The sequence below is a fragment of the Vibrio sp. R78045 genome, from assembly GCF_042466085.1.
Classification (GTDB): Bacteria; Pseudomonadota; Gammaproteobacteria; order Enterobacterales; family Vibrionaceae; genus Vibrio; species Vibrio cyclitrophicus.
In genome coordinates, this window is the sequence record NZ_JAXHBS010000013.1 from 922,742 (window position 1) to 1,384,114 (window position 461,373).

Annotated in this window: 389 protein-coding genes and 5 pseudogenes (2 of these 394 only partly in view); 197 read left to right on the forward strand and 197 right to left on the reverse strand. The window is 43.6% G+C overall.

What is annotated here, in order from left to right:
- On the reverse strand, positions 1–791 hold the start of the coding sequence (locus tag SJY39_RS14675) for an alkaline phosphatase family protein (protein ID WP_016793159.1). Its footprint begins 2,125 nt before the window's first position; 791 of the gene's 2,916 nt are visible here — the first part of the coding sequence; it begins with the start codon at positions 789–791; its stop codon lies beyond the left edge, outside the window.
- 142 nt (positions 792–933) lie between these two features.
- Positions 934–1,272, reverse strand: coding sequence for a DUF1840 domain-containing protein (locus tag SJY39_RS14680; protein ID WP_016766915.1), 339 nt, complete (start codon positions 1,270–1,272; stop codon positions 934–936).
- Between the two features lie 332 nt (positions 1,273–1,604).
- Here SJY39_RS14680 and SJY39_RS14685 point away from each other — a divergent pair, with 332 nt between their 5' ends.
- Positions 1,605–2,795 (forward strand): GGDEF domain-containing protein, encoded by a 1,191-nt coding sequence (locus SJY39_RS14685; protein WP_010432541.1) that lies wholly within the window; start codon positions 1,605–1,607, stop codon positions 2,793–2,795.
- Positions 2,796–2,823: 28 nt separating this feature from the next.
- On the opposite strand, the gene SJY39_RS14690 is transcribed toward SJY39_RS14685, so the two are convergent.
- Positions 2,824–3,105: a hypothetical protein gene (locus SJY39_RS14690; protein ID WP_010432539.1), complete on the reverse strand. Its 282-nt coding sequence runs from the start codon at positions 3,103–3,105 to the stop codon at positions 2,824–2,826.
- 156 nt (positions 3,106–3,261) lie between these two features.
- Between SJY39_RS14690 and SJY39_RS14695 the strand changes: the two genes are divergently transcribed.
- Positions 3,262–4,128: a pirin family protein gene (locus SJY39_RS14695; protein ID WP_016793158.1), complete on the forward strand. Its 867-nt coding sequence runs from the start codon at positions 3,262–3,264 to the stop codon at positions 4,126–4,128.
- Positions 4,129–4,371: 243 nt separating this feature from the next.
- Here the strand turns inward: SJY39_RS14695 and SJY39_RS14700 are convergent, their stop codons facing one another.
- Positions 4,372–4,653, reverse strand: a complete 282-nt coding sequence (locus tag SJY39_RS14700; protein WP_010432533.1) for a pyrimidine/purine nucleoside phosphorylase — start codon at positions 4,651–4,653, stop codon at positions 4,372–4,374.
- Between the two features lie 295 nt (positions 4,654–4,948).
- On the opposite strand from SJY39_RS14700, the gene SJY39_RS14705 reads away from it, so the two are divergent.
- The gene (locus SJY39_RS14705) at positions 4,949–5,413 is read left to right on the forward strand and encodes a DUF2850 domain-containing protein (RefSeq protein ID WP_016766913.1); all 465 of its coding nucleotides are present in this window, start codon (positions 4,949–4,951) and stop codon (positions 5,411–5,413) included.
- Between the two features lie 443 nt (positions 5,414–5,856).
- Entirely contained in the window at positions 5,857–8,397 is a 2,541-nt protein-coding gene (locus SJY39_RS14710) for a glycosyl hydrolase family 18 protein (RefSeq protein WP_016793157.1), read from the forward strand.
- A 154-nt stretch (positions 8,398–8,551) separates the two neighbouring features.
- On the opposite strand, the gene SJY39_RS14715 is transcribed toward SJY39_RS14710, so the two are convergent.
- Both SJY39_RS14715 and SJY39_RS14720 read right to left on the reverse strand, forming a co-directional pair.
- A complete protein-coding gene (locus SJY39_RS14715; RefSeq protein ID WP_016790015.1) occupies positions 8,552–9,400 on the reverse strand; it encodes an alpha/beta hydrolase in 849 nt (282 codons plus the stop codon).
- 202 nt (positions 9,401–9,602) lie between these two features.
- Positions 9,603–10,196, reverse strand: coding sequence for a TetR/AcrR family transcriptional regulator (locus SJY39_RS14720; protein WP_010432517.1), 594 nt, complete (start codon positions 10,194–10,196; stop codon positions 9,603–9,605).
- A 253-nt stretch (positions 10,197–10,449) separates the two neighbouring features.
- On the opposite strand from SJY39_RS14720, the gene SJY39_RS14725 reads away from it, so the two are divergent.
- Together SJY39_RS14725 and SJY39_RS14730 are read left to right on the forward strand one after the other, a co-directional pair.
- Positions 10,450–11,406, forward strand: a complete 957-nt coding sequence (locus SJY39_RS14725; RefSeq protein WP_016790014.1) for an AEC family transporter — start codon at positions 10,450–10,452, stop codon at positions 11,404–11,406.
- A gap of 122 nt (positions 11,407–11,528) precedes the next feature.
- Positions 11,529–12,569, forward strand: a complete 1,041-nt coding sequence (locus SJY39_RS14730) for an acyltransferase (RefSeq protein ID WP_016790013.1) — start codon at positions 11,529–11,531, stop codon at positions 12,567–12,569.
- 203 nt (positions 12,570–12,772) lie between these two features.
- On the opposite strand, the gene SJY39_RS14735 is transcribed toward SJY39_RS14730, so the two are convergent.
- Complete coding sequence (locus tag SJY39_RS14735; protein WP_016787513.1) at positions 12,773–13,597, reverse strand: AraC family transcriptional regulator; 825 nt, start codon at positions 13,595–13,597, stop codon at positions 12,773–12,775.
- A gap of 109 nt (positions 13,598–13,706) precedes the next feature.
- Between SJY39_RS14735 and SJY39_RS14740 the strand changes: the two genes are divergently transcribed.
- Positions 13,707–14,183 (forward strand): YHS domain-containing (seleno)protein, encoded by a 477-nt coding sequence (locus tag SJY39_RS14740; RefSeq protein WP_010432507.1) that lies wholly within the window; start codon positions 13,707–13,709, stop codon positions 14,181–14,183.
- Between the two features lie 282 nt (positions 14,184–14,465).
- Positions 14,466–15,101, forward strand: a complete 636-nt coding sequence (locus tag SJY39_RS14745) for an START domain-containing protein (protein WP_010432500.1) — start codon at positions 14,466–14,468, stop codon at positions 15,099–15,101.
- Between the two features lie 32 nt (positions 15,102–15,133).
- Here the strand turns inward: SJY39_RS14745 and SJY39_RS14750 are convergent, their stop codons facing one another.
- The 3 genes and pseudogenes from SJY39_RS14750 to SJY39_RS14760 form a co-directional block, all read right to left on the reverse strand.
- A complete protein-coding gene (locus SJY39_RS14750; protein ID WP_016787512.1) occupies positions 15,134–15,664 on the reverse strand; it encodes a hypothetical protein in 531 nt (176 codons plus the stop codon).
- A gap of 8 nt (positions 15,665–15,672) precedes the next feature.
- Positions 15,673–16,059: an MAPEG family protein gene (locus SJY39_RS14755; RefSeq protein WP_010432496.1), complete on the reverse strand. Its 387-nt coding sequence runs from the start codon at positions 16,057–16,059 to the stop codon at positions 15,673–15,675.
- A gap of 778 nt (positions 16,060–16,837) precedes the next feature.
- Positions 16,838–17,064, reverse strand: a pseudogene (locus SJY39_RS14760) (YjiH family protein); the annotation flags it as partial.
- A 109-nt stretch (positions 17,065–17,173) separates the two neighbouring features.
- Here SJY39_RS14760 and nhaD point away from each other — a divergent pair.
- The gene (gene nhaD / locus SJY39_RS14765; protein ID WP_010432493.1) at positions 17,174–18,613 is read left to right on the forward strand and encodes a sodium:proton antiporter NhaD; all 1,440 of its coding nucleotides are present in this window, start codon (positions 17,174–17,176) and stop codon (positions 18,611–18,613) included.
- Here the strand turns inward: nhaD and SJY39_RS14770 are convergent.
- The 3 genes from SJY39_RS14770 to SJY39_RS14780 all read right to left on the reverse strand — a co-directional run bounded on the left by SJY39_RS14770 (position 18,610) and on the right by SJY39_RS14780 (position 21,220).
- Positions 18,610–18,996, reverse strand: coding sequence for a hypothetical protein (locus SJY39_RS14770; protein ID WP_016793156.1), 387 nt, complete (start codon positions 18,994–18,996; stop codon positions 18,610–18,612). The two genes, nhaD and SJY39_RS14770, sit on opposite strands and share 4 nt — an antisense overlap.
- 228 nt (positions 18,997–19,224) lie before the next feature.
- Positions 19,225–19,707 carry a methylated-DNA--[protein]-cysteine S-methyltransferase gene (locus SJY39_RS14775; RefSeq protein WP_016785485.1) on the reverse strand — a complete coding sequence of 161 codons (483 nt, stop codon included), beginning with the start codon at positions 19,705–19,707 and terminating at the stop codon, positions 19,225–19,227.
- A gap of 64 nt (positions 19,708–19,771) precedes the next feature.
- A complete protein-coding gene (locus SJY39_RS14780; protein WP_016790012.1) occupies positions 19,772–21,220 on the reverse strand; it encodes a DNA-3-methyladenine glycosylase 2 family protein in 1,449 nt (482 codons plus the stop codon).
- A 234-nt stretch (positions 21,221–21,454) separates the two neighbouring features.
- Here SJY39_RS14780 and SJY39_RS14785 point away from each other — a divergent pair, with 234 nt between their 5' ends.
- Entirely contained in the window at positions 21,455–21,658 is a 204-nt protein-coding gene (locus SJY39_RS14785) for a hypothetical protein (protein WP_010432480.1), read from the forward strand.
- A gap of 219 nt (positions 21,659–21,877) precedes the next feature.
- Here SJY39_RS14785 and SJY39_RS14790 read toward each other — a convergent pair whose 3' ends face one another.
- The gene (locus SJY39_RS14790) at positions 21,878–22,771 is read right to left on the reverse strand and encodes a LysR family transcriptional regulator (RefSeq protein ID WP_010432478.1); all 894 of its coding nucleotides are present in this window, start codon (positions 22,769–22,771) and stop codon (positions 21,878–21,880) included.
- A 154-nt stretch (positions 22,772–22,925) separates the two neighbouring features.
- Here SJY39_RS14790 and SJY39_RS14795 point away from each other — a divergent pair, with 154 nt between their 5' ends.
- Both SJY39_RS14795 and nagB read left to right on the forward strand, forming a co-directional pair.
- Positions 22,926–23,279, forward strand: a complete 354-nt coding sequence (locus SJY39_RS14795) for a DUF413 domain-containing protein (protein ID WP_010432477.1) — start codon at positions 22,926–22,928, stop codon at positions 23,277–23,279.
- Between the two features lie 549 nt (positions 23,280–23,828).
- Entirely contained in the window at positions 23,829–24,629 is an 801-nt protein-coding gene (gene nagB / locus SJY39_RS14800) for a glucosamine-6-phosphate deaminase (protein ID WP_010432474.1), read from the forward strand.
- Positions 24,630–24,927: 298 nt separating this feature from the next.
- Here the strand turns inward: nagB and SJY39_RS14805 are convergent, their stop codons facing one another.
- The 3 genes from SJY39_RS14805 to SJY39_RS14815 all read right to left on the reverse strand — a co-directional run bounded on the left by SJY39_RS14805 (position 24,928) and on the right by SJY39_RS14815 (position 28,746).
- Entirely contained in the window at positions 24,928–25,464 is a 537-nt protein-coding gene (locus tag SJY39_RS14805) for an MltR family transcriptional regulator (RefSeq protein ID WP_022571110.1), read from the reverse strand.
- 50 nt (positions 25,465–25,514) lie between these two features.
- Positions 25,515–26,663 carry a mannitol-1-phosphate 5-dehydrogenase gene (locus tag SJY39_RS14810; protein ID WP_010432469.1) on the reverse strand — a complete coding sequence of 383 codons (1,149 nt, stop codon included), beginning with the start codon at positions 26,661–26,663 and terminating at the stop codon, positions 25,515–25,517.
- A 193-nt stretch (positions 26,664–26,856) separates the two neighbouring features.
- Entirely contained in the window at positions 26,857–28,746 is a 1,890-nt protein-coding gene (locus tag SJY39_RS14815) for a PTS mannitol transporter subunit IICBA (protein ID WP_010432466.1), read from the reverse strand.
- Between the two features lie 572 nt (positions 28,747–29,318).
- Here SJY39_RS14815 and SJY39_RS14820 point away from each other — a divergent pair.
- The 4 genes from SJY39_RS14820 to norW all read left to right on the forward strand — a co-directional run bounded on the left by SJY39_RS14820 (position 29,319) and on the right by norW (position 34,279).
- Entirely contained in the window at positions 29,319–30,185 is an 867-nt protein-coding gene (locus tag SJY39_RS14820; protein WP_010432464.1) for a hypothetical protein, read from the forward strand.
- Between the two features lie 289 nt (positions 30,186–30,474).
- Complete coding sequence (locus tag SJY39_RS14825; protein ID WP_010432463.1) at positions 30,475–31,131, forward strand: nitroreductase family protein; 657 nt, start codon at positions 30,475–30,477, stop codon at positions 31,129–31,131.
- 435 nt (positions 31,132–31,566) lie between these two features.
- On the forward strand, positions 31,567–33,129 hold the full coding sequence (norV, locus tag SJY39_RS14830; protein WP_029189219.1) for an anaerobic nitric oxide reductase flavorubredoxin: 1,563 nt from the start codon (positions 31,567–31,569) through the stop codon (positions 33,127–33,129).
- Position 33,130: 1 nt separating this feature from the next.
- Complete coding sequence (norW, locus tag SJY39_RS14835) at positions 33,131–34,279, forward strand: NADH:flavorubredoxin reductase NorW (protein WP_016766900.1); 1,149 nt, start codon at positions 33,131–33,133, stop codon at positions 34,277–34,279.
- Positions 34,280–34,393: 114 nt separating this feature from the next.
- Here the strand turns inward: norW and gltS are convergent, their stop codons facing one another.
- Together gltS and SJY39_RS14845 are read right to left on the reverse strand one after the other, a co-directional pair.
- Entirely contained in the window at positions 34,394–35,620 is a 1,227-nt protein-coding gene (gltS, locus tag SJY39_RS14840) for a sodium/glutamate symporter (protein WP_010432457.1), read from the reverse strand.
- Between the two features lie 314 nt (positions 35,621–35,934).
- Positions 35,935–36,291 carry a YibL family ribosome-associated protein gene (locus SJY39_RS14845; protein ID WP_010432454.1) on the reverse strand — a complete coding sequence of 119 codons (357 nt, stop codon included), beginning with the start codon at positions 36,289–36,291 and terminating at the stop codon, positions 35,935–35,937.
- 244 nt (positions 36,292–36,535) lie between these two features.
- On the opposite strand from SJY39_RS14845, the gene SJY39_RS14850 reads away from it, so the two are divergent.
- Positions 36,536–37,357 (forward strand): DUF4344 domain-containing metallopeptidase, encoded by an 822-nt coding sequence (locus SJY39_RS14850; protein WP_010432449.1) that lies wholly within the window; start codon positions 36,536–36,538, stop codon positions 37,355–37,357.
- Between the two features lie 104 nt (positions 37,358–37,461).
- Here the strand turns inward: SJY39_RS14850 and SJY39_RS14855 are convergent, their stop codons facing one another.
- On the reverse strand, positions 37,462–37,848 hold the full coding sequence (locus SJY39_RS14855; protein WP_010432446.1) for a tautomerase family protein: 387 nt from the start codon (positions 37,846–37,848) through the stop codon (positions 37,462–37,464).
- Between the two features lie 323 nt (positions 37,849–38,171).
- Here SJY39_RS14855 and SJY39_RS14860 point away from each other — a divergent pair, with 323 nt between their 5' ends.
- The 16 genes from SJY39_RS14860 (at position 38,172) to SJY39_RS14935 (ending at position 50,890) form a co-directional block, all read left to right on the forward strand.
- The gene (locus tag SJY39_RS14860) at positions 38,172–38,792 is read left to right on the forward strand and encodes an LON peptidase substrate-binding domain-containing protein (RefSeq protein WP_010432444.1); all 621 of its coding nucleotides are present in this window, start codon (positions 38,172–38,174) and stop codon (positions 38,790–38,792) included.
- A 110-nt stretch (positions 38,793–38,902) separates the two neighbouring features.
- Complete coding sequence (locus SJY39_RS14865) at positions 38,903–39,550, forward strand: sigma-70 family RNA polymerase sigma factor (RefSeq protein WP_010432441.1); 648 nt, start codon at positions 38,903–38,905, stop codon at positions 39,548–39,550.
- The gene (locus SJY39_RS14870) at positions 39,543–40,265 is read left to right on the forward strand and encodes a ChrR family anti-sigma-E factor (protein ID WP_010432438.1); all 723 of its coding nucleotides are present in this window, start codon (positions 39,543–39,545) and stop codon (positions 40,263–40,265) included. The genes SJY39_RS14865 and SJY39_RS14870 overlap by 8 nt, the downstream gene beginning before the upstream one ends.
- 175 nt (positions 40,266–40,440) lie before the next feature.
- Positions 40,441–41,388 carry a DUF523 and DUF1722 domain-containing protein gene (locus SJY39_RS14875; protein WP_010432435.1) on the forward strand — a complete coding sequence of 316 codons (948 nt, stop codon included), beginning with the start codon at positions 40,441–40,443 and terminating at the stop codon, positions 41,386–41,388.
- The gene (gene phrB / locus SJY39_RS14880; RefSeq protein ID WP_390242122.1) at positions 41,385–42,815 is read left to right on the forward strand and encodes a deoxyribodipyrimidine photo-lyase; all 1,431 of its coding nucleotides are present in this window, start codon (positions 41,385–41,387) and stop codon (positions 42,813–42,815) included. Before SJY39_RS14875 ends, phrB begins: the two co-directional genes overlap by 4 nt.
- A 14-nt stretch (positions 42,816–42,829) precedes the next feature.
- Positions 42,830–43,261 carry a nuclear transport factor 2 family protein gene (locus SJY39_RS14885; protein WP_016766898.1) on the forward strand — a complete coding sequence of 144 codons (432 nt, stop codon included), beginning with the start codon at positions 42,830–42,832 and terminating at the stop codon, positions 43,259–43,261.
- Complete coding sequence (locus SJY39_RS14890; RefSeq protein WP_010432430.1) at positions 43,261–43,992, forward strand: SDR family NAD(P)-dependent oxidoreductase; 732 nt, start codon at positions 43,261–43,263, stop codon at positions 43,990–43,992. Before SJY39_RS14885 ends, SJY39_RS14890 begins: the two co-directional genes overlap by 1 nt.
- Positions 43,993–43,994: 2 nt before the next feature.
- Entirely contained in the window at positions 43,995–45,266 is a 1,272-nt protein-coding gene (locus SJY39_RS14895; protein ID WP_102421497.1) for an NAD(P)/FAD-dependent oxidoreductase, read from the forward strand.
- Positions 45,263–46,069 carry a DUF1365 domain-containing protein gene (locus tag SJY39_RS14900; RefSeq protein ID WP_016766895.1) on the forward strand — a complete coding sequence of 269 codons (807 nt, stop codon included), beginning with the start codon at positions 45,263–45,265 and terminating at the stop codon, positions 46,067–46,069. The genes SJY39_RS14895 and SJY39_RS14900 overlap by 4 nt, the downstream gene beginning before the upstream one ends.
- 118 nt (positions 46,070–46,187) lie before the next feature.
- A complete protein-coding gene (locus SJY39_RS14905; protein ID WP_010432426.1) occupies positions 46,188–47,468 on the forward strand; it encodes a cyclopropane-fatty-acyl-phospholipid synthase family protein in 1,281 nt (426 codons plus the stop codon).
- Positions 47,446–47,967, forward strand: a complete 522-nt coding sequence (locus SJY39_RS14910; RefSeq protein ID WP_016790498.1) for a DUF2878 domain-containing protein — start codon at positions 47,446–47,448, stop codon at positions 47,965–47,967. The genes SJY39_RS14905 and SJY39_RS14910 overlap by 23 nt, the downstream gene beginning before the upstream one ends.
- A 3-nt stretch (positions 47,968–47,970) precedes the next feature.
- Positions 47,971–48,582 (forward strand): chalcone isomerase family protein, encoded by a 612-nt coding sequence (locus tag SJY39_RS14915; protein WP_102385051.1) that lies wholly within the window; start codon positions 47,971–47,973, stop codon positions 48,580–48,582.
- The gene (locus tag SJY39_RS14920) at positions 48,579–49,121 is read left to right on the forward strand and encodes a DUF3833 domain-containing protein (RefSeq protein ID WP_016766892.1); all 543 of its coding nucleotides are present in this window, start codon (positions 48,579–48,581) and stop codon (positions 49,119–49,121) included. Before SJY39_RS14915 ends, SJY39_RS14920 begins: the two co-directional genes overlap by 4 nt.
- Positions 49,122–49,385: 264 nt before the next feature.
- Positions 49,386–49,649, forward strand: coding sequence for a hypothetical protein (locus SJY39_RS14925; RefSeq protein ID WP_010432418.1), 264 nt, complete (start codon positions 49,386–49,388; stop codon positions 49,647–49,649).
- A gap of 214 nt (positions 49,650–49,863) precedes the next feature.
- On the forward strand, positions 49,864–50,538 hold the full coding sequence (locus SJY39_RS14930) for an SDR family NAD(P)-dependent oxidoreductase (RefSeq protein ID WP_016790500.1): 675 nt from the start codon (positions 49,864–49,866) through the stop codon (positions 50,536–50,538).
- A gap of 112 nt (positions 50,539–50,650) precedes the next feature.
- Positions 50,651–50,890, forward strand: coding sequence for an RNA-binding protein (locus SJY39_RS14935; protein ID WP_010432413.1), 240 nt, complete (start codon positions 50,651–50,653; stop codon positions 50,888–50,890).
- A 139-nt stretch (positions 50,891–51,029) separates the two neighbouring features.
- Here the strand turns inward: SJY39_RS14935 and SJY39_RS14940 are convergent, their stop codons facing one another.
- The 5 genes from SJY39_RS14940 to SJY39_RS14960 all read right to left on the reverse strand — a co-directional run bounded on the left by SJY39_RS14940 (position 51,030) and on the right by SJY39_RS14960 (position 54,834).
- Positions 51,030–51,374, reverse strand: coding sequence for a ribosome recycling factor family protein (locus SJY39_RS14940; protein ID WP_016787125.1), 345 nt, complete (start codon positions 51,372–51,374; stop codon positions 51,030–51,032).
- 173 nt (positions 51,375–51,547) lie between these two features.
- The gene (locus SJY39_RS14945; RefSeq protein ID WP_046209018.1) at positions 51,548–52,780 is read right to left on the reverse strand and encodes a MalY/PatB family protein; all 1,233 of its coding nucleotides are present in this window, start codon (positions 52,778–52,780) and stop codon (positions 51,548–51,550) included.
- 129 nt (positions 52,781–52,909) lie between these two features.
- A complete protein-coding gene (locus SJY39_RS14950) occupies positions 52,910–53,371 on the reverse strand; it encodes an OsmC family protein (protein ID WP_016785476.1) in 462 nt (153 codons plus the stop codon).
- A gap of 26 nt (positions 53,372–53,397) precedes the next feature.
- Positions 53,398–53,790: a GFA family protein gene (locus tag SJY39_RS14955; RefSeq protein WP_010432401.1), complete on the reverse strand. Its 393-nt coding sequence runs from the start codon at positions 53,788–53,790 to the stop codon at positions 53,398–53,400.
- A gap of 108 nt (positions 53,791–53,898) precedes the next feature.
- Positions 53,899–54,834: a LysR family transcriptional regulator gene (locus SJY39_RS14960; RefSeq protein ID WP_016790503.1), complete on the reverse strand. Its 936-nt coding sequence runs from the start codon at positions 54,832–54,834 to the stop codon at positions 53,899–53,901.
- 125 nt (positions 54,835–54,959) lie between these two features.
- On the opposite strand from SJY39_RS14960, the gene SJY39_RS14965 reads away from it, so the two are divergent.
- The 3 genes from SJY39_RS14965 (at position 54,960) to SJY39_RS14975 (ending at position 58,101) form a co-directional block, all read left to right on the forward strand.
- Positions 54,960–55,643 carry an SDR family oxidoreductase gene (locus tag SJY39_RS14965; RefSeq protein ID WP_016793146.1) on the forward strand — a complete coding sequence of 228 codons (684 nt, stop codon included), beginning with the start codon at positions 54,960–54,962 and terminating at the stop codon, positions 55,641–55,643.
- A 75-nt stretch (positions 55,644–55,718) separates the two neighbouring features.
- Positions 55,719–56,927, forward strand: coding sequence for an MFS transporter (locus SJY39_RS14970; protein WP_372042766.1), 1,209 nt, complete (start codon positions 55,719–55,721; stop codon positions 56,925–56,927).
- An 85-nt stretch (positions 56,928–57,012) separates the two neighbouring features.
- The gene (locus tag SJY39_RS14975) at positions 57,013–58,101 is read left to right on the forward strand and encodes an alkene reductase (protein WP_372042767.1); all 1,089 of its coding nucleotides are present in this window, start codon (positions 57,013–57,015) and stop codon (positions 58,099–58,101) included.
- Between the two features lie 307 nt (positions 58,102–58,408).
- On the opposite strand, the gene rlmJ is transcribed toward SJY39_RS14975, so the two are convergent.
- The 12 genes from rlmJ to SJY39_RS15035 form a co-directional block, all read right to left on the reverse strand.
- Positions 58,409–59,275: a 23S rRNA (adenine(2030)-N(6))-methyltransferase RlmJ gene (gene rlmJ, locus SJY39_RS14980; protein WP_016795790.1), complete on the reverse strand. Its 867-nt coding sequence runs from the start codon at positions 59,273–59,275 to the stop codon at positions 58,409–58,411.
- A 236-nt stretch (positions 59,276–59,511) separates the two neighbouring features.
- Entirely contained in the window at positions 59,512–60,450 is a 939-nt protein-coding gene (secF, locus tag SJY39_RS14985) for a protein translocase subunit SecF (RefSeq protein ID WP_016785471.1), read from the reverse strand.
- 2 nt (positions 60,451–60,452) lie between these two features.
- The gene (gene secD / locus SJY39_RS14990; RefSeq protein ID WP_102282473.1) at positions 60,453–62,252 is read right to left on the reverse strand and encodes a protein translocase subunit SecD; all 1,800 of its coding nucleotides are present in this window, start codon (positions 62,250–62,252) and stop codon (positions 60,453–60,455) included.
- A 271-nt stretch (positions 62,253–62,523) separates the two neighbouring features.
- Entirely contained in the window at positions 62,524–62,988 is a 465-nt protein-coding gene (locus tag SJY39_RS14995) for a hypothetical protein (RefSeq protein WP_010432361.1), read from the reverse strand.
- 293 nt (positions 62,989–63,281) lie between these two features.
- A complete protein-coding gene (locus SJY39_RS15000; protein WP_372264074.1) occupies positions 63,282–66,062 on the reverse strand; it encodes a M16 family metallopeptidase in 2,781 nt (926 codons plus the stop codon).
- A 215-nt stretch (positions 66,063–66,277) separates the two neighbouring features.
- Positions 66,278–67,126 carry a LytTR family DNA-binding domain-containing protein gene (locus SJY39_RS15005; RefSeq protein ID WP_016793140.1) on the reverse strand — a complete coding sequence of 283 codons (849 nt, stop codon included), beginning with the start codon at positions 67,124–67,126 and terminating at the stop codon, positions 66,278–66,280.
- Positions 67,127–67,177: 51 nt separating this feature from the next.
- Positions 67,178–68,236, reverse strand: coding sequence for a sensor histidine kinase (locus SJY39_RS15010; RefSeq protein ID WP_372264075.1), 1,059 nt, complete (start codon positions 68,234–68,236; stop codon positions 67,178–67,180).
- Complete coding sequence (locus tag SJY39_RS15015; protein ID WP_016766877.1) at positions 68,236–69,528, reverse strand: hypothetical protein; 1,293 nt, start codon at positions 69,526–69,528, stop codon at positions 68,236–68,238. Before SJY39_RS15015 ends, SJY39_RS15010 begins: the two co-directional genes overlap by 1 nt.
- 9 nt (positions 69,529–69,537) lie before the next feature.
- Positions 69,538–70,332, reverse strand: a complete 795-nt coding sequence (locus SJY39_RS15020; protein ID WP_016795440.1) for an outer membrane lipoprotein-sorting protein — start codon at positions 70,330–70,332, stop codon at positions 69,538–69,540.
- Entirely contained in the window at positions 70,325–71,623 is a 1,299-nt protein-coding gene (locus SJY39_RS15025; RefSeq protein WP_372264078.1) for an ABC transporter permease, read from the reverse strand. Before SJY39_RS15025 ends, SJY39_RS15020 begins: the two co-directional genes overlap by 8 nt.
- Complete coding sequence (locus SJY39_RS15030; RefSeq protein ID WP_016795438.1) at positions 71,611–72,309, reverse strand: ABC transporter ATP-binding protein; 699 nt, start codon at positions 72,307–72,309, stop codon at positions 71,611–71,613. The genes SJY39_RS15025 and SJY39_RS15030 overlap by 13 nt, the downstream gene beginning before the upstream one ends.
- Before the next feature lie 47 nt (positions 72,310–72,356).
- On the reverse strand, positions 72,357–73,037 hold the full coding sequence (locus SJY39_RS15035) for a hypothetical protein (protein WP_016792761.1): 681 nt from the start codon (positions 73,035–73,037) through the stop codon (positions 72,357–72,359).
- A 345-nt stretch (positions 73,038–73,382) separates the two neighbouring features.
- Between SJY39_RS15035 and SJY39_RS15040 the strand changes: the two genes are divergently transcribed.
- The 5 genes from SJY39_RS15040 to SJY39_RS15060 all read left to right on the forward strand — a co-directional run bounded on the left by SJY39_RS15040 (position 73,383) and on the right by SJY39_RS15060 (position 82,164).
- Complete coding sequence (locus SJY39_RS15040; protein ID WP_102332562.1) at positions 73,383–77,942, forward strand: AAA family ATPase; 4,560 nt, start codon at positions 73,383–73,385, stop codon at positions 77,940–77,942.
- A gap of 76 nt (positions 77,943–78,018) precedes the next feature.
- Positions 78,019–78,537 carry a hypothetical protein gene (locus SJY39_RS15045; RefSeq protein ID WP_102332563.1) on the forward strand — a complete coding sequence of 173 codons (519 nt, stop codon included), beginning with the start codon at positions 78,019–78,021 and terminating at the stop codon, positions 78,535–78,537.
- A 122-nt stretch (positions 78,538–78,659) separates the two neighbouring features.
- A complete protein-coding gene (locus tag SJY39_RS15050) occupies positions 78,660–79,568 on the forward strand; it encodes a hypothetical protein (protein ID WP_102332564.1) in 909 nt (302 codons plus the stop codon).
- Between the two features lie 92 nt (positions 79,569–79,660).
- On the forward strand, positions 79,661–80,707 hold the full coding sequence (locus tag SJY39_RS15055) for a hypothetical protein (protein WP_102332565.1): 1,047 nt from the start codon (positions 79,661–79,663) through the stop codon (positions 80,705–80,707).
- Positions 80,708–81,306: 599 nt separating this feature from the next.
- A complete protein-coding gene (locus tag SJY39_RS15060) occupies positions 81,307–82,164 on the forward strand; it encodes a LysR family transcriptional regulator (RefSeq protein WP_372042769.1) in 858 nt (285 codons plus the stop codon).
- Here SJY39_RS15060 and SJY39_RS15065 read toward each other — a convergent pair.
- Positions 82,161–82,628 carry a hypothetical protein gene (locus tag SJY39_RS15065; RefSeq protein WP_372042770.1) on the reverse strand — a complete coding sequence of 156 codons (468 nt, stop codon included), beginning with the start codon at positions 82,626–82,628 and terminating at the stop codon, positions 82,161–82,163. The genes SJY39_RS15060 and SJY39_RS15065 overlap by 4 nt on opposite strands.
- Positions 82,629–82,732: 104 nt before the next feature.
- Entirely contained in the window at positions 82,733–84,481 is a 1,749-nt protein-coding gene (locus SJY39_RS15070; protein ID WP_372042771.1) for an alkyl sulfatase dimerization domain-containing protein, read from the reverse strand.
- A gap of 485 nt (positions 84,482–84,966) precedes the next feature.
- Between SJY39_RS15070 and SJY39_RS15075 the strand changes: the two genes are divergently transcribed.
- Positions 84,967–85,449, forward strand: coding sequence for a MepB family protein (locus SJY39_RS15075; protein ID WP_010432344.1), 483 nt, complete (start codon positions 84,967–84,969; stop codon positions 85,447–85,449).
- 284 nt (positions 85,450–85,733) lie between these two features.
- On the opposite strand, the gene SJY39_RS15080 is transcribed toward SJY39_RS15075, so the two are convergent.
- Complete coding sequence (locus SJY39_RS15080; RefSeq protein ID WP_016766873.1) at positions 85,734–86,633, reverse strand: LysR family transcriptional regulator; 900 nt, start codon at positions 86,631–86,633, stop codon at positions 85,734–85,736.
- A 326-nt stretch (positions 86,634–86,959) separates the two neighbouring features.
- Here SJY39_RS15080 and SJY39_RS15085 point away from each other — a divergent pair, with 326 nt between their 5' ends.
- Complete coding sequence (locus SJY39_RS15085; protein WP_010432340.1) at positions 86,960–87,712, forward strand: hypothetical protein; 753 nt, start codon at positions 86,960–86,962, stop codon at positions 87,710–87,712.
- A 775-nt stretch (positions 87,713–88,487) separates the two neighbouring features.
- Here SJY39_RS15085 and SJY39_RS15090 read toward each other — a convergent pair.
- From SJY39_RS15090 to SJY39_RS15110, 5 genes are all read right to left on the reverse strand, one after another.
- A complete protein-coding gene (locus SJY39_RS15090; protein ID WP_010432338.1) occupies positions 88,488–89,771 on the reverse strand; it encodes a serine hydrolase in 1,284 nt (427 codons plus the stop codon).
- A gap of 254 nt (positions 89,772–90,025) precedes the next feature.
- Positions 90,026–90,634, reverse strand: coding sequence for a DUF3299 domain-containing protein (locus SJY39_RS15095; RefSeq protein ID WP_016767959.1), 609 nt, complete (start codon positions 90,632–90,634; stop codon positions 90,026–90,028).
- Positions 90,635–90,728: 94 nt separating this feature from the next.
- Positions 90,729–92,249, reverse strand: a complete 1,521-nt coding sequence (locus SJY39_RS15100) for a M20 family peptidase (RefSeq protein ID WP_010432334.1) — start codon at positions 92,247–92,249, stop codon at positions 90,729–90,731.
- Between the two features lie 342 nt (positions 92,250–92,591).
- Positions 92,592–93,470 (reverse strand): NAD(P)-dependent oxidoreductase, encoded by an 879-nt coding sequence (locus SJY39_RS15105; protein ID WP_372042772.1) that lies wholly within the window; start codon positions 93,468–93,470, stop codon positions 92,592–92,594.
- 17 nt (positions 93,471–93,487) lie between these two features.
- Entirely contained in the window at positions 93,488–94,387 is a 900-nt protein-coding gene (locus SJY39_RS15110; protein ID WP_016793267.1) for a LysR family transcriptional regulator, read from the reverse strand.
- A gap of 85 nt (positions 94,388–94,472) precedes the next feature.
- Between SJY39_RS15110 and SJY39_RS15115 the strand changes: the two genes are divergently transcribed.
- Complete coding sequence (locus SJY39_RS15115) at positions 94,473–94,751, forward strand: DUF2798 domain-containing protein (RefSeq protein ID WP_016790512.1); 279 nt, start codon at positions 94,473–94,475, stop codon at positions 94,749–94,751.
- Between the two features lie 242 nt (positions 94,752–94,993).
- Here the strand turns inward: SJY39_RS15115 and SJY39_RS15120 are convergent, their stop codons facing one another.
- The 4 genes from SJY39_RS15120 to phhA form a co-directional block, all read right to left on the reverse strand.
- Positions 94,994–95,710, reverse strand: a complete 717-nt coding sequence (locus SJY39_RS15120) for a YebC/PmpR family DNA-binding transcriptional regulator (protein WP_010432326.1) — start codon at positions 95,708–95,710, stop codon at positions 94,994–94,996.
- Positions 95,711–95,806: 96 nt separating this feature from the next.
- Positions 95,807–96,016 (reverse strand): DUF3283 family protein, encoded by a 210-nt coding sequence (locus SJY39_RS15125; RefSeq protein WP_010432323.1) that lies wholly within the window; start codon positions 96,014–96,016, stop codon positions 95,807–95,809.
- A gap of 283 nt (positions 96,017–96,299) precedes the next feature.
- Entirely contained in the window at positions 96,300–96,638 is a 339-nt protein-coding gene (locus SJY39_RS15130; protein WP_010432321.1) for a 4a-hydroxytetrahydrobiopterin dehydratase, read from the reverse strand.
- Complete coding sequence (gene phhA / locus SJY39_RS15135; protein ID WP_016787479.1) at positions 96,628–97,422, reverse strand: phenylalanine 4-monooxygenase; 795 nt, start codon at positions 97,420–97,422, stop codon at positions 96,628–96,630. Before phhA ends, SJY39_RS15130 begins: the two co-directional genes overlap by 11 nt.
- A gap of 199 nt (positions 97,423–97,621) precedes the next feature.
- Here phhA and SJY39_RS15140 point away from each other — a divergent pair, with 199 nt between their 5' ends.
- Positions 97,622–99,658 carry an acetoacetate--CoA ligase gene (locus SJY39_RS15140; protein ID WP_102270649.1) on the forward strand — a complete coding sequence of 679 codons (2,037 nt, stop codon included), beginning with the start codon at positions 97,622–97,624 and terminating at the stop codon, positions 99,656–99,658.
- 201 nt (positions 99,659–99,859) lie between these two features.
- On the opposite strand, the gene SJY39_RS15145 is transcribed toward SJY39_RS15140, so the two are convergent.
- Positions 99,860–101,554: an FAD-binding oxidoreductase gene (locus SJY39_RS15145; protein ID WP_016792768.1), complete on the reverse strand. Its 1,695-nt coding sequence runs from the start codon at positions 101,552–101,554 to the stop codon at positions 99,860–99,862.
- 315 nt (positions 101,555–101,869) lie between these two features.
- Complete coding sequence (locus tag SJY39_RS15150; protein WP_016794881.1) at positions 101,870–102,490, reverse strand: glutathione S-transferase family protein; 621 nt, start codon at positions 102,488–102,490, stop codon at positions 101,870–101,872.
- 144 nt (positions 102,491–102,634) lie between these two features.
- Here SJY39_RS15150 and SJY39_RS15155 point away from each other — a divergent pair, with 144 nt between their 5' ends.
- Positions 102,635–103,519, forward strand: a complete 885-nt coding sequence (locus SJY39_RS15155) for a LysR family transcriptional regulator (RefSeq protein ID WP_010432310.1) — start codon at positions 102,635–102,637, stop codon at positions 103,517–103,519.
- A 125-nt stretch (positions 103,520–103,644) separates the two neighbouring features.
- On the opposite strand, the gene SJY39_RS15160 is transcribed toward SJY39_RS15155, so the two are convergent.
- Positions 103,645–104,562 carry a LysR family transcriptional regulator gene (locus tag SJY39_RS15160; RefSeq protein ID WP_016767953.1) on the reverse strand — a complete coding sequence of 306 codons (918 nt, stop codon included), beginning with the start codon at positions 104,560–104,562 and terminating at the stop codon, positions 103,645–103,647.
- Positions 104,563–104,679: 117 nt separating this feature from the next.
- Between SJY39_RS15160 and SJY39_RS15165 the strand changes: the two genes are divergently transcribed.
- The 3 genes from SJY39_RS15165 to SJY39_RS15175 are packed head-to-tail and all read left to right on the forward strand — an operon-like array spanning position 104,680 to position 106,623.
- The gene (locus tag SJY39_RS15165; protein WP_372042773.1) at positions 104,680–105,621 is read left to right on the forward strand and encodes an NADP-dependent oxidoreductase; all 942 of its coding nucleotides are present in this window, start codon (positions 104,680–104,682) and stop codon (positions 105,619–105,621) included.
- Between the two features lie 51 nt (positions 105,622–105,672).
- On the forward strand, positions 105,673–106,299 hold the full coding sequence (locus tag SJY39_RS15170; protein WP_010432303.1) for a putative quinol monooxygenase: 627 nt from the start codon (positions 105,673–105,675) through the stop codon (positions 106,297–106,299).
- A gap of 12 nt (positions 106,300–106,311) precedes the next feature.
- Positions 106,312–106,623: a DUF1330 domain-containing protein gene (locus SJY39_RS15175; RefSeq protein ID WP_016794880.1), complete on the forward strand. Its 312-nt coding sequence runs from the start codon at positions 106,312–106,314 to the stop codon at positions 106,621–106,623.
- Positions 106,624–106,888: 265 nt separating this feature from the next.
- On the opposite strand, the gene SJY39_RS15180 is transcribed toward SJY39_RS15175, so the two are convergent.
- The 6 genes from SJY39_RS15180 to SJY39_RS15205 form a co-directional block, all read right to left on the reverse strand.
- On the reverse strand, positions 106,889–107,575 hold the full coding sequence (locus tag SJY39_RS15180) for an SGNH/GDSL hydrolase family protein (protein ID WP_016787475.1): 687 nt from the start codon (positions 107,573–107,575) through the stop codon (positions 106,889–106,891).
- An 84-nt stretch (positions 107,576–107,659) separates the two neighbouring features.
- Positions 107,660–108,364, reverse strand: a complete 705-nt coding sequence (maiA, locus tag SJY39_RS15185) for a maleylacetoacetate isomerase (RefSeq protein ID WP_010432297.1) — start codon at positions 108,362–108,364, stop codon at positions 107,660–107,662.
- 21 nt (positions 108,365–108,385) lie between these two features.
- Positions 108,386–109,423: a fumarylacetoacetate hydrolase family protein gene (locus SJY39_RS15190; protein ID WP_372042774.1), complete on the reverse strand. Its 1,038-nt coding sequence runs from the start codon at positions 109,421–109,423 to the stop codon at positions 108,386–108,388.
- A 12-nt stretch (positions 109,424–109,435) separates the two neighbouring features.
- Positions 109,436–110,566 (reverse strand): homogentisate 1,2-dioxygenase, encoded by a 1,131-nt coding sequence (locus SJY39_RS15195; protein ID WP_372015093.1) that lies wholly within the window; start codon positions 110,564–110,566, stop codon positions 109,436–109,438.
- The gene (gene hppD / locus SJY39_RS15200; protein WP_372042775.1) at positions 110,559–111,632 is read right to left on the reverse strand and encodes a 4-hydroxyphenylpyruvate dioxygenase; all 1,074 of its coding nucleotides are present in this window, start codon (positions 111,630–111,632) and stop codon (positions 110,559–110,561) included. The genes SJY39_RS15195 and hppD overlap by 8 nt, the downstream gene beginning before the upstream one ends.
- A 338-nt stretch (positions 111,633–111,970) precedes the next feature.
- On the reverse strand, positions 111,971–114,010 hold the full coding sequence (locus tag SJY39_RS15205; RefSeq protein ID WP_016785452.1) for a DUF3466 family protein: 2,040 nt from the start codon (positions 114,008–114,010) through the stop codon (positions 111,971–111,973).
- A gap of 301 nt (positions 114,011–114,311) precedes the next feature.
- Between SJY39_RS15205 and SJY39_RS15210 the strand changes: the two genes are divergently transcribed.
- The 3 genes from SJY39_RS15210 (at position 114,312) to SJY39_RS15220 (ending at position 116,876) form a co-directional block, all read left to right on the forward strand.
- Complete coding sequence (locus SJY39_RS15210) at positions 114,312–114,557, forward strand: hypothetical protein (RefSeq protein ID WP_010432281.1); 246 nt, start codon at positions 114,312–114,314, stop codon at positions 114,555–114,557.
- A 286-nt stretch (positions 114,558–114,843) separates the two neighbouring features.
- Positions 114,844–116,214 carry an ATP-binding protein gene (locus SJY39_RS15215; protein WP_016767944.1) on the forward strand — a complete coding sequence of 457 codons (1,371 nt, stop codon included), beginning with the start codon at positions 114,844–114,846 and terminating at the stop codon, positions 116,212–116,214.
- Complete coding sequence (locus tag SJY39_RS15220) at positions 116,211–116,876, forward strand: response regulator (protein ID WP_010432275.1); 666 nt, start codon at positions 116,211–116,213, stop codon at positions 116,874–116,876. Before SJY39_RS15215 ends, SJY39_RS15220 begins: the two co-directional genes overlap by 4 nt.
- A gap of 74 nt (positions 116,877–116,950) precedes the next feature.
- Here SJY39_RS15220 and SJY39_RS15225 read toward each other — a convergent pair whose 3' ends face one another.
- The 6 genes from SJY39_RS15225 to SJY39_RS15250 form a co-directional block, all read right to left on the reverse strand.
- Complete coding sequence (locus SJY39_RS15225) at positions 116,951–117,610, reverse strand: HAD family phosphatase (RefSeq protein WP_016785450.1); 660 nt, start codon at positions 117,608–117,610, stop codon at positions 116,951–116,953.
- 1 nt (position 117,611) lies between these two features.
- Complete coding sequence (locus tag SJY39_RS15230) at positions 117,612–118,631, reverse strand: ABC transporter ATP-binding protein (protein WP_016793257.1); 1,020 nt, start codon at positions 118,629–118,631, stop codon at positions 117,612–117,614.
- Positions 118,631–119,416: an ABC transporter permease gene (locus SJY39_RS15235; protein ID WP_004732591.1), complete on the reverse strand. Its 786-nt coding sequence runs from the start codon at positions 119,414–119,416 to the stop codon at positions 118,631–118,633. The genes SJY39_RS15230 and SJY39_RS15235 overlap by 1 nt, the downstream gene beginning before the upstream one ends.
- Positions 119,416–120,309, reverse strand: a complete 894-nt coding sequence (locus SJY39_RS15240) for an ABC transporter permease subunit (RefSeq protein WP_016793256.1) — start codon at positions 120,307–120,309, stop codon at positions 119,416–119,418. Before SJY39_RS15240 ends, SJY39_RS15235 begins: the two co-directional genes overlap by 1 nt.
- A complete protein-coding gene (locus SJY39_RS15245; protein ID WP_010432256.1) occupies positions 120,306–121,193 on the reverse strand; it encodes an alkaline phosphatase family protein in 888 nt (295 codons plus the stop codon). The genes SJY39_RS15240 and SJY39_RS15245 overlap by 4 nt, the downstream gene beginning before the upstream one ends.
- A gap of 61 nt (positions 121,194–121,254) precedes the next feature.
- Complete coding sequence (locus SJY39_RS15250; protein ID WP_016792201.1) at positions 121,255–122,337, reverse strand: ABC transporter substrate-binding protein; 1,083 nt, start codon at positions 122,335–122,337, stop codon at positions 121,255–121,257.
- Positions 122,338–122,548: 211 nt separating this feature from the next.
- On the opposite strand from SJY39_RS15250, the gene SJY39_RS15255 reads away from it, so the two are divergent.
- Entirely contained in the window at positions 122,549–123,277 is a 729-nt protein-coding gene (locus tag SJY39_RS15255) for a UTRA domain-containing protein (protein WP_010432250.1), read from the forward strand.
- Positions 123,278–123,385: 108 nt separating this feature from the next.
- On the opposite strand, the gene SJY39_RS15260 is transcribed toward SJY39_RS15255, so the two are convergent.
- The 4 genes from SJY39_RS15260 to SJY39_RS15275 form a co-directional block, all read right to left on the reverse strand.
- Positions 123,386–124,240, reverse strand: a complete 855-nt coding sequence (locus tag SJY39_RS15260) for an amino acid ABC transporter ATP-binding protein (RefSeq protein WP_010432249.1) — start codon at positions 124,238–124,240, stop codon at positions 123,386–123,388.
- The gene (locus tag SJY39_RS15265; RefSeq protein WP_016787468.1) at positions 124,233–124,898 is read right to left on the reverse strand and encodes an amino acid ABC transporter permease; all 666 of its coding nucleotides are present in this window, start codon (positions 124,896–124,898) and stop codon (positions 124,233–124,235) included. Before SJY39_RS15265 ends, SJY39_RS15260 begins: the two co-directional genes overlap by 8 nt.
- A gap of 119 nt (positions 124,899–125,017) precedes the next feature.
- On the reverse strand, positions 125,018–125,659 hold the full coding sequence (locus SJY39_RS15270; protein ID WP_010432242.1) for an amino acid ABC transporter permease: 642 nt from the start codon (positions 125,657–125,659) through the stop codon (positions 125,018–125,020).
- 132 nt (positions 125,660–125,791) lie between these two features.
- Positions 125,792–126,658: a transporter substrate-binding domain-containing protein gene (locus tag SJY39_RS15275; RefSeq protein ID WP_032544965.1), complete on the reverse strand. Its 867-nt coding sequence runs from the start codon at positions 126,656–126,658 to the stop codon at positions 125,792–125,794.
- Positions 126,659–126,897: 239 nt separating this feature from the next.
- Between SJY39_RS15275 and SJY39_RS15280 the strand changes: the two genes are divergently transcribed.
- A complete protein-coding gene (locus tag SJY39_RS15280) occupies positions 126,898–128,412 on the forward strand; it encodes a PLP-dependent aminotransferase family protein (RefSeq protein ID WP_016767933.1) in 1,515 nt (504 codons plus the stop codon).
- A 187-nt stretch (positions 128,413–128,599) separates the two neighbouring features.
- Here SJY39_RS15280 and SJY39_RS15285 read toward each other — a convergent pair whose 3' ends face one another.
- Positions 128,600–129,916, reverse strand: coding sequence for an aspartate aminotransferase family protein (locus SJY39_RS15285; RefSeq protein ID WP_010432218.1), 1,317 nt, complete (start codon positions 129,914–129,916; stop codon positions 128,600–128,602).
- A gap of 361 nt (positions 129,917–130,277) precedes the next feature.
- On the opposite strand from SJY39_RS15285, the gene SJY39_RS15290 reads away from it, so the two are divergent.
- Positions 130,278–130,973: a sulfite exporter TauE/SafE family protein gene (locus SJY39_RS15290; protein WP_046209028.1), complete on the forward strand. Its 696-nt coding sequence runs from the start codon at positions 130,278–130,280 to the stop codon at positions 130,971–130,973.
- A gap of 12 nt (positions 130,974–130,985) precedes the next feature.
- Positions 130,986–131,738 (forward strand): SDR family NAD(P)-dependent oxidoreductase, encoded by a 753-nt coding sequence (locus tag SJY39_RS15295; RefSeq protein ID WP_016787464.1) that lies wholly within the window; start codon positions 130,986–130,988, stop codon positions 131,736–131,738.
- Between the two features lie 91 nt (positions 131,739–131,829).
- On the opposite strand, the gene SJY39_RS15300 is transcribed toward SJY39_RS15295, so the two are convergent.
- The gene (locus SJY39_RS15300; protein ID WP_010432213.1) at positions 131,830–134,205 is read right to left on the reverse strand and encodes a response regulator; all 2,376 of its coding nucleotides are present in this window, start codon (positions 134,203–134,205) and stop codon (positions 131,830–131,832) included.
- Between the two features lie 88 nt (positions 134,206–134,293).
- On the opposite strand from SJY39_RS15300, the gene SJY39_RS15305 reads away from it, so the two are divergent.
- Positions 134,294–135,052 carry an ABC transporter substrate-binding protein gene (locus SJY39_RS15305; protein ID WP_010432210.1) on the forward strand — a complete coding sequence of 253 codons (759 nt, stop codon included), beginning with the start codon at positions 134,294–134,296 and terminating at the stop codon, positions 135,050–135,052.
- A 232-nt stretch (positions 135,053–135,284) separates the two neighbouring features.
- On the opposite strand, the gene SJY39_RS15310 is transcribed toward SJY39_RS15305, so the two are convergent.
- Positions 135,285–135,773 (reverse strand): NADAR family protein, encoded by a 489-nt coding sequence (locus SJY39_RS15310; protein WP_010432208.1) that lies wholly within the window; start codon positions 135,771–135,773, stop codon positions 135,285–135,287.
- Between the two features lie 263 nt (positions 135,774–136,036).
- Positions 136,037–136,231: a PA3496 family putative envelope integrity protein gene (locus SJY39_RS15315; RefSeq protein ID WP_004736928.1), complete on the reverse strand. Its 195-nt coding sequence runs from the start codon at positions 136,229–136,231 to the stop codon at positions 136,037–136,039.
- Between the two features lie 361 nt (positions 136,232–136,592).
- Here SJY39_RS15315 and SJY39_RS15320 point away from each other — a divergent pair.
- The 3 genes and pseudogenes from SJY39_RS15320 to SJY39_RS15330 form a co-directional block, all read left to right on the forward strand.
- Positions 136,593–136,976, forward strand: a pseudogene (locus SJY39_RS15320) (ATP-binding cassette domain-containing protein); the annotation flags it as partial.
- Positions 136,968–137,212: pseudogene (locus SJY39_RS15325) on the forward strand (ABC transporter ATP-binding protein); the annotation flags it as partial. The pseudogenes SJY39_RS15320 and SJY39_RS15325, both read left to right, overlap by 9 nt.
- Positions 137,209–137,754, forward strand: a complete 546-nt coding sequence (locus SJY39_RS15330) for a hypothetical protein (protein WP_016785443.1) — start codon at positions 137,209–137,211, stop codon at positions 137,752–137,754. The pseudogene SJY39_RS15325 and the gene SJY39_RS15330, both read left to right, overlap by 4 nt.
- Positions 137,755–138,141: 387 nt before the next feature.
- On the opposite strand, the gene SJY39_RS15335 is transcribed toward SJY39_RS15330, so the two are convergent.
- Entirely contained in the window at positions 138,142–140,121 is a 1,980-nt protein-coding gene (locus SJY39_RS15335) for a replication initiator protein RctB domain-containing protein (protein WP_010432193.1), read from the reverse strand.
- 1,260 nt (positions 140,122–141,381) lie between these two features.
- On the opposite strand from SJY39_RS15335, the gene SJY39_RS15340 reads away from it, so the two are divergent.
- The 4 genes from SJY39_RS15340 (at position 141,382) to SJY39_RS15355 (ending at position 147,888) form a co-directional block, all read left to right on the forward strand.
- Positions 141,382–142,599, forward strand: a complete 1,218-nt coding sequence (locus SJY39_RS15340; protein ID WP_010432190.1) for a ParA family protein — start codon at positions 141,382–141,384, stop codon at positions 142,597–142,599.
- A gap of 5 nt (positions 142,600–142,604) precedes the next feature.
- Entirely contained in the window at positions 142,605–143,579 is a 975-nt protein-coding gene (locus SJY39_RS15345; protein WP_016767931.1) for a ParB/RepB/Spo0J family partition protein, read from the forward strand.
- A 93-nt stretch (positions 143,580–143,672) separates the two neighbouring features.
- Complete coding sequence (locus SJY39_RS15350) at positions 143,673–145,811, forward strand: GNAT family N-acetyltransferase (protein ID WP_372042776.1); 2,139 nt, start codon at positions 143,673–143,675, stop codon at positions 145,809–145,811.
- Between the two features lie 406 nt (positions 145,812–146,217).
- The gene (locus SJY39_RS15355) at positions 146,218–147,888 is read left to right on the forward strand and encodes a DUF342 domain-containing protein (RefSeq protein ID WP_010432183.1); all 1,671 of its coding nucleotides are present in this window, start codon (positions 146,218–146,220) and stop codon (positions 147,886–147,888) included.
- Positions 147,889–148,049: 161 nt separating this feature from the next.
- Here the strand turns inward: SJY39_RS15355 and SJY39_RS15360 are convergent, their stop codons facing one another.
- The 6 genes from SJY39_RS15360 to SJY39_RS15385 form a co-directional block, all read right to left on the reverse strand.
- Complete coding sequence (locus SJY39_RS15360; RefSeq protein WP_010432180.1) at positions 148,050–150,164, reverse strand: type I secretion system permease/ATPase; 2,115 nt, start codon at positions 150,162–150,164, stop codon at positions 148,050–148,052.
- Positions 150,165–150,182: 18 nt separating this feature from the next.
- Positions 150,183–152,093 (reverse strand): LapD/MoxY N-terminal periplasmic domain-containing protein, encoded by a 1,911-nt coding sequence (locus tag SJY39_RS15365; RefSeq protein ID WP_010432174.1) that lies wholly within the window; start codon positions 152,091–152,093, stop codon positions 150,183–150,185.
- Between the two features lie 5 nt (positions 152,094–152,098).
- On the reverse strand, positions 152,099–152,767 hold the full coding sequence (locus SJY39_RS15370) for a transglutaminase-like cysteine peptidase (RefSeq protein WP_010432171.1): 669 nt from the start codon (positions 152,765–152,767) through the stop codon (positions 152,099–152,101).
- A gap of 59 nt (positions 152,768–152,826) precedes the next feature.
- Entirely contained in the window at positions 152,827–154,218 is a 1,392-nt protein-coding gene (locus tag SJY39_RS15375; protein ID WP_010432168.1) for an HlyD family type I secretion periplasmic adaptor subunit, read from the reverse strand.
- Positions 154,219–154,330: 112 nt separating this feature from the next.
- A complete protein-coding gene (locus tag SJY39_RS15380; RefSeq protein ID WP_010432165.1) occupies positions 154,331–155,629 on the reverse strand; it encodes a sigma-54 dependent transcriptional regulator in 1,299 nt (432 codons plus the stop codon).
- Positions 155,630–155,699: 70 nt separating this feature from the next.
- The gene (locus SJY39_RS15385; RefSeq protein ID WP_016767928.1) at positions 155,700–157,655 is read right to left on the reverse strand and encodes an ATP-binding protein; all 1,956 of its coding nucleotides are present in this window, start codon (positions 157,653–157,655) and stop codon (positions 155,700–155,702) included.
- Positions 157,656–157,822: 167 nt separating this feature from the next.
- Here SJY39_RS15385 and pdxH point away from each other — a divergent pair, with 167 nt between their 5' ends.
- Positions 157,823–158,458: a pyridoxamine 5'-phosphate oxidase gene (gene pdxH / locus SJY39_RS15390; protein WP_016767927.1), complete on the forward strand. Its 636-nt coding sequence runs from the start codon at positions 157,823–157,825 to the stop codon at positions 158,456–158,458.
- A gap of 100 nt (positions 158,459–158,558) precedes the next feature.
- On the opposite strand, the gene SJY39_RS15395 is transcribed toward pdxH, so the two are convergent.
- The 3 genes from SJY39_RS15395 to SJY39_RS15405 form a co-directional block, all read right to left on the reverse strand.
- A complete protein-coding gene (locus SJY39_RS15395; RefSeq protein WP_010432139.1) occupies positions 158,559–159,278 on the reverse strand; it encodes a PAS domain-containing protein in 720 nt (239 codons plus the stop codon).
- Positions 159,279–159,715: 437 nt separating this feature from the next.
- Positions 159,716–161,545, reverse strand: coding sequence for a formylglycine-generating enzyme family protein (locus SJY39_RS15400; protein ID WP_102265496.1), 1,830 nt, complete (start codon positions 161,543–161,545; stop codon positions 159,716–159,718).
- Positions 161,546–161,712: 167 nt separating this feature from the next.
- Complete coding sequence (locus SJY39_RS15405; RefSeq protein WP_102265495.1) at positions 161,713–162,816, reverse strand: PEGA domain-containing protein; 1,104 nt, start codon at positions 162,814–162,816, stop codon at positions 161,713–161,715.
- Positions 162,817–163,300: 484 nt separating this feature from the next.
- On the opposite strand from SJY39_RS15405, the gene SJY39_RS15410 reads away from it, so the two are divergent.
- From SJY39_RS15410 to SJY39_RS15430, 5 genes are all read left to right on the forward strand, one after another.
- Complete coding sequence (locus tag SJY39_RS15410) at positions 163,301–164,125, forward strand: AraC family transcriptional regulator (protein WP_016786666.1); 825 nt, start codon at positions 163,301–163,303, stop codon at positions 164,123–164,125.
- A gap of 181 nt (positions 164,126–164,306) precedes the next feature.
- The gene (putA, locus tag SJY39_RS15415) at positions 164,307–167,444 is read left to right on the forward strand and encodes a bifunctional proline dehydrogenase/L-glutamate gamma-semialdehyde dehydrogenase PutA (RefSeq protein WP_102265494.1); all 3,138 of its coding nucleotides are present in this window, start codon (positions 164,307–164,309) and stop codon (positions 167,442–167,444) included.
- Between the two features lie 11 nt (positions 167,445–167,455).
- Positions 167,456–168,160, forward strand: coding sequence for a 1-pyrroline-5-carboxylate dehydrogenase (locus SJY39_RS15420; protein WP_016785434.1), 705 nt, complete (start codon positions 167,456–167,458; stop codon positions 168,158–168,160).
- A 118-nt stretch (positions 168,161–168,278) separates the two neighbouring features.
- The gene (putP, locus tag SJY39_RS15425; protein WP_016767920.1) at positions 168,279–169,805 is read left to right on the forward strand and encodes a sodium/proline symporter PutP; all 1,527 of its coding nucleotides are present in this window, start codon (positions 168,279–168,281) and stop codon (positions 169,803–169,805) included.
- 547 nt (positions 169,806–170,352) lie between these two features.
- Positions 170,353–170,577 carry a hypothetical protein gene (locus SJY39_RS15430; protein ID WP_065099303.1) on the forward strand — a complete coding sequence of 75 codons (225 nt, stop codon included), beginning with the start codon at positions 170,353–170,355 and terminating at the stop codon, positions 170,575–170,577.
- A gap of 61 nt (positions 170,578–170,638) precedes the next feature.
- On the opposite strand, the gene SJY39_RS15435 is transcribed toward SJY39_RS15430, so the two are convergent.
- Positions 170,639–170,809 (reverse strand): hypothetical protein, encoded by a 171-nt coding sequence (locus tag SJY39_RS15435; protein WP_372042778.1) that lies wholly within the window; start codon positions 170,807–170,809, stop codon positions 170,639–170,641.
- A gap of 279 nt (positions 170,810–171,088) precedes the next feature.
- On the opposite strand from SJY39_RS15435, the gene SJY39_RS15440 reads away from it, so the two are divergent.
- Positions 171,089–171,577 (forward strand): Lrp/AsnC family transcriptional regulator, encoded by a 489-nt coding sequence (locus tag SJY39_RS15440; RefSeq protein ID WP_010432115.1) that lies wholly within the window; start codon positions 171,089–171,091, stop codon positions 171,575–171,577.
- A gap of 143 nt (positions 171,578–171,720) precedes the next feature.
- On the opposite strand, the gene SJY39_RS15445 is transcribed toward SJY39_RS15440, so the two are convergent.
- Both SJY39_RS15445 and SJY39_RS15450 read right to left on the reverse strand, forming a co-directional pair.
- Positions 171,721–172,425, reverse strand: a complete 705-nt coding sequence (locus tag SJY39_RS15445) for a DUF445 family protein (protein WP_016767099.1) — start codon at positions 172,423–172,425, stop codon at positions 171,721–171,723.
- A gap of 304 nt (positions 172,426–172,729) precedes the next feature.
- Positions 172,730–174,580 carry an ABC transporter ATP-binding protein gene (locus tag SJY39_RS15450; protein ID WP_016767100.1) on the reverse strand — a complete coding sequence of 617 codons (1,851 nt, stop codon included), beginning with the start codon at positions 174,578–174,580 and terminating at the stop codon, positions 172,730–172,732.
- Between the two features lie 529 nt (positions 174,581–175,109).
- Between SJY39_RS15450 and SJY39_RS15455 the strand changes: the two genes are divergently transcribed.
- Positions 175,110–176,084, forward strand: coding sequence for an arginine deiminase-related protein (locus SJY39_RS15455; protein ID WP_010432107.1), 975 nt, complete (start codon positions 175,110–175,112; stop codon positions 176,082–176,084).
- A 139-nt stretch (positions 176,085–176,223) separates the two neighbouring features.
- Here SJY39_RS15455 and SJY39_RS15460 read toward each other — a convergent pair whose 3' ends face one another.
- The 6 genes from SJY39_RS15460 to SJY39_RS15485 form a co-directional block, all read right to left on the reverse strand.
- A complete protein-coding gene (locus tag SJY39_RS15460; protein ID WP_010432104.1) occupies positions 176,224–176,853 on the reverse strand; it encodes a triacylglycerol lipase in 630 nt (209 codons plus the stop codon).
- Positions 176,854–177,185: 332 nt separating this feature from the next.
- Positions 177,186–177,761 carry a mechanosensitive ion channel family protein gene (locus SJY39_RS15465; RefSeq protein WP_010432101.1) on the reverse strand — a complete coding sequence of 192 codons (576 nt, stop codon included), beginning with the start codon at positions 177,759–177,761 and terminating at the stop codon, positions 177,186–177,188.
- A complete protein-coding gene (locus SJY39_RS15470) occupies positions 177,761–178,696 on the reverse strand; it encodes a CorA family divalent cation transporter (protein ID WP_010432098.1) in 936 nt (311 codons plus the stop codon). The genes SJY39_RS15465 and SJY39_RS15470 overlap by 1 nt, the downstream gene beginning before the upstream one ends.
- A 328-nt stretch (positions 178,697–179,024) precedes the next feature.
- Positions 179,025–180,647, reverse strand: a complete 1,623-nt coding sequence (locus SJY39_RS15475) for a phosphoethanolamine transferase (RefSeq protein ID WP_016785431.1) — start codon at positions 180,645–180,647, stop codon at positions 179,025–179,027.
- 232 nt (positions 180,648–180,879) lie between these two features.
- Positions 180,880–181,449 carry a porin family protein gene (locus tag SJY39_RS15480; RefSeq protein WP_016767103.1) on the reverse strand — a complete coding sequence of 190 codons (570 nt, stop codon included), beginning with the start codon at positions 181,447–181,449 and terminating at the stop codon, positions 180,880–180,882.
- Between the two features lie 250 nt (positions 181,450–181,699).
- The gene (locus SJY39_RS15485; RefSeq protein WP_010432088.1) at positions 181,700–182,278 is read right to left on the reverse strand and encodes a porin family protein; all 579 of its coding nucleotides are present in this window, start codon (positions 182,276–182,278) and stop codon (positions 181,700–181,702) included.
- A 350-nt stretch (positions 182,279–182,628) separates the two neighbouring features.
- Here SJY39_RS15485 and SJY39_RS15490 point away from each other — a divergent pair, with 350 nt between their 5' ends.
- Together SJY39_RS15490 and SJY39_RS15495 are read left to right on the forward strand one after the other, a co-directional pair.
- Positions 182,629–183,168, forward strand: coding sequence for an isochorismatase family protein (locus tag SJY39_RS15490; protein ID WP_010432085.1), 540 nt, complete (start codon positions 182,629–182,631; stop codon positions 183,166–183,168).
- 53 nt (positions 183,169–183,221) lie between these two features.
- Positions 183,222–183,755, forward strand: a complete 534-nt coding sequence (locus SJY39_RS15495; protein WP_016787456.1) for an AAA family ATPase — start codon at positions 183,222–183,224, stop codon at positions 183,753–183,755.
- A 20-nt stretch (positions 183,756–183,775) separates the two neighbouring features.
- Here SJY39_RS15495 and SJY39_RS15500 read toward each other — a convergent pair whose 3' ends face one another.
- Together SJY39_RS15500 and SJY39_RS15505 are read right to left on the reverse strand one after the other, a co-directional pair.
- Positions 183,776–183,940 (reverse strand): hypothetical protein, encoded by a 165-nt coding sequence (locus tag SJY39_RS15500; RefSeq protein WP_010432080.1) that lies wholly within the window; start codon positions 183,938–183,940, stop codon positions 183,776–183,778.
- A gap of 112 nt (positions 183,941–184,052) precedes the next feature.
- Positions 184,053–186,116, reverse strand: coding sequence for an ATP-binding protein (locus tag SJY39_RS15505; protein ID WP_010432077.1), 2,064 nt, complete (start codon positions 186,114–186,116; stop codon positions 184,053–184,055).
- 208 nt (positions 186,117–186,324) lie between these two features.
- Here SJY39_RS15505 and SJY39_RS15510 point away from each other — a divergent pair, with 208 nt between their 5' ends.
- The 4 genes from SJY39_RS15510 to lhgO all read left to right on the forward strand — a co-directional run bounded on the left by SJY39_RS15510 (position 186,325) and on the right by lhgO (position 192,631).
- Positions 186,325–187,668: a sigma-54 dependent transcriptional regulator gene (locus SJY39_RS15510; protein WP_010432074.1), complete on the forward strand. Its 1,344-nt coding sequence runs from the start codon at positions 186,325–186,327 to the stop codon at positions 187,666–187,668.
- 318 nt (positions 187,669–187,986) lie between these two features.
- Positions 187,987–189,000 carry a TAXI family TRAP transporter solute-binding subunit gene (locus tag SJY39_RS15515; protein WP_010432072.1) on the forward strand — a complete coding sequence of 338 codons (1,014 nt, stop codon included), beginning with the start codon at positions 187,987–187,989 and terminating at the stop codon, positions 188,998–189,000.
- A gap of 213 nt (positions 189,001–189,213) precedes the next feature.
- Complete coding sequence (locus tag SJY39_RS15520; protein WP_016767107.1) at positions 189,214–191,391, forward strand: TRAP transporter permease; 2,178 nt, start codon at positions 189,214–189,216, stop codon at positions 191,389–191,391.
- Between the two features lie 25 nt (positions 191,392–191,416).
- On the forward strand, positions 191,417–192,631 hold the full coding sequence (gene lhgO / locus SJY39_RS15525) for an L-2-hydroxyglutarate oxidase (RefSeq protein ID WP_010432057.1): 1,215 nt from the start codon (positions 191,417–191,419) through the stop codon (positions 192,629–192,631).
- Between the two features lie 171 nt (positions 192,632–192,802).
- Here the strand turns inward: lhgO and SJY39_RS15530 are convergent, their stop codons facing one another.
- From SJY39_RS15530 to SJY39_RS15550, 5 genes are all read right to left on the reverse strand, one after another.
- On the reverse strand, positions 192,803–194,353 hold the full coding sequence (locus tag SJY39_RS15530) for a M28 family metallopeptidase (RefSeq protein ID WP_016793247.1): 1,551 nt from the start codon (positions 194,351–194,353) through the stop codon (positions 192,803–192,805).
- Between the two features lie 143 nt (positions 194,354–194,496).
- Entirely contained in the window at positions 194,497–196,851 is a 2,355-nt protein-coding gene (locus SJY39_RS15535) for a M4 family metallopeptidase (protein WP_016793246.1), read from the reverse strand.
- Positions 196,852–197,412: 561 nt separating this feature from the next.
- The gene (locus SJY39_RS15540; protein WP_010432049.1) at positions 197,413–197,688 is read right to left on the reverse strand and encodes a hypothetical protein; all 276 of its coding nucleotides are present in this window, start codon (positions 197,686–197,688) and stop codon (positions 197,413–197,415) included.
- 250 nt (positions 197,689–197,938) lie between these two features.
- Positions 197,939–199,246, reverse strand: a complete 1,308-nt coding sequence (locus SJY39_RS15545; RefSeq protein WP_010432046.1) for a cell wall metabolism sensor histidine kinase WalK — start codon at positions 199,244–199,246, stop codon at positions 197,939–197,941.
- A 36-nt stretch (positions 199,247–199,282) separates the two neighbouring features.
- The gene (locus SJY39_RS15550; RefSeq protein WP_010432042.1) at positions 199,283–199,987 is read right to left on the reverse strand and encodes a response regulator; all 705 of its coding nucleotides are present in this window, start codon (positions 199,985–199,987) and stop codon (positions 199,283–199,285) included.
- Between the two features lie 279 nt (positions 199,988–200,266).
- Here SJY39_RS15550 and SJY39_RS15555 point away from each other — a divergent pair, with 279 nt between their 5' ends.
- From SJY39_RS15555 to SJY39_RS15620, 14 genes are all read left to right on the forward strand, one after another.
- Complete coding sequence (locus SJY39_RS15555) at positions 200,267–201,364, forward strand: hypothetical protein (RefSeq protein WP_010432039.1); 1,098 nt, start codon at positions 200,267–200,269, stop codon at positions 201,362–201,364.
- 395 nt (positions 201,365–201,759) lie between these two features.
- Positions 201,760–202,362: a transcriptional regulator BetI gene (betI, locus tag SJY39_RS15560; RefSeq protein ID WP_010432037.1), complete on the forward strand. Its 603-nt coding sequence runs from the start codon at positions 201,760–201,762 to the stop codon at positions 202,360–202,362.
- Between the two features lie 96 nt (positions 202,363–202,458).
- Positions 202,459–203,919, forward strand: a complete 1,461-nt coding sequence (betB, locus tag SJY39_RS15565) for a betaine-aldehyde dehydrogenase (protein ID WP_016789971.1) — start codon at positions 202,459–202,461, stop codon at positions 203,917–203,919.
- Positions 203,920–203,991: 72 nt separating this feature from the next.
- Positions 203,992–205,704 (forward strand): choline dehydrogenase, encoded by a 1,713-nt coding sequence (gene betA / locus SJY39_RS15570; RefSeq protein WP_016793245.1) that lies wholly within the window; start codon positions 203,992–203,994, stop codon positions 205,702–205,704.
- 136 nt (positions 205,705–205,840) lie between these two features.
- Entirely contained in the window at positions 205,841–206,818 is a 978-nt protein-coding gene (locus SJY39_RS15575) for a choline ABC transporter substrate-binding protein (protein WP_016768995.1), read from the forward strand.
- 71 nt (positions 206,819–206,889) lie between these two features.
- Positions 206,890–207,732 (forward strand): choline ABC transporter permease subunit, encoded by an 843-nt coding sequence (gene choW / locus SJY39_RS15580; protein WP_010432025.1) that lies wholly within the window; start codon positions 206,890–206,892, stop codon positions 207,730–207,732.
- 2 nt (positions 207,733–207,734) lie between these two features.
- Entirely contained in the window at positions 207,735–209,006 is a 1,272-nt protein-coding gene (choV, locus tag SJY39_RS15585) for a choline ABC transporter ATP-binding protein (RefSeq protein ID WP_016787449.1), read from the forward strand.
- 360 nt (positions 209,007–209,366) lie between these two features.
- The gene (locus tag SJY39_RS15590; RefSeq protein WP_010432019.1) at positions 209,367–209,849 is read left to right on the forward strand and encodes a MarR family winged helix-turn-helix transcriptional regulator; all 483 of its coding nucleotides are present in this window, start codon (positions 209,367–209,369) and stop codon (positions 209,847–209,849) included.
- A 275-nt stretch (positions 209,850–210,124) separates the two neighbouring features.
- On the forward strand, positions 210,125–211,540 hold the full coding sequence (locus SJY39_RS15595; protein ID WP_016768999.1) for a coniferyl aldehyde dehydrogenase: 1,416 nt from the start codon (positions 210,125–210,127) through the stop codon (positions 211,538–211,540).
- Between the two features lie 54 nt (positions 211,541–211,594).
- Positions 211,595–212,038 (forward strand): hypothetical protein, encoded by a 444-nt coding sequence (locus SJY39_RS15600; RefSeq protein WP_010432014.1) that lies wholly within the window; start codon positions 211,595–211,597, stop codon positions 212,036–212,038.
- Between the two features lie 223 nt (positions 212,039–212,261).
- On the forward strand, positions 212,262–213,467 hold the full coding sequence (locus SJY39_RS15605) for an iron-containing alcohol dehydrogenase (RefSeq protein WP_016769000.1): 1,206 nt from the start codon (positions 212,262–212,264) through the stop codon (positions 213,465–213,467).
- A 195-nt stretch (positions 213,468–213,662) separates the two neighbouring features.
- On the forward strand, positions 213,663–214,094 hold the full coding sequence (locus SJY39_RS15610; RefSeq protein ID WP_010431998.1) for a tetratricopeptide repeat protein: 432 nt from the start codon (positions 213,663–213,665) through the stop codon (positions 214,092–214,094).
- A gap of 76 nt (positions 214,095–214,170) precedes the next feature.
- On the forward strand, positions 214,171–215,916 hold the full coding sequence (locus SJY39_RS15615) for an arylsulfatase (RefSeq protein WP_010431995.1): 1,746 nt from the start codon (positions 214,171–214,173) through the stop codon (positions 215,914–215,916).
- 118 nt (positions 215,917–216,034) lie between these two features.
- Positions 216,035–217,282, forward strand: coding sequence for an anaerobic sulfatase maturase (locus SJY39_RS15620; RefSeq protein ID WP_016769001.1), 1,248 nt, complete (start codon positions 216,035–216,037; stop codon positions 217,280–217,282).
- Between the two features lie 105 nt (positions 217,283–217,387).
- Here SJY39_RS15620 and SJY39_RS15625 read toward each other — a convergent pair whose 3' ends face one another.
- Entirely contained in the window at positions 217,388–217,966 is a 579-nt protein-coding gene (locus tag SJY39_RS15625) for a TetR/AcrR family transcriptional regulator (protein ID WP_010431988.1), read from the reverse strand.
- A 320-nt stretch (positions 217,967–218,286) separates the two neighbouring features.
- Between SJY39_RS15625 and SJY39_RS15630 the strand changes: the two genes are divergently transcribed.
- On the forward strand, positions 218,287–218,943 hold the full coding sequence (locus SJY39_RS15630; protein ID WP_372264151.1) for a Qnr family pentapeptide repeat protein: 657 nt from the start codon (positions 218,287–218,289) through the stop codon (positions 218,941–218,943).
- Between the two features lie 285 nt (positions 218,944–219,228).
- Here SJY39_RS15630 and SJY39_RS15635 read toward each other — a convergent pair whose 3' ends face one another.
- Positions 219,229–219,444, reverse strand: coding sequence for a hypothetical protein (locus tag SJY39_RS15635; protein WP_010431981.1), 216 nt, complete (start codon positions 219,442–219,444; stop codon positions 219,229–219,231).
- A gap of 440 nt (positions 219,445–219,884) precedes the next feature.
- Between SJY39_RS15635 and SJY39_RS15640 the strand changes: the two genes are divergently transcribed.
- From SJY39_RS15640 to SJY39_RS15660, 5 genes are all read left to right on the forward strand, one after another.
- Positions 219,885–220,145, forward strand: a complete 261-nt coding sequence (locus SJY39_RS15640) for a DUF5062 family protein (protein WP_010431978.1) — start codon at positions 219,885–219,887, stop codon at positions 220,143–220,145.
- A 466-nt stretch (positions 220,146–220,611) separates the two neighbouring features.
- A complete protein-coding gene (gene ectA / locus SJY39_RS15645; RefSeq protein ID WP_010431975.1) occupies positions 220,612–221,145 on the forward strand; it encodes a diaminobutyrate acetyltransferase in 534 nt (177 codons plus the stop codon).
- A 35-nt stretch (positions 221,146–221,180) separates the two neighbouring features.
- Positions 221,181–222,446, forward strand: coding sequence for a diaminobutyrate--2-oxoglutarate transaminase (gene ectB, locus SJY39_RS15650; protein ID WP_010431972.1), 1,266 nt, complete (start codon positions 221,181–221,183; stop codon positions 222,444–222,446).
- Positions 222,447–222,459: 13 nt separating this feature from the next.
- Complete coding sequence (locus SJY39_RS15655; RefSeq protein WP_010431969.1) at positions 222,460–222,846, forward strand: ectoine synthase; 387 nt, start codon at positions 222,460–222,462, stop codon at positions 222,844–222,846.
- 78 nt (positions 222,847–222,924) lie between these two features.
- Positions 222,925–224,349, forward strand: a complete 1,425-nt coding sequence (locus SJY39_RS15660) for an aspartate kinase (RefSeq protein ID WP_016793244.1) — start codon at positions 222,925–222,927, stop codon at positions 224,347–224,349.
- A gap of 123 nt (positions 224,350–224,472) precedes the next feature.
- Here SJY39_RS15660 and SJY39_RS15665 read toward each other — a convergent pair whose 3' ends face one another.
- Complete coding sequence (locus SJY39_RS15665; RefSeq protein WP_010431963.1) at positions 224,473–225,813, reverse strand: sigma-54-dependent Fis family transcriptional regulator; 1,341 nt, start codon at positions 225,811–225,813, stop codon at positions 224,473–224,475.
- 335 nt (positions 225,814–226,148) lie between these two features.
- Between SJY39_RS15665 and SJY39_RS15670 the strand changes: the two genes are divergently transcribed.
- From SJY39_RS15670 to SJY39_RS15695, 6 genes are all read left to right on the forward strand, one after another.
- On the forward strand, positions 226,149–226,694 hold the full coding sequence (locus SJY39_RS15670) for a BON domain-containing protein (protein ID WP_010431961.1): 546 nt from the start codon (positions 226,149–226,151) through the stop codon (positions 226,692–226,694).
- 42 nt (positions 226,695–226,736) lie between these two features.
- Complete coding sequence (locus SJY39_RS15675) at positions 226,737–226,907, forward strand: DUF1328 domain-containing protein (protein ID WP_010431958.1); 171 nt, start codon at positions 226,737–226,739, stop codon at positions 226,905–226,907.
- Positions 226,908–226,915: 8 nt separating this feature from the next.
- Positions 226,916–227,113: a hypothetical protein gene (locus SJY39_RS15680; RefSeq protein ID WP_016793243.1), complete on the forward strand. Its 198-nt coding sequence runs from the start codon at positions 226,916–226,918 to the stop codon at positions 227,111–227,113.
- Between the two features lie 70 nt (positions 227,114–227,183).
- Positions 227,184–227,612 carry a hemerythrin domain-containing protein gene (locus tag SJY39_RS15685; protein ID WP_016767331.1) on the forward strand — a complete coding sequence of 143 codons (429 nt, stop codon included), beginning with the start codon at positions 227,184–227,186 and terminating at the stop codon, positions 227,610–227,612.
- 150 nt (positions 227,613–227,762) lie between these two features.
- Positions 227,763–229,376, forward strand: coding sequence for a diacylglycerol kinase family protein (locus SJY39_RS15690; protein ID WP_010431949.1), 1,614 nt, complete (start codon positions 227,763–227,765; stop codon positions 229,374–229,376).
- Positions 229,377–229,417: 41 nt separating this feature from the next.
- Positions 229,418–230,335, forward strand: a complete 918-nt coding sequence (locus SJY39_RS15695; RefSeq protein ID WP_372275195.1) for a mechanosensitive ion channel family protein — start codon at positions 229,418–229,420, stop codon at positions 230,333–230,335.
- A gap of 188 nt (positions 230,336–230,523) precedes the next feature.
- Here SJY39_RS15695 and SJY39_RS15700 read toward each other — a convergent pair whose 3' ends face one another.
- Positions 230,524–230,934: a hypothetical protein gene (locus SJY39_RS15700; RefSeq protein ID WP_010431943.1), complete on the reverse strand. Its 411-nt coding sequence runs from the start codon at positions 230,932–230,934 to the stop codon at positions 230,524–230,526.
- A gap of 107 nt (positions 230,935–231,041) precedes the next feature.
- Positions 231,042–231,470, reverse strand: coding sequence for a hypothetical protein (locus SJY39_RS15705; RefSeq protein WP_016793242.1), 429 nt, complete (start codon positions 231,468–231,470; stop codon positions 231,042–231,044).
- A 305-nt stretch (positions 231,471–231,775) separates the two neighbouring features.
- Here SJY39_RS15705 and SJY39_RS15710 point away from each other — a divergent pair, with 305 nt between their 5' ends.
- The 4 genes from SJY39_RS15710 (at position 231,776) to SJY39_RS15725 (ending at position 233,903) form a co-directional block, all read left to right on the forward strand.
- On the forward strand, positions 231,776–232,024 hold the full coding sequence (locus SJY39_RS15710; RefSeq protein WP_010431939.1) for a hypothetical protein: 249 nt from the start codon (positions 231,776–231,778) through the stop codon (positions 232,022–232,024).
- Between the two features lie 35 nt (positions 232,025–232,059).
- A complete protein-coding gene (locus SJY39_RS15715) occupies positions 232,060–232,548 on the forward strand; it encodes a hypothetical protein (RefSeq protein WP_010431936.1) in 489 nt (162 codons plus the stop codon).
- Positions 232,535–232,747 carry a hypothetical protein gene (locus tag SJY39_RS15720; protein ID WP_010431934.1) on the forward strand — a complete coding sequence of 71 codons (213 nt, stop codon included), beginning with the start codon at positions 232,535–232,537 and terminating at the stop codon, positions 232,745–232,747. The genes SJY39_RS15715 and SJY39_RS15720 overlap by 14 nt, the downstream gene beginning before the upstream one ends.
- 100 nt (positions 232,748–232,847) lie before the next feature.
- Positions 232,848–233,903, forward strand: coding sequence for an AI-2E family transporter (locus SJY39_RS15725; RefSeq protein WP_010431932.1), 1,056 nt, complete (start codon positions 232,848–232,850; stop codon positions 233,901–233,903).
- Here SJY39_RS15725 and SJY39_RS15730 read toward each other — a convergent pair.
- The 3 genes from SJY39_RS15730 to add form a co-directional block, all read right to left on the reverse strand.
- Complete coding sequence (locus SJY39_RS15730) at positions 233,897–236,146, reverse strand: hypothetical protein (protein ID WP_010431929.1); 2,250 nt, start codon at positions 236,144–236,146, stop codon at positions 233,897–233,899. The genes SJY39_RS15725 and SJY39_RS15730 overlap by 7 nt on opposite strands.
- Before the next feature lie 188 nt (positions 236,147–236,334).
- Positions 236,335–236,898: a sugar O-acetyltransferase gene (locus SJY39_RS15735; RefSeq protein WP_016793241.1), complete on the reverse strand. Its 564-nt coding sequence runs from the start codon at positions 236,896–236,898 to the stop codon at positions 236,335–236,337.
- A gap of 153 nt (positions 236,899–237,051) precedes the next feature.
- On the reverse strand, positions 237,052–238,050 hold the full coding sequence (gene add, locus SJY39_RS15740) for an adenosine deaminase (RefSeq protein WP_010431924.1): 999 nt from the start codon (positions 238,048–238,050) through the stop codon (positions 237,052–237,054).
- A gap of 120 nt (positions 238,051–238,170) precedes the next feature.
- Between add and SJY39_RS15745 the strand changes: the two genes are divergently transcribed.
- The 5 genes from SJY39_RS15745 to SJY39_RS15765 all read left to right on the forward strand — a co-directional run bounded on the left by SJY39_RS15745 (position 238,171) and on the right by SJY39_RS15765 (position 243,822).
- Positions 238,171–239,118: a LysR substrate-binding domain-containing protein gene (locus SJY39_RS15745; protein WP_010431921.1), complete on the forward strand. Its 948-nt coding sequence runs from the start codon at positions 238,171–238,173 to the stop codon at positions 239,116–239,118.
- A gap of 122 nt (positions 239,119–239,240) precedes the next feature.
- Positions 239,241–240,695, forward strand: coding sequence for a glutathione synthase (locus SJY39_RS15750; RefSeq protein WP_372275213.1), 1,455 nt, complete (start codon positions 239,241–239,243; stop codon positions 240,693–240,695).
- A gap of 199 nt (positions 240,696–240,894) precedes the next feature.
- Positions 240,895–241,413: a TetR/AcrR family transcriptional regulator gene (locus tag SJY39_RS15755; RefSeq protein ID WP_010431914.1), complete on the forward strand. Its 519-nt coding sequence runs from the start codon at positions 240,895–240,897 to the stop codon at positions 241,411–241,413.
- Positions 241,410–242,465 (forward strand): alcohol dehydrogenase family protein, encoded by a 1,056-nt coding sequence (locus tag SJY39_RS15760; protein WP_016793240.1) that lies wholly within the window; start codon positions 241,410–241,412, stop codon positions 242,463–242,465. Before SJY39_RS15755 ends, SJY39_RS15760 begins: the two co-directional genes overlap by 4 nt.
- 241 nt (positions 242,466–242,706) lie before the next feature.
- The gene (locus tag SJY39_RS15765) at positions 242,707–243,822 is read left to right on the forward strand and encodes an HDOD domain-containing protein (protein ID WP_016787429.1); all 1,116 of its coding nucleotides are present in this window, start codon (positions 242,707–242,709) and stop codon (positions 243,820–243,822) included.
- Positions 243,823–243,932: 110 nt separating this feature from the next.
- Here SJY39_RS15765 and SJY39_RS15770 read toward each other — a convergent pair whose 3' ends face one another.
- The 4 genes from SJY39_RS15770 to SJY39_RS15785 all read right to left on the reverse strand — a co-directional run bounded on the left by SJY39_RS15770 (position 243,933) and on the right by SJY39_RS15785 (position 248,075).
- Positions 243,933–244,331: a DUF1090 domain-containing protein gene (locus SJY39_RS15770; protein ID WP_016793239.1), complete on the reverse strand. Its 399-nt coding sequence runs from the start codon at positions 244,329–244,331 to the stop codon at positions 243,933–243,935.
- Positions 244,332–244,518: 187 nt separating this feature from the next.
- A complete protein-coding gene (locus tag SJY39_RS15775) occupies positions 244,519–246,039 on the reverse strand; it encodes an SgrR family transcriptional regulator (protein WP_016793238.1) in 1,521 nt (506 codons plus the stop codon).
- A gap of 10 nt (positions 246,040–246,049) precedes the next feature.
- Positions 246,050–247,060, reverse strand: coding sequence for a Gfo/Idh/MocA family protein (locus tag SJY39_RS15780; protein WP_016793237.1), 1,011 nt, complete (start codon positions 247,058–247,060; stop codon positions 246,050–246,052).
- A 115-nt stretch (positions 247,061–247,175) separates the two neighbouring features.
- Positions 247,176–248,075: a homocysteine S-methyltransferase family protein gene (locus SJY39_RS15785; protein ID WP_016793236.1), complete on the reverse strand. Its 900-nt coding sequence runs from the start codon at positions 248,073–248,075 to the stop codon at positions 247,176–247,178.
- Between the two features lie 242 nt (positions 248,076–248,317).
- On the opposite strand from SJY39_RS15785, the gene SJY39_RS15790 reads away from it, so the two are divergent.
- Positions 248,318–249,019, forward strand: coding sequence for a lipoate--protein ligase A (locus tag SJY39_RS15790; RefSeq protein ID WP_016793235.1), 702 nt, complete (start codon positions 248,318–248,320; stop codon positions 249,017–249,019).
- A 148-nt stretch (positions 249,020–249,167) separates the two neighbouring features.
- On the opposite strand, the gene SJY39_RS15795 is transcribed toward SJY39_RS15790, so the two are convergent.
- Entirely contained in the window at positions 249,168–249,986 is an 819-nt protein-coding gene (locus SJY39_RS15795) for an SDR family NAD(P)-dependent oxidoreductase (protein ID WP_010431869.1), read from the reverse strand.
- A 324-nt stretch (positions 249,987–250,310) separates the two neighbouring features.
- Positions 250,311–252,383: an alkyl/aryl-sulfatase gene (locus SJY39_RS15800; RefSeq protein WP_016793234.1), complete on the reverse strand. Its 2,073-nt coding sequence runs from the start codon at positions 252,381–252,383 to the stop codon at positions 250,311–250,313.
- A 197-nt stretch (positions 252,384–252,580) separates the two neighbouring features.
- Here SJY39_RS15800 and SJY39_RS15805 point away from each other — a divergent pair, with 197 nt between their 5' ends.
- Positions 252,581–253,483 (forward strand): LysR family transcriptional regulator, encoded by a 903-nt coding sequence (locus SJY39_RS15805; RefSeq protein ID WP_010431866.1) that lies wholly within the window; start codon positions 252,581–252,583, stop codon positions 253,481–253,483.
- 86 nt (positions 253,484–253,569) lie between these two features.
- On the opposite strand, the gene SJY39_RS15810 is transcribed toward SJY39_RS15805, so the two are convergent.
- The gene (locus SJY39_RS15810; protein WP_080572704.1) at positions 253,570–254,469 is read right to left on the reverse strand and encodes a DMT family transporter; all 900 of its coding nucleotides are present in this window, start codon (positions 254,467–254,469) and stop codon (positions 253,570–253,572) included.
- A 197-nt stretch (positions 254,470–254,666) separates the two neighbouring features.
- Here SJY39_RS15810 and SJY39_RS15815 point away from each other — a divergent pair, with 197 nt between their 5' ends.
- The 5 genes from SJY39_RS15815 to SJY39_RS15835 all read left to right on the forward strand — a co-directional run bounded on the left by SJY39_RS15815 (position 254,667) and on the right by SJY39_RS15835 (position 259,113).
- Positions 254,667–255,056: a VOC family protein gene (locus tag SJY39_RS15815; RefSeq protein ID WP_010431863.1), complete on the forward strand. Its 390-nt coding sequence runs from the start codon at positions 254,667–254,669 to the stop codon at positions 255,054–255,056.
- Between the two features lie 51 nt (positions 255,057–255,107).
- The gene (locus tag SJY39_RS15820; protein ID WP_016784369.1) at positions 255,108–255,632 is read left to right on the forward strand and encodes a hypothetical protein; all 525 of its coding nucleotides are present in this window, start codon (positions 255,108–255,110) and stop codon (positions 255,630–255,632) included.
- A 171-nt stretch (positions 255,633–255,803) separates the two neighbouring features.
- Complete coding sequence (locus SJY39_RS15825) at positions 255,804–257,243, forward strand: 6-phospho-beta-glucosidase (RefSeq protein ID WP_010431861.1); 1,440 nt, start codon at positions 255,804–255,806, stop codon at positions 257,241–257,243.
- 107 nt (positions 257,244–257,350) lie between these two features.
- Positions 257,351–258,349 (forward strand): LacI family DNA-binding transcriptional regulator, encoded by a 999-nt coding sequence (locus tag SJY39_RS15830; protein ID WP_010431860.1) that lies wholly within the window; start codon positions 257,351–257,353, stop codon positions 258,347–258,349.
- A gap of 203 nt (positions 258,350–258,552) precedes the next feature.
- Entirely contained in the window at positions 258,553–259,113 is a 561-nt protein-coding gene (locus SJY39_RS15835; RefSeq protein WP_016787417.1) for a sugar O-acetyltransferase, read from the forward strand.
- Between the two features lie 157 nt (positions 259,114–259,270).
- On the opposite strand, the gene SJY39_RS15840 is transcribed toward SJY39_RS15835, so the two are convergent.
- From SJY39_RS15840 to SJY39_RS15875, 8 genes are all read right to left on the reverse strand, one after another.
- A complete protein-coding gene (locus SJY39_RS15840) occupies positions 259,271–260,629 on the reverse strand; it encodes a diguanylate cyclase (protein ID WP_016793232.1) in 1,359 nt (452 codons plus the stop codon).
- Positions 260,630–260,665: 36 nt separating this feature from the next.
- Positions 260,666–261,535 (reverse strand): hypothetical protein, encoded by an 870-nt coding sequence (locus SJY39_RS15845; RefSeq protein ID WP_010431851.1) that lies wholly within the window; start codon positions 261,533–261,535, stop codon positions 260,666–260,668.
- On the reverse strand, positions 261,504–263,942 hold the full coding sequence (locus SJY39_RS15850; protein ID WP_010431850.1) for a pilus assembly porin PapC: 2,439 nt from the start codon (positions 263,940–263,942) through the stop codon (positions 261,504–261,506). The genes SJY39_RS15845 and SJY39_RS15850 overlap by 32 nt, the downstream gene beginning before the upstream one ends.
- 43 nt (positions 263,943–263,985) lie before the next feature.
- On the reverse strand, positions 263,986–264,660 hold the full coding sequence (locus SJY39_RS15855) for a fimbria/pilus periplasmic chaperone (RefSeq protein WP_010431845.1): 675 nt from the start codon (positions 264,658–264,660) through the stop codon (positions 263,986–263,988).
- Between the two features lie 52 nt (positions 264,661–264,712).
- The gene (locus SJY39_RS15860; RefSeq protein WP_010431836.1) at positions 264,713–265,384 is read right to left on the reverse strand and encodes a hypothetical protein; all 672 of its coding nucleotides are present in this window, start codon (positions 265,382–265,384) and stop codon (positions 264,713–264,715) included.
- Between the two features lie 122 nt (positions 265,385–265,506).
- Complete coding sequence (locus SJY39_RS15865) at positions 265,507–266,151, reverse strand: response regulator transcription factor (protein WP_010431833.1); 645 nt, start codon at positions 266,149–266,151, stop codon at positions 265,507–265,509.
- A 31-nt stretch (positions 266,152–266,182) separates the two neighbouring features.
- On the reverse strand, positions 266,183–266,941 hold the full coding sequence (locus SJY39_RS15870) for a helix-turn-helix transcriptional regulator (RefSeq protein ID WP_016767355.1): 759 nt from the start codon (positions 266,939–266,941) through the stop codon (positions 266,183–266,185).
- A gap of 387 nt (positions 266,942–267,328) precedes the next feature.
- On the reverse strand, positions 267,329–268,513 hold the full coding sequence (locus SJY39_RS15875; protein ID WP_010431827.1) for an MFS transporter: 1,185 nt from the start codon (positions 268,511–268,513) through the stop codon (positions 267,329–267,331).
- Positions 268,514–268,794: 281 nt separating this feature from the next.
- On the opposite strand from SJY39_RS15875, the gene SJY39_RS15880 reads away from it, so the two are divergent.
- The gene (locus SJY39_RS15880; RefSeq protein WP_010431824.1) at positions 268,795–269,676 is read left to right on the forward strand and encodes a LysR family transcriptional regulator; all 882 of its coding nucleotides are present in this window, start codon (positions 268,795–268,797) and stop codon (positions 269,674–269,676) included.
- A gap of 126 nt (positions 269,677–269,802) precedes the next feature.
- On the opposite strand, the gene SJY39_RS15885 is transcribed toward SJY39_RS15880, so the two are convergent.
- Positions 269,803–270,093 carry a putative quinol monooxygenase gene (locus SJY39_RS15885; RefSeq protein ID WP_016767356.1) on the reverse strand — a complete coding sequence of 97 codons (291 nt, stop codon included), beginning with the start codon at positions 270,091–270,093 and terminating at the stop codon, positions 269,803–269,805.
- 207 nt (positions 270,094–270,300) lie between these two features.
- On the reverse strand, positions 270,301–270,798 hold the full coding sequence (locus SJY39_RS15890; RefSeq protein ID WP_016767357.1) for a hypothetical protein: 498 nt from the start codon (positions 270,796–270,798) through the stop codon (positions 270,301–270,303).
- Between the two features lie 93 nt (positions 270,799–270,891).
- On the opposite strand from SJY39_RS15890, the gene SJY39_RS15895 reads away from it, so the two are divergent.
- Both SJY39_RS15895 and SJY39_RS15900 read left to right on the forward strand, forming a co-directional pair.
- The gene (locus tag SJY39_RS15895) at positions 270,892–271,170 is read left to right on the forward strand and encodes a hypothetical protein (RefSeq protein WP_010431815.1); all 279 of its coding nucleotides are present in this window, start codon (positions 270,892–270,894) and stop codon (positions 271,168–271,170) included.
- Positions 271,171–271,307: 137 nt separating this feature from the next.
- Positions 271,308–272,840, forward strand: a complete 1,533-nt coding sequence (locus tag SJY39_RS15900; RefSeq protein WP_010431804.1) for a phospholipase D family protein — start codon at positions 271,308–271,310, stop codon at positions 272,838–272,840.
- Between the two features lie 89 nt (positions 272,841–272,929).
- On the opposite strand, the gene nfsA is transcribed toward SJY39_RS15900, so the two are convergent.
- A complete protein-coding gene (gene nfsA / locus SJY39_RS15905; protein ID WP_010431802.1) occupies positions 272,930–273,652 on the reverse strand; it encodes an oxygen-insensitive NADPH nitroreductase in 723 nt (240 codons plus the stop codon).
- Between the two features lie 241 nt (positions 273,653–273,893).
- On the opposite strand from nfsA, the gene SJY39_RS15910 reads away from it, so the two are divergent.
- The 4 genes from SJY39_RS15910 (at position 273,894) to SJY39_RS15925 (ending at position 277,697) form a co-directional block, all read left to right on the forward strand.
- Positions 273,894–274,877: an HAD family phosphatase gene (locus SJY39_RS15910; RefSeq protein ID WP_032545022.1), complete on the forward strand. Its 984-nt coding sequence runs from the start codon at positions 273,894–273,896 to the stop codon at positions 274,875–274,877.
- A gap of 223 nt (positions 274,878–275,100) precedes the next feature.
- Positions 275,101–275,796 carry an aspartate/glutamate racemase family protein gene (locus SJY39_RS15915; RefSeq protein ID WP_016767360.1) on the forward strand — a complete coding sequence of 232 codons (696 nt, stop codon included), beginning with the start codon at positions 275,101–275,103 and terminating at the stop codon, positions 275,794–275,796.
- A gap of 596 nt (positions 275,797–276,392) precedes the next feature.
- Positions 276,393–276,629, forward strand: a complete 237-nt coding sequence (locus SJY39_RS15920; protein WP_010431796.1) for a YdcH family protein — start codon at positions 276,393–276,395, stop codon at positions 276,627–276,629.
- Between the two features lie 171 nt (positions 276,630–276,800).
- Positions 276,801–277,697, forward strand: coding sequence for a LysR family transcriptional regulator (locus SJY39_RS15925; protein ID WP_010431794.1), 897 nt, complete (start codon positions 276,801–276,803; stop codon positions 277,695–277,697).
- A gap of 103 nt (positions 277,698–277,800) precedes the next feature.
- Here the strand turns inward: SJY39_RS15925 and SJY39_RS15930 are convergent, their stop codons facing one another.
- The 6 genes from SJY39_RS15930 to SJY39_RS15955 form a co-directional block, all read right to left on the reverse strand.
- Positions 277,801–278,610, reverse strand: coding sequence for an SDR family NAD(P)-dependent oxidoreductase (locus tag SJY39_RS15930; protein ID WP_010431792.1), 810 nt, complete (start codon positions 278,608–278,610; stop codon positions 277,801–277,803).
- A gap of 303 nt (positions 278,611–278,913) precedes the next feature.
- On the reverse strand, positions 278,914–280,473 hold the full coding sequence (gene glpD, locus SJY39_RS15935; RefSeq protein WP_016786363.1) for a glycerol-3-phosphate dehydrogenase: 1,560 nt from the start codon (positions 280,471–280,473) through the stop codon (positions 278,914–278,916).
- 269 nt (positions 280,474–280,742) lie between these two features.
- Positions 280,743–281,528, reverse strand: coding sequence for a DeoR/GlpR family transcriptional regulator (locus SJY39_RS15940; protein ID WP_010431787.1), 786 nt, complete (start codon positions 281,526–281,528; stop codon positions 280,743–280,745).
- A gap of 276 nt (positions 281,529–281,804) precedes the next feature.
- Complete coding sequence (gene glpK / locus SJY39_RS15945; RefSeq protein WP_016767362.1) at positions 281,805–283,331, reverse strand: glycerol kinase GlpK; 1,527 nt, start codon at positions 283,329–283,331, stop codon at positions 281,805–281,807.
- A gap of 59 nt (positions 283,332–283,390) precedes the next feature.
- Positions 283,391–284,242 (reverse strand): MIP/aquaporin family protein, encoded by an 852-nt coding sequence (locus SJY39_RS15950; RefSeq protein ID WP_010431784.1) that lies wholly within the window; start codon positions 284,240–284,242, stop codon positions 283,391–283,393.
- A 511-nt stretch (positions 284,243–284,753) separates the two neighbouring features.
- Positions 284,754–285,185 (reverse strand): PACE efflux transporter, encoded by a 432-nt coding sequence (locus SJY39_RS15955; RefSeq protein WP_010431783.1) that lies wholly within the window; start codon positions 285,183–285,185, stop codon positions 284,754–284,756.
- A gap of 126 nt (positions 285,186–285,311) precedes the next feature.
- On the opposite strand from SJY39_RS15955, the gene SJY39_RS15960 reads away from it, so the two are divergent.
- Positions 285,312–286,199 (forward strand): LysR family transcriptional regulator, encoded by an 888-nt coding sequence (locus SJY39_RS15960; RefSeq protein WP_010431782.1) that lies wholly within the window; start codon positions 285,312–285,314, stop codon positions 286,197–286,199.
- Between the two features lie 97 nt (positions 286,200–286,296).
- Here the strand turns inward: SJY39_RS15960 and arsB are convergent, their stop codons facing one another.
- The 3 genes from arsB to SJY39_RS15975 form a co-directional block, all read right to left on the reverse strand.
- Positions 286,297–287,352, reverse strand: coding sequence for an ACR3 family arsenite efflux transporter (arsB, locus tag SJY39_RS15965; RefSeq protein ID WP_016767363.1), 1,056 nt, complete (start codon positions 287,350–287,352; stop codon positions 286,297–286,299).
- 105 nt (positions 287,353–287,457) lie between these two features.
- Positions 287,458–287,799 (reverse strand): helix-turn-helix transcriptional regulator, encoded by a 342-nt coding sequence (locus SJY39_RS15970; RefSeq protein WP_016767364.1) that lies wholly within the window; start codon positions 287,797–287,799, stop codon positions 287,458–287,460.
- 134 nt (positions 287,800–287,933) lie between these two features.
- Positions 287,934–288,458, reverse strand: coding sequence for an HPP family protein (locus SJY39_RS15975; protein WP_016767365.1), 525 nt, complete (start codon positions 288,456–288,458; stop codon positions 287,934–287,936).
- Between the two features lie 140 nt (positions 288,459–288,598).
- Here SJY39_RS15975 and SJY39_RS15980 point away from each other — a divergent pair, with 140 nt between their 5' ends.
- Entirely contained in the window at positions 288,599–289,171 is a 573-nt protein-coding gene (locus SJY39_RS15980; protein WP_016767366.1) for a TetR/AcrR family transcriptional regulator, read from the forward strand.
- 78 nt (positions 289,172–289,249) lie between these two features.
- A complete protein-coding gene (locus SJY39_RS15985; RefSeq protein ID WP_010431776.1) occupies positions 289,250–290,047 on the forward strand; it encodes a Cof-type HAD-IIB family hydrolase in 798 nt (265 codons plus the stop codon).
- 90 nt (positions 290,048–290,137) lie between these two features.
- Here SJY39_RS15985 and SJY39_RS15990 read toward each other — a convergent pair whose 3' ends face one another.
- Positions 290,138–291,337: an MFS transporter gene (locus SJY39_RS15990; protein WP_010431768.1), complete on the reverse strand. Its 1,200-nt coding sequence runs from the start codon at positions 291,335–291,337 to the stop codon at positions 290,138–290,140.
- Positions 291,338–291,539: 202 nt separating this feature from the next.
- Between SJY39_RS15990 and SJY39_RS15995 the strand changes: the two genes are divergently transcribed.
- Positions 291,540–292,187 (forward strand): DsbA family oxidoreductase, encoded by a 648-nt coding sequence (locus SJY39_RS15995; protein ID WP_010431765.1) that lies wholly within the window; start codon positions 291,540–291,542, stop codon positions 292,185–292,187.
- Positions 292,188–292,221: 34 nt separating this feature from the next.
- Complete coding sequence (locus SJY39_RS16000) at positions 292,222–293,430, forward strand: winged helix-turn-helix domain-containing protein (protein WP_016767367.1); 1,209 nt, start codon at positions 292,222–292,224, stop codon at positions 293,428–293,430.
- A 63-nt stretch (positions 293,431–293,493) separates the two neighbouring features.
- On the opposite strand, the gene SJY39_RS16005 is transcribed toward SJY39_RS16000, so the two are convergent.
- On the reverse strand, positions 293,494–294,432 hold the full coding sequence (locus SJY39_RS16005; RefSeq protein ID WP_016767368.1) for a LysR substrate-binding domain-containing protein: 939 nt from the start codon (positions 294,430–294,432) through the stop codon (positions 293,494–293,496).
- Between the two features lie 106 nt (positions 294,433–294,538).
- On the opposite strand from SJY39_RS16005, the gene SJY39_RS16010 reads away from it, so the two are divergent.
- The 3 genes from SJY39_RS16010 to SJY39_RS16020 all read left to right on the forward strand — a co-directional run bounded on the left by SJY39_RS16010 (position 294,539) and on the right by SJY39_RS16020 (position 296,377).
- Complete coding sequence (locus tag SJY39_RS16010; protein ID WP_016793231.1) at positions 294,539–294,862, forward strand: putative quinol monooxygenase; 324 nt, start codon at positions 294,539–294,541, stop codon at positions 294,860–294,862.
- Between the two features lie 3 nt (positions 294,863–294,865).
- Positions 294,866–295,840 (forward strand): Gfo/Idh/MocA family protein, encoded by a 975-nt coding sequence (locus tag SJY39_RS16015; protein ID WP_016793230.1) that lies wholly within the window; start codon positions 294,866–294,868, stop codon positions 295,838–295,840.
- A gap of 198 nt (positions 295,841–296,038) precedes the next feature.
- Positions 296,039–296,377, forward strand: a complete 339-nt coding sequence (locus SJY39_RS16020) for a hypothetical protein (protein ID WP_010431750.1) — start codon at positions 296,039–296,041, stop codon at positions 296,375–296,377.
- A gap of 327 nt (positions 296,378–296,704) precedes the next feature.
- On the opposite strand, the gene SJY39_RS16025 is transcribed toward SJY39_RS16020, so the two are convergent.
- Positions 296,705–296,920, reverse strand: a complete 216-nt coding sequence (locus tag SJY39_RS16025) for a hypothetical protein (protein ID WP_016767370.1) — start codon at positions 296,918–296,920, stop codon at positions 296,705–296,707.
- A gap of 179 nt (positions 296,921–297,099) precedes the next feature.
- On the reverse strand, positions 297,100–297,858 hold the full coding sequence (locus SJY39_RS16030; protein WP_016793229.1) for a DeoR/GlpR family DNA-binding transcription regulator: 759 nt from the start codon (positions 297,856–297,858) through the stop codon (positions 297,100–297,102).
- Between the two features lie 280 nt (positions 297,859–298,138).
- Between SJY39_RS16030 and ltnD the strand changes: the two genes are divergently transcribed.
- The 8 genes from ltnD to SJY39_RS16070 all read left to right on the forward strand — a co-directional run bounded on the left by ltnD (position 298,139) and on the right by SJY39_RS16070 (position 307,490).
- On the forward strand, positions 298,139–299,053 hold the full coding sequence (ltnD, locus tag SJY39_RS16035; protein WP_010431740.1) for an L-threonate dehydrogenase: 915 nt from the start codon (positions 298,139–298,141) through the stop codon (positions 299,051–299,053).
- A gap of 2 nt (positions 299,054–299,055) precedes the next feature.
- Positions 299,056–300,312 carry a 3-oxo-tetronate kinase gene (gene otnK, locus SJY39_RS16040; RefSeq protein WP_016767372.1) on the forward strand — a complete coding sequence of 419 codons (1,257 nt, stop codon included), beginning with the start codon at positions 299,056–299,058 and terminating at the stop codon, positions 300,310–300,312.
- 11 nt (positions 300,313–300,323) lie between these two features.
- Entirely contained in the window at positions 300,324–300,971 is a 648-nt protein-coding gene (locus SJY39_RS16045) for an aldolase (protein WP_016767373.1), read from the forward strand.
- Positions 300,971–301,747 (forward strand): 2-oxo-tetronate isomerase, encoded by a 777-nt coding sequence (gene otnI / locus SJY39_RS16050; RefSeq protein ID WP_016767374.1) that lies wholly within the window; start codon positions 300,971–300,973, stop codon positions 301,745–301,747. The genes SJY39_RS16045 and otnI overlap by 1 nt, the downstream gene beginning before the upstream one ends.
- Before the next feature lie 178 nt (positions 301,748–301,925).
- Positions 301,926–303,380, forward strand: coding sequence for a GntP family permease (locus SJY39_RS16055; RefSeq protein ID WP_010431730.1), 1,455 nt, complete (start codon positions 301,926–301,928; stop codon positions 303,378–303,380).
- Positions 303,381–303,493: 113 nt separating this feature from the next.
- Positions 303,494–304,696 carry a glycerate kinase gene (locus tag SJY39_RS16060; RefSeq protein ID WP_016793228.1) on the forward strand — a complete coding sequence of 401 codons (1,203 nt, stop codon included), beginning with the start codon at positions 303,494–303,496 and terminating at the stop codon, positions 304,694–304,696.
- Between the two features lie 287 nt (positions 304,697–304,983).
- Positions 304,984–306,435: a catalase gene (locus SJY39_RS16065; protein ID WP_010431722.1), complete on the forward strand. Its 1,452-nt coding sequence runs from the start codon at positions 304,984–304,986 to the stop codon at positions 306,433–306,435.
- Positions 306,436–306,617: 182 nt separating this feature from the next.
- Positions 306,618–307,490 (forward strand): patatin family protein, encoded by an 873-nt coding sequence (locus SJY39_RS16070; RefSeq protein ID WP_010431719.1) that lies wholly within the window; start codon positions 306,618–306,620, stop codon positions 307,488–307,490.
- A gap of 132 nt (positions 307,491–307,622) precedes the next feature.
- Here SJY39_RS16070 and SJY39_RS16075 read toward each other — a convergent pair whose 3' ends face one another.
- The 3 genes from SJY39_RS16075 to SJY39_RS16085 all read right to left on the reverse strand — a co-directional run bounded on the left by SJY39_RS16075 (position 307,623) and on the right by SJY39_RS16085 (position 310,061).
- A complete protein-coding gene (locus tag SJY39_RS16075; RefSeq protein ID WP_010431715.1) occupies positions 307,623–308,618 on the reverse strand; it encodes a 2-hydroxyacid dehydrogenase in 996 nt (331 codons plus the stop codon).
- 221 nt (positions 308,619–308,839) lie between these two features.
- A complete protein-coding gene (locus tag SJY39_RS16080; protein ID WP_010431713.1) occupies positions 308,840–309,172 on the reverse strand; it encodes a DUF1971 domain-containing protein in 333 nt (110 codons plus the stop codon).
- A gap of 79 nt (positions 309,173–309,251) precedes the next feature.
- Complete coding sequence (locus SJY39_RS16085) at positions 309,252–310,061, reverse strand: ferredoxin--NADP reductase (RefSeq protein WP_010431711.1); 810 nt, start codon at positions 310,059–310,061, stop codon at positions 309,252–309,254.
- Positions 310,062–310,393: 332 nt separating this feature from the next.
- Between SJY39_RS16085 and SJY39_RS16090 the strand changes: the two are divergent.
- Positions 310,394–311,337 (forward strand): annotated as a pseudogene (locus SJY39_RS16090) (acyltransferase).
- Between the two features lie 110 nt (positions 311,338–311,447).
- Here SJY39_RS16090 and SJY39_RS16095 read toward each other — a convergent pair.
- The 3 genes from SJY39_RS16095 to glgX all read right to left on the reverse strand — a co-directional run bounded on the left by SJY39_RS16095 (position 311,448) and on the right by glgX (position 316,280).
- Positions 311,448–312,170 carry a tRNA (adenine(22)-N(1))-methyltransferase TrmK gene (locus SJY39_RS16095; protein WP_010431701.1) on the reverse strand — a complete coding sequence of 241 codons (723 nt, stop codon included), beginning with the start codon at positions 312,168–312,170 and terminating at the stop codon, positions 311,448–311,450.
- Positions 312,171–312,312: 142 nt separating this feature from the next.
- Complete coding sequence (locus SJY39_RS16100) at positions 312,313–314,055, reverse strand: diguanylate cyclase domain-containing protein (protein WP_010431693.1); 1,743 nt, start codon at positions 314,053–314,055, stop codon at positions 312,313–312,315.
- Positions 314,056–314,285: 230 nt separating this feature from the next.
- On the reverse strand, positions 314,286–316,280 hold the full coding sequence (gene glgX, locus SJY39_RS16105) for a glycogen debranching protein GlgX (RefSeq protein WP_016793227.1): 1,995 nt from the start codon (positions 316,278–316,280) through the stop codon (positions 314,286–314,288).
- Positions 316,281–316,714: 434 nt separating this feature from the next.
- On the opposite strand from glgX, the gene lamB reads away from it, so the two are divergent.
- Together lamB and SJY39_RS16115 are read left to right on the forward strand one after the other, a co-directional pair.
- Positions 316,715–317,923 (forward strand): maltoporin LamB, encoded by a 1,209-nt coding sequence (gene lamB / locus SJY39_RS16110; protein ID WP_010431678.1) that lies wholly within the window; start codon positions 316,715–316,717, stop codon positions 317,921–317,923.
- Between the two features lie 162 nt (positions 317,924–318,085).
- Positions 318,086–318,913: a MalM family protein gene (locus SJY39_RS16115; protein ID WP_010431676.1), complete on the forward strand. Its 828-nt coding sequence runs from the start codon at positions 318,086–318,088 to the stop codon at positions 318,911–318,913.
- 583 nt (positions 318,914–319,496) lie between these two features.
- Here the strand turns inward: SJY39_RS16115 and pulA are convergent.
- Positions 319,497–323,144 carry a pullulanase-type alpha-1,6-glucosidase gene (pulA, locus tag SJY39_RS16120; protein ID WP_016793225.1) on the reverse strand — a complete coding sequence of 1,216 codons (3,648 nt, stop codon included), beginning with the start codon at positions 323,142–323,144 and terminating at the stop codon, positions 319,497–319,499.
- A 403-nt stretch (positions 323,145–323,547) separates the two neighbouring features.
- A complete protein-coding gene (locus SJY39_RS16125; RefSeq protein WP_016767379.1) occupies positions 323,548–325,320 on the reverse strand; it encodes an alpha-amylase family protein in 1,773 nt (590 codons plus the stop codon).
- Positions 325,321–325,500: 180 nt separating this feature from the next.
- Here SJY39_RS16125 and SJY39_RS16130 point away from each other — a divergent pair, with 180 nt between their 5' ends.
- The gene (locus tag SJY39_RS16130) at positions 325,501–325,890 is read left to right on the forward strand and encodes a DUF1294 domain-containing protein (protein WP_010431668.1); all 390 of its coding nucleotides are present in this window, start codon (positions 325,501–325,503) and stop codon (positions 325,888–325,890) included.
- A gap of 56 nt (positions 325,891–325,946) precedes the next feature.
- Here the strand turns inward: SJY39_RS16130 and SJY39_RS16135 are convergent, their stop codons facing one another.
- On the reverse strand, positions 325,947–326,531 hold the full coding sequence (locus SJY39_RS16135; protein ID WP_010431665.1) for a LysE family translocator: 585 nt from the start codon (positions 326,529–326,531) through the stop codon (positions 325,947–325,949).
- A 141-nt stretch (positions 326,532–326,672) separates the two neighbouring features.
- On the opposite strand from SJY39_RS16135, the gene SJY39_RS16140 reads away from it, so the two are divergent.
- Positions 326,673–327,113 (forward strand): Lrp/AsnC family transcriptional regulator, encoded by a 441-nt coding sequence (locus SJY39_RS16140; RefSeq protein WP_010431662.1) that lies wholly within the window; start codon positions 326,673–326,675, stop codon positions 327,111–327,113.
- Between the two features lie 26 nt (positions 327,114–327,139).
- Entirely contained in the window at positions 327,140–328,069 is a 930-nt protein-coding gene (locus SJY39_RS16145) for a LysR family transcriptional regulator (RefSeq protein ID WP_016767381.1), read from the forward strand.
- 185 nt (positions 328,070–328,254) lie between these two features.
- Here SJY39_RS16145 and SJY39_RS16150 read toward each other — a convergent pair whose 3' ends face one another.
- From SJY39_RS16150 to dsrO, 5 genes are all read right to left on the reverse strand, one after another.
- The gene (locus tag SJY39_RS16150) at positions 328,255–329,316 is read right to left on the reverse strand and encodes a c-type cytochrome (protein ID WP_016767382.1); all 1,062 of its coding nucleotides are present in this window, start codon (positions 329,314–329,316) and stop codon (positions 328,255–328,257) included.
- A 9-nt stretch (positions 329,317–329,325) separates the two neighbouring features.
- On the reverse strand, positions 329,326–329,967 hold the full coding sequence (locus tag SJY39_RS16155) for a c-type cytochrome (RefSeq protein WP_010431654.1): 642 nt from the start codon (positions 329,965–329,967) through the stop codon (positions 329,326–329,328).
- A gap of 412 nt (positions 329,968–330,379) precedes the next feature.
- A complete protein-coding gene (locus SJY39_RS16160; protein WP_016793223.1) occupies positions 330,380–333,472 on the reverse strand; it encodes a tetrathionate reductase subunit A in 3,093 nt (1,030 codons plus the stop codon).
- 14 nt (positions 333,473–333,486) lie between these two features.
- Positions 333,487–334,635 carry an NrfD/PsrC family molybdoenzyme membrane anchor subunit gene (nrfD, locus tag SJY39_RS16165; RefSeq protein WP_171341992.1) on the reverse strand — a complete coding sequence of 383 codons (1,149 nt, stop codon included), beginning with the start codon at positions 334,633–334,635 and terminating at the stop codon, positions 333,487–333,489.
- Positions 334,632–335,468, reverse strand: coding sequence for a sulfate reduction electron transfer complex DsrMKJOP subunit DsrO (gene dsrO / locus SJY39_RS16170; RefSeq protein WP_390242237.1), 837 nt, complete (start codon positions 335,466–335,468; stop codon positions 334,632–334,634). The genes nrfD and dsrO overlap by 4 nt, the downstream gene beginning before the upstream one ends.
- Positions 335,469–335,689: 221 nt before the next feature.
- Between dsrO and SJY39_RS16175 the strand changes: the two genes are divergently transcribed.
- The 3 genes from SJY39_RS16175 to SJY39_RS16185 all read left to right on the forward strand — a co-directional run bounded on the left by SJY39_RS16175 (position 335,690) and on the right by SJY39_RS16185 (position 339,745).
- Positions 335,690–337,561, forward strand: coding sequence for a sensor histidine kinase (locus SJY39_RS16175; RefSeq protein ID WP_016787346.1), 1,872 nt, complete (start codon positions 335,690–335,692; stop codon positions 337,559–337,561).
- A gap of 11 nt (positions 337,562–337,572) precedes the next feature.
- Positions 337,573–338,175 (forward strand): response regulator transcription factor, encoded by a 603-nt coding sequence (locus SJY39_RS16180; protein WP_016784329.1) that lies wholly within the window; start codon positions 337,573–337,575, stop codon positions 338,173–338,175.
- Positions 338,176–338,494: 319 nt separating this feature from the next.
- Positions 338,495–339,745: a tetratricopeptide repeat protein gene (locus SJY39_RS16185; RefSeq protein WP_016784328.1), complete on the forward strand. Its 1,251-nt coding sequence runs from the start codon at positions 338,495–338,497 to the stop codon at positions 339,743–339,745.
- A gap of 226 nt (positions 339,746–339,971) precedes the next feature.
- Here the strand turns inward: SJY39_RS16185 and sstT are convergent, their stop codons facing one another.
- The 7 genes and pseudogenes from sstT to malT all read right to left on the reverse strand — a co-directional run bounded on the left by sstT (position 339,972) and on the right by malT (position 347,760).
- Positions 339,972–341,186: a serine/threonine transporter SstT gene (gene sstT / locus SJY39_RS16190; protein WP_010431627.1), complete on the reverse strand. Its 1,215-nt coding sequence runs from the start codon at positions 341,184–341,186 to the stop codon at positions 339,972–339,974.
- A 381-nt stretch (positions 341,187–341,567) separates the two neighbouring features.
- Positions 341,568–341,692, reverse strand: a pseudogene (locus tag SJY39_RS16195) (GTPase RsgA); the annotation flags it as partial.
- A 101-nt stretch (positions 341,693–341,793) separates the two neighbouring features.
- The gene (locus SJY39_RS16200) at positions 341,794–342,252 is read right to left on the reverse strand and encodes a copper chaperone PCu(A)C (protein WP_010431625.1); all 459 of its coding nucleotides are present in this window, start codon (positions 342,250–342,252) and stop codon (positions 341,794–341,796) included.
- Between the two features lie 87 nt (positions 342,253–342,339).
- Entirely contained in the window at positions 342,340–342,936 is a 597-nt protein-coding gene (locus SJY39_RS16205; protein WP_010431623.1) for an SCO family protein, read from the reverse strand.
- A complete protein-coding gene (locus SJY39_RS16210) occupies positions 342,933–343,373 on the reverse strand; it encodes a hypothetical protein (protein ID WP_010431620.1) in 441 nt (146 codons plus the stop codon). Before SJY39_RS16210 ends, SJY39_RS16205 begins: the two co-directional genes overlap by 4 nt.
- 204 nt (positions 343,374–343,577) lie before the next feature.
- Positions 343,578–344,498: a DUF368 domain-containing protein gene (locus SJY39_RS16215; protein WP_010431618.1), complete on the reverse strand. Its 921-nt coding sequence runs from the start codon at positions 344,496–344,498 to the stop codon at positions 343,578–343,580.
- 553 nt (positions 344,499–345,051) lie between these two features.
- Positions 345,052–347,760 (reverse strand): HTH-type transcriptional regulator MalT, encoded by a 2,709-nt coding sequence (malT, locus tag SJY39_RS16220; RefSeq protein WP_016785598.1) that lies wholly within the window; start codon positions 347,758–347,760, stop codon positions 345,052–345,054.
- A 569-nt stretch (positions 347,761–348,329) separates the two neighbouring features.
- Here malT and SJY39_RS16225 point away from each other — a divergent pair.
- The 3 genes from SJY39_RS16225 to glgB all read left to right on the forward strand — a co-directional run bounded on the left by SJY39_RS16225 (position 348,330) and on the right by glgB (position 355,492).
- Complete coding sequence (locus SJY39_RS16225; RefSeq protein ID WP_016793220.1) at positions 348,330–350,783, forward strand: glycogen/starch/alpha-glucan phosphorylase; 2,454 nt, start codon at positions 348,330–348,332, stop codon at positions 350,781–350,783.
- 172 nt (positions 350,784–350,955) lie between these two features.
- Complete coding sequence (malQ, locus tag SJY39_RS16230) at positions 350,956–353,136, forward strand: 4-alpha-glucanotransferase (RefSeq protein ID WP_016793219.1); 2,181 nt, start codon at positions 350,956–350,958, stop codon at positions 353,134–353,136.
- Positions 353,137–353,311: 175 nt separating this feature from the next.
- Complete coding sequence (gene glgB, locus SJY39_RS16235) at positions 353,312–355,492, forward strand: 1,4-alpha-glucan branching protein GlgB (protein ID WP_016793218.1); 2,181 nt, start codon at positions 353,312–353,314, stop codon at positions 355,490–355,492.
- A 57-nt stretch (positions 355,493–355,549) separates the two neighbouring features.
- Here the strand turns inward: glgB and SJY39_RS16240 are convergent, their stop codons facing one another.
- The 6 genes from SJY39_RS16240 to SJY39_RS16265 form a co-directional block, all read right to left on the reverse strand.
- Positions 355,550–356,026: a TetR/AcrR family transcriptional regulator gene (locus tag SJY39_RS16240; RefSeq protein ID WP_010431603.1), complete on the reverse strand. Its 477-nt coding sequence runs from the start codon at positions 356,024–356,026 to the stop codon at positions 355,550–355,552.
- Positions 356,027–356,243: 217 nt separating this feature from the next.
- Positions 356,244–357,083: an energy-coupling factor transporter transmembrane protein EcfT gene (locus SJY39_RS16245; protein ID WP_016793217.1), complete on the reverse strand. Its 840-nt coding sequence runs from the start codon at positions 357,081–357,083 to the stop codon at positions 356,244–356,246.
- The gene (locus tag SJY39_RS16250; RefSeq protein WP_010431598.1) at positions 357,080–358,774 is read right to left on the reverse strand and encodes an ABC transporter ATP-binding protein; all 1,695 of its coding nucleotides are present in this window, start codon (positions 358,772–358,774) and stop codon (positions 357,080–357,082) included. The genes SJY39_RS16245 and SJY39_RS16250 overlap by 4 nt, the downstream gene beginning before the upstream one ends.
- 6 nt (positions 358,775–358,780) lie before the next feature.
- Positions 358,781–359,329: an ECF-type riboflavin transporter substrate-binding protein gene (locus SJY39_RS16255; protein ID WP_010431596.1), complete on the reverse strand. Its 549-nt coding sequence runs from the start codon at positions 359,327–359,329 to the stop codon at positions 358,781–358,783.
- 302 nt (positions 359,330–359,631) lie between these two features.
- Positions 359,632–360,762 (reverse strand): HlyD family secretion protein, encoded by a 1,131-nt coding sequence (locus tag SJY39_RS16260; RefSeq protein ID WP_016767392.1) that lies wholly within the window; start codon positions 360,760–360,762, stop codon positions 359,632–359,634.
- Positions 360,762–361,157, reverse strand: coding sequence for a DUF3302 domain-containing protein (locus SJY39_RS16265; RefSeq protein ID WP_010431581.1), 396 nt, complete (start codon positions 361,155–361,157; stop codon positions 360,762–360,764). The genes SJY39_RS16260 and SJY39_RS16265 overlap by 1 nt, the downstream gene beginning before the upstream one ends.
- A gap of 313 nt (positions 361,158–361,470) precedes the next feature.
- Here SJY39_RS16265 and SJY39_RS16270 point away from each other — a divergent pair, with 313 nt between their 5' ends.
- Entirely contained in the window at positions 361,471–362,379 is a 909-nt protein-coding gene (locus tag SJY39_RS16270; protein ID WP_010431578.1) for a DMT family transporter, read from the forward strand.
- A gap of 11 nt (positions 362,380–362,390) precedes the next feature.
- Here SJY39_RS16270 and SJY39_RS16275 read toward each other — a convergent pair whose 3' ends face one another.
- The 4 genes from SJY39_RS16275 to deoD all read right to left on the reverse strand — a co-directional run bounded on the left by SJY39_RS16275 (position 362,391) and on the right by deoD (position 367,924).
- The gene (locus SJY39_RS16275; RefSeq protein ID WP_010431576.1) at positions 362,391–363,971 is read right to left on the reverse strand and encodes a GGDEF domain-containing protein; all 1,581 of its coding nucleotides are present in this window, start codon (positions 363,969–363,971) and stop codon (positions 362,391–362,393) included.
- On the reverse strand, positions 363,971–365,440 hold the full coding sequence (locus tag SJY39_RS16280) for a hypothetical protein (protein ID WP_016767394.1): 1,470 nt from the start codon (positions 365,438–365,440) through the stop codon (positions 363,971–363,973). Before SJY39_RS16280 ends, SJY39_RS16275 begins: the two co-directional genes overlap by 1 nt.
- Positions 365,441–365,626: 186 nt before the next feature.
- A complete protein-coding gene (locus tag SJY39_RS16285) occupies positions 365,627–367,096 on the reverse strand; it encodes a lactate dehydrogenase (protein WP_390242248.1) in 1,470 nt (489 codons plus the stop codon).
- A gap of 117 nt (positions 367,097–367,213) precedes the next feature.
- Positions 367,214–367,924 carry a purine-nucleoside phosphorylase gene (deoD, locus tag SJY39_RS16290; protein ID WP_010431568.1) on the reverse strand — a complete coding sequence of 237 codons (711 nt, stop codon included), beginning with the start codon at positions 367,922–367,924 and terminating at the stop codon, positions 367,214–367,216.
- Between the two features lie 347 nt (positions 367,925–368,271).
- Here deoD and SJY39_RS16295 point away from each other — a divergent pair, with 347 nt between their 5' ends.
- Positions 368,272–369,243 carry a L,D-transpeptidase family protein gene (locus SJY39_RS16295; protein ID WP_016789924.1) on the forward strand — a complete coding sequence of 324 codons (972 nt, stop codon included), beginning with the start codon at positions 368,272–368,274 and terminating at the stop codon, positions 369,241–369,243.
- Between the two features lie 182 nt (positions 369,244–369,425).
- Here the strand turns inward: SJY39_RS16295 and SJY39_RS16300 are convergent, their stop codons facing one another.
- A complete protein-coding gene (locus SJY39_RS16300) occupies positions 369,426–369,692 on the reverse strand; it encodes an Lpp/OprI family alanine-zipper lipoprotein (protein ID WP_016767397.1) in 267 nt (88 codons plus the stop codon).
- Positions 369,693–370,053: 361 nt separating this feature from the next.
- Between SJY39_RS16300 and SJY39_RS16305 the strand changes: the two genes are divergently transcribed.
- Positions 370,054–371,385, forward strand: coding sequence for a DEAD/DEAH box helicase (locus SJY39_RS16305; RefSeq protein WP_010431556.1), 1,332 nt, complete (start codon positions 370,054–370,056; stop codon positions 371,383–371,385).
- A 153-nt stretch (positions 371,386–371,538) separates the two neighbouring features.
- Here SJY39_RS16305 and SJY39_RS16310 read toward each other — a convergent pair whose 3' ends face one another.
- Positions 371,539–372,789: an SGNH/GDSL hydrolase family protein gene (locus tag SJY39_RS16310; RefSeq protein ID WP_010431553.1), complete on the reverse strand. Its 1,251-nt coding sequence runs from the start codon at positions 372,787–372,789 to the stop codon at positions 371,539–371,541.
- A 523-nt stretch (positions 372,790–373,312) separates the two neighbouring features.
- Here SJY39_RS16310 and SJY39_RS16315 point away from each other — a divergent pair.
- The 7 genes from SJY39_RS16315 to SJY39_RS16345 all read left to right on the forward strand — a co-directional run bounded on the left by SJY39_RS16315 (position 373,313) and on the right by SJY39_RS16345 (position 384,071).
- Positions 373,313–374,254: a triacylglycerol lipase gene (locus SJY39_RS16315; protein ID WP_010431550.1), complete on the forward strand. Its 942-nt coding sequence runs from the start codon at positions 373,313–373,315 to the stop codon at positions 374,252–374,254.
- Between the two features lie 38 nt (positions 374,255–374,292).
- Positions 374,293–375,180 carry a lipase secretion chaperone gene (locus SJY39_RS16320; protein ID WP_010431547.1) on the forward strand — a complete coding sequence of 296 codons (888 nt, stop codon included), beginning with the start codon at positions 374,293–374,295 and terminating at the stop codon, positions 375,178–375,180.
- 341 nt (positions 375,181–375,521) lie between these two features.
- Positions 375,522–377,543: a prolyl oligopeptidase family serine peptidase gene (locus tag SJY39_RS16325; RefSeq protein WP_016784318.1), complete on the forward strand. Its 2,022-nt coding sequence runs from the start codon at positions 375,522–375,524 to the stop codon at positions 377,541–377,543.
- Positions 377,544–379,685 (forward strand): TonB-dependent hemoglobin/transferrin/lactoferrin family receptor, encoded by a 2,142-nt coding sequence (locus SJY39_RS16330; protein WP_010431534.1) that lies wholly within the window; start codon positions 377,544–377,546, stop codon positions 379,683–379,685. It begins immediately after the preceding gene.
- 9 nt (positions 379,686–379,694) lie between these two features.
- Entirely contained in the window at positions 379,695–382,022 is a 2,328-nt protein-coding gene (locus SJY39_RS16335; protein ID WP_016793214.1) for a proprotein convertase P-domain-containing protein, read from the forward strand.
- A 4-nt stretch (positions 382,023–382,026) separates the two neighbouring features.
- Entirely contained in the window at positions 382,027–383,511 is a 1,485-nt protein-coding gene (locus SJY39_RS16340) for a DUF1566 domain-containing protein (RefSeq protein WP_016793213.1), read from the forward strand.
- A gap of 2 nt (positions 383,512–383,513) precedes the next feature.
- Positions 383,514–384,071 carry a DUF1566 domain-containing protein gene (locus SJY39_RS16345; protein WP_010431524.1) on the forward strand — a complete coding sequence of 186 codons (558 nt, stop codon included), beginning with the start codon at positions 383,514–383,516 and terminating at the stop codon, positions 384,069–384,071.
- Positions 384,072–384,172: 101 nt separating this feature from the next.
- Here the strand turns inward: SJY39_RS16345 and SJY39_RS16350 are convergent, their stop codons facing one another.
- Entirely contained in the window at positions 384,173–385,816 is a 1,644-nt protein-coding gene (locus SJY39_RS16350; protein WP_016793212.1) for a methyl-accepting chemotaxis protein, read from the reverse strand.
- A gap of 483 nt (positions 385,817–386,299) precedes the next feature.
- Between SJY39_RS16350 and SJY39_RS16355 the strand changes: the two genes are divergently transcribed.
- The 5 genes from SJY39_RS16355 (at position 386,300) to SJY39_RS16375 (ending at position 392,418) form a co-directional block, all read left to right on the forward strand.
- The gene (locus SJY39_RS16355; RefSeq protein WP_010431515.1) at positions 386,300–387,121 is read left to right on the forward strand and encodes a phosphate ABC transporter substrate-binding protein; all 822 of its coding nucleotides are present in this window, start codon (positions 386,300–386,302) and stop codon (positions 387,119–387,121) included.
- Positions 387,122–387,243: 122 nt separating this feature from the next.
- Positions 387,244–388,173, forward strand: a complete 930-nt coding sequence (pstC, locus tag SJY39_RS16360; RefSeq protein ID WP_010431512.1) for a phosphate ABC transporter permease subunit PstC — start codon at positions 387,244–387,246, stop codon at positions 388,171–388,173.
- Between the two features lie 65 nt (positions 388,174–388,238).
- Complete coding sequence (gene pstA / locus SJY39_RS16365) at positions 388,239–389,102, forward strand: phosphate ABC transporter permease PstA (RefSeq protein WP_010431509.1); 864 nt, start codon at positions 388,239–388,241, stop codon at positions 389,100–389,102.
- A gap of 75 nt (positions 389,103–389,177) precedes the next feature.
- Positions 389,178–389,927 carry a phosphate ABC transporter ATP-binding protein PstB gene (pstB, locus tag SJY39_RS16370; protein ID WP_016793211.1) on the forward strand — a complete coding sequence of 250 codons (750 nt, stop codon included), beginning with the start codon at positions 389,178–389,180 and terminating at the stop codon, positions 389,925–389,927.
- A 346-nt stretch (positions 389,928–390,273) separates the two neighbouring features.
- Complete coding sequence (locus SJY39_RS16375; RefSeq protein WP_010431504.1) at positions 390,274–392,418, forward strand: GGDEF domain-containing protein; 2,145 nt, start codon at positions 390,274–390,276, stop codon at positions 392,416–392,418.
- A gap of 174 nt (positions 392,419–392,592) precedes the next feature.
- Here SJY39_RS16375 and SJY39_RS16380 read toward each other — a convergent pair whose 3' ends face one another.
- From SJY39_RS16380 to SJY39_RS16405, 6 genes are read right to left on the reverse strand one after another with little or no spacing between them, the layout of a single operon-like run.
- Positions 392,593–394,275, reverse strand: coding sequence for a BatD family protein (locus SJY39_RS16380; RefSeq protein WP_016793210.1), 1,683 nt, complete (start codon positions 394,273–394,275; stop codon positions 392,593–392,595).
- A 2-nt stretch (positions 394,276–394,277) separates the two neighbouring features.
- Complete coding sequence (locus tag SJY39_RS16385) at positions 394,278–396,245, reverse strand: VWA domain-containing protein (protein WP_390242261.1); 1,968 nt, start codon at positions 396,243–396,245, stop codon at positions 394,278–394,280.
- Positions 396,238–397,245 (reverse strand): VWA domain-containing protein, encoded by a 1,008-nt coding sequence (locus SJY39_RS16390; protein ID WP_016791067.1) that lies wholly within the window; start codon positions 397,243–397,245, stop codon positions 396,238–396,240. Before SJY39_RS16390 ends, SJY39_RS16385 begins: the two co-directional genes overlap by 8 nt.
- The gene (locus SJY39_RS16395; protein ID WP_016767409.1) at positions 397,238–397,723 is read right to left on the reverse strand and encodes a DUF4381 domain-containing protein; all 486 of its coding nucleotides are present in this window, start codon (positions 397,721–397,723) and stop codon (positions 397,238–397,240) included. The genes SJY39_RS16390 and SJY39_RS16395 overlap by 8 nt, the downstream gene beginning before the upstream one ends.
- A complete protein-coding gene (locus tag SJY39_RS16400; RefSeq protein WP_016787329.1) occupies positions 397,720–398,646 on the reverse strand; it encodes a DUF58 domain-containing protein in 927 nt (308 codons plus the stop codon). Before SJY39_RS16400 ends, SJY39_RS16395 begins: the two co-directional genes overlap by 4 nt.
- 10 nt (positions 398,647–398,656) lie before the next feature.
- Positions 398,657–399,613, reverse strand: a complete 957-nt coding sequence (locus tag SJY39_RS16405) for a MoxR family ATPase (RefSeq protein WP_016767410.1) — start codon at positions 399,611–399,613, stop codon at positions 398,657–398,659.
- A gap of 455 nt (positions 399,614–400,068) precedes the next feature.
- Here SJY39_RS16405 and SJY39_RS16410 point away from each other — a divergent pair, with 455 nt between their 5' ends.
- Both SJY39_RS16410 and SJY39_RS16415 read left to right on the forward strand, forming a co-directional pair.
- A complete protein-coding gene (locus SJY39_RS16410) occupies positions 400,069–401,985 on the forward strand; it encodes a methyl-accepting chemotaxis protein (protein ID WP_010431461.1) in 1,917 nt (638 codons plus the stop codon).
- Between the two features lie 195 nt (positions 401,986–402,180).
- Positions 402,181–402,381, forward strand: coding sequence for a hypothetical protein (locus tag SJY39_RS16415; RefSeq protein WP_010431457.1), 201 nt, complete (start codon positions 402,181–402,183; stop codon positions 402,379–402,381).
- Positions 402,382–402,630: 249 nt separating this feature from the next.
- On the opposite strand, the gene malK is transcribed toward SJY39_RS16415, so the two are convergent.
- On the reverse strand, positions 402,631–403,743 hold the full coding sequence (gene malK / locus SJY39_RS16420; protein WP_010431455.1) for a maltose/maltodextrin ABC transporter ATP-binding protein MalK: 1,113 nt from the start codon (positions 403,741–403,743) through the stop codon (positions 402,631–402,633).
- Positions 403,744–404,409: 666 nt separating this feature from the next.
- Between malK and malE the strand changes: the two genes are divergently transcribed.
- The 3 genes from malE to malG all read left to right on the forward strand — a co-directional run bounded on the left by malE (position 404,410) and on the right by malG (position 408,149).
- Positions 404,410–405,594 (forward strand): maltose/maltodextrin ABC transporter substrate-binding protein MalE, encoded by a 1,185-nt coding sequence (gene malE, locus SJY39_RS16425; RefSeq protein WP_010431451.1) that lies wholly within the window; start codon positions 404,410–404,412, stop codon positions 405,592–405,594.
- A gap of 81 nt (positions 405,595–405,675) precedes the next feature.
- Positions 405,676–407,247: a maltose ABC transporter permease MalF gene (gene malF, locus SJY39_RS16430; protein ID WP_010431449.1), complete on the forward strand. Its 1,572-nt coding sequence runs from the start codon at positions 405,676–405,678 to the stop codon at positions 407,245–407,247.
- A gap of 11 nt (positions 407,248–407,258) precedes the next feature.
- Complete coding sequence (gene malG, locus SJY39_RS16435; RefSeq protein WP_010431447.1) at positions 407,259–408,149, forward strand: maltose ABC transporter permease MalG; 891 nt, start codon at positions 407,259–407,261, stop codon at positions 408,147–408,149.
- Positions 408,150–408,681: 532 nt separating this feature from the next.
- Here the strand turns inward: malG and SJY39_RS16440 are convergent.
- From SJY39_RS16440 to SJY39_RS16450, 3 genes are all read right to left on the reverse strand, one after another.
- The gene (locus SJY39_RS16440) at positions 408,682–408,927 is read right to left on the reverse strand and encodes a hypothetical protein (RefSeq protein WP_016767859.1); all 246 of its coding nucleotides are present in this window, start codon (positions 408,925–408,927) and stop codon (positions 408,682–408,684) included.
- A 305-nt stretch (positions 408,928–409,232) separates the two neighbouring features.
- Entirely contained in the window at positions 409,233–409,736 is a 504-nt protein-coding gene (locus tag SJY39_RS16445; protein WP_010431444.1) for an acyl-CoA thioesterase, read from the reverse strand.
- An 886-nt stretch (positions 409,737–410,622) separates the two neighbouring features.
- Entirely contained in the window at positions 410,623–411,516 is an 894-nt protein-coding gene (locus SJY39_RS16450; RefSeq protein ID WP_010431441.1) for a DMT family transporter, read from the reverse strand.
- A gap of 98 nt (positions 411,517–411,614) precedes the next feature.
- Here SJY39_RS16450 and SJY39_RS16455 point away from each other — a divergent pair, with 98 nt between their 5' ends.
- The 3 genes from SJY39_RS16455 (at position 411,615) to SJY39_RS16465 (ending at position 414,719) form a co-directional block, all read left to right on the forward strand.
- Positions 411,615–412,403 carry a helix-turn-helix domain-containing protein gene (locus SJY39_RS16455; RefSeq protein ID WP_010431438.1) on the forward strand — a complete coding sequence of 263 codons (789 nt, stop codon included), beginning with the start codon at positions 411,615–411,617 and terminating at the stop codon, positions 412,401–412,403.
- Between the two features lie 109 nt (positions 412,404–412,512).
- Positions 412,513–413,421: a LysR family transcriptional regulator gene (locus SJY39_RS16460; RefSeq protein ID WP_010431433.1), complete on the forward strand. Its 909-nt coding sequence runs from the start codon at positions 412,513–412,515 to the stop codon at positions 413,419–413,421.
- 128 nt (positions 413,422–413,549) lie between these two features.
- Positions 413,550–414,719, forward strand: a complete 1,170-nt coding sequence (locus tag SJY39_RS16465) for an MFS transporter (RefSeq protein WP_016793207.1) — start codon at positions 413,550–413,552, stop codon at positions 414,717–414,719.
- Positions 414,720–414,964: 245 nt separating this feature from the next.
- Here the strand turns inward: SJY39_RS16465 and SJY39_RS16470 are convergent, their stop codons facing one another.
- From SJY39_RS16470 to SJY39_RS16485, 4 genes are all read right to left on the reverse strand, one after another.
- The gene (locus tag SJY39_RS16470) at positions 414,965–415,525 is read right to left on the reverse strand and encodes a ricin-type beta-trefoil lectin domain protein (protein ID WP_010431427.1); all 561 of its coding nucleotides are present in this window, start codon (positions 415,523–415,525) and stop codon (positions 414,965–414,967) included.
- Positions 415,526–415,571: 46 nt separating this feature from the next.
- Positions 415,572–416,312 carry a DUF1499 domain-containing protein gene (locus SJY39_RS16475; protein ID WP_016787327.1) on the reverse strand — a complete coding sequence of 247 codons (741 nt, stop codon included), beginning with the start codon at positions 416,310–416,312 and terminating at the stop codon, positions 415,572–415,574.
- Between the two features lie 108 nt (positions 416,313–416,420).
- Complete coding sequence (locus SJY39_RS16480; RefSeq protein ID WP_016793206.1) at positions 416,421–419,558, reverse strand: efflux RND transporter permease subunit; 3,138 nt, start codon at positions 419,556–419,558, stop codon at positions 416,421–416,423.
- A gap of 3 nt (positions 419,559–419,561) precedes the next feature.
- Positions 419,562–420,725, reverse strand: a complete 1,164-nt coding sequence (locus SJY39_RS16485; RefSeq protein ID WP_016767863.1) for an efflux RND transporter periplasmic adaptor subunit — start codon at positions 420,723–420,725, stop codon at positions 419,562–419,564.
- A 330-nt stretch (positions 420,726–421,055) separates the two neighbouring features.
- On the opposite strand from SJY39_RS16485, the gene SJY39_RS16490 reads away from it, so the two are divergent.
- From SJY39_RS16490 to SJY39_RS16505, 4 genes are read left to right on the forward strand one after another with little or no spacing between them, the layout of a single operon-like run.
- Positions 421,056–422,297 (forward strand): efflux RND transporter periplasmic adaptor subunit, encoded by a 1,242-nt coding sequence (locus SJY39_RS16490; RefSeq protein WP_016784304.1) that lies wholly within the window; start codon positions 421,056–421,058, stop codon positions 422,295–422,297.
- A 2-nt stretch (positions 422,298–422,299) separates the two neighbouring features.
- Positions 422,300–424,276 carry a MacB family efflux pump subunit gene (locus SJY39_RS16495; RefSeq protein WP_016793205.1) on the forward strand — a complete coding sequence of 659 codons (1,977 nt, stop codon included), beginning with the start codon at positions 422,300–422,302 and terminating at the stop codon, positions 424,274–424,276.
- Between the two features lie 10 nt (positions 424,277–424,286).
- Positions 424,287–425,720, forward strand: coding sequence for an ATP-binding protein (locus tag SJY39_RS16500; RefSeq protein ID WP_016784302.1), 1,434 nt, complete (start codon positions 424,287–424,289; stop codon positions 425,718–425,720).
- Positions 425,721–425,743: 23 nt separating this feature from the next.
- Positions 425,744–426,454 carry a response regulator gene (locus SJY39_RS16505; RefSeq protein ID WP_016792238.1) on the forward strand — a complete coding sequence of 237 codons (711 nt, stop codon included), beginning with the start codon at positions 425,744–425,746 and terminating at the stop codon, positions 426,452–426,454.
- A 15-nt stretch (positions 426,455–426,469) separates the two neighbouring features.
- Here SJY39_RS16505 and SJY39_RS16510 read toward each other — a convergent pair whose 3' ends face one another.
- The 3 genes from SJY39_RS16510 to SJY39_RS16520 are packed head-to-tail and all read right to left on the reverse strand — an operon-like array spanning position 426,470 to position 430,840.
- Positions 426,470–427,594: a lipocalin-like domain-containing protein gene (locus SJY39_RS16510; RefSeq protein ID WP_016792239.1), complete on the reverse strand. Its 1,125-nt coding sequence runs from the start codon at positions 427,592–427,594 to the stop codon at positions 426,470–426,472.
- Complete coding sequence (locus SJY39_RS16515; protein ID WP_016793204.1) at positions 427,594–430,131, reverse strand: ABC transporter permease; 2,538 nt, start codon at positions 430,129–430,131, stop codon at positions 427,594–427,596. The genes SJY39_RS16510 and SJY39_RS16515 overlap by 1 nt, the downstream gene beginning before the upstream one ends.
- Positions 430,118–430,840 (reverse strand): ABC transporter ATP-binding protein, encoded by a 723-nt coding sequence (locus SJY39_RS16520; RefSeq protein ID WP_390242276.1) that lies wholly within the window; start codon positions 430,838–430,840, stop codon positions 430,118–430,120. The genes SJY39_RS16515 and SJY39_RS16520 overlap by 14 nt, the downstream gene beginning before the upstream one ends.
- 638 nt (positions 430,841–431,478) lie before the next feature.
- On the opposite strand from SJY39_RS16520, the gene SJY39_RS16525 reads away from it, so the two are divergent.
- Positions 431,479–431,742 (forward strand): YrhK family protein, encoded by a 264-nt coding sequence (locus SJY39_RS16525; protein WP_010431397.1) that lies wholly within the window; start codon positions 431,479–431,481, stop codon positions 431,740–431,742.
- Between the two features lie 424 nt (positions 431,743–432,166).
- Here SJY39_RS16525 and SJY39_RS16530 read toward each other — a convergent pair whose 3' ends face one another.
- Positions 432,167–434,260, reverse strand: coding sequence for a TonB-dependent siderophore receptor (locus SJY39_RS16530; protein ID WP_016793203.1), 2,094 nt, complete (start codon positions 434,258–434,260; stop codon positions 432,167–432,169).
- 717 nt (positions 434,261–434,977) lie between these two features.
- Here SJY39_RS16530 and rpiB point away from each other — a divergent pair.
- The 3 genes from rpiB to SJY39_RS16545 all read left to right on the forward strand — a co-directional run bounded on the left by rpiB (position 434,978) and on the right by SJY39_RS16545 (position 437,176).
- Positions 434,978–435,439 (forward strand): ribose 5-phosphate isomerase B, encoded by a 462-nt coding sequence (gene rpiB, locus SJY39_RS16535; RefSeq protein ID WP_010431394.1) that lies wholly within the window; start codon positions 434,978–434,980, stop codon positions 435,437–435,439.
- Positions 435,440–435,794: 355 nt separating this feature from the next.
- Positions 435,795–436,658 carry a DMT family transporter gene (locus SJY39_RS16540; RefSeq protein WP_016784300.1) on the forward strand — a complete coding sequence of 288 codons (864 nt, stop codon included), beginning with the start codon at positions 435,795–435,797 and terminating at the stop codon, positions 436,656–436,658.
- On the forward strand, positions 436,652–437,176 hold the full coding sequence (locus tag SJY39_RS16545) for a MerR family transcriptional regulator (protein ID WP_010431390.1): 525 nt from the start codon (positions 436,652–436,654) through the stop codon (positions 437,174–437,176). Before SJY39_RS16540 ends, SJY39_RS16545 begins: the two co-directional genes overlap by 7 nt.
- A 96-nt stretch (positions 437,177–437,272) precedes the next feature.
- On the opposite strand, the gene SJY39_RS16550 is transcribed toward SJY39_RS16545, so the two are convergent.
- The 4 genes from SJY39_RS16550 to kdgR all read right to left on the reverse strand — a co-directional run bounded on the left by SJY39_RS16550 (position 437,273) and on the right by kdgR (position 441,601).
- A complete protein-coding gene (locus SJY39_RS16550) occupies positions 437,273–438,058 on the reverse strand; it encodes a phytanoyl-CoA dioxygenase family protein (RefSeq protein WP_016767874.1) in 786 nt (261 codons plus the stop codon).
- Between the two features lie 128 nt (positions 438,059–438,186).
- Complete coding sequence (locus tag SJY39_RS16555; protein WP_010431385.1) at positions 438,187–439,068, reverse strand: DMT family transporter; 882 nt, start codon at positions 439,066–439,068, stop codon at positions 438,187–438,189.
- 123 nt (positions 439,069–439,191) lie between these two features.
- Positions 439,192–440,523 (reverse strand): MFS transporter, encoded by a 1,332-nt coding sequence (locus SJY39_RS16560; RefSeq protein WP_032546037.1) that lies wholly within the window; start codon positions 440,521–440,523, stop codon positions 439,192–439,194.
- Positions 440,524–440,815: 292 nt separating this feature from the next.
- Complete coding sequence (kdgR, locus tag SJY39_RS16565) at positions 440,816–441,601, reverse strand: DNA-binding transcriptional regulator KdgR (protein WP_010431377.1); 786 nt, start codon at positions 441,599–441,601, stop codon at positions 440,816–440,818.
- 246 nt (positions 441,602–441,847) lie between these two features.
- Between kdgR and kduD the strand changes: the two genes are divergently transcribed.
- From kduD to SJY39_RS16600, 7 genes are all read left to right on the forward strand, one after another.
- On the forward strand, positions 441,848–442,609 hold the full coding sequence (gene kduD, locus SJY39_RS16570; protein WP_010431375.1) for a 2-dehydro-3-deoxy-D-gluconate 5-dehydrogenase KduD: 762 nt from the start codon (positions 441,848–441,850) through the stop codon (positions 442,607–442,609).
- An 18-nt stretch (positions 442,610–442,627) separates the two neighbouring features.
- Positions 442,628–443,152, forward strand: a complete 525-nt coding sequence (locus SJY39_RS16575; protein WP_016793201.1) for a YgjV family protein — start codon at positions 442,628–442,630, stop codon at positions 443,150–443,152.
- Positions 443,153–443,159: 7 nt separating this feature from the next.
- Positions 443,160–443,480, forward strand: coding sequence for a cupin domain-containing protein (locus SJY39_RS16580; protein ID WP_010431369.1), 321 nt, complete (start codon positions 443,160–443,162; stop codon positions 443,478–443,480).
- 72 nt (positions 443,481–443,552) lie between these two features.
- Positions 443,553–444,191 (forward strand): RpiB/LacA/LacB family sugar-phosphate isomerase, encoded by a 639-nt coding sequence (locus tag SJY39_RS16585; RefSeq protein WP_010431365.1) that lies wholly within the window; start codon positions 443,553–443,555, stop codon positions 444,189–444,191.
- Positions 444,192–444,596: 405 nt separating this feature from the next.
- A complete protein-coding gene (locus SJY39_RS16590; protein WP_010431362.1) occupies positions 444,597–446,363 on the forward strand; it encodes a sodium:solute symporter family protein in 1,767 nt (588 codons plus the stop codon).
- 159 nt (positions 446,364–446,522) lie between these two features.
- Entirely contained in the window at positions 446,523–447,947 is a 1,425-nt protein-coding gene (gene uxaC / locus SJY39_RS16595; protein WP_016784293.1) for a glucuronate isomerase, read from the forward strand.
- A 9-nt stretch (positions 447,948–447,956) separates the two neighbouring features.
- The gene (locus tag SJY39_RS16600; protein WP_016793200.1) at positions 447,957–449,963 is read left to right on the forward strand and encodes a heparinase II/III family protein; all 2,007 of its coding nucleotides are present in this window, start codon (positions 447,957–447,959) and stop codon (positions 449,961–449,963) included.
- A gap of 180 nt (positions 449,964–450,143) precedes the next feature.
- Here SJY39_RS16600 and SJY39_RS16605 read toward each other — a convergent pair whose 3' ends face one another.
- Positions 450,144–451,655, reverse strand: coding sequence for a DUF1214 domain-containing protein (locus SJY39_RS16605; RefSeq protein WP_010431355.1), 1,512 nt, complete (start codon positions 451,653–451,655; stop codon positions 450,144–450,146).
- A gap of 111 nt (positions 451,656–451,766) precedes the next feature.
- Positions 451,767–452,555 carry a hypothetical protein gene (locus SJY39_RS16610; protein WP_010431353.1) on the reverse strand — a complete coding sequence of 263 codons (789 nt, stop codon included), beginning with the start codon at positions 452,553–452,555 and terminating at the stop codon, positions 451,767–451,769.
- A gap of 129 nt (positions 452,556–452,684) precedes the next feature.
- On the opposite strand from SJY39_RS16610, the gene SJY39_RS16615 reads away from it, so the two are divergent.
- Together SJY39_RS16615 and SJY39_RS16620 are read left to right on the forward strand one after the other, a co-directional pair.
- Entirely contained in the window at positions 452,685–453,611 is a 927-nt protein-coding gene (locus SJY39_RS16615; RefSeq protein ID WP_010431350.1) for a LysR family transcriptional regulator, read from the forward strand.
- Between the two features lie 274 nt (positions 453,612–453,885).
- Positions 453,886–454,161 (forward strand): hypothetical protein, encoded by a 276-nt coding sequence (locus tag SJY39_RS16620; protein WP_010431347.1) that lies wholly within the window; start codon positions 453,886–453,888, stop codon positions 454,159–454,161.
- A 112-nt stretch (positions 454,162–454,273) separates the two neighbouring features.
- On the opposite strand, the gene SJY39_RS16625 is transcribed toward SJY39_RS16620, so the two are convergent.
- Both SJY39_RS16625 and SJY39_RS16630 read right to left on the reverse strand, forming a co-directional pair.
- The gene (locus SJY39_RS16625; RefSeq protein ID WP_010431345.1) at positions 454,274–456,883 is read right to left on the reverse strand and encodes a hybrid sensor histidine kinase/response regulator; all 2,610 of its coding nucleotides are present in this window, start codon (positions 456,881–456,883) and stop codon (positions 454,274–454,276) included.
- Complete coding sequence (locus tag SJY39_RS16630; protein ID WP_016767888.1) at positions 456,876–458,111, reverse strand: acyl-homoserine-lactone synthase; 1,236 nt, start codon at positions 458,109–458,111, stop codon at positions 456,876–456,878. The genes SJY39_RS16625 and SJY39_RS16630 overlap by 8 nt, the downstream gene beginning before the upstream one ends.
- Before the next feature lie 439 nt (positions 458,112–458,550).
- On the opposite strand from SJY39_RS16630, the gene SJY39_RS16635 reads away from it, so the two are divergent.
- Together SJY39_RS16635 and SJY39_RS16640 are read left to right on the forward strand one after the other, a co-directional pair.
- Positions 458,551–460,992, forward strand: a complete 2,442-nt coding sequence (locus tag SJY39_RS16635; RefSeq protein WP_016792246.1) for a M9 family metallopeptidase — start codon at positions 458,551–458,553, stop codon at positions 460,990–460,992.
- A 297-nt stretch (positions 460,993–461,289) separates the two neighbouring features.
- Positions 461,290–461,373, forward strand: partial view of a cystatin domain-containing protein gene (locus SJY39_RS16640; protein WP_010431338.1) — the 5' end (the start) only. It continues 291 nt past the right edge of the window; the window shows 84 of its 375 coding nt (coding positions 1–84); the start codon lies at positions 461,290–461,292; its stop codon lies beyond the right edge, outside the window.

Below are 461,373 nucleotides of genomic sequence, written 5' to 3' on the forward strand. Positions count from 1 at the left end.
TGTGCTTTGTTATTCGGCTTATCAGCGTTTTCTGGTTTACCATCTTCTGCAATCGCCAACATTGCAGACTTCATATCGCCGTCATCCATTCCCAATGCCGCTTTATCGATCAAATCAACGATGATCGGTTGAATCTGAGCAATGATCGCTAGATCTTCAGAGCTATTGGTTAAGTAGATGTAATTCGCAGGGAGCGTGTCCATATCCTGCCAAACACCAATTTCGAATAACGCATCGTAGATAACCACCATGTTGGCAATGAACTGTTCATCGATACGAATACCTTCATGATGCCCCGTTGCTTCAGTCGAGGTATCTGCCTCATGATCCTCTGAGGTTGGCTTATCTCCAACATGATAGAGGCTATGTTCAAAGCCCTTTAATGCCTGCTCATCATAAACCGTCGACAAGTAAGATTTGAATACATCTTCACTGCCCAAGCCTGAATAGCGGTCGTAATAACTATAGAGAAAATAACCCAAAGGAATTGAGTACGTCGGGTTAGATAACTGAGCAACGACTCTGGCTTTTGTTTTGACATCTAAAGGGAGAGCGAGAATATACGCATCTAATGTAACGCCACCAATCGTGAAAAGAGCCGCATCACGAGTGAGTTTGGCAGAGTAACTTAGGCTTGAAAGCACCTGATTTTTTAGCACTTCACTGGAGCTAAACACACCACCAATGACGGGCGTTGTTGATATATCAGCCATACTCGGCGCTGAAACAACGGCCAACGAAAGAGAGCCAACTAAACTAGTGTAGCTACGTGCTCGGAAATAGAAGCCCATCAAATACCCTTCAGTTCAAGATGCGTTTATAAATATAACTTATTGTTTCAGTTTACTTTCATTAGTCAACCTATGTTCAACTATGCAATATAAATTAAAACTTCAATGATATTAAACTCTACCTTTTCAGTATTAAATCATCCTACAAAAGCTTACCGCTGCCGTCTTCCCACATCACTTCGCACTCTTCTTTGATTGCAGCTTTCAATAGTTCGACCAACGGAAAAGCTCGACTGCCGATATTGACAGGAGCTTCAACAATCTCTTCTTCATTGTCGTCATCAGTATTATCTTGCTCTACCGGCTTACTTTGCTCTTCGGCGATAGCAATACGTAAATTATTCAATGCTTGAGGGACTTCTGAAGCCTCAATAGCACCAGGTATCGTGCCACTGTGTCCAAGCATGTTAATGAACTGAAGGCCTACCTCCCCAAACATCGTGACGCTAGCATGAGCCTTGCAACTAAAGGTAATTAACATAATGATCCTCTATCAAATTTAGGGTTATATAAACATTTAGCTATCTATAAACTATGTTGAGTAAAGCATTAGAAAGCAAGCACGTAATAATCCAGTGCAACCACCAGCTTGCTCTTTGAATGGTTCTCGACAAGGTTATTCTGCACCGTTAGTGATATACATCACTTTTTATATTGGCTTGATTCACTTTTAAGATAAAACCTTGATAGTAGTCACATTAAATAGACTTCCTAAGCTCCGCCAAGCCTATTATTTAACCTAGTATTAGTACCATCATCAAAATTCGTGGCACAAATCACATGAACAGGCCAGTCGGAAGACACCTAGAAGAAATGGCGGACATACGATCCACCCGCAAACAAAAAATTGTCCATTCATTTTCACTGACTGCTGCGTCTCTATTCATCTTTTATACTTGGGCTTATTTCCAAGGTCAGCATTACGTACTGTCGATTTTCGAACTGTGTTTTGCTTTTATCGCTGTATCAAACGCCATTTATGTAAGAAAGATTAACAATCCTCAATATTCAGAGTTGATATTGAGCTGTGTACTGTTGGTTCAAGGCATTATCTTATTCTTGTACAGCAATGCCATCCCTGATCGAATTCTTTGGTTGTACCCTATTTTGGCTGCCGTGATTTTTATTAATGATTTCAGAATTGGCATCATATTCAGCACCTCATTTTGCGTGTTTATTAGCACTTTAATTACCGCCTTGCCGGGCAATTTTTCTTTGCCATTTAATAGCACTCATCGCTTTATTCTTAGCTTATTTACCATGAGTTTGGTTTGCCATACTTCCGCTTATTACTACACACAAGCGGTAAACTACATTCAGCGCTTATACAAAGAAGGGATAGAGGACTTAGCCTACAGAGATCAACTCACGGGCTTAGCCAACCGTTGGAGTTTTGAACGTTGGGCAAGTGAAAAGCTTGCGACTATTGATAGTAAACATTCACTTACCGCCTTGGTTTTTCTCGATATTGATGATTTTAAAGGCATCAACGATAACTATGGGCATGATGTTGGTGACAGTGTCCTGCAGCATTTTGCGAATCGTTTGAGCAACAACCTACGCACTCGAGATAGAAAGAATCATGAATACGATTATTCCATCGCTCGGTTTGCTGGCGATGAGTTTGTTTTGATGCTCTATGATATTCCAACTCGAAAAGATCTTGATGGCATTCTAGAGCGGATATGCGGACTGTTTGAGAGCGGTTGCCAAACCAATGAGAGAATCAAAGAACTCACTCTTAGCGTAGGCGTTTCTTTATACCCTCAAGATGCTACCGATTTACATGAATTAACTCGATGTGCGGATAAGGCGATGTACGTTGCTAAACACTCAGGGAAAAACCGATATGCTTATTATCACGACAACCCGGTTTCAAACTTGATAGAAGAATTCTCGACGAAATTAGTCTGCTCAGAATCTGATGAATCCAAGCTTGAAGACTGTCTTGAAGCGAAGGTGGAAGGGAACAACGTTACTCTGCTAAAAACGCATCAACATTAACCGTTAATATCGCATACTGCTAAATGTATTAGCCTGCCATATACATAAGCCAAAGGCTCACTAATCCAATCACAATGATCCATACGACTTGTCGAGTTCGGTTCGGGTTATTACCTCTGGGCCTCACTACCGATTTAAAGGCAGCTTGCTTGGCCGACTGCATAAACGGCGCTTCAATCTCGCGTTTTTTCACACGACGTTTAAACGCACTGTTTGCGACAGCTGTAAAGCGGTGGCTCTGCTCTGTTGTAAAATCATTTTCAAAGTCCATCCGACCTTGCCTATCGCCATGCTTTGGTTGTATTGCCATAGCGGCCTCCTTGGCGGTCTACCCTATTCAAGTATAGACATAATTTCACCTTCTTACCTGTTCAAAATTTTCGAATAAGTCACTCAACGCTATGCCATCTTCTTTTTCAATCAGATTACATAAACTACAGCTATTCAAGTTTATGAGGGTATCAAAATGACGAGTGTAAGAGTAGTAGACCATGTCATTTCAGCACATGCGACTTCAGATGGAGATGGTGTCAAAATCCAAAGACTCGCTGGTTTTAATAACACACGTTTCTCTCCATTTTTGATGATTGATGAACTTAAATCGGATGAAAGCAAAGACTACGTTGGCGGCTTTCCTCCACATCCTCACCGTGGTATAGAAACGCTCACTTATATGCTTCAAGGTCATTTCCAACACAAAGACCACCTGGGTAATGTCGGTGAGCTTCGCAGCGGTGGCGCACAATGGATGGCCGCGGGTCGTGGTGTGATTCACAGTGAAATGCCAATGATGGAAGAAGGCGCGTTGCACGGTTTTCAGATTTGGATAAACCAACCAGCAACACACAAAATGCAGCCAGCGCAATACCATGACTTTCAAAGTGACAGCATTGCAGAATATCAAAACGAACAAATCGGCTTACTGAGAGTTATTTCCGGTGGGTTTAAACTGCATGACCCAGCTGACGCAGAAACTATACAAACACAAGGTCCATTACAAACGACAGGCGTGCCATTAAGCGTTGTGGATTGGCGAGCGCATTCAGGACAAAAAGTGACGTTAAGGACGGATGTTAACCATAATGCCATGACATACGTGTACCGAGGCAGTATTAAGATCGATAACAAAGTCGTCAACCAAGGCCAACTTGCACTGCTCACCAAAGCTGAATTGCTGCCTTTGGATAGCTTAGAAGATTCTGGTGTCCTGATTTTTTCTGGTGAACCGATTAATGAGCCGGTTGTGCATTATGGCCCATTTGTCATGAACTCGATGGAAGAGATTGAACAGACAATTCAGGACTACAACAACGGCGTATTTGAGACTTACTGATTTTGAGCTTTGAGCTTTGAGCTTTGAGCTTTGAGCTTTGAGCTTTGAGCTTTGAGCTTTGAGAAAGATGTTGAAGAGGTTTTGCAACAAACAACGAATTTTGGTCGTCCATTTGATGACTGCGAAACAAGTGACACTATCCACTGCCGGTTACTATCACTTATTTAACCACGCTCTTAGAGCGTGGTTTTTTCTGTCCAAGCAGAAACAAATGATACCCTGATTGAACGAATTTAGACCTAGTTACAAGTATTCACACAAGTAAGCTGTCGCTTCTTTTACCTGAAGGTCGAAGGAAGAGTTGCCAGCAACGTCAAAAGACTCACCAGACTGGTATGTCGTCCAATCATCATCACCAACACGCTTAACAATCAATGCACCTTTAACAACGGTCATCTTTTCTGGAGCCGCTGTACCAAACGTGTATTCACCAACAGCCATCACTCCAACACTAACGTCCGCACCAGATTGGTTAAACGCTAACGACTTAACGCCGCCGTCAAAATATGTGTTTTCTTTAATCATCGTACTTCCTTGTTATCTTCAAATTGCATGCATTGGGCTCAAAAAATAAGCCTATACGTAAGTTATGTGGTAATTGTTTTAACCAATTCATGACTTTCGCACAAGAAATAAATACGCATAGCTTAAGCTTTTTTGAGAACCATTTTCATTGATGACGTAAATATGCCAAAAATAGCGAACGCAACCAAATTTACTAGAACATTCGATCCTGCTTCTAACTATCATAAGAATCTTTGCAAACTAAGATTTTAGTTTATAAACTGACCGACGGTGCGTGAAGATCAATGAAGAGATAATGGCAAAAAATCCCACGAAAAGCAGAGATATATTTGCCAAATTATTGTTCTACGGCTTTCTATTAGCCGGCTTGATGGTTGCCCTCACGGCAGGGTATTTTGCTTATCAAACTCACCAACAGTCAGTCAGCCCAAGCAATGTCCATGGCACTTGGATAGAGATCGGGGCTCCACCCTACAATACCGATATCCTTACGCTTTCCGATAATGGCGTCACGATGAACCATCGCCTCATTACTACCTCATTTGATTTTGATGGCAAAGTTGTCACCATCAACACAGGATCTGGGCCAACAATTTACACCATCAGTGGTACTTATGATTCGCCTCGATTAAAGCGACTGTTTCCCAGTGTGCCATCTCAACAATTCATTAAAGAAGGCTACGAAGATACAGCAGCAGGTGACACCCATAGTGTGATGCAACAACGACGCGCTTCATTAGCTGAGCAATTCAAAAGATAACTTCTACAACGGTATCCTCTAAGGTAATGCATTCTTAGTGATACTACCCTTAGCAACACTCTTTGCATTCCCAAGTATTAGCACTATCTTCCACGTATCAGCCTCACACCCAACACGTTTCGTTCTGTGATGCCGCTTCAATTCACGATATTTTCCCATAGTTTGTCGCATATTTTCATAACTTCATGTTGTGTATTTTCACTTGTGAGATTTTCATACTGAACATTGTTTTGTTTTATAAAACATGGACTCAGCCTCTCACTCATTAAGCAACAGAATTGTAACGAGATACTATTTTTTAGTTGTCCATCGAAAACGGATTTATTTTCAGTTATAAAATTAAAACTCTCTCGAATACTGACTGGGAAGCTCCTTCAAAACTGACTGGAGCCGTTTATGGGGCCATTTGGTTCTCGTAACCTTCAAGGAATGAGAGAAAAAGTATGATTCGTATAAATACCTGTGCTGCGAGCATTGCTCTAGCGCTATCTGGTACAGCATTAGCCGCTCCAACAGCACCTAGCATCGACATGTACGGTTCCAACAACCTTCAGTTTTCTAAAATTGAACTCGCGATGGAAACGACTTCTGGTTATAACCAGATGGTTAAATATCACGACAAAGCAAAGGTCGACGTTAAATTTAACCAATGGAGCGGAACGTCAGGAAACACTTACAACATCTACTTTGATGGCGTTAAAGTGGCCACTGGCCCTATAACTGGCAGCCAAACAACAGCTTCATTCGAATACGGCCAAGGCGGCTTATTTCAGATGGAAATCGAAGCGTGTGACGAAACAGGCTGTGCCAAGAGTGCACCCGCTCAGCTCACAATCGCAGATACCGATGGCTCACACTTAGCGCCACTTTCGATGAATGTGGACCCGAACAACAAGTCATACAACACAGATCCAAACACGGTAGTAGGTACTTACTTTGTTGAGTGGGGCATCTATGGCCGTGATTATACAGTCGATAACCTACCCGCTGATAACTTGACCCACATCCTTTATGGCTTCATCCCAATTTGTGGTCCTAATGAATCAGTGAAATCAGTAGGCGGTAACAGCTACAACGCACTCATGACAGCCTGTCAGGGCGTTAACGATTACGAAGTGGTGATTCATGACCCTTGGGCGGCTTTCCAGAAGAGTTTCCCTCAAGCAGGGCACGAATACAGCTCACCTATCAAGGGTAACTACGCAATGATGATGGCGCTAAAACAGCGCAATCCAGACTTAAAAATCATTCCATCGATTGGTGGTTGGACGCTATCTGACCCGTTCTTCGATTTCACAACCAAAGCGAACCGAGACACGTTCGTCGCATCGGTTAAAACATTCCTCAACACATGGAAATTCTATGACGGTGTGGATATCGATTGGGAATTCCCCGGTGGAGGCGGTGCTGCGCCCGATCTCGGTGACCCTGTAAATGATGGCCCGGCTTATATTGCATTGATGGCAGAGCTGCGCGCTATGCTAGATGAGCTAGAAGCTGAAAACGATCGTACTTACGAACTAACATCAGCGATCGGTGTTGGTCACGACAAGATTGAAGACGTGAACTACGGCGATGCTATCCAATACATGGATTACATCTTCGCGATGACTTACGACTTCTACGGCGGTTGGAACAACGTGTTAGGTCACCAAACAGCACTCAACTGCGGTAACTTCATGCGCCCTGGGCAATGTGATGGCACAGGCCTTGATGAAAATGGCGAACAGTACACGGGCCCTGCTTACACCACAGACAACGGCATCCAATTGCTGCTTGAGCAAGGTGTTCCAGCGAACAAACTTGTGGTTGGTACAGCGATGTACGGTCGTGGTTGGGAAGGCGTATTACCATCATCACTTTCAGATCCAAGCGACCCAATGACTGGCGTAGGTAATGGTAAACTGACCGGCAGCTCTGCTCAGGGTGTATGGGAAGATGGCGTTATCGATTACAAAGGCATTAAAGCGAACATGCTTGGTGCAAACAACCAAGGCATCAACGGCTTTGAATATGGCTACGACGAAATGGCAGAAGCGCCTTACGTTTGGAACCGTACTTCAGGTCAGCTAATCACATTTGATGATGATCGCTCAGTAAAAGCAAAAGGCGCATACGTTCGTAGCCTTGGCCTTGCGGGTCTATTCTCTTGGGAAATTGATGCGGATAACGGCGATATCCTGAACGCGATGCATGAAGGTCTTGCAGGTGGAACTACTGATCCTGTAAACCGTAAACCAACCGCAGCAGCGGGCGCAGATCTATCGGTTGAAGGCCCGACTTCTGTTTCTCTAGACGGTAGCGCTTCAAAAGACAGCGACGGCACGATTGCAAGCTACGCTTGGTCACAAGTAAGCGGAACAGCCGTAACTCTGGCCAACGCGAATGCTGCAGTTGCAAGCTTCGATGTGGTTGAAGTCGCTCAACAAGAAGTACTCACGTTCAGCCTAACGGTAACTGATAACGAAGGTGCGACTGCAACTGACACCATTGTTGTAACAGTAACCCCTAAGGACACAGGTCCAGTTAATACAGCACCAGTTGCGATTGTTTCAGCTCCAGCTGAAGTTAATGCGGGTGACGTAGTGGTGGTTGATGCTTCGGCTTCGAGCGATGCTGACCAAGATACATTGACCTTCACGTGGGATGTGCCTGCTGGTATTGATGCTACGGTTCAAGGTTCTTCAGTGAGCTTTGTCGCGGCGGAATACACGCAAGATACGACGCTGAACTTATCTGTAACGGTCAGCGATGGCACTGAGACATCGGTAGCGGCTACTTCAGTGAACGTTCTTAAGAAAACCACAGGCGGCGGTACGTGTACTAACGCTTGGGATTCAAGTGCGGTCTACACTGGCGGCGACCAAGTGACTCAAGCTGGTAAGGTTTGGGAAGCGAAATGGTGGACAACCGGTGAAGATCCAACAACGACAGGCCAATGGGGCGTCTGGAAAGAGATCGGCCCTGCGAGCTGTGCTAACTAAAATGGGATTTAGCTCAACACGAGCTAAGCACCCACTAACCCCCTAAAAGCAAAGGCCAATCAAAGAATGTCTGATTGGCCTTTTTATTTATATTTTCTTAGCCTTGAGCTAACGATCTTTATACTGATGACCTTTTTAAGTATGCTCGATGAGTTTAGCCTATTAAGTTATCAAAGCTCCCAAATACTTGCGGGCACTTCATCACTCGTCCGTGACCTTGGCCTCGAGTGGCAATCAAGGTGACGCGATCCATTTCATTGGCAGCACGTTGAGAGACATCAAACTTAGTGAACTTGTCTTTCTCATCATGAACAATGATCGTCTGCGATTCGCGAAGCGCTAATTTCCCATAAGGATCCACTGATTGAATTGGGTAGTTAAACTGCTCTTCCACTTCACCTACAACCGCCTCAAACAGCTTCATTGAGTAACCAGAACGTGCCACACTGCCAAATAGGTTTTCTAGGTAATCCAACACAGGCGCGATCAGCAACATTGGCTTGTTTTCCAATTTAACGTGCTTGCACTCCAACGCAGAAGCAGTGCCCATGCTGTGGCCAACCAAACCTGCCACTTCACCAACCGAATCTAGAATGGCCTCTAAACCGTTCACAAACGCTGGAATATGACCATGTACACCATCACTGCCACCATGAGCAGGGTGATCGTAAGCCAAAGCCGTAAAGCCTTTGGCTGCGATGTGTTCCATGAGAGGGAAAAACTGACTCGCTGTCCCCGACCAACCATGAGTAAGCACCCAAACCGGTCCAGTACCCAGAGAGTATGTCTTCAATACACCGTCACGACCTTTGATCTCACTTTTAATCAAACCTTTTGGATCGGCATTCTTTTGCTCGGTGCGCATTGGAGTCAGCAGCAATTTACGTGCTGTTTTCTTCGCATGGCTAGGCGCTAGAATATAGTGAAGGTTTGTCGTGGCACCAATTAAGCTGCGCTTAAAACTGAATTTGTTCGATGTATTAAAATAGATTTTGTCACTCATGACCTGTCCTTGTTTCGCCATACAACTTGGCGGATAGAGCTCGGCCCCAAAAATCGAACGACCGTGCTATTTGTTTATCTAAAAAATGACGGTAATTTATTATCACTTACCGCCACTTCTATAAAATTGTGGTCAGCCTTACTAAAGCAAAACTTACGTTCTTTACGAATAAAATGATTTTCGAGTAAAACTTGTCAGCAATCTAAACCGCTTTCCAACTCTCTACTAAACGTTCTACGCCACTCCAGAAATGAGTGTGACTCGCTTGCTGACCTCGTAAGGAGTAAAACAAGTTAGCACTCAAATAAAGCCCATATAACTCAAAAGTTGCCTGTTTAGGTTCTAAATCAACTCTAAACTGCTTGCTCTCGATCGCTTTAGCGACCTGAATGGTCAAGTAATCAATCCACACTGAAATGGTTTTCTGCAGTGCCTTCTGAATCACAGACGTTTCGCTGCCTGCATCTTTCCATGCATCAATAAACATGCAGCTACCTTGAAACGAGTGATTCCAACCCAGCCAATTATCGAGCAGCTGTTTCAATTTCGCTTCAATGTCACCATCTCCCAACTCTCTTGCAGGCGTGATGACTCTTTCAGTGAATATGGCGTTGGAATACTCGAGCACAGAGAGTTGTAGGTTCTCTTTAGAGTTGAAGTGCGCGAACAATCCACTCTTAGACATACCACACTGCTTGGCTAATTCGCCAATCGTTAAACTCTCGAGACCATTTTCACTCGCAAGCGCGAATGCATGGCTCAAAATATACTCTTTGGTTATCTTTCCTTTGCTCATTATTCACCAATGATAAATCTGATGATTATTTTTAGCACGTTCGTACTTTTTTTCAAAGTTTTTTGCTTAACCGCAGGGATTTAATTTCTCTTATCAAAGAATTGTGGAAAAATGCGACAGTATTCAAAGGATATTGAGCGAAGCAGCGCCAAGTTAAGCCGTTATTCAGTTATTCGGTTATTCGGTTATTCAGTTATTCAGTTATTCAGTTATTCAAAAAGTAACGACTCAATTAAACAACAAAGGAAAAATAATGAACACACTTTGGGAACAGTTTGCGTTTTCGGCGTCAGTAACAGGCCCCATCTGTCTAATGCTGTTTCTTGGTGTGATGCTCAAGCGAATCGGCTTGATCAATGATAACTTCATCGATGTCGCATCAAAGGTCGTCTTTCAGGTCACTCTACCAGCAATGCTATTTTTGAGTATTGTTCAGTCTAACCACGATTTTTCGGCTAGCGGCAAGCTCGTTATTTTTGGCTTGGGGGCGAACCTTGTGTTCTTCATATTTACCACGGTAAGCACGAAAATAGCCTTTAAAAAACCAGAAGACCAAGGCGTAATAGTGCAAGGTGGCTTTCGAGCTAATACCGCCATTATTGGACTCGCCTATGTTGCAAACATCTACGGCAACGACGGCGTTGCGCTCGCAGCTCTTTATGTCGCATCACTGACCGTTCTCTACAACATTCAGGCGGTTATCGCACTCACTCCGAAGGGTCAAGAGTCTGGTGATAAAGCCGTTCAAGTGATTGTTAAAACACTGACCAAAAACCCTCTGATTATCTCTATCGCAATGGGAGTCTTGTTTTACTTACTGTCGATTCCAGTGCCGAAAATGGTGTCGGATGCAGGACAATATTTTGCCAATATGACCTTACCACTGGCTCTTTTATGCACTGGAGGGTCGCTTGACATACGATCTCTGAAAAAAGATAAGGGCCCCACCTGGTTCTCTACGGGATACAAGCTGGTCTTGGCTCCGCTGCTAATTACTTCAGTTGCTATATTCTTCGATTTTAGAGGATTAGATCTTGGTCTTATTTTCTTGATGAGCGCCGCGCCAACCGCTGCCGCAAGTTACGTAATGGCGCGAGCGATGGGGGGAAACTCTACCTTAGCCGCCAATATTATCGCTCTAACGACTGTCGTTTCTCTTATCACTTGCACGCTTGGTATATTCGCACTCACTGCAATGAATTTAATATAGCTGCGACAGGCTTCAAATAATCAACACAAGCCTTAAAACTAAGGCCGCAAGCCTTGATTTAGGACTAACGTATTCGCCATAAAGACTGTTAGATTTTACGAAATTTTTCTTAGAGATCTGATATGTCTTCCGTTCAACACACGCCTGCACAACGCATTGCCAGTATCGAGTTGGGCCGAGTGATTGCTATATTGGCGGTCATTGGTTTACATGGCCAAATGGCACTGACTTATTGGCAAATCAATGAAGTGCCATGGATTGGTTATGTTCTTAACCAAGCCGCGCGCTTCGCCGTGCCGCTATTCTTTCTTATTTCCGGCTATCTGATCCAACCTAAACTCACAGCGTCGCCTTGGACAACCTTCATCAACTACTCCAAACCACTACTCAAAGTTTGGTTGGTATGGAGCATCATCTGTCTGGTCATGCCATTCAACCTCTCTAAGGTTGAAGAATTGGGTTACTTAGGCGAACGCCAAGGTTACTGGGGCTTCCTAATGAACACCCCGCTCAACTCTTTCTTAGAGGGCGGACTAGTTCACTTATGGTTCCTTCCTGCTCTAATGTTCGCTGTTTTGATCATCGCCTTAATGGTTGAGATGAAACTCGACAAACTGCTATTACCAACGGCTATTCTACTTTACGTATATGGTGTGTTGGCAGGCAGTTACACAAGCTTAACCGACCTCAGTGCGCCGTTCTTCACTCGTAACGGCCCATTCTTTAGCACACTGATGGTGACTTTAGGCTTCCTGATTCGCCAACATCAATGGAAGGTGTCGTCAACAAAGGCCTTGGGGTTCTTAGCGATAGGCATGTTCATCCACTTTGCCGAAGCTGCATGGCTAACCAACTTTGATGTCGGGTTTAACATGAATGATTTCTTGTTTGGAACCACATTATGGGGCGTAGGTGTATTTATGTGGCTTCTGGCCAATCCAAATATCGGCAACTACGCATGGGTTCGTTCTATTTCAAACCGAATGTTGGGCATCTACGTCAGCCATTTGTTAGTTATTATCGTGCTGTTCAATGTTTGTGGAATATTAGGTATCACAGAGATCGGTAAAGATATCACTGTATTCTTCGGCACCTTTATCCTGAGCTTTATGTTGGTTTCGGGTATCGAAAAGACACCTCTGCAACGCTGGTTGCTTCGCTAACAGCCATCTCACCGGAAACGTTAAACTCTCTTCCCAATATTTATCTGCCAGTGAAAACACTAACCCATGGTCACTGGCAGTTTTTACTTAACTCAAGTATCGACATCCATCTAAATATCTACACAATCATAAGTATTTACACAAACCTCAATATTTACACAAACCTAAGATAAATATCGACAACCTTCATTTGATACTCACCGTTATCCCTCGATCTCTTTTAGCCATTGACGTGGTGATATACCAGAGACATGTTGAAACGCACGAGAGAAGCCAGAGTAACTGCTGTAACCAACCTCATCAGACACCCAATTAATTGGCTTACTTTGTAACAGTAAAGACTGAGCCACTGAGATACGCCACTTTTGTACGTAATCTCCGGGCGTTTCACCGACCTCTCTCTTAAATGCCTCGATAAATTGAGTGCGAGACATCGCAGCCAATGAAGCCATTTCCGCAACCGACAAATGACGAGCAGGCAATCTGTGGATAGCGTTCATTACAGGAGCGAGTCGAGTATGGGCAAGAGCTGAAAATAGCCCTTTATCAATTTTCTGTTGTTCAATGAGATGACGGAAAATTAAAGCCATCAATGCATCACTAAATTTATCCATTAAGTATTGTTGGCCTGACGATTCTTGGCTCGACTCCCGAAACAACACTTCGATCACTGGAATTAAGTTAGGTGCTTCATCAAACGGAATCACTATCACATCAGGAAGAGCAGACAACAAAGGATTCATCTGCCCTGCTCGATATTCCACATTCGCGCACACCAACTCTGCCCCCTCCCCCACCCCTTCAATCGCATGTGGCGTGCTGTTAGGCAAATACACCATGCAAGGCTGTGAAAGTTGCTTACTTTCCTTGTGAGCACGAGATAAGGTCAGATTCCCCGCGCTCAACACATGAAGATGCCCTTCCTTACCCTGTCGTGGCTTGAATGACGATACACCACACAGATTTCCAGAGTAAAAAACACCAGTACGTATCGAGAAATGTTCCATTAGTTGTGACAGCAGATCCATGCATCCTCCGAACGATTCGCTTACTTTTTAGTTCTTTTGTCCCTCTATAGACCGGACTAGTGGGCTAATTTATTCAAACAAGATAACCAAAGAAGACAAGGAAATTGTTATGTCATACATCAAACCAGCCAATAAAAAACTCACTCTAATGGTAGCGTTACTAGGTACCAGCTTCTCGCTAATGGCAGCAGATATCGACATGAGCGTTGATAGCAATGACATAGCGATCAAAGGCTATGACCCAGTAGCTTACTTTACTGATTCGGGCGCCGTTCAAGGCTCATCAAAATTCACAGCAACTTATAAGAACGCTATTTATCAGTTCGCAAGCAGTGAAAACCGAGATCAGTTTCGTACTAACCCTGAAGCTTATGCGCCTCAATACGGTGGCTATTGTGCCTTTGGTGTAGCTATGGGCAAGAAGTTTGAGACCGACCCTAATGCATGGAAAGTCGAAGATGGAAAGCTATATCTGAACTTGGACAAATCTGTACAAAAACGATGGTTGGAAGATACACAAGAATTTATCCAAGATGCCAACAGTAACTGGACGACGATCAAAACTGTCGAAGCTTATAAACTCTAGTCGATAAGCTCTAGTCGACAAGTTTTAGCCTATAAATTTGTCCACTACTCATTTTAGCCTTCAACGTTTATCCATTGCCCATTAATAAAAACGGAAGCGACCGAACGCTTCCGTTTTCATGTCGACGATTTAACTATGGATAAGTAGTCAACTAATGGTGACACCACAACAAACAACGATGTGACACTCAAATCAGAGAAAAGCATAAAGCCCTCAGCACGAATCAAATTCATTTTTACTCTATACTTCTGACAAATAAGCTTTTCTTTTTCAGGAAGAATAATGATATTAGCTAGGATTGTTGCACTCGGGCTTTGCACTCTATCAACACTCACCTATGCCGCCCCATGGCAATTTGTGAAAAGCGAAGATGGAATCGTCATTGATAAGAGGCCACATAGTGAAGGCTTGGTAGAAATACGAGCGAAAATGCAAACACCGACCAGTTATTCTGGTTTTTTGTTATTGCTGGAAGATAGCGACAATGTGCCGAACTGGATAGACAATGTATCTGAAAGCCAAGTGTTAATGCAAATTTCTGAAACTGAAAACATCGTCTACACCCAGTTTAAAGCACCTTGGCCTGCTAGAAATCGAGATATGGTGACCTACTCCCAGTACAGCGTCGAAGATGGACAGTTTGTTTTATCGATTAAGGATGCTTCGAACTATTTGGCAAAAGAATCAGGGTATATTCGAATCTACGATGTGGACGCACTTTGGACATTGCAACCACTTACCAATGGCAATACCTACATTACCTATACTGCGTATGCGAACGCGGGTGGGATATTACCAAATTGGTTGATGAACAAGTTATCGATCGGCAGCGCACTGAGTACGTTTAAAGGGTTGAAAGAGCAGCTACCAAAATACCAAGGCCAGCAACACCCTCACCTGCCAAGCGAGTCTCGCTAGCTATATAACTGCCAATAGTGGAAAGCAAACCACTAAGGCCTTCTTGCCAGATCTCGAGCTAAGATCAGTGCTAAACCAAATACCTGAAGAAAAAGCGCGATATTCTTGTAGAAAGCCATTTTCTCATCGAGCCTTTGTATTAACTCAACCAAGGTTAGGTTATCCAAATAGTAATCGTCGATTCGTGTTCGTTGTGCTTCTTGAGCACTATTTATCAACACCATAATCTCGGGTAAATTAGCCAACGAAATCGTTGGCACTTCATCACTCACCCAGCGCCTGAGCTGGCCGCGCAACGCTTCATTGAGAACTGTCGCAGGTTGAGCCACTTCTGTTGGTCGTTTATCAAGGTGAATTAGAATGGCTTCACGCTTGCGTTCTAGGGTTTCGATCGTATTCCAGGCTAGTTGTATCGAATATACGTTGCCGTATTTGCGATCGTTGTATTCCGCTTTTTCCGCTTCAAGTTTATCTAACACCAAGCTCGACATAACAATCGCCATGATGTTGAGTATCAGACCTGCAAGGACAATTGCCCAAGCAGGAGGAAGGCGTAATACCATAATGCTCCCTAGAACATTTTATCAAAAGGTAGGTAAGCTAAGTTTAGGACAATCAAAGAGATCATGCAGATAAGCGTTAACACCATACCCACTTTTCGACCCTTAAAATTTTCCGCTAGAATTCCTTTAGCATGAATCACACGTCCCAAAAGAAAAGCCACGCCCAGTACATGAATAAACCAAACATTGGCTCCGTTCATCTCTAAGAACCCCATCAAGATAATTGTAATGGGGATATAATCCATTGCGTTGCTTTGTGCCGAGCGTGCTATCTGCAACGACTCAACACCGCCATCGGCGTAAGCGACCAGGTTCGCTCGCCTCTGCTTAATAACTTCGATCGCTAACCAGATCATGACGACCGTCAGCAAGGCTGCGTAAAGTGCTGTAACCATTATGTTTCCCTATCACTTGGTGTTAATTCGTCATACATTACCCATCAATTCATTGGTGTAGTCAATGCAAAATGATATTTGAGCCCGAAAATATGTAAGAGATCTCTTACATGTAACGTAAGAGATCACAATTAAGCTTCGCAGAAAACACCTAAAAAACAAACCCAACCCTTTGTTTTGTATGAATCTACGCATATTTATTTCAGTTAGCGTATTCATTTATTTCTTACCATCAATTGCGAGCAAAGCCTCCAAAGTGTTTAATACACAGGTCGACAGGGAGTTGGCAGGAACAGGAAAAAGCCTAACGGATTAGGTATCTTCAGGACGAAGATTTGATGACTTAGGATGAGTGATCAGCATGGAAGTTTTCCTCTAGGATAGAGCCACTCGCCAGGATGACGAGTTAGCAAGGACACCGCCAGGAAGGCGACGAATTGGATAGGTTAAAGGATTTAGCCACGTCAAGGAATGATGCAGGGAGCACCAGTTACCTATTGAAAAATTAGTAACGCGCAGTAGCAGGATGGCTACAAAAAGAATAAACCCCGTTTGGTGAAAGCCAAACGGGGTTTCCTTTTTTTAGCGTTTGAAAAGTCTCATTGGCAATTCATTTACCATAAACCCTAAAAAGTTTCGAAAACTGTCATTCTACAAAAGTTATAGAATAATATTCATCAAGAACATCGCACCAAACGCATTCAATACTGAAATCGCGATCATCACTGGAATATAGCGACCTTCAATACCAATTGGTCCCATGATACGTCCCATGTATTGCACCAACAAACTTGAAGATAAACATCACAGCAACCGCTAGGCCAATTGACGAAGTTACCGCCAAATAACCATCCATAACTGGAAGGGTGAACAGTACTGTACCTGAAGAGAAGAAGTTAACGATCGCCCCGCGCCAGCATCAGTACTTTGAAGCGACGCAATCAATGCTAAGCCTGAGTTGCCAGGAGTATCCATCAAAGCTAATACTTTCGCCACCGTCTTTCTTTTTCACTATAATCTATTGAATTATTAAGATATCTATCACACCCCACATGCTTATTTAGGTCTACGCTTTTACCCGTGTTAATAACTTATTAACTTCGGAGCGTAATCCATGCTAGGTATCCAGCTTTCAGCTGTTCTCTCTCTATTCTTCTTTTCAACGGTAGCAGCTGCTTCCACTTCTCAGCTAGGGGAATCGCTCAGTCTAACCAACTCGTTTGCTGGCTACCTGTCGCTGACCATTTTCGTTGTCGCCTACATAGTGGTGATGATGGAAGAATACCTAAAGCTCAGAAAGTCAAAGCCCGTGTTACTGGCAGCTGGCTTAATCTGGATTATCATTGGTTTCACTTACCAAGAACACAACCTTGTCGAAGTGGCCAAACAAGCCCTTGAACATAACTTACTAGAATACGCTGAACTACTGCTGTTCCTACTCGTGGCCATGACGTACATCAGTGCCATGGAAGAGAGGAGGTTATTTGATGCATTGCAAGCGTGGATGGTAGGCAAAGGGTTCAATTTCCGGTCTCTATTTTGGTTAACAGGTATTCTTGCATTCTTCATTTCCCCCATTGCCGATAACCTCACCACGGCTCTATTGATGTGTGCTGTGGTTCTTAAGGTCGCAGGCTCTAATCCAAAATTCGTTAACCTCGCGTGTGTGAATATTGTGATAGCTGCCAATGCCGGCGGCGCATTCAGTCCGTTTGGGGATATCACGACACTAATGGTTTGGCAGGCTGGACATGTCAGTTTTACCGAATTCATTCCGTTATTTATTCCTTCAGTGATGAACTACTTGGTTCCAGCACTGATCATGTCTTACTTTGTTCCAACCACTCAGCCCGATACTGTGCACCAACACATCGAGTTAAAACGTGGCGCAAGGCGAATCGTCTTCTTGTTCATCATGACAATCGGTACCGCGGTCGCTTTCCACGCCGTGCTTCACTTCCCTCCTGTAATGGGCATGATGATGGGGCTCGCCTACCTCCAGTTCTTTGGGTATTACCTACGCCAGACCTTGCCCAATTCGCTCGCTAAGAAAAAAGCGGTGGCGATTGCTAACAAAGACGAAGGCGCGCTTAAGAGATTAGGTTCAGTCGTGCCATTTGATGTATTTCGTAGGGTATCTCATGCCGAGTGGGACACGTTATTGTTCTTCTACGGTGTCGTAATGTGCGTGGGCGGCTTGAGTTTGTTAGGTTACTTAGAGCTTGCCTCTGGTGTGATGTACAACCAATGGGACCCAATTTGGGCCAACATCATGGTCGGGATCTTGTCTGCTATTGTCGATAACATTCCGGTGATGTTTGCGGTGCTGTCCATGGAGCCACAGATGTCAATAGGTAACTGGCTATTGATTACCTTAACTGCAGGTGTTGGGGGCAGCTTGTTGTCTATTGGTAGTGCAGCAGGCGTGGCGTTGATGGGGGCAGCGCATGGGAAATACACCTTCTTTGGGCACTTAAAATGGATGCCAGTGATCATGATAGGTTATGCCGTCAGTATCGTCGCTCACTTATGGCTTAACAGCGCTCTTTTCTAATTAGACAACTCGCCCAAAGGCTTCTCAACCCTTGTCCAGACATTGCTTAGTTGCATCGCTGGGCAGCGGTTGCAGGTGAGTACCGCACCTTGATGTTGAATCCGCATTACCAATCCAGGGTCAACTCGACTATTTGCGGAATTTAATTTAATGTTGATCAAATCATCTTCGACACGATACGTGCGGGTAACGGTATTACCCATAGTTTGATAAGTCACTTGCCCCGATTCGAACACTAAATAGCTGCCATTCTCAGCGTTCTCATACATGCCTTTGAACAAAACAAGCTGTGGTACTTCGAAGGGGCGATTCGTGTCGGTTAAGCAGCCAGTTAGCAATAATGCGCTACTGCAGCAGAATATAAGTGAATAACGGCTATTCATTTGAGCATCCTTGCTTGGAGAATATAGTTAAATAGTATGCAACTAAACTAGTATTTTCCAGAAAGCGCCAATTTTATTGTAAAGTCACTCTTTACGTCCCTAGCCCATGAGTTTTTAACCATAAATCGATACATCAATGAATGGCATTAGTACTCAATATCAATTTGTGCACCATGAAAAGCAATGCACTCTCGATAAAGCCCAATCAACATTCTCTACAGAACCTATCTACTCCTGTTCCCTTCCTTCAATAACCAATAAGCGTTGCTTTCGTTCGACACCACCTGCATACCCGGTCAGCTTGCCATTTTTACCAATCACACGGTGACACGGCACAATCACTGACACCGGATTTTTGCCATTCGCTAGACCAACAGCACGCACCGCTTTCGGATTGCCAATCGCATCAGCCAATTGTGCATAGCTCCAGGTTTCACCGTATGGAATCGTCGTGAGAGCTTGCCACACCGACTGCTGAAACGGTGTACCCTTGGCTGAGATCGGCACAGTAAATTGAATGGCTTCGCCAGAAAAATATCGATTGAGCTGGTCGGCAACCAATTCAAAGATCGGAAAGTCATCATCTCGAACGCCTAACTGATCTGGCTTGGTTGTGTATGTTTCAAACCAAAGACCGAGCAGCCCTTCATCGTTCCCCTGTAAAGTCACGGTTCCCAGTGGGCTCTCATAATAAGTAAAACGGTTAGCCATAATATCTCCTAGCCTAGTACTACAGATGTTTGTGTATTGTAGATATTTGTGAGCACTCTTTATTTTAAGACTGATTCCAGCAGTGGAACGTGGCGTAGCTTCCCCAAGGCGAAACACTCTCTGTATTAATCGTAGAGCGATGCTCAATGAACTTCTTCACCACCAAATCGCTAATCAACAGGTGGTTAGGCTCACTTAGCCCTCTGAGCAGCGCGTACTGAATCGTCCAAGGCCCAATGCCCTTTAGGTCAATCCACTTAGAAGGGTGTTCGGCTTCGTTGTCGACCATGTATTCGGCAAAACGCTTTAAAGTTTCCTTACGACTTCCCGGCATTCTTAAAAAGCTCACATCAGCATCAGCTATTTGTTTAGGTGTTGGGAAATACGCTTTCTCAGATGCATAAGCAATTTGTTGTAATTCAGAGCACTCTTGGGAATTAGCCAACTCTTGTAAAACAGAAGCTTGATGCGTACCAGAAATCTCTCGCACCAGTAAGTTGAGTTGGCCGATCGCTGCTGTTACTGAGACTTGCTGCCCTAGAATCGCTCTTACACCAGCCTCCCAAGCACTCCAAACGCCAGGAATACGGATACCACTCTTGGCAACCAAGTTAGGATCAATGGTCATAAAAAAAGCCTCAACCTTGGCAATATCGACATCAAGGTCGAACATACGTCGAATGTTAGCAATCAAACTTCTTAATTGGCTTATATCGTCCAACTCAAATTCAATATCTAAGCGGTTTTCTTTTACTAAGGTGGCCTTGAACCAGCCTTTAGAACCATTCACATTCACCGTGCGTTGATAATAGTTTTCACCGATGCCCTCCAGACCTTCAATCATTCTTCGTCGATAAAAACCCAACAGGTGCTCCCAATCTAAAGGGCCATGAAAAGAAAGTTGGATATGGTTACTCAGGTAGTTGCTGGGTTTAGAGCGTCGGATTTGGCTTGGTGAGAGCTTCAGCTCTTTTAAAAAGGCATCATTGAAACGGCGTATACTGTTAAAGCCGCTCGCAAAACCGACATCAGTAATGCTCATGCTACTGGTGTGCAGTAACTGCTTCGCAAACATTAACTGGCTATATAGGCTGTATTGCTTTGGTGACACACCGATGTAATTGTCGAATAAGGTTCGTAAATAGCGGTCTGAGATACCCAAACGAGCCGCAAGTTCTACGATTGAGCCTGAATTCAAAGCACCGTTATCGATCAATTGTAAAGCACGCAAAAACGTTGTTTCGACGCCTTTCCACGCGGGTGAGAATGGTGCGCTATCAGGGCGACATCGTAAACAAGGACGATAACCCGCTTTCAAAGCCTGAGCTTGATGAGAAAAGTATTCGACATTTTCTTCTTTGGGCGGGCTTGCCGGGCAAATAGGTCGACAAAAGATACCTGTCGTTTTTACTGCGGTAAAAAACATGCCGTCAAACCGAGCATCTCGAGAGTAGCGAGCCAAACTACACTGCTCAGTCGTTAAGACACTGTTGTTATTGATATTTTTTAACATGTCATACTCTTCTAATTAACGGCTGCTCTTTTTCCAATAACTAAAAGTCTACCGCGAACCGCCATTGCCGCTAGCCACTTTCGGAAGTGAAGGTTAAATAAATCACAAAAACAGTTTTATTTTCACTCAATTCAGCTATTTTTAATAGGTAGAAGGGATACTTCTAACAACGTCAACAACTGGTACTTAGCACATTAAGATGCAGAGACCTATTGGATAAAAAGGAAAAAGGCTATGGATCTTCATACGTGTCGAATTGTGTTATCAAACCAACAAATTCTCACCAGTCAATCAGTCGAGCAATCTCTCAGTTACCTTGAGGATCAAGCCGACATCGGAATTTCTATGATCGAAATTGATGCTACCGATGGAAATCAAATCCATTCGTACATGTCTCGCTCTCTTGAAGAGTCAATCGAGAATCTAATGAACTTATAGTTCCGCCAAATAAGGCACATTGACCAGGCTTAACTTCTTTTATGTGGGTTAGAACTGACTTTAGATTTGGTTTAGAGCTTATCTTTGATTTAGAAAATATTTATGTTTTAAAGAATGGGATGATCTCGGATTTAAAAATAAAGTTCTCGCTGGTTTAAAAACAAAAATGGCTCCTTTAACAAGGAGCCATTTTTTTATGAAAACATCGTGAAATTAAAACTAAGCGTTTGGAGCTTGCTCAGCTGCTTGTTGAAGCGTATACGCCGTTGATGGGTCAATCTCATTAACCAATTGCTCAACCTGCATGATAGCGTCAACTGAAGTACTGCTTTTACGATAGCTCAAGTAAATAGGGCGATACCAGTCTTCAACCCCTTTAACCTTGTGTAACTGACCCGAAGCAATAAAAGGTTCAACCAGAGATACAGGTAGGTAGGCACTCCCCCCTTTCTCCAAAATGAAGTCAAGGGCAATACGAGCCGTAGAGGTACGTAGATACGGCGCGGGCACTTTTGGGTGACGCTCGGCGTGTTCAGAACCAAAACGCGTTCCCCAGTCGACATAAACATATTTATGTTGGAATACAGATTCCAGATCATCTTGTTGCGTTGATACCAACACCAAAACCAAATCAGCGACTTTTTTACAGTTCAACTCTTCCGCTTTGATCTGATCGAAAGCGAAAGCCATATCTAAGGTGCGTTCAAGTAAATTTCGGTTGAGTTGCTCACGCCCCATCACCTCGGCCATAAAGCCATAACCACCAAAAGAATCGGTTACTACACTCAAACAATTTTGCAGATACGCATCCCAAATATTCGGTGTACCACCCAGTGTTAACTGCAAAGCTTTACCACTCTCCAACGACAGCTCAAATTTAGCTTGTTGTAAGGTAGACACCATCACTTCCGCATAACCAATCAAACGCTCACCGGAAGAGGTGAGCTTGATGTTATTGCGATCACGAATGAAGAGCTGAGTATCAAAATAGCCTTCTAGCTGTTTGATACGCGCACTCACCGCCGCCTGTGTCAGATACAAATTTTCTGCTGCACGCCCAAAATGGCGCACCCTTGCAACCTCAAGAAAGGTTCTAAATACTTTCACATCCATCAAATACATCTCTGTAATAAATCTGCTAACTAGCCGATCTAGGATTGTTTATCGTAAAGGCAAAAACGTTTTGTTTTCTATTTTTGCCTTTTAACAATATTTTCGCGTGAACAATAAACACTAATTTCTATCTAACCACATTACTGAGGCTGATATGTCTGAGACCGAATTCCGACACGGAAAAAAACGTTTTTATGACACCATTAAATTCCCACGAGGGTTCGCTAAGTCAGGTGATTTTACTCTTTCAGAAGAGGAAATCCTAACCTTGTTTGGTGACACTATGCTTGCACTTGAAACTGGTGAACTCACACCAACCAATGCTGAAGAAAAACACTTCATTAAAGTGCTATCTCACCCTCATAAGGCTAAGTCCAAGTTAGAGCGTGTTTGGTTGAAGTACATTCAACTAGCTCGTGGACGCCGTCGCTTTCATACCCTAAACGGCTGCAAACGCGGTGAAGTGCCTAGGGAAGAATACGAAAGTGAGTTAGTGTTAGAAGATTAGTAAAATAGCTCAAAGTGATACCTCATCACTTTGGGCTTTTTTTTGCCTTCAACACACTTTACCTTCGCAACAGTTAAGTTTAGCTAACCCGGCTGGTTTTACCAATATATATAAATAATTCATAACGATAGCACCGAGACACCTCGACTCAGGCATAATCTCAACGGTACTTGCATCACTGTAGAATTTACGTTTCTCTCCTTCCCCCCTTCTTTAATCAATATCACTCTACATTACCCCCCTTATTTTTCTGCCTGAACTCTATTCTAGCGGCCTGTTAATGCATCGAAGTACACAAACAAATCAAGCTTATCGACCCTTTCAGACGCTGAATTGAATCAATATTATGCTATATGACAAACGTATTAATCTTGTTTAACGCCACCAAATATCCATACAATAATTATGCAATTCTGAGAGATCTAGTCACAAATACAATGAAAAAAGTAAAATATTGACCTAAAACAATAGCAGAACACGACAACTTATTTTATAATGCGAATTAATGTTTCAGAACACTATAAAATTTAATTTCTAGGGGCAAAATCAATGAGACTTATTCCATTAAGCAACAAAGCAAAAGTAGGTAAATGGGCTGCTCGTCATATCGCAGATTCTATCAACAAATTCGCTCCGACTGCCGAGCGTCCATTTGTACTAGGCCTTCCTACTGGTAGCACACCTCTAACTACTTACGCTGCGCTAATTGAACTTTACAAAGCTGGTGAAGTAAGCTTTAAGCACGTTGTAACATTCAATATGGATGAGTACGTTGGCATCGACCCTAACCACCCAGAGTCTTACCGCACATTCATGCACGAGAACTTCTTCAACCACGTTGATATCCAAGCTGAAAACATCAACCTTCTTGATGGCAAAGCTGACGACATAGATGCACACTGTGCAGCGTACGAAGAGAAAATCCGCTCATACGGTAAAATCAACCTATTCATGGGCGGCGTAGGCATCGACGGTCACATCGCATTCAATGAGCCAGGTTCTTCTCTGTCTTCACGCACGCGTATCAAAACGCTAACTGAAGACACTCGTATCGCGAACTCTCGTTTCTTCGATGGCGACATTAACCAAGTGCCTAAATACGCACTAACTATCGGTGTTGCGACTCTTCTAGATGCTGAAGAAGTAATGATCCTTTCTCTAGGACACAACAAAGCGCAAGCACTTCAAATGGCTATAGAAGGTTCTGTAAACCACATGTGGACTGTTACCGCTCTACAGATGCACCGTAAAGCTATCATCGTTGCTGATGAGCCAGCTCAACAAGAGCTAAAAGTTAAGACTCTACGCTACTTCCAAGAGCTAGAAGCTGAAAACATCCAAGACCTATAATCGATTGTCTTGAATAAAAAGGCGTTTTTAATAGAAAGAGCGTCTTGAATAGAGAAAGCCACAGAATGTGGCTTTTTTTGTATCTGCAATTTGAGGAGGTGAGTAACAGGATCGATAATAGAGCAACAAGCTCGTTTAAACAGGCTGCAGAAACAAAAAAGCGATTTCTCAAACAAGAGAAACCGCAATGACGGTATATTCTAAGATGGATAAAACGAATTAAAGCTAGATAAGCTAAATAAACACTTTAGGTGTAAGCTCAAGCGAAAGCTTCAAGCTATGAACTCAATAGCAAAAACTAAGAACTCAGCGCGTTATCTCGGCACAAGGTGTTAATGATGTCTGTAATAGCCAAAACGATCGTGGATTTCACTTTCTGGTTATGTCGACCCAAGAACATTTCTAACATTGGACCAGACATGGTTTTCACCATCTCAGGGTCGTATTCAATAGGCATAATACGCTGAATAGCATGTACTTTGTTTAGCTCAAAGATGATATCCACTTCAGTAAAACTGGTGTCATCACCCTGTATTTTCGCCCATTCTTTTAAGGTCACGAAAATCTCTAAGTCGTCATAAAGCTCTTTACTGATCACGCCAAGCCCCAGAAGCAACTTTCCGCGTATCATTATTTCCCCTAGCGGCCCGCCACTATTGAGAAGAGGTTCTACAACGAACTTAATCGCAGTATCGTCTTTCTTGAAAATATTTTTTAAAACCGAATCTACCGTATCATCCAATGCATCATAAGCGGCCATCAGGCAAGCGCCAGCACTCTCAGCCTCGGAAAGTGCTTCGAGTAATTCTGTTTCATGATTAGTTTGTATTGGCATAACGGCTCGGCAATAAGAAAGTGCCACAGGAGTGGCACTTTGGTGGTTTATCATTTCAATGCTAGATAAGCTTGTTCCGCTAGTTTAACAACTTCTGAGTCACTATTCAGCTCAGAATAATATGCTAATGTCTCTGCAAAGCCTTTTTCTGCAAACATTGCCTGAAGTTCAACCGCTTGAGGGTCATCTTCGTTCTTATAATGGAACGCTGCCGCAATCGCTTTTACTAGGTGAGCGTTTGGAAGGCCGTATTCTAATGTGCCGTTCAGTGGCTTAACCAAGCGATCTTGTGGGCTCAGCTTACGAATTGGTTGACGACCAACACGATCTACTTCATCACGTAGGAATGGGTTTGCAAAACGACCAAGGATTTTTTGGATGTATGCAGCGTGAGCTTCAGGATCAAAACCGTAACGCTTAATAAGTACAGCACCACTCTCTTCCATTGTTGCTGTTACTTCAGCACGGATTACGTCGTCTTCAATAGAGTCTTTGATTGTCTCATGACCCGCAAGAACGCCAAGGTATGCCGTTACTAGGTGACCAGTGTTAAGAGTAAACAGTTTACGCTCAACGAAAGCCATTAAGTTATCAGTGCATTCCATTCCTGGGATGTTTGGGATATCACCCTTAAATTGTGTTTGATCTACAATCCATTCGCTGAACGTTTCAACCGTTACTGCTAGAGGGTCTGTCTCGCCAGCTTCTGCCGGTGGAACAATACGGTCAACCGCTGAATCAACGAAACCAATGTGCTCTTCAGTGAAGGCTTTCATTTCATCAGAAAGGTGCTCTAATACTGCAGCTTTAAGTTGGCTAGTACCACGAACCATGTTCTCTGCCGCGATTACGTTCATTGGTGCAGTGTTACCAGCAGCAGCACGTTTTTCAATGCCTTGCGCGATAGATTTAGAGATAATCTTGAGAACCGTTGGGCCTACCGCTGTTGTAATAAGATCCGATTCAGCAATGCAATCCACCACAGCGCTTGTCGCTGAGTTCACTGCTGTTACGTTTTTAACGATCTCAACAACACACTCTTCTCCAACAATCTTTACTGGGTATTCTTTACGCTCAATTAACGCATTAACAACCGTTTCATTTACGTCTGCAAACGTAACCTTCATACCAGCATCAGAAAGAAGCTTACCAATGAAACCACGACCGATATTACCTGCACCAAAATGTAACGCTTTCATAATTTTAGACCTTATAAATATTTGAATCTAGATAGCTAACTACTCAACAACATGCCCTTTCCAATTAGGTTCTAGGCATTAAACAGTAAGCTATACAGACTGAATCTTTATTAAACCGATAAAGAGTAAGACCGAAAATGAGGCCAGTGGGGGGACACCGGCCTCCTTCACTCAGGAGCTTGACTAGAGCGTATTAATTTCCGTTTAGAATACGTAGAACATCATCTGGGTTAGTTGTGTTCTGTAAGCATTCCACTGCTTCTTCGTCATCAAGTGAATTGGTAATAGCCATCAACACCATGTTGTGTTCATCGCCTTGTGCTGCAATACCGATAACCATCTTCGCAATATCATCTTCATCTTCACCCCACTGAATGCCTTCAGGGTATTGACAGAAAACGATGCCGGTTTTTTGTACGTACTGTTTCGCTTCGATTGTGCCGTGTGGTACCGCGATAGACTCGCCTAAGTAAGTAGACACAAGCTCTTCACGAGCAAACATACCTTCTACGTATTCAGGTGACACATTGCCAAGTTTTACTAATTGGTCACCAGCAAACTTAATCGCGTCTTTTTTCTGAGTCGCTTTTAGACCAAGGAAGATGCTGTCGTTAGTCAGAGCAAGTTTGTTGCCTTCTTGTGCTGGAGCCGCTGCCGCAGGTGCTGCTACTTTCGCTTCACCGCTTTGTGCTTCTACAAGGTCTACAACCAACTGGTCATATACAGCGCCATCTAGGAAATTGTTAAGAGACATGTGCATTGCACCTGGTACGGTTTTACGTGCACGGTCTGTTAGGTCTTTGTGTGTAATAACAATTTGCGAATCAGCTGGTAGGTTGTTGATTGCATAGTTAGTTACCACAATGTTCAGGCCAGCTGTTTCTACTTTTTTACGTAGTAGACCAGCACCCATTGCGCTTGAACCCATACCCGCATCACACGCTACGTACACAGCTTCTACATTAGCTAGGTTCACGTTTGCACCTGATACAGCACCTTTAGAAGACGCTTTCATGTCTTTCATTTGTGCTGATGCTTTTTCTAGTGAATCTTCGTCGTCACCTTGAGCTGAAGTCTTAAGTAGGATTGAAGCTACGATGAAAGACACAGCGGTTGAAGCGATTACTGAAAGTACAACACCTAGGTAAGAACCTTTTGGCGTCATCAGTAAAACTGCGAAGATAGAACCTGGAGATGCTGGAGAGATAAGACCAGAATCAAACATTACGTTAGTGAATACACCCGTCATACCACCTGCGATTACAGCAAGAATTAGACGTGGGTTCATCAGTACGTACGGGAAGTAAATCTCGTGGATACCACCTAGGAAGTGGATGATAGATGCACCAGCAGCAGACTGTTTCGCGCTACCTTTACCAAATACCATGTAAGCAAGTAGAAGACCAAAACCAGGACCTGGGTTAGCTTCAATTAGGAAGAAGATTGAACGACCAATCTCTTCAGATTGCTGGATACCTAGTGGAGAGAAGATACCGTGGTTAATTGCGTTGTTTAGGAAAAGAATTTTCGCAGGTTCAACAAAGATAGAAGCTAGAGGAAGAGCACCTGCTTCAACCATTGCGTTAACACCGGCCGCAAGACCACCAGATAGAATCTTAACTGCAGGACCAATCACGACAAACGCGATGATTGCGCAGATCATACCGATGATACCAGCAGAGAAGTTGTTCACTAGCATTTCGAAACCGCTCTTCACCTTACCGTGAACAGCTTCATCGAATTTCTTAATTGCGATACCACCTAGTGGACCAACAATCATTGCACCCATGAACATAGGGATATCTGTACCAACGATGACACCCATCGTTGTAATTGCACCAACAACCGCTCCACGGTCGCCGCCAACCATTTTACCACCGGTGTAACCGATCAATAGCGGTAGTAGGTATGTGATCATAGGACCAACCATTGATGCTAACGTTTCGTTAGGCCACCAACCTGTTGGAATAAATAGTGCAGTAATGAAACCCCACGCAATAAATGCGCCGATGTTTGGCATTACCATATTGGATAAGAAACGACCAAAGTTTTGAACCTTAATCTTTGCTTCTGGTGATAACATAGGTAGAACCCCGTAGTGTATTGGTTGGTCAAATGACCGAAAGTGTTTATTCAAAAGTCGATTAAAATGTATCACAACATTTCGAAAATGCACCTTGAGGCAATTTTAGTGACAGTGGTCACACACAAAAAACACTTTCGGGTTATCGATAGCCACTTAGATCACAAAAATGGTATGAATTTAAATTACAAAGCAATGTAAATGGGAATAACACTCATTATCGAGTGATATTGATCACATTTTGTTTTGTAATACTTAAAAATAAATAGTGATCAATATCACACTTAATAAAATAGGGTATCTAAAATCTATAATTAGTGAGCAAAATAACAGCGTATCATGCTCAATACATATGCATCAGTACGAACCAAAAACTTGACTTTGTAATTTAATTACAAAAACAAAACCTAAGCTTCAAATGAAATGAGACATAGCGCACTATTAAAACTACAGGCCAGAGCGCTGCAGTGAACACTAGATGGATGTGATATGGTATTTAGCTACTCAAATGCTATTTATTTAATTCCCCTTCAACACCAACCAGCAGGTTGCTCTGCTATTTGAGAAAAACTATGCCAGAAAAAATCTCCACATCAGCACTCGCCAAACACAAAGGGGTGGAACCTAAAACTCTCTTCAGTGATCTAAAAAGTGCTGGCTATATAGTGCGATCGCAAGAACGTTGGGTGCTCACTGAGCGCGGTGAAAGTTTTGGAGGGGAATATGTAGAGCACAAAAAATTTGGTATCTTTATTGTATGGCCGGAGAATCTGCTCATCGACTTAGATTCATTCTCTGGTAAAACGCTAACCGCGACTCAGTTGGGCAACGCTTTTCAACTCAGCGCGAAGAAAATTAACCTGCTACTCAATGAGCTTGGTTGGATAACCAAAGAAGAAGATGGCTGGCATGTGACTTCTACGGGTTTAAAAGCCGGTGGTGAACAGAGAGAAGATAAAGCAACAAAAAACTTGTTTGTGGTGTGGCACGACTCTTTGGTGCGTAATAAGCGCTTAAAGCAATCTGTTGTCGAATTTTTAGGTCACGACGCCGAAAGCCATTCTACTGACGCTTCGTTTTCTAGCTTTCGTCAGAAGTTCGAAGCAAAACACCGAAGCTTGGACGGACACTATGTTAGGTCGAAAGGCGAGCTGATCATAGATAACTGGCTCTATATGGCAGGAGTAGTCCACGCCTACGAACGTCCACTCCCAATCGCAAAAGAAGTCATGAGCGATTTCTACCTGCCAACTGGCAAGGTGTACATTCAGTTCTGGGGAACGGATTATGGGTCAATAGATCAAGACCAGCGCATTGCCACTAAGAAAATTTACGAGGAGCATGGTTTTGGTTTAATCGAAATCTGCCCAGAAGATATTCCCAATCTCGACAAGGTATTACCGCCATTATTGCGTGAATATGGAATAAAGGCGTATTAAGTCACTGAAACTCGCACACTATAGCTAATCAAGATCACATTAATTCGCTTATTATGGACTTTAACTACCATAGTGATTTGATATGTTCGCTATTTTTCTCAAGCGACTCTTCTATTATCTTACCCCCATCGACTCGAGTTACTATAGTAATTCGGTATTTGGGGCATGTTCGATAGCCATTTAAACGACTTTATAAAAGGTTTCGATTTAACTGAGCTGTCCGTTTATTGTTGACGTCACTGAACATTAAACCCTACAACATTTATTCTTATAGATATTAGGAGCCAACATGACTCATCCAATCATCACAGATTTGAACACTCGCTACACTGCTAAAAAATACGATGCCGACAAACGTGTATCAGCAGAAGATATGGAAGTAATCAAAGAAGCTCTTCGCTTGTCAGCTTCTTCTATCAACTCTCAGCCTTGGAAGTTCATCATCATTGAGAGTGACGAAGCAAAACAGCGCTTCCACAATACTTTCGAAAACATGTTCCAGTTTAACCAACCACATGCGAAAGAAGCGTCACACACGATCTTGTTTGCTCACGACCCTAAGTACACTAAAGAAAAATTCGCAAAACGTGCTGACACAGAAGTCAGTTCTGGTCACCTACCCGCTGAAATGTACGAGCAGTTCTTAGGTGCTTACGCATTCGCTGAAATGAACACAGACGAAGAAGGCTTTAACGGCAATTGGACTAAATCTCAAGTTTACATCGCACTTGGTAATACACTGCACACGCTAGCTCGTCTTGGCATCGCTTCAACACCGATGGAAGGTGTAGACGCAAAAATGATTAGTGAAGAATTTGCCGATGAGTTAGATGGTCATGTTGTTGATGTTGCATTGGCGATTGGTTACCACAAAGATGGCGAAGATTATAACTACGGTAAACCAAAAGCGCGTCTAGCGGTTGATCAAGTTGTAACAACTCTCTAGTTGATACGAACAACCTTGCTAAATGAACCATTCATTTAGTTTAGTGTGAAAACCAATTTTAGCTTTAAAACCAATATTAGTTATAACGCCAATTTTAGTTATGACTACATTTAATATGCTTAAACGTACTGCCTTATATTTTGGCCAGACACTTGTCTGGCCTTTTTTGTATCTGCTACTGATTTTCCCAATCAACTAGTCATATTTATAGAGGCTCAGTTTCATCTATCTTTATCCATAAGCATGCCAATACCTAGAACAATTTCGCGCGAGTTAAAATGACACTGAAGGATTATTAAGACAACAAATATAAAAAAGTCATAATGACACAAATCCTTGCCAGGGTTAAATTAACCTAATTAAAAACAATCATTTAAAAACATGGCACACCAAATGCAATGATGAGATCAGATATTTAAATAAGGTATTATCATTATGACTATTCACGTTAAATCAAATGTTCATTGGGTCGGCGTCCACGATTGGGAAACCGAGCACTTCCACGGTAAGGAATACCACATGAACAAAGGTACGAGCTATAACTCATACCTGATCCGTGAAGAGAAGGCGGTGCTTGTCGATACTGTCGATCATCGCTTTACTGAACAATTCCTTGCAAACCTAGAGATGGAAATCGATATCAACGAGATCGACTACATCATTTGTCAGCATGCAGAAGAAGATCACTCAGGCGCCCTCTCTGCGCTACTGGCTAAAATTCCGAACACACCCGTCTACTGCACAGAAGCTGGTGTTAACTCTATTGTTGGCCATCACCACCAGCCTGACTGGAACTTCCGAACCGTTAAAACAGGCGACACGCTCGATGTCGGTAACGGTAAGCAACTCATCTTTGTTGAGATGAAAATGCTGCACTGGCCAGACTCAATGGCGACATACCTAACCGGTGATGAAATCCTGTTTAGTAACGATGCTTTCGGGCAACACTACTGCGACGAGAACCTATTCAATGACCAACTAGACCAAGTAGAGCTGCATGACCAATGTCTGCGTTACTTCTCAAACATCCTCACGCCTTTCGCGCCTTTGGTGAAAGCGAAGATAGAAGAAGTCTTGAGTTTAGGCGTGCCAATCGATGTTATTGCTACTTCTCATGGCTGTATTTGGCGTGACAACGCGACTCAAATCGTTGAGCAATATTACGAGTGGTCAAAAGCCTACAAAGAAGATCGTATCACCATTGTCTACGACACCATGTCCAATAACACTCGCATGATGGCAGATGCGATCGCAAAGGGTATTCGTAAAGGCAGCCCAGAAACAGCCATCAAAGTCTTCAATATCTCTAAGCACGATAAGAATGACATCCTTGCCAATATCTTCCGTTCAAAGGGCGTGCTTGTTGGATCATCGACCATGAACAATGTGATGATGCCGCAAATCGCCGCACTACTTGAAGAAGTACACGGCCTGCGCTTTGCAGAAAAAAGAGCCGCAGCATTTGGCTCTTCAGGGTGGACTGGCGGCGCAGTAAAACGCATCGATGCTCGCTTACGTGAAGCCAACTTCGAAGTGAGCGCACCTCAGCATATCCACTGGAAACCAGATACAGACGCACTTCGTCAATGTATTGATTATGGTATGACACTGGCCGAGGTTTGGCGTGTGAATCCAGACGAAGTCAGCGCACCAAAGCAAGTATCACGTAATGTGACACCGCTTGAAACCGCGCCTTCGCCAACGAGCACTCCAGTCGCACTCGATGACACAGACGAGCTGCAACTCGATCAGCAGCAATTCGATCAGCAACAACTCGTCGAAAAACAACTTGAGAAACAGCCCGAGCAAGTTCAAGGCCAGCCAAACCACAGCGCAGATTGCACTTGCTGGCGCTGCACTGTCTGTGAATGGGTGTACGACCCACAATTGGGCGAACCCTACCAAGGCGTTGAACCAGGAACACCTTGGGCACAAGTGCCGGATGACTTCCTTTGCCCAGAATGCCATTTAGGCAAAGAAGTGTTTGTGGAGAAGTAATATGGACAACATTGTTCTTGTGGGCGCTGGTTTCGCTGCTTTACAAACCATAAAGATGATCCGTAAAACTGACCCAAATATCGCTATTACAATAGTCACTGCTGATGCGGGTATTGAATACAGTAAGCCGAATCTTTCGCATGTATTCAGTCAAGCTCAAACACCTCAGCAACTTGCGATCAATACTGCTCAACAATTAGCTGAGCTGCATAACGTTGTCATTAAAACCAACGTTTGGGTAAACGAGATTAACACCGAGCAACAGTTTATTGTCGCTGGCGATGATATCATCCCATACTCAAAACTAGTGCTGGCAACCGGGGCAGCGCCTTTCATACCTGCTGCTGAGGGGTTGAGTGCTCAGGCAACGATTACTCTCAATAGCTTGGAAGAGTTCGAAAAACACAAAGCTCAGATCGACGCTGCGCAACGAATCACCGTTATCGGTGGCGGGCTCATTGGCGTCGAGTTAGCTTTCGACCTTCAAACTGCGGGGAAAAGTGTCACGGTCATTGAACCAGCAAGTTATCTATTAGGTAGTTTGGTACCACCTTTTATCTCCCTAGAACTGGAACGAGAGCTTCGTAAAGCCGGTGTGACAGTTGAGACGGATGCAATGGTAAGCCATGCCACCTATCTCGCTGACGGAGTAAGGTTACAAACGACCTCTTCTCGATTAATCAAAACCGATGTGGTCATCGCTGCAGCTGGGTTAATGCCAAATACAGCACTCGCGCAACAGACAGGAATGGCAGTGAACAGAGGTATCATCGTTGATGAAGCAATGAGAACTAACATCAAAAATGTCTATGCCATTGGGGATTGTGCTGAAATTCAAGGACGAGTAATGGCTTACCTGCAACCCGCGATATTAGCGGCCAACGTATTGGCGAAACAACTCACTACGGGTGAAGGAAAGCTAAGCTTGCCGCATATTATGACTAAAGTGAAAACGCCTAGTTATCCGATTCAGCTGGCAGGCCGTGATATTCAAACTGCTCAGAGTTGGGAGACTCGGTTTGATCCAAAAGGGATTGTCGCCAAAGGTTTTAATGAGGCAAACCAACTCGTCGGATTCATTGTCACAGGGGAACACACTAAAGCAGCATTTCCTCTGCTTAAAGAACTACAGACCAGTTCACCGACATAAGATAAAATCTATAAGCTCGGTATATGCTAGACAATAAAAAAGCCAGTCAATCGACTGGCTTTCTTGTATTCATCTTGGTGCGATTAGCTCATCGCATTTAAGCAAGGACGAACATTAACCGATAAACGAGATGTAACCTTGAAGGATGATCAGGTTAACGATATCGATAAAGAAGGCACCAACGATTGGCACAACCATGAAGGCTTGTGGCGACGGACCGAATCGGTTCACCAAAGAACCCATGTTCATTACCGCTGTTGGTGTTGCACCTAGGCCGAAACCACAGTGACCACCCGCCATAACCGCTGCGTCGTAGTTAGAACCCATTACTTTGAACGTCACAAAGTAAGAGAAGATACCCAACACCACAGCCTGAACCGCAAGGATAACCAAGAACGGAATCGCAAGGTCAAAGATGTTCCAAAGCTTAAGGCTCATTAGCGCCATAGCTAAGAACAGTGATAATGACACCGTGCCCAGAATATCGACCGTTTCGCTATCGGTTTTATGCAGCTTAGTGACTTCAAAAACATTTGTAATGAATACACCAATAAACAACGCATAAACGAAGTCAGGGATCATCAACCAAGAAATTTCAAAGGTCGCTACCCACTGCTCTAGGTATTTCGCGCCCGTGATACAGATAAGAAGAATGAACAATACTTCGATCACCTTCTTCGCGGTCACTTTGTCTTCTTCGTACTCATTGTAAGTAACGAGTTCAGGGAAGCGTTCGTGCGTTTGCGTGCCAGTACCGTATTCAGATTCAAGTTGGTTCTTATCAATCAACTTTTGGGCCACAGGGCTACCGATGATGCCGCCAATAATCAAACCAAAGGTGGCTGAAGCCATCGCAATTTCTAGAGTATTGGCAATACCGAATGTGTCTGAAAACGTCTGTGACCAAGCTGCACCGGTACCATGACCGCCAGATAGCGTAATAGAGCCTGCAATCAAGCCCATCAAAGGTTCAAGACCAAGGGCTGTGGCTAATGTCACACCTACACCATTTTGGATAATGATGTAAATCGAAGCGACCCCTAAGAACAGAAACACCTTTGCACCACCTTTCATCAACTGGGTGTAGTTAGCAGCAAGGCCAACAGTCGCAAAGAACATCAACATGAAGGTGTTCTGCAATGGCAAAGAGAACTCTAGGTCAACGCCGTTGAAGTGTAGGGCAGTAATAGCAAAAGCGACGATCAAACCGCCGACGATGGGCTCAGGGATATTGTACTTTTTGAGAACCGGTAGCTTTGCATTTACAAAATGACCTAGAAACAAAACGCTAATTGCGATTAGGAAAGATTCTAGTGGCCCTATTGAAATTAATTGATTCATATAACCTCTATTGTTTTGCGTGCTCATCTTCCCTAATGAGTCTGGTTTTGTCTGTAATTATGTGTGCTGCTCTACCTGTGCTATGAGAATGGGTAAGAAATTGTGGATGAGAAAACCAGCGCATTGCTGCGTTCACTCCGTACCATGTTAGTAGTACGTTAACTTTTAAGCAGAGAGCGACGGTTTTGTGATAACAATCAATCTCCAAAAGTATAAATCGACAGCAATGATACTGCTGCTCAATCTCTTTTTGAATACCTAAAAAAGCAAAAAGGAGCCATTGCTAGCTCCTTTTTTATTACCATTGCTGGTAATTAGAATTTTTTCGGGGCATACCCTGTCATAACCTCAATGCGAAGCTCTTTACCAATCTTCGTCATTGGGTGAACAATCACTAATCCTTTTACAGACTTTTTCAATTTGCCCATATCCGCTTGCTCAGCTTTTGTAATTTCACGGCTAAATGGCATATCAATCAGCGACTTACGCTCTTGATTCACATCGAAGCTTTCTTTGTGTTTAAGCTGGGCAATTTTCTTAGTTAGCTTCTTAATCTCATCTTCAAATTGACGAACAACAGGACGGTCATTACGAGTTTTAGCAGCCGCTAACTTGTTGCGACACTTGTCTAGACGGTTGTTAATTTGTTGAAGTTCGTTTTTAACACTCATAATAATTTCCTAAGATTAAACAAGCCAATTCGGATTGGGGCGCGGAGTATAGCACAAGGCTTTACCTGAACCGAAATTTATCTGACAAATAGCCAATCGAATCAAAGATAACCTAAACTGATTACCACTCGATAATCATTCTAGAATAGATTAACCCTCGATAAGTGATGTTTCACTCGTCTGTGCCACTCACCAAAAATCCAACGGCAAAAAGAACTTAGTGCCAACCACATAAGGATCTACGATGACATTCATTAAACTCGTGCAGAAACGAGCACTAACCTACAGCCTAGCCATTGGCTCTGTGTTCGCCACAACTTATGTGTCTAGTGAAACATCCCGTGTCAATACGCTACCTGATAACCTTATTGTTGAGTACTCGACACCTAAGACTGAGGCAGAACAACAGATCAAAAAAGAGATTCAACTTAGTGGCGTCAACGACACCGTGATTGACCTATCCAATCAGCTCTTCATGTTTAATAACCCATTAACCATTCAATATGGCAACGAAGACGGTCCACTCTACGATCCACAAACGCATCAAGTGCTCATCCCTTATAGCTTTTATGCTGAATCGTTAACTTACTTTGAAAAGAATCAGTACGAAAAAGAGTACGGGAAAACGGCACAAACTGGAGCTATCGATACCTTACTTCACACCCTACTGCACGAAGCTGGGCATGCTTACATAGAAGATCAAAAAATTGCTATTTTGGGGAAGGAAGAGGACGCCGTTGATAACCTCGCTACCATCATGTTGCTCAACTATGTAGAACACGGCGGAGATGCCGCAATTAGTGCCGCTGACATGTTTGCTTTCGAGTCAGAAGACCGTCCTGAATATTACGATTTAGGTGAATACATTGATGAACACAGCTTTGATCTCCAACGTTACTTCTCTACTCTGTGTTTAGTATATGGAAGCGACCCTGAAGCTTATAAAAACTTACTCGATGACGTGGAAAATGACTACCTAAAAAATAGAAAAGAGTTCTGCGTGGAGCACTTCGATGTGATTAACGCGAATTGGCATCAATATTTGAAAGAGAGTAGTGAGGGTTAGTTAAAGACCTAAAGAGACAAAAAGCCGAAAGTTCTACAAAAGAGTTAGAGTTAAGCGAGCGGCCTAGAAACCAATTCTGAAGCCGCTATCAAACAGGGTTAAATCTAGACTTTTACTTTATACTTAAGGTCTTGAGCCTCATCACCGGTCATTCCTCGGAATCCCCAACAGTGCGATGGCTGCTCTTTAATGGTGATTTCGATATCAATAGGAGAGATAGAGAGTTGCTTTTCTATTTCGGAGAATATTTTCTTAATCAGACGCTTTTTAGTATTTACCGCCCGACCTTCCATCATGTTGATTTCGATAACCGTGTATGCGTCGGTTCTACCCTCTGGGTAAAAGAAGTCATCCCTTTCCAACGGCACAAACCGATGGGCTCGCTTGTCATCGGGCAACCCCATCTCACTGTTTAAGCATTGCTGCAACACGTTAGATAGCTGCAACTTAATTGGATTTAAGCACTCTTTGATACCATAAATAACAATCATGACCATTCCTTTGATGTGATGTTAGGTAAAGAAGAACGTTAGATAGAAGGACCGCTTGGCTGCTATCCACTCGCTTACTATTTGTTCATATATTACCTAATGACGTCAATGAAAGAAGGTTAAATCAATGAATTTATGAACAGGTGCAACAAAAAACATAGGGTTCGATTTTTCACTCAGTCACTCCTCCGTGAGATATCGATCAGACCTCAGTAAAGTAGCTATTCTAGAAACGCTCAGAGGTACTCATTACAACAAATTGATCGAACACCAGAAATACCCCGTATATCTGTTCACATTAAATTTGAACTAAGGAGTACTATGTGCCGAACTCACTCAACAAGACCACACAGACAAAAGACGAATTAGAAACACCTGTAAAGTCTTCTCCAGAACTCGCCGTGTTTCCTCTCCCCATCTTTCTTTTGCCTGGAGGCCGACAAAGATTACGCATTTTTGAGCCTAAGTACCTTGCCATGGTCGCTCAAGCGGCACAGGGGGATGGTTTTATTCTCGCCACTCAAGACAATTCAAATTCAGAACACCATAGTTACTGGGGAACAAAAGTTTCTATTGTCGATTTCAATATGTCTGATGATCAAATTTTAGAAATCGATGTCGAGGGACAAGAGCTTGTCCAGCTTCATTCGTCTTTTCGTTCTCAAGACGGTTTAATTAAGAGTAGATTTAGTTCAATGCCTCACTGGCCTGAGCTTGAGTACAAAGTCCCTAATGTGGTAACAGCGTTCTTGGTGCAACTGTTTCGCGACCACGACTCAATCAGAAACCTCTACCCGACCCCTGATTTTGAGAGCTCACAATGGATATGCGCTCGGTTGCTTGAGATAATGCCTATCCCTATAGAAAAGAAAACAAAATTCACTGAGCCAACCAGCTTTCCATCACTAGTTCCTTTTTTGAATCAAATCATTACGGGGCAATAAACACTTTTATTCACTATAATTTTGTATAGTAGAAATTATTTTAATTAAAAGTGATCCCTCTCCTCTTTAACCACGTAATGCCAATCAAATTCGAACAGCGGTAATTTGCTATGCAAGTGGAAAGCAGAAGTTTAGGGATAGGCAAGGAGCAAGTCATTATTCCCGACAATAACTCACCTACCAACAACAAAGTACCTACAGAGCTCTCAAGCTGGCTAATTTTGGTTGGTACAGACCGAGACAAGCAGGCTTTTACCTGTTTGTTCAAATTCTTCGCTCCGAAGATAAAACGTTTTGGCATTAACAAGTTAGGTAGCGAAGCCGCGGCTAACGAGCTAGTTCAAGACACTATGACCAATGTGTGGAAGAAAGCACATCTTTACAACCAAGAGAAAGGTGCAGCGACCACTTGGGTTTACACCGTGATGCGAAATGCTGCCTTCGACATGTTGAGAAAGGTCAAAGCAAAAGCAGAACAAACGATCGCCGACGACATTTGGCCAATTGATGCGATGGTGGCCGAGTCTCAGAATGAAGAATTGCCTTTTGGTGATCATTTGATGAGTCGTCACGTAATGACTCAAATTGAGAAGCTGCCTCTAGCTCAAAAAACGATTGTCAAAGGTGTGTATTTTCAGGAGCTATCTCAAGAACAGCTCGCACAACAACTCGGCGTTCCACTCGGAACAGTGAAATCGCGACTAAGACTCGCTTTAGCCAAACTCAAGGTTCACATGGGGGACCAAAGTCATGATTAAACATCATCCAAACGCAGCAATGTTGAAAGACTTTGTCGATGGCACTCTAGCCGATTCAGTTTCCTTGATCGTATCCAGCCACGTTGAACTGTGTGAACACTGCCAGCAACAAGTAAATCAATTGACCGCAGAAGCGGCAAATAATGTTTTTGATGCAGAAGAATCGGGTCAACGCGTGTTGTCAGAAGATCAATCATTCTCTAACGAAGAAATAGATTTGGATATAGAAAAATTCCTGTCCGAAAATAGTGATTTTGATTTCGAAGCTATAGCGCAGATAACATCCGATCCATCTCAATCAGTTGAGGTGACACCTGAACTGCAGAAAGTAACCATCGCCGACACCACGTTCACTATTCCAAGAGCATTGAGTTCGGTGACAAGAAAAGATTGGATGAATTTAGGAAAAATTTCGCGAGCGAGATTGGATTTTGATGACGAGGCACACCACACGAGTTTGTTACACATCGACAAAGATGGAAAGGTACCTTGCCACACTCATAAGGGCTTCGAGATCACACTACTTTTAGAAGGTAGCTTCGAAGATGAAATGGGCGTCTACAACAAAGGTGATTTCATCTGGTTGGACGGTAATCATACTCATCAACCAGCGACCAAAGAAGGTTGTGTTTGTTTGACTGTTTCGAGTGATGCGCTTTACTTCACAAAAGGTGTAAGCCAGTTATTCAATCCACTCGGCAGGTATATCTATTAATCCAGTTGCACGCTATAAATATACAGGATGGCATTAAGCCATCCTGTAAATCGTTAATATCACTGGATTAAAACATCGACAATATTGAGACTTGAAAACAACTTGGCTCAGTAAGTACGATTAGCAATGTTGAAATATAATAAATAGCTCAGAGCAAGAGCAAAGGAGTTGGCCAATGGAAAAGAAAATTAAAATAGGTATCAGCGCATGTGTTGCAGGACACAAAGTACGCTTCGATACTGGTCATAAACGCTCTCGTTTTTGTACAGATGATCTTGCAGATTATGTTGAGTTAGAACCTGTATGCCCAGAAATGGCAATCGGCCTTCCAACGCCTCGTCCTACTATTCGCCAAACAAGAATGTTAGATGACGTCATCCATGTTTCTCGTCCTGATGGTTCAGGCGATGTGACCAACGAACTTATCGAGTTCGGACAAAACTACTCGAAGGCCAATCAGCACATTGCTGGTTTCATTGTTTGCCAAAAAAGTCCTACCTGCGGTATGGAGCGAGTAAAGATTTATCACCACCACGGTCGCGGTTCTGAATCGACAGGTGTCGGCATGTTCACCCAACAAATCATGGATGGTAACCCTTTACTTCCTGTTGAAGAGAATGGCCGCCTCAACGACCCAATTCTACGTGAAAACTTCATGACACGAGTTTTCACTTATCAAAAGTGGCTGGATCTTGTCGACGAGGGCGTTACCAAACACAAATTGATTCAATTCCACAGTGCGCACAAGTATTTGGTGATGTGTCACCACGTTGAAGGGTACAAGAGCCTTGGCAAATTGCTAGCTGGCAATGAACTTGAAATTGATGAATTAGCAAACCAATACATTGAAGGGTTGATGACCGCATTATCTCATCACGCGAATCGCGGTAGCCACGCTAATACTTTGCATCACTTGCAAGGTTACTTTAAAAAACAGCTGAGCAGCGCTCACAAACAAGAACTCACCAATCAAATTTCATCATTCAGAGAAGGGCTAGTTCCTCTGTTAGTCCCATTAACCTTGATTAACCACTACTTGATGGAATACCCAAACGAGTACTTAGAATCACAGGTTTACCTGAACCCTCATCCACAAGAACTTAAACTGAGATACGGATATTGAGCGACATTCTATGGATAAGACGAGATCTGCGGATTCACGATAACCCAGCGCTCGTCGCGGCGGTTGAAAACGGTGTAACTAACGCCGTTTTCATCTCAACCCCGCAACAATGGCAACAACATGATCTCGCACCAATAAAAGCTGATTTTATTTATCGCCATCTCAAGCAACTTGAATTGCAGCTTGCTGAATTTGGGATAACTTTGCTGCATCTGAAAGCGACCGACTTTGACGACCAAGCCGCACAACTCACTCGTTTATACAATGAGCTCGATGCCAAGTGTGTTTACACTAACTCTGAGCCTGAAGTAGACGAGCAGTTACGTGACAAACGTTTAATCGCTAGCGGTATCAAACTGAAAATGACCGACTGCGACACCATTCTTCCCTTGGGCAGTGTTTTGAATAAACAAGGCGAGATGTTCAAAGTTTTCACGCCATTCAAAAACGCCTGGTTAAAAGAAGTGCAAGTCAAAGGGATCCAGTGTAGCCCAGCTCCAATCATACAAGCAGAGCCTACACAGACCGAGCGTCTTAACACCCAGTTGTCTGGCGATCTTACTCCTCATAAGCTTTCTGATGAGTACGACTTTGACTTTCCGCGTGTTGATTCAGATCGTTGGCCACTAAGCCAAGATGTACTAAATAGCGTGATCCCAAACTTCTTAGCCAACAAAGTTAACGACTATGGCAAATTTAGAGACATTCCTTCGATCAAAGGAACCTCTGGCCTGTCGCCATACTTAACGATTGGTGCGGTCAGTCCGCGCTGGCTAGCGATTCAGCTGATTCAACAACAGCCCGATTTGTTGTTTGATACTCAACTGCCCGCTTTTTCTTGGCTCAATGAATTGATTTGGCGAGATTTTTACAAGCATTTAATGTTCCACCATCCTAGACTGGTTAAAGGTGCTAACTTTCAACAGAAATATAATGGCTTAGATTGGTATCAAGATCACCCAAGTTTCAAAGCTTGGTGTGAAGGTAAAACTGGCTATCCATTGGTTGATGCGGCAATGCGTCAATTGGTTGAGACAGGTTGGATGCACAACAGATTGAGAATGGTGGTGGCGAGCTTCCTTACCAAACACCTGTTGATTGACTGGCGCTGGGGAGAGAGATTTTTTATGTCGCACCTTATCGATGGCGATTTTAGTGCGAACAACGGTGGCTGGCAGTGGGCTTCGAGCACTGGTTGTGATGCTCAACCTTACTTTCGAATTTTCAATCCAATCACGCAAAGCGAAAAGTTTGATCCAAAAGGAATTTTTATTCGTAAGTACATACCAGAGATGCAAAAAATTCCGGATAAGCATGTGCACTTCCCGCATGACTACATCAAGAAAAACGGAATAAACAGTGAATACTGGCAACCCATCGTTGAACACAAAGAAGCACGATTGAGAGCCTTAGCCTTTTTCAAATAATTAGAGTGTAGATTATGGATAACTCTCTCTGGCTTAATAACTTTCTCAACATGTATCAAGAACTCGGAACAGACAGTTTCGACATACTAAGAACGGTTTATCACTCTGATGTCGAATTCCAAGATCCGCTGCATCACGTCAGCGGAATTGATGAACTAACCCATTATTTTGAGAACATTTATACACAAGTGACAAGCTGTAACTTTCATATCGAGCACGCCTTTGAGGCAAATAATGAAGCGTCAGTATATTGGACCATGCAGTTTTCTCACAAACAGCTGAACGGTCAAAAACCAATCGAAGTGCAAGGGCACAGCCACCTGAAAATGCTCGACGATCAAGTGGTCTATCACAGAGACTATCTCGACGTTGGCGCTATGCTATATGAACATATCCCAGTGTTAGGCTGCGCGATCAAATCCATCAAGAAAAGAGCGAGCCGCTAATGCGTATTATGATTACTGGCGCGACCTCAGGTATCGGCCAATCACTGTCCAAGGACTATGCCCAGCAAGGACATCAAGTCATCGCTTGCGGACGTAGCGCGGAAAAGTTACAGGCTCTCGTTGATTCTCACGAGACAGACCTGTCCCATCCGTCAATTACGCCACTCTGTTTTGATTTAACTGATTACCATAATTTCCCAGAACTCAACCAAAATGAACCTCTCGACCTGTTGATTTTGAACGCCGGAGATTGTGAATACATTGATGACCCAATTAACTTTGATGCCGAGCTATTCGAACGTGTTATCAATATTAATCTGATATCAATCGGTTATGCGCTTAAGTCGTGGTTAAAAAACATTAAGCCTGGTGGTCGCTTGGTACTAGTCAGCTCAAGCGCCAGTTTTCTCCCTCTACCCAGAGCAGAAGCTTATGGCGCTTCAAAGGCGGCACTGACGTATTTAGGAAGAACCCTGTCAGTTGACCTAGCAAAACACAATATTCATGTCTCAATTGTGCATCCAGGCTTTGTTGAGACACCACTTACCGAGCGAAACTCTTTCTCTATGCCTATGATTATTAGTAGCGAAGCTGCAACTCAGAGAATTGTAAAAGGTATTGCTCAAGGAAAGAGTGAAATTGATTTCCCAAGACGATTCATTATGTTGATGAAGCTACTCAGAATGCTTCCAACTTCAGTTTGGCAAAAACTCGCTTCAAGGATGGTATAACAATGAAGAAAATCGCCATTATAGGTTCAGGTATTTCTGGACTGACTTGCGCACACATATTAGATAAACACCACGACGTAACGGTATTCGAAAAAAATGACTACGTCGGTGGTCACACCGCCACGGTTGATATTGAACATCAAGGCACGGCGTTTTCAATAGATACTGGTTTCATCGTTTTTAACGACAGAACCTATCCAAACTTTAACCAACTGCTTAAGCAGTTAGGCATAGAAAGACAACCAACCGAGATGAGCTTTAGCGTCCATAACACGACGACTAAGTTTGAATACAACGGCCACAGCATTAATTCGTTATTCGCTCAAAGAAGCAACATTTTCAAACCTCAGTTCTGGTCTTTAGTCTCCGACATTCTAAAGTTCAACAAGCTGTGTAAAGCTCAGTTCGAAAGTAACAAATTCACGCCTGATGTAACCCTTGGCACTTTCCTACGCGATAACCAGTTTTCAGATTTTTTCAGCCAGCACTATATTCTTCCAATGGGTGCCGCTATTTGGTCCACAAGCTTAAAAGAGATGGAAGAATTTGAGCTTAAGTTCTTCATTCAATTTTTCTATAACCACGGACTATTAGATATCGCGAATCGCCCTCAGTGGTATGTGATTCCTAAGGGTTCTCGCTCTTATGTGGAAATTATCCTTTCACGCTTGAGCAAACCCGTCGCTTTGAACACATCGATTAAGCAAGTGACTCGCCAAGAAACAGGTATAACGATTGAATTCGAAGATGGCGGCACTCAAAATTTCGACGAAGTGATATTTGCATGTCACTCAGATCAAGCGCTACATTTACTCGGCGATGCGACAGAGCAAGAACAACAGGTTCTAGGGGAGATCCCATACAGCCGTAACGAAGTAGTTCTGCACACAGATACTCGCTTATTGCCAGACAGAAAACTGGCTTGGGCAAGTTGGAACTACATGTTGGATGGCGACAGTAAAAGGCCAGCCTGTGTCACTTACAACATGAACATTCTGCAAGGTATCGAAAGTCAAGACACCTTCTGTGTCACCTTGAATCAAAGCGAAGCCATCGACCCAGAAAAAATCATTCGCAGCTTTGTTTATCATCACCCGGTACTGAACTCGAACACGGTAGAAGCTCAGCACAAGCGCGAACAGATCTGTGGCAAAAACCAGACTCACTTCGCCGGCGCGTACTGGTATAACGGGTTCCACGAAGATGGTGTCCACAGTGCTCTCGATGTAACCAAACGCTTTGGCTTAGATTTGAGCACGAGTTCAACACTATGAACACTCACACCTTAACACCCGAAATGGGCATCGCATCCGAAAAGAGTGAAGAGCTCAGCGGTATCTATTGGGGTAATGTCAGACATCGCCGTTTTGGTGATATCACACACGAGTTTAGCTACCAGCTTTACATGATGGGGTTAGATCTTGACGAATTGCCCCAAACCACAGCGCGCAGTCCGCTGTTTGGGACTCAGTGGTACAACCTGATTCGCTTTGTCGAATCGGATTATCTCGCTGAAAAAAAAGAAAATCTCACGAATGATGAACCAAAATCACTCAAGCAACGTATAGCCTCCAAAGTACAACAACTTGGTGGAGTTTGGTCAGATTCAAACCGTGTAACGATGTTAGCCCAGTGCCGTTGTCTAGGTATCTATTTCAGTCCAATCAACTGTTTTTTCTGTTATGACGATACTGGCGATTGCAAATACATGTTGGCCGAAGTGAGTAATACACCATGGCGACAACGACATTATTACCTCATCGACATGCATCAAGAATTAAAAGTTAAGAAAGAGTTTCACGTTTCGCCGTTCATGGATTTAGACATGACTTACTTTTGGAAAATTAAGCCACCCGCGAAACGGACATTAGTACATATCGAAAGCCGCCGAGACGATAAGCTTTTCGATGCAACACTAGCACTGACGAAACAGTCAGTAACGAAGAAAAATATTAGACGGACGTTATTAAAAGTTCCGGCAATGACGATAAAGATCGTGATGGGAATTTATTATCAGGCTCTCAAACTATTCCTGAAAAAGGTACCGTTTATAGCGCACCCAGATTCAACATCTTAAGCGCTTAAAAAGCAATTAAATGACAACAAGGCAATTAGAACTGAGTTATCTCAAACCGACGAGCAATACTCAATTTTAGTTGGCCGAAAAATTAGAATGAGTTCTCAGCGAGGTTGACATGGAACAGCTTGCAAAACAAAACAACAATATTGAACATCAAGCTAAAGCCGTTGCTGTTTCGAGCAACTGTAAATATCGTGCTTTAATATTCAAAGTTCTTGAGCGTCTGCAATTTGCGACTCTTGAAGTGATTGAGCGTGACCAACATTCAGTGTTCGGCGACAGAGAAGCAGACCTCAAAGGTCAAATCGTCATTCATGATGCTACTTTTTTTAGAGACGTTGTCATCAACGGTAGTATCGGCGCTTCAGAAGCCTATATTGACGGTAAATGGACAAGCCCTGACCTCACACACGTTATTCAGATCATGGCTCGAAACCAAGCGCAGCTTGACGAACTAGACGACAAAACTCAGTGGATCTCTCGAATCAAAAACCTGTTGTTGCGTCGTAAGAATGTGAACACTGAACAAGGCTCTAAAAGAAACATACTTGCACATTACGATATCGGCAACGAACTCTATGAACGCTTCTTAGACAGTTCAATGCAATACTCTTCGGCTATCTACAGCAAGGAAGCGGAGACCTTATCTAAAGCTCAGCAGAACAAAATGAAGACCATTTGTGAACGGTTAGAGTTATCGGAATCCGACAGTGTCGTTGAGATTGGTACGGGCTGGGGTGGCTTAGCTATTTTTATGGCTCAACATTACGGATGCCATGTCACTACAACCACCATATCAGATGCGCAACATGAGCTCGCGGAGCGGAGAGTAAAAGCGCTCGGTTTAACGGACAAAATCACCCTACTTAAAGAGGATTACCGCAACCTCTCTGGCGAATACGACAAACTCGTATCGATTGAAATGATCGAAGCCGTTGGTCATGAATACCTGCAAACTTTCTTTGAAAAGTGTTCTTCGCTGCTAAAGCCTTCGGGAAAAATGTTAATTCAAGCGATTACCATCGCCGACAGTCGTTATGAAAAATATCGCAAAGGCGTCGACTTTATTCAGAAATACATATTCCCTGGCGGTTGCTTACCCTCTGTTTCAGTCATGACTCAGCATCTTGCCACCAGCACTGATCTTGTGGTTCAAGAGATCGATGATATTGGCTTGCACTACGCTCGAACGCTAAGCGATTGGAACATCGCCTTTGAAAACAGCTGGGACGAACTTGAATCTCTCGGATATTCAGAAGAGTTCAAGCGCTTGTGGATCTTCTATTTCTGCTACTGTGAAGGTGCATTCAAAGAGCGAGTAATCAGCACTCACCATTTAGTGGCAAGAAAACCTCGTTACTTTGGAGCGAAAGATGAAACGGTTTTGGATTATTAATCTCGTTCTGTTTCAAGCGACCTGGGTTTGTAGTGCGTTTTTTACCGCGCAAGCCCCGTTCGTGACCCCATTGATCGTGGTGGTTCACTTCCTTCTTTCTCCAACCCGCAGAAGCGACCTCAAAATACTCGCTTTATTACCGTTAGGGCTGTTGCTTGATAGCTTCTTACTTCATTTCGGCGTGTTTGCAGTCGACTCAGAGATTGCTAATCAATCTTGGTTTCCTGTGTGGCTTGTTTGCCTGTGGATCATGTTTTTAATCAGTTTCAATCACAGCCTAAATTGGCTTTTAAAATGCTCGAAAGTGATCTTGTTTGTCATAGGGTTCGTAGCAGGTACTAGTAGTTATTGGGGAGGTATCAAAGCAGGTGCCCTCATTACTACTTGGCCAGATGCTTGGGTGCTTGCCGCCCTTGCAATAAGTTGGGGGATTTTGTTGCCCTTACTGGTGGCCGCCTACTCCAACTTGGTCCAACCTAAAATGGCAACAACGAGGTGATTTATGGCTTATTCACGCAAACCGACGCAAGCGTTCAGACCAGAGAGCGATAGCAGTCGCGTTCGTATTCATTCAGGCTCGTTTGCTCAAACCAGCTCAAACCCGCAAACTAACAATAAACTGCTCAGCTTAATCGCCTTAGCGTTAGTTTGCGCTGCACTCCTTTTTACCGGAAATTCGAAAGCTTCTGCCGTCGATGATTTGAATAAGCGTGGTCAAGGCGAGATGAGTTACCTGTTTTGGACACTTTACTCGGCCGAGTTCTACACCACACCCTCTAATTCGGAGCGAGCGTTAAAAATTGAGTACTATCGATCTATTGATAGTCAAGACTTAGTAAATGCAACCAAAGATCAGTGGAGTAAACTTGGTTACTCTAGCAGTAACATTCAGCGTTGGTTGAAACCGTTATACGCAATGTGGCCGAACGTTGAAGAAGGAAGCACCCTAACCATCCGTGTCGCTGAAGATAATGTGAGCCGTTTTTATTTCGATGAACAACCTATCGGCACCATACAAGACAAACAATTTGGTGAGGCCTTTCTGGCGATTTGGCTCTCTGAAAACACATCCGAGCCGCTTCTACGCAAGCAACTTTTAGGTTTGAATAAATGAATCCAAAGACAAAAATATTAAAATTCACCCTAGCTATTTTGTCACTCACTTGGCTAGTCGGCTGCGGTTCGGCGAGTTTAGATAATCACGCAAACACCACTCCAGAGCTCAAGCTTGAAACCTTTTTCAACGGTGAACTTAAGGCCTATGGCATGGTTCTCGACCGTTCGGGCGATTTATTGCGACGCTTTGATGTCAAACTCATCGCCACTTGGGAGGGTAATAACGGAGTAATCAAAGAGTGGTTTTTTTTCGCTGATGGCGAGCGTTCAACTCGAGTATGGAACCTAATCAAGACCGGAGAAAACACGTATACCGGAACGGCCAATGACGTAGTTGGTACCGCTTATGGTGAAACTCAAGGTTCAGCTCTATATTGGAAATATGATTTAGAAATTGAAGTAGACGGCAGCACTTATGAAGTAGTCTTGGATGACTGGATGTTCTTAATGGACGAAAAACGCTTATTTAACAAAACTGAAATGTCCAAATTCGGTTTCAAAGTTGGTGAAGTGATCTTATACATTGAGAAGATTTGATTAACCCAATTTTAGGTTCAACAGAGTTTATCTGACATTCCTATAAGCCAACAAGCGCCATTCAGTCCTTACAAAAACCACAGCCTACAACATTAAATTGTAGGCTGTTTTGTTTAATCCCTCGAATAGCGTATCTGCAACATCAAGTCTCTGTGCTAAGATGCGCCACCAGCACACAAATAGGCTAGACTCACACACAGCAGTTCCTATTTGTTTCGCTAAGTGTAGATTCCCTACCATGATTAATTGAAAAGGCTTTAAAGCATGAGCAAGTTGACCTCAGCGGAGCGTAAAGCTCGCGACAATGAACGTTTCTCACAACGCGTAAACGACCGCAGAGAAAAAGGCGAAGACGTAGTTGCTTACGCATTGACCAACAAAAAAGCTGTAAAATTCCTGACTAAGTCAGAGAAAAAACGTTTCAACGAAACGAGAGCAACGCTTCAAGAAGAGAAGCGAGTTAAAGAACAAGAAGAACTAAACCGAATCGAAGACGCATTCACGATCAAACAGTTCGACGAAGAATAATCACGGCTGATTACTCAAAAGCGCTGGCTCAATGCCGGCGTTTTTACTTTCTAGCTCTGCTTCATCATTCTGCTCCTCCACTTTCACTATTCTGTAATCTCGATCTATCGTAAAGACTATCAACTAAGCTATCCGTCAACTTTGGCCATAGATCTCAGAAAAACTCAGCCTAGCCCCTTACTATCTCGAATCAACTCTACAAATTTAAGACAGTATGATTTTAATTACCGGATCAAGCAGCGGATTAGGTGCAGCTCTAGCGAAACAATATGCGAGCTCTACAACAGACGCTCAACGCGTAGCCATTACAGGTCGTAACGCGCAACGTTTAGCTGAAGTGGCGAAAATTCTGCCAGCGAATACCATTAGCCAAACCTGTAACTTATGTGACCCGCAATCAGTAAGCGATTTGTTGGATGCGTTACCTGAAACACCCAAACTGGTCATTCACAGCGCAGGCAGTGGATACTTCGGTAAGATAGAGCAGCAAGACCCAACCACAATCAGCGATATGCTTAAAAACAATATCGAGTCTTCAATCTTTCTGATTCGAGAAATGGTTAAACGCTACAAAGAGCAACCTGTCACCATCGCTGTAATAATGTCGACCGCAGCGCAAGGAGCAAAAGCGGAAGAATCAACTTACTGCGCGGCCAAATGGGCAGTAAAAGGCTTTATCGAATCGGTTAGGTTGGAACTAAAAGGTCACCCGATGAAAATCGTTGCCGTTTATCCTGGAGGAATGGCGACCGAGTTTTGGGGAACGAGTGGCAAAGCGATGGATACCTCAAGCTTTATGACAGCTACAGAAGCCGCTCAGATGCTGCAACAGGCGTTAACCAGCACTGAGCATGGGTATATTTCAGATGTCACAATAAACCGCGGCTAACACGTAAACAGAGAAGCGAATAGCTAAAGAGTTACATTCGAGTAATTATTTGTGAGGGTGAGCATGAAAGTGTGCGACAATGCTCGGCGTAAATTCATATTCAAGGTTTATTATGAAACTTCTAGTTCGTAACCTATCACGCTCTACTGCTGAGCAAGACATCCGTGTTCTATTTTCTGAGTTTGGCTCAGTAAAAGAGTGCAGCCTAGTTTTAGACCAAGAAACTGGTGAATCTAAAGGCTTTGCTTTTGTTGAAATGCCAGAGCACGAAGAAGCTAAAGCAGCACTAAACAAGCTGAACATGTCAAAGCTTGGCAAAAACACGATTCGTGTAAAAGTGGCTAACTCTTAATCGAGTAGACGCTTTGTAAGCCCTACGGCTTAACTGCAACACAAATGATAAAGCCTGTAACGATATTGCGTTGAAAAACGTAATATCGTTACAGGCTTTTTGCTGACCGCAAATCTCTTTTCATACGATTCGAATATGCCTACAGTCCTTCATGTTCATCAATAGCACGTCTTGCCTCTGCCATTGAACATCCAGATTCCATAATCAACTGAGCCACAGTCATTGAGGGTGTCGCGACCAACAGAGATGCCAAACATACCACTGGTTTAGGCAGTACTTTGTCGATTGCGATCGCTATCCAACCGTCTTTTTCGTGGGTTAACATCGTTTTAAACTCAACGAGCTGACGCTCTTGAGCGACCAACATCCAATTACGCGAACGACGAACGCGTTTTAACTGACATCCACACTCTGCAGCATTGGCCATCAATTGGCTCTTATCACTCACACGATGTACAAAACTATTCAATGGGACGCTAAACATAACTCTCTGATAACCAATCCATTCCTACCATTCAAAAGCTCTCTACCTATCTCTCCGAACTTTTTAACTGTTACTCAATAAACCGCACGTAGGATTACACAGACACAAAAAAACCGCCAGTGGTGCACTAAGCAGCCTGGCGATTTTTCGTTTTTTAGGCCTAACGATCGATATCAGCAGCAGCTTTTTGAAGCACCGCTATCACAACAAATTGAACGAGTATGACTTCCTCGCTCAAAGCCATCAATCGCGTCCGCTAAAACATTAAATGATTGCTCGATATTGTCGCGTGACGTCGCAATATTCATTCGCATAAAGTTAGGACTTTCAGCACCAAACCAATCACCTGGAGTTAAACCCATTTTAGCCTGCTCAAACACCACATTTTTTAGCTCTTCTCCCGAAAAGCCTAAGCCTGAGAAATCAAACCACATTTGGTAGGTGCCTTGCGGCTGAAAGACTTTTAATTGAGGAATACGTTGCTCTATAAACTCGGTAATCCACTTAACCGTGTCTTGCAGGTACACCAACATGCCATCTAACCACTCTTCACCCTTTTCGAAGGCCGCCACGGTTGCAAACGTGCTGAATGCATTCCCGTGATCAAGATACATCGCGACCACATTGGTTTTGAACGCTTCAAATAGCTCATCATTGTTGGTGTACACATAGCCGTTTGAGATGCTGTGCATACCAAATGTTTTTGCCGGAGATCCAATTAAGGTGATGACCTTGTCGTAATCAAAGTTGGTTAAACTCGTAAAAGCGTGACCTTCAAAGATAATGTCTGAATGGACCTCATCACTGATGATCAATACATCATGACGCTTAGCAATCTCGATGACTTGTTCAATGTCTTGAGATGTCCACACGCGCCCAGTCGGGTTATGTGGATTACAGAAAATCATCGCCTTCACTTTTTGCTCGATGATTTGTTGTTCCATACCAGCGAAATCAATTTGGTAACCCTGTTTATCACTGCACAACGGGCTTTGCACGACCTGACGGTTTGCTTTATTCACCAAGTTAGAAAACTGATGATATGCCGGAGTGTGGATAAGCACGCCATCGTCTTCGTTGGTAAATTGACGCAATAACAGTGCAATACCTGATAGCACTCCCGGGACCTGAACAAATTTATCAGCCGAAAGGCTCACACCGTGACGCTTTGAATACCACTGAGACAAAGCTTCAAACACCTCTTGCTCACTAAATTCGTAAGAGTACACACCACGTTCAACCAATCGGTTCAGCTCTTGAGTGATAGGTTCTGCAACCTGAAAGTCCATATCAGCAATCCAATATGGGAATACATCTGTGGTGTTATAAATATTCTGTAGCATCTGCGGTTTGTTTTTTATAAACGCATTTTCACCATAGTTAGATGTGCTGTTAAACGCTGTCATGGAGGTGCCCTCAAATAGTATATTCGGTCTTTTTACAATCAACTGAATTGCATCAATACCCTTAAGACGATGGTGAAGCCAGAAAGACGAAACTTTGTAGAAAATAAGATGATGTGATAAAAATTAAACTCACACTTCTACCTTTATCTCTGTTTTGACAGAGTTCGCGATAAAGCAGTTTTTATGGGCTAGGTGATGAAGTTTTTTGAGTTGTTTGGCGGTTGGTTGTTTAGAGCCTAGAAACACAATTTGAGGTCGTAGAGTCACCGTGGTAACCGATGAGCGGCCTGATTCATCTTCTTCAAGCACACCAATTGCAGCATCGACATAAGAGTCGACCACGTACTTCTGCTTTGCGGCAATGCCCAAAAACGTCAACATATGACAGCTAGAAAGTGCCGCGATAAAGGCTTCTTCTGGGTCAACATTCTCTTCTACCGAAAACGGCAGTGGTACCACATGGGGAGAAGACGAAGCTGGCACAGTAACACCGCCATCAAATTCCCACGTATGACCGCGGCTGTATTGATTATCGTTAAAGACTTCATCTTCCGCTTTTTGCCAACGAATGAGCGCACCGTATTCAGACATAGAACTGTTCCTTTTTAATGTTTATCTTATCGATCAGCAGGGTGATTGACACCATCGTTGGTCACTACATCGTCAATATCAAAAGGGTTTACCCCTTCCAAACAACCAATGTTAAACCCGTATTCATTTGGGCTAGAACGGCGTTGATGATGCGTATATATACCGCAGTTCGAGCAGAAGTAGTGCTTAGCCGTATTAGTATTAAATTGATAAAGCTTGAGATGCTCAGCACCTTTCAGAACCTTAATCCCATCAAGCGCCACAGAGCCAACTATCGCGCCTTTACGACGACAGATAGAGCAATCGCAGCGACGCGGCTTTTCGATCCCGTTAGGTAGGCTGAGTTCTAATTCCACCGCACCGCAGTGGCAGGTGGCTTTGTGAAAAGGTTGGATAACCGTGTTACCGACGACTTTCATTTCTCTCTCCAATCACGTCCTTATGTTGCAGGTATCATAACCAGAACGATGATCTCTGTCCGTAAGCTGACGCTGAGTTCGAGAGATCCGTCATACGTAGGTAAGCGTCTACTCTTTACCTGATCTTTCGACCAAACCACTGAAGTTCTCAAGAAGATAATCTAAGAAGAGTCGGATACGTTTCGGCTGATATTTCTTGCTGATGTACACCACATTCAAATCGGTACTGGACACAGACATCGCGGTATTGAAGTTCTTCATGTAGCCGTTAAGTAACGTCACAAGATGCTGATTATTGATGTCATCTTGCACATCCAGAATGGATTTCAGTGCAATCCCCTCTCCTTGTAGCGCCCAATAACGGATCACTTCGCCATCATCCGAAAATCGCTTGGGAACCACCGTCACAGCCTTCTTCATGTCATGATCTTGGAAGTGCCAGGTTTTGAGTTCTTCGTTGCTGCGAAGCATCGCCAGACACGCATGATCAACCAAATCTTGTGGCTTGATCGGCGTGCCGTGTTTAGCGAGATATTCTGGTGAAGCACATAGCACTCGTCGGCTTGGTGATAAGCGTCTAGAGATCAAACTACTGTCAACCAATTCACCGTAGCGGATCACGATGTCCATGCCTGATTCAGCGATATTCGATAAGTTATCGTTCAAATACAAGTAGGGAACAACGTCTGGATACTGCTGACAAAACTCAGTCAAAATAGGAAGAATGTACTGTTTCCCGATGTCTTTTGGCGCAGCAATCTTTAACGGACCTTTAACTTCTTTGACGCCATTTTGAATCAGGTTTTCGGCCTCACTGACGTTGTCTAAAATCTCCAAACACGCCTTGTGATACAGCTCTCCAGAGTCGGTCAAAGACACATGGCGCGTACTTCGATTCAACAACTTCACACCATATCGTTCTTCAAGTGCTTGAAGCCTTGCTGTCATGGTCGCGGGTGATAAACCCAGTTCACGTCCCGCAGCAGCCAAACCTTGATGTTTCACGATACTGACGAACATCGCCATGTCTGAAAACTTATCCATGCTATTCGTGCTCTCGCCCTATTGTTCATTTAAACCGAATAATGAATTTATATTTTAGCCAATTATCAAATTTAGTCGAACAAATATAATGACAACCATCAGCAGAACACGCAGGAATTCAGACCATGAGCAACACACTAGCGAACCAAGAAAAGAGCACTTTTGTCATCATTGGTGGCACATCTGGTATCGGCAAAGCATTAGCAATGCAATTGAGAAACGAAGAAAACACGGTACACATTGCCAGTCGACACACAGGCCTCGATATCAGAGATGAAAAGTCAATTTGTGCTTACTTTGAGTCAATTGGTGCCTTTGATCATTTGGTAATAACCGCAGGCTCATACGCTCCGGGCGGAAAAGTGACAGACGTTGCTATCACAGACGCAAAAGCAGCATTTGATACAAAGTTTTGGGGAAGCTTAAACGTAGCCAAGCACGCCGCACGTTACATGACTCCAAACGGCTCAATCACACTCACAACCGGCATGCTGTCACGCAAAGTGGTTGCTGGTACTTACGTAAAAACCGCGATTAATGCCGCACTAGAGAGCGTGACTAAAGTACTGGCGAAAGAGCTATCACCGATTAGAGTCAACGCCGTCAGCCCCGGCCTTACCATGACTGAAGCCTACAAAAATATGGATGACTCAGCTCGTTCAACAATGTACGACAACGCGAAAAACAACCTACCAGCAGGCAAAGTCGGAGAGGCTAAAGATATCGCAATGGGCTATTTATTCGCGATTAACAACCCATATGTAACGGGGTCAATCATCGACATCGATGGCGGTGCTCTACTCGGTTAACACTCCGCAAAGAACAATCGTTAGGGCGTGTATGTAAACGTCCTAACAAACAAGAATTAACACAGGTACTTCACTATGAAACCAGAAGCGATCCATAAAGAAAAGATCCCATTCCAAGTTTGGATACTGACACTCGCGGCGTTCGCTATTGGTACGGCTGAATTTGTTATCGCAGGCATCCTTCCACAAATTGCCACATCCCTTTCGATCACCGAAGGTCAAGCCGGATACCTAATCAGTGCTTACGCGCTTGCTATCGTTATCGGAGGGCCAATCTTAACCATCTACCTTGCTCGCTTTAACAAGAAGATGGTGCTGATTGGCTTAATGGCACTGTTCATCATCGGTAATGTCTTATCAGCCCTTGCTCCTAGCTACCCACTTCTACTTGCAAGCCGTGTTATCGCAGGCTTAGTGCAAGGTCCTTTCTATGGCATAGGGGCAGTTGTCGCGACCAATTTAGTGTCTGAGAAAATGGCAGGTCGTGCCGTTGGCCAAATGTTCGCAGGCTTAACGCTCGCTAACGTTCTTGGGGTTCCCGCAGGAACTTGGGTGAGCTTGCAATTCGGTTGGCACACCACTTTCTTTACCGTGGCAGCACTTGGCACCATCGCGATGCTTGCCATTCTGACTTCGATTAAGTCGACCGGTCACAGTGAAGCGAAAGACATCAAAACTCAGCTGTTGGCTTTCAAAAACCCAATGCTTCTCATCAGCTTGGCGATCACCGCTTTTGCTTGGTCTGGCTTCATGACGCTTTACGGCTACCTTGCACCTATCGCCATGCACATCACGGGTTACGGTCAAGAATCAGTCACTTGGATCTTAGTAATTGTTGGTGTCGGCTTAATCATCGGTAACACCTTGGGCGGACGCTCTTCTGACAAAGATTTAGGCAAAGCATCAATGTTTTGGGCTATCGCAATGATCGTTTCATTGGTAGTGGTTGGCCTTGTTGTCGACAACAAAATCCTATTCGTTGCAGCTGCATTTGTCTTTGGTATTGCATCATTTGCGAACGTTCCTGCTATGCAGCTTAGAGTAATGAACCACGGTGGCGAAGGCCAAGAACTAGCAGCAACCGCGAATATCTCAGCCTTTAACTTGGCCAATGCTTTCGGTGGTTTCCTAGGCGGCATGGTACTCGACAGCCAACTAGGCGCAGGCATGATTCCATTCACTGCCGTTGTCGTTCCTTTCATCGGCTTGTTCTTGATTGCTAAAGCTAACCGAAACGGAAAACCACAAAGCAACTCAATATTCGCACCAACAGAAGCTAAGTAATTTAAGAACTCAGAAACTTCAAAATGCCAATTCATTCTCAAACTGGCATTGGCACAGCAGCTAAAAATTCACAAAGGTAGAGACCATGAACAAATTATTCGAAACATCAGAACTAAAAGGCCTAGAACTGCAAAGCCGCGTGGTTATGGCACCTATGACGCGCGCTCGTACTAGCCAACCTGGAAACGTGCCAAACGACATGATGGCAACCTATTACCAACAACGCGCAAGTGCTGGGCTTATCATCACTGAAGCCACGCAAATCTCAGATGATTCTCAAGGTTACTCATTCACACCCGGCGTTTATACCGATGCACAAATCGAAGGTTGGAAATCAGTAACCACAGCCGCAAAAGAGCAAGGTGCCGCGATATTCTGCCAATTATGGCATGTGGGCCGCGTGTCTCATCCAACCTTCCAAAAAGGTGAACTGCCAATCGCGCCTTCGGCACTGGCTCCGGTAGAAACTCAGGTTTGGATCTCTGATGAGAATGGTAATGGCAACATGGTCGATTGCATCCAACCAAGAGAAATGACCCAAGCCGATATTGATCGTGTGGTTCAAGATTTTGCTAAGTCAGCGAAGAAAGCGGTCGAGGCAGGATTCAACGGCGTCGAGATCCACGGTGGCAATGGCTACCTCATCGATCAATTTCTACGCACCAATTCAAACAAGCGCACCGACAACTATGGTGGCAGCCGCGAGAACCGACTTCGCTTCCTAATCGAAGTGGTCGATGCTGTGATTGAAGCGATCGGCGCCGATAAAGTTGGTGTGCGTTTAGCTCCTTTCATCACCTTCAAAGACATGAACTGCCCAGACATCGTGCCAACGATTCTAGAGACATCAAAGGCGCTGCAAGCGCGTGACATCGCTTACTTGCACCTATCAGAAGCCGATTGGGATGACGCGCCTGTGATACCTGAAAGCTTCCGTGTCGAGCTAAGAGAACTATTCTCTAACACAATCATCGTCGCTGGCAGCTACACACCAGAACGCGCCGAAGAAGTGTTAAGCAAAGGCTACGCTGACCTTGTCGCATTTGGTCGCCCATTCGTAGCTAACCCAGATCTCGTATCACGCCTACAAAACGGCAACGAACTATCCGATCTCGACGGCGCCACTCTGTTCGGCGGCAACGAAAAAGGCTATACCGATTACCCAGCATTGTAGTGAATTTGGAGGAGATGATGGTTTCTAACCACTAGAAACATTTCCTTCGGGCAAAAGAAAGGCTCGCGTGACTAGTGCGAGCCTTATGCAGTTTAGGGGGTAAACCACAATCTGATATTAATCTTAGACTAATTATTTAACTTATGAGCCTTTATGCACTTGCGCGCATTGATATTCTATTTTTAAATGATTCACTGCAATTAATCAATCGATAAAAGTTAGCGTTTGGTCAATTTAAACCACACAAAAATTAGCGATTTAGTGAGACACATCTCGAAAGTAATCATAAACCCCATATAAATCAGAGCTATAGACTTCTGATTTGCCAATACCCTTCACCATTGGTCGCGAGTTGGCTGTGTAAATAATCGAGCGTATCTGCAACTGTCCCAGCAATGCCTTGTGGTGGATTGAACAACAGTAAACCACTACCGATCAGGCGATCATCACCCTTAGGATCTCGAAGGCGAAGCTCCGATTTAATCGGACTTGGCAGTAAACCATCTTTCACTGCGGTCACACAGTGGTTCAAAATCAGTGAGCTCTTGTCATCCGTGTAGAGCGGGTACCAAATTAGTGCAGATACTTTCTCCGACTGCTGATATGCCTTAACTAAGGCATCAATCACCGCGAGATATTCTGAATCGGTTTCATAGGGTGGGTCGATAACAATCAGATGATGATTGTCATGTTTAGCTACGTCATCAGGTAACGCTTTAAGCCCATCACCTGCGCTAATCGTAAGCTTGCTTGAAACACCCAAGTTACGCTGTAACTTATCGATATTAGTTTGCAGTAAATCAGCTTCATCTTGCTGAATGTCTGAAAAATAGAAGCTATCTTGGCTGCGACCTTGTTGGTAAGTGATGGCGGCAGAACCCGGATACAAAGAGATAAGTTGATTCGGATTGTAGTATTCCAGTACCGACATAAAAGAAGCGAATGCCGGAGGAAGATAAGCCTTATTGCGCCACAAGTACCCGACCCCTTCAGCAAACTCACCTGCATGATTACTTGGTGCGGTGGTGAGGTCATAACACCCTGTACCTGAGTGCGTGTCGATAACATTGAGGCGTGAATGCTGCTGCATTAATGACTGAACAAGTGCACTCAATACTGGATGCTTCAGTGCATCACCATGGTCGCCTACATGACATTGATGTCGATATTCCATTCCCTTGCCTCATTTCTACGAACGTCATCTAAACATACTTCATATCATGAGGGCTTGCCTGATCAATCCATCGTTTTTTGAAATAGGCTCACTTTTCTCTAACCAGTTGACTCTTATATAAAAAATAAAGCCCCTGAACTTACTTAGGGGGCTAAGTAAGTTCAAGGGCTTCATTATTGGGTTCAGTTAATAGCGTAAGTAAATCGGCCTACCGTGCATAAGCTAGCTTAGCTTGACTAAGGGTACTCACCCTCAACTTCCACTGGCGCTTTCACTTGGTAGTGACAAGGCTGTAGGCCAAATAACTTAGGCAGTGTGATGCCGACAGACACTGAAGACCACGTACCGCTGACAATGCCGACAACCAATGCGATTGCAAAGCCTTGCAGCGCAGAACCGCCAAGTAGCCAAAGTGCCGATACGGTGATTAGCGTTGTACCTGAAGTCACCATGGTGCGTGAGAAGGTCGCTTTAACCGATTCGTTAAGCAGGTTATCAGTATCACCGTTTGGATTGCCGCGCAGCATTTCACGTACACGGTCGGCGATGATGATCGAGTCATTGAGTGAGTAACCGAGAATCGCTAGCACGGCCGCCAATACCGTCAGGTTGAACTCAAACTGAGTAAAAGCGAACAGACCCAAGATGAGCGTCACGTCATAGATGATCGCGGCAAGCGCACCAAGTGCCAAACGCCACTCAAATCGTACACTCAAGTACAGCATGATCATGAGGAAACACACCAATACCGCCAAGCCACCTTGGTCAACCATGTCTTGGCCTACTTGAGGGCCAACCACGCTGCTGTTGAGCACTTTCACTTGGTCGCTAACCGTTGTCAATGCATCCACTAAGTTTGGCTGTGGAGTATCTGTCAGTTGGCTGTAACGAATCGTCCAACGATCCTGTTCTGCCATACCAACCACTTGAACGTCTTGTTGGAAAGCCGTGTCGAGTTTTGTTTTTAAGGCGTCTTTAGTCACTTGTTCAGAGAGCTGCACCTCGGCAACTACACCGCCTGTAAAGTCCAAACCCCAGTTAAAACCTTTTACTGCCACCAGCATCACAGAGCTCATGAACAGCACAATAGAGATCATAGACATCACCTTACGAAGGCGAGTCATATTGCTGTTTGAAAAATAGCGGTCTGAAATAGTCATTTTTGAAATACTCATGCTTAAATCCTTACATCGTGGCGTTGGTCACGCCCCCAAACCAAATTGATGATCGCTCGTGAAGCAAAAATGCCCGTAAACATACTGGTTAGAAGACCTAAGCCCAGTGTCAGAGCGAAGCCCTGAATCGGTCCATTACCAATGGTGTATAGGGCTACAGCAACAATCATGGTGGTGACGTTGGCATCGAAAATAGAAGAGAACGCACTGTCAAAGCCACTATCGATAGAACTCGCAAAGCTGCGCCCTTCTTTCATCTTGTCTCGAATACGCTCGAAGATAAGCACGTTGGTATCTACCGCCATACCGACAGTCAATACCAAGCCCGCAATGCCCGGCAGGGTTAATACCGCACCTGGTAGCAAGGCAATCAAGCCAAACAATGTGGTCATGTTCACCACCAATGCACAGTTCGCGACCCAACCTAAGCGGCGATACCATAGCGCCATAAACGTCAGAGTAAGACCCAAGCCAAGCGCCAGAGCAGCAAAGCCGTTGGTTACGTTTTCTGCACCCAGAGATGGGCCAATAGTACGTTCTTCAATGATGGTAACGGGCGCGGTTAATGACCCCGCACGCAACAGTAACGCAAGCTCTTGTGCGTCTGCCAAGCTGCCTGCGCCAGTGATTCTGAAGCGGCTACCCAGTTGAGATTGGATGTTTGCTACACTAATCACTTCACTGTCTTGCTTGCTGTTGCCTGCTCTATCACGGCTGTATTCGCTGTAAACAGTCGCCATTGGCTTACCAATATTATGGCGAGAAAATTCAGACATTTTTTTGCCGCCAGAAGAATCCAGTGTGATGTTTACTTCTGCGCTGCCCATCTCACCAATGCCACTACGAGCATCGATAATGTGTTCGCCACTCAACACAGCCTTGCGGTCGACTACCACGCGGTTGCCGTCTGTGTCCTTCAGCGTTTGAGTGCTGCGCGTTGGGTTGTCGTACACAGAATAGAAAGCAAGTGATGCGGTTGCACCAATCACATCTTTCGCTGCTGCAGGGTCTTGTACGCCCGGCAGTTCAATACGAATACGGCTTTCACCTTGGCGTTGAATTGATGCTTCTGTGATGCCTAACTCTTCAATACGGCTGCGCATGATTTGCAGGTTTTGTTGAACCGTTAGGTTACGTAGCGTTCTTTGCTCTTCTTCAGATTGGGTTAACGTTAGCGATTTATCTGAACGATCACGTTGCCATTGTGGGAACTCTTCACGAATCAGCTTTTGAGCTTGTTCAAAATCAGCATCAGTGCGGAAATTAAACTTAACTTGGTTGTTCACCACTTCACCACGGGCATAACGCACTTCGCTAGTGATCTCGTCGACCACCGCTTGAGCTTGCGCGTGATAAACCGGTGCCATATCCACTTCTAGCAAGAACTGCACGCCACCGCGTAAATCAAGACCTAGTTGAATCGGCGCAAAACCCATATCAGTTAGCCATTTAGGTGCAGCTGGCTCCATCGCTAGAGCAACGGTTGCGCTGTCGAGGAAGCGCTCATTAAGCACTTCTTTGGCTTTCGCTTGCTGCTCTGCATCTTCTAAGATCACAACTAAGCGTTTATCTTTTTGAAAGGCTGATGTCGCTTGAATGCCTTCGCTAGCAAGGTATTGCGTCACTTGAGTGGCGTCGATCGTCTGCTCAGAACGGTTACTGATTTGAACCGAGGCGTCCTCACCAAACCAAGAAGGTAAGGCACTTAGAATCATGATAATGATGGTGGCGATAAGCACCACGTATTTCCACTTTGAGTAGTGGTTAATTTGTTTTCTTGGAATGCGTTTTTTCACAGTCAAGATCTCTTCTTTGTACCAATCACCGTAAATACGAGCTCAAAAATAGAGCCGAAAAAAAGCAGTGTTCGAGCATTTTAACCAGCTTGGGTGACCAGTCATTTACTACGATTGGTATAACTGATGTTTTGCGAACACGAGCGATAGCCGAAACCAGAACAAGCTGATTGAACGGTAATGATGCTAAAGCTGATGTCGCTATGTTTGTCTTGGTTAACTGGCGAGCTCAACGGGCACAAGTGACCATCGAGACGACCAATTTAGGGTCAAACGATTAGCTAAGAAGTTCTCGGAAATGCGAGTATTGGATGTTGCCCTCTTTCCACCCCGAAAGCCGGGAGGACGGAGAACTCACAATGCTGGTCCAATGCTGCTTAGTATCCAACATCGGCGTGTTGAAGAGCAGAGAAGCCAGTAGTGATGGGGGAGAGAAGTCGATCAATAGATGATAAGCAGGCTCAAGGTCGGCCACGCTTTCTTGCTCGTTGCTGAGCATACGTCTAAAGGTTACCGCTTGGAGACTCGATTCAGTGTCGTGATAATTGGAACTATCACCTAAAGACGCAGTGTCAAACTGAACCTGATCACATTCCATGTAGCTCGACGGATTATCCGCAGCAGCTTGTTTACAAAGATTATTCTGCGAAGGCTGCTCTTGAGCGGAGTGGATTTGGAATGGCTTAGAAGGGAACGAATAGCCGTTAGAATTCACTAAGCCAAAGCTCAGTAAAAACAACATTAAGACTAATCGGGTACCTAATTTAAGCAATCTAATATCCAAACAACATTCTCGTAGATCGCCAATTTACAATACAAATGAAACGCTGTCTTGATTTAAAACATTTTTTTAGAAAATGATACGAAGCAACCGATTAAGCGCTCTCGCATTTAGAACTACATGCCTTTAAATGCGGCCAACAACACCTAATACATTGATGTTATGAATAATGTAAAAAAACAAAAAACCAAGCAGTGCATCAGTGCATGCTTGGCTTTGAGTTAAGTCTTTCTGTTTGCTTATAGCTTTAGGCTTTAGGCTTTAGGACGCATGATATTTTTAACCTTACGGCTGTTTTCACCAAATATACGCTGCACAAGTTGATTCATGTCTTCACGAGAAATTGAGCGAATCGTCGCTTTTACGTTAAACAAAGCTGCTACGCCATAGTCGTGCAAAAGATAACGAGACACGAACCATGCTTGGTCAACAGTGCTAGCATCTAAAGGCGTAAAATCCGCTTCTAATTGCTTGCCCGCCGCTCTAACCTCATCTTGTGAGACCCCCTTCAAAAGGTCTGCAACCACTTTATCAATCGCCACTTCTATCTGTTCAGTATTTTCAGGGGCGATCATCGCACCAATAAACCAATCATGACTTGTTTCTCCATCTTGAGATACATAGTAAGAATAAGGTGAATAATCTAGGCTTAAATCTTCACGAATGTACGCATCTAAACGAGTAGAAAGCACGCGTTGTAGCAGATCTTCCATAAAGATATCTTTCGCCGTTTGCCCTCTTACCATTCCAGTATTAACGGAAGGCTCCGCAATCACTCTTAGCATGTACTCAGTACTGTTGGCACTGTTAACCGCCAAATCAATACGCGCTTTGGAAGGGTGCTTGTACGCGACGTTAAAGTCAGGTGCAGCGGTTTTCTCCAACGGAATAGAAGCCAAGTACTGGCGAACCAAAGGTTTCAGTTCACTAGGATCAATATCGCCCACCATAACCAGTTGGTTACTTCGCAATTGCCCGAATAACTGCTGATGCACATTCTTTACATCCTCAACGGAAACCGCTTCAACACTTTTTCCGTCTAACAACACATGATCGCTGTTTGCTTGATAAGTATTTTTGTTCATTGCATAGGCGAACTGACCAGCTGGGCTTGCTAGGTAGGATTCTCGGTTTTGAATGAACTCTTGCTTAACCGCCGCTAGTTGCTCTGGTGATACTTTCACTGATGTCACGATCGCGTTGAGTGCGGCAAAAGTTTCCGCTAAACCACTCTTTTTGATCTTAAACTCGACGCCGTGGCGAGTCGGTTCGATGAACGGATAAACTTTAATATCTTCACGATCAAGATGCGCATCAAGCTCCGTTCCTGTAAAACTGCCAACACCACTTCGACCAATAGCCGCAAGAGCCAACTCGGTCGCTGGATATAAGCTTGAGTCTAAAACGGCCTTGCCCCCTAAGCTTGTGTAGTACATACCCACTTCATTACCAGCAAGAGAATCACGCAGATACCACATATCGATACCATTACTGAGCGTCCACTTTTGAACATATGGGTCAATATACATCTGTTCGACCAACACAATATCACCTTGAGAACTCGGTACGGCAAAAGCACTGCTGGTCACTGCAAGCACAGGTTTGGCGCCCGCTTCGCTATAGGTTGCTTTTAAGCTATCGATAGCTTGGGTAACCGCAACTTTATCTTCGCTTTCACTCATCCCTACCACTAAAAAATAGTCACTAGAAAGCAAGGCATTGATACTGGCATTAATCCCTTCAAGATCGAGATTCGCGACAAACTCTTCAAGGCTCGCTTCATAGTCTCTTTGTGATTGCACGGTTTGCTCGTTCACTAAAGCCAACGTTTTCTGATTAGCGTGTTGAGCACTGTCCATGTTGTCCCAGTCGACCTCAACATTATCGAGCAAGTCTTGATAATAGTTCTGCTCGCTGATGATCTCACTTTCAGAGACACCATAATCACGTAGAGATGCCAATGTCGCGATAAGCTCTTGTTGAGTCACCTCACGCGCACCAACAGGGAAACCAACACTGATCGATGAATAGCGCTGATATTCCATTGAGTAATGTTCAGCCACCACCCATTGAGTCGCTAAGGCCGCGTCATTGAACTTGGTGTTGAGTCGTTGTCGAATCAGTTGTTGTGCAGTTTCATCGAGCCAAAGTTGATGCTGTTGTTCGCGAGTCTTTATCTCGCTTGAACCTCGGTTGATCATCAAAGAAATACTTGGGGTTTCCCCTTCTGCATACTCGATATAATCACCGTCATTGAACTTTATGATTCTTTGTTTTCCTGGCTTTGGTGTTTCACCACGTTCCCAGCTAGAAAACTTCGCTTCAATGAGTGGAATAGCCGTTTTTTTGTCAATGTCACCCGAGACAATCACCTCGACAATTTGGGGCTGATACCAAGTCTGATAAAAGCTATTTATCCCTTGAGAAGTCGCGTTGAGCACAGCTCCTTTGGAACCCAATGCATCTTGGTCTTCATACTGGCTGCCCTCTATAAAGTGATCGAAGAACTGCTCTGCGAATGGTTTATCATCTAAGCGTGCATAACGAAATTCACCAATAATAACGCCTTTCTCTTTTTCTACTTCCGTATCGGCGATTTCAAGGCCATCACCGACATCACGCAGCCAGGTTAAAGCCTGCTCTAATTGTGTATTATCTGGTAAATCTAATTCGTATACGGTTTCTTGGTAAGAGGTATAAGCATTAATATCAGCACCAAAGCTAGCGCCGGCATCTTCAAATAAGCGAATCACGTCATTTTGAGAGAAATTCTTGCTGCCATTGAATGCCATGTGCTCCAAGAAATGAGCATAACCTTCTTGTTGGTCAGTTTCTTGGAACGAACCCGCGTGCACGACGAACCGAACAGATACGGATTCTTCATGATCTGGATAAACATGGTAGGTAAGACCATTTTCTAGCTGGCCTGATGTCCATGCCGGATCCGGCTGGATTAAGGTTTCGGTGATATTTGATGTTGAACTACAGCCAACTAAGGTAAGGCATAGTGCCGTCGCTAAATAATATATTTTCATAACAACCTCTTAATGTCATTCATCAACAATATACAGATTGAATTAATGATTATTATTTAATATTTAACCCGATGAATATCTTTGTGATCTGCATCCTCATTTTATAAACCATCACGCGCTATAAAAAATCGACAGTATTCGTTTAAAATGGCGTTTTGATAAGAACTTATTACGTCCCTTTAAAATCAATGGCTACATCCCTTTAAGCTAGTTCTCTACATACCCTTAAACAAAGCTTGCGACGCTCGACTAATAGGTAGCTTCTCGCCTGATACATACGCCGACATTTGACCTGAGAGCCCTTTCTTCACCTTATCAATGGCCGAGACTTTCACCACGACAGAACGATGGATCTGCCAAAACTCATCAGGATTAAGCTGGGCGATCAGCTCTTTTAGTGATACGCGAAGAATAAACTCCTCTAACGAACCGCCTTGGCCTTTTTTGAATATCGAGACGTACTTGTCTTCCGCTTTGAAGTAAGCCACATCATCAACGGCGATAAGGTGGATGTCTTCCCCAACGCTGGCTTTGAGCCAAGTGAGATGCTTTTTCTGAGATTGAGAAGGAGACAGCATTTGCTGTGACGTCGATTGTGATAACTGTTGAAGCTGAGCCATTAACGCCGTGATATTCGGTTGTTCTGGCGTAATACCTGATTGCGCTTGGTTACTCGACAGACGCGCTTGCACCTTCTTACAGGTAGCGAGTAAGCGCTCTTCATTGATCGGTTTAAGCAGGTAATCCATCGCATTGTGCTCAAAGGCTTTAACTGCGTATTCATCATAAGCGGTAATGAAAACCACCAAGGGCGGCGAATCTAGCTTGTTCAATTGTTTCGCCAACGAGATACCATCCAGCTCCGGCATACGAATATCAAGAAAGACCACATCAGGCTCAAACTGCTGAATACTCTGCATCGCCTCCAATCCATTTGTTGCCTTGCTGACAATCTCTAGCTCAGGCCAAACCTCAGCAAGGCTCTTGTCTAGGTGATGCCTTAACAGTGCTTCATCGTCTGCGATAATTGCCGTTACGTTCGGCTTTACTGCTGGGTTAGTCATTATTATTCCTTTAAATTCACACTGTAAATCGTCTGTTTTTAGTTGCTGTTCTTAGAGTTTCGGCTCATCGCTCTCGGAGCCAGTTTCGCTTATGAGCGGTAATAAGATCGTCGATACCACCCCACCCTCAGCTTGCTTAGTGATCGTCAGGCTAGCTTTCTCACCGTAAAGAGTTTCTATTCGCTGACGAATATTGCTCAACCCAACACCGTGCCCCGTATTCGCAGAAGGCGTTTTTAGCCCAGCGCCATTGTCTGAAACTTCGATTTTTAGCAGCTGTGCTTGTTGAGTAATGCAGATATTCACTTTACCACCTGCGGCTTTGGGCTCGATGCCGTGCGTGAGTGCATTTTCGACTAAAGGTTGAATCAAGAACGGGGGAATCACCTGCAAATAGCTAATCTCGTGTGTTTCAATAGAAAACGCTAAACGCTCACCCAAACGTATCTTTTGGATATTAAGATATGCGTCTAACAAGTCGACCTCTTGTGCGATGGTCGATTGCTCAGTACGGCTGTTTTTCAAAGTCACACGCAACAAGTTAGTCAGTTTTTCGAGCATCAACTTGGCTTTCGAGCTGTCACTCTCAATCAATACATTGATGGTCGCAAGTGTGTTGAACAAGAAGTGCGGTTCAATTTGGCTTTGCAATTGCTTAAGCTGGCTTAGCACCACCACCTTTTCTTGATCGGCCTGACGACGTTTGGCTACTTCCAATTCGTTGTCGGCACGTAACTGTTGCTCTCGGGTGTAGAAATAGTAATAGCAAACCGAACAGAAAATCACACCGAGCAACACCACAGATTTAAGGTCCGAGATATTGGCCCCGAAATATCCGTTCAACCAGTAGTGCGCATTCAAGGTACCAACCGTCATCGCGAACATCATTGAGATCCCCACTTCAAGCGTTCGGGATGTTCTCTTGAACAACTTAACCAACATGAAAGAAGAACCCACCGCGCTGTAGCCAAAGCCAAAACTGATTGCCAGGTTAACCGTTAATCCACCGCCCCAAATCGTATGGGTTGTAATCGCAATAAGAACACAAAATAGCGTGGTGAACGCGAAGCTTTTAATCCATGAAAACCGACTGTTTGAAGAAGTGTTCATTAAAATCGTCCTTTGATATTTAAGAGAATCATATGACTATCAGGTAAGTTGGCGTAAGCAGAATCACTTTTACCTTCTAGAAAGCGTGCAGCAAGTTCCAAATCCAACGATGAATTACCATTATCTAAAGCCTGATAGTTGAGCCACTGCGTTGCAATAAAGCCGCCGTCTTGTGGAGATAACATGACGTCGAATGTCGGCGTGATATCTTCAAGCCAGCCATGTGTCGAATCCATAGACCAGTGAAACATGATGTTGTGTTGAACTAAATTGGCGTGCTGATAGCCTTGCGCATAAGAACCTGCCAACGAAGCTGTCATCGGATTAACCGACAAAGACACTGCACTTTCTATCGCACTTTGCCATTCAGAGTTACTCCAAGCTCGGCTATCAAACCAATATTCCAGAACCACATTGTGCCCCGAGTCATTGGCCCATGTTAGTCCTGCCAACGCTTGATAAGCCTCGCCCTGCTCTTCTAGATAAACCGGTTTAAGCATTGAGCTCGGCTGACTGTAGCCTAGGCTTTGTCGCTGATAAACCACAGAACCGTGAAACTCCCACGCGAGGTTTAATACCGAAACCAAACTAGCCCCGAGCAAGCCGTGGCGTACATCATCGTAATAAGCGACCCATTGATATTCGTGATCGCCCACTAAGTTATAACGACGTATCCCAAGCCCTTGTTGCTGATTCTGCTTTTCGAATTCATTTACATCTTGGGAAGTCCATGACGAATCACTGTAAAGCAATGTCCACTCGCCCGTCATATCGAACAGTGACGCCGAGGCGACTCCCGCCCCTTCTTCAGCCACAATACCCACAGGATTTTGGCGATAAGGTTTGATGATGTCTAAAGGCCGATAGCCATAACCCACCCCCCAATCCAAACGAACCTTACCAAGCGTCACATCAAGATAGTGGTCACCGATTACTGAATTCGACATCTCAACACCACCTTGCCAAAACAACTCACGCACAATGAATTCAGACTCAAAGCTCGCGTCTTGTTGTTGAGGGTTGTTGCTTAGAATATCGTTGGCTTTCACGGCAAACAGGCCAAGCCAATTGCCATAGCCAACCTCTAGATCCAGCAAACCATTGAGTGACTGACGATTATCTGATGCTAAAGGACTGAATGGCGATTCTCGCGATTCAACCGACTCAGCGCTCAGTTGCCAATCCCAGGCCAAGCTCAGATCGTCTGCTTGAATCGTGTTACTCACACAAGACAAAGCAAGCAAAGTAGTGATTGAAGACTTTATGTGGAATCGGCGATTGGGCGCTTTCATGACGTCCACCTACAGACCAGAAACACTGTTACGCGATAAATAAGCAGGGTTGTAATATTTGTCTTCCAAGCTTTGTTCAATCACTTTGCGGTACTCAATCACGGTTTTCTTGCTTGGTTGAATCTTATCGAGCAAGGTCATCGACACCACTGTGGGTAAACCATCACGCACGCCCTCAGTAAACCAAGCTTGTTTTGCCAGCTTTCCTGAACGCAGATACAGATCCGCTTTAACTGGAAACGCTCGGTCTGCCGTTAACCACAGATCAATCGATTGATAGCTGGCACCCTTAGTTTTCGCCGCGAGCTTTAGGTGATGGGTATCGAGCTGTTCACCATTGGGCATCTCAACCTGCTGATCGGCAACCCACTCGCCTTGGTAATCTTCGCTCCAAGTCAGCGTCGAGATATCGCCAACCGACGCTTCACCTAATAGCTTTTGCATTGGTGTGATACGAATTGGGCGGCGCGATTTCGGCATCAGTAACCAATAATTATCTTCAATCATCAGCATCTTTTGACCTGCCTCAACAGCTGATTTAAAGACGACTAATGACTCTCGATTTGGCCTTGTGTAGACATTGTATTCTCGCGTTTTATCCAATTGCTCGTCTTGATATAGCGCCACCAAAGACACTACCTTAGACGCCTGTTCGCTGTTCAAGCGATAGCTATCCGCTTTGGCAATCATCTCAGTGACTTGTTGTGAATCGACAGCCCAGCTTGGTGTCGATGCTAGAACCAGAGCCAAAACAGAGCCCAACGCGCAAGCCAAGATATTGAATGAACGAGTTAATTTACACATAAACGAGTGCCTCCGTGATTGGCTTATTCACGCCTTTGCGAGCAGAGAAATAAGCAGCCAGCAAACATATCGTCAGCACACCTAAAGTGGCGTAACCAACCAGTTCCAATGAGAAGTAAATGTTGAGTGGATAACCTTCGGTTCGACCCGGAGGTGGTGGCATTTGTATATCAACCACCAGCAATAACACCGACACTAAACCACTCACTAGCGCGCCAATCATGCTACCAATCACCGCCAGTAGTCCCGCCTCTTTTAAGAAACCCGCCACGATTTCAGAAGGGTAACTGCCGAGTGCTGACAAGGTGCCAATTTCACGAGTGCGTTCGGTCACCGACATGGTCATGGTGTTAAACAACGACACAAACACTACCAACGCCATCACTGCACCCATGATGCCGAAGATCCGGTCGTAAAGATCTTTAACCTTGGTATAGAAAAACGCGCGATCTTGCCATAGAGTGATCTCGATCTCTGATCCTTGTTCGCTTTGGCTAGCGCTATTTCGATCTAAAGCAGTTTGGATACGTTGTTGAACGGTCGAGGTCTTGCTTGTTTCAAATAGGAACACCGATAAGGTACTGACTTTGTCTGAGGCCAAAAGCTCTTGAGCGGCAGTGATATGAACATACAGCTGACGCTTATCCAACTCTGGCACGCCTGTCGAGTAGATGCCCTGCACCTTAAAATCAAAAGCGTTCAAAGCACCGTCACTTGTTGTAGCGAGCAGAGTCACCCAATCTCCTACCGCAACTTTAAGATTACGAGCCAAGTCAGTACCCAGCATCACTTGTGGCTCTTGGCTATCGTATCTTGGGGATTTCACATCCGACAGGGTTTGCCCGCTGCACACATCAAGGAAAGGGCCTTTCATGTCGAACTCACGCTCATTGACACCCGTTCCCATAAAGATGGTCGACTTACTGCCGTTAGACACCAAACCACTGAAATAGACTCGCGGCTGCACACCACGCACGTCACTATCACCGATAATGCTCTTGGTTAGCGTTTGTACGTTATCCAGACCATTGCTCAGCGGCATGTCTTCATCTTGTTCAAAATAACCTGGCGTACTCAAAGTAAGGTGGCCAGTATCACGCGCAGTCGATTCTCTCAGTGACTCATAGGTGTAAAGCCCATAACCACCAGCACTGGTCAGTGCAAATACCGCAATGGCGATGATCAACACCGACAACAAACTACGTCGACCATTTCTTAATAGATTAAGCCACGCCAAACGCACCGAAGTTGGAAGTAAAAACGTGCTCATTCTTTGTGTTAACTTGCCCATGAGATCGTCTCTGTTGCTGTGGCTTGTGGAGCCAATTGTCCGTCGATAAGTTCAATCACTCGGTCACAACGCTGCGCCATTCTTGGGTCGTGCGTTGCGACGATAAAAGTCGTACTCATTTCGTGACCAAGCTCTTTCATAATGTCGATCACAAGGTTCGCAGTGTGGCTATCTAAGCTCGCGGTCGGCTCATCGGCAATCACTAAGCTTGGGTTGTGGATCAGTGCTCTGGCAATCGCGACACGTTGTTGCTGACCTCCAGACAAATTGTCTGGACGATGATTAACGTAATCCCCTAGCCCAACACGCTCTAACATGTCTTGCGCTCTGCTCTGCTGTTCTTGCTTAGAGCATTGGTTCAACATCAATGGGTAAGCGACATTCTCAAGCGCAGTCATCACAGGAACCAGATTGAATCGCTGAAACACAAAACCCAGCGACTGACGACGAAAACGTGCAGCGGCGATTTGCTCTGTCGGATACGGTTGGTCATCAATATTAATCTGCCCTCGATAATCCATATCCAATAAACCAAGAATATTCAAAAGTGTGCTTTTTCCTGAACCCGACGGCCCACATAGCGCCACCATTTCACCGCGTTGGATCTGACCATCAACGCCCTTGAGTGCATCTACGCTTTGACCACCAGTCACATACGCTTTGCCGATACTGTTAAATTCGATCATTTCATTGTCCTCTGAAGACCAGCTCGTTAATGAGATTTAGTAAACCGTTATTTAGCATTTGCAATGAGCGCCTTCGCAGTCATAGTTTCGATATTGCCAGCATCAGCAGTTTCCATTTTTTCAAGCCACACTTGTGCTTGTTTGAAGTCTTCAGCACGAAGCGATGCGGTAATGGCGTAACGGTAAATCCAGGATGTCGCTGCGAAATGTTGTTGCTGGAAATCATCTTCCGCGAGTAACGAGAGGAACAGGTCATAACCACGGTCAAAGTGGTTAAACATGTCTGGCAGAGAGGTGTAAGTCACCGCAGCCATGGCGCGAGTTAAGTAAGAATCCGGCAACCCTTGAACAAGAGGTTGCTCATGAATCGGTTGGTCTTCGTCTTTAAGCAGCACCAGTGATTTATCAATGGTTGATAAGCCCTTCTCCACATACTTCATCTTGTTCCATGGTAAAAACGCATCACGCCCCATCAGGGTTTCTGTGCTGCCTAGGTAAACCAAGGTCAGTGGCGTAGCACCATCTTGTTGTAGCGTGTCGTTCAGGCGTTCGTAAGCCACTTCCACCAAGTCTTCATTGCCTTGCGCGGCTTGGTTATAGATATCGAGCACGTCTGAACTTGGGTTGGCCTGCGCCAAAGTAGGTGCCAATGAAACAAGTGCAATCAAAAATGAACGCTTAAGCAAAGAAGTGGTAGAGCTTGAATTAAATGAGTGTGAAGTAGTCATGATTTCTAATCCCTTTCAAATGTTGACGTTGAAAGGTTAACTAGAATTTGTCATGCAGTTTTATCAATGCGACGAATGGTCATTACGAGGAGCGAATGGTTGAGCTGGGGCGTGAGTGGAAAATTCAAAAAAGAAAGAGTAGCGAAAGAATAAAATGGATGGATCAAAACATAATCTGATATTGCCCATTTCAGGCCTTAATCAGAGCTAACTCATTTCTGCCCCTTTCCCGTTTAGAGTTGTTGCTCGTAACAATTCTGCTGTTTCTTATTTGACTAAATTTTCCTAATGATTGTATTGTGCATCTATATGTCTATTAAGTTGGTTACTATCCAGAGTAAATAAATGAGCAAAGCAGGAATTCAGTCAAATCGCGGGGATGGTTACCAGACATTGGTAGCTTTTGATTGGGCTTTAACAGTTCTTTCAGACTCAGACTATCAGTGGCTTGAAATTGACTCTGTAATCTGGTCGGTGGACGACGTTGTTATTGGTAAAGCCGACGGCACCAAAATATGCTGTCAGTGTAAAAAGAACCAGTCACAACATAAAGCTTGGTCTTTTTCTGATCTCGAAGATGAACTGCGAAAAGCAGTCAATGTGTTGATAAACGATCCCCAAACACTAGTTCGCTTTTATTCGCGTAGCGCCTTTGGTGATCTCGCTACACTGAAAGAATTCAGTTCCAACTATCCTGATGAAGCAACCTACCGAGCAGACTTAGGTAAAGCCAATCGAGAAACAGATTCCAAACTAGTTAGTCTGCTCTCCGAGCAAGGCTCAAATCTTTCTACTTATGATTTTTTGCAACGCACGAAATTTGAAATAAGCCCTGAACTGGATCGAATGGATATACTGCTGCAAGAAAGATTACGTAATATTGTAAGTAACTATTCAGCAGCGTACAGCTCTTTATGGACTCGTCTTGGTCAACTCAGTATGCGAGAGAACAGCGGTGGTCAGAATACAGCGACACAGCATAGATTGACAAAAGGCGATCTGAAATTCTTATTGAGTGATGCGGGATCATTACTTACTCCCCCCATGGATATCAGGGAGATCCGTACGTCATTCAATAACACTTCAGCCATTGGTCGCTCATGGCGTAGAGATATTGGTAACGAACATATTGCAAACTCTGCTGCTAAGAAACTTATAGAAGGCATTAAAGCAAAGTATCGTTCAATTTTGCTTACTGGAGCGCCAGGTTCAGGTAAGACTTGTGTGATGCTAGCTGTACAGGAGGAGCTAGAACAAGTAGCCCAAAATTGTACTAACTTACTACCGTTATTTATTCAATCGCGAGAATTTGCTGACATTGACACAGAGCAAGAACGTCAGGCACAAGGATTGCCTGCACAGTGGGTAGAAAGGGCGGCTCGCTTGGCAGAAGATGCACATGTGGTTGTAATGATAGACTCGTTGGATGTACTTTCTATTGCTAGAGAGCACAGTGTATTGACGTATTTTCTCGCCCAAATAGATCGTTTACTTTTGGTTCCCAACATTACCGTTGTCACTGCCTGCCGAGAGTTTGATAGTAATTATGATAGACGCATTGCCCAACGAAGTTGGGAAGAGAAGATTATTTGCGAACCATTAGACTGGCATAGTGAAATTGAACCAATCCTCGTCAAAATCGGTATAGACGCATCGAACACCGATTCAACAACTCGCGAACTGATACGAAACCCTCGTGAGCTAGCTTTATTTGTTGAATTGGCGCAACAAGAAGGCAGCTTCAATGTTGTAACCAGCCAAGCTTTAGCTCAGCGATACCTAGCAACTACTATAGAAGCTAACAGGTTTCTTGGAGACACTGCTATGCAAGCCATAGAATCCATCGCCTCCAATATGCTGAAATCACGCAGCCTTGTTGTGCCACATCAGCGATTTGTAGCGTCCCAAGAAGTTCAAAGAATACTCCTTAGTACTGGCGTATTACATAAAACACAGGATGGGAACTTGACATTTGGCCACCAAACTTTGTTAGATGTCTTAGTAATTAGCGGAGCTATCAGGCAATCAGTAACTCTAAACGAATTCATTCAAAATTTATCACCAGTACCTTTTGTTCGCCCCAGCATTAGAAGCTTTGTTGAACAATTAGCAGTAGGTGAACGACGCAAGTTTAGAGCGCAATTACGTACTGTTTTAACAGGTAATAGTGCTTTCCATATCCGACGGCTCGTAGCAGAAACATTTGCAGAGCAAGTTCCTCAAGATGATGACTGGATGCTACTACGCGATCTGCGTAACCAACATCGAGAGGTGTTTCTGGTTATCTATAATAGGGCTCGACGAGTGGAGTGGCACCACCTCTGGATGAAGCATTTAGTACCTATACTAAAAGACACCTGCAATATTGAAGGGCTCACAGCTCATGTACACCGTATATCGTTATGGAAAAATGAAGATCCAGCAGGGGTTTCCACATACTGGACAGAAATGTTGTCACTGGAATTGGAAAATAAAATCCAGTTAGTCGATTCAATGGCACACGAATTAGCGCAAATACGTGCAGATAATTTGAACTTTTATGTACCTTTACTCCTCCAGTTACTCAATTTACCAAGGCATGACCACAGTTTTCTTGGCCATTCGCTTGCTCTCTTCTTAAAAAGCGGCCTAGTGGACGATACCGTTTTATGGAGCTATATCGCAGGCGAGGTAAGCGAGGAAGATGCACTTTCCTATGGCTTTAGCAACAAATTGAATTGTCAACCATATGAGTTTGGTGATCGCAATGATAAATTTCTAGCAGAAAGAATGCGGAACTCCACTATTTTGCTCGATTTGGCTGTTGCTTCAATTGAACAATGGAGCCAAACCAAAAGCTCACATCGTGGATATCATTGTAGTTTCTTGAACAAAACGTCTTATGAAGATACGCATACACAGAGCAACCATAGACATATAGATGGTGAGCGCTTCTTGATGGATTCTATTGAAGCCGCTATTAAACATCACGCTAACTCACAAACATCATGGTGGCAAAACAACCTTGAACGCCTTTGCTTCAACACCGAAGACTCATTACGATACTTTTCTATCCTTGCGTTGACCGAAAAGCCGATCTCAAATATAGATGTAATTGGGCGTATGCTGTGTGAGCAAGCAATATTAGCATCTGATTTATCATATGAACTGGGGGAATTGATATACAAAGCGTATATATTTCTAGCCCCGTCAATACAAGTTTCAATACAAGAAAACATTCTAACTATCGACCAAGAAGACGCTACTGACCCACAAACAAGATCTTGGATGATAAAAAAGCAAGCCCTGTTAATCACCGCTATTCCGTGCCATTTACGTTCAACGAATTCACAAGCCGTATTGAATGAATGTGAAAAACTAGTATGGCCGTTGATTCGACAACCATATATCTACTCGCGAGGAGGAATTGTCAGCGCTCCGTTCTCTTTTGAGGTATTTCTGAATTTAAGTAATAACGGAGTGCTATGCCTGCTTGAACACTACAATGGGTATGATAGAGATTCATTTACTGACTTTCTGGAGGGGGGAGAAAGAGAGGTTGGCAGGCAGCTAAGTGAAGCAGCCTCTCGTCAATCTTCACGTTTCATGGCTTTTCTGACAGATAACTGGGAGCAGATCCCTGAACGTTTTCGAGATGATCTCTTGGAGGGAGTTACTACATATCTAGCGCATCGATACGGAAGCCTACAGCCTAGTAATAATTGGTTATATATAGAGGAACCCGACGCAGAAAAGTTAGCCCTGAATATTCTCGAGAATTTGGAACAACATCAAGATCACTGGCACCACAACCGCGCAGCATCCAAAGCGATAGAAAACTGTGCACATATCATCAAAAAAACTCAAGATGCAGCTCGGTTAATATATTTAGCAATGAGTTTTGCGTCATTAATGGAAGAAAGCACAATCTCGGGCGACTCGCTTGATCTACTTACTTCTGGCATCAATATGAGACGAGGAAACACAGCAGAAGCACTGATAATTTTAGCCAACCAGCTTGAGGCGAGTGGTGTACAGTGGCCTGACTCACTACCAGCTGCATTACGCCTATATGCTGGTGACAAGCACCCTGCAATTCGTGCAGTTATGCTTAGGCGGATGCCTTACTTACAGGCTCGTTTTCCTGAACTTGGCTGGGAACTATTTGATCTTGCGTTAAAAGAAAGTGCAGACGGACTTTGGGCTATAGCTGAACCATGCTTATATTACGCATACCATCAAAAGTTCAAAATCATTGCACCTAGATTAGCTCAGATTTATCGTGAAGGTTGCGGCAAAGATTATAAGGCTTGGGGGCGTATTTCTGCGCTAGCAGCTTTTTTGAAACACATAGACTTTTCTACTTTTATTGAGGAACTCAACGCGGTAGAAACAGCGGAAGCATGGAGTGGTGCAGCGAGTGTATGGACACACCACAACAATATTCAAAGACACAAAGAGCATTGTTTTTCGGGACTGGAAGCTGGATTAAGTGCAGGAAATCCGCATGCTATTATCATCGCGCATGAGTTTCATAACCTCTTCCGTGAATCTACACCATTGTTTACTGTACCAACTGAGCTAATTCAGCGTTATTTCAGCCTGCTTGAATCAGAAACAGATTCTAAACGAAATGATATCTTTGGTTTTGATACATGGTTGAACGCGATTTCTGTTCACGAGCCAATGTATGCATTGGAAGCTGTTGAAATTTACTTAGATTTCGTACGTCGAACTAAAGCCTATGTTCATGATTATAAGAATAGCCTAACGCAACTACTGACCCGTTTATTCGCACAGGCTGAAGAGCTGGAAGAGTCTGACAGTGGAGCTATGTTGCAGCGTGTGGTCATACTGCAAGATACACTGTTAGCTATTGGGATTAGTGGAGTGAATGATTGGCTCAAGGCTGCTGAACGGCCATAAATAAAAAGGTTTACCTAAATTTGCATAATCCGAGCAACACAAGTTAGAGCGTTAGCCAACAAGGAAATAATTGCCAATGTTAGATGAATTGAATTTTCTTTGGGCTCGATATTCGACTGAACCATATCTTGAAATTAAAAGTACTGAACTGCGTTTGGCTTCGCGGCGTTTTCAAGCAAAATATTTTGTGACTCCTCCAGTTCAACCAACAGGTGAAGTGCGCATGTTATCGAACATTGAAATTCATTATGGATGGCAGTGTCAGGTCAATGCTGATTGGGTACGAGAGCTAGATTTCACTTTAAAACCACTATCACTGCGTCAACTACAGCTTGAAGCTTTGAGAGAAACTCTTTGTGGCGCAGATTTTCCTTACTTATGGTGGTTCCATAAGTCAAAGAACCCCAAAATTAGAACTGTGTATGAAGATAACCTTGGAGTGAGCTTTATAAAGCTAGATGGTGTATGGCAAGTTGTTTATAGCTGTAAAAAACTAGGCTCACTTGTAGGATCTCAGGGGAGTACGAATTATGAATCTATCCCTGCCAACGCATATTTTGTAGTGGTTGAAAATGAGTCAGTAGTTCACTGCTAGTAAGTTGGCTAACAAACGCCAACCTGTGGCATTTTTGCTTCGGGCTGGCTTCTGTGATTACGGTGGTCTGCTTGAGTTCGTTGCAGTTGGCAGCAAGTTAAGCGGGCGTTGAAAGGTAAGATATGAAGATTGGTGAACAAGATATAAATAAGGTGTTCGTAGTCGAGTGCTTACGTGAAAATGACTTGAGTACAGGTACGAAGATCAAGGAACATATCTTAACTCAAGAACCAAATGCGGATGTAAGATATTTAAACTGTATCGCCAAGTCATACTTTTTACAGCATCTCAACGAAATACTAAATGCTGCGACTAGCGATGATGGGTTTCTACTGTTTATTGAAGTGCACGGCTCTGTCGCAGGAATTGAACTTGGAGGGGAGCTTGTCCCATGGGCGGAACTAACGACAATGCTGCAAGCCATAAACGAAAGATTGCATATGGGGCTAGTGGTAGTTTTTTCATGTTGCTTTGGTGTTCACTTTTACAGACAGACGTCGATTTTGGGACGAAGTCCTTATTATGTAATGTTTGGAGTTGATAACAGCATTTATGCTGATCGCTTGCTTAAAATGAATCAAGCGCTAGTGGATGGTTTCTATTGCAATGATAGCCTTATGGAGGTTGAAACTCGTGCGAATACTCAATTAAACATACATGATATAAATTTAACTCATTTGGAAGCTGGTGCGCTCTTGGTAGGTGCATTTACTAATTACTTTACCAAGCAGTTAGCAATTGACCCCCTATTAAATAGATTTGAAGAAACCTACCAAGTGTATCGACGACTTACGCCCGAAAACGCAATGACTCATTCTCAGTATAAGAAGCACTATTTTGACTTTATCTTTAAGCGCGAAACATTGATGAATGGCTTCAATGATATTCGGGACAAATTTCTTATGACTGATCTTGATGGAACGTTGTATGAAAGGTTTCACGTGGACTTCGATGAGGTTTATAGCAGGCTAAATGTAGAAGCTAGAATAAAACAGGTCTATGGCGAAATTTTCGCCATACAAAGCATTTAAGAGTGATTCGCAACCCTTGGCGCTTTCGCTTCGCTCAAGTATAGCCAAGCGCTGCTCACACCTTAACACGGCTAGAAATCAATGGAGTTTAAATGACAGCTATAAATATTCAGGCAAAAACGATAGGCCTACTTAATGATTTTATCAATCATTACGAAAGTAATGACTTTTATAAAAATCATGAAGAGAACTTCTCTGAACTATCAAGTTTAGTTACAAACAAGTCGAAAAAGTTATCTCCCCCGTTGAATGTTTTGTCGGTGAGGCTCTACAACATTGCGGAACATACTTCTTTCTGTATCGGTTTATATGACTACAAATTTTATTTGTTAGCTAAATCAGTCATAGCAGCTATAAATGAAAATAACCCATTGTCACTTGCAAATAATACTAGGTCACTTGTCGAACAGCTTGCTGCGATTTCTTACTTGATGGATGCAATTGAGAAAATGATTTCAAATCTAAAGGATCAGGGTGGACTAAAGAAGATTGATGAAATATTCAAAAGAGCTGAAAAAGCAATTAACCGAGTTTATCTAGGTGAAGGAAAAGTGAAGGAAAACTCCGAGCATAAAGCTGTACATATAAATGACTCATTAGGGGTGCTTGAGAAAGAAGTGTCGAATATAAACGATTTGTATTCGGTTCTTTGTGAGTATGTGCATCCAAATTTTGGTAACAATAAATTAGTATCAAGCGGTAAGTTAGGTAAGGGTAAATTTGAAAGTGTAGACATTAATTCAGAATCAGTTACCGAAATTCTAGAATGCAGCGCTTTAGTGTTCGAACTTCTTGATACGAAAAAAATATACCATCCATCTGTTTCCATGCGAACGTACAATCTTGTTGAATATTTCTTTGTAAAAGGAGCTAAGATAACCACTGTTTTTTCTCAAAGTTCCTCTAAAACAACGGGAGATGGAAAATCTCAAGAAACTGCTTTGTTTTTCAGTAAGGCTAGAAATGCACCTGAAGCTATTACCTTGGCGAAAGCCTATTTTGATAAACACAACATTAAAGTTAATGGGCGTCATAATGGAGGGATAAGTAACGGGTATATATATGATGTTTTTGAAACATCCGATGGAGCTTTTTGGGTTAAAGTCCCTGTCTATCAGAGTCTAATTGCTGATTTCTAATCAATCTGTTTAAGAGCGATTCGCAACGCATGGCATTTTTGCTATGCGTTGCGTTTAGTGTTTAAAGTGGCATGCGTGGGCTTCGGTATTGCGTTGCTCACCTTAACAGGGAGTGAGATCTTCTGGCCTGCCATATGGGTATTTTCGATACCAAAAGTAATCCTTAATTTACTAATTTAGTAAAGCCTATAACACATTTATGTCCAAAAGTTTCTCAGGTAGAATTTTTACCTGTGGCACTTTGTAACTCGAAAGTGCCCCAAAGTGTGCCAAAATCAATTGAGCATATTCTAGGTTGGTTTGTCTCATGACTTAGTTTTACGAATACGTGTAGTACGGCTAATAAAAGGCGTTTTCTTTCTGAGCTACGCAGCTTGCGGGAAGTTATCAATGCTGTTTGAGGCCAAGAATCTTAAATATAAAACCGATTGCGAGTTCAAGGAAGCATTTATGAGGCACCTGCTGACCGCCAGCTATATCTGATATCAATGTAAGTTAGATAGCTAATTTGGTCATGGTCATGCTCATAAGGTTTTTCTAGATATAGATGTTTATTCGGGCTATGTTAGATGTATTCAATCCACTTTTATTGGCTGGTTATGGATTTAAAGCTTATTCATATATTTCTAATGGTGCATAAACACCAGTCTTTTACAGAAGCGGCAGAAGTATTGGGAGTCAGTCAGTCAGCTGTCAGTCAGTCCATCAAAAAGCTTGAGACATCACTTGAAAAAAAGTTGTTTGTTAAATCTGGTCGGACGATGAGTTGTACGCGAGCTGCAGATCAGTTGGCCGTAGAATGTAGTCGCGGAATGGATATTATTCACAATGCCATTTCAACAACACAACATTTTATTGCTTATTGTCCAGAAGACCTTATGCAAATAACTCGAGAGCTCCCCAAAACCACTTTCAAGCTACCGCCCACCCTACATGAAAAGCTACTAACAGATCTTCGCTTGCAGAAGGTTGACTTGGCAATCGATTTTACTAATCAATATGATCGTTCTTTTATTAGCGAGCCAGTCTGTACCGAAAAGTTTAAAGTCATTTGTAGAAAAGGACACCCAAGACTTTCGGGTAGCACCATTTCTAGAGCCGAGTTTTCTGCAGAGTCCCATATCGGATACAAGAGAAAATTCAATGGATTGTCGATCTTTCAAAACCAAGCTAAGACCCAAGATGGTATAGATTTGGAAAGGGATGTCGTTATGGAGGTGTCTTCGTCACACTCTATTTGTATGATAGTTGCTCAAACTGATTATGTAGGGTTAGTTAGGGAATCTGTTACTAAACGCTGGGCAGACAAATTGGGGCTACTGGTGATGAATCTCCCTTCTGGTGCTGAGTTAGAATTTCCTTTAAATATTCTTTACCATCAGAGATTTAAGCATCACTCTGATCATGCTGAAATGCGTGAGATGGTAAAAGCTAAACTCATTAAAATATGTTCTTAGTGAAGGTGCTGTAAGCCGGAAAACACCAGTCGAGCCTCCTTGGCCTCGTTAAAGCTAATTTTTCCTGACAAGATATTTGATAACGCGATTTGCGTAATAACTAGGTAGGTAAAATCTCCCTTTGGGTTTACTTCAATAGACATCTTGGTAGTGCCAGATGGATTGTAGTAGGACCACATACCAACATCAGCAAGATAGATATACGTCTGTGAAATCCCCTGATTTTCTAGCTCTTGAGACAACAACTTTAGCCACCATGTAGCGCGTTGGAACCCAGCGCTTCCTTCTAGCTTTGCAATCGACTCCAGCTGTTGTTTCTGTTCTTGCTCCATTGCTCTCAAGACGGTCCAGTCCGAACCTGATGGAATATTGGTATTAAGATCCGATGGCTTTGCATGAAAAAGACAAGCAAAAACAGAACTTGAAGTTAGTAATAAAATTCCAGCGAAGATGTGCTTAAACATGATTACCTCAACTAAAAATATGAGCAGATGTGGTGAATTCGTGTTGCAACTAGATAAAAAAGAGGGCAATACCTTACCCTCTGATAAATGGTTAATTAATTAGATTATTGTAGGTGAGTAAAACTACGTGGGTACATAGTTACAGGCTTGTACTCATCAAAGTGGCTAAGAAGCTCTAGAGCCTTCCCAGAAGCAATATCAGAAGAAGCAATAGTGCCGTCGTAGTACTGACCAAGTTTTTCACCAGAGATCTTGATTACTTCAGCATCATCAGCAATGGTTGTAGCGAACTCTGCGACACGGTTACGTATCTCAAGCTGCATCTCTTTACCATCGACGATAAAGCCTAGTTTTCCATTAATGTTCGCCGCTTTTGCTGGATTCAATCGCGTACGTAGGTAATCAATTGCTGTTTCCGGATCGCTTGCTACCCAAGAAGCCGATGGTGAAGCCATTAAGCTGACATCAGAATCACTTGTCTCAAGAGACTTAACTCCTGCCATGTAGAAATTACGAGCGATTAGGCCTTCTGATTCTTGACCTAACTTTCGCAAAGAATCAGCATGTGCTTGTCTAGCTACGTCGTTATCGGGCGCATTATAGTAAAGCATTGTTGATAGCTCTTTAGCCCAAATGGTTTCACCCTTTTGTATCGCGGTTTGCCAAGCTTCATAAACTTTATCTACGCCCCCGGATAGTTTGATTAGGCGCTGCGCCTTTTCTACTTTTTCCATGGTGTGAAGATCATCAGGGTGACCAGAGAAATTACCGTGGTTTCGCACTGGGAATGCAGCAAAGAATGTATCAAATTGACCATACATATTGTTCACATATGGGTGCTCGTTAAATGTCGTTGGCATCTCTACATGGTGATGGATCTGATTAGGAGCAACACCTAAGTTAGTTAGGCGAATAGATTGATCATAAACATAGCTTTGAGAATCAAGCACAGCATTAATGGTTTGCTGTATGTTCTCTTTACCAACTAAAGCTTTTGCTCCGCCGCCAACATTGAGTACGATTTCTGGCTCAAGATCACGGATGTCACGAAGACCACCTAACCAAGTGTGAGGCGCGCGATAAGCATCGCCCCGAAGTGTGTACATGTTATGGAAAGGCCAAACGACGTTATCAACAATCAACTCGTATTCTGGGATCCAGAAGGTCAAAGTATCTTTTGTGTCGGTATCATGAATAAATGCTTGGATCTCGAGACCTTCAATAGTTACGCTTTCACCATGACCAAGGATTTGAGTTGGTTCTAAGTAGCCGTTCTCAGCACCAAATTTGATGTTGCTTGGTACAATAGATGCGTCAGATCCAGACTTATCTGCGTGGTTTCCGTAATGTATAGAAGCGCGTGCAAGAAGGTGTGGAGCCATTTCTGGGATCTCAGTATTTGATTGACTATCACCAGTTCGTGCAGAAATTATCTTATGTAGATCAGGGTGAGCGTAGATTTCAGCGTTATCCCCATCAAGCAGGGTTTGCGTCCCTTTGGTGTAATGGTTATGGTCATAGAACACTGCGATGATAGGTTTATCACTGATGTTCGCACGAATATATTGACGATATTGAGCACCTTCATCCGCATCATCACCAGTACTGAAAACAATCAGCCCCTTATCCAGTTCTATAACCACTGGTGCATACGGCGCACCAGAGAGCAGATGCACGTTGCTCAATGGGCTTTCATGCTCAAGGCCATACCCCATACGAAGAACTGGCTGGACTTTCATTACTGAAGTAACGTTACCTACTTGGCCAGTTGGTAACTCAGCAACCTGAGCAGCTGCAGAAAAAGAGCTAAGCGATAAAGCGGTGATTGTTAGTGATACAAGAGTATTCTTCATTTTCTAACCTTTAAGTACGAATCGATTGATTAGAAGAATAATCATCATTGAGGCTTATAACAATTAGGTGTGATTATCTTAATTATTAGAACGACTAATAATAAGGTTTGAATTAAATGAAAGGGATTTGAAGCCTTCTGAAGGGATTTGTGATTGTGTACGAAGAGAAGAGCGTGATAAAAGCGGCTGAACAGTTGTTTTTATTATGTGGTAAAGACTTTCGAATTGTTATTGATACTTCACATAATCCGTTAAATGCTAATTTAGCAAAACCACTGGCTTGTTTCTGTCCAGAACCTTCATTTGTGCTGATTCTTTTACTTGTGTGGCTTTCTTCATTAGATAACGGCTCATTAACGTGTACTATGTTGGATCGAATTTTTTGAAGGGGGAGCATTTTGTCTCAGTATAAGTATCTTAATCAGGTAAGTGTGTTTATACGTCATAACTTCATATCTAAAGGATGCGAGTTAACCAGTCCCGTCGTGTTAGATCGATATCCTCAAAATAGTAAGTATGAAGCTCTTGAGTTCTCAATAGATGGAAAAAAAATACTTTATAGAAAGGGAAATGTTACACCAGATAGACCAGGTAATTTTCTATCAATATGGAAGAGACCTGATGAAAATAGTACCGATCCGAGAAGAACGATGCCTTACGAAGAACATGATTTAGATTATCTTTTTGTTGAGGTTAGTGATTGCGACATATCGAAGAGAGGTATTTATATCTTCCCGTTAACTGTTTTGGTTAATAAGGGAGTTGTAACCTCAAACAAAGCTAAAGGGAAAATGGCTTTCAGAGTTTTTCCGCCGTGGACTTCAAGCCGTGGAGAGTTAAAATCTAAAGTTTTTTCCGATTCAGCAAAGAAAACTCAGAGGTGGCAGAGTAATTTCTTTTTATGGATTGAAGATAATGAGATTGTTGACTTAGACAAATTCAATAATATTTTCATTAATTTAAATTAGGTTTACTCAATCCTCTTAGACCAAACCTTTTTACTGGTGTGACGCGATTTTATTCATCATACTAGCTTTCCAAAACCCCGTTTTTTCCCCCATACAAAAAGTGATTGGTCAATTGCTAACTTAGGAAATTTACTGGCTCATTTATGTCCAGAACTTGGATAGTCCAATATTTAACTCTTGGCGCTTTATGACTCAAAGTGCCCTAAACGAGTTCATAATAGATAGCTCATCAAGCTCAATACTTCTATAGCCTGATGAACTCATCCCAATACAGTGTCCGTTTTTTAGTACGCTGATTTATTTATATAATAATCAGCGACCTTGATGATCGATTTTTTTACCTGAGCAATTTGTTTTGAATGTGGACACCAAAGGGATATAGGAACCATTATTTCTTGTTTGATCTCGTCACATTTTATCTCTACCAAATTTTCAGTCACATATTCAGACTCAATTATCGACTTTGGTAAAAGAGCCCAACCAAAATCATCTTGGACAAGCTTAATAATGACCGCTAATTGATCAACATATTCATGTTTTGAAGAAACGACAACCTTCTCCGTCATTTTATCATCGACCATAGATTTGAGTACAAACTGGCGTAAAGATTTCATCGTTGAGAGCGTTTCGTTTGAAGGCTTAGCCGATAATTCACTTCCTGCATGAGCAAATGGAACAAAAGGCATATTCCCCAAGAAAGTAAAATCAATACTATTAATCACTTTGCTTTCGTATATGTTCACAATCCCAAAATGGATGCTTCCGTCTTCAATCCCTGCTTTTATTTCTGGTTTCGTTCTGACCAAAAAATTAACGCGCATAGATGGGAAGTCTTCATAAAGCTGTCGACGAATTTTAGAAACAACGTGATGAGGTAAAAAGCTCGCATAGGCTATCGTCACCGATTCTAGCCCGCCAAATGAAAGACTTAATGCAAATCTATCAAGAGTTTTAGCCTGCTCTAGAATTTGCTTTGCGTAATGATAAAGGAGAACTGCATCTTCAGTGGGTTCAACACTGCGGCTCAACCTATCGAATAGAGTAATCGCTAACTGGTCTTCTAAACTCGTGATGACTTGTGCAACCGTTGTTCGGTGCTTATTTAATTTTATCGCAGCTTTACTAAAAGCCTGCTGTTCATATACCGCAACGAAAGTATTTAGTTGCTCAAGACTAAAATTCATATCATGCCCTGCGAGTCTTCATATTCGATAATAAATCTTACCACCAGAGTCTACATTAACCAATACAGCGTCTGTTTCTCTTATCAAATAACACATTTCTATCATCACGCTCTAATTTCAATTCAAAATATCTTCCCAAATACACTTTAAACAGGCGAATAGATATATTTTTCACCACGAGAAACCGAGCTCACCCCCTTTCCTGACGCTGCTTGGATGGCAGCGATGGTTCGAGCCCATCGCTAGAGAGTTAATGAGTCTAAAAACCTTATGTAAAGTTGCGTCATTGCTTCGGCAACTTAACTTAAATAACTCAGGAACGTACCATGAACACTCTAAAAATGACCGCTTTGTCTACTGCTTTACTTGCTACCATTTCTATTTCTGCATTTGCTGGCGATGATACTCAAAAAGTCGATCCATCCGATATGACTCGTGCCAGCTCTAATATGTATGTTGCAACCAATAACAAAGGTGACCTAAAACTATCAGGAGCACTATCATACGCTTATGACAACGGACAGATGTCTATGTTCACATTGGAAGGTTCGATGGATAATGAAGGTAAATATAAAGACAGCCGAGCTCAATATTTCCATGTGTTCAACATAAATAATGCTATTACACCTCGCGTAGCCGCATCATTAGATATCATTGATAATGCAAGCTTTACTACTGCTGCAGTAGGTGGTGTCGCTATTTTCAGAACTCCAATCGACTCTCTGACCTTTTTTGGCCGTGCAGCAGTAATGGGCGGTGAATATTCAGATAGCACAACAAATGCCTTTGGTGTTACAGACAATAGTATCGTAGGTGGTATGGCTGCTGCTTATGCAGTTTGGAAGCCAGGCGCCGATGGTACTTATTTTGCAGCCTACCCAGAATTTACGTACATGGATGGTGATATTGAAACGAGTACTGTTAAAACCACCCTACTGGCAGCAACTCCTTTTTCGGCAGACAAAACACGTTGGGGACAAGTCAAGGTTGAAAATACTTATGGAAGCATGGAATCAACCAATCAAAAACTAGACATTGACGACACCGTGGTTTGGTTCCAATACAAAGTATTCTTCTAAAACGATCAAAAACCATCATACGTTAAAAGGCGAATCGAGAGATTCGCCTTTTTTAAATTTTGTTTCTCTTACATCCTCTCACTTTTCTCTATTAAAATAGCCACGATTTACTATTCAGTTCGGCCTTACCTTGAACTGACTCTCTATCTCTATCTCTATCTCTATCTCTATCTCTATCTCTATCTCTATCTCTATCTCTATCTCTATCTCTATCTCTATCTCTATCTCTATCAAGTTACATCTACATCCCGTATTGATTCAACACTCAAAACCTTATTCCAGCGAGCGAATTCGATGCTTCTATTGATTGATATCTAACTGTTTACGTTTGCTAGTGCATACCTAAACCCATCAAGATAAGTGAATTCAAACGAAGCCTCTCTTGAACTTACACTGCATCCTAACCCTGCGTGTATTGCCAATGAGTATAGGGTAAGAGGAGCGAATGTATCGTCTGAATGCAATGAGTAACGGGAAGAAGCTCAAACAAGTCGTATCTATATGATGACGTAAACTTATTTAGGCTCTGACATCGGTGTTTAACCACGAGCCTAAAACGCATAACAGTGTTACTACAGCGATAATGGATAGTGCTGTAGATAAATAACCTAAAGGTTTCGTGATGCTTAATCACCCGCTCGCAAGGAATCAATAACCAAACTCAGCAAACAAAAAAACGCCAGTCAGGCGACTGGCGTTACAAAAAAGATAAAACTTATTCAATGTTCAAATCTATCAATGATTGGTCACATTAGGTGGTAATCATCGTGCATAATTAGCGGCTAAAATATTTCGCAATCTCACGAGCATAAGTTTCTTCTTGGTTTTTACCGTTACTGGTTGAAAAGAAAGATATAACTAAGTCTTTTTCTGGTGAAATATACACACCTTGACCGCCAACACCTGCCTTGAATAAGTCGCCATCCTCAAAGATTGCATCAAATTGATAACCATTCTTGATGTTTGTGTCGTTGTAGAAAGAGTTTTCCATCATCTTGCCAACATAACCACCACCGTAAGCTTCTGAGTTACCAGAGTCTTGAATTAACGTAATGACTTCTTTGCTAACTCCACCATTACCCAACTTTATGGCGGACGGAGTAAGTAACATGCCGAATTTAGTCATATCTTCAATTGTGGTATTCATTGAGAAAAACATTAAAGGGTATCCCCCTTGTGGAGAAACGACAGTATAAGCGTCATTATTAGCCCCCATCTTCTGCCACATATCACGGCTGACAATCTCATTCATGGGTAAGTTACGAACGTTCTCAATAAGCCGAGCTAGAACAAACGTATTAATTGAATTGTATTCGAATGTTTTTCCGCCCGGTGCTCTTCGCTTCATTTCAGCAAGTACTTCAAGTGGGCTTTGGTTGCCTTGACCTTCAAACACGCCAATGGAAACCGCCCATTTAAACCAAGGTTGTTCTGGGTTTATACGTGAGTCTGCCTCTGGCTCATCATGCTCTGTTGCGTTCAAGCCTGTCGCCATATTTGCAGTATCAGAAACGGATACCATGTCCCAGTCAGATCCCTTTAATTCAGGAATGTATTTAGAAATAGGGTCTCCTGGGTTAACTTGCCCCTCGTTGACCAATTTAGCCAGCTCGATACCTACTGTAATTTTCGAGTTTGAAAACCAATTATGCTTGTCTGTTTTTCGCATCGTGTTGTAACGCTCAAAGACAACCTCTCCGTTCTTAACAACAAGAAAAGCATCGACAGGATAGGAATTGAGATGTTCGTTTAGAGTCTTGCTCTCACCGTGTACAGTCGCTGATATTTCGCCAATATTTTGGTCAATTTGATATGGGAATTGATAGACAGGCCCATCCCGTTCTATTTGAGCGGTAGGGTAGAAACGACTTAGGTTCTGCCAAGCAAACTTGGATTGCTCGATAGGAAACTGAAGTTTAACTCGATTGCCTTTTTTCAAAAAAAAGTCATGAGTGTTGTAAACATCTACATTTGTGGATGATTCATTAACGATCTCATTAGCACACGCTGAGCCTGCCGACAGAGCCGTTACTATGGATATAGCGATTAAGCTTTTCATATTGGTTTTCCTATTGGTATATAAGTGCTGTAGGGCGGACTGCATGCAAAAGCTGCGAGCCAGTCGCCTTTGTTAATACAGATACGGTATAAGGAAAACGGAATAACACCTCATCGCCTCCGATGGATTGCCCCCATCAAAGATCGAAGTGGGGAGCATGAAGATAAGTGAGTTAGACGGTACATAGTGAGCCGATTGAACCTAACGATTCCCCCGTTAGTCACCATTTTATATTCTAAATTCGTTGAACAGATTTAGTGGTAAAGCTCAATATCCGACGCATCAATGACGTATCCAGTTTGAATATCTTGATTGCCATCAGAAAGTGCAACCGACGTATCTACCGCCCCTGTTTTAATATTCCCTGTCACCCATACTGGTGTGTATAAACTTTGTAATTCATGGCCTTCTGGAAATTCGACTAAAATCGTTTGGTTTACAGGTGGGGGAGGTGTGTGAATGCAAGCCCCTGCGGTAGGCACCAATATAAACTGCTTTCCTATTAAACCTTCCATTTCGAGCGGTACTAAAAATCCGGCTAATTTCATATCGTTAATACTAAGGTCGGGAACAATATCGTTCGTTTGTTGTGTTCTTTGTACAAGCAGCTCACGTACGTTTAAGCCAAATTGTTCAGCCAATACCACACGTTGATTGTATCCATCTTTTTCCATTGGACTTAACTGACGAGTTTTTTGAACAGCCTCGTAGGCGTAAATCTCAGAAAGTAGCGCCTTATTCCCAGGAGAAAGAACCTGATACTGATTCTGCACAGGTCTTAATGACTCCCAAGATATCGTTTCAGCAGCTTGTGTGAACAAACTAAAACAGCAAGCCATAACCATTAATAATGTATTTTTCATGTCAATATTTTCTTATTAGAACAAGGGCTAATGAAAAAATGGCTAAGAAAATCTTAGCCATCGTCTCGTTTTATATGAGTCAATAATATTTAAATTACAAACTTTCGAGGTTATCCATTAGTTGGTAGAAGAACCCAATAGAGCGACCGTATTCTTCAACTAAGATACGTTCGTTCACGCCGTGGAAGCCTTCGAATTCTTTTACGCTTTCTAATTGTATCGCCGTCATTGTATATACATCAGGGGCAAAATCTCGCGCTTGGAAGTGTTTAGAGTCTGAACCACCAATAACAAAGAACGGTGAAACAATCAGATCATTACCCCAAGTTTGGCGAATCGTTTTCTCTAACATGGCATAACCGGGACCACTAGGATCCGCAACATTGGTTGCAGGCGTTGATGCTGAGATATCACGAATGGTCATTCTTTCATCGCCGATCGCTTTCTTCACATGTTCGATAATCACCTCAGGAGTGTCACCCGGCATCGGTCTAAAGTTTACAACTGCAGTAGCTGCTGGCGGTAATACGTTGTCTTTAATACCAGCATTAAACATAGTAACCGCCGTTGTAGTATGAAGCATGGCGCGAGTAACCTCATTTTTAGACATCACATCAATAAATTTTTTCTCTAAGTCCGTCACCGTGTCGTTTTCGCCATAGGCTACGGCTTTGTACAGTGGTTGCTGCGCTTCTGGGAGTTCCGGCCCCATGTATCGATATTGGTATCTCACCGCATCATGAATTTTGTAAGGGAATTGCGCTGCTTCAACTTTCTCAACTGCTTTTGCTAACGCGACAATATTCGATTCTTCTCCCGGTTGTGATGAGTGACCACCAACACCATTAATAGCAATCTCTAGACTAACGAACCCTTTTTGAGCAATGCCGATTAATGCCGTGTTTTCACGGATGCCAGGAAATATACCTGGGACAAGAGGAGCAGATTCATCCATAACAAACGCAATTTTCTCATAACGTTGCTCAATGATATCAGCCGCGTGCTTGGCACCTTCTGGCCCACCCACTTCTTCGTCGTGGCCGAATACAAACAAAATGGTACGTTCAGGCTGGAAACCTTCTTTTAGCTTCATCTCAGTAGCTTCTAACAGCGCCTGAAGTTGGTTTTTGTCATCTAATGAGCCACGACCCCAGATATAACCGTCCTTAATCGCGCCTGAAAACGGCTCTTCTTTCCACTCATCACGAGACTCTTCTGCAATTGGTACTACATCTTGGTGCGCCATAAAAATAGCGGGAGCAAGTGATGGATCTTTACCTTCCCACGTGTAAATCAAGCTGAAAGGGCGCGGGTCACCGACTTCTTCTCGCTTGAGTGTTTTGTGCACTAATGGGTACGATTCTTCAAGAAATTGATGATAGTCACGAAAAGCCTGCTCATCAAAATCACTGCGATCTTGGTTAGAGATAGTTTGAAACTGAACCGCTTGCGATAAGCGTTGCGCAGCACCTTCTATATCAACTTGAATATCCACTTTTTCGACGCCTTGCATTTGCATCGAACTAAAATCTTGCTCATCAGCCCATACTGAAACACTAGCGGTCAATGCCAAAGCAGAAGCGATACTGGTAAAGAGTTTTGATGGTTTTGTCATGATTTGAAGCCTTAATTAGGTAGAAAGTAAATCTGTGTTTTGGTTTATGCGGTAATTATTAACGAACAATACAGGCCAAACCAATCTCTAGCGATGGACTCCACCCATCAGAAGGCGTCGGGAACAATTTTTAGGGGGATAAGTAAAATTAGACATGACTTTGTAGGGGGAAAAGTTTTTACATTCTCGGAAATGCTCCGAGCTCACCTTAAGATATGAGATTTGTGACAAGGTTTTGTTCGATGGTGAGTTTCAGAACCAACGCTTTCACTGCATTCCTAAGTTCACACAAACAAAAATAGCCGCTAATCAGCGGCTATTTTTGTTATCTAAGCAAAGTTTTTACGACTTTTTCGTCTCTTCAACCACGGCTTTCATCAATACTGATGTATCCATGCGGCCCTGTCCTTCGGCAGACAGCGCCTTGTAAGCGTTGTTGGTCTTTTCCGTCAATGGCAATTGGATACCTTGACGCTCTGCTTCATCTAGGCAGAAACCTAAGTCTTTGGTCATCCAATCAATGGCGAAACCGAAATCGAACTTGTCTTGCGCCATTGTGGTTGCTCGGTTTTCCATCTGCCATGAACCAGCTGCGCCGTTTTTAAGGCAATCAACCAATGTTGGGACATCCAAACCTGATTTCTCTGCAAGTACCAAGCCCTCAGATAGGCCGTTCAATACACCTGCAATGCAAATCTGATTGACCATTTTCGCGCGTTGGCCTTGGCCGACTTTGCCCATTAGAACTGACGACTTACCGTAAGCTTCAAATACAGGTTGAAGGTCGTTGAATAGCTCTTGTTCGCCACCACACATGATGGTTAATACGCCGTTTTCTGCGCCCGCTTGGCCACCAGACACTGGTGCATCCATAAAGCGAACACCCGCTTTCTTCGCTGCCACTTCAAGCTCTTCAGACAGAACCGCAGACGTTGTGGTGTGATCAACAAGAATCGCGTTTGGCTTCATTGCGGCCAGAGCGCCTGTTTCACTGGTCGTCATGCTGCGCACATCGTCGTCGTTGCCGACACAAACCAATACTACGTCAGCTTCGGCTACACATTCAGCCACGCTCTCAGCAGCTTTACCTTGGTGTTTATCAGCCCAGTCTAATGCTTTGCTGTGAGTGCGGTTAAATACCGTCACTTCAAAACCGGCTTTGACTAGGTGGCCTGCCATTGGGAACCCCATTACGCCTAGCCCGATAAAACTTACTTTCATTTCTTACTCCTTTTTATTTAACTCAGCTCATCGTGATGGAATGACTGAACGCTCTCAATCAAGGTTTCGATAAGCAAGGTCAAAGCCTTCGGCTGATATTTTCTTTCTTTGTACACTAAATACGCTTGGCGATCACCCCGATGATACTCAGGGAGCACTTGAATCAGATTCATTTCTGGAGAAACATGGCGAAAAGGCAGTGAGGCGATACCCAGCCCCTTTTGCGCTGCGGCCGCAACGGCATAAATATCATTAACGATGAACTTGGGTTTAATCGTCACCATCTGCTCTAAGCGATCGGATTTGTAGAGCGGTATATCAAACACATCATCGACATTAATCCACTCTTGATGCTCGAGATCGTCTGGATTTTTAATCTCTTCACGAGAATCTAAATATTCTTGGCTCGCAAAAAAGCCATGCTTGGCCTTAAACAGTGGTCGAGCAATCATGCCGTCCATGTCGGAAATTTTAAACGTGATCAACAAGTCACGATCGGTTTCAGGCACTACTTGCTGCTGACTCAAAATGAGATTGAGCTGCACGTTCGGATACTGAGTGAGGTATTGCTCAACCGTTGGCCGAAGAAAACCACTATAGAAGTTATGAGGCACCGCGAGCTTTATCTTGCCTTGAATCGCATCGCGCTCTTCAAGCAGGCAACTAAACCCTTGATGCAAAGATTCCATACCACTGCTCAGCGCTGCAAAGGCCGCCTCACCGTCTTTGGTGGCCACCAGCTCTCGTCCTTTCTTTTCCAGAAGGCGGATGCTCAAGCGCTCTTCCAAGGCGGTTAACCGACGCGACATGGTCGACACAGGCAATTGCAGACGTTTCGATGCTGAAAGCAAAGAACCCTCTTCAACCACTGCGCAGAATAAAAACAGATCATCAATGTTTCCAAATATGGAATTCATACTTCTATACGTGCCTATTTTTCTCATTAATGGATATATGTAACCTTATCTCATCAACAACAGAAAATCACGGGAGAAACATACCATGAACAATAAACAATTTTGGGTCACCGCCCTTTTGTCTTCCCTGACCATGGCAACGATTATGTCTGGAGTTATCTCAGGTTATAAAATGGGATTCAGCCACGAATGGCCGTCGATTTGGCTGCAAAGCTTCTTTATTGCTTGGCCTTGCGCATTAACGCTCAACCTAACCGTACTGCCATTGATTCGAAAATTCGCAGCATGGATTTGCAAGCCAAAAGCTAAAACGATGCCGACCCCATTGCCTGAAACTTCAACTTCATCGGAAATGATGAACTAAATGGGTTACTCAACTAGGTCGATCATGTCGCCAATATGGAACGATGATCAAGGGAAATTCGTCCGGTAGTTTCGAACAAATACGGGAAATGAAAACAACGATCAATCTCGGCCTGCAAGCAAAAACAAAGAAAACAGCCAACACCCAGAGTCACACTTTTAAGTTCTTCTATCTCTGAATAAACGGCATAAAAAAACCGAGCACTAGGCTCGGTTTTTTAATAACTGTTGTTACTGTAAAGATTACAGCTCAGCGTTGTGGTAAACCTGCTGAACGTCATCACAGTCGTCAAGCATGTCTAAGAACTTCTGGAACTTCTCAGAATCTTCTTCAGCAACTGGTGTAGTCGTTTGAGGAACGAAAGTGATTTCCTCAACGTCTAGAGTTAGCTCTGGGAACGCAGTGTTTAGTGCAGTCTTCGTTTTGAAGAACTCAGTCGTTGGAGCGAATACAGTGATAACACCGTCTTCTAGCTCAACGTCAGTCACGTCTACGTCTTCCATCATTAGCGTTTCTAGAATGATCTCGTCATCTTCGCCTTTAAACTGGAATACAGCTTGGTGAGCGAACATGTGAGAAACAGTACCTTCAACACCGATTTTCGCGCCAGTCTTAACGAAACATTGGCGAACGTCTTGGAAAGTACGGTTGCCATTGTCTGTTAGACAGTCAACGATTACGCTTGTGCCACCTGGGCCAAAACCTTCGTAACGAGCTGGTTGGAAGTCTTCACCGCCGCCGCCGTTAGCTTTGTCGATCGCTTTTTCGATAACGTGAGCTGGTACTTGGTCTTTTTTCGCTTTAGCAATCAGGTGCTTAAGAGGTAGGTTCATGTCTGGGTCAGAGCTACCGTTCTTAGCCAGTACGTAAATCTCTTTACCGTATTTAGAATAAACTTTAATTTTTGCGCCTGCAGTTTTCGCCATTGAGGCCTTGCGCACTTCAAAACTTCTTCCCATCGGGATCTTCTCTCTGATTCAGTTAACGGAGCAAATTCTAGCAAATTACTGTGTCATTTCAATTCTACAGCTTTGCTGGGTAAGGTTTGTCTGCGTTTATGCGACACCCATTACCCGTTTGTATTTTTCTACAGACTGTTCAAACCAAGCCTTTTCTTCTGGATCACCTAGCTTCATTGCTTCTTCAACAATGGCTTCAGGGCCACATTTCGCTTGCTTCAGTTTCCATACAAGAAACGATGCCTGCTTATCCAGTTCGATTTTATTTTTCTCGCTGGGTGGAAGGAGTGAAAGGTTGATAGACATTATTAGCCTTCGTCTGTAATACACTTGGCCGAGAAATATATCATAGAGCAGCCTCATAAAACCAATACTATGAGCAATAGTGGGGGTTGTAGGACGAGAAAGCGGCAAGTCACTGATGCAGGTCAAGCTAGTTTGGGAGAAGTTACACCCTATGATACGAAAGTATCGCTTATTCAACTCATACCATGAGTTGATTAAGGTGATTATTCAGCTCACCTTATGAGCCGAATAATGAGGTAATAACACCACATAAGGTTGCAAGAGTAACCCCTAACCCAAAATACTATTCACTCACAGCAAGCACATCACAGCGTGAGGCGCAGATGAAATCATTCTTGTGCAGGCCTTTGATTGAGTGGCTCCACCAAGTAACCGTGACTTTGCCCCACTCCAATAAGATCGAAGGGTGATGGAATTCTTCTTCTGCCAACTCCGACACTTTATTGCTGAATGCCCATGCTTGTTTGTAGTTCTTAAACTTGAACACCTTCTCAAGCTGTGGGGTACCGTCTCTTTCGATGATCTGCCAATCAGACAACTCCAACAGTAAAGACTTTTGTTCGTCTTTACTTAGGGCAATCGCGTCGATACTGCAGGCTTCGCATTTTTGTTCATTCAACATGTGTTGGTTCCTTAGGTTCAAAAAGTGGTGGTAATAATCCCTCATCTATCGCTAGATCAGCTTGCTGCAATAGGTTTTCCTGGCTGATTTTGAAGAGTTCAGACAGCTTATCAATCACATAATATTTCGGTTGTATAATATCGATACGATAAGGTGTTCTTAATACGGTTTGCAGATCAAACCGCTCACGAACGGCCAAATCCGCTCCCAGCGCATACATGGTTTCCGCCGGAGACGAAAGAATGCCGCCGCCATAGATTTTCAGCCTATCGCCTTCTTTTACTAAACCGAACTCGACCGTAAACCAATACAAACGGGCAAGATAGGCGCGCTGTTTAGGTGTTGCTGCTTGGCCTAGTTTTCCGTAATGCTCAGTGAATGTCGCAAAATCGATATTGGTGAGCATGGCACAGTGTCCGAAAATTTCATGGAAGAAATCGGGCTCTTGTAAGTAATCGAACTCGTCTCGCGTTCTCAGAAATGTCGCGACTGGGAATTTCTTATTGGCGAGCAAATCAAAGAAACGGTCGAAATCGATCAACGCAGGCACAGGCTGAACCTGCCAACCTGTTGTTTTAATTAGAACTTTATTTATTTCTGGAAGCTGGGGAACTCTGTCTAATGGCAGATCCAGCAGGGTCAAGCCATGCAAATAAGCATCGCATGCACAGTCATTAATGACGTCCAGTTGCCTTTTTACCAAGTCGTGCCAAATAGCGTCTTCTTCGAGGCTCCACTCAACCCATCCCTCTTGGCTCACGGGCTTAGAATGATATTGAGTCATTACACACCTCCTTTCGAATGTCTCACTTTAAGCCTATCTCCACTCGTTATATCCGCCAATTTGCGCGACTTTTCGAAACAGGCGATCGTGTAACATTTTATTTACACAATTCCGACAGCCCCTTATTTTGCTGATCTTTTGACTTTGTAAAACCTAAATACCAGACTGAAAACGTTAACTTTTTGTTAAAGGTAAAGGAATGCACGAAAGCAATAAGCCAGTTTGGCAACCTAGCGAGCAGCGCATCGCAGACGCCAACTTAACCCAATTCATGGATAGCCTTGCTCAGCAGGGCGTACTCGGACGGGAATTACAAAACTACACGGATTTCCATCAATGGTCCGTGGAACATCCCGAGTCGTTTTGGCAGAACGTTTGGCAGTTTTGTGGAATGGTGGGCTCGCAGAACAGTATTGATAACGCACAAAGAGAGCTCATCAAAACTCAAGGAGAGAGCCGCTGGCTGCAGCCTAAATCGAATCGCGATGCAGTTTGGTTTCCGAATGCGCAAGTAAACTACGCCGAAAATTTGCTGCGCTTGGCGCATGAGATACCGGATGAACGTGCTATTTGGTTTGAGAATGAGCGTGGCGAACAACAGAGTTATACATGGCAAACCCTAAGTGAAGGCGTCTCTAGCGTTCAACAATGGCTTGTTGATAACGGAGTTCAACAAGGTGATGTGGTTGCTGCTTATACGCCTTATCTACCGCAAACCGTGATAGCGATGTTGGCGACCACCAGCTTAGGGGCGATTTGGACATCGACCTCTCCCGACTTTGGCGTAGAGAGTGTGATTGAACGATTTGGCCAAGTGAAACCTAAGGTGCTATTCACCTGTGATGGCTACACCTTCAATGGCAAAACGTTCGATATGACGGACAAGAACCATGAAATCATCGAACACTTAACCGAGCTAAAGCAGGTGTGTCAGATCGGTTATTTAAAGCCAAGTGATGATTTAGAGAAGAGCAATTTGGAGAAGAACAAAGTTAAACATGGTGTGTCAATCCAAAGTTGGATAAACATCATTAGTCACTATCAACCAAAGCCTCTTCGATTTACTCGTGTGAACTTTAATGAACCACTGTTTGTACTCTACTCTTCTGGCACAACGGGCAAACCCAAGTGTATTGTGCATTCTGTCGGTGGCACCACCATCAATCACCTAAAAGAGCATCAACTTCACTGCGATGTTAAGCCACACGATCGCATGTTCTACTACACCACTTGTGGTTGGATGATGTGGAACTGGCACGTCTCTGCGCTCGCCAGCGGGGCTTGTTTGGTGATCTTTGATGGTAGCCCGGTTTATCCGCAAACCAATGTACTTTGGGACTTGGCACAGCGCGCGAATGTATCGTTGTTTGGCACCTCAGCCAAGTATTTAGAGGCGATTGAGAAAGCCGAATTCTCGCCAATAGACAGTCACTCGCTTCCTCATTTGAGAACACTGTGCTCGACGGGATCCGTGCTTTACCCAGAGCAGTTTGATTACGTTTACAAACACATCAAACAAGACCTGCATTTAGCCTCAATTTCTGGCGGCACGGATATTTGTGGCTGCTTTGTATTGGGTAACCCGATCTCGCCTGTGTATCGCGGTGAGTGCCAACAGGCAGGGCTTGGAATCGATATCAAGGTGTTCAACTCTTCTGGTGACAAGGTCAATCACGAACGTGGCGAACTCGTGTGTACAAACTCCCTACCCAACTTCCCTGTTGGTTTTTGGAATGACACAGGGGGGCGCTACCACAGCACTTACTGGGACAGGTTTGATAATGTGTGGCATCACGGTGATGAAGTCGCACAGAGCATGCATGGTGGCTACCTGTTCTACGGGCGAGGCGACACCACTCTCAACCCTTGTGGCGTGCGAATTGGTACTGCCGAGATCTACCAGCAAGTGAATACCATTGAGGGCATTGTTGATTCGATAGCAGTCGGCAAAGACATCGACCGCAATGAGCAAATATGGCTGTTCGTTCAACTGCAGCAAGGTGTGAGCTTAGATGATAACTTACTGACAGCCATCAAAAGTAAACTCAAATCCTCTTGCTCACCGAGGCATGTACCAAGCCAGATTTTTGCGATCAGCGACGTGCCAAAAACACGCTCTGGTAAATTGGTGGAGTTGGCAGTGAAGCAGGTCGTGAATGGCAAAGATGTAGAAAACCTCGGAGCAATCGCTAACGCCGAGGTTCTAGAAGAGATAAAGCGTGCTGTTTCGCTGTAGCGCTGAGACCTAGAAGAACATGATTTAGAAATAAAAAGTCCTCCGTGGAATTTAACGCCGCGGAGTTTTTTTGATCTTCGTATTCGATTTATCTAAGTGGGCTAATCAGCACGAGCCTGTCATTATCAATCAAGGTTTGAGCTGTTCCAATCGGTTGTCCAACCATCTGTGCCTCAAACCTCGAATAGCTAAACTCAAAACTCAAAACTCAAAACTTTCAGTATAAATTTGTGCTGCTGGGACGCCTATTGAAACTAGGTACTCAGTCATATCCCTCATAAATTGAGTCGGCCCACATATATAGGCTTGCTGGCTAGCCGCATTCGGCACCACCTTTTCCAGTGCATCTTCTGTCAACCGCCCCTGACGACTACTAATGATATTTATGTAATTGAAACTAGGGTAATTCATTGCTCGGCGTAATAATTCTGATTGGCTAATGAGGTGCTTTTCATCTCTTTCTATGTGGATCATAGTAATATTGGTTTGGTCTTGTAGTGAAAATGCGCCGATACCACGAACCATCGCCAGATTAGGCGTAATACCAATGCCAGCACTCAGTAACAGCAAATGTTTAGGAACGACCGGTTTTTGCGTTTCTATGTCCAATCGAATTGCAGTCATTTCGCCTTGAACACCCAGCAATTTAACTTGCATGCCGAGCTCCGCATGGTCGTGTAACCAGTTCGTTAGCAACCCATTTGGGACACGCTTCACCGTAATATCTAATGTATTGTCGCCATTAATACTGTTAGGAGTTTCCGATAGAGTCCAAGTACGTACCTCAAGCGGTTCACCATCGGGAATATTGGAAAATTCAAAAGTAGCATATTGACCAGGCAGAAAAGCAATACGACGCGGTATCACAAAGCGGAAAGTCTTAACATGCTCGCTTTCGTCCACAATTTTCGCCAACGTTGCCACTTGCGGATATTCAGTTTCAGAATCTAAGATTTCTGCACCCGCTACCACAGGGTTATAAGGAGAGTAATCTAAGCGTTGCCAACGATGGCTGGTAACATTGTCTGTTCGGATAAGACTTGTTATGTGAAAGACTATTTTCCTTGAAGCACCTTCATAACTCCCATCGTGTGCCCAATCTACAGTTGCTCGGCCTGTCATTTGAATCATGCTACCTGATTCAAAATTTACTAAAGTAACTCCAGCTCTATCACAAGATTCCAAATTACCCGAGGTAAAAAACATGCCATTACCACGATACTCAGGCCACTCTATGATAGATGGTGATATTACTCGTATAAAACCTGGTTGCCCGCCTCTATGATTGCAATCAGCACCGACATTAGGTGCGTAACTGCCGATCCACAAAGTATCGATTGTCCGAACAAACGCTTGATCATCAGGAGTTAACTGAGTGCGGATTACTGCCTTTGCATCTTTGTTTAAGGCAGACGCTTCATTTGATGCATGGATGATTTGTCTACGATTAATGTATTTAGGGCAGTTGGGGCTATATTCCTCAACTTGTAAATTCAATCCACGGCTCTCTTGATTCATTGAAGTTAGCGAAGTGCCGCTAATGCGATGTCTTATTCTTCTATTTAAATCAATTCCTAATAATGAAAGAGGCGTGCCAGGCTCAATAAATTTAAGTATTTCAGAGTTTGGGATGCAACTTGCGGAGATTGAAATTTCGTGTTCTGAGGTAGCCGTTAAATCACCAGCTTTGCCGAACAAAGGGGTTACCCACACAGACTGACTCTTTATATCAACACTTGCTAAAGCGGCAAATGATTGAGCTGCCAAAAATGCATCATGACTAGAAGAAAAGCTAAGGGCACTGCGCTTACCGGCAGCGAGTTCAGCGGCTGCGCCTCTTGTTCCCGCTTTGTCTTGGGCTGCTAATTCCCCCGGATGATAAGATAAAAAAGACATAGTATCCCTTATTTTTTCGTTGTTAATTTGCTTGCTTCAGAGCTTTAAAACCATCGAGGCTTTCTACCGAAAAAAGCCATGTTTATAGCTGAATCCGTGCTAGTCATGGATGGTGATTAATTAAAAAACTGACGGTGCTGTCCAGCATGTGCGGGCAAACAGCCTGTCGATAGAAATGAACGATGATCTATCACGTCCCTACTCGTACCAGCATATTAGCTCTCCCTTATAAAAGGGAGAGATGTCACTTTTCAGATCGTGTAATCGTCTATTTATGAGCGTGCCTCGTAACGCTTCTCACGCGAAATAGCCGTGTTAGGCATAGAGCCCTACAGCTGTGCGAGGCATCGCTTTGAAGCCATCAAGATTCTCAATGTTGCTTAGCAGACGGAGTACATTCGGGTACTTGTCTAGCGACACGTTACCTTCGGGTGCATGAGCCACATATGAGTAGACGGCAATATCCGCAATGGTTGGTCGACCACCAACCAAGAAGTCTTTGTTAACCAATAAAGTATCGAGTTTGGTAAGTGCCTTTTCAGCAACAATTTGACAAAACTGAGCATCGAATGGCGCGTCAAAAACAGTAATTAGACGGGCAGCAGCTGGACCAAAAGCTATTTCACCAGCGGCCAGTGTTAAGAACTTTTGCACTTCAGCTTCTAGCATAGGATCCGAAGGAAGAAAGTCTGGAGCATATCGGCGCGCCAAGTAAACGAGGATGGCATTTGAATCGCTGATGACAATGTCATTGTCTTCAATGACCGGTACCTGTCCCAAAGGGTTTAATGTTAGGAACGGTTCTTTTTTGTGCTCTCCTGATGGAAGATCAACATAAACAATTTCGTGTTTAATATTGGCAATGCTTACAAAAAGTTCCACACGGTGTGCATGGCCTGATAATGGAAAACTGTAGATTCGAATACCATGTGACATTGTAGCCTCCTAAACGGACTGGTTTGATTGTGTATGCTAGGAGTATATAAGGTGTTTAATAGGTTATAATCTACCCATATATACAATAATAATGTACATTTTGTAGATAATTATAATTCTGAGGTCAGCAGAGAAAGGGAGTTTATGGACACTATTGAAGCGATGCGGGTTTTTGTTAATGTGGCACGTCAAAAATCCTTTACTCAAGGAGCAAAGCAATCAGATCTGAGTACGAAGCTAGCAAGTAAGTATGTTCGTCAACTTGAAGCGAGATTGGATGCTCAACTTTTTTATCGAACTACACGCAGCGTGACATTAACCGAAACGGGACGAGCTTACTATAAGCGTTGTCAACCGATACTAGAGCAGTTTGATGAGCTCGAAGACTTGGTACAAGACCGTCAAAAAGAACTTTCAGGGACTATCCGGTTAACAGCATCCACAGGCTTTGGAAGCAAAGAGTTGATAGAACCACTGCTAAGCTACCAAAAGCAGCATCCCGAAGTAAAAGTCGATCTTCGCCTGTCAGACAACCATATTGCGGTCGTGGAAGAGGGCGTCGATATTGCAATAAGATTTGGTAAGCTGCAAGATTCAAATTTAATGGCACGAAAGCTAAAAGATATGCGAGTGGTATTTTTTGCTTCCCCAGACTATCTAAGTCTCAATGGCTTACCTACTCATCCTGAAGAACTTGTCGATCATAACTGCCTGCTTTTTCGTAGCTCTACTGATTCGAAAAACTGGCATTTTAACCTCAATGGCCAAATCGTCTCTTGCCCAGTGTCTGGGACTTTCAATGCAGACTCACCAAGGGCAATTACCAATATGTCGCGTGGTGGTTTAGGTATCGGAATTGGGCCGTATTACGCCGTCGAAAACCATGTCAAATCAGGTGAGCTAACGTTGCTTTTCGAAGAGATGGAAGTAGAGCCAATGGGGTTATACGCCGTATATCCCGAGAACCGACATTTAACCGCAAGAATCAGAGCTTTAATCGATCATCTTGTTGCTTGGTTTAACGACTAAGCGCTAACCAGTATTAGGAATTTAGGTGCCTCGCTTATATCTAGTTCTGGGCGAATTCTGACCGGCTCATTTACATTCTAATGAGTCTCAGAAATAGTCTTAGTGTGCTCTAGGTAAGAGCCAAACTACATCAGTAAATCCCCGTATCTCACTTTATTGGTATCTACGATTTTTTTCTCAATAAAGTCTAAGAATACTTTAACTCTAACGGGTAAAACTCTGCCAGGTGGCCGTACCGCCCAAATTTTTGTGTCGTTCACAAGCTTATAATCCGGAAGGATTTGAATCACTCGACCAGATTTTAACGAAGGCCCTGCATGCCAGTAAGAGGCCATACCAATCCCCATACCAGACTCAACAAGATCACTGACCGCATCCCCTAAGTTTAAGGAGATCGGATTTGCTACAGATACCTTGTGTACTTTCCCGTCAGCACTCATAAACGCCCAATCGACAGCATGACCCAAGGGCAAACATCGATGCTTGAGTAAATCTTCTGGGCTTTCAGGCGCACCATATTTTTCAATATAGTCTGGTGAAGCAACTAGCATAATTGGATTGTCAGCCAGTCGCCTCGCTAACAGGTTACTTGAAGACAAGTTACCAATACGGAAGGCTAAGTCGTAGCCATGCTCAATTAAATCCTCGGTTTTATCGTTAAAGTCAATTTCCAATTCAAGATTAGGATACAGCTCGAGTAACTCAGGGATAAAGGGAACAATGTAATGTCGACCATATGAAGCTGATACAGCCACTTTTAATCGCCCTTGAACATTGCTTTCGCTACCTTTGAAGACATTTGCCACCTCTTCAACATCGTCAACAATGCGTCTGGCATGAGGTAGAAACATTTCACCATCATGAGTCAATGTGATGGTTCTTGTTGAGCGATGGAACAGTTTTACGCCCAGCTCCGCTTCTAATTGTTGGACTCTTTGGCTGGCATTAGTCGTTGAAAGCCCAAAGTCTTCGCCAGCACGTCCAATTTTTCCTATTTCTACAACTCGTAAGAATAACGCTAAGGTTTTTAGATCAAAGTTCACTTCATCCGCCTCTCTATTAATCCCGAATTTAAGGATAGTCTTTCCTTAATCTGCTAGATGATACCAAATAGTGGCATATATATAATCATTTACGAATTCACCAACGGAGACAAACCAATGAAAGCAATTATTACTCATCAAGCAGGCGGCATTGAAAACCTACAGTTGCACGACGCAGAAAAGCCAACAATTAGAGCCAATGAAGTACTAGTAGAAACTCGAGCCATCAGCATTAATCCTGCGGATACCAAAGTGAAGTATGCAGAAGAAGCGTTACTTGATTTGTATGGCGAAGAGCGTCCTATCATTTTGGGGTGGGACATTGCAGGCACAGTGATTGAAGCTGGTGCAAACGTCACCAATTTCAAAGTGGGTGATAACGTCTTTGGTATGGTGAATTTTCCAGGAAATGGTAAAGCGTATGCGGAGTATGTTGCCTCTCCAGAATCACATATCGCATTAATACCTGAGGGCGTTAATTTTATCGATGCAGCAGCAACCACACTTGCTGCCATGACAGCCTATCAGGCATTAAACGGTCGGGTAAACCAAGGTGATAAAGTTCTAATTCATGCGGGATCTGGCGGCGTGGGCCACTTTGCCGTTCAAATAGCCAAACAGATGGGCGCTTATGTTTATTCGACAAGTTCGGTTCGAAATAAGGATTTTGTGATGTCACTTGGTGCAGATGAGCACATCGATTACCGTGAGCAAGACTTTGAAAAAGTACTTCATGATATTGATTTAGCGTTCGACACGGTGAGTCCAGAAAACGCTGAAAAGTCGCTACAAGTGCTGCGTTCTGGTGGTCAACTCGTTTCAATTACTATTCGAGAGCCTTCAGATAACATGCAAAAAACTGCGTTTGAATCAAATTTAAAGATTACTCCGCTTCTTGTTCAATCTAACGGTGAAGACGCTTCAAAAATTTCTGAAATGCTCGCCAACAACTCGATCAAACCACACGTATCTCAAATTTTCGAGTTTAAAGATTTAGCTCTGGCGCACACTGCTGTCGAAACTGGCCGAACCGTAGGTAAAGTTATCGTAACGGTTTAGTTCCCATAAGTCATTGAAGTTAAAATTAAAAATCTAGCAAGGTGTAGAGTAATGATTAACCAAATTGTAAAGTTCACAGTAAAGCCAGAATACGAAGACGAATTTCAACAACAGCTATTGGAGCACCAACTAGCGAGTAGCCAAGAAACTGGCAATGTGGAGATGCGAATCTATGTTGATAACCAAGATTCGAATCTATTTTTTGCCTACGACCGTTGGGTTAATCAGGAGGCTTTGGATTCACACTTACAGCAGGCACACACTCAAAAACTCATCAAACTGACAGAAACTGCTTTGGTTGAGCCTGCGATGGTTTTGAACCTTAGTGAAACAACCCCTGCGCCTGTGGCCTTAAAGCAAGCAGATAAAGAGGATGAGAAATTTAATATTTTCTTCATTTTCAAACTAAAAATGGAACATCGTGAAGCGCTAATCGCCCAGTTCGAGGAGCATATTCAACACACTCGCACCGAGGCAGGTAATTTGTTGTTTGATTTGTTTACCATTAATGGCAATGACGACACGTTAGCCGTGTATGAACACTGGAGAAAAGAATCGGATGTTTGGGATATCCACTTTAATCAACCTTATTCGAAAGTGACTGGGGCATTAATGGAGAAAGCCGTGGTAGGTGATATGAACCAGTACATGAACTTTGTCACTCAAATAGCGGGTTGATTGGAGATAATAATGACGGCTTATTATGTAGTTAATTATGATATTGCGGATGAAGAACTTTATGCGCAATACAACCCTGGGTTAAATCATGTCACTGCTAACACGGTTGCAAAGCATGGTGGTGAGATTTTGGTCGCAACAAGTGAAGGTCAAACACTGTCGGGGCAATGTTTACAAATGAAAATAATCATTCAGTTCCCAAGTAGAGAAGCTGCATTAGCATGGGATAATGACATTGAATATCGTGACGCAAAACTCATACGCCTTGCTGCCACTACCAATATAGATTGCTACATTGTAGACAAATTGGTTGTTCCGTCTTAATACCAAGAATCTTATTTAAGTACAGGTAGTGGAAGGCGTAGCGGATGAGTAAAGTTGATCGTTACTTTTAGGTGATTCGAATACTTTGTAGAAGCAGAGATTATTCGCATCACCTTAGTTTTATTGGCTTCTTAACAAGCTTTTGTCCCGCGGCGTTCAATCTAACCCTCACCATAGTTTGCCAGGACGAAAAATATCAAAGCAAAAGGATGACTAGAAATACCAACATAAGGCTTTCTAACCTCGGAAAAGCCTGCAGCTATAACTAAACAGCGGTTTCCAAGATGGTGGGGATTCGCTTTGCTAGTATCTCAGCAAACTTTTCATGCTGAGATGCTTGCCAATGTATACCTTCTTTTGGGCAAGGTTGGATTTCGGTTGCAGCATCAAAGAAATGACAACCCAGTTCTTGGGAGCGAAGTTTAAAATAGTGTCCTAGCTGCTTTGATTTAGCTTCAGCGTTCGTAAAACCCTCTTTTAATGGATTCACTTCAAGGACATGAGTAGGTGACACTAGCAAGACTTCAGCAGGCTTAGTCATAAAACCGTGTTGATAGTTTTGTATCAGTTGAACGAGTCTTGCAGCCCCTTTAGATATATCACTGGCAGTCAAATTGAAACGAGATTTGAGGTCATTGGTTCCAAGCATCAGTATAACAAGATCGGGGTGATGGCTTTCTATGCACGGTAAAAGGTAATCTAGCCCTTTTTTTCCTGCTTCATAAGGGTCATCTAAAACGGTTGTTCTGCTGTTTAAACCCTCTTCAATCACGACATAATTAGGGAGTTTTGATTGAAGTAACATCGTCCAGCGCTCTGCACGGTTATATCTACGCGGTAAGTCTGGGGAACATCCCCAAGTGTTGGAATCGCCAAAACATAGAACTGATTTCATAGCCATTTTATTCGTTGATTTAAAGATATTTAATTGTATTACAAATAAAATAAACATTGTTAGCACTACGTCAGACACACCTTAGATGTTTGTGGTCTATCGTATTGCAGTCGAAATTAGCCGTAAAGTGTTGCTATACGTTTACGTAAGTACATTCGCATCCGCTTGGTTCTCTGGTATCGCCTCAATAAAAGCGGGTAACTGGTTACACGCTTCGACAATCGAGTTAATCAATGGATACGGTGACATATCAACGCCAAAGCGCAGTGCGTTATACACCTGTGGCACCAAGCAGATATCGACAATGCATGGTGAATCGGTGATGCTATACACCGAATCACCGTGTGTTTGACGATGCTTAGAAAGCTTCTCTTCTAAAGCACAGAAACCTTGGCTCATCCAATAATGAAGCCAGTCTATTTTTGCCTCTTGCTCGCAAGACAATTCTCGCTCCAAATACTGCAACACGCGCAGGTTGTTCAGAGGGTGAATTTCTATCGCAATATCCTGAGCCATAGCCAACGCTTGATAACGCAGCGGTGTTTGCTCTGGAATTAGCGAGGAGTCAGGGCTGCTCTCACACAAATAGTGTTCATCGAGATATTGAAGAATAGCCAGTGACTGATTGAGTTGAACTTCACCATCCACCAGCACGGGCACTAATTCACTGGCGTTGAGCTCACGATATTGTGGGTCATGCTGCTCGCCGCCATTACGCACCAAGTGCACCGATTTAGACTCGTAGTTGAGTTGCTTCAGGTTTAATCCAATACGCACTCGATAGGCTGCGGACGAGCGCCAGTAACCGTAAAGTATAATGTTCTTGTTCACGATGCTCTCGCTCATACAGAAATCCTATTACGTGGATTATACCGCTCGATACTGGCTCACTTTTTGGTCAATCGCACCAAAAATGGAGTCACCCGCTGCATCAAACATCTCAAGCTTGATCGAATCGCCAAACGACATGAATTTAGTCGACGGTTTACCATCACGAATCGTCTCAATCATTCGCACTTCGGCAATACATGAATAACCCACACCGCCTTCGGCAATTGAGGTGCCGTGGTCAGTCCCTTGCTTATTAGAAACCGTGCCCGAGCCTATGATTGTGCCTGCCGACAATGGGCGAGTCTTCGCGGCATGTACCACTAGCTCGGCAAAGTTGAAGGTCATATCCACGCCTGCATTCGGACAACCAAAAGGTTGGTTGTTGTAGGTCGATATCAGCGGTAAATGCACCTTGCTGCCTTTCCATTGTTCGCCAAGCTCATCAGGTGTTACCGCAACTGGAGAAAACGCTGAAGAGGGCTTAGACTGGAAGAAACCAAAGCCCTTGGCGAGCTCAGCAGGAATCAAACCGCGCAGCGACACATCATTCACTAACATCAACAGACGAATTGAATCATGCGCTTGTTTGGCACTAGCGCCCATTGGCACATCTCCAGTAACAACCGCGACTTCACCCTCGAAATCGATACCCCATTCGTCACTGGCAAACTCAATATTGTCACGCGGACCAATAAAGGTATCCGAGCCGCCTTGATACATAAGCGGGTCGACCCAAAAGCTTTCTGGCATTTCAGCACCACGAGCCTTACGCACCAGCCCAACGTGGTTTACATACGCGCTGCCATCTGCCCATTGATAAGCGCGTGGCAGAGGCGATTCACAATATTGAGGCGCAAAGACTTCACTGCCTATCACATGCCCAGTATTAAGCGAGGTGTATAATTCTTCTAACTGAGGCGCAACACTGTCCCAGTTATCCAAAGCTACCTGCATGGTTGGCGCCAAATGCATCGCGTGAAAAATCTCCGTCGCTGGCACACACTGTTTAAGATCTCTACTCACGACCATCAACAGACCATCGCGAGTACCATTTTTCTTGGTTGCTAATTTCATCCTTGTTGCCCCTTACTTCTCTTTCCAACTGTAGACATATTCTTTGTTCTCAACGCTATCGAGTTCATCAGAGAACTGCAGCGCGTGGCGAGTATCGATCATCACCGCCACTTCATCGGTAAACTTCTTCTTGTGCGCTTGCCCTGCCTTAAAGGCTTTAGGGTGAGGCCCATGCGTAAACCCAGCCGGATGGAAGGTCACCATGCCCGCCTCAATGTTATCGCGACTGAAGAAGTCACCTGCGTGATAGAACAGCACTTCGTCGTAATCATCGTTGTTGTGGTAGAACGGCACTTTTAACGCCCCAGGATCGCTCTCAATCGGGCGTGGCACAAAGGTGCACACCACAAAGCCTGCGCCAACAAACGTTGTATGCGCAGAGGGTGGCAAGTGGTAGCGATGTGACATCAGCGGTCTGATATCGCGCCAATTTACTTTCACCACAGCTAGGTCGCCATGCCAACCAATTGCATCCAATGGATTGAACGGATAAGTAATAACGCTGACTTTGTCGTGGCGTTTTACCTGAACCTGAGTTTGATTTTCTGAGTACTGAACGCGGAATTGATCATTGATAGAAGGGATGTCGAGCACAGCAGGATCAAACACCGCGTGATTACCGACCATGCCTTTCTCTGGCAAGGAGTAAGCCGCGTCTGTGTTCTCAATCATCAAGATAAACATCGGCTCGCTTGGCTCTAAACGCCAGTTGGTCGAGCGCGGGATCATCACGTAATCCCCTTCACTCACCTCTAGATGACCATAGTCACAATAGAGATCGGCGCTGCCTTGATGAATGAACAGCAGCTCATCACCGTCGGAATTACGCACCAAGAAATCCATCTTCTCGTCCATGCGCCACACACGAATTTTGCAGTCCGCATTGTGCAAAAGATGAGGCACAGCCCAAGGCGTTATCTGGCTGGCTTTTTCCACCAGCGTGAAATCAAAAGCGCGAGGGCGCAGATCACCCTCCCACTCCGACCAACCTGTTGGGGCATGTTGATGATGAAAGTGAGCCGCTGGGCCGAAGAACCCACTTCGGCCCGCCTCTCGCTCATAAATTGCCTCTTCGGGAAAATCGGCGTGCGCTTGTTTAGAGCACACACCCTCCCGATGAGGAAACGAGATCCATTTATGCATCGTCTAATACTCCTCGACGAATCTGGTCCTCTTCAATCGATTCAAACAGCGCTTTGAAGTTACCTTCGCCAAAGCCTTCATTACCTTTACGCTGAATGATTTCCAAGAACACAGGCCCGATTACCGTCTGTGTGAAAATTTGCAGCAAGATGCCGTCTTTGGTCGGCGCACCATCAATCAGAACGCGTAGGTCACGCAACAGATCGGTATCTTCCCGGTGGCCTTTTACACGATCGTCAACTTTCTCATAGTAGGTATCTGGGGTTGGCATAAAGTCCATGCCGCGATCACGCAGGGTTTTCACCGTTTTGTAGATGTCATCCGTAGCAAGCGCGATGTGTTGGATACCTTCGCCGTTGTATTCACGAATGAACTCTTCAATTTGTGATTTGTCATCTGAAGACTCATTGATTGGAATACGGATCTTGCCACATGGTGAGGTCATGGCACGGCTCACAAGGCCTGTCAGCTTACCTTCAATGTCGAAGTAGCGAATCTCACGAAAGTTACCGATACGCTCATAAAAACCAGACCACAGATCCATATTGCCTTGTTTCACGTTGTGCGTGAGGTGATCGATCTCATAAAGGCCTACGTCGGCTTTCGCCATGCGCTCTTGCGCGTCATCATAGAATCGGAAATCAACGTCGTAGATGCTCTGCTTGCCGTAGCGATCCACAAAATAGAGCAGGCTTTCACCGATGCCGTAAATGGCAGGAATGCTAAGCTCCATCGGCCCTATTTCTGTCTTGTACTCTTCACCGCCACCCTTAAACGCTTGCTCCATTGCAGCTGTTGCTTCGTTGACACGAAACGCCATGCCACACACCGATGGGCCGTGAACTTTAGCGAACGCTTCCGCTTGGCTGTGAGGCTGTTCATTGACGATAAAGTTGATGTCACCTTGTCGATACAGCCAAGCCTCTTTTGAACGGTGCTTGGCGATCTCAGCAAAACCAAGTGACACAAACAGCGCTTTAAGTTGCTCTATTCCCTTGTGGTCAACGGCCGTGTATTCAACAAACTCGAATCCATCTGTGCCAAGCGGGTTGTATGACTCCACCATGAACTTTCTCCTTGTACCTACTGGTTTTGTGTTAAGTGATTTTTGTCCTTGATTAAATTTGGCCCACAAGCGGAAAGATTGGAATGGATGGAAGGAAATGGGCAGTAACGTTGAAAACTCGTCAAGTTGTAAAATATTTGTTACACACAAAACCTCACAACAGGAAAATGAGTGCTATCAAGGGATTGAAAGAGGGTGGTTTGATTTACAGGCGAGCAAGAAATGTTATTGAATTGTTACATGTGGACTTTTAAGCGAAAGGGATAACATCGACTTAGTGCCGCCTTCGATGTTATCGGAAAAAGAAGGCGACTTTTGAACTTCATCAATTTAAAAAGTTACAGACGAGATACTCTTGAACGCATAGAAAGCACGGACATCAAACTGATAAGCACCAATAACCCGGTACCGGCACCACTACGTTCAACATCTTCAGCGCTATCATCACTTCTTTCAGCAATGTCTTCACTTGTTGCTCCAGATATCGGGATAAGTTTCACAGCCACCACCCTCTCGTCACCTACTCCATCATTACAATATGCAAAGTGCGCGGTTGAATCATAAGCCATAGAAGAGGAGCTACTTTCACTCGCAAAACATTGTATTGCCGTCCCTGAGATAACACCCGCATCATTAATGTCGGTTGCGTCCAATATTCTAAAGTGGTTGTTGGCATCACTGTAGTCACCACCGTTAGTTAGGTCGTCTAACCACCAAGCTTGATCATTATATCTTGCACGTCTATCAGCATCGGTACCAATGTCGTTGTAAGGGAAAATGAAGCCGCGATGCCTCCTTTCATGGCCGTCTACTTCAGAGTGAGTTTCTGCGTCAACATAGCCAACAATTTCATTGTAATTATTGATCTCACTTGCTTTTCCTTCTGCACTATCAAAGAAAATGTCTTCACCTAAACTTGCGAAGAATGTAGCTGTTGGCGTTGTGTCATTCGCATCAGCGACAAACATACGATTGTCAGACACACGATCCGACGGATAATCACCATCTCGTTTTGCATAACCAATAACCATCATGTTTTCATTAATATCTGTCGCGACAGAATTACTGTGGATGTATGAATCACTCACTTCTACCGTCGCATTAGCGATAAATGTCGTCGTCCAAGCATTTTCCGAAACGCTGAAATTTGACGTACTGCTTGGCCTAAACACAGCAGCCTGCATAAGAAAGTTATCAGAATCATCTAGCTCTGTATTGTAACCAACTAAAACAGGATAAGAGCTATATGTCCCTCTAGATGAAATCGTTGCAGCCCTCACACTCGCCTGTGCTGAAGCTTCATCATCGTTGTAAGAGTAATAGGTCGAACTGGTTTCCCAATCAGATACTGAGAAACGGTTTCCATCATCATTGGGGCCATTCGCATCGGTTATATTCCAGACAAAAGCTCGATTAGCAAAAGCAAAGTTCTGACACTCTGGATATAAAGCTGGCTCAATATCTTCATCGATACAATTATCTAGATCCTCTGCATCACTGTCGGATGTGTACGGAGAATCATAATCTTTATACTCATCACTGTAATAAAAAGTCGCAACGGACGCACTTCCGACCACATAGCTTTCTCCTCCATAACTGAAAGAATCAAAAGCCATCGTTCTTCCCATTTGGGAGATTATATTCGCTTCGCCGTCAGCATCGCTGATCGTAATGCTGGTATCGGCTTCAGGTTGGAGAACCGTAAATTCAGTGCCTGTATCGTAGTAACCACGCTGCCTATACAACTGAATATATTGGTTGTTATAGCTGTAATAACCACTGCTGGTGTTACCAAGAACAAAACCATTCTCGTCAACTTTAGTGATCACCTTCTCCTCTGTTCCATCAACAAAGGAATAACTATAACTGCTCACATCAGGTGGATTACTGCCAACATCAGGGATATCACTTAACGAATAAGAGTCATAGAAAGCCGTGGAATTCGTCTGATAGCTCAGCTCGTAATATGCATCACGCTCATTTCTCAAGCCTCCAATGCCTGCATCCTCATCGCCATACCACAACAAAGAACTCCAAGCTTCACAAGTCGCGTAGCCAAGTTCACTTGTGCAGTAGCTATAGATATCGTCATAATCCAAATAGTAGAACGTGTTATCGATACCAAAAGGGACCTCCTCTTTAAAGGAAAAACCTGGTTCTGCATTTTGAGCTTCCCCTGCGAATGCGTAATCGGTGTCACCACAACTGGTACTAAAGCAATCCGTTGTACCAAGCTCTGGTTCAACTGCAACCCCATACACCGATTCCGTTTCTACTGGTGATTCCTCCAAAACCACCCTATAAAGAGCAGCGTTACTATAAGAAGCAACCAACAACGTAGAAGAGACAACGACTGATTTTTTTACCATTGCCTTCATTCTACGGCTCCTAAAAAATAATCCATTTCAATACCAACGATAGCTTTCTGCCTTTATTGCTAAAGGCATTAAATTCATGAGTTCAATAATGGACTAGGATAAAAATAGAAAATGTGGAAACTATGTAGAAACAATGGAGGTTTAAACAACCTGACTTGATGGGCTGATGAACTGATGCCCTATTAAAGTTAAACGCTAACTTTCATCTCCTAGATTTATCCATTTTCTCTGCTAATTTGATCGCTAACCTATTTGCGTCAAAGAAATACACTTATATTTGGTTACGAATAGGAATTAAATTATGAAAAAAATCACGACAGCATTACTTTTACTGACATCGACATTCGCGCTTCAAGCGTGTGCTGAAAGCCGTGAAGGTCCAAGAGAAATGCCAAGTTTTGAAGAAATGGATGCAAACGGTGATGGCGAGTTACAATTAGAAGAGCTCAGAGGTCCACTCGCCGATGACTTTGACAAACTAGACGCAGATGGAAGCGGTGGTCTATCGGAAGAGGAAGTTCCGCCGCCACCACCAAGACGTCAATAATTGTTAGAGGGTTATCCAAAAATAGTGATAATTCAATGCGAGCTGATGGGGTATAGCACCCTGTCAGCTCGCTATTCGTTTCTAACAAAAAGATGCTTATACATGGCCTAAGATGAATAAAGAAATCAATGTCCACATTTCCCACACGATTGGTGACTAATATTGGTTTAACTCACTTTTGTCTTAATTCATTTTACTGTCCTAATTCACTTTAACTTCTGGAGAGAACGTGCGCATATCAATTTTCACTAAACTGTTTGTTTCAATACTAATGGTATGCGTGACCATGCTCTTTGTACTGACCTATTTTATTAACTCCAGTTTTCAAAGAGGGCTCCAAGATTTCACAAATAATAATGAGATTGCCCTAGCTCAAGAACTCGCCAATAACTTAAAGCAATATTACTCACCTTCCGAAAAGTGGAGGCGGCTAGAACGTGAACCACATTTAATCGCCAGTAGCATTGGTGGCCCCTCACGACCACATGCTCGTGACAGACACCCATCGCCACCACCATTAAGAGAGCCGGAAGCGCCAGATCTTCAACCTATTTGGCAACGACTCAACATTTTAGATCAAAACGGGCGAGCTATAATTGGACCTCCTGAAAACCTACATCACCTTGAAGATGGTCAGCATCAAGCACTAGTCGAAATAACACGGGATGATCAAGTGATTGGGTATATCTCCATCGTCCAGATGGATGAAATATCAGGGCCTTTGGCAGAAAGCTTTTTCAAACAACAAACGACGCATGTAAGCACTATCGCTTCGATTACCGTGTTGCTTTCATTCCTTATCGCTTTATTTCTTGTTAGGCGATTTTTGAAACCATTGCGTGCTTTGTCGAAAGGTGCCAAATCTATCGAAAATGGCGATCTCGATTTCTACATTGAAAAAAGCGGCAATGATGAATTGTCCGATCTCATCGGAATATTCAACGGTGTAGTCGAAACACTAAGAAAACAAAAAACACTTAGAGAACAGTGGTTATCGGATATTTCACATGAACTTAGAACGCCTATCACCGTGCTAAGAAGTGAACTAGAAGCGCTACAAGACGGTATCCGATCTCCTGAGCCAAAATATATCGACTCGTTACATCAACAAATCATCACACTGGGTCAACTCGTTGAGGATCTTCATCAACTCTCCCTGTATGACATCGGATTTAACCTCAATGTTAAAAACAACGTTGATATACATAAACTGATTGATTCTGTAATCGTTCAAAACTCGATCCGTTTAGAACAGAAAAGAATCACATTAACAAAGCACTATGACCATTCAGCCCCACTGTTTACCTCGTGTGATGAGAGATTACTGACACAACTGTTTGTGAATCTGTTGGAAAATAGCGCACGATACACTAGCGATAATGGGCATGTATCGATAGATGTTACCGACATTAGTGATAGTATTATTATCAACGTTGAAGACAGTGATCCAGGTGTACCTGATGCATCACTTCCGCGTTTGTTTGAGAGGCTTTACCGCGTTGATAAATCGCGCAGTCGCTCAAGTGGCGGTTCTGGGCTTGGCTTATCTATCTGTAAAAATATCGTTGAAGCGCACCAAGGACACATTACTGCCGACCACTCAGAATTGGGTGGACTACGAATCATCATAGCGTTACCAAAGGAAATAAAATCGTGATCTTAGTCGTCGAAGATGAGCCTGCATTAGCAAGTGTACTGTGTGAGTACTTAGAGCACTCTGGCCTTGAAAGTCATCATATTATCGATGGTAATCTTGTCATTGACTGGGTAAAACAAGCATCGCCTAAACTCATTATTCTCGACCTAATGCTACCCAATCGAGACGGGTTGGATATTTATCGAGAGCTGAGAACGTTCAGTGACATCCCTGTGGTTATGGCGACAGCCAAGGTCGAAGAGATCGATCGACTCGTTGGGCTTGAATTGGGTGCAGATGATTATATATGTAAGCCGTACAGCCCGAGAGAAGTAGTCGTGAGGGTGAAAAATATTTTGCGCCGTTCCAACAAGCCCCAAGCCACGTCAGCAACGAACGCCATTGATATTGATGAATTGAGTATGACCGCCGTCCTATGTGGTATTAAGCTAAGTTTAACGCCAGCTGAGTTTCGGCTTTTGCACCTTCTTTATCAAAATGTTGGCCGCATTTATAGTCGCGATCAATTGATTGATAAAATCTACGACGATAGAAGAGTGGTCAGTGATCGCACTATCGATAGCCATATTAAAAACTTACGTAAAAAAATGGTCTCGATAAATGAAAAATGTGACTACATTAAATCCATTTACGGGATAGGTTACAAACTAGAAATAGAATAATACGAACGAAAAAGCCGCTTTCATCAGCGGCTTTTTCGTTCTAAAGCGAACATAATTCAAAGATGGGATCAGCGTTAATCCCAGTTGAGAATCGACCAATTCGGTTGATCAGCCAGTGATTTCAAACGAGGGCATGGATTCACCAAGTAAGCAAAGTCCGCGTGTTCGCATAAAGGTAAGTCGTTGATTGAATCGGTATAAAAGTGGATATCTGAGTAGTTGGTTTCTTGATTGTCTAACCACTCTTTCAAACGCGTTACTTTGCCTTCACGGTAGCTTGGTACGCCAAAGATCTGAGACGTGAAACGGCCTTGGTTTTCGACCAAATCGATACCGAGTGCGTTCTCGATACCAATCTTGCGACCGACCTCTTCTACTAGGAAAGTGACGCTAGCCGAGATGATCAACATGTCGATGTCATCATTCTCTAGCTGCTCAATCAAAGGTTTCGACTGCTTGAACTGTTTAGGCAAAATATAGTGCTCAACACACTCTTCGACCAATGCTGTGACTTGCTCTGTTGGCATATCGGCTAAAGGTTGCATGGAAAACGTGAGGTAATCTTCCATGTTCAGTTTGCCTTCCGAATACAGACCCATTAAGCGCTTATCTTCTTCAATAAAGTTGGGCGCTGTGGCAATACCCTTTTCAACCAAGAACTCATTCCAAAGCATCGCTGCGTCAGCATTGATCAGCGTTTCATCCATATCAAATACATACAAAGGTTTGAACATCTTAGGCTCTCACAGGTTGAATTTCGTTAAGGTTAAACAGGAGTTCAAGTTGGCTGCCGTTTGCCAACAGTCGTTCAGAGGAGCGGTTAAGTAGGTCGACCGTTAATTCACACTCATCAACGTCCACTTGATATCGAATCACGTTACCCAAGAGCTGGTGGTTGCGAATGGTACCGGCTTTTGGCGCAGAGATATGTTCGCCATATTGTCGACCCTGCTCTTTAACGTAGATAGATTCAGGTCGAATCGCCACCTTCCATTCGGTTTCAATATCGAACAATTGCTTGGCTTTGTTCGCTTGTACCAAGTTGTAGTGCCCCATGAAACCCGCTACGAACTCATTGGCTGGTTGAGTGTAGATCTCTTCAGGTGTGCCGGCTTGCACGATCTCACCTTTATTCATCAAGAAGATACGGTCAGACATGATCATCGCTTCTTCTTGATCGTGAGTAACGAAGATCGTGGTCAGGTTCATCTCTTTTTGAATATCTCGGATCTGCTGGCGCAGGTGTTTACGGATCTTCGCATCCAGCGCTGAAAGCGGCTCATCCAACAACAAGATACGTGGTTTAACTACCAAGGCTCTTGCCAAAGCGACACGCTGACGTTGACCGCCTGATAGCTGATGCGGGTAGAATTTCTCTTTGCCCGTTAAGTCCACCAGCCCAATCACTTTGGCGACTTCGCGCTTAATCTCGTCAGCAGCAAGCTTTTTCATCTTGAGGCCAAACGCAATGTTGCCCTCAACCGTCATGTTCGGGAACAACGCATAAGATTGAAACACCATGCCAATACCACGCTGTTGTGGCACTTGGTGAGTAATCTCTTCACCGTTGACCCAGATCTCGCCACCATCAACAGGATTCAGGCCTGCCAAGCTGCGCAGCAGCGTTGATTTACCGCAGCCACTCGGGCCAAGCAGAGTAATAAATTCGCCCTTCTCGATAGAAAATTCAATGTCTTCAAACACTGTGTTGTCACCAAAGCTCTTGGTGAGGTTTTTCGCATTTACATAGCTCATTATTTTGTTCCCTGGCTGAAACGACTTGCCAACCAAGTCAGTAAGAAAATAAACAGGAAGTACGTCATCACAAGGGCTGACGTGAAGTGACCACTGGTTTGACGCATGTTGTATAGGTAAATTTGCAGTGTCTCGTAGCGTGTACCGACCAAGATATTGGCGAACACGAACTCGCCCAATAGGAACGAGAACGACAAGAACAGCGACGCCATTAAGCCTTTTTTAAGGTTTGGCAGAATAATCAATAAGAACGCCTTGGTGGTGCTTGCACCGAGCAGGTGTGCTGCGTCCATCAAGTCGTGCAGGTTAATTGCTTCAAAGCTGTTAGCAATCGCGCGGTACATGAATGGCAATGCGATGGTGAAGTAGGTACCAATCAGAATCCACGGCGTGCCTATCAGTGAGATTTCACTGTCTGCATACAATTGAAGTAAACCCACCGATGACACCACAGGAGGCACAGCGAACGGCAATAAGATCAGGATATTCATCACCTTGTCGAGTTTCGGGAAATAGTAAAACACCACGAAAATCGCAGGCAGAACCAACACCACACTCAATGACAGTGCCGCCACGCAGATAAACAGTGAACGACCAAAGGCTTGCAAGAAGCGAGGATCCGTCAGCAGGTTGATATACCAATCTAACGTGAAGCCATCCGGCAGGATCGTTGCGCCCCATCGAGAAGAGATCGAGTAGATAAAGGTCGCTAAGATCGGGATCATCATGATGCCGACAATCGAATAGACAACCGTTTTATGAAAGCGAGTATTTACGGTGTTCATTACTTTCTCTTCCCTACGTAGCTTTTGCTGATCAGCCATTGGTTAATCACGGTGATGAAGGCCAGCATCGCCATCAGAATTACGGAAATTGCGGCAGCTAGGTTGGGTTCTAGGAACAAGTCGCCCGATACTAAGCTCGCGATTCGAATCGTAATCACGTTGTAGTTGCCCGAGGTCAACGCATACACGCTCGCATACGCACCAATCGCATTGGCAATCAAGATGATAAAGGTGCCAAACAAGGCAGGAGATAGCACAGGCAGCGCAATTTTAGTCCAGTATTGCCAAGTTTTCGCACCAAGCAGTGCTGAGGCAGCTTGCCAGTCGTCACTCAGAGCATCAAACGCTGGATAGAGTAACAACACCGCCAATGGGATCTGGAAGTAGATATAAATCGCCAGCAAGCCCCACTTGCCATACAGGTCGAAATCACCCAATAGCCCGTACTGCTTAAGCAGCAAGGTGATAGCACCGTTGGTGCCAAGGATGATGATGAAGGCGAACGACAGAGGCACGCCTGAGAAGTTACTGCTCATGTTGGTAAACGCAATCACCGCATCGCGGATTTTAGAATCAACGCGGCGCAGTGAAGAAACGAGCAGAGTCGCAATCGCCAAGCCAACAATGCTCGACCAAATCGACAACCATAAACTGTTGCCAAAAGCCTGCATCATAAAGGCAGAGTCGAACACTTCAGCGTAATTTTCGAGAGAGAGTTCGTCGTCATAGAAAAAGCTGTTGATCAGCACCCAAACCATAGGTGCCAGTTGGAACAGATAGAAAAATAGGGCGAAAGGCGCAAGCCACAAAGCGGGCTTGAAGCGTTTGAACCAAGATTTGGTTTTGAGTTGAAGCGCAGAGCCATCGCTCTGCGTGATTACAGAACTGCTCATAGGGCCAACAATTCCTGAGTGTAAGACTTATCGTGTTCAAGGTTGAGTAGCTGACACACGCTGCCGCAGATGTCGGTCTGTTTCACTGAACATTCTTGGTGTGTGAACTTATCGCCAATCACAAAGAATGGCACTTCACGCTCTTCGGGCAGAATGCCACCGTGAGACAAGTCATTGTTCATGCCGTGGTCACTGGTGATGATCACTTGATAACCATCATCTACCCATTTCTCAAGGTAATTCGACAGGTAGATATCCGCGCCACGTGCACTGTTGCGGTATTGGCGAGAATCCAGCCCGTGCTTGTGCCCTATGTCGTCAATGTTCATTGGGTGAATCAGTAAGAAATCAGGTTGATGAGTAACGCGCAGATGCTCTGCATCCAAGAACAAGGCTTCATCTGGGTAGTGATCCCAGTGATAGAAACAGCCATGTTGAATGTTCATGGTCTCATCGTTTGTAAAGCGGTCACGCACAGCATCAAATGGCGCTCGGTTATACAGCTCACTCACCCAATGATAGGCCGCTGCAGCCGTCACTTTACCTTGCGATTTAGCCAAGCTAAAGATCGACTCATGATTCGATAAACGCACGATTTGGTTGTTAACGATGCCGCTCTCGACAGGGCGGACTCCCGTTAAAATGCACTCATACAGTGGGCGTGACATGGACGGCAATTCACATTGCACAGGGTAAAGAGTGGCGCGCAGTTTGTTTTTTTGCGTGCTCATGATTTGCGAAGTGCCCTGTTGATTTTGGGAAACGCTGTGATTACTGTTTTTCGAGTCACTAAGTTCTAGAAGGCCGTTCAGGTAGCCCATGCAATCACGGGCTACCTGATAATTCAGTCCATCTAAAACAACAAGGATAACCTTATTGCTCATGGTCTATTCTCTATTGCTTGTTACTATAAGCCACCCATTACAGGTGGCGTGTTAAGCGGGGTTATTGCTGGTGAATCAATACGCTTTCTTGCCATTGACGTGGCAAGCGACGTGCTGATTTTTCCCATGCTGAGAAATCAGTCACTGGGTGAACGTTGCTGTATTCATCGTTTGAGATCAGCTTGTCTTGTACTGATTTAGGCAGCGTAATGTTGCTACGGATTGGACGTGCGTAACCTTCTGCTAGGTTGATTTGGCCTTGGTCGCTAAAGATATATTCACGAGCCAACTTCGCCGCATTCGGGTTTTGCGCGTATTTGTTGATGATGGTGGTGTAACCAGAGATCACCGAACCATCTTGTGGAATACTCACCGTGAAACGCTCACGGTCAATCGTGTCGCGGTAGTTCAGTGCATTGAAGTCCCACATGATTGCCACTTCCACTTCACCTTTTTCAAGGTTCGCGATGCTTGGGTCTGTGTAAGACAGACGGCCTTGCTTCGCTAGCTCGCCAAAGAATTTAATCGCTGGCTTTAGATTTGACTCGTCACCACCGTTAGCAAACGCAGCCGCTAGAATCGCGTTGTTTGCTTGCGCTGCTACACCGACATCGCCGACTGTGACTTTGTAGTCACCTTCTAGTAGGTCGCTCCAAGTTTTCGGCGCATCTTCAACAAGGTTGTTGTTGGAAATGAAAGAGATAGTGCCGGTGTAAGCCAGAGCCCAGTGACCATCTTTGTCTTTCGCCCAGTCTGGAATGTCATTCCAAGTGGTTGGTTTGTATGGCTGAGTGACGTTTTTCTTCACTGCCACACGTGCAAATGCAAAACCCACATCACCAATATCAGCGGTTGCGTTTTTCTTCTCTGCTTCAAATTTCGAGATCTCTTGAGCCGAGCTCATATCGGTATCCTGATGCTTCAAACCGTAGTTTGCTTTCAGGTCTGTCCATGTGCCTTTCCAGTTTGCCCAACTGTCTGGCATACCCACACTGTACACCGCACCCTCTTTTTGAGCAGCTTCAATCAGTGACTCAAGATCAGCATCCTTCGCCATCGCTGGCATTGAAAGTGTTGCCGTTATTAGCGTTGCGCCAATCAGTTTAGCTGGCGATACAGTTGAACGGCTAAGCAAAGTTTTCATTGTCTCTATCCCTCTGGACTAGGTCAGTAAGTTCGTTTTGTATGCTATCGCCGGAGTGTGACGCTTTCGCGCAACTTATTTGACAGTTCAGATGCATTTCTGTGGCAGTTATATTTCACTCATATGACAGTAAGCCTTTGTTTACTGTCACATTCCTGTTAACTCCGTGGTTTACCTTATTGAGCACACGAACCTATGGACTAGATCAGTAATGAGAACATTGGCAACAGGGCAATCAGGGACACAGCTAGGCAGAATTAAGGCGAGCATCAGAGAGCAGATTCAATCAGGCATCTTCACCGAGGGGCAAAAACTGCCATCGGAAAGAGAGCTCAGCGAGCTGTTTTCCACCACACGAATCACGCTCAAAGATGCATTGGTGTCATTAGAAACCGAAGGTCTGATATACCGAGAAGAGCGCCGTGGCTGGTATGTATCACCCGAACGAATTCGCTACAACCCATTGTCTCGTTCTCATTTTCACCAAATGATTCGCGAACAACATCGTATTGCAGAAACAAGGCTGCTGAGCACCCGCACAGAGATGGCCGCGGGCGATTACGCCAAAGCATTAGAGATAGAACAGATAACGCCGATACACGTGATTGAGCGACTACGCTTTATTGATGGCCGAGCGGTGCTGTTCGTTGAAAACGTCTTGAAAGCGGCACTGTTTGAAAAGGTGTTGTCAGAAAACCTCACTATGTCGCTGACAGGTATCTACCGAGAAAAATACGGCTACGAGACCCAACGCTCTCGCTTTGACGTGGTCCCTACCTCTGCCCCTGCCCATGTCGCCAAGGCATTGAATTTGGCTGAGGGCCAGCCTGTTCTTAAGATCTGCCGAGTGAACTACAAACAAGATGGCGAGTTAATGGACTGCGAGCTGGAATATTGGCGACCCGATTCTGTGGTGCTCCATATTGATAGCATTGGGTAATGCTGTGCCTGCTTGAGAGAAGAACCCCACACATACAAAAACTCCGACTGATTCAGTCGGAGTTTAGGATTTAGCGGTCAAACATTAAGGTGATGTGAATCATCTAGTTCATGAATCAAGCTTGAGGAACTGTCTAACCCTTGGTGAATCTGGGTTAGTGAAGAACTTCTCTGGGTTGGATTTCTCAATCAATATCCCCTTCTCAAGGAATACTACTTGATCCGACACCTGACGCGCGAATTCCATCTCATGAGTCACCACTACCATGGTGTAACCCTCTTGCGATAGCTTCTTCATTACCAGTAACACCTCTTCGACCAATTCAGGGTCGAGCGCCGAAGTTGGCTCATCAAACAACAATACATCTGGCTCCATCGCGAGCGCCCTAGCAATCGCGACACGTTGCTTTTGTCCACCCGATAACATACTTGGATAACTCTCTAGCTTGTGAGACATGCCAACCTTATCAAGTTGCTTACGAGCCATCTCCTCTGCGTCAGATTTCGCTATCTTCTTAACATGAACCAGCGCTTCCATCACGTTTTGCAACACGGTGAGATGCGGCCATAAGTTGAAGCTTTGAAATACCATGCCAAGGCGCTCTCTGAGTTTCGCTAACTCTTTGTATTTGAGTGGTTTACCCGTTTCAGAGTTGATCCCAATGCGTTCATCACCCATAAAAATCGTGCCGCGCTCTGGCTGCTCTAGCCAATTCATGCAGCGCAATAGTGTTGACTTACCCGAACCTGACGAGCCGAGAATACTCACCACATCGCCTTTTTTTATAGTCAGGTTGATGTCTCGCAGTACTTCGATTCCATCAAACTGCTTCGACAAGTTTTCAACGCTGATGATCGTCTCTCGTTCTTCCAATAGTGGCTCACACTCAATCACTTCCAAACTCACTCCCAAAGAGGGGTTAATCGGTGCTTCTGTTTCAATAATCTCTGATTGTTTAAGCATGGCTAAGCCCTCTAAGTTCAACTTTGGTTTGGATTCGTTTGGTGATGGTTTCAAGTGCAATACTCACAGCCCAGTAGAGCGCGATAGCAATGATGAACGCATTCAATGGGATAAAATATGTGGATTGAATACTGTTAGCCGCCGCAGTAATTTCAGCGACCGTAATAATGCTGAGAAATGCAGTGTCTTTTAAGCAGATAATGAGTTGGTTAGTGATCAGAGGAACCGACTTAAATAACACGTTGGGCGTGATGACTCGGGTGAAGGTTTTCAGCTTAGAAAAGCCATAAGCGTGCGCTGCTTCGATGTAACCAGGCTCTAACCCTTTACGCACACCGCGGAAAATCTCACAGAAATACGTACCATGATAGAGACTGAGCGCTATGATTCCCGCTGTCACTGCGTCCAATCGAATACCAACCTGAGGTAAACCGTAATAGAGCAGGTAGGCTAAGATCAGAAACGGTAAGGTACGCATAATGCCGATCAAACTGTTGATGGTGTACTTAACACCGAGTCTCGAGTTTTCGAGACAGTACAACAAACCAATACCTATGACGAAACTCAAGATTGAAGACGAGACAAAAAGATAAAACGTGGTCACAAAACCAGAAGCAAACAGCTCTTTTTGTTGCCAGATAATATTCCATTCTTCCATATTTACTCCTTATATTTACCCACGAGATAGCACTTCAATACGCAGATAAATCGTGTTTCTGACCAAGTAATCATAACGGCTAAACTGCGACTACTGCTGCTGTTAACAGATGTATGCACTTATTGCTGTAGATAAGTAGCTCGGTTTTCAGCCACAGCTTGCAATTTCACCAACACGCCAATAATCAACATGTATATGGCACCCGCACACAGAATTGGCCCAAGTGGCTCATAGGTAACCGCTGCAATTCGGTTGGTGACACGGGTTAAATCAACAATACCAATCACCGCGATGGCAGGGCTGCCTTTGATTAAGAACGACATTTCATTGACCAATGCAGGTAGGCTCATGATCACCATTTGTGGGAACATGATTCGGCGAAAATAAGTCAGCCGCCTCATACCAATAGCCTCGGCTGCTTCCATTTGCCCTTTTGAAAAGTTGAGAAAGGCATTGCGCCAAATTTCCGCATTAAATGCCGAGGTGTTGAGTGTAAGCGCTAAAATGGCAGAAACGTGTTTGTCTAAATTGATGCCAAATGAGGGAAACGAAAGAAAGATAAACAGAGCCAGAGTCACCAGAGGTGTTGCTCTTGCCCAACTGACATAGATGCCCAGCATTTGATCGACAAATGGGATTTTCATCATTCGAATTAAGGCAATCGCTAGCCCAATCACCACACCCAATACAATCGAGACTGCCGATATCCATGCTGTAGCCCACGCGCCCTGTAGCAACTGTTCCCAAGCGTAATAATCCATAAACGACCTCTTTAAAAAGCGACTTCTTGCAATAGGCTTTTGCGCGAATGACAAATGGGTAAAATCGCTCTAGCCCTTTTGTCATCGGCACAAACAGCGGTTAACTGTTTGTGCCAGCGCGTGCTTACTGATCTACTGGACCGCTGTTAGCTTGTGATACTGCTCTACTGAAGTGATGGCTTCCGAAGGAAGATGCTCGAACGATTCACCGAACCACTTCTTCTGCAACTCTGCCATTTTTCCTGTTTGCTCTAGGTGAATGAAAAACTCAGTGAGGTAAGCCAATAGCTCAGGGCTCTCTTTTGGAACAGGCCAGCTTACGAAACCAGGGCCAGATACCGCCTCACCTTTTTTAAAGACGTTAGACTTAGATTTCACTACCTCGTTAACCGAGACCACACTGTTGATGACGTAGTCGATTCGACCAATAGCTAAATCTGAATACGCTTCTGGGTACGATTGGTACTGAACGACCTTACCTAAAGATTTACCTTGTGCTTCGAGCATTTCTTCGAGCTCTGGCAGTCGCTCTAACAAAGCACTACCCGCTTGTAATCCCACCGTTTTGCCGTCTAGATCCGACACCGTATTGATGTCGTCAGCATCCGCTCTGGTTAAGAAATAATGCTGTGCTGAGGCAATAGGCGGCGTAAAATCAAACACCTTCAATCGAGCGTCTGTCACGATAGCGCCCGTTAGCGCCACATCGTATTGACCCGCAGATACTGAGGCGAGCAACCCTGTCCAAGGTAAGATCTCTTGTTCAATATCGAACTTTGAATATTCACGCAGCTCATCAAGCAAATCTTTATTGATCCCCGCAGGCTTGCCTCGGTCAATGTAGTTGAATGGTGAGTAGTTATCTTCTGTCGCCACTTTCATAAAGCCTTGCTTTTCAATGGCTGAAAGTTCTGATGCTTGTGCAACACCAAAACAACCCAGCACAACGGTTGCTGCCGCCGTTGAAACCCATGCCTTCATCGTCATTCCCTGTCTCATGTGCTTTCCTTATCGAGATTATTTGCCTGCCTTTACTTTATGAACGGAATGCATCTAAGACGTAGAGCCAATTTAATTTTCAGGTTGGGACAGAGCCATTTTCATATAAAAGACAGATCAACTTTCGGGTTCGAGACAGAGTAAAAAATCACCGTTGAGAATTGATATGAACTCTGGCTCATTTCTTGCTCTTTTATACAAATTGGACTGAGGTTCACTGAGAATAAGGACTGTATCTCATGGCGATAAATCACAATTGTTTCATCGAGTTTGATTCCAAAAGAAGCCTGCAAGAACAAGTACGTAGCTATTTGGTGACGGCGATATTGAATGGTATTTTTCCGGCTGAACAAGCGCTCCCATCTTGTCGTAAGCTCTCTAGCCAATTAGGTGTTTCACGCAATACTGTGTCCTTGGTGTACGACAGTTTGCTCGACGATGGCTACCTGATAAGTAAACCTCGCAGTGGTTATTACTTATCAGAAAAGTATCAAAATCCGAGCGATGAAATTGACTCTAGCTTGGATCATTTTGAATCAACAGACAGCAACAATGCACCGGATTGGAGCAAACGAGTGAAGCTGCAATTAAGTCAATACCCACGAATAGTCAAACCGTCGCACTGGAGTTGCTATCAATACCCATTTATTTTTGGCCAGCCTTCAATCAATGACTTTCCATTGGCTCAATGGCGAGAAGCGACAAGAAAAGTGACCTCAGATCCTCATGACCACCGCTGGCTGTGTGACAAAGTTGATAAAGACGTCGATATGCTGGTGGAACAAATACGCACACGGGTGCTACCACAACGAGGCATCCACGCTCAAAGTGATGAAATCCTAATTACAATGGGCTCGCAGAATGCGCTCTATCTGCTTTCGACTTTACTGATGAATGCTCAAAGCCGAGTCGGCGTCGAAAACCCCGGCTATAAAGAAGCAAACCATATTTTTAATCTCTCAGGTGCGCAGTTACACCCTCATCAAGTAGATGAGCAAGGGTTAAAGCTCAATGAGCACTCATCGCTGTGTGACCACTTCTACGTCACTCCGAGCCATCAAGCGCCAACTGGGGTTACCATGAGTGACGAACGTCGAACTCAGTTGCTTGAGATGGCAAAGGCCAATGATGCCATCATTATCGAAGATGACTACGATGCCGAGTGCAACGTTGAGTGGAATCCAAAACCGGCACTTAAAGCCAATGATAAAGATGGCCGAGTCATTTACGTCAGCAGCTTTTCCAAACTATTGGCACCCGGCTTGAGATTAGGCTACATCGTGGCACCCGAAGAGCTGATTTATGACTTAAGAATCTTGCGCCGGTTAATGTATCGACATGCACCAAGTCGTATTCAAATGGAAGTCGCACATTTTATTGAACAAGGCTATTACGACAGCTTTGTGAGGCGCTTCAGAGAAAACACGCGTCAGCGTTGGAAGCTGCTCAATGATGCCGTCTTAAAGTATTTACCTGATTGCAAACGACTCGCACAAAGCGAGCAAGCCAACTCATTATGGCTACAAACACCGAGCCACATTAATAGCCAGCGACTGGCTTCACGAGCCGCACAGAAAGGGATACTGATTGAAACCGGGTATTCACACTTTATGACTAATACCGAAACGGTATCGGGTTATGAATCATTGTCAGAATATGATCCCAACTCTTATTTTCGATTAGGGTTTCACGCCATCGATAAAGATCTGATCGCTCCCGGCATCAAAGAGCTGTCTGAAGTAATGAAGATTTAGCATCACTTAGGGCTGTTTACCGACACTCTCCATGAGCATGAATTAAAAAGAGAATGACGTAAAAAAGAGCATCAATTGATGCTCTTTTTAGGATCGACATAACAATCTAAAAGCCAGACACTTAAACAAGAATGGGGAGTCCTTATCAAAGTGCCTTGGTTTCGTTACTGGTTATCCGATTGAAAAATTAAGATGCAAGCTCACACAAAACGTCGTCAATGATCTTAACGCCTTTCTTTATCTCGCTTGGTTGAATAACCAAAGGAGGGGCTACATGAATACGATTATTAACAATAAAGGTTAGCAGGCCTCGTTTCGTTAGCTCCGCTTTCAATTGACCCATTTTCTCATTGCTCAATGGCGTTTTACTTTCTCGATCTTCGACCAATTCAACCGCCCAGAACATCCCTTTACCGCGCACATCACCAATCATAGGATGCAGCTCTTGAAGACTAAGCAGAAGCGGTCCAAGAACGCTATTCCCGACATTATCAGCATGCGTAACAATGCCCTCTTGCTCCATCACATCGAGCGTTGCAACGATCGAAGCCATCGCTAGAGGGTGACCAGAATACGTTAAGCCACCCATAAAGAAGTTCGACTTAAAGTACTCAACGATCGGTTCGCTGACCACCACACCACCAGCCGGAACATAACCAGAGTTAACCCCTTTAGCGAAAGTAATAAGATCCGGCACGACATTAAAGTGCTCAAACGCAAACCACTTACCCGTTCGACCAAAACCGACCATGACTTCATCAAAGATCAATTGAATACCGTATTTAGTTGCAAGCTCACGCACGCCAATAAGGTAGCCTTTCGGTGGAATTAGGAAGCCCGCCGTTCCCGGAATGGTCTCTAGAATAATCGCCGCAATCGCTGTGGGTCCTTCGCATTCAATCACTCGCTCTAAATGCTGTAGGGCACGCTCACTCTCTTCTGCCTCAGTCGCCGCGTTGAATTCGCTTCGATAGAGAAATGGATTGAAGAAGTGAACGTGCCCACGGCTATACTCATTTGGAATACGGCGAAAATCGCCCGTCGCCGCAATCGCTGTACCGGTATTTCCGTGGTAAGAGCGATAAGCAGAAAGCACTTTATCGCGTCCTGTGAACTGTCTTGCCATACGAATTGCATTTTCGTTGGCATCTGCGCCTGCGTTGGTAAAGAACACCTTCTTAAACTTGCTTGGTGCTTTAGACAAAATACGTTTAGCGGCCAAACCACGAGTGAGGTTTGCTGTCGCAGGGGCAACGGTCACCAATGAATCAGCCTGATCTTTAATGGCTTTAATCACTTGTGGATGCTGATGACCAATGTTGGTGTTAACCAGTTGGCTACTAAAATCAAGGTACTCCTTACCTTCGTAGTCCCACATTTTGCATCCTTGCCCACCAGCGATAGCGATAGGTTCTGCTGCTTCTTGAATCGACCAAGAATGAAATACGCTCTTGTCGAGGTCGATAATATCTTGGTTTACAAGCTGTTCTGTTGATACTTCCATTTCATCGTCTCCATAAACAAAACTAGATTCACAACCCTCTCCTTCAGTCTTTCTCGTCTATCAAAGTGCGAAATACGAGATTGAAAAGGCTGCGCTATCGGATGGAATAATCTTCGTCCCAAACAGGGCCCAACTCATAGTGTCAGTTTCAACAAAATCTTGGGCCAGTGAATCAGCTCAAACCTCGTCCCCGATCCAACCAACAGCCTGACCCAATCCAATCGTCGATCTGGCTCTATTCAAAATTCTTAGGTGTGAATAGATTGAAAGGCAGACGAGACAAGTCTCATCGGACGCTAATTAACACAGCAGCAAAATATCAAAAGCAAAGAGGTGAGCAAGAGTGGAAATAGGATTGGCGATGATATTGATTCTGTTTGCAGGTGTGGTTCGAGGCTATTCAGGATTTGGGTTTGCGATCATTGCAGCACTATCTCTCAGCTTTATAGTTCCACCATTACAAGCGGTAACCATCTCTATCCTGTTGGATTTTTTAAGTACCTTTCCTCTACTCAAGCGAAGTAAAACCACCATCAATATCCGGCTTATTGCGCCGCTGTGTATAGGCATGTTGGTTGCGGTGCCTTTCTCGCTGTATTTCATTAGCGCGATATCGGAATCAGGCTTGAAGACCTTTATCGCGATGATGTCTTTAGTGGCTGGTGCACTGATTATTTTGGATTTTCGCCTGACATGGTTACACCATCGGCACGCATTTTGGGCAGGAGCTATATCCGGTTTCAGTATGACCGCGGCCTCTTCTGGCGGGCCTCCGTTAGTGACGTATTTAATGAATATCACTATTGAAGCCAAAGAGCAGAGAGCAACCGCCATTGTATTTTTCTTGTTGAGTTCTGCTGTTTCATTAAGCGGATTTATTTGGATCGGTGCATTCAACCAAAACACGTTTACCACAGGCTTATGGTTACTTCCGACGGCTGTGATTGGCAATTTATTAGGGCAGAAACTGTATATCTCAGTACCTAACTTGCCTGCAAAAACAACGACCGCGCCGATTTTGATCGGCATGGCACTACTTATGTTAATTTCAAATTAGAAGGATTTACTTATGGATAAGATAGCGTTCATTACAGGGGCGACCTCTGGCTTCGGCAAAGCGGCAGCAAAGCGTTTTGCAGAAGATAACTGGTCGTTAGTGTTGTCTGGCCGTCGAATCGAAAGGTTACTCGACCTAAAGGAAGAATTGACGGTGCCTGTACATGTGATTCAACTCGACGTTCGAGACGCAGACGCCGTAAAAAAAGCAGTTGATTCGCTACCCTCTGAGTTTTCATCAATTACAGCGCTGGTTAACAATGCAGGCTTAGCCTTGGCACCGGAAGGCGCACCTGATGTGGACTTAAAAGATTGGCACACTATGATCGACACCAATGTCACTGGATTAGTCAATGTCACGCATGCTCTGCTTCCGAAGTTAATTGAAAGCGGTGCGGGCAGCTCAATCATCAACGTAGGCTCAATTGCTGGGCAATGGCCGTATCCAGGAAGCCATGTGTATGGCGCAAGCAAAGCGTTTGTAAAGCAGTTCAGTTACAACCTACGCTGCGACCTTCAAGGTACTGGCGTGCGCGTGACTGACCTATCCCCTGGCATCGCAGAAACAGAATTTACTCTAGTGAGAACTAAGGGTAACCAAATGGCATCAGATAACCTTTACCAAGGCACCACACCACTTTCGGCAGAAGACATCGCAGAGCAGATGTTCTATATAGCAACGCTGCCTGATCACATCAACATCAACCGCGTTGAAGTGATGCCGACTCGCCAAGCATGGTCGCCATTCGCCATCGACAGAGACTAGTTTCAAACACTCTGAATCAAAAAAGGTGGTCTATTCGACCACCTTTTTTATTACCTTTTAACCCAATACTCAGTCTTCAAAGGCATTTAACCTAAACAATCTTCTGCTCATTTTTACTCGTCGATTCACTATCTTTAGATAAGAACCCTTCGACAATTTCTCTCAGTTTGCCTTGATTTACCGGCTTGGGTAAAAACTCATCCATACCGACATCAAAACATAAATGCTTGTCTCTCTGCACAACGTTGGCCGTCAGCGCAACGATTGGAATATGCTTTGAAGAATCTTCTTCGAGTACTCGGATCTGCTTAGTCGCTTCGAAGCCATCGAGAACTGGCATCTGGCAATCCATAAAGATCATCTCATACTCATTAGCCTTAAATTTCTCTACCCCAATTTCACCGTTGTCTGCAATATCAACCTCGAACCCTAGCTTTTTGAGCATCATCTTGGCCACTTGTTGATTCACTCTAGAATCTTCAACGACCAATACTTTACCGCTAAACAAGGCTTTGGCCGCTTCTGGCTGTAGATCTTCTTTAACAACAACTTCAGGTTTAGTCGATGGAACAGGCTCATTGTCCTTGAACGCAACCTCACCTCTGTTTGAGTAAGTAAATATTTCAGTATCGGCCGCTCTTGCGAGGACTTCACTCAGCGTCCATTTAAGCTGGTTATCTTGATAAGGGCGAGCAATGTAGGCAACAAAGCCCACTTGTTTGGCACGCACTTCATCTTGTTTTCGTGGGTCAGCCGATATCATGACCAATTTAGGGCACGCTTTACCGAAGCGCTCGATCAAGCTTCTGGCAAGCTGAAAACCATCAACGTTTGGCATCACTTTATCAATCAGCACCAGATCATAAGGCAATGACTTCACCACAGACTCTGAAACCAGCTCTATTGCTTGACCTGCTGTCTCACAACACTCTGAGGTAACGCCGAACGACTGCAGTTGTGTCGACGTGATACGCATGTTCAGTTGGCTGTCATCCACCAATAACACCGAGACCTTATTGAAATCAATATTACTTTCATCAACATCCAGGCACGGATCAAAGTCAGCCGTAAAGTAAAATGTACTCCCCTTGCCTTCGACACTGGTCAGCTCAAGTTTACTGCCCATCAAGGTCACAATCTTATCGCATATCGTTAGACCTAGCCCTGTGCCTCCGTAAATACGGGTAGTACTGCCGTCGGCTTGTTGGAATTTATCGAAGACTGATTTTTGTTTGTCTTCCGCAATACCGATGCCACTATCAGTAACCTCAAATCTCATCCTTAGTTTTTGCTCAGGTTCTATCACTTGCTCTAAATGGATGGATAGCGTGACATAGCCATGTTCGGTGAATTTGATCGCGTTACCCACTAAATTATTGAGCACTTGTCTTAATTGAGTACCGTCACCAATGACCATGGTTGGAATCTTGGGATCTATCGCCAACTGGAACCTCAGTCCTTTTTGCTCTGCTTTGACTCTGAAGGTCGATTCAACATCAGCAGCGATACCCATCATTTTCATCGGTTCTTGTTGCAGTTCTAATCGACCCGCTTCAATTTTCGAATAATCGAGAATGTCGTTGATTAGATCAAGGAGAGTAAGCGAAGAGGTGTTGAGCATATCGACATACTCTTTTTGCTCTTTCGACATGTCCATTTCAGAGAGCAATGATGACAACCCAATAATCCCATTCATTGGGGTGCGGATCTCGTGACTCATGTTGGCAAGGAATTCACTCTTGTTGCGGTTAGCGATTTCAGCGGTGTTTTTAGCTTTTTCCAATTCTTGATATTGCTGACGAATTCGTTCAATAGATTGGTTGTAGCTAGACTCTAGTGTCGAGATCTCATCTTGATAGGCAGATTCTGTAGGGGTAAGAAAACGTGGCTTATTGTCTTCAACCTGCTGTTCATTGATCTGAGAAGACATAGTCATTAGTCGTTTCACGACCAGGCGATAAACAATGGTTAAACACACCACAGACAGCAAGAAAATTTTAACCGCTTCGAAGGCAAGCAATAAGAGAACTCTCTCCTCGAAATCATTGAGGATCATGCTTAAATCAGACTGCACAGTGAGCGTCGCCAATGGGAAGTCAATGCCGCCCATTTGGTGCACCATTTCCCAAGATTGGGAATAAGATTGACCAGAGGTCTGTTGCCCTAATTCTACGATTTTTTCATCGGGGCTCTCAATCAACAAGTAGCTCACAGAGGGGAGACGGGAAATGCCTTCAGCTTGTACAAGTAATTGGTCGCGATCTTCCACCCACAAGCTAGCAGTTAAGCCAGAAAGGTATCCTGCTTTAACCTGTTCGATCTGAGAGCTGATAAAAGAAACTCGATTTTGGTACTCCACATACAAACCCAGACCTGTCACTATGACTGTAAATAGGGTGCTGATTGCAATGATTGACCCGATCAATTGTCGAGAGAGTCCAATATAGCGTTTTCCTTTTTTCACCATACAAAATTTACCATTATTGTTATCCTAGCAAACTACAATTACTCAACTAGTATAATAGTAGTCATTCATCAAATAACTAGGGAAGGTTATGAAAAAACATCTTATCGTTGCATCCATAGTCAGTTTGTTTTCAAGCAGTTATGCTTTTGCAAGCGAACCTCTTCACTACTACATTATTGCGAGCCAAGCGCAACCTTTTCAAATCGAATCTGACGGGTCATCTCACAGAGGAATGGTTTCAGATATTGTTGAAGCGGTATTCGACGACAGCCAATACGAGATCAACTACCACACTTACCCTTTCAATCGAATGATCGACAAGCTCGATGCTAGAGAAAACCCAAACTGGGTAACCTACGGCAGCCCTAGTTGGGGAAACATCCAGTCGGTTAATCTGTCTGAAGAGCCAATTTACAATGTAAAACATGTATTACTCAGCAGCGGCAAGGAGCCATTTGAGTTTAATACTATTGACGATCTAAACGGAAAAGCCGTTGTGTTGCTTGTAGGTTTCGAGTATCCGAACCTAGAACCTTATATCCAGCAAGGTAAGCTCAACGAAATTCGAGTAAAAGATTATACAGCAGCGTTTCGTGTACTAAATCGTGCGCCAGGCGATACCGTGTTTGTTGAAATGGAATCGAGAATTAAATACAACCTAAATCAGCAAAAGTTAAGTATCGATGACTATCAAATGCAAGAATTTGGTTCCGTGATCAATAACTACCCTATCCATTTGGCATTTGACCCTGAGATGGATCCTAAACTGCAAACGTTCATTAACCAGCGTCTCGATCAAATGAAAGACGATGGCCAGCTCGAAGACATCGTACAAAGCTATCTATAGCTTCAGTTGGTTATATTAGTTTTATATCAAGTTACAGGACCTCACTAGCCCTGTGGCACTTATTTATCTTTGCAACGCCAGTATGACGCGGTAACGCGTTTTTGTACTTTTACTCACACTGAGTCAACTTCCCAAGAAAAAGGCCGCCCTGTTCGCTGAGCGGCCTTTAAAATTCAGTTTTGGTGACGACAAGTCGTTTAGTTAAAATCCAGAATAGGTTAATGCTAAGCGGTCAGATACAGTAATCGGTCAAATGTGATGGCTGAGTACGCAGCTGTTGTCGCACCGCCATCAATATCTCGCCCAAACGGTTCTCGCCAGTTCCATCGCCCCCATCCCCCCAAAAACTATCTTTGTGAGAATGTTCTTTAATCACTGAATCACCCGTATTAGTAAGAAACAAAGCAAACTGCGGATTCTGTCTGAACTTCTCGGCTACGATGAACTCCATCACTTCAACACGAATGTCGTACCAATCCTCACGTACTTGGTCTTCATAATCACGACTTAAGGAAAAGGCTTCTGCGGGCGTTCTGGCTTCGAGAATGATATTGCGTAACGCTTGAGAGGAGAACTTCATCGCTTGGTAATAATGTTCGCTGGTAGCCCAAATTTGGTCACCAACCTCGATAGGACAAGCTGCAAAGTTTGAAAGGTATCCGTTTGGATCTTCAGGTTCATAAAACAGCACCTCTTTCGCGTGAGCCACAGAATTAGACATAGCTTTCTCCTTACCAACGACATCGCATATTTTTGCGTTAACTTTAAAATTAGTGGCGTTGAATATTGCTGTCAAACCACTTAGTTCAAGAGTATGTCTTGAGCGTATATTTAGTTAGAAAGAAGGCATATTAAAAAGACGAGGCAGGTTTCAAAGGCAGGAATAAAATCATCCATATTAGGGGTTGGACATAGAAAAATCATAAAAACACTTATAAATCAAAGGGTGGCATTGCACCACCCTCTTAAATGCAATGGGAATGATTAGTGAATCAGACCTAACTCCCTCGCCTCTTCCAGACTCAAACCGCTTTCTCTAATTTCTCTTAGAGCCTCGATACGGCGACGAGCTTCAGCAGATTTCATTTTCTTCTCTGGTTTGAAAGATACTTCTTCTTCAGCATCCCACTTATTTGCAATATTTGTCATTTCATCATGGTTGATAGAATTAATGGACATGTTTTCCTCCGAAAAGCACCATGTAATGGACAGGTAATCTGTAGCAAATGCTATTTCGGTTGTTAAGAAGTTCTGTACTGAAATGTGATGATTCCGACGCTTCACAAAGCTAATTAATAAATGCCTCATTTAAACTTTGCCAAAGCCATTTTCTGCAATTACATTTAAAAGATTCCCCATAAGAAATGTGGTTTGATCCAACTCTCATTTTCCCCTCTTTCAATGCTTCTCTTCTGCTGGAAATTCGTGAAATAACCCAGATAAATTTCGAGGCACTTCATCCTTTTCGTGCTCGTCGCTTCCACTAAATCCAACACATATTAATGATAATGGTTATCAATATCATAACTAAGTATCAATCATGTCTATGGAAAATTCAGATACACCTCTTCTTGAAGTAAAAAATCGATGTGTCGACTACATCACCGATGACGGTGATTTCAATGCGGTCAAATCCGTTAGCTTTAGCATAGGCCAAGGCGAAATTTTCGGCTTAGCCGGAGAATCAAGTTGTTGCAAAAGCACTATCGCATTTGCCATTAACCGCCTGCAAAGCCGCCGGCTTTCATGTCAGGGGGAAAGATACTGTTTAAAGGGCAAGACCTATTGAGCTTGTCGGATAACCGCTTGAATACATCGCGTTGGAGTGAGATTGCGATGGTATTCCAGAGTGCAATGAACTCTGGAATACCCTGTATTAACCATCGAAGAACAATTTGCCGATGTACTACGTCATCACAAAGGGCAGATCGTCGAATGGGGATCAACTCAGTCGATCTTGACCAATCCACAACACCCTTACACTAGTTGTTGATCTCTGCAGTTCCCGATCCCAATCTACCATTTGGCGAACTCGTCAAAAATGAGCCAAACTATTCAATAGACGCTGATCGTATTCGAGATCAGAGCAGCGAAATACAGCATAAAATCAAACAAGTTGCCAATAATCACTTTGTAAAACAATGGGATAAAATTGCATGAATGAACTAGACACTTGGTTAGAGCGGATCGGAGATTGGTACAAAAACCGAAAGCATGATCAAGTGGACCGGTTAGAACCTTTGATCTTAACGCCTCCAGATGCACTCTGGGGGCCATTGATCACGAACGAGCAGAGCAAAGGCATCGCATGTTGGCTAGACGGATGCCTGAGAATCTTTACGTTTTATCGACATAAAGACGTAACGCTGACGACATCAACAAAGTTTGCAGCACCAAGCGTATCATCGCTCTCAAACGAGGCTGGTGGTTCGCACAATCAAGAAAAGGCCTATCAATACCTGATGTTTGCCTATAGCAAGCTGCAGGCCGTGTCATGCGACCCAAAATCAGAGCCTGACTTGCAAGAGTGGTGTACGCAGCGGCTCCAGCATTTATGTGTACTGGCTTTGGAATTTACTAACCAACAACAAGAACCGCGCTGGAAAGAAGAGTCAGAAAAACTGATCGAATCGCATGTGCGTTTTATGGCAAATCAGCACCAGAACGATGATCAAGGTAGTATTCAAAGTCACCTCCACTGATCAAGCCCTTCACGATCAAACATCAAATCAGAATCTCATCAGAGTTAGATCCGCAGAAAGAATGATCTAACCTTGATCATGCTTCGGCATCTAATTCTTTAAGCTATTGAATTTTAATGATTAGCTGAATTTCAGGCAAAAAAAAGCGAGTCCCTCAGGAACTCGCGAAAATCTATTCAGTATGATGTAACAAAATATGAGCCAATCTATTAATCATAAGAAAGGACAAAGGTTGTCTATTCGGGATAAATAATAATCAACTGGATGCGTTACATTGTCATCAATTTGTCAGCATTAGGTGCGATTTTAATCAACACCCAATGTGTTCAACCTATCCATTCATCGACCATCAATACGGGCTTACTGCTTGCGGGAAACGGATAATGGCTAATGGCCGATCGCCATTTCATCGAGCGCTAGGAATACATTCTCGTCCAAATGGCCTTCGTGAACTTGTTTACATACTTTGCGACGCACAGCCAAACCTGAGATCAAACGTTCAATCGACAAGTGTCGGTTGCTGGTGCTATCACGGTCGTTATACAACTCAATCAATCGACTCAACGTTTCGTATGGGATGACCTCATCTCCTACTCTCAGCCAATCAAGCTTCTCAATAAGCTCAGAGCACTCTTCTTTGATTGAGGCATGTGAATGCCCTGTCATTGCAGATAAAGCCGTTATACTGCGCTCCAGGGCCTCTGCAGAGGTATATTTAGAGAGAGTTATCATGATCTCGTCGGCATTTATCTCAACAGAGTGTTTACGCTGTTTAACTCGACGTCCCAATTTACCTCTTGGTGACGGTGCTTTACGTTGGATAGGTTCAAACTCACCATCAATAATCTCAGACAGCTCTTCTAACTTCTGCTTAGATACCATCTCATTACGAAGTGGATTCGGTAACGTTGGTGCCATATTGCGCTTACCGGCGTTAGTGGTTCGTGCTCTTGAGTAACGTAATACCTCTTCCACGTTACACTTGATATCCACTTGGTAATCGGTCGTTTTTCCTTTTTCGATCAGCGAGGTGATCGTCAAGTGGTAACCCCACAAGTTCACTAAGAAGGTGTCTTCTTGATCCCCGACTTCACCTAACTTTCTGAGTTCACGTACCAGATCCATCGAGAAGCGACGCCAATCGATGTTACGAGCTAGTTTCTGATTGAGTTCGCTCAACAACATACAGTCCGTATGCCGACGTGCCATGCGGCTTCTGAAGTAAGAATACATTTGGAAAACCAAGGTATGCTGCTTCAGGATTTCTGGCGGGAATAGGAAGAAATAATCACGGGTTAGAAGCTCTTCATAGAACGAAGGTTCCCAGACTAGGATATATAGGTTCGGTTTAATGCGAATTTCGCCGTCAGAGCCTTCTGTAGGCGCTTCTTCCGACGCGGTAATGGTTCTCGCTAGGAATCGGAAACGATCACTCTTAAAGCCTTCTGGCATGTTCTCACTAAGCCAGCGGCCAGTAAGTTCATGAAGTTGGAAATCGGTAAACTCGATACGATCAATACTATCGCGGATAGAGTCACGAGCTGGACCACTGTCCTTCTTGCCTCGTAATGACAAAATATCCGTAATGTAGAGCGGTGTTTTGTTCGGGGTATGTTTTGCGTCTAGATGGTAGTCATCTTGGTGATGATCATGATACTGAACAGTAAGTGTGAATAACGCAAATAACGTCATCAGATCATCAACCGTCATAATATTTTTAGAAGATCGTGTCTCGATCACAGCTCGAGTGCCAGAGATCGAAACCATCGATTTTTGGTAGCTCTTGCGCGTTCTTGGTGGCGCTAACGCTTGATCAATAATCCCTGCCCAATTGGTTGGCGAAACAATGAATTGATCCGCTTCGTCTTTCATCGTTGGCGGGGTATTGAGTCCGTGTTCATTCAATAAACGTTTGTTTACTTTGGTTTGCGCCAGCGCTTTAGAACGTTTTTGTTTTTCATTTTGCTTAACGCTTTCCGTTACTAAGCTAGTAGCACCTAATACCGATATTAATTGGTTTGGATTAACAAAGCGATGCAACATAGTTTTACCTGCAAGACCTTCTTCAAAGCGAACTGGAAGTTGCTTGAAAAGACCGATATTTACAGCGGCTCTAAGCCTTTGTTGCAAAGCAGCTCGAGTTACTTGACCATCGGTTGATTCGATAATCTCAGTGGTAGAAACATATCCGTCTTTGCTACTAAACCCGCGTAGTGAAATTAGGTTAAGAAGCTCAACTATGCTTTTAGTGACACCTTTGAAGTGTTGATATTGTTCTATCCATTCAACGGCTGTTTCAGATACCTCAAATAAATGACCATCTTTGTGGCTTCGTGCCTTAATTAACAATTTCTCTTCTGGTTTCATTTTTGATCCGTATCACACTAACCGTAATTTCACTATAGTTCCAAAATGATAAAGAAAGAATGATCATAAAGAAAGAGAATTTATTGGTTTTTAAATAACTGATCTTTTTGATTAATATGATCTTAAATGATTAAGTGATCTAATGATCTGTGTGAAAATTCTAATTTAAGTGTTTGAATTTAAATAATTAAAAAAAAACCACTTGGAAAGCATGATCATAAAGAGCACGAAACTATGATCATTAAACTTAAGAAAGCATGATCACAGAACTTCAGAACTATGATCATTAAGTGATTGTAAGCATGATCATTATTGATTCGAAAGCATGATCATTGTGCTTGTACAGCTTATCCACAGTCCACAATTCTTCAAGCACCTCTTCATCACTTCTAAGTCGCCAATGTGGATATTTTTGACAGCCAATTCATCGGAACAATGATCAAGTAATGGGGCTTTTATATCATTGCTCCCCTTTTATGTTTAAAAATTGGTCGAGATTGGTCACACCGTCAGTGGTTGGGCACTTTTAGCTCGCAACATAATAAATCAGGAAGCATGATCATGAAATTGTCATGTTTCTGCATTTTCATTCTGTGTCGATTGAATTTCTAACCAATCAGGCCTTATAGAGCTTGAATCCCCATTGCAAAAGCATTTGTCCGTAAGTTAGCTATAAATTTATATGCTTCCGGAACGATATTTACTTGATCATTTTTCCGGAGGTTGATCATTTCGAACGGACATTCATACGGATCAATATTGATGAGTTTACACCTTGATCATGCTTCATAATATGGACTTATCAATTTTCTGACGTGTTATATATACCATGATCATTCTTCCGGTTGAGGCTCAATTCTCTTTTGTTTAGTGACGTCTCATCTTCGCTTTGTTTTCTATTAACCAAGCTCTTTTTTAGGTTTTACTCTTTGTTGGTTGAAAATCTGTCAATTTCTAATGCAAATCACACAAACCGTAATCTACGGCTGTATTTCAATCGTTCCGAAGTTTTTTCTTTGAAATTCCATTTACATTGTAAATAAGTGATGCTGTAACATTTAAAATGTAAGGTAGAAATAACACTGTTATCGGTGACAAAAATGGATGTTTTTGTGTTCATCTAAGACTAAGTTTCATCAAATTGTAAAAACTCAGTCTATTTTATGTGATTTTACTCATAAATGTATGTTCACGTTTTTGTTGTGTTTGTTGTTAATCGCTGTACAATTTGTACTTGGTTAATCATTACGGAAACTGGCAATGAAAAGAGAACAAACGATTGATAAGCTCTATCAGCTAGCCGAACAAACTCAACAAGTTCAGGCTGACCGAATTGAGATTATTTTGGAAGAGCGAAGTGATGAACATTTCCCTCCAATGTCTAAAGCTATGATGGAGACTCGTTCTGGCTTAACTCGTCGAAAATTGGATGAGGCTATTACTAAGCTTGAAGCGGACGGTCATCAATTTACCAAGAACAACGCCAATCATTACTCGATTTCATTGACCGAAGCTCATATGCTGATGGACGCGGCTGAGGTGCCAAAGTTCCATCAACGCAAGCAGCATGTTGACAATAAACCGTGGATTATCAACGTACAAAACCAAAAGGGTGGTACGGGTAAATCAATGACAGCGGTTCATTTAGCGGCGTGTTTGTCTCTGAATTTAGATAAGCGTTACCGTATTTGTCTAATCGACTTAGACCCACAAGGTTCTTTGCGCCTGTTCTTAAACCCACAAATTAGTGGTGCAGAACACGACAGTATCTATTCTGCAGTCGACATCATGTTGGACAATGTGCCTGAAGGCCAAGATGTTGACCTAGAATTTCTGCGCAAGAATGTACTATTGCCAACTCAATATCCAAACCTAAAGACCATTTCTGCGTTCCCAGAAGATGCGATGTTTAATGCTGAAGCGTGGCAAAGCCTGTCGCAAGACCAGTCACTTGATATCGTTCGCCTTCTAAAAGAGAAACTGATCGACAAAATCGCCGATGATTTTGATGTGATCATGATTGATACCGGTCCGCACGTAGATCCTCTAGTTTGGAATGCCATGTACGCATCAAACGCACTTTTGATTCCATGTGCTGCAAAGCGTTTGGACTGGGCTTCAACCGTTAACTTCTTTCAGCACTTACCAACCGTGTACGAGATGTTCCCGGAAGATTGGAAAGGGCTTGAGTTTGTTCGTCTAATGCCAACCATGTTTGAAGATGACAACAAGAAGCAGGTCTCTGTTTTAACTGAAATGAATTACCTGTTGAATGACCAAGTAATGATGGCAACCATTCCAAGAAGCCGTGCATTTGAAACCTGTGCAGATACCTACAGTACGGTTTTCGATCTTACGGTGAGCGATTTTGAGGGCGGTAAGAAAACGCTAGCTGTCGCTCAAGACGCCGTGCAAAAAAGTGCTCTAGAATTAGAGCGTGTATTACATAGCAACTGGCCTTCACTTAATCAGGGATAACAACAATGGCAATTAAAACATCTGACTTAAATGCGAAGCTATTTGGTAAAGCAAACAAACGTCGCGTAGCAACGCCGCAAGAAGCGCAAACTGCTGCTAAAGAACAGGCTCAAGTCATCGAGCTTTCTGTTGCAGGCGAAGATTTGGTTTCATTTGAATTAGTTCGAATTCCAGCAGCTGAAGTTGCGACTCGAACAGTTGTTTTTGAAGAGAATGCACGTGAGCAATCTTTCTTAAATGAACATGCGCTTTCTGACGTTCTTACAACGTTAAAAGAGCGTGGTCAGCAATATCCAGCGGTTGGTCGTAAGAACAAAGACGGTAAGATTGAAGTTCTTGACGGTAGCCGTCGTCGTATGTCATGTATTTTGGCCGACAAAGAATTCCTAATTTATGTTGCTGAAAACATTAATGGCGAACACGCTAAGTTCTTATCAGACGTTGCTAATGCTCATAAACCACTTTCTCTGTATGAGAAAGGTAAAGAGATGCAAGCTAAGCTGGATAAAGGTGAAGCTGAAGACCAGAAAGCACTAGCGAAAATGTTCCAGTGCAGCGAGGCTTTGGTGAGTGGTGCGTTGAAAGCGGCTGCTTTACCGCTTGAATTGCTACAAGCTTACCCAAATGTGAGCGACCTTGGTCGTCCTACAATTGTTAAACTACACAAACAATTTGGTGGTTTGACTAGCGAACAGCAGCAAGCATTACTGGCGAAGTGTGATGCTTCAGAAGGCTTTGTATGGCAGCGTAGCGAAGCTCAAGGGGTCACTCGTTTAACGAAAGACGTGACAGAAACTTTGGAAGGTTGGATTCTTGAATTGGCTCCGGCTCCTGCGAAGAAAGCATCTCCAAAAGTTGAGCTTATTAAAGGTCGTGCATCATACAGCCGTAAGGGGTTGAACTTAGCACTAAACCTTAAGAAAGTGGATGATGCAACAATGGAAGAGATTCTAGCGTTCGTTCAAGCTAAACTCGATTAAGTCGACTGCTTTCCATCACTACTCTAGAGCCGCTTTATGCGGCTTTTTATTTGGCTGTGATAAACTGTGTTCAGACGAATCTGGACGCTAACTATGACAAACCCAACCAATACTTTTCTCCATACTCTTGCCGATATTGCCCAACATAATGATCACCGTTACGGCGTTGTTTTTGATGGTGACTTCAATTGGCAAAACATGGCTATTTCCGCCTTTCTTGAAAACGCCAAATCTCAAACTACTTTTCAGCTTGGTGGCGTTCCGCTTAACGACGTGACTCATGCTCCAGTAAAAAAAGGTCAGAAGCTACTTGGTCGCGAATGCCAAGTTCTTGTTTGTGATTTTAGAGAACAGTTTGACGCGAATGGTTTCAGTGCTGCATTGGGGTCGTTAATGGGGGGCGGTTTATTATTGGTGATGCCGCCAAGTGTTGGTAAATCTGAAACTGGGTTGGATTCAGATTTAGGCAAACGTTGGTTGAAAATGCATTTTGACCGATTATTTTCAGTTTCGCAGAGCAATGAATCCGTAGATGTGATTCAAGCGGGTAACTCACTTCCAGAAAAGAGAAAAACCGAAAAAGAAGTAGACCGATTTGAACAGCAAAACACGGCTGTAGATTTAGTTAAAAAAGTAGTCTTTGGACACCGTAAGCGTCCCTTAATTCTTACTGCCGATAGAGGTCGTGGAAAAAGCTCAACATTGGGTATCGCCGCAGCGCAACTTTTGCTTGAGCGTCCTGGTCTAAACATTATTGTTACCGCGCCTTCGATGAAAGCGATTGAGCAAGTTTTTTCTCACGCAAGCCAACGACTCGATTCTTGCGAAGCTATTAATGCGGCCTATATTTGCTATCAAGGTGGAAGCCTAAGGTTTGTAGCGCCAGACGAGTTACTTAAATCTAATCCAGATTGTGACTTACTTTTGGTGGATGAGGCTGCGGCTATTCCTGTTCCGATGCTTAAATCTATGGTCGATATTTATCACCGCATAGTTTTTTCGACCACTGTTCATGGATATGAGGGAAGTGGGAGAGGTTTTGGACTTAAGTTTGAAGCTTGGCTTTCTGAGTATCGCCCAGGCTGGAAAGGCTACAAACTTGAACAACCTATTCGTTGGAATAACAATGACCCGTTAGAACGTTGGCTGTTTGATTGCTTCCTATTGAATAGTGACTTATCAACTAATGACTCAGCTTTTAACGAGCTAGCTAGTTTTGCAGAAAATGGAATAAATCATCTTAACTTGGTTGAGTTGTCCAAAGAAGATGGTCTTGCTTACCCTGAAAAACTTCAACAATGTTTCGCACTGTTGGTCGATGCTCATTATCAGACGTCTCCAAATGACTTAATGCAGTTCCTTAACAACCCATCTATTCACTTATACGCGGCTTGGCAGAAAGATAACTGTTTAGGCTGTGTGTTAGTGACGGAAGAGGGCGGTTTGGGTGATGAATTAATTCTTCAAATCCAAACTGGGAAACGAAGACCACAAGGTCATCTCGCTCCGGTTTTGTTGGCAAATCAACTTGGCTGTGCACAAGCGGCAACGAATCGTTGCGTTCGAGTGATGAGAATTGCTGTTTCATCCCGACATCAAGGTTTGGGCATCGGCAGTTGGATGCTGGCTAAGTTGTCTGAGCAAATGGAACAAACCGATTATCTGGCGACGAGCTTTGGTGCGACTAGTGAGTTGATTTCTTTTTGGCGAGATAATGAATTTTTACCTGTCCATATTGGCCACCAGCGAGATCAGGCAAGTGGATGTCACTCTGTGTTAATGGTTAAGCCACTTAACAAGATAGCTCAACACTGGATCAGTAAGCTAAAACATCACTTCGAAAGTAGCTTCTGTTTTTTGGTGTCCGGCTCTTTGGTCTCGCTTGAAACTGAAATGGTGCGAGCGTTACTCCCCAATATTTCTAATCCGATTTCTGAGTTCGAAATCCAACTTCTCAAGAACTATGTCGACGGTGGCAATAGCTACGACAGCATTGGTTTTAGTGTGTTGAAGCTGGTTTTGCTGAGTAATGCTTGTCAAATTCAGACAACTAAATCAGAGCTTGTGGGCAATGCTAGTTTCGTTGTCTCTGACTTAGTTATCGCGAAAGTGGTCCAACAGAAAGAGTGGGGGACATGTGTTGAACAATTTAGCCTTGTTGGACGTAAGCGAGCAGAGCTTCAATTTAGACAAGATGTCGGTGTCCTATTATCCAATTTACAGTGTAAATAGCGTAGCTGGTTTTTGAATTGGATTTACAGTGTAAATTAGAATGACGAATTTACACTGTAAACTGAACTTCAATATTGATGCCCAACCTTTCCCATTATCCCCAGACTCATTCATATCATTGATTTTCAATTTTCTCCTGCTATCACTAAATCATACTTTGGCTAAACTAGTTTGAATTTAGCTGATTCACTATTCATTGCGTTTAACTTTAAATGGCGAAAAACATCCCACTCAACCTTTGTAAATACGAATTTGAAGATAAAATGGGTAAGTCTTATTTATGAGTCAGCTTTGCAAGATCGAAAGTAAGTGATGTGACGCTGATTATTCAAATGCGGAGATTCTAAGGTCTGAACGAATTATATAGACTGAATATCAACTGAGTCATTAGGGATACTCAATTCGAATGTGGGATAACATCGTTACATTGTCAGAAGACAAGCAACAAGTAGTTGCTCGTCTACCATCGGGAGTTGTGGTCGACGCAAGCTTCGACAACAAGCCACTACCATCAGTTTTGGAAACGTTAGGCGCGTCTAACTATTTTCTTTTTGAAGAAGAGGTGTTGCGCTTTGTGACTCTTGCTAAAGAAGGAAAAGGTGAAGCGTACGACGGTATGTTGATTGCTGAGGTGCGTGATGCAAGTGTTGCTGTCGAACTGTCTGATGATGAGATGCTCGCGAGTCTTGTGGTTACTGGGCCGTATAATGGTAAACCACTGCTTGGTAGTGACATCATTCACTGCTTAGCTCTGGCACACATAACAAAAGGGATTAATAAGTTAGCGCTCAGAAAAGTATTGATGATGAGTAGCAAGCTGAAACCGGGTGAAAAGTTTATTCAGCCTGTTGCTAAAGGTACACAACCGGTAAAGGGTAAAGACGCTAAGTTTGCCGCGTTAGTTGAAGATATCACGCGACAAGTATTGAAGCCACGTAGTAAAGACGAAGGCAAAATTGATATGCGAGACTTAGGGCAAACCATTACTGTTGGTCAAAATGATCACTTAATGAAGCGCACTCCTGCCACCAAAGGTATCGCTGGTTTTACGGTCCAAGGTCGAGTTATCCCGCCTCTTCCCGGACAAGACAGTTTGATTAAGCCCGGAAAAGGCACTTATATTTCCCCTGATGATCCCAATTTACTCCTCGCTTCATACCCCGGATTACCCATCATTAAAGATCGAACCATTGAAGTGGATGACGCCTTGTGTGTTAGCAACGTCGATGTATCCACCGGCCACGTTAAATTTAAAGGCAATGTGTTTGTCTCTGGAAACATAGAACCGGGAATGATAGTTAAGGCGACGGGGAGTATTACAGTTGGTGGTTTTATCGAGTCGGCCGAAGTTCAGGCTCAAGGTGACATTAAAGTCGCTAAAGGCATTATCGGCCACACCACAAAAGAGGGTGAGCCAAAAAGTTGTAAGGTATTTACGAAAGGATCTATAACAGCAAGCTATGCGCAGAATGCAGAGCTGCAAAGTGCGAATGACATCCGACTTGGCGTACACAGTATGAGTAACGACATTCGCTGTGGCAACAACCTTATTGTCATGGATTCTTTGAAGAAACACGGAACGCTCAGTGGGGGCGAAGCTAAAGTTGGCGGCAAAGTGGAATGTGTGTTCTTAGGCGTTGAGGGAGACACCGCGACCAAGGTCCATGGATTTGCACGTTACGATGGATATAGACAAAAGATTGTTGAACTAAAGGAAACTTATAAGCACGCTCAAGAGCAAACCATGGAAGTGATTCGTCAAGAGCTTGAATTTAAGAAACGCTCAAAAGCCGAGAGAACTGAGGCTGAAGCACTAGAAATAGAGCAGCAACGAGAAAAGAATAACCTCGCGATTGAGAATACCAAATCACACTTGGACACACTCGAAGCCGAGTTTGAAACCAACCTTGCTGAATGCACTGTTGAGGCTCATGAAAAGGTATATACCCGAGTTACGATTCAGTTTGGTGATGAGACAGTCACAACCAAGCGAACCCACGGCGGCAGCGTGTTCTCATTTAACCAATATGAGATCCAGTGTTCGTTTAAAATGGAACAAGAAGACCTCGCTCTGTAACCAAGAGATTTGGCGTTAATTAGTTAATTAGTTAATTAGTTGATTGGTTGATTGGTTGGTTTTGTTGAGTGGCTAATTAGGTGTGCGGCAAATATAAGAAAGGGGAGCTAATGCTCCCCTTTCTATTTCTACTCGCGTTTAAATTCGTTTCATTTTTCCAATTAGCTAGCAGCTCTTACTTTGCCTTGCTTGAGGTCTGATAGAACTTGTGCTTTTGGACCGTCGGCGATAATGCTGCCTTTTTCCATCACAATTACTCTGTCTACAATATCCAACATCGAAGTCTTGTGCGTAATAAGGATTAGGGTCTCACTTGGTTGCAATTGACTCAGCTGATGCTTGATGTGCATCTCTGAGCGATTATCCATGGCGCTGGTTGGCTCATCTAATAAAAGTACTGGCGGGCGACCTAGGAATGCTCTGGCAATGGCGATCGATTGACGCTGGCCACCAGAGAGCAAAGCACCGCCTTCACCGACTTGACGTTCTAAACCTGCAGGATCTTGCTGAGTAAAGGCGGTAACACCGGCACGGTTGGCTGCATCCATCACATCACGATCGTCGACTAGAGGGCGGCCTAATGTAATGTTGTCTCTCACTGAACCATAGAATAGGTTACTGTCTTGAGGAACACAGCCTATGTTGCGTCGTACGTCGACATGGTGCAGTTGTTCCATATCGGTGTCATCAATGCGTACATGGCCTTCTGTGGGCTTATACAGGCCCATAATCAGGCGTTCCAGCGTTGTCTTACCCGAGCCAATACGACCAATAATGGCAACTTTCTCACCCGGAGAAATGTTTAGGGTGAGATCTCTGATAGAAGCAACTGGAGAATCAGGATAATGAAACGTTACTTTATCTAGCGCAATATGGCCTTGGATAATAGGACGGTGGATGTAGCGTTTACCTTCTTCTTGCTCGTCTGGCATCGACATCACTTGTTCAATCAAAGTCATTGATGATTTCGCTTGGTTATAGCGGGTCGAAAGCAGCGACAACTGAACAAGAGGGCCAATGGCACGGCCGCTCAACATGGTTGCGGCAATTAAACCACCCATAGTGAGTTCACCTTCCGCAATGAGATACACCCCGAAAATGATCATCCCAACGTTGGTACTTTGTTGAACGAAGCCAGCAGTGTTTTGGATGCTGTCGGTGATACGTCGACTTTTAATGTTCCAGTTTGCCATATGAGCAACGGCTTCTTCCCAGCGGAACTGAAATTGGCTTTGCGCGCTGAACAGTTTAACCGTCTCTAACCCAGCCAAACTTTCAATTAAGTTCGCGTATTTTTGAGAAGCAAGACGTGACCCTTCTTCAATCGTACGACGCAGTGGTCCTTGGATTAACAGTGCGTAGATAATCAGGACTACTACACCAGCAACAGGAACAAACACGAGGTTCCCTGCCATTAACCAAATTAAAGCAAGGAACATCAACGCGAATGGTAAATCGATTAATGAACCAATAGTTGCAGAGGTAAAGAACTCACGAATAGACTCGAACTCTTGCAGGTTTTTTGCGAAAGCGCCAACTGAAGCGGGCTTGGCTTCCATGCGAATCCCTAACACTTTGCTGAAAAGCTTAGAGGAAATAAGGATATCGGATTTCTTACCCGCGACATCAATAAAGTAACTTCGCATTAATTTTAAAAGCAGGTCGAAAAGGAAGACGACAAAAATACCACTCGCCAATACCCATAGGGTTTCAAATGCGAGGTTAGGTACTACTTTGTCGTATACCAAACGAGTAAACATTGGCGCAGCAATCGCGAATATATTGATCAGAATAGAGGCAATCAACACATCTCGATAGATGTTTTTAGATTCCCAGATCGTACTCCAAAACCAGTGACCCTTACGTGTTTTTAGGACTTCTGGTGAGCGCTCATCATAACGGAACTGTTTTTTTACTAGGAAGTAACGACCGATGAATTGCTCTTTCAGCTCGTCTAGTGGAATGATGATCGGCACCATTCCACTCTCTGCTGTGATGATCTCTGCTTCTTGTTTTTCTGAATCAATACTATTCAGAACGCATGCCTCGCCCTGCTTGAGAAGTAAAATAGCAGGTAGAATAAGGTGAGGAATACTTTCTAAGTCGCAACGATTTTCTTTCGCCACTAACCCTGCTCGTTCAGCTGAACGAGGGAATAGGAAAGGGGTTAGCTTCCCATCAGATAGTGGTAGCCCATTGATCAACGCTTCGGGCGAGTTAGCTAACCCGTAATACCGGCTAACGTAGATCAATGAGTTCAATAGTGGATCTTGCATGTGATATAACCCTTACAACTATTTATCAACAATGAAGCCTTGGAACACTTCTACGTAGTTATCAGACAAAATGTCTAATTGAGTCTGAGTTTCGATTCGAGACGCAATAGTTGTCACGCCTAGGTTGTGAGCGGTTCTAGAGATTGATGTTAAGGTGAATTTCTGTTTTTCGTCATCAAGGTTATGTGTGAACAAGTAATCGAGCTTCACATAGCTTGGACGGTATTCGTTGATGTAATCGAGCGATTGGAAATTACGGCCGTAGTTATCGACACCAAACACCGCATCTGCGTTACGAATGGTGTTACACAATAGCGCCGTGTAGTGTGGAACATTGATGAAGCAACTTTCTGGAATCTCAAAGTGAAGCAAGTGTGCGATAGAAGCGTTTTGATCCAGAGTATTTCCAATCCAACGGATAAAGCTTGGTTGAGAAATACTGCTCGGTGAGATGTTGATAGCAATTGGGCTGGTCACCTCTTTTGCATTCAGTTTCTCAATCATCTTCTCGATAACGTATTGGTCGAGAATGTGGCTCATTTCAAGTTGTTCTAGTGCGTATAGATACTGGTTAGCCCCGTAACGAACACCCTCTTTCTCAATCGCAGAGAACACCTCTTGGTGATACGTTTTGCCAAAAGCGTTATTCGCCGCTTGCAGACGGAAAGTCATTAGGTCGTTGATGATCGCTTCTTCAACCAGCATGCGCCATTGTTGTTTGCCCATCACTGCACCGTGGTCATCAGCTGTTACGTAGCCGTAAGCTAGCTCGCGGTTTGCTTTCGCATTTGATAATGCGTTATCCACCAGCGACATAATTTCGGTACTGGTTTTTCTCTTGTTACTGTAGGTAACACCAAGTGCAATGTGTGGATTCGCCATACCGGTTGGATCTGAACCTAGGTTTTGAATGCAGTTTACGATACTGCTCGCGACGAGTTTAAGTTCGCTCTCGTCGATGTTTGGCATAATAAAGCCAAATTCGTCACTAGAAATTCGAGCTATAGTTATATCTGGCGATGAAATCGAAGCTTGCAGCAGATCGGCAAGTTGGTGTACCAATGCATCGCCTTCTTGATAACCTTTTTCATCGTACTCTTCACTAATAAACTCGGCTTTTAGTACCGCTAAACCACCTAAACTTGACTCTTCTAACCACTGAGTTAACTGAGACATGTAGTAAGCGCGGTTACCTAGTTGAGATACAGGGTCGATATAAGCGCGTTCACGTAGCTTCTGCGCTTCTTTCGCTTGGTTCTTAAAGGCCTGTTCAACTTGTGTCGACATGTGGTTAATTCCATCAACCACTAAGATCAAATCTTTTGTTTTCGGACGAACCAATGGTTCACCAAACTGATTCTTGGCGATTTGATCCATTTTGGTAATGATCAATGAAAGAGGACGCAGTGCTCGTTTAAGGATCCAAGAGATAGAGACCAAACCCAGCAAGAAGATGGCTCCAAATATGGTCACTAAGCGCGTAAATGCTTGCCAAAGTTGATCGTAGGCTGGGCCTGGATGGCTTACAATCTCGACTTCTGCCAGTTGCATCCAACCACTGGTAATTACGCGACGGTCATGAACCGGTTCAAACAGGTTAAGGTTGGTAAACCACTCTGGTACGCCTGTTGGTTTTACTGGGTATGAGCGAAGAATGTCGTCACCGCTGTCGAGAAAAATCAATCGTACGACAGAGTAAGAGCTGCCATCAAACAGGGCGTTGATAACAGACTCTACAGCCACCTTGTCCTTTTCTTCTAGGTAAGGGGCGAGAGCCAGTCCAACAGTATTAATGGTATTACTTACCTCAGAGCGTTGCTGCTCTTCTAAGTATCCACGGGTGGTGTTGAATTCGATCATAAAAACTGACGTCATCAGCAATATGAACACTGCAACCATCCCGACCACAAGCTGTTTATATAAAGTCATTGTACCTACTCATCGTAATTGATAATGGGTTTGTTTAATTTAAGAGAGCGCTCACGAGAACGTAAGTCGTTCCATAAGCTCAATCGTGAAGATTTCCCTGCTAGCTTTCCGCTGCCTGCTGCCGACTTGATCAACCAAAGGTTTTTACCGTTGAAACTGTATATCGGTCGCAGGTCTCTGCGTTTGGAGCCGCGTTTTATTTCAGGGTTTAAGTTGTCTAAAATTAGTGGTTCGGCACTGGGTGTTGAGTAGTATGCCAACACCATATGGAATTGGTTTAGCTCAAGTGCTTTTACATACACTAATCGTAATTTTTTATCTGAGACGCCCAGTTCAAGTAAAGAGAAGTACTTTGCGATAGTGAAATCTTCGCAGTCACCGGCGTTGCTTCCCAAAAATTCCAGTGGTGTCGCCCAATAGTCGTTCTTTCCCCAAAGTATGCTGTCGTCGACAAAGTACATTTGGTTAAAGAACTGGTTAACAGACTCGAGTTTCTCTTTTTCACTCAATCCATCGTATGACGTCATATTTGAACGCCATGTTGCGACTCGCTTTCCGGCTCTTTCCCCATAGGTTTCAGAGACGGCATCTATCCATCGTTGGTCGCTCTTGTTCAGCGCCCCAGAGGTAAAAGAGGTAAGGACTAACAACAAGAGCGAAAATTGAGACTTCATAGCCTCTGCTCTTGTCTGTTTTCCGAGTGTTTAAAGACGTTGTAAACCATCAAGCGTCCTTACTCTTTTAGTGCGTTATTTTGAGCGCTGAGGATCGGTTTCAACATGTACTCAAGCACAGTTCTCTTGCCGGTTATGATATCGACTGAAGCCGTCATACCCGGAATAATAGGTAGCTCTTCATTGTGGCCAAAGCTGTATTTCTCGGTACGTACACGCACGATGTAATAGCTATTGCCCTCTTCATCTTGGGTAGTATCGGCACTGATGTGTTCTAACACGCCCTCTAGACCACCATATTTAGTGAAGTCATAAGCGCTAAATTTAACAATGGCGGGCAGCTCAGGGCGTAGGAATGCGATGTCTTGTGGGGCGATTTTGGCCTCGACTAATAGAGAATCTTCAGTCGGTACAATCTCTACGATGTCCATACCCGGTTGGATAACACCGCCCACGGTATTAATACCAAGCGTTTTAACGGTGCCAGTTACAGGAGAAACCACCACTGTCCGATTTACTCTGTCTTCAAGCCCAACCGAAGATTCTGTCATTGCTGAGAGTTTGTCTTGCGCTTGGTTGAGCTTTTCCTGTTGTTCTGAGCGGAAGCTCAATGCGGCATCGATACGGCTTAGCATCGCTTCTTTAATCGCTGAGCGTAGGAGAGGGATTTTGAGCTCGCTAGAGGTCAATTCTCGACGAGTATCATTCACTTGTCTTTGAAGCTTGAGTAGCTCAATTCTTGGTACTACCCCTTCATCTGCAAGTGGTTTGGTGATGTCTAGTTCTTGGCGAGCAAACTTATAACTCTGTCTCAAGTTATCGACACGTGCTTTTATCTCAATTAAATCTTGTTGTTTCTGTTCAACTTGTTGATCAAAAACGGAAAGTTGGTTTTTTAGGTTGTTCAAATCTTGGCGGTATTCTGCTTTTTGGCGATTGACCAATTTAGGCTGAAGCTCGTAAAGTGCGGGTGGGAAGGCAAGTTTACCGTAGTCTAGAAGGACACTTTTTTTCCAGTTCTCGACCGAGAACTCTTCATTGATCACGACACTGTTAAAGGAAGCGGAAAGCATTAAAACGTTGGCGGTTAAGTTGGCGACTTGTTGTTCGCGTTCTCGGAAGTCAGAACGAAATCGAGTATCATCGATCAAGAGCAACTGTTGACCTTTTTGAACTTGTTGACCTTCTCGAACTAATATCTCTTTTACCAAGCCGCCCTCAAGGTTTTGCACCACTTGAATCTGGGAGGAGGGGATGACTTTGCCTTGGCCAACGGTGACTTTGTCGATTTCGGCCCATGCAGACCACCCAATAGCAGCAATAAAAAACAGAACGATCACCCATAGCATAATACGCGCACTGGTTGGCGTATTGAGGAGCAGCGCCGCTGTCTTATCATCGACGTACTCAAGTTCGGTTTCGTTCAATTTGCTGAAATTCTTCTGACTCATAACAGTCCTTGTTCGCTAAATAAAAGTGCAAGCCTATTGAGTGTATTCTTACTTTTGATAAATGTTAAGATTTTGCTCCTTTAAATCTTTGAATTTATATATTTTTTAATTCTTATCGATTTTTGAAATCCGTTTTATCAAGTTGGTGCTTTCTTAGCTTGTCATACAGTGTCTTTCTCGATACTTGCAGCTCTTGCTGTACCTCTTTTAATCGTCCTTGGTGGCGATGTAGTGCTTCGATCAAGATGATTTGTTCAAAGCTATCAGTCCGCTGACTTAGTGACTGCTGTTGTTCTTCTATGCTGACATCAAGCTTATTCTCACCAACTTGCTCATCATCTTCATTACTGTCGAGCGGTGGCTGCTTGATTTGCGTTAGTACTCTGAGCTCGGCATGTTGACGAAGTTGTCGAATGTTTTCACTCCAATGAGTGGCAATTAACCGTTGAATCTCTTTTTCAGTAATAACAGGCGGTGGTAACTGATATCGACTTGCCGCACCGCGAGCAAAATGTTTGAACAAAGAGCCAATGTCTTCTGTTCTTTGCGCCAAAGGTAGTAAATTAAATCGACGTAGTTCATTGGTAATTGTAGTAGGAACTATTGTGGTTGCGATAATGATACAAGTTGCATTGGTCTTGCATGAGTTTTCACGAAGTAGAATGGGTTTTAGACGTGCCAACCACAGCCACTGTTCTTGAGTTAGTGCTTGTGTTTCATGAATATAGATCGTTCCACCTTGATATTTGTGGAACAGTTGTAAAACAAACTGCTGAAATGTCGCTTCATCGCTGCGTGGTAAATTGAAGGCGGCGATTGGACAAAGCTCTGCTGTGTGATGACTGTGTAAATCATGGGTGTATTGCGCTGTAACTCTTTTTCCTGTTCCTATGTCTCCAACAAACAGCAGTAGTGGGGTTTCTTTACAGTTCAGAGTGATTAACTCACGGCGTAAGGCCTGCATCGCTGGTGATTGACCGATCAGTTTTGGCCCTACTTGATTTTGCATTGCCAATTCTTTTCTTAATAGGTTGTTCTCTTCAACTAATGCGAGTTTATCTGCTGCTTTTTTTACTGCTGTCAGCAGATCGTCGACCACAAAAGGTTTCTCTAAAAAGTCATAAGCGCCGGATTTCATCGCAGATACCGCTGTTTGGACGTCACCATGTCCTGTGAGCACGATGATTTGAAAGTTGGGGTTATGGCTCAAAAGCTTGTGGGTGAATTGAATGCCATCCATTACTGGCATGTGAATATCTGTTATCACGATTCCTGCTTGCGCGACGTCGATCTGCCTCAATGCCTCAATGGCATTGGGGAAACAGACGATAGTGATGCCTTCTATGAGCATGGCTTGTTCTACAGAGTCCCTAATCGCGGGTTCGTCATCGACAAAATAGAGTTTGGGCATAGAGTGCAAAAGCCGAGTCCTTAACAATGGTGTGAAATTGGCATAATCGTGAGTAAACAAAACAAGGGAACTAACCCTGATTCTTATAGAGTGGAATATTTAACGAGAATACCATGCCTGACGGCTCTAACTGTGCTGCGTTAATCGTGCCGTGATACGCTTCAATGATTCGCTTCGAGATCGATAGACCAAGCCCTAAGCCTTCTGGTTTGGTGGTGAAAAATGGGTCGAAGAGCTGTTCAAGCTTATCTTTAGAGATACCTATGCCGTTGTCCCATATGATCAGCTGGCAGGTGTCATTCTTGCGCTGCCATTCCACTCCAATTTGTGGGATCGTTTGTATGTCTAAAGCTTCTAGCTTGGAGCTTTGCTCTTCTAAGATGCTTTGCCCCGAGGTTTTTAGTCTTGGAGTTGACTGTTCCATAGCCTGCTGCTGAAGTGCTTGAGTCGCGTTGTGAATCAGGTTAACCAACACTTGTTCTAGCTCAGTTGGGTGAATGGCTAGATTTATGTCATCCGGCATTGTACTTAACCTCAGTGTAATGCCTTGCTTAATCATCAGCGCACTGAGAATACTGGTGGCGTTATTGACCGCTTGATGCAAGTTTGCCACGTGATGCTCTTGCTTGGTGACTTTGCGGGTGAAGACCTTGAGGCGCGCGATGATCTCAGTAATTGATGTATTTAAAGCAATCATTTTATCTAGGTTGCTTTTGACTAAATCTGTTCGTTTCATTTCAAGCAGCTTCAAGCTGTTCTCGCTGTAAGTTCTCAGCGCTGCAAGTGGTTGGTTGATTTCGTGATTAATGCTAGCCGACAATTCGCCCAATACCGCTAACTTAGCCGTCTGAGTTAACTCTTGTTCGGTCTGCTTTAATTTCAGTTGTGACTCTTGGTATTGAAAGATGGTTTGTTGGAGCTGTTGGTTAGATTGCTTTAAATAATGAGTTCGTTTATCAACGGTCTGTTCTAGGTTCTCATTGAGTCGAGTTAACGCGACCTTCGCAATGTAGGTTTGACGCCACGACCAAGCAATCAGCATCACCAAGCTATAGATGATAATAAAGATGACGTCGATCTGTAGCACTTTAAGCAGCTCGGCTTTTGTCTCTTTTAGCGCAACGACTTGATACTGATTATTGCTAATAGGGGCAGGATATAGGTTGAAAGCACCAAGTTGAAACAGCTGATTGGAGACGAGTTCTTTTTGAATCTGATTTGGTTGAAGATCGTTAGGTTGGATTGTGTCGTTAGCTTTTTGTTGAAGCTTTGCCGATCGAAAGTCTTCGATGATCGAAATTTCACTTTGGCCGTATTGCCGCTGAGTCGCTATCTCTGTTTGTTGTTGTTCACTTAATGGCAACAGTGAATGATACAACCACGAAGTTTGGTTCGACAGAAAGACCACTTGGTTGGAATCGAGTACTACGATCTCAAAATCATCGCTGGTTAGGATGTTTTCGAGATTCTCTAAGCTTACTTTTACTGTGATAACGCCGACTATTTCTTTATCGGTGTACAGTGGCGAGGATAAGAAATAGCCTCGTACATTCGAGCGAGCACCGAGCGCCACGTATTGTGTGTTGTTGCCCTTTATTGCAGAGGCAAAGTAAGGGCGAAACGAGAAGTTTTCTCCAACAAATGTGCGGGGTTGTTGATAATTACTGGAAGCGACCACTGTGCCGCTTCGGTCATGAATATAAATGGTGTCAGCCTGGCTTTGGTTCGACCATTCAAACAACAATTTATTAAGCTGTGTTACGGTTATCTTGTCGGTTTGTGGTGATGAGGTGAAATAAGAGATCAGGCGTGGGTCATGACTGAGTAAATCGGGGATCTGTTTGAACTTATCCAGCTCGGAGTCGATTTGCAGATTCGCTTTGTTGGCTGCTTCGTTGAGTTGCTGAGTAACGATCTTCTCTTGGAATTGTACGGCAAGAAAGTGAGTTGCAGTCAGCCCTGCAGCTCCCAATATTAGTGAGAATAAAACAAAAGGTGTGATTAGGTTGGGCGATTTTTTAGTCACTATAAACTCAGGTTACAATCAGTTTACATATAGACTATCAATATGACGGTTAGCGTACCGAGATCTCGTTAACACAGAGCACCTTCTGTAAGACAAAACCAAGGCTTAGACTTGTGTTTCAAAGGATTACGGCGCAAAATCACAAAAAAATCAAAAGGAGCAACCAAATGGAACTGACAGACATTCGTCGTGAATACGCTCAGGGTGGATTGAGACGCAAAGACTTGGCCGCAGACCCAATTGACCAATTCAATCAATGGCTAGAACAAGCCATTGAAGCTAAGTTGACGGATCCTACTGCAATGACAGTAGCGACAGTTGACGAAAATGGTCAGCCATTCCAACGAATTGTGTTGCTGAAAAATGTTGATAAAGATGGCTTCGTTTTCTATACCAATCTAGGTAGCCGTAAAGCACACCAACTTGAGCACAATAGCAAAATTAGTTTGCATTTCCCTTGGCATCCTCTAGAGCGACAGGTTCATGTCACAGGTACAGCTGAAAAGCTGACCGCGTTGGAGAACATGAAATATTTCACATCTCGCCCGAAAGAAAGCCAATTGGCTGCCATTGCAAGTAAGCAAAGTAGCCGAATCTCAGCTCGCGGAATACTGGAAGGTAAGTATTTAGAGCTTAAGCAGAAGTTCGAGAAAGGAGAGATTCCAGTGCCTTCATTTTGGGGTGGTTTCCGAGTACGCGTTGATAGTATTGAGTTTTGGCAAGGTGGCGAACACCGTTTACACGACCGTTTCTTGTTTTCACGTCAAGATAACAGCTGGGACATTGACCGCCTAGCGCCATAATCTGTTTTATAGATTTGCTAACGGATTAACTGCTTTAAAAATACCGTTGATTTGGTGACTAAACACATCAAACAACGGTATTTTTTTGTCTGACTCTCGCTCATTCGCTGTGCAGAACCACGGAAATCTGCTTTTTGAGCAGGGTTTCGGGGATCACTGAGCCCAACCCCGAGTCCAATGCATACTCAATCAATTGGCTTTTGCTGCTCGCATCAAATTTTTGCTTCAATCTGGCGACATGGCCTTCGACAGTCTTAATTGAAATATTTAACGTTAATGCAATGTATTGCGGTTTCTTGCCGAACAGCAGCAAAAATAGCACTTCTGATTCTCGCGAAGTCAGTCGTTTTTTGAGTTTAGATGTGCGTGGCGTTGAACCTGCAATGGATGTCTGACCATCTTTGGCACCTGTCGCCTGGCAAACCCAATGACCAACCTCTAAAATTGCGGTGTCAGTGAGTTCTTGACCGTAGAAGATCGTGCCTTGTACGTTGTTGTTTGCATCAAGCCAAGGGGTTTTGGTAAAAATATGCGCGTGCCAGCGTCCGTCTGGGTAGGGGTGAATATCAAGAATCTTCAGGGTAGTGCGTGTTTCCATCACATGCTTATCTTGAGCCCTGAAATCTTGCGCACACTCAGTGGTTTGACTCGGCATATCGAAATCGGTCAAGCCAGTGCAACTCTCGTTGGGTTTTAAGCCAATCAATTGGTTGTAGGCGAGGTTCGCGTAAACGAAAACCGACTCAGTATCTTTGCAGCCCCAGCAGCCTGGGAGTTGTTCAAATAAAGAACGATGTATGGCATTGAGTGACTCTGGCAAGGTTTTATCTCGTAAGCAGAAGTATGTTAATGATATCAGTTTCTTATAGCGCTGCAATGGCAATTAGAGGCTGAATCCTGAGAGATAAATAGAGCTTGAATCATAGTTAAACGAATTGTTGGTTTACTGTATATATCAAGAGTGATTGGTGATCGAAGTGACTGGTTAATAGCCGAAAAAAAGCCAGCCTGAAGAAGGGCTGGCTAAAGACAAGATATGTCTTGTCGACATGTAGAAGATTTCAGATTAATTCACGAGGGTCATGTAAATTAACCTAAGGTATCAGCTAGATACCTAGAGTAACTTACTACTCTATCGATAAATTTACTCCTAGGAATGCTTGTGCATAAGGGGGGAATTCCCCCATAAATACAACTCAATGCGATATTTGAGAGCCTAGCGTAAATATTAGAAACTATTGAGTTGGTTATTGAGTGCTACAGTTCGCGCAATACTCTGAAACCTAAGTAGTTTGCTGCCGTTGACGTTGGCACGTACAGTTCGTTAAACACTTTTGCTTCTTCTGGTGAAAAACTCCACGCACCACCTTTAGCCAAGCCTTTCTGAACGGTTGTCCATTCCCAAACGTTGCCAATCATATCGTAGAAGCCTGTAGGTGTTGGTAAGAATGACTTAACTGGAGAGGTGCTGATGTTTGACCACGGTGTGCCAGCCCAACCGGTATTGGCTTTACCCGAAAGGAATTCATTGCCCCACCAGAAGTTAGTATCTTGGCCTGCTCTTGCTGCGGCTTCCCATTCTTGTGGTGTTGGTAAACGGTAGGCATAGCCTGTATTTTTAGATAACCAGCGAGTATACGCTTTGGCATCACTTTGACTAACACAAACTACCGGTGAGTTATCAGCTTGCTTAAAGCCAGGGTTCAGCCAGTCATTGTCTGAAACCGTTGTGATCTCGGCATTAACGAAGGTATCGCAGGTGTTCATCAGTTCTGCGTCTGTCTGGTAGCCAGTGCTTTCAACAAACGCTTTAAAATCTTGAACGCGAGTTGGTGTCGCTGCTAATGCAAATGGCTGTTTGATCGTCACTTGTTTAGCGTTGTTTTCACCCAATAAATAACGGCCTGAACCCACCACAATCATTTCTGGACTTGGAGTGTCATTTCCCATTGGGTCGGCAAATTTGGTACCGACATTCAGCGAGTTTTGTTTGGCTTGTAATACCGCTCGTAGGTTGTGATCACGGGCGATTTTCAGTTCTTGATGGAAAGAGAGGTAGCCTTCTTTCTCAATTGTGACCATGTGTTGGCCTGTTGGTAGCATTACTTCAACCGGTGTGCTGCCATAGTCCACGCCGTTAATCGATACCTTGTCATTATATTGGTTTGAACGAACCATTAAGTTAACCCAAGCGACTTCTTTTTGCTGGTCATTGGCTTGTTGATCGCTCTGTGTGAAACAGTTTGATGACTGGATACCAAGCAAGCGACAAGGTGTGTTTTTGTCTGGGCGAGTCTCTAAGTTCGCTGCAATCACTGCTCGGTAACGGCTATCTTCAGAGAAACCAGAAGATTTCACTTTGTGTTGTAGAACGTGAATGTTTAGCGAAGCAGACGATAGGTGCTCTTTCACTGTTTTTGATTCAGTCGCGTTGTCTACCAAGCTATGCTGGAATTGCTTAACGGCTTTTTGAAGTGCCAAGGTCACCGTTTGGTCTGCACATTGCGCGAGTGTCATGTCACTGCTACAACGGTTGGTAAAGCTGACCGTTTGCTCTTTGGTTTGAGTGATCTCGTTTCTTAGTCGTTCAGCTCTTGCTCTGAGTTTATCTTGATTGAGGTTTGCGATTGAAGCTTCAGCAGCCGCTTTTTCTGCTTGGATGGCTTCTAGTTCCATCACCAAGCCTTGTTGCTTCTGTTCTGAGTCTGAAATAGCAAGCTTGCTCTCTTTTACAGTTTTCCAAGCGTTTTGGAAACTGTTTTGAGCCGGCGAGATGTCGAAGTCAGGCTCGTCAATCATGCGGGTGTAATCTTGTTCTAGACTAGCTTTCGCTGCTGCGAGTTTTTGCTCAGCTTGAGTGGATAACTTGGCTAGATTTGCCGTTTGCTTTGCTTGGTTATCGACTTGGTTTTGTTTGTCCGTCAGCTTCTTCTCGACAGCCGTTAAAGTGGTATACTTTTCGAAGAGTGAGCTTTCAATGTCGGTGACAGATGTTGTGATTGCTGGTGGTGTTATTTCAGCGAAAACAGCAGGTGTCATTAAGCAAGGGGCAAGTGCAAATAATAGAGTGGGAAAACCTTGGCGCATGTTGGGCTACTTCAATCGTAAATTAGGTTAATCGAATATTCTAAACGAACACGCCATTTCGTCTGCAGCTACTTTTTATAACTATCAACAAAATGGCGAGTATTCATTCAGCTTTGTGAAATAGGCACGGCTATCTTAATTAGAGCGCTGAGCTATTCATACTGGACTTAGCTTTCCTTGCTAGGAAGAAGCTTAACCCAAATAGTGTCGCTACCGTTGATGGTAACTGTGCGGTTGTAAGACTCGTAACCTTGTTTTGAAATAGTCACTTGGTGACGACCGCTTGGTAGTGCAACCTCAATCGGTGTGCTGCCGTACTTAATGCCGTTGATCGTCACTGAATCATTGTACTGATCAGAACGTACCATCACGTTTGCCCACTGTTTATCACTCTTTTTAGCCACGGCAACATCACTGCCCTTTAAACAGTAGCGTGTTGAAACGTTCAATAAATTACACGCTGCTACCGCTTCCGGTTTTGCTTGAAGCTGAGCCTGCATTTGCACGAAGTAAGCGTTGTTACCAGAGAAACCACTCTTGATTGCTTGGCTGTCTTGAACATGGATATTCAGCTGAACACCTTGTAAGTTTTGCTTCGCTAGCGCGCTTTCTGTGAGCTGCTCAAGTAATTGGCTTTTGAACGTTTGCACGGCTTTTTGATTGGTCAAGTACTTGCCTTGAGCAGTACACTCTCCCAGTGTCATTGTTGATGCACATGTCGTGGTGTAGCTGGTCTCAAGAACGGCACTTTCACGGAGTTCTGTTGCAATACGTTTTACGCGAGCTTCAACTTTTGATTCTCTTAAGTTAGCCAGCTCATTGTTCAGGCGAGCTTGCTTTTGCTTGATTTGAGAAAGGTGAATTTCACTCTCGTTCACCGCTTGTTGGTTGTCTAACTGAGACGATTGGTTCTCTTTAACGGCCGCCCAAGCATCTTGGTAGCTTTTCTGAAAAGAGACCAAATCAGTTTCTGGATCTTCCAGTAAGCGACTGTACTGTTTGTCGAGTACAGACTTGGCTCTGTTACGTTTTGCCTTGAGTTCTTCACCTTCGCGCAACAACTTACTGTTTTGGTTCTGTAGTTGTTTTAGGTTTTCAGTCGCTGATACCTGGGTTGCTGAAATACGCTCAATATCTGAGTTTTTCTCTGTTAGCTTTGCATCGATAGCTGAAACGGGATCGACTTGATTCAGTTCTTCAGCGGATACCGATGCAGATACCCAAAGTGGGGATAGCGCAAGTAAAAGCGCTGAAATTCGAAAGTTAGTCATAGGTCCCTGCAACTTATAGATTGAAATTGGCTCGTTAATAAAGTGTCTACTTCCTAGTTGTGAGTCACTAGTTATTAGCAATTAACACAGTACCCGTCTTTATACCGTTTTATCGTCACCCAATCTACTCAAAAGCCGAGTTTCGCTACTTCGGATACACTTTTTACAAGTTAAAGCTAAATTATTTGAGCTATATAAGAAAATTATTTCTATATGTGGTGGTGAAAATACATCTATTTTAGACATGCATTGCACCTTATTGCACTTGCTCGCTTTTAAGTACTGAAGCCGCCGGAACGATTGGTTTTACAATGACCGTAGTTTGTACACTCTTGATCATCTTTCCGGAGGCATGATCAAGACGATCTCCGACAATGATCTTTTATTTAAGGCGAGGAAATGACTCTCATGATCATTTACAAATTCATCTTATGCAGATTTCAGAGTATTATTCTTACTATGTCGACCTGAGTATTTTGATGTTATGCCAAAACCTTTACCCTTTCCAAACCTAGACCTGTCCCCGCTAGGTCTTACGGGCCCTCGCCCGGCTGAGATCATCACTTTGCCATCGCATATGGATTGCCACGATCATCATTATTCGCAGGTGGTGATTGGCTTAAAAGGTCAGGCGGAGTTTGAAGTCAGAGGTAAAGGGAATTTGGTTGGTCCCGGTCAAGGTTGTGTGGTAACGGCGAGCTCTGATCATGCTTTCGGTGGCGTGGTTGGTCAGTCGGATATTCTCGTACTCAATATGCCTGTGCCAACCGATGATGACCCTCTAATGTTAGAGAAGATTAACCAGCTAGAGTCATCGAACGTATACTTTCAATTAGACGCGCAAATTCAAAAGCTTATCCATATGTTGGTGCAAGAAATGCAGTCGAGCCCTGATGATTTGTTACTGAGTCGAGCATGCAATGACACGGTGATCGCGTTGATGCAAAGGCATATATCCGCATTCGAAACTCCGATTAAAGACTCGCGTTTTGATCTTGAAGCATTGGATCGTTACATCGAGCAACACCTTGCGAACAAGATCTCTGTGGCCCAACTTGCAGGCAGTGTGTTCCTGGGTGAAAGCCAGTTCCACATGCTATTCAAAGATCAAATGGGAATCACCCCACATCAGTATGTGTTAGGTAAGCGTATAGACCGATCTCGTCGTTTAATCGAACAAGGTAACCTTAGCCTTGGTCAGGTCGCTGAACTGGCTGGTTTCTCCGGTCAATCTTCCTTTACTCATACCTTTTCACGCCTTCAAGGCATGTCACCATCTCAGTACAAAAAGAAAATTTCTGTTAAATAGTGAAACAAAACGGCATATTATTTTAAAGTTTCATATGTGACGTTGTGTTTGTTTTGTTAATAAAGCGAGTTTTTAGCAAAAAACTCGGAGTTTTTGACAAGTAATCCTTATATACTCTACATACACTGCAGCCATTGTAGAGATCCCGGGCTAATTCCGGGTGTGAGATTAAGGAAAACGCATGTTTACAGCTACTGATGTGTTAAAGCCAGAATTCAATGAGCAGTCGCTTACTGATCTATGGTCGCTTATCTCACCATTATATATGGTGGATGAAACCCAATGGCTAGAGCAACTTCTGCCGCTAGCTACCCCTTCTGAGTCTGAAAAGCAGCAAATTACAGAGAAAACGACCTCATTGATCGAAGCTATCCGTGCGGATAAGACTTCTATCCAGATGATCGATGCACTGTTGCTTGAATACAGCTTAGATACTCAAGAGGGCATCTTGCTGATGTGTCTGGCGGAAGCCTTAATGCGTATTCCTGATTCAGCTACGGCTGATGCGCTTATTCGCGACAAACTAAGCGTTGCGGATTGGAAGTCTCACCTTAAGAATTCTGATTCAGTGTTTGTTAACGCATCTACTTGGGGCCTAATGCTAACGGGTAAGGTGGTTGGACTTTCATCTAAAGAGCAGAGTGCTGGTCAAGCGGTTAACCGTTTAGTGAATAAGCTTTCTGAGCCGGTAATTCGTAAAGCGATGCACCAAGCAATGAAGGTGATGGGTCACCAATTCGTTCTTGGCCGCAGCATTGCTGAAGCGCAAAAGAACGGTAAGTCTATGCGTGACAAAGGTTTTACCTACTCATACGACATGCTAGGTGAAGCAGCACTGACTACTGCAGACGCAAACAAATACTTCAAAGATTACCTAATGGCGATTGAAGCCGTAGGTCGAGACACTTATGTCTCTTCAAAATCGAGCCCAGCACCGTCTGTTTCTATCAAGCTTTCTGCACTTCACCCACGTTATGAAGTGGCGAACGAAGACCGTGTTCTAAATGAACTGTGCGACACGTTAGAGCAACTACTGCGTCGCGCTGTCGAGCTTGATGTTGCGATTACGATTGATGCTGAAGAAGCGGATCGCCTAGAGCTATCTCTTAAATTATTCGAAAAACTGTACCGCACTGACCTTGTGAAAGGTTGGGGTAAATTTGGTCTGGTTATTCAAGCTTACTCAAAACGTGCGCTTCCGGTTCTAGTATGGCTAAACCGCCTAGCGAAAGAGCAGGGTGATTTGATCCCGCTTCGCTTGGTGAAAGGCGCGTACTGGGATAGCGAGATCAAATGGTCACAACAGGCTGGTTTCACTGACTATCCAGTTTACACACGTAAAGAAGCGACAGACGTAGCTTACCTTGCTTGTGCGCGTTACCTATTGAGCCCAAGTGTTCGTGGCAATATCTTCCCGCAGTTTGCGAGCCACAATGCTCATACGGTTTCTGCAATTGCAGTGATGACTGAACATAAAGATTTTGAATTCCAACGCTTACACGGCATGGGTGATTCTCTTTATAACCATGCGATGGAAGCTTACCAACAGTCGGTACGTATCTACGCACCGGTTGGCAGCCACAAAGATCTACTGCCATACCTAGTACGTCGTTTGCTAGAAAACGGCGCAAACAGCTCGTTTGTACACCGTCTAGTTGATGCGCGTTGCCCTGTAGTAGAGCTGACTCAACATCCTGTCGATATGCTTCTTGCGTTCGATACACTGCACAACACTAAGATTCCTCTGCCTCCAGCGGTATTCCCTGAGCGTAAGAACTCTTACGGTGTGAACATTGATATCGAGAGTGAAGCGCATCAGTTTGAAGCACAGGTTAAAACATTCCTTAACAATCAATGGACTGCTGGCCCTGTGATCAATGGTGAGTCTCTAGCCGAAAGCATGATCAAGGCTGATCAGAACGTCGAGCAAGTAACCTCACCTTACGATCGTCGTATTAATGTGGGTCAGGTGGCTTTCGCTAACCTTGATCATGTTTCCGCAGCGATCACCGGCGCAGACGCAGCATTCGCTGATTGGAACGCAACTTCGGTTGAAACCAAAGCGGCTGCGCTTGAGAAGCTGGCTGACCTGATGGAAGACAACCTTGCTGAGTTGGTGGCGATTTGTCATCAAGAAGCGGGTAAGACGATTCACGATAGCGTTGATGAAGTACGTGAAGCAGTCGACTTCTGTCGTTACTACGCAAAACAAGCTGACAACCTACAAGGTTTCGAACTAAAAGGTTTTGACGGCCAAACACGAATCGCTTCACGACAAGGTCGTGGTGTGTTCGTTTGTATCAGCCCTTGGAACTTTCCTCTCGCTATCTTCCTTGGCCAAATTACAGCGGCACTAGTCGCGGGTAACACTGTTGTGGCGAAACCTGCTGAGCAAACAAGCTTGATTGCAGCTCGCGCCGTTGAACTGATGAACGAAGCGGGTTTCCCTGCCGGCACCATTCAGTTACTTCCAGGTCGTGGTGCTGAGATTGGCAGCGCGCTAACTAGCCATGATGCAATTGCGGGTGTTGCTTTTACGGGTTCAACCCCAACTGCACAACGTATCAATGTGTCATTGGCAAGCCGTAACGCTAAACCTGTTCCATTTATCGCAGAAACTGGCGGCCAGAACGCGATGATCGTCGACAGTACCGCACTGCCTGAACAGGTGGTTCGTGATGTGATTCGTTCGGCATTTGCTTCAGCAGGTCAGCGTTGTTCGGCATTGCGTGTGCTTTACATTCAGGAAGACATCGCAGACCGCGTGGTTGGATTGATTCACGGTGCAATGGACGAACTGAGTGTTGGTATTCCATACCTTCATAAAACGGATGTTGGTCCGGTTATCGATCAAACAGCGAAGCAAAAGCTGTTAGCTCACTTGAAAAATATGACCCAGACACAGAAGAAAGTCGCTCAACTTACATTGGGTTCTGATTGTGAACATGGTGACTTTGTTCCACCAAGTGCGTTTGAAATCGATGACATCAGTTGCTTGAAAGAAGAACAGTTTGGCCCTGTACTGCACATCGTTCGCTTCAAGGCGAGTGAGTTAGCGCAAGTGGTAGACCAAATTAACCAAACCGGTTTTGGCCTAACTATGGGTATTCACAGCCGTAACGAGACAACTTACCGTTGGATCGAAAAACACGTGCGCGTGGGTAACTGCTACATAAACCGTGACCAAGTAGGTGCTGTTGTTGGTGTTCAACCATTTGGCGGTCAAGGTTTGTCAGGTACAGGCCCTAAAGCAGGTGGTCCTCACTACCTATATCGCTTTACTGATGTTCATTTTTCGCAATCACAAGACAAGGCATAAGGAGCAATATCATGGTTCATCAAGTGACAGGTTTTTCTGATGCATTGCTTGCGTGGGAACAATGGAATCTGACCGATTTTGATTATAAGAGTGCTCAGGTACTTGCATTGAAATCAGAGATTGAAAGTCAATCTGCGCCTTTGGCTGCAGTGGCGACTTATCATCTAGAACAAGCGTCAGCACTACTTGCGGAGCATCACCTTATGGCAGGCCCAACGGGCGAAACCAATGAGTTGTATGCTGCAGGTCGTGGTGTGGCTTTGGTAATTGTTGATGATTGCCAAGACAAACTGCCAGCACTACAAACGGCAATGGCTCTGATTACTGCTGCACTATTAGCAGGTAACAGCGTTCAATTGTGTAGTGATGATGTGCAGTTTAATACCTTAGTTGCCGATGCAGCTAAGTCGGCTAATTTGCCAACTAACTTGGTGCAGGTTGCCTCGTATGACGCTTCTCAACAGTTGTTGTCTTGCGATGTACGAAGTGTGGGTTATGTCGGTAACTCACAAACGGCACAAGCTATTAATTTACAGCTTGCTAAGCGTGACGGTGCCATCGTCGGTTTAGTCGCTGAAACGGATCTGAATGCAATGAATGTTGCTAACGATCCACACCTATCGCTGCGCTTCATTACCGAGCGTACGCGAACTATAAATATAACAGCTGTGGGCGGTAACGCGACCTTGCTCGAACTTGGAAGCGAAGCTCACTAACCTTCAGTAAAATTGGCTCTAAGGACTTTTGGTTTTCTCCATGAGTGCTTTGGAGCCTCAATACCTAACTCAATGCACTCGCTCGCCTTTACGGTGAGTGTCTTGCATTGAATTAGGCATGGAAGGCTTTCTACAAAATGAGGACTATCAAATGATAGAAAACAGTTTTGCAATAACGACGACGTTCATTGCGTATCTAATTATGATGCTAGCGATCGGTGTTATTGCTTACAAACGTACATCTAACTCTACTGACTACTTCCTAGGTGGTCGTTCGTTAGGCCCATGGCCTGCTGCACTTTCTGCGGGTGCATCAGACATGAGTGGTTGGTTGCTACTTGGCTTGCCTGGTTACGCTTATGCTGCTGGTTTTGAAGCGTTTTGGCTTGCTGGTGGCCTACTTGTGGGTACTTGGGCAAACTGGTTAATCAGTGCTAAACGTCTACGCACTTACAGTATTACAACAGAGTCGCTGACGTTGCCTGAGTTTTTATCTCGCCGCTTCAACGATAACTCTAAGCTGATTCAAACAATCTCTGCTTTCTTTATCCTTTTATTCTTCCTTTTCTACACAAGTTCAGGCTTGGTAGCAGGTGGTAAATTATTTGAAACGGTATTCGGCCTAGATTACACAACAGCGGTAATTATCGGCACGGTATGTGTGGTTTCGTACACCCTGTTTGGTGGCTTCCTAGCGGTATCTTGGACTGACCTAGTTCAAGGCTTGCTAATGTCTGCTGCACTATTGATTGTACCCATCGCAGCAATGAATGGCGGCCTTGGTCAGTTATCTAGCGACCTACACAACATCAACCCAGAGCTACTCACGTTATGGAATGATGCGAAGGGCGAGCCTCTTTCTGCAATCGCGATCATCTCGCTAGCGGCATGGGGTCTAGGTTACTTCGGTCAGCCACACATCCTTGCTCGTTTCAAAGCAACACGTAGCAATAAAGATCTAACAACAGCGCGTCGCATTGCGGTTATCTGGACTGCGCTGTCTATGGTTGGTGCAATGCTTGTGGGTCTTGTTGGTCTGATCTATGTGACTAACTCTGGCGCACCTAAGCTAGACGATGGCGAGAAGATCTTCATGCTTCTTGTAAATGCGATGTTCCACCCAGTAATCGCAGGTATCCTACTGGCTGCAATATTAGCGGCAATCATGAGTACTGCTGATTCACAACTTCTTGTTTCTTCATCTGCAATGGCAGAAGATCTGTACAAGCAAGTTCTGAAGAAAGATGCTACGTCAGAAGAGATTGTTCGTGTAGGCCGTTTCGCGGTTATCCTGATCTCTCTTATTGCACTTGTGCTAGCGATGACGCCAGACAGTTCAGTACTTGGCCTTGTGTCTTACGCATGGGCTGGTTTTGGTGCAGCATTTGGCCCAGCTATCGTATTGAGCCTGTACTGGTCTCGCATGAACCGTAACGGCGCTCTAGCGGGTATCGTGGTTGGTGGTGTGACTATCGTACTTTGGAAACAGTTCACGGGCGGTTGGTTCGATGTGTACGAAATCGTACCAGGAATCATCCTATCGACTCTTTCTATCGTTATCGTGAGCCTAATTACGGGTGAGCCAGAAGACGAAGTGAAGAAGCAACACGCTGAGTTCGAGAAGAATCTGGTAGAACTAGACTAATTTACATTGTAAAACAGATGTGAATTAGCAAAGAACATGAGCTAAAAATAATAGAGTCACTTCGGTGGCTCTATTTTTTTGCCTATTTCCCTAATGCTTTCGACCTCTTTCTGGTCTATATGTCCAAACACTAAAACCCTATGCGAGCGGTCAGATCCATCGCCTCACACGGCTTATGCCAGATCTGAATGAACATTGACTCTGTCCGATATGTTTTTTATTCGTACTTTCTATCATTGTACTTGTGCTGAAATGGAGTACTAAGCCAGAGGATATTGCTGAGCTGTAATTTATAAAATTATGTGTTAATTCGACTAAAGTGCAACGTAGTTTTGAGGTTTACAATGTAAATTGAAACTAGGTTTTAGTGGGTGATAAATGAAAGAGGAAATATCTTTACGACGTTTGATGTCAAAAAATAGAAGAGAAAAATGGCTATTTTTTGAACTTGGCGCTCACTTTTGTTATTAGCTCGGTGAATTGTGGAACCGAATTGGACATGATATGTCAATTGTCAGTAACCACTAAAGACCTATAGGACAAAGGTATGCCTGATCTCTATTGCAAAGGATGTAAAAAAACAACACTACATAAGTCTATAATGAAACGTTGTGAATCAGAGCCCGAGACAGCTTCTGGCCGTATGATGCAATGGACGTCAAAGCTATTTAGTGGAAACCTGTATTACGATATGGAAACTCAGCACTTCTGTCGAACGTGCAACTGTCGTTGCGAAACGGCAAGTTCTGTTCCCCAAGTTGGTTTGGCTTAACATATAGTAAGTGCTTACTAACTTAGATCAAAAAACCTCCGTATAGGAGGTTTTTGCGTTTCTATGCGGCTTTGAGTGTCAGCTTTGTTTCAATGGCACAGCCATCAACCTTCACTTCCCACCCATAGTTTGAGTACTCATTTGCGAGTGCTTGAGCAACATCTTTAGAAACGGTAACGTGTGTCCATGGGCCAATACCGTATGGCTTGTATGCGAGTTCTTGTGTTTTCATAATAGAGTCATCCTTTCTCTTTGATAGTCATATTATTCACTTTGACCTATATCCTTTCTTTCGTTTCTAGCTCAACTTATTTGTTCTTAAGGTCATTTCTATAATAATTTGTTAATGGTCAACGACTGATTTATAAGGCTTGTTATTGGTGTTTGTTGATTTATATTTAATGTGAATAACGCAAGTGTATTTAGTTTTTTAAATGTGTGAGCGGGGTTTTGTCTGATAGCCCTCACTATAGAATATACTGAGCCGAATTTAGAATGTTTAAGGAATATTATGTCTCAGCATCAACTCGACCGTATCGATAAAGAGATACTAAGAATTCTGCATATGAAAGGGCGCTTGCCCGTGGTCGAGCTGGCAAAGCAGGTCAATCTAACCACTTCCCCTTGCTCTGATAGACTCAAGCGATTGGAAAAAGAGGGGTACATAACGGGTTATCACGCTGAGTTATGTTCTGAAAAGTTGGGGCTGGATGTCCAAGTTTTTATCCATATTCGACTCGATCAAACCAGCTTTTCGATTTTTGATAAATTTGCTCAGGCCGTTGAATTGATGCCTGAAGTTGAAGAGTGCTATTCGTTGTCTGGTGATTTTGACACCATGATCAAGGTGCGGGTAAAAGACATGAAAGCGTACCAGGCGTTTATGGCTACTAAATTGGGGACATTACCTGGAGTGATTCAGACACGCAGTGAAGTGGTGATTGAAGAACATAAAAAGGGTTTTGGAGTGAATCCGGAGCTATTATCAACCTTAAAGTAGGGGCTTTCTAGTTAATTCTCGGCAGTTTCTCGTTGCTGTAGCGAATGTTATTCAGATATAAAAATGGAAGCTATTGTGAGCTTCCATTTTTTATTGAGTGCGGATATATCGGCTAAACGATCGAGTTAGCACTGATAGACAGTTTACAGCGTGATGGCCGCAGAGATTAAGCCAATCACACCACCGAATACACCGCCCCAAACCACTAGCCAGCCAAGGTGCTTCTTGATCATGGTTTGAACCATCTCTTTCACGAGTTTTGGTGTTAGTTCATTCAAACGCTGGTCGATGATCGCTTCAATGTTCTCTTTGATTTCATCCATCATTGCAGGCGATTCAAGTTCATCCTTGATGGCATTTTTTACAGAGTCACTCTTGCTGATTTCAATTACTGACTCTTGCATCTTCTCTACAAATGGCGCTTTCATCGGCTGCAGGGCTTCTGTGCCGCCAACCATCGCCAACATGCCACCAAACTGTGAGTTCTCGATAACATGAACCAGTGAATCGAATGCAGGGTTAAAGTCGATCTTCTTAATCACGGGTTCTAGATTCAGCGACTTTCCGGTCATCTCACTGCTTAGGAAGCGGTCGATGTTACTTTCGGTAAAAAATTGTTCCATCATCAGTTGTTTAATGGCCGCCTTGAACTCTTCAAAGCGCGCTGGAATAACGCCAGAACCGTATAAACCGGGCACTTTCTCGAACAACATGTGAATTGCAAGCCAGTTGGTGATGGCACCAGAAAAGGCAAATAGGCCTGCATAAAGTAAGTATTGGTTGGTCGTCGCATAGCCGCTAGCAAGTAGCAATAACGCTATTACGTTAGTTAAGACACTTTTGTTCATGGTTGATCTCTCGAAAGAATATTGCGTATTGCGCGCATTTTAAGAAAAAAACGCCAAGAAAAAAACAAAAGGATCGACGAAGTTTATCGTGCAGACAGAATAGATGAGAAAGGGCCGAAGCTGAACAGGTATAAAAAAGGCTAGCCTCCCCCCGAAGTCTAGCCTTATTCCAGAACGCGCAAGCGAAGCGTCTTGTCCCGTTAATGTCATTATATAATTACGACATAACATTCTGCTATGTGTAATTTACCAGTAATTGACAAATTGGTGTGAAACACGCCGCACTTTTAAAGTAGCACATAAATTAAACGTTGGTCGCTTGCTCAAGATCATCTGCGATGAAGCCACCCGTTTGATGATTCCACAATTGAGCATAGATGCCATTTTGTTGAATCAACTGTTGGTGCGTGCCTTCTTCTACGATATTACCTGCATCGAGTACGATCAAACGATCCATTGCTGCAATCGTTGATAAACGGTGTGCAATCGCGATGACCGTTTTGCCTTCCATTAGCTCAATCAAACTTTCCTGAATGGCGGCTTCCACCTCTGAATCGAGTGCTGAAGTTGCTTCATCTAGAACAAGCAGTGGAGCATTCTTTAGTAGGACGCGAGAGATAGCGACACGTTGACGCTGACCACCAGAAAGCTTAACACCACGCTCACCTACTTGTGCATCGTAACCAACGTTACCAAATGGGTCGGTGAGCGTTTCTATGAACTCATGCGCGTGCGCTTGCTTCGTGGCTGCATACACTTCTTCATCCGATGCTTCAGGTCGACCGTAAAGAATGTTGTCTTTGATTGAGCGGTGAAGCAATGAAGTATCTTGAGTCACCATACCGATGTTACTACGTAGCGAATCCTGGGTAACGCTCGAGATCTCTTGGTCATCAATTAGGATGCGGCCGCTTTCTACATCGTGGAAACGTAGCAGTAAGTTAACTAGAGTTGACTTACCCGCACCTGAACGGCCAACCAAACCGACTTTTTCGCCTGGTTTGATGTTGAGGTTTAGGTTGTTGATCACCCCCTTATTCTCACCGTAGTTAAAGCTCACGTTATCGAAGTGGATGCCGCCTTGTGGAACTTTAAGTGGTTCAGCGTCTTTTTTATCTTCGATAGCGATAGGTTTAGATAGCGTTTTAATACCATCAATCACAGTACCTAGGTTTTCAAACAGACCACCGATCTCCCACATGATCCACTTAGACATCCCGTTAATACGTAAAGCCAAGCTGACAGCAATGGCAATCGCACCGACCGTGATTGCGTTATCTAGCCATAGGTAGATAGAGATACCAGCAATGCTGAACACCAATAGGTAGTTAGCGAATTCAACGCAGATGTTAAAGCCGGTAACTAAGCGCATCTGACGATGCACAGTATCAAGGAAGCCTTCCATGCCTTCTTCGGCGTATTCGGTTTCTCTTTTACTATGCGAGAACAGTTTCACCGTCGCGATGTTGGTGTAGCTATCGACGATACGACCTGTCATCAGTGAACGAGCATCGGCTTGTTCGGAAGAAACATCTTTTAACTTAGGGACAAAGTGCAGTTGGATACCGACGTAAATGAATAGCCAAATTAGCATTGGAGCCATTAAGCGCCAGTCTGACTCCGCGAGCATGAATAACATCGCCGTAAAGTAAACCGTCACATAGACGAACACATCGACCATTTTAGTCACGGTTTCACGCACCGCGAGCGATGTTTGCATCACTTTTGTCGCAACACGCCCGGCAAAATCATCTTGATAAAATGACAAGCTTTGCTTTAGAAGGTAGCGGTGTGCTAGCCAACGAATCGACATTGGGTAGTTGCCCAGTAAAGTTTGGTGAAGCAATAGCGAGTAAACACTGATTAATATTGGCATCACAATCAACAGCAAAACACCAAGACCCATCAGAGTGGATCTATTGTCGGCCAAAAAGGTGTCTGGGTTGCTTGTTGATAGCCAGTCCACCAGTTGCCCCATATAACCAAACAGTGCAACTTCGATGATCGCGATGGTCATACTCATTAATCCGAGCACGATTAATGGTTTTTCAAAGCCTCGAGTGTAGTGGCGACAAAACGCCAGTATTCCTGTGGGAGGTTGTATCGGCTCTCCCTTTGGAAAGGCTTCGGTAAAGCCTTCAAATTTCTTGTACATAGATTTCCCTTTATAACTAATGCATCTATTAGCAACTGCATCGTCGTGAAGCTTGTTTTTATAAATTTGGTTTGAAATTTTATAAGTGCTAATGAGTTCTTATCAGTATGACCTCATTAGATAGATTTTCGTTGTTAGTTCTTTTTAAGTGACGCAGGAAAGGTTCAAAGAGTGTCTTTCACGACGCTTATTTTAGATTGATACGGACTGGAAAAGTTAGGCTTATTTCAAACGTAATTGATTGTTATGCAACGGTGATAATCCTAACGTTAAATGAATTAAATTGTAACCTAAACTCGAGCCAAGCTAGAGAATGACGTTGGGATATTTATTCATCAGTTTCTCTAACTAATATGCAAACAGTTGGTTCTTTCTGATGTGCTGTTATCTTGCAGTAAAAATTGCGGAATAAACTGATTTTTGCAGTAATTGTTTGGGATAAATATTCAAATCATTATTATTTTCAGTGAATCTTGTCGTAACAAGTTGTTTACAATTCTGAGGTAGATAAAAGATAGGGACGGTTGAGATGTTAAACCTACACAAAAAGTCACTTCACATTAGTAGTGTTCAAAACGCCAATTGCGTTGTTATGGTGCCACCAAAAGAGTTTCGTTTTAACGAAGAAACTGCGCGTGATAATGAGTTTCAGAACAGAGTGAATCTGACTGAAGCCGAGGTGAAGCTAGAAACGATGGCCGAATTTAAGGCTATGGTGGTTTCGTTGCGTAAAGAAGGTGTGCAAGTTGTAGAGTTTGATTACCCTGAATTGGGTGTAGAAACCCCTGATGCGGTTTTTCCCAATAACTGGTTTAGCACTTGCAGTGACGGTAGTTTATTCACCTTTCCTATGGCGTGTGAGAACCGCCAGCATGAAGTTAAGCCACATGCTCTTATTGAAGCGTTAGAAGCCTCTGGCCGTATTGTTAATCACAATGAGTCTCTAGAGTCGTATATTGACCAAGGTTCCTATCTAGAGAGCACTGGTGTGATGGTGATCGATCATATTAATAAGACGATCTATGCAGCGCTTTCTCAGCGTTGCGATCGTGAAGTATTAGAAGATTATGCGAAGCGTATTGGTTATTCGCGCGTAGTTTCCTTCCAAACGGCATTGCCGTCTGGTCAGCCTATTTACCACACCAATGTGATGATGGCGATTGGTGATAACTTCTGCGTGATCTGTGATGAAGTGATTCCTGAATTTGAGCGTCGTTTTGTGGTGAAATCTCTTGCTAAAGACAAGCAGGTTGTCTCTATTTCAATTGACCAGATGAACCGATTCTGTGGCAATATTTTGCAACTCGAAACGGTGAATGGCGATAAGGTGATTGCAATGTCTCAATCTGCTTATGATGCATTCTCTCCAGCGCAGTTAGCCCAGCTTTCGACACACGGAAAACTGCTGCCATTCAATGTAAAAACGATTGAAGACATTGGTGGTGGTTCGGTTAGATGCATGTTGGGTGAAGTGTTTTTGCCAACACGAGTGAATCTTTTGTAGCTGGCTGCTTATTTCTAGTAATGAATCTTTTAATACCACTCTATCTGTAGAGTGGTATTTTTGTTTTAGAAGGGAGTGTATTTAGTTTTTGGCTTTTAGCTATAAAAGCCTAGAACCCAAGAAAGCGAAAAACAGCTAATCAGGCAGCTTTGAAAGCTCGGTGCTCTATGAACTGGGCAGAGAGAGTGACCACTTCTTTCGAATATACGAGCGCTGTGTGGTTGAGCTTGAGAGCACAGGTGTCTGTAGCGCCTCTTAGGTTCGCATCTTCGAGTGTGACCGTGCCATCGCCTGGATTCTTGCCTAACACAATTCTTCCTACACCAGCGTCGTAGGTGCCAGTGATCACACCTATCGGCACGTCGATATCATAGTCACCTAAGCCATCACTTAAGATCATTTTGCTCGAACCAAATATAAACCCGAGGCCATGATTAGACAGTGTTTTAGCGATGGTTGCCCCATTGTGAGGTGTACCTGCGGTAATAATGCAGGTGTCTGCAAAGTTGGGTTGGTAGAATTTAAAGTAGTGGCGAATCAGTAAGCCACCGAGTGAATGGCCAAAGAAGTAGACTTCATCATGCTCATCAAACCGCGCATTTATAAAGCGATTAAGGCGCTTTGCAGCAGAAGGAAAACGCAGAGAGTTGTAGGCGAACTTGTGCGTTGTAAAGCCACGTTTTTTGAAGTTCCTATCCAGATATTGCATGATCAACGCAGGCATATATAGACCATGAATTAAAACTATATGTTTGTTTTTATTATTCATTTTTATCCTCCGTATGATGGTGTCTCCAGTATATTTAGTCGCAAATCTAAACTCAATAAAACTTGCGGCTAATGGGACACAAAAGACAGAGGTGTACGTTATAGACAGAGTGCTCGTTATAGATAAAGAGTGGTTACTCCGATCTCACTCCACCATAAACATCAATGGTTAAGCCACCGTTTAGCGTAAGTATCGGGTGTCAGACTTTTTACCTTATTGAAGCTTCTCTCTAATGTTTTTTATTAGCAAGTCACTTGTCACTAAACTCTGCAATCGGTTTTGAACTAAGCACTGTTAATACCTTACGGGTCGGTTCGTTGAGTCTATAAATCTTACGATTTTGAATTTTCAGCTTTGATGAGTTTTGTATCGACAGTTTCACTCTTTAACTCAGGCTCAACTAGTACCTTTATCACGCCTTTTTGTAGGATCAGGTTATTAGGGTAGGTGATGATGTTGCCCGAACTGTGTCGAAGAATAACGTGGAACATGGTGATATCGATGATCACGCCACTGATATCTTCGTCTTTCTCTGCGACTCTTACTCTGTCGCCAATGCGATAAGGGAAGACGAAAAATATTAGTACGCTGGCTGTGAGGTTACTTAGAATCGACCATTGCGCGAATAAAGCGACACCCAGCACCGCAAATATGGATGACAAGAACAGCGAAATATCACCAAAACCCAAGTTAAGAACAATCGTAAACACTGCGATGAAGAGCAGAAATAGTAAGATATTGAAACACTTAATCACGAACTGCTTTCGCTTCAATTCGACGCGCTTATTTTCCGCTAATGTTTCTATCCAATTTTTCCCCAAGCGTTTTATCACCCAATACACAGTGATAAGAAGTAAACCTAAACCCACTTGTTTAAGCCACATATTGGATTGCAAAAACTCAACCATTAAATAAACCTTAATTTTTTCAAAATAACGACTTCAATCGCAACGACCATCAACAGTCCAATACAAAACAGCGGGAATGCCACAGGGTTGTCTGTTCCTGGGATTCCAGCAATATTGACGCCCAATAAACCGGTGAAAAATCCGGCAGGGAGGAAAATACCCGCAATGATAGAAAATAGGTATGTATTTCTATTCATTTTTTCAGCTTGTTGCTGACTTCTACTCGCCAAAAACACATTAATCTGGTCGATATAGAACTCAACGGATTCGTTAATCCTCAAAATGGTATCAAGACTGTTTTTGATATGACTGTTGTGCTTACTCAGCGGGGCTGGTAAGTCATTCATTAAATCCTCGAAAACGTATTTCTGTGGCTTCAAATAGCGTCTTAGTCTGAGTAGCCTAGAATGCAGAGCATTGATGGACTTAATATCGTGATGAGATTCAGACTCTAGCTCATCAATCAGTTGTTCAACGGGAGTCAAGAAGCTTGATATGTAATGGTTGATTCCTCGGATCATGCCTAGTAATACATCAGGTAACGATGTCGGGCCTTGGCTTTGTTTGAGATCAGATATTAGGTTGCTAACCGCTTTTGAAGGGACCTTGCGTGTCGATATTAAAGTGCCTTTGTACCATAAGATACGTAGGCTAAGCATGTCGTCAGGGTTGGCACCTTCGTTTAGATTAATGCCTCGCAGAATCATTAAAAAGCAGTCGTGCCCAAATTGTTCAAATCGAGGACGAGTGTCATCGGTAAGTAGTGAATCGATGATGGCGTTTGGAACCGTATTACTGTGGAGCCATTCTCTCAAACCGTCAGCATCTCTTTGGCAATGATACCAAGTTGATTGCTCGAATTGGGCTGGGCTGGTGGTGTGCTCATGTGCCACACCTTCTGAAAATTGCCAGCTTGAAATTATGAAAGCGTCCATTCGCTGTCCTTAATGATATGACGAAACCATCGATATTAGAGCACGATTTAAGTGCCTATATTAGCTCTATTTTCTTAGAGAACGAGAGCCGAGATAACAAGTGCTGGTAGAACGTTTGGTTAGAGAAGTTACTCTTATGAGTTCTCGGATTTATAAGTACCGTTCCCTAATAAATGTAGCTCATTGTTTCGTCGTTATAAATTAGCACTCTGGTCCCATGTTAGCGACGAAAAAAAAGAAAAGACCGAGGTCTTTTCTTTTGAGAGAGAGTTGAGGAGAGCTTGCTCAGGCAACTCGAGTTTTCCGATGGTTTACATAAGCAAAAGCGCTAACGACACGGTGCGAAGATATCTTGTTCCTCTCTATACTCTTTGGTTTGTACATCCATCAGGCCAAGCAATGAATCGAACAAATTGTCGTGAGAAAAGCTCTGTTCCTTTCCTTCTTTACGCAAGCAAGTGTCACTGAGCCCTTTCTCTGTAGCAAAGTCATCAGACATCCATAGAATCATCGGAACATGGGTTTGTTCTTTCGGTGCTAATGAATAAGGCATGCCGTGTAAGTAGACGCCATTTTCTCCCAATGACTCTCCATGATCGGAAATGTACATCAGCGCGACATTGTACTTATCGGTGAGTTTTTCTAGCTTCTTAATAGCCTGTGAGAGAAAGAAATCTGTGTACAAAATAGTGTTGTCGTAGGTGTTGAGGACTTGCTCTTTGGTACAGTTTTCGATGTCAGAACGTGGACAATCTGGCATAAATTTCCTATGTTCTTCAGGATAACGCTCATAGTAAGTTGGGCCGTGAGAACCGGAAATATGATAGAAAATGATACTATCTTGCTTAAGATCTTGGGTATCTTGCTCAAAGCTCTCTAACATCGCTGTGTCGTAACACACATCGTTGTTACATAGCGGGTCGCTGTCTTTGGCGACGAGAGTCATCTCTTTGATTCGGTGCGCAACGGCTTTGTCTCCACCATCATGTTCTCTCCAAATAGAGTGAATCCCTGCGCGGTTCATGATGTCGACTACGTTGTCTTGGTTGTAGGCTTTGTCGCGATCATAGTTGCTGCGATTCATGTTAGAAAACATACACGGAACAGAAACTGCAGTGGCCGTTCCACACGACTGAACATCAGAGAAAAATATCGGATTGTAGGGCTTGGTATGAGCATTGGTTTCTTTCTCATAGCCATAATATTGATAGTTGTATACACGTGCTGTTTCACCAAGAACAAACACCAATAAGGTTGGTTTTTCTGCTTGTTTAGTTTCTGGTTTTAGCTGTGCGTCTAAGCCTATTTCTTGGTACGGGATTGGCTCTTTGATATAAGTATTATTGATGTACTTAACGGTTGATGCCACGTACTCCGTTGGAATGATCATCTTCTTGAGATGAGAATTATTTCGGCCAATCGATACGTAATCTTTGTAAAATAGCCCTGCAATAATGGCAATGACGATTAACGAACTCAATAATCCTATCGATTTCCAAATAGCAAAATCTTTCCAAGACTCTCTTTCAAGGTTCGTCAATAAAAGTACTAGTGATGGTATACCACCCATCAAAACAAACCAGAAAATAGAATATAGGCTTAAATAACTGGCGGCTTCTCCACTGTTGGTTTCAAAAACGTTTTCTATCATTCCATAGTCAACAAAAATGCCATAGCTGAACATGCTGTAGCTGACCAGAGAGGAAGTAAGCAGTAACAAGATGAAAAAGGCCTTGGCGAATATCGGCCAGTTAAAAACTTGAAAGATAAAGTTGAATGCAGCGAGAAAGAAGAAGGGAATTGAGATTATGAACCCAATACTTTCCGCTTTTGAGGCACTAAGAATATTGAATAACTCGCGCGAGATCGGCAGGTTGATGACAAGTAAATAATACAATGCCAAAACGAAAGGGAGTTTGTTTATCGACATATTTAAGCGCGGTAGATTCATTGTCTTGTTTTCCTGCGTCTCTTGTCCCTTTATTTTAGTCTCGCTACCAAGAAAGCTCTAATATCAATGCATAAAGCTCAGGAAGTGATGGAGAGCGATAAACCGGCTAAAGTGAAATGACGCGATAGGGCGTGTAGAAACAAAAAATTCACTTTACTGAGTGACCTTCATGACAAGGTGGAACAGCAAAGTGAATTAGTATATTTAGCTTATTCTATGTAATTCAATCACATTAGAAGTTGTATGAACCACCGAAGCTAATGCTGTTGAAGGCAAGTGTTTTGTCTTCTTTCTTAAAGCCGTAGTCGTTCTCAACACTCACCGCATCTGCTTGTGAAATTAGGCGAAGTGTTAGGTGTTCGATTGGCGTGTATTCAACACCGACACCAAAGTGGAAACCAGTACCACTGTCGTCATCATAACCAGCACTCTGGTTTGCATTTAGGTCAACAGAACTTAAACCAGCCAATACGAATGGACGGATAGTATTGTCGAACGTGTAACCGATGTTTGCAGATGCTGAAATAGATGTTGGCGACAGTTTTGCTGCCCCCTTTTTGTAGTCTGCGTAATCGTTGTAGCCAAGCTCAACACCAATGATGCGATTGAATTGGTAACCGCCGTATAGGTTGTAGCCCATGCCATTTGAATCTAAATTACCTTGACCATCTGTATCAGAATCTTGGTAGATACTAAGTCCGCCACCAATGTAAGCACCGCCGTCAGTTCCTGCTGCTAAAGCTGGAAGAGAAACTGCGCCAATTAAACCTAGTGCTAATGCTGATTTCGCTATCTTGTTCATCTTTGTTACTCACTCTGTCATGTCTTCAAATGTGATTGTCAGTCACTATCGATTGTTAATCGTTTTTAGTTTGTGGCCTCTAGACCGTTGTTGACAATTATCCCTGAGTTTTTTACTCATTACTGTATGGCTTTGTAAGTTGAATCGTTACATAGAAACAAAAATTCACTTTACTGTGCTGTCTTATTACAGGGCAGAGCAGCAAAGTGAATTTTGGTTATTTACTTACTATGTAATCACTGGGAGCACATCAGAAGTTGTATGAACCACCGAAGCTAACACTATTGAACGCAAGTGTGTGATCATCACTTTTGAATGAGCCGTTACTTCCGAAGGAATAGTTGTCTTCCACATTTACCGCATCCGCTTGAGAAATCAGGCGAAGTGTTAAGTGCTCAATTGGTGTGTATTCAACACCGACACCAAAGTGGAAGCCAGTGCCACTGTCGTCATCATAGTTTGCTGCGCTATTTGCATGAAGGTCGACCGAGCTTAAACCTGCAAGTACAAATGGACGAATGGTGTTGTCGAACGTATAACCGAGGTTAGCTGATACAGAAATAGACGTTGGTGAAAGTTTGTCTGTGCTGTTCTTGTAGTCTGCATAATCGTTGTAGCCAAGTTCCACGCCAACGATACGGTTGAATTGATAACCGCCGTATAGGTTGTAGCCCATTCCGTCTGAATCTAGGCTTGGCGCACCGTCTGTGTCTGAGCCTTGATAGACACTAAGCCCACCACCGAGATAGGCACCTCCATCAGTGCCTGCTGCTAAAGTTGGAAGTGAAACTAAACCAATTAAACCGAGTGCTAATGCTGATTTTTTCATGATAATACCTTGTTTACTTATCCTGTGATGGAAGTCACGGTATCGCTGATTTTTGATCTGTAAAACCCTCAGAAATGAAACCTATCTTCTCATTCATCGTGCGATTATATGCGGCTCTAGAGTTTTCAATAGTTAACGAGATTTTGCGCGGTTATATTGTATATAAATAAAATTCATATATTGACAAATGGTTAAATTTGCTAAATAAAACGATGTTTTTAATTTTTCCTTGATTGGTTTTTTATACTAAACTATTGAAATAAAAATATTTTTTAATGGCTCACTAGCGCTGTAGGTGATTTTTTTTGATAAACCCAAGCGTTTGATTCATCCATAACAAGGAAAAAGTAATGCTAATCAAAGAAAAGACAGGCTTGGTTGTTGTGGATGTTCAAGGCAAGTTAGCGTACCTCGTCGATGAGAGCGATACGCTAATTTCTAACTGTAGAAAGTTGATTAAGGGCGTGCAGGTTTTGGGGCTGCCAATTGTTAGCTTGGAGCAGAATTCTGAGAAGTTAGGTGCTACGGTCGACGAACTTAATGACCTATTGAGTGATGCTAAGCCGATACAAAAATTTACGTTCAACGCGTGTAACGAGCCCAAGTTTGTTGAGGCAGTGCAAGCCAAAGATGTGGATACGTGGTTGGTTTGTGGTATTGAAGCTCACATTTGTGTCTATCAAACCGCAGTGGGTTTGTTGGAACTTGGGTTCAAGGTTCAAGTGGTTAGTGATTGTATTAGCTCGCGAACCGCACTCAACAAGGGGCTGGCAATCCGTCGACTAACCGATGCTGGTATCCAAATCACAGGATTGGAAATGAGCTTATACGAGCTAGTGAAAGATTGTCGTGCACCAGAATTTAAGTTCATTCTATCCTTAATTCGTTAACTTGGGTTTCGTTTAGGTCCGATTCGTTAACTTTCCATTTTGAAGAGGTTTATTTGAACAATCTAATCGTATTTACCGGAGGGCCGGGATCTGGAAAAACCTCAGTCATCGATGCTTTGAAAAGTCTGGGCTATCGCTGCGCACCAGAAGTTGGACGTAAAGTGATTCAGCAACAAGTCGAGCAACAAGGTAGAGCCTTGCCGTGGTTAGATAAAGTGGCTTTTCGTGACGAAATGGTGCGAGAGGAGTTAGCGAATTACCAAGCGTTTGAGGAAAGTGAGCAACTCGTTTTCTTTGATAGAAGCATCGTAGATTCATACGGTTACAGCTTGTTAGAAACGTTGCCTATTTCAGAGCCTTTGATGAATAACTGTAATGAACTGGAATACAACAGCAAGGTATTTATCTTCCCGCCATGGGATTCGATTTTCATCAATGACCAAGAGCGCAAGCAAGATTTTGATGAAGCGATCGCCACCTATGAAAAGATGGTGACAGCCTATAATCAGTTTGGTTATCAGCTGGTGGAAGTGCCTAAGCTATCTGTTGAGGTACGAGTCGAGTTTATCTTAGCCTCGGTTGGTTAGATTAATCGAAACAGTCGGTGTTACGGCTCTTGAGAGGCGATTGTCGAACCGCCACCTATACCGACAGCAATGATTTGTCTGGTGCTATGCAGCCAGCTGGCTGCGGTTTCAACGTCTTGCCCTTTGAACAGAGTGCGGTTGATGTCTAGGTTCTTGCTTGATTGTTTCGTTGATACTTTAGTCACTGTTTGCTCAACCGATTCATGCGTCAGACACGAATACCTACCAAGATGTACTCTCTTAATAAGCTAAAATATATACGAGTCAATTATCGTAATTTTTGAGTCATATTAGTAACTACGCACTATCACTATTCTGTAGCGTTAACGTGAATGTCATGCCTTGGTCTGGGTTGTTTTTCGCTATCAAGGTACCTTGCATATCCCGAACATTGTTTGCTGTTATAGCCAGCCCGAGTCCTAAGCCTTCGCCCATCTTTTTGTTGGTATGGAAGGGTTCGAAAATGGTTTCGAGTTGGTCTTCTGATACGCCACAGCCATTATCTTGCACTTTGATGATCACGCGTTGTTGATCGGTATGTGCGCTGATAACAATGGTCGCGGGTGTTTGATTTTGAGTGGCGTCTATTGCGTTTCGAATCAGGTTTCCAAGAACTTGGCTTAGCCTGGCTTCTTCACCCATCACCATAGAAATATTGGAGGCGATTCGTACTCGAATATCGACGTTTTCGAGATCGGCTTGGTGAATGCGTAGGGTTTCTTGCAGTGCGTCTGTCAGTGACACTGGGTATGGCTTTTCAAGTCTTTTAAAGGCGAATGACTTCAATTGGCTGGTCATGTTTGCCATTCGGTCGATAAGACTCATCACGAGATCCATGTTCGCTTTCAACATCTTGGTCTCGCCTCGTTCCATCAGTAATTGATTACTTGAAAGCAGAGTTTTTAGTCCTGTCAGTGGCTGGTTAAGTTCATGAGTGATCGCACTCGACATCCGCCCTAGTGCGGCAAGTTTGCTTGATTCAACCAGTTCTTGTTGTGCGTCTTTCAGGTCTTGTGTTCGCTCTTCTACACGTAGTTGAAGCGTTTTATTAGCATTTTGCACTGCAATTTCTGCTTTTTTACGCTTACTAATATCGATCACGGTACACAGATAATAAGTGGTCGCATGCCAAGGAAAGGCGCTTATAGAGAACAGTACCGGAAAGTAGCTACCATCGCTGCGCCTTGCCATAGTTTCGACGCTGGTTATTTCGGCCAGTTCTTGGTGTTGCTCTAGGTTCTGAAGCAATTGCAAGGTGGTTGAATTTGGATTGCCTGCCTCAAATAACTGCCAAGCTTTGATGTTACTGATCATTGAATCGGATAGTGAGAAGTAGTTCTTGGCCATGAGATTAATATCATGGATATGACCATGTTTGTCGATCAGCACTAGCCCAACGTGCGTTTTATTGATCATCCCAGACAGACGCTTTTCCGACTCTTCGATGAGTTTTTGTATTCGTAAATTGCTGAGCTTTTTCTGACGTCTTTGATAAAGAATAACCAGCAATAACAGAATGAACAGACAACCTACTGCGACGCTCCAACTTATCCAACTTGTGGTTTGGTTTAGGCTGGTTAACGGCGTTAGGTAGGTTAAGCGCCAATTCAGGTCGTCTAACTTTATGGATTGAATAAGGTAATCTTTATCTTTCAGTCGCCATACGCGAATGTGGGTTTGGTCATATAGCTCACGCTTTGTAGCGAGCGGTTGTGAAGTGAAATTTTCATTGAACCAATCTGCATTCAATCGGTGATCACTCGATAGAAAAAACTGATCGCGAGGGTTTTGAAACAAGATGGCTTCACCATCGGCAAACCATTGGTCGATCAGTAATGATAAATCAATTTGTACTGCAACAATGCCTACCACATCGGATGCTCGATAAACGGGTGCAGCAATAAAATAATCGGGTGTGACGCCTTTATTTTTGGTTACTAGGGAGATCGCACCGCCTTGCTGGTGGATCTTAGCGACAATAGTGCTGGCGCTTTTTTTACTGAGTTTGTTCCTTTCTACGCTAGAAACAAGCAAATCACCGTTTGCAGAGAGTAGATACCATCCTTTGGTGTTAGCCGCTTTGTCTAACTGAATCAGCTGTTTTTTAATGTGTTTTTGGAGGCGAATGTCACCATCAATAAAACGCACGCTGGTTTCATCGTTCGTCACGAGATAAGGCAAATAGTAAAAACGTTTGAGCGTGCGTCTTGCTTCGGCAATGTATCCAAGGAAGCGCTGTTCTGCGTAACGCTGAGCTTGTTCTAGCTTCCATTGGCTTATGCCACTTTTGGTAGTTACCTGAACTAAACCAATCAATAAACAGGCAAACAGGAACAACCAATATCGATTTTTGTTAACCATTCTTGATTAAATCCTTTTTAAATTATTGAGTTGAAAAGCTGCGTTTTATTACCACATGGAAGGTTGAATCTGGAACAAATTGAAGCTAGCAAACATTATAAAACTGTTAAAGGAGTGTTATTCAAAGTGGGAGCTAGCTCCTTTTAGTCTGCGGCTTTTTTACATACCGTGGTCGATATTATTTAGGTGTAAGCGATGGGAAGAGATCATGCAACGTATTGCTTTGATTGAAGATGATGCAATTGTACGTCAAGCAACCAGCCAATGGTTGCAGTTGGCAGGCTTCGATGTCACCGCATTTGAGGTTGGACAAGACGCGTTAGATGCGGTCGTGGAAGGTGATTTTCAGACCATCATTAGCGATGTGCGCTTACCTGATATTGATGGTGTTGAACTGTTAAGTCGCTTTAAAGATTTGGTGCCAGAAGTACCTGTTATCTTGATCACCGGACATGGTGATGTCGATATGGCCGTTAAGGCATTACAGCAAGGCGCGTATGATTTTATAGAAAAGCCGTTCGATCCAGAGCGTTTGTCTCAAACGGTATCGGAAGCGGTAGATAAACATCAAAGTGGTCAAGATAGGATAAATCGTCAAAGCTATTTGGATAACCTGAAGGGCATTGAACAAGTTCTGATTGGCCGCAGCAGAGTGATGTGTGCATTACGAGAACAAATACAAAAGGTCGCTTCAATTGATACCAACGTGATCATTTATGGTGAAACTGGCTGTGGGAAAGAGCTCGTTGCCTCTTGTTTACATAAATTTAGTCAGCGTAAACCTCATCCTTTTGTGCCACTAAACTGTGGTGCGATTCCAGAGAATCTATTTGAAAGCGAGCTGTTTGGTCATGAAGCCGGGGCATTTACTGGTGCTGCTAAACGACGCATTGGTAAGCTTGAATTTGCCGACAAAGGTACGGTCTTTCTTGACGAAATAGAAAGTATGCCGTTGTCGATGCAAGTAAAAGTGCTACGTACTTTACAAGACAATGTTGTTGAACGTGTCGGTGGTAATCAACAGCAACATGTTGATTTAAGAATAGTTTCAGCTTCGAAATGCGACCTTTTAAATCATCCTGACTTTCGCCAAGATCTTTTCTATCGTTTGAACGTTGCTCAACTGCATTTACCTCCCCTTAGTGAACGAGAAGACGATGCTCTTATCCTTTTTGAACACTTCACTCAAGAAGCGAACAGCGAAACCCGAGCGGCCAGTGAAGCCGATCGCTATGCCTTGTTGTCGTATGCATGGCCGGGCAATGTGCGTGAACTGCGTAATGTTGCGATTCGTTTTGCGCTGGATGAAAGCCTGACCGTTGGTGATATTTTGGCGTGTCGTCCTAATTCTGTCACAGAGTCCACAACGGCAGGCATCCCGTTGGCGGTTCAAGTGCAGAGCTTTGAACGGAAAGTGATTCATGATGCGCTAGTGCGTTATCAGGGACGCATCAATGATGTTATGCAAGACTTGGATTTACCTCGTCGAACATTGAACCAAAAGATGGTGCGTTATGGGTTGAATCGAAGTGACTACGTCGATTCTCAATGATCGGTTTGACAGTCGTGTTTATTGGATATTGATGAGCAATAAATGGCTCATCGTATATTTATCACTTTACAAACATTGATCACATAAATATAACATGATGTGACCTGGCCACCTTTAAGGGGATGTTAACTGCGGCTTTGGATAAGCAAAAAATAGCTTACTCATTAGTAGTGAAATAAGCAGAAAATGGCTTACTTTAGGTGGCTTTTAAAATAAATCATAATAAAAACAGTAGTTTAAAAATTGGCATTGTGCTTGCTATCTAGTGATTGTTGTTAACAAAAATATAACGTGAATAACCCTACATGGAGAGTAACAATGAAATACAACAAGCTAGTTAAAACTTTAGCGATAGCAATGGCTTCTCTTGGCCTTATCAGTAATGCGTCAGCTGAAGAAGATCGCAGCTATATTTTAGCGACGGCCTCAACGGGTGGTACTTACTATCCGGTAGGTGTGGCCTTAGCGACATTGAGTAAAGTTAAGCTTGCGCCTAAGCAGCACTTTTCTTTAGCGGCTATCAGCTCTGCGGGCTCGGGTGAGAACGTAAAGTTGTTGAATGAGAACGAAGCTCAGTTCGCCATTCTACAAGGTTTGTATGGTGCTTGGGCTTGGCAGGGTTTGGGGCCATATGAGAAATCTGGCAGACAAACTCAACTGCGTTCAGTTTCCATGTTATGGCAAAACGTAGAACACTTTATTGTGCGTTCAGATCTAGCAAAAACAGGTACAGTAAGCGATCTAGAGAACCTAAACGGTAAGAAATTCTCTATCGGTAAGAAGAACTCTGGGACTGAAAACTCAGGTCGTCAAATCATGCAAGGCCTATCCGTGGACCCAGAACAATTTAAACTCGCCTTTATGGGTTACGGTGGCAGTGCGAGCGCATTACAAAATGGCACAATTGATGGTATGAACACGCCTGCTGGTGTTCCTGTTGGTGCGGTGACGCAAGCCTTTGCAGCACTGGGTGAAGATATTCAAATCTTGTCGTTTACCGATGCACAAATCAAACAAGCGAATGGTGATTACAATATTTGGACCAAGTATGAGATCCCAGCAAACACTTATCCAGGTGTCGATAAACCAATTACTACGATTGCCCAACCTAACTTCCTAGCGGTTCGTGAAGACATTTCTGAAGAAGATGTGTATCAACTGACCAAAGCTATCTATGAAAACCTACCTTTCCTACAAGGTATCCACAAAGCAACCAAAGCAATGGCACTTGAGAAAGGGATCGCAGGCCTTCCTGTTCCGCTTCACCCAGGTGCTGCTCGTTACTATAAAGAAGTGGGTATAGAAATCCCTTCTGAGTTGATCGTCGACTAACCCTTTGTCTTCGATTAGCCATTTATCTTTAACTCGCTATTTGGCGTGAACGGAATATTCGCGTTAATTAATTGCTTGGTGCGTTTTCATCTGTTTCGGCTACTTTGTTTGATTTGACCGTCTCCGGCTCGTTCGATTATTTGAAGTGAAAACGCACCACCTTACTTTATGGATTTTCTCTGCGCGTTTGGCTGTGGAGAGCAGGAGTTTTCTATGAGCGATTCGCTGCAGCAGGAACTGAAAAAATTCGAATTGCCTACCCGAACAGATTTCCCTTGGGTAGGCAAAGCAATAACGACAATGGGAGTGATACTCTCCCTCCTACATATTTGGTTTAATACCTTATCTACCTTGCCAGAGCTTTGGATTTCGGCGACGCATTTCGCTGGTTTCGCAATCATTTGCGCACTTTGGTATCCCGCCCATGTCTCGCTTAAAAAAAGCAAAATAGCATTAGCTATCGATATTGGGATTGCCTTGGCTGCTTTAGCTTGCCTTATCTACATTCCCTTTGCCGAAGATGCGTTGTATGACCGAGGCGTAAAATTTATCGCCAGTGATTGGTTTTTCTCTATCTTGGCGATTGCCATCGTCATTGAGCTGATTAGACGCACTATGGGCTGGTTCATTCCAGTGCTTATCTTAGTGTGCTTAAGTTATGTAGTGCTTTGGGGACAATGGACCAGCGGTATTTTTCATTTTCCGGGTTTAAGCCTTGAGACGTTACTTTATCGAAGCTTTTACTCATCAGAAGGGATGTTTGGTTCGATCTCAAGAATCAGTTGGACCTTCGTGTTCATGTTCATCTTATTTGGCGCATTTTTAGTTCGATCTGGTGTCGGCGACTACATTATTGATGTATCCCGTGCCGCGGCGGGCAAAGTGATTGGTGGCCCTGGTTTCATTGCCGTTATTGGCTCCGGCTTGATGGGCTCTGTCTCCGGGTCGAGCGTAGCAAACACAGTATCGACGGGCGTGATCAGTATTCCCTTGATGCAAAAGGCAGGTTTCCCTTCGCGTTTCGCGGCAGGTGTTGAAGCGGCTGCATCCACTGGCGGGCAGTTGATGCCACCTGTGATGGGGGCGGGCGCGTTCATCATGGCCTCTTACACGCAGATCCCTTATGTCGATATTATTGCGGTTTCCTTTGTTCCTGCGCTTATCTACTTTTTGTCAGTGGCCTTTTTCGTGCGTATTGAAGCGAAGCGTAGTGGTGTACAAAAGGTGACCTCTGGCTGTGAACCTTTGTTAAAGGTATTGCTATCGGGCTGGCACAACCTGATCCCATTGGCCGTGTTAGTGACTTTGCTCGTTCAAGGCTTTACGCCGACTTACGCTGCGGGTATTTCGATTCTTTCTGTGGTGGTGGCATCATGGTTCTCTAAAAATCACAAAATGGGACCGAAAGCGATCATTGAAGCTTTGTCTCAAGGCGCAAAAAACATGGCGACAACGGCTGTGTTACTAGTTGGTATTGGTCTAGTTGTTAATGTCATTAGCACTACGGGAATTGGTAACACCTTCTCTTTGATGATCAACAGCTGGGCGAATGGCGAGTTACTGGTGATGATTGCGTTGATCGCACTGGCGTCTTTGATTCTGGGTATGGGGTTACCAGTAACGGCGGCTTATATTGTGTTGGGAACATTGTCTGCTCCTGCCTTGTATAAATTGATTGCTGAAAGTCAACTGCTCGACTTGTTGGTGTCAGGGCAGCTTCCTGAGCAAGCTAAAGCCATCTTTATGTTGGCTGCGCCAGATAAGCTTGATCTATTGAACGCACCGATGGCGTTGGAAACGGCGAAAGAGATGATTGCGTTAGTTCCTGCTGATTTTGTGGAAACTCTGCTTGAACAGAGCCTTGGCTTAGAAGCTATCAGCCTTGCACTGCTTTCGGCTCACTTAATTATTTTCTGGTTATCGCAAGACAGCAACGTGACTCCGCCTGTTTGTTTAACTGCATTTGCGGCTGCAACCATTGCTAAAACACCCCCGATGAGAACGGGCTTAATGGCATGGAAGATCGCCAAAGGCTTGTATTTAGTACCATTGTTGATTGCCTACACTAACTTGGTAAGTTGGGATGTGGCCTCCGTGTTAGTCACGGGTGGCTTTGCTGTTATTGGTACTTACGCGTTTATCGCGGCGATTGAAGGTTATTTAGAGAGCGAAGTTAATATTATTACTCGAGTAGTGTTGGTTGCGATAGGTGTAGCTCTAGTATGGCCTGATGTTTCAGTCGTGATCCGTTTGGTATGTGTTGCCATTTTTGTTGGTATCTTCATCTACAGCGGTCGTAAATACGATGCAAATCAAGTGAAAAAGGAATCAGAAAGTGAGGAAAAAAAGTTACCTCAAACCGGATCTAACACTGTCGCGTCTTCCCTATAATTAAAGGATTGAATGTAGGAATATTATGAACTCAACATACGACTATATTATCGTTGGTGGTGGCATTGTTGGTGTGTCGACGGCATGGCAATTACAGCAAGCTCACCCTGATCAAAGTATCCTTTTAGTCGAAAAGGAGCGTGGCTTCGCGCAGCACCAAACTGGCCATAACAGTGGTGTGATTCACGCTGGCGTTTACTACGCTCCAGGCAGTTTAAAGGCGGATTTCTGTAGGCGTGGCGTCGAGCGAACTATCGCCTTTTGCAGCCAACACGATATCCCTGTCGAAAACTGCGGTAAGTTGTTGGTCGCAACCAATGAGCAGGAAGTCGAGCGCATGAATGCGCTCTATCAACGTTGTTATGATAACGACATTGATGTCGATTTGTTGGACCAAGCGCAACTGAAACTTGCCGAGCCTAACATCACGGGCTTGGGCGCGATTTATGTCAAAACCACCAGTATCGTCGACTACAAAAAAGTGACCGAAGTAATGGCTCAAGAGTTTGTTGAGGCGGGTGGCAAGCTCAGCCTAGGCACAGAAGTGATCATGGCGGATGAACTGGAAGATGAAGTACAGTTAACGTGCAAAGTAGATGGTCAAACTCTACAACTGAACAGCCGATTCTTGATCACTTGTTCTGGTTTGATGGCCGACAGAATGACTAGCATGCTTGGCATTGAAACCGACTTTCAAATCGTGCCTTATCGTGGTGAGTATTATCAGTTGGACGCGAAACACAACCAGGTGGTGAATCACCTTATCTATCCGATCCCTGACCCAGAACTGCCTTTCTTGGGGGTGCACTTAACACGTATGATTGATGGTTCCGTAACAGTAGGGCCAAATGCAGTTCAAGGTTGGAAGAGAGAAGGCTATGGCAAGCTGAACTTTAGTTTTAAGGACACTTGGCAGATGTTGAGATTTGCGGGCTTTTGGAAAGTGACTGCGAATAATCTGAAAACCGGTTTGGTCGAGCTTAAGAACTCGTGGTGGAAGCCGGGCTATCTAAAATTGGTCAACAAATATTGCCCGAGCATTACGGTGTCAGATTTCAAACCTTACCCAGCAGGCATACGCGCTCAAGCGGTGCTCAAAGATGGTACCTTGGTTCATGATTTCCTGTTTGCCGAAAGCCCAAGAAGCCTGCATGTGTGTAATGCGCCATCGCCAGCAGCGACCTCTGCAATGCCGATTGGTGAATACATTTGTGGCAAGGTGATCAAAAAAACGTCTTAACTGTGAATTAAACTAATGGCTTGTTTGTTCGAACAGGGCTGTTCATAGCAAGTGAAGAGCGTAGATGATAAAAAATCCGCCAGCTCCATTCTATTTAGGATCGAACTTGCGGATTTTTGGTTTTAGCCGTGTTTGCTCGGGTTAGTGGTTAGCAAGCAACTAAACTTAAAGCTAATCAGGAACAAAGTTAGCGACGATGGTGACATCGTTAAAGTTACGGTAGCCGCGCACTATGATGTTGAATTCACCCGCTGGCTTGTTCAATACACACTGCTCGTTGCTACTGTTCTGGTATGGGCGGCAATCGTAGCTTGTTTTCGATACTGTACCATTGTGTTTCACATATAAATCCGCATCACCACTACGAGAGCCTGTTAATGTCACCGTTAACTGACCTGCACTTTCCGTTGTAAATGTGAAGAACTGCTCTTCACCATATCCTGCAGTAAGCCCTTCAACAGGCACGTCATTTTGCAGCTCTTTAGAGCCTGCAACGGGCGAATCAAGGCTGGTTTCGACAAGGTAAGCAATGGCCAGTTTGGCGAACTTGGTCGCATGTGTCGCTGTTGGATCGGAGTTCTCAAGCGTGTCGTGCTGAGTATGAATGTTTGGGTTGTAATCATTGAACATGCTCTCGAATGGCATGGCGGCTGGGTAGCCAACATTGTGCCAAGAGGCGTGGTCAGAACAGGCATAGCCACAATCATCGAAACCGTAACTGATGTTGCTGGCATAGGTGTCGATCAGCTCGCTTAAGTAGGTGGTTAAGTTACTGTCGGTATAGTCTGTGATGAAGGTGATATCGTGCGCCGAACCGTTGTAGTTGGTCATGTCTAATTGCAACACCGACACAACGTTTGCTTGTTCGTCTCTTAATGCATTGGCGACATCTTGTGAACCACGTAGCCCTACTTCTTCTGCAGCATAACCATAGAACTTAATGGTTTTGTCTGGCTGAATGCCACTGGCGATCATCAGGCGAAGCGACTCTGTTACCGTTGCAATACCAGACGCATCATCATCGGCTCCCGGTGAGATGGTGCCTTCGCTTGTCCAAGATCCAACGGTCGAATCAAGGTGTCCACCAACCACGACGATCTCTTCAGGATATTTAGCACCAAGCAGTGTCACTTCAACGGATTTCTGTGGGTATTCGGCATGCGTGATCTGGCGTGCAGACGCATACGGCACATCCTTAATTTCTGTTTCCCAACGCTCTAAAATCCAATCTGAAGCAGCAACACCAGTAGAAGTAGTATAAAAACGGTTGGTGAAGTTGGTTAGATTTTCAATGGTCGTGACCATGTTGTTCGGCTCGATCTGAGCGAGTAGGTCGTTCACTGTGTCTTGATGGCTGATTACCGGCTTTTCGAAGGTGCTCATTGTTAGTGGCATCGCTGCGGCTTTGAGTGCGCTTGCTTTGTCTTCGTGTACCATGTAGCCACCACAACGGTGGGTTTCTTCGTGCATGTGGCTGGATAGTTTAGCGAGCTCTTTCTGGTTGATTTTCGCGACGATGGAATGCTTGTTTCCCGTCACGCTTGGGTAAACTGTTGCGCCATGTTGAGTCATTATATGCTGTGCGTCAGCATCGGTGGTGATCCAAACTTCTTCGTTCGCTGGTGGTGTGATTCCTAGGGATGCGTAAGCCGAAGTACTGTTGATTAAGGCTAGAGAGCCTCCGAGTACAGCTAAAGCTAGCATGCTTTTTTGAATAGCCATTTGTCGTCCTTTTTATGGTGAGTATTGTTATCTTGATGGGTGTGATTTTTGTGTAATGCGTGGATGTTTTTGTGTAGATGTTTCATGCGCTAAACAGACAATAGAGAAAAGGGCCCCTTGCGGAGCCCTGAATTTGCTATCGATTACTGTGCTTTAATGAAACGGTAGTGCTTGGTTTCTGAACAGATATCGCTTGAGGTACACACTTGGTACTCCACATCTACTGTGCCGTTGTGACGGAACTTGTCTACGTATGAGTTGAAGTCTGTCGCACCAACATTCTTGCCGTTACGCTTAATCACGAAGTAGTCGTTGGTGTCGTAATCCCACGCCAGCTTAACGCGAGCTTTGCCGTTCGGGTTTTTGTTACCAAACTTCAGTTTTAGTGGGAAGCCTTCCGCTGAGTTACCTTCAATCGTAATAGATTTGCTTGTTGATGTTGCAACGCCTGCATCGTCAGTCACGGTTAGGGTAACCACGTAGTCGCCAGCTTCAGCATAGGTATAACGAGTCACTTCACCTGTTTGCGTGTTGCCATCGCCTAGGTTCCATTGGTAAGAAACGATCTGACCGTCGCTATCCGAACTTGTGCTGCGCAGTTCTACTTCTTTGCCTACAACCGTGTGTTCGAAAGAAGAAACTGGCGGTACGTTAGCATTGCCAGATTCGTACGATGCTGTTAGGTTTGCACCTGCGTAATCTGAGTAACCTAGAACGTTAACCGTGTAACGACCTGCGGTTGGGTTTTCAATCACACACACTTCGTCTGTCACGGTTTCACTCTTACAAATATTTTCTTGAGAGCTTGGCGCATAATCTAGACCGACATACATATCCGGGTCACCAGTAGACACAGCAAGATCAATCGTCAGCTTGTCTTGGCCTTCTGGTACTTCGATATCGAAGTAAGTTTTCGAACCCGTTTCACCAGCGACTGCGGCTTCAACACTATTCTCAAGACGTTGATATTCCGGTTCTGGTGGAAGTGGCGGTTCGCCACAAGGTGATACACCGACTAAGTTGAACGCAGAAACCACATCTTCGGCACTGTAACCAAGGTCAGTTGCTGAGTTTTTCACACCACAAGCTCCTTGCCAAAAATCGGTGTTTTCAGACCAGTAGATTTGGTTGGCTAACACGAACAGTTCGAAGGCTTTCTTGGTGTCCCAACCTTGTGTGGTTGCTAGGTGGTAGAACGCTTTGTTGAACACGCCTGAGCTGTAATGCACGTTCAAGCCATCGTAGTATTCGGATGCGTTGTTGATAGAAGAACCATCGCGTGATGGATCGTCCATGTAACGCAGCGCGCCTTCGCCTTTGAAGATATTTCGGCCGACCATCCAGTCATTGGTGCCCTTCATGTAGTATTCAGCCGCTTCACCCGCCATATCAGAGAAAGCTTCGTTCATACCCCCGGATTGATTCGCGTAAACCAAACCTGAGTTTTGCTCAGTGAAACCGTGGCTCACTTCGTGTGCTGACACGTCTAGGCTAACAAGTGGATAGAAGAAGTTTTCACCATCGCCAAAGGTCATTGCCTTGCCATCCCAAAATGCATTCTCGTAGTTGTTACCGTAGTGAACACGCATCATGAGTTTGAAAGAGAGTGGCGCTGTGTCGAACCAGTTCTTATACATGTCGAACACGATGTTACCGAAGTAGTGTGCATCGTTGAGCGGAGAGAAGGCTCCATTCACTTCTTTATGTTCGTTACGAGGACATTCATAGCTATACGTGGTATCGCCATCGGTCGCACCATTTAGGTCAACGGTGACAACATTTTCCGATTCCATCACACACTCTGTGCCATTTTCTACCACATCAAGGTAGTGGTAGTCGGTACCGTATTCGTAAATGCCCGTTTTTTCGTTACCACCGGGGCCTGTTCCGATCTGTGCGTGAGCAATACCTTCCCAACGGTCGATAACTTCGCCTGTATGTGCATCAAGCATGGTGAATGGTCGAGTCGGCTGTTCTCTGCCTTCAACGAGATAAGAGACAACGTAGACTAGGCGTGTTTTGTCATGTCCTTGTTTTCCTGAACTTTGATAAATAAACAGTTCATGTTGGACGTTGTCTAAAGATTTGCTGGTTAAGCCCTGAACCTTGAGATCTTTACTCGCAAACTCAACCGCTTGAGAGCTGTTGATCGATGGCTTAACAAAAGATCGCTCTAGGGTCGACGTTTTAAGGTAGTTGCCTTGAACAGACTTGAGTGCGCCACCTTGGACACTTTGGGTGGCATTTAGGTAGTGCCCCCAAACAGGTGTTCCCCAGATGTTCTGTTGGATCTTAACTTTGTAGATACCACGCTTTTTGAGGCTCACCTCTTTTACCATCTCAAAGCTAGAGGCATTACTGACACCTAATTGAGCATTTAACCCAGAAAAGTTAGTAAAATTGATCGGTTGATTGATTTGAATGGATTCACTTGCGTGCACAGACAAAGACATAGCGCTGGCTATAGCAACGGCAACTAAACGTTTCTTTATTTTCATTGTTATTTTCTCTTTCCATGTAAAAACAAAGACGAAAGTAACAAACTCATTACAAATAATTTACATCATTCGATCTGATTAATTAGTAGCATGGCAATGATCGCTTTTATTCATGAAACTTATATCTTGCACATTTACAGCTAGTAATCATTTCTGTTTATTTTTGAACCAATTCACCTTTTTTGTTTATAAAATGATGACACTTTTATTAAGTGTTTATTTTTCAAGAGAATTAAGTTTTTTGCGAAAATTGAACTGTGCCGCAATTTACGTGCGATGGGTTGATAGAAGGATCAACGATTTGGGGAGTTCAGTTTGAACGAAAGACTATTAAGCCGAATTTAAAGGAAATTTTGATAAGGAATTGACGACTTTTGGTCTTATTTTCTGAATTGTTAGTTACAAGAGAGTTAGCCAAGTGGAGCTTTATCTAGCACAGAGCACAAAATAAGTGGTATGAAAAAGCCAGCGACGGATAGTCACTGGCTTAGATTGTTTCAGCTTTCTAAAGCTAGCGTTTAAAGGTACGCAAGCTTTAGCAAGTTGCTGTTTTTTTGGGAATTATTGCTTTTTACCGCCCACTTGAACGTAGTCGATGCCGATAATACGGTTGATGATACCCATAACAGAGCTTGTATCAGAGTTTGTTGAGCGAATTGTTTCAACCGTTGCACCTTCTGGCACTAATTCCATTGCACGATCTTGAGTGTTACCAGGAACTTGGAAACCCACAATATTGAAGCTTTCAGCGTGTGCAGTGTAAACTTCATCGTTGTGACTAATACCTGAACAACCTGCTAGAGAGATAACGCCTAAAACACACAATAACTTTTTCATAAAAATACCTTAAGAATGATTGGGAATTTAGATAGTAAGCCCATGGCTTCAACTGCTAACAAAGTGCGAGTTAACGAGTAACGGTTTACTTTGCTACTACTTAGCAGTGCTGTAATGACAAGCCATAAACGACAGTGTCATGATTATCTAGACTCAATAAGTTTCATTGGGAGATAGCATCTCCCGACCGATGTTGAACATTATTCCAGAGGTGTTTTGTAGTTACTGTATGGGTTTGTCAGCTGAATCGTTACATAGCCGAATTATTACATATCTGAATGGTAATGGTGAATACGGCTCCCTTTAAAGTTTGGCTCTGGCCAACTTCCACGGTTGCGTTATGTTGAGCACAGATCTTATCGACGATAGAAAGCCCCAAACCATGGCCGCTCTTGGCTTTGTTACGCGCTTTGTCGCCAACGTAAAAAGGTTCAAACAGGCGAGCTTGGTGTTCTTGTGCCACGCCATCACCATCGTCATGTACCGCAATCTGTAGTTGATCTTGATGCACGCTAGCCTCAATCGATACCTGTGAACGCGCGAACTTCATTGCGTTACGTACTAGGTTATCTAAGGCTCGGTTAAGCAGCGTTTCATCTGCTAGTATCGAGCTAGGTTGTTCTGGCAGTGATAAGCTGATGTTGAGTTCTGTATCTTTGTTCCAGCGTGTCATCGCATGTTCAAGAAAGTCTCTTATCTCTAATGGCTGTTGTAGGTTTTCGAGGCCAATGCTATCAAGTTTGGCGTAGCACAACAGTTCGTCGACCATCTTTTCCATCTCTTCGGTATCTTCGACAATACTTTCAACGGTGTGTTGTTGCGATTCATTGAGCGGCGTGTCTTTGAGCATTTCAGCTTGCCACTGGATACGAAATATTGGCGTGCGTAGCTCGTGAGCAACGGCATTAGTAAGTGAGCGGTTACTCTCAATTAAGCGATGAATACGGTCAGCCATTAGGTTGAAGGATTTATTGAGTGAGCCAATGGCTATGCCGCTTGAAGTCTCTGCTCGTGAAGAGAGATCCCCTTCCGCAAAGCGTAGGGTGGCGTATTCAAGTTTTTTGACCCGTCGGAAAATAATAACTAGGTGGCATAAGCCGTATAAGATAAAGCTTGCTAGGAAAAACAACCAAATGAGATCATCTTCAAGCTCGATTTTTTGCCGAACGAACGCTTCATTATCAGGTAAGTAATGGTAGGTATTATCACTGCCTGTGAGGCGAAACCATAGATCTCGTTCATCATCGTGAAAGATAAAGGTATTCGGGTTAGTACTGAAGAACTCTGAAACGGGGGTTGGTATTTCATCTTTTGGACTGAACATGACCAGTTTATTTCGTGTGGTTTCGACAAACTGATTTATCGCTTGTTGAGCTGCTTCAAGACCTTGATTTTTAGCGATGTTTTCTATCAGTTGTTGGTGGGCCGTCGCTTCGTAATCTTCCATTACATATTCGTAGTCGGTATTGAGCTGGTAGACAGAAATTTCGTAGGCAACAAGGCCGGTCATAAAGCAAACTAACAGCCCAAGCAGGGACTCCAAATAGATACGTCGCATAATCGCTCTCTTTCATTACGCTCGTATTGAGCGAGGTTAATGCCAGGCGGTCGAAACAAATAAGTAACCTTTCCCGCGAATGGTCTGAATTTTCTCTGCTGGTGTGTGATCGTCACCGAGTATCTTTCTTAGACGCACAACCTTGTTATCAATTGTCCTATCGATCCCGTCATACTCAATCCCGCGCAGTGTTTGGGTTAAATAGTCCCGTGATAACGGTGTATCTGGGTTGCTTGCCAACAACCAAAGTAGATCAAACTCGCTGTCTGTGAGTGACAAAACAGCACCTGCAAGTTCACACTTCTTGTATGTGTTTTTCAGTACGAGTTGATCAAATTGAAGGTTATCAGAGTCATCAATTGAATGAGCCACCGTTTCTTGACGGCGTAATAGTGAACGGACCCTTGCCAGCAAAACTCTTGGTTTGATTGGCTTGGTGACATAGTCATCAGCTCCTGTCTCTAAACCAGCGACATGATCAAAGTCGTCATCGCTAGCGGTGAGCATCAAGATTTTACCTTTATAGTGCGTACGCGTCTGTCGGCAGATTGTCAGCCCATCGGTTACAGGAAGCATTAAATCCAGCAATACGATGTCAGGTTGTTCGGCAAGAATGGTTTGCGCGGCATTACTGCCATCGTCCAGAACCAATACATCAAAATCTTGCGCGACAAAGTAGTCTTGCAACATTTTCTGAAGTTTCAAATCGTCTTCCACGATGATCATTTTAGGTTTTGTCATTCCATTCCCAGCCTTATCGTGTGTTTAGCTTATACGAGATTACGTGAGTGAACCTTGTTTAGTAATTAATCGCTATTGCATATTGAGTCTAATTGCTTCGCGAAAAATACCTGAGATGAATGATTAAACACTTTTTAAGCTAGTTCAATGCTGATATGAAATTAATAGGAAAATAAAAAACAATGTTCAAAAAGAACATACATACTCTTACATTCTCAAGACAGATAATTCGAGAGCTAAATAATAGAATTTCCCTATCAAATATTTTGGGAAAACGGCATGAACCACTATCAAAAGATTTTACTAGCATTACCTTTGATTCTCTTAGCGGGCTGTAATTCAAGCTCTAACTCGGGTAAAGCGGCAAACAAAGTGCAAATGAAACCTAAGGCCGATTATGTATTTTCATCGGCTAAATTGGGTGAGTTATATCAAGAGAGGCAAGATCTCCAAGAATCCATGAAACTCACCTACGATGGTGTGCTGTATGAAAATATTCAGTTTGCTGAAGACATCAGTGATAAGCAAAAAGTGGTAAGGCTAGCAAGTCGCCTAGGTCAGAGCGTTGATCTGTATCTTCCTGATGCAGGAGTCGATGACTGTGCGATTTACAGTGAGGGTAATTTTTATGACTCCTTTGATTGCGGTACTGCGCTGCGCTCTGTTTCTAATGAAACTACGTTAATTCAAACGAGCGCGACCAGTAAAAAAGCGGTTGAGCTTGAGTATCACAATGAGATGTCGCAATACGTGACGAGTCTTGGCTCTACGATTCTGAGCAAAACTAAAAATGGTAACAAAGTCACTATCATTACTTCATTTGCCTTTAACGCATTTTACCGTGATGTACTTCAGAACACTGGTGCTGTTGAGCGAATTACTTCTACTCTTGGGGTTACAACCTATTCGCAGCTTTTCGATATCGTTAAGCTATACCCAGGCAGTGAAATGATCTTGAAATTTAATAACCATATTGGTGGCAGTGCTGATGATGATATCAACATGTACACCGGTCGCATGATCAATAGCAACAATATGACCACAATCGTTACTCCAACGGGTTCGGTGTTCTCTGGCGGCACGGATCTGTTCGCGGCGGGTAACCCACGAGTTTTACAACGAGCAGATACCACCAAAGCCATTGAGCTTAATAAGCAAGTGGGCGTTCATAGCTGGGCTGAGGGTGATAAAACAGCTAAAGAATTCCCATACACCAACGAAAGCCATCGCAAGCAAGCGACCTACTTTAAAAAGGTCATGGGAGACAAAGGGATCGACTTCTACATCTTCACTTTAGATTCTGCCCCTGCTTCGGGTGAACACTGGATGACAAAGGCCGATTCTGACAAGTATGGGTTCATTACACGTATTGAGTGAGCCTAGGTAGATTCATCGCTTTAGATTCAAAGCTCCGTAAAGGTTGATAATGGTTTGGTCATTATCAACCTTTTTTTATGCACTTTTTCACTTTATATCCTTCCTGCATCAAACACTACTTTAAGGTTTTTACTCGAGGTTCTAAATATCGTTAACCTGATTGATTTTTACTCTTTTTCGCTAAAAACTTTCGACCAATAACCATCACACCTCAAATCTTTAATTAATTTCATTAGTGGTCTAAATGATATTTAAGTATATGTTTTAATGGGTATTTAATCGTTTTGAATGCTGTGTTGTTACGGGTTTGTTTTAAATAATCATTTGAACCCTAACTAAATTTCTGTCATTTTATATTTAACTGAACGTTCAATATAAAATAAAAGGACTGAGAAATGCCGAAGGTTGGGATGCCTGACATACGTAAACCACAGCTTGTTCAAGCCACCATGACGGTGATTGACCGAGTGGGTTTACACGCCGCGAGTATTGCGTTGATCAGCAAAGAAGCGGGCGTGTCTACAGGTATCATTAATCACTATTTTGGTGGGAAACACGGTCTGCTCGAAGAGACGATGCGTGAAATCCTTCGCCAATTATCCAACACCATCACGACTTCACTAAAAGCGCTTCCTGTTGATGCTCACCAACAGAGAATAAACGCGATCATCGATGGTAACTTCGAAGGTTACCAAGCCGAAAATAAAGTCGCGAAGGCATGGTTGGCATTTTGGTCCTATTCAATGCATGACCAACAATTGAAGAGACTACAGCGTGTAAATGAAAAACGTTTGATTTCACATCTGCGTCTCGAGTTGAAAGGTATTTTGAGTCATGAACAGGCGGATCTCGTTGCTCACGGGATTGCTTCTCTGATTGATGGGTTATGGCTGAGAGGCACGTTAAACCCTGAAGGTATCGATGCTCAAAAGGCTCGTGCCATCATCAATGATTATCTTGATAAACAACTGACGTTTTACTCGTGTAACACCGCATAGAACGTGGTCGTCGCATTGCAATCATAGTACTTGAACGATAAATACTCACACATAGACCAGCAGAGTCTAATAACAATAATTAAGTCAGAATCTCAAATGGAAATGAACTCGTTATACATCGATGGCGCAGCGGTTAAAGCTACGTCTGGTGAAACCTTTGATAGTATCAACCCGGCAAACGGCGAACCTATCGCAACGCTAGGCCAAGCCTCTTCAGCGGACGTGGATAGCGCTATTGAATCTGCGAAACGTGGATTTGCGGTATGGTCAGCAATGACGGCCATGGAACGCAGTCGTATTCTTTTGAAAGCGGTAGCGATACTTAGATCTCGAAATGATGACCTTGCAAACCTTGAGGTTGTTGACACGGGTAAGCCACTGCAAGAAGCGATTGAAGTAGATGTAGCGTCTGGTGCCGATGTGATTGAATACTTCGCAGGCCTCGCTCCTACACTTCAAGGCGATCAACAACCCCTTAGTGAATCTCAATTTTTCTACACTCGTCGTGAACCGCTTGGCATCTGTGCCGGTATTGGCGCGTGGAACTACCCAATTCAAATCGCGATGTGGAAATCGGCTCCGGCATTGGCTGCGGGTAATGCGATGATTTTCAAACCTTCCGAAGAAACCCCGCTAACGGCACTTAAGCTTGCTGAGATATTTACCGAAGCAGGCCTTCCAGATGGTGTATTTAACGTGGTTCAGGGTGACTACCGTGTCGGCCAAATGCTAACGGCTCATCCAGACATCTCTAAAGTGTCTTTCACAGGTGAAACCGGCACTGGTAAGGCTGTGATGGCGGATAGCGCTAAGACGCTTAAATCGGTGACCATGGAACTTGGTGGCAAATCGCCAATGATCGTGTTTGATGATGCGAAATTGGATGATGCGGTTTCCGCTTCTATGGTCGCAAACTTTTACACCCAAGGTGAAGTGTGTACCAATGGTACTCGTGTTTATGTACACGAAAACATCTACAACGATTTTATCGACCAACTTAAGACACGCACTGAAAAACTGATCATTGGTGATCCAATGGACATGGAGACTCAAATTGGTGCGTTGATTTCTAAAGAGCACCTTTCAAAAGTTCTTGAAGCGATTGAGCTAGCAAAACAGTCTGGCGCAACATTGCTGACTGGCGGTTATCAAGTGACTGACAACGGGCTAGCGAACGGCAACTTTGTTGTCCCAACCGTGTTTGTGGACTGCGAAGACAACATGCCACACGTCCAACAAGAGATCTTTGGCCCTGTAATGTCGGTGTTGAAGTTCACTGATGAAGACGATGTGATTCGTCGTGCTAACGATACTAAGTACGGCCTGGCTGCTGGCGTGTTCACGCAAAACCTTTCTCGTGCTCACCGTGTTATTCATCAAATGCAGGCAGGTATTTGTTGGGTTAATACGTGGGGTGACTCACCTGCAGAAATGCCTGTTGGTGGCTACAAGCTTTCGGGTGTTGGTCGTGAAAATGGCCCAGAAACTCTACTCCACTATACGCAAACGAAGAGCATTCTTATTGAGCTAGGCGATTACGCCAGCCCTTATGCCTAACGCGTAAAACTTAATTCAACAGGCTAGCTTAAAAGAGCTAGCCTCACTGACTCATCTCAGGGAACTTAAAATATGGAACAACGCTACGATTATATTATCGTCGGCGCGGGTTCGGCCGGCTGTGTGTTAGCGGATAGGCTAACGGAAAGCGGTGAACATAGCGTTTTATTACTGGAAGCGGGTGGTACGGATAAGAGCATTTTTATCCAAATGCCAACGGCGCTTTCCTACCCGATGAATACTGAAAAATATGCATGGCAGTTTGATACTCAACAAGAGCCAGGCCTTGATGGACGTGAACTGCACTGCCCACGCGGCAAAGTGTTAGGTGGTAGCTCATCAATCAATGGCATGGTTTACGTGCGTGGTCATGCTTGTGACTTCGACCAGTGGGAAGAAGAGGGTGCTGCCGGTTGGAATTACCAAGCGTGTTTGCCTTATTTTCGCCGTGCTGAATCATGGAACAAAGGTGGCGATCAATACCGTGGCGACAATGGCCCAGTAGGCACTTGTAACGGTAACGATATGGATCTGAACCCGCTTTACCAAGCATTCATTGATGCAGGTAAAGACGCTGGTTACCCGGAAACACAAGACTATAACGGCTACCAGCAAGAAGGCTTCGGCACCATGCATATGACGGTAGACAAGGGAGTGAGAGCCTCAACCTCTAACGCTTATCTGCGCCGTGCATTGAAGCGTTCAAACCTGACCTTGAAGAAAGGCATCGTGGCGCGCCGTTTCTTACTTGAAGCACAAGACTCAACTGGCCAATCAGGTCTGAAAGCAGTCGGTGTCGAGTTTGAAAAGTCAGGCAATACTCAAGTCGCGGTCGCGAACAAAGAAGTGATCTCTTCTGCCGGTTCTATCGGTTCTGTTCAACTGCTGCAACTTTCTGGTATCGGCCCGAAAGCCGTGCTTGAAAAGGCTGGTGTAGAGCTGAAACACGAACTCAGTGGCGTCGGTGAAAACCTACAAGACCACCTAGAAGTGTACTTCCAATACCACTGTAACGAACCCATCACGCTTAACAGTAAGCTTGGTTTAGTTAGCAAAGGCATGATTGGCGCGGAATGGATTCTGACTCGTAAAGGTTTGGGTGCTACTAACCACTTTGAATCATGTGCGTTTATTCGTTCACGCAAAGGATTGAAGTGGCCGAATATTCAATACCATTTCCTACCAGCAGCTATGCGTTATGACGGTCAAGCGGCTTTTGATGGTCACGGTTTCCAAGTTCACGTTGGGCCTAACAAGCCTGAAAGTCGCGGTACGGTTGCGATCACTTCGGCTGATCCGCATGCCAAGCCAGAGATCATTTTCAACTACATCTCGACCGAGCAAGACCGCCAAGATTGGCGCGATTGTATTCGTCTGACGCGTGAGATTTTGTCTCAACCTGCGATGGACGTTTACCGAGGCGAAGAGATTCAGCCTGGTCTAAATATTACTTCCGATGAAGCGATTGATGAATGGGTTAAGCAGAACGTTGAAAGCGCGTATCACCCTTCATGTGGCTGCAAAATGGGGGCTGATAACGATCCAATGGCAGTGCTTGATGAGGAGTGCCGTGTTCGCGGTATTGATAATCTGCGTGTTGTCGACTCGTCTGTTTTCCCAACTATTCCAAATGGAAACTTGAACGCCCCAACCATTATGGTTGCCGAGCGCGCTTCCGATTTGATTCTTGGTAAGCCGATGCTTAAAGAGCAGGATGTTCCAGTGTGGATTGCTCCTGAGTGGGAAAACAAGCAAAGAACAGATAAACCAGTAAGAGAAGTGTAAGTCTCTGTTATTGAATAGAAAATAGAAAAATCAGTAATAATAAAAATAGTAACAACAAAAATTAGTTAAAAGTCAGCAAAATTGCCCTGATTAGTATGAGTTAGGGCAGAACAAGGAAAGATAAAAAGGAATCATTATGACGACTCAACATAAACAGACCGCTACAAAAACGGCATTAGTAACATTAGCCATCAGTTCATTCGCGTTCAGTGCTTACGCTAACGCTTCAGTAGAGCCACAACAATGTGAAAACGTTCGCTTTGCTGATGTGGGCTGGACAGACATTACTGCAACAACCGCCGTTACTTCTGAACTATTAAAAGGCCTTGGTTACAAAACCAAAACCGACCTACTTTCTGTACCGGTGACTTACTCTTCAATGGCGAATGGTGACATTGACGTGTTCCTAGGTAACTGGATGCCAACCATGGAAGGCGATATTGCTAAGTATCGTGAAGCGGGCACTGTAGAGACAGTTCGTGCCAACCTTGAAGGTGCAAAATACACATTAGCTGTACCTAAGTACGTATACGACGCAGGTGTAAAAAGCTTTGCAGACCTAGCAAAACATGCCGACAAATTTAAAGATCGTATCTACGGTATCGAGCCGGGTAACGATGGTAACCGCTTAATCCAATCAATGATTGATTCTGACGCGTTTGGCTTGAAAGACTTCAGCCTAGTGGAATCAAGTGAAGCGGGCATGGTATCTCAAGTATCGCGTGCGGCACGTCGCAGCCAATGGATTGTTTACCTTGGTTGGGCTCCTCACCCAATGAACAGTAATGTTGAAATGGAATACCTTGCTGGTGGTGACGACTTCTTTGGCCCGAACTATGGTGGTGCGAATGTCTACACCAACGTTCGTTCAAACTATTTGTCAGAGTGTTCAAATGTGGGGCAGCTTCTGCAAAACCTAGAGTTCACTCTAGAGATGGAAAACCAGTTGATGGAAGAGATTCTTAACCAGAAAGCTAAGCCAGAACAAGCCGCTCAACAATGGTTAATCAACAATCCACAACAAGTTGAAGCTTGGTTAGACAACGTAAAAACACATAAAGGTGAATCAGCAACTCAAGCCGTTACTGAATACCTAAAGCAAGTAAAAGCTTAGTTCTACCTATCTCAACAGCTACATAAATAATAAAGGTGAGCTTCGGCTCACCAATAATGAAAGGCAATATTGTGAATTTTATTACGGAAAACAAAATCCCTGTCGGACAATGGATGGAAGCTGGCGTTGACTGGTTAACAATCAACGCAGCAGGCTTTTTTGACGCTGTCTCTATCTTTTTAGAAACCGTTATTCTGTTTTTAGTCGATGTATTTAAGTGGATGCCTCCTGCATTACCTATTGTTATTACGGCAGCCCTTGCATGGTATCTACATCGCAAACTGTCTTTGGTGATCTTCGTCGTCGCCGCGCTTCTGACGATCCTCAACCTTGGCTATTGGCAAGAAATGCTGGAAACCTTTGTTCTCGTCTTTGCGGCGACAACGATTTCCGTATTAATTGGCGTACCGGTTGGCATTATGGCGGCTCACCGTCCTTGGCTATACACGCTGTTGCGCCCGATCTTAGATTTAATGCAGACCGTTCCAACCTTCGTTTATCTGATTCCGACTTTGGTTCTATTTGGCTTAGGTATCGTTCCAGGCTTAATCTCGACCATTATTTTCGCGATAGCCGCGCCGATTCGTTTGACCTATTTGGGGGTGACTAAAGTCCCTGAAGAGTTGATTGAAGCGGGTAAAGCCTTTGGTGCAAGCCGCATGAAGTTGTTGTTAAAAGTAGAACTTCCAGCCGCGCTTCCAAGCATCATGGCAGGCGTAACGCAGTGCATTATGTTATCACTTTCTATGGTAGTGATTGCGGCTCTTGTTGGTGCTGACGGCCTGGGTAAACCTGTGGTTCGAGCGCTAAACACAGTGAACATTTCACAAGGCTTTGAAGCCGGACTGGCGATTGTACTGGTCGCTATTATTCTTGATCGCTTGTGTAAGACACCAAACCAGAAGGAAGCTTAATCATGTCTTTAGTAAATAACGCTATGTCTCAAGAAAGCAAAGCCGTACCTCAAGAACATAAAGCGAATTCTCAAGAGCAGACTGCAGTGGACGCGATTACCATCAAAAACCTTGATGTCGTGTTCGGTAATAAAGCCAATCAAGCACTTGAACTTCTAGACCAAGGTAAAACTCGCCAAGAGATTATCGATGAGACTGGTCAAGTTGTTGGTGTGGATAATGTGTCGTTGACGGTTAAAGAGGGCGAGATATGTGTATTGATGGGTTTGTCGGGCTCGGGTAAATCTTCACTGCTTCGCGCTGTAAACGGTTTGAATGAAATTAGCCGAGGTTCTTTAGCAATCAAAGATGGCGATAAACTGGTGGACTTAGGCGAGCAATGTGACGAAGCGACTCTTCGTCACTTACGTACTCACCGCGTATCAATGGTATTTCAAAAGTTTGCACTGATGCCTTGGTTAACCGTGTTAGATAACGTGGCATTTGGTCTTGAAATGCAAGGCGTAGCCAAAGATGTTCGTCGTGAAAAGGCGCGTGAACAGTTAGAGATGGTTGGTTTAGCTGAATGGGAAACCAAATTCCCTCATGAGCTTTCTGGCGGTATGCAGCAACGTGTTGGTTTGGCGCGAGCGTTTGCGATGGACACAGACATTCTGTTGATGGATGAACCTTTCTCCGCGCTTGATCCACTGATTCGAGCACAGCTTCAAGATGAACTGCTTACATTGCAAAGCAAGCTTAATAAAACGATTTTATTCGTGAGCCATGACCTTGATGAAGCGTTAAAAATTGGTAACAACATTGCGATCATGGAATCGGGTCAACTGATCCAACACGGAAAACCAGAAGAGATCGTATTAACGCCAAAAACCGAATACGTAAAAGACTTCGTTGCCCACACCAACCCATTGAACGTACTTAAAGGTCGTTCATTAATGCAGCCTCTTGGATCATTGACACAAGAGAATGACAGTTGGAAGATCTGTGATGCAAAAGATCTATGGATTGAACTGAATGAAGGTATTTTATCTGTAAAAGGTGAATCCGCTTTGGCTCTTGTTAAGTGGAGTGAGTCTGATGACTTGACCGCAATCAACGCGTCGAGTGTTGTGGTGGCAAGCCCAGAGATCGGTATGCGTGATGCCATTAAGCTGAAACAGATCAGCAATCATCCCATTTTGCTTGTCGAAGACGATCTGTTGGTCGGGATCTTGGACAACAGTGAGTTTTACAGCGCTCTTACAGGTAATTTTCAACTTAATAATGCCGCTTAATGGTTTGAGTTGAGATAATTTGTTCTCTAAGAGATAAAATAGGTAGTGAGACAATGGTAATCTCTCTACCTATTTGATTATAAAATCTTTTTCTCTACCAATGTTTGTGATTTTGGTTACTTTTTTCTTTGTTATATAAATAAAAATCGGCTCTTATTGAGCAAAAGTGTTGGTCTGCGCAGATTCAGATGCATAGAAAAGATTGAGAATAGTATGAACATCAGTACAATGCGGAAAATTAATGAAGTAATTTATCAATTTACAGTGTAATTCGAACGCACCTGACTCAAGAGTTCAGGACATTTCATTGCTTCGATACTGTAAATCCACTCACAGTATATTAGTACAAAGGTCTGCATCTTGGACAAACATGACGAAATCCTGGTCGCTATTCGCCAAATTATTCGCGCTATCGATTTACACTCGAAAAAGCTGAGTAAAGAGTATGGTTTGACTGGCCCTCAATTAATCTTAATGAGAGCAATCCAAGAGATGGGTAATGTGACGATCAAAGAGTTGTCTAATCAAACTAATGTGAGTCAAGCAACCACGACTACAATCATCGATCGCTTAGAATTGAACGGCTATGTACAACGAGTACGTAGTGAATCTGATCGACGCAAAGTACACGCAAACCTGACTGAAAAGGGTCAAGAGTTGTTGAGCAATGCACCACCGCCGCTACAAGATAACTTCGTGAAAAAATTCCAAAACCTTGAGCCGTGGGAGCAAAGTTTACTGCTTTCTTCGATGCAGCGAGTCTCATCTATGATGAACGCAGAAGATATCGATGCTGCTCCAGTACTTCAACTTGAAGGCATTGCGAACGTAGCCAAGAGCTAACGTTAGTTTTAAATTGTATATTTAAAACAAAAACTTAAAGAATTATCAAATGGTCGCATTCAGCGGCCATTTTTGATCCCGCCATTCAAAATCTTCTAATTATCCCTCAGTTATTAGTTACGTATTTTTATTTAAACGCCCCTGATCTATTCCCAGCTTTTGAATGCCTCTTTTCTGGTATTCAAAAACGTATTGACGATTCTCTGACAATAAACTTGTGGACCGACCGGTTTGTTTTGGATTATTGTGTGCTTATATTAACCACGAGGTGATGTATGAAACATGAATTGACGGCTACACAAATGACAGAGACGTTGAAGAATATGCAGGACGCTTTTGCAGATGATCCGATGCCCACTGTGCCGGTGAGAATAGAACAGTTGCTTGCGCTGAAATCTGCTCTCATCGATTACACAGACCGTTTGTGTGTCGCGGTAAGTGAGGACTATGGTCACCGCAGTCGACAAGACACATTGGTGGCTGACATATTGCCTTGCATCGGGAATATTAATTACAGCATTGAGTGTTTGCCTCATTGGTCGACATCTTCGATTCGTCATTCGGGCCCTTTGCTTTCAACTTCTCGTATTGAAGTAGTTTATCAACCTAAAGGCGTGGTAGGGATCATTGCCCCGTGGAATTTTCCAATTATGCTGTCGGTTGGCCCGCTTATATCGGCTCTGGCGGCAGGCAATCGCGCAATGATAAAAATGAGCGAATTTACCCCAGAAACAAATCAAGTATTAAGAGCACTATTGGCGGAAGTTTTTGATGCTGATGAGGTGTGCTTGGTTGAAGGTGAGGTAGAAATCGCAGCCGCATTTTCGGCATTGCCGTTTGATCATCTTCTGTTTACGGGGTCAACCCAAGTGGGTCGCCAAGTGATGAGGTCAGCGGCTGACACGCTAACTCCAGTCACGCTAGAGCTAGGCGGTAAGTCACCGGTTATCGTTGCAGAAGACATGCCAATTGATATCGCGGTTGAGCGAATCATTTATGGTAAGAGCCTCAATAACGGGCAGGTGTGTGTGGCTCCTGACTATGTATTGCTACCTGAAGGGAAAGTTGAATCTTTCATTCAAGAGTATAAAAAACAGTACCAATTGCTATTCGATGAAGGGGTGTATTCCGAGAGTTTGACGTCCCTAATCAATCCTCGTCAATGCGACCGGATAGTGGGTTTGTTGAATGAAGAACGACAAGCTGGAACGCGAACCGTCGCTTGCCATGACGAAGCGATGGACTTAGATAACCACCGCTTGGTGACGCACCTGATTGTTGAACCAAGCCTGTCATCCAAGGTGATGAACGAAGAGATTTTCGGCCCACTATTACCCTTGATTACGTATCGCAATATCGAAGAGGCGCTCCAAGTCATCAATAGCAAACCAAGGCCGTTAGCACTCTACCTGATGAGCTTTGATTTGAGTTTACAGGGTCAGGTTAAGCACCAAGTTCATTCCGGCGGAATGTGTATCAATGACTGCGTTTTCCATTTAGCCGTTGATGATGCGCCGTTTGGTGGCATTGGTGAATCAGGGCAGGGTAATTATCACGGTAAAGAAGGTTTTCTGACTTTCTCTCATGCAAAAACAGTTTTGGAAACGGGCTTAGATCATCGAGTTAAGCATCTGTTTTCAAGAGAAGACAACGAATTAAAAGCAGCTGTGATGAGCATGCTAGGCAAGTAAGTTATACCTGATATTACGTTATTCATTATTAAAAATTTATATAAGAGGCTATTTATGTTGGAACGTTTTTTTGAAAGAACCATAAAGTCGTATTTGATGATCACGGGATTCTTGACTGCCACTGCTTTTTCCACCTTTCTGGCACCGGACTGGAGCATGCAGACGTTGTTCTCGTACAACGATACGATGTTGGAAAGTAGCACGTATTTGATGGGCACATATCAGCACTGGGGCGTTATGGTCGGTTGTATCGGCATATTGTTGATGGTCTCGGCGAAGTACAAATCGCTGCGTACTTCGACTATGATTTACAGTGCATTTGAGAAGTCGATGTTTGTGGGCATATTCTTATACAACGTATGTATCAACGATTATGAGTGGTTTTACGGTTGGAGCGGTGTGTTTGCGCTCGATGGATTTGTGACTGTCTACTCTTTAGTTTACCTGTACTACTACCTCACTAGAGACAAAAGCAAGGTGCCAGCTCATCTTCGTTAATAGTTAATAGTTAATAGTTAATAAGTTGCTCATGGTGAGTCAATGACACTTATTTAATGATCACTCACTAACTTATTACTACAGCCCGCATTTGCGGGCTTTTTTCGTTTTGGGGCAATGATCCATAAAGATCTTAATTGACATATCTTTGACATTAACACTCTAGACCGACCGGTTTGTATTGGTTATTGTTTAGTCATCAACTAGAAATGAGGTAAATACCATGACAACCAATAATTTTAACTTTCAACTTAAAACCATTGTTCATGCTCAAGAGAATGGCATTGAAAATATCCCTTCTCTTTTTGGTCGCTTAGGTGCGCAAAGAGTCGTGCTCTTTTCTGATAAAGGCTTGGAGTCTCTTGGTTTTGTTGAGCAGTTCTCGGCGTTGTTTGTAAACGAAAAGGTGAACCAGCCAGGTAATGAACAAGCAGTTCAACTTGTTGGTGTGTACACCGATATCGCGCCAGACGCGACTTGCGACAACATCAACGCTGCCATTGAGTTTGCAAACAGCGTCAATGCTGATGCGATCTTGTCTGTTGGTGGTGGCAGTGTGATTGATGCTTCTAAAGGTGTGAAATACGCATTTCATAAACAGATAGATGATATCCGTACGGTGATTGCGGGCGGCGGTCATATGGATGTGTGGCCAAACAATGAAGATATTCGAGTGCCACACATTGCGGTTCCGACAACGGCTGGCACGGGCGCAGAAGCCTCTCCGATTGCTGTTTTTTACAATGAACATGAAAACATTAAGGCAAGTCTAGTCGCGTCTGGATTGGAAGCTGATATCGCGATCCTTGATCCAACGGTGACCACTAATCTGCCTGATCATCTGACTCGTTCTACCGCCATGGATGCACTAACACACGCTGTTGAAGCGATTGTCTCGCCAATGAGTAATGCATTCACCGACGCTTACGGTATTCAGGCTGCAAAATTGATTGTTGAAAACTTACCCTTGGCATTGAAAGAGCCAGAAAACCTAACGGCACGCGGCAACCTTCTTCAAGCAAGCACCATGGCGATTTCTGCTTTCTATTCGTCTTTGGGCGGTATTCCGATTCACAACTGTGCTCATGCCTTTGGTGCGATTAGCCACATTCCACATGGCGATGCCAACACGGTATTAATGCCGGTTGTGATTGAAGCACTGCCAGAGTTCTACATGCCGAATGCGGCGAAGTTAGCTCAAGCTTTCTCTGTCGACACTACGGGAACCGATGAGATGGTTTACCAGAGAGTGTTGGATTTCTTAAATAACTTCCAAACCAGTGTCGGTGCGATGAAGCGTTTCAGCAGCTGGGACTTTGATGAGCAAGAGAAGAGCAACATTGCAGAAGCGATTGAAAAAGACATCTGTTTTCAGTTCTACCCAATCTCGAAACAGACGATTGAAACCATCATAGAGAAAGCGATTTAAGTCTCTGTCTTAATCGACTGAATGTTATGACCATTTAATTCAGTCGATGATTCACTCAACAATCATTACTCGAGAGCCAATTATGAAAATTGAAAACGTATTGCTATCAAGCTTATGCATCATCGCGCCATTCCTACTTTTCACCTAATTCATTCAACAGGGACGTCGTGAACTTTATTCCCGAGGAGGAAATAAATGCTCAATAAACGTTTAACTACCGTGATTTTGGCGGGTGTTTTGGTTGTTCTGTTTTTTGCCAAGGCAAGCTTTGGAAGCGAGAGCTTTGAGAATGAAGCCATAAATGATCAAGTACAGCAGCATCAAGATGTCGTGCAACTGTTGGATGAAGCTTACCAAGGGCAATTGGATGCCCAGCTCTCTGTCGCTTACTTATATCTGAGCGGAGATGGCGTAGAACAGAATGATGAAAAAGCCGCGGAGTGGTTCGTCACCGCAGCCAATAACGGTAGCCCTGAAGCTCAAACACAGCTTGGGTTGATGTATATCTCTGGAAGTGGCGTTCAAGCCAGCCAAGCGGAGGCTGTCACCTGGATTGGCATGGCAGCAGCTCAAGAGTATGACCCCGCGCTCGACTTATTACATTGGATGTCGCAAGCCGCGCACTAATTCAAATCCTAACTCAGGTTAATCACAGAAAGGTTAGCCTCAGAAAAAGTTAATCACAGAAATTGGAGAACGTCTTATGCAGACATTCAAGAAATCTTTAGTATTCACTGCAATGGCCGCGGCAAGCAGTGCTGCTCTGGCCGCAGAATCAGAAAAACCGAATATTGTTGTCATTGTTGGCGATGATGTGGGATTTGCCGATACTCAGCCTTATGGCTCAGAAGCCAATACACCAAACCTAATGGCGCTGGCTGAAGAGGGGGTTAAGTTTACTAACTTTCACGCGTCACCAACCTCATCGGTAACGCGCTCTATGATGTTAACCGGAGCAAATAGCCACGAGGTTGGGCTAGGCACCTTCGACTATGCTGTCTATCCGGGTGCGATTGGCAAGCCGGGTTATGAAGGTTACCTCACCAAGAAAGGGGTTACGGTCGCAACGCTGCTTAAAGAGAGTGGTTATAACACTTACCTCTCTGGGAAATGGCACTTGGGGCACGACGATGGTTTCTTACCTGACGATCGAGGTTTTGAAGAGAGTTACGGTATCTTAGCGGGCGGCTCGAATCACTTTAATCGAGATATGATGTTCCCGGCCAAAAATGCCGCGACAGCGGATGCGCTGCAAAAAGGGGATATTCCCGGCGTCGAAGTTGAGCCAACTTACCGTAACGGTGAAGTGGTTGAGGACAAGTACAAAGGCGAGTACTCAGACCAAGTTTACACCAACGAGATCATCAAGATGATCGACAGCAAAAAAGACGACGGTAAGCCTTTCTTCGCTTACGTCCCATTCACCGGTATTCACCTGCCATTGCAAGCGCCTGAGTCTGCCTATCAAGATAAAGTTGATTACTACGTCGAGCATGGTTGGGACTCTGTTCGAGAAGATCGTTTCCAACGCATGAAAGAGATGGGCGTGATTCCAAAAGACGCCGATATTTCAGATCGTAACGCATTAAGCCGCCCTTGGGACTCGCTTTCTGAGAAAGAACAAAAGTGGTACGGCAAGAAAATGGCTGTCGCGATGGGCATGATGGAAATGCAGGACCAGCAAGTGGGTCAGATAGTCGATTACCTGAAAGAAATCGGGGAATACGATAATACTTACATCATGTACCTAGCGGATAATGGCCCAGAAGCGGCGGATATTACCGGTGAAAATATCAGTGATTTGATCCGAACGTGGACTGCTCATCATTTCGATAATTCGACTGAAAACTTAGGTAAGGCGAACTCCAGTGTGTCACTTGGTCCTGAGTGGGCAAGCGCTTCAACCGGTGGCCTATCTTGGTACAAAGCTTACACAGCAGAGGGCGGTATCCGTGTGCCATTTATCGTTAAGCCAGCCAAAGCGCTTTTAGCCGCTGAAGATGCGTTGCAACCGGGAACTCAGACAGACGACTTATCCCAAGTGAAGGACATTGCAGCCACGATTCTTGAGATTGCAGAGGTTGATCATCCAGGAACGGAATATCAAGGTCGAGAAGTGGCGCCGATGAGTGGTGTGAGCTTGTTGCCTTACTTCAAAGGGGAAACGGCAGACGTGCACAGTGCCAACAATGCGATTCCATTTGAATTGTTTGGTAGCGGGATTTTGCTTAAAGGTGATTACAAGATTATCCGAATTTCTACGGGAATGGGCGGCGACAGTGAGTGGCACCTATACAACACCAAGAAAGATCCAGCTGAGCAACATGACTTGAGAAATGAAATGCCAGATCTGTTCCTTGAAATGGTCGCTGAATATCAAGAATACGAAAAAGCGCAAAATATCGTCCCAGTTGACGAAGCGTGGAACCCGTTTGAAAACGTGAAATAGAGGAAAAAAACCACTCGGCCAACCTAATGCCATTAAGCTTGGTTGGCCGATGAACACCGTGTAAAGGAATTACGAATTGTTTTGGCTAATACAATAACTTTACATCGAGGCACTTTTCATGACGACATTATCGCTATCAAATTTGAGTTCAGTTCCGCAGTTCAATGGCAAAGCACACAGCAAGCTTCAAGCGCTAGCAAAACCGATTGGGGCGGTGTGTAATATCAGTTGCACCTACTGTTATTACTTAGAAAAACAGCAGCTGCTTGAATACCCAAAAGGCTCTCTATATACGATGGATGAAGTTCTGTTAGATCGTTATATCAAGCAGTACATAGAAGGGCAGAATACGCCTGAAATTATCTTTTCTTGGCACGGTGGAGAGCCTACCTTGTTGGGGATTGAGTACTTTCAAAAAGTCGTCGAGCTGCAGAAAAAATATTGTCCTAGCTACAGCAAGATTAGCAATGACCTTCAAACCAACGGCACGTTACTGAATGATGCGTGGTGTGAGTTCTTCAAAAAGAATGACTTTATCATTGGTGTGAGCATTGACGGCCCAGAGCACTTACACAATCACTACCGGACCAACCGTGCAGGCAAAGGCACTTTTTCTCAAACAATGCGTGGCATTCGCTACTTGAAGCTGCATAACGTCGAGTTCGCGACCCTAAGCTGCGTGAATGATGTGACAGGAAAATATCCATTAGAGGTCTATCGCTTTCTGCGTGATGAAGTGGGTTCGAAGCAATTGCAGTTTATTCCTGTGGTCGATAAGCGTGAGGCTCATACCAACAATAAATGGTTGAGCAACCAACAAGCGATCATTCCCGTATCAGGCGAGGTTGAACCTTGGAGTGTCGATTCAGTGCAATGGGGAGAGTTTCTGTCGACGGTTTTTGATGAGTGGTTCGAACGCGATTTTGGACAAATATTAGTGCCGTACTTTGAAAATTTTGTCGGAGTATGGATGGGCAGAGAAAGCACCATGTGTACCTTGAGTGAGATCTGTGGAAAAGGGTTAGCAATTGAACCTAATGGCGATGTGTATTCGTGCGATCATTACGTCTTTCCTGAGTTTCAGTTAGGTAATATTCATGAGAAGCCGCTATCGACGCTAGCGTTTTCGCCTGCTCAGCAAAATTTTGGATTCGCGAAGCAAAAGTCGTTGCCCAAACAGTGCCAAACTTGTGAGTTCAAATTTGCTTGTCATGGCGAGTGCCCTAAGAACCGAATTATCAACAGTCGTGATGGTGAGGCTGGGCTAAATTACCTGTGTAAAGGGTGGCTCAAATTCTTTCAACATATCGACCCAGTACTCAATGCTTTGCTTAAAGCCAATAACTTAGCGCCACGGATGGGATAATCGAATCGATCACGTGATAAGCTGAAGCCTAGGTAGAAAAAGAACAAGCCTGAAAAACAAAAAGGCTCGCTATATAAAGCGAGCCTTTTAGTGTGTAGGAGCGGGTTAATTTTTTGAACTCATCGCAAGCAATGTCTCTTCCATGGCATTGTTGAGAATCGAACGGTTGCGCTGCATCGCTGCCATTAGCGTAGAGCCCAGCCATAAGCCATAAAGCGTGCGAGATAGTGATTCAGGATCTACGATATTGAAATCACCCGCTTCATTGCCTTCTTCGAATAGCTTAGCCATACGTAGGATTATCTTTTCTGAACCCTCTGCCATGGTTGATTGTAACGAATTAGCTGTTCCTGCTACCTCTCCGGCTAGTTTTACCACAAGGCACTGAATATTGAAGTCTTCAGTCAACTTCGACGCGCACCAAAATTCGAAATAGGCTTTAACGCGATCACGACGAGAAAGCGACTCATCACTTAAAAAGTCATCTAGCTTAGCGAGATGCTCATCAAAGTAGTTAGTAAGAAGGATCTCACCAAAGTGTTCTTTGGATTTGAAGTAATGGTAAAAAGAACCCTTCGTGCCTTCCGCTTGGTTGATGATTTTCATCAGGCCAACACCAGCAAACCCGTGTTCATTAATAAGGCTAAACCCTGCATCGAGCATAGCTTGTCGCATGTCTTTCATTGTTCTTACTCTTTATGCTGAGAATGAGGAATAGTGTAACGAGCAACATACCAACCGTCCAGTCTAGCGCGTTAGGACGCGGTCAATAATTGACTCGTTCCGTCAAAGTAACATTTTCTCTTATTGGCACTTCTAAGCGACAAAACTTTTTTCAAGATAAGCACATCCTATAAATCGAAAATAACAACCTTAAAGGGCTTGTTTGGTGCCTTAAAATGGCTAAATCAGGGTATTTTAAGTTACTGTTTTTGTTGGTTTTTAATTTGGTGTTTTCTTGAGATCGCAATGGTAGTCTTAGCTTAATTTCTTTAGGGGGCTAAATGGACACCAATAACAGCACTTATCATCAGCACAGTTTTGCTCAGCAAGATTTATCAGAGCTTACATTTACAGCCTGCACGTTTATCCGTTGTGATTTCAGACGTTCGAACTTACGTGATGCAACGTTCATTAACTGTAAATTTATTGAGCAAGGCGATATTGAGGGATGCCACTTTGATATTGCCGACTTACGAGATGCAAGCTTCCAGAATTGCCAGTTGGCGATGGCGAATTTTAGTAACGCGAATTGCTATAGTATTGAGCTACGTGATTGCGATTTGAAAGGGGCGAACTTCACTCGCACTAATTTTGCTAACCAAGTCAGCAATCGAATGTATTTTTGTTCTGCTTATATTACAGGTTGTAACCTGTCATACGCGAATTTTGAACAAGCTTGTTTAGAGAAGTGTGAGTTATTTGAGAATCGTTGGATAGGTACTTACCTTGGTGGCGCGTCATTGAAAGAGTCTGATCTCAGCCGTGGTGTGTTCTCGGAAGACGTATGGGGGCAATTCAGTATGCAAGGTGCCAATTTATGCCATGCTGAATTAGAAGGGTTAGACCCAAGAAAAGTCGATACAACAGGCGTTAAAATTGTTGCGTGGCAGCAAGAGCAACTGCTTGAAAGTATGGGTATCGTAGTGATGCCAGATTGATCTTTTCTGTTTCTGAATACCCATAATATTCAACAAGCCATCACAAGTGATGTAGGACAAACTGAGAACAAGTCTGAACTCTTCGATCAGTCAAATTCGTCAGTTGAAAATTCTACGTGGTTATTGATATTTTTCATAAGCTTGAATGATCAATCTATGATTACGATTAGTGTAAGCTGGATTGGCTATAAATAAAGCCCAATGACTGAAAACGCCCAAAGCGAACAACTTTGGGCGTTTTTACATTTGATTCATTGTCCGTACTGCTGACACTTAAGGCCGTGATTAATGCATACCTGAACGCATTTTGTCGCTGAGTGCGAAGAAAACAAAAAGCACAATACATACCAAAGCGACACACAGCGACACTAAGATAGTTGTAGCGTCAGTCGACATTAACGGGGTAACGAGAGAAGCTAACGCTACTAACATAATCGTGATGTGAACGATTCGTCCGAGGATTGGATTTTTGTGACAGAATGAAGCCCAAAGGTAACGCATTTTTAACACCATTATAAAATTAGTGGGTTTATTCTATTTTCTTAATGAGTGTTTTGTAAATAAGTTTTCGTTACAGGTGACTGTAAATATGATCTCAGTCAGCTTAGTATAAAACTAGTTAAATAACAGTGGTTTATTGGTCTGTCTATGAAGAATTATCATTTAAATACCAACCATAATATTTCGTATTCTTTAGAATGGTAAGCCAAATTTTGCACCATTTTCAGTTTCTTGACTAAGGATCTCATTTATTGAACGTATGATTAAGAGCCCATTTGCTTATCAGTATTCAATGTAAAATAAATTCGAGTAAGCTCCTATCCAGTGGATCAAATTTTTCTATTTATCAGAAAGAGTTTTTCGATTTGAGAGCACGGTAATCTTGTCTACCATTCTGTTTGGTATACTCAATGCTTATTCGGAAAGGTGATGGAGATAATATGTCGAAAACCGCGAAGATCATTAATGAAGATAAACTAGTGAAAAAAGCAGTTGAGGTCGGTTTTAAAATGGCTAAATTGCAAGGTTTTGATTTGCCACATTCATCTCAACCAATAAAGGTCAAAGCGGTGTACTTGTTTCTTGTTGAAGTAAATCAGATAACGCCGTTACCAGAAAGTAAGCTTGATGGGGCAAACATTAAAAAGCGTCTGGCGCTATGGATACATAAAGCATTGCCTGACAATGATCCCTTGAAGTAAACCTTTTCCAAGCTGATATTTCTGGACTCGTTTCCTCTGAGTTCATTATTCATCGATATGTTAGATAAGAAACCTAGCGAGCTCTCGCTAGGTTTTTTTGTTTTTGAGGCCGATATTTTAATAGTGGATAGCGAGTCACTGCCATTCGAAGCGTTGTTATCTACTCGATAGAATGTTCAACACTGAGAGTGTTGGTGATTTATGCCGCTTGATTGGCAATCTGAGCACATAATTTACTAATGACTCTAACCTTCTTTTGACACTTATTCGTTTAAAGACATTTTCTTAAGATCTCCACCAATCAAATACATTAGAACTCAAAGTATTATTTAATTCATGCTGATCGCTATTAAATGTGACACAGATCACTAATTTTTGTTTTTTAAAGTTAAGGTGTTGATCTTAGTAGGGGGTAAATGCTCATAATAAAAAGGAATTTAATTAGAGTTCAAAGGAATTTCTCGGTATGATTACATCAGCGCCTTGGGTGTTGTGTCCAGAAGTGATAGAAAAAACGAGTGAAGAATGGAGTTTTCGCGAGCCCAAAGCTTCAGATGGCAACGACATTTATCGACTGATTTCAGAATGTCCGCCACTAGACACCAACTCGTCATATTGCAATTTTTTGCAATCCACTCACTTTAGTAAAACTTGTATTTTGGTTGAGAACAAAGGTGAGCTTGCGGGCTTTATCTCGAGTTATCAAAAACCGAGTGAGCCTAATGTTCTCTTTATTTGGCAAGTTGCAGTTGCCCCTCGATTTAGAGGTCACTCTTTAGCTTACAAGATGTTGAACAGCTTACTTCGTCGAGAGTGGCTGAAGAGTATAGAAGCTATTGAAACAACCATTACTAAGTCAAATCAAGCGTCTTGGGCACTCTTTAAAAAGCTAGACGCAAAAAATAGTAGCACTGGAAAAGTGACCACTTTCTTAGATGAAAATGTTCATTTTAAAGGGCTGCACGATACTGAGTATTTGTATCGAATACCCCTTAAATAATCATTAACTTATAGGAATCAAATAACGGCCTTATCATGGATATTTTTAAAAAGCAGGAATCTAACGTACGTTCATACTCGAATAGTTTTCCAGTCACTTTTGCTAAATCAAAAGGCTGCTGGCTTGAAACAAAACAAGGTGATCGTTACCTCGATTTTCTTGCTGGAGCAGGATCTCTCAATTACGGTCATAACAATCCAATACTTAAGCAAGCTTTACTTGAGTATATTGAAATGGATGGAATTACACATGGCTTGGATATGCATTCAGAAGCCAAAGCTGAATTCCTAGAAGCTCTTAGTCGCTTTATTTTGGAACCTCGAGCATTAGATTACAAAGTTCAATTTACCGGCCCGACAGGAACAAATGCGGTTGAGGCAGCGATTAAGTTGGCGAAAAAAGTAAAAAGTCGAAGCAGTATTGTTGCATTTACCAATGGTTTTCATGGTTGTACGGCGGGTGCATTGGCTGCTACAGGCAACCAACACCACAGGCAAGGTGCGGGCTCAAATCTCAACAACGTTACGCGTTTGCCATTTGAAGGTTACGCTGGAATCGATGGTTTAAAATTATTTGAAACGATGTTAACCGATAATTCCGCTGGTATGGATAAACCTGCTGCCGTTTTATTGGAAACGGTTCAGGGTGAAGGTGGGTTAAATGTCGCTTCAAATGAGTGGCTACAGAAGTTAAGCAAAATCTGTAAAGCCCACGATATCCTACTTATTGTGGATGATATTCAAGCCGGTTGTGGTCGAACAGGAACGTTTTTTAGCTTTGAACCTTCAGGTATAAAACCAGATATCGTTACGCTATCTAAGTCGATAAGTGGTTATGGCTTACCGATGGCTGTGGTTTTATTAAAGCCTGAACTAGACAAGTGGGAGCCGGGAGAACACAACGGCACCTTCCGTGGTAACAACCATGCGTTCATTACTGCTGCTAAAGCGTTAGAAATGTATTGGTCAAATGATGATTTTGAAAATCATATTCAACGTAGCTCAAGCATGGTCGATGATGTCATTCAACGCAATCTCAAGCGTTTCCCTGAGCTATTTGTTCAACGCAAGGGACGCGGAATGATGATTGGCATTGAATGTAAAGATGGGAACACAGCTGATGAGATTGCAAAAGTGTGTTTTGACAAGGGCATGGTAATTGAGACCGCAGGTCCAAACGATGAAATCTTGAAGTTCTTTTGTCCATTAACCATTTCAGAATCGGAATTGATGCAAGGTTTAACTATTTTCGAAGACTCAGTTGAAGTGGTAGCAACCAAGCATTTCAAGAAAGCATCGTAATAGGGAGAGTAAAATGATTGTTAGAACACTTGATGAATGTCGTAATAGTGAAAGACGTATTGTATCGGATAACTGGGAAAGCACTCGCATGTTATTGAAAGATGACAATATGGGATTTTCTTTTCATATCACAACAATTTACGAAGCGACAGAAACACATATCCATTACCAAAACCACTTGGAGTCTGTGTTTTGTATGAGTGGTGAAGGGGAGATTGAAGTCGTTGGTGGTAAAACTTACCCAATCAAACCCGGTACGTTGTACATCCTAGATAAGAATGATGAGCATTATTTACGCGCATATAAAAACAAAGAAATGACAATGGCTTGTGTGTTTAACCCACCAATTACTGGCGCTGAAGTACACGATGAAAACGGCGTTTATCCACTCGTTGATTAACCCATATATTCAGGGGTGATATCTCACCCCGCTCCCTATTATTTAGTCTTTAATCTCTTCAAGAACAAAAGGTCTTTTATGACATTTACCGTAGAAAAAATCGGCGGTACATCAATGACAGCATTTGATGCTGTGCTCGACAATATTATTCTCCGCCCTCAAAATCCTTATAACCGAATCTTTGTTGTGTCCGCTTACAGCGGTATGACGGATGCATTGTTGGAATGTAAAAAAACAGGTAAGCCTGGTGTCTATCAATTGATAGCGATGCGTGACGATTCGTGGAAGGATGCTCTATCTTATATTGAACGCCGCATGCTATTGACCAATGAGCATATTTTTGCGGATCCAATGAATCGTATGAGAGCAGATAAGTTCATCCGGTCTCGTATTTCAGAAGCCAAAAACTGTATTACTAACATTCTTGAAACGTGCCAATACGGACAGTTTTCACTGAGACATTATTTACCACAGATTAGAGAGTTTCTTTCTTCAATTGGAGAGTCACATAGTGCATACAACACGGCTCTTAAATTAAAAAACATTGGTATAAATTCGACCTTTGTTGACCTTTCTGGTTGGGACAACATAACCCCTCAAAGTTTGGACGATACGATTAGAGAGGCTTTCTCTGACATTGATGTTACTGAGGAGCTTCCCATAGTAACTGGTTATGCGTATTGCAAAGAAGGTTTGATGCATACTTATGATCGTGGTTACAGTGAGATGACGTTTAGTCGTATCGCTACTATTACTGAGGCATCATTGGCGATCATCCATAAGGAGTATCACTTTAGTTCGGCTGACCCAAAAGTCGTTGGTGTAGGTTCGGTTAAACCGATTGGGGCAACTAATTATGATGTTGCCGATCAACTGGCTAACCTTGGTATGGAAGCTATTCACTCTAATGCGGCTGCTGGGTTACGAGAAAGTGGCATAGAACTGCAAATCAAAAACACCTTCGAGCCAGAACATGAGGGAACACTGATTTCTTCTGATTACCGACCAGACACGAATCACATTGAGATCATTGCCGGAAAACAGAAGGTATATGCGTTACATGTTTTTGACCAGGGAATGGTCGGTAAGGCGGACAATGTTAGTTATGAGTTAATGGAGATTATCGCAGATGCTAGAGTGAACCTTATTGGTAAAGAGATGAACGCCAATTCTATTACCTATTATCTAGGTGGTAGCACCGAGAGTTTAAACAAGGTGTCTTATAAGGCTGAGAAACGTTACCCTCAGGCATCTATTTCAGGTCGAATGGTCGCTATAATCTCAGCGATCGGTTCTCAAATTGATACCAATAAAACGCTCGCTAATGGTGTATTGGCTTTGATGAACCATAGTGTTACGCCTATTGCATTACATTCGTCTATGAGAAACGTAAATGTGCAATTTGTTGTGAGTGATGACAAGTATCAACAAGCGATTTGCGCGTTGCATGAAGAATTCTTTGACCAAGATAAAAGAACCGAGACATCGGTGAATGCAGCATAAAATTTAACAGTGGAGGGCTCACCCTCCACTGTTAAATTTTCATGGAAAAGCAAAACATCAACTGCAAATTAACGATCGCCTGTATATATTTTGATCACACAGCAACATCAGATATGAGTATTACTACTCTTGATACTTATCGAGCTTGTTATAAAGCGTTTTGATGCTGATTCCCAAGTCTTGTGCTGTTTCCTTTTTGTTGCCTTCATTTTCTTCGAGCGTATTGATAATCGCCGCTTTCTCAATCTTCTCGAGAGAAACACCCGCCGGAACCATATCCTCAACGGTAGTCCCTGTTTCTAAAGGAGGAGTATCAAAAATTAGGTGTTCATCTTTAATAGTCTCATCTGCCAATATAAAAGCTCTTTCAATACAGTGCTTTAATTCCCTGACATTCCCTGGCCATGCATGGGCTGATATTTTTTGAAGCGCTGATGTGAAAATGGTCTTCGCAGTGGTTTCATTTGCGTTGCGATGAGCAATAAAATGTTTTGCTAAGCCGACGATGTCGTCGCCTCTTTCACGCAATGGAGGGACATGTATAGGGAAGTGAGCCAACCTGAAATAGAGATCCTCTCTCAAAAACTGTTCTTCAATAGCGACTTGTGGATCTCGGTTTGTCGCTGCAATGACTCGAGTATTAGCGATACTCGTTGCATTACTGCCTACAGGGCGATATTCACCTGTTTCTAAAACTCGTAGTAATTTGACCTGGTGCTCAAGTGGCATTTCGGTGATTTCGTCGAGAAACAATGTGCCACCTTCTGCTTGCCTAAACACCCCTTGGTGTGTGCGATTCGCCCCTGTAAAAGCGCCTTTTTCATGACCAAATAATTCACTATCAACTAACTCAGGGCTGATAGCACCGCAGTTGATCGCAATAAAAGGTTGGTTTTTACGATCACTGGCAAGGTGAATCGTTTGTGCGACTAATTCTTTACCTGCCCCACTTTCGCCGACAATCAAAACATTGGTGTCAGTCTTCGCGACTCTTCTTAAAGTTCGATACAGCTTATGCATGGGCTTAGAAGAACCGACTAACATACCGAACTGGTCTAAATCGCTGGTGGACACTTTACGCCCTTCTTCTTGCTTCTGGAGGAAGTATTGACTGAAGTCTGCAAGGGTATCTTCCAATATTTGCATGTCGACGGGCTTTCTATAATGGAAGATTGCGCCATGGTTCATCATCATGTCTAAATTTTTGTTTGGCGTACCTGTACTGATAATAATCAAGTCCATTTCGTCCAATCCTGTTGCACTCGATAAGGACTTAAAATCATCGTTAGTAAATCGAGAGACTTCAACAATAGCAGTATCTGGTTGCAGTTGTTGTAGCTTGTCAATCCAATGAACATCCATAGTACTTTGAATTATTTCAAAGCTTGATAATTCATCTAGAGAGTTTATTTTAGACCGCAATAATTCATCTTTTAACTCTATAAACAGTGTCGGTAATGACATGATTTAACTCTCTTTTTGTACGACAGAAAACGACCTTGATAATAACATGATGTCCTTCAAATACGAATCTATCATTTACTATACGCCACCTTTTCAATGTAGTTACAATATTACTGATAGTAGAAGTGGCTAATTAATAGTATTGATATTAATTATTCTAGGATCTCCATTGATGATAATTTTTACAAAATACTCGTGTAATTAATACACCTCCGATTATTTTACCAATGGTAAATTTTCAAAATTAAAGTGTAAATCCTTTATTTTCAGTCAGTTAAAAAGTTGGCATGCTGGTTGCAATTGTACAAGTGTCAGTTAACTAGAGGAGATAATTAATGAGAAATACTGCAAGTAAAATATTATTAGCTACTTTGATTGCAACTTCTTCATCAACTGTTTTTGCTAATAGCATGTGGGAAAAAGAAACTTTCGATGCGTGGATTGATGGAAAAGCAGAAACGACTTTATTACTGAATACTAATTTAAACTCATTTGACATCAACACCTACGTTAAAAATCGAGTGGTTACTTTAACTGGCTCGGTTAAAAATGAAACAGAGAAAGATTTGGCAGAAGAGTTAGTGCTAAGCCTAGATGACGTTAAGTCTGTAAAAAACGAACTTACAGTGATTGATGAAGACAAAGAAAAAACACCCGCAGCCGTACAAGCTTTGACTGATGCTCACATAAAGACACTGGTAATCACTCGTTTATTAATGAATACCAATGTTAGTGGTAGCGATATTCAAGTTAAAACCGAAAACAGTGTGGTTATCTTGAAAGGTTCAGTTTCATCAAGCAGTGAACACGACTTAGCTTTATCTATAGCAAATAATACCCCGAATGTAGAGAAAGTGGTGGATAAATTAAATATTATTTAACCTCTCTACAATTGGTAATTTATTAAAAATTGGGGAATAACGATGATTCGCTGGTCGCTAATATTTTTTATTGTCGCAATTATTGCCGCCCTATTGGGATTTAGTGGTATCGCTGGGGCTGCTGCGACAGTAGCAAAGATCATATTTTATATATTTGCAATATCACTACTGGTTTCAGTGGTAATTATGTTGCTGAATAAAAACAAACATTAGGAGTTTATATGAACATCAAATCGAACGCTTACCGTTTTTTAACTATTGTGGGTATTACATTTGCACTTGTGGCATGTAGTGATGAAGGTCCGATGGAACAAGCCGGGGAAAATGTAGATGAGGCTGTAGAGGATACTCAAAACGCAATAGAAGATAGCTGTGAAAATATTAAAGAGCATTTAGATGCGAAAGATGAAGATTGCTAGAACTGTCATCTAGAGTGCAATGAGATGCCAAAATCCTCATAAAAGTAAACCAATGAAGTAGGAATTAGACATGAAAAATATATTTGATGTGCTCAAAGACAGTCATGAAAAGCAACGACTTTTGATGGATGCGTTACTCCAAACTTCGGGAGACACACAAGCTAGGCAAGAACTCTATGTTAACCTTAAGAATGAGTTAACCAAGCATGCGATTGCAGAAGAGCGCCATTTTTATGCACCTTTGATCGAGAGTGATCAATCCATTGACATGACTAGACATGGAATCGCTGAACATCATGGAATCGACAAAATACTCGCTCAACTCGATGATACAGAGATGTCTTCACCAGCTTGGCTTGTTTTAATGAAAACATTAAAAGATAAGGTTGAACATCATTTAGAAGAAGAAGAGCAGCGTTTTTTTCAAACCGCAGGTCGAGTCTTAGATACTGAACAAAAAGAAACATTAGCTCGTAAATATGAAAAAGAGGTTGCTTGAATCACGAAGTAATCAAATTCTTTAAATAAGTATAAAACTGCTTTGTTATCAAGCTAAGGGCTCATTCTTGAGCCCTTCTTTTATTTAATTTAGAGATAGATAAATTTACGGATAAATATATTTAAATTCACGGATAAATTAAGGCGTAACATGTTTATTATTAAATATTATATGCTTCTTGCTATAGCTTGTTTTTTTGCTGCTGCTCTTATACCACAGCTAATAATCCGTGGTGTTTTTGCCTGGTGTAGTTTGTCGATGTTCATCGTTAGTGTTGCCTACATCTTCGATATGCCGTCAATATTTAGGAAGACTAGCGATGGGAAAATAGTGTGGTGGATTAGATGGATCTTCATTCCATTCTTCTTAGGTGTTCGACTGTACAATGCATGGGCAATTAAAAGAGATAAAGTTGAACCAATACAGAAGGTTGGAAAAGGTTTATATGTATCTCGTCGTTTGTTCCCTTCAGATTTATCGTTCTTAGAATCTCAAAACATCCATTGTATTGTAGATGTTACAGCTGAGTTTTCTGGTTTAGAAAGTGCAATGACCGGTGATCAATTTCGCTATTTAAACACCCCGGTTCTTGATCATAAAGTCCCTAAAATGCATAAGCTTAAACATGCTATAAATTGGATCGATACCCAAATCAATCAATCTAGATCGGTTGTTGTGCATTGTGCTCTCGGTCGAGGACGTTCTGTCTTTGTCGTAGCTGCCTATCTTTTAGCAAAAAATCCGTCACTTACTGTAGAGCAGGTCTTGAAAAGTATTAACGACGTGCGAAGTACAGCCCAATTGAACCATCTACAACTGAAAACACTTCAAGCAATCAGTGATAAAGGTTTGCTCACTCTTGGCCATAAAGCTTGCCTTATTGCCAACCCTGTTGCAGGTGGTGGTAAATGGTTGGCGAATGAACAACAGGTTATTCGTGAACTTACGAGAAAGTACAGTTTAGATATTTTTCTTACTAGCCAAGAAGTATCAGCAGAAATATTAGCTAAGCAGGCCAAAGACCGGAATACTGCGCATATTATCGTTGCAGGTGGCGATGGGACGGTTAGTGAAGTCGCAAGGCAAGTTAGGAAGACTGATACACAACTCGGGATTATACCTTTGGGTACCGCGAACGCTCTATGTCATATGCTTTATGGATTGACCTCGAAAATATCGCCTGTTGAAAAAGCGTGTGAGGCTATTTTATCTGGCAACTCAAAAAGAATCGATCTGGCGTTCTGTAATCAACAACCAATATTACTGCTTCTTGGTATTGGGTTTGAAGAACAGATGATCGATTACGCACATCGAGAACAAAAAAATGAAAAAGGGCAATTCGCGTATTTGACTGGGTTCTTCAATGCAGTAATCACCGACGATAATCAACATTTTCAAATTTCAATCGATGACCAACCATCACAAAGTATGAAACTACAAAGTTTGGTCGTGGCGAACTCTTCCCCTTTTAGTACTGTGCTTGCTCAAGGGGGACAGCCTCCTAGGCCGGATGATGGGAAGCTGCATATTACCTATTTGGAAAACACAAATTCACTTAGTAAACGAGCTATCGCTCTATCTGATCTGTTGTTATCGAGTCTCGGAGCGAAAGAACAGGCTAGTTACTTTACTTATGCTTCGGCACAGCTCGTTAAAATTGATTCTGACCGACCTATTTCATACGTGATTGATGGAGAGACGTATTCGGCTGATTCACTGGAGATAAGTATTGATAAGCAAGCCTTAACGGTTTGTATTCCATGAATGTATTGAATAATCCACATATTGAATAAGAAGGAGACACCATGGAAATGAATCTCTCTTTTAACTTAGAGAAGTTTCAGCATCTGATAGAGGGTAAGTTAGAGCATTGGTTAGTTGAAGCAATTAAACTTATCCCTAACCTGATTGTTGCTTTTGTTACGTTTCTTATTTTTATCTTTGTTGCCAACATAAGCGGCAAGTTGTTTAAAAGATTGAGCAATAGAGTTGTCGACTCTCAAGAAGTCATTAACTTACTGGCTTCTATTGTTAAGGTTACCATTGTTACTATTGGATTTTTTGTCGCGTTAGATTTTGTTGGGCTCCAAGGTACGGTTACATCGTTGCTTGCCGGTGCCGGTATTCTAGGTTTAGCTATCGGTTTTGCTTTTCAAGATATGACTGAGAACCTCATTTCAGGTATTACAATGAGTATTCGTAAACCTTTTAAAATTGGCGATGTTGTTGGTTCCAACGATGTCATGGGTACCATAGTCAAAATAAACTTACGAAATACGCTGGTTGAAACGTTCTCTGGTCAACACGTCATGATTCCCAATAAGATGGTTTTCCGAAATATTTTGACGAACTACAGTCGAAAAGGACGAAGAAGGGTCGAGATCTCTGTGGGGATTTCCTACTCAGACTGTCCCAAAAGAGCCGCTGAGGTGATAACCAAAGCGATAAACCAAAAGTCTTATGTTAGTCGGAAAGAAGATACGACGGTTTACGCTTCAAGCTTTTCTGATAGTAGCGTTAACTTATTGGTTTGGTTTTGGATTGAGTACCCAGGAGGTTTTGGTTATATGGACGCAAAGCACGACGGTATTATAGCGGTTAAAGAGTCATTATCAGAGGCTGGAATGACAATACCGTTTCCGATTAGAACACTTGATTTTGATCCCAAAGGCGGTAAAAGTCTGTCTAGAATGATGACTGGGGCTGTCGATGACGCTTCCTAGAATAACATAGCGGTCCCTCTCGTAAAAAAGCGTCAAGGCAATATGCCTCGACGCTTTTTATTTTGAGTGATGTCAGAATTAGATCAGAATTAAACCTAGATTATTCCCACTGTTTAATGATTGTGTTGTAGGCTTTGATTCTCTTCTCAAGTTAATTAATCGTATCTATTTTAGATGGGTTATATCTGTTACAAATGCTTTGCTATCTCATCATTTTCAACTTGCAACGCCGCAACCCAATAGGAGAAAAAAGCAGACATATGTTGATTGTTAAACTTTCTAATAGTGTTTTTGAGGTAAGAAATTAGGCTTAAATTACTCTGGTACATATCGTTATAACTAACAATTAACGCAGGGGGCTGACTCAATATGTCATTGTCATTAACTTCATTGTTAATGCAGAACTTGGTGTTTACTTCGTTTATTAATGAACGTTCAACTTTTATAAATCGATTTGCAGCTCTTGCAATGTTCCCATGTGCTTTCTGTTCAATTAGGTCAACACATGAGAAGTAGTGATCTTTCAATGTACATAGTATTTTTTCTATGCCTTTATAGTGAATTACCTCAAGGGGATCATTGTCCTTTTTAAACAACATATCATTACTCCTTTTTATCTCAGTAGTATTTATAATTTCAGTTGATTTATAATAATTAAAATAAGCCTTTTCTTTGATTCTGATTTCCAACCATCATTCGCTAATAACTAATTATGACGCATGTTGTGTATTTGGTCTCGACATGATTCCATTTCATTTTTTACCACTTTTAATCTTCTTCTCCCTTCTAAATCAGGGTTAGTTTCTAGCAGTGATTCAATGTCGGAAATGATCTTTGTCTCGACACCTTCTAGGTGCTTTAAATAGAGCTCTTGATTGTTTTTACCTTTTTTATCTTCCGCTTCAATACAGCGCTCTCTGGCATTTATCGTATAACTAGCGGGTATCTGTTCTTGATGTATTTTTGAGTAGTAAGTTAAAGATTGTAACTTTAACTCTGCACATTTCTTTACCGTGTAGATATCAAAAAGATTTTTTGCCATCTTTTCACTTCTTATGTTGGATATCGCTTTTTCGTAAATAATATTTCCACTTTTTATCAGGTTAAAAATAGATAATATACTTTGGGTTCTCATGAATCCTCATTTGGTTCTAAGCTGTATTTGGTTTATTGCATTTTTTATGCCAATTAATAACCCTATATTCAGCTTGTTTCGTCTAAGGTTTTACTTTGCTTTTGTAAAAAATACATTAATAGATGTTTTCTAGTGAAATTATTACATTGATTAATGCCATTTATTAATGATATGGGAGCTTATCTTCAATTATTCTGGTACTTGTGAAAGTTGGCACGATGCTAGCATTGATTATTAAAGTAGCTAGAGATTAATAGTATTAATATTATTCTCTGGCTTATGATAATCAAATAAGGAGAAAACTTATGCCAAAGTCAAACGCTAAAAATTCAGAAGCCAAACAACAAATTGAAGAAACTTATGAAAAAGCTGAAGAGGCCGCAGTAGAAGTTATCGAAAATGTGAAAGAGGCGGTCCATGAAACTCTCGAGGCCAGCTCTGAAAGTGTGAAGAACACGTCTGAGAAAGCGGAAAACATCATTAAAGAGCGTCCATTATTGAGTGTTGGCTGTGCGTTTCTCGCTGGTTGGGCTGTCTCGAAGTTAATCAAATAGCCATATATCAACATCGCAATTGAGAGAGCACCGTTATGCAGGTAAATAGTCAAAATGATCCAGTAAACTCTGCCAATGATAAATCGAGCGATCGTAAGGTGGATGATCTTAAACGTTCTGCTTCTGAGTTAAATGGATTGTGGAAAGACTTAGCTATATTACAGACACATACCCAGCAATGGTCTCAATCGACCTTAGAGCTTTTCTTATTGGAGTTTCGCAATAGTGTTGATGCATTTAAAAAGCGTCTTGTGTTTCAGCTCCTCTTTGTTGCGTTGTTACCGCTGTTTCTTTTTAGTATCGCCGTCGGTGCTGGAGTAGTGATCTACTACTTCACTTTGAATCTGTTAGCGGGTTACGGCGCGTTTATATTCACACTCGGTTTGATTCTAATATGCTTGGTACTTCGTTCTAGTTACTTAAAGCAATTTATAGGTTTTGAATGTACGAAAGAGCAATTGAAGGAGGGGTTACATGTCAGCACTCAAGAATCGACAAAGACAGATTCAAATGAAAAGACTTGAGGGGAGAAGTAGAGCTCGTCAAGTTGCACTTTGTATGGGACTTATTCGTCACAAAGGAAAAGAGTTTGTTCACAAGCACCCCTTGTATGCTCTTGGCATCACAGGCCTTGGTGTTGTAATTTTGAATCGAACTCATCGTTTTAAATCGTCTGTTTTTGGTTATAAACAGCTATCGCTAATACTTAATTTACTTAAGTAACCATCATTTTTAATTCAAGTTAGTGTTGGCTGACGGTATCGAGTGCCTGATTCAAATTGACGAAGCCTCAAAAACAAGACCTCCTACTCATAGGAATAAAATGACATCAAAAAAATACAGTATTCTTAGACAACGAAGTGTGTTGCAAACTAGTTTTATGCTCCTTGCTGTTCTCATGATGTCTATTTTTACATTACATATCGCCAAGCCATTTTTGTTGCCAATCATCTTTGGTGCTTTTATTTCTTTGCTATGTAGCCCTCTAGTTAACTACCTTACTCGCTTCGGTATCCCTCGAGTCATTAACGTAATGGCTGTACTTATTGGTTTTATTGGCTTTGTTGTGATTAGTTTGAATATGTTGAGTGAGCCCGCTCAGCAATGGTGGTCAAAATTACCAATGTTGGTTGAGAATGTATCTAATGAAGTGAGTGAGGTTACTCAAAACAGTCGCTTAACTGACGCCACCGGGTTCTCCATGAGTAGTACTGTTACCAATGATGGGCTTACCAATAACACGGCTTTTTCCATTATAGAATCAGTGCTTACGACAACACCAACCATTGTTACTCAGTTGTTGGTTGCGTTTCTTATGGCGTATTTCATGATGAATTACGGTCGAAAAATTTATTCTCAAAGCTTATCTCTTTTTGAATGCTTTTCAGATAAGCGTAGGGCTGTTGAATTGGTTAAAGTTGTTCAAAAGGATTTGTCTCGTTACATAGGCGCCATCACCATCATTAATGTTTGCTTAGGACTCACTGTTGGCTTTGCTTTTTATATGATGGGATTGCAAGACCCTTTCCTTTGGGGCGCTTTTGCAGGCTTAATGAATTTTATCCCCTATCTTGGCCCGATGGTTTCAGTTACGTGCTTTGCTTTAGTCTCTTTTATACAGTTTGAGTCGTTTAGCTACGCATTGACGGTCGCTGCGATCTTCCTGGCGATTAATTTGATAGAAAGCCAATTGGTTACTCCTACATTACTGGGGAAAAGGTTTAGTCTCAATCCGCTGATTTTATTTGTATGGCTTGTATTTTGGGGTTGGCTATGGGGCTCTATGGGAATGTTAGTAGGGGTCCCATTACTTGTCTGTGTGAATGTATTTTTTGAACAGTTAAGACATCCAAGGTTGAATGCTCATAAAGGTCAGTAGAGCAGAAGTAAGCCTTGATAACCACTCAGCGTCACTTCTTTCACATAGTCTCCAATGTTGCCATTTGTATCGACCGGCCTCATGGGTTTTTTTAATGGAATATTGAGTTTAGGCGCTGAATAGAAGTCTGGATTTTTGCCGTAGAAATCGGTGCGGAAGAGTACGCGACCATGCTCAAACTCACGTGCGACCACCATTTCTTGTGGGCCGCCTTCCACTGCGTTTTCATCTGTTCGATAAGCGAAATAGGTATAGGTTGGTAACAGTCGAACCATACCGTTTGGCAGCGCTGGGTGCATGATGTGGTTGTTAGTTGAATCGCCAATTATGGTGTAGTCGTTGGGGGTAGGGTTTAAGGTCGATATCATCAAAGGAATCGGTTTCAAATGAGTAGGAATCTGGTTAGTTGGATTGCCGAGTTCTATCTTAAGTAACTCCGTTGGTTGGTAGGCGATATTTTTTGGTACACCACTTTTCCAATAATTATCTTTAGTTGTGTTACCACTTCCATACACATAACTGCCACTCCATTGATTAAAATAGCTATGTGTCGGTTGAGCGTTGAGGTAATAGATTACGAGGTTAGAATATTGATCTTGTTGCCAATTGTCCTGATTGTTACCTAGGAACTGAACTCGTCCAAAGCGAGTGGTGGCCTGAAATATAACGTTAGAGCCAGCATAGGCAAGTGCTGAGTTATCCCAAAACTTAGACAACCCGTTAAAGCCGCTAAAACCGGTAGAGGGGAATAAGTATTGCTCCCGAAAGTATAGGTCTCCAGCTTTAATCAAGTGTGCCTGTCCATTTCGACCATAAAGGTTTGCTGTTCCAATGTTGAGACCTATTGAGGGTCTATCTTGGTTAATCTGCAGACCATTCAGAAAAGCAGAGAATTGCTCTTTGTAGACATTGTCAGCCTCGACAGATCCTACGATAAACCCAAGCTCACAGACGGTTCCTCCGGAATAAACCTCAAATTGATTGCGGCCAATGAGTTTATTGGTATCGTCGTTGTAGGCCCCAGCCAGCCCTTGTTCCTCCCAGGTTTTGGAATAGTAATTTTGTAGAATCATTAACAGGTTTGGATTGGCCAAATTGGTCAGCGCCCATGATGAGTTTTGGTTCCACATTCGCCCGAATGGGATCACGCGAGATTCCCAACGAAAGCGAGCCGTGGCTGATTTGTTGTTCCTGTTTTCATATTCATAAGGGGATAAATAGTTGTCTTGATTGAGATCCGCCGATTGGTCAAAACCACGAACCTTTCGCCATTGCTTTGTTTCGTTGTGAGATCTTGAATTCGTATTTGTGATCTGAGATAGAAGGTCTTTGGCAGCGATTTTTTGGAAGCTGTCTTTCAATTGAACTCGATTCAAGCGAGGTCGGATATCACTTGAGTTGCCTTGCCAACGGATTCTGACAACGTATAAACGGCCGCCATCTCTCACCAATGTAGAACCAAAATATTGCCCACCACCGTAACTCTGGCCGCTGCTATCATGAGTTGTTGCTCTGACCCAATCAGAGGGCACTCGCCAGCTTACCGCTTGGCTTTGAGTCATATTGTGTGTGTGATCATTAGTTATTTCTAAGTGAGCCCATGCCGTAGATTGGCCTAGATCATTCATCGATATGGGGTATTCAATATGGAATTCTCCGCCTTGCGCAAAGCGCGAAAATTCGAATGTTAAGCTATCGAATTTCTCCGAATGGTAAATGTAGAGTGCGCCCCCTTTGTCGAAATGTTCAAATACATCTGCATTCCAAGGCGGCTGCTGATAAAGTGCATAACCCGCATGCTTTTCGTTTTCGGTATAGCCAATGATCATAGGCTTACGGTTTAATAGCGTATTGTCACCGTGTGTAGTATCGAGTTCAGCTAGAATGGTGTCTTCTGCAAAGTGTAGAAAAAAATCTTCGTAATCTATCCCGTTTTTCTCTGCCGTGTTTCTAATTTCGTTTTCCAACTCTCCTGAATTCAGCTCTAACTTTTGGTTGTACATATAGCCGATAGTTTTAACTTTTTCGTTATCACGTTTATTGCCGAAAGCGCCAAACACTAAGTCACTATTATCGATCTCCCAATCAACCACGTTGTCTGCTGATACAGCAGAGCCTTGCAGGTTAATCCCTTGTTCATGCTGGCCTGGTAATACGATCGCATAGCCAGCGTAGCTAGAGTTACATATGAAAATAGAGCAGAAGGTCGCTGTGGAGAGCAACAAAGCTTGGTGTTTTGTCATTGGCTTTCCCAATCATGGTGACGTTGGAGCTACATCTGTTCGAAAAAATTATCATGAGTTTATTTCTATCTAAGTGTAGCTAAATTACGAATTTTGATAGGGGGGAAGGGCATTATCATCATTAAACAATCATATAGAAGAAAAGCCACAGCGTTCGCTGTGGCTTTGTTTGCTCCGAGAGCAGTTAGCTATCGTCTTTGCTCAGTATTCAAATGTCGAATCAACTTGGCTGGCGTGCCTCCGTATAAGCAGTCTGGTGGCACATCACTATTGACCACAGAGTTCGCTGCGATAACAGAGCGAGCACCAATCGTCACGCCTTGGTTAATCACCGAGTTTCCGCCAATCCAGACATCATCTTCGACTGTAATAGGTAGACAAAACGTTTCCCACTTACGGCGACTGAGGTGATCCAATGAGTGAGAGGCTGTGTAAAATTGAGCACTTGGCCCCACCAATACATTGTTACCAATTCTGATATTGGCGCCGTCAAGCATGACAACATTCATGTTGATAAAGGTGTTGTCACCGATCTCAATGGTTTTACCAAACTCGCAATGAAAAGGAGGTCGGACAACGCTGCTGCCTACTTTCCCAAATAGATTAGCTTGAAGGCTTGGCTGCTGAGTATCGTCTGAACATTGATTGAAGTCTGACTGAGCCTTGCTCGCGTGAGTGCGCATGTGGTCTATCTCATGGTCTGCGCCATCAAAAATTTCACCGGATAGCATTTTTTGGAGTTCTGTTTTCATTGTTTGCATCTCACTAGTCAACATGGGTATTAGAATACGGAGATACAGACATAAAAAAAGAGAAAAGCCTAAGCCTTTCTCTTCCTGTTTTGTGCCTTTAAGCACTAATGCTAAGTGAGCCCAGCTATTCAGCAAAAGGCGCGCTTTGTTAAATTAGATTTGCTTAACGAAACCCATTAGGTGTTGTTTCACTTCGTCTGAAGCAAAAGCGCTCTCCACAGAGTATTTGTAGATCTCTGCGTAGTCTTCTTTTGTTAGACCGAAAGTTTCACACACACGCTTCACTTCGTTGGTCATAGTGGTGTTCGACACAGTGCGGTTATCTGTGTTGATAGTGACAACGATGCCGTCTTTCTTGAATTCAGCAATTGGGTGGTCGCTAAATTTGTGAATACATTTGGTTTGAACGTTACTTGTTGGGCAAGTTTCAAGCGCAACCTGCTTCTCTTTAACGATGTTGTATGCGTCTTCGTTTCCTTGGATGTGAACACCGTGGCCGATACGCTCAGCATCAAGCATTGTCACTGCATCGTAAACGTTTTGACCATGCCATTGCTCACCAGCGTGCACGGTAATACGGTACCCTTTATCAAGAGCGTATTGCGTGTATTCTGGGAATTCAGCACAGAAGCCTGGCTTTTCACCGCCAGCGATATCAAACGCCACTACACCTTTACCTAGGTAAGGGTGGCCTGCGTCGATTACGTCTTTGATAGAGTCTTTAGGGAACATACGAAGTACAGACATGATGTAGTTGCCCTTGATGTCGTATTTCTCTTCAGCACGCTTCATGCCTTTAACTGCACTAGCGATGATTGCATCGAGAGATAGACCTTTGTTTACGTGCAGAATCGGTGCAAAACGAACTTCTAGGTACTTAACGTTTTCTAGTGCAGCGTCTTCGTAAAGCTCAAAAGAGATACGTTCAATTGCTTCTTCAGTCTGCATTACTTGCAATGGTAGGCTGAAACAAGCTAGATACTCATCTAGGTTTTTGCAATCTTCTGGCACCGTTAGAGATTGAACAACCGCGTCGCGATCTTCAGGTAGTTCGATATTGTACTGTTTTGCTAGGTCAATAATCGTATCTGGGCGAACACTTCCGTCTAGGTGGCAGTGCAAATCAATCTTTGGTAGTGCTAGAAAATCCATGAGTAATCCTTAATTCTATTATTATTTGAGCGTGTTAACTCACATACACTAAATTTACCAAGACAATGATATGATTTAAAGTGACAAATAATCATCATTAACCTGAATTTAGGGAATATCATGGTAGATGTTAAAAGCTTACTTAAATGCGATATGAATTTGCTGCTTTGCTTACATGTTCTGATTGAAGAGCGCAGTGTGAGTAAAACGGCAGAGCGACTCTTTTTAAGTCAGTCTGCGGTAAGTAAACAGCTCACCAAGCTCAGAGCTTTGTTTGATGATCCTCTTTTTGAACGCGAGTCAAAAGGTCTGTTTCCAACCCCGAAAGCGACTTCTCTTGCGCCTAAGATTCATCAAATTCTTTTGCAAGTTGAGCAGCTAACTGTACCGGATATTTTCGAGCCAAAAGACAGTGAACGGACTTTTAATATCGATCTTGTCGAAACCGCTTATACCGCAATTTACCCTAAATTCATGCCTAACGCGCTGTCAGATGCGCCGAATATTACGGTAAACAGCACGACTTGGAGTAGCGAAACCTTTAAGCGCTTATTAAAGCGTGAGGTCGATTTTGGGATTGGGATTTTTGAGCTCGATGAAAGGGCGAGTACCCATATTCAAAATATCCCTGCCGAGCTAAACCATGTCGAATTGCTGCAAGATTACTCTGTATGTTTGATGCGAAATGATCATCCAGTGCTTCAAGAAGAGTGGAACCTGCAAGCCTTCCTTAAATATCGTCATATTCAGTTAGTGACCGGTGGTGTTGGCGACTGGCTGCTACTTGAAATTTTGCAAGCCAAACAGCTCCAAATCAATAAAGCCGCCAACGTGTCGGACATCACCAGCGCAGTAAAACTGTGTAAACAAAGCGATTTACTGATGTGTTATCCGTACAACTCGGTTCGTGACTATATTGAGAGTGGTGAGTTGGTGATGAAGCCGATTCCTATTGAGTTAGTTCCCGGTGGCTTGTTTCTGCTTTGGCACCGTTACTTTGACTCTGAACCAAGTCACAAATGGCTTCGAGACCTGATAGTCAATAAGACCCAAGATACCCAGATGTGAATCATTAACTCGAACACTCAAAGAAATGAAATATTTTTCGTTTTTATTCGTCTTTCTAGAATGGGCATCGTCTTAGTAGAGTGCTTAATCTGAGTTAATAGTGAGAAACCAAAATGAATCCAATGCTAACGTCATTGATTCCGCAACAAATTATTGAAGACGCGTGTGAGTGGGCAATCATGCACGGTGTCGCTTTTCGTCAGTCTGACAATACCGCGAGGCATTGTCCTTTCAGTATTGCGCCAATGACAATGGAGCGCGAGGTTTATGATCACTTGCGCCGAGTCACTCCGCTTATCACTAAGTTGATCAGTAACGTGTCGGAAGATCATGATTTTTTACAGTCATCATTGAGCGATATGGCTCAAGCCGATCCGTTCTTTGGTCACTTGATGGAGTTGCATCAACAAGCCCATGGCAGTGTGGATGAGCGCTTGAATCCTGCCCGTCAGCCACTGTTGTTGATGCGTACTGATTTTATGGACGATCGCCAACACGGTGCAAAAGTGATTGAGTTTAATGGTATTGCTGCAGGGATGGCTCCGTTTGGTCAACGTGCAACAGAATTTCACTCATTCATGCAAAACCAATGGCCAAACGTTTATAACCATTGGTTGGAAGAACCGTCAGCAACACCGGCTGAAAACCAAGGCTTAACCCAGTTGGCTTATGGTATCGCTAGTGCTGCAAAGCAAGTTAAAGCGGAATTCAATGAACAAGGCAAACCGATTTCCTTGATGGTGGTACAGAAGAACGAAGACAATGTTTATGACCAACACCTACTTGAAGTTGAGTTACAAAAACAGGGTGTTCGCACGGTTCGCCGTACCTTCGATCAATTGAGCTCTCAGCTCTCAACGGGCGATAACCAACGTCTGCTTTTGCAAGATGTTGGTGCAGTCGATGTTGTGTACCTAAGAGCGGGTTATCAGTATTCAGACTACTGGGCGCCTGAGCTTAATGAATCCGTTTGTTGCGACACGCTAAGTCAGACGCGTTTGTTCATCGAACAACACCATGTCGCTGTGAATGCTACCTTCAGCCAACAGCTAGCAACCAGTAAAACCATGCAGATGCTCCTAACCATGATGCCTGTATCAGAATACGCTCGTTGGGGGTTAACGCTAGAAGAAGCTAAATTGGTGAAAAGTGTTTTAGCAGATATGAAACCAATCACCAGCGAGTCGATTGAATGGTTTAACACACAAGCTGATAAGCAAGAATGGGTGCTGAAAAACCAAGGTGAGGGCGGCGGCCATTGTGTGTTCGGTGACGATATCAGCGAGCAACTTAGTCGACTTAAGCCAGAAGAGTACGACGCGTGGACACTCATGCAGCGCTTGTGCCCACATGAGCGAGATATGCCAACTATTGCGGTGAGAGACACTCAACAAACACTCGTGACAGACCTAGTCAGCGAAGTCGGTCTATTTACCGCTTACTACCAAGGTAGGCCAGTGACCGAACTTGACGGCTACGCGGGCTATTTAATCCGCAGTAAGCCAGCCAGCGAAAATGAAGGCGGGATCCACAGTGGAAAAGGCATTTTAGATTCTTTAACACTGATTGAATCCTAATTTGACTAAGCAATAATCTAGTGGTTTTGATAATTGAAATCCCGCATCTACTAATTGGATACGGGATTTTTTGTTTTACAGGACAACAAAAAGATCTCATTGACATGGGTAGAATGTTCGCTCTACCATATGGGTAGAGCAGTTATTCTACCTATCCCTGTTACTTACTACGATTGGTATTCAGTATTAAGAGAGCACTATGTTAAGAGAACAGATTGCAGCAAGTCTTGAAGTGGCGTTTAGCCAACAAGGTTTTGCTGAGCCGAGTGTGGCTCAACTAAAAACGGCGTGTAATGTCAGCCTACGTACGCTCTATAAACATTTTCCATCGAAAGAGGCGATGATAGTGGGCGCCTTAGAGCACCGTCATCACCGTTACCTAAATTTTCTATTAGAAAATGTACCTGCAGGTGGCCTTGAGTCGATGCTTGATATCTTCAACAAGTTACAACAGTGGATGGAAGAGTATGCGCCGCACGGTTGTATGTCGATGAATGCGATGGCGGCTTTTCCTGACAACGAGATAATTAACCAAGCTGTTACTGAACATAAACGAGAAGTAAAAACACTTCTGGGTAAGCAGAGTCAACGAGATGATCTTGCTTCAGAGCTTTTTCTACTTCATGAAGGTGTATCAAGCGCGTGGCCAGTATTAGGCGAAGAAGCCGTTACATCAGCACAGAATATGGTGACAAAATTACTCAAGGAAACACGATGAAATTCGAATTACCAAAAACAATGAAAGGCGTAGAGATGTTAGGACACGGCGGAGCAGAAATGCTTGGTTACCGTGAAGATATCGCTGTTCCTGAAATAGAACCTAATGAAGTGTTGATCAAAGTGATGTCTGCGGGCGTGAACAATACGGATATCAACACTCGAATCGGCTGGTACTCAAAAAGTGATGACTCAGACGACGCAAGTTGGTCGGGTGAAGCGTTGCAGTTCCCTCGCATCCAAGGTGCTGATGTATGTGGTTTCATCGTGGCGGTCGGCAATGAAGTCTCTGCTGATCGCATTGGAGAGCGTGTTCTTATCGAACCTTGTTTGACTGAAGTGTACGGACGAGATTTACCACAACCATGGTATTTCGGTTCGGAATGCGATGGTGGTTTTGCTGAATACACCAAAGTGGCGGCGAAACACGCTTATGCGGTGAACAGCACCATGTCGGATGTTGAGCTAGCGTCTTTCCCGTGCTCTTACTCGACCGCAGAAAATATGCTAACCCGTGCCAACGTAATCGAAGGTGATCGCGTGCTTATTTCTGGCGCATCGGGTGGTGTGGGCTCGGCTGCTATTCAACTAGCCAAAGCTCGTGGCGCTTATGTTATTGCCATTACTAGCCCAAGTAAAAACCAACAGTTACTTGAATTGGGTGCTGATGAAGTGGTTGCTCGTGATGCTGATCTGGTTAAAGCGTTAGGCGCAAACAGCGTCAATGTGGTTATCGACTTGGTTGCCGGTGACAAGTGGCCTCAGTTCCTTGAAGTACTGAAACCCCGTGGCCGTTATGCCGTATCTGGCGCAATTGGTGGCGCTATGGTCGAGCTCGATGTACGAACTTTGTATTTGAAAGATTTAAGCTTCTTCGGTTGTACTGTGCTGGAGCCTGAAGTGTTTCAAAACTTAGTTAATCGAATTGAACAACAACAGATTAGCGCGATAGTTGCGGAGTCGTATTCCCTTGTTGATATTCATACAGCACAAGAGGAATTCTTGAAAAAAAAGCACGTCGGCAAGATTGTTCTGGAAGTGGCTCAACGCTAACGTTATAGAGATTCACGGTTCAAATATAGGCAAGAACGAGTACATGTTACCTGCTCGTTCTTTTCGTTTGGGAGAAGGTGAAATAGAGGTGGGTCTGGTTTTAAGGCTTGTGAGTATCTGATCTTATACAGCTAAAAAATAAGTGATTGATTTATCACTGTGTGGTTTATGAGTTATCTGTGCAATAATCACTGCTGTTATATATCCCGATCTGTTTTATATCCATCTAGGAGCCGTATTGATGTTTAAAAGGGTATTGCAGGCACTATTTTCCCCTTTTGTTTCTAATCAAAGTAAGCAAAATGATTCATCAAAGAGTGTCTCTCAACAAAGCGTTTCTTCTGATTCCGTTCTTGAGCAAAGCACTGCACCATCTCATTCTTCTATTTTTGTTCCGTCCTCATCGGCTCATGAATCATCACTCATTGTTGATAAAGCAATAAGCTTGCACGATGCTGAGTTTCTTGACTATTTATTTGGAGAGTCTCGCCTGCGAACGGAGTCAGATCCGTTTAGTGACTTTGTTGCTTGTCAGATCGAACGTTTGATTCGCTCTCCAAAAGCCTTGCTTAATGAATTGCCAGTGATGCCAGCCTCTGTGACCACATTAATGGCAGAATTACAGAGTGACGAATTTGATGTAGATGCTCTGTTGAAAGTAATTGAGCGAGAGCCGAGTATGGCTGCCGATGTAATTAAACTGGCTAACAGTGCTTTCTACAAACGCAGTGAAAAACAGGTAACCGACCTAAAAACAGCATTCCTAAATATGGGTTCTCAAGGACTTGTTGAAGGGGTTGTGAATAGCTACATGAAGAACTTCACGCCGGGCAACAATATTTACTGGCGTCATTTCGGTGAGAAAATTTGGAATCACAGCGTTCAAACCGCGTCTTTTTCTAAGGAGTTGATGAAAGATTCTTCATCCCAAGAAGATCAAGCGGCGGCGTACTTTGTTGGGTTGATTCGCAACTTAGGCAAGATGATCATTTTCCAAATGATGGTTGAAGCCTTCAAGCATGTAGATCCTTCTGTTCCGCCTAACTCGTTAGCGTTGAAGCGCCTGATGAACAGCTACTCTATTCGCCTGACTTACACCATAGCTAAGTTCTGGGAGTTGCCAGAATCTGTGCTGACGGTGATTGGTTACCAAGAGTCGAGCCGATATGAATGCACGCCACTTGGTCAAGCTGTGTTTGAAGCTAACTACTTGAGTGAGTTGTTTTATTTACTAGAAGAACAAACGATTGAAGTCGAGCAGTTTAAGCGCAGATGCAAAGAGACCCTAACTTTGCCTGCGGCATACAACGTGGCCAACCGTATCTATAAAGAGTCTGAATTGGCGCTGGTGGGATAATAACGACTGGCGTTGGCTAGATTGGTTCTTGAGGTTGCCATAAAGCGGTATTTTCTAAATGGTCTAACTAAGCAGTAAAGCAGTGAGACCATTTCTGTATCTAGCTTCGATTAAGGGATCTCAGTCAGTTCTTGCTTCAATTTATCGGTTTTACGCAGTTCTTTTTCGATCTTACCCTCATATTTTCGAATCTTATCCGCTCTATCGTCTTGTTTTGCTTCTTCTAAGTCGGCTTGGTATTCAGCTAAATCTTGTTCATTGGATTCAATCTTCTCACGCAGATCATCCTTCAAACCTTCATTGGTGCAGTTCTCTTTCGCCGCTTTCAACGCTGTGGCTAATCGCTCCACTTTGTACTGATTGTCGTACTGCTCAGCCTTCTTTATTTGATATTCGATCTCACAGAATTTCTTTTCACAGCCTATAAGCGCATCGCATTGGGTACTCGCCATGCTGTTAAAAGAGAGCGCGCAAAGAAACAATAATGGGCCTTTTAAGTGTCGAGTCATGGTTTACCTTCTCACTGGTTTATTTAGCTTGAGCTTATTTTGTTTTTACTGTTCTCAAGCTTACCTTGGTTGAGACTAATTTAGCCTAGCCTCATGTCTATATTACTTTAGCACCTGATAATGACGCTATTGGCAGCTGAATGTTAAAGATAAGTCTTTGTGCCCAATGATTTCTTTCAGGTCTTACTCAGAAGTGGCTAATCCACAATTGGTCGAGTTCGCACCAACCGAATCCATTTACTTGCGCGCCGTGTATCTTTTCAGAAACCTCTAAGTTGAACGCCTCTTGCTTGAGCTCAATCACAACCCCAGAGTCATTCAACCAATGCCGAAGCTTCATCAGTGCATTCATCGCTAACTCCAAGTTTGGCTGGTTTTTTATTGAGGTTAAGCCATGTTCGATTGTCTCTAGCATCTCAGCAGGCAAAGTTAAGTCCTCAAACGGGAAGCGAGTGAAAAAGCTTAACCACGAAGTGAAGGTGTCGTTCTCATCAATAATGCTGCACAGCGCGACGTCTTTGGTAGTTAGGTAGTTAGTTAGGTAGTGTCCATATTCCACGCTGGTTTTGTGATCGCCAGACACAGACAACAGCTCGAAAAGGGCTTGGCATTCAGAGGTGTCTTCAACGGTGAATTCACGAACGGTTTTCGACAACATCGGGCTTTGAATCTTGAAGAAGGTTGAGCCGAAATCCGGTTGGGAAGAATGGTCATCGCCACGCGCGGTGGTCGTCTTTTCAGGCAGTTTCACGCACACCTGATTTTGAGCGCAAGCTTTGCTCTGTGCCCATTCCGGATAGACCCACAACTCGACTCGATTGAGAATTGGAGTGCTGTGTGAATACGCACTATTACGGCTTAATCTCAACATCTTGCTTGAGAAAATGTCTAATGAGAACGCGCCAGATCCAATTAGCCTATCTGCCGGTGATGAGTGATCAAATACAGAGGCTTCAACTCTGGCAAGTAAGCGCGGTAAATGCCAATCCGGTTGATTCAACTTCACGACAACCACATTACCAGCCGAAGCAGAAACCTCATCAATATGCTGATAGCAGCGACGCCATATTTTGCTTTGAATTAGCGAGTTAAGATTGCGTGCTATGTCTTGAGGTTCGAGTGTTCTGCCGTTATGGAACTGAACGCCATTGCGAATTTGAAAGTGCCATTGCGTAGCGTTTTGATTAGGTTGCCAATGATACGCCAAATCGCCGCTGAGTTTGCCGTGTTGAACGGTGGTTAGGCGCTGGCAAACTTGCATCACTAAGAAACGTTCGGTGCGTCTAAGCACTCGTTGAGGATGAAGTGCTTCGAGTTCTCGGTGAAAGGGAATGTACGCGACGTTCTGCGCAGATTGATTAGCGCTGTTTAGAAAGGCTTGCAGTTCTGCGCCTGCATCGCGGCCGTTGAAGCTTAAGGTGCTAAACACTTGTTCTATGTTGCCCGCATCGGCTTGGGTTTGTGCGTATTGGTAACACGCCTCAATGGGCTCAACCAGACACATCAGTTGTGCTTTCTTGCTTCGGCCTGAGCTTGCTTGCCACTCAATCCAACCTTGTGCTGTCATTACTTTGAGTAAGGTTTGAACGTGACGTTCACTTACATGCAGCAGCGTGGCCAGTTGGTTGATCTGACAGTGTGATACTCCTGGCCCAAAAGCCTGAAATATCTTTTCATACAGTTCAAGCTTGCGCTTAAGGTTGCCCAATTTGCTTTTCCTAACGACGAGGTTGAGTTAAATGTTTATAGCCAGAGTCAATGAGTGCTTTTTCCATCGTATCGAGCACTTGAAAGGTTATCTCTGGGTTTAGGGTATCGGACTCAGTTTTGCCTTGAAGGACTAACTCTGAAAAATGGTCAATTTCAAACTCGAATCCATTGCCCGTCACTCGTTTGTTGATGGTCGACTTCTGCCCTTGATGTTCAATCTCAATAAAGGCCGGATTCCACCATTTTTCGTGAATGGTGATCTTAGTGTCGGGCCCAGTCAAGTGTGCTGATCGGGGAAGGTTTTGCACCGTTGATGCAGATATCTTACCGTTCATACCACCAGAGAAGGTAAAGCACGCATCGGTATCAACATTCGCCCCCTCATACAGGCATGACACCTCTACTTGAGGTTTTGAAGGGTTAACACTCAGAGTTCGACACAGGTCGTAGAAGAACCAAAGCCCGTAGACCCCAACATCGAGCGTTGCTCCACCTGATAACTCTGGGTTGAAGATAAATAACTCTGGGTCATAGTCGTGATGGTTACCAAAGCTGGCTTCGATTGAGTCTATCTGAATGTTGTTGTCAACCAAGAATGATTGGAGCTCACAATACGCGGGAAACACCACGGTCTTCATCGCTTCTAGCAGCATCACGCCATTTTGTTTCGCGAGAGCTTTCATCTCAAGCCAATCAGCAAGGTTAGTGAAAGCTGGCTTCTCGACCAATACGTGCTTATTGTTCTTTAGAAATAACTCGGCAAGTGGCTGGTGGTATGGGTGAACGGTGGCGATGTAAACCGCTTCTACTGCTGGATCATTCGCCATCTCCTCATAAGAGTCATAAGCCTTAGCGCAACCAAATTTATTCGCGAACGTGGCTGCGCGTTTATGGTCTCTCGCGGCAACCGCATAAAGTTCACCACGCAGACAGTGCTCTGTTACAGAGGTTGCGAATCGATTGGCGATGTTGCCTAGCCCTGCGATGCCCCATTTAATTTTTCGTTGCGTGTCGTTCATCAGTTGCTCCAAATCGTTGTTTTGTATCAGTGTACTCAGAGACGCCACATACAAATAGAGAACAGATTTCTCAACCTGTTCTCTATTTATCTAGATTGTTGTCGTGATGTTATTATTAGCTCTGTATGGAACGTTTCCAATCCGCCAAAACTTGAATGTGTTTTGGACCGATGCCACAACAGCCACCGACGATATTCGCGCCCAGTGCGTGCCAACGTTTGGCGTAAGTTAGATAACCTTGACCATCCAGTTCACGTATTTCTTGAAGCATGTCGTTTGCTTTATGTTCGCTGCTGATAGGTGCAAAGTTATTGGCGTAGACACCAATTTCTAAACCACTACCTAGCTCATCAATCACTTTCTTTGCATCAATGATCGCTTGATCCATCACTTCAGGCACTGAACAGTTAAACATAATGCCTTTCGCGTTTGATTGGCAGGCAAGTTTAATGGCATCCGCTACGCTCTCTCCAGAGCGAATGTTCGCAAAATCGCCCTTGGTATCTTCCAAACTGAATGCGTAGTAACACGGCTTATGTGAGTGCTTGAGTACCGCGTGAATTGAGTCGAATTCTTGCAGGCTACAAATCGTTTCCGCTATCCAAAGGTCGATGTTTGGATCTTGAGCATCGTAAAGCGTTTGAATGATTGGTGCTGCTTCTTCTACCTTGAACAAATCTGGTCGGTAGCTGCCAAACGGCGGTGGAATCGCGCCCGCAACTTTCACTGTGTGAGGAGCATTATCAGCAACCGCCTTTGCCAGTTCGCCAGATAGCGCTGCTAGTTCAAAACCTCGTTGCTCGAAGAGCGATTCACCCAAATGAAAAGGTACACACGCGTAACTATTGGTGATCAGGATTTCAGCGCCAGCATCGACAAAATTTTGATGCGCTTGGCTAACAAGATCAGGGGCTTCAATCAGAGCTTGAGCGCTCCAAAGCGGTTGAGAGAATGGCGCGCCAATTTCTTTGAGTTCTCGGCCCATGCCGCCATCAAGTATGGTTAGTGTTTTCATATTTAATACTATCTAAAACAGTTGCTGAAGTTCTGCCGTCACCATATCAGACAACCTCGTCAGACAGAAGCCATCAAAGTGGAAGTAGTTTAGCTAAATCAATACATCTCAATAATTAAAGGAAAAAGGGCTGGAGGGGTAATTGGTGCTATGCTGCATTGGGTTTCAAAGGTATGTTTATCTCATCAACCATCCCAGAACGCTAAATACTAAGTCACCACAATCTGTAGAGGAAAAGTGCATTGAAGTTAACGAATAAGCTCGTGCGTTACCCGCACATTGATGTTGATCGTGCGTTTGAAAAAGAAGCTGAATTATTGCAGCAAATACAGGCGGGTGAGATTGAACAAGCCTTAATGCTGTGGCAAGCAAAAACGCCAACGCTCGTTTTACCCGCAGGTAAAAAGTGGCCAGTGACGATAGAGTCTAGAAAGCAACTCGCGGAACAAGGCTGGCAACTCACTTCTCGAAAAACGGGTGGCGCTCCCGTTCCCCAACTGCCGGGGATCATTAATCTGTCGCACATTTACCATTGGCCTCGTGATGAAGCCTACAACATCCAAACAGCGTATCGACATTTATGCGATGTCTTAACCCAGTTTTTTAAAGAGCTGGGCATTGGTGTGGATGTACACGCAACCCCTGGCTCTTATTGTGATGGTGACTACAACCTCAATATCAATAAACAAAAAATAGTGGGTACTGCGCAACGTGTATTGCTTAAACAAGGGGGTGGCCAAATCGTACTTTCTCAAGCTTGTATCTTGTTAGATGTAGACCTAGAGAACATCGTTGAGCCCGTGAATTTTTATAATCAAATTTGCGGGAATCCAACTATGGTGGATGCGCAGGTTCATACTCCGTTGTCCGCGCATTTGACGACCCTCCCCAACGTAGACTCACTCTTTCAGCAATTAAGCCAAGCTTTCATCAAGCATGCGTAATGCCGTTATTTCGTTAACGCTATGCCAATTTGTTGGGAGAGGAACCATTTCAATTTTACCTAAACAATCGATGAAGTTCTCTCGTCAAGATATCGGTGAGTTTTGGGTTTTGGAGCGCTCCTAAATATGGAACACTCCTTGTATCTGGCTAGCGAGAGTAGAGGTGTTCTGCAATCAACTGGTCTATGGTGGTCACCAGTTTGTGGTTTTTGTCTGTGTCTAAAGCATCAGAGTGAGGGTCTTTAAATAGCCCTGAGTCATTATCAAAATACTTCCCAGAAGCGTTGGAAAACTCATCAGACAATGCCGCTCTAGATAAAATGTCAGCACCAATACCTAGGTCATTTCCTTCCAACCCGTAGGCATCTTTGACTAATTTACTGCCAAGGAATGAAGCTGGATTGACAGGAATAATCGATGGTCCGTTAGCTCCGATTTTGTGAGCGAGGCTGATAGACCACATTGTGAGGGCTAACTTGCTTTGCGCATAAATAGGGCCATCTAACTCTCCTGCGTTTGAGCTGGTCATCAGATCAAGATCTACAGGGGCCTGTGCTGCTGAAGATAAGTTGACGATGCGACCAGAGGAATCAAAAAGTGGAAGTAGTAATTGTGTGAGTAGGTAGGGGGCAATCGTGTTAACGACGAATCGAACGTCTAGATTATCCTGAGTTGTGATCTTATCTACCTTATAAACGCCAGCGTTGTTAATCAGTACATCAAGTTGTTTGTGCGCTGAGTTGATCTGCTGTGCGAGTTCCTTTACATCTGCCAGGGAAGATAGATCAGCAATATAACTTTCGATGACTGCGTTTTTAGAGAGCCTGGATAAACTGGTTTTTACCTTATTCAGTTTCGCAGGGTTGCGTCCATGAATCAGGATATGGTGTCCTTGCTGAGCCAACATTCTTGCTGTCTCTAAACCTATACCATCTGTCGCGCCTGTGATCATGATTTTTTTTTGCATCTTTCTTCCTTTGAAACGTTGTCCGTGCAACTTTTATAACAAAGTTTGACCGCACAAAATTTCTATTGGTTCACATGCTGGGACTAAGAAAGGGTATGAATTGTGTTGTAAGTGAGAAATATGACAATACAGAGGCCCATAAAGAGACCGCCTGGGTGCTGCTACTTTATGATAGTTGATTGGAAAGTATAGGAAATGAAGCACTGCTTTATTCTTTGATAAGAAAGCCTCAACTAAATGAATTAGCTGAGGCTTGGTCGGTATTAGCCTTGTGATAGCCTATATTGGCTTCGTTGACGTTATTATAATGCTGTTATTTAGACCTTAATGAGCGTGTACAGCTGAATCTTGGTATAGCTCAGCGTCGACTTCTTCACCTTTGTTCGGGCGAGGCACAATCTCAAAAGAGGTATCAGCTTCAGTGAGAGAAGACAATAGTTTGTTAAGAGACGACTTGTCGCCTTTCACACCTGCTTGCCTTGCTTCCATCAGCTTATTGAGTGTCGTTCTCTTCAGTACGATGTCAGACACATCTGATTTGTTGATGATCAGTGTAGTATCTGCATCTTGTAGGTCTGATACTTGAATGTTGTTCAGGTTACCGTTAGACATTTCAACGTAGTAGAACTCTTTCACATCAGGTAACTGAATGTTCATCGTAAATGGCGTGTTCTGAGCCTTCAATGAATCCACTTTTACCGCTAAGTAATCCAACAAGTTCTCAATGGTCATGTTAGCCAATACATCCGGTGATGCTGTTTTTGGTGCGCCCGGCTGTGTGCCAATACGAAGCTCTTGAGCGCCCGTTAGGTAGATGTTTCTCCAACCTGCACCTTCTGATTGATAACCCAATTGCTCGTAAGTATCGGCCAATAAGCCACGTGCAACTTTGTTCTCCGGTTCAGCTTGAATCACCTTATTCAGTGCTGTTGCAACGAAGCGGTATTCACCTTCTTGGAAATCTTGCTGTGCTTTTTCAATCACAGCGTCGCTACCGCCCATGTACTCAACAAACTTCACCGATTCTGGTTCTATCGGCAGCGGGTTTAGGTTGGCTGGGTTCATATCAAAGTAGCCAAGATACATGTTATACACAGCGCGAGCGTTGTGCGAGTAAGTGCCATGGTAACCATTGGTGTGCCAAGATTGTTGAATACTGTCTGGCATCACTTTGTAGATCTCGTCACCGATGTCTTGTAAAACCACCCCATTATTCGCTAGGCGCAGTGTTTGGTTATGAGTAAAGCCGTACGCGTCACGCTGCATTTTTAGGTAATCAGAGATCTCTTGCTCTCCCCAAACTGGCGCTGAATGAGAAGCAAACAGCACCTCTGTTTCTTCGCCCCATGTCACTAGCATCTCGTTGATTTTCTTAGACCACTTCAAACCATCACGTACTTTTGCACCGCGCAGCGTGTACAGGTTATGCATGCCTTGGTAGGTCAGTTCGCCTGTCCAAAGAGCTTTCATGCTTGGGATGTAAGTGACCATTTCTGATGCCGCTTCGGTGCCTGATGCATCCATGAATTGCATTTCTAAGCCGTCAATAACTAGCGTTTCAATTTCTTCGTTATGGTTCAGCTCGTAGTCTGGCAGTACGTAAGTAATGCTACCTGTTGATAGGCCTTTCGATAATGCCGCATCAACAATACCGTGTTCATGTCGGTTCAACGTAGCACCGTATTGATAAGCAGTACGTCGAGACATCGCATTACCTGCCAATACGTTCTCGTCTACGATTTCTTTGGTAATATTTTTCGAACCGTACACTTTCACATCTGGGTAAGCGTCTTTAATCGCTCTTGCGCCACCAAAGTGATCAGCGTGTGAGTGTGAGTAGATCATTGCGACAACAGGCAGTTCACCGCCATCAGGCACATTGCTCTTGAAGAATTTGAGTGATTTAGCGGCTGCTTCTTTGGTGAGAAGAACGTCATAGGCGATCCAACCATTGTCACTGCGGATGAAAGAAATAGACGCTAAGTCTGCACCTCGTACTTGGTAAACCTTACCTGGAACAACTTCATACAAACCTTCAGCTGCTTGGTTTAGTACTGCTTGGCGCCATAATGATGGATTAACTGAATCAGGTGCTTTGTCTGCGTTTGTGACACTTGGTTCGATAAAGTTGAAACTGTTACGGATGATGTCGCCTGTTTCTTGATCGAAGCTTGCGATTAGACCTTTGTTGTTATTGTCGAACGCTCGGGTGTCTGAGAAGTTGAGCGTTTTCGCAAATTCTTGGTTGGCTTGTGTTGTCATTTTAGTCGCGTCTTTGCCACCTTGGTCGCCAATGTCACTAAAGTGTGCATGGTCATGATTTGCAGCAATAGCAGGAAACGCTAGAGAGATTGCAAGCAACAGTGAAGCATTTTTGAAAGTGCGTGAAGTTGTCATTAGAGCCTCTTCAATTCGGGGAATTGTTTCGTTGAGAGGATTATATGGCCGTCAAACATAGCAAAAAATAAAGTAAACTTTAGTTAATACATCACGAAATGTTATGTATAAGCTAAGATTTAGTGATAAACAGAATTTAGAGTGTGATTTTCTAGCCAGTAGCCAGATAGAAAGGTTTGTTAATAAGGAGTTCGTTTGTGAGTGACGTTGAAAAGTTAGATTTAAACTTGCTGAATGTGTTTTTAGAAGTGTATCGGTTGAAGTCGATAACTTTGGCATCTGAGTCTCTGGGTATGACACAGCCGGGTGTGAGTGGCGCACTCAAGCGATTGCAGTCTCAGTTAGGCACCGATCTTTTCATCAGAGAGGGGCGAGGGATCAGTCCCACGAATGCTGCAACGCAATTAGCACTTAGAATCGAACCTGCGTTAGACGGAATCTCAAGCGCTGTAAGTTCATTGCAACAGTTCGATAATCAACAACATCATGTGTTTCGAATTCTGGTTAATGAGATAGGTTTAACCAAGCTTCAACCTCTTGTAGAAAAAGATAATACTCTTGGAAATATCTCTATTGAGTTCAATATGGTACCGAATAACGAAGAAGATTTGCTTCAGAGTTTAAGTATGCAGCAAGCAGATTTAGCGATCGATATCCACTACCCACAAGTTAATGGGTACATGAATCAGCAAGTCATTGAGGATAGGTTGGTGTTGATCGCTCGCCAGGGGCATCCAAGAATTGATGGTTCAGTCACTGAAGCTCAATATTACGATGAAAAGCATGTGACTTTTAGGATGCGTCGCTCTCGTCTGTACACTGCAGATTACTTTACTAAGCAGGCTATCAAACCGAGAAAAGTGAGTTCTGAGTGTGATTCATTGATGATGATGTGTGTGTTAGTTTCTGGCTCTGATTGTGTTGGTAGTACTTCTCGTGACTTCGCTAACCAATTTGCAGAGCGATTCCAACTTCAAGTACTTGAGCAACCGTTTGAGGTGTTGCCGATGCAGCAATATATGATTTGGCATAAAAGAACGGAGTCGAACCTTGCTCATCAGTGGTTGAGGAACAAGATTCAACAATACATGGCTGATTAGCCGTGGATCAATTATCTGTTGTCGATTAGCTTTTATAGCGGTTCAAGCATGCATTGTTGAGGTGTTATGGGTTCATTGGTCACTGATTAGCGAGCAGCTCTCGCAGCACGTTTTTGTTTTGCGCTCTCTATCATCTTAGAAGGTGTCATACCTGTCACTAACATGGTGCCAGTGATTACCAGAATTGAACCAGTAATCGTATTGATGCCAATTGCTTCACCTAAGAATAAGTTACCCCAGAGAATACCAAATACCGGAATGATGAAGGTAACGGACAGGGCTGAAGGTGCGCCGAGTTCAGAAACTAGATTGAAGTAAAGCAGGTAAGCAAGTCCAGTACACACCGCGCCCAGTAAGATAACCGATGTGGTAATAGTTAGATCCGGAGCCTCTCTCATAGGAATGAAAAAGATGAACGGCAACACGATCAATACCGCAGCCCACATGCTGCCATGAGCATTATTGAATGCCTCAACTTTAGGTGCTTGTTTGGTATAGTTTGAAGCTATTCCGTAGCTAAACGCGGCCATCACCGCAGCACAAATCGGAAGTACAGCCTCATGGCCAATGTTTATCGCATCCCAACCAACGAGTACTCCTACTCCCGCTACCCCAATCCCAAGTCCTACTAGAACTCTCGCCTCGAGTGCTGTTTTAGTCCATATCGCACCAATGATTGCCGCCCATATTGGCGCGGTAGAATTCAAGATGGCTAGGGTCGAAGCGTTAAGTGTTTGCGCGGCATAAGCGAACAGTAAAAAGGGAACTGCGGTATTAAACAGCCCAAGAATAAAGAAGTGTTTAGCATGAGTGTTGAACGTCAGCTTTTTTCTTAAATACAAAGACACCAACATTAGCGTGATTGCTGCAAACAGTACTCTTGCTTCAATTAACACTGCTGGGCCCAATGGATTAGCGGCAATTCTCATGAACAGAAACGAACCGCCCCATATCGCAGCGAGAGTTATTAATTTTAGAAAGTTCACGGCTTATATCTCAGAATGTGTAAAACCCGACTATGGAGGAAAGATAACTATTACACAAACATAGATACCAATACTGTGCAGTTATGGACATAAAATCGAGTCCGTTAATCAGGAACAATTTCGATGAATTTCGTTCTGTTTATAGTTCCTTATTTGATGAGTAATCTAGCGTTAGACATCAAACTTAGGCAAACAAAATGAAGATTGAACACATCGCAATTTGGACCAAACAACTTGAAGTTCTGAAGCTATTTTATGAAGATTATTTTGGCGCGACATCGAACTCAAAATATCACAACCCAACTAAAGGGTTTTCTTCCTACTTCCTCTCATTTGAAACTGGAAGTCGTTTAGAGATTATGGAAATGGATTCTGTCCCTGAATCGAAAGACGACATCTATGATCAGTTCACAGGCTTCATTCATATGGCGATTTCACTAGGGTCTGAACAAGCGGTCGATGCACTGACTCAAAGTTTGGTCGAAGATGGCTATGAGCGCTTAGATGGCCCAAGAAGAACAGGTGATGGCTATTATGAGAGCTGTGTACTCGATCCGGATGGTAATCGCTTGGAGCTTACCGTTTAATAGAAGGCGCTTGAATAGCATTTAATTCACTAACGGAACTGAGGTATTACAATGATGAAGCGTACTTTGACTTTCCTTTTTAGTCTTGGGCTTATGGGATGTGTTACCTCAGCTCTGGTGTATGAGAAGAAGCCAGGTGCGAAGCCTGACTCGTCACAACCCATTGGTTACCTTGGCTTTAAAGCTCACCAAGAGTGGGCGATTCAATTCAATGATTGTACGGTCTACGATTTAATCGGTGCGCAACCTTACCAGTGGTTTGATCGCACTTCAGCCTCTGTGAGCTGTTATACGTTTAAGCTAATCGATGCCATCGAGCCATTATCAGTCTATGCCGACGCAAATTTCGACAGCAATAAGCTAACCCCGATTAACCGCTTTAAAGAGCTGCAGGTATCAGAGTCAGGCTGGGGCAACTTTCCTGTCGTCTATGAGACCAGCGGCACCAATTGGCTGAGAGTTAAGGAGGGTTGGATTCACCTCACACTAGCGGATCAGACGCTCGTTCAGTTCTACCCAGGAACTCAAGACCAATTTGGCAAATCACAGCATGATCAGTATTTTGAGCAGCATTGATTGTAACGCTGACTTTTGATTAGTCTTTAGTTCGATCAAAAAAAGATCCATTAATTATTGTTGAAACCGGTTTCAGGGTGTATCTTTGTTCTATGTTGAAATCGGTTTCAGGGCTGCAATAGGCTCTCTAATCCTGATCTGTTTCACGAATAACTTGTAGCGAGTAATGGTATGAACAACGAATTTCCAAACGATTTTTTATGGGGCGGTGCAGTTGCGGCGCATCAGCTAGAAGGTGGCTGGGATGCGAATGGTAAAGGTGTCAGTGTTGTTGATGTATTAACAGCAGGCGCTCATGGTGTACAACGTCGAATTACCGATGGTGTGATTGATGGCGAAAATTATCCAAACCAAGTCGCAGTGGATTTCTACCATCGTTACAAAGAAGACATTAAGTTATTCGCTGAGATGGGTTTTAAGTGTTTCAGAACCAGTATTGCGTGGACACGCATTTTCCCAAATGGCGATGAATCAGAACCCTGTGAAGCGGGTTTAGCGTTTTACGATGATCTGTTTGATGAACTACTGAAATACGGCATTCAGCCAGTGGTAACACTGAGCCATTTTGAAATGCCTTATCACCTAGCCAAAGAATACGGCGGTTGGATGAACCGTAAAGTGATCGACTTCTTCGTTAAGTACTCGACCACAGTGATGGATCGCTACCAGCACAAAGTGAAGTATTGGATGACGTTTAATGAGATCAACAACCAGATGAACACCTCGGCAGACATCTTCGGTTGGTTGTGCTCTGGCGTGAAGTTTCCACAATGCGAAAAGCCTCAACAAGCCATGTATCAAGCGGTTCACCACCAGTTTGTGGCGAGTGCTTTGGTGGTTAAGAAAGGTCACGAGATCAACCCAGATCTGCAAATCGGTGCGATGTGTGCGATGGTGCCTTTTTACCCTCGCTCGTCAAAGCCGGAAGACATTATGCTGGCGCAGCAAGCGATGCGTGATCGTTACTTCTTCTCGGATGTGATGGTTCGCGGCCACTACCCAAGTTACGCAAAACGCGATTGGGCAATCAAGGGCTTCAACATTGATATGCAGCCAGAAGATGAACAGATCTTAAAAGAGGGTAAAGCGGACTATTTAGGCTTTAGCTACTACATGTCGAATACTTTAGATTCTTCTTCTCATCAATCCACAGAAGAGGCAATGGACGGCGGTCATGAAAACTCGGTCGATAACCCGTTCATCCAGTCTAGCGATTGGGGCTGGCCAATTGATCCAACGGGTTTACGTTTCTGTTTAGCTTCTCTGTATGAACGTTATGAAGTGCCATTGTTCATCGTTGAGAATGGTTTTGGCGCTGTTGATACCATTGAAGAAGATGGCAGCATTAATGATGACTATCGTATTGCTTACCTTTGCGACCACATCAAAGAGATGAAAAAAGCGGTTGCGATTGATGGCGTTGATCTCATGGGTTATACCCCTTGGGGCTGTATCGATTTGGTGTCGTTTACCACAGGTGAGATGAAAAAACGCTACGGATTCATTTACGTAGATAAGCACAATGACCAATCTGGTTCATTGGAACGCAAACGCAAGAAGTCGTTTGAGTGGTATAAAGGTGTGATTGCATCTAACGGTGCCACTATTTAGAATGCGATTCGCCTTACTGTTATGTGGTTTGTAAACTGCATAATAGTTAGTTAACAATGAATTAGCCGGCTTATGTCGGCTAATTTTTTATAAAGGAAAAGAAGCCAATGGTAACCATGCTTGATGTCGCGAACCGTGCAGGCGTATCTAAATCGACAGTTTCTCGTGTCTTAAATGGGAAGAATATTGTGCGCCCAGATGTGGTGAAAAAGGTATTCGATGCGATACAAGAAACGGGTTATCGACCGAATTTGTTGGCTCAGCAATTGGCGACTAAGAAGACTAACTTCATCGGTTTCGTTATCACCAATGAGTTGTTCAATGGCCCGTACTTTTCCTCCTTGATGTATCACGCTGCGTCTTATAGTGAAAAATCGAATCACCAATTGGTGATCACCGATGGCAAACACAGCGCTGAAGACGAAATAAAGGCGATCAATTTCCTGCTAGATATGAAGTGTGCGGGCATCATCATTTATCCGCAGTGCTTAACCGAAAATGAGATTGCTAAGCTCATAGAAAGCACTGACACACCGATTCTGGTGCTCAACCGAGAAATGCCGTCGAAGCCCAATAATGCCATTACCACAGACCATTATCAGAGCGCTCGTTTGATGGTTGAACACATCATCGAACAGGGGCATACCGATATTGCCGTGATTCGTGGCAAAGCAGGTTCTTCGACCGGTGCGCTGCGTTACCAAGCCTATCAAGACGTGTTAACTAAACATGGTATTACATTGGATGAGTCTAAAGTTATTCAGGGCGAATGGACGATGGAGAGCGGTTATCACGCCGCTCAGGTTTTAGCAAAAAACAAAGCCACGTTCACCGCTATTTTATCCGGAAACGATGATATGGCGATTGGGGCTATTAAGGCATTAACCGAGCTAGGTTATTCATTACCCCAAGATGTTTCTATCGTCGGTTTTGATAACAGCAAAGTGGGTGAGTTTTTAACGCCAAGCCTCACGTCTGTAAGTGTGCCGTTAGAACAAATGACCCTAAAGGCTATCTTGAAAATTGTTGGAGCTATCGAACAAGCTGAATCGGTTTGTACTACTGGAAACTTGGTGTTGCGTGATTCGATAGCGAAGCTAAATTAGTACTGATTGAATTTCATATTTCACCTACAAAAAATGATGAGCTGCGCATCTATTAAATCAAGCGAAAAGACTCTTTATTCACTGTTATTTAGATGTGCGATATTGCGTTTTTTGGTCGATGAATTGACCATCATTAGTTAAGTAATGTAAAAGCAGTTTAGTAATATGAAAATAGCTAAGTTATGTGAAAACAGGTAAGTAACGTGAGAACAGAAAAGCAAAAGATGTTAGCAGGTGAACCTTATCAAGCTTGGGATAAGGCGCTTTATTCAGAACGTATCGAATGTCGTAAGGTGCTTCAAAAACTCAACAATAGTATTCCTGATACACCCGAGTGGAAAGCGGCAACCCAAGAGCTTATTCCGGGCTGTGAGAACGCGCACTTAGAGCCGCCGTTCCATTGTGATTATGGTTCAAATATCAAGTTAGGTAAGAACTTCTACGCGAACTTTAACTGTGTGATTTTGGATGTCGCTGAAGTGACCATTGGTGACAATGTACTGCTTGGTCCGAACGTTCAAATTCTTACCGCAGGCCATCCACTCGATGTGAAAGGCCGCGTTGAAGAGGGCGTGGAGTTCGGCACTCCGATTAACGTTGGTGATAATGTTTGGCTTGGCGGTGGTGTGATTGTTTGCCCAGGAGTAACCATTGGCAAGAGCAGCGTGATTGGTGCGGGCAGTGTGGTAACTAAAAACATCCCAGCGAATGTGGTTGCCGTAGGTAACCCATGTAAAGTACTAAAATCGATTGATAATGATTAATTGACGCCACTGCATTTTTGAGCGGCTTTCGATCTCTGAGTTGTAGTAAACTAATGTTCTTTTTGTAAGCCCAGCTTTCTTCGCTGGTTGATTGGCTATTCTTTTCCTGTTCACAATTGCGGTTGCGGTTGCAGCGAACAGGAAAATTCGTTTTCTTTCAGATAAGGGAGCTTTGAACCAAATTGCGCCCTTGGTTTTTCGCTTGATACAACATCTCGTCAGCGGAAATAATGGCCTCTTCAATCGATTGCCCAGTCGATAAATCCACAAGTCCAAGCGAAGCTGATACTCCTCCTTTAATCATACTTCTGAGCTGTGGGTCGTAGGCGATTTTATCTCGAATTCTATCTGCTAACTTGATGATATCGGACTGACTTTCTGTTTTGAGAATGACGATGAATTCGTCTCCACCGATACGATAGCACTCATCGTTGTTTCTTACATTTTCTAATAATATCTCGCTTATCCGAACTAACACGTTGTCGCCGGTATGGTGTCCGTAGTTGTCGTTGATCAGTTTAAAATGGTCGAGATCAATGGCAATAACTCCGATACATCGGTTGTTTTTGCTCGTTCCAGCATCGCGAATGCGTGAGTTTGCACTTTCTAAGTAAGAGCGGTTCTTCAACCCTGTTAATGCATCTGATTCCAAAGCAATTGAGGTTCGATATTGATAATGAGAAAAAGCGATCAGTAACACATAGCCTATCCCTAACAATGCGATGACCTCAACAAAACTTTGAATCACTCCCTTTATTTCAGCCACAGAACTGGTCATATTATCAAAGATAAAAAGGGTCGCACGAAGTTGTGGTAACGGAACTTCAACAAGATGAAAGTATCGAGAATTGTCATTGTTTAATTGGAAAAATATGACGTCCAGTAGTTCCACTTTGCTTACATAGACAGCGGTGTCTTCTAGAGGTTGTAAGGCGTGCGTGTTCGATAAGTCTAGATTTATCTTTTCTCCAGAAGGCATAAAGTATTGATGTTGATTGTCTCTTATAAAAAGAAGCGTGTTGGCCGTGCCGTTGATTTCTGGGAAGTAATGCTGCAGATCGACATTCGCCTCGTGGTATAGGGATGTCCGCTGCGACACGAGCCCTGCTATTAAGTTGATATGAGGTTTTGGATGATTGAAATTAAATCCCCAAAGTGTCGTTTTTCCGTTTTTCATGGCAAGAAATTGAGGTGACGATGTACTGATATTGAATCGTTCTGCGATGCCTTTAATGTCAGAATTTGAGAAAGGTCGCGTAGGCTGATAATAAACGCCACCCACATTGGGTCTGTTGGTATTTGTTGCTTCTGAGTGTAAAGAAGTACCTAAAATATTCAGTGTTCGCACGACATTACTTTGAACCAGCGTTTGAATGAGATCGCTTCGGTGAGTTTGATCTTTTTCAACAAAATGGATGGTTCTACGGATTTCACCAATATGAATACAAAGGATGACCAAAGCGAAGCAGGCCATGACCCAATGTCTTTGTTTCATTGCTAAATTGATAGCATTCATATTGGTGTACCTTTGTTAAAATGTCACAGCGCTACTTCAGAAAATAGGATCTATTGCTTTTACTTGGATATATAATTCATCGCGGTAACTTCCCGCTCGTGACAGGTTGGTGTTGTCAGTGATCGAGAGTAAAAAAGGAATGGTGTGCTGGCCGCGACTATAGTTTTTTATGGGAGTCATGCGGTGCAATCTGGACACTTCTATCCCATTCACGGTCAGTTGATAGGTAATCGTCCAATCCGGGTTCTGGGTATTGATCAGTTTGCCGTGTCGAGATTTAACCCAAAGCTCTGTTAGAGAATTAGAACGGATCATAAAATCTGCTTGATAACGCTTACCACTATGAAGTTCACCGAGTTGCCAACTGTATCCTGTTGCTGAGCGGTGAATGTTGCTTCCATGGCCAGACCAATCAAAAGTAACGAAAGACTTTATCTTGTAAGTTGCGGTACTTGTTAGTGTTGATACAGGGTTGTCTTCATACTTGAGCTTGGCAATAAAAGGCACAGTGTATTTTGCAGCGTAGTTAATTTTTGCTCTCGGATCGACCAAGTAAAAACGGACCGGAGAATTGTATTTTGCGTATAGCAAGTACTCTCGCTCTTTGGGATCATAAGTAAGCATTGTTTGGCTTTGGTTGACGAAATAAGGTCCATTTTTGTCCAACGTATTGAGAATTTTTAGTCGAACCGACCTTAATGAACATTCGCCGCTTTGAGAGCGTAGCTTTTTGAGCTCGTATTGAATTTTCGCAAATCCCGATTTATCAAACTCAATCGGACCATTGTTAAGTTGGGTTAAGCTCCATACTCCGTTGCAACTCTGTGCTAGTAATGGTGAAGGCAGCCAGAGAATGCATAATGTGAGCAGCCAATTAGTTTTTTTCATTGGAGTTACTTTGAACATTGTTTGCTCCTTGTTCTAGTTGAATATCAGAAAGTCTCAACAGGTTATCGTCTGACTCAGGGATGCTGATGATCCCCGTTGCGTTGGAATTGATCGTTTCGATTCGATAATCACCGCTGCCTATTCCTTCAATAACGAATCTTCCGCCTTTGTTGGTGAAGAATGGATAAGATGTGTCATCGAGATCGGTTAAATAGCCTTGAGTTAACGCAAGCGGTTGACCGTTAGCTAATAGTAATTTGCCTATTATGGTTTTAGATTTATTGGACCCAACGGTGATGAGATGACTGGTATAAGCGCCTGGGGTGATGTTGTACAGATAATTGCCGATGTCATAACCAACAGGTGCGTTTGGCGCATCTACAGTAAAGCTCTGAGTGATGTGGGCTGTAGAGAGGCTGATAGCATTGGGGTAACCTTGCTGAGAAATCGCTTCTGCGTACGCGTCTTCATCGCTGTTTATTAGGGCGTCCGACTCTAAACTTTCATGAACTTGCACCACAGCCGCCGCACCATATATTGGGCGTGACCAAGAGAGATTGCTGTCACTAATTGTGAATGCTGTACTGGGTCTAAACGAGGTGACCACGGTGTCTTCGGTACTGTTCGAGTTGTAATAATTGATGTCTCCATCATATCGAACCCGGTTGCCTATGTAGTCACCACGTAATTGATACTGTCCTTGATTCGATTCGACATCAGCAGATAGAGAATAGCCATATTGGCCAACTTGATTTTTACTTGGCTTACTAAAGCTTGCTCGTAAGATCTCAGTATCGCTGGCGTATCCGGCATCTGCGGTGTATTGCCCGTCATCAGAACTCCATGTCCAATCAACAGATAGAATACCCTCTGTGTTCGAAATGCCCTCATTTGGGTCTTCTTCATGAGTAACACCTAAACCGACCACTACATTGGAGTAAGACCAAGACGTTGAGGCTTCTGCACTCCATTCCGTATCGTAACCACTCTGCTTATCAAGGTTATATGAGAGCGATAAGTAAACATCATCGGTAATGCCTAAGGTATAGCTGACTGCTGCCGAATGGCCTGTCGTTCCTTCTTCCGTCCAAGGTTGATAGGAATAGGTATCGTAAGATTCAAGCGCGATACGTAAGTTGGGGGCGCTGTAATTGTTTTGATCCCAGAGCGAGGCGGCATAATCGATGCTTGCGATATAACCGGTTTCATCATATTCACTCGACTGGCTGCCTGATAGTCGAAAGCCAATATTACCGATGGGGGTGCCAAAAGTGGAGATCCCCCCTAGTATGAATCCATCTTTATGATAAAAGCCATTCAACCCAAGCGTTAAGTATTCGGTTAAGCCATAGTCATAATAGGCACTGGTGATTAAGCTTTCGGTATCGTACCTATAGTGACTGTCTTTTATTTCTGAAGGAGCACCCAAATACACGCCAAAGTCGGATATTCCCTCTTTGAGCAGTTTAGAGTTGTAGAATACGCTGTAGAGAATGGAGTCTCGTCTTCCCGATTGATACTCAATATCTAAACGAACGTCATTACTACCTGAAGATAGTGGCAAGTTATCGAGCATATAACGTCCAGGTGGAAGTCGAAACTCTGTCACGTAGGAACCATTAATGTACAGTTCGATGTCGGCAGACTCTTCAAGCACTAAGGCTTGAGTGCCTCCTACCTGAATACTGCGATTCGGTTGTAATGCTGAGTAATTACGTTCAAACCCGATTCCGCCAAATTGTTGGCTAGGTAGGTGGCCTGAAGTACTGTTAACTTGGTCGCCAAAAGTGACTCGATAAGGGGTTTCTGCACGGTCGATAAAGGCCGATATATCGCCACGATAAAAAGTTTGTTCCTCACTGGTGCCATCATCAAAATAGCCTGACAGTTTATAGTTAACTCCCCGCGCACCAGCAAAGTTTCCTGTGGAGATCCACTCTATATTCCACTTTTGTTCTTCATTTTGAGTCTCAACCCCTCGTGTATCAGATAGGCCAAAGTTAAAGTTATTGATGTTGGTGAAAAAGGCTGATGTGGAATAAATAGGAGGAGAGTAAGGTGCGCTGAAACTTAGCGCTTGCTCTTTTCGTGCATCTTGAACGAAAGATAATGAGATAGACATGTCAGAGGATGAAAAGGAGAGCAACACACCCCACTCTTTCAATGTTTCCACTGAAATAAAGGTATCTTTGTACGAAGATAACTTACCTGATACTTCACTTGTAAGCGCTGAACCAATCAGTGTATTCAGTTGAATGGTATGAACCTTGGAGATCGTTTTACCATCAGAGAACGCATCAATATCGCCCACTGTTGAGCCTAAATAGTTGATTGGGAATGGAAATAACCAATCCGCGGAATAGGCGTGAGGTTGGGCTAGCAAGCATAGAGATACGCACAGAAGAACTGTGTAATATCGGCTCATGTTACCTCCCAATAAAGCTCGTGTAGAAGCAGGTGGTTCAGTGTTAATTATTTTGCTTTATGGCAATACCAGTGACTTTTTTGAATTCGTTTGGAATAGGATAATAAGCGGTGGCACCAGGCATTAAGTAACCACTTGTCTTAGTGTCAATCTGGCTCCACGGGAGGTCTTTTTTCTCGCCGTTAGTTTGAAGTTCGAATACGGAATGAAGCAAGTTCACTAGAACTTGGCTTGTGTTTTCTACCACTATGTTTCTATCTTTAATCGAGGACTTCATAGTGGGCTTTATTGAGTTCGGAGATACAAAAGCTAAGGTCGAAAAACTAAGCAGTGTTCTTATTTTACTGTCACTATCTTCAGGCCCTTCGACTTCTAGTTCGTTGAATTCAATGCGGTACAGTTTGGTCATTGTGAGAGTATCGCTAGGGATATAGCGCACCCGAATCTTTTGAGAACTTTGTGGGTCTACCATTATTTGAGGAGGCAAAATGAGAAAACTGTCTTCATTAAGTGTTAGTACCTCTCCGGTTTCATCGTAACTTACGTCATACACTACAACTTCAATTGGGAGTGAACGGTCTTGAGGGTTATTGATTGTATAGCTTGAGAGAGCCTTTCCTCCAAATTCGTTCATTTCTTGATACATAGGGGTAATTTCGTAGCTGAAAGCGACGGCGTGGAAGAGTAGCAGACTGATAAATAAAGTAATGTTTTTCATAAAACCCTTCCTTGGTAAAATGAGCCCACGTTTGTGGGCTCTAATTTATGAGCTAAAATCCACACATGTGGTGACAAGTTTTCGCTTGGAGTTTCACATACACTGTAGAGCGATAATTACCGGCTCTTGCTAAAGCTGCACCCTCTGTTGTGATACTAAGAGGAACTTCTGCAATTCTTGCTTTTTGGTGTTCACCACTCCATTTAACTTGGAAGTTACCTGTCGTATGACCAAACAAACCATCACTTGCATTGCTTGTATCGAAAATGTCGGTTTGATTTGCTTGTAATGTGTAATCGATACGTTCTTTACCAATGGCCATGCCGAAACGAGTCATTTTGAAAGGTGTGGCAGTCATATCGACTTCCATTGATTTCCCGTAGTTACACCAGGCACGAAGACTTGCAATTGGTTTACTGGCTGTTAGCCCTGAGACCAAATTTTTGCTATCTGCCAGCATGTTCGTTAGGTGGATATCACCATTAACAAACTCTCCGGCTTGTGCTGATTTCAAGTTGAGCACACAACGTTGTGGAATCGTGCCTTCCATGCGAATGTGTGCGCCATCAGTGTTCGTTGCATTGGTCAGAAGAGCATTGGTTGCTCCTCCAAATTGAACCACATTAGCTTCTAACTTGGTTCCACCTGGACCACCACCAACAGCGAAACTATTTACACTGAACATCACACCGGCTACTGCTACCGCTAATATTAATTTTTTCATAATTATTCCCTCATTACTCTTGTTATTCCCGACAACAAATACATAGTAATTAGGATTTAAAAAATATACCTCGCAACGAGGGGTGATATATTGAATAAATAAGTATGAAAAGAGTGCTAATTTTAAACGGTTAATTCATGAGCTTTAGCAAATAGTTCATGTCGAGAATGTACATTCAACTTGGACATCACATTGTAAGCGTGTGTTTTTACTGTGTTTATACTGACATTTGTGTCGTTTGCTATTTGTATGTTTGAAAAACCTTGAATCATTAATTCAAAGACTCTTTGCTCTTTCTTTGTTAAAAAAAACTTTGATGTTACTTTTTCTGTGATGGAATAGGATTTCTTAGAAACGCTACTGATACAAAGGTCAATAATAAAGCTTTCCATAATATGTCTAGGGAACCAAAGCTCTCCCTCTTGAACAGATTTAATGGCTTTTGGAATAAATTCAAAATGATTCACTTCTATTTGGCCAAAAAAGCCAAATTTTAGGTAATCGTAACAAGCGCTGCATTTAATATTGATGGCGATCCACTTATCTTTTCTATTGATAATTGAAACACCACACTTGTCTGGCATCGGTATCGTACTTCTGTCTAAAAGCACAACGCCTTTATACTCAGGGTCAAGTTCAGAATAAGATTCGATAACTTGAAATTGATTGAGTGGGAAAGAAAGTTTCAATAAATCTCTGATCACTCGCGACAAGGTGTTGCTGCGAGTGATCAAGCATGTGTAAGGTGCTGGTCGATTATTTTGCATACTTTGAGCCTTCCTTGGCGGCAGAAGCGAATTAGGTGTAAGCAGAGCGTATTGGTGGGCTGATGAGCCACTGCCCTTGTCCAAATCGAGAGATCAGTTGGTTTTGGTTTTTACATTGTGTTTTGTGCAGGATACTCTTGATCTGACTGCGAACCGTTTCTTTTGATACATCACGGGTTTGTGCGATCTCAGTACCGTTCAATCCTTTAGTCAGTAGATCAAGCACATCAAGTTCTGACTTAGTCAAAGACGGGCTCGTGTTGGCCGTTTTTGGCTCAGAATATTTACGCCAATGTGAGACCATAGTACGGTGGGCGACCCATGAATTTGCCCAAGCGATGGCAATGTCACATATTGATTTTAACTGGCGTAATTCATCAATCCGGAGTTCATCGACACTATGAAACATTATTGATATTCCATGTTCGTAAAGTAGATTTTCAGAAATACTATAGAAATTCAGATAATCTTGGGCGACAGGGAGCTTGTCATGACCCAATATTCTATTGTCCATTATGTCATCTATCTTGTGATGAATTTTTCCTTTACGGCTCTTTGAAATCAACATGAGATAATCATCTAGATTGTCTGTGATTACCTCTGTCAGCGAGACTCCATCTGACAAACCATCAATATATTTGAAGGCTGGGAAGTCTGGTTTTGATGAGATAACTAATGTGACATGCTCAATTCCAAGTGTAGTTAATCCATTTCTTATCGCTTCTTCGAATTCAGACGGGGATTTATTAAGTCCATTTTCTAGTGGAATCTTCAATTCTGATATCTGCATAACTCAATCCATTTAACCTATTGCAAGCGATAACTCGAATATATTTTGGTGCTTCATTTGAGTTTATCTAAGGTTGATATTAGTCATTAAATGATAGGTTTATCATCACCCAATTGGGTGAAGTAATCCACAAACAATCCACTTTTTATAATAATGGATGCTTATTGAGCAATTAATTGATTTGAATCAATATTAGAAGGGCGATATGGAAGGGTATTTAAATTCAAAAAAAGATTCATAATAAATTATTACTCAAATTATAATTAATAATCTCTTAATTTAATTAAATCGAGGATGTGTTATTTATGTTGTTCGATTCTTATTTGCGATAAGACAAGATAGAAAATAGCAACGATGTAAGATTTCATCGTTGCTATTTGGTTAGAGTTATTGGTTCGTCGCTTGGAATGCTGGTTTTTTATTGTCTAGAGCACCACTAATTCGGGTCAACACTAGCGCGATTAAGACAATCATAGCCCCAATCCAAGGTGTGTTCATTAATCCAGATTTTGCGACAATCAAACCACCTCCCCATGAGCCTAATGCAATACCTACGTTGAAAGCTGCAATGTTGAGCCCTGATGCCACATCGACTGCGTCAGGTGTGTATTTCTCAGCCAGTTTCACTACATAAACCTGCAGTCCCGGAACGTTACCGAAAGCAAATGCACCCCACACAAGTATGGTTGCGACCGATGCATAAGGGTTTACCGCGGTAAAGTTGAAGATTACCAGTACTGACGCTAAGCCAGAGAATATAACGGTCAGTGCTTTTATTGGGCCCATTTTGTCGGCCATCTTACCGCCCCAGATGTTACCAACCGCGACTGATACACCGTAAACGAGCATGATTAAACTGATAGAACTTGAATCAAACCCTGATACGTTTTCTAGTATTGGAGCGAGAAAGGTAAAGGCTGTGAATGTACCGCCGTAACCGAGTGCTGTGATGGCGTAAACCAACAGTAATCTAGGCTGAGTTAGAACCTTTAATTGCGTTGAAATCTTAGCGGTTGGCGGTTGTTTAAGGTTGTTTGGAACTAAGAAGGCGCTTCCAATAAGGGCTACCAGGCCAAGAATAGCAACGATCAAGAAGGTCGCTTGCCAACCAAAAGTTTGGCCGATGTAGGTGCCCAGTGGTACACCGGTTACCAATGCAACAGTTAAACCCGTAAACATGATCGCAATGGCACTGGCTGCTTTATCTTTTGAAACTAAACCGGTCGCGATGGTTGATCCAATCGAGAAGAACACACCATGGGCAAGGCCTGTCAAAATACGAGCAGCGATCAATGTGTTGTAGCCTGGTGCTTGCCATGCCAGTAAGTTGCCGACGACAAACAAGGCCATCACGCCTAGCAGTACCAGCTTACGGTTCCATTTTCCGGTCAACGCCGTTAATACTGGCGCGCCAATGGCAACACCAAGTGCGTATAAACTGACTAATAGGCCTGCTGATGGCAGAGATACATTCAAGTCGCTCGCCATCGTGGGGATCAAACCCACGATGACAAATTCTGTGGTTCCGATGGCAAAGGCGCTGAGCGTCAATGCAAATAGTGCTAGTGGCATAATCATCTCTCTTACTGTTCTGTGTTGATTATTGAGCGCGATAACATGGGGCAGCTTGCTACTGCGATAAGAGCGCTTCGTCTGATGGCGGGGATTATCTAGTAAAATATATTTGTTAAAAATGTCATCATTAACAAATAACCTTTGTGTTATTTGCAATAATTAGAGAGTTAGCCGATCATTGGATTAAGTTAATAAGATCGAAAAGACACAGATGATTTGAGCTGTGATGAGCACAAACGAGAGGACATTAAACAACATGAAAGTAGTGAAGGAGCATCATGCTAACCCGTTCAGATGATTTAGAAATGGTACTCACCGTCGTCGATGCTGGTGGCTTTTCTGCGGCGGCAGAGGCGTTGGATGTACAGGTTGCCAAGGTGTCTCGTTCGGTGAGTAAGGTTGAGTCGCAACTCGGCGTCTCAATATTCAACCGAACAACGAGACGAGTGGAATTGACAGAGGAAGGGCGGCAGTTTGTTGATTCAGTAAGGTTGGGGTTACAGGTGATCCAGAGCGCAGAAGAAGAAATTGTGTCGCGCGGTGAGTTGCCAAAAGGTCGTTTAAGAGTTGATGCCGCCAGTCCATTCGTATTCCATCAGCTAGTGCCTTTGGTGCAGTCATTTAAAGAGGCTTACCCAGATATTGAATTGGAACTCACTTCCAACGAGGGCTTCGTTGATCTTCTGGAAAAGAGAACTGATGTTGCGATTCGAATCGGTAAGTTGTCCGATTCAACACTGCACGCCCGCCCGTTAGGGAAAAGTTTGCTTCATATTGTAGCGTCGCCTGATTATCTCGCTAAGCGTGGGTTGCCCACCAAACCTGAAGATTTGAGTTCGCATCAAGTTGTGGGATTTGCAGGAAACAAAGTGCTTAATCACTGGCCTTTGCCAAACCAAAGTTATATCCCGCCTACTGTAACAGCCAGTAATGGTGAAATCGTGCGTCAACTGGCATTAGCTGGAAATGGGATTGCTTGTTTATCGGGTTTTATGGTGCAGGACGATATAGCAGCAGGGCGCCTAGTCCCTATTTTGGAGCAAGACAAACTTGCCAACACAGATCGAGAGCGAGTGAATGCGGTTTACTATAAGTCGTCATCCGTCTCTAAGCGTATCTCGGCGTTTATTGATTTTATACAGCCAAGGTTAAAGCTCTAACTAAGGCTGATTGACGACGATATACGCTTAAATGAAAAAGCCCCGCTGACGTGCAGCGGGGCTTTTAAATCAAAATCAATTGATTGTAAGCGTGTTATCCAGTAGCAGATAACTTGGAATCAGTATTTAAGCGATTTTAGTCATTTCATTGAGCGTGAATGACGCAACACAACCTTCCGTTGCTGCCATGTACTCAGCAAGATGGGCATTACCCATGTGCTGTTGCCACAGTTCACGAGACGTCCAGTTTTCATAGAAAGTGAAATGCGCTGGGTTTTCATTGTCTTGGTGAAGGTCGTAGTTGATGCAACCTTCTTCCGTACGAGTTATATCAATCAGTTTTAATAGCTCGGCTTTAACCAATTCGATTTTGTCTTCGTTAGCGACGATGTTTGCGACGATAGTTAGTTGAGTCATGTTCGTACCTATATTACTTTTCACCGAAATGGTGAGTTGTCTGTGTTTACAGCGCCACTCTTTGTTCATTGAGCTACAGTCTGTATCGATGGATAAATAATAGTAGGAATATTTGAAACGATAAACAGCGTCACATTTGAATTATTTTCAAAAATAAATTGATAATAACCTGGGGGTTATGTGCTACCAGGCGTAGGTAAAGAGTGTTTAAAAACCGCCCGCCCACGCATCAAAGTCATCAATGTTGTCGAGCTCTTCCTTGGTTCTTGGGGCTGGGTAATATGGCAGAGCCAATCTTTGAGCGGAAGGTTGCAGTTCCCAATCGGGCGTAATCTTGAGTCGTGTTAACTCATCGTTGAGGCGCACAAACATATAGTAACCATCGCTATGAGTATTGGCGTAACTTGCGACTGTAGCGATATCACCGGAAGGTAATTTTACGTCTCGACCCAGTGGATAGAGTTGGTGCAATGCGAAACTCACTTTGGGATCTTCAAGCTTGCCTTGCTTAAAGCGTTCTAATCCGATGGCGGTTGAAGTGGTGCGCGGCTTCCACCCCGTGAGGAATAATCCACTTAAGTTATCTTGGAACGGCTTACCCTTTCGATTACCTTCGTTGCTAATGAATTGAACCGTTAGTGTATCTCCAGATTCATTTAGAATTTCTAAAAATTGTTCGCCTGTTCGATCGACTAAAAGCTTCATGAGATCCAGATACCATTAAGGATGAAATATGATAAAGGGTACTACTTTAGGGGAGGCTTGTGTAGGGACGATAAACGTTATGTAGCGTGAACAATGTTTCCGGTGTTGAATGAGTATCGAGGGTTGTTAGAAACCTTATTGACAATGAAATCTCTTGGTCCTGTAGAAGTGTTTAGCGAACGTTTTGAAGCAGTAGTACACCCTTTAAATCTGACCTCAGAGCAAACTGAAAATGCGCTTCATTTGCTAGTGGACTATTTGCATGGCTACGCTTTAGCACTGAACTGTAATCAAGACAGAACTGAAATTACCGTCGAAATGGTCGAAAAACCACTAGGCTTATACTGTTTAGGGCTGACTCATTTGAAGTGATTTGTTGCTTTAATTGCTGGGCTTTCAATTTATCCTTGATAATTACCTATAAATTTCAGGTAATAGCAGCAATAATCAATAGGTAAATAGGAATGGCTGCGCACCCTGAAAGCCATCGTTGAAAGGAAGTTCAATACATGCCCGTGCTCCAACGCATTAGTTTAACCCTAATTTTAATTGCTATTCTAGGTGGGTGCTCTTCTCTCCCTGAAGGCATTGATCATCCAACAGAACCGCAAACCTTCCCCTCATCCAGTGTCTTGTCGGTCTTAGCTGCGGATTATCAACCTGAGTCTGTTGAGCAAGGAACGACGGCCGTTAGCTTACAAGAATCTGGCTGGGATGCGCTAGCTCAGCGATTGGCACTGGTTGAATCGGCTGAACATACCATCGATATTCAATACTACATTTGGAATTCTGATGAATCGGGTAGCTACCTAGCCAGTCGTTTGTTAGCCGCTGCTGACCGTGGTGTTAAAGTTCGAGTGATGCTTGATGATATTAACCTCAATGAACGTGAAGGTTTGTTATCGGCATTGGATGCGCATCCTAACATTGAGATTCGCATCTTTAATCCAACGCCAACACGTCGTGGCTTCAGCAAATGGTTGAGTTTTTTGGGGGACTTTTCTCGGTTAAACCGTCGCATGCATAACAAGTCGTTTACTGTAGATAGCACTTTGTCTGTCGTTGGTGGGCGTAATATCGGCGATGAATATTTTGACCTCTCTGACGAAATCAATTTTCGAGATCGCGACGTGATGGTCATGGGCTCTGTGGTAACCACTATCCAAGCGAGTTTTATTGAGTATTGGAATAGCCGTTGGTCTTACCCTGTTGATATGTTAGGTGGTGAAGAACAGCCTGATATTTCATTGATGAACGACATCGCTGCTCCGCATTATCTGAACTACCCTAAATTGCCAGAAGACGGTAAATCGAGCACTGAATTGTTAAAAAGTGTCTTGAGTCAAATGACTTGGGTCAATGCCCGTTTTGTTTACGATCCCCCAGTCCCTATCGACTCAGATGATACTAATTTACCTAAAGCAACGGCTGTGTTACTTGCGGATCTAGCACGTAAGTCTGAACACGAAATCTTGCTAGAGTCTGCCTACCTAGTGTTTGATGATGGACAACTTGATGAGTGGCAATCTCTGAGTAGCAACAACGTTGAAATAAAGGCGCTTACCAATTCTATGGCGTCTAATGATTTGGTGACTAATCATTCTGCTTATGCGGGTCGCCGCTACGACATGTTAGATCATGGTATCGACCTGTTTGAGCTAAAACCAGAATCTAATCTTTGTGAAGCATCTACCCAAGATGTGTCTAAATGTGCTCCGGAGACGGCCTATGGCTTACATGCTAAATCGGTAGTATTTGACCGTAGTATTGCGAGCATTGGATCATTTAACTTCAATTTGCGCTCTACGTATCTCAACACGGAATCGGTTTTAATCATCGAAAATAAAGTCATTGCCGAAAAACTAGCAGAAACCATTGAACAAGCAATGAATGAAGATAATAGCTGGCGCCTAGAACTGGAAGACGGTGATGTGTATTGGTATTCCGGTGAGCAAAGTTGGGACAGCGAACCTGAGACAGGTAAGTGGGAAAGAATGCAATCCGGTTTTCTACAATTGCTACCGATTGAGAAATATCTGTAGCAAAACCAGTACCGTATAAACAAAAAAATGTCAGCGTATATTGCGCTGACATTTTTTATTGTGCTTTCTGAATATCGAGTGTGAGCAGTTTATCGCTTGGTCAGTCCTTTACTGTTCAAGTAAGGAAGGATGTGTGGTCGAGACTCACCAGATAACTTTTGTGTGATCTGTTGTGACCAACTGCTCTGCTTTTGGTTACTTGAACGGCTTGCGTAGTAGCTCTGCATCGAATCATCGTAGCTGGCAATTTCGTCTAGGCTTAGCGGTTGGTATTGGTTTTCGTGCATTACTACGTGAGCAGGAAGGCGAGGCTTAACCTCTGGTTGCTGTGCCGGGTGACCTAAACACATCCCGAACAACACGGCGGTGTGTTGTGGTAGTTCTAACAGTTCATCGACTTGTTGTGCGCTGTTACGCAGTCCACCGATATATACACCACCCAAACCTAGAGACTCTGCAGCCAACATGCAGTTTTGCGCCATGATGCCAGAGTCGACCGCACCAATCAGAGTCAGCTCAGTAAAGTCGGTTTTCACTTCAGGGTTAATTTTAGCGTGACGTTGATAGTCGATACAGAACACCAAAAACTCGGCTGCATTTTCTACGTAAGCTTGGTTACCTGCGTATTCCGCTAGCAGCTTGCGCTTCTCGTTGTCTGTGACTCTAATGATGGAAACAGCCTGTAGTAAGCTCGACGACGATGCAGCAAGGCCTGCTTGAACAATCATGTCGAGTTGTTGCTTTTCTATTGGTTGGCCCGTGTACTGGCGAATGGAGCGGTGCCCCAAAATGGTCTCAATCGTGCTGTTCATAATTTTCAGGCAGTCCTTGTTTTATGATGATATGACAAATCACCATAACGAGATTTGTCGTTGGGGTAAACCACAAAGCAATCTTGTGTGAGCTGAAAATTTTAATGCTGAAGCATTACTTCTGCTGTTCAAATCGCAACATAAACATCGGTTATAGTATCCATAAGTGGAAAATCGCGATAGACAAACTAGGATGAATGAAAGTGAACCCTATAATCAATTCAACAACATGGTAGTTGCTATGAAGAAAATATCCCTTTTGTCAGTTGTGATTTTATCGAGCTTTTCCTTTTCATCTTTTGCTAAAGATTGTGATCCTTTGTTGCTGCCTTCTTGGAAGGATGGTGAAAGCAAATCCGCTATCGTAGATTTTGTTGGGCAAGCCACCCAAACAGAGTCCGAGGCGTTTGTGGCGATTGAAGATCGAATCGCTGTGTTCGATAACGATGGTACGCTTTGGTCAGAACAGCCTTACTACTTCCAATTAGCCTTTGCACTAGATCGTGTAAAAGAGTTGGCTTCTGAGCATCCTGAATGGAAAACGGAAGTACCGTTTAAGTTTGTACTAGAAGGGGATATTGAGAGCGTTCTTGGCAGTGGTGAAGAAGGGTTACTCAAAATCATTTTAGCGACACATTCTGGCATGACAGTTGAGCAATACCAAGAAGATGTTGAGCAGTGGTTAGCGGTAGCAAAAGATGCACGTTTCAATAAAGCTTACACAGACCTGACTTACCAGCCAATGAAAGAGATGCTGATTTACCTACAAGAGCATGACTTTAAAACTTACATTGTATCGGGAGGAGGCGTTGATTTTATGAGAGCATGGGCTCCTCAGGCTTACAACATTCCTTCTGAACAGATTATCGGCAGCGCGCTTAAATACAATTACAACTATAACGATGGTAAACCGACGGTCACTAAAGACTCTTCCATTTTGACCATCGATGACAAAGCTGGAAAAGTATCGAATATTCAGCATATTATAGGTAAAAAGCCTATTCTAGCTGTCGGGAACTCAGACGGAGATCAAGCGATGATGCAATGGGCAACCAGCCAACCAAACTCAATGGCTATGATTGTTCATCACACTGATGGCGAACGTGAGTGGAAGTACGACCGAGAGTCTCATGTTGGGCAACTCGACAAAGCATTAGACGAAGCGAGCTCAAGAGATGACTGGACACTGATCGATATGAAGTCAGATTGGTGTGAGGTGTACTAACGCCAAAACTTTGGTTGGTCAAAAGCAACAAAGGCTCGGGTTCTTAATTCGAGCCTTTTTTATGAACGGAGGTTTTTGGAATAAACGGTTTGAAAGCAATGGTTTGGAAAGAATGGTTTGAAAGGAGTAAGGTGTTATGGGCTCGCTTTAAGCAAGAACGTACTATAAATTTGCAACGCATAACGATTTAATCGGGTTAGTCGGAATCTAAAGGGACAGGAATATGAAAACGATCGGTTTGCTCGGCGGAATGAGTTGGGAGTCGACAATGAGTTACTATAAATCCATTAATGAAGGTGTTAAAGCCAATCTTGGTGGCCTTAACTCTGCAAAAATTTGCATGTACAGCGTGAACTTTGATGAAATCGAAAGGCTACAACACCAAGGACGTTGGTCAGAGACGGCTAACATCTTGTCGGACGCGGCTTTATCGGTTGAGAAAGGCGGAGCGGACTTTATCCTTATTTGTACCAATACCATGCATAAGGTCGTACCTGAGATAGAAAAAAAGATTACTATTCCTATCCTTCATATCGCTGATACCACCGCGCAAATACTGCTTGAACAAGGTGTTAAAAAAGTAGGGTTATTAGGTACGGCTTTCACAATGGAGCAAGATTTCTATAAAGCTCGCCTAGTCAATAAATTCGGTATCGGTGTTGTGATTCCTGATGAAAGCGACCGAGAACAAGTGCACAACATCATTTACCAAGAGTTGTGTCGAGGCGAAGTAAAAGAAGAGTCTCGTGATGTATACCGTCAAATTATAGAGAAGCTAAGCCAGCAAGGTGCTGAGGCCGTTATTCTAGGGTGTACTGAAATCGCCCTGCTGATTCAGCAACAACACACTGATGTTCCTTTGCTCGATACCACGTCAGTCCATGCAGACGCAGCGGTCCGTTTAGCGCTTGGAAACTAGTTTTTAGACCCTCGTTTCGACCTCAATGCAGCCTTTATTGTCGTTTTTGTGTGATTTTTATTCGGATGAGTGAAAGTTTTTTGTACAAAAGCAGGTCGTTAATTAATGAGAAGATACTTTGTTCATTAACCAAGGCTTTATTTATGCGTAAGACTTTAGTTAATGGCTGAGGTATCTAAGCTAATAAGCACTATGCTTCAGTCATGAACAAAAGAGGATTTATTATGAAATGGCTTATCTTATCTGTGACGCTGTTATTCGTGGCAGGATGCCAATCGACGGGCTCTGACACATCATCACATGATCACATGAATAAAATAGATACGAGAGGGTGTAGTAGCTAGCTCCTTTTTGGAAACACCTCTTTAGCTATCCACTTATTAGAAAGACCTCTTTAAAGCCTTACGATTACGTGAGGTTTTCTTTTATTCAAAACTAATCCATCTGTTTTGTGGATGGGTGCTGTACATTTTTGAATCAGAATTGTCTATATTCTATGCTGTGTACTGGATCTCATTTGTTATTTAAACCACTTGCTAAGGTTAATAATGAAATGTTTTTAATACCAATCACTTTACTCAACTTAAGAGGTTTCTATGCTAGGTGAAAATCATTCTCTTGTTCACGAATTTCCTGAAATGAAAGATAAAATTGCTGAGCTTGTTAAAACTGACGATGGATTTGCTGAAGATATGAAGACATACGACAACCTTGATAAAGAGATTCGTAAGCTTGAGCTGAAAGATTCACCCATTGATGACGGTTCGATGCACCAGCTAAAACATGATCGTTCTGTACTTAAAGACGCGCTGCATGCTCGCTTAGTAGCTTAGTAGCTTAGTTGATCGAGATAACATCGTTTTAAAATTGTTAAACTCCTTCGGGAGTTTTTTTAGTTCAATAATATGGCCAAAATGAAACGTTCATAAGTATGACATTGCTATGTTTTTGGCAAGTAATGTGGTCTATTAACAAAGGATTTTTAAGATTTTATTGGTAATCGTATGAATATTGAACACCTTAAGTTATTTGTTCGTTTAGCTTCCACACATAACATCAGTATGGCTGGCCAGGAGCTTGGTTTGTCTCCTGCGGTTGCTAGTTCGCACATCAGTAAACTTGAAGATAATTTAGGTGTTCGCCTGGTACACCGAACGACTCGTAAGGTGTCTTTAACAGAAGAAGGTGAAGCGTTTTTACCTCACGCTGAAGAGGTGTTATCGAGTGTTGATGCTGCCAAGTCGGCAGTCGGTGTGGGCTGTGATTCACCAATCGGAACATTGCGCGTTACGGCCTCTGCGTCTTTTGGGCGTTTGCATCTTGTTCCTGCATTGCCTGGATTTCTCGATCGTTACCCTGGTCTAAAAGTCGATTTGAGACTGTCAGACTCCATGGTCGATCTTGTGGAAGGTGGTTTCGATATCGCGATTCGCATCTCTGAACTGAAAGATTCGACACTCATTGCTCGAAAGCTCGCAAGAGACAAACGTGTTGTGTGCGCATCGCCAGATTATCTAATCAAATACGGCAATCCTGCCAAGCCTCAAGATCTTAATGACCACCAGTGTATTAGTTTGATTGGCTTAGAAAACTGGACCTTCAATACCGAAAACGGGCCTAAAACGATTAAGGCATCTGGATCGCTCAGGGCTGATAATGGAGAAGCGCTGCGTGATGCTGCTATTGGTGGGTTGGGTATCACGGTGACATCAAATTGGTGTGCGTATGAGCAACTGAAAAACGGTCAATTGATTAAAATATTGGAAGACTACTCTTTAACGTCAGAACCTGCGATTTGGGCGGTGTACCCAAGTTCAAGGTTGATTGCACCAAAGGTGAGAGCCTTCATTGATTATTTCTCTGAGTATTATGGTAACCCGCCATATTGGGAACAAAAGTAGAGTCAGATAGATTTAGAGAAAAAGCCCTGTGTTTCTAAACTAATGCATTAGAAAAACAGGGCTTTTTGCTTAGAATCAGAAAATCAATTGAGCGTAGCTGTCATTAAGAAAGCGTAGCCGCGATGATCTCATCAATTTTAGCGACAACTTGCTGTGATTTATCACCATAAATTGCATCTGGGTGTGGGTTAGCAAAGGTATTGTTGTCGTTATCGAAGTATTGACCGCCAGCTTGTGCGAACTCGTCAGACAATGAGGCGCGAACTAGAATATCAGAGCCAATGCTTAGGTCGCCGCCTGCAATGCCGTACGCATCTTTCACCATCTTGCTGCCTAGTAAGGAAGCCGGGTTTACTGCAACAACCATCGGCCCTGTTGAACCTAATTCTTTTGCCATTTTACGAGTCCACATGGTGATCGCCAGTTTGCTTTGTGCGTAAGCATCACCATCAGAAAGCGTTTTTTTCCCTTCGAGAGCTTCAATACTTACTGCCGCTTGTGCCGCTGAAGATAGGTTCACCACTCGGCTAGATGAACCGAGCAATGGCAATAGACGTTTGGTTAGGTGATAAGGCGAAACCGTATTCACTGCAAAACGAACATCTAACCCGTCTTTAGTTATTGGGTTCGGAGTGTTGAACACGCCAGCGTTGTTAATCAGTACATCAATCTTATCGTGCTCAGCAATCACTTCGTCGGCCAACGTATCGACCTCCGCCAGAACCGATAAGTCTGCTACGTAGCTTTGAATTTTCGCTTCAGTCGAGAGCGTCACAAGCTGTTGCTCAACGTTTTTGAGTTTGCTTGGGTTACGTCCATGCAATAAAACGTGGTGGCCTTGTTGAACGAGTACTTTTGCAGTTTCGAAGCCGATACCATCAGTAGAGCCAGTGATCAGGATAACTTTTTGCATGGAATAGATTCCTTATTAAAGCGCTGACATCGCGAGCGTTTTTGAATGTGTTGTTTCGTTGAGATAAAGAATAACAACCTTTTGTAAAGTTGATAATCCAGCAGATTAATAAAACACTATTTAGTTTTTATTGAAAATAGGGGAATGAACAAAGCCTCAGTCAGTGTGAAGGAGACGATCAATCGAGAGGTTTATCTGATCGAGCTCTTAGATCGGAATAGTAGACAATAAAAAAGCTTAGCGTGGGGAGCGCTAAGCTTTGTCATTATTTATATTCAGGAGCAGATGGTTTTGCTAGAAGAACTAACCGACTTGAGAAAAGTTCACCACAGTGCTTTCAAGATTCTCTTTTAAGTAGCTAGAAACTGCATGCTGCTCTGTTTCACTTAAGTACAGACCAAGCTTGGTTCTGCGCCATAAAATGTCTTCGTCTGTTAGTGCCATCTCTTCATTGATCAAGTAATCTATCTCAGCTTGATAAACGCCGTGTGCTTCGCTTGAGAATTGGATACCAAGATCAGCTTCGCTCGTTGCACCTTCCAGCAGCTTCCAAGTGTAAGTACCAAATTGAGTCACATAACGTAGTAACAGTGCTTCTGATATCCAAGGGTACTTGGTGTGGATCATCTTAGCGAGCTGTTCTCTGCTGCAGCTGAAGTTACCACCTGGCAGGGTATCGTTAGCCGTCCACGGAGCGCCCATGTTGGTTAGGTAAGGGTTGAGTTTCTTAAGCGCCGCTTCACCTAGCTTACGGTAGGTGGTTAGTTTGCCGCCGAAGATCGAAAGTAGTGGCGCTTGGTCTAGCTCGGCATCTAATTCCAGTGTGTAGTCACGAGTGATCGCTTGTGGTGAATCCGATTCATCATCACAAAGCGGTCTTACGCCACTGTAAGTCCAAACTACATCTTCACGCGCTAACTGTTGTACGAAGTGCTGGTTAACAATATCAATTAGGTAATCCACTTCTTCATCGTTAATCTCTACTTTACGTGGGTCGCCTTTGTACTCAAGATCGGTAGTGCCAATGATCGAGAACTTATCTAGGTAAGGGATCATAAACACAATGCGATTATCTTTGTTCTGCAGAATGTAGGCTTGTGGTTCGTCATGAATGCGTGGCACGACAATGTGCGAGCCTTTAATCAAACGAATATTTCGAGGAGAAGCCTGTTTTAGCCCGTCATCAAAGAATTGCTTAACCCAAGGGCCGGCAGCGTTCACTAGCGCTTTCGCTTTGCGCTCGAAACGTTGATCCGTCATTACGTCGTGGATCGTTACATGCCAGATTCCACCTTCACGATGCGCTTTTTCAACTCGGCAATAGTTACGCACTTCTGCGTTATTCTCTTTAGCCGCTAGAACGTTGAGCAATACCATACGCGCATCATCAACCCAACAATCTGAGTATTCGAAGCCCGTCTTCATTTCTGGTTTCAATAGACCTGATTTTGCTAAGTTGACTGTCTTACTTCCTGGAAGCGTGGTGCGTTTACCCAAGTTATCGTAAAGGAATAGGCCACAGCGAATCATCCAAGCTGGGCGCAAAAATGGTCGATGAGGTAAACGGAAGCGCATTGGTTGTGCAACGTGAGGTGCTTTTCTTAGCAGAACTTCACGCTCAGCAAGTGCTTCCGAAACCAAACGAAACTCGTAATGTTCAAGGTAACGCAAGCCACCGTGAATTAGCTTTGAGCTCGCCGATGACGTAGCAGAAGCAAAATCATTCGCCTCGTATAAACCAACGTTAAGACCTCGACCTGCCGCATCTGCCGCGATGCCCGCACCATTGATGCCGCCGCCGATCACGATCAAGTCTAAAGTGGAAGATGTACTATTTTTTGAATTATTTTGTTGAGCACTCATGATTTTGACCTCTTTCTGAGCGAACGAGCATTTTAGAACATAATTGAATCCTATATTAACTTTCGTTTGCGGTCATTTATTATTTTCGTTTATGAGCGTTTTATGTGATTTGTGCATAAAAAAACCTCTGCTTATGAAAGCAGAGGTTCAAATAAGTCTAATTCGAGCATAGAAGCGACAGTGACAACGAGCAAGTTTTACTTTATTAACTTTTCTATAAAGAATCGTGATTCATTTAAGAAAGTGGCGTCACTGAGTTATTTTTTGATTTATACGCTCATAGGACGAGCGGTATCGATCACTTCTAATGGTATTGCAGAATCTTTAAGGATGTTGAGAATCTCTTCTGGTGGTTGCTTGTTGGTAAATACCATGTGCGCTTGAGATATGTTACCAAGCTTAACCATCGCGTTACGGCCAAATTTACTGTGATCGACCGCTAAGAAAATACTGCGGCTATTATCGATAATCGCTTGTTTTACGCGAACTTCATGATAATCAAAGTCAAGCAGTGAACCATCAAAGTCGATGCCGCTGATGCCCAAGATACCGAAGTCGAGACGGAACTGCTTTACAAAATCGAGTGTCGCTTCACCGACAATACCACCATCGCGGTTTCGTACTTCGCCGCCCGCCAAGATAACCTTAATCTCAGGGTTCGGCAGAAGGATACTTGCTACATTGATGTTGTTGGTCACGACTCGTAACTGTTTGTGGTTTTTGTTAAGTGCTCGGGCAACGGATTCTGGTGTAGTTCCGATATCGACGAATAGAGTTGCGCCATCTGGAATGTGCTTAACCAATTCATCCGCAATTACGTCTTTTTCGTTAAAGTTAAGTGCTTTACGCGTGTTGTAAGAGGTGTTTTCTGAGCTTAAAGGAATGGTTGCACCGCCATGATAGCGACGAATTTTGTTGCTGTCAGCGAGCTCATTTAGGTCACGTCTGATGGTTTGAGGACTTACATCAAACTTCTCTACCAACTCTTCGGTACTCACATACCCTTGTGTTTTAACCAGGTCGACTATCTGCTGGTGTCTTGGTATTTGCTTCACTTTACTTACCACTCCCTGCACGCTGCTGTGTTTTAGCGCACTTAATTCTAAATATCACCTCGCGCTATTGTGCTCGAATTGATACTCAGAGAGAAGTAATGATGGTAAGGAATCATGTCTAAACCGCAAAAACGAAGCTCAAAATGTAGAAATAACCACTGAAACGCAAAAAAGAGCACAAGATTGTGCTCTTTTTGGTTTCGTTTACTGAGAATCGAATAACCGGTTTAGTTGGGTACGTTTATTCGTATCTTAGTTTTAGTCTGGGCATTTGGACTAGTCTTGACCTTCGTCTTCATTGTGAAGCTCAGACCAAACTTGCGCACACTTGATTGCGCGTTTCCAACCTTTGTAACGGCGGTTGCGTTTTTCTTCATCGTGATGTGGCATAAACGTACGGTTTAGTACGGCTTTATCTTGAAGCTCATCAATACTGCCCCAGAAACCAACCGCTAGGCCCGCAAGGTAAGCAGCACCCAATGCCGTTACTTCTGTTACTTCAGGACGGTGAACTTCAGTATCCAATACGTCTGATTGGAATTGCATTAGGAAGTTGTTTGCTACTGCGCCCCCATCAACACGTAGGTTGGCTAGCTTAATACCAGAGTCAGCTTGCATTGCGTCTAATACGTCGCGAGTTTGGTAAGCAATGCCTTCCAGCGTTGCACGAATGATGTGGTTCGAGTTCACACCACGAGTCAGGCCAACAATCGTACCACGAGCATAAGCGTCCCAGTATGGCGCGCCAAGACCAGTAAAGGCAGGAACAACATACACACCATTTGACGAGTCTACTTTCGTTGCAAAGTACTCAGAATCTTCTGCGCCAGCCAGTAGCTTCATTTCATCACGTAGCCATTGGATTGATGCGCCGCCCATAAATACCGCACCTTCAAGTGCGTAAGCTGGTTCGCCGTTAGGGCCACATGCTAGTGTTGTTAACAGGCCGTTCTTAGATGTGACTTTCTCTTGGCCGGTGTTCATTAGAAGGAAACAACCTGTGCCGTAAGTGTTCTTAGCTTGGCCTGCTTCTACACACATTTGACCGTAAAGAGCGGCTTGTTGGTCGCCTGCAATACCTGCGATTGGAATACGAGTACCACCTTTACCACCAAGGTTCGTTTGGCCGTAAACTTCTGAAGAACGTTTTACTTCAGGCATCATTGACGCTGGAATACCCATTTCGTCTAGCAGTTTGTTATCCCAGCATAGGTCGTTGATGTTAAATAACATAGTACGTGACGCATTGGTGTAATCCGTAACGTGAACACGTCCTTGAGTCATCTTCCAAACCAACCAAGTATCAACCGTACCAAACAGTAGTTTGCCAGCTTCAGCGTCTTCGCGAGCGCCTTCAACGTTGTCTAGAATCCATTTTACTTTTGTACCTGAGAAATACGGGTCAAGGACTAAGCCAGTATTGTCACGTACGTAGTCTTCTAGGCCACGCGCTTTTAGGTCTTCACAGATGTCTGCTGTACGGCGACACTGCCATACGATTGCGTTATAAACCGGTTTGCCTGTTTCTTTGTTCCAAACAATGGTGGTTTCACGTTGGTTAGTGATACCAATACCCGCTAGCTCATCGCTGCGGATGCCGGCTTTAGCAAGTGCTTCAACCAATGTAGAGCTTTGAGTTGCCCAGATTTCCATTGGATCGTGTTCAACCCAACCCGCTTTCGGGTAAATCTGAGTGAATTCTCTTTGAGAAGAGCTAACGATGTTTGCATCGTGATCGAGGATTACAGCGCGAGAACTTGTGGTGCCTTGGTCTAGGGCAACAATGTATTTTTGCTCGGTCATGGTAAGAATCCTTTTTGTCTTGTTATTTATATTTTAGTAAATGTAGGGGCGCTTAGGGATTAAGCTTGAGCTTGTTCAGCTTCTTCTGTATCACATTGGTTTGGAATGGTGCAGCCTTGGCCTTCAATTGGCAGGTAAGCACCGATAACTCGTGGGTATAACCAACCACCAAAACAGGCACCAGCAATTGGAGCAAGGATTGGTACGATGAAGTAAGGGATATCACGAGCACCTGTTAGTGCGAAATCCCAGCCTGCAAAGTAAGCAAACAGTTTTGGTCCAAAGTCACGAGCAGGGTTCATTGCAAAACCAGTTAGTGGACCTAAAGAACCACCGATAACCGCGATCAGTACACCAATTAGTAGAGGGTTCATTGCGCCGCGTGATGCGCCGTTGTTCTCATCGCCTAACGCTAAAATAGCGAACATCAAAACAGCAGTAATCACAAATTCCACAGCAAAAGCGCCAAAGAAAGAAAGTGAAGCATGTGGGTATGTTGAGAAAATACCGGCTGTTGATAGTGCATCTTGGCTGCTACGTACGAAGTTATGTGCAATTTCGTAGTCGGTGAATAGGTTACTGTACAGGCTGTAAACCAATGCCGCAGAGCAGAATGCACCAAGTAGCTGAGAAATGATGTAAGGCACAACTTTCGCTTTATCAAAACCGTGGAACATTGCTAAGGCAATAGTCACTGCAGGGTTGATATGAGCGCCAGAAACGCCAGCTGTACAGTAAATGGCGATTGCTACGCCGAAGCCCCAAATAATGCTGACTTCCCATTGTCCGAATGTTGCACCAGTTAATACCAGTGCCGCCACACAGCCAACGCCAAAGAATATGAGCAAGCCTGTACCGATAAATTCGGCTAGGCATTGCCCGAATAAAGAAGGGTGTTTGTTTGTTGTCATGTTCGAGTCCTTGTTAGTTTTTGCTTATCTAGCACGTGCATTGTGCATATATTTGCGAACTCGAAAACAAACGAACATTAAAAGTGAGCGTTTGAGCATAAATTTGTTAATTAAAGTCACTTGAAATGTTAATCCGAACACTTTTGTTCGAAAAAGAAGCTCGCATGAACGTCATTGCTTGAATTGATATGTTCCGTGGTCGCTAAAACTACCTGTATGTAAGTGAATGCACAACTGGTACGAGGAGCCTTCTGTTGGGATTTGTGACGGTACTTCGTGGATGGTGGATTATTAAACTGAAATTTTGTGGACTTTGTAGCGTTCTCAATATGTTAGAAAAGCGTTAACAAACAAGGTGATATTGTCTAAATGAATAAACTACCAAACCCGATGTGGTTTGGTAGTTCGTTTTTTTGGTTTTCTTTTCTAAGCATTAAGCATTAAGCATTAAGCATTAAGCAGTTAATCACTTGAGCATTCAAGAACTAAGCATGAGCGATCGAATGGTTGATTAACTTAGTGCACGGACTTTTCCTTGAGCGACAAAGTAATCCCGAACCGAGTCATACACCCAGTTAAAGCCAATTGCATACAACACGAAGAAAACCACTAGGCCAATGTCCATGATCAGTACAGTTAAGAAATTGAGCTGCAGGACCCACATCAAGACAGGTAGAGTTACTGTCATCAAGCCAAGTTCGAAACCTAGTCCATGTAGTACGCGTGTTTTCTTGGTTCGTTTACTGCGGTCTGCTCCGAATACCTTGTCGTAGCCGTAGTTGTAAACATAGTTCCAAGCCATTGCGATTAAAGACATAGCGAGTGCCAATCCTGCCATTTTCCCCGCGCCATCCCCAGTTATGTAAGTTGCAAGCCCTGCCATCAAAATCAAAGCTGCTAATTCAAATAGCACCATGTGTAACATGCGTTCTTTATGTGACATCTTTTACTCTCTTTATATTTTCTAGCCTCTATGAGCTAATGACTTGTTTAGATAATATCTATTTAAGTGATAATATAAAGATAGTTATCATCAAATATGGTGATAGTAAGTGTTGGGAGATACCGAATGTACAACATTGAACAGCTAAAAATGTTTGTGTATGCCGTTGAATTAGGGTCATTTTCTGCAAGTGCTCGCCAACTTGGAAAAGTGCAATCGGCGGTGAGCCAAGGCATCAGTAATCTTGAAATAGATTTTAATGTTAAGCTTTTTGATCGTTCGACTCGAAAGCCCTCACTAACCAAAGCGGGCGAGCAGTTATTTAAACAGGTCAAAGCAATCGTGCTTCAGGTTGAAGACCTGAATGTGACGGTTAATGCGATGGGGAGCGGTGAAGAAGGACTCATTAAAATTGCATTAGATGATTCATTATTGGTCCCGAACCTATCTAAAATCCTAAGTGAGTTTAGTAAACAGTTCCCTGCGACTGAAGTTGAACTGGTGGCGTGTACCACAACAGAGGTTAATCCGTTGATTATCGAAGAGAGGGCTGACATTGGATTAATGTTTACCAACTTGGCTTTTGACGTCGGATCTGAGCCATGTTTTATCGGTCACTTACCGTTTATTGCTGTGTGTCACCCAAGTCATGCGCTCGCAAAAACAGGTGTTGCGAAACTCTCTGACTTACTTCCGCATCGTCAGTTAATGTTGAGGGGAGACAAAGGTAAGGTGATGGATCAGTTTCCGCTGATTGCCGGAAAGGTATGGTGGTCAAACAGCTTTATTGTTATCAAAGAGGTGGTGCTCGGCAGTGATATTGGTTGGGCTTATTTACCCAAACACCTTGTCGAAGAGGAGTTGGATAAGCAACGTTTAGTAGAGATTAATGTCTCATTCGATCACAAAACATGGTCGCCACCCGTTGATCTTGTTTTGTCTAAAACACGCTCGAAAGGTCCTGCATTACTTTGGCTTGAACAGGCCCTGAAAGGCTTATTGGACGAAACGTAAACTGGACGAAACTGAATAAAGAAAAGGCTCACCGTTTAACGTGTGAGCCTTTCTGTTTTATGTGATGCAGTTTTTTGTTAGTGCTAGATGCTAGATGCTAGATGCTAGCTTTAACGGTTTGACCGTTGTAGTACTTGTCTTTCATCTTAAGCGCAACGTTCACTAGGTAAATCAGTACTGGTACTTCAATCAGTGGACCGATAACGCCTGCAAACGCTTGGTCTGAGTTGATACCGAATACAGAGATTGCTACGGCAATGGCTAACTCAAAGTTGTTGCCTGTCGCTGTGAAGGCAATTGATGCGTTCTTGTCGTACTCAATGCCCATCTTCTTACCAATGAAGAAGCTGATGAAGAACATCGCTGTGAAGTAGATAGTCAGTGGAACAGCAATCAACAATACGTCCATTGGCAGTTCAACAATCATCTCGCCTTTTAGGCTGAACATCAGAACGATCGTCGCCAGTAGCGCAATCAGTGTGATTGGTGAGATGCGTGGAATGAACACATCGTTGTACCACTGCTCGCCTTTCATCGACACAAGGATCTTACGGCTTAGGAAGCCCGCTAGGAATGGGATACCTAGGTAGATAAGAACACTGTGTGCAATATCGATCATCGAGATATCAACCATCATGCCTTCGTAACCAAATACTGGTGGAAGAATGCTGATGAATAGCCATGCCATAAAGCTGTAGCTCACCACTTGGAATGCACTGTTTAGAGCAACCAATGCCGCACCGTACTCTTTGTTACCGCCGCCGATGTCGTTCCAAACCAGAACCATTGCCACACAACGAGCAAGACCAATCAGGATCACACCGACCATGTAACCTGGGTGATCACCCAAGAACGTCAGCGCCAATACAAACATTAGGATAGGGCCAACCAACCAGTTCATGATCAGAGACAGTTTAATGGCTTTCTTATCTTTTACCACAGTGCCCAATAGGCTGTAGTTAACCTTAGCCAAAGGTGGGTACATCATTAAGATAAGGCCAATCGCAAGTGGAATGTTGGTAGTACCAACCGACATCGATTCATTCCACTGTTCGATCTGTGGGAACAAGGTGCCAAGCAGAACACCAAGCCCCATCGCAATAAAGATCCACAGTGTTAAGTAGCGATCTAGAAAACCTAACTTTGGTTTCATGATATTTTCTCTTTAGTTGATATCGTTAATCGTCGAAAAGCGATATTAAAAAACAAAAAAATACGCTTAGTTTGTTCTGTATTCGACAAACTAAGCGCGATGAATCTATTTTAATATGGTATCGATTAGCGTCTCAAATTGCTGAATCTTATCTCGATTAATGCGGTAGCACATTTTCGGTGGTATCGATTCAGCAGTGATGAAACCAGAGCTTTTCAAGATTCTTAGGTGCTCTGATACTGTTGATTGCGCCAAACCTAATTCGCTAACCAAGTCGCTGTTCAAGCAGCCCCCCGATTTTTCTAGCGTTGAAAGGATACTCAATATACGAACTCTTGCCGGGTGAGCAAGCGCTTTGGCCAGAGCCGCCATTTGCGTTTCAGCTTCGGCATCACCATGTCCGATTGGTAGAGCACAGCCACCAGTTGTAGGGCAAGTTTCGTTCATATTGATGTTTCGCTTTCTATAATCGTTAAAAGACGATTAATAGTAAGCCCATTTTATATAAGGGTCAATGTGATCTTTCAATTTGCTTTTAAATTGGATGTCAAAATCCATATTTATCATTGAAATTCAATGGACTAAGACTTGGATGAACCAAACCAGTATAACGGCCACTTTTGTTGTGAATCGCTGTTATTCAATAGCGCACTGATACCAATCAAAGCGATGCTGCCTACTAATACGGGAGTGAATAAGAACGTCCAATCCACATGCGTGGTACCCGCTAAAGCTATCACAATCGGATTAGCGCCAGCGGGTGGGTGAACCGCACGAAAGTATTGCATTAGCATGATGGATGAGCCGACAGCGATTGCCATGGTCAAATAAGAATCCCCAAAGCCATATAACGCGATTAAGCCCACAGCAGCCGAAATAAAGTGACCCGCAATGACGTTTCTAGGTTGAGCTAACGGCGATGTTGGCACCGCAAACAGCAGTACGCACGTCGCACCAAATGGAGCCATTAACCACGGGAACCCAGAGCTTTCTGCTAATAAGCACAAGATTAAGATACCGAGCGTACCGCCAATAAAACCTTTAACAAGCTGGCTTATGCTTGCTTTCGGAGGAAGGGCTCCACCACCAGATAGTTTGTTGATCATAATCGTTTCCTCTTCGTTTTCTGTTTTTTATTGAAAGTGTACAGATCTGTACTGTTTGATTTGGATGATACAGATCTGTACACTTCTTGCAACGAGAAATTGAGCTCTACGATTTCAGAGCGAGTCGAGGTTGATGAACGATGAGTAAAAAAGATCTGATTCTGGATGTAGCAGAATCGTTGTTTAATCAGTTTGGTTATACCGCTGTTGGGGTGGATATGATTAGAGATGAGGCAGCGGTTTCCAAAACATCCATGTACCGCCACTTTGGATCGAAAACCAAGCTGATTGAAGCCGTGTTAGAAAGGCGTCATCAGCGTTTCGAGTCGAGTTTAGAAGCGGCACTATCATCAACTTCTGGATTACAAAACCAACTCGATGCGCTGTTAGATTGGCACCTTGCATGGTTTGAACAACCTGACTTTAAAGGCTGTATGTTCATGCACGCGCTGGCTGAATTTAAAGAGTCTGAAGATGACATTGCGATGCTCTCGCGACAGCACAAGGTTTGGCTCAAAAATAGCATTCGTGATGTGTTAAGAGGTAATAAAGAAGTCGACACTGCAATACTCGAATTACGCAGTGAATCGGTTATGACTTTTATCGAAGGACTTATTGTAAGAGGTGAATTTGGTCAGCTTGATTCAAAGTCAGACTCAAACAGACAAGCCTACCGAAAAGCATTGCATTCACTGGCTATTCTAGCGATATAATCGAACGCAGAACCGTTACACAAGATAACGAAAAATCATAATTTACACTTTAATCTTTACTTATAGGTAAGCCCTGAAATGCCACAACAGAACATCAAATTTATCGCTGCTGATATGGACGGCACTCTGCTTAATGAACACGGAAAGTTAGACCCAGAATTCTTCAATCTTTATGAGCGACTAGAAGCTCAAGACATCATTTTTGCTGCGGCATCGGGCCGCCAGTACTACAGCTTGATGGAAACTTTTTCCCCGCTAAAAGATCGCATGATGTTCGTTGCTGAAAACGGCACATTAGTGATGCACAAGGGCCAAGAGCTTTACAGCTGCTTACTTGATACTGATGCCATCAAAGAAATCATTAAAGAAGCGCGTGCGATTGAAGGCGCGCATGTAGTGCTATGTGGTAAGAAATCAGCGTACATCGAAACCAAAGATGAGCGTGCTCTGGCGGAGATCTCTAAGTACTACCATCGCCGAGAGCAAGTAGAAGACTTACTGGCGGTAGAAGACGATTTCATCAAGGTGGCTATCTGTCACTTCGACGGTTCACAAGAGAAAGTGAACCCAACTATTGATGCCAAATTCGGTGAGAACTACCAAGTGGTTGTGAGTGCAAAAATTTGGTTGGATGTGATGAACGCTGAAGCGTCAAAAGGTGCGGCGATTAAGCATCTACAAAACACATTAGGTTTCACTTACGAGCAGACCATGAGTTTTGGTGATTACCTGAATGACTTGGAAATGCTTAAAGAGAGCTACCACTCTTACGCGATGGAAAACGCGCATCCCAAGTTAAAAGAGATCGCACGTTTTAGCGCGCCAAGTAACGTCGATGCCGGTGTATTCCAAGTACTTGAGAAGTTGCTAGCGTAACGCGGTTAAGCTCAATCCGATTTTTATCAAAGCCAACTCGTGAAGATGAGTTGGCTTTTTTGTTGGTGAGCCTGAGCTTTATAATTCGTCTTAACATTGATTCGCCAACGTACATTCAGGTTTGATTTGTTTACCAAGTTTACTCATCCAAAATGTAGCAGCTAGAACCACAATCCCTGCAATGATAAAACCGTACACAATGGCATCTGCTTGCGCCAATACCGCAATCAACACATAGCTTAGGCTTTGTGTGAGTGTGGCAAATAGGGCTAGCCCTCCATCCACTCTTCCTCGCTGTTTCATTGCCACCGCGTGGTGCATCCAATTGGTACGTGCGATTCTATTGAGCGCGTTGAATGCCCCGAAGATGAATGTCAGCACAATGATATACGCTGGGTTTTCTACTTGGCTCATGAGCAGTAAAGAGACGGCGATAATCACCATGGCTAATTGGATGATTGTTTTGTGGGAAGCGGACTTTAGAATTAATGGTAAAGACACGCCAATGATCAATGCACCCATGCCGAGTGAGATGTTGTAAAGCGCGAGCCAATCTCCGGTCACATTGAGCTCTGAAAACCAGATAGGAACCAATCGACTTAAAAAAGTCATCATCGGATATGAGAGACAAGAAACAATCAGGAATCCGTAGAATTGTGGCGACTGAGAAAATACTTCTTTAATCTCGGTTAGCTGCTGCTTGAAAGGTGCGTTGACGCTGTCCTTGATTCGTCTTCTGTACGGTGTCATTAGGTAGCTGATAGCTGAAATGGTCGAAGCAATACCTGCAAAAATCGCAAACTCATTGATGCTCCATTGTTCTAGTAGCACAACGCCCAAAGCCCCAGCACCTAATGTTGTCGACTGCAGAATAATTTCTTGGTGGCTAGAGATTTTGGCGTATTCGTGGTGATCGTAATTTTCTTGTGTAAAGGCGTTGTTGGTGTGCCATGCAAGGCTACTTGAGACCCAAAAGATCAGCTGAGCCGCACCTAACACCATAATCGAGCCAAATCCGAGCCAGTATATAGCTGCGACAATAAATGCGGTTGAAGCTTGAATTATCTGCGCGATGATCAGAATGTGTTTACGAGAATGGCGGTCGATCAACGCAGAAAAATACGGGGTTACTAGAAAAGTTGTGACGGTACAAAGCAGGGCGGTCAGTGCGACAAAAGTCCCCATGTTAGGTGTCGCTAGCATTAACCAAGGCAGCGCTAACATAAACAGCCCTGAGCTGATGCCATCAAAGAAACGTCCGGTAAGGTAGGGTGGTGTTTTTCTCTTCATATCGTTGTCTCATAGTCTCTGTTTTGCATAACTCTACAACTTAAAGTTAACTTTAAGTCAAAGGTTAATTGGCAGAAGTTGAAGTTATTTTGGAGGGAAGATATTGATATTTGAACGATTGTTCATCTTGTTGTAGTCTAATCAGAAAGATGGGTATTCACTTTGAATTGGATACACTTTACTAACGACATTTGGAATGACGATGAGCAATAAACTTCAACTCGATATTATTTCTGACGTAATGTGCCCATGGTGCGTGGTCGGTTACAAAAACTTAGAACAAGCCATTGCTGAGCTTAGCTTGGCAGGTCAAATTGAACTTGAATGGCAGCCGTTTGAGCTGAACCCTGATATGCCGCAAGAGGGTGAAAACATGCGAGACCATATCATGAGAAAATACGGTTCTAGCGCAGAAGAGAGTCAGCGTTCACGTGAGCAGATCGTGGATCGTGGTAAAGCGGTTGGGTTCGACTTTAACTTCTATGAAAGTATGAGAATGGTGAATTCACGTCATCTGCATGTACTTCTCGACTTTGCGCTAGCGTATGGCAAGCAGACTGAGTTAAAGCTACGTTTCTTTCATGCACATTTTACAGAAGAAAAAGATCTGTCTGATCTTGAGGTTATTGCTCAAGAACTTGAAGCGGTTGGCTTGGATTCTAATAAGGCATTGAAGCGTCTAAAGAATACCGATAACTTGAAGAAAATCCAAGCTCAAGAGTTTGAATGGCAACGCATGGGTATTTCAGCGGTGCCAACAGTGGTATTCAATCGTAAAAGTGCGGTAACAGGTGCTCAGACGGTAGAAACGTACAAGCAAATTCTTCAAGAACTTATTGCTGAATCATAAGCCGATCATTGATATCAATTAGAGTCTGAATCTCATGGAATCACTGTCACTCGCTCAGGCGCAAAAAATGGTACTGCTTTCGCAGAAATTGCCACCTAAGAAGCTGCCGCCTAAAAAGCAACGTAATGGCGGCTCCTTGGCGAATACGCTGTCTGCGATTGAAAACCTTGGGTATGTGCAAATTGATACCATCTCTGTGATTCAGCGAGCTCACCATCATACGCTGTGGAATCGTAATCAAGACTATCAGCTTGATCATCTCGACAAGCTGTTAGAGCGTCGAGAGGTGTTTGAGTATTGGTCGCACGCCGCCGCGTATTTACCCATGCGTGACTTCCGATTCAGCCTACATCGCAAGAGTGGATTCGCAAGCGGTAAGCTTAAGCATTGGTATAAAAAAGACGATGCCCTGATGGCGCATGTTCTCAAACGTATTGAGAGCGAAGGGCCGTTGATGGCGAAAGACTTTGAAGGGGATAGGCCAAACCCCGGTGGGTGGGGCGGTAAACCGGCCAAGCAAGCATTGGAAACCTTGTTCATGCAAGGCGATTTAATGGTGCCAAGCCGAGTGAACTTTCATAAAGTGTATGACTTAACCGAGCGAGTTTTACCGAGCGGAATTGATACCTCTGAACCGACTGAACAAGAGTACATCGAGCATCTGATAACTCGTTATTTAGAGGCTAACGGAGTTGGAATAGCGTCGGAAATGAGCTACCTACTCAAGAACACAAAGCCTCTTATTCAGAAAACACTCCAACAGATGTTTGAAAATAATCAGGTGCTGAAAGTGGATGTTCAAGGTTCTGATTACTATGCTCTGCCGGATGCCTTTGACCTGTTGAATCAACCCCTTTCTAGAACCAAACTAAAGATACTGTCGCCATTTGATAATTTGTTGATTCAACGTAAACGAATGCAATCATTGTTCAACTTTGACTACCTCCTTGAGTGCTATGTGCCAGAGGCCAAGCGTCAGTTTGGTTACTTTAGTTTGCCTATTCTGTGGCAGGGTGAGCTGGTGGCACGAATGGATTGCAAAGTTGATAGGAAGAGTGGCTTACTCAATATTCGTAACTTGGTTGTTGAAGATCGAATCAAAAACCATGAATTATTAATTCACGCCTTATGCGATGAGCTTAAACACTTCATGGTGTTCAACCAATGTGATGAGATGGTCGTCCATAACACTACTCCTTCTGAGCTTGGTAAGCACTTGATGAGTCATTGGCAAATGGTTTAGCGTTCATCGTTGCTTTAAAGCCATTAGTAACGCAGCCCACCTTAGTTACTCAGATCACTCTAGTTATTTAGAAAGCTCGGCTAACAAGAACTCGACAAAGGTTCTGTTCTTCAACGACAGTTGCTTGGTCTTGTAGAGTAAGTGAATAGGTTTGGGTAACGGTGCCATGCCGGGCAAGATCTCCAATAGCATTCCACGCTCAATTTCTTCGGCAACTAAGATAGTCGGCTGTAACAATACGCCTACGCCTTGAAGGGCAGCATATCGCAACACATCCCCATTGTTCGACATCAAACGTACTTGCCCTTTATTCACCGCGCTATGCGTTGCTTGGTGGTTCTGAGGAGCTAGGAGTTGCGATTCACTGCTTTGCGCACCCCGCGCTTGTGTATCTCGACCACTCACATCACGACGACTGCTATAGCTGAATCCAAGCGATGGGTGTTGTGCAAGGTCTTCCAACACACGGATTTCTGCATGTTGGTTAAGGTACTCAGGAGCCGCGCAGTAACACATCTCATAATCCCCTAAGTATCTAGCGACTAAACTAGAGTCAGATAGATCGCCGATTCGCACAATCAAATCAATATCGGATGAATAAGGGTCGACAAGGTCATTGTTCAACACGAGTTCGACGTTGATCGTTGGGTGATTTGCGAGGAACTTAGCCACTATCGGGGCAAGTACCTTGTTTCCATAGGTGACCGGGCAGTTTATTTTTACCGTGCCTTGAGGCTGGTTTTCCAAGGTTTGAATCAGGTTTTCAGCATTGCTGAGGTCTTCAAGAATTCGTTTACATTCTCGATAATAAAGCTGACCTGAATCGGTTAAAGATTGCTTACGCGTGGTGCGATGAATCAGCTGAGAGTTAAGGCTCGTTTCAAGGTGGTGGACATGTTTACTGATCATGGTTGCCGACAGGTTGAAGTGGTTGGCGGCGCTGCGAAAGCTGCCTTGCTCCACTACGTAAACGAAGACCTTCATGCTAGTTAACTTATCCATTAAACACTCTCAGTTGATAAATAATAAACAAAAGGTGAGTTTATCAATTATTAGGGGTTAATTATATTAATGGCAAACCGATAATTAACTTAAATAAGAGCGTGAAATGCCTCAAACAAACGAAACCATCTTTGTGACTGCCGAACTTAAGATCAAAACCAACATTGAAAGTGAGGCTGCGGTTGAAGCTATCGAGCAGTTTTGCCTAGACATGCAAAGCGAACCTGGCTGCCTACAAGCAATTGCGACCTATGATCAAAGCCAAAGCGATCGTGTGATTTTGCTTGAGCAATACGCAAACCGCGAGGCTATTAATCAGCACTTTGTGATGCCTCATACCCAAGCGTTTATTGAGCGTGATATTACGGAATTGGTGCAAGCATTTGAAACACAACGTGGACCTATCAAAACACAAGAGCAGGAGATCTAAGACATGAAATGGGGAATCCTAGGAACCAGTTTTATCTCAGGTGTAATGGCCGATGCGATTAAAGGTGATGCTCAAAGTGAATTGTATGCCGTCGCTGGACGCACAGAGAAAACACTCAATGAGTTTGCTGCACAGTACCAGCCAACACGAACCTTCAACAGCTACGAAGCCTTGATTGAAGACGAGTCGGTCGGCATTATCTACATTGCTCTTCCAAACCACGTTCATCACGAATACGTGATTAAAGCGGCTCAAAAAGGCAAAGCTATCTTGTGTGAAAAGTCTCTGTCGGTTGATATGGAAAAAACCGAGCAAGCTTTGCAAGCAGTGAAAGAAGCGGGCGTATTCTTCGCTGAAGGTCTGATGTACCTAAACCATCCACTGATCGCCAAGCTTCATCAAGAGCTAGCGACAGGTGAGATTGGCGAAGTGCGCTCTATTCAAGGTTCCTACGTTGCGGCGATTGATCAGTTCGTTAACCCTGCGAGCAAGGGTGCACTGTACAACTTGGGTTGTTACCCAATGTCTCTGATTCACTCTGTCGCGCAACAACAGTTTGGTGAGAGTGTGTTTGATGATGTGCAGATCTCAGCAATCGGTCGACGAGGTCAAGATGGCAATATCTGTGAATCGTCGGCGATGATACGTTTTAATGACCACTTCACCGCGCAAATTCATACTGCAGAAGACCACGGCTTAAAGCATGGCTTCACGATTCTAGGCAGCAAAGGCTGCATCACTCTTGATACTAACCCATGGTTATCGACCGAAGAAAACTCGTTTACGGTAGAGATCTATGAAGCGTCGACACGTGAAGTGAAAGTTGCAGCCCAAGGCGACGGTTTCCACTATCAAGTTCGTAATATTCGCCAAGCAGTTGAGCGAGGTGACACACAACTTGCTGCGCCAATGGCGACCCATCAAGACTCGCGCGTAATCATGAAGCTATTGACCGATTGGGATCTCGCGGCGAGTTAGTGTCTTAGTCAATTCTATATTCGCCTCATGCTTGATAGCCTTGTCAGTGATCAAGCAGGAGGCGTTTCCTCTATATCTTCTAGCCGACTCTCCTAATAAATACTTTGCATTTGAAACTGCCACAGTGTCCAATGTCGGTTAAGACAACATTGACAGAAAAACCTTATTTTTTAAGGTGTTAAATAGGACCTTTGCCGCATGCGTAAATCAGACAAGAAGATCGAGAATCAAATCAGAGATGTGTTAAATGATGTTTGTGAAGATACACTGAAAGGCTTCGATGGTTTTTTGTGGGTGACTCACTCGGTCAACTTCTCTTCATTCCCACAAAGTTTGAAAATTGTCTGTGTATTCGATACCAACCAGGATAGAACGAACTTCTTAAATGGCGAAGGTCAACAGAGTGTCTCTGCGGCAATCCAACAAGCGTTCAATCAAGTTGGGATTCAACTGAAGAATATCGATAAGCACATCAGTTACGATACACAAGAAAATTGCGACCGAGACCATCAAGGGAAGTGGAATAAAAGGCTTTAATACTTTTTCTGCTTTAGAGCCCCACTGTGTTGTGATCAAAAGGTCGTGAAATGAAAAAAGCTTAAATATCGCTTAACAAGAACACACTGCTAAGTGTGTTCGAGCAACTTTTAATACCAGCCTTATGGCTATTCGCAGGAAGTGTCGTTTGGTTTGTTTGGTTTGTTTGGTTTGTGTGGGGGATTAACGTTGTCCCCTTTGACGATCCTTACCTCTCTGATACTGAGTATCAGCGTCTAATTAAGTAAGAAACTCAGCTGATCAATATCGGCCTATGGGTAGGCAAGCTTTATATCGCGTGTGTGGTGATGTTTTTTATTGTACGCGTTAGGAAAGTGCTTCGAGCCTCAAGCGATTGATGAAATCAGTAAGGGTTTCGCTTTGAACAACTTTTTGTATCAATTTGACCTGGGCTTCGGTCATGGTTTTCGCAAGTGCATTTTCTTGTTCGATGCGTTCCATTCGTTCACTAAACGTTTCGGTGTGCGCGGAAAATACAAAAGTAACGGGTAAAACCAATGCCAAAAGGCGCTTGAAAAACATAACCTAACTCGTTGAATGGACTCATGACTATTATGCCGACCAACGACAATATTATTAATGAATAAACACGCTTAACTGTAAAAATTATTTTTATCGAGTGTATAAATAAATGTTCTTGGAATTGGGTTATTCAGGCTCTGAATGTTTGGTTGGTGAGCCTGAAAATTGATGAGGATCCGTTACGAATTAATGACCTTAATACCTTTGTCTTGAAGTTCATCAATCACACTACTCGAAAGATCAATATCGGTGATCACGCCATCAAGCGCGCTTAAATCTAAGGCGTGGAAGGTAGCGATGCGCCCGTATTTGGTTGAGTCTGAAATCAGATAGTTTGAATTAGCTGCTTGAACAATGGCTTGTTTGACTAACACCTTATTTTCACAAGGTGTCGAGAGCCCTTTTAGATTCCAAGATGAAGAAGAGATAAACGCAATATCAATATTCATCCCTGCCAAAAACTCAGCCACTTTACCCCCAATACTCGATTGATTTTCACGGTCAATCTTGCCACCAGTATGGTAAATATCAGATTGTGTGTTGTTCATTAGGTACGCGGCAATTGCGAAGTCATTGGTGATGATAAGCAGATCATCTCGCCCTGCAAGTTGGTGGGCGATCTCCAAAGAGGTTGTTCCAGCGTCTAAGTAGATAGTCGAATACTTAGGAACCAATTGAGCCGCTAGTTGACCTATTTGAGCTTTTTCGCTTGCTTGCTGTTCTACCTTTATGTCGTGTGACAATTCGCTGTGAAGTGCTTTAGTCAGCTGAACACCGCCCGAAACTGAAATCACTTTCCCTGATGTCTCTAGCTTTACGATATCCCGACGAATGGTCATATGAGAGACCTCTAGGTGCTCTACAAGCTCAGAAATACTGATCACTTCTTGGTGTGATAATAGTGACAAAATGGTTCTCTGACGTTCCGCTGGAATCATGATTCTTCTTCTATGTTCTTATTTTTCATCATCCTATCAATCTTTCTCTGTTTTGTGAATATCTGTGAATATCTGTTGTTAAATAGTAATTAGAACTGTGATAGTCGCCGAAATTACCATTATCAAATGCCTCGAAAGGGTTAAATTACTCATAAGTGTTAACTTTTGTTAAAAGTGTGACTTATCACTAAGTCGCATTCGATTGCTTCACATATAATCACAAACATAAACAATAATTAACAAATTTAGAGTTTAACAATTACGTGAAAGGCATCTTGCTATGAATGAAGTTCAATCTGTTGGTGTTATCGGTTTAGGTTCTATGGGCATGGGCGCAGCGAAGTCATGTGTGCGAGCAGGGCTTGATGTATATGGTTTCGATTTGAATCCGCAAGCGCTTGAAACCTTGGGTGAATATGGTGCAAAAGTGGTCTCGACAAGTGCGGTTGAGTTTGCAGACAAACTTGATTCTGTTTTGATATTAGTTGTGAATGCTGCTCAAGTTAACACGGTACTGTTTAAGACTGGTCTTGCGGCGGCACTAAGACCTAATACACCGATTATGGTATCGGCGACGATTTCCGCGGAAGACGCAAAACAAATCGAAGCTCAGTTATCTGAGTACGGTCTTGTGATGCTTGATGCTCCCGTTTCAGGTGGTGCAGTAAAAGCAGAAGCCGGTGAAATGACCATTATGGCTTCAGGCGCAGTAAGTACATTTGAAGCTCTGGCTCCTGTACTCGATGCAACTGCAGCAAAAGTCTACAACATTGGCGAAGCGGTTGGACTTGGCGCGACTGTGAAGATTATTCACCAGTTACTTGCAGGTGTTCACATTGCTGCAGGCGCGGAAGCGATGGCATTAGCGGCACGCGCAAACATCCCTCTAGATCTTATGTACGACGTAGTGACCAATGCTGCGGGCAATTCTTGGATGTTTGAGAACCGTATGAAGCACGTAGTGGATGGCGACTACTCTCCAAAATCTATGGTCGATATCTTTGTTAAAGACCTCAATCTAGTATCCGATACGGCTCAGGATCTTAAATTCCCACTTCCGCTATCCAGTGCAGCACTGAATATGTTTGTGAGCGCAAGCAATGCTGGCTTTGGACAAGAAGATGACAGCGCCGTTATTAAGGTATTCCAAGGTATTGATCTACCGGGTGTGAATACACCAAAAGTGGAGAAGTAATCATGTTATTAGGCGTTATTGCAGACGACTTTACTGGTGCGACAGATATCGCGGGTTTCCTTGTTGAAAACGGTATGCGCACTATCCAATTAAATGGCATTCCTACTGGTGATTTTGAGGTTGCAGCGGATGCGGTCGTGATCAGCCTTAAATCACGTTCTTGCCCCGTTGATGAAGCTATTACCGACTCCGTTGCCGGGCTTAAATGGCTACAAGCACAAGGCTGCCAACAGTTTTACTTCAAATATTGCTCCACTTTCGACAGCACGGCTGAGGGCAATATTGGGCCTGTCACTGATGCGCTTTTAGCGGAACTTGGGGAATCATTTACGATGGTTTGCCCTGCATTGCCAGTAAATGGTCGTACGGTTTACAACGGTCACTTGTTTGTTTTTGGTGAGTTGCTCTGTGATTCAGGTATGCGTTATCACCCTGTTACACCAATGACGGATTCAAGTGTGGTTCGAATGATGGACGCACAGTCAGCAGGTGTTTCCGGTTTAGTTAACTTTCAAACGATTGAACAGGGCTCTGATGCTGTTACCGCTCGTCTTAACGAACTCAAAGCTCAAGGTAGTCGCTACGCCGTGGTAGACGCATTTAATGCAGAGCACTTGGTGACGTTAGGTCAAGCGGCTAAATCTCTGAAACTAATCACAGGTGGCTCAGGCCTAGCTGCTGGTATTGCTAAAAATTGGACGAAACATCTTGCTGACCAAAGTGATGCAAAACATGCAGGTAGCCCAGTCAAAGCACCAACGGTTGTATTCTCTGGTTCTTGTTCAGTGATGACTAACCAACAAGTTGCGCTATACAAACAGCTTGCTCCTCACTTTGCTATCGATGTCAAGGCTTGCTTAACCAATGATCAATACGCCAATGAAGTATTCGATTGGGTGATGACTCATATTCAAAGTGAATTTGCACCGTTGGTATACGCGACGGCTGAAGCAACGGCACTAAAAGCTATTCAAGAAGAGTATGGCGCGCATGCCTCTAGTTATGCGGTTGAACAGTTCTTTAGCCAGCTAGCGATTAAGTTGCAGCAGAACGGAGTGAAGAACTTCATTGTCGCTGGTGGTGAAACCTCTGGTGTAGTGACCCAAAGCTTGGCTGTGAAAGGTTTTCATATTGGCCCTCAAATCGCACCAGGTGTGCCTTGGGTGAGGTCGGTTGAAGGTGATCTTTCATTGGCACTTAAATCTGGCAACTTTGGTGATGAAAACTTCTTCGCTAAAGCTCAATCATTCTTTTCATAAGCGAGATTCAAATGAGTAAAGTTTTGATGAACGAGCAGCAGTTAAGAGAGCAAATGGTCACGCTCGCTCGTTCAATGTTCGAGCGAGGTTATGCTACAGGTGGCGCAGGTAACCTATCTATCAAATTGCCAAATGGACATTTTCTAGCAACACCAACAGGCTCTTCATTTGGTCGCCTTATCGCTGAGGAATTGTCGGTTGTTGATATTGATGGTAACCACATTTCAGGTAAGAAGCCTTCGAAAGAAGCCGCGTTCCACTTAGCGATTTATAGAAATAATGAAGAGTGCAATGCGATTGTGCACCTGCACTCTACATATCTAACTGCACTGTCTTGCCTTGAAGGGTTGGATGGTAACAACGCGATTAAGGCTTTCACACCGTATTTCGTGATGCGAATTGGTGAGTTACCAGTGATTTCTTACCTACGGCCCGGCGACCCCAAAATTGCTGAAGAGTTGGCAAAACGAGCAGGTGATTATCGAGCATTTTTGTTAGCAAACCACGGCCCAGTAGTCACTGGTACCGATTTTGTAGATGCGGTGGATAACGCCGAAGAACTGGAAGAGACCGCTAAATTGGCGTTCTTATTGAAAGATAAAGACATCCGTTACCTAACAGACGAAGAAGTGATGGATTTAAAAGGGAGAGGAAAATAATGGCTAAGTTCGCTGCAAACTTAACAATGCTGTTCACAGAAGTGCCATTTCTAGAGCGTTTTGAGAAGGCACACCAAGCGGGCTTCAAAGCAGTTGAATACCTATTCCCTTATGCATTTGAGGCCGAAGAGCTTTCAGAAAAAATGCAGAAATTTGGTTTTGAACAAGCGCTCTTTAATATGCCTCCAGGTGATTGGGATGCAGGCGAGCGTGGCTTTGCCGCTATTCCTGGTCGTGAAGATGAATTCAAAGCCAGTGTCGACAACGCGCTTATGTATGCCAAAGCTTTAGGCTGTAAAAAAGTACACGCTATGTCTGGTCTACTGGATGAACGTTTTACTAAAGAGCAACACGTAGAGACGTTCATATCGAACATTCGTTTTGCGGCAGACCAGTTTGCTGAGCAAAACATTGAATTGATGATTGAACCGCTGAATAGCCGTGATGTTCCTAATTACTTCGTTGCTCACCAACGTGATGCTGTCGAACTGATTAAGTTGGTCGATAGGCCAAATGTGAAGTTGCAACTCGACCTTTATCACGCGCAAATTATGGATGGTGATTTAAGTACTTTGATTCGTGAAGTTGCTGCTTATACCGGCCATATCCAAATTGCTTCTGTACCAGAAAGGCATGAACCATCGGAAGGCGAATTGAGCTACCCACACTTATTTAGTGTTTTGGATGATTCAGGTTACCAAGGTTGGATTGGTTGTGAATATAACCCAAGAGGCACGACAGAAGAGGGGCTTGGCTGGGTAAAAAGTTATTTATAGCGTGGTGTGAATGGCGTTTATATGTAACGAACCATAAAAGTAAAAACTGATTTAGATAACACGGCTTACAGGTAAGCCAACACATAACGATAAAGTGCAATAGGTGATCCCGATATCACCTATATGCACCACCCTACAATTTTCATAAAAATGAAGAAAGAGACAAAAGGAATATAAAATGGATGGAGCACTGATAGGCATCGTAATTGGCATTTTAGCCATGATGGGTATGATTATTAAAACGAGAATCCCAGTCGCACTTGCTATGATTATTGCAAGTATCATCATGGGTCTGTTTGCAGGAATGGCACCAACCGAATTGATCAACGCAATTAAAGCAGGCTTCGGTGGTGTTTTAGGCGGCATTGGCCTGATTATCGCGTTTGGCGTGATCATGGGCGCGTGTTTCGAGCGTTCTGGGGCTGCGGTTCGTATGGCAAAAACCTTTGTTAAGCTTTGTGGTAAAGGCCGTGAAGATTTAGCACTAGGTTTCACTGGCGTATTAGTGGCTATCCCGGTTTTTTGTGACTCTGCGTACATCATTTTGCATTCCCTTGTTCGCGCAATCTCACGAGATACGGGTAAGTCAGCGGTTGGCCTTGGTGTGACTCTAGCACTTGGCTTGCTTATCACTCACGCACTTGTGCCACCAACACCGGGCCCAGTTGCTGTGGCTGGAATTCTAGGTGTAGATCTAGGTGAGTACATGTTGTGGGGTTTGATGGTTTCTATCCCTATGATGCTTCTTTCTATGATTTATATTCGCCGAGTAGGTAACGAGTACTACCGCGTACCAAACGGTGAAACATGGATTACGAACCAAGCTGATTGGGCAAACCTTGAAAAAGTAAAAGAAACAGATGACAGAGAGCTACCAAGTAACTTTTTATCATTCGGTCCAATTTTGTTGCCAATCGCATTCATTCTAATCAATACGCTTGTTGGTCAAGGTGATACTGCAATGCACAACGTTATTTCGTTGATTGGTAACCCAGTGGTGGCTGTAGGTATCGGTGTTCTTATGGCGCTATACGGTCTTACTCGCCACATCGAACGTAAAGACATGGTTAGCTCTATGGATGATGCGCTATCGACTACAGGTCTAATATTAGTAGTGACTGGTTGTGGTGGTGCAATGGGGGCTGTACTTAAAGCATCAGGTGCTGGGCCTCAAGTTGCAGAAGCGATCGCGAGCAGTGGCATTCCACCATTATTAGTACCATTAGCAATTGCATCTATGCTTCGCTTAATCCAAGGTTCAGCAACGGCGTCCATGATGGTTGCGGCGACAATGACATTACCTCTTGTTGAAACGTTAGGTTTGGATCCTGTGTTCGTGGCCCTTGCTTGTGCAGTAGGTCCTGTAGGCTTCTCTCACTTGAACGATTCATACTTTCATATCATTAACCGTACGTTAGGTATTACTGAACTTGCAGACCAAATCAAGATCTGGTCTGTGTCTTCAACTATCGCATGGGCGATTGGTGCAAGCATCATCATGGTTCTCAACCTGGTATTTGGTAAAGGCGGTACGTGGATTGATCCACTGATACCAATTGCTGTGTTAGGTGCTCTGTTTGTGTGGCTAAAAAGTAAAGAGAAATCACAAGTAAAGACAGCCGTTACTAACTAATATTGCATAGCTTTATATACTGCCCCTATTAAGTGATTAGCTTGCTGATCTTCAATAGGGGCATTTTTGGATCGGGCACTCATCAAAATTACTAATCTTTTGGATCTCTCAGTATGAAAATTGTTATTGCACCAGACTCGTTTAAAGAATCTCTATCTGCGGTATCGGTGGCGGCGTGTATTGAAAAGGGTTTTCGTGAAATCTTCCCTGACGCTGACTACGTGACCTTGCCTTTGGCTGATGGTGGTGAAGGTACAGTAGATGTATTGCTACAAGGTTTAGCAGGGCAAAAGCGAACACATCAAGTGGAAGGGCCATTGGGCGCATTGGTTAATGCTGAATGGGCGATGCTTGAACCATCCGATCGCAACCCCAACAAAACGGCATTGATTGAAATTGCTGCCGCATCTGGTTTGGATTTATTGACACCAGAGCAACGTGATCCGTTGATTGCTTCGTCTTTTGGTACAGGGCAATTGATCTTAGAAGCCATTGAACAAGGTGCTGAGAGCATTATTTTAGGATTGGGTGGCAGTGCGACCAACGATGGTGGTGCAGGTATTGTTCAAGCGTTAGGTGGACGCTTGTTAGTTAGTAAAGGGCAAGATGGCAAAGGGCAAGATAGTACTGGACAAGAGCTTGGCCGAGGTGGTGCTGCACTTGCAGAATTAGCATCAATAGATCTTACAGGTTTGGATTCGCGCTATGCAGATGTCGAGTTGATTGTGGCATGCGATGTTGATAATCCATTGTGTGGCGATAAAGGTGCCAGCCATGTATTTGGTCCGCAAAAAGGAGCGACACCTGAACAAGTCTTAATGCTTGATAAGGCGCTTGCGAATTTTGCTCAAGTCGCAGAAACGCAAGGTTGTGTAGACGGCGGTGAATCCGTTCAAAAGCGTATGGGTTATGGTGCGGCTGGTGGCTCGCCGATGGGACTTGGTTTGCTATTCAACATGCAAATTAAACCCGGTATCGAGATGGTACTGGACGTTTTGCAAGCCGATGATGTGTTGAAAGGTGCCGACCTTGTGATTACCGGTGAAGGGCAGATGGACAATCAAACTCTGCAAGGAAAAACACCTTATGGCATTGCCAAACGTGCGAGCTTACAGGGCATTCCAACCATAGGAATTGCCGGATCTTTAGGCACCGAAGTAGAAGCGCTTTACGGCGAAATGAGCAGCTTGTTTGGAACTGTAAGATCGCCACAAACTTTAGAAAAAGTATTACAAGAGGCGGAGCTTAACTTAACAAGAACGGCAAGAAATATCGCAGCGACTTTACGGTTAGGTCACAAAATATCTCAAAAATAGTGGGCTTCTACGAGGTAGGCTGCGCCTAGCTTTGGTTTGCTGTGTTTTGTAAGTTCATGATTATTATATTGTAAATATTATTGTCAATATTGAATGATTATGATTTAGATCATTAATTTGATAGGTTTTATCCATGATAACGATAAATACAAACGATTATATTTTACTTTAGCCCAGGCGTATTCTATATCCTTAATTACTGCGTGGTTTTGTGTGATGAATAGCCACCATTCAGAAGTAAAGATGCAACAAAGATGGTGCATCTAAAAGGTAATAAGGAATAGATGATGAGTAAAAAATTAACTACAGCTGCGGGTTGCCCTGTTGCTCATAACCAGAATGTTCAAACTGCGGGTAAACGCGGTCCTCAACTTCTTCAAGATGTTTGGTTTTTAGAAAAAATGGCGCATTTTGATCGTGAGGTGATTCCAGAGCGTCGTATGCACGCGAAAGGTTCAGGGGCTTACGGCACTTTCACTGTGACTCACGATATTACTCAATACACCAAAGCTAAACTATTCTCTGAAATTGGTAAAAAGACGGATCTGTTTGCACGATTTACAACGGTAGCGGGCGAACGTGGCGCAGCGGACGCGGAGCGTGATATTCGCGGTTTCGCGTTGAAGTTTTATACTGAAGAAGGTAACTGGGATATGGTGGGTAACAACACGCCAGTATTCTTCCTTCGTGATCCTCTTAAGTTCCCAGACTTAAACCACGCCGTTAAACGTGACCCTCGCACTAACATGCGCAGCGCGAAGAACAACTGGGATTTCTGGACTTCTTTACCTGAAGCACTTCACCAAATTACTATCGTGATGAGTGATCGCGGTATCCCTGCGACTTACCGCCACATGCATGGTTTCGGCAGTCACACGTTCAGCTTCATCAATGCTGACAACGAACGTTTCTGGGTTAAATTCCACTTCAAATCTCAGCAAGGTATTAAGAACTTGTCTGACGCAGAAGCGGCACAAGTGATCGGTGATGATCGTGAAAGCCACCAACGCGATTTGCTAGACAGCATCGATAATCAAGATTTCCCGAAATGGACGTTGAAAGTTCAAATTATGCCAGAAGCTGATGCGGCAACGGTTCCTTACAACCCATTCGACTTAACTAAGATTTGGCCTCACGCTGATTACCCATTAATTGAAGTGGGCGAATTTGAGCTAAACCGTAATCCACAAAACTTCTTCGCAGAAGTTGAGCAGTCGGCGTTCAACCCAGCAAACGTAGTTCCGGGTATCAGTTTCTCACCAGATAAGATGCTTCAAGGTCGCCTATTTGCTTACGGTGATGCACAGCGGTACCGTCTAGGTGTTAATCATCAGCATATCCCAGTAAACGCACCTCGCTGTCCTGTACACAGTTATCACCGTGATGGTGCGATGCGTGTTGATGGTAACTTTGGTAGCACATTAGGTTATGAACCAAACAATGAAGGCCAATGGGCAGAGCAACCCGATTTTGCAGAACCAGCATTGAATCTTGATGGCGCAGCAGCGCATTGGGATCACCGTGAAGATGAAGATTACTTCTCGCAACCCGGTGACCTATTCCGTCTGATGACACCAGAGAAGCAAGCGATACTGTTTGATAATACCGCTCGTAACTTAGGCGGTGTACCAAAAGAGATTCAACTACGTCACTTAAGACACTGTTACAAAGCTGACCCTGCATATGGTGAAGGTATTGGTAAACTGCTTGAAATCGACGTAAGCGAGTTTAATTCGTAACGGTTTAATCTAATTCGATTTAGATGCTTAAACTTTAAAAGCTGTTGGGTGAACACCTAGCAGCTTTTTTCTATTTTAATTGATAGCTTTTGCCTATCGAAGTTATCAATTTATCCCATTATATTTCTAAGCCTGAGCGGATTATTCTGTCCCTATCAATTTATAAAGTAGTTGGGTTTGAGATGAGTAAAAGCGCATTAATCGTTGAAGGTGGAGCAATGAGAGGTATTTTCGCTGCCGGAGTGTTGGATGCTTTTATGCAAGACGACTTCCGTCCTTATGATTTTGCCATTGGCGTATCTGCGGGTGTGTCTAATTTGGTGGGTTACTTATCTCAAGCACCGAAGCGTAGTTATGATGTTATTACAACGATGGCAACCGATAAGACGTTTTTTAACCCCGCGCGCTTTGCCAAAGGTGGCAACTTAGTAGACGTGAAGTGGTTATGGAACGAATCCAATCAACGTTATCCACTCGATTGTGGTGAGCTGTTTTCAAGCCTCCCACTCATAGCAGCTGTCACAAATGTCGATACGGGTAGTGCAGACTACTATCATATCAAGCCAGAAAACCTTTCTAATGTGGTTGAAGCAACAACAGCTTTACCTATAGCTTACCGCGAAACACCGTGTTTCTCGGGTGGTTGTTATACCGATGGTGGTGTAGCGGATTCGATTCCGGTTCGCGAAGCATACCGTCGCGGCGCACGAGACATTACGGTGATTCTTTCTCATCCTCTTAGCTACCGAATGAAACCGCAGAGGTATCAGTGGATGCTGAAAAAGCTGTTAAAGAAATTCCCAAATATTGCTGAGTCGATGGCTGTGCGCGCCGAAAACTACAACCAGTCTTTGGAGTTCATTCGTAACCCTCCCAAAGATGCGACCATTAAAGTGATTGCGCCGCCAGAAGCCTTCGCGGTGAAGCGTTTGACCATGGATCAAGTGACACTTGATGCAGGTTACGAGATGGGCATCCAAGCTGGGGAAGAGCATATCGCGATCCGAAAAGGCGTGTATGGTTTGGATATTGAAGATTGTCACTTTTGTGTCTAGTTCTGTTTTCGATAATGGACTAAGCTAAAAAGCCACGCTATTCATTAAGACCTAGCGTGGCTTTATATTTTAGAAAACAATCTATTTTTAAAACAATATTTTATTAAAGCAGCCTGTTACTAAACCAGTCTATTACTCGACCAATTCATTACCGCTGGTGTTACCAGTAAAGAAGGCATCAACACTGGTGAGCGTTGTGTTGGCAATGTTGAACAACGCATCTTTAGTCAAGAAAGCTTGGTGACCTGTGAACAGTACGTTGTGGCAAGCGGACAGGCGGCGGAATACATCATCCACAATGACATCGTTCGATTTGTCTTGGAAGAACAACTCTTTTTCGTTGTCGTAAACATCGAGGCCAAGCGCGCCAATCTTGCTCTGTTTAAGCGCTTCGATTGCAGCTGTTGAATCTAACAATTCACCACGACTTGTGTTGACTATCATCACGCCATCTTTCATTTTATCAAATGCAGTCGCATCCAATAAATGGTAGTTTTCTTTGCTCATTGGGCAGTGCAGAGAAATAACATCAGACTCTTGGTAAAGCTCGTCTAGTTCAACATATTTAGCCCCAAGTTCGACAGCCAACGGATTCGGATATGGGTCGTAGCATAGGATGTTCATGCCTAAACCTTTCAGAATACGCATGGTCGCTAGGCCAATTTTTCCAGAGCCTATCACACCTACAGTTTTACCGTGGAAGTTGAAGCCTACCAAGCCCTCAAGAGAGAAGTTTGCATCACGAGTACGCTGATACGCTTTGTGCAGCTTGCGGTTTAAACACATCATCATGCCGACCGTATGTTCTGCTACTGATTCTGGTGAATAAGCAGGAACGCGAACCACTTGTAGACCAAATTCTTTGGCTGCGTCTAGATCGACTTTATCAAAACCTGCACAACGCATCGCAATCAGTTTGGTGCCACCTTGCGCTAGAATTTTAAGCACGTCTCGTGACAGGTCATCGTTTACAAAAGCACAAACAACTTCGTTGTCGTGCGCCATTTTTGCGGTTGTTGTAGTGAGTCGAAAATCGTGAAAATGAAACTCAGCATCGAGTTTACCTTTCGCAAGTTCGAATGATTTTTCGTCGTATGACTTTGAGCTAAAAAAAGCAATGTTGAGCATAGCTTCCTCTCTTACCTAAAATGTGAAGACCCAAAATTTTATTATCTAAAACCGGGTTCAAATTAATAACTTTATTCAGTGTGCTAGAGTTTTTTTGTCTTGTCTATCACCATTAGCCATTGTAATTATTATGGTTAATTAGATTTCACCTTCGCTTTTTTAACATTGAAAACCATATTACGAAGTAGCTAGCTCATAAGTTCATTCAGATTGAATTGATCTTATTTTCGGGTATTAAACATTTTCTTGGTCTCTTTTTCTGACCAGAAGTTGATATTAAACTGAGCATCGTCACTAAGTTCAATACGGTGCCAATATTGCGGAGGGCTTGTCGCAAATTGTCCGGCATTGATGATCACGGTGACTTCTGGTTCTGTCGCATCTGCGTTTGCAAAACCGTGGTAGGTAACCGTACCTTCCATAACACATAATTGACCGAATACACCCTCTGCGGTGTTGTGGTGGCTGATTAACGCGGCAGGCACGTTGTCTTTAGTGAAGAATGGTGTTGAACGTTGAATCTTCCAATGTGAAGGAATGCGTAAATGACTCATATAAAACCTCTCAGACTTTCATACTTTATGTAATGGACGTATCAAGTGCACGATCGCCCCTCAATATTTGTTAACTTTATTACCAGTAGTTTTCGCTACTAAATTGACCTGGTTTTTTACGTAAGTGTTTTTGTAATCCCAATGAGATCAGTGCTTCGCTCGTGTCTCGAACCATTTGGGGATTACCGCAAAGATAGAAGAAACTATGTCTTTGGTTGATAGTGATAGACGAGGCTCGCTCAAGGTCGCCTCCACGTAACAAGCTTGGGATTCGTCCGCGCAATGTTCCGGTGACTGATTCTCTAGAAATAATTGGCACATACTGTAGTTTCCCCTGAAAATGTTGAACAAGCTGAGTGATACGATCTCGATAAGTCAGGTCTTGCTCTGTTCGTACTGCGTGAATCAGCACAAGGTTTTTGAACGATTTACCCTTTTCTGGCCCTAACCCTGCGTCTTTCTGCTGTTGTATCTGCATGCTTTCGAGCATCGAGATAAACGGACCAACCGCGGTTCCTGTCGATAGCATCCATAGATCGTCTGCGATCTCTGGGATCTCATCCAATGTCATAAATCCACTAGGGTCTTTGCCGACAAAGACATCATCACCCACCTTCAGTTGATGGAGTTGAGGAGAGAGCTGGCCGTTTTGATCCTTAACAATCAAAAACTCCAGATGTTGATGACCTTTTGCATGTTCTGGCGCATTCACCATTGAATAAGCGCGTCGAACAAATTCACCTTCACTGTTGCGTAACCCCAACTTTGTGAATTGACCAGCTTGGTAGGATGAAACTGGTGCACTGACTTGGAGTGAGAACAATTGATCGGTCCACTCTATCTTGTGTAGGACTTTTCCGGTTACCAAACCATGAGGAATATCTGTCATATCATCACCTTTACGTAGAGAAGCTATCTCATTAAGGATACTCAACTATCTTACTTTTTGGAGTTGCATGTACCATGCCAATAATGAGAATGCTTATCAGTACTAATTCTTTAGTGGGATATAGGTTTGATTGAGTCAGAAAGACTAGATTATTTTGGTGTCCAAAAGACTCTATTGTGTTTTTTTGTTTCTATTAGCGTTCTGAGAGTTAAGTGAGCCATGTCCGAGATCTGTTGAGTGGTTCGACCCTTAGGATATTCCACCAATAACTAAAGAGAATAATTTGTAGATGCGTATAATGGCGGCTTTCGATCTCAATATAGCCGTGTTTTATGCTTGATAATCTTCGTATGGCCTTGAACGTGTTGTTCGTGACCATCAATACTGCAATGACTGCGTTTACCGTAAGCTTCTTTGGCCTCATTAAACTAATTCTTCCAATCCCTGTTGTGCAGAAGTCATGTACTCGTCTCGCTAACTTCACATTTTGGTGTTGGGCTTCGCTCAATCTTTGGATGTTGAATGTTAATAATGATATCGAATGGCAAGTCGAAGGGGGGAGGACATTTCAACCAAGCAGTGGTACTTGATGATGTCTAATCACCTGAGCTGGGCGGATATTGTGATTTTGTCTTCTATCTTGAAAGATAAGATGCCGATGACTAAGTTCTTCCTCAAGCATGAATTGTTATACGTTCCTTTTGTCGGACTGGCATGTTGGGGTCTAGATATGCCTTTTATGAGACGCCATTCACGTGAGTTTCTGATTCGTAACCCTGAACGTCGCAATGATGATTTTGACGCAATTAACAAGGCGTGTACTAAGTTCAAGTTGGCGCCGACGACATTGGTGAATTTTGTTGAAGGAACCCGTGCCAACCATGAGAAATTATCGACAGTGAAGACACCTTATCGACACCTACTAAAGCCGAAAACTGGTGGTGTGGCGTTTGCTTTGTCTGCAATGGGTCCGATCTTAGATGGTATTGTCGATGTTACTTTGGCTTATCCAGAGAATCAGACTTCTCCATTTGAAGACATGCTGAAAGGTAAGATGAAAAAGGTGGTCGTGCGTATTAAATTACACCCAATGGATGAGAACGTAAACGGTAACTACTTTGAAGATAAAGCCTTTAAACGCCGTTTCCACAGTTGGTTGAATAACACGTGGAAAGAGAAGGACGACTATCTTGATACGGTTTATGGGGTTGATACGCCCTGTGAGGTTGAAACGTTTGATGAGCCCGATGCGGTTCATAAGAAACAAGAGCAGTAAGCTTAAACTAAACCAATAGCATCAAAAAAGCCGATAGTTCATTGAACTATCGGCTTTTTTATTGAATTGGTTGTATCAGAGGTAAGCGATAGAGTTAGTACTTACTACAGTCAAATCGCTTGGTAAGCATCAATGATGTGCTTCACTTCGCTAGGCTTACCTTGCTGATCTTGGCCTTGATGAATGCGTAAATAATGCTGTAATGTTTTGGCTTTGTATTGCTGAGATATCTGTAACTGATGCTCACAACTTGGCGCCCAGATCTTGTCACCAACGTTTGATATCTCACTAAGTGGTCGAATGTTTTCGCTTTCGCCTTGGTTGTTACTGACCAATAAAATCTCGTAGTAACGGCGGTTCTCTTCAATCAACACTTCGTCAACAAGGCCGAACTTGAGCGCTTTTAAATGGCTTCTTAGTTCGAATTGCTGATGCACTGGGCAAAGCAAAAAATCGATATCTTTGTCTGGATGCTGGTGATGAATGTCGTCGACGAGCTTCTGAGTCAGATCGCCACCCACACCAGCAATAATAACGAGGTGTTTGCCAGTGTGCTTATTCAGAGGAATGGCTGCGACATCTAAACAATAGACTTTCCACTGACTCCGCTTGTGTTGTTCAACGTTGTTATCTTGAGGAAAGTAACGCGTTAATTTGCCTTCAAGATCGTGCATAAGAGAGGGAACAATATCGACAAAGTGAATCAGAGGCGCTTTGTTGTCTGACAACAATTGAACACCCAAGAATCCATGATCACAGCAACAATCCCAAATGTGTTGGTAATCATCGCTGACAAGAGAATGGAGTGTTTGCAGTCGGTTACTTAGCTTCATAAGGTTCGTGTCGTTAGGAATAGGGTATTGTCGTGGCGAAGGCGCATTGTAATGACTTTCTATAAAAACAAAAGCACCTAGAAAATAAATCCTAGGTGCTTAAGAAGTCGATGCTTGAAACAATGAGTGACTTCAAGGCTCTTTAAGATTCTTTTGCGACTGCTCTTATATGGCCTTCTACTCTGTTCTTTCCGAGTTGTTGGGCGATAAGTTTCGCCTGTTCCGCTAAAGCTAACGCTGAATCTCTTTCGCCTTCTATTCGTGAAAACCCTACACTAACACCTAACGAAAGCGTGATGTCTGGTGTAGCGATAGTTTTCTCTGAGATCCTAATTCGACATTGATCCAATTGGAATTTGGCATCTTTAGCATCATTTGCTTTGAATAAGATGGCGAACTCTTTCCCACCAACTCGAGCAAGGCACAAGCTCCTTGGTTTAGGGAAGTAGGAACGTAGAGTTTCTGCAGTGAGCTTTATCATATTGTCGCCAATCGCTTCACCGTAGGCGCGGTTTACGTGGTCAAAATTATCGATATCAAGTAAAGCAACATAGGTCTCTGGCTCACTTGCGTAGTTTTTTAATGCGACATTGAAACTACTTTTGTTATCTAGCTGCGTCATCAGATCCTTGCGGCTCAATTGGTGGTTGAGTAACAAGTTAGATAAAGAGACTTCAGTGTAATCTCTGATCATACGCAGAATACTTTGGCTGATCGGCAAACTCGCATTCACATAGAGAATCGCAATCAACTGTTTGCGAGAGTGTAAAGGAATACAGTAATGACGTTGATGGATCTTGAGTTTACATGCCAATGGATCTGCGTACTTTCCGTTTCGGTAAACCATGGTGTCTTCTGGAAAGCGCTCTGCAAGGGATTGACCATAGTGTACTGTTGATTTGTTCCCATGATAATCAATGGTACTAAACGAATGATTTTCCGGCTGATAAAGGCAAAACTGAACGCCTTTATGGTACGTAAAGCTATCCAGTATCGATTTTAACTCTCGCTTAAAGCTGGCGAGGTCATCGACTTTATTAAGTCGTGATAACAACACATTTAAGCGGTAAGCCAGATAGTTTGCCCCAATCCACAGTAGAAGCAGTGAGCCTAGCACCACGCCCGTTAACGTAAATTGGTGTGAACTGGTTAATATGTCGTGGCGATCAGTACCCGCGATGAAAACCCAATTTAAGCTGTTGTCAGCGTCGAAAACCGATATCTTAAAATTATCTTGGTAGTAGTATTCGTGTAACCCGCCAGTTTCACCTTGTGAGAGTTGCTTGCTGATACCGGCATGATAGCTGATTGATTTAGAACCAATACGTTTCGGATCTGGGTGGAATACCAGTCTTTCAGTTGTTCGATCGACAACGAAAACATAGCCATTGCTGAGTGTTTTAAGGCTTCTTAAACCCTGCGTGGTGTGCAACAAGTCAAATTCAATCCATATTTCCTCGTTCAATCTTTCTACCGTGTGTTTTACCGCAAATACCCAACGCCCATCAGGCTTTTGATAAACGGAAGAAATGTAGAAATCCTCAACGACGTTGTCTATTGAATGCCATTGTATTACGGCGATTTGTTCGCTCGAAAGTGGAAGACCTCGAGTGGAAATATAATTTTGAGATTGCGGTTTGTATCGAACGATATCTGAGAAATTGGGTGTTCTTTTTAGGATATTATCACTGATTTCGCGAAATTTTTTGTCATCAAAGCTGGATGCCTTAGGTAAGCCTAAACTGGTCTCAAGAAAGTAAAGCTTGCCGAAAACGGCTTCGATATTTGAGCGAATAGTGGAACTAGCGATACGAATATTTGATGATGATTGGTTAGTTGCTGTAGTTTCTACTTTCTCTAGTTGAGCGATAGCTAAATAAAGCATTCCTCCGGTTAGTAAGAGTATGTATGGTTTGAAAAGCCGAATAAGTGTTTTAGGTAAAGCCATGATATCCAAGACGTTATAGATTCATTTTTATAGTATGGCAATACTAAACAGTTTCATCCATCACATCAATGCAAATGATTCCATATAAAAGAATGATTTATGTGATATTCAGCTAATAAAAAAACCAGCTATAAATATAACTGGCTTTTATGGTTTTTGGCGTTTTATTAAGCTAGCTTAGCGTTTACTTCAATCAAATCAGTGTTATCTGGCGAGTAGTGCAAAATTGCCATCGAAGTCGGCGATAGCAGCATTTCACCTTCTGCATGACCTGGTTTTACATTCCGTAAGTTGGTATCACAAATGGTGACCCAGTTTTGGTCGCGATCAGTCGGTAACGAGAATCGAGCGGGTGCGTTGGTTTGGTTTATCAAATAAATCAATTCGTCACCGTCTTTGCCAATACCTAAGTGCAGCGCAACAGAGCTTAAACGGTTCCAATCATCATGCTCCATGAGTGTGCCATCGACACGGCTCCAGAAGATGCGGTTCGAGTTGCGTTTTTCTCCACTGAACGCCTTAATAAAAGGCACCATATATTGTTGACGTGCAGAGATCATTTCAGCTAACCAAGTCTTGAAATAAGTTTTTCGCTCAGAATCTTCCCAGTTAATCCAGCTAGTTACACTATCTTGACAGTAAGCGTTGTTGTTGCCTTTTTGAGTGTGAGATAACACATCAGCTGTCAGAATATGTGGAATGCCAAAGGCAAACAACAGACTCGCCATGAAGTTACGTTTCTGTTTTTCGCGTGTGGCAACAACCAATAGGTTTTCGGTTTCCCCTTCAACACCGTAGTTATCAGAGCGGTTATCACCGTGTCCATCTCGGTTGTTCTCGCCGTTATCTTCATTGTGCTTGTGTTTGTAAGAGACAAGATCTTGCATTGTGAAGCCGTCGTGATACGTGATGTAGTTTACGGTTAGTCTATATGGCCAGTGTGCTGCGCTGTAGATATCGCGAGATCCCATTAAGCGCGTCGCAAACTCTTTTAGATAGCCTTGATCACCGCGCCAGAAGCTACGTGTGATATCACGCAGTTTGTCGTTACATTCATTCCAGCCTAGTGGAAAGTTACCTACTTGATAACCGTTAGGGCCAATATCCCACGGTTCTGCAATCAACTTGGTCTCTTTGAGCACAGGATCTTGAGCAACGGCTTTGAAAAAAGCAGCTTCAGGGTTGTAATTATCGCCTTCACGTCCCAGCGTCGCGGCCAAATCAAAACGGAAGCCGTCGACTTTGAATTCACTCACCCAGTAACGAAGCGTATCCATCACTAAGTTGAGTGCGGGCTGGTGGGTGAGATCTACTGTGTTTCCACAACCCGTGAAATTCGCATAATGGCAGCCATGTTTAATGTAGTAGCGGCTATCGAGTGCTTTTAGGTTGAAGGTGGTTCCGCCTTCCCCACCCTCTGCTGTGTGGTTGTACACCACGTCTAGAATGACTTCGATGCCATTGCGGTGCAGTTCGCGAATCGCAGTCTTTAACTCGTTTACGGCATCTTTCTCTGCGTAGCGAGGGTCAGGCACCATAAACAAGTATGGGTTGTAACCCCAATAGTTCACTTTACCCATGTCTAATAGGTGTGGTTCATGCATGCATGCGGCAATGGGCAAAAGCTGTAGAGAGTTGATATTTTGCTGTTTGTAGAACGCAAGCATTTCAGGGCTAATCAACCCTAAATAACGACCTTTCGCGTTAGTCTCCACCGCTGGATGAAGTTTAGATAGGCCTTTTACATGAGTTTCAAAAAGAACAGTTTCTTCGCGGCTAATACGTGGCTTTTCGACGTCTTGCCAATCAAAGGTATCATCGACAACAACACATTTCGCCATCGAAAAGCTTTTTTCATTGGTATATGGAGTGACGTAATCGAGCGGTTCGCTGATTGATTTGGCGTATGGGTCTGAAAGTAAGATTGGGCCATCGTCAGTTTCAGCAATGAAGCCGTATTTTTGTCCAGCTTTAATGCCTTCGATAAACACATATCTGATATCGGCGTATTCATCTTCCAACGTGTAAGTGGTGAATTCATCGTTCTCATCAAAGAGCGCGAGAGATAGAGATTTACAGTCAGGAGAAAAAATAGAAAAGTTACAGCCAGTGTTACCTAGCGTTGCGCCTAGCGGATAAGGGCGAGCGAGCGTTCTAGTCATTGCTTGATTTCTTGTTCGTTTATCGACATCAGTGAACTATAAGTAAAAAGCTTTGTCACAATAAGGTCAAGCAACTTCACAGATTAATTACGGTAAAAAAAATAATTCATCGATGAAGTTCAAATTATATATTTGAGCTAGATCTCACTTATGTTGAATAATTAGATCTGTGTGCTGTCTACTCCTCCTATATTAAGTGATCTACCTCTTTAAAACACCATTCTGTATATTTTCTACTCCCCTCTAGTCCCCCTTAATTAACTTAGGGGCGGAGGAAGTCAAACTTGTCATCCCCTCTTAATATTGACCCCGTTGAAACGAATCAGGGGAAACCCTAAACCTCTCTATCTTACGACTACCATTACTGCCTTTGGTTGCCGCAAGAGAGCAAAAATATAAAAACCTAAAATAAATCGTCCTTAATGGAGTTAAGAATGAAAAAAGTAAGTTTGATTGCTGCTGCAGTGGCAACTACGTTAGCTGCTGGCTCTGCGTTCGCTGTAGATTTTAATGGCTACATGCGTGCTGGTACTGGTATTAGCGGAAATGATGGTGGTGACGTTTCATTCATGAAGAATGGTATTGGCCGTCTAGGTAATGAAAACGACAACTATTCTGAGTTTGGCTTAGCTGAAGAACTAAAAACTGGTGAGCAAACCTGGCGTTTAGAATCAATGATCGCTTCTGGTGCTGATGGCGCAAATGGCTGGGAAGACGGTGACTTTAACGTCGCTCAGTTCGCTGTTAAAGCAAAAGGCGTTCTATCTTTCGATGAAGAAGCGACTCTTTGGGCTGGTAAAACATACTACCAACGTAAAGATATTCATATTACTGACTTCTACTTCCTAAATACATCAGGTACTGGTGGCGGTATTGAAAATATTTCAGTTGGTAACCAAAAACTTTCTTTAGCGATTATTCAAGATGGCGAAGATGATAATGGTGCTGGTTACATGGCTGATGCTCGCCTAGCAAATATCGGGCTATGGGAAGATGCTAGTTTAGAGCTTGGAGTTGTTTACAACTTCGGTACTGAAAACAAGAATGGCAAATACGATGGTGATGATGGTCTACTTGCTACAGGTATTATCCACCAAAACATGAGCAATGGTTTCAACCAAACAGTTGTTCAGCTAGGTACTGCTGGTTACGGCGTTCAAATGGCTAATTTCTGGGGTTCAGGTGCGTACTATGATCGCTCTGGTGCTCAAGACGATGGTTTTGGTTACCGTATTCTTAACTGGGGTGTAATGAACCTAGGCGAATCTTGGGAAATGGGTCACCAACTTGCATACCTAGCAGGTTCAGACCTAGGTACTGATAAGCATGATTCAAGCCAATACTCTATCGTGGCTCGTCCAATGTATAAGTGGAACGACACAATGCGCACTATCTTCGAAGCTGGCTATAACGCTGGTGAAGTAGACAACGTTGACTTTGGCGGCGCTAAATTTACTGTTGCTCAAGCATGGGCAATGGGCGACAGCTTCTGGGCTCGTCCTGAAATTCGCGTATACGGTAGCTACCTGATGGATCTAGAAAACGATTCATTCGGTGAAGTTAAAGATGAAAACGGTGTTGTTACCGGCCAAGGCGCAGACAACGATTTCGTTGTTGGTATCCAAGTTGAAGCTTGGTGGTAAGCCACTTAGCTTAAAATCCTAAACTGTCCTAATTCATAGCCGGCTTGCGTCGGCTATTTTTTTAAGGAATGTACGATTAAGTTGATCGTTCCCTAGGTGAATAGTTCTCTTTGTGGTAATTAAAGTTAGTAAATTTCTTAAAAAAATAAAAAAGGAAGGGTTATGTATTTCAAAGCTCTGATGTTGAGTGGCTGTGTAGCATTGGCCGGTTGCCAATCAGCACAAGTAGTCGAACAAGTGCAAGTTGCACAAGCTGAACAAGTTAACTCGATTACTGGTCTTCAATTTGCTCCTATGAAGCTACCAAGCTCGGCAATTTTTGACGTGACACCAAATAGCCAAGTATTAAACTATCAAGGCATAAACAGCCCTGTAGTAGCGATTGAATTGCCTGCAGACCGCGGTGAGTATTCAATTAATATCACGAGCATTATCGGTGATACTGCCTTTGTTCCAAATGCGGTCATCTATGACGAAAATGGTCGTGAGCTAGAGCGTTATGGTAAAGATAGCTTCGAATACGCGAAACCAAGATTGCACTTGGGGAACCGTCTCGTTACTGAGAACGATTTTTACCCACCGACAACAGCAAAATCAGTTTATTTAGTTATCTACACAGATCAAAACGATCTTGGTGGCTTTACTGATGTGATCCACCCTGCTCGTTTGGACGCGGAAGGCCGTGGTAATTATTTACCTGAAGTGAAAGATATCCCGATTCCAAATGCTAACGTTGGTAAGATAGAAGTTACAATCGATAAAGCGAGCTTCTTCTCAATTGGTTCATCAAACAGTGAATCTAATGCTAAACCTGCTGTTGCTAAAATCGATACTATTCAACCTGAAACGCAAACCTACTATCACAATGCGATTCAAACAGCTGTAACTGAAGACAATATTCCTAAAGCTCTTAGCTTATTAGATGAAGCAAAAGCATTAGGTATTGAAGGCGCGCAAGAAGTATTTGTAAAAGCTGTCAATAAAAAGTAATTCAACAGTTTGTAAATACTGAATGACATGAGAATAAGGGACCCCGTTTGGGTCCTTTTTTATTGCTTTAGATAAATATAATTTGAGTGGAAAATAAATTTGGTGAGAGAGGTGACCGAAATAACCAAGCTAGATAGAGTGGCTAAAACAGCCATTGTTACCCATTGCCAAATAGCTGAAAGCAATAGTAGCCATAATTATTTACGCTAAAGCTATTTACGCTAAATTATCGATGCTCTATCGAATAACACTATCTATTGACTCTCGTTATATTATTTTTGAACCTCATAAGTTAATAACCAGGTCTTTACTTATCTTAGTACCGATAAGTCATTAGGATCTCCAATCATGCTTGTGGTTTTAGGCATAGTCGCTATTGGGCCTGCCAAGACCCAAGACCCAAGACCCAAGACAGTTTGTGCATCGTTTCATCAAAGAGCATCGATCGATGTAAGGATAGTAAGAATCGTGTGGTTCATTTGGATTGGAGTTTATTTAGCACAAAAAAAGGGAGACTGACGTCTCCCAAAGGCTAGCTTTCGCTGGTTTTATTATTTGTTATTAGAATTCTATGCTTTAAGACTTAGTTCTTGGTTACTGAAACGACCGCTTTTTCAACGCTGTCATCCAACTCATGAATCGCATTTAGAGTGAATGTGTAGTCGCCAGCTTCTGCTACGCTTAATTGGCAGTTACCATCAGTACCAAGGTCGATTGAACCATCAGCAAGTTCAACTGAATCACAACCGAAGTTAGGTGTTTTCCAGTCAGCATCGGCAAACTTGAAGCCATAGTCCCCCGCTTCTAAAGTAGCTGTTACAGAGTAAATCCCATTAGCAACAAAGCTCATCGCCCAATTATCAGCTGCACCCCATCCATTCATGTCACCACGAACGTAAACCGTTGTTTGACCGTATGGAGGAATGCTAGACACATCTTTATCAGAGTTATCAACTGGCAGACCGACACCTTGTGCGTCACCTTGTACTTGTACAAATACAGCGGTGGTTAATGCAGGTACCGTGAAGGTTTCAGCGGCAAAGCTTGCGCCTTTCACTGTGTTATCAGCGGAGTTTTGTTGAACGCCGTGAAGTGTAAAGCCTTTCGCACCTGTGATTTTGAACGATTGAGATTCATTGGTTGAGTTTACAACTGCCACAATCGCATCATTGGCTGGGTCAAGATCTTCGCCCGCAGACACGCCGTCATCGATAGACATTACAATCAGGCCTTCGACTTGATCTTCGCCAACGTTACGGAAGTCGACTCGCTTCATAACTTCGTCTGCTGTGTCTAAGCGGAACAGCTCACTTGAGCTACGGATTTTAAGTAGTTCTAGGAATTGCTGTTTAGTCAGCGCAATGTCTTCTTCTTCTGGTTTAGCTGTACTGTCAGCAATGATGGTTTTGATCAAATCCCAGTTAGCACCATCTTTATCTTCACGTGGTAAGCCAACATTCCAGTTGTTGTCAGTACCATCAAACATGACGCGGTTGTACCAGTCACCTGAATCGTAAGAATCACGCTGCATAGACTTAGAGCGAAGTAGTTCAGAACCCATATGGATGAATGGTATGCCTTGGCCTAACATCACGGTAGAAAGCGATACAGACTGCATTCGAGCACGCTCTGCTGAGCTAGTACCTGCCGCGATCTTGTAAGCGTTGTTATCCCAAAGCGTTTGGTTATCGTGTTTTGAAACGTAAGAAATGTTTTCTGAAGGCATTTTGGTGTAACCAGCAGGCGCGCCGTTGTAGTCAACGTTTTTGCCGAGCTTAGTATCGCCTTTGTAATCAATCAACACGTATTCTGCGAGGTTACCTGCCATACCTAAGCGAACAAGGTCTTGGTTATGCAAACGACCATTGATTGAATCTTGATCAACTTTGGTTTCTTCGTTGGCAATCGCTGCGTTACCAAAGCCTTGGTTAAAGCGAAGCGGGTGGTTGCCTTCTGAATCGACGCCACCATCAAATGGGCTGCCGCCTCGTACTGCATCACGTAAACGATCCGAGAAGGTACCTATTTCTGTGCCTGCCATGTTGATTTGGTTTGCTTGGTCGAAGCGTGCATTGTTTGCTACTTCGCCAAAGTCCCAACCTTCTCCATAGAACAAGGTATTCGGATCGATCTTACGCACTTCTTGCAATGCTTCGACCATCACGTCTTTTGGCTGGTGGCCCATTAAGTCAAAACGGAAACCATCCACTTTATAGTCGTCAGCCCATACTTTAAGTGAGTCGACCATCAATTTACCCATCATCAGGTTTTCGGTCGCGGTGTTATCACAACAGGTTGAGTTTTCTACGCCACCTGTGTTCACGTTAAGACGGTGGTAGTACCCAGGGACAATCTTATCTAGCACTGACTTATCGTTTACGCCAGATGCATTAGTATGGTTGTATACCACGTCCATGATCAGCTTAAGATCCATGTCGTGCGTGGCTTTTACCATTTGACGGAATTCGAGAATACGCTGTGAACCATTAGGATCGGTCGCGTAGCTGCCCTCTGGGACCGTGTAATGGAATGGGTCGTAGCCCCAGTTGAAGCTATCAAGCATGCGAAGGTCATTCATTAATGCTTGTGCGTCACCCGTTGAAGGGTCATAGCCATCGAGTACATCTTCAATGGTTTTGTTTTCGTCTTCGTTACCACACAAAGCGGCAGCAGGTTTTACATCACACAGTTTACCGACCGTATCCGTAATATCGACACGGCTCGCGGCATCTTCATCAACGGTGGCGATATCAAATGCTGGTAAGATATGAAGCGTGGTTAAGCCCGCATCTTTCAATTCTTGTAGATGTTTGACTGACTCACGCTCTCCTTCTGTGAGCGCGAGGTATTTTCCATTTAGGTTCGTTGTACCTAACTTATCGCTGAAGCTGAAGTCACGAAGGTGAGATTCGTAAAGTACATGATCTTCGTCTTTCTCTACGGTTGGTCGTTCGTAGTCGTCCCAGTTCGCAGGTTTCAAGGTTGAATCATTCAGGTCAATCACTTGAGAGTATGCTGAGTTTTTTGACAAACTGAGAGAGTATGGGTCGGTTACTAGGCGAGTTTCAATGTTACCTGTGGTTGGATGGTAAACCTTCACTTGGTAACGATAGTAACTGTTGACTGCATTAGATACAGCGTCAGTTGCCCAAATACCGGTTTCAGTGCTTTCCGTCATTGGGAACACTTGTGAACTTTGCAGATCCTCGCTGTACAGAACAAGTTCAACATCTTGTGCAGTAGGAGCCCATAGTTTGAAGGTCGCTGCACTGCCTTCAACAATAGCGCCTAGTTCTTCAGCCATCGCATTACCAGCATCTTCACTTGCAAATACCGCATCAAGCACACCTGGCTTTTGAACCTCAGTTGAAGAGATAACATCGCCATTGGCATTATAGGCAACAAAAATTATCTGAGATTTTAAGATGGTGCGTAATGTGTTGTCGTCAACGTCGATAGCAAGGGCAGGTAAGCTTGCAAGGTGGCGGAAACGCTCTTTCAATTCAGAAGACAATTCCCCATCTTTGCTTAGTTCAATTGCAGTGCCGCCCACGATCTCTTTGTCGTCGTTCATCGTGATGCTGTTATCGAGTGCGTAGAACAGTTTCACAGAATCGGCGTTACCAGCGGCTTCCCAGGCGATGGTCTCTGCGTCCAACCAATGCGCTTTTTGGCCATCGATATTGACGGGGCGATCTGAAATCGGGTCATAATACAATTCACTGCTGCCATGGAAACCGAATACGCCTTGGGATTCACCAAGTTTATCTAGCTCGACTTTAGAATTGGCGCTACCAAATGCTTTCTCATCGCCATTATGTAGGATGAAGTTCATACACTTGTGCGGGTCAGATGCGTCCGGATTCACTCTCAACACGTAGTAAGCACCATAGGTATCGCTGATACCCTCGTATTCGTAAGGGCTGTTCCAATCGGTTCCAGTTTCACTGAGACCCATGGCAACGAGGTCAGTGCTGGTGCAGCCTTCGCCGTTCCACAGATGAAGGCCCCAGCCGTCGTAGGTTGAGCCAGAAGTACTCGCGGCTGCAACATCACGTTTGTAATAAATAACAACCTCGTTTTCGCCCGCTTTGTACAAGCCACTGTTGCCAGCCTCTGCACCGTTGTCGCTATCATTATCACTGCCACAACCTGCGATCAAAGTTGCCGTGAAGAGAGGTAAAATCGCTTTAGCCAAAGTAGAGCGTTTGAAGCTCCTCTTTTTGGTCATGTTAAAGGTACTTTGTAGAGTCGCGTTTTTATTAATATTTATATTGTTCACGTTTAATATCCATATTTCACTTTTTATGAAGATGAATATCCTAGTCCGAATGATGGCCAACTATTTGTGATGGCTATATGTAAAGTTATTTTTAATATGTAAAAATACGAAACCTAGTGTCAGTATCACGCTTTGTATTTAGTTTAAGTAAAATTAATTGGATCAATAGCTCATATATTCGATATTAATAACCTAAGGCGTAGATGCTAGGAGTAGATAATAAGGATGAGAGCTCATCCTTATTAATGTGAGGAAGGTATCGAATTGAGAGTCTGTTAATTTAACTCGGAAATTAAGTTAATTATCAACGAGAAAGGTAATAGTTGCTTGGAAACTAATATTGATAGATAGGTTATTCATCTAACGATAATACCCAAACCAAAGATGCGAGCGGCTTTAATTCGATATTAAAAGTACCAATGCCCTTTTCAATGGTGAATTTTTGCCGTTGAACGCCTTCAATATGTTCATCTAGCAAGTAATTACCATCAGTTATTTTGAGCTTTAGGACAACATCGTTTGGAATCTTCAAGTGAATACTCTCAGTGGCGTCCTGGCTGAAGTTTGCGGCAACAATGGTGAGCTCTTGGTTGTCATAGCGCAGGAATGCGTAAACGGAATCATTCAAGTTGTTACTCTGGTGTAAGTCTTGATAATCACCAGTTATTGAAGAGTGCTCAAGGGAAAAGTTCATTACCTTCTGATAGAAGTGACGTAGTTGCTTTTCGTTGTCGTTTAATAATCCGCCATCGAATGCACCGTGATTCATCCATTTTTGATGTTGTGGGACTCTGATGTAATCGAATATAGAGGTACGTGAGGGTTGTCCAAAGCCTGCATCTTCCGCTCCCGGTTCGCCAACTTCTTGTCCAAAATAGATCATGGTCGGTGAACTGCTTAATAATGCGCTGACGAGCATTGCAGGCTTTGCGATATGTGGATTGCCAACAAACTCTGGGGAAGCGATGCGTTGCTCATCATGGTTATCCAAGAAATGCAGCATGTGATGTTCAATATCCATCATCTGATGTTGGATATCGGGGATGATTGCCGTTGAAGCCTTGCCTTGCATGATGTCTTTTAGACCGTCATAAAGGTCAACTTTATCGTACAGGTAGTCCATTTTTCCTAGGTGAATATAGTCGCGGTACAAGTCCGGCTGATAAACCTCTGCCATTAAAAAGGCATCTTGGTTTTCCATCTTTATCGATGAGTTGAGGTAACTCCAGAACTCGACGGGCACCATCTCTGCCATATCGTAGCGAAACCCATCAACGCCTTTTTCTAACCAGAACAAGGCGATGTCTCGGAATTTAACCCAAGAGCTAGGTACATCAACAGATTCCCAGAAGCGGAAATGATCCATGTAATTTCTCTGAGCATAGTCACTTGGCAGTTCAGGGAAATCTTTTGAGCCGTCAGGGCGCACGCCGTAATTGATTTTCACCGTTTCATACCAATCATCGAAATTGGGCTTGTCTAAGCGAGAGCCGTTACCTGTCCATTTGGCGGGCGTTTCGATAAACGGAGAGCGTAGGTTAGGGTGCTGTTCACCACCAAGCGGGGTAAAGGCAGGAGCTATATCTGGCAGTTCAAAGGAGCTGTTGGGAATGTAATAAAAGTTGTTATTTCGGTGATATTCGAGTGTTGTGTCATCTTGAGCGCCAAAGTCACTGACTCCCTCTGGGTTATTTAAGCCTTGATAATGACGCGCAACGTGATTCGGTACGATATCGAGGATCACTTTTAAACCGTTGTTGTGGCTCCTTTTGATTAGTGACTCAAATTCTTCTACACGGCGTTCAGGGTTCTCAGCGAGGTCTGGGTTCACTGAGTAATAGTCTTTGACTGCATAAGGTGAGCCTGCGCGTCCCTTTACTACGCTCGGGTGATTGTCTGAAATCCCGATGTGTTTGTAATCATTGATGACGGCGTGATGTGGCACTCCGGTATACCAAATATGCGTAATGCCGAGTTTGCGGATTTCCGATAGCGCTTTGTCGGTAAAGTCATTGAACTTGCCGACGCCATTTTGCTCGATTGTGCCCCATGGAACATGCTGGGTGTTTTTATTGCCGAATAAACGCGTAAAAACTTGGTAGATGGCGTACTTTTGGTTGTACATATTTAAAATTCCTTTAACTTCCATCATGTTATGTAGGGATGGAAGGGCTTTTCTCTTAATTGGGAGGCTGACCTAATTGCTGTTTTATTTATACCAATCGTGGTAAATAACGGCTCATCCTTATCAAAATCTATAGGGCGTAATTGCTACAGTATATGAGCTGTTACCCAAAAGGAGTTGATGTTGTCTTCATCTATTCAAATCGCTATCACCTATATGGTGTTGGTGGTGGTGTCTGTGTTGTTTGTAGAAAGTTCGAAAGCGCTGTTGGCGTGGTATTTAGTTATCGGTGTGGTGACGTTTTTTGTATACGCAAAGGACAAGAGAGCAGCGATCAATGGTAATTGGCGTGTGCCTGAGAAAACCCTGCACATTTTGTCTGTTGCTGGTGGTTGGCTAGGGGCGTTAATCGCTCAAGATAAGCTGCGTCATAAAACGCAAAAACAACCGTTCAGAGCGATTTATTGGCTGACTGTGTCAATGAATGTAGCAGCGTTTGTGTGGACGTTAACACCGAGCGGGCAGGCGTTATTTGGTCGTTGGTTAAGTGAGATTATTGGGTATCTTTAACGGCAATGATGGCTAGTACTCGTGTACTAACCATCACAATATAGGACGTTATTTGATTAGAGCATCGGAATCGTCGAGGCTAACAGTAAGCCCGCCATGCCGTAATTAAAGCTTTTGATGCGTACCGGCGTTGTTAGCCAGTGCTGTAGCTGTTTGCCTGCTGCCGTCCAGAAGGTCACCGATGGTAAGTTGGCTAGCGTAAAGATCGCCGCGATGATCGCAAGCTCCCACCATGAACTGCCACTGCTGTACACTGAAATCGCAGTCAGTGCCATTGACCAACCTTTCGGGTTTACCCACTGAAAACTTGCCGCGCCAATGAAGGTCATGGGCTTATAAGCCTCGGTGCTTTTTGCTTTGCCGCTCAATGCAATCTTAATTGCTAGGTACACAAGGTAAGTCAGGCTTAGGTATTTCAATATCTGGTGAGAGACAGGGTAAGCGTTGAAAATGCCCATTAAGCCGAAGCCAACCAACAACAACATGGCTGCAAATCCCAGAGCTATCCCAAGCATGTGCGGAATAGTACGGGCAAAGCCAACATTGGCACCTGATGTCATGAGCATGATGTTATTTGGACCCGGCGTGAACGTCGAGACAAACGCAAACAAGGCAAGTGCGCTAAGTTGTTCTAAAGGCATAATGGTTCTCCAGCAATAAAATGAACGAAGTGACTGACCGGTCATGACTTTCACGTGTTGAGAAACATAGTAGGTGGAAAGTGAGGCAATTATGTGCTTTTATTTCCTCTATTATCACTAAATGCACAATAATAAGTACCTATGGATAGATTTGACGAAAGGATATTGCAAGAGCTTAAATTGGACGGCAGAATCTCCAACATCGAGCTTTCAGAACGAATTGGCCTGTCAGCTTCAGCGACCCTAAGGCGAGTACAAGATCTCGAACGTAAAGGTATCATTCAAGGTTACCGCGCGGTTCTGGATAATGGCCTGATGGGTGTCGGCTTTATTGCTTATGTTTCGATTGGTTTATCGAGCCACAGCAAATCGGCTCAGCTAGAATTTGAACAGCATGTCAGCATGGAAAAAGAAGTGGTGGAGTGCCACAACATTACCGGTGCTAACGAATATTTGCTGAGGGTAGAAACCAAAGATCTGCCGGGCTATAAGAAGTTTCATGCCGATGTGCTTGGGGAATGCGCTCAGGTTCAATCCATTACGACCATGGTTGTGATGGATACCCCCAAAGATGAACGCTAGTCGAGTTTTATTTCAGGAGAGGCGCAGTGCCCAGTACTAATCAGTTGTTATTGTTCTTAGATGTGGTTCAACAAGGGTCGTTTACCAAAGCGGCAACCTTGCATGATATGGACAACTCATCACTCTCAAAACAAATAAAAAAGCTTGAGCAAGACCTAGGTGTTCAGCTGCTCAACCGTTCCACGCGCTCGTTCTCGCTGACGTCAGCAGGGGAAGATATTCTCGCGCAAACCTATGTGCTGAAAGATACCATCAATCAGATCCAAGGTATTGCTGATTCCTATCAGTCTGAACCCAAAGGTGTGCTGCGAATTACTTCACCGATCTATTTTGGTCAGCAATATCTGCAACCTATCATCACGCAGTTCATGAGAAAGTACCCGGATGTTCAGATCGTGCTGTCATTGGACGACAAGATCGCCAACATTATCGCAGGGCAGTTTGATATCGCATTTCGCTTCAGCAAGCTTGTTGAATCGAATTTGATTGCGAAGAAGATTGCCGACAGTAACTTTATGTTGGTTGCCTCGAACGACTTTGTGAAGCAGCATGGCGAACCTAAAACGCCACAAGATTTGCTCGCGTTACCTGCTGTAATTTATACCAATGGCGATATGACGGTCGATCATCTGCGTATCAGTGAAGAGCCGCATGGCAACACTTTCCAAAGCCTAACGATTCGTGGCAACTATAAGGTGAGTGATGTTCGCACCATGGTCTCTTGTGTAAGAGATGGCCTAGGGTACGGCTTCCTCGACCAATCAAACTTGTATGCCTCAATGAAAGAACTTGGCTTGGTCACTTTACTTCCAGACTATCCAATCTCTACTGCTGATACGGCTATTTATGCCGTTTATCCGCACCGTAAGCAGACCAAGCTGGTTAAAGAATTCATCACTACGGTTCAAGACTATATTGGCTCTCCGACGATTTGGGAGAAGATGCAGCAAGGTTAGTTATTTTTCTAATCGTTCAAACACAAAAAAGGAGCCAGATCGTTAAACAATTTGGCTCCTTTTTATTCGTCCAGTTGTAACCAATTTACAATGTAAAGCTTAGCTATAGCTGGTGTAAGCAACTATCCGGTCTCACTGAAAGGCATGACTACTCACGAAAGCCGGTTACTGCTCTTTAAAACGAATTAGTGATCATTAATCACTTCTTTACCACTTGGGTAGGCTTTTGAACCCAGTACATGACCGTCGACTTCTTTGCCATAGTAACCTTGGTGGCTGTGGTAACGCTTAGCATTGCCGGCAACATCGCCTTTGTATCGAGGGTCTTGTGGGCGTTCATGACTGTTTACAAACGCTGCCACATCCCACGCATCCTGAATTGACAGCTGTTGGCTTTTTCCAAGCGGCATGTTTTCGTAGATGAAGTACGCGGCGGTGTTCACTCGGTGCATACCTGCGCCCCAGTTGAACGAATTCTCGCCCCAAAGAGGTGGTAGGTATGATCGGCCATCCGCCCCTTTAATGCCTTCGCCATTTTGACCATGACAGGTTTGGCAGCTGGTTTGGTAAACCTTTTCACCACGCGCTATCGACGGTTCTTGTTCAGGGTTATCAATCTTAGGGTAGCCACGACCTGCCAACTTGCTGCGGTCATCGATTGGGTATTTGCTTAGCAGTTCTTCAGGAAGAGGGAAGCTATCTGCTTTTCCTCCGACTTGTAAATCGGCATCGCTGATCTCAGGAACCGGCGTGTCTTGCATGCCGTTCTTGTCTAAGATGCCGCCCATCGCTAGCCAGTATGAATAAGCCGTGAGCGCGACCATCTCTTTTGAGCCTACTGCTGGTGGCAGGCCATTCATTGAATAAGTGAAACAGCCTTGGATACGTTCTGCGTAGCTGTTTACCTTGTCGTTTTTCTTACGGTAAGCAGGGTAGGCCATATACGCTCCCCATAGAGGTGCTGCATTCGCCTTCATGCCCGCTTGCATGTGGCAGTTGACACAGTTTTGTTCATTGCCGACGAACGTACCGCGCATCTGTTGTGAATCGACAAACAGTGAATAACCCAGTTTAACTTTGTCGCCAAACTCCCCTGCAGGAATATCGACCAAGTCTCGTGGCACCAGATACTTGTTATCTTGTGGTTTCTCAACAGCTGGCAGTTCGGTTTGGCGATCGGGTAACTCACCTTCGGCGTAAGCGATTCCAGAAGCAAGGGTTGCGGTAATTAAGAGTAATGTTTTCATGCGAGCCCTTTAGTATCGGAAAGATGCGAAGTAGTAAGACAGGTTTTTGATCTCATCGTCGGTCAACTTGTCCGCGATATTGCCCATCATGTTCAAATCATCACCCTTGCGAGTGCCGTTTTTCCAAGCGTTGAGCTGAGTTTGAATGTAGTCGGCGTGCTGGCTCGCTAGGCGTGGGAACTTATCTACGCCCATACCACTTGGCCCATGACAGGTTGCACAAGCTGGAATGTTGCGGTCCCAATCGCCTTGGAATACCAGTTTACGATAAGGGTTATCAATATCAGCTTGTGAGCCGCGCTGTTCTAAATCGCTGAATTCATAAGAAGGAAGCGAAGCGAAGTACTCGGCAACTTCACGACGAATCGCAGGATCAGACACACCATCCGCCATCCCTTTCATGATCGCGCTTTGACGCTCGCCACTTGAGAATAAGACCAGTTGATGTTCGAGGTAGTCGGCATTGAGCCCTGCAAGCATAGGGGCGATGTTAGGCATGCCTTTCCCGTCGGCTTGGTGGCAACCGCTACAGGTTTCTGCGGCTTCTGGCATTGGATTAGGCGCTGCTTGTGCAAAACCGGATAAAGAAAGGCTTCCCAGAGCAGCGATGCAAAGCGTTAGAGTTTGAGTTTTTATGTTCAGCTTAATCATGAGGCGTCGCTATTGGTTGTAATGCACGCATTTTCGACATAATTGGATGTTCGCGCTATTGTGGATTTCCACATTAATTCACTTGGAACTTGAGGTAAGTCTCACATTAATAACCTTAATCACCATAATGGTATTGGTGTGAATTTCGATAGGCGAATCCAACTGCCGTTAACGAAGTGCAAGGGAACTGCCATGTTCGCCTCGGTGTAACTGCTTATTAAGGCTCTTTATGGCACCGATTGTATAAGCATAGACGCTTGATGGGGCTAGGTAAGAAACATGTAGGGAAGTGATGTGAAGGGTTGATGGTTTGGCGTTGAATAGGTTAGAAAAGAAGAGCAACCTCAAATGACGAAGTTGCTCTGCTGCGTTCCTATTCAGGAATGAATAGGGATAGGTATTGGATCACTGATTAGACTTTGTAGATCTTAGCCGGAAGTGCTTGTCTTGCTGCTGCGCCTACCACCCAATCCAGCATCACACCTTTGCCTTCTCTCGTCGGATCAATTAAACCAATATCATTGATGTTAACGCCATCGTTTGACTTCATTTTTACTGGTTGTTGTGTGTCTCCAATCCAGTGTGCACGTTCACCGAGCTCTTTATGGCCAAAGCCATGTTCAAAGCCTAATGTGCCCGGTTTGATGCCATCAATCACCATCGCCAACGCATGTGTGGTTGAGCTCGGTGTTTCAATAGCAAATACGTCACCGGTTTTGATGCCTGCAGAAGAGGCGTCTTGTGGGTGAATGTAAACCGGGTTCACGCCTTTGATCGACTCTAAGCGTGGTGATAGGTTAGATACCGCACTGTGAATATTGGATTTAAAGTTGGTCAGAGTAAATGGCCACTCTTTTGCTGGGAACTGCTCTGCTAATGGCGTGCCATCTGCCAGCTTTTGTGGATACCATGTCGGGCAACCCATGTACTGCTCGCCACTGATGGTGTTGCGAGAGGTACCAAGCTTTTCATTCCAAATAGCCAGTGGCTTGGTCCATTTGTACTTCATAGTTTCATTGGTATACGCATTGGTTGCGTCTTCAAAACGACCGCCACGCGCAAAAATATACGCCACTTTTAGCATCTCTTCAGGTTTAAGCGTTTTGTTCATCACAGGGACTAGGCTCTCTAGACCAGACCAAACGATATCTTCAGCGTCTACATTCGGTACGCCGCCTTTTACGAATGCCAAGTTAGCTGCAGAGCGTAGATAGAAATCTTCAGCGCTATGAATACCGTGCCAGTTACCTTGATTGTCTTTGATTACGTTGTCGCCGAAGCCACCTAAGCCCAGTGTTTTTGCCACATCAATAAAGAAGTTCTCTAGGTTGATGGCGCGTCCGTCTTGAGTGCGGGAAGTTTTAGGTTCAACAATCGGCCAACGAGCAGTGATCGCTTTAGTTGCAACGCCATGCCAAGGTGTTGCCATGCCCCAACTCTCGTAGGTAACCGTGTCCGGCACAAGGTAATCCGATAATGCTGTGGTTTCATTGATGAAGGCATCAATAGAGACGATCAAACCCAGTTGCTTTGGATCCTTAAGCTTCTCGCCTAATAGGTTGTCTAAACCCGGAACGCCATAAAGTGGATTTGCCATGTGGTTGATCCACGCTTTTGCGCGGTAAGGGTAGCCATCAATCGCAGCTGATAAATGCTCGGTTAAAAGCGGTGCAGAGATTGGGTACCACGGAGCGCGTGTTGGGTAAGGTGATTCACCGGCCGCAACACGACGTTTGTATTCGCTGGTCTTGTGGTACGGGAATTTGCTGCGAGATAAGAACACACCTTGAGGCTTAGTCTTACCTTTGAACTTAGTAAAATCGTAACGTGGGCCTGCAACAGAAGTTGGGTAGCCACCCGCTTTCGCCATCGCCCCGCCTTTAGCATTGATGTTACCGATCAGCGCGTTCAGCATCAGAATAGAGAACGAGTTGTAGAAGCCATTGGTGTGCATGTTGCCACCGTGGGTATCGACGACTGCTTTTGTTCCGTAGCTGGTAAAGCGTTTCGCCAGCGCAATAATTTGATCTTGTGGAATTTCACACTGCTCACTGTAGTAAGCAAGGTCATATTTGAAGGCTTCTTCCTTCAATCTTTGTAGAGAAGACTTAACACGAACGGTTTGACCATCGATTTCTACGTCTTGATCAACGAACAGAGCCGCTTCATTCACCTGAACATGCGATGATATGAGTGACGTTGTCACATCTAGTGTGATAAATACGTCATCGTCAGACATCGGTTCGCCTGTTTCTAGCAATCCAATATCCGATGCACGGAGCATACGTCCATTTTGTGGGTGTGTTTCGTCACTGATCACAAGGTGTGAAGCATTACACCAATGCGTGGTGCCTGCTTTTTGCATCGCTTGTGCACTTGGGCGAGACAAGAAATCGTGATTGTAGCGCTGGTTTTCGATGATCCATTGGATCATGCCCAGGACTAATGCTGAATCAGTGCCCGGTTTGATCGGTAGCCAGTTGTTACGATCGCCCGCCGCAAGGCTTGATGATCCTGCTGGAAGGCTTGGAGTCACAATGGTGTAGCTCAGTTTTCCATTAGTACGAGCTTCAGCCAGTTGTCTTGCTTGACGCTTGAACGGGTTACCCGCTTGAGCTGGAGACATACCGATGAAAAGAATGAACTCTGCGTTGTTGAAGTCGGGTTTTAAGTGCGAGAACTTGTCTAAATCATTCATGATCGCGCCAGAACCTGCGCGGAATGCGTAACCACAGTAAGAGCCGTGGTGACCAAAGTTGCGTGTTCCGTAGCTGTTAAACGCAAAGCGCTTCAAGATGTCATCACGACCTTCATTACCGGCATTAGTCACTAGTAACTGGTTGGCTTTAGGACCGTATTCAGGGTTGTTCGGATCAAGTGGTGTTTCGATGTCGCGAATCGATTGCAAGCCCTCAACTTCACCTTCACCGAATAAGTCACCACCCTCGGTGATCTCAGAGATGAGTTGTTCGTAGCTGATCGGTTCCCACTTGCCTTCACCACGTTTACCGACACGTTTGAGCGGTTGAGTGATTCGGTAAGGGCTATTTTGAATCTCTAACATGCCATTACCACGGGCGCAGGCTGTCGAGCGGTTATTGATGCCTGACTCACCAGACAAGCCAATGTAGGCGTCTTTTACCGGTGTTTTGAATGGGATCTGTTGGTCGCTTGATAGCGGATGGTACGGATTGCCTGAGATACGCAAGATCTCGTCATTGCGATTATCGATACGTACACGCAAGCCACACAATGTCCAGCAGCCAAAACACATTGATGGTGCAACGCGTTGGTTTGGATTCGGTGTGATTTTACCTTGTTCATCGACACGGTATTCTGTCTCTAACGAATTACCGTGATGGATGTGATTGGTTTTCTTACCTGCGGTGCCATCAATAGCACCGTGAACCATGTGTTTTGTGGTTGTCGCATAACCTGCAGCAAAAGCTCCAACACCACCGGCAGCAAGGCCTGTTTTCAAAAATTGACGACGTTTGTTATCCATGATGATTCCTCAGACTACAAGCTATGTGAGCGGTTAAGTGGTGACGGTGTGTTTTGGTTTGACTTAGATTTTGTCTTTTGTGAAGAGCCAGTTGTTCTTGTCGATCCAGTAGACACGATTTCAGAAGCGAACAGCGCAAGCGCTAACCAAAGGCCACACATACCAATAATGCCAAGTAACCCAGCGCTACCCATAGGCAGTTCATAAGGGAATGGGCCTACATCAAAACGTGGAATGGTTTGAACTTCCATCATGGTGACCCAACGCACCGCCCATGCTGAAACGATGGTCGCTAGCGCTATGCAGACAATTCCTAGCTTGCTTTGAGATAGACGTTGCAGTGGCAAAACTAAGATCATGCATAGCAAAATGCTGGTAGTCATGATGCCTAAATTGATGCCCCAAGCGTCGTTCTCATACAGGTTGAAGTGACCATGGTTAGATGCCCAAATCGAGGTAAGAATGATGGCAAGGCCACCTGTTAAGGTAATGGTTCTTTGTACTAGAGCGAGGTCTGTCGGTTTTAAGCTTGGCTTGTTTGAAGGCAGCAGAGCCCAAATCAACAGCGTTAAACCCGTTGCAGCAAAGAATGCGGTCGTAAACCAAAGCAGCGGAGAAGCCGGTTGATGCCAAAGCGGTCGGCTCGCCAAAATTGCAATCTCGGCGCCTGTGTAAAGCGCGATGCTTAAGCCAGAAATAGCGGTCGCAGCAGCGAGTGCAATCATCAGTTTTGCTGAAACCTGCCATTGCCCTAGTGTTAGCCAAGACAAACGCTTTAGAAGCGGGTTTTCACTCTCTTTAAGCTGTGCGATGTCATCACGCAGGTAAACCCAAGCTGTCGCGACAGCCAGACCAGAGAATAGAGGAAGAAACAGAGAGCCTAATGACATCCATGACCAAGGTGTGATGTGAGCGTAGAAGTGCCACGCACGGCCAGGTTGGTGTAAGTCACCGGTTAGCGCCAGTGGGCCAACAATTGCGCCGATGGCCATCACAAGCACAAGGGCAGAACGAAATTGATGACTGGTCGAGTTTTTGAAGATCAGTGTAATCAAAAACAGAATAGCCGCCGCGTAAGCTGAACCAATGTAGAAGAAATATTGAACCGCCCACGGTAGCCAAGCGATCTCTTGAGCGGGAACTAACACCTCAGTGATATTCATGCTGTCTCTCCTTGTTTTCCTAGTGCTGCGATTGCCGAGTCTTGTTTGCTAAAGGATGAGTTATCGATGGCGGCTGGATCATAAATCGCAGGTTGGCCTTCAATGTGGCTAACGAAACGCTCGTTCATGCCGATATAGAAAACATGGGGGTTGGTATTCTGCTCTGGCTTGAGCACCTTGATGTCGTCTCGATTTTCATTAAGCAGGCGGTTGATCTCGCTGTTTGGGTCTTTGAGGTCACCAATGACACGCGCCCCACCAACACAGGTTTCGACACAAGCGGGCAGCAAGCCGTCTTCAAGGCGGTGCGCACAGAAGGTACATTTGTCTGCGGTAAGGGTGTCGTTATTGATGAATCGAGCGTCGTAAGGACAAGCTTGAACACAGTAAGCACAAGCTACACAACGTTCGTTGTCGACCATTACAATGCCGTCTTCACGTTGGAAGGTCGCTTGAACAGGACAAACCTTGATGCAGGGAGCGTTGTCACAGTGATTACAAAGGCGAGGCAACATGAAAAATTTCACGTTTTGTTGAGCTGTCGAACCATCATCAAGGGAGACTTCATACTGTTTTACAGTGGTTCTGAACTGGCCAATCTGCGCTTGGTTTTCAACGCTACAGCCAACAGTACATGCCTGACAACCAACACATTTACGTAAATCAATCGCCATCGCGTAGCGTTTACCTATTTCGCCTTTGCGGTCAGGTTGGTTGTTATTGCGAATGGCTGTGCTCGCGACTGCGGTGTTGATTCCGGCAATGGGAATGAGCGCAGCACCGGCGGAAACTTTACCGAATTGGCTGAGAAACCGTCTTTTCAATGAGTCCATAGTGGTACCTATAAATGGGTATTCTTTCTGTTGAGCTCATTGTCAGTTTTTGACCGTACACGGGGTATTGTGGATTTCCACATACCCAGATCAAAATTGATCTAGAACAAATGTGGTTTTACTAATCTAGCTGTTATGCTTTGTATCAAGGCTCTATTTAACGTGTCATCAATGCGTTATTTGAGTGTGGATATGCCGTCAGTGTGGAGAAAGAGATTTTAGTGACAGTCCGAAACCTAATATCAATCGTTAGCCTTTGTTGGTTGAGCTTAACCGCAGGAATGTGTTTAGCCGCTCAAACGGAGCAAGAGATTACAACGACAGGCACTGTTGAGTCGGAACAGGTTATTGAGGTCGGTGTATTGGCTATTCGAGGCAAGCTTTCCGCTCAACAGCGTTGGCAGCCGACAATGGATTGGTTGTCGGAGCGCATTCCCGGAAAACACTTTGTTCTCAAGCCTTTCAACTTGGAAGAGATGGCCGACGCGGTAAAAGGTGTTGAGGTCGACTTTGTTATCACCAACCCCGGTCAGGCGGTTCGCTTAGGACGCCAGTATGCGCTCTCTTGGATGGCCACCATGACCAGTCATAACTTTGAACAGTCGGGAGCCAGCAATACGCAAAGTATTGGTTCGGCCTTGGTGGTGAGAAGAATGTCACCTTATATCTCGCTAGAACAATTGAGCGGTAAGCCGATTGCGGCGGTATCTGAAAATGCATTCGGTGGCTATTTAACAATGCGTTACCAAGTGATGCAACAAGGGCTTAATCCCAACCATTTTTTCTCTAACACCCAATTTTTAGGTTTTCCGATTGACGCCAGTTTGTATCAACTGCGTGAAGGGCACATTGAAGCGGCTGTCGTACCAAGCTGTTTAGTTGAGAACATGATCAGTGAAGGTTTGCTGGTGGCGGGACAATATCGAATTATCGAGAATCAAGCTCCAGAAGGATTCCGATGCCAAGTGTCTACGCCGTTGTACCCCAACTGGTCGTTTGCCAAAACAGAGCGGGCTTCTTCGACTCTGGCCAAACAGATGAGTCAGGTACTATTTGCGATGCCCAAAAGCAGTGCGCCCGCGATTGCAGCGAATGCATCGGGTTGGACATCACCGACAAGTCTGCTTTCGATAGACAAGCTTTATCAACAACTCGATATGCACCCACTACAACAACCTTGGTGGAAAGAGGCGTTAATCTGGCTTAAGTACAATCAGCAATGGGCATGGGCGTTCTTCATTCTTGTGGTGTTACTGAATGCTTACCACTTCTGGTTGGAGTACAAATTCAGTCGAAGTAAAAAGCAGTTGGAAGCCATGTTGCACAAGCTAAAAAGTAAGAGTGAGCAACTCGAGCACTCTCAACGCATTGCAGTCGTGGGCGAGTTGGGGAGCAGCCTCGCACATGAGATCAACCAACCTTTGGCGGCCATTCGTAACTACAGCGAAGGCGGTTTGTTACGGATTTCGAAGAACAAACCATTGACCGATATTGAACCTGTGTTCGAGAAGATTCAGTCGCAAGTGGATAGGGCTGATGCGATCATTCAACGTCTAAGAAACATGATAAAGAAACGCTCATCTGAGAAGTCCCAGACTGACATCGAACAGTTACTCACCGACACCATCGAATTGCTGCAATTTCGATTACAGAAACACAAGATAACCGTTGAACGTCATGCCGTAGGTAAGCCTATTGAGCTGTATGTTGATTCGGTGGGGCTACAACAAGTGATTGTAAACCTGATCAACAATGCGACCGACGCATGTAATGCACAGATGCATCGTGAACAAAGCGCTACGTCTGATATTGATAACAAAAACAGCGAGCCACCAACAATTAAAGTGATTACCGAGTATCAACCGGATAAAATGATGCTGTCGGTTATCGATAACGGCACGGGTTTAGATTTCACCGAACAACAAGTCACTCAAGCCTTTGTGAGTAGCAAAGAAAACGGCTTGGGTTTAGGGCTTGCGATTTGCCAAGACGTGATTGAAGACCACAGCGGCCAAATGGCCATCAAATCATTGACTCCTCATGGCTGTCACGTCTCAGTGACGTTACCTTTTTCTCTTTCAAATGATTCATAAGGAATCTTGTTATGTCTGAACTTCATCAAATGTTGCCGGTTTATGTGGTTGATGACGATGAATCGATGAGAGACTCATTGGTGTTCCTATTGGAAGAGCATGATTTTACGGTGTTAGCTTATGAAGATGGTCTGAATTTTCTGGATTCAGTGGATTTGAGTGCGCCGGGGTGCGTGGTGTTAGACAGTCGAATGCCTGAAATGAGAGGACAACAAGTTCACGAATTAATGATGAAAGCGCAGAGCCCACTGTCGGTGATCTATTTGACAGGGCATGGCGACGTGCCAATGGCGGTAGAAGCTTTACAAGCCGGCGCGGTGAATTTCTTCCAAAAGCCAGTGAAAGGCAATGAGTTAGCTGAGGCAATCAAACAAGGTTTGGAGGCTTCTGAAAAGCACTTACATATGAATGTGTACCGCCAAGCTTATGCTTCGTTAACCGAGCGCGAAGTAGACATCCTCAAGCAGATCATTGATGGCAAGCGCAACCAGAAAATTGCCGATGAACTTTGTATTGCAGTGAGAACGGTGGAAGTACATCGAGCGAGTTTGATGAAGAAATTCTCTGCGAAAACAGTTGCCGAGCTTGCTTACGTTTATGGAAAGCTGAACTAACGATGTGACGACAGTATGTGAAGCTACGAAGAGAAATACACCAAGCTTGCTACCGTTTTACAGATTTTTCTGATACTCGGTTCTTCAATATCACTCTATATTGAAGCAAGATCACACCATTTGGGGAGCGCATAACGATAGGTCTCTGCAGGCTTTTTATCGCTATGTATTCCTGAGATACTGAACTAAGTTCATTTTGGGGCGGAACGTGTCAATAACGACGCTTTTCCCTATAATTCGAAACATTCACTATGGTTGATGACACCTCGATATAGAGATTTGTATCAGCCGAGTTAGGTTAATATATTTTATGAGTACAATGGGAATCGCAATTGGTGCGACGGCTCTTTCGTTAATACTTGTGGCCGTTTGGCTGATTTCTTTATCGCTAAGAAAGCAACGGTTAGAGCAAGAACGAAAAGCGCGAGCAGTTGCTTACCGAAAGGCGATTGAAAAGGCTCGAATACAAGAACAAAAAGAACGCCACTTTAAGGCTGAAACAGGCCATACGCCATCGATTCTGTATTTAGCGAAAGAGGCTGAACGTAACAATATTAAAGAAGCTTTGTATTGGTATGACAAAGCGGCTCATTTAGATAATATCAACGGTATGTATGGCGTTGTGCGACTCAGTATGAAGCGCAAAGAAGACCTGATTTTAAGAGAAAAAGCCAATTTTTGGCAGCTTGCGATATCCGCACTGGATAATGATTTGGTTGCGAAATTTGAGATGGGTAAAGCGCTCGTGTTTGGTCGCGGTACGGATAAGAATATCCCTAAAGGTTACACTTACATCGAAGAGTCAGCTGCAGGTGGAAATACCGAAGCAATGCTGTTTATGGGCGACTGGTGTTTGGATAAAGAAAATTCAGACTATTCAGCAGAAAGTGCCGTTGAGTGGTATCGCAAGGCAGCAGAAAAAAACAGTTTAGATGGCAAGATCAAACTGGGTACATGTTATTTGAACGGCGTTGGTATAGAACCTAATCATGGTGAGGCTGTGTACTGGTTTGAAACCGCAGCTGAAAAAAACAGCGCAGAAGCCATGTTTAGAGCCGGCGAAGCTTGGATAGACCATGGTGAACATGGCAGTGCAATTGCTTATATCTGGCTGTTTTTATCAGCACACTTTGGCTACTCAGATGCGAAACAATTACGAGACAAAGTTGGGGGCGATCTTGGTGTGGATGCGGTCGTGGGTCTACAGGCTCTGACTAAGCCGATAATGACCAAGCTAACGCAAGAGGCGATAACTAAGCATTCAATCGTCAAAGCGCTCAATAAGCTCTACAAGCGTAATGTGCCTATCCCTAAGAAAGTAAAAGAAGCTTCAGATGAAGATATTGATGAGTTAGGTGTAGAGAGTGGTCACCCAAAGACAGAGGCTTCGAGTGAGCATGTTTCTAATATGGATTACGGACAACAGGCGACAGCCAACCATAATGGTGCGATGACAGAACAAGAACTTAACGTGAATCAGCCATCATCAGATAAGCCATCAAGCGTTAACAGTGGTTCTTTGGACTTTAGTCAGTCTGCAGTCGAGCCTAGTTGGAAGAATAACCACTAAGCAAGCTCTAGTGCATCTGTTCAAGAAGTCATCGACAAGATAGGTGTAGATTGAGTGATAAAAATGGTCAACTAGCTAAAGCTTTAACGATAATCTGGAAGATAAGAACAACAAAAAAAGGGAAGCATCTGCTTCCCTTTTTGTTTATGTGCTATTTACTTTAGAGCTTAGAGCTTAGAGCTTAGAGCTTAGAGCTTAGAGCTTAGAGCTTAGAGCTTAGAGCTTATTACGCTTTGTTTTGCTCTGCTTTACATACAGCAGCAGTGAACACAACGTCTGTTGAGCTGTTAAGTGCTGTTTCAGCAGAATCTTGAATCACACCAATAATGAAACCAACCGCTACAACCTGCATCGCTACATCGTTCGAAATACCGAATAGGCCACATGCTAGCGGGATAAGCAGTAGTGAACCGCCAGCAACACCCGATGCACCACACGCAGAAATCGCAGCAACTAGGCTTAGTAGGATTGCTGTGAAGATATCAATCTCGATACCCATAGTGTGCACAGCTGCAAGTGTTAACACAGTGATAGTGATTGCAGCACCCGCCATGTTGATCGTTGCGCCTAGAGGGATAGATACAGAGTAAGTATCTTCATCTAGGTTTAGCTTCTTACAAAGGTTCATGTTAACTGGAATGTTTGCAGCACTTGAACGAGTGAAGAATGCTGTTACGCCTGATTCACGGATACATTGAAGTACAAGTGGGTATGGGTTCTGCTTTGTCTTGATAAATACAAGTAGTGGGTTAACCACAAGCGCAATAATCAGCATTGAGCTTAGTAGAACAGCTAGCAATTGACCGTAGCTTGCTAGAGCATCGAAACCCGTTGTTGCGAAAGTAGTCGAAACAAGGCCAAAGATACCGAATGGTGCAAGACGGATAATGAAGCGAACAATGTGCGAAACACTGTGGCTTAGGTCTTCGAAAACCGCTTTAGTTGTTGCAGATGCGTGGTGCAGAGCAAGACCAAGGCCGATTGCCCAAGCTAGAATACCAATGTAGTTTGCGTTCATTAGCGCGCTTACTGGGTTATCTACAAGCTTGAATAGAAGAGTATGAAGAACTTCAGCAATACCTTGTGGAGGGTTCGCACCTTCAGCGCCAGCAACCAGTGTCAAAGTGGTTGGGAACATGAAGCTTAGAACGACTGCCGTTAAGGCTGCAGAGAAAGTACCAATCAGGTAAAGCACAATGATTGGACGCATATGAGTGTGCTGACCTTTCTTTTGGTTTGCGATAGAAGCTGCAACAAGAATGAATACTAAAATTGGGGCAACAGCTTTCAGAGCACCAACAAACAGACTACCGAGTAGGCCTGCGTCTTGAGCTGCTGAAGGAGAAACCATGGCGAGAACGACACCGAAAACAATACCAGCAAGGATCTGTAGGACTAGATTCCCACGAGCGATGCGGGCGAGTATGTTGTTGTTTTGCATAAAATACCTGCAATTGTTAAATTATTATAGTGATGTATCTTTTTATAAAGTTGTACCAAATCCAACTATACACTAGTGGAATGGGCGGTAATATTAGCGAGATCTAAGAGAGTGTCTAGGAATAGTTTACTTTTAGGGTGATTGTTTGCGTCCAGTGGCGTTTTTGGAGCTAAATGTTAAATAAATGTGTTAATGCTGGTCTATAAGTCTACATGTTTATGTTTGTAAGGGGCAATATTCTGGTTGTTGGGGTATGTAAACTGTTATTGGCAAAATCATTGTATTCAGAAATAGTTATACAGATACCAAATTGAAATAAAAAAGCCCCACCTGATTAACAGGGTAGGGTTAAGTCGTCTTATAGTCGTTAACCTAAAAGGCTTAATCGGAGGCTTTCTTAAGGTTGCGGCTCTCTGATTGTACAGTTTATATATCTTAGAAAGCGGATTTCTATTAGCGCGTTGTTCGGCTAACGAAGCGCCATTTCTAGCTTGTTCCTTCAACAACTATTGATTTTTGGCGAGATCAAAAAGCGAGCTCAGTTTAAAAAAGCCACGATGGCAAAAAGTCATCGTGGCTTAAATTATTCCATCAATTGTGAATGCGATTAATGATGGTCGTGGTTCATCTTTTTCATGCCGCTCATCACTTTCTTCACTGGTGCATCGAAGGTTTGTGTTTCACCGTTGGCGAAGGTTAATGTCATCTCGATTTGATCACCTTCTTTTAAGCTGCTTTTTAGGTCGAACAACATGATGTGTAGGCTACCTGGTTTCAGTATCGCTTCCCCATTCGCAGGGATTGTGATCTCTTGAACTTGGCGCATCTTCATTACGTCGCCATCAACGATAACATCATGAAGCTCTACCTTTCCTGCTGCTGGTGTTGCTGCAGAAACAATAGCGCGATCTTTATCGCTGTGGTTCATCAGAGTCGTGAATACCGCGCTGTTCACTGCTGAAGGCGGTGTTGCACGAGCGTACGCATCATGAACCATAATATCGCTATTAGCGTGAGCAAGAGGAGTGAGCAATAAGCCTGCTAGAGCGAGTGCTTTTAACTTCATGTTGTTGTCCTTATTTTTTATGTTCTTTGGTCTGGGACCTGACTTTTTTGATCGAACTTTATTCATTAAGTTCTTTGTTTTTACGTTTTATTGCGTCAATTTGTTGATGGCCTCAACAATTGGCGCTGGCGTTAACGTATGCGGCACTTTGGTAATCAGTGTGCCATCGGGCTTTAAAAAATAAAAATATGAGCTGTGGTCTAGGGTGTATTCCAACTCTGAACCTTCCAGCTTTGTTTTTCTAAAAATAACACCGTAATTGTGTGCAAGCGTTGTTGTCACATCCAATGGACCACTTAGCCCTTCCATCATTGGGTGGAAGTATTGTGCGTATTCGTACGATGCTTCTGCAGCATCACGTTCAGGATCAAGTGAAACAAACATCGGCCGAATTTTGGCTTTTGCTTCGTCAGAGACTTGGTTAAGTGCACCGGCTAGCATCGCTAAAGAAGTCGGGCAGACATCTGGGCAACGAGTGAAACCGAAGTAAACGATGCGAATTCTGTCATCGGTTTGGTCAAAGATTTCCGTTGGCTGGTTATCTTTACCGAAAAGCGTGGTCATTGAAAACTCTTGCTTTGCTGCGTGTTGTTCTTGAGCTTCGTTTTGCCCATCAAGATAGCTTTTGACACCAAAACCAAGTACAAACGCTACCACTAATGCTAACGACCAATTCTTACTCATCTTGCCATCCTTATTGCAGGGTTTACGGTTTCAACACCATCGGTGAGTTCGCCAAGCCAAGTCATTTTATCCATGGTGCACACAGGTAAAATCACATCCCCTTCGTAGATATTATTACCAATATTTTTTAACTGAAAACGTGCTGAACCCATGTCCATTTCTAAGCCCGTAAGTGACAACATTAATGTTTCAGATGCCGCTCCTTCCCAAACTACTTTCATTTTAGTAGGAACCAGTGGTTGGGCGGTCTCGCTATCAAGAGACATAGAAATCTCCTGTTGCTTACACGACGCTGTTGAAAGCATGCAATAGTCGTCTAAGTTAACGTCAGCTGAGGTGTGTTCCATGGTTGTTTTAAATTGCTGGATCGCTTGTGGTCCATAAAAGCCTGCCACGAGAGCGACTCCAAGAGCTGCCACCTTTAATGCCGGGTGCATGTCGTGTTCTCATTTAATTTTATAAGAGCGGCGATGTTATCATACCCGTCAATACGTGCTTGTATCAAAAAGCAATTTTGTGCGTATGGTAGAAGTAAAAAAGCGAAGCCACAGGCTTCGCTTTTGTCTATATAAGAGGGTCGTTGAGTTTAGTATTTCTTACACTCATCGGTTTGTCATGCTAAACAAAGGTTCGCTGAATGATTAGTCAGCATTGCACTCTGCAAACTTTTCCAACCCGAGAACCAATGCAATGGCAACAAGCATCATCACAATCGCCATAACCAGTTGAGATGGTTGAGAAGTGACCGCTTCGAAATCGAAAGGCGATAGATTTTCCTGAATCAAAGGAACTTGCTCACCTTTGGAGTTTGTACGCCAGCTGATGGTCTCTTTCCAAGGCCAGATCTTTGGTAGCGTACCAATCATCAAGCCAGTTAAGAATACTAATGTGAAATCGCGGAATGAGCGCAATAACCAAGAGAGAATGTGTGAGAAAGTCAGTAGACCGATCACACAGCCACCTAAAAATAGGGCAAGCACATCAATTTGAAACTCTTTGACCGCGCCAAGTACTGGGCCATACATCCCAATCAATAGCAGGATAAAGCTACCTGAGATACCTGGTAAGATCATCGCACAGATCGCAATCGCACCCGCAATGAGAACATTGATACTAGTAGGTTCCATCTGCAGTGGCTTAAGCACGGTAATACTATAAGCGAAGGCAATACCGAGCAGTAAAAATACGAAGCGAATTACATCGCGTTTCTCTACTTGTTTAAGAATATGGAAAACAGATACCAAGATAAGGCCAAAGAAGAAAGACCATAAAGGGATTGGATGTGTAACCAATAACCAAGAGATGAGTTTCGCGAATGTTGCAATGCTGGTGAACACGCCCGCGAACAGTGAAATTAGGAAAAACCCATTGATATGGCTAAACGCAGCCTTGAAGCCTTCACGTTTCCATAAGCCAAGCACGCTAGGGTTAATTCTTCGAATGCTTTCTAGCAAGGTATCGTAGATACCTGTGATGAATGCGATGGTTCCGCCAGACACACCAGGAACAACGTCGGCTGCGCCCATTGCCATGCCTTTGAAAAAAGTACTTAAGTAATTCATTGCTTCATAGAGTTGAGGATGATTTTGTGCAGTATACAAACTTTAGTGTAAAAAAAGTATGAATATGCCATCAATGAAAGGGCTTTTATCCCCTTTTAAATTGTAAGGCAATAAGTTGAAGTGAACATGTGCCTAATATTTAGAATACAACCACTTAGTGTTTTATCACTAGTGCTTAATGATGAAACTGATCTCTTATCAATATTGCATCTTAGTTGCATTATGCAAGTGCACTTTGCAATTCGCATGATGAATTAGCAGTTTTTATGCGATGCAGGGCTTATAAAACGTCTTTTTAAAGTTGGCACGCTAACTGCATTGTAGTACTTGACCCTTCTTAAGCCGAGGGTCACCTAGCCAACTGACGTTGTTAGTGAACCTATTGATTTGTTCACAAATATATAGAGCCAATCGCGATTATTGCGGTTGGCTATTTTTTTATCTGTCGTTTGGTTATCTGTGATTTCTTCCTGCTATTTCCTTCATGCCAAGAAAAAAAAGCCAGCCACTATGGGTGACTAGCTTATGCTTTATCTCGAATCTCGAATCCGCTTTAATACCCCATTAACTGCAGCAAGTTCTCGGCAGTACTGATTGCTTCTTTACGGTTGGCAATATTGAGCTTTTGATAAAGATTTCGAATGTGTGTTTTGATGGTGGTCCCTGCTACATCGAGCTCTTGAGCGATCTGTTCATTACTGAATCCAGAATAGATCAGGCCAAGCACCTGCCATTCACGTTGAGTGAGTGGGCTAGTACGCACAAGCTCCGGGATATTAGGGTGATTAACCAAATTCTCAACAAAGTCTTCATCGAAGTGAACCGATCGGCTACGCTGAGTCGTCGAGATATCTTTCATAATCTGCTGCGCACGATGACGTTCTAAATCACCTAAGCCCGGCTTGTTGCTCAACTTATCTAAGATATGACCAATTGTGCCACCGTCTACTAAGAAGTTACCAACCATACCGGTTTGGTTAGTCATGTGTAAGGCTTCTTCAAGAAGTACGCGAGCACTGTCTTCGTCGTTAATTTGGGTGCGCAGTACCGCTTCCACGATTAAGTTTCGGTTGGTATCCGTCACAAGGTGAGAGCGTTGAGCTTCACTCTTCAAGAATGCTAATGCTTCTTCTGCGTCTTCGTATTGCTCAAGGATGATATGAGCGCGAACAATGTTTCTCCATTGAAGCTGACAGAAGTGGTTACTCGCTGATTCAGGTCGAACCGCCACATTTAACCAATCACGAATGGCTTCTTTATCGCCTTTTACTTGCCAAAATAGGATCAGAGAAAGAGAAGCGTTCGCCGTCCAGTCTACATGGTAGGTGGATTGGCGTAATAGGTGTTGAATTTGGTCGATAAACTTTGATGCTTTATCAATCTCTCCACGGCTCAGTGAAATACGAGCCAGCATTGAATAGCTGTGCAGGTGCTTACTTGGTGAATGGTGACCAAGAATATCTAAACCTTTGTAGCAACACTCTTCTGCTTCATCTAATCGGTTCCAACACCAGAATATCTGGGCACGTACACGCAATAGAAACTCATGTAGAGGTACGTATTGTAATTGATGCTCTTCGATCAATTTGAACGCACTGTCTTGCAGTTCGAACGCCGCTTGAACGTAGCCTTGAGCAATCAAAATTTCACTCTGTTGCAGAATGGCCCACAAGGCTTGATGGTAAACCTGATATTGGCGCGCGAGTTTCTCTGTTTGTTGCATCATTGGTAACGCACGACTGAGGTTGCCCATTACGTGATTCACTTCACCAACAACCGAGGTTGCTACAATGCGGCTACGATAAACTGTTGTGTTTAACTGACTCAACGAAAGTTCAGCAAGTTCTAATGCTTTTTCAGGTTCATTACTGTTGATGGCGACTTGGGCGCGCAAGGCATTGTATTGGCCTTGTTGTTGAGTATCGAGCTCGATGTTTCGATCTTGATATTGAGTTTCAGCCTCTTCCAACAAAGTACCCACTTGATCATAGCGGTGCTGGCTTTGTGCAAGCCACGCGCGCAGCATTGATAGCTTAGGCTCGCTGTAAAGCTGATCGGTGGTCAGTTGCTTGATCGCCATTTCTAACGAAGACAACTCACCTTGGTTGAACATCGGCCAGCCGTGCTCTGTAAGAATTTGAATGATCAGGTCCGGGTCTTCAGCACGTTGTGCATGTCGTAGTGCTTGGTGAGGCGTTTTCTGTTTGATCCACGCTTTAGCGGCACTTCGATGCAATTCAGCTTCTTGCTGAGGAATTCGCGCCTGACGTTCGTGTGCTAGAAATTCACCAAACAGATTATGGAAGCGGTACCAGTTTTTTTCGCCCTCAAGCGGGTAGATGAATAAGCCAAAACGGTTGAGTGATTCAATCATTCCGAGTGCGTCTTCACGTTGTGTCAGTGCGCAGACTAATTCGTCATTGAAGTGATCAAGCACAGAACATTGCATTAAGAAGTGTCGAGTTTCTTTGTCTAATAGATCGAACACTTCTTCAACCAAATAGTCCCAAAGGTGGGCATGGTTAAAGTGAGAGAACGACTCGGCTGATTGGGCAAGTGTGCGTTTTTGGTGTTGTGCTTGAAGCGCGATAAGTTGCAGTGCAGAAGGCCAACCTTCTACATAGCTACAAATACTATCTGCCGTTGTGTCATCAATGCCATCGGCAACACGTTGATTGAAAAAGCGTGTGGTTTCTTCGGTATCAAACGCCAGCGAGTCATTACCTAATTCGATCATTAAGTCACGAACGCGCAGGTTTGCTGTGCCAAGTGGTGGTGTACCACGACTGGTTACCACAAGCGTTAAATTGTCGGGCATGTGTTTGAGGAAAAAGCGCATCGCTTCATGAATGTCATCATTATTAACCAAGTGATAGTCATCCAGCACCAGGAAACATTCGTGATGGAATTCAGACATCTCAGCAAACACTTCACTTAATAAAGAATGCAGTGATGAAAACTGTCGTTTTTCTGCCAATTTTTGGGCGTTAGGACAGGCATTTTGAGTCGCTTTATTGAGTGATTGTAGGAGGTAGTTGATGAACCGGAATGCATCGTTGTCACTATCATCGATGCTGTACCAACCTACACTGGGTTTATCTACCAGCCACTGCGCAGCCATGGTGGTTTTGCCGTATCCCGCTGGAGAGCGAAACAATACTAGCTTATAGCAATCTGCATGTTGTAGCAGATCGAGAACTCTCGGTCGCAAGATTGCGTTATGTAGGCGGCCGGGACGAGTCAGTTTCGAAGGGATCCACATGTTTAAGTTTTTCACCTATTCCGTGGCTTATGCTATGGATTATCTCAATCTATCGTTGAGTACATGTCCAATGACATTCGCCTGATTACTTAAGTCTTCAGTCATAGTACGTGATGCCAAACGATACCGACTATGATCCTCCTCAGAAACCTTGCACTCCTGCAGGTTTTTGATGTTCTACGCCCTTTATTTGTGACATATCTCACTTAGTGGGGCGTTTTTTTAATGTGACCTTGTCCTCCCCTGTACAAGATTTTATGTAAAAGATGAGACGAGAGAAATTTTTTCGTGATCTAAATATCAGATTTGGCAATAACTTCAAATGGGTTAAATAAAAGTCACATCAATTGAAGTTAAGTTATCGAACGGGACCTTGTGATCTTAGTCACTCCAAGTTTTTGTTCTAAGTCAGAACATGAGAGTCAGATCACTAACCCCATGTCGGTACGCCCCCTACGCCCTCTCATCTACTCCTAGTTAGTCGTACGGGCGGGAGGATGTTTAGTTAATGGTGACCATGCACGATATGTCACAGATGAATTAGAACTATTAAAAGCGAGATTTCTGAAATGAAACCAACTCAGCAAAAAACTTTCGATAAAGTGTCGTTCCAAGAAAGCGTTAAGAAGCATTTATCTGCAACCTACGCAACAACGATTGAAAACGCAGATAGCCGCGCATGGTACCTAGCAATGGGGCGTGCGCTAGCAGAACTCACAACATTTGATCTGTTAGAAACTGAAAATGACGAAAAAATTAAGAACGCGAAGAGCGTTAACTACCTTTCACTAGAGTTTTTGATTGGTCGTTTAACCGGTAATAACCTGATCAGCATGGGTCTGTACGAACAGATCACTCATGCAATGGAAGAGCTAGGTCAAAACCTAACGGATCTTCTAGAAGAAGAACGCGATCCATCACTAGGTAATGGTGGCCTTGGTCGTCTAGCTGCTTGTTTCATGGATTCTTGTGCCGCTCAAGAATACCCAACAGTAGGCTACGGTCTTCACTACGAATATGGTCTATTCAAACAGTCTTTCCAAGACGGTCGTCAACAAGAAGCACCTGACGCATGGCGTGGTGTTGAAGGTTACCCATGGGAAGTGGCTCGTCCAGAACTAGCACAACACATTGGTTTTTACGGTCATGTAGAAGTTGAATACATCGACGGTAAAGAAGTTCGTACTTGGGTTCCGGGTATGGAAGTAAAAGCAATGCCTTGGGATCTACCTATCGTAGGTTACGAGTCAAACACGGTTTACCCGCTGCGTCTTTGGGAATGTCAGGCAATTGCACCATTCTCACTAGCAAGCTTTAACAACGGTGACTACTTCGAAGCGCAACACTCGCTAATCGATGCAGGTAACATCACTAAAGTACTTTACCCGAATGACAACCACGAGAAAGGTAAGACTCTGCGTCTAATGCAGCAGTACTTCCACTCAGCAGCGTCTGTTCGCGATATTCTACGTCGTCACGAAGCAGCAGGTTTCTCTCTAGAAGACCTTCCTAAACAAGAAACGATTCAACTGAACGATACGCACCCAACTATCGCTATCCCTGAATTGATGCGCATCCTGATCGATGAGAAAGGTTTAACTTGGGACCAAGCTTGGGAAATCAGTGCTCACACGTTCGCGTACACGAACCACACACTGCTTCCAGAAGCACTAGAGACTTGGTCTGAATCTTTGATCAATCGTCTTCTTCCACGTCACATGGAAATTATTTTTGAAATTAACCACCGCTTCATGCAAGAAGTTCGCAAGATGTGGCCTGGTGATGGTGAGAAACAAGCGAAGCTTTCTATCATTCAAGAAGGTTTCCACCGTATGGTTCGCATGGCAAACCTATGTGTGATTGGTTCTTACAAAGTAAACGGTGTAGCTGCACTTCACTCACAACTGGTTAAGAAAGACTTGTTCCCTGAGTTCAACGAAATCTTCCCTGGCAAATTGACTAACGTAACGAACGGCATCACGCCACGTCGTTGGTTGAAGTTCTGTAACCCAGGTCTATCTACGCTAATCACAGGTAAGATCGGTACTGAGTGGCCTGCAAAACTTGAGCAGCTAGAAGCCATCGCTAAGTTTGCAACAGACGCGAAATTCCAAAAAGAATTCATGGCTGTTAAGAAAGAAAACAAACAGCGTCTTGCTGATTGGGTTCAAGAAAACATGGGTATCGAGCTAGATACTAACGCTATCTTCGACGTGCAAATCAAGCGTCTACACGAATACAAGCGTCAGCACCTAGACTTGCTACACATTCTATCTCTGTACCACCGTATTCTAAACGAACCTGGTTTCGAGTGTGAGCCACGCGTATGTTTCTTCGCAGCGAAAGCAGCTCCAGGTTACCACCTAGCCAAAGAAATCATCTTTGCGGTTAACAAGATTGCAGAGAAGATCAACAACGATCCTCGTATCGGCAACAAGTTGAAAGTGGTATTCATCCCTGACTACCGAGTGAGCATGGCTGAAATCATCATTCCAGCAGCAGACGTTTCTCAGCAAATTTCATTAGCTGGTAAAGAAGCATCAGGTACGGGCAACATGAAGATGGCTCTAAACGGTGCTCTAACTATCGGTACGATGGATGGTGCAAACGTTGAGATTCGTGAAGAAGTTGGCGATGAAAATATCTACATCTTCGGCCTAGACGTTGATGGTGTTGTGGCGTTGCAAGCTCAAGGTTATAACCCTTACGACTACTACAATGCTGACCCACTACTGAAAGCTTCTCTAGACCTACTGACAGGCGATGAGTTCTCTCCAGGTCAACCAGGCCTCCTGCGTGCAACGTTTGATAGCCTGCTAGACGGTGGTGACCCATACCTATGTCTTGCTGACTTCGCATCTTATGTGAAAGCACATGAAGACATGGGCAAGCAGTACAAAGACCAAGCCGGTTGGGCTAAGAAAGCAATTCTTAACACAGCATTGGTTGGTAAGTTCACATCAGACCGCTCAATCCGCGACTACGTGAATAATATTTGGAAACTTGAAGCGGTTAACCGTTAATAAACCCAAAAGCAGCCAAGGCAGTTTCTGCCTTGGCTCAATTGACTTGTGCACAAGCCAGTATTCAAATTAACGGCTTATAAACTGAATCGTTCACAAGCTGATTGATGAACAACAGATTAAATAACAACCCTACAAAATTGAAAGCGTTAGAACGTTTTCGGAGAGAGCGATGAAAGAACAGACCGTATTAAAACAAGTCGCAGAAATGGCAAATATTGCCGACAGTTACGTTAGTGCGTGGGGCGATGAAGCACAAGTATCAGACGAGACGATTACGTCTCTATTGGCTTCATTGGGCTACGATACAAGCAGCGATGATGCACTGCTAAAATCAGCAGAAAGAAAACACAAAAAAGATGTACTAGACCCAGTTCTTGTCTTGCGTGACGGTGAGCCAGTAGAAGTGGCGCTTAATCTAGGTGTAAGTGCTCGTGAAAGTGAGTTCAGCTGGCGCTTAGAAACCGAGCAAGGAGAGGTACTTGAAGGCTATCTTCAATCTCAAGTCGTTCGTGATGAGCGTGCAGAGGGTGGCCCTTTAGTGTTTGCATTGCCAAGTGATTTGGCATGGGGTTACCACAAGCTAATTGTGAGCCGTAAGCGCCGTAAGAAGCCTTACGAGATGACATTAATCATTACGCCAAAAGCGTGTTTCAAGCAATCACCAATCGAGCAAGGCAAAAAGCTTTGGGGACCAAGCGTTCAACTCTACACTCTCAGAACTCAGCACAACTGGGGTATTGGTGATTTTGGCGATCTAAAACAACTTGTTGCCGATATCGCGTCTCGCGGTGGTGATTTTGTTGGTCTAAACCCAATCCACTCATTATTCCCAGCGAACCCAGAAGGCGCGAGCCCATACAGCCCGTCCTCACGTCGTTGGTTGAACATATTATACATTGATGTGAGCTCAGTACCTGAATTCGCGTTAAGTGCTGAAGCACAACAAACGGTAGGCAGTGCTGAATTCCAACAGCGCCTACAGAAAGCTCGTGAAGCACACTGGGTGAATTACACTGAAGTGTCCGAGCTTAAGATGAGCATCTTGCCTCTGTTATTCGCAGAATTTAAGACTCGTCATTTAGATAAAAACAGCGATCGTGCACAAGCGTTCTTAGCGTTTGTTGAAGAAGGCGGTGAAAGCCTGATGCATCAAGCGGCGTTTGATGCTCTGCATGGTGAGTTACATGCTGAAGATTCAGGTATGTGGGGCTGGCCTGTATTCCCTGAGAAATACCGCACATTCGAAAGCCCAGCAACACAGAAATACATCAAAGAGAACCTAGAAAACGTTCATCTGTACATGTACCTGCAATGGTTAGCGGATTGCCAAATCAACGATGCCCAGTCTCTTGCAGAAGAGAAGGGGATGGCTGTTGGCCTGTACCGTGACTTAGCGGTAGGCGTTGCGGATTCAGGTAGCGAAACGTGGGCAGATGAAGGCAACCTAGTGATGGATGCGAGTATCGGTGCTCCACCGGATGTTCTTGGTCCTTTAGGTCAAAACTGGGGTTTACCACCGCTGAACCCTGAAGCACTTCAAGAAACCAGCTACGACGCGTACATTAAATTGCTTCGTGCCAACATGAAACATTGTGGTGCACTTCGTATTGATCACGTTTTAGGTCTGCTGCGTTTATGGTGGATTCCAAAAGGTGAGAACGCAACTCAAGGCGCGTACATCTACTACCCAGTGCAAGATATGCTTTCGATTCTGGCGCTTGAATCTCACCGTTACCAATGCAGCGTTATCGGTGAAGATTTAGGCACCGTACCAGACGAAATCGTTGATATCCTAGCGGATGCGGGCGTACATTCTTACAAAGTGTTCTTCTTCGAAACATCGGAAGACGATGGTGGTTTCATTTCACCGAAACACTACGCACCACAATCGATGGCAGCATTGTGTACTCACGATATGCCAACGCTTCGCGGCTTCTGGCACTGTGATGACTTGAAAATGGGTCAAGAGATTGGTTTATACCCAGATGCAGAACAGCTAGAAACCTTGTTCGATGACCGTCTGGAGTGCAAACAAGGTATCTTAGATTCAGTGGCATGGCATGGCTTCTTACCTGAAGGTGTTGGTCGTGATGCAAGCCAAGTACCGATGGACTCTTATCTTGCTGAAGCACTTCAACTACACGTTGCGGCTGGTGGTTCAACATTATTGAGTGTTCAGTTGGAAGATTGGTTAGAGATGGACAAGCCAGTAAACATCCCTGGCACTGTAGATGAATACCCGAACTGGCGTCGTAAACTATCCATGAACTTGGACGAAATTTTCGCTCATGAAGGCGTCAATCGTATCGCTTCTAAGCTGACAGACGTTCGAGAAAAAGCAGGTAAGTAATGACGTTGAGTGACTTGAAAATAAGTGGTTTTTTGCTTACGGCGTACGAAACTACAACCTCGGTCACTCAATAATGAATGCTCATCTGGTAGAATAAATTGTCGTTATATTGCCCGCACTAATAGCGGGCATTTTTGTATTATATTTTTTGGATGTTTGGTTAGGGAGAAACGTTTTGGAACTAAGTTCGATTTCAAAGCAAAAACAAATATATACCCAACTATCACAGGCTTGTTTCACTGACCCGTTTGCGTTTTTAGGGCCGTACTTACCTTCAGATCAAGGTGCATTAAGAGTATGGATTCCAGGGGCAGATAAAGTAGAGTTGATCGTTGGAAAGGAACCTCGTATTGAGTTAGCGCGAGAGGGTGAAAGTGGCTTCATCCTTAAGCAAAAAAGAGACCTACGTTTCACTCACTATAAACTTGCGGTTGATTGGGCTGGGGTAGAGCAGATCATCGATGATCCATACCAGTACCACGATCTGTACGCGAGTTATGAAGATCTTCATACACCTAAAGATATGTATCATCACATGGGGGCTCAGTTTATTACGCTAGAGCGTGATGGACAGACGATTTCAGGTACGCGTTTCTTGGTGTATGCACCGCATGCAACGGCGGCAAGTTTGGTGGGTAACTTCAACGCTTGGGATGGTCGTCGCCACCCAATGCAACGCCTAGATTACGGTATGTGGGGCCTATTCATTCCTGAACTGGAAGAAGGCGCTCAATACAAGTTTGAATTAAAAGGGCCAAATGGTGAAGGCTTACCACATAAAGCTGACCCATGGGGCTTCTACTCAGAGCAATACCCATCGTTCTCATCAGTGACTTACGACCACGCTCGTTACGAGTGGCAAGATAGTCAATGGCAGAATCGCCCTGTTACGCAAAAGCGCAAAGAAGCACTTTCGTTCTATGAACTGCATGCAGGTTCTTGGAAGCGTAACGCCGAAGGAGAGTTCTTAAATTATCGCGAGCTTGCGGCAGAGCTAATTCCATACTTGACGGATCTTGGCTACACACACGTTGAGCTAATGCCAGTTTCAGAGCACCCATTCTACGGTTCTTGGGGTTATCAACCTGTTGGTCTATTTGCACCGACTAGTCGTTTTGGATCTCCTGATGATTTCAAATACTTTGTCGACCAATGTCACCAAGCTGGCTTAGGTGTGGTACTAGATTGGGTTCCTGCTCACTTCCCAAGTGATGATCACGGCCTAGCAAACTTCGATGGTACGCCATTGTTCCACGATCCAGATCCACGTCGTGGTTGGCATCAAGACTGGAACTCGTACATTTATGATTTAGGCAAAGAGCATGTTCGTTGTTTCTTGGTAGCAAACGCTTTGTACTGGTTCGAACAATTCCATATCGATGGCATCCGTGTTGATGCGGTTGCTTCGATGCTGTATCTCGATTATTCGCGTAGCCATGACCAATGGATTCCGAACGCAGATGGCGGCAACGAAAACTATGACGCTATTGCTACCCTTAAGTGGATGAACGAAGAAGTTTATAAACACTTCCCGAATGCGATGACGATTGCTGAAGAATCGACTGCTTTCCCTGGTGTTTCGGCACCGACCTTTATGGGCGGCTTAGGCTTCGGCTTTAAGTGGAATATGGGCTGGATGCACGACAGTTTATCTTACATCCAAGAGGACCCGATTAACCGTAAATATCACCACGATACGATTACTTTCCCGCTGGTCTACGCACACAGTGAAAATTATGTATTATCTTTGTCACACGATGAGGTGGTTTACGGTAAGGGGTCTATCCATAACAAGATGCCTGGTGATGAATGGCAACAAACAGCCAACTTACGTGCTTATATGGGTTACATGTATGCACAGCCAGGTAAGAAGTTGAATTTCATGGGTGCTGAATTTGGTCAGACGGCTGAATGGAACCACGATGATCAACTGCAATGGTTCTTGCTGGATTACGATCGTCATCAAGGTGTTCAGCGCTTAACCAGAGACCTGAATAACCTATACCGCTCTGAAGCTGCAATGCATGACCTTGATTTTGACCCGAAAGGCTTTGAGTGGCGTCTACAAGATTCTGCAGAAGCGAGCATTCTTGCGCATGAGCGTATCAGTGAGTCAGGTGAGCGTGTATTGGTAGTTTCTAACTTTACACCAGTCCCTCACGAGCATTTCCGATTAGGTGTTCCAGCAAAAGGGAAGTATTCACTATTGTTGAATACAGACTCGGTTGATTACGCAGGTAGCGGTTTTGAAGTGAAGAAAGTCGCTGAGATTGAATCAGTAGAAAGCGAAGGGCTAGACACATCGATTGAGCTACGCCTACCACCGTTATCGACGGTTTTTTATAAACTGAATTAACCGATTGTTAAAATAAAAAAATGGGAGCTTTAAGCTCCCATTTTTATTGCTTCGAAACTAATTTGATGGTGTTCCAAGGTTAGTTAGGTAGAACATTGAACGTCCTATTACCGTTTCAAGGATGCGAGCAGAGTCGGTCCCGAAGCTATTCAGCATTTTTTCGCGAAACAGACCATCTGAACTGACATTGAATGCTTCGGGACTTTTGACCTGTGAGGCATGAAAAAACATCAGTTTGATAACGTATCGGAATTGTTCATTGTCTAAAGCATTTTGCCATGATTGAAGAAAGACCTCTTCCGAAGCGAAGTCTAGGTTTTCTATAACAATCGATAACATGTGCTTGTGAAGCACTGTTCGGATAGCACGTGTCGATGGATAATAGCCCTGAAGCGTTGTTAAACTAATGCCAATTTCCTGAGCAATCCTTGCATAAGTTAGAGCTTCATGTCCTTCAGCCAGAAAAAGGTTCAATACGATTTCATCGTAGTTTTTTTGATTTTCTAGTTTCTGTAATTGAGTTATTCGAGCCATTATAAATCCCACATTAGGTGTGACATTCTGTATAGAAATTACGGATTGAGGATGTTAACAAAATATTCCGTAATAGACCTTAAAAAACAAAAAATTACGCATAAAAAGATATAATTAATCGATAATTTATACATAAACTACTGTTTAGTGTGAAAAAAGGCCACTTAACTAAGTGGCCTTTGATTCTTTAACAGTGTTATCTTATGACTTTGCAAGGCTAGAAAGGGTACCAGAACAGCTGCTCTTCAAGTACTCGCTTTGTGATGGCGAGTATTACGACTAATGCGATAACGGCTAAACAAACAAAATCGACACGTTTCAAAGGTGCATAGCTATACCAAGTACGCGCTTTGTGTCGACCAAAACCTCGCAACGTCATTGCATTAGATATCTCGTCTGCGCGGTCCAAGCTAGAGAAAATAAGCGGGCCTAGGACCTTAGCTACATTTTTGATTCGAGTAATTAGGGGCGCTTTCTTCGAAAGCTCTACACCACGAGCCTGTTGGGCGTGCATGATATTGACGAAATCTTTCTTAACTTCTGGCAAGTAACGTAGCGTTAAGCTCACCGCATAAGCTATTTTGTAAGGAACACCGATACGGTTGAGGCTGGCAGCAAATTCAGTTGGATGCGTAGTAAATACGAATATCAACGCAACCGGGAACATGCTCATGTATTTAAGCGTTACCGTGACTAAGTAAAACAGGGTCTCTTGGCTTAACGAGTAGTTGCCAGGTAGCGTTAACAATATGTTCTCGCTACCGATAAGCTCAGTACCTTGCTGTGGCGCAAGGAGGTACATGAATAAAGCATTTAGGCTTAATACACTCGCCGTACCCAATAACAAAGGCTTATACACGCGTACAGGGACATTGGTAAGCTTCAACAGGTATAAACCAGTCACAATAAGCAGCGTAATCAATCTTAGGTCAAACGTAGTTAACACCACGGTTACCCAAGCCAAGAAGAGTGCAAATTTGGTGATGCCGTTGAGTGCGTGAAGCGGTGATTTTGTATCAATGTAATTGATGCCGAATTTTACTTTTGATGCGTTCATTGAGCACTTCTCTCGTAGTCGATGAAGTATTGCATGAACGCATTAGTATCGTCGATTTTCATCATGGTCGCGAGTTCATAAATGCTGGTGGTACAAAGATTTGCGCGTTCTAGAAGTGATGGTTGGCTAAATACTTCTGTCATCGCCGCATTAGCGATGAGTCTGCTGTCTGCAATCACAATTGAACGCGTGGTGTATTCTAAAACGAGGTGCATGTCGTGTGAAATGATCACAACGGTGATACCTAGGTCGCGGTTGAGTTTTTGGATGAACGCTAACATTGACGTGTAGTTTCGGTAATCTTGGCCAGCTGTTGGTTCATCCAAGATGAGAAGTTCAGGTTCCAACACTAAGATAGAAGCGATGGTTACACGTTTTTTCTGGCCGTAGCTTAGTGCTTCGATCGGCCAATGGCGGAACTTACTCAGCCCACACAACTCAAGAACATGCTCTACTTTTTCTGTGATCAGTTCTTCTGCAATGTTGCGGTTACGAAGACCAAAAGCAATCTCATCAAAAATCATATGATGCGAGATCATATGATTTGGGTTCTGCATCACGACACCGACTTTCTGGCTTCTTTCAAAGATAGAAAGTTCAGATAGGTCTTCACCATTTAGATAGGAAGAGCCTGAATCGGCATCGATCACACCCATGATGAGTTTGGTTATGGTAGATTTACCCGAACCGTTTTTGCCTAGAATCGAAACAAACTCACCTTTGCCAATCTTGAAGCTCACATCTTCGAGTGCGTTTTTCTCGCCGTCGTAAGAATAAGTCAGACCATGAACTTCAAGTAAAGGTGGATATTGCTTATCTGCTACTGGGGCAGGGCGCTCAGCAAACCAAGCTTGAACAGCAGGGCGGAACCTTTTGTAGTCTAAAGCTTTGAGGTTTGACAGCTTATCTTCGCAGGTTAGTGGGGCTTTCGCCGCCTTAAGCGCCGACAAGTAAAGCGGTTCACGAATACCGTGTGTATCAAGTAATTCAGAAGCTAAGATTTCATCGGGTGTCGTGTCAGCGACGATTTCACCACGTTCCATTAAGATCACGCGATCGATATCGCGATGCAGGACATCCTCAAGGCGGTGCTCGATAATCACGATGGTCTTGTTGGTTTCTTTATGCAGCTGATCAATGATCTCAATCGTTGCCTTACCTGTTTTCGGGTCAAGGCTTGCTAGAGGTTCATCGAACAGCAATATATCAACGTCATCAACTAAGATGCCCGCTAAGGACACTCGCTGTTTTTGACCACCTGAAAGGTCATGAGGTGAACGTTCAAGCATGTCCGCTAGATCGACCATTTTTGCAGTCGACTTAACTAACGGGTACATGTCAATGTTCGACATCAACTGGTTTTCGAGTGCGAAAGCGATGTCTTCACCGATACTCAAACCTACAAACTGGCTGTCAGTATCTTGTAATACCGTGCCGACTTGCTCGGTATAATCGTGCATCGAAAACTCAGAGATATTCTTGCCGTTTATCTCTAAAGAGCCGGTTACCTCACCTTTGATTGCATGAGGTATCAAGCCATTGAGACACTGACCTAGGGTAGATTTACCACTACCACTTGGCCCAATAATGACGATTTTCTCTCCTTTCTCTATCCTTAGATTGATATTTTTTAGCGTCGGTTTGTCCAGCGACTCATATCTAAAAGAGAAGTTCGAAAATGCTATAGTCATTATCGCTTATGCCTCAGTCAGGTTGCGGCTTTGTTTGTTGCGTTTAGCGACTGATTTTAGGATCAGGAAGCCCACAACAGCGATCAGAACTGTGTTACCCGCTGCGATGATAGACAGTTGAGTGAAGACTTTAGTAAACGGTTCAGCGTATAGGATGGTGTCTAGGAACGCAGAGCAGCCATAGCCTACAACGTTACCTGCAAGGGCAAGTATCACGAACAATACAAAATCTTTCATTGGAAGCTCGCCTTGCTGAAGGCGATTTTTGGTTATTATTGGGAAAAGACCGATAACCATACCTACGATACCTGAGCCTAATACCCAAGTTAGCCATACGCCCCAACCTGCAAATAAGTCGGTAACCCAGTGGCCAATAAAACCAACCAAGAAGCCAACAATAGGGCCAAATAGAACCGAAAACAGTGCAAGGACGGCCATTGCTGGTTTCAATGTCGTGTTCGCAAACACTGGGACACCAAACATAGGTAAACCACCAATGCCGTACAGCGCCGCGCCAATGGCAATAACGACGACTGTTTTAGCTGAAAAGTTCATAGATAACCTCGAATACAGAAAGATAAAGCATGATAAAGAACGAATATTCGCCATTAGTAATATGCGTCTCAATGAGAACATTTTTTGGGCAAATATAAAAAATAAGGCGCGCATTATACAGTAGAACCCTTCCATAAGGGAAGATAAGTGTCTAGATGTCTAAAATTCCACCTTAGTAGGCTAATGTGGCGTAAAAAGCACAACTTTATGGTTAATCAAGCAACAAAAAAGCCAGAACAGATCTGGCTTTTTCATTCATATTAACAATGTGTTAAGTAGTTTTCTCTTTGTTCCACTACAGTTTAGTGGTCAAGGTATAGATAATTTTGCCAACTTTTCATACGAATAAGCACTTTACGCATAATAGATACATGAGTGAAACTGTCAGAATAAACGGCAACTTCAACCGCGGTACCCATAGGTAAATGGTATTCCGATAGATCATCGGTGATGCTTAATTTAACAAACACACGACCACTGGTACGCAATGCATCAGTACCTAGAAGCGCGCCTCTAGCTTGGAATTGGCTCTCACCGATAGCTGGAATCACCTCATCAATGCGCCCTTTGAATACTTCCCCTGGTAGCGCTCTAAACAAAAATTCTGCTTCGTAACCAGGTTGTAGGCGTTGTAAGGAGTTTTGTCTGAATGCTGCAGTATAGAACTGTTCTTCGGTGTGAACAAAAGTCATAACGGGTGCTAGTGGAAGTGGCACAGCCATTACACCAGGGCGCAGAGCAAGTTGAGTTACGTAACCATCGGTCGGTGCTCGTACCACGGTTTGCTCTAGATCGAACTGAGCTTTACGCAATTCGGCCAATAAACTCAAAACCGCGGTATTCTCGCCACCAATTTCAGAGTCCAAGGCGATTTTTGCTTGTTCTAGATTTGCATCTGCCACTTTCACGGCGGCTTCCGATGCTTTGTAAGCTTGTCTGCGAGTGTCTAATTGTTGCTCAGTAAAGGCGCCACTGTCATAACCACGTTTATAACGAGAGAATTCACGTTGGGCTTTATCTCGCTCTGCGATGGCTTTGATTCTTGCGGCTTCGGCTTCGGTTACTTCCGATTCCATACCGAGAGCGCCTTGGCTCGCCTCTTTTACTTTCGCCTCTAATCGTGCGACTTCAGCTTCAAATGGAATAGGGTCGATCTTGAAAAGAATATCCCCTTGCTTAAGAGGTTTATTTGCCTCTACAGGCACTTCTATAACTTTACCTCTTACACCAGAAACAACCGGCGTTGTTGAGTAAACTTGGTTACCAATTTGAGTAAAAGGGTGGTTGTAGTTCATCAATAGGATCAATGTACCTATGATGATAACACCACCAAGAACGGCGGTAGGTACAGTCCATTTGTTTAGCGGGATATTAAACACTTTGAAAATAGTGATACAAAGTGCCGCGTAGGTCATTATCAGCAGTAAATCCATTACTTAACCTCCTGATCTTGATCGTTGTTTTGAACTTTGTCTGTATTCACTTCTACGGAATTTGCCTGTTTGAGTTGAGCAATTTCTTCCTGAAGCGTGCTAACCTGGTCGATCAAAATATCAACACGATGATGAATGTCGTGTTGTTCTTCTTCTAATTTAGCGAAGCCCCAGCCACGATCTTTACGCCATAGCGTTGCCCAGATCCAAAGGAAGGGCCAAATAGCATGTAAGGTGAATAGGCTAACCCAGCCTGAGACGTGAATAGCATCTTGATGAGGGTGATTGCGTTCTTTTGCTATTTCGTAGGGAATATCGTGAATAACGATGATGCCGTAAAAGATTACTAATGCTACGAAAATAAGTAGGCCGAGCGCAAAGTAGTCTAAAAACATAACAGATCCTTGTAATGTTAGATATTAGTTATAAATATACTACGCTATCATCCAAGTAATTGTTATAAAAATGATTTATCGAGTTGAAAATAATGTGTGTTCGCTTCTAATGTGAGCATAATAGTTATTGGTTTTTATAAAATCCAGTTAGAGGCAAGGTGAGTCGGTGGCTAATTTTAGGTTCGATTAACGCCAAAAAGTGGGTGTTAATATGAAATTTTCAGAATGACAAACCGTAATTAGCCGAATCATCGTAACAGAAATCATGCAGGCTAGGTTGAAATGGCATACATATCACTGAGGATAAATACGGATGTATATAGGTGAACTTGCCGCGATAGGTGCGGCTATTGTGTGGGCGTGTGCGACATGGATTTACGGACAGTTCGGTCATCGCTTCTCTGCGATGCAGTTGAATATTGTTAAAGGCGTCGTGGCTTCTGGCATGATGTTACTTGTGATGCCCCTTATTCCAATGCCAGAGTTTGAAATGAGTGCGAATCACTTTTGGATACTGGCCATTTCTGGTGTCATTGGCATCGCGATTGGAGATAGCGCGTATTTTGCGGCATTAAAAAGAATTGGCGCGAATAAAACCTTGTTGCTTGAATCTTTGGCTCCACCTCTTTCTGGTGTATTGGCATTAATGTTTTTAGGTGCTGCATTGACGTTGCAAAGTTGGCTCGGTGTTGTTATCACGACTTTAGCCGTGACATTTGTCGTTTTTCAGCCGTCTCAGTCTGTGAATGGGGAGGCCGATTCTAAAAACAAAGCACAATGGAGTGGTATTGGATTTGGGCTTGTGGCGAGTGTTTGTCAGGCTTCTGGAGTAGTGATTTCCCATTATGCTTTGGTGGCTGGTGATATTCCCCCATTGTTAGGAGCGCTGATTCGCCTCACGATAGGTGTGTTTGTCGTGATGCTGATTATCCCTTTTGTTGAGAGTAAGCCTTACTCGTCTATGAAAAAAGATTTATGGGAGATGACCAAATTCGACAAGCTGTGGCTTTTAGGGGCAATATTTGTCGGAACATTTTTGGCGCTGTGGCTTCAGCAGGTTGCGTTGAAAAATGCCAACCCAGCAATTGCACAAACATTAATAGCGACCAGCCCTGTCTTTATTTTGGTGATCTATGTGCTCAAAGGGGAAAAGATCTCGAAGCAAAGTGTCATCGGGACACTTGCTGCGTTAGGTGGAATCTCTCTTTTTTTCTATCAGTAGTTTGGCTTAAATTATTCGGTACAAGTTTGATTACGACCGTTAGCTTTAGCTCGGTACAAGGCTTTGTCTGCTCGGTAGAAGGTACGTTGAGTATTCTCTCCCTCGCGGTGTATTGTGATACCAATACTTACGGTTAGACCGCGCTCTCCTAAGATCTCATGCCAGCCGAATTGGAAAATACGTTCTCGATAATTCTCAGAGTGCATTTCCGCTTTATCAAGGTTAGTGTTTTCAAGGATAACTAAGAATTCTTCTCCACCAAACCTAACACATGAAGCTCCTCTAAATTTAAAGTAAGAACGCAGCTCTTGAGAAACGCTAACAATCGCTTTATCACCCACTAAGTGACTGAGTTCGTCATTGATTGATTTAAAGTGGTCAATATCGACAACCATCAATGCGAAAGGTGTCTCGTGTAGGAGCAAGTCTTTGAGTTTTACGTCTAGCCAACGACGGTTGTGTAAACCTGTCAGTGGGTCGGTGAAAACATCTTGTTGTAGTTGAGCCACTGCGTTTTTGTGCTGTTCGGTGGTTTCTTTCAACTCACGATTTTCTTGTTCAGAGAGAATTAGCTTCAGTTGTAGTTCAAATCGCGAAAGACGACGTAGTTGGCTCGAGCCCAGTTCGCTGATAGGGATCTGTTTCATGAGATCCGTTTCAATGCGGTAGCCCTTTTTCTCATAGTTCAATGCTTCTTGAAAGCGGCCTTGGTTCATACACACATCACTCAAGGAGTCGTAGAAGCGCTTTGCGAGAACGGGGGATGAGTATTCATTCACACGTTTGTCTGTGCTCGATAAGATCATGCTTGCGTATTCTTGTTTACCAATAGCACTTAAACAATATGCCGTCTCTAAGCGAGTCATCGTAGCAAGCCAATTTGCTTGAGTATTATTGACTGGATACTGAATCTTAGTCAGACAACGCAGTGCGTCGTGATGTTTCTTCTTAGCGCGAAGCACTTTTGCTTGGTAAAGCAGTATTTGAGCTGTGAGTTGTTTGTCGCTGACGAGAATACTGAGTTCATCACACTCGTTAAGCAAATCACTGGCCGCAGTAATACGATTAAGCAACAGCAAACTTGCCACCATATGAAGCTTAAACTTGAGTCGAAGTGAGCGACTACTTATGGCATGGTCAATACTGTTGATTTTCTGGTAGTAGCGAAGGGCTCTACTGTGATCTCCGTAGGCATCACAGAGGTTGCCCATACCCAAAATAGCCATGACGTATTCATCAATGTAACCGTGTTCAACGGCGATTGACGATGAGCTCACGAATTCATTCAATGCTGAGGTATAATCGCCAATTTCAACCAAGCGGTCACTTAAGCTGGTTTTTACCGTAAGAATGTCTTCGATATCAACAGGCAAGTGCAGAAGGTTTAGTGCATGCCTTAATTCTTCGATACTGGTTTGATTTTGTTGTAATTCAGCGCGATATTCAGAACTGATGATATAACAGTGCGCTTGCTCCGTTTTGGTTGTCGAAACGTGTTGGCGAATATGGTTCCAGAAGATGATCGCTTCTTCACCTGAGACCGATGAAGGATCTAAACCGGCATCGGTGATCTTGCTTAATAGAGTTTCCATCAATTTAGCACCTCGGCATCGTCTTCTTCTAGTTGTTCAAGAGTGAACGGGAACGTCAATATGTCATTGAGGCTGACGGTTGGCTTCGAACCTTTTAGTCCTTTTCTATGCCACGGATAAATTTCAAGCATGGTGCTGAGAGTTTGGAAAGTTTTCTCTGCAGCTTCCCCTTTTTCAGAAAGCATAAGAGCGACTCGCTCTGAACTCAGTCTTGAAATGAAGTCATTCTGATTACACAAGGTATGAGCAATCTCGGTGCAGACATCTAAGTAATCGGTATCGATGTGCTGAAACATAATAATGCTGTGGTTTGAACGTTTGAGCTCTGTTTTAAAGAGCACCAGTTGTTCCCACCAAAAGGTTTCGGAAACGACATGAGAGAGGTGCTTTTCAGGGTCGTATTCGTGTTGGCCACGGATACGGTTAATCAATTTTCTTGCTCGCTGTTCAAGTTGGCGCTTTGAATTGCGTGCTTTATCTAGGCCAACGCGGTTGGTTTGCTCTCGAAGCATACCGATAGAATATTGGCGGTATTTTTTAAAGGCGATTAAAGCTGCGTTAAAATCTTGGTTTTCTTCAGCGACTAACGATTGTTGATAACAAATTTGACTGAGTAGTTCACCGTTATCGAATTCGTTTGCAGATTGTTCAGCGAGTTTAAGCAATTCAGCGGCATGTTCGGGCCTTTTTCTCAGAAGCTCTAATCGAGCTCGACTGATATAGGAATGCGCTTTCATCCATACGAGGTTATGCTCAACAGCTAGGCTGTGCGCTTTGGCTGTTGCCTTTTCTGCATCATCTAAACGCTCTAAACCAAGAAGCGCAAGACCTCTGAAATCCCACACCTCGGCATGCCAGGTATTATCTTTATGATCTTTTAAGGCTTCTTCCGCACCATCGAGTACCGACAGCATTTCAACATAGTTATTGAGTAAGTAGTAATCCCACGCGAGCAATATTCTTGCTTTGCCTTCTAACCAACCGATACGACTGTTGTTTGCAACTTTTACGGCAAGTTGGTGTGTAGAGCGCGCTAGCTTGTATTCGTGGGTCATTCGCCAAATGTTGCCAAGACCAATGAGGCATTCGATTTGTATCTCTACCTCATCAACTAGCGCAGATTGTTCTAAGGCGTTGATCCAGAATTGTTGGGCAGAGTAATACTTGGCTTGCCCCCAGAATTGGAGTGCGTGCAGGTGGAGAATTTCAGGGAGAAAAAGATCGGTGTCTAATCGGCTTTGTCGCTTGTAGGCTTCCTTGATGTATTTTAAACCTTTTTGGTAGTCCATTAGGTTCCAGCAACATCTGGCCATCAACATTAATGACTGGATCGCCCCCTCTTCAAACAAAACTTGTTCTGACCTGACGAGACATTGTTGAGTAATCTCAAGGATCACTAACGGTTCAGAATCGACGCGAGTTTTGAGTTGTTCTAATTCTGTTTCAAGAAGGTACTGATTTTTGTCCAAGGCTTAGATCCATAATTATCGAGCATATTGATAACACAATCATTATAAGAGTGTGATTTAGGATAAGCACCAATTATCTTTCCTAGAGCGTCAAAGAAACATCTATCTTTTCCAATTATGGGTGTTACCTCATGTTGTTGCTTTAAAATCAATGAGTTCCCGAATAAATATCTATATGCTTCGCTGCTATGAAAGTAGTTGCTTTAGGGTTAATGGCTGCTCCGCGACACCTAAGCGCTGTGCGGCTGTAAGGCCCTGCTTATCTTGGTAGCACAGATTGTGCCAAGCTCTGAATATATCGAGCAATGGAAGGATGCCCCCAGGACGAAGCTTACGTCTAGGTTCATTGATAAAGCTATCAAATAGCAGTTGAAACCGCTGCTGATAAAACTTAGTTTGCTGAATTGAAGCAGTGTTAAACCACTGTTTTGGCTCTGGATTATTACCTGTTAGATAGCATATGCCTTTCTGGTTGTCACCTTGATTTGCGATAGCCCAGCGATCACGCCACCAACTCATATGGACGATATCGATTTTTTCAAAACTTTGATCGTCTTGCCAGCCTGAATCTTCTTCAACATACATCAGGTCAATATTTTGACTCTGAATGCGCGGCAAACAAACGCTGAGAGCGGCAGATCTTAGTAATGGATCTTGTGGCATATAAATAGCGACGTGTTTGTTTTCGTCACACATATCAAGCACATGCAAGAAATGAGCATAAGAGGTATAGGGTGGTCGAACTAGCGCGCCTTTAGAAGGGTAGCTGAATGCGGTGAGGTTCCCCATTGGGTCTTCAACGTTACCTCTGGCAAGAATCACTTGGTACTTTTGTTCAATACGCTCTTTTAGCTTATCTGATGGCTGGGGAAGCTCTAGATTCGCTTCTGACGAATGCTCCTTTGATACAAAGCGTGCAACGTCGTCGTAAGGGTTATGATCGACATTCCCAGACGGTTCTTCGTTCTGAGAGTAATTGACTTGCTGACAAAGGATATAACCAGAATGTGCCTCGCCCGTTGCTATCCAAAGGACACCATTATTACTTTGCGGCTGTAGTCGCTGATAATGCGAAGCAAATTGGTAATTTTTTGCATGATTAACCCATCGTGCATCGATCATTGCCAACTTACGACGACAACGACTCGCGATATGGTCAACATGATCATAGAAAGTCTTTGGGTTGATCTCTAATTTTCTGCAGATCTCACGTACGGAATAACCCATGAACAATAAGCCCATGAGGTTCTCTTGAAACTGAAGTTTTTTATTGGATCCAGACCACTTATCAACGAAGGTTGATTGGCAGTCTTTGCATCGATAGCGTTGCCTGTCACCACTATAGCCAAAGGCATGGTAAAGATGTTTATGGGTATGAACCGATAGGCCAAAGTTCTCGCAATCATCATTACGACAAGCAGGAAGGCCATCGCTGTGAAGTTGTCTTAGGCGATGAAGTTCGCTTAACACTTCACGATTGTTAAGTAAGGGGGGGAAAGCTCCACACTCACGACAAACCATCGCTGGACGCTTAGGATTCGCATGTTGCAAAACATATCGTTTTGCATCGCTCAAGCCAAAGTTGTCACACGCCAATGTTTTACAAAAGTTGAGTTGTAATCCATCCGCATCTTTTGGCAGCTTGTCGTTGGACACGATCGCCCCCTCGGGGTTATTTAGGCAGCCAAGCGAACTTGGCTGCGAGGTATTGCGTTTCAATCTATGTATTGTCAAAAACTAGCTAGTGTAAAAGAGATAGCTATTTTCTTTTAATTAGATGTTGATTGCTGTTTCAAGAGCAACGGTCATCATGTCGTTGAATGATTTTTGACGATCTTCTGAACTTAGTTTCTCACCACGGATGATGTGATCAGATACTGTAAGAATTGTTAGGGCTTTAGCTCCTAAGTCTGCAGCAACACCGTAGATACCAGCCGCTTCCATATCAACACCAAGGATGCCTAGTTTTTCCATTTTTTCGAAAAGGTCAGCTTCTGGAGTGTAGAAAAGGTCAGCAGAGAATACGTTACCAACTTTAACTGGAACTTCTTGTGAACGCGCTTGTTTTACTGCTTCTTCTAGCAGACCGAAATCAGCGATAGCAGCGAAGTCGTGGTTGTTGAAACGAATACGGTTTACTTTTGAGTCAGTTGAAGCACCCATACCGATAACAACGTCCATTAGTTTAACGTCGTCACGTACCGCACCACAGCTACCTACACGAATAACGTTTTTCACACCGTACTCAGCGATAAGCTCATGTACGTAGATGCAGCATGATGGGATACCCATACCGTGGCCCATTACAGAAACTTTCTTGCCTTTGTAAGTGCCTGTGTAACCAAACATGTTGCGAACGTCACAAACTTGCTTCACGTCATCAAGGAATGTTTCCGCAATGTATTTTGCGCGAAGCGGGTCGCCCGGCATAAGTACTGTTTCTGCGAAATCACCAGCTTGGGCATTAATATGAGGTGTAGCCATGGTCGTTCTCCAAAGTTTATGCGGTAATGATAGGAACAGGATTTAATCAATTACCGATTCTGTTGAATTGAATTCGTTTTGTTGAGGCAATATTAGCGAGTTGGAACGAGGCTCCATGAGACTTTAGTCACAAAACAGGTCTACCATTATAGTTTTATTAATATTGATAACCAAATCTGTTGAAAGCTTAAAGGCAATCGATTTTGTTTGGTAAGATCGTTGTATATAAAGAGAAGAACGCGCTGATTGGCTCAAAACAGATTGGCTTTTTAGTTGTAACTAACCGTTGTAGAGACATTTGATCAGCGATAATCTAAACTTTGATAAAAGACAAACCAAGGAATTGTATGTCGTATTGCGCTAACACTACGCCTTTGCACTCTATGAGAACACAGATACGTAAGGTAGCTTTGCCTCTAGTGAGGGTCACCTTGCTTGTGGCGGCGATGGCTTCGTCGTGTGTGTCTGCGGCGACCTTTGAACTGCCTCCGGCGGAAAGCCGCATCGTCGGTAGGATACAACAACACGAAGTGGCTGCTGGCGAAACGTTAGCCAACATTGCGAAACAATACGATATTGGCTTTCTCTCTTTAATGGCAGCAAACAAAGGGGTGGATCCTTTTCTTCCTGCAGAAGGCTACGTGTTAAGTATTCCTAGCCGTTTCATTTTGCCCGACACCCCAAGAGAAGGGATTGTCATCAATCTTGCTGAGTTAAGGTTGTACTTTTTTGAGCCGGATAAGAACCAGGTTCATGTTTTTCCTGTAGGCATTGGTCGAGTAGGGCGTGATACACCCGAGATGATCACCAAGATAAGTCAGAAAAGACCTAATCCAACTTGGACTCCTCCCAATTCAATTCGTAAAGAGTATTTAGAGAAAGGTATTGAGTTACCACGAGTGGTCCCTGCGGGTCCTGAGAATCCTCTAGGTGAGTATGCATTGCGACTTGCTTATGGTGCGGGTGATTATCTTATACACGGCACTAATAAAGATTTTGGTATAGGCTTGCGAGTCAGCTCCGGATGTATTCGCATGGAACCGAAAGATATCGAATGGCTTTTTGAACAGGTTAACCGCGGTGAGCAAGTCACAATCATCGATGAGCCGATCAAAGTCTCTTTAGAACCCGATAGAAGCGTGTTTGTTGAAGCGCATGAACCATTGACGCGAAGTGATGGTTCTAAGAAGGCGTTGCAGATTCCGGTTGAACTAAAATGGTGGCTTGAAGATGCTGATTTGCCAAATTCAAAGGCTAAAGCGGTTATTTTTGCTCAAAATGGTGTGCCGGTTGAGATAGCACCACCGCACCATTTGTGACTAAGTTTTAGTTCGAAAGGTTCTTTGAAAAGCATCACTGCTGTTCACTTTCTCTCACTCTTTTTACCCTTTCTTTTTTCTTTATTCCAAATAAAAAACACCACCTCTATTCGGAGGTGGTGCTATCAATTTACTGCATTTTGCGACTGATATAATCTACAGCTTAATTGCGTATGTCTTTATTACTTAGTGTAAGACTCTGCAATGTTGTCGATACGGTCGTTAGCACGATCCGCTTCTTCTTTTGCTGCCATAGCGGCTGCAGATGCTTCTTGAGCCTTCATTTCAGCGGCAGCTTTGTCACTCTTAAGCGCTTCAACTTCGCTGCTTAGTTCAGCAACTTGGTTAGTCAATTGATCCATTTCTGACATTGCAGCTTCTTCTGGCTCAGAAGAACAACCAGCTAAAATGAAAACTGAGGCTGCAGCTGCGATTAACGTCTTATTCATAAGAACTCCTTGCTTATTTATCATCAAAAGATGCGCTATACATTCTTTATCATATAGTCGCTTCATTAATGATTGTAGCGACTAATTTTTTAACTGCAAAAACAATAACTAAAGAAATTGCTAAATTTTTGAGGTAATTAGCTAAGCATCACGTTCTGTCTCATTTATGAGATGGAGAGATTAGAATCGATTTTTGTCTTATTTGGAAGGACTATCCCTTTAGTGTCAATGCATACAATATACTAGGCAACTTGAGATATAAGGATAAATTTACTGTGATCTCTATCCTTATAAAGTACTTTCGCGGTATCATGTCACGTTAAATTAATTTTATTCAATACCATCAAGACTGGAGAGTCCTTTGCACTTTAAAGATTTAGGCTTAGACAACCGCTTACTGAAGAACTTAAAACATTACGACTTCAAGAAAGCGACAGAGATCCAATCAAAAGCGATCCCTGTTGCTATTGCCGGTAAGGATCTATTGGCTTCATCAAAAACGGGATCAGGAAAAACGTTGGCGTTTGTGTTGCCAATGATACACAAAGCATTAAAAACCAAAGCGTTTTCTGCTAAAGATCCTCGTGGTGTAATTTTGGCTCCTACTCGTGAGCTAGCTAAGCAAGTTTATGGCGAACTCCGTAGTATGCTTGGTGGTTTGTCTTACGAAGCCGCACTTATCTTAGGTGGTGAAAACTTTAACGACCAAGTTAAAGCTCTGCGTAAGTACCCTCGCTTTATTGTAGCGACTCCAGGCCGTCTTGCGGATCACCTTGAGCACCGCTCCCTATTTTTAGATGGTGTTGAGACGCTAATCCTTGATGAAGCTGACCGTATGCTTGATTTAGGCTTTGCTCCTGAACTACGTCGTATTGCGAATGCCGCTAAACACCGTCGACGTCAGACTCTAATGTTCTCTGCAACGCTCGATCACGCGGAAGTGAATGGTATTGCAAATGAGATGTTAGACGCGCCGAAGCGTATCTCGGTGGGTGTTTCTAACGAGCAACACTTAGATATCACACAAAAGTTCTACTTGTGTGATCATCTAGACCACAAAGAGGCGATTCTTGACCGTGTATTAGAAGAAGCTGAATACCGTCAGGTTATGATCTTCACGGCAACTCGCGCAGATACCGACCGTCTAACGGAAAAGCTGAACGAGAAGAAGCTTAAAGCGGTTGCACTAAGTGGTAACCTAAACCAAACGCAACGTAACGCGATCATGAGCCAATTTGAGCGCGCGGTATACAAGATCTTGGTAACAACAGACGTTGCTTCTCGTGGTATTGATATTCCAAACGTAAGCCACGTTATCAACTTTGATATGCCTAAGCACACGGAAGAGTACGTTCACCGTGTTGGTCGTACTGGCCGTGCTGGTAATAAAGGTGATGCGATTTCATTGGTTGGTCCAAAAGACTGGGACAGCTTCAAGCGCGTTGAACTTTACCTTCAGCAAGATCTTACTTTCTCTATTTTAGAAGGTTTGAAAGGTAAGTTTAAGGGCATTAAGCCGCGTAAACCCGCTGTTGCTAAAGGCGGTCCAGCGAAGAAGAAAACCAATACTCAAGCTAAGAAAACGCCTAAGAAACCGGTTAAGCGCGATAAGAGCTTCCACAAGAATGTGGCAGTGGGTGATACCGTGTTTATCCCTAAGAAGAAAGTTGCTCCAAAAGCGGACGACGAGTAATCAACTTGCGTGACCTAAAAGCTTAGCTTTGAAAGGTTGATGCAAATAAAAAACCGCCGATGATGGCGGTTTTTTTGTATCTGTACCTTGTGTAAGCCTTAACTTTCGGTACTTACAGGCGGCAACTCATGAGGCTCGATGAGCTCTTCCTCGCTAGAAATTGAACGTTGAGAACGAGTACGCCAAGATATGGTCTGCGATGTATTTATGAGTTGCTGTCGTTGGGTGTGTCACGCCCCAAAATACATAACTATCCGAGCCATATGTCGCGCAGTCGCTGGTTAAACTGTGGCTTCGTAAATAGTCGGTCGATGAGCTTCTGTTGATATTTAGGCAGGCATCACTCGCATTCCTAAAGCCATGCTGCTCAGGATTATTAGTGATACTGGCAAAGAGTGCGTTTGCATCGAACAACACCACGTTTTTCCCCATGCCTTGATAATATTCGGCTTGAGCTTTGATGAATTGGTTGAACTCTAAAATCTTGCCACGAACTTTAATGATCTCTTGCTCGGTCGAATATTTAAATTGCGGAGCCTTGGTCGCATCGGGCAATGTGAAGAGTAAGATATTGTTCGCTCCAGATTCTGTTAAGCGGATCAAAGCGCTACTGAAGTCGGCTTTTACATCGGCGACCTCTCTGCCGTAATTCATGAAATCATTGAGGCCAAATTCTAACGTAAATAACGAATTTTCCGGGCGGTAGTTTTTCGCAACTTTCATGTAGGTCAAGTAAGACGTAACTTGGTCATAAACACCAGTCAGTGCGACGTATTGATTGGTACCTGCTGCGCCACCCACGGCCCAGTTATAAAGAGGAACGTCTTTGGCTTTAGCTAAATATTCGGTCCAAACCAAACCGTTTGAAAAGTGCCCTAGAAACCATGAGTTTGCATTTGGGAAAACCCATTGAGAGCCATTAAATAGGTTGCCAGTATCAGAAAGGCTATCACCAAAGGTAACAATACGATTAATACTATTGGCTTGCACAGCGTTATCGTTGGTCCAGATTGAGTGATTGTAAGAGAAGCGATTGTCTGCGGCAAAATAGGTGATGTCTCCGACATCATGTTGGAGGCCGAGAGTCTGTTCACAACGCTGTTTGATTTCAGATTGTGGGGCGTCACTGTAAAACATATTCTTGAATGAGACTGAAGACCACCAGTATCCATTTATCGTGTAATAATCTCCATTTTCCTTCTTTGCCCATTGCCAATCTGTGGCTGGAGAATCATGTGATGCGTCGGTTCGATACCAACATCGAACATAGGAATAGGTTTGTTCTCCTTGTGTTTTTAGAACCTGTGCAGACGTAATCGATTCAGGAGTGGGTATAGAATTTTCTTCAGATGCATAAGCACCAAAAGGGATGGTTAACGCGAGCATCAAAGCCGTATTTTTCATCACTGCAATCTCTTATTGTATTTAGGTAAGCCAAATAAAGACGTTGTTTTGTGTTGCTTGTTATTCTTAATAACTGAATAGCGAATAACTGGTACGACCTATATCTAATGTCAATAATTCTCGTCAACATATTCAACCTCTGGTTGTCCCATAACTGGCATAAGCATCAAATTTTCAACGGCTTTTCTATTGTTCGAACAATCAAATATAAGACGAAGTTTGCCATTGGATTTTGGTTAGTATTTGTTCCCTAGTAGGCTTTCATTGGTGAGTACTCACGAGTAACCTGGACGTGAGCCACTATTGTGGAATCGAATTCGATTTTTCTAAGTCATGTAATAATGTATTTAAATCAGTTATTTACTGTTGGGCATGTTGTTAGGAGACATAGGTTGAATGTTAATCACCGCTGTTTAATTCAAGTTCATCATCACAAATATCAATCCCCAATTTTCTTTTTTATAAAATTCTAACCTAGGGTTCCTTTACTCATCAGAGGTCTAATTTGTTTAAGGAAAGAGCATTGAAAAAGATATTAATTTGGACGATCGCCTGTCTATCCAGTTTTGGAGCCTACGCAGGCACAAGCGCATCGGCATTAGAAGCCAGTGGATACACAGAAACGAAATATCCCATTATGTTGGTACATGGTCTGTTTGGCTTCGATACATTAGCGGGTGTGGATTACTTCTATGGCGTACCTGAATCTCTAACCAAAGATGGTGCGAGCGTCTATGTAGCGCAAGTATCAGCGACCAACAGCTCTGAAGTCCGTGGCGAGCAGTTGTTGGCTCAAGTTGAGACACTGTTAGCCGCGACAGGGGCAAGTAAGGTGAACCTTGTCGGTCACAGCCACGGGGGACCGACAGCGCGTTATGTCGCATCAGTTCGTCCTGATCTGGTTGCCTCTGTGACAAGTATTGGTGGCGTCCATAAAGGATCTAAAGTTGCCGATCTCGTGCGTGGAAGCGTGTCAGAAGGTTCTCCCGCAGAAGGTATCGCGGTTAAGTTGGCTGGTGGATTAACTACGCTCATTAACCTGTTATCTGGTGGAACGGATCTTGACCAAGACGGTCTCGCATCTCTTGAAGCTTTAACGACGGAAGGCTCACTTGCATTCAATCAGTTTTACCCTGAAGGCGTTCCGACGTCTGAGTGCGGTGATGGTGAATGGCAAGCCAATAACGGTGTTTATTACTATTCATGGACAGGGTCATCCACTTTTACCAACCTTCTTGATCCTACCGACGGAGCGATGACAATCCTTGGCTTAGCCTTCAATGAACCGAATGACGGACTAGTGGGGGCATGCAGCGCGCACTTAGGCAAAGTGATTGGCGACGATTATAAAATGAATCACCTAGACGAAATTAATGGTTTGCTGGGGATTCACCATCTCTTTGAGACCGACCCTGTGACGCTCTATCGTCAACACGCCAATCGATTGAAGCTGGCTGGCCTTTAGGTTGCCTACCCATTTATTAAGACCTTAAGGAACACATAATGAAAAAGACCGCCATTTTGTCGATAACCACGATAGCCCTGATGAGCACAGCGGCGGTCTTTTTATATCTAAAAAAGGAAGACCCAGATTTACATAATGACGAAAAACGAAGCGCTTCTTCATTAAAGGTCGCCTCTCAACAAGATACCGACATCGATAACGCATCAGCCAAAGACATGATGGAATATTTCGTGTCAGGCAATACAGAATTAACCCTTGAAGATATTCGTGACAATGTCGCAAGGCACCACGAACAATCACCAACAGTCATTGTCGATGAGGCACTGTTTACCAAATATCTTGAATACAAATCAGCGTTGACATCTATAGATGTTCAATTCGATACGATCTCAGCAGAAGATTTGCGTTTGCTCAATCAAACGTTACTCGATCTCCAGGCTCAATTTTTTAGTCAGAGTGAGATAAGTATTCTGTTTACCCATGACAATAAAATGAGGGAAATAGCCTTAGAGAAATTGCTTCTGAGACAGGAAGGTTTAGCCGAGCAAGATTACCAACAAAGGTTCGAATCGTATTTGTCTGAACAGCCCAATTACGTTCAGTCGAGTTATCAGAACCAGGTGTTACTCCAACAGCTTTCTAGCTCTGAAGGTCTAGATGAACAAGCGAAATATTTGAAGAGAAACGAATTGGTCGGTGAAGAAGCAACCCAAAGGCTTGAATCTCTGGATCAACAAAGAGCCGAATTTGAAGAAAATTTGAAGGTTTACTTTGCCGAGCGAAATGACATTTTGAACGACTCCGCCCTCTCAGAAAGCGAACTACAAGAAACAATTGCTCAACTTAGGGCGGCGCGCTTCGCGCCAGAACAGGTTCGAAGGGTTCAAGCAATTGAACGAATCAGAGCTGCGAGTCTGGGACTGTGAATTTAGTTCGCAAAATCAACCATGCGAACCGGCCACACTAGTTAAGTCGATGATGCCTACTAACTCAAAAGCTCTAGATTTAAGTCATTTTATCAAAGATAAGAAAACGATTGCTTTCTTTAATTAATGCCGACAAATCCAATATAATCAATATTATTGACTGATTTGTTATTCATATGCAAATTTAAATAACACCTGACATTGCAATGGTAACGCATCATAAATTAGCGTTCTTCTCGTGACTGGCATCACACATCTATGTAAATGATAATTGATCTCATTATCGTTTGGGTGCATCATGCGCGAAATTTATTAATTTAGCGTATGGATTTGTTTTGTTTATGAAAGCATTTGTGTTGTTAGCTTTTGTTTTGGTCTTGTCGGCAGGAGTTGGTGCTTCGGATCAGTTCTCTTGGCTCAGAGGTGATTCCCGTAGTGAGAGTAAAGTACTTAGTTACCTTCATCAACAAAATGAAAAGACACTGCTGTACAAAAAAAACATTCAAACTTTGAGTGAATCCCTACAACAGAATTGGCAAGACAATCGTCCAGATCAAGCTGAAAAGCCATGGAAAGAAATAGGTGGATTCGAGTATGCGATCCTAAATCAAAATGGTGAAAGGACCTTACTATCCCGACAAGTTGGGAGTGACGATTCAACAGAGTTACTTAATCTTGATACCCGCTCTGCCGAGCATGATTATTACCAATTAGGCGGTTGGGCATTAGACTCAACTAAAACTAAGCTCGCGATAGCAGAAGATATTACGGGTACTGAGCAGTTTCGAGTGAGTGTTGTTGATCTTAAAACTCAGCAAGTTACATTACTAGCTCAAAATGTAGACAGCTCGCTAGCATGGTCGAAAGACAGTAAATCTCTGTATTTAATTCCACTTGAAGAACACACTTCGAGACCATATGCGCTAACAAAATACTTCTTAAATGAGTCAAAGCCAATTCAGTTAATGGAAGAACCGGACTCCGCTTGGTTGCTTTCGTATTACCTTTCAAGTGATAAGCAATTTGCTGTCGTTCAGGCAAACAGTGAAAACTCTAGCGAGCAACGTTTGTTAAACCTCGATAACGGTGAAATCTCCAAACCACTATTACCACGAAAAACTGGGGTGGAATACTACGTTGATGTTTCGGATTCTATGTTGTTTGCAAACAGCAATCACGACCGCAATGATTTTGCTTTTTACTCTGCACCACTTACTCAGGCTCCACATATCAACCTCTGGCGAGCGGTTTTTGAACCAACGGACGAGTCTAGAATCAGTAACTTCTATTTGTTTGAATCCGGCGCTGTGGTTGTTAGCCAAAGTGGTGCGTCTCAGTCTCTAAATTTTCTCGACAAAGATAACCGCTATCGTTCAAGCCAGTTATTGGCTGACGCAGGCCAAGTTGCTTGGGTAAGCCAAGTGGGCGACTACCAAAGTAACAAATTGCATATTCGCAGCATGTCTTTGACTCAGCCAGCAAAGTGGGACCGGTTAAATACTGATACTTTACAACGAGAACGCTTCTCTCAAGACCATTACCCTCAATACCAACAATCAGCGTATCAAACCGAGCAAGTTATGGTGAATTCTGGTGGGGTAACAATTCCAGTCACACTGGCTTATCGCAAAGACAAATTGACTAAGACCACACCAGTGTTTTTGTATGGATACGGAGCTTATGGCATGGCGATGAAGCCCTATTTCATGCCACAAATTATTAGCTTACTTGATGAAGGTGTTATTTATGCAATTGCACATGTTCGTGGGGGCGGGTTTTATGGTGAGTCTTGGTATCAAGCCGGTAAGGGGATTAAAAAAGAAAATGCCATCTTGGATTTCATCGCAGTTGCTCGTGATTTGACAGCATACAATCTTGGTAAGCGCCCTATTTATGCGATGGGTGGAAGTGCTGGTGGCACTCTTGTTGCTGCAGCTTTAAATCAAGCTCCTGACTTGTTTGATGGTGCTGTCCTTAAAGCGCCATTTGTTGATGTTGTTAATAGCATGTCTGATTCTGCATTACCTCTAACAGCTCAGCAGTACGGTGAGTGGGGCAATCCAAACATTGCCGATGAATTGAAGCTCATGCAGCAATATGACCCTTATCTGAATCTTAGCGAACAAAATTACCCACCGATATTGATTCAAGTTGGCCTCAACGATCGCCGCGTTCCCTATTGGGAAGGGGCTAAGTATTACGCAAAATTAAGCGAGCTAACGACTGGAAGTGGGCCCTATTTATTGTCGACAAACTTTACTCAAGGACATTCGACAGATAGACGAAAATCCTTAGCGCAACAAGCGTTTGAATACGCATTCCTTTTATCACTTACCCTGAAAGACATTAAAGCGGAGCAGTAAATGAAGCTTTCCCCCCTATCAGCGGCAGTACTGAGTGTACTTGCTGCCAACGTCGTGCACGCCGAATCTGAGGTTTACCACTTTGAAGAGGTGCTCGTAACGGCGAACAAAATAGAGCAACCGTTATCTGAAGTAGCAGGTTCAGTTGCTGTGATCACGGGTGAAGACCTAGAAAAAAAAGGCGCAACAGAACTCTACGACGCAATAAAAAGTGAACCTGGAGTCAGTGTTTCTGGGGGGGCAGGCCGACCGCAAAACATTACTATTCGCGGTATGACAGGTAACCGGATTTTGATTGTTAAAGACGGGATAAAATCTGCTGATGGTTTTGGGGCTAATGACATCAACGACAAAATAGGGCGCAACTCATTCGATATGTCGAACCTCGACAGTATTGAAGTCATCAAAGGTGCGAGCTCGTCTGTGTATGGGTCCGGTGCGATTGGTGGTGTTGTGGTTGTGAGATCTAAAAAGCCGGGAGACTACCTCGACGATAAAGATTTCTATAGCGACGTCTCTGCAACCTATACCGGTATCAGTAATAAATACAAAGGTGCGACAAACCTTGCTTTCCGTTCGGGGAAATTCGAAAGCTTGGTTAATCTTTCTTATTGGGAAGGTGAAGAAACCCGTAATTTTGATGAAGACCTATATAACCGAAGTATCGATGGCGTCGGTGGTGGTTACACCCTGAACTACTGGTCAAGTGACGCTCTGATGCTCAAAGGCAATGTCGAGTATTACAAAGAGAATTCAAGTCGTAAAGAAGGGTCTTCTAAGATCCAAAAGGACGGTAAATGGGACACTGAAGATTTTGACCAACAGTCTTATACCGAGACGTTCTCTGCGTATGCGGGGTTTGAGTATCTACCTGCCAATACTTGGTTTGAGGAATTAGATGCCAAGATCTATTGGCGTGATATGACTAATGAAGATACCACTAATCGTTTGATGTCTCGAAACAACAATAACGTTTCTGAGTTACGTAGAACGATTGATATTCGTGGTTTTACGGATCAGCTTCTCGGTGTAAACGCCGATTTTATTAGCGCATTCCAACATCAAAACATGAACCATACCTTGTCTTATGGTGTGAATATGGAGACCAACCTCCATGAGCGTCCAAGTCAATCTTCTGTTTTAGATTGGAACGGAGTGTCACTTAACGCGGATGTCCCTTTTGCTCCAGCCCGCTCGTACAATTTTGCTGCTTTTATTCGTGACGCGATTGAAATTGACCATTGGACTGTGACGGCTGGAGCCCGTGTTGATTTACACCAGTTGAAACCTGAATCACAGAGCACAATCAATGACTATGAAGTGAAGGAACAAAATTCGAGTGAGTTTTCTCCTAGCTTATCGGTGAGTTATCAGTTAACAGACTCGCTAAATACATACCTTTCGTACAACCACGGCTTTAGAGCACCGGGTTATGACAAAATTTATGGTTATCAGAACCATGATTTTGTCCCAATTACCCCATTTGTCATTGTGCCTAATATGGACCTAGAGGCCGAAACCAGTGATTCGTTTGAATTAGGCAGTAAGTTTGATAATGGACAAACACAGCTATATGCGGCCGTTTTCTATCAAAAGTTCGATAATTTTATCGACGTTAAACAGATCTCATTTGTGCCGGATCCAAATACAGGTAACTACTACAAGCAGTATCAAAACGTAAATGGAGTCGAGACATATGGCATTGAAGCTTCTCTTGCACACCGTTTAAGCGATTTTTGGAGTGTGAGTACTAAAGTCGGCTACGTTGATGGAGAAGATGAGGACGGAGAAAAAGTTCGTACGCTAACACCTTGGGAAGGTAATGCCGAGGTGACTTATGACGATAACGCCTTCTCCGCTTATGCGCAGGTTAATTGGGCGCAAGCGATGGATAACGTCCCTCAATGTGAAGATGATTTAGGTATCGTTACTGACTGTGCGACTACTTCTGGCTGGGCGAGTGTTGACCTTGGCGTAAGTTACTCTTGGACCTTCGGTTTGGATGTCAGCGCTAACGTTATCAACCTTTTCGACAAAGAATACATCCGTTACCAAGATGTCGCGGGCATAGCTGATAGTAATAAAGTTTACTCTACAGAGCCTGGTCGTTACTTCACCGTTAACGCCAAGTATGCGTTTTAAGGAGGACATATGAAAAAGAGTCCTCTATACATCGCTTTGTTGTTGGTTTCAGCAACAAGCAGTGCTGCCGAATGGGATTACCCTCTCGGTAATATTGTTGTAACAACGCAGCAGGAAGCCAAAGCGTATTTAGAACAAGCTTATCCTGACGTTGGTACGCTGAGGTTTCGCTATGAAACACAGTCTAAGTTGGGACACCACTATAACTTCGACTTATTGATCAAAGGTGAGTACCAACAACAGAAATCTGTGGTTCTATCCACTAACTCTGACGAGCAGGTTTCACGCGTTTTCAGAAGCTTAGAAAATACCGTGTTACTCAACGGAAATCCGACAACGGCTGCTGAGCTAGAAGTTCCTCGCTTATTAGAAGCAGAGCGTGCGCCGAGCTTAAGCAGTGGCCAAGTGGTTGCGACGCATGTGAATGTGTTCAGTCCTGATTTAAGAACCATGGATAGAGCTGCGCCACCAGAAAGTTTGCTCACCGATGTGAGTCAATATCCAAGCCTCCCACACTACGTGCAAGCGGATGTGGAGGTATTGAACCACAGCGATGGTATCTACCTTACCAATGCTCGTATATCTCAGGTTGATGCAACAGCCTTGTATTCACTTGACCCAGACTCAGGTGCTGTAACGAACCGTGACACTTCAAGTTTTCTCGCAGCTGAGGGGCTCACAAAGTTTGCGGATCTGAACGAGCTGCAAAATGTGGATTGGCAAGATGTGCGATTCCTACAATTGATGGTATTTGCTCATCTAGATCAGTCTTTACGTTATATCAGCAGCTTGGGCTTTGATCTGTTTGATGCCCCTCTTGAGTTCGATGGCAGAGGCTTATCTGCAGATAACTCGACGTACTATTATGGCCCCAAAGCGGCTTTATTTGGTATTGGCGGTGGCTCACCTGATGCATTAGATGGTGATGTGATTCTGCATGAGCTTGGCCATGGGATTCATTATCACATCGTAAAAGATTGGGCTTACGGCCATACAGGTGCCATCGGTGAAGGGTTTGGAGATTACTGGGCGGGTAGTTTTAGCTTTCGTATTCAATATGAAAATGCACAGACTCGCGGGCAAGAGTTCGAGATAGATACTGTCTTTAACTGGGATGGTTACTTCGGGGTAAGGAATACCACGCGTAGCCTGTGGAACCAAAGGGCACGTTACTTTAGACAAGCAGAATATCGCCCTCATGAAAGTGTTGCTGGTGAACTAGGTGATGAGCTTTGGTCAACGCCTTTATTCCAGGCTCTGAAAGCCTCAGTTGAGCAGTATGGTGAGATCGCTTTTAACGAGTTCGATTCAATCGTACTCGAGTCTATGTATGGGCTAGGTCGTGGATTGAAAATGCATGACCTAGCTGAGAGCACTCTGTTTGTGGCTCAAAAGCTGTATCCGAATCGAGATTATGCTGAAATATTGAAGCAAAAGTTTGATGTGCATGGATTGATCATCGAGCCATTTAAAGTAGAGGCTCCTGACCGTTATGTTGATCCAAAGAAGCCGTTGACGATTGAGTTGTACCCAACATTAAGACAGGCTCAAGTGGATGGCCAAATCAATATTTCAGAATTGGTGAAGTCGTTCGTTAGCGATCCGGTTGATCAGTTGTCGATAGAGGCGACACTTCCGACCGGCGAGATGTGTGGTTCTTCAGTCGCCATGAATACGAGTGTCGATTACCGATACAACGACGCCCTCAAGTCACAAAATTGGCAACATGATTTGTCTCTTGTATATGGCTTACCTGTACTCGAATCCGATATCAAAGAAGTGAACAGTTACCTTCCTGATAGCCGGTTTAGCTCAACTAATCAGCCGATCGTTGGCTTTAAAACATTCAATTTCACTCTAAATGGCACGGCTCAGACCGCAGACGAAAATTTCGGTCTGTATTTAGATATCGATCACCCTCGGTTGAGTGATTTAGTGGTGACCCTTATTTCCCCGAAGGGAACACGAGTCGATTTACTTAACCATAAATCGACGCGATTTTCTGGCTTTGATGGTTACTTCACACTTAAGCATGACTCGGTTCTTGATTCGTTTAAGGGTGAGCCTACTAACGGGTCTTGGCGTTTAGAAATTGCCGATTACGTAAATGGTGAAACTGGGCACTTAAAACGGTGGGGGCTTGGCACGATTTCGAAATACGAATGTGGAGAAACAACGACTTCACCAGAAGAACCAACAGTTACCAGTGGCTCTTCTGGTGGTTCAGCTTCACTCATATCAATTCTATTCATGTCCTTGCTCTCGTTCGGCAGGTCATTTGGTACGCGTTACTTGTCTCTAATGGCAAGGCTCTTTAAAAACAAAACAAGAAGATAACTCTATGAAACCTCAATTGACAATTTTGGCCATCTCTTTGGCTCTTGCTGGCTGCGGTGGTTCGGGCGGTTCCGATACCTCTGCATCAGCAGCACCAACCTATACAGTGTCAGGTACAGTGACAGCACAGAATGTAGATTTACAAAGTAAGGTCTGTGCAGACATAAATCAAAACTACATGTGTGATAGTGGAGAACCAAGCTCGGCGGCTAACGCGAATGGCGAATTTAGTATTACTAGTACTAAGAAGTCGATTTTATCGGTTCCTTTGTTAGCTCAGGTGGATACGGGGATTGCAGCCAATAGCACGAGCGCTTCTGCATCTTCTTACGCTTATATTGCCGCTCCCGGTCTTCAAAAAAATACGGGAAATGAGATTAATGGTATCAGTTCACTATTGGCGGGTTATGTTGCTGACGGATTGACGGTAGCTGAAGCTAACAACAAATTAAAAGCGCAGTTGGCAAAAAGTGGCATCGCTATATCTGGCGATATTCAAGACGATTTATCTGCATCTGAACTCGCGAGTCTGGAACAAAATATCGTATCAACAATTAAGGCGTTTAAGCACTCTAATCGTGCGTTCATGCTGGCTCAATTGAGTGCGAAATTTGATAAGAGTGCGGTCGATTATGTAGGTGGAGTACTCACTAATGACCAAGTTACTGCTTTTGCAAATTTCCTCGAAGGAGAGCTAAAAGCTGCGACAGCATTGAATGATACGGGTGTTTTACGCTATTTCTCAGATATCGATGACACACAAAATGTCGTTGAACCACAGAGTTCATTCCCAGGTCAAGATGCAGAATACGGCTTTGATAAAACAGAGCTGAATGACAATACCGGCAATGGTTTCCAGTTCGCAAAGTTAGATTCAAGTGGTCAGGTGCTTGCCGATGATGCTGCGGAGTGGTCTTGTGTTTTGGATCAACGCAGTGGCTTGATTTGGGAATCGAAAACGGATGACGAAAGCTCTATTCAATATAAAGATCGCATATTAGCGCTTGAGCTACCCGGACTAGTAACGCCTTACGATCAAGATGTTGATTTAGCGACGTGTAAAACGAAAGGCGATGCGATATGTACCACTCAAGATTACGTTGAACATATCAATGCAATGAACTTATGCGGCAAGTCAGATTGGCGCTTGCCAACATTCAATGAATTCTACAACGTGCTCGACTTCGGTGAGACAGAAACCAACTCGGATGGTGAAGTTTATGGTTTAACTTACAAGTACTTCCCACATCAAACCCTTGGTATTGACTATACGGCTTACACTGGTTCGGTATGGACTCAATCCATTACTTATAGCCAATATACAAACACAGCTGTTGAAGGTGGCTTCTATTACAACGAGATTGGAACCCAGGGTTCAGACAGGGGGGTTGTTGGTTCTATAGAGATCTATTCAGGTGATGTTGATTCTTCGGATAATTATGACTCGTTCCAATTCCCAATTCGTTTAGTTTCACTACAAGGTCAATAGATATGAAAAATTTACTCTCCATCACTTTAATGGCTCTGTTTTCTGCGGGTGCAATGGCACAAGAGTGCAGTTTAGATATGGAAAAATCGGCTCCGAGCACGCGTTATGTTGCGAATGATAATGGGACGTTTAGCGATGAACTGACAGGGTTAACTTGGATGCGTTGCCAACTGGGTAAAACTTGGGATACGAAGACATTAGCTTGTAGTGGGCCTGCTGAAACGTATCACTGGCAGAGTGCGCTCTCTATGGTTGAATCAATCAATGATCAGAGTGGCAGTCATGCGTTGCATAAGTTCGGTGGTGAAAAAGAGTGGCGCATGCCAAACATCAAAGAATTAGTGTCATTAAAAGAAGTGGCTTGTCACTCTCCAGCAATGAGTCACAAGGTGTTTGGTGATACGTTTAACGTTGAAGCTGGAAACTTAGCCGTTTATATATGGAGTTCAACTCCTGCGAGTGATGGTCAGAGCGTGATGACGTTTGATTCGATTAATGGTGAGGTTTACCAGTACAACGCCGCACAATATAAATTTAGCGTCTTGTTAGTTGCAGAATGATTTAGTTCTTAATGCGTAAATAAAAAGGCCGTGGTTTTCCACGGCCTTTTAGGTTCTGGCATATAGGTCTTAACTTAGATCTGAAGCTTAGACTTTAAACCCTATACCTTAAAATAATCCAACTGCTGCTTTTGCTGCTCGGCTAAGTTAGATAGCTCGTGGCTCGCTGCTGCGGCTTGAGTAATACCGGTTACGTTTTGGCTTACTAGGCTGTAGATGTTTGAGATATTACGGTTGATGTCTGCAGTCACTTGGCTTTGTTCTTCTGCGGCAGAGGCAACCTGAGTGTTAATTTCTGTCATGTCGGTTACTGAGTTAGCAATACCAGAAAGGGCTGCACTCACCTCACCTGAGAGCGTTTGGTTGTGCTCTAACATAGACAGTGAACTGCTCATGCTCTCATTGGCGTTACCCGATTGAACCTGCAAGCCTTCGATAATTGCTTGGATCTCTTTGGTTGAATCTTGCGTACGAGCAGCCAGCATTCGAACTTCATCGGCTACCACTGCGAAACCACGGCCACTCTCACCAGCTCGTGCGGCTTCGATTGCTGCATTAAGTGCAAGAAGGTTAGTTTGCTCAGAGATGCTTTGAATTACTTCAATTACCTTACCAATCTGCTCGGAGTGCTCTTTTAACGTGCCTACAACGTTTGCCGCTTCGCTCAGCTGAGTCGCCATTTGCTCATTAGCTTGGTTGCTCTCATTAAACAAGCTCATGCTGTGTGTTGCCATTTCGTCGGCTTGCTTGGAAGCTGAGTCGGCTTGTACTGCATTCTCGTTTACGTGCGATGCTGTGCTCTCAAGTTGGTTTACAGCAGAAGCAACTTGCTCCACTTCTTGCTTCTCTTGATCTGAGTTTGCGCTTGATTGTGTCATTACAGCCGCGAGCTCTGTCGATGCTGACGCCACTTCGATACTGATCCGAGATAGTGAACTTACGGTGTCTCGCAGTTGTTCAACAGATTGGTTTACGTCTTGTGCAAGACGTGAAATTTCATTGTTACCTTGTTCATCTGCTTTAACTAACAGGTTGCCCTTTGCCACTTCACGCATGGTTTCCTGAATATTACTGATTGGTGTAACGATGACACCAGCCAGTGTCCAACTAATAAGCAGAGCAGCAGAAAGTATGACTAAAAGTGCGATCGTCGCTGTATCGAGCGTGCTGGTATGTTGTTGACCGTTGATGTGGACTTCTTGGGTAGCAATGTGATTCAGCTTTTTAGAAAGAGTATTGATAGCTTGTACCATTTCATTTCCCGCGTGACGGTATTGGTCGATAGCGGTTTGGTAACTGGCATCAAAATTAGAGGGAAGCGCTGTATTGCCGTGTTTTGCGGTCAAGAGAGGGAGCATGGTGATACGAGAAAAATCGACATAGTGATTCATCGCTTTACGCATTGCAGTGACTTCTTCCTGCATCCCTGTAACGGTGTTCAATGAATCTAATAGACGCGCATTTTGGTCACGTTTTTGGTTTAGTGTCTCAACTAAGGTTTTCACATCGTCTGCATTAAATAAGCTGTAAATCGCTTTGATACGCATACCGTAACTGTTGTCGACGATTTCACTGAGTTCTTCTTTATGTAGGATCAACTCATCGGTTGAAACTGACACATCTTTAAAAGCACTTTCGAGTTTATCCCCACCGATAATGACGCCAGCCAATAATAAGACGACGGAAAATAGAACCGGAATAAGGATCTGTATTTTTATAGATAAGCCACTGAGAAGTTGGCGCATTTAATGTCCCTCTTTGAATAATTTAGTAGATGAGAATTATTATTATTAAAATTGATTGGGGATTCTAACTAATGAGACTGACAATTCAATCAGTAAAGGTATTCATTTTGTTATATGCGATAGGTATTTGATATACATGATTGTTTATTGTTCAAAATTGCGATTTAGCTGCACATTACTCTCAATTGTGTTACGCCTATTTGATTGAAAAACATAGAAATATATTGGTTGTCGTTCGATATAAATAGAAGGGAGGTTGGTTGTTTGGCGTCTGAATTCTACACAAATAAGTGTGGAGATAAGCGAACCTGATGGATGTGTAACTACCGATTCATTAAAAAGAGGAAAAATGAGCCATTAATTTGCAGTTGTCATATAGGCTTCAATTAAGTGAAACACAACTGTCATATTTGGATTCTAAAGTGGGCACCGTTCAAGCAAAACACAACATTACGGCAATAACGCCATTAAAGGAAATTTGTGATGAAAAAGACAGTTATCGGTGCAATCGCTCTTTTAGGTGCACTAACAGTGACTCCAGCTTCAGCTAAAGAAACTATTTCAGCAGTTGGTTCAAGCAGCGTGACTCCACTGATGGAAGTTTTCTCTGAAACATACATGAAAACGAATTCAAACGTATTTGTTGAAGTACAAGGCCCAGGTTCTTCTGCTGGTGTAAAAGCAGCTAAGAACGGTAGTGCAGATTTAGGTATGTCTTCTCGTAATCTTAAAGATAGCGAGAAAGAAGCAACACTCGTTGAAGAAGTGGTTGCTCGTGACGGTATCGCAGTTGTTGTTAACCCTAAGAATGGTCTTGACGGACTAACAGCTGAGCAAGTAACGGCTATCTACAAGGGTGAAGTAACAAACTGGAAAGACGTTGGTGGTGCAGACAAGCCAATCGTAGCAATCACTCGTGATACGGCATCTGGTACTCGTGGTGCATTCGAAGACATCATGGCTCTTAAAATGGAAATTTCTGGTACAAAGGTATCGGCAATCTCTCAACGTGCTCAAGTTGCGAACGGCAATGGCGCACTAAAAACAATGGTTGCATCTAACCCTTACGCAATCGGCTACATCTCTCTAGGTACAGTGGATAGCTCAGTTAACGCACTTGCTATCGACGGTACTGAAGCATCAGTAGACAACGTTAAGAACGGTTCTTACAAAGTGGCTCGTCCTTTCCTAGTGCTTTACAAAGAAGGTCAACCTTCTGCTGAAACTCAAAAGTTCCTAGATTGGATGCTAACTGACGAAGCTCAGTCTCTTGTTGAGAGCAAAGGCTACATCGCAGTTAACTAATCTAAACCCAAATTAATAATATTGCTCAGCCTACCTTTTCAGGCTGAGCCTTTTCTATCCCACTTCGAGTTAATCCTGCGCTTACATAGCGTGTTGAGGATTATCGATATGTGAGACTTGTTATGACCATCGCAACGAATAGTGAACAGCTTATGAATAGCGAAGCGACTCAACTGAAACGCAGCTTACGTCAAAAGAAGCGTGTAGATTGGAAAGAGCGTATTTTTCACGGCTTATTTCTTACAAGCGCAATTATCGGCATCGTATCTCTTGCTGTTATTGCTTACTTCATCGTTAGAGAAAGTATCCCAGCATTCCGTGAAGCGGGCCTATCAGGTATCGTTTTAGGGCAAAACTGGCTACCACCAGCACTTTACGGTGTTGCTACCATGATTGTAGCTTCTGTCGTATCGACATTGGGTGCGGTAGTAGTTGGGGTGCCTATTGGTGTATTAACGGCAATCTTCATTGCTGAAATCGCGCCAAAGCGTCTAGCAGACATCATTCGTCCTGCTGTTGAATTGCTAGCGGGCATCCCTTCGGTAGTTTATGGCTTCTTTGGCCTCGTTATTATCGTTCCCCTGATTCAAAATGTGTTTCAAGTGCCTGCGGGTAACACGATCTTGGCTGGTATTATTGTATTGGGTGTAATGATCCTTCCTACGGTAATCACAGTTTCTGAAACATCAATTCGCGCGGTGCCAAGAACGTATAAAGAAGGCTCTTTAGCGTTAGGTGCTTCAAAAATCTTTACCATCTTCAAGCTTCTCGTTCCTGCTGCTCGTTCAGGCATCATGACTGGTGTGATTCTTGGTATTGGTCGTGCATTAGGTGAAACGATGGCAATCATTATGGTGATGGGTAATGCACCAGCGATGCCTGAAGGTATTTTAGATTCAGCTCGTACACTGACGGCGAATATTGCGATTGAAATGTCTTACGCAAGTGGTATTCACGCAAGTGCGTTGTACGCAACGGGTGTTGTTCTCCTTGTGTTCATCATGTCTCTGAACGCGATTCTACTTTACTTGAACCGTGAGAAGGCGAGGTAAACATCATGTCTTTAGAAAATAACGTAACACCTCAAGCTAACCCTACGAAGTCGCAAGGTAAAACGATGAATAAAGTTGCGCTAAAGAAAGCTCGCGCACGTAAAGATGCGGTATTGAGTGGCTTTATCTGGGCTGCTGCTGCTCTTACTGTGGGCTTCTTATTTTGGATAATGTGGTACATCCTTTCTAACGGTCTACAGCACGTTGATTGGAAGTTCATTACTGACGATTACACTCGTACTGGTGATGAGCACGGTATTTTCCCGATGATCATCTCTACGATTTACATGGTTATCGCTTCGATCGCGGTTGCGGCGCCGCTTGGCATCATGACAGCAATCTATCTGACTGAATACGCAAAAGTAGGCAGCCGTTTAGTTAAAATCATTCGTTTTTGTACCGAGTCATTAGCGGGCATACCGTCGATTATCTTTGGCTTGTTTGGTATGACATTCTTCGTGGCTATTTTAGGTTTAGGTTTCTCTATCCTATCGGGTGCGTTGACATTGAGTATCCTGATTCTTCCAGTGATTATTCGTACCACTGAAGAAGCGTTGATGGCAGTCTCTCAAACTTACCGTGAAGGTTCGTATGGGTTGGGTGCTTCTAAAATCTACACAATCTGGCGTTTGATTCTTCCAAGTGCAATGCCAGGTATCATCACTTCAGTTATTCTGAGTATTGGTCGTGTTATTGGTGAATCAGCACCCGTATTCTTGACCGCTGGTATGGTTGCTCGTATCCCAGATTCATTGATGGACTCTGGCCGTACACTAACTGTTCACTTATATAAGTTAACGACGGAACTGTTTACCATTGAAGAATGGAATCAAGCATACGGCACAGCAACAGTACTGATTGTTCTTGTACTGCTGATCAACACACTCACTAAGTTGATCGCAAGACGTTTTAACACTGCAACTTACTAAGCAGAGCTTTCTTGAGCCAAATGAGCTCATAAAACAAACGCAGTACAGACTTTGACGAATTACGAGATTACGAATATGAACAAATTTAATATTAAAGATTTAGACCTTTTTTACGGCGACAACCAAGCACTTAAATCAATTAATTTACCAGTGCCAGAGCGTCAAGTGACGGCTTTGATCGGTCCGTCGGGTTGTGGTAAATCAACATTATTGCGTTGCCTTAACCGAATGAATGACCTTATCGAGGGTGTGAAAATCACAGGCCTTCTTGAAATGGACGGTACCAACATCTACGGCAATATCGATGTTGCAGACCTACGTATCAAAGTGGGCATGGTTTTCCAAAAGCCCAATCCATTCCCAATGAGCATTTACGAAAATGTCGCTTACGGCTTACGTGCTCAGGGTATTAAAGACAAAAAGTATATTGATGAAGTGGTTGAAAGTTCACTTCGTGGTGCTGCGCTGTGGGATGAAGTGAAAGACCGTTTGAAAGCACACGCATTCGGCCTATCGGGTGGTCAACAACAACGTTTGTGTATTGCTCGTACAATCGCGATGCAACCTGATGTGATTTTGATGGATGAACCTACATCAGCACTCGACCCAATTGCGACTCATAAAATTGAAGAGTTGATGGAAGACCTGAAGAAGAATTTCACTATCGTTATCGTAACGCACTCTATGCAGCAAGCGCGTCGTATTTCAGACCGAACAGCTTTCTTCCTAATGGGAGAGCTTGTAGAGCACAACGAAACAAGTGTTATCTTCAGCGAACCCAAAGATGATCGTACCAAAGGTTACGTAAACGGTGACTTTGGTTAATTGATTATTTAAGTGTTGTTATGACCTTTTGTTTCCGCTGTCATATACCAAAGCACGCTAACTGAAACCAGGTTAGATAATCGAATCGATCGACAGAATTATCACTATAACTATAAGCGATGGAAGTTTTGCCCCACTTTATGTGGGGCTTTTTTATGCCTTTAAAAAACCTCCAACGTCGATTGAAAATTGGGCAGGAAATCCCATTTTTGTCGCCCTTCTCATGCTTGTGATAATGTTAAAAGCGAAATTGCGACTCGCTTAACATCTCATTTTTACTTACATTGATTGCATATCAAGGCTTCTGTATTTTTGCTTTATTCTTTTTAGCCAATGGACGGAAGTTGTGCCTGTTAAAGCCTTTGCAAAACAAATATCTGCAACACGCGACCACCGTTTATTAGCTGAATCTCTTTTTGATTACCTTGAGGAGGTGCTGACTCCCAAAGGAATTGGCATATTCTCGGAACCAACACCGCAAAGTGATTCATTACCTCTATTTTCTTGTGGCGAGTTAACTGCTCTTGTTCATTACCCTTCAACCTTTTGGCCTTGGATTTCCCAGTTCGATACCGCTGACGGTGTGCTGCCTATGGCTATCAATACGTGCAAGTGGGAACATATCGACGTGTTGGGTGGCGAGTCATTTATCATGATGCTTGATAATGCGCCTGCCTGTAGAACTTATTTAATTGTTCAAAATTGCGATACAGAAAAGGTCAATCAAACCTTTAACCAAGGGCTTGATGTCCTACAGTTAGCAGCAGCTCGTTGGCAATGTATTCGTGCTGAAAAGAATGCAGCCACTGAGATAAAACACAGAGACACACGAGAAGCTCAATATCTTGATGAAATTAAGCTCCGTGAATTGTTCGTAGAGAACATGAAATTGGTTCACCAGGTGGCGTTAGAACTTTCTAACCCAGAATCTTTGGATGCCTTGTATAAAGCTTCTGTTGAGGCTGTTCGAGATAGGCTTGGTTTTGACCGAGCTATTTTCATGCTACTGGATATGAAAAAGCGCTGTTTTAGTGGAACGTATGGCACTGATGAAGCGGGTAAAACAAACAGTGAGCATCATACTCAGTATGATTTACATCAGTTAGAATCAGAGTACATTGAGGCATTGTCGGATAATCACACCAATTTAGTTATCATTGAGCAAGCTCCGTTATACACCGCTGGGCAAGTGGTTGGGCAGGGCTGGAATGGTATGCTTATCTTGCGTGAAGGAGAGAAACCGGTGGGTTGGATCGCGATGGACAATTACATTCACCGCTCGCCAATTACCAACTATCAAAAGCAAATGCTCGAGTCATTTGGTTCACTTCTTTCTCAGATCTACATTCGTAAACGGCAGGAGCAGAATATACGCATGCTTCATTCAAGCATGGTTGAGCTATCTCGCTGTGATACTGTTAGCGAAGTGTGCAAGTCAGCGGTAAGTTTTGCTATTCAACACCTAGGGATCGATCGACTGGCGGTTTTCCTTACTGATAAAAATTGCAGCTACATGCAAGGTACGTGGGGCACGGATATTAAAGGCGATATTGTCGATGAGTCTTACTACCGTTCTGAGCTGGTGGAGCGCGATATTGTTGCTGCCGCTCGGGCTTGTCCGAATCAAGTCGCCTTTGAAGAGTCAGTACCTATCTATCACGACTTCAATATTGTGGGTGTCGGTTGGACAGCCATGACGATGCTCACAACCAATACGGGTGAGCCTATTGCGTTTATTGCTGCAGATAACTTGTTAACTCGTAGCCCTTTAACCTCGCAATTACGTGAAGTGATTCGTATCTTTGCCTCAAGTCTTGCTGAAGTGCTGCAAAGAACCATGGCACAAGAAGAGCTCAAAAAGCTTAACGAAACATTGGAACAAGAAGTCAGCAAGCGAACTAAAGAATTAGAACTGGCGAACCAACAGTTGGAAGTGATATCTAAGCTCGATCCGCTGACCCGCCTTGGTAATCGCCGTATGTTGACTCAGGTTTTAGATGATCTAAATTGTGACGGCCAAGGGGCGTTCGTCACACAACATGAAGTCACTTTCGGGCTGATCCTAGTCGACCTCGATCATTTTGGTTTGTACAACAGTGTTTATGGTCACACGGAAGGTGACGCAGCTTTGCGCACGATAGGTAAAATATTAAACGATCATGTTTACAATGACAAAGAAACCTTCTGCCGCATTGGTGGTGAGGAGTTCATGTTATTGATGATCGGTACCAATCACTCCAAAACCAAGCAACGTGCGGAGTCGATTCGAAAATGTATTGAAGAGGCTAAGATCCTCCATTGTGAAAGCAGCACTAGCCAATATCTAACTGCGTCTGTCGGTTATGCGTCAATCACCTCTGATCAACGCCAATTCGACTTCGATTTATTGTATGGCAAGGCCGATAAAGCCTTATATCAAGCCAAAGACTCAGGTCGAAATCGAATTGTTTCTGCACTCAAGAGAAGAAAGGTTTCGGCAACGCTTTCTTAGCTCTTAGTCTCGACCCTAGCTTTCAAATTCTAACGAAATCGAACGGATTTGGTTTTCTCGTTATTTCTATTTTCTTAAAACGAAGCCTAAGAAAACAAGAAGCCGTGGTAGTCAAATGGTGACCATCACGGCTCCGGGTTGTTGTCTATGTACTTTAGTTAGAGTTACGTATAGTTAGAGCTTCTCTAGTGTGCTCTTCTGAGTTTTACTAGAAAGTCGCTTTGGCTTTTTAATCGTATTGATCGCCAATCTAGGATCCCATGACTGATTTGGTGAATCTGCTTCAGCGTAGAGACTCTGATTTAGCTTGGCGAGCTCGGCTTCGATTGTTTCCAACGTTTCACCACTCAAGTCTGGGTTTTCTGTTTTCCACTGTTCGAACAAAGTTCTCGTCTTCACACCGTCTTTCATTTTCAGAGCGGCAATAAGCGCTTCTGCCGTATCGGATTGACGTTCATCTTTTTGCTTTGGTTTTACTACTGTACCGCGGCGTGACCAGAAGTAGAAAGCAAACGCTGAGCTGATTAACCATAATGCTGCAAACAGCGCGGTTAGATAAGGCCACATTCCTGGGTTTTCAACGGTAACAATCGTCGGGCTGGCTTGCTGAGTTGGTGTCTCCATAACAGGCGTTGGCGAGCTTGAGCTAGCGCGTTCACTTGCCTGAACCGACAACTCAAGACCAAGAGCGTTACTGGTTTCTTGTGATTGTGAGTCTGTGTTAAACCAAGCTTGAGAAACATCAGGAAGAGAGATGCTTCCTGATTCCTTAGGGATTAGTACCTGCTTATAGACAACGACAGCATCACCGGATTGGGTGGTGCCAAATTTCGGTTTTTCTTCATAAACACGTACCGTTTTAGGGTAGGTGATATTCAGTTTCGGCAGTTGGTGCTGCGTTAAGTTGCTAGCCGTCATAGTAATGGTACGAGTTAACGAATCACCCGCTTCCATTTCAATTTTCTGCTTGTCGTCACCTAAAGCATTGCTACTCCCCAGTTCATTGCCTTGGCTATCTGACCATTGTTGTATCAGTTTGAAGTTTGATGTTGGTAACCACTCACCTTGGTAGCCTTTTGGCACCTCTTTGACGGCTACATCTAAGGTTTTAACAGGCGTGTCGAGCTGGAAAAGGCGCGTTGTGCTTGAGTTGTTGGTTGAGTAAACAACGGCTCCTGTCAGCTTTGGTCCGTTCAGCTTAAACTGTCCGGGCTTTTGGGACGAGATATGGAACGACTGTTGGACCACCGTAACTTCTTGTCCGTTGATAACATCTTGATACTGCTTTGACTCACCAATGGGATCTACCTTCAACCCTTGTGAATTTGGCGGAGCTATTTTTGGATCTTGTAGTCTTCTCGGGTCAGCCTTGATAATGAGTTTTACATCAAGCTCTGCCACTTCTTGTGGGTATAGCGAGTTTTTACTGAGATCGAGTTGAAACTCGGCCATATCACTCTGCTTTGGAGCTGCTTTATTAACCGCAACGTTGATGGTGATCGGTTGGGTTTTTGCGCCTTCAATATCAAAGCTAGGAATCTCCAATCGGCCTAATCGAAGTGGGGCAAGGGTAATGTTCCACTCGCTAGACACAGTGCGGCTGCCATTTACGATTCTCATCGACGACCCAAAGCTTGGGGTACCGACATAGAAATCCTTTTGAAGGGGGGCTAGATCTAAAGCACCAGACGATACTTTTTCATCGGTCGTCACTCTAAGTAGGAAGACTTCATCTTTGGTAACACTGTTTTGCGAAACGCTCGCAACAGCGGTCGCTGCGAATACAGAATGTGACGAGAAAACACCGATTAGCAGTGTCAGTAGCATTGATAAAAATGGCTTGTTTAAAAATCGCATGGTTACCACTTTTTGTTTTGGTTGTTAGGAGCACTTTTTTGTCGTGCTTGTAGAATCATTTGCGCTTTAAGCAGTTGGCTCGGGTCACGAGCGCTTTCTACTTGCTCAAGTTTTCGCATATCAGGATCGCTCGATAGCGGCTGATCTGAGGTTTGCGCTAAAGCTTGTCGACCATCGCCTTCACCTTTTTCGTTTGAAGCTTGCTGTGCGCTCGCACTTTGAGGTTTTGAATCCTTTTGGTCTTGCTCTTCGGACTGATCGGATTTACCTGACTGCTTAGATTGCGCTGCTCGCTTACTGTCTTCTTCACCTACTTTTTCATCCGGTTGATTTTTGGCTTGCCGTTGGTTTGTACTTTGAGTTTGGCTATTCGTTTGGTTTTGCGAGCTTTCATTGTTTGCAGAGCTTTGTTGTTGATCCTGCGAATCTTGCGAAGAATCATTCTGCTGACCCTGCTGACCCTGCTGACCCTGCTGACCCTGCTGACCCTGCTGACCCTGCTGACCCTGCTGACCCTGCTGACCCTGCTGACCCTGCTGACCCTGCTGACCCTGCTGACCCTGCTGACCCTGCTGACCTTGTTCGTTTTGGTCTTTGGACTCAGAATTGTCTTGCTGTTGCTGTTGCTGTTGCTGTTGCTTCTGAGCCTGTTCGACAAGCTCTAGATTTTTCTTCGCATAAGCATGTTCAGGGTTGTTTTCGAGAATACGTTGGTACTCTTCAATCGCTTGATCGTACTTGCCTTGCTGCGCCTGTGCATTTGCAAGGTTGTAGCGAGCATCTTCGCCATTCAAACCTTGTAGTGTCTGCTCTGCAGCTTCGAAGTCACCGGCTTTGTATTGTGCGATGCCTTTCCACTCTTGTTGTTGGAACTGCTCTGCAGCTTGTTGGAAGTCTTCATCTTGATAAAGCTGATAACCCACCTGATCGTCGGTTTTCCAAGGGCTTGCAAACGCGATATTCGGTTGGCTGAACGACAAAACCACAGCTAATCCGCACCAAACAACACCCTTTCGAAACAGCCCAAGTGCGGGCAGTAATAGGAATGGCAGAAGCCAGAAGCCATTGTTGACTCTCGTGTTGAGTGAGTTATTGGTCTTGGTCACTTCAGAGGTTGTTGCAACTCGGTCGAGATAACTGGCGATATGTTCAACATCTGAGTTATCAAATTGAACCTCAGTGAACGTGCCACCATAACTGCGAGTCAGGTCGCGCATGTTCTCTAAATGGGTTCTCGCGACCACAGTTTGCCCTGAGTTGGTTTGCAGCATTGAGCCTGTTGGCAAAGAGATTGGTGCGCCACTTTCAGTACCCACCGCTAAAATGGATAGCGTCCAATTGCTACCAGATAGCAGCGAGTCGATCTCTTTCTTCTCTTGGTCATCTATGTCATCAGCAATCAATACCAAGTCACCGTGGTAGATATGAGCGCGAGTCATCATCTCAATGGCAAGCTTAACCGCAGCGGGGGCGTTGCTGCCTTGGTAAGGCATAATATCCGGAGACAAGTTTGGCACTTGGCTCTTGATGGTGTTGATGTCGGACGTTAGCGGGCTAATGGTGTAAGCATCGCCAGCGTACGCGACCATTCCTGTTAAGCCTTCTTTCCACAACGAAAGCAGGTCAAGAGCCTTGTATCGTGCTTGAGTCAGGCGATTTGGTTTTATGTCGGTAGCGTAAAGAGACATCGACATGTCCATCATCACAACTCGAGCCTGCGTTTTTTCAAAGCTCGGTTGTTCATTGTTTTGAAAGCTGGGGCCGGCTAATGCAATAACACCGATCATCCACCAGATACCAAAGTAAGTACTGCGGTTTTTTGATGGCTTGCTTGATTCTGGCGCCAAGTAGCGAGCGATATGAGACGCCAATAACCCTTGCTTAGATTGCTTCTTACTAAGCCACCAAATCGCGGGTAACGCGACAAGCGCTAAGAACCAATATGGGTAGATAAAAGTAAAGTTAGACATTGTTTCTCCTAATGGCTAACAGCATAAATGCGAAGAACATTGCCGCAGACAAAGGCCATACGAACCACTCTTGTTGTGGTCGCCAAACCTTGGTGGCATTTGTCACGGGTTCTAACTGGTTGATAGTGTCGTAAATGGTCGCCAGCTCTTTGCTGTCACGCGCACGGAAGTATTGACCGCCAGTGCGTTTGGCTATTTCCATTAGCGTGCGTTCATCCAAGTCTTGAGCAGTATTGACCTTACGAGTCATGAAGAACTCTTTGACCATCATTTCGCCTGCGCCAACACCGACGGTGTATATGGTCGCATCGTATTTTTTTGCGATGTCTGCGGCCTCTAATGGGTCTAACACCCCTGCAGTATTACTGCCGTCGCTGAGTAGTACCATCACACGTTGAGGCGCATTACTATCAACAAAGGTCTTGGTCGCAAGGCCAATGCCATCGCCAATCGCAGTTTGAGTACCAATCAGCTTTAACACTGCTTGATTGAGCTGTTGTGAAAGCGTATTTCTATCTAGCGTAAGCGGGGTCTGCAAGTAGGCGTGATCAGCAAATAGTACTAATCCGACTCGGTCGCCTTTACGGCGATCAATAAAGTCACTCAATACGCGTTTCACAGCCGACAAGCGGTCGATGTATTCGCCATTGAACTGCATGTCTTCTTGGCTCATCGAGTAGGAGAGGTCGACAACCAACATCAAATCACGATGCTTCGGCTGAAACTCCACCGGTTCGCCATACCATACAGGGCGAGCGCTCGCCGTAACCAGCAGAATCCAAATAATAACTGACAACGCTTTTGGTAAGCGACTGCTCGGTGTTTTGGTATGGCTGTCTTCTGGCAGAAATGGAAGCCTTAGGGCATTGCTTGATTCTGACTTTGGTGAGAACAAGTAAACGAGAAACGGCAGTGGCGCGATGAAGAACATCCACCACCAAACGAACTCGATGTTTAGCAAGTCCCTGCTTAGAAACATAGGGCTAAGAAAATCACTCATAACGACCTCGCTTTGGAGGAAGGGCTTTACGAAGCCAAGTTTCGCAATCATTAACCAATTGCTGTTGATCCATTTTCTGTTCGTCGTTCATTAAGGCTGCATCTTGATAGAGCGCTTGCTGCCACTGGGATTGTTTTGCTACAAATAACGGCTTCTCTAATTGCGCATCTAAGAACTTCAACCAATCATCACCTGCTAGACCTGCAATTTTTTCGCGTGGGAAATAGCTTAGTGCTGCCTGACGAACGATGTCTTGAGCTGTGCGCGGAGACAAGCTATCTGGAGACTGACCATGACGAAAACGAGCAAGTGCTTCGTTCTTCGCGTGTTGGTTGTTTTGTCTGCGTTTTACAATGAAAAACACTAAGGCGATCAGAGCAATAGCCGTGATAATCAATGCCCACCAACCCCACGCTAAAGGCCACCAAGTCGGTGCATCTGGTGCAATGACAGGGCTCAAATCTAAGGGCTGATTCATGACTGAACTCCTGATATCTGGCTCATTAATGACTGTGCACTAGACAGCGAGCTATAAGGTATCGCGAGAGATAAACCAAGTTTCTGCAACTGCTTCTTCTTTAGTGAAAACGCGTGGTTAAGTTTTTCCTTCTCTTTATTCGAGGAGAAGTTAAACCATTGAGTTTTACTGCCGTCCGTCACTTGTTTAGATCCCTTGTAGGCGGTTTCACCTTGCTCTAATGGATCATGAAAATGCACGAAGCGGACTCTGTTGTGCCGGCGTATTTGGCTGATAAGTGAGTAGTTACTTTCTTGGTAGCGTACAAAGTCACTGAGGATAATAATATCACTGCCTTTTGGACAAAGCTGATGAAGAGATGTCAGTCCATGCTCTAAGGTTGTCTCGCTGTGATTGTCGTGGTTGGTCAGCGCTGCATTATTGATTTCTATGACTTTTTGAAGAATGCGTAATGGCGCATGATTACTCGCACTGGGCTTGATTTCAATGATCTCTTTGCCAGTATCTATTACTGCGCCAATTCGGTCTTTTTGAGCCACAGTGAGCCAGCACAGTTGGCTAGTAAAGTGTGCAAGTTGAACTGATTTCAACAACAAGGTTGAGCCGAAAATCATGCTGCTTGATAGATCCAAAAACAAAATGACAGGCTGCTCTCTTTCTTCAGAGAATAGCTTGGTATGCGCCTTGCCCGTTCTTGCTGTGACGCGCCAATCAATGCTTCGGATATCATCTCCTGCTTGGTACTGACGAACTTCAGAGAAATTCATCCCGCGACCTTTGTGGTTACTCTCGTGTTGACCATTAAGTTGAGACCAAAGGCTCTTGGCTGGAGGCAACCATCGAACAGACTGAGCTTTGTATTGCAGCAGCTCATCCAAATTCAACGTGACGCCGTCACTATAGTTGGGTAGTTGATTATTCATACGCGTGTCCTTATGCGCTGCCAACCAATGAAATAAGATGTGCGATGACTTGATTGGCCGTAACGCCTTCAGCTTGAGCATGGTAGCTACGGAGCAGGCGGTGGCGTAACACAGGGAATGCCATCGCTTGAACGTCTTGTGGCGTTACATAATCGCGGCCAGCAAGCCATGCGTGAGCACGCGCGCAGCGATCCAAAGCAATAGTTGCGCGTGGGCTGACACCCATATCTAACCATTGATCAAGTTGATCGCTGTATTGCTTGGGTTGGCGAGTCGCCATAACCAGTCTGATGATGTATTGCTCAATGGTGTCTGCCATATGAATGTTGAGCACTTCTTGGCGCGCTTCAAAGATCGTTTGCTGAGATATCTGTTGTGGCTGAATAGATTCGTTACCTTGAGCTTCGCCTCGGTTCAGGCGCAAGATCTCCAGCTCGCTTTCCATATCTGGGTATTCGACCTCAAGGTGAAGCAAGAATCGGTCTAACTGGGCTTCTGGCAGAGGGTATGTCCCTTCTTGCTCAATTGGGTTCTGTGTCGCCATTACCAAAAACAGTTCAGGCAGAGCATAGGTCTTTCGACCGGCAGTCACTTGTTTCTCTGCCATCGCTTCCAGCATTGCTGCTTGAACTTTCGCCGGAGCACGGTTGATCTCATCCGCTAGAATAAGCGAGTTGAAAATCGGGCCTGATTGGAAGGTAAATTCCCCAGTTTCTGGTCGGAAAATATCGGTACCAGTCAAGTCCGCAGGCAGTAAGTCAGGTGTGAATTGAATGCGGTGGAAATCCCCCTCAACGCAATCAGCCAGTGATTTTACGGCGCGAGTTTTTGCTAAGCCGGGAGGCCCTTCAACGAGGATATGACCATCCGCTAAAAGGGCGATCATCAGTTGCTTAACGAGCTCTTTTTGACCAATGATTTGAGACTCTAGATAGTTTTGAAGGACTTCGAAATTTGTTTTGTGCATTTTGGACTCTCTGGGTATCCATTTGATTTTATTTTGAGTATTGGTCACTGATTTGTAACAAAAAGTTCCAGTGCATTTGCGTAATTTATTTTTTCAAAATTGGAAAGATTTACAAGTGGTTAGCTAAAAATATTGTTAGGTTGTGATTATTACTATATCAATTGGTTTTTATATACAAAAGCTTGGCTGTGGGGAGTTGTTTGAGTTCAGTTAGATCTAAGGGCTGATAGCTAAAGCCGACTCTCGACAGTACGATATTGGCTTAGTTAATTCATATTTAATTTGGATGATTTCGGTTGTTACATCATATGTGCAATTTTTTGAGAGAAAAGTCTCCAGTTTTATTGGTTGTGGCCGATATATAACTCAGATTGTGCATCACTTTGTTGGGGCGCGTTAACAAAGTCCTGTTCAAAGTTTACAAACAACGAGCGATTCTTTTTAAAGGTCTAAATATGTTCAAAACTAACTCTCTGAGTATCAAGCAAAAAGTTGTACTTGGCATTACCTTTGCGGTTCTTGCATCGACAGTAATTGTCGGCGCGATGGCACAACAACAAGCAAGAGATGTATTGAGTCATCGACTGATCGATATTGAGCTTCCTGGAATGTTGGAGCGAATCAATGGTGAAATTGACCGTGAAGTGTCTCAGCTATTATTAGCAGCGGAGCAAATTGCTTCAAATGAATTTATTTCTGATGCTATCGAATCGACCGACCGCGATCCGGCATTAGAAAACAAGCTGGTTAAACAACTGAATAATGTTCGTAACCAATATCAGTTGAACGATGCCTCAGTGGCGAACCGTCAAACTGCTTACTACTGGAACCAAAATGGTTTCCTACGTCAGTTAAACCAACAACAAGATGGTTGGTTCTTTGGCTTTACGCAATCTGGACAACCAACCATGGTAAGCATGTTCCAAGAAGCCAATGGCGAAGTGAAGATGTTTGCTAACTATCAGCAGCCTTCTGGTTTGGCAATGTCAGGTTTATCAAAGTCGATGGATGACATGGTTAACCTACTGAACGGTTTCAAGATTGAAAATACAGGCTTCGTATTCTTAACCGATAGCCAAGGTGATGTTCAAATTCACCGCGAGCGTTCACGCAGTGACTCTTCACTTCAACAACTCTACGGTCCTCAAGCAAGTCAATTACTGAACAAATCGGGCTTTAACCTGATTACCACTGAAAGCCAAGGCCAAGAGCTGTTCGTGGCGAGCTTGTATGTGTCTTCAATGGACTGGTTTGTTATTGGTGTAGTTCCGACTGGTGAAGTGTTTGCAGAGCTCGATGCGACAGCGCAAAAGATGCTGATCATGACTGCGGTTGTGGCATTAGTATTTATCCTAATGGGCGTAGTACTTGCGAATAGCATTACTCAACCGATTAAGCTTTTGGCTAAGCGATTTGGTGACCTTGGTGAAGGTGACGGTGATCTTGCACAGCGTATTGAAGTGAAAGGTAACGATGAAATTGCACAGCTTTCAAAGGGCTTTAACGGGTTCATTGAAAAGATTCACGAGTCGATGAAAGAAGTGTGTTCGACTAGCCAAGCACTGCAAGTGGCGGCAGAGAGCGTGTCTAACAAAGCACACATTACCCACGACAACAGCCAAGAGCAACGTGATCAAACCCTTCAAGTGGTCGCTGCCATTAATGAAATGGGTATGACCATCAGCGAGATTGCATCGAACGCGGCAACAGCAGCAGAAACGGCAACGCAAGCTTCGGGTAATACTGAAGTGGGTCGTTCTGTTGTAAACAAAGCAAAAGACGCGATCAGTCGGTTAGCGCAAGATATCGAAAGCACGGGTCAAGTGGTTGAACAGCTTGCTTCTACAACTCAAGATATCGGTTCTATTCTGGGTGTTATCCGCGATATTTCAGATCAAACCAACTTACTCGCATTGAACGCAGCGATTGAAGCAGCCCGTGCCGGCGAGCAAGGTCGTGGTTTTGCGGTTGTAGCAGATGAAGTACGTAACTTAGCAAGCCGCACTGCAGATTCTACGGAAGAGATTCAGAAGATGATCAACCAACTGCAAAGCGATGCTAAAGATGCAGTAACGGCAATGAGTGCGGGTAAGGTGATCACGCTTGAAGGTGTATCGGCGTCGGATGAAGCGGTAGATGTGCTGAGTGGCATTTCAGATCGTATTGTTGATATTACAGACCGTAACACTCAAGTGGCGACGGCAACGGAAGAGCAATCAACCGTAGTTCATACAATCAACCAGAACATTGAAGAGATCAACGCAATCAACGAAGTGACAACGGGTACGGCCGAGCAGCTTGCAGAAGCGAGCCAAGAGCTTAGAGACCTTTCTTCTCGTCTAGATAAGATGGTTGGCTCGTTTAAGCTGTAATACTGCTTGAGCTAATGACGTTGACAGAGAGCTGGCTTCATTTAATCGTGAATCCAGCTCTTTCTAATTTCAAGCCAGCCCTGTGTTTAAACTGACGTTCGCTTGATCTGGTTTCGGGCTTTGGACTCAATCGCTCTAGCATCACAGGTCGTAAATGAGTAAAATCTCGTTAGATTTAATATTTAGGTAAGTATCATGAGCGATTTTGAAAAAGAACTAGAGCAGATGACTCAAGAAATGGGTGATGAGCCAGAAGTAAAACTACCATCACTTGAAGAGCAAAAAGCGATCGTCGCTGAGTTCAAACGACTAGAAGCAGAAGGCAAACTAACGCCAGAAGTGTTAGAGAAGCATTTTGGCCAGTTCAACAAACAGAATGATACGCCAATTCACTAAGTTGATTTAGACTGGTGCATGTCTCAAAGAAGTGATAATGGTGGTTGGGCTTATAGCCTGACTCATAGATAAAGGTCTAGCGCTTGCTAGGCCTTTTTTATTGCTATCAATAAAAAATTGAATACGTTTATAGAGTTGCTGGCGAGGTGATTTAATGAAAGTAAAACTAGTCGCCCTAAATAGAAAATCCCCCTTACAACGTAAGAGGGATTGGATATGGGCAAGTTATATCTTAAAAGGCGGAACCGATTAGTCTGTGCCGTACTCTTTGTATAGGCGACGACATGCGCGACCGTCACTGTGGAACAAGTGACAACGGTGTGCAGGAATACCAATCGCTAGCTTGTCACCAGACTCAATCGTCAACGTGTCTGGCTGGCGATAGATAACGTCAGCATCGGCACTTTCGAGGTTTAGGTAAACTTGTGTTTCGTTACCTAGCTTCTCAACCATCATCACTTCAGCTTCAATCGTCGCATCACCTGTTTCAGCAGACAATAAGTGCTCAGGACGAACGCCCAGAGACATACGGTCACCTGCATTGACAGTGGTACCATCGACTGGAATCCAGAAAGTCATGCCGTTTGAAAGTTGTACCAATACGCGTTCAGCTTCCGCTTGCTCGATGTGAACAGACATAAAGTTCATCTTCGGCGAACCAATAAAGCCAGCAACGAAACGGTTTTGAGGGTAGTGGTAAAGGTCAAGCGGTTTTCCGACTTGAGATACATAACCACCATCAAGAACAACAATTTTATCGGCCATAGTCATCGCTTCCACTTGATCGTGGGTAACGTAGATCATGGTGCAACCAAGTTGACGTTGTAGTTTAGTGATTTGCGAACGCATTTGAACACGTAAAGCAGCATCAAGGTTTGATAGCGGCTCATCAAGTAGGAATACATTTGGTTGAGAAACCAGAGTACGACCAATCGCAACACGTTGGCGTTGACCACCAGATAGGGCTTTAGGCTGACGCTCAAGAAGGTGACCAAGCTGAAGGATTTCTGCAGCATGTTCAACACGCTTATCAATTTCAGCTTTGTTAGCGTTCGCTAATTTGAGGCCGAAAGACATGTTGTCGTATAGGTTAAGGTGAGGGTAAAGCGCGTATGATTGGAATACCATACCCACGCCACGCTTTGACGGTTCAACGTCATTCATGCGTTGGTCGCCAATGTACAAATCACCAGACGTAATGTCTTCTAGACCTGCGATACAACGTAATAGCGTCGATTTACCACAACCTGATGGTCCAACGAATACTACGAATTCACCTTCGTTGATGTCTAAGGTTACGTCCTTAGAAATCTGTACATCACCATATGATTTATAAACGTTTTTTAACGTGACACTCGCCATCTAGCTTGTCCTCGATCGATCAAATTTTAAGTTTTACTGCTTATCATTATAAGAAATTTTCGGGTCAGCAGTAACTGTAGGAATTGGTAAGTATTGAGTGAGTAAGAAAAAAAGTGGGTGAGACTTGGATTTCTTTAACCAAGCCCACCCGTCATAGCCAAACTGGTGTCTATTTCCCCCACATCGAGCCAAACCTCCCCCGTGATTCAATCACAGATTTAACTCAATGCTTAATAAAGACACTAGCGGGCAGTGAAGCCAACTAAATGAACAATGCTGTTACACATAACACTTACTGGTAAAGGGTTCTTACTATCCACTCTTGGATGAATGCAGTTTCGATGAATTAGCGAAACGGTACATCCTCCCAACGTAAAATTAACGAGGGGGAGTAGTAGGGGAGGAGTAGATAAATGGGGTTATTAATAATTGGCGATCCAGTTCAAATAAATCCACGCCATAACGGTGATGTCGATCACGATGAGTATGTGTTTTGTGACTCCAATCTCTAATCTGACCGGATGGCGATCACGATTTTAAGCCATAATAGCTAGGGCGTAGTGGCTAGGATGATGAGCTAGAGGCTATTTTCTCAGATCATAAGCCCTGAAAACTGGCTCGTCTTGGTAGATGTGCCCTACGTATAAATATAAAAAGGATATTCACATGAAAAACGCTCTAAGCGCTGTAGCTCTAGGTACAATAGTTGCTCTGGGTTCTTTTGGTGCAAATGCTGCTATCGAAGAAGGACAACTAACTATCTGGGTAGGTGGTGACAAAGCTTATGAAGGCATGGCTGAAGTAGGTAAACGCTTCGAAGAAGATACTGGTGTTAAAGTAACAGTCGCTTTCCCTGACAAACTAGAAGAGAAGTTCTCTCAAGTTGCAGCGGCTGGCGATGGCCCAGACATGATTTTCTACGCACATGACCGTTTTGGCGGCTATGCAGAAGCGGGGCTTCTTGTTGATATCAAACCTTCTAAAGAAACTAAAGAAGGTATCGTAGACTTCGCATGGGACGCTGTTTCATACGAAGGTAAAACAATCGCATACCCTGTAGCGGTTGAGTCAGTTTCTCTAATTTATAACAAAGCGCTTGTTCCTAACCCACCTAAGTCTTGGGAAGAAATCCCAGCACTTGATGCTGAGCTTCAAAAAGATGGTAAAAAAGCGATCATGTGGCCTCTACGTGGCGGCGCTTACTTCACATGGCCTCTACTTGCAGCTGACGGCGGTTACGCATTCAAACAGACGGCAGAAGGTTACGATATTAAAGATGCGGGCGTAGCGACTGAGGGTGTTCAGAAGTCTCTAGGTTTCATCGAGAAGATGGTACAAGACAAAGTTATCTCTGCAGACATGGATTACTCAGTTGCTGAGTCTGAATTTGTTGCGGGCAACGTTGCAATGACAATCAACGGTCCTTGGGGTTGGGAAAACATCAAGAAAGCTGGCGTAGATTACGGCGTAACAACTTTACCTAAGTTCAACGGTAAAGCGTCTAAACCTTTCGTTGGTGTATGGGCGGGTGGTATCAGCACTGCGTCTCCAAACCGAGACCTAGCTGTTGAGTTCATGGAAAACTACCTGCTAACAGATGAAGGTATGAAGAGCCTGAACGACGACAAGCCACTAGGCGCTGTTGCTCTTAACTCTTTCCAACGTCAACTAGACAGCGATACTCGTATTGCAGCAACAATGGACAACGCGATGAACGGTGAGATCATGCCTAACATCCCTCAGTTCACAACATTCTGGTACAGCATGGAAGAAGCGATCGGCAACGTAGTTGACGGCCGTCAATCAGTAGACCAAGCACTAAAAGCTGCTGAAGGTCGTATGGTTAAGTAACACCCAAGCACTACCTTTTAAGGAGGGGGTAACCTCTCCTTACTTTTCTATTTTTTATCTATATCGCTAGCAGGTTCCTCTATGCAGTCAGTTCAAGGTACAGATGCTATCCCAGCACCATCAAGCCTTCCAGGCAGTAAAAGCGTCTTCATCAAATGGGGGTTGCTTGGTAGCGTTGGCTTAATAAACGGCTACGCTACAATTCTTATGTATTCTCGCGGTGAGCTCGCTTTTGCGCTGCTTACAGTGATCTTAACGGCTTTGGCACTTTACATTTTTGGTAGTAAAAAAACTTACGCCCACCGTTATATTTACCCAGGTATTGCCGGAATGATCCTGTTCATTCTTTTCCCATTGGCATACACCGTAGGGCTTGCGTTTACTAACTACAGCGCGAAAAATCAGCTTTCTCTAGAGCGTACTCAAACCGTTCTTTTAGACCGTTCTTTCCAAAGCGGTGAGAGCTACCCATTTACTTTGTACAAGACAGATGACGGTCACCAGATCGTCGTAAAAGATGGCGACCAACTGTTAGCGACTGACGTATTTTCTCTAGACAATATGACAGCAACAGAGATGGACCTATCTGTCATCGAGTCTGCGCAAGGTGAAAAAGAGAAAATCAAAGCGATCATCCAAAACCGAGCTGCGATCAGTGGTGTTGATTTCAATCTACCGGACGGTGGTGACATCCGCATGAGTGGCTTACGTAAGTTTGCTTCTGTTGCTCCGCTTTACACGCTACAAGACGATGAAGAAACGTTAATCAACAATGAAACGGGTGAAGTTCTTAAGCCAAATATGGATGTGGGTTTCTACCAACCTGTTGATACAAACGGTGAGTTTACGGGTAATACCATCTCTCCAGGTTTTGTGGTTAGTATTGGCACACATAACTTTGAGCGTGTATGGAAAGATGACGGTATTAAAGAACCGTTTATCAGCATCTTTATTTGGACGGTTATCTTCTCGGTATGTACCGTAGCGTTCACGCTTGTTATCGGGCTTGTGCTTGCGAATATCGTGCAATGGGAAGAGTTGAAAGGTCGTTCTATTTATCGTGTTCTACTGATTCTGCCTTACGCCGTCCCCGCGTTTATCTCGATTCTTATCTTTAAGGGTCTATTCAACCAAAGCTTTGGTGAGATCAACATGGTGCTCGAGAATATCTTCGGCTTAAGCCCGAACTGGTTCTCAGACCCTATCTTAGCGAAAACCATGGTGTTGATGGTTAACACATGGCTAGGTTTCCCTTACATGATGATTCTATGTATGGGTCTGCTTAAAGCGATTCCTGATGATTTATACGAAGCGTCAGCGATTGATGGTGCGAACTTCCTTGATAACTTCAAGCGCATTACATTCCCATTGATGATTAAGCCGCTTACACCGCTATTGATTGCAGCGTTTGCCTTTAACTTCAATAACTTCGTAATGATTCAACTATTGACGAACGGTGGCCCGAACATGATTGGTACTTCTGAGCCAGCCGGTTACACAGACTTGCTTGTAAGCTACACGTACCGAATTGCATTCGAAGGCGGCGGCGGCCAAGACTTCGGTCTAGCAAGTGCTATCGCAACGCTTATTTTCCTATTGGTTGGTGCACTAGCGTTACTAAACCTTCGTTTCACTAAACTGTCTCAAGATTAAGGAGCACGACAATGGCTATGGTACAAGGTAAAGGCCTTAAATACCGAGTGTGGGCAACGCATGCAGTGTTGTGGTGCTTCTTGGCAATGATTATCTTCCCACTACTGATGATCATCGCTATCTCGTTCCGTGAAGGTAACTTCGCAACCGGTAGTTTGATTCCCGATAACCCATCACTGGAGCACTGGAAACTGGCTCTTGGTATGTCGGTAACGAATGCTGACGGCTCGGTGACACCACCTCCATTCCCAGTACTAACGTGGTTATGGAACTCAATTAAAGTCGCGGGTGTGACATCGATTTTAATCGTGGCACTGTCAACGACATCGGCTTACGCATTTGCTCGTATGCGCTTTAAAGGTAAAGAAACTATCCTGAAAGCGATGATGATTTTCCAAATGTTCCCAGCAGTACTTGCTCTAGTAGCAATCTACGCGCTGTTTGACAAACTTGGTCAATACATTCCGTTCTTAGGCTTGAACACACACGGTGGTCTAATCTTCTCTTACTTAGGTGGTATTGCACTTCACGTATGGACGATTAAGGGGTACTTTGAAACGATTGATAACTCTCTGGAAGAGGCAGCAGCCCTTGATGGTGCAACGCCTTGGCAAGCATTCAGACTAGTTCTACTGCCGCTGTCTGTGCCAATCCTAGCGGTTGTGTTTATTCTATCTTTCATCGCGACAGTTGGTGAGGTGCCAGTAGCATCTATCTTACTTACAGATGTGAACTCTTACACACTAGCAGTAGGTATGCAGCAGTACCTATACCCTCAGAACTACCTGTGGGGTGACTTTGCGGCAGCGGCTGTACTATCAGCACTTCCGATTACTATCGTGTTCTTACTTGCTCAACGTTGGTTAGTTGGCGGTTTGACGGCAGGTGGTGTAAAAGGATAAGCTGTACTCTATAAGAAAGAAAAGAGCGACCTTTAGGTCGCTCTATATTGGCATTTTTATTACATCATTTGGTTTGGCCGCCGATCAGTAATAAAAATAACCCTCAGGTTACGCATAGCTGGCCGCTAATCAGGTTCCTTACGCTATTAATGATTAGTGGTTTTTGTAACTCTAACCCAGGTATTTACTTGGGTTTTTTTATGTCTGCTACTTTTTGGTATGTATTTGTACCAGCCTTTATCTGCTTATCTCGGTGACTTAGATTTGAGCCATTCCATGCCTAAATCTTTTATTATCAAAATAATCACTCTGTCTCATAAATCAGACGCTCAGTATAAGGGGCAGCAGGTCTATTGATATGTTGCTAATAATTCAATGCGTGATACTTCAATGATTTGCATGCAACGAGCGTCTGAATTTCACCGAAAGTGTCTATAAAGGCCAAATACAACTGGCCTATTGAGAGTAGCTCTCAACAGCATACTTTGAGCTAGACTCTTATCAGACATAGAGAATCGAGGCTGTGTGAAGATTAAAACTCTCGACTAGAAGGCGCACAGCCTAAATGCTGTAACAGTACATAGATACTTTCTTGATCGAGTGCTACGCGTCTAAACAGATCGGCAAACGTGTGGTCACCACCAAAACAAGTTTGAATATAGTGGTTAATCTCATTGCTGTCGTAGCCTTCTACGTACAAAGTTCTAACCCATTGATACTCAACAGCCTTCAAATTGTTCAGTGTAGATTCGCTAAGAGTGGGGCGTGTGACGCTCAAGAGTGGCTCCGAAAAAATTCTAATACATCCATTATGATTGGCGGTATTTAATCAGAGCAAAATGACGACTTTATTACAGAGAAGGCAAATCCATATTCGATAGTGGATTCATTTCAACTCTTTGGTTGAGTATCACGCTTTAGCGGAAATATTGGTCTTAGAGATGTCTGATTTACTTTGGAATGATTTGTCGCAGAGTCACAAGACCAGAACTGTTTCGTTTGTGTTTAAAGTGGGTTAGGTAAAACAAATGCCAAGCATCTGCTTGGCATGGAAATAGGCGTATGTGAGCGCCTTGATTGACCTTACTTGAGGTATTTCACGTGTGCTTCCATCTCTTCACCGATTTGCTTTCGCATGTTCATAAGACGAATAGCCGAGTCTCTCAACTCAATGTCTTCTTCGGTATCAGGGATCCATTCTGGCACTTTGGTTGGGGTACCATTTTCATCGACAGCCACCATAATCACGATGCAGTGAGTCGTCAGACGATTGTTGAGTTCTTTGGGGTCGCTAGCTTGGACGTCTATTGCAATGTGCATTGACGATGAGCCGGTATAGATGACCTTCGCACTTACCTCGACAAGGTTGCCAACATGGATGGGTGCTACGAATCGAATACCACCTGCATAGGCGGTGATGCAGTATTTGCCACTCCAACCTGCAGAACAAGCATAGGCTGCTAAATCGACCCACTTCATTACTGCTCCACCATGAACTTTACCACCAAAGTTCACATCTCCGGGCTCAGCTAAAAAGCGCAGAGTAACGTCTCGTTTGCCATCTTGTCGGCTGTTGTTACTGCTCATCTATCTTCCTTCATTATTATTTTGCTGCATAACATACTTGTTACTTGCTAATAACAATATACTTAAGATGACATAAATTAAAGTGGATAATCTCACTGTTAAGATTATTTTTTCAAACGGATGACGAACCTATGAACATTGGTGTTTTCTGGCGATCGAGACGAGTGATAAACAGGAAAGGGCAAGATGGGTGTAAGTTATTTCGAAAGTGGGTTTCAAAAAAAAACACCTAGCATAGCGCTAGGTGTTTCTAAGCCGTTCGGTACTCATATCGGTACCTTTTTATTTTAGCCAACTAACCGTTGTTCATCTGGTTAAGTTAAAGTGATTCTATCCTTATTAACTCTAAAGTGGTAGTTAAAGTTTTTTTACTATTCAGCTCACTTTTACTCTTTGAACAAAGTATAGATCCTTTGAGTGAACTTTGCCTGTCGAGTTATTGATTGGTCATTATTAAAGGAAAATTGGCCCTGACCGCAATCTTGTAAAGGTATTAATTATAAAAACACATTAAGTTGTTTTTCTTAATCACGTAAAAGATCCAAATATTCAGGTTGATCTGACGTTTGGTAAACTTGTTGCAAAGGCTCACTGTAGTAGTAATCCTTCATTATTTACACTGCCGATAAGCGAACACTTTAACTAAACAGTATGGATGCCTTTAAAGTAAATCATAACCTTGTTGCAAGAGAAGAAGCAACGATTAAATAGTTTTAAGAGGATTGTTAACAAAAAATTTGATCGACAAAGCTTATCTAAGGAAGTGGTTTTAAACGAGGTAGCTATGAGTAGCCGTGGTTTGAAGCAGTAAAAAAATACCTGCTATGGTAGCAGGTACTGCGAGGATATCTCGTTGAGAACATCGTTGATAAATGAGGGGAAGAGCTTAGCTTTGTTGAGGAAGCGGAAGCTCAAGCCTTGGTTTTCTCTTGATTTGAGCAAGAATGACACCAGAGATTACCATCACGCCTCCAATGATATGGAATTGGTTAATTTCTTCACCTAACCAAGTAGACGCAAGTACAATCGCGATAACGGGCATTAAATTCATGAACATGGCACTTGAATCTGCGCCAATGGTGTCAATCGCCTTCACCCACATCCAAGGGGCCAAAATAGAAGCAGCAAGGGCAGCGTAAGCAATCAAAGGAATAGCTTGTTGGGATGGCAACAGTTGTTCGCTGGTTAACCAAAGTGGCGTCAACATAGAAACCGCAAACAATCCTTGGATATAAATCACTACCCAGCTACTTAACGGCATTTTCCAGCGTTTAAGCAGTACACAATAGGAAGCATAAACGAATGCGGCTATTAACATATAGCCATCACCCTGAGTCAGTTCTTGATGTATGAAGAATAAAGGATCGCCTTTCCCTAACATCAGAGCTAACCCAGACAGCGACAATACGCCGCCAACAATGCTTAGGCCAGAAATAGACTTGCTTAACAAGGGTACGCTAAGGAACACGCTGATCAATGGTACTAATGAAGTGATCAACGCCATATTAGAGGCGGTTGTCGTTAAGCCGGCGTAGTAACCCAAAGATTGGTTTAACACCATGCCCAAAAAGCCAAGGAACGCCAGTTTAGACAAATTAGGTTTAATGATTGGCCATTGCTTGATAACCGACCGAATACAGAAAGGTGTCAGAATCAACATGGCAATGAACCAACGGTAAAAACTCATCGCGCTCGGCTCTATGGTACTTGCAGCGAGCTTATTGACGATAGCATTTGCACCCCAGATGCAGACTGTAAAAAATGGTAAAAGATAATGCATGTGAATTCCGTCGCAAATGAGTTGATGCGGCTAGTTTGACAGGTCGTTATACTTACAGATATCTTTAAAAAGACATCAGGCGCGATAGGAAGACAAGTTTGAAAAAACACTCAAGAAACCTTCACCCATCCTTATCAATCGATAAGGCACCATCCAACGTATTTATGAATTTCGAAGCTTTCTTATCGAACACTGAAACTCGCGTGCATAGCCACCCTTGGGGACAAGTACAGTTGATCAGTGGCGGTATTCTAGAAATGGAAGCTGAAGGTACACGCTTTCTAGCCCCGCCACACCTAGCTATTTGGGTACCTGCCGGAGTCATGCACTGCAGTTATAATCGCAAACCCTTAGATTATTGCTCTTTGAATATTTCCCATGAGCTAACGCAACATCTGCCTGAGAAAACCAGTTTAATAAAGATCACACCAATCGTATCCTCGATTATCGATGATTTTCGTCAGCGTGATATTAACGTTGCTGCGAGCGAACAAGATCAAAGATTAGTGCGAGTATTGTTGGATCAATTGGCAGAGCGTCAAGTTGAGCATCACTTTTTGCCTTCAACTGATAATAAATATCTTGCGCCCATTCTTGCTGCGATTGAAGAGAACCCAACTGATGATATCTCACTGAAAGATTGGGCCGATAAAGTGCACGCGACAGAGCGAACCTTATCGCGCCACTGTCAAAGTGAACTGGGGATGAGCTTTACTGAATGGCGACTTCGAGTACGCTACTTGTACTCTATGGATCTGTTAAGAAATGGGCAATCCGTTAAAGAAGTCGCACTGACTTTAGGCTATAACCAAGCTAGCCCGTTCATTAGTATGTTCAAGAAATATTCCGGCCAAACGCCTGAACAATATAAGAACCGTTTGTTGTAACTTGTTCTTGGCTTTAGGTTTACTCGTCAATTCTTTGTCATTGAGAATAAAATAATATACACGCGCAGTGTTCGCGCTTGTTAACCATCAAGGTTTATATTGAGGTCATATGGAGATCAAAGTATTAAAAAGTTTTGTAGCTGTAGCCACACACAGAAGCTTTTCAAAAGCAGCAAAGGAATTGAACACAGTTCAGCCTGCTATTAGTCGCCACATTACAAGCCTTGAGCATGAACTAGGGGTTAGCCTATTTTTTCGCACATCTCGCGAAGTCGTTATTAGTGCTGCTGGAAAGCATTTACTCACAGACGCCATAAAACTCATAGAACATACTCAACAAGCGAAACAATCCGCAATTCGAGCCTCTTCTGGTCATATTGGTACTTTGACAATTGGTTACCTTGGGGGCGCAACGTTGAGTTTCTTGCCTCGTTTAGTTCGGCAGTATATTACTGAAAATCCAACTATTGATGTCGATCTTGTTGAGATGACAGCTTCTGAACAAATCGAAGCTCTTGAAAAGCGGGAGATTGATATCAGTTTCTCTCGCCCACTTCCAAATCTGATTGATGATGACTACGTTTCCGTTCCGATTTATGCAGATAAGCTCGTTGCGGTTGTGCCAATCACACACGAACTCGCCCAATGTTCGATCATTCAAATAAAGCAACTGCAGTTCGATCCCTTCATTTTATTTGAACGTGAGCAAGCCGTGGGGTTATTTGATTCCATCATTACTCAATGTGATTTATCCGGTTTTTCTCCAAATATAAAAAAACAACCCAACCACATGCAAACGGTGTTAACCCAGGTATCTTCTGGCTTAGGTGTCTCGGTAGCTCCTTATGCTATTCGTGACTTACGTTGTGAGGGTTGTGTCTTTATTAACCTTGAATCTGTGGATGTAGAGATGCCATTGGTGATGACACACCATTTACATGCTCAATCTCCCACTGCTAGTGCATTTGCAGCGATAGTACAGAGTGAAATTAAAGCAATTCAACAGAGTATGAGTTAGGAAATCATCTATGCAAATTGCGTATAGAATTTACATCAAATAGGTATTTTTGCTATTTAAGCGTCACCCTTAAACTCACTTCATCGAAATCACTCATTAAAACGATGAACTAAAATTAAGGTGTAATCATGTCAAAGGTGACGACAGAAACTTTGGGTACAGGGCGCTTATTACTTATGTCGAGCGCTGTCTCAGCAACCGCTGCAAATCTTTATTATAACCAGCCGATTTTACCCAAGATCGGTACAGAACTCGGTTTAACAAGCGCACAACTCGGCGCAGTGCCGGCGGCTAGTCAGATTGGTTATGCAGTGGCGCTACTTTTCTTATCGCCATTAGGGGACACTTTGCCGCGCAAACGCCTCATTGCGATCCTATCGGTAATGTTAGTGTTGTCATCATTTATTGCGTTTTCTGCATCTAGCTTAATTGTGTTGGTTGTTGCGTGTTTTGCGATTGGCTTAAGTGCCAATATCACTCAACAGTTGATTCCATTTGCAGCGTCATTAAGCACTCCTGAAACGAAAGGGAAAGTCATTGGGACTTTAATGACAGGCCTGACCGTTGGCATCTTGCTTTCTCGTACACTCAGTGGTTTTGTTGGTGAGCAGTTTGGGTGGCGTGCTGTGTTTATGATGTCGGCAAGTATCGCGATGATCTTTGGTTTTATGTTATACGCTTTTTTACCGACGAATACTCCGACAATCAAGATACCTTACCTTAAGCTTGTTGCTAGTATGGCAACGTTAATTAAGCAGCATTCGATACTACGTACATCTGCTTTAACCGGCGCGCTTTGGTTTGCTTCGTTCAATGCACTTTGGGCAACGTTAGCTTTGCACGTCAGCGAATCACCATTTAATTACAATGCTCAGCAAGCTGGGATGTTTGGGGTTATTGCCTTTGCTGGTGTGATTGGTGCCAAAGTTTCAGGTTCATTAGTAGGTAAGTTTGGTTCTCGAAATATGATCAGTATGGCGTTAGTCATTATTGCTGCTGGCTTTGTTGTTTCGGGGCTCTTTGCTGATACCTTGATTGGGTTGATCGCCGGTATCATTCTTATCGACCTTGGTGTGTTCAGTGCTCAGGTATCGAATCAAGTCCGCGTATTTTCAATTGATCCACAAGCTCAGAGCCGTATAAATGGGGTCTATATGCTTGGCTACTATCTTGGTGGTGCCTTCGGTTCGTTTGTGGGTATTCAGGTATTTGAATTGGTCGGCTGGGTAGGTGTAGTAGGCTTTAGTGTTGCAGCTGTGGCATTAAGTTTTATTGTTAACCGCATCAACAAGCAATAAATCACGTCGCCTTCATTTATGTGTTTACACATACTTGAGTTAAGGCTCGTTGCTATCGAAAATGAATGCTATTTAAACGTTTTAAAGTTTGGATAACACGGTTTACGACTCTCAATGGTGAGTGATAAGCGATGAGAATCATCCATCTTTCATTTCCCTGCAAAATAAAGGTGACATTACATATATGCAATGTCACCTGTAAAGCATTGGGTTGTGAAATAAATAGATTAACCAATGAGTACTTGTTACTTAGAAACAACAGTCCACTTCATTAGAACCGGTTCTGCTTCCTCACACTGAATCAGTTCAAGTGGACGTTTCACCCATGGGCCCGCTTCTTGAGTTTCTGATGTCACTGCCAAACAGTAGCTAGAGTCCGCTTTTAATCGAATGGTTTGATCATTTTCGCTGTAAACAAAACCTTGGTTTTTGGCGTCGCTACACTCTAGTAACGCGAGTTCGCTTTTTCCTTTCGCAAGAAGCCCTTGCATACACAGCCCTTCGAACGCGTAAGACTGAATTTGGTCTGTTTCGTTGTTGAATTCAAATCTCACATCATGACCCGAATAGTTGCGAGGAGAACCTTCAGGCGCTTTGGGTTTACAAGTATGAGTTTGCATTAATTCTGATTGACCAGGTCCGTAGGTATCAATACAAAACCCATAACCGTTTGGCTCATCTAAATTATCACTTAAGACAATGTATGGCGGTTCTGTCGGTACATTTGGCTCTGCTGCAAAGAGGAATGAAGGAGCAACAATTAAGCTAGATGCAACAATGAAGTTGGTCATACTTTTTAGGTTCATATTAATTTCATCCTTTAATGAAGGTAGGTGTTGTGACTAAAACGGCTTACTGGTTAAAACTTTCGGTGAACTCTACAATTCTAGCGGCATTGACACCTTTGTCACTGCGACCGATTCGAGACACACTACGAATATCGATACGGCTTTTGTTGTTTATTGGGGTAACTTGAACGACCACATCGTCCATAAAACCAAAGAAAGTTGTTTGAGCCGTTGCTTCAAAGCGTAATGCCTCTGGGTATCCTGCAACCACTTCCCATCCACTATTTTTCGCTATATCCAGTGCTTTTGCGTACGCATCTTCAGAAGAAAGGTTCGACTGAATAGGTTTAATGTATGGGTACAATTTTTTCTGTATGGCAGCCACTTCTTCTCCTGCATAAATCAGAGAGTTTTTGGCACCTGCACGCGTATCGTCTAGCTTATAAAATTCAGGTGGGTTTATAGTGTCGGTAGTAATGTCATGAATTGCAGGCTCACGCTTTACGGGGTGAGTTATGCCATGGAGCATTGGCGCGATGAGACCAAGCCCTATGAATGCAGCAACCAGAGACTTGAGCGCACCTGTACGATCACGAGTAATCCATTGGTAGATGAGCCCGAGTGTACTTAAAGCGAGTAGAGAGAGGCCGATAGGGTTGAGGTAGTTTCGAATGTAGCCAAAGCCAACAATAGGGTCCCATAAGCCCATGCGAGATCCAAATATCATCACCGCAACCATTAGTAATGCGGTAAAAGCGATGACTAGTAATAATGTTCCTATACGAGATGTACGGTTGTTCGTCATTTTCTATCCTTTGAAAGTTTTCAGCGAGTAATGATGAGCCACTCCTAGGCTCACCATATCTTCATTTTGTAAGTATTCGGTTTTATTATTACTTCGTTTTGTGATTGCTCAGTTTGGTTGTTCTGTGTCGTTTGCTATTTCTGCTTTGTGATCTGACTTGAACAGTTTGCAGATCAAGACAAAAAATAGCGGAGCGAAGTAAATCACTAACAACGTCGCTCCCATCATGCCGCCTAAAACGGACGTACCAATCGCATTACGCGCGTTAGCACCTGCACCCGTACTCAGCACTAAAGGCAATACGCCGAGTCCGAACGCCAGTGACGTCATGATGATAGGGCGCAAACGCATCTCACATGCTTGTACCGTTGCATCAATAATGTTGACGCCTTTTTCATAAAGTTCTTTGGAGAACTCAACAATCAAAATGGCGTTCTTGGCGGTTAAACCTATGGTAGTTAGCACGCCTACTTGGAAGTACACATCGTTTTCTAACCCTCGTAACATAATCGCAGCCAGTGCGCCGAGTATGCCTAATGGAACCACCAGAATAATCGCAATTGGAATACTCCAACTTTCATACAGAGCCGCTAAGCAGAGGAAGACCATCAAGATGGAGATCGCATACAGAATTGGCGCTTGGTTGCCGGCTTCTATCTCTTGATAGGACATTCCCGTCCAGCTTACCTGTACATCATTGGAGATCTCGGCTGCCAATCTATCGATTTCAGCCATCGCTTCACCAGTACTATAACCAGAGGCGGCTTCACCGACGATTTCCACTGCAGGATTACCGTTATAACGTTGTAACTGTGGAGAACCTTGACCCCAGTGATAAGTACTGAAGGCTGAGATAGGCACCATCTCGTCGTTGTTATTACGCACAAACCATAAGTTCAGGTCTTCTGGTGTCATGCGATATTCTGCATCAGCTTGAATGTAAACTTTCTTAGAGCGGCCACGGTCGATAAAGTCATTCACGTATGACGATGCCCAAGCAATCGACAGTGATTGGTTGATGTCATCGATTTCTAAACCGAGCACTTTGGCTTTCTCATAGTCGACATCAAGGAATAGTTGCGCGGTATCCTCCAGGCCATTTGGACGTGTACTTTGCAATAATGGACTTTGTGCCGCAGCACCAAGTAGTTGGTTTCTTATCTCAATCAGCTTGTCATGACCGACAGCACCGACGTCTTCTAAGTAGAAGTTAAAGCCTGTTGAAGTACCAAGCTCTCGGATCGCTGGGCTACTAAAAGCAAAGATCTGTGCATGTTTGTAGTTTGAAAATTCACCCATAACACGGCCGATAATGGAATCCACATCGGTTCCAGGCTCCGTCCTTTCTGACCAGTCTTTCAAGCCAATGAATGCCATTGCTGCATTTTGTCCAGAGCCTGAAAAGTTGAATCCAGACACGGTAAACACGTGGTCGACAGTGTGTGACTCGTTCTCTTCAAAATAATCTTTGATATCCAACATCACTTCTTGTGTCTTTTGTAATGTGGTCCCCGTTGGTGTGGTGACCATAACCATGAAGTCACCTTGGTCTTCATTTGGTAAAAATGAACTTGGCAGCACGTTGTATAGGTAAGCCGTGCCGGCAAAAAGCATTAGGTAAACAAAAACGAAGCGTAGTGGTCGCTGTAAAGCGTGTTTAACTGAACCTCGGTATTGGCTGGATAGCTTGTCGAACCCTCGGTTAAACAGTGCAAAAAACTTATTGCTCGACGCTTTATCGACAGGCTTTAGAAGCGTTGCACACAATACAGGAGTAAGAATCAATGCGACGACAACGGATAGCACCATTGCCGAGACAATCGTCAAAGAGAACTGTTGGTAGATAACGCCCGTTGACCCTGACATGAAGGCCATAGGAATAAATACAACCGACAACACCATCGTAATACCGATTAGGGCACTGGTAATTTGTCCCATTGACTTCTTAGTTGCTTCAAGAGGAGATAGATTCTCTTCATGCATCAACCGCTCAACGTTTTCCACGACTACGATGGCATCATCAACCAGCAAACCGATCGCTAACACCAAACCAAACATGGTGAGTGTGTTGATTGAGAAACCCAGCATGGCCATGACACCAAAGGTACCAAGTAGTACGACTGGCACGGCAATGGTTGGGATTAAGGTTGCTCGTAAGTTCTGCAAAAACAGTAACATCACGATAAACACAAGCCCAACCGCTTCAAATAGCGTTTTGACCACTTCAGTGATAGAAAGGCGAATGAACAAGTTGTTATCGGTTGTTTTAACCAATACTAGTCCGTCTGGAAAGCCTTTTGAAAGTTGTTCCAGTTTTGCATCAACCGCGTTTTGTGTGTCTAACGAATTCGCGCCGGTGGCGAGGGTGATCGCAATACCTGAAGAGTCCTTACCCATGTAGGCTGGAATGGATGAAGATTCTTCACTGGCTAACTCGACACGTGCGACGTCTTTGAGCTTAATTTGAGATCCGTCACTGTCGACTTTAATTAAGATGTCCTCAAATTCTTCAACGCTGGTTAATAGGCTTTGCGCTGTGATACTGGCATTAATTAACTGAGAATCAACGGCTGGCGTTCCGCCTAGTTGTCCAACAGTAACTTGGCTGTTTTGAACCGATACGGCATTAGAAACGTCAACAGGGGTAAGACTGTAGCTGTTCAATTTTGCAGGGTCTAACCAAATACGCATCGCATAAGATGGACCGAAAATAGTCACTTCGCCTACGCCGTTAACACGGCTTAAGATGTCCTTAATGTTAGAGTTTGCGTAATCTTGAATGTCGCCCGCACTCATGCTGCCATCAGGCGAATAGAGGTTGGTGACCGACATGAAACCCGACGTACTCTTGGTCACAGATGTGCCTTGGTTTTGTACTGCTGTAGGCAGGCGATTGCTCACTTGCTGTAAGCTATTCTGCACCTGTACCTGGGCAATATCGGGGTCAGTGTCTGCGCTAAACGTTAAGGTCACACTCGCACTACCAGAAGAGTCACTTTTCGACGCCATGTAAAGAAGGTTATCTAACCCTGTCATGCCTTGTTCGATGACTTGGGTTACGCTGTCTTCAATCGTTTTCGCTGACGCGCCAGGGTATGACGTTGAAATAGTCACGGCTGGTGGTGCAATTGTTGGGTATTGCGCGACAGGCAAAGAGACGATCGCCGCAATGCCTGAAAGCATAATGACAATGGAAATCACCCAAGCAAAAATCGGTCTGTTAATAAAAAAGTTCGATAAGGACATGGTTTATTCCTCGCTCGCCAAAGCAGGAACGGTACTGTCTGTTCTGCTATCGACAACAACCGCAACATCATTTTTCATGTTAATTATGTTGGTGATGACGACTTGTTCACCGCTAGAAAGCCCCTCTTTAACAACCCAACCGTTACCCACTTCATTGCCGAGAACGACTGGCTTTTTCGCTGTTTTGTTGTCTTGGTTAACGACAAAAACTGAAGGATCACCAGACTGGCTTCTTACTACAGCTGATTGCGGAACAACAAGGTAGCCTCGTGCTTCTGGCATCGAAATATGGGCGCGTACGTACATACCGGCGAGTAAAGTATTGTCAGGGTTCGGAATGATGGCACGTAGCGTTACCGTACCGGTTGAGTCTGAAACGAGCGTGTCCGAAAACTCTAAATGGCCGACTTCGTCATACGCACTGCCGTCTTCTAACGTTATCGTTACTGGGATCTCTGCATTTTTGTCGGTAAAGGTCGCAAACTCTTTTCTGATTTTGGTAATCGCTAACGAAGATTGCTGCATATCCACGTAAACGTTCGTGGTTTGCACAATAGTCGTCAGGTAAGAAGACTGCTCAGAGGTCAATAAAGAGCCTTCAGAGACCAAAGAAAGACCAGCCTGACCTGAGATAGGCGCTTTGATTTTGGTATAAGACAGTTCAATATTGGCGTAATCCAATTCTGCTTGGCGGATCGCGACTTCAGCTTGGGCTTCTTTGTAAAGGGCGTCTGCATCGTCAAAATCTTGCTGACTGGTCAGTTTTTTTCTTAATAGTTCTTTATAGCGGAGTGCCGTTTTTCGAGCGGTATCTTCGCTCGTCAGTGCTTTCGCTAATTGAGCTTGTGCACTATTAACGTTGGATTGATAAGTGGTTGGGTCAATTTCATAAAGTACATCATCGGCTTCTACGTGAGAGCCCTCTTTGTATAGGCGGCTTTTGAGAATCCCTGTTACTTGAGGCCTCACTTCTGCTTGCTTGAACGCGGCAATTCGCCCTGGCAACTGGGTCGTCAAACGCAGTGTTGTTGGAGTCAAGTCTAAAACGTCGACATGAATAGGACCTGGGGCTGGTCGTTGTTCCATAGCTTGTTCGCCACAGCCCAATAGTAGAGAACTAGAGAGAAGTAAGCCCAAAGGCAATCTTAACGCGCGGGGTAGAAACATAATGAAACCTTATCCTAGAAGCAGAATTGCAAACATAGAAAAAAGGATAGCAGTTATATGGTTAAGGCAGGGTTAAGGCTCAGGGGTTATACGAGTCATTGGATAGCTGCAAATAACTTGATGCAGATTGCATTCCTGAACTTAGAAACGCTTAGTTATACGTCTCTCTGTTGTTCGTTGTTTCTTTATCACCACACATTTATCACACAATTTAATGTTTTTTAATAAAACTTACTTATTATCAGTGTGTTGCATGGTGTTAACGTCTCAAAGTTCCCTCACATTTTTTCGTTATCCTAGGAGTAATGAAAAAATTGGGAAAACCTTCGCATGAAAAACATCAAACAGTTAGTGACGATCACTTTACTTGTTATCGCTATCGGTGCTGTCGCCGCTTATTTTTATATGAAGAACGATGCCTCAATCGTCACTTATTCTACGGAGCCTGTTCGCATCGGTAACATCGAAGAGGTGGTGCTCACTAACGGTGTGCTATATCCCTACAAAATGGTGAATGTGGGTGCTCAAGTTTCAGGCAAGTTAGAGTCGATAGCCGTGACGGTCGGTGACACACTTAAAGCTGGAGATGTTATTGCTCAAATTGATAACCTTTCACAAGAAAACGCATTGAAAGAATCCCATGCTTCACTCACTAACATTAATGCGCAATATCGAGCGAAAAAAGCGCAGATTTATCAGTCACAACTTGCTTTTGAACGACAAAAGGCGATGTTGTTAAAAAATGCCAGCTCGCAATCCATGTATGACGCAGCAGAGGCCGAACTTCTTGTTTATGAAGCCGAACTCGACCAACTGGTTGCAGAAAAAGAGAAAGCGCTGATCAGTGTCGATGACGCTCAACTGGATTTAAGCTATACAAAGATCGAATCACCGATTGATGGCACGGTTGTTTATGTCTCTGTTGAAGAAGGGCAAACCGTTAACACAAATCAATCGACACCTTCCATTGTTGAAGTCGCTCAACTTGATGTTATGACGGTCAAGGCACAAGTGTCTGAAGCCGATATCATTCACATTGCGACGGGGCAAAAAGTGTATTTTTCGATTTTAGGCGCGCCACAACACAATTTTTATGGTGAACTGAAATCAATTGAGCCTGGCCCAACCCTTTTGACTGGCGACGATAGCGAGCTAAACATTGGTGATAATGATGCTATTTATTATAACGCGGTATTTGATGTCGATAACACGGAAGGGTTGCTGCGCTTTGGTATGACAGCGCAAGTCTCGATCGTACTAGATGATGCACAAGAAGCACTATTGGTTCCGTCTCAAGTCCTGACTAAAAAGCTTCCCGGCAAGAATCGTTATCGTGTCCCTGTTTTAGTTGAAGGCGCATTAGAGATGCGAAATGTTGAGATTGGCATCAATAATAAAGTGTATGCACAAGTTCTGGATGGGCTAGAGCTAGGAGATCGAGTTGTTATTGGTCAAGCGAACGCCAAATCGTCATCAGGTTTTGATATGTCATCGACATTAGGGCCTGAGAAAGGTGGTCGTGGTAATGGAGGTCCTGGAGGTCGTGGTCAAGGTAACGGCGGGAGACCTTAGTTATGAGTGACGTTCTATTAGAAATCTCAGGACTCAGTCGTTGTTTTCCTGCAGGTGATGATCAGTTAACGGTATTGAACAACGTTAACCTAACCATACGTCGCGGTGAAATGATCGCGATAATGGGGGCTTCTGGTTCGGGTAAATCGACTTTAATGAATATTTTAGGTTGCTTAGATACTCCTAGCGAAGGAACTTATCTTGTTAATGGTCGAGATACATCGGTAATGAACCCTGATCAATTAGCGGAATTACGCCGTGACTATTTTGGTTTTATATTTCAACGTTATCATTTGTTAGATGATCTCACTGCTATCGGTAATGTCGAGATCCCTGCGCTTTACTCAGCCGAAAACAAAGCGTCCCGCCAAGCACGAGCTGAGCAACTGTTAAAAAGGTTGGGGCTAGCGGAGCGAATGGATCATAAGCCAAGTCAACTTAGTGGTGGGCAACAACAGCGAGTTAGTGTCGCCCGCGCTTTGATTAATGGTGGTACGGTGATCCTTGCCGATGAACCAACCGGGGCTCTCGATAGCCATAGCGGTAAAGAGATGATGGACTTACTTCGTGAGTTGCATCAACAAGGGCATACTATTGTTCTGGTTACTCATGACCCTAAGATCGCCGCCTCCGCGGAGCGCGTAATCGAGATCTCTGATGGAGGAATCGTGAGTGATATAACGAGCGGTGCCAATAATGATAGCGCCTCAACTGAATATTCAGCGACAAGAATCGAAGAGAAACAAAGTGTCAATAAACCTATATCAAAGCCGTTTTCTGCACAGTGGTTCAGCGTTGTTGAAGCGTTCAAAATGTCGCTATCCGCAATGGGAAGCCATCGACTAAGAACGTTTCTGACGATGCTGGGGATCATCATCGGTATTGCGTCTGTGGTGTCCGTTGTAGCGATTGGCAATGGTTCTCAAGCTCAGGTTTTGTCACGAATGGCTTCAATGGGCACCAATACTATTGAAATCAAACCTGGTTCTGGGCTGGGCGACCGACGTGCTGGGCGAGTGAGAACCTTGACAGCAAATGATGCAAACGCTTTAACGAATCTCTCCTTTGTTGATAGTGTGACACCGACTGTGCGTGTGAATGTGGCGGTGCGCTATGGTAATGAGGCGGTGACAGCAGAAGTGCAAGGTGTTGGTTCTGATTACTTTCGCGTTCGAGGTTTTGAAGTCGCACAAGGGCAGCTATTTGATGACGGAAGTATTGATGCACTAGAGCAAGTGGCGGTTATTGATAACAATACCTTAAATGACCTTTTCCCTGATGGTGAAGCACTTGGCAAAGTCATCTTTTTAGGTCGCTTGCCAGTGCGTATTATCGCGGTTACCGAAGCAAGAGAAATGGCGTTTGGCAATAGTGATGCTCTGAATGTTTGGTTACCTTATAGCACGGTAAATTCTCGTATTTATAGCCAAAATTACGTTAATGATATTACGGTTAGGGTGAGCGACGAAGTATCCAGTACCGCTGCAGAGCAAGCGATCATTAATTTAATTAAAATGCGCCATGGTGTGGAAGATTTCTTTACCGTGAATACGGATACGGTCAGAGAAAATATCGAACAAACTTCATCAACGATGACCTTACTTATCTCGGCTATTGCCTTTATTTCATTGGTGGTGGGTGGCATCGGTGTTATGAATATCATGCTGGTGTCGGTAACCGAACGAACGCGAGAAATCGGCATTCGTATGGCAGTTGGAGCAAGACAAGCGGATATTCTAAGACAATTTTTAATAGAAGCCGTTTTAGTGTGTTTGTGTGGTGGCGCTTTGGGGATAGGGTTAGCTTACGCTGTGGGCTTGATTGTCTCGTCGACGAGCAGTGGTTTGAGTATGATTTATTCGACCAACTCAATTATTGCGGCCTTTATTTGCTCAACACTGATCGGGGTTCTCTTCGGTTTCTTACCCGCTAGAAATGCAGCAAGATTAAACCCGGTGGATGCGTTATCTCGAGGATAAGGAAAGAACGTTGAAGATAGATTATAAATTGAAGCTTATTCATAAGTTCTTCTTTGCTTTTTGTATCACAAGCTTTGTCGCGGTGTGCATTATGCTCGCTTTGATCATGCAGAACCTGTCGTCGGGTTTTCATGACTTTATCAAAGAGGCCGAATCGAGCTATATCAAGCAAGTCAGCCAAAAGTTGGGAGAGTACTATCAAACCAATGGGTCGTGGCAATCGCTAAAAGAAGACGAGAATCATTGGCGACGTTTGGTGGGCACTCGAAAAGGACCAGAGGAGCGTGAGTCACTCGCTTTACCAACGGATACGACGGGAATGAGCCAGTTACTGCAAACGCAGAGAAGACTCAGTTTATATGATGTCGATAAAACGGTGGTGGTAGGCCGCTCTCGAATTGATGAAAGCGCCTTTACTCACGCTATTGTGTTAGACGGTGTCGTGATCGGCTGGCTCAGTTATGTTCCTTCGCGGCTGGCTGAACACAGCCCTGCCAACGCATTTCTGGCTGAGCAATACCAAAGTTATGTTGCGATTACGTTGGCCGTTATCGTGCTTGCGTTTATAACAGCTTGGCTTTTCTCTCGTCACTTGGTTGCGCCTATTTTTAAAGTGAATGAAGGTACGACTCAGTTGATTCAAGGTAACTTTTCAACAAGGGTGGAGAGGGCTAGTAACGATGAACTTGGCGTACTCACTGACAATATTAACGTTCTGGCTCAGACACTGGAGAAGAACAAAACGGAACGCTCAAAGTGGATGTCAGACGTTGCTCATGAACTGAAAACACCGCTCACAGTGGTTCGAGGGCAACTTAACGCGATCCAAGATGGGATTTTTAAAGCGGATGAAAAGCGCTTACAGGTGATGATTGATCAAATTGATAGCATGAGCCATTTGGTCGGTGATATTTATCAGCTGTCTATTACTGATATTGGCGGTTTGTCATACCAAAAATCTTCATTCGATCTTGTTGAACTTCTCAAAGGTATCTTACTTGGCTTTAAGGTTAAGACCTATGAATTGGGGCTAGGTTTAGAGTGTGAATCGCTGTATGGGAAAGAGCAGACAGCGTGTTTTGTGGTGGCTGATCGAGAGCGTTTGACGCAGTTGTTTACCAACATATTGGAAAATAGCTGTCGTTATACCGACGCACCGGGAAGCATCGCTTTATCCCTTCACAAAGACAAAAACACCGTAGAGGTGGCAATTGAAGACACGTCTCCATCCATACCTGAGCAAGATTTCACACGTGTATTTGAACGCTTTTATCGAGTAGAACAATCTCGCAGTCGAGATCATGGTGGCTCTGGTATTGGTTTAGCATTGTGTCACCAAATTATCGAAGCGCATCTAGGCACTATTTGTGCTAAAAAATCAGATCTGGGCGGTGTTAAAATGATGATAACCCTACCGATCCATCACCATACTGGCTCACAATAAGATTTCGATAGAGGAAAGAGAGAATGAAGACGCATATTTTGATTGTGGAAGACGAGGAATACATTGCCGAAGTCTTGATCGCGTATTGCCAAAATAGTGGCTTTGAAGCGACCCACCTCGCGTCGGGTGCGAATGTTGTTGAGACGGTGAAATCGCAGACTTTTGACTTAATGTTGCTTGATTTAATGCTGCCAGATGTAGACGGTGTAGAGATATGCAAACAAGTACGTCAGTTTTCTCAATTACCTATCATCATGGTGACCGCAAAAAGTGAAGAGATTGACCGATTAATTGGTTTAGAGTTCGGAGCTGATGATTATATCTGCAAGCCGTTTAGCCCTAGAGAAGTGATTGCGAGGATCAAAACGGTACTGCGCCGCATTCAACCAAACCCAGCGTCTAACCGTTCTTATCTACCAAGCGCTGAGTTAGTTTTGGGACAATTTATATTAAAGCCTGACGAATATGAGGCCCGATTTGGTGGCTGCTTTCTTGACTTAACGCCCAAAGAATTCATGTTACTTCGCCTGCTAGTGGAGCATCCCGGCCGAGTGTATAGTCGTGATGATATTCTCAATGCGCTTTACAGCGATCTTGCCGATGTATCAGACAGAAATATTGATACCCACATAAAGAACATCCGTAAAAAAATACATGCTGTGGCACCAACAGCAAACCCTATCCGTTCGGTTTATGGGGTAGGGTACAAATTGCTGATTGAAATGCCTAAGTAGCCAGAGATATTTTGCTTAATATCCTGTCAGCTCCATATAGCCAGAACCAGAGTGGGATCCTTTAATCATGATTGGTCCTTCCCAATAGGGCACCGATAGTGGCATTTTCGCATTTGGATTAAGCGCCGAAACAGTCAGTTTAATTTGTTGCGTCGGAATCTTAATTTGCCATTCTGTTGGATAGTCACGCCCATCGATCTCTGTTTTCTTGGTGACGGTTAAGCTGATGTCTTGTTGTTTAATCGCGATGCCAGAACCTTCTCGCTGCATTAACCTCGCATGGGAATAGCTGGCTTTGCCTGTTTTTGAATCTCGAAGTTGGAACACGACCAAACTGGTTGCATCGTTTAACCTTAGAGCAAACCAATCCCAACCTTGTTGTGAGTCGAGCAAAAACTGCGAACTCCACTCTCTGTCGATCCAACCTTTGCCTGATACTTGATGTGCTACTCCATTAATGATCACTTCGCCTGATACATCAATGAACGGCTGACTGTAGTAATACGAAGCTACCTTCGCGTCACCGCTCTTGGTGCTGTAGCCTTGGTCGCCTTGTTTTTGGTAGGGTGCATCGTTAGTTAATTTGAGCGAGTAACCAAACTGTTCAGAATCCGCATTCAACGTAGCAGGGAATAGATCATCGGTAGCCGAGGTCCATTGCCAATCATCAAGGTAAACTCGAAATGGTGAAGAATCGACACCTGCTAGCTTAGCTTGACCGCGAGACCATTTTTCGTTGGCATAGTGTTTGTCTTTGGTGGTGACGGCACTATGCGCCATATAGATCTGTTGGCTTTGCCATGTTGTTTTCTGAGTGCTGTGGTCACTTTCTTGTGGTGCGGTTGCGAAACGAAATTGAGTCCATTGCACACCTAATGAGTGACCTTCTTCATCAGTCAGATTGGCAGTTAAATACCACCATTCATGACGAAAATCAGGGTGTGCTTGATGGTCGGCAGGAAAGGTGATGTCGATGCCTTTTACCACTGTAGTGAACTGCGCTTTGTCTGTTTGCGTTTCTTCGTCAGTTTGTCTTTCAGTGCTGAGGATTGAGCCCATGTTTTGGGGCTGTGAGTCTTCACATGCGATAAGAGATAAACTCAACAGAATGAGCGCTGTTGCCTTAATTAGTTGGTTCATCACAACACCTCACTTTGCAAGCTGCACACGACCGGCTTACTGACCAAACGCCACAGCGGAATTAAGGTAGCAACCACTGCGACTAAAATAGTGATGACAGCAATGTTCAGTGCGTCACTCCAGCTCCATACGTAATTTAAGCTCCAACCGAATGCGCGAAGGGTGACGATGTCCGTCAGTACATAGCCTACCATGGCACCAAGCGGCACGGCGACCACTAGAGTAAAAGCGACCAGAACAACGATTTGCCCCACCACCATAACCATTAATTTCTTCCGACTAACGCCAAGCGCATACAACCTTGCAATAGCGGCCTTACGTGCGTCGAGCAACATAAAGCATGCACAGAACAAACCAATAACAGCAACCATTAAAGTGACGCCATTGAGCGCCCGCGTAATGGCAAAAGTTTGTGAGAAAATGTCCAAAGCGATGGACTTGATTTGGGCTTGATCGTAAAGCTGACTAGGATGCAAATTCAATTGTTGGCGTAATTGTTCGTACACCTGTTGTGGGTCGCCAGATACTTTGATTCCCAAGCTGGTGGGTAAGTCCGTAAAGCCGTTTTCAAGCCATAAGTTGGGAGCCAATAACACTTCCCCATTTGGTGAGCCATAGTCATGGAAAATCGCGCCAACACTCAATGTATTGTCTTGAATAGCGTCTAATTTGAGTTGGCTTCCAAGGGACAAGCCGAGCTTCACCGCCGTAGGTTCGCTGATCGCCACTAATTCACCTTGGTAAAAGCGCGTCCAGAAGTTATCAACATGAGATTGGAACACCATGGTTTGTTCAAGTGTTTCATTGTCTTTGGTGCCGAGCAAAATAGGCAAGCCTTGCAAGTTATCATCAACGTAGTATTGCTTGTAGACGGTTTCAACGTTATCAAACAGGGTTAAGGCATGTTCAACATTGGCAATTTCACCTTGGGCGGGGCTAACGTAAATGTCGGCATGCAATCGCTGTTCAAGCCATTGCTTTAGGGTGGACTCAAAACTGCCAACTAAGGTATTCATTCCTATATTGGCGGTAACAGCAAGAAGCAGCGCCATCATGGCAAGGGAAAGAGGGGAGATCAGCTCACGCAGTTCAGCAAACAGATATTGTATTAAACCTGATTGGGCGCGCTTTTCGCTCCAACTCGCTAGCACACTTAGGGTTTTCGGTAGATACAAAGGTATCGACACAACTAACACACCGAGCCAGGCCATCGTGAACCGGTGGTGTTCGCTAAGCCATAAACCGGCCAACGCCAAAACAGTGAGTACCACGCCAACAACAAATAGCTGATTTTCGTTCGAGGCTTCCGGCGCTTGATAAAAACCACCATGTGAAGAGAGAGGCTGGCGGACGCGCTGCTTAAAGTGCTGCCAGCATGCAACCAGCGTTGCGGCTAGAGTGAGCAGTAAAGCTTGCGCTAACCATTGCCACTGCCATGTACCGGGAAGCAGTGTTGCACCATAAAGTTGCTCAAGCGTTATCGCGACGGTGGGGTGGAGCCAGTGGCTTAATTGAATTCCTAAAATGAAACCAAGCGACGCACCCAATGTGACTAAAAGAGTCAGCTCGACTAACAGAGCTGAAAATACGATGCTTGGCGCAATTCCAGCTTGTTGAATTTGCACCAACAGCCGATTACGTTTCAGCAAACTGTACTTAACACCGTTGTAAGCGATGAACAGGCCAACCAAAAACGCCAACAAACTCATGGCGGTGAGATTGAGGTGAAAGCTGTCAGTAATCGAGCCGAGATCGGTACTTTGATTATTGGTGATCCATTGCCCTTGTTCGCCAACGATGCTTTGCCATTTATCGAGTGAGTTGTTATTGGGATTAAACACAGCGATGTAGCTCAGTTGTCTTTGTTTGTTGAGCAGTTGCTGAGCGAATCCAATGTCCATCAGCATTCTGCTACCCAGTTGCCATTCGTCTGGTAGCACCACGACTTTGGTTTTGATTTCATCCAGAGTGAGCGTGTCTACTTCGCCCAAGTTTTGGTATTGCGATTGGCTCATCATCACGATGGGCTCGCCCGCTAAGAGTGGCGGTAAAGGTAAGGCGGCATCGAACAGGGAAATGTTTGGATCATTGCCTCGAGTATTGTCTTTTTCGTTATCGCTTTTTTCATCGACGCCAGAGTAACGAGCTCTTGAGGTGAGAGCGGCGATTAATTCACTGCCTTGTATTGACCAACGACGTCCTTGCTCGTCTCTCACTTGCCCTTCAATCACAGGCAGCGCGGCACTTAATCCATTTTGTCTCAAGGTGAAGTAAAGCGATTCTGGTAAGTAGTTTTGCCCTGATGGCGGAATGATTAAGTTTTGCGCCTGTGCGCTAAGTTGCTCAGTCGATTCTGAATAACTACGTTTCGCATTAAGGTTAATGGCTTGCACGGCGACAAACAAGGTCACCGCCAGCACGATGCCGATTAAAATTGCAGCAGCTTGTAACGGTGATTGGCGATAGTGCGCCACGAACAGATTTAGAGTCAGTTTGGTATGGGTGAACTTGGTGCTCGCAAACCTAGCTTGCTTCATAGGGCTGCTCACTGGCTTTCGATAGAGCCTTTTTCAAATCAACGGTCTTCAAACGACCATCATCTAAAACCAACTGTGTTTGCATAAAACTGGCACACTCAGGGCTGTGTGTGACCAACAGTACAGCAGTGTTGCCTTGTGTGGTGATTTCACTCAGCAACTTCATGACTTCCAAGCCTGCTTTTTGGTCGAGGTTGCCTGTCGGTTCATCGGCAAGCAGTAGCTTGGGTTTGTGGGCTAGCGCACGTGCAATAGCGACACGTTGCTGCTGGCCGCCAGAGAGCGCAGAAACATGCCTATCAAGTAGCTCGCTGATGCCTAAAGCTTCCACCAAATAATCACACCAATCGTTCCATTTTTGTTGGTTTAAATGAAGCGGGAAGGCGATGTTTTGTTTTACGTTGAGCGGGGTGAGTAAGTTGAACTGTTGAAAGATAACGCCGAGTTTGTGATGGCGAAAGCGACTCCATTGCGGATCCTTCCAAACCATCGCGTTATCGCCATCTAGCCACAACTCACCAACTGAAAGTGGTTCGAAACCAGCAATCACGTTGAGTAGGGTGCTTTTGCCACTGCCACTCGCTCCTGTCAAAGCCACACTTGCGCCTGTCGCCAATGTGAAGTCGACGCCTTCCAATACGTTATGGGTCTCTTTGCCATCAACAAAGCTTTTGCTCGCATGTTTGAGCGTGACAATTGGGCTTTCCATTTCATCTCCCTAAAACCAAAAACAGAATCAAAAGGTGTCGTTTCTATTGGCAATTACCGAAGCGATAGGCCCTATGAGATTCTAGACAACAATTTAAAAAAATTAGCGATTTACATCGAATTATTAATAACTTGTACTTCGATTAGGAGAAAATAGATCAATATAAGAAGAGGGGATAACGATTGAAGGGCAATTTGGACGGCTTATAACTTGAGATTCGAGGGCCGTGCTGGCTTGGTGAATGCTTGAACTAGGTTTTTATATCAAGTCATGAGTTAGCTTCTAGCTCAGATCTGCCCCAAAGTTAGCTGAACACTCATAAATGAGTTGAGTTTACCACTGTTGTTATGCCATTGGTGTAGCCAGCACTGTATAAATCAATAGGACATAATAATTTTCAATTACGCCTGGTTTACACTCTGTAATTGTTTATGTAGGCTCTAAAGAGAAGCGTTTATATCGGGTACTACTTGGAAAGGTGAGTGTGTTATTAATGTCGGTAATCTACCGATAATTGATACTCTCTGAATAACTTCCAACACTTGATGGCTTCAATGAAAGTCTTGATAGGGCAATTAACATATTGATGAGCTAATAGCCCTTTGTATCTTTAACTGTAGTTCGATTTAGGAGAGTTTGTGAATCAAGGTGTAGAGTTGGATGTAGATATTGGTAAAAAACATATAGTGATTCAGCGTCGTTATGAGGCTTTAGGAGCATTCAATGATTTATTAATTGCAGTTTGGTTTTTGGTTGGTAGCTTCTTCTTTTTAAATGAGTCTCTGATTGAAAGTGGTACTTGGTTATTTATAGTAGGTAGTGCGCAGCTAATCATCAAACCATCAATTAAGCTAATGAGCTTAGTTCATGTTAGTCGAGTGTCCAAAGCATTGACACAATAGCTATTGTTATGCACCAAGGTTACTGACAAAACCAATTAATAGACTAGATCTAAACTCTTCTACAAATAAAATTGTTCTTCATCGTTTCTTTGTTTTATATCGACTTACGAAAGTCGCTCTGCCAATTCGTTTTAAGAGATATTCTGGGTAGGTATCTGATAGATGGAGTTAAATACTGGCTTCTGATTGCCTCTAGGTGTCGCAGGGGAAAGGAGCACTTAAATCTAGGCAAGTTCTTCCTTGGTAAGAAGCCTAAAAGTAAGGTCGGTGTTAAATGAATCCTGATATTATAGCTAAAGCTATAAGCTGAAAGGTAAAAACCAATCAGCTTATAACTTAACCTAAAATCAGAAAAGCCATCGCGAACATCACACCTATTGAAAAACGGTTTTGGTTGCAATGGCTTAAGCTGAGAGCCAGCTAATTAATATTCAAATTGGATGCTAGCCATATAATTTCGACCCTCACCAATATCAACATCCTCACCACCTAATTGAGTGCTTCTTGTATTGCCGCCTCCATCTAGATAATCAGTATCAAATAGATTTTCAATATTGAAGCGAGCTACGATGTTGAGGTCGTTGTACTTCTGAGTGTAAGAGATACCGGTATCAATACGCGTATATGCATCTTTCTTGAAAGTGTTACCTGAGTCACCGTAGCGGCTTCCGACATGGACAACGCCTAGATTTAGATTGGTGTCATCTCTAAGTTTGTAATTTGACCATATTGACGCTGAAAACTCAGGTGTATTCGCGGGTACATTACCCTCGTAAGAAGCGCTGTTTGTTATCTCTGCATCAAGATATGTAGCAGATCCTGAAAGACTTAACTTACTACTAACGAGCCCCTGTGCTGCGAATTCAGCTCCTCGATGAACCTGTTCGCCATCTTGAGTCAAAATATCTTCATCTGCATTATCTGGGTTTTCAACGCTTAGTTGAATGTTCGATAAAGTTGTCTCAAACAAAGCCCCAGTCAAAAATAAGCGACGATCAAATAGCTCCCATTTGGTTCCGACTTCATAAGATTTACCTAATTCAGCGTCGAGTTTTTCACCTTCGTTTATATAAGATGTACCCACTTCACCTTGAGGAATGAAACTTTCTGAGTACTGGACATAAATAGAGCTATTATCTGAAGGGTGGTAAATAATCCCTGCTTTTGGTGAAACTTGGCTTTCAGTAATATCATCATGTTTCTCGTCATAACGAACACCCACTAGAAGATGCCATTGATCATTGAATTTTGTTAAGTTTTGGATGTAAGTACCCCAAAGATCGTAAGAAGACGCTCTTATGCTAGTATTCAACGATTCAGGGAAGTCGACAGACTCTCCAACACTTGCACTAACTACATCACCTGTATGATTTATACGGTCGAAAGAATACCTCAAGTAGTTCGCACCAATTAATAGAGTATTCTCAGTTCCAACTAAATCGAAGTTGTGGGTAAGATCAACATAAGCGGTATCATGGTTCCACTCGTCATACTGTTCACCGGGGGTCAGAGTGACAGTCCCATTTTCTTCATAGTTGCTAAAGTTAGTCCATGTGTAACGATAATCACGTTCATATCTTTGGGCGTTGTATCCCGTCTTTATGTTGGTGTCATAACTTGGTGATAGGAGAAGGTCAAAACCGTAGTTTTGAACTTTAATATCAGTATTAGCCCAATCAGCGTCCCAAATATATTTGCTGCCTGCAACTGGCTTACCATCCACAATGTAAGAGCCAGTATCAACATCACCGTCATAATCAAAATAGTCATAATGCAGAGATAACATCGCTTTTTCATTGATGTCATAATCAACCATTAGTGCACCGATCATGCGTTCTGTTTGAGGGTTGCTTCCATCTGCATATTCGCGCCAAGAGCTGTAGCTATCCTTTACTAGGATAGTTCTTGCGCGCAAAGATTGATCTTCGTTAAGTGAGCCACTGAGATCTATCATAGTTTTAGATTTATCGTTAGAGCCAATGTCTTGGCGCAAAATGAGTTGCGTCTCAGACGTTGGCTTTTTTGTCACCATGTTAATTAGACCGCCAGGCTCTGATTGACCATAAAGTAAACTTGATGGACCTTTTAACACCTCGACTCGTTCTAGTAGCTCGGTCGGTTGTGGGTAATACGACCAGAGTTGATGACCATCTCTCATGATCCCGCTACCACTACCAACATCAAAACCACGCATGGTAAAGTATTCAATGTTGTGCCCTTTGGTATTCCCTGTTGTTACACTTGACTCATACTCTAAAACTTCTCCAAGACTACTTGCCCCTTGCTCTTCGAACATTGAACTGTCTATGACCGTAATTTGCCCCGGAGTTTCTAATTGAGTCATCTCCATACGCATAGCGGTGTTGTTGGTATCATTCTTATAATGAGCAAACTCGCTACCCACAATTGTCATTGTTTCAGCTGGCACCATTGGCTCTTCAGTCGTATGACTTTCTGCAAATGCTTGATTCGCTAATACTGCACTGATTAGTAGCGATACCTTTGTTTTGAAAAACACTGTACTTTTAACTCCTATTTATTATTTTTTATCATCGTTAGATTTTTTCTTCGCGTAACCAGTTTCGCCAATACCAAAGATTGACCGTATTGGCTTCCATAGACCCTGTCGTTGTTTAAGCGATGGAAGAAACAAATTATCCGTAACCTGAACCGCGCTCATTCTTTGATGACGTCTAACGAGTCGTTTATTCCTCCGCAAGGTAAATGACAATGATTTACATTTGCATTGAATTTACATTATTTACATTTTCTTACACTTTCTGTGTTTAAATCACAGCTCTCTGGTTGGTGTAAATTTGTCCAAAAAGACATAACAACTAATCAATAGGAAAAGGAACACGTTATTAATGCCGCATGGTTTAGAGGTAAACTAAGTAAGCAAAGGAACCGGAGACAGTAAAAAATGTCGTCGCCTAACGCTCCCAATCATGTTGATGGGCAGTTTGTAATAGCTCAATGAATTGGCTACTTGATTGGAGATTTGTAATACTTGAAACTATCCGTGAGATGCTAATTTAGTCCACTCATTGATACGTTGCTGTGCAGAAGAGAGGAGGGGGAACATCGTAACGCAGAAATATTCCGTTCTTTGTTTCGGCTGATTCAATATATGCTTCACTCTGGCATCATTTGGTATATTTTTTCATCGAGCTATGTGGCTAAATTTAATTGTCCACTACATTTATATAAAACCTATGAGGTAGAAAGTAATTGTATGAAAGTTGCAATAGGTAATGACCACGCTGGACTTGAATTAAAGCAGAAGCTTGTCACTCATATTGAAAATAAAGGCCATACCGTTATTGATATGGGTACAGGAAATAAGGAACGTACACATTCAGCGCTCTATGCAGATAAAGTAACCAAATTGGTTAAACTTAAACGCGTAGATATGGGCATATTAATCTGTGGGACAGGTGTAGGAATGAATATTTGTGCTAACAAAGTTAATGGTATAAGAGCTGTGATGGGCTTTGAATCCCATACTGTTGAGCAGGCTAGGCGACATAATGATACTAATGTACTTACTTTGGGAGCCTTGACTATTGAACCGACACTAGCAATAAAACTAGTTGATATTTGGCTGGAAACTGAGTTTGACGATAGTGAAACTAGGCGTTATAGGTTGCATTTAATCGAAAAAATTGAAATCGATCAAAATGAGAGTGACATATAAGAGCTAAGGCTGATAGACAACGGTTTCTAAAGGCCCTGCATAAAATAACGCAAACTACCTCTGTCACTTTGAGTAAGCAATTTGAAAAACAGGACGAGCTATTATTTTGTCCAAAACCTTGTCACTTTAAATCTTAACCAACGTCAATTTTTAACTCAGAATTACCCTTTTTCATGTTTCAAAGAGACTACTTTTATCCGTTAACAACTCATATCACTTGACCTGTCTACAGGTAACGACTTTAGAATGATTAGCCTTATACTTATCATGACTAAAGAGGCACATTTCGTTGTACCAATTACGAGACTTACAGCAATCAAAGATACTTCAGCTCTTTAACCACCTTTCATCGACAATGAAAGGGATCACTCTTGCCCTTATATCTACAGCACTGTTTACTATAGTTGGGGTATTTGTTCGACAACTCAGTACAGACTATGACACATTTCAGATCCTGTTCTTTCGCCAGCTCATCTTTATGCTCTTGCTCCTGCCTGCGATCAGAAAAAATATTGGTGTGCTGCTTAAGCCCAACAAAATATCGCTTCACCTACTAAGAATACTAGGCGCTTTTACCGCTCTATATTTTGGCTTTATTTCAGTGAGCAACATTCCATTTTCTGACGCAACAGCACTCGGTTTTCTGCAGGTACTTTTTGTGGCTCTAATCGCTCATTTCGTATTGGTAGAGCAGATCACCAGCAGTCGAATTTTCACGATTGTGGTTGGATTTATCGGGGTAATGACGGTTGTTCGACCGACCTTTGCAAGCCATAACCTTTATGTTTTATCTGGCGTGATTGCCGCACTAGGCGCGTCGGTAGCGGTAGTGTGTGTTAGGAAAGTGGCACAGAGCGAACCAAAGATAACATTGATGGCATACCAAGCTCTGGCAATTGGTTTGATGACATTAATACCAACCCTTTACTTATGGCGCACACCAACAGTCGAAGACTTTATGCTACTGCTGTTAGTTGGCATCATCTCTTCGTTTGCTCAGTATGTTGGTATCTCTGCATATAAATGGGTGCAAGCCAACATCATTGCCAATGTTGAGTATGTAAAGATTATCTATTCACTTATTATTGGCTTAGTTGTCTTTTCTGAAATTCCTGATTTATGGTCAATGATTGGCGCACTGATTATTCTTATCAGTGCATTGATTCCATTGATTTGGTCTCACTATCAAACAACCAAAGAGGATAGCCCTAAGTGTTGAGCATCAAACAATTTTGTGAGCAACTTGAGGTATGTCGAACAACGGTTCTCTACTACGAGCGAAAGGGGCTAATTACTCCCGCAGCTAGAGCATCTAACGGTTATCGCCAATATGGAGAGCGAGAACTTGATAGGTTTAGATCAATACTTGCCTATCGCTCTTATGGTATTCCCGTCAGTGAGATTGAGAGCCTGCTACAGCAATCTCAGGATGAAGACCGAGATGTGGTACTAAGACAACAGTTTGCTGCCCTCGATCTAGAAATTCAAAAATTGCGCCAGCAGCAACAGTCCATAATGGCGTTACTCAAAGACCCTGAACTTCTTAATCAAGGCCTACTCACCAAAGAGCGTTGGACAGAAATACTTAAAGAATCAGGAATGGATGAACAGGGTATGATCAATTGGCACAAACGCTTTGAGCAGATGGAGCCGCTAGGACATCTCAAATTCCTGCAATCTTTAAATATCGATGAAGATGAAATTGCGCAGATAAGGGCGTGGTCTCGCCAATCATAAATCAGCGATCTGGGATTAGATATTTCAACTCTAAGCCGTAATATGTGCGATATTCTCTACTCTAGTTTGTTAAAAATTCGCGATGTTAATTGATTGCTAGCACAGCATCGATTTTAACTGTAGCGTGTTCATAAACAATCTAGGATCGTTAAACTTGTTCAACATTGATGGAGTTGGCAAGCAATCGTCATCGACGTAGTCTACATAATCGGCCGCAGAATCAAAGATCAATATATCCAAAGCCAACCGATCCAGCCCGTATCGGCCTCGATGGATCATATCCGCCGAAAATACCAACAAGTCGCCTGCAGCTAACGGTATTTGCTTCCCGCCAGAGATGTCATCACTGCTCTCTTTACCATTCACTTCTTGGCGAACATTGTATTCCTCTTCATTGTCCCATCGCTTGTGTGTTCCGGGGATGAGCTCCATTCCGGGTTCATCAAATAAGGGGACGCGTAGGTGTAATACTTGCGTTTCTAGTATTACTCTCATCTGGTCATCAATGTCATAATCGTATTGACAGTCACGATGCCAAAAGTCTTTCTGCTCCGGGTTTACAGGGTTGAAGAATAGTTGCGTGTTCATGAATGCAGGGTTGTTCGGAATTACCGCATCAACGACATCCATGACTTTTTTTGAGCTAATGAAATCAAAGAGTGCAGTTCTATCATCAGTAGGTAAATATTGGCTTCCCGTAATTAGAGACGAGTTAAACGCTTCTTCTTGATAGAACTCTTCGTTGTCGGCCTTCCACGATTCATGGAATTTAAGTACGACTTTTCTAAGCGATGCAATTTGAGCTTCATCGAAATAATTTCTGAGAACAAAGTAACCCTGCTCGTCGTATTGGTTACTTAATTGTTGGTTGTTTTCTAACACTGACTACCTTCGTGCTATCTATACCGTGAATGTGCACGGATTTCTCGAGCGCATAATGCCAGACTGTAGTGATTCAACCAAGTAAGGAATGAGGGAATGATTAAACACCACGGTATGACGTAGTTCAACTACTGCCACATTACCAACACAGCTGCGATAGAAAGTAAGATCAGCGCAAGAATGTCTTTGCGAGCAATACTTTGCCCCAACCAGAAGTAAGAGATCAATACCATAAAGACTACTTCGATTTGCCCTAATGTTTTTACATAAGGCACGGCTTGAAGTGACATCGCGCTAAACCAGCCAAGAGAACCAATTACACTTGCTAGGCTTGTCATTACCACCAGTTTCGACTTGGTAAAGATCTGGCGCAATGTGTCGCGTTCTCTGAAAAAAAGATACGTACAGATAATCACTGTCTGAAGGGAAATGACGAGAAACAGCACCCATGCGGCGCTATGAGGGAAGGGCAGGCCAATACTCAAGCTAGCTTCACGTACCCAAAGAGACGTTAAAGCAAAGGCTGTGCTGCAAGCCATACCTAAGAGAAAGACTTTGGGAGAGAGGCTTCGCCAACCGGAAGAGCTGCTCATTATTAGCACGCCTAACGTGCCAATAAGTACTCCTATCCAACCTGTCACCGTTAACGCGGTACCAAAGAACAACACAGAAAGCACTGCCGAAACGGGAGCCTCACACTTAGCGAGTCCTGCTCCAATCGCGTAGTTTTCGAGTTTAAATAGCATCACCATTAAACCGGTCGCGAGGATCTGCATAATGGCTGCTGCAACGATAAAAAAGCCAAACTTGCCGGAAAAACTAGGAACAGCGACTGGCTGCCATTGATAGAGCGCGCATAGGTAAATAAGTGCAATAGGGCCAGCCCAAATAAAGCGAGCCAGCGTCACTCCCGCCACACTCATTGTGCCACTTAATTTGCTTTGAAATGCATTACGCCAAGATTGGCTGAAGGCAGCAAGAAGAGTAAAAGCTATCCAACTAAAAGACATGACGCTTCCATGTGTTATATAAATTAATGATTATACTAACAAACCATACCAATATAAGAAGCGACTTAGTCTTGTTATAGCCAGAGGTGAAGCTTTAATTTCGACAAAATACAGCTAACCCTTTCAAAAAATGGGTCCTTTTTTGTTTTTGAAATAGAACAGTACGCTTATCGAAACGAACAATAAGGTGAAGTAATAGAAGAACGAAGACAGTGAAGCTAAGAAGTCGAGGTTTTGTTCTATCTCTTGTGCGGTGTAGCTCTGAGACACCAATTTATAGTAGTAGGCATACAAAATACCGATCAAGCCATACCCAAGGTTAAACATCAGGCCTTTGAAACTGAGAACGGTCGCTCGGTTGTGTGATTCCGTCTTTTTGTTCAGATGGTAGCTAATGAATATGTTCATCGTCATGATGATAAAGATCAGTACCAACGCGGGAATTACGCCATAAATAGACCAACCTAAACTGATCCAATAGTAGGTCGCCATGCTTGCTAACCCCATGACCACAATAAAGGTTTTGGGCTCGATGCTTTCTGCCAATCTTCGGCTTTGCCCTGCCAATATAATCTTAAGCAAGCTGATACCCGCGCCAATAAAACCAAAGTAGATAATTGGAATATCAATGGCCAGATAGTATTGGCTGTTCATGGTTAGGAACATTCGCGAGGTGTGTTCGAATAGGCTGTAGTAGAGCAAGATGAACAGCACGTAAGGCGTAGCAAATACCCATTTACCCGCATCGATCGTTAACTTGAGGCTTGCGATGGTGGTTGCTAATTTGGTTTGGTCGCTTGGCATCACCTTTTTCTCTTCGCGCATATTAATCGCGGCATAGATGGCGATCGTCGCAACAAATAAGGTGGCGAACACGGGAATACGCATCAGGTCTTTAGTGCTTTCTGGCTCCGCTAGTCCAAAGAAATGAAAGATGTTCGCCATAAAGTTCACATCGTACATCGCCGCACCAATTAGAATGACAAAGATACCGACAGTTGAGGCGACACGAAGCTGGATTTGCAGCACTCGGGGCCACAACTCTTCATTGCCTTGTTCTTTTAAGGTGTCGTAAGCCAATGCCTCGTCGGCGCCGCTCGCCAGTGCCATCGCTAAGCCACTGAGAATCCGATTAATTAGAAAGACAATGAACACCAAGTTAGGGTTTCCGGTTGGCACTAAGGCGATCATCGCGATCTCAACAAACATCACAATCGAAGATAGCACCACCAGTTTCTTACGGCCTAAGGTATCGGCGAATGCGCCCGACGGTACTTCAGCAAGCACAATGGTGGCTGCCCAGACTACGTTTAGCATGGCAAACTGAGACAGGGTTAAGCCGTAATCTAAATAGAGTAGGGTGAAAATAGGGTAATAAAAACGCGCAAAGTAGCTACTTCGAAACATTAAGAAGTAGCGGACATTGGGAGTTTTAAGGATCTCTGTGAGCGTCATGATATTTTCAGTCATTTAGATAACACATCATTATGTATAACCCTTTTACTCTTTTAAATCATGGGATTGTTTCTAAATCCCTAGAATATCTGGTTTAGGGGATCTTTGAGAACATCGTTCATGGTGGGTTATAGGATTGCAGGTCTTCGTGCGATCTGATGACGGTGGAAGCTATTTATCTGATCTATAAGTCTTTCTATTTACACATAGCATGGCTTGTCATGATTCTTGGGCTGGTAATCGATGGGACAACGCGTAATAAAAAAGGCAGCAATAATTGCTGCCTTTTTTATTATTTGATTGGGTAATCATTAAACCCTAATTGCTTGGATATATTTCTGCCTGCGTTGTGCAGTAACTCCACATAGTGAGCTTTTTTCTCTTCATCAAATCGAATAGTAGGAAATGAAATTGAGACACCGGCAATTACGGTACCAAAGCGGTCGTAAACTGGAGCTGCGATACAACGTAAGCCTGGCTCTTGTTCTTCATTATCTTCGCCAAAGTGCTGTAGCTTAACCGCTTTAAGTTCATCGACAAGTTGGTCGACATTTTCAAGGGTATTTTTTGTACTTTTCACAAATTCGGCGTCTGCCAACTGAGTGCGAACGAATTCTTCGTCACGTTCTGCCAATAATACTTTACCAATCGCAGTCGTATGCAGAGGATTTCTTCGACCAACGCGTGAGTGCATGCGTAGGGCGAAGCTAGAATCGATTTTGTGTATGTAGATGATAGAGCCATGGTCCAACGCACCTAAGTGAATGGTTTCATTGGTCTCTTCTGAAATCACACGCATCTCTTTCTCGGCGATTGTGATCATATCAACCCATTCGAGTGACTTTGAGCCAAGCTCAAACATCTTTAATGTAAGTGAGTATCTGTCAGCTTCGCCTTGTTGAGATACATAGCCAAGCATTTTCATGGTTTGTAGAAAGCGGTAGGTAGTGGCCTTAGACATCATTAGACGTTGTGAAAGGTCTGATACGCCTATTTCCTTCTGTTCCCCCAGAGATTCAAGAATATTAAAAACTTTTAATACCGATGAAACGGCTTCTGGCTGGGTGGACTTCTCCATTTTTCTTCCTTTGAGCTATCTAATATCAAGACAAAATACCATTTTTCGTAATTTCTAAAAAGCCTTTTCAAAAAAATAAAAAAAGATAACGATCAACTTCAAACTTTTAGGATAAGTAGAAATTATTTTTGAAATGTCGTTTCAAAAATAATTGTCAGCAATGATTTTATGTTTTATTGTATGACTAAATCGAGTGGGCGACATTACAGAAATGCCACAACACTAAACGCAATTGAGGAAGCAAACATGATGTTAGAGTCATTCAATCTGGAAGGTAAAGTAGCGATAGTGACGGGTTGTGATACTGGCCTTGGTCAAGGTATGGCAATTGGTCTGGCTGAAGCTGGATGTAAAGTGGTGGGCGTTAATCGTGTTGAGCCAGTAGATACCATTGAAAAAATGAATAAAGCGGGTCATACGTTTTTAGACGTACGTGCCGACCTTCTAAAGCAAGAAGAGATTCCTGGAATTATAGATAAAGCGCTGACTGAATTTGGTCGCATCGACATCCTTGTTAATAATGCCGGCATCATTCGTCGAGAAGATGCGATTGAGTTTTCTGAGCAAAACTGGGATGACGTAATGAACATCAATACTAAGACTGTTTTCTTTATGTCTCAGTCGGTTGCGAAGCAGTTTAAAGCGCAAGGTACTGGCGGCAAGATCATCAATATCGCATCAATGCTCTCTTTCCAAGGTGGTATTCGTGTTCCTTCGTATACAGCGTCTAAGAGTGCTGTAATGGGTATCACCCGCGCGATGGCGAACGAATGGGCGAGCGATAACATTAATGTCAATGCGATTGCACCTGGATATATGGCAACCAACAATACTCAAGCACTGCGTGAAGATGCTGATCGTAACCAAGCTATTCTTGAGCGCATTCCTGCTGATCGCTGGGGTACACCTAAAGATGTCGCTGGCCCATGTGTGTTCTTAGCATCATCTGCATCGGATTATATTAATGGTTATACCATTGCTGTCGATGGTGGATGGTTAGCACGCTAACAATTTTTGTAATATAAGATGGTCAACGAGATCGTTGCACAATCTGTAGGGCTACTAAGTTTCCTTCTGGGCCTTTCGACCTTTTACCAGAAGGACGACAAAAAGCTCAAAGTGGTCATGTTGATGTTGAACGTTAACCATCTTATCCACTTTTTATTATTGGGTTCTATTACATCGGCAATCGGTGCTTTGATTTCAGCACTCAGGACTTGCACTGCTATGTACACAAAATCGCTGTGGGCTGCAGGGTTCTTTATTGCCCTCGCAGTTGGTAGCGGAATCGGTTTTGCTCAGCATTGGTATCAACTTCTGCCTTTAGCCGGAACGATTATTGGAACGTACTCAATATTTAGATTGAATGGTATTGCACTAAGAGTCGGCTTTTTATTGGGAGCTGCATGCTGGCTAACTAATAATCTGATTATTGGTTCAATTGGTGGCTCGCTGATGGAAATATCAGTGATAGGGATTAACCTCGTTACTATTTTTCGTCTATACCAAGATAACGCCAAGTGCAAAATTACGCCGCAACAACAGGAATAAAAACGACATGTTTGTGTATAACGAAGACGTGAAAATGGAAGATCTTGGCGCGGGAGTTTCCCGCAAGGTGCTTGCTCATAGCGAGAACGTGATGGCTGTAGAAGTTCATTTCGAAACAGGCGCAGTTGGTGCGTTGCATACCCATCCTCATGAGCAGCTCACATACGTTTTGTCGGGAGCCTTTGAGTTCACGATTGGCGATGTAACGAAAGTGGTGCGCGCAGGCGACACTATGTACAAAGAGCCGGGTATCGAACATGGCTGTGTTTGCCTAGAAGCCGGCGTATTAATTGATAACTTTACGCCAATGCGTAAAGACTTTGTTTAAGCTCTAAATTTTTTAGAGCGAACACTTGAGCACTAATTTTTAAATTTGCAGTAATGCTGCGGGAGAAAGTAAATGAAAATCGCATTAATAATGGAAAACAGTCAAGCAGGCAAAAATGCAATGGTATCAGCTGAACTAGAGTCAGTTGCTGGTGGTTTTGGTCACGATGTTTTCAACCTAGGAATGACAGATGAGAACGATCACCACTTAACGTATATTCATCTAGGTATTATGGCGAGCATTCTGATTAACTCAAAGGCTGTTGACTTTGTTGTGACAGGATGTGGCACTGGTCAAGGTGCTTTGATGTCGCTGAACTTACATCCAGGCGTGGTTTGTGGTTACTGTTTAGAACCTTCTGATGCGTTCTTGTTCAACCAAATCAACAACGGCAACGCTATCGCGCTCGCTTTTGCGAAAGGTTTTGGTTGGGCTGGTGAACTGAACGTTCGTTACATCTTTGAAAAAGCTTTCACAGGTGAGCGTGGTCAAGGTTACCCGTTAGAGCGAGCAGAGCCACAACAACGCAATGCCGCGCTTCTTAATGAGGTAAAAGCAGCGGTAGTGAAGGATAACTTTATTGATTCACTGCGCGCTATCGATCAAGATCTAGTGAAGACTGCTGTGGGTAGCCCTCGTTTCCAACAGTGTTTCTTTGATAATTGCCAAAACCAAGCAATTGCTGATTATGTCCGTTCGCTTTTGGACTAATTGAAACGCTTGATTTCAGAGAGCCAGCCCAATGAGGCTGGCTTTTTTATATCAGGAGTTTGGATAACTAATAGCTGATGTTTAGTTAATACCAAAGCAATCGGCGCCTGAGTCATGGCTTGGTATACCTCCTAGACGCGTAATTTGGTCGCTATACCCCTAGGTTACTTGATCTATTTTCGCCCCTTCTCGCCACGATGTATCTAAATATCCATCAATGATCTTTTTAAATTAAAAAGCGCAGAACTCAATAATCCAAACTCGATCTCATTTGTATGACTTTTGCATTGTTTGGATCACAAAAATCACAGGAAACCCTTAAATAAAATATCGTTAATGTAATAATGAAACGGTATTTTAAAAATTAAATCACTTAAATGGAACAATAATGAAAAGGGGTTCGTAATGAATATCGACATGCTCGTTGTTGGTGTCTACTTTATCTTTATGATAGCGATTGGCGTCATCTTCAAACGTTTTGCAGGCAGTTCTACCAGTGATTACTTTCGTGGAGGAGGCAAGATGTTGTGGTGGATGGTTGGCTCTACCGCATTCATGACGCAGTTTAGTGCCTGGACATTTACTGGCGCTGCGGGTAAAGCTTTTACCGATGGGTTCCCAATCATGGTTATTTTCATGGCGAACGCATTTGGCTTTCTACTTTCGTGGTTGTTCTTTTCATACCGCTTTCGACAAATGCGTGTTGTTACACCTATTGAAGGTGTGCGTCGTCGCTTCGGTGCAACGAATGAACAAGTGTTTACGTGGGCAACAATGCCGACAAGCGTGGTCTACACCGGTATTTGGCTAAATGGTCTCGCACTTTTCGTTAGTGCTGTGTTTAAAGTTGATATCGAAACCACGATCGTTGTGACTGGTTTGATTGTTCTCTTTATTTCGGTGTTGGGCGGAGCGTGGGGTGTAGTAGCTTCAGACTTTGTACAAATGGTGGTGATAATGGCGGTGACCGTGGTTTGTGCGGTAGCTGCATTGGCAAAAATTGGTGGCCCAGCGAATCTTATCGAGCAATTCCCTGCCGACAGTGTCATGGGCTCTGATATGAACTATCCATTGCTGTTCGTATCTTGGTTTATCTTCATGTTCGTTAAGCAATTGCAAAACATCAACAACATGCAAGATTCTTATCGCTTCTTAACGGCAAAAGACTCTACTAACGCACGTAAAGCCGCCCTACTTGCGTTCGTATTAATGCTGATTGGGCCGGCGATTTGGTTCTTACCACCCTGGGTAACGGCAATTATCTATCCTGAAGCGGCAACTGTACATGCGGCTGAACTTGGTAGTAAAGCAGCGGATGCAGTTTACCTAGTGTTTGTCGAAAACGTCATGCCGGTTGGTATGGTGGGACTGCTTATGTCGGCTGTATTTGCGGCAACAATGTCTTCAATGGATTCAGGTCTAAACCGAAATTCAGGTGTGTTCGTGCGTAACTTTTACGCACCAATCATAGACAAAAACGCGGATGACAAGAAGCTGATGCGAGTGAGTCAATTCATGACTATGGTCTTCGGCATATTGATCATCATGGTAGCTCTGTTCATTAACTCTCTTCGTGGCTTGAGCCTTTTCGACGCAATGATGTACGTAAGTACGCTGTTACAGATGCCAATTCTAGTGCCGTTATTCTTCGGTATGTTTATTAAGAAAACGCCCGACTGGGCAGCTTGGGCGACATTGGCTGTGGGCATGCTGGTGTCTTACATCGTGAGTTTTGTGCTTACAGCAGACGTTGTTGCCAATTTATTAAACTTAGAGGTTCCGTTCACGGGACGTGAAGCGAGTGACCTAAAAGTTCTGCTTGGGGTTATTGGGCACCTTGTGATCACGGGTGGTTTCTTCTGTCTAACAACTAAGTTCTACAAAGAGCCAGTGGGCAAAAGAAATACAGAACTTAAAGAGTTTTGGAGTGATGTTGCGACTCCTGTTATCGAAGAGGAAGGACAAGATGAAATGGATCGCCAACAACGCGATATGCTAGGCAAGCTCATTCTGGTTTTCGGTGCACTTGTAACGGCGATGGTACTAATCCCGAACCCGTTCTGGGGTCGCATGGCCTTTGTCTTCTGTGGCGCGGTAATTGTGACTGTGGGTTCTCTGTTATTAAAGAGTGCGAGAAAAACGCCTCGTTTAGAAATGTCTACATCCAAGTAATCAGCAACAACTAGTTAGATAAAAGTAACACGAGTATAGGTCAGAGAGAGTGTCTCTCTGGCCTATAGAACCACCTCGTAGAGGGGCTTTAGGAAACAATTTCATGACTGAGTTTTTCCCTAAAGTTTATCAATACAGTTTTTTATAAGAGTTTGAATTATGTCTTCATACATACATAAAGATTTTCTATTGAAGGGGGACACTGCTAAGCGTTTATATCACGATTACGCGGCAGGGCTTCCCATTATTGATTATCATAACCATTTAGAGGCCAAAGAGATTTATGACAACCATCAATACGACAATATTGCTCAGGCTTGGTTGAGTTGCGATCACTACTTGTGGCGTGCATTACGAAGTAACGGAGTCGATGAGTATTACATCACAGGTGATGCGAGTGATTATGAAAAGTTTCAAAAGTGGTGTGAGACCATGCCGTATCTGATCGGCAATCCGCTGTATCACTGGTGTCACTTGGAGCTTAAGAAATACTTCGGTCTCGATTTACTGCTCAACTCAGAGAATTGCGAGGTTATTTGGCAACACTGTAATCAAAAACTCAGCCAAGAGTCTCACCGATTCCAAAGTCTGCTTAAAGAGAGTCGAGTCGATACCTTGTGCACCACTGATGATCCACTTAGCGATCTGAGCTATCACGATAAACTGAATCGTTCAGGATTTTCTGTACAAGTCTTGCCGACATTTCGTGCTGACAGTCTGATTGAAATAGAGAATCAAAGTAGTTTTCAAAATACACTCAATTCACTGGCGTTCATCACTGACATTAATGTCGTCGATTTTGCAAGCTACGCTCAAGCAATCACGTCTCGTGTGGACTATTTTGCCCAGCATAACTGTCGATTATCTGACTTGGGGTTAAAAGTTGTAGATTTTTCACACTATCACCCTGATGTACTTGATCAAGCTATAGCAAAGGTCAAACGTGGTGATGCGCTGAATAGTGAAGAAATCTCGCAGTTTAAGACGGCCGTTTTTGAAGTGCTTGGCAAGGCTTATCATAAGCATGGTTGGTCGATGCAAATTCATATTGGAGTGTTAATTAATGTGAATAAGCGGCGCTTTGATGATCTAGGTGGCGGTACGGGTTTCAGTGTTATCAGTGACAACCCAATTGCAGAAAACCTGAGTCATTTATTGAGTTTGTTAGATCAAGACCGCCAACTCCCTCAGACTATCGTATATAGCCTTAACCCGAAAGATAGCTCAGTGCTTGGGTCAATCATAGGCGCCTTTCAAGACAGTGATGCGCAGCCAGGTAAAGTCCAGCTTGGTTCTGCGTGGTGGTTTAACGATCATAAGGCAGGTATGGAAAAACAACTTCAAGATCTAGCAAATTTAGGGGCTCTAGGACGCTTTGTCGGAATGTTAACCGACTCTCGCAGCGTATTGTCACTCTCTCGTCATGACTATTTTCGTCGCATTTTATGTAACTTACTCGGTAAGTGGGTCGATGACGGGGAATTACCGAATGATGAGCCTTTGCTTAAACAGAGTGTCGAGAATATCTGTTATCAAAATGCCAAACAATACTTCAATTTTCATCCATCTAAAGATTTAGTATAGGTATCCATTATGCTGCAGTTTACCTCTCAGGAAATGGCGGTCATTCGTCAAAATGCCAGCCAAGAGATAATCGAACAAATTATTCAAGATAATCAGGTTGTGCTTACTTCAGACACTCTCGTTCCACCTGATGCCCGCGCAACATGGAATTTATATTATTTTTGCCCCACGCATGGGGTTCGCTTAAGTTGGGATAGAGACCGACCCACTGAACATGTATGCCCTGTTGATGGCGAGGTGCTTACTGGGGAACCTTATGACGGAGCATGGTGGCGTTGGCTTAATGGGCTCAATTCGAAAGCGTGTAATGACCTAGGCTTGCTTTGGCACATTACTCAAGACCGCAAATACTTCGAAAAAGTTCGTGAGATCTTATTAGGTTATGCTGAATACTACCCGAATTACGAAGAACATGGCGGTATTCCATACAATGGTCCAGGCAAAGCAAACGCGCAGACTCTTTGCGAAGCGAATTGCAATATTGATTTTGCCCGAGGCTATGATTTCGTTAAAGATCAGTTGAATACCGAAGAGCAATTGTTTATTGAACAGCGCTTGTTACGCGAAGGCGCTGAATTCCTGATGCAACATCGAGCTGATCAATTGCATAACCATGAAATGAAAATTTCTGCGACTATTGGTGTGATAGGCTTGATACTTGGTGACCGAAAATTCATCGACTTTGCGGTGAGCACGCCTTATGGCTTGAAGTATCAGTTAGAGTATGGTGTAAAGGGGGAGGGCTTATGGTTTGAAGGTTCTATCCATTATCATTACTACGCTTTACAAGCACTTCTGAATTTCGAAAAAATGGCATGTAAAACAGAGTACTCACTACAATCGGTACCAAACTTCCATACCATGTTGGCGTTCCCGCTCAAGCTACTCATCAATACGGGTGACTTTCCACGTCTGAACGACTGTATTGCGGGTCAAGAGAAGTTAACTCATAGCCACTTGTTCGAATTCGGGTATCGTGAGTTCAGAGACCCTTTATTTGCATCGGCGTTGCAGAGCATCTATCAAGATAAGCCACGCAACAATATCGACGCACTGTTGTACGGTGTTGATGCATTACCTGTGGCAGAGCTGCTCATGTGCCAGTCTATTCATGCAGAACAATCAGGCGTCACGATCATGCACGATCGAGAGCACGATAACATGCTATTAATTAAGCACTCTCCGTATGGTGGTGAGCATGATCACTATGATCGACTAGGGATGATCGTTACTCGAAATGGTAAAGAAATTTTGCCTGACTTGGGAACAACAGGGTACGGTGCTGAACTGCATTATGGGTATTATAAAAATACGGTGACGCACAACACCTTGGCGGTGAATCAGAAGAATCAACCGCCAGCCAACCCTCAGGTGAATACGTTTGTAAAAGAACAGTCCTACGAATGGTTAGACACACAAACAGATTGGTGTGGTGAGTTACCGACGGTCGATAGCCATACTATTGTTCAGTGGGATTTAGCCGCGTACAAAGACGTTGTGTTTCGTCGTCAAATTCTGTGGTTAGGGGATGTGGCGATTGAATTCAATACCGCGGAAAATCCTCACCAACAACAGTTGGATTTGGTCTGGCATATCAGAGGACAACACTGTGCTTTGGCAGAGGCACAAGGTTGCGACAATCCACTAGATGGGCCTTTAGCAAGAATGACGAGTTGCCATGAGATGCCTCTTAAAGCGTCCACTAATTTACGTTATTCGATTGATGGACAAACCGAATTTAATCAGCAGCTGATAACGGATAGTTCAGCGACTCTGTTGTTGGGGTATGCGCCAGACAACCCTGCAACCAGTGATTTAGCTTACACGATTTTGCGTAGCCAAGAAGCGGTTCTTAAAGTTGCCACGGTACATAATTTGACGCAAAACGATGAGGTTCGAGTTTTTGATATCGAGTGGTGCTCGGATGTTATCAGTCTAAGGTTGATAAGAAATGGAGTAGCGCAATCCATTTCAATTAACCAAGAAACGGGTGTTACTTTATTCGTCGCTGATTAACTTGTTAGCTACTTTCCATCGACTCTTCACCTTGGGTTAGGTTCCTAAGACGATTCCCTTAGTTTTTACTATTTAGCCAAAGTAAAAAAGAGGAACCCTGAGGCTCCTCTTTTGTTTTGATCTGTAAGCCTGATAGTTATTTGTGGCGTGAACAGATCATATGTGACTCGCTTTTGATGATCAGTTCACACGCTTGAAGTTAGGCAATAAGGTTTCTGGCTGCTGCGTTACAAACGCTTTACTTGGTGAGTAGGCACGGAAGTAAACAAACCAGTTTTCGTCTTCTCGGGTTTGCACCCAGTTAGCCTCATTCACACCTGCTGGTTTAGTTGGCGAGAAGTGGAAGGTGTAATTACCTTGTGCGTCTTTGACCGTTCCTTCGATGTTTGAACCTACATCGGCACGCTCAATGTCGTTGTCGATGATGGCGCGGTTCTCAACGTTATAAACAGTGATCGTCCAGAACAAATCGGCGAAATTAACATCGCCATCCAACGTCAAAGTATAGTGATTGCTGCCATTAAGCCCATTTGCATTGTCATCACGGTAGTTGTCTAGGTAGATCTGACCCCAACCGCCGTTTTCAAAACCGTGCATGGCAATATCGTTGGTCACCGCTTCATAAAACCAAGCCGCACGTCCATCGAGATCCATACCGTAGTCACGATCTTGGTTCGGAGTCGAAGCGGTTGCTATTTCCCACGAATTACCTTCATTACCGTAAGCTGCGTGTGGCAAGCGTTCCGTTTTGTTGAAGTCGATGTTCTTAACCATAGCTTCACCCATGACGACAGCTTGCTCTAAAATGTCACGCTGCTGAGCTGATGGGGCAAATGCTTCGTCTTTCTCAATACCCAGTGGGCGTAGCATGTCGTGCATCATGCGATCACGCTCTGCTACCGGCTCAGCTTGAATGGCTTCATTCAGCGTATTCCAAAATGCCATGCCTCTTGGGTGTTTGGCATCTTCACCACGCTCAGGGAAGTTTACGCCGTTATCACTCAGTGGCTTACCGTTGAGGTCTGTAATTTTGAGAGCCTCTAAGTCTTTCATACGTTGCTTATCTGACTCTGCCATTAAGCGAACACCGAAGAAAACGTAGTTGGTATCCGATTCAAATACCTTAGCGCCTTTTGGCAGATTACTCGGTGTTTCTGCTCCTTTGGCTTTTACCACGTAGACGCCTGGCTCTGTCATCTGAGAAATACCAATTTGCCACATGGTGTGTACTGCGCCGCGCAATTCATCTGTGGGAATTTCTATAACAACGGGCTCTTTCTCTACGTTAAACCAAGTAATCGCGTAAGGCGTAGAGGTGTTGTAAGTTAAGCCTCCTAGCTTAGATTCGTGAGACTCAACATAAGTAATTTGGCCGTCCTCAGCACCCATATCAGCATAGGCTTGTTTCCATGCGTAGTTTGAAACTAAAGGTACCGACCAAATGTAAGCTTGTGACGCACGCTGATAGTCCATCAGTTCAAACAATTGTGCTGAGCTTTCTTGTGTTGGAATACCGTGAAGAAAGTCGGTTTCGAAAGTGAAGTCTCCCGCGCGTGTTTGAAGAGTTTCTGTTGGGTTATCGTTTCCTGCAATCGCTGTTGCTGAAAACAAGGCCGTTACAGAAACAAGCATCGCTGTCGATCGTAGTGGGCAAGTGAGAGTGCCGGCTATTGCTTTAGATAAAATGTTCATGTTGTGTCCTCAAAAATTCGAAGCTTGTTTTTTTTATTTGAAGCTTCTCGCTGAATTTGAAACCGTTCGTTAGAAATGCTCAGTTAAAACTGCTTTGTTAGAAATGTTTAGTTAAAACTGATAGTTAAATTCGATGCGGTGATCACCGTCTTCGATACTGGTGTTTTCAGTCCAGTTTGCGAAATAACGAACGTTGGCTCTTGGAGTGATCTGATAGCTCGCTGCAAACTCATGTGCGAGTACAGAATCACTGCCCTCAAAGCCAAAATCTTTGAATGTTGAAGACCCCGACATTGTGCCTAAATACATTGGGTTATAGTTCAGCCAAATCTTGTCAGTCAGTTGCATCTTGGCGTACATACCTGCGACGTAGAAAGTACCGTGCATGTTGTAGCGGTCGCGAAGCTGATCGGCGTCGAGATTGCCTCCAGTGCCTTCAACCAATTCTTCACCTGCAGCAACACCGACACCCGCAAGCGGGTAGAAGTTAAACATGCCCATTTGTGGTAATGCTTGAATAAAGCTGTAAGACGCACTGCCTTGGTTGCTATCGAAATCCCAAGACATATCAACCTGAGTGCCTCGGCCGTTAGTTAGGTCTACACCAAAGTTTCTAAAGCGGATGGAATCAATACTGTCGTCTGCATCTCGACCGTTCCAACCAATAGCCTCACCAGCGATACCTTTGATTTCGAACACATTCATGCCCATGGTTGTATCACTACCAGTGTCGTAGGTTTGTCCAACTTTTAGGTTTAAGCCCTTGTCGGTGTAGCCGAAGCCGGCTTGTGTGTAGACCGCCAATGGGTCTGACATATCTTGAACTTCTGTTTCTTCAGCGATAGCACCGCTAGCCAACAAAAGAGGGGTTAGAGAAAGGATCGAACGTTGTAATAACATAGCTGCCTCATAGAGTTATCTCACTACATCCGTGTACTTCGTGAAGGTGGGATAACTATACAAAGTGGACTTTGTTAAGTTAATTCATATAAACTTAACCATTCGTTAAGTAATGCTTTATGGTGTCTCATGAAACTGAACAATGTCGATCTGAACTTATTGAAAGTGTTTGTGGTGGTGTATCAGGAAAAGAGCTTGAGAAAAGCGGCTGAGAAGTTGTTTGTCTCGACACCTGCAGTTAGCCAAAGCATCAAGAAACTTAAAGAATCCTTAGGTGAAGAATTGTTTGTGCTGTCCCATCAGCAGTTTTTACCCACGCCTTATTCGGACGACCTGTATCGGCGCGTTTTTCCGTTATTGGATGGATTGGTCACGGCGATAGAAGAAGGAAAACAGTTTAATCCCGTGGACCTCAGTGAAGATTTTAAAATTGATGCGAATCCTCATGTTCTGCCTTGGTTGACTCCCGCACTGTTTCATCAGCTATCAGTAGAAAGTCCATTTTCAAGACTGATAAGCCATACTAGCTCCCAAAATTCCCTAGAAAGACTTAAGAGTGATGAGATTGATTTTGTCATTCATTTCGAAGCTGAGAATTTGCCTGCTGAGATCATTGCCGTACCTCTCGTGACCTTAAAGTTTGTACTGGCAGTAAGAGAAGGTCATCCTTTCAAGGCGTCCATCGCAACGATTGATGATTTGTTGGCGTTCCCTTTCGCTCATGTTGACCTCGCTTACTTCGACCAAAACAAGCACTCGCGATTGGAAGAGGAAGTCATAAGCCAAGGTAAATCGATTAACATGGCGCTTCGGACGACTTCTATCGTTGGGTTAATTGAAACGATCAAGCACTCTAATATTATCGCCCCTTGTATGCCTCCTGTGATTGAACAACATAAAGGTGTATTGCGCTCAATCGCGATTGAGGGATTGGAAGAGGGAACCGAGGAGATGGAGGTGTTCGCCTATCTTCATAAGAAAAACCAACATTCAGCTAAATACAAATGGCTGCTGGATTTGATTGAAACGGCGATGGCAGAGGCTAATCACCAGTAAGGGCGAGCTTTGTTTTCTACTTTTTAGAGGCCCTAGCCTCTGAATACCTCTTCGATACATGATTCCAACCAGCGCATTTTCGGTTGATTGCGATGTTTACGCCCGATAGTCATGCCTATGTCGCCATTTGGCATGTTGGGCATGTGAGGAAACTGCACAAAGGAAAATTCATTTGAAAGCGAATTGGCCAGTAGCTTTGAGCATGGGAATAATACGTCGCTCTGTTTCACTATAGACAATAAGCTGCCAAGAATGGAGGATTCCAACACCAAACTTGGACTTTGTAGGGCGTGGTGGTTATTACTCTTTGACAACCTATGGTGCGGACGGTTGGATTGATTCTGAGCATTTCTATGCGTCGGGCGAGTCCATGCGTGATAACGGTGATGGCACGGTGTCAGTGACATTTAACTGTGGCTCAGGTGAAGCTTATGATTTTGAAGTGTCTGAAGGCTGGGCGGGAGTGTTGCACTTATATGAGCCAGTCGATGTGGATGAAACTTTGGAGTACATGGAAACGCTGCGTCAGATCGAGATTAAAGAGCTTTAGTATTTCTTCTAATTCCTGAAATATCCCCAAATAAAAATCCCCTCAAGAACCTTTCTTGAGGGGATTTTTTATCAGTCGTTGATTAACTTGTTAGCCATTAGTCATTAGCCATCTACTCTTCACCTTCGGCTTCTTTGGAAGCATTTGACGCCCAGCCTTTATCAAGCCAGTTATCGAGCACGTGTTGCAGTGCATTCAAAGAGGTTGGTTTCTCTAGGCGACCATCCATCAACTGGCTGATCATATCTAACTCGTTCTGTCCTGATTCGCCGGACAAAGCAATGATTGGCGTTTGAGGAGAGCGTGCCTTGATGATTTGGCTTGCGTCAAAACCATTCATTATCGGCATTTGTACGTCCATTAAGATCAAATCGACCTTGTGTGTTTTGAACAGCTCAACGGCGTTCTCACCGTTTTTGGCTTGTAAGCTATTTACACCAAGTCGACTCAGGTACATCTGAACAAGCGTGCGTTGTACTTCTTTATCATCGACGATAAGCACGGTTGGAGCCAAATGGTTTTCTGGGGTTACTGTACTTGTTGGTTCTGAATGTTGCGTTTCCGCTTGGTTATCTGGCTTAACCTTGGCGTTGGTTTTGTTTTCAGTTGCGGTTTGATTACTTTTCCAATCATTGAAGTAAGGCGTACGAAGCGCATCTGCTTTGGGTGCATTTGGCACCACAGGGAAGTAAAGGTGGAATTCTGTAAACTCACCAAGTTTAGAGTGGCATTCAACTTTGCCGCCAAATGAACGCATCACGCGTTGGCAATAACCTAATCCTAGTCCACTACCTCCACTTTTTTGATAAGAGAAGAAGTCATCAAAGATCTTGTGAGCTATGGTTTCGTCAATGCCCGGGCCTGTATCTCGGAAGATCAGAACGTTCTCGTATGATCCGGCTTTAGTGCTGATCTCTATTTGGCTTTCTGGATAAGAATCAAAGTAATAGATCGCATTCCGTATCAGGTTGAAAATGACAAAATTGAACAAGGTTTCATTGAGTTTTACTACAAAATCAGCATGTTGTGGTAAACGAATTCGCTCAATAATCTTCTCATTCTCGAAACCGTATTGGCTTACCGCCTGATCCACCGCTTTGTGAATAGAGGTCATGGTAACGGGACCGTGCTCCGGAGAACTGTCACTGACTTCGCGTAAGATGATATCAATCAGCTGACGCCCACGCTGAATAGCCGCTTGGCCATTCTCGATATCGAGTAATATCTGTTTAGCTGGTGCTTGGTTATCAATATGCTGCTTTAGCACTTCAAAATGTAATTGTACTTGAGCGAGAGGATTACGCATTTCATGAGCAATCGAGTTAGCTAGTGCTCGGCTTTGGCGAATACGACGATCGGCTTCGATGGTACTTTGCACACGAGTTAATAAGGTTTGCAGTGCTAGGATCTCTTCATTAGAGAACATCTGGTCGTTATTCTTGTGTGACGATATCAATAAGTGCGAAACAGACTGGCCTTTGCCGAATAGAGGCATAACCAAGGCGGTGTTATTCGAGCTCATTTTGTCATAAAGCGCCTTGATAGAGCTTTTCGTAGGCTCTGAGTAATCGAGTTCTTCAGAAAGTTCATCGAATAACAATACGGACTTATTGGTTGAAAGGTACTCTTCGTAAAAAGTCTCGTTGTAGTTGCTATTGACGAGGCGCAGTTTGTCTTCTGGTATCTGCAGCAGGTTACCTAAACGACGCATCGCATCATCAATCGAAAGTTTGAAATCGTCTTCCAAAGCAAGGATTTGTTGTACTGGCGTTTTCTTGTTTCTGTAAACCAAGAGGGAGGCGTAGTGGCTCACGCGTTTGTAGAGTACATGCCAAGTAATGCCTATCAGCGCACAGATAGGAATGGCTACTAGCCACTGATTGTCATCGGTCAGTGGGATGAAGATTGCACCGAAAGGTATCACTAGAATCGCGCAGACTAACAGCGCGTTGAGACTCATATAAGCGAGGTATTTCACACTGTAAAAGCGTGAAGTAAGCAGGGCATAACCAACGAACATCATCTCACTAATCGATAAAGCAGGTGGTAGCCAGGTCAGTGAGAAATCACGCATGAAGTAGGTCATGCCAAGGTGAATGGTCGCAGTTGAAAGCATGAAAACTAAGATGCCCGCAATCATGTAATTTGTCTTGGCGAGTATGAGTTTGCTGCTATTGGTTCGCATAGCGACAAGGTTGGTTAAGGTTAGGACAACAAAGCTCACCAGTCCGATAAAGAAGTATGGCGTATGAGGACCAAACTCAATAACGAATTGGCTTGGGCCGGTAATATCGACGTGTTCAACGGTTAATCCTGGACTTAAATTAATAAACAGGGAATAGACAGATGAGCTGACGAAAATGGCTTGTTGCCATAAGTGTACTTTGCCATTGCGTTGCTCGGCTGCGAGCTGACACGAGAAGTAGTAGGCGAAGGCAAACGCAAAGAAAGATGCAAGGTTGGCAAATTTTGCCGCAAACACAGCGGCCGAAGCGCCAAGTTCCGGTAACAACTCAGTATGGAAATAAGCATTGCTACCAATCCAAGCAATGATGCAGACGGAATAAGCAATGTAAGGTACATGATGCGTGCCTGCGATTACTTCTCTTTTTTGTTTAAGGCGATAGCAATAGTAGAGCAACCACATTACGACGATTGCTGCCGTCATTAGGAGCGTTATTGCTTTGGCATAAGCGATCGCCTCTAGGCCGAAATCAAACATGTTCATCTCTTTTTACTGAACTGGATTTATCTACTGAGCTTACTTTTTCTATAGAACTGAGCTTTCTATTGTCCCGCACTGTGCGCTTGTAGCGACGAAAATCGGTGTTATTGAATACTTTGGTCATTACTTCGAAATTCCAGAACCCACGATAAATGGTTGTACCGTCGTCATTCAACTCGCAATATCCAGAATGGAAATACGCTTTGGGATCGGTAGCTTGATAAAATTGGAGCATGAAAGGTTGCTCGATAATAGTGAAGCCGACTTTGTACTCTATTTGATGTAAGGCATTCATCAATTCTTTCTGAGCAAGGTAGAGAAAATAGAGTTTTTGTTGAGTATTGCCACTTACTGTCAAGCGCAACACTTCACACACAGCGTTTTTGTCAGACAATTGTAACTGGAAGTGATTATCAAATTCTACGAGAGAATGACATTTCGGCAGTTTTGGTGGTGTGAAAAGTTGTAATCCTGCTAAATCATCGTAACCCTGCTTAGGTAAACAGTATTGCCATTGTTCATTGCTAAATGGTGGCGCGTAACTTAGCCATGTTTCATTCTTCGACCAATCTTGAATTAAGGCAGATGAGACCAGCGTAGTGTGTACTTCACCAGTTGGATGTTTGAGTAAGACAAAGTGTTTACCTGTTTGTGATAGGTGCAGTAAAGGTAACATTTCAAACCATTTCTCACCTTTGATGAAAACCTCAAGGTTGCATAAAGCAATGGCATCACAGATTGGCATGGCTTGAGGGTGGCTGGGTATTTGTACCACAAGTGAAGAAGCTTCTATCTGTTCAATAATTGCACCGTAATAAGCACTGTCTTTGATAGGTAGTTCTACATGAAGTGTCTCGTTCACATCGATGGGTGCCTTTGCTTTTATCCAGGCAATTTCACATTCACACCAAAAATCTAACCAATGCTTATAACAGTGGCCAACGATGGCTTCCAGCGAAGCCATTTCTATCGACAAAGTGTTTGGATATCGTTGTAGGAGATCGCGGTAGCTCATCAATTCAAATAATACAGATAAGCTTTTGTTTTGATGTTTAGGGAAGAGCGATTCTAATTGGCTTCTGCGATAGTCTGTAATGGTTTGGAAAAGCACAGTACGTTCTTGAGGCAGATAGGCGTTGAGCATGATCTCGATCAGCGTTCGCTGTTTCTTTTCGATAGGCAGACTGCTAGCCAACAGTGAGTCTAAAGACAACTTTAATTTCATGGAGTTAACTTAGCCTAGGTTTATATAATAGTTATTATTTGGTCTGCACGAGTCATGATTTACGAGCACTAATTTTAGTATTGATATGTGGTACGCCACTAACAGGGTAATAGTGACTTTACCTGTGCTCGCACTGTATAAAACATGTTGCACAATTGGGCGCAAGTTTACTACTTGTGCTCGTCCTTAACAATATAGCTTTATCATATCTGTTTTAATTAACATGAAAATAAACTGTCTTACTATCAACAGTTTGTATGTGTTAGTTGTAGTTTTAATATGATCTAATCAGGTGAGCATAAGCTTTTAAATTTATAAAATTATGAAAAATATCTATTTTTTGAACCAATCTCATAAATCATAAGCAACTAGATTCACCTTGATAATCGCAAGGAATATAACGGCGAGCCAAAATATATAATTAACTAATGAGTGTAGTATGTCTCATACCCGTTTATTCCCGCGTCATCGTTTGGCGATCGCTTGCATCCTTGCCAGTGTTTCCAGCTTCTCTTTTGCCGAACATCAATGTGATGTCATTGATCTTCAACAGGCCGCTGATCTTGCTCTTTCTGTCTCTGCTGCAAATAATAGGTGCTATGGATCTTGGTTCTCTGCACCGGAAAATGCATTAAATAATATTTATAGTGAAGCGAGTCTTAGCCGCATTCAAATCGCGCTGAGCTTGGAAGTTGCCGGCTATCGAGGGGAAGAACAACAAGCCCGTAAAATCGAAAACCTTGGTGAGTTTGTTCGTGCCGCTTATTACGTTCGCTATAACGCGCAAGCTGAAGATTTCTCTAAAGCCTTGAGTCAACGTTTTGCTCAATCGACCAATGCTTTTCTTGCGAATACAAATGCATTAGACCAAGGTCGCGAACAAGTCGGGGCAATGAAGAGCCTGACGTTAATGGTCGATAACGTTAAGCAATTGCCACTAACAATGGATGCTCAACTTGCGGCATTACGTCACTTTAATCAAGAAACGGCGCAAGACTCACAATGGGTCGACGGGTTAAACAACCTGTTTCGAGCAATGGCAGGGCACGCAGCTAGAGATGACTTCTACGATTACATGGCGAGCCATACCCAGCACATCGATACGTTGGCGGTATTCGCTCGTGATAACACGTGGGCTTTAGATACTGATGCGAGCTTCCTTGTTTATAACGCCGTGCGTGAAACCGGTCGTTTGCTGGCAAGCCCAGATAAATCAACGAAAGACAAAGCGCTGCGTTTTATGCAGCAAGTGATGGTACAAAACCCACTTGGTAGTGAGCATGACAAGCTTTGGTTAGCGGCGGTTGAGATGATGGGGTATTACGCGCCAGACGGCTTGAATGGATTGGATTTAGAGCAAGCAAAGCGTGATTTATCAATGCGTGTACTTCCCAATCGTCATGAGTGCCAAGGACCTGCGATTATTCGTTCTCAAGATTTAACGCAAGCACAATCACAAGAAGCGTGTGATGTACTCGCGGGGAAAGAGGCGGACTTCCATCAAATAGCGAACACAGGTCAACAACCTGTCGCCGACGATAATAACGAGCGAGTTGAAGTCGCGGTGTTTGGCAGTAAAGGTAGCTACACTGATTACTCTGCATTCTTGTTTGGAAACACCACAGACAACGGTGGTCAGTACTTAGAAGGAAACCCATCAGAAGTGGGTAACGTCGCTCGCTTTGTAGCTTACCGTTACGCTAACGGCGATGACCTTTCAATTCTCAATTTGGAGCATGAGTACACTCACTATCTCGATGCGCGCTTTAACCAATACGGGTCGTTTAACGACAACTTGGCACATGGTTACGTTGTGTGGTGGCTAGAAGGTTTTGCTGAGTTCATGCATTACAAGCAAGGTTACGATGCCGCTGTTGGTTTGATTCGTAGCGGGAAGATGAGTTTGTCGGATGTGCTTGCGACCACTTACTCCCATGATTCTAACCGTATCTACCGATGGGGCTACTTGGCGGTGCGCTTTATGATAGAAGAACATCCTCAAGAGGTACAAAGCTTATTGGCACTGTCTCGTGCTGGCAAATTTTCAGAATGGGCACAACAAGTGAAAGTGCTTGGGCTGCAATACAATGGTGAGTTTGAGCGTTGGCTAGACACTGTTTCAAGTGAACCAACAAAGCCGACTGATCCCACAGAACCGACTGATCCTACAAATCCAACAGACCAAGCCATAGTGCTTGCAGCAAACCAAGGTGTGGTGTTGAGCGGCGAGGCGTACAGTGAGCAGTTGTTCTACGTCGATGTACCAGAGAACACCACGCATTTTGAGGTTTCGATTGAAGGTAGTGCTCTGGGTCAAAGTGATGCAGACCTTTATATGAGTTACAACAAAGAGGCGCATTATTATGATTTCGAGTTCAGCCAATACGGTAACGGCAGTAATGAAGTTGTGACGTTTGAGCCAGAAGCGTCGGGTTACATCCAAACAGGTCGTTACTACATGAGTATAGCAGGGCGCACCGATTTCAATGACGTGAAACTGTTGGCATCGTTAGAAACAGAAACGCTACCACCACCAGCCCAAGAACAAGATGATTTAACACCAATAATCTTCGAGTCAGGTCAGCCACAAATAATTACTGTTCATCAACGCCGCTATGCTGCAGTGTATGTTCCTGAAGGTGTGCAGGAGGTGCGAGTGTGGTTAACGGATAAAAAAGCGACTCAATCAGATACCGGTAATGTCGATCTGTTTGCTAGTCGCTCATATTGGCCAACCGCAGGGAAATACGAGTATACGTCGAACTACACAGGTAGTAATGAATATCTGCAAATTCCGGTGAGCGAGGTGGGTTATTTGCATTTCTTACTCAGCGCAGACTTAGAAGGGGATGATGTTGAGATGTTGGTGTACGTTCACTAAGTAGAGAGCACCAATAAGACGCATTAAGTCAATAGTATTAATAAAAGGGCATCAGCCCAACTAGAAATGACGAAAACGTCCCCCTACCTAAATGGTCTAAATATAAGCTCAATAGCAGAACAAAAAGTCGGGCATAAATGTCCGGCTTTGTTTTTTGACACTGCTCTGTGATTATGGGTTTGGTACACCGTAATTTCTGATGAAGTGATGACATTTGAGGTTTAATCTTGACAGCATATGAAACATTGTTGCGAGTAATTGCTTGTTACTAGAGGCTTGACCTATTAGAGAGGGTTTATGAAAAAAACATTACTGGTTACTTTGGTAGGCGTTGTGGTTTTGGCTGGGTGCAGTCAGAAGGGAGAAGCTATGAACCAATCA

Excerpts from the sequence above, each read along its gene's own strand:
- SJY39_RS14680 (WP_016766915.1), bottom strand. The coding sequence starts at position 1,272 with ATGTTAATTACCTTTAGTTGCAAGGCTCATGCTAGCGTCACGATGTTT.
- SJY39_RS14685 (WP_010432541.1), top strand. The coding sequence starts at position 1,605 with ATGGCGGACATACGATCCACCCGCAAACAAAAAATTGTCCATTCATTT.
- SJY39_RS14690 (WP_010432539.1), bottom strand. The coding sequence starts at position 3,105 with ATGGCAATACAACCAAAGCATGGCGATAGGCAAGGTCGGATGGACTTT.
- SJY39_RS14695 (WP_016793158.1), top strand. The coding sequence starts at position 3,262 with ATGACGAGTGTAAGAGTAGTAGACCATGTCATTTCAGCACATGCGACT.
- SJY39_RS14700 (WP_010432533.1), bottom strand. The coding sequence starts at position 4,653 with ATGATTAAAGAAAACACATATTTTGACGGCGGCGTTAAGTCGTTAGCG.
- SJY39_RS14705 (WP_016766913.1), top strand. The coding sequence starts at position 4,949 with ATGGCAAAAAATCCCACGAAAAGCAGAGATATATTTGCCAAATTATTG.
- SJY39_RS14710 (WP_016793157.1), top strand. The coding sequence starts at position 5,857 with ATGATTCGTATAAATACCTGTGCTGCGAGCATTGCTCTAGCGCTATCT.
- SJY39_RS14715 (WP_016790015.1), bottom strand. The coding sequence starts at position 9,400 with ATGAGTGACAAAATCTATTTTAATACATCGAACAAATTCAGTTTTAAG.
- SJY39_RS14720 (WP_010432517.1), bottom strand. The coding sequence starts at position 10,196 with ATGAGCAAAGGAAAGATAACCAAAGAGTATATTTTGAGCCATGCATTC.
- SJY39_RS14725 (WP_016790014.1), top strand. The coding sequence starts at position 10,450 with ATGAACACACTTTGGGAACAGTTTGCGTTTTCGGCGTCAGTAACAGGC.
- SJY39_RS14730 (WP_016790013.1), top strand. The coding sequence starts at position 11,529 with ATGTCTTCCGTTCAACACACGCCTGCACAACGCATTGCCAGTATCGAG.
- SJY39_RS14735 (WP_016787513.1), bottom strand. The coding sequence starts at position 13,597 with ATGGATCTGCTGTCACAACTAATGGAACATTTCTCGATACGTACTGGT.
- SJY39_RS14740 (WP_010432507.1), top strand. The coding sequence starts at position 13,707 with ATGTCATACATCAAACCAGCCAATAAAAAACTCACTCTAATGGTAGCG.
- SJY39_RS14745 (WP_010432500.1), top strand. The coding sequence starts at position 14,466 with ATGATATTAGCTAGGATTGTTGCACTCGGGCTTTGCACTCTATCAACA.
- SJY39_RS14750 (WP_016787512.1), bottom strand. The coding sequence starts at position 15,664 with ATGGTATTACGCCTTCCTCCTGCTTGGGCAATTGTCCTTGCAGGTCTG.
- SJY39_RS14755 (WP_010432496.1), bottom strand. The coding sequence starts at position 16,059 with ATGGTTACAGCACTTTACGCAGCCTTGCTGACGGTCGTCATGATCTGG.
- nhaD (WP_010432493.1), top strand. The coding sequence starts at position 17,174 with ATGCTAGGTATCCAGCTTTCAGCTGTTCTCTCTCTATTCTTCTTTTCA.
- SJY39_RS14770 (WP_016793156.1), bottom strand. The coding sequence starts at position 18,996 with ATGAATAGCCGTTATTCACTTATATTCTGCTGCAGTAGCGCATTATTG.
- SJY39_RS14775 (WP_016785485.1), bottom strand. The coding sequence starts at position 19,707 with ATGGCTAACCGTTTTACTTATTATGAGAGCCCACTGGGAACCGTGACT.
- SJY39_RS14780 (WP_016790012.1), bottom strand. The coding sequence starts at position 21,220 with ATGTTAAAAAATATCAATAACAACAGTGTCTTAACGACTGAGCAGTGT.
- SJY39_RS14785 (WP_010432480.1), top strand. The coding sequence starts at position 21,455 with ATGGATCTTCATACGTGTCGAATTGTGTTATCAAACCAACAAATTCTC.
- SJY39_RS14790 (WP_010432478.1), bottom strand. The coding sequence starts at position 22,771 with ATGGATGTGAAAGTATTTAGAACCTTTCTTGAGGTTGCAAGGGTGCGC.
- SJY39_RS14795 (WP_010432477.1), top strand. The coding sequence starts at position 22,926 with ATGTCTGAGACCGAATTCCGACACGGAAAAAAACGTTTTTATGACACC.
- nagB (WP_010432474.1), top strand. The coding sequence starts at position 23,829 with ATGAGACTTATTCCATTAAGCAACAAAGCAAAAGTAGGTAAATGGGCT.
- SJY39_RS14805 (WP_022571110.1), bottom strand. The coding sequence starts at position 25,464 with ATGCCAATACAAACTAATCATGAAACAGAATTACTCGAAGCACTTTCC.
- SJY39_RS14810 (WP_010432469.1), bottom strand. The coding sequence starts at position 26,663 with ATGAAAGCGTTACATTTTGGTGCAGGTAATATCGGTCGTGGTTTCATT.
- SJY39_RS14815 (WP_010432466.1), bottom strand. The coding sequence starts at position 28,746 with ATGTTATCACCAGAAGCAAAGATTAAGGTTCAAAACTTTGGTCGTTTC.
- SJY39_RS14820 (WP_010432464.1), top strand. The coding sequence starts at position 29,319 with ATGCCAGAAAAAATCTCCACATCAGCACTCGCCAAACACAAAGGGGTG.
- SJY39_RS14825 (WP_010432463.1), top strand. The coding sequence starts at position 30,475 with ATGACTCATCCAATCATCACAGATTTGAACACTCGCTACACTGCTAAA.
- norV (WP_029189219.1), top strand. The coding sequence starts at position 31,567 with ATGACTATTCACGTTAAATCAAATGTTCATTGGGTCGGCGTCCACGAT.
- norW (WP_016766900.1), top strand. The coding sequence starts at position 33,131 with ATGGACAACATTGTTCTTGTGGGCGCTGGTTTCGCTGCTTTACAAACC.
- gltS (WP_010432457.1), bottom strand. The coding sequence starts at position 35,620 with ATGAATCAATTAATTTCAATAGGGCCACTAGAATCTTTCCTAATCGCA.
- SJY39_RS14845 (WP_010432454.1), bottom strand. The coding sequence starts at position 36,291 with ATGAGTGTTAAAAACGAACTTCAACAAATTAACAACCGTCTAGACAAG.
- SJY39_RS14850 (WP_010432449.1), top strand. The coding sequence starts at position 36,536 with ATGACATTCATTAAACTCGTGCAGAAACGAGCACTAACCTACAGCCTA.
- SJY39_RS14855 (WP_010432446.1), bottom strand. The coding sequence starts at position 37,848 with ATGATTGTTATTTATGGTATCAAAGAGTGCTTAAATCCAATTAAGTTG.
- SJY39_RS14865 (WP_010432441.1), top strand. The coding sequence starts at position 38,903 with ATGCAAGTGGAAAGCAGAAGTTTAGGGATAGGCAAGGAGCAAGTCATT.
- SJY39_RS14870 (WP_010432438.1), top strand. The coding sequence starts at position 39,543 with ATGATTAAACATCATCCAAACGCAGCAATGTTGAAAGACTTTGTCGAT.
- SJY39_RS14875 (WP_010432435.1), top strand. The coding sequence starts at position 40,441 with ATGGAAAAGAAAATTAAAATAGGTATCAGCGCATGTGTTGCAGGACAC.
- SJY39_RS14885 (WP_016766898.1), top strand. The coding sequence starts at position 42,830 with ATGGATAACTCTCTCTGGCTTAATAACTTTCTCAACATGTATCAAGAA.
- SJY39_RS14890 (WP_010432430.1), top strand. The coding sequence starts at position 43,261 with ATGCGTATTATGATTACTGGCGCGACCTCAGGTATCGGCCAATCACTG.
- SJY39_RS14895 (WP_102421497.1), top strand. The coding sequence starts at position 43,995 with ATGAAGAAAATCGCCATTATAGGTTCAGGTATTTCTGGACTGACTTGC.
- SJY39_RS14900 (WP_016766895.1), top strand. The coding sequence starts at position 45,263 with ATGAACACTCACACCTTAACACCCGAAATGGGCATCGCATCCGAAAAG.
- SJY39_RS14905 (WP_010432426.1), top strand. The coding sequence starts at position 46,188 with ATGGAACAGCTTGCAAAACAAAACAACAATATTGAACATCAAGCTAAA.
- SJY39_RS14910 (WP_016790498.1), top strand. The coding sequence starts at position 47,446 with ATGAAACGGTTTTGGATTATTAATCTCGTTCTGTTTCAAGCGACCTGG.
- SJY39_RS14915 (WP_102385051.1), top strand. The coding sequence starts at position 47,971 with ATGGCTTATTCACGCAAACCGACGCAAGCGTTCAGACCAGAGAGCGAT.
- SJY39_RS14920 (WP_016766892.1), top strand. The coding sequence starts at position 48,579 with ATGAATCCAAAGACAAAAATATTAAAATTCACCCTAGCTATTTTGTCA.
- SJY39_RS14925 (WP_010432418.1), top strand. The coding sequence starts at position 49,386 with ATGAGCAAGTTGACCTCAGCGGAGCGTAAAGCTCGCGACAATGAACGT.
- SJY39_RS14930 (WP_016790500.1), top strand. The coding sequence starts at position 49,864 with ATGATTTTAATTACCGGATCAAGCAGCGGATTAGGTGCAGCTCTAGCG.
- SJY39_RS14935 (WP_010432413.1), top strand. The coding sequence starts at position 50,651 with ATGAAACTTCTAGTTCGTAACCTATCACGCTCTACTGCTGAGCAAGAC.
- SJY39_RS14940 (WP_016787125.1), bottom strand. The coding sequence starts at position 51,374 with ATGTTTAGCGTCCCATTGAATAGTTTTGTACATCGTGTGAGTGATAAG.
- SJY39_RS14945 (WP_046209018.1), bottom strand. The coding sequence starts at position 52,780 with ATGACAGCGTTTAACAGCACATCTAACTATGGTGAAAATGCGTTTATA.
- SJY39_RS14950 (WP_016785476.1), bottom strand. The coding sequence starts at position 53,371 with ATGTCTGAATACGGTGCGCTCATTCGTTGGCAAAAAGCGGAAGATGAA.
- SJY39_RS14955 (WP_010432401.1), bottom strand. The coding sequence starts at position 53,790 with ATGAAAGTCGTCGGTAACACGGTTATCCAACCTTTTCACAAAGCCACC.
- SJY39_RS14960 (WP_016790503.1), bottom strand. The coding sequence starts at position 54,834 with ATGGATAAGTTTTCAGACATGGCGATGTTCGTCAGTATCGTGAAACAT.
- SJY39_RS14965 (WP_016793146.1), top strand. The coding sequence starts at position 54,960 with ATGAGCAACACACTAGCGAACCAAGAAAAGAGCACTTTTGTCATCATT.
- SJY39_RS14970 (WP_372042766.1), top strand. The coding sequence starts at position 55,719 with ATGAAACCAGAAGCGATCCATAAAGAAAAGATCCCATTCCAAGTTTGG.
- SJY39_RS14975 (WP_372042767.1), top strand. The coding sequence starts at position 57,013 with ATGAACAAATTATTCGAAACATCAGAACTAAAAGGCCTAGAACTGCAA.
- rlmJ (WP_016795790.1), bottom strand. The coding sequence starts at position 59,275 with ATGGAATATCGACATCAATGTCATGTAGGCGACCATGGTGATGCACTG.
- secF (WP_016785471.1), bottom strand. The coding sequence starts at position 60,450 with ATGAGTATTTCAAAAATGACTATTTCAGACCGCTATTTTTCAAACAGC.
- SJY39_RS14995 (WP_010432361.1), bottom strand. The coding sequence starts at position 62,988 with ATGTTGTTTTTACTGAGCTTTGGCTTAGTGAATTCTAACGGCTATTCG.
- SJY39_RS15000 (WP_372264074.1), bottom strand. The coding sequence starts at position 66,062 with ATGAAAATATATTATTTAGCGACGGCACTATGCCTTACCTTAGTTGGC.
- SJY39_RS15005 (WP_016793140.1), bottom strand. The coding sequence starts at position 67,126 with ATGACTAACCCAGCAGTAAAGCCGAACGTAACGGCAATTATCGCAGAC.
- SJY39_RS15010 (WP_372264075.1), bottom strand. The coding sequence starts at position 68,236 with ATGAACACTTCTTCAAACAGTCGGTTTTCATGGATTAAAAGCTTCGCG.
- SJY39_RS15015 (WP_016766877.1), bottom strand. The coding sequence starts at position 69,528 with ATGAAAGCGCCCAATCGCCGATTCCACATAAAGTCTTCAATCACTACT.
- SJY39_RS15020 (WP_016795440.1), bottom strand. The coding sequence starts at position 70,332 with ATGTGTAAATTAACTCGTTCATTCAATATCTTGGCTTGCGCGTTGGGC.
- SJY39_RS15025 (WP_372264078.1), bottom strand. The coding sequence starts at position 71,623 with ATGGGCAAGTTAACACAAAGAATGAGCACGTTTTTACTTCCAACTTCG.
- SJY39_RS15030 (WP_016795438.1), bottom strand. The coding sequence starts at position 72,309 with ATGATCGAATTTAACAGTATCGGCAAAGCGTATGTGACTGGTGGTCAA.
- SJY39_RS15035 (WP_016792761.1), bottom strand. The coding sequence starts at position 73,037 with ATGACTACTTCACACTCATTTAATTCAAGCTCTACCACTTCTTTGCTT.
- SJY39_RS15040 (WP_102332562.1), top strand. The coding sequence starts at position 73,383 with ATGAGCAAAGCAGGAATTCAGTCAAATCGCGGGGATGGTTACCAGACA.
- SJY39_RS15045 (WP_102332563.1), top strand. The coding sequence starts at position 78,019 with ATGTTAGATGAATTGAATTTTCTTTGGGCTCGATATTCGACTGAACCA.
- SJY39_RS15050 (WP_102332564.1), top strand. The coding sequence starts at position 78,660 with ATGAAGATTGGTGAACAAGATATAAATAAGGTGTTCGTAGTCGAGTGC.
- SJY39_RS15055 (WP_102332565.1), top strand. The coding sequence starts at position 79,661 with ATGACAGCTATAAATATTCAGGCAAAAACGATAGGCCTACTTAATGAT.
- SJY39_RS15060 (WP_372042769.1), top strand. The coding sequence starts at position 81,307 with ATGGATTTAAAGCTTATTCATATATTTCTAATGGTGCATAAACACCAG.
- SJY39_RS15065 (WP_372042770.1), bottom strand. The coding sequence starts at position 82,628 with ATGTTTAAGCACATCTTCGCTGGAATTTTATTACTAACTTCAAGTTCT.
- SJY39_RS15070 (WP_372042771.1), bottom strand. The coding sequence starts at position 84,481 with ATGAAGAATACTCTTGTATCACTAACAATCACCGCTTTATCGCTTAGC.
- SJY39_RS15080 (WP_016766873.1), bottom strand. The coding sequence starts at position 86,633 with ATGAATTTTAGTCTTGAGCAACTAAATACTTTCGTTGCGGTATATGAA.
- SJY39_RS15085 (WP_010432340.1), top strand. The coding sequence starts at position 86,960 with ATGAACACTCTAAAAATGACCGCTTTGTCTACTGCTTTACTTGCTACC.
- SJY39_RS15090 (WP_010432338.1), bottom strand. The coding sequence starts at position 89,771 with ATGAAAAGCTTAATCGCTATATCCATAGTAACGGCTCTGTCGGCAGGC.
- SJY39_RS15095 (WP_016767959.1), bottom strand. The coding sequence starts at position 90,634 with ATGAAAAATACATTATTAATGGTTATGGCTTGCTGTTTTAGTTTGTTC.
- SJY39_RS15100 (WP_010432334.1), bottom strand. The coding sequence starts at position 92,249 with ATGACAAAACCATCAAAACTCTTTACCAGTATCGCTTCTGCTTTGGCA.
- SJY39_RS15105 (WP_372042772.1), bottom strand. The coding sequence starts at position 93,470 with ATGAAAGTAAGTTTTATCGGGCTAGGCGTAATGGGGTTCCCAATGGCA.
- SJY39_RS15110 (WP_016793267.1), bottom strand. The coding sequence starts at position 94,387 with ATGAATTCCATATTTGGAAACATTGATGATCTGTTTTTATTCTGCGCA.
- SJY39_RS15115 (WP_016790512.1), top strand. The coding sequence starts at position 94,473 with ATGAACAATAAACAATTTTGGGTCACCGCCCTTTTGTCTTCCCTGACC.
- SJY39_RS15120 (WP_010432326.1), bottom strand. The coding sequence starts at position 95,710 with ATGGGAAGAAGTTTTGAAGTGCGCAAGGCCTCAATGGCGAAAACTGCA.
- SJY39_RS15125 (WP_010432323.1), bottom strand. The coding sequence starts at position 96,016 with ATGTCTATCAACCTTTCACTCCTTCCACCCAGCGAGAAAAATAAAATC.
- SJY39_RS15130 (WP_010432321.1), bottom strand. The coding sequence starts at position 96,638 with ATGTTGAATGAACAAAAATGCGAAGCCTGCAGTATCGACGCGATTGCC.
- phhA (WP_016787479.1), bottom strand. The coding sequence starts at position 97,422 with ATGACTCAATATCATTCTAAGCCCGTGAGCCAAGAGGGATGGGTTGAG.
- SJY39_RS15140 (WP_102270649.1), top strand. The coding sequence starts at position 97,622 with ATGCACGAAAGCAATAAGCCAGTTTGGCAACCTAGCGAGCAGCGCATC.
- SJY39_RS15145 (WP_016792768.1), bottom strand. The coding sequence starts at position 101,554 with ATGTCTTTTTTATCTTATCATCCGGGGGAATTAGCAGCCCAAGACAAA.
- SJY39_RS15150 (WP_016794881.1), bottom strand. The coding sequence starts at position 102,490 with ATGTCACATGGTATTCGAATCTACAGTTTTCCATTATCAGGCCATGCA.
- SJY39_RS15155 (WP_010432310.1), top strand. The coding sequence starts at position 102,635 with ATGGACACTATTGAAGCGATGCGGGTTTTTGTTAATGTGGCACGTCAA.
- SJY39_RS15165 (WP_372042773.1), top strand. The coding sequence starts at position 104,680 with ATGAAAGCAATTATTACTCATCAAGCAGGCGGCATTGAAAACCTACAG.
- SJY39_RS15170 (WP_010432303.1), top strand. The coding sequence starts at position 105,673 with ATGATTAACCAAATTGTAAAGTTCACAGTAAAGCCAGAATACGAAGAC.
- SJY39_RS15175 (WP_016794880.1), top strand. The coding sequence starts at position 106,312 with ATGACGGCTTATTATGTAGTTAATTATGATATTGCGGATGAAGAACTT.
- SJY39_RS15180 (WP_016787475.1), bottom strand. The coding sequence starts at position 107,575 with ATGTTTATTTTATTTGTAATACAATTAAATATCTTTAAATCAACGAAT.
- maiA (WP_010432297.1), bottom strand. The coding sequence starts at position 108,364 with ATGAGCGAGAGCATCGTGAACAAGAACATTATACTTTACGGTTACTGG.
- SJY39_RS15190 (WP_372042774.1), bottom strand. The coding sequence starts at position 109,423 with ATGAAATTAGCAACCAAGAAAAATGGTACTCGCGATGGTCTGTTGATG.
- SJY39_RS15195 (WP_372015093.1), bottom strand. The coding sequence starts at position 110,566 with ATGCATAAATGGATCTCGTTTCCTCATCGGGAGGGTGTGTGCTCTAAA.
- hppD (WP_372042775.1), bottom strand. The coding sequence starts at position 111,632 with ATGGTGGAGTCATACAACCCGCTTGGCACAGATGGATTCGAGTTTGTT.
- SJY39_RS15205 (WP_016785452.1), bottom strand. The coding sequence starts at position 114,010 with ATGAAGGCAATGGTAAAAAAATCAGTCGTTGTCTCTTCTACGTTGTTG.
- SJY39_RS15210 (WP_010432281.1), top strand. The coding sequence starts at position 114,312 with ATGAAAAAAATCACGACAGCATTACTTTTACTGACATCGACATTCGCG.
- SJY39_RS15215 (WP_016767944.1), top strand. The coding sequence starts at position 114,844 with ATGCTCTTTGTACTGACCTATTTTATTAACTCCAGTTTTCAAAGAGGG.
- SJY39_RS15225 (WP_016785450.1), bottom strand. The coding sequence starts at position 117,610 with ATGTTCAAACCTTTGTATGTATTTGATATGGATGAAACGCTGATCAAT.
- SJY39_RS15230 (WP_016793257.1), bottom strand. The coding sequence starts at position 118,631 with ATGAGCTATGTAAATGCGAAAAACCTCACCAAGAGCTTTGGTGACAAC.
- SJY39_RS15235 (WP_004732591.1), bottom strand. The coding sequence starts at position 119,416 with ATGAACACCGTAAATACTCGCTTTCATAAAACGGTTGTCTATTCGATT.
- SJY39_RS15240 (WP_016793256.1), bottom strand. The coding sequence starts at position 120,309 with ATGAGCAGTTCTGTAATCACGCAGAGCGATGGCTCTGCGCTTCAACTC.
- SJY39_RS15245 (WP_010432256.1), bottom strand. The coding sequence starts at position 121,193 with ATGAGCAATAAGGTTATCCTTGTTGTTTTAGATGGACTGAATTATCAG.
- SJY39_RS15250 (WP_016792201.1), bottom strand. The coding sequence starts at position 122,337 with ATGAAAACTTTGCTTAGCCGTTCAACTGTATCGCCAGCTAAACTGATT.
- SJY39_RS15255 (WP_010432250.1), top strand. The coding sequence starts at position 122,549 with ATGAGAACATTGGCAACAGGGCAATCAGGGACACAGCTAGGCAGAATT.
- SJY39_RS15260 (WP_010432249.1), bottom strand. The coding sequence starts at position 124,240 with ATGCTTAAACAATCAGAGATTATTGAAACAGAAGCACCGATTAACCCC.
- SJY39_RS15265 (WP_016787468.1), bottom strand. The coding sequence starts at position 124,898 with ATGGAAGAATGGAATATTATCTGGCAACAAAAAGAGCTGTTTGCTTCT.
- SJY39_RS15270 (WP_010432242.1), bottom strand. The coding sequence starts at position 125,659 with ATGGATTATTACGCTTGGGAACAGTTGCTACAGGGCGCGTGGGCTACA.
- SJY39_RS15275 (WP_032544965.1), bottom strand. The coding sequence starts at position 126,658 with ATGAGACAGGGAATGACGATGAAGGCATGGGTTTCAACGGCGGCAGCA.
- SJY39_RS15280 (WP_016767933.1), top strand. The coding sequence starts at position 126,898 with ATGGCGATAAATCACAATTGTTTCATCGAGTTTGATTCCAAAAGAAGC.
- SJY39_RS15285 (WP_010432218.1), bottom strand. The coding sequence starts at position 129,916 with ATGGAAGTATCAACAGAACAGCTTGTAAACCAAGATATTATCGACCTC.
- SJY39_RS15290 (WP_046209028.1), top strand. The coding sequence starts at position 130,278 with ATGATATTGATTCTGTTTGCAGGTGTGGTTCGAGGCTATTCAGGATTT.
- SJY39_RS15295 (WP_016787464.1), top strand. The coding sequence starts at position 130,986 with ATGGATAAGATAGCGTTCATTACAGGGGCGACCTCTGGCTTCGGCAAA.
- SJY39_RS15300 (WP_010432213.1), bottom strand. The coding sequence starts at position 134,205 with ATGGTGAAAAAAGGAAAACGCTATATTGGACTCTCTCGACAATTGATC.
- SJY39_RS15305 (WP_010432210.1), top strand. The coding sequence starts at position 134,294 with ATGAAAAAACATCTTATCGTTGCATCCATAGTCAGTTTGTTTTCAAGC.
- SJY39_RS15310 (WP_010432208.1), bottom strand. The coding sequence starts at position 135,773 with ATGTCTAATTCTGTGGCTCACGCGAAAGAGGTGCTGTTTTATGAACCT.
- SJY39_RS15315 (WP_004736928.1), bottom strand. The coding sequence starts at position 136,231 with ATGTCCATTAATTCTATCAACCATGATGAAATGACAAATATTGCAAAT.
- SJY39_RS15330 (WP_016785443.1), top strand. The coding sequence starts at position 137,209 with ATGAATGAACTAGACACTTGGTTAGAGCGGATCGGAGATTGGTACAAA.
- SJY39_RS15335 (WP_010432193.1), bottom strand. The coding sequence starts at position 140,121 with ATGAAACCAGAAGAGAAATTGTTAATTAAGGCACGAAGCCACAAAGAT.
- SJY39_RS15340 (WP_010432190.1), top strand. The coding sequence starts at position 141,382 with ATGAAAAGAGAACAAACGATTGATAAGCTCTATCAGCTAGCCGAACAA.
- SJY39_RS15345 (WP_016767931.1), top strand. The coding sequence starts at position 142,605 with ATGGCAATTAAAACATCTGACTTAAATGCGAAGCTATTTGGTAAAGCA.
- SJY39_RS15350 (WP_372042776.1), top strand. The coding sequence starts at position 143,673 with ATGACAAACCCAACCAATACTTTTCTCCATACTCTTGCCGATATTGCC.
- SJY39_RS15355 (WP_010432183.1), top strand. The coding sequence starts at position 146,218 with ATGTGGGATAACATCGTTACATTGTCAGAAGACAAGCAACAAGTAGTT.
- SJY39_RS15360 (WP_010432180.1), bottom strand. The coding sequence starts at position 150,164 with ATGCAAGATCCACTATTGAACTCATTGATCTACGTTAGCCGGTATTAC.
- SJY39_RS15365 (WP_010432174.1), bottom strand. The coding sequence starts at position 152,093 with ATGACTTTATATAAACAGCTTGTGGTCGGGATGGTTGCAGTGTTCATA.
- SJY39_RS15370 (WP_010432171.1), bottom strand. The coding sequence starts at position 152,767 with ATGAAGTCTCAATTTTCGCTCTTGTTGTTAGTCCTTACCTCTTTTACC.
- SJY39_RS15375 (WP_010432168.1), bottom strand. The coding sequence starts at position 154,218 with ATGAGTCAGAAGAATTTCAGCAAATTGAACGAAACCGAACTTGAGTAC.
- SJY39_RS15380 (WP_010432165.1), bottom strand. The coding sequence starts at position 155,629 with ATGCCCAAACTCTATTTTGTCGATGACGAACCCGCGATTAGGGACTCT.
- pdxH (WP_016767927.1), top strand. The coding sequence starts at position 157,823 with ATGGAACTGACAGACATTCGTCGTGAATACGCTCAGGGTGGATTGAGA.
- SJY39_RS15400 (WP_102265496.1), bottom strand. The coding sequence starts at position 161,545 with ATGCGCCAAGGTTTTCCCACTCTATTATTTGCACTTGCCCCTTGCTTA.
- SJY39_RS15405 (WP_102265495.1), bottom strand. The coding sequence starts at position 162,816 with ATGACTAACTTTCGAATTTCAGCGCTTTTACTTGCGCTATCCCCACTT.
- SJY39_RS15410 (WP_016786666.1), top strand. The coding sequence starts at position 163,301 with ATGCCAAAACCTTTACCCTTTCCAAACCTAGACCTGTCCCCGCTAGGT.
- putA (WP_102265494.1), top strand. The coding sequence starts at position 164,307 with ATGTTTACAGCTACTGATGTGTTAAAGCCAGAATTCAATGAGCAGTCG.
- SJY39_RS15420 (WP_016785434.1), top strand. The coding sequence starts at position 167,456 with ATGGTTCATCAAGTGACAGGTTTTTCTGATGCATTGCTTGCGTGGGAA.
- putP (WP_016767920.1), top strand. The coding sequence starts at position 168,279 with ATGGAAGGCTTTCTACAAAATGAGGACTATCAAATGATAGAAAACAGT.
- SJY39_RS15430 (WP_065099303.1), top strand. The coding sequence starts at position 170,353 with ATGCCTGATCTCTATTGCAAAGGATGTAAAAAAACAACACTACATAAG.
- SJY39_RS15435 (WP_372042778.1), bottom strand. The coding sequence starts at position 170,809 with ATGAAAACACAAGAACTCGCATACAAGCCATACGGTATTGGCCCATGG.
- SJY39_RS15440 (WP_010432115.1), top strand. The coding sequence starts at position 171,089 with ATGTCTCAGCATCAACTCGACCGTATCGATAAAGAGATACTAAGAATT.
- SJY39_RS15445 (WP_016767099.1), bottom strand. The coding sequence starts at position 172,425 with ATGAACAAAAGTGTCTTAACTAACGTAATAGCGTTATTGCTACTTGCT.
- SJY39_RS15450 (WP_016767100.1), bottom strand. The coding sequence starts at position 174,580 with ATGTACAAGAAATTTGAAGGCTTTACCGAAGCCTTTCCAAAGGGAGAG.
- SJY39_RS15455 (WP_010432107.1), top strand. The coding sequence starts at position 175,110 with ATGTTAAACCTACACAAAAAGTCACTTCACATTAGTAGTGTTCAAAAC.
- SJY39_RS15460 (WP_010432104.1), bottom strand. The coding sequence starts at position 176,853 with ATGAATAATAAAAACAAACATATAGTTTTAATTCATGGTCTATATATG.
- SJY39_RS15465 (WP_010432101.1), bottom strand. The coding sequence starts at position 177,761 with ATGGTTGAGTTTTTGCAATCCAATATGTGGCTTAAACAAGTGGGTTTA.
- SJY39_RS15470 (WP_010432098.1), bottom strand. The coding sequence starts at position 178,696 with ATGGACGCTTTCATAATTTCAAGCTGGCAATTTTCAGAAGGTGTGGCA.
- SJY39_RS15475 (WP_016785431.1), bottom strand. The coding sequence starts at position 180,647 with ATGAATCTACCGCGCTTAAATATGTCGATAAACAAACTCCCTTTCGTT.
- SJY39_RS15480 (WP_016767103.1), bottom strand. The coding sequence starts at position 181,449 with ATGAACAAGATAGCGAAATCAGCATTAGCACTAGGTTTAATTGGCGCA.
- SJY39_RS15485 (WP_010432088.1), bottom strand. The coding sequence starts at position 182,278 with ATGAAAAAATCAGCATTAGCACTCGGTTTAATTGGTTTAGTTTCACTT.
- SJY39_RS15490 (WP_010432085.1), top strand. The coding sequence starts at position 182,629 with ATGCTAATCAAAGAAAAGACAGGCTTGGTTGTTGTGGATGTTCAAGGC.
- SJY39_RS15505 (WP_010432077.1), bottom strand. The coding sequence starts at position 186,116 with ATGGTTAACAAAAATCGATATTGGTTGTTCCTGTTTGCCTGTTTATTG.
- SJY39_RS15510 (WP_010432074.1), top strand. The coding sequence starts at position 186,325 with ATGCAACGTATTGCTTTGATTGAAGATGATGCAATTGTACGTCAAGCA.
- SJY39_RS15515 (WP_010432072.1), top strand. The coding sequence starts at position 187,987 with ATGAAATACAACAAGCTAGTTAAAACTTTAGCGATAGCAATGGCTTCT.
- SJY39_RS15520 (WP_016767107.1), top strand. The coding sequence starts at position 189,214 with ATGAGCGATTCGCTGCAGCAGGAACTGAAAAAATTCGAATTGCCTACC.
- lhgO (WP_010432057.1), top strand. The coding sequence starts at position 191,417 with ATGAACTCAACATACGACTATATTATCGTTGGTGGTGGCATTGTTGGT.
- SJY39_RS15530 (WP_016793247.1), bottom strand. The coding sequence starts at position 194,353 with ATGGCTATTCAAAAAAGCATGCTAGCTTTAGCTGTACTCGGAGGCTCT.
- SJY39_RS15535 (WP_016793246.1), bottom strand. The coding sequence starts at position 196,851 with ATGAAAATAAAGAAACGTTTAGTTGCCGTTGCTATAGCCAGCGCTATG.
- SJY39_RS15540 (WP_010432049.1), bottom strand. The coding sequence starts at position 197,688 with ATGAAAAAGTTATTGTGTGTTTTAGGCGTTATCTCTCTAGCAGGTTGT.
- SJY39_RS15545 (WP_010432046.1), bottom strand. The coding sequence starts at position 199,246 with ATGCGACGTATCTATTTGGAGTCCCTGCTTGGGCTGTTAGTTTGCTTT.
- SJY39_RS15550 (WP_010432042.1), bottom strand. The coding sequence starts at position 199,987 with ATGACAAAACCTAAAATGATCATCGTGGAAGACGATTTGAAACTTCAG.
- SJY39_RS15555 (WP_010432039.1), top strand. The coding sequence starts at position 200,267 with ATGAACCACTATCAAAAGATTTTACTAGCATTACCTTTGATTCTCTTA.
- betI (WP_010432037.1), top strand. The coding sequence starts at position 201,760 with ATGCCGAAGGTTGGGATGCCTGACATACGTAAACCACAGCTTGTTCAA.
- betB (WP_016789971.1), top strand. The coding sequence starts at position 202,459 with ATGGAAATGAACTCGTTATACATCGATGGCGCAGCGGTTAAAGCTACG.
- betA (WP_016793245.1), top strand. The coding sequence starts at position 203,992 with ATGGAACAACGCTACGATTATATTATCGTCGGCGCGGGTTCGGCCGGC.
- SJY39_RS15575 (WP_016768995.1), top strand. The coding sequence starts at position 205,841 with ATGACGACTCAACATAAACAGACCGCTACAAAAACGGCATTAGTAACA.
- choV (WP_016787449.1), top strand. The coding sequence starts at position 207,735 with ATGTCTTTAGTAAATAACGCTATGTCTCAAGAAAGCAAAGCCGTACCT.
- SJY39_RS15595 (WP_016768999.1), top strand. The coding sequence starts at position 210,125 with ATGAAACATGAATTGACGGCTACACAAATGACAGAGACGTTGAAGAAT.
- SJY39_RS15600 (WP_010432014.1), top strand. The coding sequence starts at position 211,595 with ATGTTGGAACGTTTTTTTGAAAGAACCATAAAGTCGTATTTGATGATC.
- SJY39_RS15605 (WP_016769000.1), top strand. The coding sequence starts at position 212,262 with ATGACAACCAATAATTTTAACTTTCAACTTAAAACCATTGTTCATGCT.
- SJY39_RS15610 (WP_010431998.1), top strand. The coding sequence starts at position 213,663 with ATGCTCAATAAACGTTTAACTACCGTGATTTTGGCGGGTGTTTTGGTT.
- SJY39_RS15615 (WP_010431995.1), top strand. The coding sequence starts at position 214,171 with ATGCAGACATTCAAGAAATCTTTAGTATTCACTGCAATGGCCGCGGCA.
- SJY39_RS15620 (WP_016769001.1), top strand. The coding sequence starts at position 216,035 with ATGACGACATTATCGCTATCAAATTTGAGTTCAGTTCCGCAGTTCAAT.
- SJY39_RS15625 (WP_010431988.1), bottom strand. The coding sequence starts at position 217,966 with ATGAAAGACATGCGACAAGCTATGCTCGATGCAGGGTTTAGCCTTATT.
- SJY39_RS15630 (WP_372264151.1), top strand. The coding sequence starts at position 218,287 with ATGGACACCAATAACAGCACTTATCATCAGCACAGTTTTGCTCAGCAA.
- SJY39_RS15635 (WP_010431981.1), bottom strand. The coding sequence starts at position 219,444 with ATGCGTTACCTTTGGGCTTCATTCTGTCACAAAAATCCAATCCTCGGA.
- SJY39_RS15640 (WP_010431978.1), top strand. The coding sequence starts at position 219,885 with ATGTCGAAAACCGCGAAGATCATTAATGAAGATAAACTAGTGAAAAAA.
- ectA (WP_010431975.1), top strand. The coding sequence starts at position 220,612 with ATGATTACATCAGCGCCTTGGGTGTTGTGTCCAGAAGTGATAGAAAAA.
- ectB (WP_010431972.1), top strand. The coding sequence starts at position 221,181 with ATGGATATTTTTAAAAAGCAGGAATCTAACGTACGTTCATACTCGAAT.
- SJY39_RS15655 (WP_010431969.1), top strand. The coding sequence starts at position 222,460 with ATGATTGTTAGAACACTTGATGAATGTCGTAATAGTGAAAGACGTATT.
- SJY39_RS15660 (WP_016793244.1), top strand. The coding sequence starts at position 222,925 with ATGACATTTACCGTAGAAAAAATCGGCGGTACATCAATGACAGCATTT.
- SJY39_RS15665 (WP_010431963.1), bottom strand. The coding sequence starts at position 225,813 with ATGTCATTACCGACACTGTTTATAGAGTTAAAAGATGAATTATTGCGG.
- SJY39_RS15670 (WP_010431961.1), top strand. The coding sequence starts at position 226,149 with ATGAGAAATACTGCAAGTAAAATATTATTAGCTACTTTGATTGCAACT.
- SJY39_RS15675 (WP_010431958.1), top strand. The coding sequence starts at position 226,737 with ATGATTCGCTGGTCGCTAATATTTTTTATTGTCGCAATTATTGCCGCC.
- SJY39_RS15680 (WP_016793243.1), top strand. The coding sequence starts at position 226,916 with ATGAACATCAAATCGAACGCTTACCGTTTTTTAACTATTGTGGGTATT.
- SJY39_RS15685 (WP_016767331.1), top strand. The coding sequence starts at position 227,184 with ATGAAAAATATATTTGATGTGCTCAAAGACAGTCATGAAAAGCAACGA.
- SJY39_RS15690 (WP_010431949.1), top strand. The coding sequence starts at position 227,763 with ATGTTTATTATTAAATATTATATGCTTCTTGCTATAGCTTGTTTTTTT.
- SJY39_RS15695 (WP_372275195.1), top strand. The coding sequence starts at position 229,418 with ATGGAAATGAATCTCTCTTTTAACTTAGAGAAGTTTCAGCATCTGATA.
- SJY39_RS15700 (WP_010431943.1), bottom strand. The coding sequence starts at position 230,934 with ATGTTGTTTAAAAAGGACAATGATCCCCTTGAGGTAATTCACTATAAA.
- SJY39_RS15705 (WP_016793242.1), bottom strand. The coding sequence starts at position 231,470 with ATGAGAACCCAAAGTATATTATCTATTTTTAACCTGATAAAAAGTGGA.
- SJY39_RS15710 (WP_010431939.1), top strand. The coding sequence starts at position 231,776 with ATGCCAAAGTCAAACGCTAAAAATTCAGAAGCCAAACAACAAATTGAA.
- SJY39_RS15715 (WP_010431936.1), top strand. The coding sequence starts at position 232,060 with ATGCAGGTAAATAGTCAAAATGATCCAGTAAACTCTGCCAATGATAAA.
- SJY39_RS15720 (WP_010431934.1), top strand. The coding sequence starts at position 232,535 with ATGAAAAGACTTGAGGGGAGAAGTAGAGCTCGTCAAGTTGCACTTTGT.
- SJY39_RS15725 (WP_010431932.1), top strand. The coding sequence starts at position 232,848 with ATGACATCAAAAAAATACAGTATTCTTAGACAACGAAGTGTGTTGCAA.
- SJY39_RS15730 (WP_010431929.1), bottom strand. The coding sequence starts at position 236,146 with ATGACAAAACACCAAGCTTTGTTGCTCTCCACAGCGACCTTCTGCTCT.
- SJY39_RS15735 (WP_016793241.1), bottom strand. The coding sequence starts at position 236,898 with ATGAAAACAGAACTCCAAAAAATGCTATCCGGTGAAATTTTTGATGGC.
- add (WP_010431924.1), bottom strand. The coding sequence starts at position 238,050 with ATGGATTTTCTAGCACTACCAAAGATTGATTTGCACTGCCACCTAGAC.
- SJY39_RS15745 (WP_010431921.1), top strand. The coding sequence starts at position 238,171 with ATGGTAGATGTTAAAAGCTTACTTAAATGCGATATGAATTTGCTGCTT.
- SJY39_RS15750 (WP_372275213.1), top strand. The coding sequence starts at position 239,241 with ATGCTAACGTCATTGATTCCGCAACAAATTATTGAAGACGCGTGTGAG.
- SJY39_RS15755 (WP_010431914.1), top strand. The coding sequence starts at position 240,895 with ATGTTAAGAGAACAGATTGCAGCAAGTCTTGAAGTGGCGTTTAGCCAA.
- SJY39_RS15760 (WP_016793240.1), top strand. The coding sequence starts at position 241,410 with ATGAAATTCGAATTACCAAAAACAATGAAAGGCGTAGAGATGTTAGGA.
- SJY39_RS15765 (WP_016787429.1), top strand. The coding sequence starts at position 242,707 with ATGTTTAAAAGGGTATTGCAGGCACTATTTTCCCCTTTTGTTTCTAAT.
- SJY39_RS15770 (WP_016793239.1), bottom strand. The coding sequence starts at position 244,331 with ATGACTCGACACTTAAAAGGCCCATTATTGTTTCTTTGCGCGCTCTCT.
- SJY39_RS15780 (WP_016793237.1), bottom strand. The coding sequence starts at position 247,060 with ATGAACGACACGCAACGAAAAATTAAATGGGGCATCGCAGGGCTAGGC.
- SJY39_RS15785 (WP_016793236.1), bottom strand. The coding sequence starts at position 248,075 with ATGAAAACACTAACCATACTTGATGGCGGCATGGGCCGAGAACTCAAA.
- SJY39_RS15795 (WP_010431869.1), bottom strand. The coding sequence starts at position 249,986 with ATGCAAAAAAAAATCATGATCACAGGCGCGACAGATGGTATAGGTTTA.
- SJY39_RS15800 (WP_016793234.1), bottom strand. The coding sequence starts at position 252,383 with ATGACAACTTCACGCACTTTCAAAAATGCTTCACTGTTGCTTGCAATC.
- SJY39_RS15815 (WP_010431863.1), top strand. The coding sequence starts at position 254,667 with ATGAAGATTGAACACATCGCAATTTGGACCAAACAACTTGAAGTTCTG.
- SJY39_RS15820 (WP_016784369.1), top strand. The coding sequence starts at position 255,108 with ATGATGAAGCGTACTTTGACTTTCCTTTTTAGTCTTGGGCTTATGGGA.
- SJY39_RS15825 (WP_010431861.1), top strand. The coding sequence starts at position 255,804 with ATGAACAACGAATTTCCAAACGATTTTTTATGGGGCGGTGCAGTTGCG.
- SJY39_RS15830 (WP_010431860.1), top strand. The coding sequence starts at position 257,351 with ATGGTAACCATGCTTGATGTCGCGAACCGTGCAGGCGTATCTAAATCG.
- SJY39_RS15840 (WP_016793232.1), bottom strand. The coding sequence starts at position 260,629 with ATGAATGCTATCAATTTAGCAATGAAACAAAGACATTGGGTCATGGCC.
- SJY39_RS15845 (WP_010431851.1), bottom strand. The coding sequence starts at position 261,535 with ATGTTCAAAGTAACTCCAATGAAAAAAACTAATTGGCTGCTCACATTA.
- SJY39_RS15850 (WP_010431850.1), bottom strand. The coding sequence starts at position 263,942 with ATGAGCCGATATTACACAGTTCTTCTGTGCGTATCTCTATGCTTGCTA.
- SJY39_RS15855 (WP_010431845.1), bottom strand. The coding sequence starts at position 264,660 with ATGAAAAACATTACTTTATTTATCAGTCTGCTACTCTTCCACGCCGTC.
- SJY39_RS15860 (WP_010431836.1), bottom strand. The coding sequence starts at position 265,384 with ATGAAAAAATTAATATTAGCGGTAGCAGTAGCCGGTGTGATGTTCAGT.
- SJY39_RS15865 (WP_010431833.1), bottom strand. The coding sequence starts at position 266,151 with ATGCAAAATAATCGACCAGCACCTTACACATGCTTGATCACTCGCAGC.
- SJY39_RS15870 (WP_016767355.1), bottom strand. The coding sequence starts at position 266,941 with ATGCAGATATCAGAATTGAAGATTCCACTAGAAAATGGACTTAATAAA.
- SJY39_RS15875 (WP_010431827.1), bottom strand. The coding sequence starts at position 268,513 with ATGCCACTAGCACTATTTGCATTGACGCTCAGCGCCTTTGCCATCGGA.
- SJY39_RS15880 (WP_010431824.1), top strand. The coding sequence starts at position 268,795 with ATGCTAACCCGTTCAGATGATTTAGAAATGGTACTCACCGTCGTCGAT.
- SJY39_RS15885 (WP_016767356.1), bottom strand. The coding sequence starts at position 270,093 with ATGACTCAACTAACTATCGTCGCAAACATCGTCGCTAACGAAGACAAA.
- SJY39_RS15890 (WP_016767357.1), bottom strand. The coding sequence starts at position 270,798 with ATGAAGCTTTTAGTCGATCGAACAGGCGAACAATTTTTAGAAATTCTA.
- SJY39_RS15895 (WP_010431815.1), top strand. The coding sequence starts at position 270,892 with ATGTTTCCGGTGTTGAATGAGTATCGAGGGTTGTTAGAAACCTTATTG.
- SJY39_RS15900 (WP_010431804.1), top strand. The coding sequence starts at position 271,308 with ATGCCCGTGCTCCAACGCATTAGTTTAACCCTAATTTTAATTGCTATT.
- nfsA (WP_010431802.1), bottom strand. The coding sequence starts at position 273,652 with ATGAACAGCACGATTGAGACCATTTTGGGGCACCGCTCCATTCGCCAG.
- SJY39_RS15910 (WP_032545022.1), top strand. The coding sequence starts at position 273,894 with ATGAAGAAAATATCCCTTTTGTCAGTTGTGATTTTATCGAGCTTTTCC.
- SJY39_RS15915 (WP_016767360.1), top strand. The coding sequence starts at position 275,101 with ATGAAAACGATCGGTTTGCTCGGCGGAATGAGTTGGGAGTCGACAATG.
- SJY39_RS15920 (WP_010431796.1), top strand. The coding sequence starts at position 276,393 with ATGCTAGGTGAAAATCATTCTCTTGTTCACGAATTTCCTGAAATGAAA.
- SJY39_RS15925 (WP_010431794.1), top strand. The coding sequence starts at position 276,801 with ATGAATATTGAACACCTTAAGTTATTTGTTCGTTTAGCTTCCACACAT.
- SJY39_RS15930 (WP_010431792.1), bottom strand. The coding sequence starts at position 278,610 with ATGCAAAAAGTTATCCTGATCACTGGCTCTACTGATGGTATCGGCTTC.
- glpD (WP_016786363.1), bottom strand. The coding sequence starts at position 280,473 with ATGAGTGCTCAACAAAATAATTCAAAAAATAGTACATCTTCCACTTTA.
- glpK (WP_016767362.1), bottom strand. The coding sequence starts at position 283,331 with ATGACCGAGCAAAAATACATTGTTGCCCTAGACCAAGGCACCACAAGT.
- SJY39_RS15950 (WP_010431784.1), bottom strand. The coding sequence starts at position 284,242 with ATGACAACAAACAAACACCCTTCTTTATTCGGGCAATGCCTAGCCGAA.
- SJY39_RS15955 (WP_010431783.1), bottom strand. The coding sequence starts at position 285,185 with ATGTCACATAAAGAACGCATGTTACACATGGTGCTATTTGAATTAGCA.
- SJY39_RS15960 (WP_010431782.1), top strand. The coding sequence starts at position 285,312 with ATGTACAACATTGAACAGCTAAAAATGTTTGTGTATGCCGTTGAATTA.
- arsB (WP_016767363.1), bottom strand. The coding sequence starts at position 287,352 with ATGAAACCAAAGTTAGGTTTTCTAGATCGCTACTTAACACTGTGGATC.
- SJY39_RS15970 (WP_016767364.1), bottom strand. The coding sequence starts at position 287,799 with ATGAACGAAACTTGCCCTACAACTGGTGGCTGTGCTCTACCAATCGGA.
- SJY39_RS15975 (WP_016767365.1), bottom strand. The coding sequence starts at position 288,458 with ATGATCAACAAACTATCTGGTGGTGGAGCCCTTCCTCCGAAAGCAAGC.
- SJY39_RS15980 (WP_016767366.1), top strand. The coding sequence starts at position 288,599 with ATGAGTAAAAAAGATCTGATTCTGGATGTAGCAGAATCGTTGTTTAAT.
- SJY39_RS15985 (WP_010431776.1), top strand. The coding sequence starts at position 289,250 with ATGCCACAACAGAACATCAAATTTATCGCTGCTGATATGGACGGCACT.
- SJY39_RS15990 (WP_010431768.1), bottom strand. The coding sequence starts at position 291,337 with ATGAAGAGAAAAACACCACCCTACCTTACCGGACGTTTCTTTGATGGC.
- SJY39_RS15995 (WP_010431765.1), top strand. The coding sequence starts at position 291,540 with ATGAGCAATAAACTTCAACTCGATATTATTTCTGACGTAATGTGCCCA.
- SJY39_RS16000 (WP_016767367.1), top strand. The coding sequence starts at position 292,222 with ATGGAATCACTGTCACTCGCTCAGGCGCAAAAAATGGTACTGCTTTCG.
- SJY39_RS16005 (WP_016767368.1), bottom strand. The coding sequence starts at position 294,432 with ATGGATAAGTTAACTAGCATGAAGGTCTTCGTTTACGTAGTGGAGCAA.
- SJY39_RS16010 (WP_016793231.1), top strand. The coding sequence starts at position 294,539 with ATGCCTCAAACAAACGAAACCATCTTTGTGACTGCCGAACTTAAGATC.
- SJY39_RS16015 (WP_016793230.1), top strand. The coding sequence starts at position 294,866 with ATGAAATGGGGAATCCTAGGAACCAGTTTTATCTCAGGTGTAATGGCC.
- SJY39_RS16020 (WP_010431750.1), top strand. The coding sequence starts at position 296,039 with ATGCGTAAATCAGACAAGAAGATCGAGAATCAAATCAGAGATGTGTTA.
- SJY39_RS16025 (WP_016767370.1), bottom strand. The coding sequence starts at position 296,920 with ATGTTTTTCAAGCGCCTTTTGGCATTGGTTTTACCCGTTACTTTTGTA.
- SJY39_RS16030 (WP_016793229.1), bottom strand. The coding sequence starts at position 297,858 with ATGATTCCAGCGGAACGTCAGAGAACCATTTTGTCACTATTATCACAC.
- ltnD (WP_010431740.1), top strand. The coding sequence starts at position 298,139 with ATGAATGAAGTTCAATCTGTTGGTGTTATCGGTTTAGGTTCTATGGGC.
- otnK (WP_016767372.1), top strand. The coding sequence starts at position 299,056 with ATGTTATTAGGCGTTATTGCAGACGACTTTACTGGTGCGACAGATATC.
- SJY39_RS16045 (WP_016767373.1), top strand. The coding sequence starts at position 300,324 with ATGAGTAAAGTTTTGATGAACGAGCAGCAGTTAAGAGAGCAAATGGTC.
- otnI (WP_016767374.1), top strand. The coding sequence starts at position 300,971 with ATGGCTAAGTTCGCTGCAAACTTAACAATGCTGTTCACAGAAGTGCCA.
- SJY39_RS16055 (WP_010431730.1), top strand. The coding sequence starts at position 301,926 with ATGGATGGAGCACTGATAGGCATCGTAATTGGCATTTTAGCCATGATG.
- SJY39_RS16060 (WP_016793228.1), top strand. The coding sequence starts at position 303,494 with ATGAAAATTGTTATTGCACCAGACTCGTTTAAAGAATCTCTATCTGCG.
- SJY39_RS16065 (WP_010431722.1), top strand. The coding sequence starts at position 304,984 with ATGAGTAAAAAATTAACTACAGCTGCGGGTTGCCCTGTTGCTCATAAC.
- SJY39_RS16070 (WP_010431719.1), top strand. The coding sequence starts at position 306,618 with ATGAGTAAAAGCGCATTAATCGTTGAAGGTGGAGCAATGAGAGGTATT.
- SJY39_RS16075 (WP_010431715.1), bottom strand. The coding sequence starts at position 308,618 with ATGCTCAACATTGCTTTTTTTAGCTCAAAGTCATACGACGAAAAATCA.
- SJY39_RS16080 (WP_010431713.1), bottom strand. The coding sequence starts at position 309,172 with ATGAGTCATTTACGCATTCCTTCACATTGGAAGATTCAACGTTCAACA.
- SJY39_RS16085 (WP_010431711.1), bottom strand. The coding sequence starts at position 310,061 with ATGACAGATATTCCTCATGGTTTGGTAACCGGAAAAGTCCTACACAAG.
- SJY39_RS16095 (WP_010431701.1), bottom strand. The coding sequence starts at position 312,170 with ATGAAGCTAAGTAACCGACTGCAAACACTCCATTCTCTTGTCAGCGAT.
- SJY39_RS16100 (WP_010431693.1), bottom strand. The coding sequence starts at position 314,055 with ATGCTTTATTTAGCTATCGCTCAACTAGAGAAAGTAGAAACTACAGCA.
- glgX (WP_016793227.1), bottom strand. The coding sequence starts at position 316,280 with ATGACTAGAACGCTCGCTCGCCCTTATCCGCTAGGCGCAACGCTAGGT.
- lamB (WP_010431678.1), top strand. The coding sequence starts at position 316,715 with ATGAAAAAAGTAAGTTTGATTGCTGCTGCAGTGGCAACTACGTTAGCT.
- SJY39_RS16115 (WP_010431676.1), top strand. The coding sequence starts at position 318,086 with ATGTATTTCAAAGCTCTGATGTTGAGTGGCTGTGTAGCATTGGCCGGT.
- pulA (WP_016793225.1), bottom strand. The coding sequence starts at position 323,144 with ATGACCAAAAAGAGGAGCTTCAAACGCTCTACTTTGGCTAAAGCGATT.
- SJY39_RS16125 (WP_016767379.1), bottom strand. The coding sequence starts at position 325,320 with ATGTACAACCAAAAGTACGCCATCTACCAAGTTTTTACGCGTTTATTC.
- SJY39_RS16130 (WP_010431668.1), top strand. The coding sequence starts at position 325,501 with ATGTTGTCTTCATCTATTCAAATCGCTATCACCTATATGGTGTTGGTG.
- SJY39_RS16135 (WP_010431665.1), bottom strand. The coding sequence starts at position 326,531 with ATGCCTTTAGAACAACTTAGCGCACTTGCCTTGTTTGCGTTTGTCTCG.
- SJY39_RS16140 (WP_010431662.1), top strand. The coding sequence starts at position 326,673 with ATGGATAGATTTGACGAAAGGATATTGCAAGAGCTTAAATTGGACGGC.
- SJY39_RS16150 (WP_016767382.1), bottom strand. The coding sequence starts at position 329,316 with ATGAAAACATTACTCTTAATTACCGCAACCCTTGCTTCTGGAATCGCT.
- SJY39_RS16155 (WP_010431654.1), bottom strand. The coding sequence starts at position 329,967 with ATGATTAAGCTGAACATAAAAACTCAAACTCTAACGCTTTGCATCGCT.
- SJY39_RS16160 (WP_016793223.1), bottom strand. The coding sequence starts at position 333,472 with ATGGATAACAAACGTCGTCAATTTTTGAAAACAGGCCTTGCTGCCGGT.
- nrfD (WP_171341992.1), bottom strand. The coding sequence starts at position 334,635 with ATGAATATCACTGAGGTGTTAGTTCCCGCTCAAGAGATCGCTTGGCTA.
- dsrO (WP_390242237.1), bottom strand. The coding sequence starts at position 335,468 with ATGGACTCATTGAAAAGACGGTTTCTCAGCCAATTCGGTAAAGTTTCC.
- SJY39_RS16180 (WP_016784329.1), top strand. The coding sequence starts at position 337,573 with ATGTCTGAACTTCATCAAATGTTGCCGGTTTATGTGGTTGATGACGAT.
- SJY39_RS16185 (WP_016784328.1), top strand. The coding sequence starts at position 338,495 with ATGGGAATCGCAATTGGTGCGACGGCTCTTTCGTTAATACTTGTGGCC.
- sstT (WP_010431627.1), bottom strand. The coding sequence starts at position 341,186 with ATGCAAAACAACAACATACTCGCCCGCATCGCTCGTGGGAATCTAGTC.
- SJY39_RS16200 (WP_010431625.1), bottom strand. The coding sequence starts at position 342,252 with ATGAAGTTAAAAGCACTCGCTCTAGCAGGCTTATTGCTCACTCCTCTT.
- SJY39_RS16205 (WP_010431623.1), bottom strand. The coding sequence starts at position 342,936 with ATGAGTAAGAATTGGTCGTTAGCATTAGTGGTAGCGTTTGTACTTGGT.
- SJY39_RS16210 (WP_010431620.1), bottom strand. The coding sequence starts at position 343,373 with ATGCACCCGGCATTAAAGGTGGCAGCTCTTGGAGTCGCTCTCGTGGCA.
- SJY39_RS16215 (WP_010431618.1), bottom strand. The coding sequence starts at position 344,498 with ATGAATTACTTAAGTACTTTTTTCAAAGGCATGGCAATGGGCGCAGCC.
- malT (WP_016785598.1), bottom strand. The coding sequence starts at position 347,760 with ATGTGGATCCCTTCGAAACTGACTCGTCCCGGCCGCCTACATAACGCA.
- SJY39_RS16225 (WP_016793220.1), top strand. The coding sequence starts at position 348,330 with ATGAAACCAACTCAGCAAAAAACTTTCGATAAAGTGTCGTTCCAAGAA.
- malQ (WP_016793219.1), top strand. The coding sequence starts at position 350,956 with ATGAAAGAACAGACCGTATTAAAACAAGTCGCAGAAATGGCAAATATT.
- SJY39_RS16240 (WP_010431603.1), bottom strand. The coding sequence starts at position 356,026 with ATGGCTCGAATAACTCAATTACAGAAACTAGAAAATCAAAAAAACTAC.
- SJY39_RS16245 (WP_016793217.1), bottom strand. The coding sequence starts at position 357,083 with ATGAACGCATCAAAAGTAAAATTCGGCATCAATTACATTGATACAAAA.
- SJY39_RS16250 (WP_010431598.1), bottom strand. The coding sequence starts at position 358,774 with ATGACTATAGCATTTTCGAACTTCTCTTTTAGATATGAGTCGCTGGAC.
- SJY39_RS16255 (WP_010431596.1), bottom strand. The coding sequence starts at position 359,329 with ATGAACTTTTCAGCTAAAACAGTCGTCGTTATTGCCATTGGCGCGGCG.
- SJY39_RS16260 (WP_016767392.1), bottom strand. The coding sequence starts at position 360,762 with ATGGATTTACTGCTGATAATGACCTACGCGGCACTTTGTATCACTATT.
- SJY39_RS16265 (WP_010431581.1), bottom strand. The coding sequence starts at position 361,157 with ATGTTTTTAGACTACTTTGCGCTCGGCCTACTTATTTTCGTAGCATTA.
- SJY39_RS16270 (WP_010431578.1), top strand. The coding sequence starts at position 361,471 with ATGTATATAGGTGAACTTGCCGCGATAGGTGCGGCTATTGTGTGGGCG.
- SJY39_RS16275 (WP_010431576.1), bottom strand. The coding sequence starts at position 363,971 with ATGGAAACTCTATTAAGCAAGATCACCGATGCCGGTTTAGATCCTTCA.
- deoD (WP_010431568.1), bottom strand. The coding sequence starts at position 367,924 with ATGGCTACACCTCATATTAATGCCCAAGCTGGTGATTTCGCAGAAACA.
- SJY39_RS16295 (WP_016789924.1), top strand. The coding sequence starts at position 368,272 with ATGTCGTATTGCGCTAACACTACGCCTTTGCACTCTATGAGAACACAG.
- SJY39_RS16300 (WP_016767397.1), bottom strand. The coding sequence starts at position 369,692 with ATGAATAAGACGTTAATCGCAGCTGCAGCCTCAGTTTTCATTTTAGCT.
- SJY39_RS16310 (WP_010431553.1), bottom strand. The coding sequence starts at position 372,789 with ATGAAAAATACGGCTTTGATGCTCGCGTTAACCATCCCTTTTGGTGCT.
- SJY39_RS16320 (WP_010431547.1), top strand. The coding sequence starts at position 374,293 with ATGAAAAAGACCGCCATTTTGTCGATAACCACGATAGCCCTGATGAGC.
- SJY39_RS16325 (WP_016784318.1), top strand. The coding sequence starts at position 375,522 with ATGAAAGCATTTGTGTTGTTAGCTTTTGTTTTGGTCTTGTCGGCAGGA.
- SJY39_RS16330 (WP_010431534.1), top strand. The coding sequence starts at position 377,544 with ATGAAGCTTTCCCCCCTATCAGCGGCAGTACTGAGTGTACTTGCTGCC.
- SJY39_RS16335 (WP_016793214.1), top strand. The coding sequence starts at position 379,695 with ATGAAAAAGAGTCCTCTATACATCGCTTTGTTGTTGGTTTCAGCAACA.
- SJY39_RS16340 (WP_016793213.1), top strand. The coding sequence starts at position 382,027 with ATGAAACCTCAATTGACAATTTTGGCCATCTCTTTGGCTCTTGCTGGC.
- SJY39_RS16345 (WP_010431524.1), top strand. The coding sequence starts at position 383,514 with ATGAAAAATTTACTCTCCATCACTTTAATGGCTCTGTTTTCTGCGGGT.
- SJY39_RS16350 (WP_016793212.1), bottom strand. The coding sequence starts at position 385,816 with ATGCGCCAACTTCTCAGTGGCTTATCTATAAAAATACAGATCCTTATT.
- SJY39_RS16355 (WP_010431515.1), top strand. The coding sequence starts at position 386,300 with ATGAAAAAGACAGTTATCGGTGCAATCGCTCTTTTAGGTGCACTAACA.
- pstC (WP_010431512.1), top strand. The coding sequence starts at position 387,244 with ATGACCATCGCAACGAATAGTGAACAGCTTATGAATAGCGAAGCGACT.
- pstA (WP_010431509.1), top strand. The coding sequence starts at position 388,239 with ATGAATAAAGTTGCGCTAAAGAAAGCTCGCGCACGTAAAGATGCGGTA.
- pstB (WP_016793211.1), top strand. The coding sequence starts at position 389,178 with ATGAACAAATTTAATATTAAAGATTTAGACCTTTTTTACGGCGACAAC.
- SJY39_RS16380 (WP_016793210.1), bottom strand. The coding sequence starts at position 394,275 with ATGCGATTTTTAAACAAGCCATTTTTATCAATGCTACTGACACTGCTA.
- SJY39_RS16385 (WP_390242261.1), bottom strand. The coding sequence starts at position 396,245 with ATGTCTAACTTTACTTTTATCTACCCATATTGGTTCTTAGCGCTTGTC.
- SJY39_RS16390 (WP_016791067.1), bottom strand. The coding sequence starts at position 397,245 with ATGAGTGATTTTCTTAGCCCTATGTTTCTAAGCAGGGACTTGCTAAAC.
- SJY39_RS16395 (WP_016767409.1), bottom strand. The coding sequence starts at position 397,723 with ATGAATCAGCCCTTAGATTTGAGCCCTGTCATTGCACCAGATGCACCG.
- SJY39_RS16400 (WP_016787329.1), bottom strand. The coding sequence starts at position 398,646 with ATGAATAATCAACTACCCAACTATAGTGACGGCGTCACGTTGAATTTG.
- SJY39_RS16405 (WP_016767410.1), bottom strand. The coding sequence starts at position 399,613 with ATGCACAAAACAAATTTCGAAGTCCTTCAAAACTATCTAGAGTCTCAA.
- SJY39_RS16410 (WP_010431461.1), top strand. The coding sequence starts at position 400,069 with ATGTTCAAAACTAACTCTCTGAGTATCAAGCAAAAAGTTGTACTTGGC.
- SJY39_RS16415 (WP_010431457.1), top strand. The coding sequence starts at position 402,181 with ATGAGCGATTTTGAAAAAGAACTAGAGCAGATGACTCAAGAAATGGGT.
- malK (WP_010431455.1), bottom strand. The coding sequence starts at position 403,743 with ATGGCGAGTGTCACGTTAAAAAACGTTTATAAATCATATGGTGATGTA.
- malE (WP_010431451.1), top strand. The coding sequence starts at position 404,410 with ATGAAAAACGCTCTAAGCGCTGTAGCTCTAGGTACAATAGTTGCTCTG.
- malF (WP_010431449.1), top strand. The coding sequence starts at position 405,676 with ATGCAGTCAGTTCAAGGTACAGATGCTATCCCAGCACCATCAAGCCTT.
- malG (WP_010431447.1), top strand. The coding sequence starts at position 407,259 with ATGGCTATGGTACAAGGTAAAGGCCTTAAATACCGAGTGTGGGCAACG.
- SJY39_RS16445 (WP_010431444.1), bottom strand. The coding sequence starts at position 409,736 with ATGAGCAGTAACAACAGCCGACAAGATGGCAAACGAGACGTTACTCTG.
- SJY39_RS16450 (WP_010431441.1), bottom strand. The coding sequence starts at position 411,516 with ATGCATTATCTTTTACCATTTTTTACAGTCTGCATCTGGGGTGCAAAT.
- SJY39_RS16460 (WP_010431433.1), top strand. The coding sequence starts at position 412,513 with ATGGAGATCAAAGTATTAAAAAGTTTTGTAGCTGTAGCCACACACAGA.
- SJY39_RS16465 (WP_016793207.1), top strand. The coding sequence starts at position 413,550 with ATGTCAAAGGTGACGACAGAAACTTTGGGTACAGGGCGCTTATTACTT.
- SJY39_RS16470 (WP_010431427.1), bottom strand. The coding sequence starts at position 415,525 with ATGAACCTAAAAAGTATGACCAACTTCATTGTTGCATCTAGCTTAATT.
- SJY39_RS16475 (WP_016787327.1), bottom strand. The coding sequence starts at position 416,312 with ATGACGAACAACCGTACATCTCGTATAGGAACATTATTACTAGTCATC.
- SJY39_RS16480 (WP_016793206.1), bottom strand. The coding sequence starts at position 419,558 with ATGTCCTTATCGAACTTTTTTATTAACAGACCGATTTTTGCTTGGGTG.
- SJY39_RS16485 (WP_016767863.1), bottom strand. The coding sequence starts at position 420,725 with ATGTTTCTACCCCGCGCGTTAAGATTGCCTTTGGGCTTACTTCTCTCT.
- SJY39_RS16490 (WP_016784304.1), top strand. The coding sequence starts at position 421,056 with ATGAAAAACATCAAACAGTTAGTGACGATCACTTTACTTGTTATCGCT.
- SJY39_RS16495 (WP_016793205.1), top strand. The coding sequence starts at position 422,300 with ATGAGTGACGTTCTATTAGAAATCTCAGGACTCAGTCGTTGTTTTCCT.
- SJY39_RS16505 (WP_016792238.1), top strand. The coding sequence starts at position 425,744 with ATGAAGACGCATATTTTGATTGTGGAAGACGAGGAATACATTGCCGAA.
- SJY39_RS16510 (WP_016792239.1), bottom strand. The coding sequence starts at position 427,594 with ATGAACCAACTAATTAAGGCAACAGCGCTCATTCTGTTGAGTTTATCT.
- SJY39_RS16515 (WP_016793204.1), bottom strand. The coding sequence starts at position 430,131 with ATGAAGCAAGCTAGGTTTGCGAGCACCAAGTTCACCCATACCAAACTG.
- SJY39_RS16520 (WP_390242276.1), bottom strand. The coding sequence starts at position 430,840 with ATGGAAAGCCCAATTGTCACGCTCAAACATGCGAGCAAAAGCTTTGTT.
- rpiB (WP_010431394.1), top strand. The coding sequence starts at position 434,978 with ATGAAAGTTGCAATAGGTAATGACCACGCTGGACTTGAATTAAAGCAG.
- SJY39_RS16540 (WP_016784300.1), top strand. The coding sequence starts at position 435,795 with ATGAAAGGGATCACTCTTGCCCTTATATCTACAGCACTGTTTACTATA.
- SJY39_RS16555 (WP_010431385.1), bottom strand. The coding sequence starts at position 439,068 with ATGTCTTTTAGTTGGATAGCTTTTACTCTTCTTGCTGCCTTCAGCCAA.
- SJY39_RS16560 (WP_032546037.1), bottom strand. The coding sequence starts at position 440,523 with ATGACGCTCACAGAGATCCTTAAAACTCCCAATGTCCGCTACTTCTTA.
- kdgR (WP_010431377.1), bottom strand. The coding sequence starts at position 441,601 with ATGGAGAAGTCCACCCAGCCAGAAGCCGTTTCATCGGTATTAAAAGTT.
- kduD (WP_010431375.1), top strand. The coding sequence starts at position 441,848 with ATGATGTTAGAGTCATTCAATCTGGAAGGTAAAGTAGCGATAGTGACG.
- SJY39_RS16575 (WP_016793201.1), top strand. The coding sequence starts at position 442,628 with ATGGTCAACGAGATCGTTGCACAATCTGTAGGGCTACTAAGTTTCCTT.
- SJY39_RS16580 (WP_010431369.1), top strand. The coding sequence starts at position 443,160 with ATGTTTGTGTATAACGAAGACGTGAAAATGGAAGATCTTGGCGCGGGA.
- SJY39_RS16585 (WP_010431365.1), top strand. The coding sequence starts at position 443,553 with ATGAAAATCGCATTAATAATGGAAAACAGTCAAGCAGGCAAAAATGCA.
- SJY39_RS16590 (WP_010431362.1), top strand. The coding sequence starts at position 444,597 with ATGAATATCGACATGCTCGTTGTTGGTGTCTACTTTATCTTTATGATA.
- uxaC (WP_016784293.1), top strand. The coding sequence starts at position 446,523 with ATGTCTTCATACATACATAAAGATTTTCTATTGAAGGGGGACACTGCT.
- SJY39_RS16600 (WP_016793200.1), top strand. The coding sequence starts at position 447,957 with ATGCTGCAGTTTACCTCTCAGGAAATGGCGGTCATTCGTCAAAATGCC.
- SJY39_RS16605 (WP_010431355.1), bottom strand. The coding sequence starts at position 451,655 with ATGAACATTTTATCTAAAGCAATAGCCGGCACTCTCACTTGCCCACTA.
- SJY39_RS16610 (WP_010431353.1), bottom strand. The coding sequence starts at position 452,555 with ATGTTATTACAACGTTCGATCCTTTCTCTAACCCCTCTTTTGTTGGCT.
- SJY39_RS16615 (WP_010431350.1), top strand. The coding sequence starts at position 452,685 with ATGAAACTGAACAATGTCGATCTGAACTTATTGAAAGTGTTTGTGGTG.
- SJY39_RS16625 (WP_010431345.1), bottom strand. The coding sequence starts at position 456,883 with ATGTTTGATTTCGGCCTAGAGGCGATCGCTTATGCCAAAGCAATAACG.
- SJY39_RS16630 (WP_016767888.1), bottom strand. The coding sequence starts at position 458,111 with ATGAAATTAAAGTTGTCTTTAGACTCACTGTTGGCTAGCAGTCTGCCT.
- SJY39_RS16635 (WP_016792246.1), top strand. The coding sequence starts at position 458,551 with ATGTCTCATACCCGTTTATTCCCGCGTCATCGTTTGGCGATCGCTTGC.